Genomic DNA, 436,341 nt, shown 5'->3' with positions numbered 1-436,341 from the left:
TCCATCCGCCGCGTCGAGACCCCGAGCAGATAACACGTCGCCACCACCGACGTCAGCGCCGCCTCAGCGCGCCGGCGCCGCTCCAGCAGCCACTCGGGAAAGTACGTTCCTTCACGCAGTTTCGGCACCGCGACATCCAACGTCCCGATCCGAGTGTCGAGCTCGCGGTGGCGATACCCGTTGCGCGAGTTCACCCGGCCAGGATCACGCGTGCCAAACGCGGCACCACACACGCTGTCGGCGTCCGCGGACAGCAACGTGTTGATGAAGCCTTCCATCAGCTCACGCAACAGATCCGGGCTGGCCTGCTCGAGATGCTCGTGCAGGAACTCGGCAGGGTCGATACTGGAGCCAGCGGTCATCGAGGTTTCCTTCTTCGAGTCGGTTGTGAGAGATCACTCGAAGGATCACCCGATGACCGCGTTCACGTTCCCCGCGACGCGCCCACCGGGATCTCGTCGTACACCACTCTGCTGGACGCAACTGGACACCGCTTCGCGGTGGCTGTTTCTTGGCCGCCTTCGGCGGCGCCGCACACCGTGGCTCGTGCTGCTGTGGCCGGCGGATGGAATGTGAGTGGGTAGCAGACGATGGGCACGCAGGATTCCAGATGGAAAGCCCCCGGCCACCTGTCGATCGGTCAAGCGTCTGCGATGGGCAACGAATGGCGACAGCTGAAATCCCGGGGTACAGGGCGCCTCCAATCCGCTGTTCAGCCGAGGCGACAGTAGTTCGCGAGCCGCGGAGCCTGAAGCTGACCGACTGCCGCCGTCGGACGCGCTAACGCGACTTGCTTTCGCATCGTGGGTCCATGTCGGACGGTTCTCTGAGGCGGGTCGGGCTGCTGCGGAAGAGACTGCCCTCGCGTCAGGGCATCAGATGTCCGTTGCAGTCCTCCGCGGCCCAGGCGCGCATCCGTCATCGTCTCCTGACTCTGGCCTTCCCGCCGACGGACTAACAGCCTGTGACGTCTAGCCGTAGATCTCTCAGCCGTCCTACTCTCTGAGGTGGGAGGGCAGATGAGTCCGGTCGGCGGCCCGGGAGCACGGCGACTTCGCGGTTCGCGAGGCGCCGTGGTACTCCACGTCGAATGTTCCTGCGGATGCCTGTACACGACGCTCGACAGCGCACGCGACCTCGCGACCTGCCCTAAATGCGAGCGCCCGACACGCGAGATCCCGCTCAAGAAGTAGCCCCGTGCGTGCTGGGCCGTTCTAGGATCGGGCATCATCGCGGCGATCAAGCAGTTCGGACTCCGGCTTCAGGCGATCGGCCTGCTGCCGACGATGCTCGCCGTCTTCGTCATCACCTTTCTAGCCGTCGCCAAGGCGCCGCGTTCCCCGCTGAATGGAACCACCGTGGTTCAGGCTGTGAACACGATTGGGGCCGGCGGGGCCATCGTGGTGGCGGGTGCAGCAATCGCGATCGCCGTCACGCTGCAACCGCTGCAGTTCCGGCTCGTTCAACTGCTTGAAGGCTATTGGCCGATCGGTCGGCATGGATTGATCTTCCGATTCTTCGTCGAGATCCAGCGTCGACGATACGAGTGGCAGCGGTCCAAACTGACCTATTCCGGCTCGAGATCAGCGGCGGCACAACGGGCGGCTGAAGAGCGGATCAACAATGCTGCGACTCGGTTGCACGAACGCTTCCCTGGTCCGGATCGACTGCTCCCGACGGGACTCGGCAACGCCTTGCGGTCCGCCGAGGATCGAGTTGGGGCTCGCTACGGAATAGAGAGCGTGATCATCTGGCCGCGATTGTTCCCCCTCCTACCGACTGAGTTGCGAGCGTCTATCGAGGACGAGGTGACGCAGCTTGACGTCTCCGCGAGACTGGCCGTTACCTGGCTAGGAGCGGCGGCAGTCAGTTCGGCGCTTCTTCTGCTCGACCTTGAGAACCTCATCCGGAATCCTGGCTGGCTCCTCGTCGTCGTCCCGCTCTGGTTGCTCGCCTGGCTGTCGTATCTAGCAGCGATCGAGGCCGCAGTCGCGCACGGGATGGACATTGAGGTGGCAATTGACCTCCATCGCCACCTCATAGTCGATGCGATGCGGCTTCCCAGCACGACCCGCCTCTCAGAGGACCGTCGGATCTTCAAGAAACTCTGTCGCATATTCGTCACCTATGACCCGAATCATGGGTTCGAGCTTGAATTCCGAGATCCGGTCGCGCTCTTGGCGAGTTCGGAACAGGCACCGAGCATGAGGGTGTCTCTTGATCGCAGGCCACGCTATCGTCGTCGCTTCCTACGAAGCCGCGAGCGGCGTGGCTAGGCACGCCCTGCGGTTGTCCGTGGAGCCTCGGTCGCAGCGTCTGCGAGATGTTCGAAGGACCCCGCAAGGCTGCGATCGCCTAGAAGCCGCAGGTGCTCCTCGTTCCTAGTCTGGTCCACCTTGCGGTGCTTGGTGCGCCCACGCGTATCAAGTTGCATGTTGAGCGGCTGACCGGGGCGCGGGTGGTGGCTGCGAGTGACGCTGTGCCTGGTGCGGTGGCGCCTTGATCCCGGCGACGGCGGCCGCCGCGCGCCGGTTCGGAGAGTTCACCGAGGTCTCCTCGCCAGCGGCCTTCTCCACTTGAAAAGCGCCCGGCCAGGGTTGGCCGGGCGCTTTTGGTGTGGTCTGGTTAGCGGCGGCGGCCCCAGCGGCGGGTGGTGCCGAGGCCGGCTAGGTGGAGGGCGACGCAGAGGAGGCCGGCGGTGAGCAGCGTTTGCGGTGTGAACGCGTCGCTCGCTTGCACGTTGGCCCAGTCCAGGATGAGGGCCAGGCCGAAGATGACGGCAGCGATGATCGCGAACATCGAGTGCTCCTTAGGGAGTCGGGCAGATGCCCGACCAGTACCCACCGCAATTCACCGACCCCCCAACGAAACTGCTGGTCCGGTGTCGCCTGTCCATGGACGAGGTGTGGCGGAGTTGGGTGTCGCTCCCTGTCGATCGAGGCGGGGGCCGTTCGTATAGGTGATGAAGACTGTCACCAGGAGGTAGGCATGAACCAGTACCTGCTCAGCATTTACCAGCCTGATGGGCCGCCGCCCGGGCCGGAGGTGCTGGAGCCGATCTTGCGGGACCTGCAGGCGCTCAATGAGGAGATGCAGGCGGCGGGGGTTTGGGTGTTTGCGGCTGGGTTGCATCCGCCGGAGACCGCGACTGTGTTGAAGGCCTCCGGCGATGAGGTGCTGGTGACGGACGGGCCGTTCACGGAGGGGAAAGAGCACCTCGGGGGATTCACGGTCATCGAGGTCGAGGATCTTGATGCGGCGTTGGGGTGGGGGCGGCGGTTGGCGCGGGTGTTGCGGCCGTTGGCGGTTGAGGTGAGGCCGTTTCAGTCGTGACGCCTGATATCGCCGGCGTGTTTCGGGCTGAGCACGGCCGTGCGGTGGCGGTGCTGACGCGGGTGTTCGGGGATCTCGAGATTGCCGAGGACGCGGTGCAGGACGCGTTTGCGGCGGCGATCGAGAAGTGGCCGGAGAGCGGCGTACCGCCTAGTCCGGCGGGGTGGATCATCACGACCGCGCGGAACCGGGCGATCGACCGGCTGCGGCGGGAGTCGGCGCGGGCGGACAAGCAGGCGCAGGCGGCGCTGCTGCATGCCCAGGACGAACCAGTGGAGGAGGGCGCCGTGCACGACGACCGCCTCCGGCTGATCTTCACGTGCTGCCATCCGGCGCTCGCGCTGAACGTACGGGTCGCGCTCACGCTGCGGATGCTCGGCGGACTGACCACGGCTGAGATCGCGCACGCGTTCCTGGTCCCGGAGCCGACGATGGCGCAGCGGCTCGTCCGTGCGAAGGCGAAGATCCGCGCGGCCGGCATCCCCTATCGCGTGCCGTACGAAGCCGATCTGCCCGAGCGGGTGCGCGGCGTACTCGCGGTCGTCTACCTGATCTTCAACGAGGGGTACGCCGCCTCGTCCGGCGACAGTCTCGTCCGTGACGAGCTGAGCGCCGAGGCGATCCGTCTCGGTCGCCTCCTGGTGGAGCTGATGCCCGATGAGCCCGAGGCGGTCGGTCTGCTCGCGCTGATGCTCCTACAGCAGTCCCGCCGGCCGGCTCGAGTCGCTGCCGACGGTTCGCTGGTCCGCCTCTCCGACCAGGACCGCCGGATGTGGGACCGCGCCCTGATCGACGAAGGTCAAGAGCTGGTACGCCGTTGCCTCCGCCGCAACCAACCCGGTCCGTACCAACTCCAGGCCGCCATCAACGCCGTCCACGCCGACGCCGCGACTGCCGCGGACACGGACTGGCGCCAGATCCTCCAGCTCTACGACCACCTCCTCACCCTCGAGCCCACTCCGGTCGTCGCGCTCAACCGGGCCGTAGCCGTCGCCGAAGTCCACGGCCCAGCCGCGGCCCTCGACCTGATCGACGACCTGGACCTCGGCTCCTACTACCTCTTCCACGCCATCCGCGCCGACCTGCTGGCGTCGCTCGGCCGCCCCGACGAGTCCCGCGCCGCCTACCGGGCAGCCCTGGACCTCACCTCCAACGAGGCGGAACAAAACTTCCTCCAGTCCCGCCTCAACCACCTCTAACCCATTCCCGCAGCTTTCCGGAGGATTCCGGTCACCTGGCGCACAATTCCTTCCGGAAACCTGACAGGCTTCCACCCATGACCGAGCCGCCTGCACTGCACAACTGGCAGATCGAGCCGCGGGAGTACGCGCGGCAGGAGAGCAGGCGCGGGCGCCGACACGCGTACGAGCAGCTCCATCCGGCACGGACAGCCCTGGTCGTCGTCGACATGGTGCCGTTCTTCGTCGAGCTCGGCGGATACCAGCAAGGCATCGTGCCGAACATCAGCCGGCTCGCTGCCGGACTGCGCTCGGCCGGCGGGACGGTCGCGTGGGTGGTGCCGGGCTACACCGAGCCAACCATGGTCGACGTCGAGTTCCTCGGTGCCGAGGTGGAGAAACTCTTCGCCGAGTCCGGCGGGACCGGGCCGGTGCGTGGGCGAGTGTGGCCGGAGTTCGAGATCGACGACGCGGATCTGATGGTGGAGAAGACCGCGGCCAGTGCCTTCTTCCCCGGGCGCTGCGATCTGCATGAGCAGCTGTCGGAGCGCGGCATCGACACCGTGCTGATCACCGGAACCGTGGCCAATGTCTGTTGTGAGTCGTCCGCCCGGGACGCCAGCACGCTCGGCTATCGCGTCGTGATGATCGCCGACGCCAACGCCGCCCGTCGCGACGAAGACCTCAACGCCACGCTCTACACCGTGTACCGGACCTTCGGAGACGTCCGGACCACGTCGGAGGTGCTGACGCTCCTCAACGCGTGAGGGAGCGTGGGGCCTAGCGCTTGCGTTTGTCGCGGGTGCGGCGGCTGGTGTGCGGCGTGCGCCGGGACGGTGGGCGGGTGACGCGGAGGAGGAGGCCGCCGACGGCGCCGGCGGCGGCGCCGAAGAGGGCGGCGAGGGGGGAGAGGGCGATCGCGGAGTGGGTCCAGTCGGCGTGGTCGGGGCCGCTGGTGAGCCAGGCCAGAACGACGCTGACGACGACCATCGCGAAGGCGCCGAACACGGCGCCCGACACCGCCTCACGGCTGCCCATGTGACCACGGTAAGGGTCCCGCCGCGATGTGGAACGCCGACTGGGCGTGCCGCCGGATTCAGTAGGGTCCGGGGTGTGCGGGGATTCGAAGTGGTGTGCGAGGTGGAGCCGCCGACGCGGCCCGATCTGAAGAAGGTGCGGCACCAGATCGGCGTGATGAGCCCGATCGCGGACGCCTTCCTGATCCCGGACAACCACATCGGCCGGGCCACGGTGTCGAGTGTGGCGGTGGCGAACGAGGTCCAGGCGATGGGCTCCCGCGGCATCGCCTGCCTGAACTCGCGGGACCGCAACCTCCTCGGGTTCAAACGGGATCTCCTGACGGCGGCGGCGTACGGCGTCGAGCAGTTCCTGTTCGTCCACGGGGACGACCCGGCCGAGGGCGCGCGCACCAGCCAGCTCACGGTCCGCACGATGATCGAGCAGGCGCGCGCGACGTCGTACCCGGGTTGCAACCCGTTCCAGGTCGGCGCGGCCACCCGCCTGCGACCGGTCCCGCGCTGGAAGGCCGAGGCCGACTTCCTCTATGTCCAGGTCAGCTACGACCTCGACGAGCTGCTGCGCTGGCGGGACAGCGTCGACCTCGACATTCCCGTGTACGCCGGAGTCATGGTGCTCGCGTCCGCCAAGATGGCCCACAACCTGGCCGGCCTGCCCCAGCTGTCGATCCCGGAGACCCTGATCGACGCGGTCGAGCGGGATCGCGACGCCGGCGTGGACCACGCGTGTGAGCAGATTCTGCAGATCCGTGACTCCGGCGCCTTCGACGGCGTTCATCTGATACCGGTCAGCCGCTACCGCCAGGTCGCGGCCTGGCTCGAGCGCGAACTCCGACCGCCCCGGGTCGCACCGGATCGGGCCGGAACCGACTAGTCTCCTGCCAGCAGGGTTCTACTGACGGGAGGTGGAAGCGTGGGTGTGCCTGGCAAGGGGCTGATCGAGGGCCTGAAGGTCACTGCCAAGACGCTGGCCCGCCGGTCCGTCACCGAACAGTACCCGGATGTCCAGCCGGAGTTGCCGCCGCGCACGCGCGGGGTGATCGCGCTGCTGGAGGAGAACTGCACGTCCTGCATGCTGTGCGCCCGGGAGTGCCCGAGCTGGTGCATCTACATCGACTCGCACACCGAGACCGCGCCGTCGGTCGGTGAGCAGGCCCGGGAGCGCAGCCGGAACGTGCTGGACCGGTTCGCGATCGACTTCAGCCTGTGCATGTACTGCGGGATCTGCATCGAGGCCTGCCCGTTCGACGCGCTGTTCTGGTCGCCGGAGTTCGAGTACGCCGAGACCGACATCCGCAACCTCACCCACGAGAAGGACCGCCTCCGCGACTGGATGTGGACCGTCCCCGCACCCCAGCCGATCGACCCCGGACCGACTGTCACCCCGGCCCCGGAGGACGAGGCGTGACGACAGTCCTCTTCAGCGTTGCCGGAGCAGTCGCCCTCGTTGCCGCCGTCATCGTCGTCACCTCCCGCCGGATCGTGCACGCCGCGCTCTGGCTGGTCGTCGCCCTCGGCGCGGTCGCCGGGTGTTTCGGCGCGTTGCGGGCCGAGTTCGTCGCGCTGGTCCAGATCCTGGTGTACGTCGGCGCCATCGTCGTCCTCGTCCTGTTCGCGCTGATGCTGACCAAGGCCCCGACGAATCCGCTGCCCGGCCTGACCACCGGCCGCAGCCCGTTCGCGGCCGTGGTCGCGGGCGTTCTCGCGGTGATCCTCGGCGCCGGCGTGGTGCTTGCCTTCGGCAACGAGAAGATCAAGCCGGTGGCGGACGGCTCCGCGAAGGCCGTCGGTACGGCGGTGTTCAAGACCTGGGTGCTCCCCTTCGAAGTCCTCTCCGTGCTGCTGCTGGCCGCGCTGATCGGCGCGATCGCCCTGTCCCAGCGCAAGAAGGAGGACTGACGTGCCGTTGGTCCTCCCGCTGTTGCTGGCCGTCGCGTTGTTCTGCATCGGGGTGTACGGCGTTCTCGCCCGGCGCAACGCGATCACGATGCTGATGTCGTTCGAGCTGATGCTCAACGCGGTCAACCTCAACCTGGTCGCCTTCGACGCCTGGCGGATCGACGAAGCCACCGGTCAGACCCTCGCGATCTTCGTGATCACGCTGGCGGCGGCCGAGATCGGTCTCGGGCTGGCGATCATCCTGCTGCTCTTCCGCGGGCACGGCAGCGTCGACGCCGACGCGGCGCGGGACCTGGTCGAGCACGAGGAGGGCGCGCCGAGATGATCGCGACCGTCTGGCGGGTGGCCGGGGTCGGCTTCTCCCTGCTCGTCGTGCTGATGGCCGCCCTGTTGTACGGCGCCACCCCCGGCCAGACCTCGTTCCTGAACTCGTCGGTCGGCGACCTCACCATCGGCTTCGCTGTCCGCACCGACGACCTGACGGTCCTGATGCTCGCGGTCGTCGGCGTGATCGCGACCTGTGTCCAGGTCTACTCGCTCGGCTACCTGCACCAGCGCCCGGCGTCGTACCACGCGCTCGTCACCCTGTTCACCGCCGCGATGGTGACCGTGGTGGTCTCGGACAGCCTGTTCTTCCTGCTGATCGGGTGGGAGGTGATGGGCGCCTGCTCGTACCTGCTGATCGGCCACTACTGGGAGCGTCGCGACGCGCGCTCCGGTGCGGTCAAGGCGTTCCTGATGACCCGGCTCGGCGATGTCGGGTTCCTGTTCGGCATCTTCGTCATCGGGGTCGGCGCCGGCACGTTCCGGATCTCCGAGCTGGACCCGGCCGCCATCTCGCCCGGCGTACTCACGACCGGGACGCTGCTGCTCCTGGTCGGGGTGGTCGGCAAGTCGGCCCAGGTCCCCTTGCAGACCTGGCTTCCGGACGCGATGCCTGGCCCGAGCCCGGTCAGCGCGCTGATCCACGCGGCGACCATGGTTGCCGCCGGCGTCTTCCTGATCGCCCGGCTCTACAACATGTTCTCCGCCTCCGAGACCACGCTGACCGTGCTGGCCATCGTCGCCTGCGTGACCATGCTGTTCGCCGCGCTGTGTGCGATGGCCGCGGTCGAGGTGAAGCGTGTGCTCGCCTGGTCGACCGTGAGCCAGTTGGCGCTCATGTTCTCCGCGCTCTCCTTGGGTACGGCGGACGGCCGGCACGCGGCCCTCTTCCACCTCGTCACGCACGCCGCGTTCAAGGGGCTGCTGTTCCTCTGCGCCGGTGTGCTGCTGCACCAGGTCGGCAGCGCGGCCCTCGTCGTACTGCGTCGGTACACCCGGCGTGGGCGGTTGCGGAAGGCCTTGCCGGTCACGTTCATCACGATGTCGATCGGGCTCGCGGCCCTGGCCGGCGTGCCGGGGTTCGCCGGGTTCTTCTCCAAGGACGCGATCATCGAGGCGGCCTGGGAGCACGCGCGGGACGGGTCGGTCGTCGGCTGGATCGTGCTCGGGTCGGTCTGCGTCACGGCGGCGTTGACCGCCTTCTACTGCGTGCGGTTGTGGCTGTGGGTGTTCTTCCGGACGCCCGCGCTCGCCGGCGCGCCCGGTGCCTTCGAGGACGACGACGAGGCGGCCGACCTCGACGAGCCCGACACCTCCAAGCTGCGGGACGCGCCGTGGGTGATGCTCGCGCCGCTGGTCCTGCTGGCGGTGGCCTCGATCGTCCTCGGGTACGTCGACGGCCTGCACTTGAACTGGGTGATCGGGCTGGTGTCGTTCGCACTCGTGCTGCTCGGTGGACTTCCGGCGTACTCGTTGTGGTCGCGGGGTGCGGATCCGCGGCCGGTGGTGCTGGAGCGTGAGTTCGGCGTGGACACGGCGTACCACGGTCTGTTCGTCGTACCGGTGCGGTGGCTCGCGAAGCTGACGGTGGCAGGGGATCGGGACGTGATCGGCGGTTATGTCCGCGCGGCCGGACGGACCGGGATGCTGGTGTCGCAGGGGCTCCGGCGGTTCCAGACCGGGAACGTGCAGACGTACCTGACCGTAGCCGTGGTCGGCGTTGTTGCGCTGGCCGTGCTGGCTGGGGTGATCGGCTCGTGAACGCGATCCTGCTGGGGATTCTGCTCCTGCCCATCCTTGCTGCGCTGGCCCTGTGGGCGATCCCGGCGGCGATCGGGGACCGGCTCGCGGCGGCGTACGGATCGGTGATCTCGGGGCTGGTGCTGGTCGGATCCGTGGTGCTGTGGCCGCAGACCGCAGGGTGGATGGGCGACGCGTCACCGGATGGAGAGCCGCTGCGAGCGGTGACCGACGTGCCGTGGATCCCGTCGCTCGGGGTGCGGTTCCACGTCGGGGTGGACTCGATCTCGATGCCGCTGATCGTGCTGACCGCGCTGCTCACCTTCCTCTGCTGCCTGTACTCGCTGAAGATCACGCCGCGGATCGGCCGGACCCGCTCCCTGATCGCGTTGCTGCTGGTGATCGAGGCCGGCGTGATCGGCACGTTCTCGGCGATGGACCTGGTGCTGTTCTTCGTCTGCTTCGAGATCGTGCTGATCCCGATGTGGCTGGTGATCGACATCTGGGGCGACGACCACGACCCGGTCGGACGGAAGCGGGCCGCGACCACGTTCATCCTGATGACCGTGCTCGGGTCGGCGCTGATGCTGCTCGGGTTCCTGCTGGTGTACCGGCAGGCGGGGACGTTCGACATCGTTCAGCTGAGCAACAACCCGGTGCTCGGCGGTCACGGCGTTCCGCTCGCGGCGGCCTTGCTGATCGCGATCGGTCTCGCGGTGAAGGTGCCGCTGTGGCCGCTGCACATCTGGCTGCCGGACGCGCACGCGAAGGCGCCGACGGTCGGGTCGGTGCTGCTGGCGGGTGTGCTGCTGAAGCTCGGTACGTACGGCCTGATCCGGATCCTGGTCCCGGTGCTGCCGGATGCCACCGTGACGATCGCGCCGTACCTGGCCGGCTTCTCGGTCGTGGCGATCATCGCCGGATCGCTCGCCTGCCTGGCGCAGACCGACGTGAAGCGGCTGATCGCGTACTCGAGCGTCGGGCACATGGGCTTCATCGTGCTCGGGATCGCGACGCTCTCGCAGGCCGGCCTCCGCGGCGCACTGTTCGCGAACATCGCGCACGGCATCATCACCGGACTGCTGTTCTTCCTGGCCGGCGCGATCAAGGACCGCCACGACACCAGCGACCTGCGGGCGATCGGCCGGGCCCTGTACGCGCGGTTGCCGCGGATCGGGGCGTTGTTGACGTTCGCCTGCCTGGCGTCGCTCGGGCTGCCCGGACTGGCCGGGTTCTGGGGCGAGATGCTGGTCCTGCTCGGGGCGTACGACCCGGCGGCGTCGTTGCCTCGGACAACGTATCTGGTGTTCATGGTGATCGCCGGACTCGGCACCGTGCTGACCGCGGCGTACTTCCTCAGGCTGGTCCGGAACCTCTGCCAGGGTGACCCGGCCGAGCACCCGGCGGCCGCGTTCGCCGTCGACTTGAGCCGGATCGAGCTGGTCACCTGGGCGCCGCTGATCACGCTCACCGTCCTGCTCGGCGTCTGGCCGGGTCTCCTCCTTCACCAGTGGGTGAGCCTGTGACACTGACGTGGACCGATTGGCAGGCGATCGCCGTACCTCTGGTGCTGGCGATCGGTGCGGTCGCCGTGTTGCTGATCGACGGTTTCTGGAAGAGCGCTCCGCAGCAGCTGCGGCACACGGTCGTCACGTTCCTCACCACGGCCGTGATCGTGTTCGGGCTGGTGTTCGCCTGGGCGCAGCGGGACGACTTCAAGCCCGCGTTCTGCCGGCCGGCGGTCGAAGGGCCGGCCGAGTGCAGCCTGGTGTTCGAGCCGTTGACCGCCGGGTTGTGGGCGGTGCTGCTGATCGGCGGACTCGGGGTCGTCGGGTTGTCGGCGTACAAGCTGCTGGCGTCGGATGTGCCGATCGGTGAGTACCACTTCCTGCTGCTGAGTGCGCTGGTCGGCGCGACCGTGCTGGCCGGGGCGCGGGATCTCGCCACGATGGTGATCGGGCTCGAGGTCGTGTCGCTGCCGAGCTTCGCGATGGTCGCGCTGCGCCGGGACCGGCGGGGGTCCGAGGGTGCGCTGAAGGCGTTCCTGGTGTCGGTGCTGTCGACCGCGGTGATGCTGTTCGGGATCTCGTACCTGTACGGCGTCACCGGCTCGCTGTACCTGACCACGATCGCGAACCGGCTGACCGGGCTCGATCCGGACCTGAGCCGGGTCGCGTTCGCGGCCGGGCTGTTCGTGATCGTCGGGTTCGCGTTCAAGATCGCGGCGGTGCCGTTCCACGCCTGGCTGCCGGACACGTACGTCGGTGCGCCGGTCGAGGTCACCGCCTTCCTCGCGGTCGTGTCGAAGTCGGCCGGGGTTGCGGGTCTGCTCGTCCTCGTGACGGCCGGGGTCGCCCCGGACGGCTCGGACCTGCGGACGGTGGTCGCCATCCTCGCGGCCGTGACGATGACGGTCGGGAACCTGGCCGCCTTGCGTCAGGTCGAGGCGGTCCGGCTGCTCGCGTGGTCGTCGATCGGTCAGGTCGGCTTCCTGCTCGCGCCCCTCGCGGTCGGCGATGCCCAGGCGGTCGTCGGGTATCTGGCGGCGTACGTCGTGGTCACGCTCGGGGCCTTCGGCTCGGTCGCGGTGGTCCAGCGGCACCGGCCCGCCGGGCTGCTGTCCGACTACCGCGGCATGGTCCGCTCCGAGCCCGGGCTGGCGGCCGCGCTGATCTTCTTCCTGGTCGTGCTGGCCGGCCTGCCGCCGGGCCTGGCCGGTCTGTTCACCAAGTTCGCCGCCTTCCAGGCGGTCATCGACGCGGACCTCGGCTGGCTGGCGATCGTGATGGCCGTCAACGTGATGATCGGCCTGGCGGTCTACCTCCGCTGGGTCGCCGAACTCTTCCGCCTCCCCGCCGACGACCCCTTCTCCGTCGACATCGAAACCCCCGCCGTCACCATGATCTCCCTCTGCGCCGCCACCGCCGCAGTCCTCTCCATCCTCCCCAGCACCCTCTTCGCCCTCGCAACCTAGGTCGCCTGGCGGGCCAGGAAGTCCTCGTACTGCGCCCACACGCGGCGCCAGAGTTGGTCGCGGTCGGCTTCGGAGTAATGCGGGAGGGGGAGGTGGAAGATGTCGGCGAGGACGGTGAAGTAGTCGTCGGGGGTTTCGATGAGGGTGTTGTCTACGTGGTCGGCGAAGATTTCGGTGAGGCCTACGGAGCGGAGGGCCAGGGCTGAGGTTGGCTTGCGGCGGAAGACGGAGGCTACGCGGCGGAACGCCGAGTCGGGGTTGCTGGAGAGGATCGCGTGCTGGGCGGCGAAGGCGTCCAGGCCGGCGGTCGCCGACTCGAAGTCCATGCCGATCAGGTTGGCCCGCGGGTCGTGGTCCAGCCGCCAGCCGTCGGTCTTCTCGGACGGACGCAAGCCCAGGGTGAACGGCTCCTGATAGGTGGTGCCCTCCTCCAGCGGGATCGGGTGTACGAGAGCCTCACCGAGCCCGGCATCGACGAGCCAGACGCGGTCCGGATCCTCGACGAGCCCGCTCACCGTCAGCACCATGTGGCTGGCGTCGACGTCGCCGGGGCGGTTCGGGGTCTCCGCGCCACCACGATGCATCTCGACCCGGTAGCCGAGCTCGGTGAGCAGCAGCGCGAGGCACCCGTTCAACTGGAAGCAGTACCCACCGGTCTCCCGAGCGATGATCCGCTTCGCGGCCTCCTCCGGGTCCAACGGTCCGCCCGGAGTCAACTGGTACTGCACGGACTCGTACGGCACCTGGTCCACGAACGCCTCGTGCAACCGCGACAACGCCTCCAACCGCGGCGGTCCGTCGTACTCACTCACACCGATCCGCGCCAGAAACGCCCCAGTATCCACCGGTCTAGGCTAGATGACGTGATCGACGTACTCGCCCCGGCCGAAGCGATCCAAGCCGCCCCCGAGTTGGGGTCCGTCTACCTGTCCGCGTTCGGCGCTCCCGGGTACGACGAGGAGCCCGAGAAGGCCGAGCAGTTCGCGAAGGAGCAGATCCCGACCCACGCGGAACGGGAAGACTTCAAGCTCGTCGTGTCCCGCGACGCGGGCAAGCTGACCGGCTTCGCGTACGGGTTCACCGGACACCGTGGACAGTGGTGGTCGGACCGGATCGCGGCGGCGGTCGCTCCGGAGCTCGCGGACGAGTGGATCGGCGGCCACTTCGAGGTGGTCGAGCTCGCGGTCGTCGTCGAGGCCCAGCGCCAGGGGCTCGGCGCCGCGTTGATGACCGCGCTGATGGCCGACCTGCCGAACCGCAGGGGCCTGCTCACGACGTACTCCGACGACCGGCCGGCGCCGAGGCTCTACCGGCGGCTCGGTTGGCAGCTGCTGGTGCCGGACCTGGGGTGGGGCTCCGCGCTCTACGGTGTGGACAGAGGAGTGCCCGTCGGCCAGTGACCTGGCAGGGTAGGGCCATGACTTCTGAGCGGATCTATGTCGGGAGCTATACCAGTCAGCCGGAGAGTGGGGACGGGATCGCGTTCGGTCCGCTGGACGGCCTCGTGCCGGTGGTGACGACCGCCGATCCGTCGTTCCTGGTCAGGTCCGCGGACGGGCGGTTCCTCTACGCCACCGACGAGGGGGGCGACGGGAGGGTCGTCGCGTTCGCGATCCAGCCGGACGGCGGGCTGGAGCGCCTGAACGCCCAGCCGACCAACGGCGCGGACCCGTGCCACCTGGACATCGACCCGTCCGGGCGCTATCTGCTGTCGGCCAACTACACCTCGGGTTCGGTGGCGATCCACCCGATCGGCGCCGACGGCGCACTCGGCGCGGCGACCCAGTTCCTCCAGCGCGAGGGCGCCGGGCCGAACCAGGAGCGCCAGGAAGGGCCGCACGCCCACCAGATCGCGTTCGACCCGGCCGGTGCGTACGTGTTCGACATCGACCTCGGCTCCGACACCGTCTACTCGTCCACGCTGACCGAGGACGGGCAGTTGGAGGAGGTCGACCGGCTGCACATCCACCCGGGCGCGGGTCCGCGGCACATGGTGTTCCACCCGCGCGCGGGAGCGGCGTACGTGATCAACGAGCTCGACTCCACGCTGACCGTCTGCGGCTACGCGGACGGCAAGCTGCAGATCGTGCAGACCGCGTCGACCCGGCCGGCCGACTCACCCGGGGAGAACTACCCGGCCGAGCTGCTGATCTCCGCCGACGGCCGGTTCCTCTACGGCTCGAACCGCGGCGACAACACCATCGCCGTCTTCGCGATCGCCGCCGACGGCCTGTCCGTCGACCTGGTCCAGACCATCGGCTCGGGCGGCGACTGGCCGCGGCACCTTGCCTTCAGCAACGACGGCACCCGGTTGTACGCCGGCAACGAGCGCTCCGACCAGATCGCCACGTTCACCATCGAGGACGGCCGCCTGACCCAGGACGGCGACCCGACCACCTGGCCGAAGCCGGTCTGCATCCTCCCGGTCTGACGGCTCACACAGAATCACGCAGAAGCAGTACGGCGACCGCCGCCGGCCAGCGCGAGCACCAGGCCGGCGGCGGCAACCAGTGCGGCAGCGAGGAAACCAGAGCCGCGACCCAGGCCGGCCGCGACCAGGCCGAAGGTGGCCGGGCCGAGGCCGGCGGCCAGGTCGATGCTCATGCTGACCGTGCCCATCACGGCGCCGCGCTCGCCGGCGCCGGCACGGTCCAGCGCCAGCATCATGATCGCCGGCGTACCGAGCGCGATGCCGATACCCAGCACGGCTGCGCCGAGGACAAGGCCGGGCACGGCCGCCCAGCCGCCGATGAGCGCCAGTCCGATCGTGCTGCAGAGCAAGGAGACCCGGACGCACCGCACGGCACCCAACCGGTCGGGGATGCGCGCGCCAACACTCCGGATGAGTACGACGATCGCGGCGAACCCGAACAGCACGTAGCCCGCGCCCGACAACCCCAGATCGAGCGCGTGCAGCGGCACGAACGCCAGGAACCCCGCCATGCCCCACACCAGCGCGAGCAGGAGCAGACCGGGTACGACGGCCGCCCGCGGAATCAGCCGCACGGGCTGGCTGCCCGGAACGTCCGTCGTGTCGCGGGTGTCACCGACGCGCAGCGCGAGAAGTACCCCGACCAGTGCTGAGCCGGCAGCGACCAACCAGACCGTGTCGAAGCCCGCCACCCCGACAAGCCCCTCCCCGATCGGGGGTCCCACCGCGAGACCGGCGTACAGGGAGAGGGAGAACAGGCTGATCGCCTCACCGCGGCGTTCGGCCGGAGCCAGGTCGCTCATCGCGGTGACGGCGCCGACGAAGAAGAACGCGTCGCCGACGCCGGTGAGCAGCCGGAGGACGGCGAGTGCGCCGACGGAGTCGACCAGGCCGTAGGCGGCGACCGAGGCGGCGAAGGTGATGCCGCCGCCGATCATCGCGATCGACCGGCCGTGGCGGTCCACCAGGCGCCCGGCCCAGGGGCGCAGGACCAGCGCGGACAGGCTGAACGCGGCGACCACCAGACCCACCGCGATGTTGCCGCCGGTCAGCTGCCCGGCGACGTACCGAGGCACGGCCGGCACCAGCATCCCGTCGGCGAGGAAGTAGGCCAGCCCGGCCGCACCGAGCAGGACGAACTGCGGTGTGACGAGTCGGGGAGCGGTGGAAGTCGCTGTTGTACTCATGGCATCTCCTCCGGTCAGGCCCACAATGGCCGTACAGGCCCGACCGGAGCATCGGTAGATCTGCCCATCTCCGAGCGGGGGAGGTGCGCGATGGCAGAGGACGATCCGCGACTCGCCGAGCTCCTCTGCGCGCTCTCCGTGAGTCTGGACCTGGCCATGGCGCAGCCGCCGGAGAAGTCGATCCGCAGCTGCCTGGTCGCGATGCGCCTGGCGGACAGGCTCGAAGTAGCGGACCGGCACTCGGTGTACTACGCGACTCTGCTGCGGCACCTGGGCTGCACGGCCACCACCCACGAAGAGGCCTACCGGATGGGCCCGAGCGCCGCGGAGCTGCGTCCGCTCGCCGAACGCACCGATGTCGCCAACCGCCGCGAGTCACTGGCCCTGCTGCGACAGGTCGGCCGCGGGACCGGCATCCGTCGCCTCCAGTACGTCGCTCGCACCCTGACCGCGGGTGAGGACGACGTACTCCGTGCCATCTGCGAGGTCGGCAGCATGCTCGCCGAGAACCTCGGACTCGGCTCGACCGTTGCCGAAGCGCTCTACCAGAACCTGGAGCGCTGGGACGGCACCGGTACGCCGAAAGGCCTGTCCGGCCCCGAGATCCACATCGCCACCCGCATCGCCGAGGTGGCAACCCAGGCCGTCATCGTGGGAGGCCCGACACTGCAGAAGCGGCGAGGCGGCTGGCTGGACCCGGAGATCGTCGACGCGTACGACGACAGCCTGATCGCAGACCTGGACGACATCGATGTGTGGCAGGCGACTCTGGACGCCGAGCCGCACCCTTGGCGCACCGCGCCCGATCTGGACGAGCTGGCCCGCACGTTCGCGTATTTCGTCGACCTCAAGTCGCCGTACCTCTTCGGGCACTCCACTGGGGTCGCCGCCCTCGCGGACGAGGCAGCACGACTCCTGCAGCTCGACGACGCGGAGAGGGCGACGCTGCGACGTGCGGGGCTGTTCCACGACCTCGGCAGGGTCGCAGTGTCCACAGCGGTCTGGGAGCGCGCCGGTCCGCTCCGACGAGCGGATTGGGAGCGGGTGCGGCTGCATCCGTACCAGAGCGAGCGGATCCTCGCGCGGTCCGCCGTACTCGAGCCCGTCGCCGTACTGGTTGCTCTGCACCACGAGCGGCTCGACGGCACCGGCTATCCGCGGCAGGCCAAGGGCAGTGAGCTTTCCACCGCGGCGCGGATCCTTGCGGCCGCGGATTGCTACCAGGCTTTGACACAGGACCGGCCGCACCGGTCTGCGCACTCACCGGCAGGTGCCGCGGAGCTGGTCCTGGTGCAGGTGGCGGCCGGCAAGCTCGATGCCGAGTGTGTGAAGGCAGTGCTCGCGGCGGCCGGACACGAGGTGCCCGGCCGCCGGATGTCCCGTCCCGCCGGCCTGAGCGAGCGGGAGGTCGAGGTACTGCGTCTGCTCGCGCGCGGCTCGTCCAATGTCGAGATCGCGCGCGAACTGGTCGTGTCACGCCGTACGGCGGAGCACCACGTCCAGCACATCTACACCAAGATCGGTGTGTCCACGCGGGCCGCCGCAGCGCTGTTCGCGATGCAGCACGGCCTGCTCACACCGTGACGAGCTTCTCGAAGAAGAACTCGTGCTTGAGGAACGACACGTCGTACTCGTGGCCCGGCTGGGGCGGCAGCAGTTGCGCGGCCTGGAACAGGCGCCAGCCGTCCTTCAGGGCGTCCAGTCCGGTCGCGTACGGCGGGACGTCGCTGTCCCCCGTGGTCGGGTTCGTCTCGCCGGTCCCGTCGTACGTCGACCAGCCGACGACGCGGGCGTCGAGCGCGGACGAGGCCAGGTAGAGGACCAGGACCTGCTGGCGGACCGTCTGCTGACCGGTCTCGATCGGGGCGGTGGCGGTCATGCCATCTCCTTCTTCGCGGCGTGCGGGTTGAGGCTGCGCTGGGCGACGACGCGCTGCGGACGGTTCGAGACCCGGGTGACCCAGAACTCCGGGTCGAAGGTGTCGTCACCGGTCAGGGCCTGCCACAGCTTGATCCGGTTGTACTTCTCCAGCCGGCCGGTGGCGTTCTCGTACCAGGGGAACGACTGGTCGAGCTCGCGCGCGACCTGCTCGTCGTACAGGTCCTCGAGGTCCCACAGCCGGACCTGGCGCACGGTCGGGTTGAACCGGATCTTGAACATGTAGCGATCGATGTTGCTGTCGTTCTTGCGGCCGCCGTGCCAGATGCCGTGGTGCAGGAACTGCACGGTGCCGGCCGGGCAGACCAGCCGGGTCTGGCCGAGCAGGTTCTGGTACCGGCCGGTGTCGGACTCGTTGGTCCGGCGCAGGTGGCTGCCGGGCACGCTCAGGGTGCCGCCCATCTCGAGCGTCACGTCCTGCGGGTAGTACATCAGCTGGACGTCGAACGCGTCCTCGCGGACGTCGATGATCGCGTCGCCGTGCAGGTTCTGCGCCTCACCGGAGTTTGCCTTGCGGATGTGCACGGCGTGGTGGTCGACGGTCGGCTCGGGACCGACCAGGCTGTGGATGGCGCCGGCGACCTCGGGCAGCTGCACCAGCCGCTGGACGAACTCGCTGTCCACGAACGCCTCGGACAGCGGGGTGCCGTACGGGACACCCGGGATGCCGGCTTTCAGGACCTCGATCGCCTGCTGGTTCATCTCGTCCGGTACGACGGCGTCCATCCGGAACGACCCGGTGGCCACGAAATGGGCCATCTGAACCGAGGTGAGCAGGTTCTTGCGATGCGGATGGGGCATGAGTCTCCCTCTCGGGGGTAGTGGTTACTACTCCTCCAGGCTAGGGTCGGAGACCGTTTGCTCGCGTGGGCTGTGATCACCACTGGTGGTAATTTTTCACCATGATCGAGTTGCACCTGGCGGCCCCGCCGGAGGTGGTGAACGTCGGCGCCGGGATCCACGGCGTCCGCGGTCTGCGGGACGTCTTCCGGCTGCCCGACCTGTGGCAGCTGCACCTGTACATGTACTCGGCCGACCTCAAGGTCGCGGGTACGACGTACTCCGTGGCGCCGGGCTACGTGTCGCTGACACCGGCCGGGACTCAGGTCCAGTTCGACTACCGCGGCCGGTCCGAGCACCTCTACGCCCACTTCCGCCCCCGGATCACGGGCGAGCCGTCGCACGTCCCCGTCGTACAGGACGCCGGAGACGCGGCGCCGGTGCTGTCCGGGCTGCTGCGGTCGGCGGTGGAGGCGTCGCCGTCAGGATCCGCGCGGATGACGGCCGAGGTGTGGACCGCGTTGTGGCGCATCGTCGACCTGACCGCCGCGACCACCGAGGGCGACGCCCGCCATCCCGCGGTCTCGACGGCCATCGCCTCCATCGAAGCGAACCTCACCCAGCCGCTCACGGTCCCGGCCCTCGCGCGCATCGCCGGGATCTCCCACAACCACCTGACCCGCCTCTTCCACGCCGAGACCGGGCTCACCGTGATCGCGTACATCCGCCGTCGCCGGATGACCCGCGCCCGCCACCTGCTGGTCTCGTCGACCCTGTCCATCCCGGCGGTCGCCGCCTCGGTCGGCATCTCGGATCTCCAGGCCTTCAACAAGCTCTGCCACCGCGAGCTCGGCGGGTCCCCGCGCTCGATCCGTAATGCGGTGGCCGGACCGGTCGTCGCGGGCTAGCGTGCCCGGCGTGTATGAACTGGTCCCGGTCGCGCAGGCGCCGCAGTACGACGAAGAAGCCGAGCAGCGGTTCATCGAGGAGTGGCCGGAGTTCATTTTCCACGACCTCGAGGTGAGGAAGTACTCCGAACGCCGGGCGGCGTACTTCCGGGACTGGGAGTTCTACCTGGTCTCGTCCGACGAGCGGCTGATCGCCGGCTGCTGGGGTGTCCCGATCGCCTGGGACGGGACGGTCGATGACCTGCCCGGTGGGTTCACCGAGACGCTGGCGCGGTCGGTCACGGCGTACGAGGAAGGCGTCGAGCCGAACACCTTCGTGCTGATGGCGGCCGCCGTACGGAACGACGAACAGGGCCGCGGTCACTCCAGCCGGGTGATCACCGCCGTCCGCGACCGAGCCGTTGCCGGCGGGCTGCCGCAGGTGATCGCGCCGGTGCGCCCGACGTTCAAGTCGCGGTATCCGTTGACGCCCATCGAGACGTATATGACCTGGACCCGTGAGGACGGGCTGCCGCTGGATCCGTGGCTGCGAACTCACGTCCGCTTGGGTGCGACGCTCCTCGCCGCGGCGCCGGTGTCGCAGACGATGACCGGCACCGTCGCCGAGTGGGAGAAGTGGACAGGGATGGTCTTTCCGTCGTCGGGTTCGTACACCATCCCCGACGGGCTGACTGTGCTGGAGATCGACCGTACGGGCGACACCGGCGTCTACCGCGAACCGAACATCTGGATGCGGCACGCCTAGCTGTCAAGGCGATCGCGAGAAGGCGGTGGTGACCGCGGCCGTCCGGCTGGTCACGCCGAGGCGCTCGTAGATGTTCTCCAGGTGTTTGCGAACGGTGCCTTCGGCAACGAACAGCCTGCGGGCGATCTGGGTGTTGCTGTGGCCGTCGGCGACCAGGCGGAGCAGCTGCAGCTGGCGGGTGGTCAGCTCGGGTACGCCGGTCCGCCGGCGTTCGTGGGCGCGCTGAGTCTCGATGAAGTGCGGGCGCAGCATCGTGAGCAGCAACCGCTCGCGTTCGGTGAAGTCCGGGCCCGACATCCGGAAGAACAGCAGCCGGCGGTCTTCCGCGCCGTCGACGGGCAGCGGGACGGCCATCTCATGGCGTACGCCGATCACGCGGAACCACTCGCCGACGATCGAGTCCGCCAACTGCCGCTCGGTCAGGTAGTCGGATACCTTCCAGACAGTGTCGTAGTCCCCGGTGACCTGCGGCCGGCAGCAGGTCTCGCCCTCCCAGTAGGACCGCCAGAACAGGTCCTCCCAGCCGGACGCGAGCTCGACGTCGACGTCGCCGACCTCCTCGAGTCCGACGAACTCACGATCCAGCGGGCGGCTCACCTGGTAGCTGATGTCCTCGGCGGGGACGAGCTCGGCCAGCGCCTGCAGGAGGCCGCGCGGGAACACCTCCCCAGGGCCTGCCTGGCGGCCACGGTCGACCACATCGAGCATCGTGCGCAGATCGCGTTCGGTGACCGTCAGTTGCTCCACCATCGCCGTACCCCTCCCCGCCGCCAGGCTATGCCCGCGACGGCGTCCGGCCCATACGTCGAACTTCGTATGGCTGGAGGTGGTCCGGCCTGGCCACCGTGGGGTTCCGTCAGTGTTCCGTCAGGGGGGACGACTCATGAAAGCGCTGTTCCGTTGGTCGGCGGTTGTCTTTGCTCTAGTGCTCACCGCAGTCGGACTGTCGCCGGCTGCGACCGCTTCGCCGCCGTCGGCGGCGCCGGTGCTCGATTGGAGCCGGTACGCCACCCAGGTGATCGTCGCCGGGCGGCCGCCGGCCAGTTCCGAGGTGCTGCTCGGGATCGTGCATGTCGCGATCGCGGACACCGTGGCCGGACTGGGCTACGGCCGGCCGTTCCGGTTCGCCGTACGACCGGATCGCAAGGCGTCTGCCGCGGCTGCGGTCGCCACCGCGACGTACGACGTACTGCGGGCTCGGGTGCCCGCGCCGGGGCTGGACGGCACGTACGCCGACTATCTGGCTGGTGTGCCGAATGGGAGCGCGAAGGCGCGCGGTATCCGGCTGGGACGGTCCGTGGCCGCGGCCGTACTCGCGTGGCGCGCAGGGGACGGTCTGGGCACCACAGTGCCCTACAACCAGCCCAAACCAGGCCCAGGAGTGTGGGAGCCGACCCTGCCGACCCCGCCCGTGGACATCGTCCTGACGAAGGTCAGGCCGTTGGCGCTGCGCTACCGGGCGCAATTCCGTCCCGACGGACCAGATGCGCTGACGAGCAAGCGCTACGCGCGTGACGTGGCTGAGGTCGCTTCACTCGGCCGCAAGGACAGTACGACGCGCACTGCCGCCCAGACCGAGACTGCGATGTTCTGGTCCGAGCAGACCGCCCAGCAGTGGAGCCGGACGCTCCTGCAGCTGGCGTCCGACCGGCACCTCTCGCTGTCCGGTGCAGCTCAGATGCTCGCGTTGGTGCACGTCTCCGCCGGCGACTCAGTCATCGCCTGCTGGGACGCCAAGTTCCACTACGTCTCCTGGCGCCCGGTCCACGCCATCCAACGCGCCGACACCGACCGCAACCCGCGCACCCACGCCGACCCGACCTGGCAGTCCCTCCTGAACGTCAACCATCCCGAGTACCCGTCAGGCCACGCCTGCTTCACCGCCGGCGTAACCACCGCCCTCCAGTCCTACTTCCGCACCACCAAGCTCCCCATCACCATGACCAGCCTGGTCACCAACACCACCCGCCACTACCCCACCCTCACCGCCGTCCGCCAAGACGTCCGCGAAGCCCGAATCCTCGCCGGCCTCCACTTCCGCCACTCCATGCACGACGGTGACGGCCTAGGCACCCAGGTAGCCACCTGGATCGCCGCCCACCGCTAACGCCGCCAGGCCTTGGGTGAGGATGCCTTTGACTACCGATAGGGCGTAGGCGTTGTCGGGGCCGGTGATGACCTGGTCGGACCAGGTGATGACGTCTTCGAGCGCTCGGACGTGGCGGTAGTAGCGGACCGCCTCGTGGTCGATGGGGTGCGGGCCGTAGCCGGTGAGGAAGGCGTCGAGGTGTTCGTGGGTGGTGGGGCCGACGTCGCCCATGCCGCCGAGCATGAACATCAGGTCCTGTTCGCGCGGGGCCAGGATGACGTCGTCCCAGTCGATCAGGTGCAGGTGGTCGTCGACGAGAACGTTGCCGAGGTGCGGGTCCCCGTGGCAGATCACCCGGGGACCACTCGGCTCCGGCGGACGCGCGGTACGCAGGGTCGTGATGGTGTCCTCGTACTGCTTCCAGGCCGCCCCCAGCTCCTCCTCGAGCTCGTCCTCGGGCGCCTGCGTGGTCAGCCGCGTCTCCAGCTTCTCCGCCACCGCCGGGACCCGCGCGTCGATGTGACTGTGCTTGGGGAGCGCATCACGCAGCCGCGGCGGGGGCTCCGCGTCATGCACCCGCCGGAGGAGTACGCCGTACTCCGTCCACTGCTCGCCGGTGAGCCCGCTCTCCGCCGCGCGTACGCCGTCGATCCACGGGGTGATCGTGAGCCGCTTCTTCTTCCCGTGGAAGGTCCAGAGCCCGCCCTCGGTGGTCCGGATCATCTCCGGGATGCCGGGCAGACCGCAGTCCGCCAGGAACGCGGCGGCCTGGTGCCCGGTGTTGGTGCCCGCGCCACTCCACTTCACGGCGTACGTGTTGGTGGCCGTCGAGGCCTTCCACACCTGCGCGGCCAGGTCGGCCCCGTGCGCCACCGGTGAGAGTTCCACCACATCCAGCCCGAAGTCGTCGAGCACCCACCGCCGCAGCAACGTGTCTCCCACGCCCGCCAGCATGCCCGGCAACCGCCCGCCGAAGCGACCCGATTACCGGGCCGCGGTCAGCGGTAGTTGACGAACTGGACCGCGAAGTCGAGGTCCTCGCCCTTGATCAGGGCCTGCACGGCCTGCAGGTCGTCGCGGCTCTTGCTGGAGACGCGGAGCTCCTCGCCCTGGATCTGCGCCTTGACGCCCTTCGGGCCCTCGTCGCGGATCAGCTTGGACAGCTTCTTCGCGTTCTCCTGCGTGATGCCGGCGCTGATCGTGGCGTTGATCTTGTAGACCTTCCCGGACAGCTTCGGCTCGTCCGCCTCCAGGCCCTTGAGCGAGATCTGCCGCTTGACCAGCTTGTCCTTGAACACGTCGAGGACGGCGTTCACCCGCTCCTCGGTGTTCGCCTGCAGGTCGATCGCCTCACCGGACCACTTGATCTGCGCGTCCACGTTCTTGAAGTCGAACCGCTGGCTGATCTCCTTCGCCGCCTGGTTCACGGCGTTGTCCACCTCCTGACGGTCGACCTTGTTCACGATGTCGAAGGAGGACTCCGATGCCATGGGCAGTTCCTTTCCGATTTGCTGTCAGGGGCACCCTCTGTTGTATCGTCTCCCACGCCGGTTCACGAACCAGCACCACCCTGGCGGGTTGCCCGAGCGGCCAAAGGGAGCAGACTGTAAATCTGTCGGCGTATGCCTACGCAGGTTCGAACCCTGCACCCGCCACCAGCACGAAAAGAGCCCCTGACCTGCGGAAACGCGAGTCAGGGGCTGTCTCGTTGGGGCCGGCCGGCGGAAGTACACTGCCCTCCCATGTCATCCGAGCAGGTCACCGTCGGCCCGGTCGAGCTCAGCTACACCCTCACCCAGGACGACTGGCTCGACGGCTTCATTGCCCACCGGCGCCATCTTCGGCGTCCCTGGCTGATCCCGCTGGTGATCGGCGCCGCGGTCGTCGGCCTCGTCCTTTCTGGCGACTTCAGGGACCTGTCGGCGGGTGACGTCGCGGCGCTCGGCATTTCGGCGCTCGTCGCCATCGGGATCGGCCTGCTGCTGTTCCGGCTCCTCATCGCCGCCCGCTGGATGTATCGCTGGCCGGTACGCCTGATCATGCGCGGGAATCCCTGGCTGACCGAGCCCATCCGAGCCACCGTGGATGACACCGGGTTATGTCTCACCAGCGCAAGCCGGAGCGAGACAGCCGCCTGGTCGAACTACCTGCGGTACGTCGAGACCGACCGGTCCTTCGTTCTGCGCGCGTCTGAGCGACTTGGTGCCGCGATACTCGTGCTGCCGAAGCGCGGCCTGGTGACAGGCGATCCCGCGCCGTTGCGGGCGCTGCTCGAAGCCCACTGCCGCACAGCCAGTACGCCGGGTCGTCGGAGTTGATCGCGACTCGTACGCCGTGGTCGAGCATGCTCTTGATCTCGATCGCCCTCAACCCATCGGTGACGTAGCTGTTCGAGATCGACGCAAACCCCTTCTAAGGAAGCTCTAAAGGTGGCTGAAAGCTCACCTGAGGCCGCGTTGTTTGTGTTGTCGCCACGGCGCCGGATCTCCTCCGGCGCTTCAGTGGACGAGAGGAATCACGATGATGAAACGCAATCGGCTGGTCGCGGCCGCGGTAACGCTCGCCGCGCTGGCCACCACCGGTACGGCGTCGGCGGCGACGTCCGGTTCGGATCCGAAGCCCGGCGCCGCGAAATCCGGTGCCGTGGCGAAGGTGGAGGGAAAGTCCAAGCCGGCCAAGAATGTCGACCTCGCCAAGATCGCGGCGAAGCTCGGCGTGACGACCGCCCGGCTCAACGCAGCGCTGGTCGCGGCCAAGAGGTCGCTGGCCGGCTCGGCCAATGTCACGCCGGAGGCATTCGTCAAGGCGGTCGCGGCGAACCTGGGGCTGCCCGTCTCGCGGGTCAAGGCCGCCGTGGAACCGTTGTTCCTCGAGCCGGGGCGCGCTCGTGCCGGCGACGGCAAGCGGGACCACAAGGCCAAGCAGGAGGACAAGAGCAAGAAGGGGGCGGAGGACCCGCGGAAGTCGCCGTTCGCGAGCAACGCCGCAGCGGCACGGTTGGCCGCGGCGCTCGGCGTCAGCCAAGCCAAGGCCAAGGCCGCCCTGGTCACTCTGGTATCGGCTCCCGACGGAATCGTTCCGACGTCCAAGGCCTTCCGCGACATCGCCCACTCGCTCGGGGTCAGCGCCGATCGGTTGAAGACCGCGTTGGGGGATCTGAAGCAGTCACTGGCCAACCGCTGACAGCTGCCGAACGTCACCTCATCAGAACTTCATGATCGACGGCGAGGATGGATCACCATGCGGATACTTGTCGTGGACGACGACCCGGCCGTACGGCGGTCCTTGGAGCATGCGCTGGGCCGCGATGGGTACGACGTGGCATCCGCAGCTGATGGGACCTCCGCCCTCGCCGAGCACGGCGTGTTCCGCCCGGACGCAGTGGTGCTCGACGTACTCATGCCCGAACCGAATGGGCTCGAGGTCTGCCGGACGCTGCGTTCGGGCGGGTACGACACACCGATCCTGATGCTCACGGCCCGGGACCTGGTCACCGACCGGGTCGCCGGGCTCGACGCGGGGGCCGACGACTACCTGGCCAAGCCCTTCGCCCTGGAGGAGTTGCGGGCCCGGCTTCGAGCCCTGCTGCGACGCAGCGGCGCAAGAGCCGAGGTGCTGCACTTCGACGACGTCGACCTGGACTTGAGCGGCCGCCGGGCCGAACGCGCCGGCCGGCGCTTGGAGCTGACCAAGACGGAGCTGTCTCTGCTGGAGCTGTTCCTGCGCAATCCCCGCCGGGTTCTGAGCCGGACCCAGATCTTCGAGTCCGTCTGGGGCTACGACTTCGGTCCGGAGTCGAACGCGCTCTGGGTCTACATCAGCTACCTGCGAAGCAAACTCGAAGCGGACGGCGGCAGCAGATTGATCCAGACAGTGCGAGGCCTGGGGTACGTCCTGCGCGAGGAGCCGTGAATCTGCGCACCCGGCTCGCCATCGCCGGAGGGTCCATCGTCGCGGGTGCCCTGGTACTCGTGTCGGTGGTCCTGTATCCGGCCGTGGAATCCGGCCTGCGCGGCCAGATCGACCGCTCTCTGGTGACGGCGGCCGGCCAGGCACCGGACGTGGCGAAGGCCATCAAGGAAAAGTTCAGGGGGACGTCCAACGAGGGGGTCTTCCCAGCTGTTCCGCTGGGGATCGGGAGCACCCAGCTGCAAATCGTGCCGGATCCCGTCCGTGCTGGGCCGTCGGCGCAGTTCGTCGACCTCACCGTCCGCGACGTCGAGGTCGCGAACGGAACCGCCGCTGCCTACTTCCGTAACGTGACCTACGACGGCGTTGCCTACCGCATCTACACCGCCCCCTTCCCAGGAGCTCCCGGTACGCTCGTGCGCACCGCGATTCCGCAATCCGATCCCGCACCCACGCTGCGCCAACTCGCCTGGCTGCTCGCCGCATCGACGGTGGCCGCCGGACTCCTGGCGGCACTTGCCTCACGCCTGGCCGCACGCCGCGTCCTGCGACCCGTACGTCGGCTCACCGAGACCGTCGAACTGATCCGCACGACCGGCGACCTGGCCATCCCGATCCCCGCCGACAGCCAGGACGAGATCGGCCGGCTCGGCTCTGCGTTCGCCGGGATGACCGCCGCCCTGGACGAGTCCGTCGGAGCTCAGCGCCGCCTGGTGGCCGACGCGTCGCACGAACTGCGCACACCACTGACGAGCCTGACCGTGAACCTCGAACTTCTGGCGGAAGACCTGACCGACACCCAGGCCCCGCACCTCGCCGCAGAAGCGCTCGACCAGGCCGGCGAACTCAAGACACTGATCAACGACCTGGTCGACCTGGCCCGCTACGGCCAACCTGCTTTCCACACCGAAGACGTCCGCCTCGACCTCGTCGCCGAGCGCGTCGCGGCCCGCGCGACGCGTCGGACAGCACAGATCGGCTTCGACCTGACCTGCGCGCCCACCCTGGTCCACGGAGACCCCGACGCCCTGGAACGCGCCGTTGCGAACCTGGTCGACAACGCCGTGAAATGGAGCCCGTCCGGAGGCCGGGTCCTGATCCGCGTCCAGGAGGGCACTCTCGACGTCGCGGACGCCGGCCCGGGGATCCCCGACAGCGACCTCGAATTCGTCTTCGACCGCTTCTACCGCTCGCCTGCTGCCCGCGCGCATCCCGGATCAGGACTGGGCCTGGCCATCGTCCGGCAGGTCGCCGAGGCTCATGGCGGCACGGCCGAAGTCGTGCCGTGTCCTAGCGGCGCGCTCCTGCGCCTGAAACTGCCGGTGTGCAGCGAAGACGCCGAGCCTTGGGCGACGCCCGTACGACGTACTGTCGACGAAGCCGCCACCTGCGAACGAGGGCTGCGCGGTGGGTCGGTGGGGTCAGGCTAGGGCCTTGGCCTTGAGGGATTCGTACTCCTCCTGTGTGATCGTTCCGGAATCGAGCAACTCTTTGGCGCTGGCGATCTCGTCGGTCGGGCTCTTGGACGTGCTGGCCACGTCCTTGATGTACTTCTCCTGCTGGGCCTGCTGTTGCGCTACGGCCGTCCGCTGCCGCTCGGACATGCTCCGGCCCCGGACGATCAGGTAGATCAGTGCCCCCAGCCACGGCACGAAGATGAGCAGGACCGCCCACGCGGCCTTGGCCCAACCACTGAGCGCGTGGTCGCTGAACAGGTCCCACAGGCAACGGAACCAGACCATCAGTGCGGCGATCCAGATGAAGAACCAGAAGCTCCAGAGCAGAACTTCCCCGAAGTCGTTCGTCATTGCGTCCATGGCCATTCCCTCCCAGAAATGAGCGCACGCGCCGCCCGGTGAGCGGCACGTTCCCCCAACAGTTCGTGAAGTCACCATGGCAACGACTTGGTGAAAACGCCAGATCCTGGCCCCGCGGAGTAGTGCACCGGGCCTGGTGTGACGGACCGGGCGGTCGTCGCTCTCGGGTGGGGGAATAGCGTTGGGATGGCGGGGAGTTGCCTACTGCGACGACCAGGTCCTGACCGAGGAGAGCGATGAAGCCGACTGAGTTCGTGAAGGTGAACGGGCAGTTCTGGGGGGAGCACCTGCGGAGTGCCGGTGAGCATCTGCTCGGGAGTCACCGGCGGGAGCTGCCGGGGCCGTTGCTGTTCCCGCGGTTGATGGTGCTGACCGAGACCCCGGACTGGAACATCCTCGAGCTCGCCGGTGTGAGCCGTGAGTACCGGTCGCCCGAGGTGCGGCGGCAGAAGGCGGCCAGTGTCGAGGAGTACTTCGGTGTCGGCGACGGCTCGGCCGTGGTCACGTTGCCGGGGGAGAACCTGTTCAAGGACGCGACCATCGCGACCGAGACCGGGCGACGGGAGCTGGACGGCCGGTTCCCGGCCGCGGCGAAGATGCTCGGCGACGAGTTCACCGGGCCGGGTGACCAGCTGCTGCAGTTCGCCCCGGGGAACTACTCGACCTTCGACCGGACCCTGCTCGTGCACACGGCGAACGACGCGATCCGGCTGCACTGGACGCTGTTCGCGCTCGCGATCCACCGCTCCGAGCCCGCGGACAAGTACCTGGACTTCCTCCGGAACTACTCCAACGCCCGCCCGCACCTGGACCCGATCGGCACCCTGAGCGTGCCGTTGGAGGCCGCGGACCTCAACGGCGACGCGTTCGCCAGCACCTACCTGGCGCACGGCCTGCAGGACGCGACCGTCGACCAGTTCCTGGACGCGAACGAGGAGATCCTGTTGTCGGCGTTCGACGCGACCAAGCTGATCCGGCAGCCCTTCCTGGACGACCTGCGACCCGACTTCATCCTCGAGCGCGCGGACGGCAGCCACCTGATCGGCGACCTGAAGCTCCCGGTCCTCGACACCACCAACGGCAAGAAGCGCCGCCGCTCCTTCCGCAACCCGGTGAGCGAAGGCGCCGACCAGCTCACCCGGTACGCCGACTACTTCAACACGCCCGAGAACCGCGCCTTCGCGCAGACCAAGTACGGCGTCGACGTGAGCGAACCGCGCAAGCTGCTGATCATCCCGACCCAGGAGGCCGTCGGCGCGGCCGACTTCGCGCGGGCCGGCGTGGAGATCGTCGACTACGACACGATCCTCCGGCTCCACCTCGCCGCCAAGTCCTGATGGAGTACTTCGTCTACGGCCGGGACCGCCCCGGCAGTGGCGACCTCAAGGCGAGGCTCACCGAGGAGCACTGGGCCTTCATGGACGGGTACGCCGGCAACCTGATCGCCCGTGGGCCGACCCTGACCAGGGACCGGGAACTGTCGACCGGCAGTCTCCACATCGTCGACCTGCCGAACGTCGAGGCCGCCCGCGCGTTCGCGTACGACGAGACGTACTACCGCGCCGGCGTCTTCGACGAGGTCCTGCTCTGCCGCTTCCGGAAGCACGTCGGCAGCACCATGTGGGACTTCGCCGACACCGTCGAGGGCTACGGCCGCTTCCTCGTCCTCACCACGGACGAGCCGCGGCCGATCAGCTCGAAGCACCTGATCATGTACGGCGATCTCATCGGCCTCGACGACGACAAGCACCTCGGCCGCGCCGCCCTCGTCGAGGCTCCTGACGCCGAACAAGCCGCCGCACTGGCGGATGCGGATCCGGCCGACGTCCACCCATGGGAGTTCGGAGGCAGGCGGGACTGAGCTGGTCGGCCGCGCCGGTACGGCGTCCGCGCGTGCTGCCACCTACTACTACGTCCTGGGTTTCACTCTGCACAGCCCCCGTCGCGACGGCTGAGGATCGTCTGCAGGGTGGTGACGAGCGTACGTCGGTCGGCCGCGGGGATGTCGCCCGTGAGGGTCTCGATGCGGTCGACGACGGCCTCGTGTGCCTCGTGAGCGAGCGCCTTCCCGGCGGGGGTGAGCTCGATGTGGCAGGCGCGGCGATCGGTGGGATGCGCGATGCGGCTGACCAGCTCGCGGCGTTCCAGGCGGTCGACCATGCTGGTCAGGCTGGAACGTTCGATGCTCAGGATCCGGCTGAGTTCGGTCATGCCGAGCGATCCGCCCAAAAGGACGCAGAGCAGATGGGCCTGTTGCGGGGTCAGCCCGAGCGGCCGGCTCGTCTCGGCATGCAGGTCCTGCAGGAGGTGCATCGTCTGGACCAGCGCGCTCGCCAGCTCCTGATCCCGCGCCGTCGTCGTCGCCATGTCCGCCATAGTAGTCCGGTCACCGAATAGTTTGTAGATCGAATAGTTCGCGGTGCTACTATTTCGGCCTACGAACTATCTGAGGAGGCTCCGATGACTGTGCAGTTCGGATATGGCTCGCCGGATCACATCCGCGACGTGGACGCCATCCTGCAGCTGGCCGAGCAGGCCGACCGGGACGGGCTCGATCACGTGACCCTCTCGGACCACCCGTACGTCGCCGACCTGCTGGAGGGGTACGCCGCGATCGGCTTCCTCCTCGGCCGGACCGAGCGGCTGTCCGCCTTCGTCAACGTGACCAACCTGCCGCTGCGGCCGGCGCCGGTGCTGGCTCGGACGGCGTCCTCGCTGGCGGCGTTGTCGGGCGGGCGGTTCATCCTCGGGCTCGGTGCCGGGGGAGCGATGGACCGGATCACCACGATGGGCGTGCCGGCGCAGCGCCCGGCCGATCAGGTCGAGGCCTTCGAGGAGGCGATGCAGTTGGTCCGCGCGATGTCCGAGGGCGGTCGCCCGGCGCCCACGAAGCATTACCCGATCGGAGCGCTGAAGGCCGCCGCCGTACCCGCGCCGCTGATCTGGACCGGCTCGAACGGCCCGAAGTCGCTGGCCGCGACCGGTCGCCAGGCGGATGGCTGGATCCCCGGCCGCGCCGCCGACTGGCTGAGCGACCGCTACCGCTGGTCCCGCCCGATCATCGACGAGGCCGCTCTCGCGGTCGGCCGCAAGCCCTCCGACGTCGCCACGATCTACAACTTCCCGGGCGCGATCACGGCAACGCCCGTACGCCGTACTCGCGACGACGAGGGCCGCTGGATCGGCGGTTCCCCGGCCCAGTGGATCGAGGAGCTCACCGACGCCGTCCTCAACCATGAGGCCGCCGGCTTCACGCTCTTCCCGCGCGGCTCGGACCCGTACGACGTCCAGGTCGCCCGCTGGTCCCAGGAGATCGTCCCGGCGATCCGGGCCGAGGTCAGCCGAGAGTCGCCAGCTCTTCTGTAGTCAGCCGGAGCGCGCCCGCGGCGATGTTCTCCTCCAGGTGGGCCGGGTTGCCGGTCCCCGGGATCGCGAGAACGTTGGGCCCCTGGTGCAAGGTCCAGGCCAGCCGGACCTGGGCGGGCGTGACGCCGTGAGTCGTGGCGATCGCCTGTACGGCCTCGGAGTGGTCGGTGGCCGCGCCGCCCTCGCGGGACTCGCCGGCGATCGCGAAGAACGGTACGTACGCGATCCCGCGGTCCGCGCACAGCCGGATCAACGCGTCCTCGTCGCGGCGCAGGTCGACGGCGTAGCTGTTCTGCACGCACACGACCGGCGCGATCGCGAGTGCCTCCTCGACATGGTCGGCGCGGACGTTCGACACCCCCAGCTGACGGATCAGGCCGGCGTCGCGCAGGTCGGCGAGCGCGCCGAAGCGGTCGGCGATCGAGTCGGCGCCGGCCTTCTTGATGATCCGCAGGTTGACCACGTCGAGGCAGTCGACGCCGAGCTGCCGCAGGTTCGTCTCCACCTGGGTCCGCAGCTCGGCGGCGGTCGTCGCCTGGTAGAACCCGCGGTCGGGATCCTCACCCGGCCCGACCTTCGTGGTGATGACGAGATCTTCCGGGTACGGCGCCAGGGCCTCGCGGATCAGCTCGTTGGCGAACCGCTTCGGCCCGTCACCCACCCCGAGCGTCCCGCCCGGCGACGCGTAGAACGCCGCCGTGTCGAGGTGGTCGACGCCGAGCTCCACCGCGCGCCGCAGGACCCGGATCGCCACCTCGCGATCGGGGTTCGCGGTGATCCGCATCGAGCCGAAGCCCATCCGGTTGACGGTGACGTCGCCCAGCTTCCAGGTCCCGGCCGCGGCCGCACTGCTCATTCTTCGATCGCTCCTCGGACTCGGCGCAGGTGCTGGCGGAAGGTCAGGGAAGGGTCGGAGGCTCGTGCGCTGAGGTACTCGGCGAACCGCACCTGCTCCCGCAGCGACCGGCCGGTCCGGATCTCGTCCGCCTGCCGGTGCTCGGTGTCGCGGATGGACCCGGCAAGCGTCAGCAGCTCGTCGACCCGGTCGGCCGGGACGAAGATCGCACCGTCCTCGTCGGCGAAGACGACGTCCTCCCGGGTCACCGTCCATTCGCCGATCGTTGCCGTGGACAACGCATCGGCCGGCTGCGGATCGAGCCGGAGTGGGCCGGTCGGCAGGGCGCCGAGACTGAAGACGGGCAGCCCGATCGCGGTGATGTCGACCGTGTCGCGGTGCAGGCCCCAGATCACGATGCCCGCCAAGCCGGCCGCCTTCGCCTCGAGCGCGACCAGGTCACCGGCGCACGCCTCGTCCCGCCGGCCGCCGTTGTCCACGACCAGTACGTCGCCCGCCTCGGCGGACTCGAAGGCCTCGAGGAACACGTCGACGCTGCCCACGTGTTGCGCCGGCAGCACCCGCCCGGCGACCCGGCCGCCGAACACAGCTGTCAGCGACACCGTGCGTACCGGCACTCCGGCCCGGACACAGGCATCCGCCACATGCGCCGTCGTCAGCCCTGCGAACCGCTCCAGCATCTCGGCCCCCTCTCGATCGACTCCCAGGCAGACCTTAGGACAAGAACCTGAGGATCTTCTCGACGGATGGCGTCGTGGTGGTGTCGACGGTCAGCGCGGGGACCGGGAGGTCGACCGGTTGGAAGGCGTTGTGGGTGCGCATCCGCGCCTCGGCGCTGATCTGCGCGTCCTCGTGGGCGGTCCGGTCGGAGTTCGCCGTCCGGGCGTTGATCCGGGCCAGCGCCACCTCGGCCGGAACCGTGCAGTGCAGGACGCGGACGTCGGCCCGGCCGAGCAGCGGGGCCAGACCCGGGTTCCACAGCCGGTCCTGGAACGCCGCCTCGGCGACGACCGTCGTACCGCGGCCGATCAGCAGGCCGATCACGTCGAAGAACGTCGACAGCGTCCGCATCGTCAGCGGATCGCCCGGCCCGGGCACGAACCCGGGGGTCGCGTGCGCCATCCCCTCCTTGATCTCGTCCCGGCAGATCGCCGGGCAGCCGATCGCCTCCGCCACCCGGTGCGCCAGCGTCGTCTTCCCGGTCCCCGGCGGGCCGCTCACCACGATCAACATCGGTTTGGACTGCACGCGCGGCACCTTAGCGACCCCGGGCGGTGATCTCCACTGGACGTCAAAGCCGCGTTCAGGAAGTGTCGGTGGCGGCCCTTAGCGTGATGTCCGGATGTGGCCGGAACCGGCGCGGTGTGGGGGTGACAGTGGGGCGATGACGACGTATTCGGCGGTGCGGACGACGGGGATCTACTGCCGTCCGGGGTGTGGGGCGAAACCACTAGCGGAGAACGTGCGGACGTTCGAGCTGCCGGCCGCGGCGGAGGCGGCCGGGTATCGCGCGTGTCTGCGCTGCCGTCCGTACCGGGTGGCCGGCACGGTGGCGGACGAAGCGCCCGAGCTGGTCTGCCGAGCGGTGCAGCTGATCATCGCCGGCGTGCTGGACGAGTCGGGTGAGGCGGCCCTCGGCGCGCGCCTGGGGTTGTCGGCGCGACATCTGCGCCGGATGTTCCACGAGCATCTGGGGGTCACACCCGATCAGTTCGCGCGCTCGCGGCGGGCGCACTTCGCGCGCCGGCTGCTCGACGACTCCGAGCTCGGGATCGCGGACGTCGCGTTCGCCGCCGGCTTCGGCAGCCTCCGGCAGTTCAACCGTGCGATGCGTGAGGTGTTCCGCGCGTCGCCGCGTGAGCTCAGGGATCGCCGCCGCCGGAGTGATCGCCTGGTCGCCGATGGCGGTCTGGTGCTGCGCTTGCCGTACACACCGCCGTACGACTGGGACGCGATGTGCGCGTTCCTCGCCGAGCACGCGATCCCCGGCGTGGAGTCGGTCGAGGACGGCGTCTACCGACGGACGATCTCCCTCGACGGAGAGCCCGGTCTGCTCGAGATCGGATCGGGCGGCGCCGACCACCTGCTGCTGCGCGCCCACCTGCCGTACTGGGAAGGCGTCATCCACATCGTCGACCGGGCCGCTCGCCTGGTCGGGCTGGAGACCGAGCCCGTCCTTGCGCGAACCCTCCTGTCCGAGGATCCGGTGATCGGCCCGCTGATCGCATCCCGCCCCGGCCTCCGGGTGCCCGGCGCCTGGGGTCCGTTCGAGATCGCCGTCCAGGCGGTCGTCCGTGACCACCTCGAAGGCGACGAGGCGTACGACGTTCTGCGCAAGCTCGTCGAGGTCCACGGGCTGCCGGTCCCCGGCCTCGGTCATGGGTTGACCCACGCGTTCCCGGGTCCGCAGGCGCTGACCGGCGCCGAGCTGGTCGGACCGCTCGCCGAGGAAGTTGCTGAAGGCAACATCGTGCTCGACGGCGGTGCGGACGCCGAGGAGCTGATCCGCTCGTTGGAGGCCGTGCCCGGCGTCAGCACCAGAGCCGCCCACCAGGTGGCGATGCGGCTTGGTGCTCGGGACGCCTGGCCGCTGGACGGTGAGTCCGAGCAGCTACGGCCGTGGCGATCGCTCGCCGCCGTCTATCTGCTCAACGATGCGTAGGTTCCGCTCGACAGCACTTCCTTCGCCGCGGCCGTCGCCAGTGCGTAGGCGGCGGTGGTGATCGCGGGGCCGACGCTGATCCGGGTCACTCCGAGCGCTGTCAGCTCGGCGACCGAAGGGGCGCCCGGGCCGACCATCACGTTCAGGGGAAGCGGTGATGCGGCAACCAGTTCACGGATGGTGGCCGCGTCGACGACTCCCGGGACGAACAGCACGTCCGCGCCGGCTTCGGCGTACTGCTTGGCGCGTTCGATCGTGCCAGTGCCGTCGCCGAACAGGTAGGTGTCGGTGCGGGCGTTGATGACGAGGTCGATGCCGGCGGACTCCGCGACGGTGCGCGCCGCCGCGATCCGGGCCGCGTGGACCCACGGGTCGTCGAGCACGCGGCCGGTGCTGTCCTCGAGGTTGATGCCGACGGCGCCGGCTTCGAGGGCGTCGGCGACGGTTGCCTCGACCTCCCCGTAGCCGGACTCGAGATCGGCGGTTACCGGGATCGACACCGCCGCGCAGATCGCGCGGAGTGCCGCGATGGCCGTCGTCCGGGTCAGTCCGCCGGCGTCGTCGACACCGGCGGCCCACGAGACGCCCGCACTCGTCGTCGCGATCGCGGTGGCACCGGCCGCCTCGATCGCGCGCGCCGAGCCGGCGTCCCAGGCGTTCGGCAGGACGAGCGGTGGCTGCGCGTGCAGGTCGCGCAGCCGCCGGGCCAGGTCGGCCTGCGTGCTCACAGGCTGACCAGCAGTTCGTGGTCGATCTCGACGAACTCCACGATCAGATCGGCGAACCGCCCTGCGATCAACTCCTTGTACGCCGCCGATCCGGTGTGCGCGTCGTACGCCGCCTGGCTCGCGAAGTGCTCGACGAACAACAGGTAGTCCGGGTTCGCCGGGTCGCGGTACACCCGGAACGACAGCGTGCCCTCCTCGGAGCCCGGCCCCTTCGGCGCGAACTCCTGCACGATCTCCTCGGCCACCGCCTGGTTGCCGTCCTTCAACTTGATCGGGAACACCTTGGCCAGCACTTGAATCCTCCTGAGGTCTGCTCTCTTGCCCTCAAGAGTGGCCCGTCGGAGCACCCCCGGTCTGGCCATATTCGGCCATCTCCGTGCGTCCATTATTCAAGACGATATGTCTCATTTTCCAAGATCCTGAGTTAGCGTGGGGAGTGTCGGCGAGGGCAAAGGAGCCTGGGATGAACAACGTGTACACGCACGGCCACCACGAATCGGTGCTGCGGTCGCACACCTGGCGGACCGCGGAGAACTCGGCCGGCTACCTGCTTCCCCATCTCCGGCCCGGCATGTCACTGCTCGACGTCGGCGCCGGCCCCGGCACCATCACCGCGGACCTGGCCCGCCTGGTCGAGCCCGGCCCGACCACCGCGCTGGAGGCGAGTGAGTCCGCGCTCGACATCACCAAGGCGACCTTCGCCAAGCTCGACGTGAAGGTCGAGTTCGTGGTCGGCGACGTCCACGCGCTGGATCTTCCGGACGATACGTACGACGTCGTGCACGCGCACCAGGTTCTGCAGCACGTCGCGGATCCGGTCCAGGCGTTGAAGGAGATGCGGCGGGTGTGCAAGCCCGGTGGGATCGTCGCGGTCCGGGACTCCGACTACCACGGCTTCGTCTGGTACCCGGAGCTCCCCGAGCTGGACGAGTGGATGGCCCTCTACCAGCGGATGGCCCGCGCGAACGGCGGCGAGCCGGACGCCGGCCGGCGACTGCTCTCCTGGGCGCTCGAAGCCGGCTTCGAGAAGGTCGACGCGACCGCGACCAACTGGACGTTCGCGAACGAGCACGACCGCGCGTGGTGGGGCGGCATGTGGTCCGACCGCATCCTGAAGTCCGCCCTCGCCGACCAGGCCCGCGCGGCCGGCGTACCCGAGGACCGGCTCACCGCCATCTCGCAAGCCTGGCAATCCTGGGCCGCCCACCCCGCCGGCTGGATCTCGATCCTGCACGGCGAACTTCTCTGCACCGCTTAGTGCGAGCGCTGGCGGGAGATCTCGTACAGGACTGCGGTTGCGGCGTTGGCGGCGTTGAGGGAGCTGGCTGCGCCGGTGATGGGGATGCGGACCAGATGGTCCGCGGCCTCTTTCCACGCAGCGCTCAGGCCGTGGGTCTCGTTGCCGATCAGGAGCAGGGCCGGTTGGGTGAAGTCGAAGTCGAACACGTCGACCGGCCCGTGCTCATCGGTGCCCACGACAACGATCGGTACGGCGGAACGTCGTACCCAGTCGAGCACCTCACGATGCGACGGCACCCGTACGGCGGGGACCGCGAACAGCGATCCGGTGGTCGCGCGGACCGCCTTCGGGTCGTAGACGTCGGCCGCGTGCCCGGTGACGATCACGCCGTCCGCGCCGAAGGCGTCCGCGGACCGGATGATCGACCCGATGTTCCCCGGCCCGGTCGGCCGGTCGAAGACCACACCGAGAAAATCCGGCCGAACCTCGATCCGGTCCAGATCGTCGGCCGGCAACTCCAGCACCGCGATCAGCTCCGGCGCGGCCTCGTCCTTCTCACCGAGCTCGGCCAGCAACTCACTGGCCATCGCCACCCGCTCCACGTCGGGCAACCGCTGCAACAACTCCTGGGCCCAGCGTGACAACGGCCGGGAAGCATCCGTGATCACCGTCCGCACCGGCCACCCGTTGTCCACAGCAAGCGAAATCGGCCGCACCCCCTGGACCAGGAACTCCCCGGCCCGTTGCCGCTTGTTCCGGTTGGTCAGCACCGCCTGCCACACCTGAAACCGGGCATTCCGAGCCGTGATCCGCTGCACTCCACCACACTAGACGTCAGTGCGCCCGCCGCCGTCTTCGAGCCCGTCGCCTGAATCTCAGGACGAGCCAGAGGATCAGGGCCGGTAGCCAGAGCACCAGTAGCCAGGGGAGTCGCCACCAGGGAGAGCCGTCGTAGAGCTCTGGCTGTTGCCCGGCGACGAGTGGTCGGGCGGAGGTGGACCAGGCCAGGAACGCGTCGCCGATCGGCACCGCGCCGAACAGGTAGCGCTTCGTCGTCAGGCCGGTGAGCGGGAGCCCGAGCAACTCGCCCTCGCGGGACAGCCGGTCGGCGGCCGGATCGTGCTGGACCTGCGCGGCACCGATCGCGACCACGGTGGCGGACAGACTCATCCCGAAGATCAGCGGCCCGGAGTCGACATCCCCCGCGCCACCGATACCTTTCGGATACTCCCGGACGCCGATCCCGTTGACGAACCGGTCCTTGAAGAGCTCGTACTGCGCCCGCGCGAACGCCGGATCGATCTCGACGAGGAAGCGCTGGATGATGCCCTGGGACGACGCCCGCGCTCCGATCGTTGCCGGCGCCACCTGGTGCGGGAGCAGCCCGGTCGCCGGATCCAGCTTCGTCTTCGCCGCCGCCACCCAGTTCGTCGCGATCCGGCCGAAGCGCGGTGCCACCAGGTCGTCGTACAGACGCAGGGACGCGATCGCGACGACCGAGTCGACCGGCCAGGCCTGGCCCGGGTACGACGCCAGGAACGGGGTCCGCGCGGTCCGGAACGCGGTCGCGATCTCGACCGACTCGCTGGTGAACTCGTCGATCTCGGCCGCGTCGGAGTGCTTGAGTGCGATGAGTCCGCCGCGCAGCCAGTTCGTCCAGCCCGCGTGGAAGACGCCGTACCGCGGCTTGAGCGACGGGTCGAACGGTGCGGTCCCGTCCGCGGACTGCAGCCGATCGAGGGCCCACCGCACCTCGGCGGCCGCCTCGACGGAGCGGTCGGGGTCGGCGAGCCCGACCTGGACCCAGGTGAGTCCGTAGAGCGCGTTGAGGAAGAAGTACCCCTCGGGGAACTGCTTCTGGGCGGCGTGATCCGAACCGCCCTCGATCTCGGCACGCAAGAACGCAAGCTGCTTGACGACGCCGCGGGTGGGATCGGTCCGGGGAAGGACCAGACGCGCGGTGCCCACCCCCGCCACGAACGTGGCGATCACCGCCACGCCGATCAGGAACTTGCGCAGCACCCGCAGCAACCTAGTGGGCCCGGGCAACCAACGGCAGACGTACGGGCGACCATCCGGTGACTCAGGCCGGCTGACTCACGTGCCCAGCGTGGACTCGCGGGTCACCAACCGGGTGGGGAGCTCCATCCGTCCGGGGTGCGCAGAGCCGGCGATCGCGTCGAGCAGGAGATTGGCGGTCCGGCGGCCGAGCTCCTCGAGCTCCAGGTCGACCGTGGTCAGCGGCGGCCGGCTGGCCAGCGCCATCACCGACCAGTTGTCGTATCCGGTGACGGCGATGTCGTCCGGTACGGAGCGGCCCAGCTCGCGGAGGCGATCGCACACCCCGCGGGCGATCTGGTCGCTGCCGCAGGAGATCGCGTCGAGGTCAGGCGTCGTACGCAGCAGGACGTCGACGGCATGCCGTCCCCACCGCTCGGTCCACTCGCCGTGCATCGGCCCGCCGGCCAGCGCGTCGCCGGCCACCTCGACGGTCGCCGCGGCGCGATCCCGCGCACTCTGGTGGCTCACGGGTCCGGTGACGTGCGCGATGCGTTGCCGGCCGAGCGAGAGCAGGTGCTGCACGGTCGAGCCCGCGCCGCCGTGATCGTCCACGACCGTCGAGGTGTCGGCCGGATCGGTCGACGGGCTGAAGGCGTAGACCACCGGAATCGGTACGTCGATCGGCGCGCGTGGCTCGGTCCGCCGGCCGGTGACGATGATGCCGTCGACCCGCCGGGACACCAGCGAGCGCAGGTAGTGCTGCTCGCGCAGCGGGTCGTCCCGGGTGTCGCACAGCACCAGCGCCATCTCGCCCGCGCTCAACGCGTCCTCCGCGCCGAGCATGATCGGGATGCTGAACCGGCCGGAGCTGTCGGTGGTGATCAGCCCGACCGTGAAGCTCCGCCCGGACGACAACGCCCGGCCCCGGCTGTCCGGCGTGAACCCGAGCTGCTCGGCGGCCCGGCGTACCCGCTCTCTGGTCTCCTCGCGGAGCTGGCCGGTGTCGTTGAGCGCCTTCGACGCCGTGCTCGTGGAGACGCCGGCCAACGCGGCCACGTCGGTGATCCGGGGCAGCGAGGGTCCGCGTGACGCCATCCGGCAACTCCTTTCCGAACTTTCCGGAAACAGTACAGCACGGATCCCGGCTTGTCCGGATCCCGCCAGGTCCTGGGGGTTGACCAGGGCAGCGCACGTCTCTACCTTCGTCAAGGAAAACGTGTTCTGGATTTTCCGCGAACCCCTCAGGAGCTTCCCCTATGAGTGCTTCCCCGGACGCAGTCACCACCTCCCGCAGTCCCGCAGCCAGCAGCAAGGGCCGCTGGCAACCCGTCGGCCTCGACCGCGCGCGGATCACCGGCGGCTTCTGGGCGCCGCGCCAGACCCGCAACGGCGAAGGCGCGATCCCGACCGGCCAGGACCAGCTGGAGTCGGCCGGCAACCTGCACAACCTGCGACTCGCCGCCGGCATCGGCGAGGGCGAGGCGATCGGCCCGGTGTTCGCGGACTCCGACGTCTACAAGTGGCTCGAGGCCGCCGCCTGGGAGTACGGGCGCAATCCGAACGAGGACCTGCTCAAGCGCCAGCGCGAGCTCACCGCGATCGTCGCCGCGGCGCAGCGCGAGGACGGCTACCTCGACTCGGTCGTCCAGCTCCGCGACGGCGACGAAGGCCGGTACAAGCATCTCGTCTGGAGTCACGAGCACTACTGCGCCGGCCACCTCATGCAGGCGGCCGTCGCCCAGGTCCGCTGCACCGGCGACCGCGAGCTCCTCGACGTCGCGATCAAGCTCGCCGACCACCTCGTCGCCACCTTCGGCGACGGCGCGGGCCAGACCGTCGACGTCGACGGTCACCCGGTGATCGAGATGGCTCTGGTCGAGCTGTATCGAGAAACCGGTACGACGGCCTACCTCGACCTGGCCAAGTGGTTCGTCGACGCCCGCGGCCACGGCATCATCAAGAACCACGGGCACGATCCGACATACTTCTCCGACCGGGTCCCGGTCCGTGAGGCGACCACTGTGGAAGGCCACGCGGTCCGGGCCGTGTACCTGGCGGCCGGCGCCACCGATGTCGCGCTGGAGACCGCCGACACCGGGCTGCTCGATGCGCTGAAGACGCAGTTCGAGCACATGTGGTCGACGAAGACCTACCTCACCGGCGGGCTCGGCGGGCGTTGGGAGGGCGAGGCGTTCGGCGACGAGTACGAGCTGCCGACGGACCGCGCGTACGCCGAGACCTGTGCGGCGATCGGTGGGATCCAGTGGGCCTGGCGGATGCTCCTCGCCACCGGTGACGCGTTCTACGCCGATGCCATCGAGAGGATGCTGTACAACGGCTTCCTCGCCGGCGTCTCACTCACGGGCACCGAGTACTTCTACGTCAACCCGTTGCAGCTGCGCGGTGGCGCGCACGCCGACACCTGGCGTACTCCGGCGCACGGCCGGCGCGGGTGGTTCGACTGCGCTTGCTGCCCGCCCAACATCATGCGCACTCTCGCCAGCCTCGACGGCTACCTCGCCACCACGAGCGATGAAGGCATCCAGCTCCATCAGTACGCCGCCGGCGTCGTGACAAGTGGAAGCGCGGAGCTGGAGATCGAGACCGACTACCCCTGGGAGGGAGCGGTCCGGATCACCGTCCGGCGGACAACCGAGGAGCCGTGGGCGCTCGACCTGCGGATCCCCGCCTGGGCCGAGGGCGCGACCCTCAACGGAAACCCGGTCACCGCCGGTGGCTACGCGCGGATCGAGCAGGCCTGGTCGCCCGGCGACACCGTCGACCTGCAGTTGCCGATGGCAACGCGAGTCGTGGGCGCCGACCCTCGCGTCGATGCCGTGCGCGGCTGTGTCGCGCTGGAGCGTGGGCCATTGGTCTACGCGGTTGAGCAGGCTGACCAGCAGGCGAACGTCGACGACCTCCATTTGTTGCCGGAGGCGCCAGTTGCGGCGCTGCACGACGGCGAGCTGCTGGACGGTGTGACGGTACTGCGGACACGCGGGCGGGTCGGGACCGGCCACCGCGACGGCTGGCCGTTCGCCCCGTCCGCCAAGGACGGAACCGGTGACGAGGTCGACGTGGTCGCGGTGCCGTACTACGCCTGGGCGAACCGTGAGATCGGTGCCATGCGCGTCTGGCTGCCCAGGGCCTGATGATGCTCACCCGACGGAAGTTCCTCGGTGCGTCGGCCGCGGCGATCGCGGCCGGCGCCGTACCGGGCTGCAGCTCGGTCCTGCCCGAACCCGACGTCCAGGCGGCCGGGTTCGGGCAGGCCGCGACCGGCACCGTGCAGGTGTGGTGCCGGTCGGCGACGCAGACCGGCCTGACCGATCTGGTGAAGAAGTTCAACGCGTCCCAGGACCGGCTCACCGTCGAGCTGACGCCGGTCCTGGACGCGCAGTACGTGACCAAGCTGGCGACCGCGATCCGCGGCCGGAGTGTGCCGGATCTGGTCGACATCGACGACATCAACTCGATGCTGTTCATCTACCGCGACGCGTTCACCGACCTGACCGAGCCGCTGAAGGCCTTGGACTTCCGGGACAAACTCAGCCCCGGCCACCTCCGGCTGGCGACGAAGGACGAGCGGGTGTACGGCGTTCCGTACCTCGCGGACAACTCGATGTTCTGGTTCAACACCGAGCTGTGCGACCGGGCCGACGTCGACCCGGACGAGGCGATCACGTCGTTCGACAACCTGATCGCCGCAGCCCGGAAGCTGCGCAAGCTCGGCGACGACATCTACGCGTGGAGCTTCCCGGCGAACAGCCCCGGCGCGCTCGGGTTCGTCGTGCAGCCGATGGTCTGGGCGGCCGACACCGATCTGATCCAGGGCACGATCGGCGAGCAGTCCGGCCGCATCGTCGGGAACGACGTGGTCCGGCGGATGCTCGAGCTGCACCGGCAGCTGTGGGTCGACGGATTGGTGCCACGGGCAAACTTCTCCGACGACGCGTCCCGCTGGGGGAACGACTTCCGGGCCGGCAAGATCGGCATCTTCCCGTCGAACTACAGCGTGGTGGTGTCGGCCTCCGACGACAAGTTCCACCAGAAGGTCGCCCCCCGGCTGCTGTCCGGGCCGGACGGTGGCGCCGCGTTCTTCGACGGAGGCGACAACATGTGCATCCCGCGTGGCGCCCGGAACGCCTCTGGTGCTTGGGAATTCGTCCGGTTCGCGCTGGACCTGCCGCAGCAGATCGATCTGCCGGCGGGTGGCTACACGCCGGTCCGGTCGGACGCGCGGACCCCGGAGTTCGCGAAGAAGTTCCCGCTGGCGACGCTGCCGCTCGAGCGCATCTCAGAGGGCTACGCGCCGACCACGCTGTCGTACAACCTGCTCTACAACCAGCCGGACGGGCCGTGGCTGCAGATGTTCCGCCGGGCCGTGTTCGACGGCGAGCTGGAGGCCGCGATGAAGGAAGCCCAGAACAATTACGACCGCATCCTGAGGCAGGGACAGGCATGAGCACGGCGGTCAGAGGTGCTCGCCGGTTGGACTCCGGCTCCCGGAAGGCGGCCGCGGCCGGCCGCCGGATCGGTCAAGGATCACTCACCCACCCGTCTCGGACCGGGCTGCTGCTGGTGACTCCCGCCGTCCTGTTCGTCGCGGTCTTCGTGCTGGTGCCGTTGGCCTTCGCCCTGGTGATCTCGCTGACCAACTGGCCGTTGATCGGGACGGTCAAGTTCAGCGGGCTGAAGAACTACGGCGCGATCGTCTCGGACGCCGCGTTCGCGAAGTCGGTGCTCTACACGCTCCTCTACACGGTCATCGTGACCGGGCCGATCCTGGTGCTCGGCTATGCCTTGGCCGTCCTGGTACGACGCAAGCGGCGCGGCTCGACGTTGTTGCGCACGGTCTTCTTCCTGCCGTTCGTCGTCGGCCTCTCCACGCTCAGCTTCGTCACGGTGCTGGAGGCCCAGCCCGACAGCGGCGCGATCAACATCATCCTGCGCAAACTCGGCATCACCGACGGTTCGACGGCCTGGCTGGTGAGCGGGCCGCTCGCGACCGGACTGATCTGCGTGCTGGTGGTCTGGGCGGTCAGCGGGCTGACCATGATGCTGCTGATGGCCGGCATGCAGGCGATCCCGCGGGAGTACTACGAGTCGGCCGACCTGGACGGCGCCGGCTGGTGGAAACAGGAGCGGGAGATCACGATCCCGATCCTGCGGCGCACGATCGCGATGGCGGTGATCATCTCGGTGATCGGCTCGCTGCTCGCGTTCACCCAGTTCTACATCCTGACCCGCGGCGGTCCGGGCACGGACACCACCACGGTCGTGCAGTACATCTACAACCGAGCCTTCGTCCAGCTGCAGCTCGGTGCCGCGACCGCGCTGTCGATCGTCCTGGTCGTCGTGGTCGGGCTCGTCACCGCGGCCCAGTTCTGGCTGCTCCGGGAGAGGGACTGACGATGAGACTCAAGAACACGCTGTACGTCGTCGGCGGTGGCGGCGCCTTCCTCGTCTTCGCCGTACCGTTGCTGTGGGCCCTCTTCCGGTCGATCCAGCCGAACGACGTGATCGTGGCGGCGCCGAACGGGGCGACCTTTTTCCACCTGACCTGGGACAACTTCCGGACCCTGATCGAGGGACCGGGCAACCTGATCCGGGCCGTTGGCAACAGCCTGGTCGTTGCCCTGAGTACTGCGGCACTGACCGCCGTCCTCGCAACGTTCGCGGGCTACGGGTTCGCGCGGTTCCGGTTCAAGAGTGCGCCGCTGCTGTTCGCGCTCGTGGTGGTGTCGATGATGATCCCGTTCCAGGCGATCCTGACCCCGCTGTACCTGGAGATGAACACCCTCCGGCTGACCGACAGCCTGTTCGGGCTGGTCCTCTTCTACACCACGGTCAACCTGCCCTTCGGCGTCTTCGTGATGCGAAACTCCTTCGCCTCGGTCCCCGTCGAACTCGAGGACTCCGCCCACGTCGACGGCTGCGGCACCCTCCGCATGATCGGCTCGGTCCTCCGCCCGCTGGTCACTCCCGGCGCAGCCACCGTGGCCCTCTACGCCTTCCTGGCTGCCTGGACAGAGTTCCTGGGAGCCCTCACGTTCCTCACCAAGGACGAGCTCTACACCCTCCCCGTAGCCCTGGTAAACGTCCAAGCCGGCGCCTACGGCGAAGTCAACTTCGGCTCCCTCGTCGCCGGCTCGGTCATCGCCATGATCCCCTGCGTAGTCCTCTACGTAGGCCTCCAACGCTTCTACGTAACCGGCCTCGCCTCAGGAGCCGTCAAAGGATAGGGAGTTTGTCCCCCGCAGCCGACTACGCCCGCTCCTCCGTCGCGCGCTACGCGGCCGCCCCGCCCACCCGACGCTTCCTTGCGTGCTAACGCCCGCGTTTGCGGGCTGCCGCCCGCCCCCGACTACAGCGTGGTCGGGGCGACCGTGGTCACTCGAACGGCTGTGACCCGTCAGGCGCGGTGCATACCGGCAGCCACACCAGCTCAGGTGACCACGCCCCACCGGGACCACCGTGGGGTCGACCGCGGGCGGCAGCCCCGCAAAGGCGTGCGGGAGCACGCAGGTTGCGTCGGGTGGGTGGGAGCGGCGCGTAGCACGCGACGTAGGAGCGGGCGTAGTCGGCGCGTGGGGTGGACCACAGTTGTTACAGGCTGGGGCGGACTTCGTGTTCGGGGTGGGCGGCGGCGTGGGCTTCGGCTACCTGGCGGCAGAGGGCCATGAGTTCGGTTTCGTTCTTCACCTGCTGGCGGGCCTCGGGGCCCAGCTCGATGATGTGGTCGCGGGCTCGGAGGAGGCGTTGGAAGATGCGTTCGCGTTCGCCCTGGTCCTCGGTGTACTCGGCGTCGAGGTAGGCGGTGGCGTCGCGGCGGATGTGGGCCATCGCGGTCTGGGTGCGGCCGCGCGTACTGAACAGGGACGCGAAGATCGTGATCAGCAGGACGACGAGGATGACGACCAGGGACAGGCCGGTGCTGATCTCGACCACCTCGACGTGCTCGCCGCCGTTGACGAACGGCAGGTTGTTCTCGTGCAGGGCGTGCAGGATCAGTTTGGCGCCGATGAACATCAGGATCGCGGCCAGCCCGAAGGACAGGTAGATCAGCCGGTCGAGCAGGCCGTCGAGCAGGAAGTACAGCTGGCGCAGGCCGAGCAGGCTGAACGCGGTCGCGGTGAACACGATGAAGACGTTCTGGGTCAGGCCGAAGATGGCCGGGATCGAGTCCAGCGCGAACATCAGGTCGGTGCCGCCGATCGCGAGCATCACCAGCAGCATCGGCGTCATCATCCGGCGCCCGTCGACCGTGGTCGTGAGCCGGTCGCCGTCGTACTCCTCGCTGGTGCGGAACAGCCGCCGGCTCAGCCGGACCACGATGTTCTGCGCCGAGTGGGACTCCTCGGTCTCCGGTTTGAGCATGTTGCCGGCGGTCAGCAGCAGCGCGATCCCGAACAGGTAGAACACCCAGGCGAACGAGTTCAGCAGCGCCGAGCCGACGAAGATGAACCCGGCCCGGGCGATCAGCGAGACCACGATGCCGACGAGCAGCACCTTCTGCTGGTTCTCCCGCGGCACCCGGAAGCTGGTCATGATGATCAGGAACACGAACAGGTTGTCGACCGACAGCGCCTTCTCGGTGATGTAGCCGGCGAAGTACTCCGAGCCCATCGCCGTCCCGCCGAGGACAAGCGTGCCGAGGCCGAACAGTACGGCGATGCCCACGTACACCGTGGACCAGATCGCGGCCTCCCGCAGCGTCGGGACGTGCGCGGACCGGACATGGAAGAAGTAGTCGAACAGCAACAGCGCGACGATGCCGAGCAGCGTCAGGATCCACACCAGGGGGGACACGGCCATGGGCCCAACCCAACCATGACGGACCGCCGGCTGTCGCCGGATCCAAAAATTGCCTAAAAGGCATCTTTGCCTAAAGGGCAAAGTTTGCTACCGTCGTGAACATGGCCGACGGGTTGCGGGAGCGGAAGAAGCAGGAGACGCGGATCGCGCTGAGCTGGGCGGCGGTCCGGCTGACCGTCGAGCGCGGGCTGGCGAACGTGCGGATCGAGGACATCGCGGCCGAGGCCGGCGTCTCGCTGCGCACGTTCCGGAACTACTTCAGCAGCAAGGCCGAGGCGATCGCCGCCCGGGAGGTCGACCGCAGCCTACGGATCGCCGCCGAACTGCGCGCGCGGCCGGCCGACGAGCCGTTGTGGACCGCGATCAGGGTGTCGATCGAGTCGCAGTTCGCGCTCGGCGCGGAGGGCCACGGCAGTGAGCTACCGCCGGACGAGAAGTGGCTGGCCGGGATCCGGCTGATGGTGACCGAGCCGTCGTTGCAGGGCGAGATGGCGCGGGCGTACGCGGCGGCCGGTGAGGAGTTCGCCGCCGCGATCGCGGACCGGACCGGGACCCACGGGCTCTATCCCCGCCTGGTCGCGGAGGTCGTCGGCGCCGCTCGTACGACGGCGTCGGCGGAGTGGCTGCGCGCCGATCCGCCGCGGCCGATGACGGAGCTGCTCGCGGAGGCCCTCGACCTGGTCGCGGCCGGCCTGCCCGAACCCCACTAGAACCCACACCCGAACAGAGCCCCCGGCGCCGCCGGGGTGATCAGTCACGCCCATTTTCGCTGGAAGGACACGTGTCATGGATACCGATGTCGTCATCGCCGGAGCCGGACCGAACGGTCTCATGCTCGCCTGTGAACTGCGGCTGGCCGGAGTCCGGCCGATCGTGCTGGAGCAGCTGCCCGAGCGCAGCGAGGTGCCGCGGGCCAACGGCCTGGTCGGCCAGGTCGTCCGGATGCTCGACCGCCGCGGCCTGTACGAGCGCCTCAGCGGCCGGCCGGGTCCGCCCCAACCGCAGCCTGCGTACATGTTCGGCGCGTTCCCGCTCGACCTCGCGTCGATCGAGCGGAACCCCGTCTACCTGCTGCCGGTGCCGCAACGGCGGATCGAGGAGGTGCTCCAGGAGCGGGCGCTCGAGCTCGGCGCCGAGGTACGCCGCGGCCACGAGCTGACCGGGTTCACCCAGGACGCCGACTCCGTGACCGTCGAGATCGCCGGCCCGGACGGCCCGTACCAGCTGCGAGCCCGCTACCTCGTCGGCGCGGACGGCGGCCGCAGCCTCACCCGCAAACTCGCCGGCATCGACTTCCCCGGCGTCACCAACGACACCATGGTGTCCCGTACGGCGAACGCGTTCGCCCCGCCCGAGTACGTCGACCCCGCCACCGGCGCCCTGTCCATCCCCGGGTACGGCGTGATCCCCGGCCTGATGCATCACCGGACGGAGCGCGGCCTGTTCGTGTACGGCCAGCTGCCCGGACGGCCGCCCGTGGTCAGCACCGGCGAGTGGGACGTTCCGCCCGACGTCCCGATGACCTTCGACGAGCTGCAGGAAAGCGTGGATCGCGTTCTCGGCGTACATCTGCCGCTGACTCCGCCCGAAGGTGAGGGGCCGTTCTTGCTGCGCCGGCTGACCGGCGGAAACAGCCGGTTGGCCGACCGGTTCCGGGCGGGCCGGGTGCTGCTCGTCGGAGACGCCGCACATGTCCACTCCGCGATGGGCGGGCCCGGGCTGAATCTCGGACTGCAAGACGCCGTCAACCTGGGCTGGAAGCTTGCCGCCGAGCTCCAGGGCTGGGCGCCCGAGGGGCTGCTCGACACCTACGAGTCGGAGCGTCGCCCGGTCGGTCAGCGGGTGGTGATGCAGACGCAGGCGCAGTCCGCACTGATTGCTCCGGGCAACGATGTGACCAGGCTGCGGGAGCTGTTCGGCGAGTTGCTGACCGATCCGCAGAACGTGCAGCGGATCGCGGACCTGATCTCCGGCGCCGACATTCGCTATCACGATGGTCCGCATCCGCTGATCGGCCGCTGGGCGCCGGACCTCACGATCGGCTCGGTCCGGCTGGCCGAGCTGATGCGGACGGGTCGTCCACTCCTCGTCGATCTCACCGCGGACGGCGCGTTCGCCGCCACGGTCCGCACCGACCGGGTCGACATCGTCACCGGGAGCGGTGAGTCGCCGATCGCCGTACTGATCAGGCCGGACGGGTACGTCGCCTGGGCCGCGAACCTAGCTGGTCCCGCGGAGCAGGAGGGCCTGCGGGCGGCGCTGGCCCGGTGGTTCGGCGTACCTCAGGATCGGCCTTTGACCAACGCGACCACGTAGCGGCACATGGTCGTTCCCGGGTTGTGGAACGTGGTGTCCGAGGGTGGGCCGAGCTGGAGGCAGTCGCCGGTGCGCAGGTCGTGGATGACCGGGCCTTCGTGGAAGCGGAGTTGCCCGTCGAGGATCCAGAGTTGCTGGTACTTGAAGATGTAGGCGTCGGCCGGGTACGAGACCGAGGCGCCGGGTGGCAGCTCGACCTCGACCAGCTCGAGCGGGCCGTCGGTGACCGGTGAGACGGCCCGCCGCCGGTATCCGGTGACCGGGTCGGTCCAGATCGGCTGCTCGTCCGCCCGCCGGAGGAGCTCGCCGGTGTTCTCGGCGCGGGCGACCAGCTCGGACAGCGTCATGCCGAGGGCGCCGGAGAGCCGGCCGAGCAGTACGGCGGTCGGCTGCGCCTCGCCGCGTTCGATCTTGCCGATCATCGCGCGGGACACTCCGGAACGCTCGGCGAGCGCGTTCACGGACAGGTCCTGCGCGACCCGGGCGGCCTGCACGGTCGCTGCGAGTGAGGCGGACAGCTCATCCAACATGCTTGCCACTATAGCGGCAACTGTGGCTACTATCGTGACATGGCAAAGATCAGAGACGCCTCGGAGCTCGATGCCGGGGCCTGCGCGGCGATCTACGCGCCCTATGTCACCGAGACGGCGATCACCTTCGAGATCGAGCCGCCGACCGCCACGGAGATGGCAGCGCGGATCGCTCGGGCCCAGCAGACCCATGCCTGGATGGTCCTCGAGGACGACGGTCGCGTGGTCGGGTACGCGTACGCCGGCCCGATGAAACCGCGGGCGGCGTACCGCTGGTCCTGCGAGGTGAGCGTCTACCTGGAGCTCGGCCGCCGCCGGACCGGTGGTGGCCGTGCGCTCTACGAGGCCCTGTTCGAGCGCCTGACCGAGCGCGGCTTCCGTACGGCGATCGCCGGGATGACGCTGCCCAACGACGCGAGCGTGGGGCTGCACAAGGCGCTCGGCTTCGAGGAGATCGGGACCTACCGCAACATCGGGTGGAAACTCGACGCCTGGCACGACGTGCACTGGCGCCAGCGTCCCCTCGCCGTACTCCCGGATCCGCCGGAGGAGACCCGCTAGGACGCCGGGTTGGTCATCGGCGGGCAGGTGCCGCCGGGAGTCGTGACGAGCTCGAAGTGCCACATCTCGTTGGAGAGTGTCTGGCAGAGCCCGAAGCGGTTGCCCTTGCGGATCAGCCAGTCGTCGGCGTCGGTGGGGCCGATGTCGACCGCGTGACCGGTGACGTGGTGCGACTCGTCCGGCTCGGCGACGTACTGCAGCGCCTTCTTCTTGCTGCCGTACTTGCGGATCGCCTTGTCCAGCAGCTCCTGCTGGTACTTCTTGCTCCGCCAGCCCGTGGTGACCTGCATCCTGACGCCGTCCTCCTTCATCGCCTGCTCGGCCTGCTGGACCGCGGTCCGCAGGGCCGGGTCGAGCTTCGCGATCCCGGGCAGGCTGGTGTCGAAGGCGGAGGTGTGGTCGGGCAGTACGCCGTCGTCGGAGCCGGGGTTCTTGGGTCTCGACGGGCTGCCGGCGGCGGTGGTCCCGGTGTCGGAGGTGTCGGCGGTCGACGGTGCCGGGTCGTTCTGCGCGGACACCGCCGTACAGGAGGCCAGCGTGAGTCCTGTGACCGCGAGGATGATCGCGAAGCCGGCCAGGATGGTCAGCCGGCGTTCGCGCTTGCGGGTGGCAACGAGTTCATCGGTGAGCATGGCCACCAGTCCACCCGGGCCGATGTTGCCGGAGCGTCTGCGTTTCGGCATACGTTTTCGATAGGTGCGGCCTGGTTCAATGGTCGTATGCGGGTGCTGGTCGTCGAGGACGAGGTCTATCTCGCCGAGGCGATCCAGGCCGGGTTGCGGCTGGAGGCGATCGCGGCCGACCTGGCCTTCGACGGTGACGCCGCGCTCGAGGCGGTCACGGTGAACGCGTACGACGTCGTCGTCCTGGACCGGGATCTGCCGGGCGTCAGCGGTGACGTGGTCTGCGGGCAGATCGTTGCGCAGGGCATCGGGTGCCGGGTGCTGATGCTGACCGCGGCCGGTGATCTCGACGACAAGGTGACCGGGTTCGAGCTCGGGGCCGACGACTACCTGACCAAACCCTTCGAGCTGCGCGAGCTCGTCGTACGCCTCCGTGCTCTGGTACGGCGGCCGGCCGCGGCGACACCCACCGTGCTCGAGTACGCCGGGGTGCGGCTGGATCCGTACCGGCGCGAGGTGTACCGGTTCGGGCACTACGTGAAGCTCACGCGGAAGCAGTTCGCCGTACTGGAGGTGCTGATGGCAGCCGGGGGTGGTGTGATCAGCGCCGAGACGCTGCTGGAGAAGGCGTGGGACGAGAACGCGGATCCGTTCAGCAACGCGGTGCGGATCACGATCTCGGCGCTGCGGAAGCGGCTCGGCGATCCGTGGGTGATCCACACCGTGCCCGGCGTCGGCTACCGGATCGGGGAGCCGTGAGCGAGCCGATGATCTCCTGGCGGCCGCGGCTGACGGTCCGGCTGCGGTTGACCTTGAGCTACGCCGGGCTGCTGGTCGTCGCCGGAGGAGTGGTGGCGTGCGTCATCTGGCTGGTCTTCCGGATCGTGCCGAACTATCCGCTCACCCCTGCCAATCCGCGCGAGCGGCTGGTTCTTCCCCCGTCGCGCGGTGACATCCTCGACCTGGTGGTGAAGCTGTCGGCGTACGCGCTGATCTTCCTCGCGATCGTCGGGCTGGTCGGTGGCTGGTACCTGGCCGGCCGGATGCTGAAGCCGTTGCAGGAGATCACGGCCGCGGCGCAACGGGCGTCGGGTGGTTCGCTCGATCACCGGATCGGGCTGACCGGGATCCGGGACGAGTTCACCGACCTGTCGGACACGTTCGACGCGATGCTGGACCGGTTGCAGCGATCGTTCGAGCAGTACCGGCGGTTCGCGGCGAACGCGTCGCACGAGTTACGGACGCCGCACGCGGTGATGAAGACGATGCTCGAGGTGGCGGCGGCCGATCCGGAGCATCAGGACCTGCCCGAGCTGGTCAAACGTTTGGCCGAGACCAACCAGCGCGGGATCGACATCGTCGAGGCGTTGCTGAGTCTCACCGCGTTGAACAACCGATCGGTCGAGGTGGACCCGGTCGATCTGGCCGGTGTCGTCCGGGCCGCGTTGCCGGCCTTGACCTCGGAGGCTCGCGACGCGGGTGTCGAGGTGACCTGCAACCTCGGAGAGTCGGTTGTCGAGGGCAACGAAGTGTTGCTGCACCAGGTGGTGACGAACCTTGTGCAGAACGGGATCCGGCATGGTGGTCACTCGGTCGGGATCACGGTCGGTGGTGGGCTGCTCGTCGTACGCAACGACGGTCCGGTGCTGGATCCGGCGCGAGTGCGGACGTTCGTGGAGCCGTTCGCGAAGGACCGGTACGGCGCTGGGCACGGGCTGGGGCTCGCGCTCGTCGACCGCATCGTCGAGACCCACCACGGCCGCCTCGAGCTGACCGCCAACCCGACCGGCGGTCTGACCGCGACCGTGCGGCTGCCGGTGGCGGACCTCGTCGGCTGAGGCCTGACCTGGCCGGTTGGGTCCTGGCCTGGTCGGCGGGTGAGGATGGTGGGGTGACCGACCCTCACCTGACCGTCCGGCGTGCCGTCGAGTCCGACGACGCCGTACTGCTCGAGATCGAGCGGACCTCATGGGATGCGTCCTCGGGCTTCCCGTCGTACCAGGACACCCTCAGCGACACGTTCTTCGCCCGCAGCGGCCCGGAGGCACATTTGGTCGCCGAGTACGACGGCGAGGTTGTCGGCTACCTCCGGCTGCAGGACAAGTACACGTTCCCCGAAGGCGCCGGCGTCCTCACCATCAACGGCCTGGCCGTCGCCGAGTCCGCCCGCGGCCGGGGCGTCGCCAGCGCCCTCCTGACCGCCGCCACCGCCGAGGGCCGACTCCGCAACGCTCGCAAGATCAGCCTGCACGTCCACAGCACCAACACCCCGGCCCGCCGCCTCTACGAACGCCACGGCTACACCATCGAAGGCACCCACCCCAACGAGTTCCTCATCGACGGCACCTACGTAGCCAGCGTCGACATGGCCAAAACCCTGTAGCGACGAAACCGGCGCGCTGCCAGCATCAGGGGAGGCCTAGGTTTCCCGCGGTCGACGGGCGCGGAGTTCGCCGGGCTGTTTCGCGCCGCGGATCACGTCGTACTGGAAGGCGCCGCGCATCACCCGTGGATGGATGAGCGCGACGCCTTCGTGTCCGCGGTGGGTGGGTTCGTTACGGGTTGAGACCGTGCTTGCGGAGCCAGGGCTCCGGGTCGATCGGGGAGCCGCCGCCGGGCAGGACCTCGAAGTGGACGTGCGGTCCGGTGGTGTTACCGGTCATGCCGATCGCGCCAACCTTCGTGCCGGCCTCGACGGTGTCGCCGACCGAGACGTCGAACTCGGACATGTGGCTGTACGACGTGACCGTGCCGTCGGCGTGCCGGACCTTCACCTGGCGACCGTACGCGCCTTCGAAGTCGGCCTGGATGACCTCGCCGGCCATCACCGAGCGCACCGGCGTACCCATCGGGGCGGCGAAGTCGAGGCCGGTGTGGTTGTGAGCCCAGCGGCCGCCGGTCTGGTTGAAGCGGGCGGTCAGGTGGTAGCCGGTGGTCGGCAGCACGATCTTCGGCGCGGCCTTGGCCTTCGCGATCGCGGCCGCCTTCGCCGCGGCGAGCGCCTTGGCCTGGGCGGCGGCCTTCTTGGCGGCGGCCGCCTTCGCCGCGGACAGGGCCAGGGCCCGGCGCTGGGTCAGCGTCGCGTTCGCGTTCAGCTGGGCGGCGCGCTGCTTCGCGACCTGGTCGGCCTGCGTCTTGCGGGACGCCGCCAGGCCGAGGTCGATCCGGGACGCGTCGCGGGAGCCGAGGTCGCGTCGGTCGATGCGGGCCGCGGTCAGCGCGCTGGCCTGTGAGGGGCTCAGTCCAGTGCTGCTGGCGACGGACGGTCCGGTCGCGGACGAGGTGACTCCGACGGCGGTGGTGCCGGCCGCGGCGGCCAGAGCGGCGGTCAGGCCGATCAACTGCTTGCGGCGTCCGGCACCTCGGCGGGACGAACGATGCTTGGCTGCCCGACGCGGCGCAGCCGAACGGAGTGCCGGCCGTTCTGCAGCCGGCACGTCATGGTGAGGGGGCACGGGAGGGAAACCTTCCAGGGAGGGGCGGCCGCCGTTGAGGGGGTACGGCGACTCATCGACCATAACGAGGAGGTCACAGGCGCTCAAACGTCGATGGCGGCCAGATCAACAAAATCGCACACAGACCGTGAAGGCGCCCTGCCGCCGCGTGCGCGCTCAGGCGTGAATCGAACCCGTGGGTAGTTGAATCCGGGCGTGACGCGGATCACCCGGCGAATCCCGCCGGGCAGGCCCCCGGGACCGGTATAAGCCGTCCACATAATGAGAGCTTTGTCGACCAAGTTACTAATCTTTCAACCCCGGCTCATACTGAGATGACCGAGCCGATTCAGGGCCTAAAGGAGGAGACGGAGATGACGCGCAAGCCGCCGTACTACCGCCTCCACATCGACCTTCTCCGGGTCTCCAGCGCGCTCTGTCTGCGCTGAGCGAAGCCCCCTCTCGCACCGTCTGACGGCGTCCGGTCCCGGACGTCTGCCGCGCCGTGCCCGCGAAGCCTGCCCTACCGCCAGGGAGAACCACTGTGTCGACCACCTCAGTCACGTCCGCACCGGGAACCTCCGGACCACCGCAGTACGCCGTACCGCCCGATGCCGACCTGCCCGTCGTCGCCCGGCGCCATCCGTGGCGCTGGGTCGGGGTCGGGATCGTCCTTGTCCTGCTGGCGATGTTCGTCCACGGGCTTGTCACGAACCCGGGCTGGGACTGGCCGACGTTCTTCCAGTTCTTCGCCACCCGGACGATCTTCTCCGCGTTGTGGGTGACCGTGCAGCTGACCGTCTACGGCACCGTGCTCGGGTTCGTCCTCGGTGCGGTGCTGGCGTCGATGCGCCTGTCCAGCAGCCCGTTCCTGCAAGTAGTTGCCTGGAGCTACATCTGGGCGTTCCGCTCGATCCCGTTGATCGTGCAGCTGCTGTTCTGGTTCAACATCGCCTACCTGTACCAGGAGCTGAGCCTCGGGATCCCGTTCGGCCCGGAGTTCGTGCACTTCAGCACGAACAACCTGTTCGGCCCGCTCGGTGCCGCCGTGCTCGGCCTTGCGTTGCACCAGGCCGCGTACGCCGCCGAGATCATCCGCGGCGGCATCATCTCGGTCGACGCCGGCCAGGTCGAAGCCGCCTCGGCACTGGGGATCCCGAAGGTCCGTCAGTTCTTCCGGATCGTGCTGCCGCAGGCGATGCGATCGATCCTGCCGAACGGCGCGAACGAGGTGATCAGCCTGTTCAAGGGCACCTCGATCGTCTCGGTGATGGCGATCCCGGAGCTCTTCTACCAGGTCCAGGTGATCTACGGCCGCAACAGCCGGGTCGTCCCGCTGCTGATGGTGGCGACGGTCTGGTACATCGTCCTGACCACGCTGCTGTCGATCGTGCAGTACTACGTCGAACGCCGTTTCGCCCGCGGGACGACCCGATGATCGACGTCAAGGGTGTGCACAAGAGCTTCGGGGACCTCGAGGTCCTGAAGGGTGTCGACCTCGAGGTGGCGGCCGGCACGGTGACCGTGATCCTCGGACCGTCCGGATCGGGGAAGTCGACCCTGCTGCGGTCGATCAACCATCTGGAGAAGGTGGATCGCGGGCTGATCCGGATCGACGGCGAGCTGATGGGCTACCGGCGGCGCGGCAACAAGCTGCACGAGCTGCGCGAGCGGGACATCCTGCGGCAGCGGTCGCAGGTCGGGTTCGTCTTCCAGAACTTCAACCTGTTCGGGCATCTGACCGCATTGCAGAACGTGGTCGAGGCGCCGGTGTCCGCGCAAGGGCGCAAGCGCAGTGAGGTCGAGCCGGTCGCGCGGGAGCTGCTGGAGCGGGTCGGCGTCGGCGACAAGGCCGACGCGTACCCGCGCCAGCTGTCCGGTGGTCAGCAGCAGCGCGTCGCGATCGCGCGGGCGCTGGCGTTGCGGCCGAAGGTACTGCTGTTCGACGAGCCCACCAGCGCGCTCGATCCCGAGCTGGTCGGCGAGGTCCTCGACGTGATCAAGGAGCTCGCCGCCGACGGCGCCACGATGGTCGTCGTCACCCACGAGATCGGCTTCGCCCGGGAGATCGCCGACACGGTGGTCTTCATCGACGGCGGCCGGATCGTCGAGTCGGGTCCACCCCACGAGGTGCTCGACAACCCTGTCCACGAGCGCACTCGCGCCTTCATCTCCAAGGTTCTCTGACCTCATGAAAAAGACTCCATTGATCGCTGTTGCCGGCCTGCTGCTGCTCGCGCTGGCCGGGTGCGGCGCCGAGCCACAGGCCACTGCGGCCACCGACACCGGTGTGAACACCTCCGCCGATCAGAACCGGGTCACGACCACGAAGAACGACGCCGCGGCCGCCTTGCTGCCCGCCAAGGTCCGCGACCGCGGCACCTTGATCGTCGGCGGCGGATTCGGCAGCGGGAGCGTGCCGCTCGGATTCCTTGCCGATGACAACAAGACGCCGATCGGCCTCGAGGTCGACATCGCCTACCTGGTCGCCGAGGCGCTCGGTCTGAAACCCGATATCCAGGTGACCAGCTGGGAGAACCTGTTCATCGGGATCGACTCGGGCAAGCACGACGTCGGGTTCTCGAACATCACCGTGACCGAGAAGCGCAAGCAGAAGTACGACTTCGCCACCTACCGCAAGGACGACATCGCGTTCGAGGCGAAGAAGGGCGGCAGCTGGAGGGTCACCGGCGGGAAGGACGTGGCCGGGAAGACGATCGCGGTCGGCTCCGGGACGAACCAGGAGAAGATCCTGGTCGACTGGAACGAGGCGAACGTCAAGGCCGGGTTGCCGGCGGCGACGATCAAGTACTTCCAGAACCAGTCGGACACCTATCTGGCGCTGAGTTCCGGCCGGATCGACGCCTATCTCGGGCCGAACCCATCGATCGCGTACCACGTGAAGACGTCCGGCCAGACCGAGACGATCGGCAAGTTCTCCGGCGCCGGGCCGACGCTGCAGGGCCTGATCGCGGCGACGACGAAGAAGGACAACGGCCTGGTCAAGGCGTACCAGGCAGCGCTGAACGCGGTGATCGCGGACGGCAGTTACGCGAAGGTGCTGGCCCGCTGGAACGTCTCCAACGAGGCGGTCACCACCTCCGAGATCAACCCGCCCGGCCTCCCACTCACGAGCTGAGGAACAGATATGAGACAACGCTGGAACCTGTTGGCCGCCCCCGCGGGGCGGGGTGGGGTGTGGAGGCGAGGCAGCGGTCTCGCCGTGGTCGCCTTGCTGGCGCTCGCCGCGTGTGCCGATCCGCAGACGAAGGCCTCATCTACCACCGGTGATGCGTCGGTGGTGGCTTTTGACACTTCGGCGAAGCAGGAGCATGTGACGTCCCCGAAGGTGGACAGTATTGCCGCCGAGTTGCCGGCCGCCGTCCGGGACAGCGGGACGCTTGTCGTCGGCAACGGATCGGCCGGGGGCGGGTTGCCGCCGTTGGGGTTCACGGCGGATGACAACAAGACGCCGATCGGCGTGGAGATCGACATCGCCTACCTGGTCGCGAGTGTGCTCGGGCTGAAGCCGGAGATCGAGACCACCAGTTGGGAGAACCTGTTCCTCGGGCTGGACTCCGGGAAGTACCAGGTCGGTATCTCCAACATCGGGGTGTCCGAGCTGCGCAAGGAGAAGTACGACTTCGCGACGTACCGGCTCGGGTTGCACGCGTTCGAGGCGAAGAAGGGTTCGGGCCTGAAGGTCACCGGCCCGGCCGACATCGCAGGCAAGACCGTCGCAGTCAGCTCCGGCACGCTCCAGGAGGCGATCCTGGTCGACTGGAACAAGCAGAACGTCGCGGCCGGCCGCAAGCCCGCGAACCTCAAGTACTACCAGCAGGCCTCGGACACCTACCTCGCGCTCGAGTCCGGTCGCATCGACCTCTACCTCGGGCCGAACCCGAACGCCTCGTACCACGTCGCCACCCAGGACAAGACCGAGATCGTCGGCACAGTGTCGTCCAGCTACCCGGTCCAGGGCCTGGTGGGCATCACCACGAAGAAGGACAACGGCCTGGTCAAGCCGCTCGCCGACGCGCTCAACGCCGCGATCGCGGACGGCAGCTACGCGAAGGTCCTGAAGAAGTGGGGCCTGGAGGACGAAGCCGTGCCGAAGTCCCTCGTGAATCCGCCCGGCCTCCCCAAGGACAAGCAGAAGTAGGAGAACGCATGTCGATCATCGCAACGATCTCCAGCAGTCCGTCCGTACCGTCGCGCACGGACGCGGTTCTCGACTATGTCACCAAGCGCTTGATCAGCCACGGTCACGAGGTCACCCCGATCGTGCTCCGCGACCTCCCGGCCGAGCCGTTGCTGCGCGGTCGCGCCGACGACCCGGAGATCGCCGCCGCGGCCGGCGTACTCGCTGCCGCCGACGCCGTCGTGGTCACCACTCCGGTCTACAAGGCGGCGTACTCCGGTCTGCTCAAGGTGTTCCTCGATCTGCTGCCGCAGTACGCCTTGAAGGGCAAGACCGTGTTGCCGTTGGCAACGGGTGGTACGCCGGCGCACGTGCTGGTGATCGACTACGCGCTGCGGCCGGTGCTGACCAGCCTCGGTGCCGGCGCGATCGGCCAGGGCTGGTTCGTGTTGTCGTCGCACATCAGGTTGTACGACGGGGGCGGGTTGCTCCTGGATCCGGTGGCGTCGGTGCCGCTCTACCAAGTGACCGAGGCGTTCCTGGCCACGGTCGAGGGCAGTCAGCCGGTGGAGAGTACGCCGGTCCAGCTCGCTGGGGTCGAGGCGGTGCGCGCTCGCCCGGAGGACCCGGAAGCCGCGCCGCTGCTGGCGGATCTGGTCGTCGAGTACAGCTCCCGCTACGGGCGGACCAACGAGAACACCCAGCTCACCGAGGTCCCGCCGAGCGACTTCCACGCCGAGCGGGGTGGTGCGTTCGTACTGCTGAGGTCCAGCGGCCAGACGGTGGCCGGTGGTGCGATCCGTCGGTACGACGACGAGACCGCGGAGGTGAAGCGGATGTGGACCTCGCATCTGCATCGGCGTCAGGGGTTGGGGCGCCGGGTGCTGGCCGAGTTGGAGGCGGCTGCGCTCGACCTCGGTTATCGGCGTCTGTTCCTGACCACCGGGCCGCGGCAGCCGGAGGCGGCTGGGTTGTATCTGGCGGCCGGTTTCCAGCCGCAGTTCGACACCGAGGCGGATCCGGAGTCGATCGGGCCGCTGCCGTTCACGAAGGATCTGCCGGTCGCGTTGAAGGTGGCGTCATGAGCCGGCGGTTGATCACGGCGATCGAGATCGATGGAGCCGGCGGACATCCAGGTGCCTGGCGTGGGGCCGAGGTGGACCCGGCAGCGATCCTGACCGGTGAACTCGCGCTACGGGCGGTCCAGCGGGCCGAGGCGGCTGGGGTCGATCTGGCTACTTTCACGGACACGCTCGAGGCGCCGGCCGACGTACCCGAGCAGGTCAGTGTGCGGCTGGACGCTCTCGGCCTGGCCGCGCGCATCGCGCCCGCGACGGTCCGCATCGGGTTGCTCCCCACCATCACGGTCACTCACACCGAGCCGTTCCACGTCCAGGCATCCGTCGCCACGCTGGACTACGTCTCGTCCGGCCGTGGCGGTTGGGTCACCGACGTCTCCACCTCCGCCGAGGCCGCCGCGGTGATCGGCCGCCGCGACCCGGCACCGGCCGCGGACACCTGGCGCGAGGCCCGGTACGTCGTCGACGTGAGCCGCCACCTCTGGGACTCGTGGGAAGACGACGCCATCATCCGCGACGCCACCACCGGCCGCTTCATCGACCGAACCCGAATCCACTACGTCGACTACCAATCGCCGACCTTCACCATCAAGGGCCCCTCGATCGTCCCCCGCCCACCCCAAGGCCACCCGATCACGGCGGTACGGGTGAACGGATCCGAGGCCCTGGAGGCAGCAGCCGAAGCCGACCTCGTGCTGCTTCCGGGAACCGACGAGTTGGCCGCTCGACTGGCTGCTGTCCGTTCACTTGGTGCTGCGCAGGTTCTGGTGTCGGTCGGTGTGTTGCTGGATGAGGACTCGGTTGCCGCGGCACGGCGGGCCGACGGCGCGACCCACCTTGACTACATCGGAGGAGTTGAGCGGTTGGCTGACCTGATTGGGGAGTGGAACGCGGCCGGGGTGGATGGGGTGCATCTGCGGCCTGCGTCGTTGGAGGTTGATGTGCCAGTGATCGCGGAGCGGTTGGTGCCGTTGCTGAGGGCACGGAAGTTGGTGGGGCCGGTGGAGCGGGCCGCGACGTTGCGGGCGCGGCTCGGGCTGCGGCGACCGGAGAGCAGGTTTGCGAACGGGAGTGCGCGATGACCAAGCAGATTCATCTGGCGGCGCACTTCCCGGGCGTGAACAACACGACGGTGTGGTCGGACCCGGAGTCGGGGTCGCAGATCGACTTCGCGTCGTTCAGGCATCTGGCGGAGACGGCCGAGCGCGGGACCTTCGACTTCTTCTTCCTGGCCGAGGGACTACGGCTGCGCGAGGTGAAGGGGAAGATCCACGACCTGGACGTCGTCGGCCGCCCGGAGTCCTTGACCGTCCTGAGTGCGCTGGCCGCCGTCACCACCCACCTCGGCCTCGCGGCGACGGTGAACTCGACGTTCAACGAGCCGTACGAACTGGCCAAGCGGCTGTCCACCCTCGACCACCTCTCCGGCGGCCGGGCGGCCTGGAACGTCGTCACCTCCTGGGATGCCTTCACCGGGGAGAACTTCCGCCGCGGCGGGTACCTGGACAAGGCCGACCGCTACGTCCGCGCGCAGGAGTCGCTGCGGATCGTGCGGAAACTCTGGGACTCCTGGAGCGAGGACGACCTGGTCCTGGCCCAGGCGGCCGGTGTGTTCGCCCGCGAAGGCGCTGGGGCCTTCGCGGACGAAGGCACTCACTTCGACCTGCGCGGCCGGTTCGGTCTGCCGCCGTCACCGCAGGGCCGGCCGGTGATCATCCAGGCCGGTGACAGCGACCAGGGCCGGGAGTTCGCGGCCGCGAGCGCGGACGTGATCTTCAGCCGGCACGGGACGTTCGAGGCCGGGCAGACCTTCTACAAGGACGTGAAGGCGCGACTGGCTCGCTACGGCCGGACCGAGGAGTCGCTGAAGATCATGCCCGCGGTGACGGTCGTGGTCGCCGACACCGACGCCGAGGCGATCGAGAAGGCCGCCCACATCCGCGAGCAACAGGTCTCCGGCCCGACAGCGCTCGTACTCGCGGAACTCCTCTGGGGGCGCGATCTCTCGTCGTACGACCCCGACGGCCCGTTGCCCGCCGAGGATCCCGTCGTCGGCTCAACGGTCACGCAAGGCCGCGTCGGCTACAACGACCCCGCCCCGATCGTCGCGGAGTGGCGAGCGCAGTCCGAGGCCAACGGCTGGTCCCTCCGCGAAACCGTCATCAACCAGCAGAACCGGCAGACCTTCATCGGCTCCCCGGCCACGGTCGCCGAAGCGATCAACCGCCACGTCCAGGAAGACGCCGCCGACGGCTTCGTCCTGGTCCCGCACCTCACTCCCGGCGGCCTCGACGACTTCGTCGACCGGGTCGTCCCGCTCCTGCGTGAGCGCGGCGTCTTCCGTACCGAGTACGACGGTACGACGCTCCGCTCACACCTCGGGCTGGACACATGACCGCGCACCTCCGCTCGGTGGACCCGAGAGCGCCGCGCACTCCATCAACCACTGAGCAACCGGCGTCCGTCGTCTTCGTCGGCGGCGGACCACGGACCGTCGGTCTGCTCGAGCGGTTCGCCGCCAGTGCGGACGAGTTGCTCGGCGGCCGGCCGGTCGACGTCCACGTGGTGGATCCGTACCCGGCGGGTGGCGGACGGATCTGGCGGCGGGAGCAGTCGCGCTTGTTGTGGATGAACTCGATGACGTCCGACGTCACGATCTTCACCGACGAGTCCGTGGAGTGTGCGGGACCGATCGTCGCGGGCCCGGATCTGGCGACCTGGGCCGCCGGTGAAGGCGCCGTGATCCTGGAGAAGGCGGGGCTCGAGCTTCCGGGGCCGATGGACTTCCCACCGCGGCTGGTCCAGGCGGAGTACCTGGCCTGGGTCTGGGAGCGCGTCGTCCGGGACCTGCCCGCGACCGTCACCACGCACCTGGAGCGGGCGGTGGAGCTGACCGCGGACCATCGGGTGATCCTTGCGTCGGGCAAGGAGATCGCGGCCGACGTCGTGGTGCTTGCCCTCGGCTACCTGGATCGGTTGCCGACGGCATCGGAGGCGGCGTGGGCCGCGCAGGCGGCGGACGCCGGCCTGACCTACCTCCCGCCCGGGTACACCGCCGATGTCGATCTCGACGAGCTGTGGCCGGCAGAGAACGTCATCGTCCGCGGCTTCGGTCAGGCCTTCGTCGACCTGATGGTGCTGCTGACCGAGGGCCGCGGCGGGTGGTACGACGCGTGCGACGGCGTCCTCACCTACCACCCGTCCGGCGACGAGCCCACCCTGTACGTCGGTTCCCGCCGGGGCGTCCCGTATCACGCCAAACTCGGCTACACCGTGGCCGGCGCCAAGCCGGTGCCGACCCGCTACCTGACGAAGGCAGCCCTCGACGAACTCGGCGACGGCGTGCTGGATTTCCAGAGTCAGCTCGCCCCGCTGATCGACAAGGAACTGGCCTTCGCCCACTACCGGCAACTGTTCACCGCCCACCCCGAACGCACCCGGTGGACGTGGGAACGATTCGCCGAAGTACTCGACGAGTGGTCATCAGATGCCTTCGAGGCGGCGGTCGTGGATGCCGTTCCCGATCCGGCGGACCGGTTCGTGCGGTCCGAGGTCGATCGCCCGCTCGCGGGGCGGTTGTTCCCGGACCGGGAGCGGTTCGAGCGGTTCCTCACCGAGTTGATCGAGACAGACCTGCTGCGCCGGGCGGATCCGTCGTACTCGGCTGATCTGGCGGTCTTCAACGCCCTGCTCAGCATCTACAGCTTTCTGTCGGTCGCGATCACCGAGGGACGGCTGTCAGACGAGGACCGGGTCCGGCGGGTGGAGACCGAGTGGCACGGCTTCTTCTCCTTCGTCGCCAGCGGTCCGCCGCCACGCCGGCTGGAGGAGCTGCTCGCGCTGCACCGCGCCGGCATCGTCCGGTTCGCCGGCCCGGACCTGGAAGTTGCTATCGACAATGATCGTTTCGTTGCCCGCAGCCCAGGAGTAGCAGGGGAGATCCACGCCCGCGCGTTCGTCGAGGCCAGGCTGCCGCGTCCCGACGTACTCGCCAGCACGGATCCGTTGTTGCACGGTCTGTTGGAGGACGGCGTACTCGCGGCCGACGAATTGTTCGCCACGGACGGGACCAGCCTCGGCGGCGGTCAGCTCAAGGCGGACTCGCAGTGCCGGGCGATCCAGGCCGACGGCACCGTCCACCCGGCGCTGTTCCTGCTCGGTCCGTCGGTCTCCGGCTCGGCCGGGTCGTCCGGCTTCTCCCGCCCACACTTCAACGGTCCCGGCTTCCGGCAGAACGACGCGGTCGCCCGGCACCTGCTCAGCCTGCTCGCACCCACCGTACGGAAGGAAGAACGTCATGCCAGTTGAGTTCCTGGGGATCGCCGGAACCAACCCGGCCAGCGAGGTGACGCCGCGAACCGGCGGCCCGCTGGACCTGGAGTACACGACGAAGCTCGCCCGGGCCCACGAGGACAACGGGTGGGACCGGATCCTGTTCGCCTACCACTCGGGATCCCCGGATCCGGCCCAGGTCGCGGCGTACGTCGCCGGCCGGACCGAGCGGATCAACCTGGTCGTCGCGCACCGGCCGAACGTCGCCTACCCGACGCTGACCGCGAAGACGTTCGCGACCCTCGACCACATCAGCGGCGGCCGGTTCGAGGTGCACGTGATCACCGGCGGGTCGACCGCGGACCAAGCGGCCGAGGGTGACTTCCTGGCCAAGGACGACCGGTACGGGCGCACCCGCGAGTTCATCCAGATCCTCAAGCGGGCCTGGACGTCGGACCAGCGGTTCGACTTCACCGGCGAGCACTACCGGTTCGAGCAGTTCGTGGCCGACATCAAGCCGCTGCAGCAGCCGCGGCCGCGGATCTCGTTCGGTGGCTCGTCGGCCGCGGCGTACGCGGTCGGGGCCGCGGAGGCGGACATCTTCGCGCTGTGGGGTGAGCCGCTGGCCGGGACCCGGGAGCAGTTGTCGACGATCGACAAGGCGGCCGCCGAGGCCGGTCGCACGGACCGCCCGACGATCCAGATCGCCTTCCGGCCGATCCTCGCGCCGACCGAGGAACTGGCCTGGCAGAAGGCCGAGAGCATCCTGGGCCGGATCAAGGACGTTCAAGGGATTCGCTCGAGGAATCCGGAAAATGCAGGTTCTCAACGTCTTCTGAAGGCCGTGGCAGAAGGCGAGCGGCACGACCGCGCGCTCTGGACCGCACCGACCGGCCTGACCGGTGGCGGCGGCAACTCGACCGCCCTCGTCGGTACGCCGGACACCGTCGCGGCAGCGTTGCTCGACTACTACGACCTCGGCATCCGGATCTTCTCAGCCCGCGGCTACGACATCTACGACGACGCGATCGACTTCGGCCGCTCCGTGATCCCGCTGGTCCGATCCGAAGTCGCCCACCGGGAGCAGACCACGCGGAAGGACTTGGCCTCATGACCGTCATCACCGACCTCGACCAGGACTGGCAGACCTGGCACGCTGCCCGCGAGCAGGACCTGGACACCGACTACGGCTGGCTCTCCATCGTCGCCTTCGACTGGTTGCCCACAGCCCCTACCGCGCTGCACGGACTCCCCGGCCAATGGGAGGCCGACGAGGAACGCGCGTACGTCACGGCCGCCGGCGAGCTGACCCTCGGCGGCGAGCCGGTGTACGGCACGGTGTCGGCCAGCGTGCCGGAGGCGGGCTCACTCAGCTGGCTCCTGTACGGCGACCGCCTGGCCGAGCTCGTGCTGCGCGGCGGACGGTACGCCGTACGCCAGCGCGATCCGCGGGCGACGACCCGGCGCGAGTTCCGCGGGGTCCCGGCGTACCCGTTGGACGACGACTGGGTGGTTAAGGCGTACTACACGCCCTACGTCAAGCCGGAGCAGGTGGAGGTCTCGACCGCGCGGGACGACCTGCGCCAGCACGTGACCGCGGTCGGCACGGTCCACGTGGCGCTCGGCGGGGCGGCGTACGAGCTGGTGGCCACGGGTGCCGGCGGTGGGCGGCTGAATCTGTCGTTCCATGACAAGACGAACGGCGAGGAGACCGCTCCCTGGCGGACGGTGACCACTGGGGTGGTGGGGCGGGACGGGTCGGTGGTGATCGACTTCAACCGGACGATCAACCTGCCGTTCGCGTTCACGGCGTACGGGACCTGCCCGGCGCCGGTCGCGGGTAACCGGCTCGGCCTGCCGGTGACCGCGGGCGAGAAGAAGGTCCGATGAAGTTCTGTACCTACACGCTGATCGACAACTCACCGGATCCGATCAGCGGGGTGCAGCTCACGCCGTCCGAGCGGTTCCAGCACGTCGTACGGCAGGCGCAGTGGGCGGAGGAGCTCGGGTTCGACGCGTACGGCGTGGGGGAGCGGCACGCGCAGCGCTTCATCTCGTCGTCCCCACCGGTGGTGCTGTCGTACATCGCCGCGGTCACGTCGCGGATCCGGTTGCTGACCACGGTCACCGTGCTGTCGCTGCTGGACCCGGTGCGGGTGGCCGAGGACTACGCGACGCTCGACCAGCTGTCGGGTGGGCGTCTCGACATCATCATCGGGAAGGGGAACGACCCGGACCAGAACGCGCTGTTCGGGTACGACCTGTACGGGCAGTGGGACCGGAACCGGGAGAAGTACGAGCTGCTCCGGCGGTTGCTGCGGGAGACCGGCGTCTCGTGGTCCGGGACGTACCGTCCGCCGCTGACGGACGCGACCACCCAGCCACGGCCGGTCCGCCCGGACGGCATCCCGTTGTGGCACGGCTCCGCGTCGTCGACCGAGTCCACCGAGCTCGCGGCCCGCTGGGGAGACCCACTGTTCTCGGCGAACGGCTTCCACCCGCTAGAGAAGTACGCCGGGCTGATCCGGCACTACCGCGAGCGCTGGGAGGCGTACGGGCGTGACCCGGCGGCTGCCGTGGTCGGGGCCGGGTTCAACGGGCTGTATGTGAAGAAGACCTCGCAGGAGGCGGTGGACGGGTACCGGCCGATCTTCGACGCGTTCATGGACTCGCCGGGAGCACGGCACAACCAGCTGCCGTTCCGGACCCTCGAGGAGTTCCTCGAGGGCGGTTCGGTGCTGGTCGGGTCGCCGGAGCAGGTGATCGACAAGTTCGGCCGGTACCAGGAGGCGTTCGGGCACGAGCTGTCCGGCATCTCCCTCGAGGTCCCCGGACTCCCCGAGGACGAGAACCGTGCCTCGGTGGAGACCTTCGTCACCGAGGTGATGCCGGCCCTGCGCTCGACCTACCCGAGCCGCGTCTGGACCTAGCCGTAGGTCGGGAACTGCGGCCAGCCCTCCGGGGAGTCCTCCCAGTCCTCCTGGCGGCCGTACGGCGCCAGGTCGAGCATGTTGTTGACGAACAGGATGCGGTCGACGCCGCGCTGGCCGGTGGAGTACGTGCGGTATACCTCGTCGCCGTCCCGGAGGAACAGGTTGAGGAGGAAGCCGCCGCCCGCGCCACAGTCGGCGGAGAACGTCGTACCGGCGGATGAGGCGAAGGGGACAGTCCAGCCCATCTTCTTCCAGTAGCCGGCCATCTGGTCGAGCGGCATGTCCGAGACCGTCGCCCACGCGACTCCGTTCCCGGACAGGCCCTCGAGGTCGGTGACCTGCTTGGTGAAGTGCGTGCAGCCCGGACAGAAGTGGTCCGGGCCGCTGTGCATGAACTGGTAGAGCGCGAGCTGCTGCTGGTCGCCGAACAGCTCCCGCAGCGTCACCGGCCCGTCCGTCGACTCGAACGTGTACTCCGCGAACCGCACCATCGGCAACCGCCGCCGCTGTGCCGCGATCCGGTCCTGTTCTCGCGTGGCCGCCTTCTCGGCGGTCAGCAACTCGGCGCGGGCTTTGTCCCACTCCTCGGCCGAGACGACCGGGGGCAGTGCCTTGCTGTCAGTCATGGGATGTCCTCTCTTCTGGTCCCTGACCGTACGACGAAGCCACGCGCCGAGTATCGACATCGATCACCCAGGAAACTCAGCCGCGGGCGATGGTCACTCCCTGTCGAGTGGCCGCCACCATGAGCTCAGGCGGGCATTTCACGGCCGTCTCACCGGCGTCATACGGCCGGCGCCGGACAAGGCGGAAAATTGGTCAGAAGCACTCCCGGGAACCGGTATGCTTTCCGGGACGGACTGAGGGGCCTGCAAGGTGCGGCCGGCTCGATTTCACATCGGGGCGGCGGACCGTGTAATCTCTCTCCTCGGCCCGCCCCTTTAGCTCAGTCGGCAGAGCGTCTCCATGGTAAGGAGAAGGTCTACGGTTCGATTCCGTAAAGGGGCTCTGAGCACGACATCTCACCCGGTCCGCCGGGTGGGGTGACGGACTCTCCCGGCGGGGTAGCTCAGGTGGTTAGAGCACACGGCTCATAATCGTGGTGTCGCGGGTTCGACTCCCGCCCCCGCTACCCACCAACGCAGTACTCGAGAGTGCGATCACCCAAGTTGCGCACTCCTGACAAGAAGAGGCAGCAGTGGCCAAGGCAACCGACATCCGCCCGAAGATCACGCTGGCGTGCACCGTCTGCAAGGAGCGCAACTACATCACCAAGAAGAACCGGCGTAACGACCCGGATCGTCTTGAGCTGAAGAAGTACTGCCACCGTTGCAACGACCACACCGACCACCGCGAGACCCGCTGACCTTCAGCATTCTTCGCGACGGCCGCTTCGGACACCGAAGCGGCCGTTTCGCTGTGTCTAGACGGTCAGGATCGGGCGCCCGCCTTCGTACGCGGTGAGACGCTCGTCACGCGGGGTCAGGCAGCACGAGCCGCAGACCGTGCCGCTGCCGGCCTCGCTCGTGTAGTAGAGGCAGCACGTGTTGCGGAGGTAGACGAGCTTGCCGGCGGCGGTCTCCACGTCGCCGAGCCGGGCCAGGCCGCCGGGCGCCTTGGCGGCGAACGTCTGCCAGCGCTCCAGTAGGTACGCCGAGTCGACGGTCTCCTGCTCGCGCGTCGCAGCGCAGAACCCCATCGCGCAACCGGCCGCCACTCCGCCGAGGAGTTGACGGAGACCGGCCCGCGTCCGGTGGTGCAGTTCGGCCGACAGTGGGAGCAGGTGCTTCCGGAGGACCACGTCGTACAGCGTCTCCAGACCGCCGGGGAGGAACCTGGCGGAGCGTACGGCGACCGCCGCGATGCCGTGCCCCTCGTGCGGCCGGACCCACAGGTTCTCCGGCCGGATGTCGAGGACCCGACCCTCCAGCGCCCAGAGCAGAAGCGCGGCGGCCGGTGCGCGACCGGCGTAGAACGACATCATGCTGAGCGCGTTCGCGTGCGCCGTCCGGTGACAGCTCGCCTCGTCGTCGCGCTTGAGCAACTCGGTCAGCTCGGGACTGCCCGGCTCCAGGATCCGATCCACCCGCAACCACTCGGAGCCCGTCGGCGCGCCGATCTCCAGCGCATACCTCGGCGCATACTTGGCCAGCTCAGCCACTGCCGTCACGTTCAACCTTCCCCAGTCGGATCATGGGTGGCGGCGTCCCGGAAGGAGCGTACCTGGCGGTCCCACGCCTACTGCGCGGCACTCGGCACGGCACCTCGCCGCGCTGGAGCAAAGACCACGATGAACCACATCGAGGCCTTCGCTCCAGCGCGGCGAGGTGCCGCACCGAGCACCTGCTCGCTACGGCGTGGGACCGCCAGGCACGCTCCGGCAGTCTGCCAGTAGGGTTAGCGGATATGACGATCGACGCCACGATGGTCGGCCGGAGTTACACGGCCGCCGAGTCCTACCAGGTCGGCCGGGAGAAGATCCGCGAGTTCGCCGACGCGATCGGCGACGGCAACCCGGCGTACCGGGGTGACGACGCGGTCGCGCCGCCCACGTTCGCGTTCATGCTCGGCAGCCGCGCGCTCGAGCAGCTGCTGAACGACGAGGAGCTCGGCCTCCGGCTGGACCGGATCGTGCACGGCGCGCAGAAGTTCACCTACACCCGCCCGATCAAGGCCGGCGACGACATCGCCGCGACCGCCACCATCACCACCGTGCGCAAGGCCGGTGACGTCGAGGTGATCATGTACGAGACCGCCCTGACCACCGTCGACGGCGAACCGATCGCCACCTCGACCTCCACGATCTCGCACAACCGGGCGTCCGCATGAAGACCGTCTCCGTCGGCACCGAGCTGCCCCCGCTGACCGTCACGTTCCGGCGCGACGACCTGGTCCGGTACGCCGGCGCCAGCGGCGACTTCAACCCGATCCACTGGAGCGACCGGATGGCCGCCGCGCTCGGGCTCCCCGGCGTGATCGCGCACGGCATGCTCACGATGGCCTCCGCGGTCCGCGTGGTCACCGACTGGCTCGACGACCCGGCCGAGCTGGTCGAGTACGGCGTACGGTTCACCAAGCCGGTCGTCGTACCCGATGACGACAAGGGTGTGAGCGTGACGTTCTCCGCCAAGGTCGACAAGGTCGCGGACGGGCTCGCGGAGATCGACATCACCGCGATCGCCGGCGAGGAGAAGGTCCTCGGCCGGTCCAGGGCGGTCGTGCGCGTCCAGTGAGAACCCACGTACCCCTGGCGGACTTCACCACGCTGCGGATCGGCGGCCTGGCCGACAAGCTCGTCGAGGTCAGCACCGAAGACGACCTGATCACCGCGGTCCGCGACGCCGACGCGGCCGGCGAGCCGGTGCTGCTGCTGTCCGGCGGCAGCAACGTCGTGGTCGGCGACGACGGCTTCCGCGGCACCGTGATCAAGATCGCGACGCGGGGCATCAGCGTCGACGCGGACATGTGCTCCGGCGCGATGGTCCACATCCAGGCCGGTGAGGACTGGGACGCGGTGGTCCAGCGCGCGATCGCCGAGGAGTGGAGCGGCCTCGAGTCGATGTCCGGCATCCCCGGCCTGACCGGGTCGACGCCCGTACAGAACGTCGGCGCCTACGGCCACGAGGTCGCCGAGACGATCGCGTCCGTCCGGGTCTGGGACCGCGTCGACAACGCGGTCCGCACGATCTTCGCCGCCGACTGCGGCTTCAGCTACCGCAACTCCCGCTTCAAGGCCGACCCCTCGCGGTACGTCGTCCTCGAGGTCACCTTCCAGCTCAGCCTCGGCGACCTCTCCGCCCCCATCGGGTACGCCGAACTCGCCCGGGTGCTCGACGTCGAACCGGGCTCCCGCGCCCCCATGGCCGACGTCCGCGAAGCCGTCCTCGGCCTCCGCCGCAGCAAAGGCATGGTCCTCGACCCCGCCGACCACGACACCTGGAGCGCCGGCTCCTTCTTCACCAACCCCATCCTCGACACCCCCGCCGAGGTCCCCGCCGGCGCCCCCCAGTGGCCCCTCCCCGACGGCCGCGTCAAAACCAGCGCCGCCTGGCTGATCGAACACGCCGGCATCTCCAAGGGCTTCACCCTCGGCGCAGCCGCCGTCTCCACCAAACACACCCTGGCCCTGACCAACCGAGGCACCGCCACCACCAAGGAACTCCTCTCCCTGGCCGCCCACGTCCGAGCCCAAGTCCAACAAGCCTTCGCCATCACCCTGGTCAACGAACCAGTCCTGGTGAACTGCACCCTCTGACGCGGTACCGAAGAACGGGTAGTGGTGCCGGGTCTGGCCGGAGGGCGTGCGCCTGCCGGGCGTAAGCCGGGGACTATTACCCGTCGGTCGGTACCTGTGGATAGCTCTGACGGGGAATCGGTGCTAGCAGGCAGGATGCTCGGATGGCGTCCGTCGTGGAGGTGCTGGCCCGGATGGGAGGCTTCGCCACCTTCGCCGAGCTGGTGCAGGCGACGTCCCGGCGTGCGCTGGCGGCGGCAGTCCGGCGGGGCGACGTCGAGCGGCTCACTCGCGGGATCTACGGACTCCCCGGGCTGGGGCCGGATCTGGCGGTGGCCATTGGCCACGACGGAGTCCTGTCGCACACGAGTGCAGCCCTTGTCTGGCGGTTGCCGCTGCTCGTATCCCCGGAGAAGCCGCACGTCACCCTGCCGACGAACAGGAATGCCAAGTCGGGTCCACCCGCGATCTTGCACTGGGCTGATCTCCCGGCGACCGACCTCCGCGCACGCCGGACCTCCTTGCTGCGAACAGTGCTGGACTGCGCCCGGATTCTTCCGTTCGGCGAGGCGCTGGCCGTGGCCGACGCCGCACTCGCGACCGGTCGGCTCACCGAGGACGAACTAGTAGCAACCACCGCGAGGATGCGCGGGCCGGGTCGGCCGAACGCAATGCGCGTCGCAGCCGCGGCCACCGGACGCTCCGAGAGCTTCCTCGAGTCAATGCTGCGGAGCCTGCTGGTGACGGCCGGGACCGCGGGGTTCGAACCACAGGTGCTGGTGGACACCGGCGGATCCCGTGTCCGAGTGGATCTCGGGCACCGTGCGGCACGGGTTGCTCTGGAGGCCGAGGGGTACGAGTTCCACGGTTCGGCCGGGAAGTTCGCCGCCGACTGTCGCCGGTACGACGAACTCATCGCGGCCGGCTGGCTCGTCCTCCGGTTCACCTACCAGCAGGTGATCGGCGATCCCCAATGGGTGCTGGCGACAACCGAGAGCGCGGTCGCCCAGCGGATCGGCGTACCGAGGAACGGGTAGTAGTGCCGGTTCGATCACCCTGGAAGGCGTGTCCCGGCGGGAACCTTGGAGCCCGGGGGTACCACCTCCCGTTCATCGGTACGGTGACGGCTCGCTCGTGCGGGCGGCAGGTGTAGTCCCCATCACCGAGCCGCCACAACCAAGGGCGCCGGCAGGCAGTCACCCATGGGCGACAGCCCCCAACCCGCGGCGCGGCACATGCCCGTCTCCACAGTCCCCACCCCACGGACACCGACCATGCAGTCGGCCGCGGGCGACAAGCCTGCACACCCGCGGCGGTAGCCGCGAACCCGGGCGATGGCCCGGCCCCCGGCGTTAGCCGGGCATCGCGGGCGGCAGCCCGCAAACCGGCGGCGACGGCCGGCATGGATGCACCGGCGATGAGCCGGGGGTGGGTGCGAGCGCGCGGAGCGGGCGCGGTGAGGAGCGGAGCGACGAGGGCGCCGGCGACAAGCCCGCACACCCCGGCGATAGCTCCGGCCCTCGCACGCGTGGGTTGTTCTTCGCTGAAAAAGTTTTGCAGGTGGGGTTCACAGGGGCGCTTGGGGTCGCTAATCTTTTGCGCAATCTGGTGGGAGGTGGGTTGTGAGGCGCAAAAGATTTTCGCGGCGGGATGTGCTCGCCGGGCTCGGCGCGGCGGCTGCGGCGGCGGTGGTGCCGGGGTGTTCACAGGGCGCGGGGGAGCGGTCGAGCGTGCTGCAGGTCTGGGGTGGCGTGCCGGCCGCGTCCGGGCCGGCCGATGTTGTGAAGGCGTTCCAGCAGAAGTATCCGCAGTACAAGGTGAACTACACCCGGTTCGTGAACGACGCCCGCGGCAACCTCAAGTTGGACACCGCGCTGCAGGGCGGGCTCGACATCGACGTGTACTTCACCTACTCGCAGGCGTCGATGGCGTTGCGGGCCGGGTCCGGACTGGCGGCGGACCTGACCGATCGGGTCAGCCGGGACCCCGAACTCAAGCCGTTCCTCGACACCGTCGAACCTCGCGCGTACGCCGAGAACGGCAAGATCAAGGCCCTCGCCACGGCCCGCGAGCCGAACTTCGTCCTGTTCAACGAGAAGCTCCGCCAGCAGGCCGGCGTCGACCTGCCAACGCAGTGGACGATCGACGACTTCCGCGCGATCGCCGGCAAGCTGACGACAGCGGACACCATCGGCGCGTACGCCGTCCCGGACGTCGCCCGGATCGCGCTCGGCCCGAACTACTGGTACGACGGCGATCACTCGAACTTCGGCGATCCGCACTTCGAGCAGGGCTTCCGGCTCGCCCGGGAGATGATCGCGGACGGGTCCGCGTTCCCGCAGACCGAGATCCTCGCCCGGCACCTGGACGCGTACCAGCAGAACTCGTTCCTCGGCGAGGAGTTCCACCTCTGGCCGACCGCGCCGTTCAACCTGCGCTACCTGTACGACCCGAAGAAGTACCCGCACGACTTCAAGGTCTCGTTCGCCCCGCCGCCGACCGTCGACGGCAAGGACTGGAACGGCGGCAGCTACAGCAACTTCATCATGGTCAACGCGAAGTCGCCGAAGTTCGAGGCGGCCTGGGCGTTCGTGAAGTTCTGGCTGACCGAGGGATCCACACCGATGCTCAAGGCCGGCAAGCTGCCGACCCTCGGCAACGTCACCGACGACCAGGTGATCACCGGCATGCTCGGCAAGGAGCCGGACAAGTACTTCGACGTCGACTCGTTCCACCGCGTCGTCCTGGACGCCGAGCCCAAGCTCGCCACCGACACCCGGCTGACCGGTTTCCCCGAGATCAGCCTCGCCGTGAAGCAGCAGCGCGATCTCTGCCTGCTCGGCGAGAAGGATGCGAAAGCCGCGATCCGTGAGGTACGCCGGGTCGCCGACGCCGCGATCGCCCGCAACCAGAGGAGGCCCTGATGGCCACCGTCACCGTCGCGGCCGCCTCGGCGGTCCGGACCGAGAAGGCGCCCGGGATCAAGCCGCGCGGCTGGATCGGCTTCCTGTTCATCGCGCCGAACCTGCTCGGCGTGATCGCGTTCACCCTGATCCCGCTGATCAGCGTGATCGTGCTCGCCTTCACCGACTGGAACCTGGTGTCCGGCCTCGGCGGCATCACGTTCACCGGCCTGGACAACTTCGCCGCGATCGCCCGTGACCCCGGGTTCTGGCGGGCGGCCGGTCTGACCCTCGTGTACGTCGGGGTGTCCGTCCCACTGACCGTCGTACTCGGACTCGCACTCGGCATCGCCCTCAACCGGCCGCTCCCGGGACGCGCCGTACTCCGGGCGGTCTTCTTCCTCCCGTACATCGTCAACGTGGTCGCGATCGGCATGACCTGGCTGATGCTGATGAACCCGAAGGCCGGCCTGGTCAACCAGGTCCTGGACGTCTTCGGGATCCAGCCGGCCTGGTTCGCGTCGTCGCACTGGGCGCTGCCGGCGCTGATCGTGATGGCGGTGTGGGGCGGAGTCGGCTACTGCTCGCTGATCTACCTGTCCGCGCTGCAGGACGCGCCGCGGCAGCTGTACGAGGCAGCCGACATCGACGGTGCCTCGGCGTGGGCGAAGTTCCGCGTGATCACCTGGCCGTCGTTGCTGCCGACAACGATCTTCCTGCTGGTCACGCTGATCATCGGGGCCTCGCAGGGCTTCGGGCTGATCGCGCTGATCACCGCCGGTGGTCCGGGCGACGCGACCACGACGATCTCCTACTACATGTACCAGACGGGCTTCCAGTTCTACCGGTTCGGCTACGCGTCGGCGATCGGCCTGGTCACGTTCATCGGCGTCCTCGCGCTGACCCTGGTGACCTGGCGCGCGCAGAGAGGGAGAGCTCTCCATGAGTAAGAAATGGCTGTGGGGCATCCCCTTGTGGATCCTGGCGATCGCGTTCCTCGCGCCGTTCGCGTGGATGATCTCGACGGCGCTGAAGCCGGATGTCGACGCCTACAAGATCCCGACGCAGTGGATCCCGGACCCGTTCCAGTGGGACAACTTCACCACCGTCCTGAGCGGGGCGACCTCGGTGCTGCCGGCCTTCGGTCGCTCGGTCTTCGTCGCCCTCCTGCGGGTGGCCGGCGAGCTCATCACCGCGACCATGGCCGGCTACGCGTTCGCGCGGATGTCGTTCAAGGGCCGGGACAAGTTGTTCCTGCTGTACCTGGCGACCGCGATCATCCCGGCGCAGTTGCTGCTGGTTCCGCGGTTCATCTACTTCCAGAAGCTCGGGCTGTACGACACGCTGTGGGCGCTGATCCTGCCCGGGATGTTCACCGTGCTCGGGACGTTCCTGATGCGCCAGTTCTTCGTCAGCCAGCCGGCCGAGTTCGCCGAGGCGGCCCGGATGGACGGCGCGAACGAGTGGCGGGTGTTCACCCGGATCTACTTTCCGTTGGCAACACCGGTGATGAGCGCGCTCGGCATCCTGGCGTTCGTCTGGTCGTGGAACGACTACGAGACCCCGCTGGTGCTGATCAGCAACCCGGACCGGTACACGCTGCCGCTCAGCCTGACCAACTTCGTCGACGAGCAGGGCCAGATCGCCCCCGGCCTGACGATGGCCGCCTCGGTGATCTCGATCGTGCCGGTGCTGATCGTCTTCGTCGTCCTGCAACGCCGGTTCATCGCCGCCATGACTCACACAGGGATCAAATGATGCAGAACGTCTCAGGTGTCTTCCCGCATCTCGCGCAGATCGGCGACTTCGGTCCGCCGCGCAGCGAGCTCGGCGTCGGTTCGCTGATGCCGTGGAACGGGAAGCTCTACGTCCAGAACTACAACTCCCACAAGGCGCCGTCCGGGGCCGGCGTCAGCCTCCGCAGGGTCGACGCCGACCTGTCGATGGAGATCGTCGCGGAGACGCTCGGCGTGGACGGCACCTACACCAACCGGTTCGTGCACTTCCCGACCTCGCAACTGGTCCTCGGACCGCACGTGATCAGCGCCGACCACAAGATCGTCACGATCCCGGAACTGCAGCCCCTGCGAGTCTGCGGTACGTCGCGACACCTGACGAAACCGGACACTCATGTCTACGTACTCGCGATGGAAGGCGAGCTGCTCGAGCTCGACCTCACGACGTACGAATGCCGGCAGCTGTTCGACCTCAACGACGAGCTCGGCACCGACGGCGAGATGAAGGTCCACTACAAGGACTGCTACACGTCGTTCGGCCGCCTCGTCGTCTGCTCCAACGAGTACGCCGAACCCGAGTGGGCCGGCGTACGATCGCGCGGCCGGTTGGCGGAGTACGACGGTCGGTCCTGGAAGGTACTGCGGGACGACCCGTTCACCGCGATCGGTGGACGGCACGAGTTCGGCGGGACGATCTTCGCGGCCGGCTGGGACCGGGCGTCGGCGATCCTCGAGGTGTTCACCGAGGCCGACCAGCAGTGGACGCGGTACCGGTTGCCCAAGGCGTCGCACTGTTTCGACCACAAGTGGCAGACCGAGTGGCCGCGGATCCGGGAGGTCGAGCACGAGCGGCTGCTGCTCGACCATCACGGCATGTTCTACGAGCTGTCGCCCTGGGCGTACGGCGGCCGGATCTGGGGCGTGCGGCCGATCTCGACACACCTCTGGGTGCTCGGCGACTTCTGCTCGTGGCGCGGGATGCTCGTGGCCGGCGCGGACAATGCCTCGCCGAGTCACGGCCTCAACCCGACCACCGCGGAACCACAATCCGGGTTGTGGTTCGGGAAGACCGACGACCTGTGGAGCTTCGGCAAGCCGGCCGGTTGGGGCGGGCCGTGGTGGGAGACACCGGTGGAGGCCGCGGTGCCGTCGGATCCGTACCTGATGACGGGCTTCGACGGGAAGTGCCTGCACCTGGAGAACTTTTCTGAGCAGCCGCTGACGATCACCGTGGAGATCGACTTCCACGGACACGGGCGGTTCGGCGCGGTGGAGTCGATCAGGGTCGAACCGGGGCAGGTCCGGACGCACGTGTTCCCGCCCGGATTCAGTGCGCACTGGGTGCGGGTGGTGAGCGACACCGACGGTGTGGCGAGTGCCCAGTTCGTCTATACGTGACGATAACGGGATGGCAGACATGGAGAGAGCGGACAGCCCGAGCCCGTTGCAGCTGGTCAAGCGCGCGCAACCGGAGCTGAACGGCGCGATGCTGCGGGTCGCCGAGCACATCCTGGCGAACCCGGACGAGGTCGCGCGCGGGTCGATCACCAAGCTGGCCGAGGCCGCCCAGACCTCGGCCGCGACGGTGACCCGGCTGTCAACGCACCTCGGGTTCGCCGGCTACCCCGCGTTGCGCGCAGCGCTGGCGATGGAGGTCGGCCGCGGCCAGGAGGCGGGCTGGGCGAGCGACATCGGCCTGGCGATCGGCCCGGCGGATCCGCCCGAGCAGGTGCTCAACGTGCTGGCATCCACCCAGGCCAACGCACTGCGCAACGCCCTGGCCGCGATCGACCTGGCCGCGGCCACCCGGGTCGCGGATGCCATCGCGGGCGCACGGCGTACTCATATCTACGGCGAGTGGGGCGACGCGATCCCGGCGCGCGAGCTCTACATCCGGTTGCTGCGGATCGGGATCCCGGTGTGGTTCTTCGACGGCCCGCAGTCGTCGCAGATCGGCGCCGGGTTGCTGGGGTCCGGCGACGTGGCGTTGACCATCACCCGGTCCGGCAACGACGCGACCTCGCTCGAGTTCATCCAGCGTTCGGCCGGCGAGGGCGCGCTGACCGTCGCGATCACCGGGGTCGTCGACTCGCCGATCGGGCGAGCCGCGGAGGTGGTGTTCGACACCGGTACGCCGAACGGGACCACGTGGACCGAGTTCTTCGCGGGCCGGGCCAGCGACGTACTCACGGCCGGCCTGCTGTTCGTGCTGGTCGCCCAGCGAGTCCCCGACCACCTCACCGCGAACCACCCGAACGGACCGGGGCAGCCCGTCGTCCGTCCGGACGCCGTCATTCAACCTGATACCTGAAGGGTTTCTGTATGCAGCAGCTCGACGTCCAGACCGATCTGACCGTCGTCGGCGGAGGCCTCGCGGGCATCTGCGCGGCGATCGGCGCCGCCCGGCAGGGGAGCACGGTGGCGCTGGTGCAGAACCGGCCGGTGCTCGGCGGCAACTCCTCCAGCGAGGTGCGGGTGTGGGTGTGTGGGGCGACCGCGCACGGCGTCCAGCACTTCGCCCGCGAGACCGGGATCATGGGCGAGCTGTTCGTCGAGAACCAGTACCGGAATCCGCTCGGGAACCCGTACTACTGGGATCTCGTGCTGCTCGAGGCGGTACGCGCGGAGCCCCGGATCTCCCTGTACCTGAACACCGACGTTCGGACCGTGGACGTGTCCGACGGCGTGATCCGATCGGTCACCGGGTGGCAGATGGGGTCGGAGAAGGAGATCCGGTTCGTCAGCCCGGTCTTCGCCGACTGCTCGGGCGACGGGCTGGTCGGCCTGCTCGCGGGGGCTGACTACCGGACCGGGCGAGAGCCGCGCTCGGCGTACGACGAATCGTGGGCACCCGAGGTCCCGGACGGGAACACGCTCGGGAGCACGATCCTGTTCTACTCCAAGGACGCCGGTGAGCCGGTGCGGTTCGAGCCCCCGTCCTTCGCGCGCGACATCACCGAGACGGCCATCCCGGAGCGGCGGATCATCCGGACCGACCTGAACGGGTGCGCCTACTGGTGGATCGAGTGGGGCGGCGAGCTGGACGTCGTCGACGACAACGAACGGATCCGGGACGAGCTGCAGGCCGTGGTCTACGGGATCTGGGACCACATCAAGAACTCCGGTCACTTCGACGCGGACAACCTGACCTTGGAGTGGGTCGGGTCGGTGCCGGGGAAGCGCGAGTACCGGCGTTTCCTCGGTGATCACGTGCTGACGCAGCACGAGGTACTCGGCCAGGTCGAGTTCGAGGACCGGGTGGCGTTCGGCGGATGGTCGATCGATCTGCATCCGCCCGGTGGCGTCTATGCCGCCGAGCGCGGATCGAAGCACTGGCATCCGGATGGGAACTACCACATCCCGCTGCGATCCCTGTACTCGCGGAACGTCGAGAACCTGTGGATGGCCGGACGCAACATCTCGGCGAGTCACGTAGCCTTCGGTACGACGCGGGTGATGGCGACCTGTGCGGTTCTGGGAGAGGCCGTCGGGATCGGTGCGTCCGTTGCCCTGCGCAACGGGTTGACGCCGCGGGAGCTGGCCCGGGATCGCTTCGACCTGATGCGGACCGCGCTGACGCGGGCCGATGCCTCGGTCCTGGGTGTCGCCGATGACGACGCGGCGAACCTTGCCCTGTCCGCGTCTGTCACTGCGTCGTCGACGCTGAACCGGCCGGCGGTCGAGGTCTCCTCCGGGACGTTGCCATTGACAACCGATATCGCGATGATCCTTCCGTCGGTGGACGGGTTGGAGTTGCTGGTCGACTCGACCGGTGGCACGCTCACCGTCGAGCTGCATGATCCGGTCAAGCCACAGAACTACCTGCCGTCGGCGCTGGTGGACGCCTGCACGGTGGACGTCCCGGCCGGCGAGAAGCGGTGGGTCCACATTCCGCTGACCTGGCGACCTGCCCGGCCCGCGAACGCGATCGTCGTACTGCGGAAGACCCTGGCCATCTCGGTCCACACCGCCGGGACCGCGCTCCCCGGCACGCTCGTCCTGGCCCACCGCGAGCCGGCGCCCGACGAGCAGTGGACCGAGCAGTTCCGTCCGTGGAAGCACATCCTTCCCCGCTCCGGTCTCTGCCTCCGCCTCGGCGAGACCGCGGCGTACGCCCCCAGCAACGTGATCGGCGGCTACGCCCGCCCGTACGGCGGCCCCAACCTCTGGTCCTCCGAAGACCTCGCCTGGGACCCGTCGCCCTGGATCGAACTCACCTGGCCCACCCCGGTGGAGATCTCGGAGGTCGTCGTTGTCCTCGACGACGACGTCAACGAGGACCTCATCAATCTCCATCACCACCGCACCCCCTTCGACACCCTCCCGACCCTCCTCGCCACCTACACCCTCGAAGCCCGCAACGGCACCGCGCCCTGGCACCCGATCGCCACCATCGCCGCCAACCACCACCGAACCAACCGCCACCACCTCTCCACCCCAACCCCCATCACCCACCTCCGCCTGACAGCCCACACCACGAACGGCGCCCCCCGAGCCCACGTCGTCTCCATCCGCGCCTACTCCTGACCCCACTGGTCGTCGATCGCTTGGGTGACCTGATCGTTCGGCTGGGGACAGCCGGGGACGCTCACCCCGGCATCTCCGCCGATCAGGAGGCTGGTGGGCACCGTTCAGTAGCGCCATTGGAGTTCGTGGGATTGCATCCAGGTGAGGAGGTGGTCCGCGGGGGTCGGGGTTGAGGCTGCGCCGGTGAGGAGGTCGGTGAGGACTTGGGCGGGGGCTGCCAGGCGGAGGCCGGCTGGGGTCTTGCGGGGGCGGGTGTAGACGACGTCGGTGGAGGGGGTCGCGAGTGCGACGTCGCCGCTGCTGGCGGGGATGAGGTTCCACGTCTCGGCGGCCGCGTGGGGGTCGGGGGTGTAGATCGACATGGTGGTGGCTGGGGTGGTGGGGGCCCAGTGGTGTGCGGCGAAGAGGCCGGTGACGGCGTACGGCAAGGTTGTGGCCGGGATTCGGCCGGCCAGCGCTTGGACTCCGCCGACGGCCTGCCATCGGGTGACGGTGTTCTCGCGGCTGAAGCGGAAGCCTTGGCTCCAGCGGTGCAGCAGGGCGATCCAGTCGGGTACGGCGACGACGGCGCCGGCGGTGCGCGTGACGAGTTTCTCCTGCTCGAGGCAGCCGACGACGCGGTGGATCGTCGGCGCGGGGACCCGGCTGAGGGCGACGAGGTCGTGGGTGGTCCAGACGCTGCGGAAATCGAGCAGCGCCCGGATCACACCGGCGGCCGAACTGTCGGCGAGGGCCGGTGAAGCCTTCTCTGTCACGGACGTTCTCCTGGTCAGAAATGCGGTGAGACGCCCAGGCGCACAGTGGCGTAGGTCGTCCACTCGTAGCAGTGGTGGTCCCGGTTGAGGTTGATCAGGCTGGCGTGGGTGATCTCGGTCTTGGCGACCTCGCCGCCCAGTGCGGCCAGGTGCTTCTTGAGGGGTGCGGCGTCGGCGGCCCGGTTCCAGTAGCCGAGGGAGATGTGTGGATCGAGCTCCGGGAGCGCGGGCACGGAGTCGCGGCCCCAGACGTCGGTGATCGCACCACGGAGCTGGGCGCGGAGGCGGCGCAGACGGTCGACGGGCTGGACCGGCAGTTGGAGGCTTTCAGGGTCGACGACAGCGGGACCGATCCGGACGTCGAAGGTGTGCATGGGCTCGAGCCGGCGCTGGGCGGCCTCGACGATCGGGTCCAGGTCCTCCTGGGTGACCTTGTCGGCGAAACCCACGCCCTGCATGGTCAGATGCAGCCACTGCGCCGGAACCGGAGTCAGACCGGGCAGCGACCTGACCAACGGTCGGTAGGCCGTATGCAGGTCGCTGAGCACGGCGTCGTTCTGGAAGGTGATGTGCCAGGTGTAGAACGAGCGGCCGGCACTCCAGCCGGGCCGCCAGTACCAGTGGTCGCGGACTTGGTCGACCATGCAACTGCTCCTCTCAGTAGCGCGGCACACCATCAGCCCGCCGCCCAGCGAGCCGGCCCCGCCTCGGTCCGGTCGTCGTCAGATCCGCGGGACTCGTGTCGGCGGGGATCGGCTCCTTGCTCTTCCGCCCGGCCGGGGTCCGTGCGTCGGGTGCCTGGCGGTGCTGTTTCGGCTGTGGGTTCGTTGGGTTGCCGGGGTTTCGGCTTGCGGCGGCGGGTGGTGGTCGGGCGGGGAGGTCGGGGTGCTGGGTGAAGTCGCGGATGCGCTCGCGGATCTGGCGGCCCTGTGGGCTTCGTGCGTACGGCGCGGTGAGGGCCGCGACCTCGCTGATGCGATGGATCAGTGGGCGAACCCGGTACTCCAGGGGTGTGCTGAGGACCGGCTCGAGGGTCTCGGCGGCGCCGTCGAGCTGGCCGAGCGCCAGCCGTGCCTTGGCCTGCTGCAGCCGGACCATGCGCTCGGAGCCGAAGTTCCTGAGCAGGTGGGGCGCTGCCTCGAACATCGCGACGGCGCGATCCGCGTGGCCGAGCGTGTGCCGGGCTTCGCCGAGCGCCAGGTACGCGTCGGACCAGATGCCTTCGGCGCGTTCCGGCGTACAGAGGAAGGGGCCGCCTGGCTCGGACTCCGCCGCGGTGACGTCCAATCGCCTAGCCTGGCCGAGCGCATCGCGGGCGTCGTCCACCCGTCCGGATCGGGCGAGGTCGACCGCGGCCGCGCTGGCGAGGAACAGGGCTGACGTGCCGGCGGCGTAGCGCAAGCCGTCCTGTGCGTACGCCGCCGCGCTGTCGAAGTCGTCCTGCCAGAAGGCGGCGGTGTGCTGGGTGGCGCGGATCCAACCCCGCAGTACGTCGTGATCGGCAGCCTCGGCGCACGCCCACGCCGTGCGGGTGTGCCGCTCGGCGACATCCGGACGGCCGAGGTCGACCGACATCCAGGCCAGCAAGGTGATCGACCAGCCGGCCGCCGCGTAGAGGTCGCGGGACTGCTTGGGCGACTGCCGGCCGGCCAGCAGCCGGAACGCGCGGTCGCGGATGGAACGGCTGCGGACGAACAGTGGTCTGGTCGGCGTGCGGAGGTAGCTCTGGGCGATGCGGAGGATGTCGGCGTGCAGTTGCTCGACGGTGAGGTCGCCGACGTTGGACTCCTCGGCGAACGTGAGCAACGCGATCGATTCGTCGCCGGCGTCCATCACGTCGTCGTCGAGCCCGACCGTCGTCGGCAGCGTCAGGTCCGGCTCGGCCGCGACCACGCCGGGCGGCGGGCTGAAGCCGAGCTCGTTGTCCGAGGCAACATTCAGGACGTATCGCAGGCCGGAGCGGTACGCCGCGCCCGGCCAGCGGACGGCGCCTCGTTCCAGCTTGGCGATGTAGTGGCCGTCCAGCTCGTACCTGACTTCGGTGGTGTCCCACAACCACGCGCAGACCGCCTCGGCGAGCTCCGCCCGGGACAAGTGTTCGCCCGGCGCGCGGCGCGACGGCGTGCGCTCCCGCGCGGCGCGCAACAACTCGTTGGCCTCTGACATGGCCGCCACTGTAGGTGTCCGAACACCCTCTGCGACCACGAAAATCGCCCCTGTGGACGAGCTGCCCCACGATGCCCCGAACTGCCCCGGGCTGCCCCGGATTTCCAACGCTGGAAGGGCTTTCGGGCCGCCGGTCAGGGCGCGTCGGGGCCATCTCGCGGCCTTTGGGGCGATGGACGAGCGCTCGCTGAGCGTGATCGCGCGGGGCAGGCCGGGGCAGATGAGGGCAGGCCCGGCCAGATTAGAGTGGCCGCGTGCCTGAGGAAGCCATTACGACGCTGCGCGCCGAGCTGGACCGGTTCGAGCGGGCCGAAGAGGGATTCGCGTTGCTGGAGGTGTTTCTCGAGGTGGCACGGCCGCGGTTGGGTGCCGTCGTGCTGGACCCGGTCGGCTTGCGCCTGCCCGACGGCATGACGGACGACCGGGCTCTCGTACAGCAGTTGCTCGAAGAGATCGAGCGAGAGCCGCGCGAGAACAAGCGGGTGGTCGAGCGGGCGTTCGACATGGATGACGAGCAGGCACGGTGGGACTACGTGCGCCTCGCCTACAGCTCCACCCAGGCCACGGTCTGGAGCGCCCGGCACCATACGACGTACTTCGAAGCGGCCGGCCCGCACAAGGCGACCTACTGGTTGCCGGACAGCCTGAAGGCGGCGTACTTCGATGCCTTGGTGAGCAGGGGATGGGCGGTCCCGGAGGACTGGTTGGCGGCCGTGGCGAAGCGGCCCAAACCGTGGTGGAAACGCGGCGGGCGGTAGCGGTCGGCCCGCCCGTCACGTTCCCTCCTCAACGTGACGGGCGCAGCCGGACCTGGAGCGGTCAGCTGAGGGCTGGAAGCCGGGAGAGTGCTTGGGAGACGGCGGACTGGATGTCGGCGTCGTCCCAGGAGCGGTCGGTCATCTGGCCGGTGAGGTAGGCGTCGTAAGCCGCCAGATCCAGGTGGCCGTGGCCGCAGAGGGCGGTGAGGATGACCTTCTCCTCGCCGGATTCCTTGCAGCGTTGGGCTTCCTCGATCGCGGCGGCGAGGGCATGGGTCGGCTCGGGCGCGGGCACGATGCCCTCGGTCCGGGCGAACTGCAGGCCGGCCGCGAAGCACTCGGACTGCTGTTTGGCGACCGCCTCGATCTCGCCGGTCTCGTAGAGGTGGCTGATCAGCGGGCTCATGCCGTGGTACCGCAGGCCGCCGGCGTGGATCGGGTCGGGGACGAAGTCGTGGCCGAGGGTGTGCATCTTCATCAGCGGCGTCATCCCGATCGTGTCGCCGAAGTCGTACGCATACGTCCCCTGGGTCAGCGACGGGCACGCGGCCGGCTCGACCGCCCGGACGACGGGAGCCATCCGGCCGGCCCAGCGCTCACGCAGGAACGGGAACGCGAGGCCGCCGAAGTTCGATCCGCCGCCGGTGCAGCCGACCAGGAGGTCGGGCGTCTCGCCGGCCATGGCGAGCTGGATCAGCGCCTCCTCGCCGATGATCGTCTGGTGCAGCAGCACGTGGTTGAGCACGGAGCCGAGCGCGTAGTGCACCTCGGGGTCCTGGACCGCGGCCTCGACCGCCTCGCTGATCGCGATGCCGAGAGAGCCGGGGGAGTCCGGGTCCCCGGCCAGGATCTTCCGGCCGGCCGCCGTCAGCTCCGACGGGCTCGGATGCACGGTCGCGCCGAAGACCTCCATCATCGTCCGGCGGTACGGCTTCTGGTCGTACGACGCCCGCACCTGCCACACCTCGCAGTCAAGCCCGTACTGCGCGCAGGCGAACGCGAGCGCCGTGCCCCATTGGCCGGCACCGGTCTCGGTGGTGAGCTTCCGGACCCCGGACTTCGCGTTGTAGTAGGCCTGTGGGACGGCCGTGTTCGGTTTGTGTGAGCCCGCGGGGGAGACGCCTTCGTACTTGTAGTAGATCCGCGCCGGGGTATCGAGCGCCTTCTCCAGTCGGTGCGCGCGGTAGAGCGGGCTCGGGCGCCACAGCCGATACACGTCGAGCACTTCGCCCGGGATGTCGATGTACTGGTCCTGCGACACCTCTTGCAGGATCAGGTCCATCGGGAACAGCGGCGTCAGGTCATCGGGCCCTATCGGTTGTCCGGTCCCGGGGTGCAGCACCGGCGGTGGCGGCGTCGGCAGATCGTGCAGCACGTTGTACCAACGGGTCGGTAGTTCGTCCTCTGGCAGCAGGATCTTGGTCGGCGTCATGCATGAAAAGTACGGCGCGCTCAGGTGCCCGGACAATGCCCTGCCGAGGAACCGAGCCGGCACTTATTTTGCCGTCGTCAGCCGATCCAGCGCGCCGCCGGAGCCGACCCGGTAGACCACATCGGACGGTTGACCGAGCTGTAGCGCATCCGCTACGCCTAGTTGCTTGAGCAACATCCGCCCGATCATCTCGTGCGACACCACCAAGGGCCGCCGCGCGCCCCGCCGGCCGATCTCCGCCAGCGCCCGTCCGGCCCGTACGTCGGCATCCGCATAACTCTCACCGTCAGGAAAGCGGAACGCGTACTTGTCCCGCTCGCGCGCCGCGCGCAAGCCCGGCCAGCCGGAGTCGATCTCAGCAGACGTCAGTCCGGACCACGCGCCGTGGTCGACCTCGGCCAGGTCGTCGAGGACCTCCACCGGCAAGGCCGGCGTCAGGATCTCCGCGGTACGGCGAGCTCGCGGGAGGGGACTGGTGAACACGGCGTCGATCCCGTGGTTGCTCAGGAGGTCGGCGTTCCGCTGGGCCTGCAGGACGCCATGAGGTGTCAGTGGTGAGTCCAGGCGGCCCTGGCGGCGGCCGACGGTGTTCCACTCGGTCTGGCCGTGGCGGGCCAGGTAGACGACGTCGAAGTTCACGCGGGGACTGTGGCGTGCGTGCCGAGCCATTGGTCGATGTCGGCCAACAGGGACTTCTGGACCTCGGGTGGGGCCGTCGAGGCCAGGACCGAGCCGCGGGCCAGGTCGGCGAGCTCTTCGTCGGTGAAGCCGTGGACCGTGCGGGCGGTCTCGTACTGCTCGGCCAGGCGCGAGCCGAACAGCAGCGGGTCGTCAGCGCCGAGGGCGATGCGCGCACCGGCCTCATAGAGCTGTCGGAGCGGCACGTCCTCTGGGCGGCGATAGACGCCGAGGGAGACGTTGGACGCCGGGCAGACCTCCAGTGCGACCTGTGCGTCGACCACTCGCCTCAACAGATCCGGGTCCTCGACCGAACGCACGCCATGGCCGATGCGACCGGCTTCCAGCTCGTCCAGGCAGGTCCGAACGGTCGCCGGGCCGCACAGCTCACCACCGTGCGGGGTGGACAGCAGCCCGGCGTGCCGGGCGATCCGGAAGGCTGGTGCGAACTCGGACGTCGTACCCCGGCGCTCATCGTTCGACAGGCCGAACCCGACCACACCACGGCCGACGTACTGCGCTGCCAGCCGGGCCAGCGTCCTCGCGTCGAGGGGATGCCGAGTCCGGTTGGCCGCGATGATCACCTGTACGGCGATCCCTGTGCTGGCCGCCGCGTCCCGGGCCGCGTCCAGGACCAGGTCGGTGAACTCGGTGATCCCGTGGAAGCGGTTCGCGTACCCGGACGGGTCGACCTGGATCTCCAGCCAGCGGGAGCCGTCGGCCCGGTCGTCCTCGGCCGCCTCGCGGACCAGACGCCGTACGTCGTCCTCCGTGCGCAGCACCGAGCGCGCGATGTCGTAGAGCCGCTGGAACCGGAACCACCCGCGCTCGTCGGCCGCCGACAACTCCGGCGGCCAGTCGGTGCGCAGCGCATCGGGCAGCCGGACGCCGTGCTTGTCCGCCAGCTCGACCAGGGTCAGGTGCCGCATCGACCCGGAGAAGTGCAGATGCAGGTGTGTCTTCGGCAGCACCCGCAGATCCCGCTGCGTCATTACCGAAGGTTACCGAGCCCCCACCCGTCGAGAGAAATCAGCTCAGCAACTTCGCGATCCGGCCGACTCCCTCGGCCAGGTCCGCGTCGCCGAGGGCGTAGGACAGCCGGAGGTATCCGGGGGCGCCGAAAGCCTCGCCGGGCACCACGGCAACCTCGGCCTCGTCGAGGATGATCTCGGCCAGTTCCGCCGACGTCGACGGGGTCCGCCCGTTGATGTCCTTGCCGAGCACGCCCTTGACCGACGGGTACGCGTAGAACGCGCCGGTCGGCTCGGGGCACTCGATGCCGGGGATCTCGTTCAGCAGCCGGACCATGGTCTGCCGGCGCCGGTCGAACGCCGTCTTCATCTCCTCGACCGCCGACAGGTCGCCGGTCAGCGCGGCGATCGCGGCCCGCTGGGCCACGTTGCAGACGTTCGAGGTCTGGTGCGACTGCAGGTTGGTCGCGGCCTTGATCACGTCCTTCGGGCCGATCATCCAGCCGACCCGCCAGCCGGTCATCGCGTACGTCTTCGCGACACCGTTGAGCACGACGGTCTTGCCGGCCAGCTCCGGCACCACGACCGGGATCGAGGTCGACTTCACGTCGCCGTACGTCAGGTGCTCGTAGATCTCGTCGGTGATCACCCAGAGGTCGTGCTCGAGCGCCCAGCGGCCGATCTCCGCGATGGTCTCCGGGCTGTCCACCGCGCCGGTCGGGTTGGACGGCGAGCAGAACAGCAGGGCCTTGGTCTTCTCGGTCCGGGCCGCCTCGAGCTGCTCGACCGTGACGCAGTAGTTCTGCGACTCGTCGGCGAGCACCTCGACCGGCACGCCGCCGGCCAGCCGGATGGTCTCCGGGTAGGTCGTCCAGTACGGCGCCGGCAGCAGCACCTCGTCACCGGGGTCGAGCAGGGTCGCGAAGGTGTTGTAGACCGCGTGCTTGCCGCCGTTCGTGACCAGGACCTGGGCGGCCTCGATCTCGTAGCCGGAGTCGCGCCTGGTCTTGTCGACGATCGCTTGCTTCAGCTCGGGCAGACCCCCGGCCGGGGTGTAGCGGTGGTTCTTCGGGTCCCGCGCGGCCGCGACGGCCGCCTCGACGATGTAGTCCGGCGTCGGGAAGTCCGGTTCGCCGGCGCCGAACCCGATCACCGGGCGCCCGGCCGCCTTGAGGGCCTTGGCCCTGCTGTCCACCGCCAGCGTCGCCGATTCACTGATGGCGCCGATCCGCGCCGAGATCCTGGAACCCATGCGCCCATCCTGGCACCCGGCCGCCGCGCCCCGCGGTGCGGTACCACCAGGCGTACGCCGTACCGCCCGCGAAGTTCCCGTGATCCGGGGAACACGCTGGGGGTGTGGTCCGTTGGGACCGGGTGGAGGCTGTATGGTTCTGGTCGCGGTACGGCGCCCGCTGAGGGGTCGTTCGGGTGGAGCCTCAGTTCGACCAGGTGGCTCGAACCCCGTACACTCTTCTAGTCCGGGCGTTGGTGGCCCTGATCCGGCATGCCCGAGATCAGGTCCCGTGCGGCGTCCGGAGGATTGCAGAGGGCACTAGCTCAACTGGCAGAGCATCGGTCTCCAAAACCGAAGGTTGGGGGTTCAAGTCCCTCGTGCCCTGCAAATCCTGACCGGCGCAGGGCCGGTCAGGCCGCCGCTAGCGAAAGAGGTAGGTCGTGACGGAGACGCGCACCCCGGCACCGTCCGGCGCCGGCAAGCCTGCGGAAGGCAAGCAGGGCAGGGGCCTGCTGCGCTTCTACCGCCAGGTGGTTGCCGAGCTCCGCAAGGTCGTCTGGCCGACTCGCAAGCAGCTGTCCACCTACTTCGTGGTCGTCCTGACCTTCGTGGTGTTCGTCATCGCGATCGTCTCGGTCCTCGACCTCGCCTTCGGCTGGGCGATGTTCAAGATCTTCGGCTGAGGTTTCCGGCCGCTCACGAATGCCAAGGTCCCGGGCCGCGGCCCGACCCGACGCCAGACAAGACCCCGATGCACAGATGACGGAGTACAACGTGTCCGAGCGCGACGACGAGGTCCTCGACCTGGAGGACGAGTTCGACGTATCCGCTGACTCCGACGACGACCTCGATCTCGACTTCGACGAGAACGCCACCGACGACGACCTGTTCGGTGACGACGACGATGACGACGACCCGTTCGCGGACCTCGACGACGAGGCCGTCGACGTCGACGAAGACGATGACGAGGACGACGAGGAGTACTCCGCCGACGACGAGGCCGAGGAGCCGCCGGCCGACGAGGACGTCTCCGACGACGAGCCGGTCGTGGTGGTCGCCGCCGCCGACGAGGCCGAGGCCCCCGAGGTGGTGACCGAGGCCGACGTCGAGGACGCCGCCGAGGAGCTGGCCGAGGAGACCGCCGAGACCGCGCCGGAGAGCACCGAGGAGGTGCCCGCCGCCGCCGACGAGCTGGTCTTCTCCAGCGACGCCGCCGCTACGCCGGACGCCGGCGACGAGGCCGACGACGACGCCGATGTGGACGCGCTCGCCGTGGCCGCCGCCGCGACCGAGGACGACGAGGTCGCCGAAGAGGACGCCGAGCCGGAGGAGCCGGGCGACCCGCTCGAGGAGCTGCGCAGCCGGCTGCGCTCGCAGATCGGCGACTGGTACGTGGTGCACACGTACTCAGGGATGGAGAACCGGGTCAAGGGCAACCTGGAGAACCGGATCAACTCCCTGAACATGGAGGACTACATCTTCGAGATCATCGTGCCGACCGAAGAGGTCGCCGAGATCAAGAACGGGCAGCGCCGGATGGTCAAGCGCACGGTGCTCCCCGGCTACGTGCTGGTCCGGATGGACCTGACCGACGAGTCCTGGTCGACCGTGCGGCACACGCCGTCGGTGACCGGCTTCGTCGGGAACAGCCAGAAGCCGGTCCCGCTCAGCCTCGAAGAGGTGGAGAAGATGCTCGCTCCGGCCGTCGTGGCGGCGGCCGAGCAGGCGGCTGCCGAAGCCGGCGCCGCACCCGCCAAGACCGCGGCCAAGAAGAAGGTCGAGGTCGCCGACTTCGGTGTGGGCGACTCGGTCATGGTGGTCGACGGGCCGTTCGCGACCCTGCACGCCACAGTCACGGAGATCAATGCCGAGGCCCAGCGGATCAAGGCCCTGGTGGAGATCTTCGGCCGGGAGACCCCGGTGGAACTCAGCTTCAACCAGATCCAGAAAGTCTAAGGACCCGACAGAATGCCTCCCAAGAAGAAGATCGCTGCCCTGGTCAAGGTGCAGCTCCAGGCCGGTGCCGCGACGCCGGCACCGCCGGTCGGTACCGCGCTCGGTCCGCACGGCGTCAACATCATGGAGTTCTGCAAGGCGTACAACGCCCAGACCGAATCCATGCGCGGCAACGTGATTCCGGTCGAGATCACCATTTACGAAGACCGCTCCTTCACCTTCGTCACCAAGACGCCGCCGGCGCCGGAGATGATCAAGAAGGCCGCCGGTCTGCAGAAGGGCTCGCCGGTCCCGCACAAGGACAAGGTCGGCAAGATCACCAAGGACCAGGTCCGCGAGATCGCCACCACCAAGATGCCGGACCTGAACGCCCGCGACATCGACGCCGCGATGAAGATCATCGAGGGCACCGCCCGTTCGATGGGTGTCACCGTCGACGGCTGAGTCCGTTCAGCGGTACGACGTGAGTCCGGCGGGCAGACCGCCGTACGAACGAGCAGCACGAGCACGCAGTTGTGGCAGGGCGAAGCGCCGCCCGGAGACCACATCCCAGAGAGGAAACGCAATGGCACAGCGCAGCAAGGCTTACCGCGCGATCGCGGACAAGATCGACTTCGACCACTTGTACACGCCGCTCGAGGCGGTCCGGCTGGCCAAGGAGGCCGCCGGCGGCAAGAAGTTCAACTCGACGGTCGACGTCGCGATGCGCCTCGGGGTCGACCCCCGCAAGGCCGACCAGATGGTGCGCGGCACCGTCAACCTTCCGCACGGCACTGGCAAGACGGCACGGGTCCTCGTCTTCGCCACCGGTGAGAAGGCCGAGGCCGCGAAGGCCGCCGGCGCCGACTTCGTCGGCGACGACGACATGATCAAGAAGGTGACCGACGGCTGGCTCGACTTCGACGCCGTCGTCGCGACTCCTGACCTGATGGGCAAGGTCGGCCGGCTCGGCCGCGTCCTCGGCCCGCGTGGTCTGATGCCGAACCCGAAGACCGGCACGGTGACCCCGGACGTGGTCAAGGCCGTGAACGACATCAAGGGCGGCAAGATCGAGTTCCGGGTCGACCGGCACGCGAACCTGCACTTCATCATCGGCAAGGCGTCGTTCGACGAGGCCCAGCTGGTGGAGAACTACAGCGCCGCGCTCGAGGAGATCCTCCGGCTCAAGCCGGCCAGCTCCAAGGGCCGCTACATCAAGAAGACGGTCTTCTCGACCACGATGGGACCGGGTGTCCAGGTTGACCCCAACCTGAGCCGCAACCTGCTCGAGGAGCAGAGCGCCGACGCCTGAGCCGACTCAGCACCAGAAGGACCCCGGGATCTCCCGGGGTCCTTCTGTTTTCGGGGGGGGGCTTCAGGGGGACTGCTTCAGCGGCTCAGGCGGAGCGGGAGATCGCCGGTCTGCACGGTCCAGCCGTCCCGGTGTTCCTCGAGGATCGTGCCCGGGGCGGCGGCCGACGGCGTTCGTACGACGTCTGTCCTGGTGATGACGTGGGTCGCGCCGGCGAGCTGGACCCTGGCTTGGGGTGAGGTCACGTTGAGGGCCGCGGCCTTGCGCCGTACGACGTGGGACGGCTCGGTCAGGTCGAGGAGCATCTCCTCGTCGGTGAAGAACGGCGCCTCGCTCGCGGCGGCGGGATCCTGGGGCTCACCCGGATCGCCGGCCACGAGCCGCGGGACCGCCTCGTCCAGACACGGGCCGAGCAGTTCGCGCCAGGCCTGCATGATCCCGGTGCCGTTCAGGTCCTCGGGGAGCGGTGCGATCCGCTGGGCGAGGATCGCGCCGGTGTCGAACTCGGCCGCGGTCCGGTGCACGGTCGCGCCGACCCGTTCGTCGCCCTCGTAGATCAGCCGCTGCGGCGTCGGACCTCGCCCGGCCGGCAGCGGTGACGGGTGGCAGTTGATCGCGCCGTACTTCGGAAGGTCCAGGATCTCCGCCGGAATCAGCCGGGGGAACGCGGCCGAGATGATCACGTCCGGTCGCAGCGCGTCGATCACCGGCGCGGCCACGGTCCGGAGCTTCCGTGTGATCAGTACGTTCGTCTGGTCCGGGAGATCCGTCACCATCGGCCGGCTCTCGCCGTACCGCCCGCTCTCCGGCAGCGTCACCACCAGCACCAGCTCATGCCCGTTCCGCTCCGCGAACTCGTGCACCAACCGGAACCCCGGTAGGAACGCGTTCAACCCGACAATCCGCAAACCCACACCCGTCTGTACGTCCGTCACATCCCCCACGGTTCCACGCTCCAGGTCCTCCCGCATGAAGGGAAACAGATCTGAGCCGCGGTCAGGCGGGGAAGCGGGTGGTGATGAGGTCGGGGGTCAAGGTGGAAGGGGTGGCGTGGCCGGAGAGGCGGAGGGAGTGGTCTAGCTCGGTGGACAGGTCGGTGAGGAGGCGGGTGACGCCGGCGGAGGAGTCCACGGTGAGGGCCCAGAGGGCGGGACGGCCGACGAAGACGGCGCGGGCGCCGAGGGCCAGGGCGGTGAGGATGTGCTCGCCGCGGCGGATGCCGCCGTCGACGTAGATCTCCGCACTCGTGCCGGCCAGGGCCTCGGCGATCTCGGGGAGGGCCTGGGCGGTGGGGATCGCGCCGTCGAGCTGGCGGCCGCCGTGGTTCGACACGATGATGCCGGCGGCGCCCGCGTCCGCGCACCGCTTGGCGTCGTCCCCGCGCAGGACACCTTTGACCACGACCGGCAGACCGGTGCGTTCGGCGAGCCAGCCGATCACGTCGGGGGTCAGGTCGTCGGCCTTGTCGAGGTCGTCGTCACTCCAGTCGCCCTCGGGCAGGTTGGCCAGCAGCTGTCCCGGCTGGACGAGATCCCAGACGATCGGCCCGTCGTCTTCCTTCCGGCCGACCACCGGGGTGTCGACGGTGAGCACGATCGCCCGCGCGCCGCCCTCGACCGCGGCGTCGAGCATACGACGGGTGATGTCGCGATTGCGGACGATGTAGATCTGCAGCCACCAGGGCACTCCGGTCGCGCCGAGGTCGGCGAACTTCGTCCCGGCGTTGCTGGAGATCCCGAGCAGCGACTTCGCCGCGCCCACACCGCGCGCCATCGCGAGCTCGCCGTCGGGGTCGACCAACCGGTGCAGCGTCGACGGCGCGACCAGGATCGGCGCGTCGACCTGCGTGCCGAGGATGGTCGTGCCGAGGTCGATCGTGGAGACGTCGTTCAGCACGTGGGGCCGGAACCGGAACGCCGACCAGGCAGCGACGGCCTCGCCGGCGCTGATCCCGCCGGCCGAGCCCTGCCGGAAGTACCGATGCACGGCCTCGGGCAGCTTCTCGGCGGCCCCGGCTTCAAGAGTGTCGATCCATCGCATGCGGCCCATCGTTGCACCGGTTTCGGCCGCCTCGGGGCGAATTTCCGGAAGAGTGCCTGGAGAATGCCGACCTGGTTCCGGCGGAGTTCCGGTGTGGACAAACGCGGGGCGGGGGTTGGAGATGACGGGTAAAGTAGAGGGCATGACGCGGTATGGGCGGCGATTTCCACGCCCCGGCCGGCACGACGGTGCCGACGGGGTGAGCTGCTGCTGCGCTCTCTCCTGAGGTGACCGCGGCCGACCGGGGTGGATCCCCCGTCGAGACCGTCATCCTGGAGAGAAACCCATGTCCGTCCTCACTTCGGCAGAACTGCACGCTGCCCTCGCCCTGCGCGACCTCACCGATCCCGCCCAGGGACCCCACGCAATTCAACTGATCGTCGACTCGCTGCGGACGGCGCTCAGCACCTCCTGGCCTTACACGGAGATCTGGATCCGTCGCGACCATCCCGTGGTCCCGCTGGCCGACAACTACGACAACCTCGGGTACGCCGGGGACGCGGTGACCCGGGACGCCCGCTACACGCGCTACGCGTCGGAGACCGAAGTCCTGCGAAGTCACACGTCGGCGATGATCCCGCCCGCGCTGCGTGAGCTCGCGGCGTCCGAGTCGTCCGACGTACTGATGATCTGCGCGGGCATCTGCTACCGCCGCGACTCGGTCGACTGGCAGCACACCGGTACTCCGCACCAGCTCGACCTGTGGCGGATCAGTCGCAACGTCACGCTCGGAGAGCCCGAGCTGGAAGACATGATCGCCCGGCTGGTCGACACCATCCTGCCGGGTCAGACGTACCGGACTGTTCCCGCGGTACACCCGTACACGATCCACGGCCGGCAGATCGACGTTCTGCTGGGCGATGAGTGGATCGAGATCGGTGAATGCGGCGTCGCCGCGCCCGCTGTCCTCCGTCGCGCCGGTCTGGACGACAGCTGGACCGGGCTGGCGCTGGGTTCGGGGCTCGACCGGCTTCTGATGCTCCGCAAGGGCATCCGCGACATCCGGTTGCTCAGGTCAACGGATCCGCGGGTGGCGGGTCAGCTGCTGGACCTGTCGCCGTACAAGTCGGTCTCGTCGATGCCGCCGGTACGCCGTGACCTGTCGGTCGTGGTCGGCGCGTCAACCGACGTGTCGGCGGAGGTGCTCGGTGACAAGGTCCGCGACGCGCTCGGAGCGGACGCCGATGCCGCGGAGTCGCTGGAGGTGCTCGGGGAGACGTCGTACGACGACCTGCCGGCGCCTGCCCGTGAGCGTCTCCAGCTGACTCCGGGTCAGCGGAACCTCCTGGTCAGACTCGTCCTCAGACCGGTGGACCGCACGCTCACCGACTCCGAGGCGAATGTCCTGCGGGACAAGGTCTACCAGGCACTGCACGAGGGTCCTGTCCTGGAGCTGATCGGAGGTTAGTGCCTGCGCACCTCGCGCGAGGCGACGACGAACGCGCACAGGGCGAGCGGCAGCTCCAGGAGGAGCGCCTCGGCCAAGGAGAGGCTCCGGTCGACGCCGGCCGCCGCTGTGCTGACGTCGAACCAGGCGTCGGCGATCAGCAGCGTCCCCGCCGCCATCGCGGTCAAGGCGGCGTACCTGTTGCGGGTGTGCAGCAGGTACGCCGTCAGCCCGGCGGCGGTCGCGGTCCCGCAGTCGAGGCCGATCCAGGCGAGCTTCCAGTGGTCGGCCTGGTAGGTGCTCGGCAGGGTGACCGCGAGGATCAGGCACCAGGGGAGGAGCACGGCCGCGACGCCCGCGGCGACGAGCGCGGCCAGGCCGCCGGGGGACCGGCGTGGGCGGATCCTGCCGTCCAGCCGTCCCTCGGCGATGTAGTCGTCCAGCGCGTCGGCCACGCGGTCGTCGATCGCGTCCCCGAGCCTGCCGTTCACGGTGGTGGCAAGTCTGCCGTCGAGTGTCGTCGTCATACCGTCGAGCATTCCGGCGCCGGCCGTCCGGCACAGTCCGGCCAGCCCACGAACCGGGGTGGGGTTACCCCCCGGTGAGGACCGTGGGATATCCCGATGTCGGGACTGGGAGCGGCGACGTAGGTTGTGTCGTGCGACCGGCGCCGAGACGGGGAGGTGGTTCGGGTGACGGAGATCGCGAGTCCGGTTCCCCGGACGCCGTGGCGGCTGTGGCGGTCGCCGTACTTGTGGTTGGCAACGATCCACCTGCTCGGCGACGCGGTCGTCGTGCTGACGTCCGGCCTCCTGGTGCTGGGCCTGATGATCGTCGCCGTCCTGGCCTGGCCGCTCGCGTACGTCGGCATCCCGCTGACCTTCGGCGCGAGCCGGCTCGTGTACCTGGTGGCCGCGTGGGAAGTGAAGCGGGCCCGGATCACCCGGGGGCAGGCGATCCCGCCGCTGATCCTGCCGCCGTCGATCGGCTCCCGGACCGCCGACGCCCGGCGCGCGCTGACCGACCGGGCCCTGTGGCGGCAGTTCCTGTACTACGTCCTGCTGTTGCCGCTGGCAATGATCTGGATCGCGGTGATCGTGGTCGCCTGGTCGATACCACCGGTGCTGATCGCGTTGCCGGCGTACTACGAGCGCTTCGCCGCGGGGCAGGCGCAGCTCGGGCCGTTCGTGATCGACACGATCACGAAGGCCTCGCTGGTGGCGGCGATCGCGGCGGTGTTCCTGCTGGTGGCGTCGCCGTGGCTGATCCGGGGGGCATCGACCCTGGACGCGGAGCTCGCGCGGAGGTTGCTCGGCCGGTCCGAGAACCGTGCGCTGGCCGAGCGCGTGACCAAGCTGGTGGAGAGCCGGCGGCAGGTGGTCGACTCGGTCGAGGCCGAGCGGCGGCGGATGGAGCGCGACCTGCACGACGGCGCCCAGCAGCGGCTGGTCTCGCTCGCGATGACGCTGGGGCGGGCGAAGAACCGGCTCGGGGCGAGCGATCCGATCGTCCGCGGCCTGATCGAGGACGCGCACTCCGAGGCGCTGCAGGCGATCGCCGAGATCCGCGACCTGACCCGGGGACTGCATCCACCGGTGCTGACGGACCGCGGTCTCGACGCGGCGATCTCGGCGGTCGCCGCTCGGTCGCCGGTGCCCGTGCGGGTGCAGGTCTCGGTCGATCCGCGGCCGTCGCTGACGGTCGAGTCGATCGCGTACTTCGTCGTGACGGAAGCGCTGACGAATGTCGCCAAGCACGCCGAGGCGGCGCAGGCCTGGGTCACGGTCGAACGCATCGGCAGGCACCTCCGGATCGAGGTGCGCGACGACGGGAAGGGCGGCGCGCAGGCAACCCTCGGCAGCGGGATCAAGGGGCTGGGCAGCCGCGTCGGGGCCGTCGACGGACTGCTCACCCTGGTCAGCCCCCGCGGCCTCGGGACCGTGCTGATCGCCGAGGTGCCCTGTGACTGAGTGGCCTGGGACTGAGCGCCGTGTGATCGAGGAGGCAGCGGGAATGCGGGTGGTGATCGCCGAGGACTCGGTGCTCCTGCGAGAGGGCATCGTGCGGTTGCTCGAGGAGGAGGACTGCACCGTGGTCGCCGCGGTCGGTGACGCGGACGGCCTGCTGAAGGCGGTGGACGAGCACCGGCCGGACGTCTGCGTGGTCGACGTCCGGATGCCACCGACGTTCACCGACGAGGGGTTGCGCGCCGCACTCGTGATCCGCGAGCAGTTCCCGCAGATCGGCGTCCTGGTGCTCTCGCAGTACGTCGAGGAGCGGTATGCCAGCGAACTGATCGGCGGAAACCCCGGCGGGGTCGGCTATCTGCTCAAGGACCGGGTCGCGGACGTGGATCAGTTCATCGACGGGCTGCGCCGGGTCAGTGACGGCGGAGCCGCACTCGATCCGGAGGTGATCTCACAACTGCTGGTGCGATCGCGGAAGGTGGGTCCGCTGGCCGTGCTGAGCCCGCGGGAACAGGACGTTCTCCGGGCGATGGCGGAGGGCAAGTCGAACGGCGGGATCGCGCAGGCGCTGGTGGTCGGTGAAGGGGCGGTGGAGAAGCACATCAGCAGCATCTTCCTGAAGCTCGGACTCGCGCCGACGGACGGCGAGCACCGGCGGGTGCTCGCCGTACTCAAGTACCTGGAATCGTGATGACGCCCGCGCAGCGGAGGATGCTGATCATCGGGCTGGTGCCGGTGCTGGTGCTGGTCGTCACCGGGGCCGCGGTGACCGTGTCGTCGATCGGCGGGAAGCTGCCGTTCAGCTACTCGGCGTCGTTCGCACCGGGGGCGCAGGGAGTCCGGGTCGTGTCTGATGTCCCGGCCCAACTGCTGGCCAGTGCGGACGATCAAGTGCATGTGACCGTCGACGGGTCGTATGCGGTGGCCAAGCCCGCCGTTGACATCTCGACGGTCGATGGCGTGCTGGCGATCGGCACCAGCTGTCCGGATGTGCATTGCCGGGCGGATCTGACCGTGGAGGTCCCGGCGGCGTCCGTCGTGCAGGCCAAGGTCGAGCAGGTCTCGCTCGATGTCGTCGGGGTCGCGTCACCGTTGACGGTGGACGCCAATGACGGTTCGGTCGACATGACCCGGCTGCGGAGTCCGCGGGTTTCGGTGGATGCGCTTCGCGGGTCGATCAGCCTGATGTTCGACGACCCGCCCGATCAGGTGACAGCCACCGCCAGCGACGGGTCTGTCACTGTTCAGTTGCCCGGGTCAGCGACGTACTCGGTCGATGCGGTCAGTGCACAGGGCTCCAACCAGCTGGACATCCCCAACGATCCGTCCTCCAGCCATCACCTCTATCTCCGGACGAGCGATGGCAGCATCACGGTGCAGTAGGAAGGCGGGAGATCTGCGTCAGTCCAGGGCGGCGCAGAAGGCTTGGGCCTTGGTGGTGATCATGTCCCAGCTGGCGGCGGCGACGTCAGCGGGGGAGACGACGTCGGTGCCGGCGCTGACGGCGAGGGCGCCGGCGGCGAGGTAGTCGCGGGCGTTGCCCGCGTTGATGCCGCCGGACGGCACGAGGGGCACGCCGGGGAACGGGCCGTTGAGGTCCTTGAAGTACTTCGGGCCCAGTTGGTGAGCGGGGAAGATCTTCACGGCATCTGAGCCGAGCGCCAACGCCGTCATCACCTCGGACGGCGTGAAGGCCCCGAGGATGACGGGAATGCCGGCGGTACGCGCGGTCTCCGCGATGGCGGCCGCGTCCGGGCCCTGGCCGGGCGTGACGAGGAACTGCGCGCCGGCGTCGATCGCCTGCTTCGCCTGCGCGCCGGTCTGGACCGTGCCCGCGCCGACGACCGCGCCGGTCTCGGCGGCCGTGGAGGCGGCGCGTTCGAGGTGCCGGGGGAGATCGGGCGTGGTGTAGGTCAGCTCCACGACGTGGATGCCGCCGGCGACCAAGGCCGCGCACAGGTCGCGGGCGTCGGAGATCTCCGGCGCCCGGACGACGGTCAGTACGCGATCGGCACGGAGCAGATCCAGGGTGGTGGTCATGCGACTTCCTCTCGGACAGGAGTACGGCGGACCGCGCGGCCCGGCAGTGCGTCGGTGCGATGACCGTCGTCGATGACGGGGACGCCGTTGACCAGGACGTACGGGATGCCAGTGGCCTGCTGGCGGGGAATCTCGAAGGTGGCCGTGTCCTCGACCGCGTCCGGGTCGAAGAGGACCAGATCGGCCTGGTAGCCGACCCGGACCAGCCCGCGATCCGTGAGTCGCAGCCGCCGGGCCGGGCGACCGGTGAGGTGGTGGATACAGTCGGCCAGCTCCAGTACGCCGAGCTCGCGGACGTACCGGGCCAGATAGCGCGGGAACGTGCCCCACGACCGCGGATGCGGCTTCCCGCCGACCAGGATCGCGTCCGACCCACCGGTGTGGCTCGGGTGCCGCATGATCGCCCGCACGTTCTCCTCGTGGCCGACGTGCTGCAGGATCGAGGTCGCCAGGTCGTCGGCGATGAGCAGGTCGAAGAACACGTCCGCCGGCGGCCGGTTGGTCGACGTGGCGATCGCGGCGATGGTGTGGCCGACGGTGTCGTTCAGGGCCGGGTTCCGGACGCCGCCGATCTCGATGGTGTCCCACTCGATCACGCAGCCGTGGCACCCGTCGGAGCCGACCTGCTCCATCTCATAGGCGATCCGTTCCCGCGCGGCCGGGTCCCGGAGCCGGGCCAGCAGGGCGTCCGGGCCGCCCTCGGCGGTCCAGCTGGGCAGCGTCGCCGCCAGAGTGGTTGCCCCAGGCAAGTAGGGGTAGGTGTCGGTGGTGACGTCGACGCCCGCGCCGAGGGCCTTGTCGATCATCGCGACCAGCTCGGCGCCGCGACCCCGGTTCGGCGCGAAGTTCATCACCGCGTGGGTCAGGTGCAGCGCGCACCCGGAACGCCGGGCGATCTCGACCATCTCGCCGTACGCGTCGAGGGCGCCCTCGCCGTACGAGCGCTGGTGCGGGCCGTAGTAGCCGCCGTACTGCGCGACGATCTCGCAGAGCTCGACCAGCTCGTCGGTGGTCGCGAACATACCTGGGGTGTAGGTGAGGCCGCTGCTCATCCCGACCGCGCCCTGCTGGAGTCCCTCGGCCAGCAGCCGCTTCATCTCGTCCAGTTCGGCCCGCGAGGCCGGCCGGTTCGAGGTGCCGACGACCATCATCCGCAGCGTGCCCTGCGGGACCAGGTACGCCGCGTTGCAGGCGATGCCCTGATCGAGCCGGTCGAGGTAGCCGGCGACCGTGGACCAGCTGAAGTCGAAGTCGTCGGGTTCGCCGTTCCAGCCGGCGATCTGGCGGCGTACGGCGGTCCGGGTCGGGTCGTCGATCGGCGCGAACGACAGGCCGTCCTGGCCGAGCACCTCCAGCGTGACGCCCTGGCTGACCTTCGCGGTGTGGTCCGGGTTCGCCAGGATCTGCAGGTCGGAGTGCGCGTGCATGTCGATGAACCCGGGCGCCAGGACCAGCCCGTCCGCGTCGATCGTCCGCCGGGCCGCCGGCAGGTCGTCGCCGATGGCCACGATCCTCCCGCCGTCGACCGCCACATCGGCCCGGACGCCGGCCGCGCCGGAACCGTCCAGCACCAACGCGCCGGTGATCAGGAGATCGGCCATGTCAGAAGAACGTCCGGACCAGGTCGACGACGACCGGGTCGGCCGCGTCCGGGTCGTCCACGACCGGGATCAGTCCCCACTTGTCGAACGCCGTACAGGGGTGGGACAAGCCGACCCGGAGCTCGTCGCCGATCACCACCGCGACGTCGCCGAACTCCAGGTAGCCGTGCTGGTCGTTGAGCTTGGTGACTGTCATCCCGGTGGCCGCGAGGACCGGCGAGCCCTCGTCCCGCGGCCGGATCAGCTGCGCCTCGGGCAGGTCCTGGTCGAACGGCAGATCGCGCCGTCCCGCGTCGAAGATCGCGAGCCCGGGCTCGGGCTGGGAGGTGATCCGGATCCACCCGTGCATCGCCGGCACCAGCTGGTCGCCGTCCGTCCGGGGCGTCTCGCCGAGCGGCGACATTCGCCGATAGAGGCCGTCGTCGTGGGAGATGTACGCACCGGACCGCAGCACCACCCGCGCGCCTTCGCCGGCGAGTGACGCGAGCACCTTCGCGACCTGCTCGAAGTACTGGCTTCCGCCCGCACTGACGACCGGTACGACGTCCTCGTCGTACAGGTCCCGCAGCCGATGATGGACCGCGGCCAGGTCCCGCAGGTACGCGCGGACCTCCTCGAGGTCGGCCTCGTCCACGCCGTGCCCGATCGCGCCCTCGTACCCGGCGACCCCGGCGAGCCGCAGCGTGGTCGCCGCCGCGATCGCCTCGCCGACGGCCACCGCGGTCTCGGCGTCCCGCGCGCCGGTCCGGCCGCCGATGCCGCCGACCTCGACCAGTACGTCGAGGGGTCGGGCATCGGGACCGACGTACGCCGATCGCGCCGCCTCCATGATCTCGATCGTCCGGACCGAGTCGGCCCAGACCAGCACCTCGAACTCCGGGTCGGCCGCGAGCTCGTCGGCGATCCAGCGCAGTTGCAGCGGGGAGATCACCTCGTTCGCGATCAGCACCCGGCGAACGCCGTACGCGCGGGCGACGCCGAGCTGGAAGACATTGGCCAGCGTGATCGCCCAGGAACCGGCGTCGAGCTGCATGGCCCAGAGCGCGGGCGCCATCGTGGTCTTGCCGTGCGGCGCGAGCTCGACGCCGTGGCGGGCACACCAGCGCGCCAGGGTGTCCACGTTGTGCCGCAGGCCGGGCGCGGACAGGGTCATCAGCGGAGTCGGCAGCTGCGAGAGCTTGGGTTTGCCGGCCAGCACCTCGGCGACGGTCCGGCCCCAGAACGTGGGCGGAAGGGCTTTGTCCTGCCAGCTCACCTGCTGGTCGGCGAGAGCGGCGACGGCGTCGGCATCGTAAGCAGGCATCTGACCCCCTGGTCGGTGGAATTGCAGTATATGCAACGCGCGTTGCGCATACTGACCTACGGTTGTAACATCACGCCCAAAGTTGCGTCAATGACGGGTGTTTCACACCTATCCCATCACCTCGCACCCGTGGAGTGCCGATGCGCGAACCGCTCCCTGAGACGCCCGCCGCGATCTGCGTCGGCGAGGCGATGATCATGCTGGCCGGGGAGACGGGGGTGCCGCTGGCCGACGTGGAGAAGTTCCGGCGCTCGGTGGGTGGGGCCGAGTGCAACGTGGCCGGTGGACTGGCCGCGCTGGGGGTCGCGACCGGCTGGATCTCGCGGCTCGGTGACGACGGGTTCGGGGAGCACGTACTGCGTGATCTGCGGACGCGGGGCGTCGAGGTCGATGGTGTCGAGCTGGACTCCGCCCGGCCGACCGCACTGTATGTGAAGGAGTCCCAGGACGGGCGCTCCCGGATGCACTACTACCGGTCCGGGTCCGCTGCCTCGGCCATGGATCCGGAGTTCCTGGATCGGCCGGCGGTGCGGGATCGGCTGACGAGCGCCGATCTGGTGCACACCACCGGCATCACTGCGGCGATCTCCGGTACTGCGGCGGCGATGCTGGAACGGTTGGCCGAAGAGCCGCGCAGTTTCGTGTTGAGTGTCGACCTGAACTGGCGGCCCGCGCTCTGGCGGGACAAGGACCCGGAGCCGCTGTGGCGGGTGCTCCGCGCGGCTGACGTCGTACTGATCGGTGCGGACGAGGCTCTGGTGTTCGCCGGGACCAGTGACCCGGCTGAGCTGCACGAACGTCTCGGTCGGCGGTGCACGCTGGTGGTGAAGAACGATGCGCACACTGCGCTCGTGCTGGAGCCGGATGGCCGTCGGACCGAGGTTCCGGCGCTCACTGTCGCGGTGGTCGAGCCGGTGGGTGCGGGTGATGCGTTCGCGGCCGGCTTCCTGGCTGGCACGTTGCAGGGTTTGCCGATGAAGCAGCGGCTGCGGCTCGGGCACTTGAGCGCGGCCGCGGTCCTGGTCGCGCCCGAGGATCACGCGGCGCCGTTGGAGCTCGCTGTCCGGGAGCGGCTGCTCGCCTGCTCCGATGAGGAGTGGGCCGCGACGAAGATCGGTGCGGCATGAGTCAGAGTCTCGGGAGAGCTCTGCAGATCCTCGCCAGCCTGGGGGAGGGTGAGCGATCGCTGGACCAACTGGCGACCGAGCTGGGTGTTCACAAGACCACAGTGCTGCGGCTGCTGCGCACGATGGAGGCAGAGCGGTTCGTACGACGTGACGACGCGCATCGCTACCGGCTGGGCTCGCGGCTGTTCGCGTTGGCGGAGACGGCTCGCGAGCAGCACGTCGTACGGGATGTGGCGGCGCCGCACTTGCGGCAGCTGAATCAGAAGACCGGGCAGACCGTGCATCTGGCTGCCTGGGAGAACGGTGAGGTCGTCTACATCGACAAGCTGGACAGTGTGCGGTCGGTGCGGATGTACTCGCAGGTCGGCGTACCGGCGGCACTGCACTGCACCGCGGTCGGGAAGGTGCTGCTGGCCGCGCAGCCCGAGCGGCAGCGGGAGGCGTTGCTGGCGTCGTTGGACTATCACGGGTACACGGCGAACACGATCACCGATGCAGACCGGCTGCGGGACGAGCTGGCCATCACAACCGAGCGCGGGTGGGCGCAGGACAAGGCCGAGCACGAGTCGTTCATCAACTGTCTCGGTGCGCCGATCAAAGACCGTGACGGGCGGATCGTCGGGGCCGTGTCCCTGTCGGTTCCCGACGTACTGCTGAACTATGACCAGGTGCTCGAGCTCCTGCCTGACCTGCTCGCCACCGCGGCAGCGATCAGTGCCGACTACAACTGAGAGGTGTAAGACCTGATGTCCGACAAGACCGCCATCTCCACCAGCGACGCGCCGGCCCCGATGCCGGTGTTCTCGCAGGGCGTGCGCAAGGGCAACATCCTGCAGGTGTCCGGCCAGGGGTCGGTCGCGCCGAGCGGTGAGTTCGTCTTCACCGGCGACGTGAAGGGCCAGACCACGCAGGTCCTGCAGAACATCGAGGCGATCCTCAAGGCCGGTGGAGCGAGCATCGACGACGTGCTGATGCTGCGCGTCTACCTGACCACGCGCGACGACTTCGCCGCCATGAACGAGGTGTACGCCGAGTTCATGTCCACCCGCACGCCGAGCGGCGTCCTCCCGTCCCGCACCACCGTCTTCACCGGCCTGCCGCTCCCGGACATGCTGGTGGAGATCGACGCCCTCGCCGTCCTCAGCTAACCCCGACCCGGCACCCGGACCAGCCGCTCGTCGTCGACGAACTCCTGGTCCGGGCCCCGGTCCCACCCAAGCTCCTGCCGGTCCGTGAGGTAGGCGAACCAACGGCGTGGGTCGTGGGGGCGTGCCGGGACAGCCGGCGGTCGAGTCGGTCCCACGCAGTCGTGATGCTCACGGGCTGGACCATGTCTGAACCGTTTCCCGTATGGCGGGATACGATGCCGGGATGCAGGAAATGGCCGGGCGGCGGGGGTCGGTGCAGTCGATCGACCGGGCTGTCGCGATTCTTCGGTGCTTCGACGCGCGGACGCCGGATCTGGGGATCAGTGACCTGGCTCGGGCAACTGGGTTGTCGACGAGCACCGTGCATCGGCTGTTGCTGGCGATGCAGGAGAACGGGTTGGTTCGCCAGACCGCTCACCGCAGGTATGCGATCGGGCCGCTGGTCGTGCAGTTGGCTCACAGCGGTGGGATCCCGGCCGGGCTGAGGGACGCCGCGATGCCCGTGCTGCGGCTGCTTCGCGATGACACCGGTGAGACCGCGGCCGTGCACGAGTTGCTGCCGTCCGGTCAGCGCGTCGTTCTCGACCAGGTCGAGAGCCATCACCAGTTGCGCCGTACCTACACGGAGTTCGGCATACCGGTCGCGTTGCCGCTCGGAGCGCCCGGGAAGGCGCTGCTCTCCTTCTTACCGCTGGAGCGGCAGCAGGAGGTTCTCGCCGGCCGCCTCGAGCAGGTGCTGCCGCGAACTATCACCGATCCGGTCGTGCTGGCCGCCCAGTTCGCCGAGATCCGCGCCCGCGGGTTCGCCCTGTCAATGGAGGAACGCACGCCGGGGATCCGCAGCGTGGCGGCACCGGTCTTCGGCTACACCGGCCAGGTGGTCGGCTGCCTGAGTGTCTCCGGCCCCGAGATGCGGCTGCCGGTCGAGCGGATGGAGGAGTTCGGGATGAGGATCGTCGCCGCCGCCTGGACGGTGTCCGAGCTGCTCGGTGCCACACCGGTCGCCCGGGATCGTAGTACTGCGCTGGCCGGCGGCCGGTGATGTCCCAGGCCAAGGATCTGTGGAAGATCGCCCCCGCCGTCTATCTGCCCGCGCTCCTCTACGGCATCGGGCAGGGCGCCATCGCACCGGTCGTCGCGCTGTCGGCCACGCACCTGGGTGCGTCAGTCGCAGTGGCCGGACTGGTCGTCGCGGCCGCCGGACTCGGGCAGGTGATCGGCGACATCCCCGCCGGTGCTCTGACCAACCGCATCGGTGAACGCCGAGCGATGCTGGGCGCGACCGTCCTGGTCGCACTGGCGTTGGCTGCCTGCCTGGTGGTGCCGACAGCGTGGGGTCTGGCGATCGCGATCGGCTGCACCGGACTGGCAGGTGCGGTCTGGGGCCTGGCCCGCCAGGCCTACCTGAGTGAAGCCGTGCCGATCCAGCTCAGGGCGCGTGCACTGTCCACTCTCGGTGGGGTCCAGCGCATCGGTTCGTTCATCGGCCCGTTCCTCGGGGCCGCCGCGATGAAGTTCCTCGGCACCGACGGCGCCTACTGGGTGCACCTCATCGCCGCGCTCCTCGCCTGCGGGGTCCTGCTGAGCCTGCCCGACGTCGAGTCGGTACGTCGTACGCGCGGAAGCCGGCCGGTCGCCGCGCAATCGACGTGGGTGGTGATCCGCGACCACTTCCCGGTGCTGCGGACCCTCGGTGTCGGTGCACTGCTCGTCGGCGCGGTCCGGGCGTCTCGGCAGGTGGTGATCCCGCTCTGGGCGCTGCACATCGGGCTGGATGCGCAGACCACCAGCATCATCTTCGGGCTGTCCGGTGCGGTGGACATGCTGCTGTTCTATCCAGCCGGCTCGGTCATGGACCGACTCGGGCGCAAGTGGGTCGCCGTCCCGTCGATGTTCGTGCTGGGCTTCGCGCATCTGTTGCTGCCGCTGACGCACTCCACCGTGACCCTGACCGCGGTCGCGTTGCTGATGGGCGTCGGCAACGGGCTCGGCGCCGGCGTGATCATGACGCTCGGCGCGGATGCGTCCCCACCGGTCGGCCGGGCCCAGTTCCTCGGTGCGTTCCGGCTGTTCGCGGACACCGGGAACGGTGCCGGGCCACTGCTGCTCGCGGGCGCCACCGCGGTGCTGGGCCTCGGGCCGGCGATCGTGATCATGGCGGTCACGGGGTGGGCGGCCGCGACCGCCATGCATCGCTGGATCCCACCGCATCCACAACCGATTTGATTAAATCCCTGTACACCAGGCACACTGTTCACTGCCGAAGACCGCTGGTCGCTGCCCAGGCAGCTGAAGGTCCCACTCCCGAGTGGGCGGCCCGCGTAGGTGACTTGGACAGTGTGACAGCAGTTCGTATGTTTCACGCCCTTGCGCCTGCGCAGGGGCGTTTTCCTTTTCCAGGGGTCGAGGCAAGGAAGCCAAGAGAAGGAGACCCCATGGCGAGGCCGGACAAGGCAGCCGCTGTCGCCGAGCTCACGGACGAGTTCCGTAGCTCGAACGGCGCCGTGCTGACCGAGTACCGCGGACTCACCGTGGCGCAGCTGCGGCAACTGCGTACTGCGCTCGGTGACGACGTGAACTACGCCGTGGTGAAGAACACGCTGACCAAGATCGCGGCCAAGGACGCGGGTGTCGAGTCGTTCGACTCGCTGCTCGAGGGTCCGTCGGCCATCGCCTTCATCAAGGGCGACCCGGTGGTTGCGGCCAAGAGCCTGCGTGACTTCGCCAAGGCGAATCCCCTGCTCGTCATCAAGGCCGGTGTGCTGGAAGGCAAGGCACTCGGCACCGACGAGATCAACAAACTCGCTGACCTGGAGTCGCGTGAGGTTCTCCTCGCGAAGCTCGCAGGTGCGATGAAGGCGGCTCCGCAGCAAGCGGTGTCGCTGTTCGCTGCTCCGCTGTCGCAGGCCGCGCGCCTGTTCGCGGCGCTGCAGGACAAGCTGCCGGCCGAGGACGCCCCCGTGGCGGACGAGGCGCCGGCCGTGCAGGACACGGTCGAGGCACCTGCCGAGGCGAGCACCGAGGAGACCGCGCCGGCCGAGAGCTGACGCATCTCCCACGCAACACCCCCATCAGTGATCACCCAGCAACATGTTTACGGAAGGACCGCCACCATGGCGAAGCTCAGCACCGAAGAGCTCCTCGGCCAGTTCAAGGAACTGACCCTGCTGGAGCTGTCGGAGTTCGTTAAGGCGTTCGAGGAGGAGTTCGGCGTCACCGCCGCCGCCCCGGTCGCCGTGGCCGCCGCCCCGGGCGCCCCGGCCGCCGCTGCCGAAGAGGCCGCGGAGCAGGACGAGTTCGACGTCGTTCTCGAGAGCGCCGGCGAGAAGAAGATCCAGGTCATCAAGGAGGTGCGCGGTCTCACCAGCCTTGGTCTGAAGGAGGCCAAGGACCTGGTCGAGTCGGCCCCGAAGGCCATCCTGGAGAAGGTCGACAAGGCTGCCGCGGAGAAGGCCAAGGAGGCCCTCGAGGGCGCCGGCGCCACCGTCACCCTGAAGTGACCCGTGCGGCGCGAGCCGCACATCCAGCAGTACGCCGAAGGGCGGTCCTACCCAGGGCCGCCCTTCGTCATGTTGTGTACGAACCCGACCCAGGCGAACGCCCATAACCAACCGGCCACCAGGTCGGACGGGTAGTGCAGTCCGAGCACCAGCTGGGACAGCCCGACGATCACGAGGATGAGGCCGCCGACCGCCAGCCAGATCACCTGCCGGCGCCGGACGCGCAGCAGCAGCACCACGATGGCGACCACGGCCGCGGTGTTGGCGGCATGACCGGCCGGGAACCCGTACTGCGAGACCGTCTCCGGCAGGGGCCACATGTCGGGCCGCGGCCGGCCGACGATCTCCTTCAGCAGCGGGTTGACCGCCCAGACGACACCGACTCCCACCACGAAGACCGCGGCATCCATCCACCGGCGCAGGGCGAGAACGACGGTCAGCAACACGGCCGTGAGTGCTGCGAGCGGAGCCAGATCGGTGATGTCGGTCGTGAGCTGGGCGAGCCGTTCGACCGTCGTACCGCCGGCGTCGTGGAACCGGATCAGCACCCGCTGCTCGCCGGGGATCGATCCCACCTCGACGATCCAGACCGCGAGCAACGCGACGATGCCGGCCGACAACGTCGCGAGGCTCAAGCCGGACGATCTGCGCACCCCCGTGCCGAGACGATCAGACGCCGATTCGGTGCCAGGGGCCCCAGATCGCGAACGTCATGCCGCGACTGGCCTGGATGTTGACGAACAGCGTGTGCCCGTCCGGGCTGAAGGTCGAGCCGGCGAACTCGTCGCCGAACCGGGGAGCTCCGGTGCTGCTGACGAGCCGGTTCAGCGCGATGTCCCACAGCTGACCGCCGCGGGACAGGCCGCGCAGGTAGTTGTCCTCGGTGTTGTCCTCGCAGAGCACCAGGGTTCCCCGCGGGCTGGTGGTGACGTTGTCCGGGAAGTCGAGCGTCGCCCGGTTCGGCGACTGGTAGATCAGCTGCAGCTTCTGCGCCCGGGTGTGGTACGCCCAGATCTGGCCGAAACCGTTGCCGTAGCCACCGACCGGATCCGGACCGGTCTCGGCCACGCCACCACCCTGCGTCGAGCAGAAGTACACGACGTTGTCGTCGTACACCTGGCCTTCCAGCCGGGAGAAGTACGCCGCACCTCGCGCACGACCCTGGTCACCGACGTACACGAGGGCCTGGTCGTTCGTGGTCGGCGCGGTCTGACCCGGTGTGTACGGGAAGGTCGGGGCCGGGTCGTCGATGTCGACCCATTTCACGTCGTACGTCGCCCGCAGCGGCTGCTCGGCGGCCAGGTTCAGGTTCGGGTTGCCCTTGATGGCCAGCATCTGCAACCGGCCACCGTCCTCGAGCCGCCCACTGGTCATCGGGTTCCGGCGCGGGAGGTAGCGGTAGAAGCCGGACGGGAACGCGAAGTTGTCCTCGGTCAGGTAGAGAATCCCCGTCCCGGGGTCGAACGAGACGGCCTCGTGCGCGAACCGGCCGGCGTGGGTGATCGGCTGCCGGTCCGCCTGGCCGCCGGCCGGGACCTCGAAGACGAATCCGTGCGGCTTGGTCAGCGGTACGTTCGAGGCCCCGGTGAAGTCCGGTCCGACGTCCGGCCCGTTCACCGTTTCCTCGCAGGTGACCCAGCTGCCCCACGGCATGATCCCGCCGCTGCAGTTCATCATCGTGCCGTTCAGGCTGGTGTAGGCGTCGACGACGGCACCGAAGCGCGTCACCTCGACGGTCGTCGTACCACCCTGCGCCATGGCGTCGTACGGCGTACCCGGTCCGAACGGCGCGCCCGGATTGTTCAGCTCGTGGTTGCGGACGAGCAGCACGTTGCCGTTGCGGCCCTGGAACGCACCCATGCCGTCATGCCGTCCGGGCAGGTTCGTGCCGTCACGCAGCACGACCGGGAACTCGGTGTCGTGGAACGACCGGTACGCGAATCCTTCCGGCAGATGCAGCCGGACGACGCCGTCGCGCTGGTCCGGGATGGCGCGCAGCGTCCGGAACGGCGTGTTGCCCAGCTCGTCGGCGACCGCCTCCCGGGCCACGAAACCCTGGAACGGTCCGCCCGCGAGCACACCGCCCGCCAGGGCCGCGCTTCCCCTCAGAAATGTCCGTCGTTCGATGCTCATCCGTGGATCCCCCTCCTCGGTGGTGCCGATCCCTTTCATCGAAGCTAGCTTTCGGCCGGAATCCCGGACAGATCTCGGACCCGTGCTCGCGCTGTGTGCCGGGAGAGTTGCGCTGCGATACCAGTTTGACCGGTGGTCTCGGTGGGGTACCGCGTTCCGGGACCTCGGCAGCCGCTAAGATCACCGGCAGCCGTGTGCCGATCAGCACAGCGTGACGGACCTGACCGGAGCGTGACAGCCGGTCAATCGCTTGACATGCGGGGGTTACGCAAAACCGTACTCGCGCGTAACCTAGGCGACCGTGCCTCGTTGGACCGGGCAGAAACTCGTCGGTTCGGGGCCAGACAGACATTCCCGTGAGGAGGACCGGTGGGCGTAGAAGTCCGCGTCGAAGGTCTCACGAAGTCCTTCGGAAGCCAGCTGATCTGGGGCGACGTGTCCCTGACTCTGCCGGCCGGTGAGATCTGCGTGATGCTCGGCCCGTCCGGCACCGGCAAGTCCGTCTTCCTCAAGACGCTGATCGGTCTGCTCAAGCCCGACAAGGGCCACGTGTTCATCGAGGGCACGGATATCGCCACCTGTTCGGAGCGCGAGCTGTACGAGGTCCGCCGGCTGTTCGGCGTGCTGTTCCAGGACGGCGCGATGTTCGGCTCGATGAACCTCTACGACAACGTCGCCTTCCCGCTCCGCGAGCACACCAGGAAGTCCGAGTCCGAGATCCGCTCCATCGTGATGGAGAAGATGGAGATGGTCGGTCTGGTCGGCGCGGAGAAGAAGCTGCCGGGCGAGATCTCCGGCGGGATGCGCAAGCGGGCCGGCCTGGCCCGCGCGCTCGTGCTCGATCCCGAGATCCTGCTCGTCGACGAACCCGACTCCGGTCTCGACCCCGTGCGGACGTCGTTCCTGAACCAGGTGATGATCGACCTCAACGAGGCGTTCGGGCCGACCTTCCTGATCGTCACCCACGACGTGAACACCGCGCGGACGGTGCCGGACAACATCGGGATGCTCTACCACAAGCACCTGGCGATGTTCGGTCCGCGCGAGATGCTGCTGTCCAGCGAGGAGCCGGTGGTCCGGCAGTTCCTGAACGCCCAGATGATCGGCCCGATCGGCATGTCGGAGGAGAAGGACGCCGACGAGCTCGCCGCCGAGGCCGGCCAGGAGCTGCCCCCGCTGCCGCCGATCCCGATCCAGCAGCTGCCCAGCAGCGGCATGCTCCGGCCGACCCAGCGCCCGCCGGGCGAGTGGTGCCGGGAGAACGGCGTCACCCCGCCACCAGGATCCTTCGCCGACACGCGGGTGGGGGCCACGTGACTGTCTCCGCCACCGCCCCCCTGAAGCACGCCGGCAACCTGTTCTCCTTCGCTCTCGACACCGCCCGGGCCTCGGTCCGGCGGCCGTTCCAGCTCCGGGAGTTCCTGCAGCAGGCCTGGTTCGTCGCCAGCGTGACGATCATCCCGACCGCGCTGGTCGCCATCCCGTTCGGCGCGGTGATCGCGCTACAGGTCGGCGGCCTGATCAAGCAGTTCGGCGCGCAGGCCTTCACCGGTTCGGCCGCCGTACTCGCGGTCGTCCGGGAGGCTTCTCCGATCGCGACCGCGCTGCTGATCGCCGGCGCCGGCGGCTCCGCGATCTGCGCCGACCTGGGTTCGCGCAAGATCCGCGAGGAGCTCGACGCGATGATGGTGCTCGGCATCGACCCGATCCAGCGGCTCGTCGTGCCGCGGGTGCTGGCGACGATGCTGGTCGCCTTCTTCCTGAACGGCTTCGTCAGTGTGGTCGGCGTGATGGGCGGCTACGTCTTCAACGTCGTGCTGCAGGACGGAACGCCCGGTAGCTATATCGCCTCGTTCACCGCGCTCGCGCACCTGCCCGACCTGTGGCAGGGCCAGGCGAAGGCCCTGGTGTTCGGATTCATCGCGGCGGTCGTCGCGTCGTACAAGGGTGTCAACGCGGGCGGCGGCCCGAAGGGTGTCGGCGACGCGGTGAACCAGTCCGTCGTCATCACCTTCATGCTGCTGTTCGTCGCGAACTTCTCGATGACGGCGATCTACTTCCAGCTCGTCCCGCCGAAGGGGGCCTGACATGTCGGCCTTGGTGGACACGCTGGTGAAGAAGCCGCTCAACTCGCTCGATCGCCTGGGCGAGCAGCTGGCCTTCTACATCAAGGCCCTGGCCTGGTCGGGCAAGTCGATCACCCGGTACCGCAAGGAGATCTTCCGGCTGCTGGCCGAGGTCACGCTGGGCACCGGGGCGCTCGCGGTGATCGGCGGCACCGTCGGCGTGATCACCTTCCTGGCCTTCTTCACCGGGACCGAGGTCGGCCTGCAGGGCTATTCGGCGCTGAACCAGATCGGTACGTCGGCCTTCGCCGGCTTCGTCAGCGCGTACATCAACACCCGCGAGATCGGCCCGCTGATCGCCGGGATCGCGCTGGCCGCGACGGTCGGCTGCGGGTTCACCGCGCAGCTCGGCGCGATGCGGATCAGCGAGGAGATCGACGCCCTCGAGGTGATGGCGATCCCGTCGCTGCCGTTCCTGGTGACCACCCGGATCATCGCCGGCCTGGTCGCGGTCATCCCGCTGTACGTCGTCGGCCTGCTGTCGTCGTACTTCGCCACCAGGCTCACCGTGACCACGTTCTACGGGCAGAGCACGGGCACGTACGACCACTACTTCCATCTGTTCCTGCCACCCGGTGACGTGCTCTGGTCGTTCGGGAAGGTGCTCGTCTTCTCCGTGCTGGTGATCCTGGTGCACTGCTACCACGGCTACCACGCGACCGGCGGTCCGGCCGGAGTCGGCGTCGCCGTCGGCCGCGCCGTACGGACGTCCATCGTCGTCATCAACGTCGTCGACCTGCTGCTGTCGATGGCGATCTGGGGTACGACGACCACCGTCAGGCTGGCCGGGTGACGCGATGACCAGACTGATCTCGCACAAGGTGCTCGGCGTCGCGTTCATCGGCGTGCTGTGCTTCCTGCTCTGGCTGACCTACGCCTTCTACGCCAAGGTCTTCACCAAGACCGTCGACGTGGAGCTGAAGACCAGCCACATCGGCCTGCAGCTGAACGAGCACGCCGACGTGAAGCTGCGCGGCATCATCGTCGGCGAGGTCCGCGGGGTCTCCACCGACGGCGACGAGGCGACGATCGACCTGGCGCTCAAGCCGGACCAGGTGGACGAGATCTCCCGCGCGGTCACCGCCCGGATCCTGCCCAAGACGCTGTTCGGCGAGAAGTACGTCGCCCTGGTCCCGCCGAGCGGGCCGGAAGGTCAGCACATCAAGGCCGGTGACGTGATCTCCCGGGACAAGACCGCGGTCGGCATCGAGATCGAGAAGGTGCTGAACGACGCGCTCCCGCTGCTGCAGGCGGTCGACCCGGCCGACCTGAACGCCACCCTGAACACGCTGGCCACCGCGCTGGAGGGCCGCGGCGCCGAGATCGCCGGCACGCTGACCCAGCTGGACGCGTACCTGAAGAAGCTGAACCCGAACGTCCCGAAGCTGATGGACGCGCTGACCAAGCTCACCCAGGTCGCCCAGCTGTACGGCGACGCGACGCCGGACCTCGTCCGCGCGCTGCGGAACCTGACGATCACCGGCAACACGGTGGTGGAGAAGCAGGTGCAGCTGGAGTCGTTCTTCGTCGACGTGCAGAAGCTGTCCTCGACCGGGAACACCTTCCTGAAGGAGAACGAGGACCGGGTGATCCGGCTCGGTGAGGTGAGCCGGCCGGTGCTGGACCTGCTGGAGAAGTACTCGCCCGAGGTGCCGTGCTTCCTCAAGGTGATGACCGACACCGCCCCGATCCTGAACGACACGTTCCGCGACGGCCGGCTGAACATCAACCTCGAGCTGATCACCAACCAGCCGACGCCGTACGAGCCGAACGAACTGCCCGCGTACAAGGACCACCGCGGCCCGACCTGTGTCGGCAAGAACTACAGCCACCCCGGCTCGAAGCCGGGCCCGTACACGCAGGAGAACCCGGCGCCGTACATCACCGGTGACGACGGCGTGATCGGCGACCACAACAAGGACCAGCGCTTCCCGCTGAACCTGCAGCTGAACCGGGCGATGCCGGGCTTCGCGATGGACACCCAGGGCGTCGGTACGCCGGCCGAGCAGCAGGTGATCGACTCGGTCGTCGCACCGGAGATGGGTCTGTCGCCGAGCGACGTCCCGGATCTGACCACGCTGATGGTCGGGCCCCTGCTCCGTGGAGGGCAGGTGAATCTGAAGTGAAGCTCCTGGACAAGAAGACCTCGCTCGACACCGTGCGGCTGGCGATCTTCGTCGTCGTCACCACGATCGCGACCGCGCTGCTGGCGGTGACGATCGGCAACATCAGCTTCAACCCGACGACGAAGTACCGGGCCGTGTTCACCGACGCGGTCGGGCTGAACAAGGGTGACGACATTCGGATCGCCGGTGTGAAGGTCGGCCAGGTCGACAAGATCGCGCTGTACCAGGACACCCTGGCAATGGTGACGTTCAGCGTCGACTCCGACCAGGTCATCGACACCTCCACGCACGCCACGCTGCGCTACCGGAACCTGGTCGGCAACCGGTACATCGCGCTCACCGACGGCGTCGGCGGCGGCCCGCGGCTGAAGAAGAACGGCATCATCCCGAAGGAACGGACCGCGCCGGCGCTGGACCTGTCGGTGCTGTTCAACGGGTTCAAGCCGCTGTTCACCGCGCTCACCCCGGCGGACGTGAACCAGTTCGCCTTCGAGGTGATCAAGGTGCTGCAGGGCGAGGGCGGCACGATCGAGTCGCTGCTCGCCAAGACGGCCTCGCTGACCAGCACGCTGGCCGACGCGGACCAGGTGATCGGCGACCTGATCACGAACCTGACCGCCACCCTGCAGATCGTCTCCCAACGACAGCAGAACTTCTCCCAGCTGCTGGTGAACCTGCAGCAGTTCATCACCGGGCTGAGCCAGGACATCAACCCGATCCTGAGCAGTCTCGGCTCGATCAACTCGCTGAACACCAAGACCGCCGGCCTGCTGCAGCAGACCCGGGTGCCGATCAAGGCGGATCTGGACAAGCTCCGCACGGTCGCGACCACCCTCGACGACACCCAGTCGATCTGGGTGAAGACGCTGCAGAACATGCCGGAGAAGCTGAACACGATGACCCGGACCGCGTCGTACGGCTCCTGGTTCAACTTCTACCTGTGCAACTTCGACGGCAACGTCACGCTGCCCATCGGCACCCGCATCCCGGTCGCCTACGACAACAACTCGGCGAGGTGCAAGAAGCCGTGACCCCCCTCGAATATTCGGCACGCATCTCCGGCGCCCAGGCGGGCACCTCGCCGCGTTGTCGTCGGGGCACGATGAAACCCGCATCGAGCCCCTCCTCCGCCTTGCGATGCACCCACCTGGACACCGGAGCTACGCACCAACATCCGAGGGGGGTCACGCCGTGAAGCCTTTCCGCGAACAGAACCAGGTGACGATCGGTGTCGTCGGGCTGACGGTGATCGGGCTGATCATGCTGGCCGCGTTCAAGGCGCAGGACCTGCCGCTGATCGGCGGCGGGACGAAGTACTCGGCGCAGTTCTCCGAGGCCGGTGGGCTGAAGCCGAACGACGAGATCCGGGTGGCCGGCGTCCGGGTCGGGCAGGTCCGCAAGGTCGAGCTCGAGGGCACCCACGTCCGGGTCGACTTCGTGGTGGACAAGGGCGTGAAGCTCGGCGACCAGACCGGCGCCGAGATGAAGATCAAGACGCTGCTCGGCCAGAAGTACCTGAAGCTGGACCCGGCCGGCAGCGGCCGGCTCAAGCCCGGCTCGGAGATCCCACTGGCCCGGACGGTCTCGGCGTACGACGTGGTCGACGCGTTCTCGGATCTCGCCAACACGACCGAGCGGATCGACACCGCGCAGCTGGCCAAGGCGCTGGACACGCTGTCGGCGACGTTCAAGAACACCCCGGAAGAGGTGCAGGCGTCGCTCACCGGTCTGTCCCGGCTCTCCCAGAACGTGGCCAAACGTGACGAGCAGCTCAAGCTGCTGCTGCAGCACTCGAACGTGGTCACCAAGGTGCTTGCCGACCGCAACCAGCAGCTCATCAAGCTGATGAAGGACGGCAACACCGTGTTCCAGGCCGTGCAGGCCCGGCGGGCGCTGATCCACCAGCTGCTGGTGTCGACGCAGAAGCTGTCCGCGCAGATCACCGCGCTGGTCCGGGAGAACCGCAAGGACCTCGGCCCGACGCTGACCAAGGTGAACGCTGTACTCGCGGTTCTGCTGAAGAACCAGAACGACCTGGACGCGAGCATCCGCGGCCTGGCGCCGTTCGTCCGCGTCTTCACCAACACCCTCGGCACCGGCCCGTGGTTCGACACCTACGTGCAGAACCTGGTCCCGGTCCCGGAGATCCCGGCGCCGAAGGTCCCGATTCCCGGCCTGCCGCCGATCCTGGGAGGTGGCGGCTGATGAAGATCGCCTCGTTCTCCCGGTTGATCGCGATCGCGGTGGTCCTGGTGATCCTCGCGGTCAGCGTGGTGACGCTGTGGCCGAAACCCGATCGGGTCACGGCGACGGCGTACTTCCCGCGCGCGGTGTCGGTGTACCCGGGCTCCGACGTACGGATCCTCGGGATCAAGGTCGGCGAGGTGGAGAGCGTCACCCCGGCCGGGCGGACCGTGCGGGTGAAGTTCTGGTGGGAGGCCAAGCACAAGGTGCCGGCCGACGCCAAGGCCGTCATCGCGGCGCCGTCGATCGTCGCCGACCGGTACGTGCAGCTCACCCCGGCGTACTCCAAGGGCGACGTGATGGCCGACGGTGCCGAGATCCCGCTCGCCCGGACCGCCGTACCGCTGGAGCTCGACCAGATCTACCAGAGCCTGAACGACCTGTCCGTCGCCCTCGGCCCGAAGGGCGCGAACGACCAGGGCGCGCTGTCGCGGCTGCTGGACGTCTCGGCGAAGAACCTGAACGGTCAGGGCGCCAAGCTGAACCAGACCATCACCGACGTGTCCAAGCTGACCGGAACGCTCGCGGGCAACTCGCAGAGCCTGTTCAGCACGATCCGGCAGTTGCAGACGTTCGTGTCCGCACTCGCCGCGAACGACCAGTTGGTCCGGCAGTTCAACAACAACTTTGCCGCCACCTCGACCACGCTGGCCGGTGAGCGCAAGGACCTCGCGTCCGCGCTGTCGCTGCTGGCGACCGCGCTCGGCGAGGTCGCGACGTTCGTCAAGGACAACCGGGCGCTGGTGAAGACCACGGTCTCCAGCGCCAGTGAGCTGTCGCAGATCCTGGTCAAGGAGAAGGCGGCGATCGCCGAGGTGCTCGACACCGCGCCGCTCGGCCTGGGCAACCTGGCCCGCGTCTACAACCCGCAGTACGGAACGCTCGACCAGCGGATCAACTTGGCCCAGCTGGACGACCCGGCGAACTTCATCTGCTTCCTGCTCCGGCAGGCCAACCAGCCACTGTCGACCTGTTCGGCGCTGAAGCCGGTCCTGGACGCGCTGCCGAAGCTGCCGCTGCTGAGCCAGCTGACCGGCAGCGCCCCGGCCAGCGGCGGCCCGGCCGGTACTCCGTGGGCCCCGCTGCCCAAGGCGCCGCTGAGCAGCCCGGACCCGGTCGACCCGACGCTCGGGGGGCTGGTCAAGTGAGACGCCGTACGTCGTTCGTCGCCGGAGTGCTCGGGTTGGCGCTGTTGCTGACCGGGTGCGACTTCAGCGTGTACTCGTTGCCGCTGCCCGGTGGCGCGAAGATCAAAGGACCGTCGTACACGGTCACGGTCGAGTTCGCCGACGTCCTGGACCTGGTGCCGAAGTCGTCGGTGAAGGTGGACGACGTCACCGTCGGCACGGTCGAGAAGGTTTGGCTGGACGGGTACGTCGCCAAGGTCCGGATCAAGCTGCCGAAGAGCCTCGACCTGCCGGACAACACGCATGCGACGATCCGTCAGACCAGCCTGCTGGGCGAGAAGTTCGTGTCGCTGGCGCGCCCGACCGGGTCGGAGCAGCCCCGCGGCAAGCTGGACAACGGCGAGGTCATCCCGCTGTCGCGGACGACCAGCAACGTCGAGGTCGAGGAAGTCCTGTCGGCGCTCTCGCTGCTGCTGAACGGCGGCGGTGTGGCGCAACTGCAGATCATCACCCAGGAGCTGAACAAGGCGCTGACCGGCAACGAGCCGGCCATCCGCAGCGTGCTGACCCAGCTGAACACCTTCGTCGGCACCCTGGACCAGAACAAGGAGCGGATCGTCACCGCGATCACCGCGGTCGACGCGCTGGCCAAGAAGCTGAACGCGCAGAAGGCCACGCTGGCGACCGCGATCGACTCGCTGCCGACGTCGATCGCCACCCTGGACAAGCAGCGCGCGGCCCTGGTCAAGACGCTGCAGGCGCTGGCGACGCTGGGCAACACGGCGACCCGGGTGATCACCTCGGCCCAGAAGGACCTGGTCGCGAACCTGCAGTCGCTGTACCCGATCCTGACCAAGCTGGCCGAGGCGGGGGAGGACCTGCCGAAGTCGCTCGAACTGCTACTCACCTACCCGTTCCCGGACCAGGCCGCGAAGGCGGTCGGCGGGGACTTCACCAACCTGGGCATCACGCTCGACGTGAACACCCAGAAGGCCCTGCAGGGTCTGCTCGGGCTGAAGCTGCCGACGGCCGGGCCGTCGTCCATCCCGATCCCGCGGCTGAGCGTCCCGCTGCACAACCCGACCAGCGGCGGCCTGCCGTCGCTGCCGGTGCCGACCGGGACCGCGACGACCTGCATCACCCTGCTCGGGCTGCCGGTCTGTACGCCGAAGCTCAACCGGTCCGGGTTCGACCCAGACCTGGCCCGGGCCCTGATGCCGGGGGTGGCGCAGTGATCACCAGAACGGTCCGGATCCAGTTGATGGTGTTCCTGCTGATCACCGTCGTCGGTGTCGCCTTCGTGGGCGCGAAGTACGCCCAGGTCGACAAGCTGCTGTTCGACGAGGACTACACGGTCAGCGCCAGCTTCGCCGAGTCCGGCGGCATCTTCACCGGCGCCGAGGTGACGTACCGCGGCCAGCCGGTCGGCCGGGTCGGCCAGCTGAAGCTGCTGCCCGACGGCGTCGACGTGAACCTCGAGATCGACAGGAAGGTCAAGATCCCGAACGACCTGCTCGCCGTGGTGGCGAACCGGTCCGCGATCGGCGAGCAGTACGTCGACCTGCAGCCGCGCCGGGACACCGGGCCGTACCTGCAGGACAACTCCAGGATCGCCCGCCAGGACACCGCGATCCCGATCGACACCACCGAGCTGCTGCTGAACCTCGACCAGCTGGTGAACTCCGTCGACAAGGAGAGCCTGCAGACCACGGTGCGCGAGCTCGGGGCCGCGCTGAAGGGCCGGGGCACCGACCTGCAGCGGATCATCGACAGCTCCGGCAAGCTGATCGACGACGCCGACGCGAACGTGCTGCAGACGATCAAGCTGATCAACGACGGCGACACCGTGCTCGCCACCCAGGTGGCCAGCGGCGACGCGATCAAGACCTGGGCGAAGAACCTCGCGCTGCTGTCCGACACCCTGGTCAGCTCGGACGCGAACCTGCGCCAGGTGATCGACCAGGGCTCGGCCGCCTCGCAGCAGGTGACCGGCCTGATCGAGGACAACCGTGCGGACATCGCGGTGCTGCTGGGTAATCTGCTGACGGTGAGCGAGATGACCGCGGTCCGGCTGGACGCCGTCGAGCAGCTCTTCGTGGTGTATCCGGCGGTCGCGATGGGCGGGTACGTCGTCCCCGCGAAGAACGCCGACGGACACTACGACGCGCACTTCGGCCTGGTGCTCGGCTTCACCCCGCCCGCCTGCCGGGCCGGGTACGGCGGGACGACCAAGCGGATCCCGCAGGACACCTCGAACGTCGCGGCCAACAACAAGGCCGGCTGTACGGCGAACCCGGCCACCGGTGTGAATGTCCGCGGCGCGCAGAACAAGCCGTCCCCGTCGTCGCGCGACCTGAACCGGACCGGGTACGGCCTCGGCTACGACCCGGCCACCGGTGCCGCCGGCGGATCCGGCGGCGCGCCGGAGATCGTCCTCGGCTCGACCGGCGGGCAGGCCGACCTGCTCGGCAGCGACTCCTGGAAAGCCCTCATCCTCGGACCGGTGACCGGTAAGTGACTTCCAAGCGTGGCCCACTGATTCTGGCGTGGGCGCTCAGTGTTCTGCTCGTCATCGCCCTGGCCGGGGCGACGATCGCGGTCGTCGCCCTGCGCAAGCAGAGTGCGCAGGACTCCCAGCGGGAGGGCGCGATCAAGGCGGGACGGCAGTTGGCGCTCGACTTCACGACGTACGACTACAACACCTGGGACGCGGACTCGAAGCGGGTCCTGGACGACTCCACCGGGCAGTTCAAGCAGGAGTTCCAGGCCGGCATCGACTCGGTGAAGGCCGACGTACTCGCGAACAAGGCGACCTCCAAGGGCGACGTGAAGGAGGCCGCGGTGGTCTCGAACGACAAGGACTCGGCCGAGGTGCTGGTGATCGTGAACGCGGTGGTGACGAACACGGCCTCGACCGACGGGGTCGAGCGCCGCTACCGGATCAAGCTGGACATGGTCCGGGAGAAGGACCGATGGCTGACCGCCGACCTGCAGGTGGTGGGCTGATGCCGGAGCGCTCCCGCAACCGTCCCCGGATCGCCGGCCAGCGCCGCCCGGCCGGTACGGCGACCGACGTGACAACGAACGACACCGAAACCGCCGCCGAGGTCTCCGAGGAGATCCTGGAGACCCCCGCGGAGGATGTGACCCCAGCCACATCAGAGGCTCCCGAGGTCCCCGTCGAGAAGGTCCCGGAGACGTCGGTGGTTACGGACGGTGACGATAAGCGGGGTCTTGGGCGGCTGCTGACCGCGGCGCTCGGGGTGGCCGTCGTCCTGGTGCTGACCGTCGCGGTGGTGCTCGGGATCAAGGCATGGCAGGGCCAGCAGGCCGAGGACGCCCGTGACCAGGCTGCCGCGGCCGGGCGGAAGGCGGCCGAGACCGCGCTCAGCTACGACTACCGGACCCTCGACAAGAGCTTCGCCGCGGCGCGGGCGACGATGACCCCGGAGTTCGCCGGCAAGTTCGACGAGACCGCGAAGGTGGCCGGCGAGCTGGCCACCAAGACCAAGGCGACGGTGAAGGCCGACGTCCGCGAGGTCGGGGTCCGCGACGGCGACGCCGACCGGGTCACGCTGATCATCTTCGTGAACCAGACCACCACCAGCACGATCACGCAGGGTAAACCCCGGGTGGATCTCAACCGGACCCGGTTCACCATGGTCCGAAAGGACGGCCAATGGCTGGTCCAGGAGATCGCCGGACTGTAGTCTCTTTGTGACTCCGCACCAGGAGGGCGCCGGGAGGCTCGCGAGTGATCTACTCGCTGGAGACACCGGGTCGGTCCTTGACGGAAAGGGTGGTCCGAAGGCAAACTATCGGACCCCATTGGACAGGCTTGCCTGTATCGGGTAGCCTATTGCTTTGCGCTGCCTTTACTCCCACCTCGGCTTGAGTCTCGACTTGACTGGGGTGGCTTGGCCTGCGCTCCCAGCACCGAAGTGATTCTTTGCGAGCCCGTGGAAGGACGCCCCTTGGTCGCCTCGCGCAACCCCCAGTCCGACAGCATTTCCGACGTTTCCGGCTCCCGCCGCATCTCCTTCGCCAAGATTTCCGAGCCTCTCGAGGTTCCGGATCTGCTTGCGCTGCAGGTGGACAGTTTCGACTGGCTGGTCGGCAACGAAACGTGGCAGGCCCGTGTGGCTGCCGCCGAGGCCGAGGGGCGGACCGAACTGTCCGGCCCGTCCGGCCTGGAAGAGATTTTCGAGGAGATCTCCCCGATCGAGGACTTCAGCGGCACCATGTCGCTGTCGTTCCGCGACCACCGCTTCGAGCCTCCGAAGAACACGGTCGACGAGTGCAAGGAGCGGGACGTCACCTACTCCGCGCCGCTGTTCGTCACGGCCGAGTTCATGAACAACGAGACCGGTGAGATCAAGAGCCAGACCGTCTTCATGGGTGACTTCCCCCTGATGACGCGCAAGGGCACCTTCGTCATCAACGGCACCGAGCGCGTCGTGGTGTCCCAGCTCGTCCGCTCGCCCGGTGTGTACTTCGAGCGCACCCCGGACAAGACGTCGGACAAGGACATCTTCACCGCCAAGATCATCCCGTCGCGTGGCGCGTGGCTGGAGTTCGAGGTGGACAAGCGCGACATGGTCGGCGTCCGCCTCGACCGCAAGCGCAAGCAGAACGTCACCGTGCTGCTGAAGGCGCTCGGCTGGACCGACGCGCAGATCCTGGAGGAGTTCGGCGACTACGAGTCGATCCGGCTGACCCTGGAGAAGGACCACACCTCCGGGCAGGACGACGCGCTGCTGGACATCTACCGCAAGCTGCGCCCGGGCGAGCCGCCGACGCGCGAGGCCGCGCAGGCGCTGCTGGACAACTACTACTTCAACGGCAAGCGCTACGACCTGGCCAAGGTCGGCCGCTACAAGATCAACAAGAAGCTCGGCCGCGACGAGGCGCACGACACCGCGGTGCTGACGATCGACGACATCGTCGCCACGATCAAGTACCTGGTGGCCCTGCACGAAGGCAAGACCGAGCTGCCCGCACCGACCGGTGAGGTCGTGGTCGAGGAAGACGACATCGACCACTTCGGCAACCGCCGGCTGCGGACCGTCGGCGAGCTGATCCAGAACCAGCTGCGCACCGGCCTGGCCCGGATGGAGCGCGTGGTCCGGGAGCGGATGACGACCCAGGACGTCGAGGCGATCACGCCGCAGACCCTGATCAACATCCGTCCGGTGGTGGCGGCGCTGAAGGAGTTCTTCGGCACCTCCCAGCTGTCGCAGTTCATGGACCAGACCAACCCGATCGCGGGTCTGACCCACAAGCGCCGCCTGTCGGCTCTTGGTCCGGGTGGTCTGTCCCGGGAGCGGGCCGGCTTCGAGGTCCGCGACGTGCACCCGTCCCACTACGGCCGGATGTGCCCGATCGAGACCCCGGAAGGCCCGAACATCGGTCTGATCGGCTCGCTCGCGACGTACGGCCGGGTGAACCCGTTCGGCTTCGTCGAGACGCCGTACCGCAAGGTCGTCGACGGCCAGGTCACCGACCAGGTGGACTACCTGACCGCGGACGAGGAGGACCGGTTCGTCATCGCGCAGGCCAACGCGGCGCTGACCGATGACGACAAGTTCGCCGAGGACCGGGTGCTGGTTCGCCGGCGCCACGGTGAGGTCGAGCTCGTGCTGGTCGACGACGTGGACTACATGGACGTCTCGCCGCGCCAGATGGTGTCGGTCGCGACGGCGATGATCCCGTTCCTCGAGCACGACGACGCCAACCGCGCCCTGATGGGCTCCAACATGCAGCGCCAGGCCGTTCCGCTGATCACCGCGGACGCCCCCCTGGTCGGTACCGGCATGGAGTTCCGCGGTGCGGTCGACGCCGGTGACGTGGTGGTGGCCGACAAGGCCGGCGTCATCAAGGAGGTGTCGGCCGACCTGATCGAGGTCGCCGCCGACGACGGCACGTACCAGACCTACCGGCTGGCCAAGTTCCGCCGCTCGAACCAGGGCACCTGCATCAACCAGCGTCCGCTGGTCGACGCCGGGCAGCGGGTCGAGGTCGGCTCGCCGCTGGCCGACGGTCCGTGCACCGACGAGGGCGAGATGGCCCTCGGCCGGAACATGCTGGTCGCGTTCATGCCGTGGGAAGGCCACAACTACGAGGACGCGATCATCCTCTCCCAGCGCGTCGTGCAGCAGGACCTGCTGACCTCGATCCACATCGAGGAGCACGAGGTCGACGCCCGCGACACCAAGCTGGGTCCGGAGGAGATCACCCGGGACATCCCGAACGTCTCCGACGAGATGCTGGCCGACCTCGACGAGCGGGGCATCATCCGGATCGGCGCCGAGGTCACCACCGGTGACATCCTGGTCGGCAAGGTCACCCCCAAGGGCGAGACCGAGCTGACCCCGGAGGAGCGGCTGCTGCGCGCGATCTTCGGTGAGAAGGCCCGTGAGGTCCGCGACACCTCGCTGAAGGTGCCGCACGGCGAGGAGGGCACCGTCATCGGTGTCCGCGTCTTCGACCGCGACAACGGCGACGAGCTGCCGCCGGGTGTCAACCAGCTGGTCCGGGTGTACGTCGCCCAGAAGCGGAAGATCTCGGTCGGCGACAAGCTGGCCGGACGCCACGGCAACAAGGGCGTCATCTCGAAGATCCTGCCGGTCGAGGACATGCCGTTCCTCGAGGACGGCACCCAGGTCGACATCATCCTGAACCCGCTGGGCGTGCCCGGCCGGATGAACGTCGGTCAGGTGCTGGAGACCCACCTGGGCTGGATCGCGAGCCGCGGCTGGAAGGTCGACCCGGACAACAAGGAAGAGTGGGCCCAGCGGCTGATCAAGATCGGCGCCGGCGAGGCCGAGCCGTTCACGAACGTCGCCACCCCGGTCTTCGACGGTGCGAAGGAGGAGGAGGTCACCGGCCTGCTCTCCTCGACGCTGCCGAACCGCGACGGTGTCCGGATGGTCGACGGATCGGGCAAGGCCCGGCTGTTCGACGGCCGTTCGGGTGAGCCGTTCCCGGAGCCGGTCGGTGTCGGCTACATGTACATGCTGAAGCTGCACCACCTGGTCGATGACAAGATCCACGCACGGTCGACCGGTCCGTACTCGATGATCACCCAGCAGCCGCTGGGTGGTAAGGCCCAGTTCGGTGGCCAGCGGTTCGGCGAGATGGAGGTGTGGGCCCTCGAGGCCTACGGTGCCGCCTTCGCGCTGCAGGAGCTGCTGACCATCAAGTCCGACGACGTCGTCGGGCGGGTCAAGGTGTACGAGGCGATCGTCAAGGGCGAGAACATCCCGGAGCCGGGTATCCCGGAGTCCTTCAAGGTTCTGGTCAAGGAAATGCAGTCCCTGTGTCTGAACGTGGAGGTGCTCTCGTCCGACGGAAGCCGGGTCGAGATGCGCGACAGCGAGGAGGACGTCTTCCGTGCCGCGGAGGAACTGGGCATCGACCTGTCCCGGCGGGAGCCGAACAGCGTCGAGGAGGTCTGAGCGGGTTGCCGCTTGAGATCAACAACCAACTCACTCAGACCATTTTTAGCAACGGGAGATAACACATCGTGCTCGACGTGAACTTCTTCGACGAGCTTCGGATCGGACTGGCGACCGCGGATGAGATCCGCCAGTGGTCGCACGGCGAGGTCAAGAAGCCCGAGACGATCAACTACCGGACGCTCAAGCCCGAGCGTGACGGTCTCTTCTGCGAGAAGATCTTCGGTCCCACCCGGGACTGGGAGTGCTACTGCGGCAAGTACAAGCGCGTTCGCTTCAAGGGCATCATCTGCGAGCGGTGTGGCGTCGAGGTCACCCGCTCCAAGGTGCGCCGCGAGCGGATGGGCCACATCGAGCTGGCCGCGCCGGTCACCCACATCTGGTACTTCAAGGGTGTCCCGTCGCGACTCGGCTACCTGCTCGACCTCGCCCCGAAGGACCTGGAGAAGGTCATCTACTTCGCGGCGTACATGATCACCGACGTCGACGACGAGGCGCGGCACCGCGACCTCTCGTCGTTGGAGGGCCGGACCGACGTCGAGCGCAAGCAGCTCGAGAACCGGCGCGACAACGACATCGAGACCCGGATGAAGAAGCTCGAGGAGGACCTGGCGCAGCTCGAGGCCGAGGGCGCCAAGGCCGATGTCCGCCGCAAGGTGAAGGAAGGCGCCGAGCGTGAGGTCAAGCAGCTGCGCGACCGTGCGCAGCGCGAGATCGACCGCCTCGACGAGGTCTGGACCCGGTTCAAGAACCTGAAGGTCCAGGACCTGGAGGGCGACGAGATCCTCTACCGCGCCATGAAGGAGCGGTTCGGCAAGTACTTCGAGGGCGCCATGGGTGCCGCCGCGATCCAGCGCCGGCTGGAGACCTTCGACCTGAAGGCCGAGGCGGACAACCTGCGCGAGACGATCAAGACCGGTAAGGGCCAGCGCAAGACCCGCGCCCTGAAGCGGCTCAAGGTCGTCACCGCGTTCCTGGCGACCAACAACAGCCCGATGGGCATGGTGCTCGACTGCGTCCCGGTGATCCCGCCGGACCTGCGGCCGATGGTCCAGCTCGACGGCGGCCGGTTCGCCACCTCGGACCTGAACGACCTGTACCGCCGGGTGATCAACCGGAACAACCGGCTCAAGCGACTGCTCGACCTGGGCGCGCCGGAGATCATCGTCAACAACGAGAAGCGGATGCTGCAGGAGGCCGTCGACGCGCTGTTCGACAACGGCCGCCGTGGCCGTCCGGTCACCGGCCCGGGCAACCGGCCGCTGAAGTCGCTGTCCGACATGCTCAAGGGCAAGCAGGGCCGGTTCCGTCAGAACCTGCTCGGCAAGCGCGTCGACTACTCCGGTCGTTCGGTGATCGTCGTCGGCCCGCAGCTCAAGCTGCACCAGTGCGGTCTGCCGAAGGCGATGGCGCTGGAGCTGTTCAAGCCGTTCGTGATGAAGCGGCTGGTCGACCTCAACCACGCGCAGAACATCAAGTCCGCCAAGCGGATGGTCGAGCGTCAGCGCGCCCAGGTCTGGGACGTGCTGGAAGAGGTCATCACCGAGCACCCGGTCCTGCTCAACCGTGCACCAACCCTGCACCGGCTGGGTATCCAGGCGTTCGAGCCGCAGCTGATCGAGGGCAAGGCGATCCAGATCCACCCGCTCGTCTGCTCCGCGTTCAACGCGGACTTCGACGGTGACCAGATGGCGGTGCACCTGCCGCTGTCGGCCGAGGCGCAGGCCGAGGCCCGGATCCTGATGCTGTCGACCAACAACATCCTGAAGCCGGCCGACGGCCGGCCGGTCACGATGCCGACGCAGGACATGATCATCGGCATCTACTTCCTGACCATGCTGAAGGACGGCGCGCTGGGCGAGGGCCGGGCGTTCAGCTCGGTGGCCGAGGCGCTGATGGCGTTCGACCGCAACGAGCTGTCGCTGCAGGCCAAGATCACGCTGCGTCTGGACGAGTCCGGCGTACCGGCCGGTGCCACCGAGCGGCCGGACGGCGGCTTCGCGCTGGAGACCACGCTGGGCCGGGCGCTGTTCAACGAGGCGCTGCCGACGGACTACCCGTTCGTCGACGTCGAGGTCGGCAAGAAGCAGCTGGGCGGGATCGTCAACGACCTGGCCGAGCGGTACTCCAAGGTCGAGGTCGCCAACGCCCTCGACGCGCTGAAGGACCTCGGTTTCCGCTGGGCCACCCGCTCGGGTGTCACGGTGTCGATCGACGACTTCAGCACGCCGCCGTCCAAGCCGGAGATCATGGCCCGGTACGAGTCGCAGGCCGAGAAGGTCCAGAAGCAGTTCGAGCGGGGTCTGATCACCTCGTCCGAGCGGCGGCAGGAGCTGATCGAGATCTGGACCGGCGCCAACGCCGAGGTCGGCAAGGCCATGGAGGAGAACTTCGAGAAGGCCAACCCGATCTGGATGATGGTCCACTCGGGTGCCCGGGGCAACATGATGCAGATCCGGCAGATCGCCGGTATGCGTGGCCTGGTGGCCAACCCGAAGGGTGAGATCATCGCCCGGCCGATCAAGTCCAACTTCCGTGAGGGTCTGTCGGTGGTCGAGTACTTCATCGCCACCCACGGTGCCCGGAAGGGTCTGGCCGACACCGCGCTGCGGACCGCCGACTCGGGCTACCTGACCCGTCGTCTGGTGGATGTCTCGCAGGACGTGATCATCCGCGAGGAGGACTGCGGCACCGAGCGGGGCCTGCCGAAGAAGATCGGCGAGAAGGACCCGTCGGGCAAGGTCGTGCACGCCGAGAACGTGGAGACCAGCGCCTACGCACGGACGCTGGCCACCGACGTGACCGGCGCCGACGGCACCGTCGTCCTGACGGCCGGCAGCGACCTGGGCGACGTCTCGATCGCCAAGCTGGTCGAGGCCGGGGTCGAGGAGGTCAAGGTCCGCTCCGTGCTGACCTGTGACGCCAAGACCGGGACCTGCGCGAAGTGCTACGGCCGTTCGCTGGCGACCGGCAAGCCGGTCGACATCGGCGAGGCGGTCGGCATCATCGCGGCCCAGTCCATCGGTGAGCCGGGTACGCAGCTGACGATGCGGACCTTCCACACCGGTGGTGTCGCGGGTGATGACATCACCCACGGTCTGCCGCGTGTGGTCGAGCTCTTCGAGGCCCGCCAGCCCAAGGGCAAGGCGCCGATCTCGGAGGCCGCCGGCCGGATCTCGATCGAGGACACCGACAAGACCCGGAAGCTGGTGCTCACCCCGGACGACGGTTCCGAGGAGGTCGCCTACCCGGTGTCGAAGCGTGGCCGCCTGCTGATCGAGGAAGGTCAGCACGTCGAGGTCGGTCAGCAGCTGACGCAGGGTACGCCGGACCCGCAGGAGGTTCTGCGGATCCTGGGTGTCCGCAAGGCGCAGGAGCACCTGGTGGACGAGGTCCAGGAGGTGTACCGGTCGCAGGGTGTGGCCATCCACGACAAGCACATCGAGATCATCGTCCGGCAGATGCTGCGCCGGGTCACGGTGATCGAGTCGGGCGACGCCCAGCTGCTGCCGGGTGAGCTCGCGGACCGGATCACCTTCGAGGCGGAGAACCGTCGCGTGGTGGCCGAGGGCGGTACGCCGGCCTCCGGTCGTCCGGTGCTGATGGGGATCACCAAGGCCTCGCTGGCGACCGAGTCGTGGCTGTCGGCCGCCTCCTTCCAGGAGACGACCCGCGTCCTCACCGAGGCCGCGATCCACGGCAAGTCCGACTCGCTGGTCGGTCTGAAGGAGAACGTCATCATCGGAAAGCTGATCCCGGCGGGTACCGGCATGGACCGTTACCGCAACATCCGGGTGGAGCCCACCGAGGAGGCGAAGGCCGCGATGTACTCGATGGTCGGCTACGAGTCGTACGACTACGACTTCGGCCCGTCCACCGGTCAGTCGGTCCCGCTCGACGACTTCGACCTCGGTTCCTACCAGAACTGATTCGAGTCACTCCGCCGAGGGCGGCACTCCCACCAGGGGGTGCCGCCCTCGCGGCGTTCCGGGGCAAGATGACCCATGGCCGAGAACAAGACGCAGAAGACGGACGCATCCGTCGACGACTATCTGGCCGGCATCCCGGGCGGCCGCGGCTCGGACGCCCGCGAGCTCAACGAACTGCTGACCGGGGTGACCGGTCGCGAACCGGCGATGTGGGGTCCGTCGATCGTCGGTTTCGGCGACCGGCACCTGGTCTACGAGAGCGGTCGCGAACTCGACTGGTTCGAGGTCGGGTTCGCTGCCCGCAAGCAGGCTCTGACGCTCTATCTGGCGAGCGGTTTCGACGGGTACGACGAGTTGCTCGGCAAGCTCGGGCCGCATACGACGAGCGTGGGGTGCCTGTACGTCAAACGCTTGTCTGACGTGGATTCCGGCGTATTGGCGGATCTCGTCCGCCGGTCTGTGCAAGACACTCGGGGTGGCGGCTGAAAGTGTCCGGCGGATAGGCCAAGATTGGTCCATGACGGATCTCCCGGCCTACCTGCGGCCTTTCGTCCTGGGAGTTTTGGACGGACCCGACGTGCGGGTGGACCGGCTCGGGGAGATCGACTTCTACCGCCCGGCCGGAACTGCCCGGACCGGCGCGATCCTGTTCGTGCACGGGGGTCCTGGACCTGCCGGCCTCGAGGTGATGCCTCGGGACTGGCCGGTGTACCGGGGCTACGCGACCGCAGCCGCCAGGCGAGGCCTGGTGGCCGCTGTCGTCGACCACAGCCTGATCCACGGCCTCGACCGGTTGGTCACCGCCGCGGACGAGGTGGAGGCCGCGGTCGGCGTCCTGCGTTCCGATCCACGCGTCGACCCCGATCGGGTCGGTCTGTGGTTCTTCTCCGGTGCCGGCCTGCTGGCGGGGGAGTGGCTGGACAGCCGCCCCGACTGGCTGCGCCTGGTCGCCCTGACCTACCCCCTGCTCGTCACCCCGCCCGGTGTCGACGATTTGGTCAACGCTGCCGAAGTGATCGGCAAACACAAGGACCTGCCGGTGCTACTGACCAGGGTCGGGCTCGAGCGTGCGGAACTCGCCGGCCCGGTCGCGGAGTTCGTCTCCGCCGGTGGCACCGCGCTGGACATCATCGACGTACCGAAAGGGCACCACGGGTTCGACATGCTCGACCACACCGAAGAATCACGCGCCGCCGTCACCAAGGCCCTGGACTGGGCGATCGCCCACCTGGGCGAGGAACCGGACGGCCAGGACCAGCTCCTCGTCCCGCCACCCAAAGCCAGGACCACCTCCCGGACGCCGGCCGCCGCGAAGCCGGCCGTGAGACGAGCCAAGGCACCCGCTGAACCCGCCAGTCGGCCGGCGCCCACCACCGCCGCCAAGGCCGCCTCTCCTGCCACGCCCACGACTCCGACGCTGCCGGTCTCCACCCCGGCCGCGACTCCGACGACTCCCGCGGTGACGCCGACGCCGGCTGCTCCCGCCGTGACCTCGACGACGGCTGCTCCCGTGCCGACCCCGACGCCGCTGGCCGACCTGGGGGTCGCCACGGTGGCTGCCGTCACCGCGGACACCCCGGCCGCGCGGGTGATCGGCCGCGAGCACGCCGCGTACGCCGCCCACGACCTGGAGGCGTTCCTGGCGACGTACTCGCCGACCGCCCGGATCCTGCTCGCGGACGGCACCGAGCTGAAGGGCCGCCGGTTCCTGCGCGAGCACTACCGGCCCCGGTTCGACGCCGGACGCGCCAAGACCGAGGTGGTGCAGAAGCTGATGCTCGGCGAGTGGGTGGTCGAGCATCTGCTCGCCTACGACTCCGGTGAGCCGGTCGCGCAGTTGGCGCTGTACCGGGTCACCGACGGTCTGATCACCGACGTCGAGTTCCGTGCCTGAACCGATCGACCATCTGGCCGGGTTCGAGCGGGCGGCCGCGGAACTCGCGGCCGTCCTCGACCGGGTCGACCCGGCCACCGCGGTGCCCAACTGCCCCGGCTGGACGCTGGCCGACCTGGCCTTGCACATCGGCGAGGGCCAGCGCTGGGCCGCGTCGATCGTGCTGAGCGGCGTCTTCCAGAAGCGTCCGGAGGTCCTGCGGACGACGATCTCGTGGGCCGACTGGTATGCCGGTACGACCGCCGCGCTGGCTGCCGCCCTCCGGGCCGTCGATCCGGACGAGCCGTGCTGGAACTTCGCACCCGTCGACCAGCGCGCTGGATTCTGGTCCCGCCGGCGCATGCATGAGACGGTCATCCATCTCGTGGACGCCGTCCAGGCCGAGGCCGCACCGGACCAGCGGGCCGCCAGTGGTCTTGCCGTCGTACCTGCTGCGATCGGGGCCGACGGGGTGGACGAGGTGCTCGGGGTGTTCCTGCCCCGGATGCTGGCCCGCGGGGCCGAGCCGGCGGTGACCCGGCAGGTCGGGATCCGGGCGACCGACACCGGTGACGCATGGACGCTGACGCCTGTGCCAGAAGGGGATCGGCCTCGGGTCGACCACGGGAAGGCGGCCGGTGAGGCGATCGTCTCGGGCACCGCCGCGGAGCTGGACCTGTGCCTCTGGAAGCGCTTGCCCGCGGACGTCCTGGCGGTCGAGGGAGACCCGACGGTGGCAGCCGCTTTCCTGGCCGGTAAGACCACTCCCTAGACCCTGTAGACTGAAGAAGCGGAAAGGCCTCTGTGCCGGTCGGTTACTCATTTTGACCGTGCTTGAGGCAGCCGCTAGTCTTAACGATCGTGCCCGGGTCATCCTGGGCCGTCATGCGTGCCCCTCGTCGAACCGGGTCTGCGCGCGTGGCACGGGACTCCTGCCGACAGTCTGGAAGATTACGGCTTCGGTACGCCCGTGCGCACGCGACACACCCGACCGCGGGGGTCAGGCAAGCAACAGCAGAGAGATAGCCGGACGACAGAAAGAGACCTACGCGGTGCCCACCATTCAGCAGCTGGTCCGCAAGGGCCGCCAGGACAAGGTGTCCAAGAACAAGACGCCCGCCCTGAAGGGTTCCCCTCAGCGTCGCGGTGTGTGCACGCGCGTCTACACGACCACACCGAAGAAGCCGAACTCGGCCCTTCGGAAGGTCGCGCGTGTCCGCCTGACCAGCGGCATCGAGGTCACCGCGTACATCCCCGGTGTCGGCCACAACCTGCAGGAGCACTCGATCGTGCTCGTGCGTGGCGGTCGTGTGAAGGACCTCCCGGGTGTCCGGTACAAGATCATCCGCGGTTCGCTCGACACCCAGGGTGTGAAGAACCGGAAGCAGGCGCGCAGCCACTACGGCGCGAAGAAGGAGAAGAGCTAATGCCGCGCAAGGGTCCGGCCCCGAAGCGCCCGGTCATCATCGACCCGGTCTACAGTTCGCCGCTCGTCACCCAGTTGATCTCCAAGATCCTGGTCGACGGCAAGAAGCAGATCGCGCAGAGCATCGTCTACAACGCGCTCGAGGGCACCCGCACCAAGACCGGCACCGACCCGGTGATCACGCTGAAGCGTGCGCTGGACAACGTGAAGCCGAGCATCGAGGTGAAGAGCCGCCGCGTCGGTGGCGCCACCTACCAGGTGCCGATCGAGGTCAAGCCGGGCCGGTCCACCACGCTGGCACTGCGCTGGCTGACGTCGTACTCCCGCGCCCGCCGCGAGAAGACGATGGCCGAGCGCCTGATGAACGAGATCCTGGACGCCTCCAACGGCCTGGGAGCCTCGGTCAAGCGCCGCGAGGACACGCACAAGATGGCCGAAGCCAACAAGGCTTTCGCCCACTACCGCTGGTGATCCGGGGTCCGCTCCGGACCCCAGTCACCACCCTTTGACGCAGTACAGAATCGAGAGGTAGACCACCGAGGTGGCCGTACAAATCACCACCGACCTGGCCAAGGTCCGCAACATCGGGATCATGGCTCACATCGACGCCGGCAAGACGACGACGACCGAGCGGATCCTCTTCTACACCGGTATCACCTACAAGATCGGTGAGGTCCACGAGGGCGCCGCCACGATGGACTGGATGGAGCAGGAGCAGGAGCGCGGCATCACCATCACGTCCGCCGCGACGACCTGCACCTGGAAAGACCACACCATCAACATCATCGACACCCCGGGCCACGTCGACTTCACCGTCGAGGTGGAGCGCTCGCTGCGCGTGCTGGACGGTGCGGTCGCGGTGTTCGACGGTGTGGCCGGCGTGGAGCCGCAGTCCGAGACCGTCTGGCGTCAGGCGGACCGGTACGGCGTACCCCGCATCTGCTTCGTCAACAAGCTCGACCGGACCGGCGCGGAGTTCATGCGCTGCGTCGACATGATCCGCGACCGCCTCGCCGCGGTGCCGCTGGTCATGCAGCTGCCGATCGGCGCCGAGTCCGACTTCATCGGCGTCGTCGACCTGGTCGGGATGCGCGCGCTGACCTGGCGCGGCGAGACCAAGATCGGTGAGGACTACACGGTCGAGGAGATCCCGGCCAGCCACACCGACCTCGTGGCCGAGTGGCGCGACAAGCTGATCGAGACCGTCGCCGAGGCCGACGACGAGATCATGGAGCTGTACCTGGAGGGCGAGCAGCCGACCCAGGAGCAGCTGAAGGCCGCCATCCGGCGGGCCACGCTGGCCAGCAAGCTGACCCCGGTCCTGACCGGGACGGCGTTCAAGAACAAGGGCGTCCAGCCGCTGCTCGACGCGGTCAACGACTACCTGCCGAGCCCGCTCGACGTCCCGGCCATCGAGGGCCACGACGTCAAGGACGCGGAGAAGGTCGTGCTGCGCAAGCCGGACGACAGCGAGCCGTTCTCGGCGCTGGCGTTCAAGATCGCGGCGGACCCGCACCTGGGCAAGCTGACCTTCATCCGGGTCTACTCCGGCAAGCTGGAGACCGGCACGCAGGTGCTGAACCCGACGAAGGGCCGCAAGGAGCGGATCGGCAAGATCTACCGGATGCACGCGAACAAGCGTGAGGAGATCGCGTCGATCGGCGCCGGCCACATCGTCGCCGTGATGGGCCTGAAGGACACCACCACCGGCGAGACCCTGTCCGACGCGTCGAACCCGGTCGTGCTGGAGTCGATGCAGTTCCCGGCCCCGGTCATCTCGGTCGCCATCGAGCCCAAGTCGAAGGGCGACCAGGAGAAGCTGGGCGTCGCGATCCAGCGGCTCGCCGAGGAGGACCCGACCTTCCAGGTCCGGACCGACGAGGACACCGGCCAGACCATCATCGCCGGCATGGGCGAGCTGCACCTCGAGGTGCTGGTCGACCGGATGAAGCGCGAGTTCCGGGTCGAGGCGAACGTCGGCAAGCCGCAGGTCGCCTACCGCGAGACCATCAAGAAGAAGGTCGAGAAGGTCGACTACACGCACAAGAAGCAGACCGGTGGTTCGGGTCAGTTCGCGCGCGTGATCATCGACATCGAGCCGACCAGCGTCGAGGCCGGTGGTGAGGGCGGGTACGAGTTCGTCAACGCCGTCACCGGTGGCCGCATCCCCCGGGAGTACATCCCGTCGGTGGACGAGGGCGCCCAGGAGGCGATGGAGTTCGGCGTACTGGCCGGCTACCCGATGGTGGACGTGAAGGTGACGCTGCAGGACGGCGCGTACCACGACGTCGACTCCTCCGAGCTCGCCTTCAAGATCGCCGGTTCGATGGCGTTCAAGGATGCCGCCCGCCGGGCGAACCCGGTCATCCTCGAGCCGATGTTCGCGGTCGAGGTCACCACCCCCGAGGACTACATGGGTGAAGTGATCGGCGACCTCAACTCTCGCCGTGGCCAGATCCAGTCGATGGACGAAGGCCCCGGTGGCAGCCGGGTCGTGAAGGCCCTGGTGCCGTTGTCGGAGATGTTCGGGTATGTCGGTGACCTGCGTTCCAAGACGCAGGGCCGCGCGTCCTACTCGATGCAGTTCGATTCCTACGCCGAGGTTCCGAAGAACGTGGCGGAAGAGATCATCAAGAAGGCCCGGGGCGAGTAAGTTCTCGTTCCGGACCAACCACCCACAGCGCGTCGGCGTACGGCGTAGTCAACATTTACTAGGAGGGCCCCAGTGGCGAAGGCGAAGTTCGAGCGGACTAAGCCGCACGTCAACATCGGCACCATCGGTCACATCGACCACGGTAAGACCACTCTTACCGCGGCGATCACCAAGGTGCTGCACGACAAGTACCCGACGCTCAACGAGGCGTCGGCCTTCGATCAGATCGACAAGGCGCCGGAAGAGCGCCAGCGCGGTATCACCATCTCCATCGCGCACGTCGAGTACCAGACCGAGGCCCGGCACTACGCCCACGTCGACTGCCCGGGTCACGCGGACTACATCAAGAACATGATCACCGGTGCGGCCCAGATGGACGGCGCGATCCTGGTCGTCGCCGCCACCGACGGTCCGATGCCGCAGACCCGTGAGCACGTGCTGCTCGCCCGCCAGGTCGGCGTGCCGGCGATGGTGGTCGCGCTGAACAAGTGCGACATGGTCGACGACGAGGAGATCCTGGAGCTCGTCGAGCTCGAGGTCCGCGAGCTGCTCAGCGAGCAGGAGTTCGACGGCGACAACGCGCCGATCGTCCGGGTCGCCGCTCACCCGGCGCTGCAGGGCGACGCCAAGTGGGGCGAGACCATCCTCGAGCTGATGAACGCGGTCGACGAGTACATCCCGCAGCCGGAGCGCGAGGTCGACAAGCCGTTCCTGATGCCGGTGGAGGACGTCTTCACCATCACCGGTCGCGGCACGGTCATCACCGGCCGGATCGAGCGCGGTGTCGTCAAGATCAACGAGACCGTCGACATCGTCGGCATCCGTCCGGAGAAGCAGACCACCACGGTCACCGGTATCGAGATGTTCCGGAAGCTGCTGGACGAGGGCCAGGCCGGTGAGAACGTCGGTCTGCTGCTGCGTGGCACCAAGCGCGAGGACGTCGAGCGCGGCATGGTCGTCATCAAGCCGGGCACCACGACCCCGCACACCAACTTCGACGCTTCGGTCTACATCCTGTCGAAGGAGGAGGGCGGCCGGCACACGCCGTTCTTCCAGAACTACCGGCCCCAGTTCTACTTCCGCACCACGGACGTCACCGGCGTCGTCACGCTGCCCGAGGGCACCGAGATGGTCATGCCGGGCGACAACACCGACATGTCGGTCGAGCTGATCCAGCCGATCGCCATGGAAGAGGGCCTGAAGTTCGCGATCCGTGAAGGTGGCCGCACCGTCGGCGCCGGCCGGGTCACCAAGATCCTCAAGTGATCTCACGAGGTCCGCGAGGGCTCGACAGCTGAGCCCTCGCGGACCTCTGCTTTGTGCACGATCCGGCGCCAGGTGGGTCCGGATCAGGCGTGAAGCCACCCGATTGGCGTTCCGGCGCCGATCTCTGGCACAATATTCAGGTTGCTCAGGCGAGGCCGCCGGGGTGCGCCCCAGATCGTCGATCTGGCTGGTGCGCCGGACCGGAGACCATGCCGAGGTTCCGGTCCGAGACCGGGCCCCGATCACCATCCCAGGTCGATGAAGCGGTGAGTCGCGCGCGTTCCGCGTACGCGACACACCCGACCGCGGGGGTCGGAGCAACGTAGACGTTGACGATAGAGAAGGACGAAGCGAAGCGATGGCGGGACAAAAGATCCGCATCCGGCTGAAGGCCTACGACCACGAGGTCATCGACAGTTCGGCGCGCAAGATTGTCGACACGGTGACGCGTACTGGTGCGAAGGTTGCTGGCCCGGTGCCGTTGCCGACGGAAAAGAACGTGTTCTGCGTCATCCGCTCGCCGCACAAGTACAAGGACAGCCGCGAGCACTTCGAGATGCGCACCCACAAGCGGCTCATCGACATCATCGACCCCACGCCGAAGACCGTCGACTCGCTGATGCGGCTCGACCTGCCGGCCGGTGTCGACATCGAGATCAAGCTCTGAGGGACGCGAACAACCAATGAGCATTTCCAAGAACACGCGCGGTCTGCTGGGCACCAAGCTCGGCATGACCCAGACCTGGGACGAGAACAATCGCGTCGTCCCCGTCACCGTGATCCAGGCCGGCCCCTGCGTCGTGACCGAGGTGCGTACCTCGGACAGCCACGGGTACGACGGTGTCCAGATCGCCTTCGGCGACATCGACCCCCGCAAGGTGACCAAGCCGATGCGCGGTCACTTCGACAAGGCCGGCGTGACGCCGCGGCGCCACCTGCTGGAGCTGCGCACCGCCGACGCCAGCGAGTACACCCTGGGCCAGGAGATCAAGGCCGAGGCCTTCGAGGCCGGTGAGCGGGTCGACGTTTCCGCCACCAGCAAGGGCAAGGGCTTCGCCGGTGTGATGAAGCGGCACGGCTTCCACGGCCTGCGCGCCACCCACGGTGTGCACAAGAAGCACCGCTCGCCGGGTTCCATCGGCGGCTGCGCCACCCCCGGCCGGGTTTTCAAGGGCCTGCGGATGGCGGGCCGGATGGGCGCCGAGCAGATCACCACGCAGAACATCAGCGTGCACGCGATCGACGCCGAGCGCGGCCTGATCCTGCTCAAGGGCGCCGTCCCCGGCCCCAAGGGCGGCCTCGTGCTGATCCGCAACGCCGCGAAGGGAGCTGCCAAGTGAGCACCGTCGACGTCGTCGTCGTGAAGGGCGACAAGGTCAGCAAGAAGGGTTCCGCCGAGCTTCCGGCCGAACTGTTCGACGTTCAGGTCAACATCCCGCTGATCCACCAGGTCGTGGTGGCCCAGCTGGCGGCCGCCCGGCAGGGCACGGCCAAGGCGAAGACCCGGGGCGAGGTCTCCGGTGGTGGCGCCAAGCCGTACCGCCAGAAGGGCACCGGTCGCGCCCGCCAGGGCTCGACCCGCGCGCCGCAGTTCACCGGTGGTGGCGTCGTCCACGGCCCGGTGCCGCGCGACTACAGCCAGCGGACCCCGAAGAAGATGATCGCCGCCGCGCTCCGCGGTGCGCTGTCGGACCGGGCCCGTGACGGCCGGGTGCACGTCGTGGAGAAGTTCGTCGACGGCGACACCCCGTCCACCAAGGCCGCGCTGAGCGTGCTGGCCGAGGCCGCCGAGCCGGGCAAGGTCCTGGTCGTGGTCGAGCGGGCCGACGACCTGACCTGGCTGAGCCTGCGCAACGTGCAGCACGTGCACCTGATCGCCGCCGACCAGCTGAACGCGTACGACGTTCTGGTCAGCGACGCGGTCGTGTTCACCAAGGGCGCCCTCGACAGCTTCGTCGCCGGCGCGCCCAAGGGTAAGTCCGTGAAGGCTGTCGCGACGTCGACCGAAGCCGAGGAGGTAGAGGCATGAGCCACGGAGTCAACAAGGACCCGCGGGACGTGCTGCTGCGGCCGGTCGTGAGCGAGAAGAGCTACGGCCTGCTGGACGAGCAGAAGTACACGTTCGAGGTCGCCCCGGGGGCCAACAAGACCGAGATCAAGCTCGCGGTCGAGAAGGTCTTCAAGGTCAAGGTCAGCGACGTGAACACCATCAACCGCAAGGGCAAGCGCCGCCGGACCCGTACCGGCTGGGGCAAGCGCCCGGACACCAAGCGGGCGATCGTGACCCTCAAGGGTGACGACCGCATCGACATCTTCGGAGGCCAGTCGTAATGGGAATCCGCAAGTACAAGCCGACGACGCCGGGCCGCCGTGGCTCGAGCGTGGCCGACTTCGTCGAGCTCACCCGTTCGACCCCCGAGAAGTCGCTGCTGCGTCCGCTGCCGAAGAAGGGCGGCCGGAACAACTCCGGCAAGATCACCACCCGGCACCAGGGCGGCGGCCACAAGCGGGCGTACCGGCTGATCGACTTCAAGCGGTACGACAAGGACGGCGTGCCGGCCAAGGTCGCCGAGATCGAGTACGACCCGAACCGCACCGCGCGGATCGCGCTGCTGCACTACGTCGACGGCGAGAAGCGCTACATCCTCGCCCCGTCGAACCTGAAGCAGGGCACGATCGTCGAGAACGGCCCGGCCGCCGACATCAAGGTGGGCAACAACCTGCCGCTGCGCAACATCCCGGTCGGCTCCACGGTGCACGCCGTCGAGCTGCGTCCGGGTGGCGGCGCGAAGATGGGCCGCTCGGCCGGTGCCAGCATCCAGCTGGTCGCGAAGGAAGGCCGGATGGCCACCCTGCGGATGCCGTCCGGCGAGGTCCGGATGGTCGACGTGCGCTGCCGCGCCACCCTCGGTGAGGTCGGCAACGGCGAGCAGTCGAACATCAACTGGGGCAAGGCGGGCCGGATGCGCTGGAAGGGCAAGCGCCCGACCGTCCGCGGTGTCGCGATGAACCCGGTCGACCACCCGCACGGTGGTGGTGAGGGTAAGACCTCGGGTGGTCGCCACCCGGTGTCCCCGTGGGGCCAGCCCGAGGGCCGGACCCGTACCCGCAAGGAAAGCGACCGCATGATCGTCCGGCGCCGCAAGGCCGGCAAGAAGCGCTGATAGGAGCCGGCCAGATGCCACGCAGTTTGAAGAAGGGCCCGTTCGTCGACCACCACCTGATGAAGAAGGTGGAGGTGCAGAACGAGAAGGGCACCAAGAACGTCATCAAGACCTGGTCCCGCCGATCGATGATCGTGCCGGACATGATCGGCCACACGCTCGCGGTGCACGACGGCCGCAAGCACGTGCCGGTGTTCGTGACGGACGCGATGGTCGGGCACAAGCTCGGCGAGTTCGCCCCGACCCGGACGTTCAAGGGTCACGAGAAGGACGACCGGAAGTCACGGCGTCGCTGACCCATGGTCAGAGACGAAGCGAAAGCAACCTACGGAGAGATTCGAACATCATGAGCGTTCAAGAGCGTAGGGCGGTCAGCGCCCGTCGCGAGAGCCTGCTGGGCGACGAGCCCGGGGCCTTCGCGGTCGCGCGCTTCGTCCGCGTGACGCCGATGAAGGCGCGCCGCGTGGGCGACCTGGTGCGCGGTCTGGGCGTCGACGACGCACTCGCCACTCTGAAGTTCGCCCCGCAGGCCGCTGCCGCGACCGTGTACAAGGTCGTCGACAGCGCCGCGGCGAACGCCGAGGGCACCGAGCACCTGAGCCGGACCGACCTGGTTGTGGCGAAGGTCCTGGTGGACGAGGGCCCGACGCTGAAGCGTCACCGCCCGCGGGCCCAGGGCCGGGCCACCCGGATCGACAAGCGGACCAGCCACATCACCGTCGTGGTGGCGCCGCGGGTCGAGGCCGAGCCGGTCGAGAAGGCCCCGGCCAAGAAGTCCGCCAAGAAGGCCGACACCGCCAAGAAGGCGCCGGCGAAGAAGGCCGCGGCCGACCAGGCCGGGACCGCCGACAAGCCGGCCAAGAAGGCGACCGCGAAGAAGGCGGCTGCCAAGAAGACCGCCGAGAAGAAGGAGTCCTGACGTGGGCCAGAAGGTTAACCCGCACGGGTTCCGGCTCGGCATCAGCACCGACCACAAGAGCCGCTGGTACGCCGACAAGCTGTACAAGGACTACGTGGGCGAGGACGTCAAGATCCGCCGCCTGCTGAGCAAGGGCATGGAGCGCGCCGGCATCTCCCGCGTGGAGATCGAGCGCACCCGTGACCGGGTCCGGGTCGACATCCACACCGCCCGTCCGGGCATCGTCATCGGTCGCCGTGGCGCCGAGGCGGACCGGATCCGGGGCAGCCTGGAGGAGCTCACCGGCAAGCAGGTGCAGCTGAACATCCTCGAGGTGAAGAACGCCGAGGTCGACGCCCAGCTGGTCGCGCAGGGCGTGGCCGAGCAGCTGTCCGGCCGCGTGGCGTTCCGCCGCGCGATGCGCAAGGCGATGCAGACCACCATGCGTGGCGGCGCCCTGGGCATCCGGATCCAGTGCTCCGGTCGTCTGGGTGGCGCGGAGATGTCGCGGTCGGAGTTCTACCGTGAGGGCCGGGTGCCGCTGCACACGCTCCGCGCGGACATCGACTACGGCTTCTACGAGGCCCGCACGACCTTCGGCCGGATCGGCGTGAAGGTCTGGATCTACAAGGGTGACGTGGCCGGCTCCCGGGCCGAGCGCGAGGCGCAGGCCGCGGCCCGCGCCGCCACCCAGCAGCGCCGGCCGGCGCGTCGCGACGACCGTGGTGGCCGTGGTGGCGACCGCGACCGTGGTGACCGCGGTGGCCGTCGCGACGACCGTCGGGACAACGCGCGCTCCGCGGCTCCGGCCGCCGAGGCCGCGGCGCCGGCGGCCGACAAGCCCGCCGAGACGACCGGAACGGAGAGCTGACCGATGCTCATCCCCCGCAAGGTCAAGCACCGCAAGCAGCACCACCCCAAGCGCTCCGGCGCGGCCAAGGGTGGTACGACGCTGGCCTTCGGTGACTTCGGCATCCAGGCGCTGGAGAACCACTACGTCACCAACCGGCAGATCGAGGCCGCGCGTATCGCGATGACCCGCCACATCAAGCGTGGCGGCAAGGTGTGGATCAACATCTACCCCGACCGCCCGCTGACCAAGAAGCCGGCCGAGACCCGGATGGGTTCCGGTAAGGGCTCGCCGGAGTGGTGGATCGCCAACGTCAAGGCCGGTCGAGTTCTGTTCGAGCTGTCCGGCGTGCCGGAGGACATCGCTCGCGAGGCCCTGCGCCGCGCGATCCACAAGTTGCCGATGAAGTGCCGCTTCATCTCCCGAGAGGCAGGTGAGAACTGATGGCTACCACCGTGACCGCCGCCGAACTGCGGAATCTCGGTAAGGACGAGCTGATGAGCAAGCTCGGTGAAGCCAAGGAGGAGCTGTTCAACCTCCGGTTCCAGGCTGCTACGGGCCAGCTGGAGTCCCACGGCCGGCTGCGCGCCGTCCGCAAGGACATCGCCCGCATCTACACGGTGCTGACCGAGCGTGCGCTCGGCATCACCGACGAGGTCGAGGCCACGGCCGCGACCGAGGAGGTCGTGGCTGACGACGCCGAGACCGCGGACGACAGCCAGGACAAGGCCGGGAGCAAGGCATGACCGAGAACGTGAAGGACGAGACCGTGAGCACGACCGCGCCGGCGCGAGGCACCCGCAAGACCCGTGAGGGCCTGGTGCTGAGCGACAAGATGGACAAGACCGTCACCGTTCAGGTCGAGGACCGGGTCAAGCACAAGCTCTACGGCAAGGTCATCCGGCGCACCAGCAAGCTCAAGGCGCACGACGAGCAGAACGCCGCCGGCATCGGCGACCGCGTCCTCCTGATGGAGACCCGGCCGCTGTCGGCGACCAAGCGCTGGCGCGTCGTCGAGATCCTCGAGAAGGCCAAGTAGTTCCCGGGCCGGCGCTTCGGCACCGACCGGCAACCAATCGAAATCATTCGTTCCGCAAGGCTCACGCGAGTGAGAACCAGCGAGACAACCAGGAGATCAACAGATGATCCAGCAGGAGTCGCGACTGAAGGTCGCCGACAACACGGGTGCCAAGGAGATCTTGTGCATCCGCGTTCTCGGCGGCTCCGGTCGGCGCTACGCCGGTGTCGGTGACACGATCGTCGCCACCGTCAAGGACGCGATCCCGGGCGGCGGTGTGAAGAAGGGTGACGTCGTCAAGGCGGTCGTCGTGCGGACCGTGAAGGAGCGCCGGCGTCCGGACGGCTCCTACATCCGCTTCGACGAGAACGCCGCGGTGATCCTGAAGGCCGACGGCGAGCCGCGTGGTACCCGCATCTTCGGGCCGGTCGGCCGGGAGCTGCGCGAGAAGCGCTTCATGAAGATCATCTCGCTCGCCCCGGAGGTGCTCTGAGATGGCGCAGAGGAAGTTGCACGTGAAGAAGGGCGATCAGGTCCGCGTGATCGCCGGTAAGTCCAAGGGCCTCGAGGGCAAGATCATCCAGGTCCTGCCCGACGCCGAGAAGGTCGTCGTCGAGGGCGTGAACCGGGTCAAGAAGCACACCAAGGTGCAGCAGGCCCAGCGCGGCGGCACCACCGGTGGCATCGTCACCCAGGAAGCCCCGATCCACGTCTCGAACGTGATGCTTCTGGTCGAGGTCGACAAGGACGGCAAGAAGCAGAAGGTGACCACCCGCGTCGGTTACAACCGCGTCGAGGTGCAGAAGCGGCGCCCCGACGGCTCGACGTACACCGGTTTCCGGAGCGTCCGGATCGCGCGGCGTACCGGCGAGGAGATCTGATGACTGCGACGGCTACCGAGAACACCAAGGTTCAGCCGCGGCTGAAGACGAAGTACCGCGAAGAGATCGTCGGCAAGCTGCAGGAGCAGTTCCAGTTCGACAACGTCATGCAGGTGCCCGGCCTCACCAAGATCGTGGTGAACATGGGCGTCGGCGAGGCGGCGCGCGACTCCAAGCTGATCGATGGCGCGGTGAAGGACCTGGCCGCGATCACCGGCCAGAAGCCGCAGGTGACCAAGGCCCGCAAGTCGATCGCGCAGTTCAAGCTGCGCGAGGGGATGCCGATCGGCGCCCACGTGACGCTGCGCGGCGACCGGATGTGGGAGTTCCTGGACCGGCTGCTGGCGCTCGCGCTGCCCCGGATCCGCGACTTCCGCGGCCTGTCGCCCAAGCAGTTCGACGGCACCGGGAACTACACCTTCGGTCTGACCGAGCAGGTGATGTTCCACGAGATCAACCAGGACCGCATCGACCGGGTCCGGGGTATGGACATCACCGTGGTGACCACCGCGAAGAACGACGACGAGGGCCGGGCCCTGCTGCGGCAGCTCGGTTTCCCGTTCAAGGAGAACTGACGTGGCGAAGACAGCACTCAAGGTCAAGCAGGCCCGGAAGCCGAAGTTCGCGGTGCGCGGTTACACCCGCTGCCAGCGCTGCGGCCGGCCGAAGGCGGTCTTCCGCAAGTTCGGCCTGTGCCGGATCTGCCTGCGGGAGATGGCGCACCGGGGCGAGCTGCCCGGTGTGACCAAGTCCAGCTGGTGACCGTCTCCACCCCCGAACTTCTCCCTACTCACCATCTAGTCACCGTAGGTCGCCGAGCGGCGAAACCACGGCGGGAAAGAGGCCCCAGGCCATGACGATGACCGACCCGATCGCAGACATGTTGACGCGTCTGCGGAACGCCAACCAGGCGTACCACGAGTCGACCTCGATGCCGTACAGCAAGATCAAGCAGGGCATCGCCGACATCCTCCAGCAGGAGGGCTACATCTCCTCCTACACGGTGGAGGAGCCGAAGGAAGGCGCCGTCGGCAAGACCCTGATCGTCGACCTCAAGTTCGGCCCGAGCCGGGAGCGCTCCATCGCGGGCGTCCGCCGGATCAGCAAGCCGGGTCTGCGGGTCTACGCGAAGTCGACCAACCTGCCCAAGGTCCTCGGCGGACTGGGTGTCGCGATCATCTCGACGTCCCAGGGACTGCTGACCGACCGTCAGGCCAAGAACAAGGGCGTCGGCGGGGAAGTCCTCGCCTACGTCTGGTGACGAAGAACCGGAAGGAGGACCACTCTCATGTCTCGCATCGGTAAGCTCCCGGTCACGGTCCCGTCCGGCGTCGACGTCACGATCGACGGCCAGACGGTCACCGTGAAGGGTCCGAAGGGTCAGCTGTCGCACGTTGTGGCTGAGCCCATCGCGGTCAACCGGGACGAGGACGGCACCATCGCCGTGACCCGCCCCGACGACCAGCGCAAGAGCAAGGAACTGCACGGCCTGTCCCGCACCCTGATCGCCAACCTGGTGACCGGAGTGACGGAGGGCTACGAGAAGAAGCTCGAGATCGTCGGCGTCGGGTACCGCGTCCTGGCCAAGGGACCGACCCAGCTGGAGTTCTCGCTCGGGTACAGCCACACCATCACGGTGGACGCCCCGGAGGGCATCACCTTCGTGGTGGAGGCGCCGACCCGCTTCTCGGTGCAGGGCATCGACAAGCAGTCGGTCGGCGAGGTCGCCGCCAACATCCGCAAGCTGCGCAAGCCCGAGCCGTACAAGGGCAAGGGCGTGCGGTACGCCGGCGAGCAGGTGCGCCGCAAGGTCGGAAAGGCTGGTAAGTAACCATGGCGATCGGACTGCGTCCGCACAAGCACTCCGCCAAGAAGACGGCGTCGCGGCTGCGTCGCCAGATCCGGGTCCGGAAGAAGATCAACGGCACGGCCGACCGGCCGCGGCTGGTGGTCACCAAGTCGTCGAGGCACCTGTTCGTTCAGGTCATCGACGACGTGGCCGGCAAGACGCTGGTCTCCGCCTCCACGATGGAGGCCGACCTGCGCGGCGCGGAGAGCAACAAGACCGACAAGGCCAAGACCGTCGGCGGCCTGATCGCCGACCGGGCCAAGGCCGCCGGCATCGACTCGGTCGTCTTCGACCGGGCCGGGAACAAGTACCACGGCCGCATCGCGGCACTGGCCGACGCCGCCCGTGAGGGCGGGCTCGGCTTCTGACGGCGACACAAACACAGGAAGAGGTAGTTCGACATGAGCGGAGGCCAGCAGCGTCGCGGAGGCGGCGCCGGTGGTGAGCGCCGTAACCGCGACGGTGGTCGTGGTGCGGCAGCCGACAAGACCGCCTACATCGAGCGCGTGGTAGCCATCAACCGTGTCGCCAAGGTCGTGAAGGGTGGTCGTCGCTTCAGCTTCACCGCCCTCGTGGTCGTCGGCGACGGGGAAGGCACCGTCGGTGTGGGTTACGGCAAGGCCAAGGAGGTGCCCGCGGCGATCGCCAAGGGTGTCGAGGAGGCCAAGAAGGCATTCTTCAAGGTGCCGAGGATCCAGGGCACCATCCCGCACCCGGTCCAGGGTGAGAAGGCCGCCGGCGTGGTGCTGCTGCGCCCGGCCGCACCGGGTACCGGTGTCATCGCGGGTGGTTCGGCACGCGCCGTACTGGAGTGCGCCGGTATTCACGACGTACTGAGCAAGTCGCTGGGTTCGGCCAACGCGATCAACGTGGTGCACGCCACCGTTGAGGCGCTGCGGAGCCTGGAGACCCCGGAGGCCGTGGCCGCGCGTCGTGGCCTGCCGGTCGAGCACGTCGCCCCGGCGGCGCTGCTGAAGGCGCGGGCGGAGGTGGCCTCCTGATGGCACGCCTGAAGGTGACCCAGATCCGTTCCGGCATCGGTGGCAAGCAGAACCAGCGCGACACGCTGCGCACCCTGGGCGTCAAGCGGATCGGCGACGTCGCCGTCCACGACGACCGTCCCGAGGTCCGCGGCATGGTCCGTACTGTTCGCCACCTCATCACCGTCGAGGAGGTCGACTGACATGGCGCTGAAGGTTCACCACCTGCGTCCGGCGCCCGGTGCCAAGACCGCCAAGACCCGCGTGGGTCGCGGTGAGGGCAGCAAGGGCAAGACGGCCGGCCGCGGTACGAAGGGCAGCAAGGCCCGCAACAACATCCCCGAGTGGTTCGAGGGTGGCCAGATGCCGCTGCACATGCGGCTCCCGAAGCTGAAGGGCTTCAAGAGCAGGAACCGGGTGGAGTTCCAGGTCGTTAACCTGGACAAGCTCGGACAACTGTTCCCCGAGGGTGGCGAGGTCGGCGTGGCCGAACTGGTCGCCAAGGGTGCGGTTCGTCGCGGTCAGCCGGTGAAGGTGCTGGGTGACGGCGAACTGACCGTGGCACTGCAGGTTTCGGTGCACAAGTTCTCCAAGTCCGCCCAGGACAAGATCCAGGCGGCCGGGGGAACCATCACCGAGGTGTGACGAGGTCCAGGGCTCGACCGGTACGGCGCTTGATATCCTGCGCCGGTCGGACGAGCCCTGGTTCGTCTCTTGCCCAGCTGCTTTGCTAGGCCGCTGCCCTGCCCGGGGCAGAGGAAACATGTGGGAGGACAGGGTGTTAGGCGCCTTTGCCAACGCGTTCAAGACTCCGGACCTGCGCCGGAAGATCTTGTTCGTGCTCTTCATCGTCGTGATCTTCCGGATCGGCTCGGTCGTGCCGGCCCCGGGCGTGAACGTTCAGTCCCTGCACACCTGTATCAAGATCTCGCAGGGCGGCGCGAACGCGAACCTCTACAACCTGATCAACCTGTTCTCCGGCGGCGCGCTGCTGCAGCTCGCGATCTTCGCGCTCGGCATCATGCCGTACATCACCGCCAGCATCATCCTGCAGCTGCTCACCGTGGTGATCCCGCGGCTGGAGTCGCTGAAGAAGGAAGGCCAGGCGGGACAGGCCAAGATCACCCAGTACACCCGGTTCCTGACCGTCGGGCTGGCGATCCTGCAGTCCACCGCGTTCGTCGCGCTGGCCCGGACGCCGGGCCGCCTGTTCCAGGGCTGCCAGGAGCCGCTGCTGTACAAGGACGACTGGTTCACGATCACCGTGATAGTGCTCACCATGACCGCCGGCACCGGCGTGATCATGTGGCTGGGCGAGCTGATCACCGACCGTGGCGTCGGCAACGGCATGTCGATCCTGATCTTCACCCAGATCGTCGCCACCTTCCCGACCCAGCTGTGGAACATCCGCAAGGAGAAGGGCATCCCCACCTTCGTGGTGGTGGTCGCGATCGGCCTGGTGATCATGGCCGCGGTCATCTTCATCGAGCAGGCCCAGCGCCGGATCCCGGTGCAGTACGCGAAGCGGATGGTCGGCCGCAAGATGTTCGGCGGCACCTCGACGTACATCCCGCTGAAGGTCAACCAGGCCGGGGTGATCCCGGTCATCTTCGCCTCCAGCCTGCTCTACCTGCCGGTGCTGATCAGTCAGTTCCAGCAGGGCAAACCCTGGGCGAACTGGATCCAGGGCAACCTGGTCAAGGGTGACCACCCGATCTACATGGTGACGTACGTCGCCCTGATCATCTTCTTCACGTACTTCTACGTCTCGATTACCTTCAATCCGAAGGAAGTTGCAGACAACATGAAGAAGTACGGCGGCTTCATCCCCGGGATCCGGGCGGGACGGCCGACCGAGGAGTACCTGGGCTACGTGCTGTCCCGCATCACGCTGCCAGGCGCGATCTACCTCGCGGCGATCTCGATGATCCCGCTGGTCGCGCTCGTCCTGCTGAACGCGAACCAGAACTTCCCGTTCGGTGGTACGTCGATCCTGATCATGGTCGGCGTCGGACTGGACACGGTGAAGCAGATCGAGAGTCAGCTGCAGCAGCGAAACTACGAAGGGTTCCTGCGCTGATGAGAATGTTGCTGATGGGTCCGCCCGGGGCGGGCAAGGGCACGCAGGCAAAGGTGCTTGCGGAACGCCTGAATATCCCGGCCGTGTCCACCGGCGACATCTTCCGTGCGAACGTCAAGGACGAGACGCCGCTCGGGCTCGAGGCGAAGCGCTACATGGACGCCGGTGACTACGTCCCGGACGAGGTCACCAACGCGATGGTGCGGGACCGGTTGTCCGAGGCCGACGCGGGCGACGGGTTCCTGCTCGACGGCTACCCGCGCACGCTGGCCCAGGTGGGCACGCTGGACGACATCGTGGCCGACCACGGCCACAAGCTGGACGCGGTGGTGGCGCTGGTCGCCGACACCGACGTACTGGTCGGACGGATGCTCAAGCGGGCCCAGACCGACGGGCGTACGGACGACTCCGAAGAGGTCATCCGGCACCGGCAGGACGTCTACACCGCCGAGACCAAGCCGCTGCTGCGGGTGTACGCCCAGCGCGGCCTGCTGGTCGAGGTCGACGGTGTCGGCGAGATCGACGAGGTGAGCGAGCGCGTGCTCGCCGCCTTGAAGACGATCACGGAGTGACGTCGACGGATGAGGTGCGGTGATCTTTAAGGACCGCGGGATCGAGATCAAGACCCGCGAACAGATCCTCTCCATGCGTGCGGCCGGCCTGGTCGTCGGCCGCACGCTGGAACTGCTCCGCGGTGCGGTCCGGGCCGGTATTACCACCGGCGAGCTGGACGCGATCGCCGAGGACAACATCCGCTCCTCCGGCGCGATCCCGTCCTTCAAGGGCTACCACGGCTTCACCGGTTCGATCTGCGCGTCGGTGAACGACGAGATCGTGCACGGCATCCCCGGTGACCGGGTGCTCGCCGACGGCGACCTGATCTCGATCGACTGCGGCGCGATCGTGGACGGCTGGCACGGCGACGCCGCGATCACGGTGCCGGTCGGCGAGGCCGATGCCGAGCTGCTCGAGCTGGCCCGGGTCTGTGAGGAGTCGATGTGGCGTGGGTTCGCCGCCGCGAAGCTCGGCGGCCGGCTCACGGACATCTCCGCCGCGGTCGAGCAGCACGTCCGGGCGACGTCGTCGTACGGGATCGTCGAGGACTTCGTCGGGCACGGGATCGGGTCGGCGATGCACCAGCCGCCGAACGTTCCGAACTTCGGCCGCCCGGGCCGCGGGCCCAAGCTGGTCGAGGGGATGGCGCTGGCGGTCGAGCCGATGCTCACGCTCGGCCGGCAGGACAACCACACGCTCGAGGACGACTGGACGGTCGTCACCGACGACGGCAAGGTCGCCGCGCACACCGAGCACACCTTCACGCTGACCCCGCAGGGGCCGTGGGTGCTGACCGCCCTCGACGGCGGCGAGGCCGAGCTGGCCGAGCTCGGCGTCAAGTTCGGCGCGCTGGCCGACTGACGGACCGGGTGGGTCCACCCATCGGGGGACGCCAGGCGAACCGGGGCTGAGGCACACTTGAGACATGCCTCAGTACCAGCCGCACCAGCGATTCACCGAAGCCGACCGGGACAAGATCGCCGGGCGGCTGCGGGACGCGTTCGCGGACGGCCGGCTGGATCAGCCCGAGTTCACCTCCCGCCTGGATCAGCTCTACACCGTCCAGACCTACGGCGAGCTCGAGCCGCTGGTGCGTGACCTGCCTCCGGTGCGGACGTACCAGACCCCCGAGGTGGTCCAGGACACCAAGCCGGCGCCGGCGCCGGGTGACTTCCCGGAGCGGAAGAAGGACGCCCGTCCGCACCGGCACGGGCTGGCCGCGCTGGGTGGCGGGTTCACCGGGGTCGTCGTCATCAACGTGGTGATCTGGTTCGTCATCGGCCTCGGCAACGGCGGGCACTGGCCGCACTTCTGGCCGGTCTGGCTGCTGATCCCGTGGGCGATCATCGCCCTGGGCAACCTCGGGAAGCGCCGTTGACAGCGGCCCCGGTCAGTCGCCGCGTGGTCGGTCCGCGTCTGCGGCCGGACTTGGCGTGGCAGCTGCGGCAGGGGTCCGCGCTCGTCTACCTGATCTGGTTCGCCATCGCCGTACCGCTGGTGCTGGTCGGCCTGGTGCTGGAGCCGCGGTGGGTGGGCTGGTTCGTGCTGGGCTGGTTCCTGGTGCTGGTGATCTTCACGCTGGCCATGCGGGTGGCCGACAGCCGGCAGCGCAAGTCCTGGGCTGACGCGGCCGGGCAGCTCGGTTGGCGGACCAACGCCTCCGGCTCGGAGTTGGTGGAGCGCTGGCCGTTCCCGCCGTTCAGCACGGATCCGAAGGCCACGGTCGTCGACGTGACCACCGGGCGGCACCGCGGGCGGGAGTTCTGGACCGGGCGCTTCCGGCACAAGGTGCGACGTCGCGAGCTCGGCTTCGACTTCCTCGATCTGCAGGTGGACCGGCCGCTGCCGCCTTTGCAGGTGCTGCCGGCCTCGCTGGCTCCGCTGGCCGCCGCCAGTCTGTTGCCGCTCAGGCTGGACGTGGACGGGCTGCCCGGGCACTACCAGCTGTTCAACGGCCGCGAGGACCACGCGCAGGCGGTGCTGCACCCGCGGGCGGTCGAGGCGCTGGCCCAGGTGCCGCCGTTCGGCTTCAGTTGCGAGGGGCGGCGGTTCGTCGCGATCCTCCCGGCGTACCGCGATTCCACTACAGCGCTCGCACAGCTGGATGCGGTCTGTGACCTTCTGGACCTGATGCCCCAGCAGATCTGGCGCGAGGGGGAGCAGTGGGCCGCCACCCATTCGTGACCGAGGGGCTCGATTGGGTTTCGTGTGGGTGAGTGGCGTACACTCTTTCCTTGGCTCTTTGTAGCCTCTGTCTCGTTGTGCCCGCGGCTGCCTGACCTCGTGTCAGGAGGGCACTAGAGCCCGGGCCGAGCCGGTAGTACCCACCTTTTCAGTACGTCGTCTACAGAAGTGCGAGGACATGCCCAAAAAAGAGGGAGTCATCGAACTCGAGGGCACCATCGTTGAGGCCCTGCCGAACGCGATGTTCCGTGTTGAGCTGTCCAACGGGCACAAGGTGCTCGCGCACATCAGCGGCAAGATGAGGCAGCACTACATCCGGATCCTCCCCGAGGACCGGGTCGTCGTGGAGCTGTCGCCGTACGACCTCACCCGGGGTCGGATCGTCTATCGGTACAAGTAGGACCACACCAACACCTGTCGAAGAAAGAAGCTCGATGAAGGTCAATCCGAGCGTCAAGAAGATCTGCGACAAGTGCAAGGTGATCCGCCGTCACGGCCGGGTCATGGTGATCTGCGAGAACCCGCGGCACAAGCAGCGGCAGGGCTGACCAAGCTCTTCAGCAGTACACAGCACTTGCGCACCACAGCGCGCACGCTCGTACCGGCACACCGCCGGTACGTCGCCCCCGGAACAGAGGCCGGGGCCCTGCCGGTGAAGCAGCACTCACCGAGGCGGGCGGGGACGCGGCGCGCCACCACACCTCTGCCGACGAAAGGAACACCGCCACATGGCACGCCTCGTAGGAGTCGACCTGCCGCGCGACAAGCGCATCGAGGTCGCTCTGACCTACATCTTCGGTGTAGGCCGTACTCGCGCCCTGAAGACGCTCGAGGCCACCGGCATCTCCGGTGACAAGCGCGTCCACGAACTGGGCGACGAGGAGCTGGTGAAGCTCCGGGACTGGATCGAAGGCAACTACAAGATCGAAGGTGACCTCCGTCGCGAGGTGACCGCGGACATCCGCCGCAAGATCGAGATCGGGTCGTACCAGGGTCGCCGGCACCGCAGCGGTCTGCCGGTGCGTGGTCAGCGTACGCGGACCAACGCCCGCAGCCGCAAGGGTCGTCGCAAGGCGATCGCCGGCAAGAAGAAGAAGTGATGACCCGGATGACCGTCGACCACCCCAGGAGCAACTGACCTATGCCTCCCAAGAGCCGCACCGCGGCCGGCGCGAAGAAGGTGCGCCGCAAGGAGAAGAAGAACGTGGCCGCCGGCCACGCGCACATCAAGAGCACGTTCAACAACACGATCGTGACGATCACCGACCCGACCGGCGCGGTCATCTCGTGGGCTTCCGCGGGCACCGTCGGCTTCAAGGGTTCGCGCAAGTCCACCCCGTTCGCCGCGCAGATGGCCGCCGAGGCCGCCGGACGCCGGGCGATGGAGCACGGCATGCGCAAGATCGACGTGTTCGTGAAGGGTCCCGGCTCCGGCCGGGAGACCGCGATCCGTTCGCTGGGTGCCGTCGGCCTCGAGGTCGGCACCATCCAGGACGTCACCCCGACCGCCCACAACGGATGCCGCCCGCCGAAGCGGCGCCGGGTCTGACCCAGAGAGGTAGGTAGCGAAACATGGCCCGTTACACCGGACCGATGACCAAGAAGTCGCGCCGTCTCGGGGTCGACCTCGTCGGTGGCGACAAGGCGTTCGAGCGCCGTCCGTACCCGCCGGGTATGCACGGCCGCGGCCGCCCGAAGGAGAGCGAGTACCTGCTCCAGCTGCGCGAGAAGCAGAAGGCCCGCTTCTCGTACGGCGTCCTGGAGAAGCAGTTCCGCCGGTACTACGAGGAGGCCTCGCGGCGCTCCGGCAAGACCGGTGACAACCTGCTGATCATCCTGGAGTCCCGGCTGGACAACGTGGTCTACCGCGCCGGCCTGGCCCGGACCCGTCGGCAGGCCCGTCAGCTCGTCGTACACGGTCACTTCACCGTGAACGGCGTCAAGGTGAACATCCCGTCGTACCGGGTGGCCGCCCACGACATCATCGATGTCAAGGCGAAGTCGGTCGAGACGACCCCGTTCATCATCGCCCGGGAGACGCACTCCGAGCGCGTCGTCCCGGCCTGGCTCGAGGTGATGCCCGAGCGGCTTCGCATCCTCGTCCACCAGCTGCCGACCCGGCAGCAGATCGACACCCAGGTCGCCGAGCACCTGATCGTCGAGCTCTACTCGAAGAACTGATCCGGTTCCGGCCGGTGGCCTCCGGGCCGCCGGCCGGACCGGTCGGCGCTTCACCCATCGCGACCTCAAATAGTGGTCGTCGCGACAGAGAAGGAACAAGAAGTTGCTAATCGCACAGCGCCCCACCCTGACCGAAGAGGTCGTCGACGAGCACCGCTCGCGGTTCGTGATCGAGCCGCTCGAGCCTGGCTTCGGCTACACCCTCGGCAACTCGATCCGCCGGACCCTGCTGTCCTCCATCCCCGGTGCCGCCGTGACCAGCATCAAGGTCGACGGCGTCCTGCACGAGTTCTCGACCGTTGCCGGGGTCAAGGAAGACGCCACCCAGCTGATCCTGAACCTGAAGGACCTGGTCGTCTCCTCCGAGCACGACGAGCCGGTCACCATGTACCTGCGCAAGCAGGGCCCCGGTGACGTCACCGCCGCCGACATCGCGCCGCCGGCCGGCGTCGAGGTGCACAACCCGGACCTGAAGATCGCCACCCTGAACGAGAAGGGCCGGCTCGAGATGGAGCTGGTCGTCGAGCGGGGCCGCGGCTACGTGTCGGCGATCCAGAACAAGTCCGCCGACGCCGAGATCGGCCGGATGCCGGTCGACTCGATCTACTCCCCGGTCCTCAAGGTCACCTACAAGGTCGAGGCGACCCGTGTCGAGCAGCGCACCGACTTCGACCGCCTCGTGGTCGACGTCGAGACCAAGCCGTCGATGCTGCCCCGCGACGCCGTCGCGTCGGCCGGTAAGACGCTGGTCGAGCTGTTCGGCCTGGCCCGCGAGCTGAACGTCGAAGCCGAGGGCATCGACATCGGCCCGTCGCCGGTGGACGAGCAGATGGCCGCCGACCTGGCGCTGCCGGTCGAGGACCTGCAGCTGACCGTCCGGTCCTACAACTGCCTCAAGCGTGAGGGCATCCACACCGTGGGTGAGCTGATCTCGCGCAGCGAGCAGGACCTGCTGGACATCCGCAACTTCGGCTCCAAGTCGATCGACGAGGTCAAGCTGAAGCTGGCCGAGATGGGCCTGTCGCTGAAGGACTCGCCCCCTGGCTTCGACCTGCGCGCGGCCGCCGAGGCCTACGGCACCGAGTCCGAGGACGACGACGAGAGCTTCGCCGAGACCGAGCAGTACTGAACCCCCGGGCCGCTGGCCTGAAATCCTTTCTGGAGTAAGAGATGCCTACCCCCACCAAGGGTGCCCGGCTGGGCGGCAGCCCGGCGCACGAGAAGCTGATCCTCAGCAACCTCGCGACGTCGCTGTTCGAGCACGGCGCCATCACCACCACCGCGGCCAAGGCCAAGCGCCTGCAGCCGCTGGCGGAGTCGATGATCACCAAGGCGAAGCGTGGTGACCTGAACTCCCGCCGCCAGGTGATGAAGCGGATCAAGGACAAGAGCGTCGTGCACGTGCTCTTCACCGAGATCGGCGAGCGGTACGCCGACCGTCCGGGCGGCTACACCCGGATCACCAAGCTCGGCCCGCGCAAGGGCGACAACGCCCCGATGGTGAAGATCGAGCTGGTCGAGGCGCTGGCCGACTCGCCGAAGGCGAAGAAGACCGCCGCCAAGAAGGCGCCGGCCAAGAAGGCCGCCGCCCCGCAGGCGGAGGACAAGGTCGAGGACGTCCAGGACGAGAAGGTCCAGGATGTTGTCGCGGGCAAGTACGAGGGCTCGGCCGCGCCGAACGCCGACGGCTCCGCGCCGGCCGGCTTCGACATCAAGGGCAACGAGAACTCGATGAAGTACCACACCACCGAGTCCCCGTGGTACGAGCAGACCGAGGCCGAGGTCTGGTTCAAGACCGAGGCGGACGCCGAGGCGGCCGGCTTCACCAAGGCCGGCGAGACCGAGGACGACACGTCCGAGGACGACAAGTAACACCTCAGCTCCACGCAGCGCCCCTCACCGCACGGTGAGGGGCGCTGTTTGCGTTAGATTGCCGTGTGCGTTGGCGGATAGACCTGAGGTACGACGGAACGGCCTTCCACGGCTGGGCTCGTCAGGAGGGCCTCCGGACCGTGCAGGGTGTGCTGGAGGAGACCCTCCGCGTCGTCCTGCGGCTGCCCGAACCGCTGACCGTGACGTGCGCCGGCCGGACCGACACCGGCGTACACGCTCGCGGTCAGGTCACCCATGTGGATGTCGAAGGCGCTGTAGAGCCGCTGAGGCTGCTCAGAAGCCTGAACGGTGTCCTGCCAGCGGATGTGGCTGTCACGGCCGTCAGAGCGGCTCCAGAGGGCTTTGACGCCCGATTCTCCGCCCTGGCCCGTCGGTACGTGTACCGCCTGTGTGACGACCCGGCCGGCTGGGACCCGCTCACCCGGGGTCAGGTCCTGCGAGTGGGCCGCCCACTGGACGTGGATCGGATGAATGCTGCCGCCGCCGAATTGCTCGGTGAGCACGACTTCGCGGCCTTCTGCAAGAAGCGGGAGGGCGCCAGCACGGTACGGGCGCTCCTGGAGTACTCGTGGCGGCGCACGGCTCCGGGCCGGCTGGAGGGCACGGTGATCGCGGATGCCTTCTGTCACTCGATGGTCCGTGCTCTGGTGGGCTCGATGATCCCCGTGGGTGACGGACGGCGTGACGTCGACTGGCCGGCCGCCGTACTGGCCGGGAAGGTGCGGGACTCGGCGGTGTCCGTGCTGCCCGCGCACGGGCTCACACTGGAGGAAGTGCGCTACCCGGCCGATGAAGAGCTGGCCGCTCGGGCTCTGCAGGCCCGTCAGGTCAGGGGAGAGGTGCACCAGCGTGGCTGACCACTACTTCTCCGCGGAGCCCGGCTCCGCGGACGTACGCCGTACTGTCGAGGCCCGGATCTGGGGACGCGAGTACACGTTCACCACCGCGACCGGAGTGTTCTCCCGGGACCGCCTCGACATAGGTACGGCGGTGTTGCTGCGCGAGGTGGATCCGCCGACCGGTTCCGGCACGTTCCTCGACCTGGGGACCGGCTACGGGCCGATCGCGTGCGCACTGGCCGTGGAGTCGGAGGCGACCGTCTGGGCGGTCGACGTGAACACCCGGGCGCTCGAGCTGACCGGGGAGAACGCGCGGAAGGCCGGAGTGGCGGACCGCGTGCACCCGGTGCTGCCGGACGGCGTACCGGCGGAGGTGGTCTTCGACCAGATCTGGTCGAACCCGGCGATCCACATCGGCAAGCCCGAGCTGCACAAGATGCTGCTGCACTGGCTGGCTCGCCTTGCCCCCGGTGGCGTGGCATGGTTCGTCGTCGGCAAGAACCTCGGTGGCGACTCGCTGCAGCGCTGGATGACCGAGCAGGGCTACCCCTGCGAGCGGGTCGGCAGCGCGAAGGGGTTCCGGGTCCTGCGTGCAACGAACGCGGGACCAGCGCCGTCCTGAGGGTATGGAGGCAGCCTTGGCGGCAGCGGAGGCACGGACAGACTCGCTCGACTTCGAGCTGTGGGTGACCGAGAAGGCAGATGCACTGCTGCGGTTCGCCTATGTCCTCACAGGCGACAAGAGCCTGGCGGAGGACGCTGTCCAGGATGCCCTGACGACGGCCTGTGCCCGGTGGAGCCGGGTGAGCCGCGCCGACGATCCCGAGGCTTACGTGAAACGGATGGTGGTGAACGCGCACATCTCCTGGTGGCGGCGGTTCCGCCGGCGCGAGGCGCCGACGGACGATCCCGTCCGGACCGCCCTGGCCGCGCCCGACGGGACGGCCGCGCGGGCCGAGTCCGACGCCGTCTGGGAACTGTGCGCGACGCTGCCGGACAAGCAGCGGGCGGCCGTCGTACTGCGCTTCTACGAGGAGCTCTCGTACGCCGAGATCGGTGCGCTGCTGCACTGCGCCGAGGCGACCGCCCGGTCGCACGTCCATCGAGCCCTCGCGGCACTGAAGACCACGCTGAGCACGGAAGGAGCCGAAGATGCCTGAGCACGATCCTGAGCAGGAGCTCGGCCCCAAGATCGCGTCAGCGTTCCAGAGCCAGGCCGACAGCGCCGGTGAGCTGCGGGGCCGAGGGATGGCGTCCGAGGCGCGGCGGCGGGTCCGCAAGCGGCGGCAGGCGCGGACCATGGCCGCTGCGGCCGTGGTGGTGGCGGTTGCCATCGGCGGAGTGTGGAACCTGGCCGGCGGTGGCGCACCGGTCGCCTCGAACTCGAGCGACAGCAGCGGCCAGAGTGAGGCGTCCAGCGCCGACAAGGGGACGCAGGGTCTGGTTCCGCCGAAGGCCGCAGTGAGCTGTCCGGCCGAACACCCGATTCTCAAGGCCGACGGGCCGAACGCCGTACCGGCCGGGCTCGACCTGAACACTCCGGTGCTCGGGCTGCAGGCATGCCGCTACCAGCTCACCACGGGTGCTCTGCTCGGACAGCAGGGGTTCAGTGCGGAGGTCGCGCAGCAGGTGGTCGACGCGATCAAGGTGCTGCCGGAACGCAACCCGGCGCTGCCGGTGTTCAAGTGTGCGCCGCAGACCGCGAAACCGTCGGAGGCGATCGTGCTGCGGTTCGACACGGCGGCAGGCATCCGTGAGATCTGGGTCGAGTACGACGGCTGTGAGTCGGCCGGCTTCTTCACCGGCACCCACACCTACGGCCTGTACGCCGCTCCGCTGAAGCTCTTCATGACCGGGACGGTCCGTCCGCCGGGCGGGACCTATCTAAGTGCCTTGAAGGACTGGTGACCGGCGCGGCCGCCGCGGCCGCTTGTCCGTTGGTCTGGCCGGGGTGGCCTTCGCCGAGGAACTGCTGCAGGTGACGCGCTTCGTTCTGCCAGTCGCGGTAGTGCTGCTCGACGTGGTTGAGGGTGCCGTTCACCGCGGCGACCGTCTGCTGTCCGATCTCATGACCGGTGATCGCCTTCGAGACCTCGTCCCGCTCGGAGTCGTGCACCGCCTTCAGCGGAGCGAAGTTCGAGCGCATCGCCTGCACCAACTGCCCGCGCACCGCGGCCCGGTGCTCCTCGGGCATCAGACCGCCCAGGCGCTGGTTGATCACGAAGTCGGCCGCCGCGTTCCAGCGCTGGGCGCGGCCGGTGGCCGACAGGTTCTGCCGGACGTAGTCGGCGTCGGTCCGGCCGAGTTCGGCGAGACCGTTGACGATCTGGTCGGTGCCGGCCGTGTACGCCGGCGAACTGTCGTCCTGCTCGCGGCCGACCAGACCTGGCACGACCTGGTCCATCCGGATGTCCCGGATCACGTCGTCGGTGGTCCGTTGCGCGAAGTCCTCGGCCAGCCCTTCCTCCAGCGACACCACGTCCGGTGCGTACAGCTCGGCCGCCTCGGGAGCCTCCAGGTCGCCGGGCCAGCTGGTCAGGTGCTTGGACTCGTGGACGACGGTCGCCACGCCGGACCGGAGCTCGTCGAGCTCACCTTCGTCCAGCTGCTCGCCGCGGTACGCCTTGGCGGCCAGGTCCAGGATCTCCCGGCTGACCGCGAGGCCGCCGTCCTCCAGCGCGGAGCCGGCGTGCTCCGGCTCGACGAAGACCTGACCGTTCCACCGCGAGGCCACACCGGCGCGTTGCTCGGTGGCTCGAACGATGGCCGCCACCCATTGGTACTCGAACGAGTCCGGATGGACGCCGACGGCCGTCACCATCGCGCGGTCCCCGGGTTCGTTCGCACGATCGCCCACGATAACTGTTCGCTTGCCGGGGGCTCGGCCGTCAGACTGGTGGGATGGGTCACGTGGATGTCGCCGGGGTGGGCTACGAGCTGCCGGACGGGCGGGTGTTGCTGGACGACATCACGTTCCGGGTCGGGGACGGGGCCAAGGTCGCCCTTGTCGGGGCGAACGGCTCGGGCAAGACGACGCTGACCAGGATCATCGCCGGCGACCTGAAACCGCACAGCGGCAGCATCTCGCGGTCCGGCGGGCTGGGCGTGATGCGCCAGTTCGTCGGCTCGGTCCGGGACTCGTCGACCGTGCGGGACCTGCTGCTCGGCGTCGCGCCGGACGCGATCCGGGAGGCCGCCGCCAAGCTGGACAAGGCCGAGCTGGCGATGATGGAGGCCGACGACGAGAAGACCCAGCTCAAGTACGCCCAGGCGGTGGCGGACTGGGGCGAGGTCGGCGGGTACGACGCCGAGGTCCTCTGGGACGTGTGTACGACGGCCGCCCTCGGCGTACCGTTCGACCGCTGCCGCTGGCGCGAGGTGAAGACGCTGTCCGGCGGTGAGCAGAAGCGCCTGGTCCTGGAGGCCCTGCTGCGCGGCCCGGACGAGGTCCTGATGCTCGACGAGCCGGACAACTACCTCGACGTGCCCGGCAAGCGGTGGCTGGAGGACCAGCTCCGCAGCACCGACAAGACCGTGCTCTACATCAGCCACGACCGCGAGCTGCTGGCCAACACCGCCACCCGGATCGTCACCGTGGAGCTAGGTGCCGCAGGCAACAATGCCTGGACGCACGGCGGTGGCTTCCGGACGTACCACGAGGCCCGGCAGCACCGGTTCGAGCGGTTCGAGGAGCTGCGCAAGCGGTGGGACGAGGAGCACGCGAAGCTCCGGGCCCAGATGCTGATGTACAAGCAGAAGGCGGCGTACAACTCCGACATGGCCTCGCGCTACCGGGCCTCGCAGACCCGGCTGCGCAAGTTCGAGGAGGCCGGCCCGCCGCAGGCGCTGCCGCGCGAGCAGAAGGTCAGCATGCGGCTGACCGGCGGCCGCACCGGCAAGCGTGCGGTCGTCTGCAGCCGCCTGGAGCTGACCGGCCTGATGAAGCCCTTCGACCTGGAGGTCTGGTACGGCGAACGCGTCGCGGTACTCGGATCGAACGGCTCGGGGAAGTCGCACTTCCTCCGGCTGCTCGCCAACGGCGGGTCGGACCCGGACGTGGAGCACCAGCCGATCGGCGACGTGGAGATCGCGCCGGTCGCGCACACCGGCAACGCCAAGCTCGGTGCGCGCGTACGCCCGGGCTGGTTCGCGCAGACCCATGAGCACCCGGAGCTGGTCGGCCGGACCTTGCTGGAGATCCTGCACCGCGGTGACGAGCACCGCGAGGGCATGGGTCGCGAGCTGGCCTCGCGGAAACTGGACCGGTACGAGCTGGCTCACGCGGCCGAGCAGAGCTTCGACAGTCTGTCCGGCGGGCAGCAGGCCCGGTTCCAGATCCTCCTGCTCGAGCTGTCCGGCGCGACGCTGCTCCTGCTCGACGAGCCGACGGACAACCTCGACGTCGAGTCGGCGGAGGCCCTGGAGGAAGGTCTGGACTCGTTCGACGGCACTGTCCTGGCGGTCACCCACGACCGCTGGTTCGCCCGTGGCTTCGACCGGCACCTCGTCTTCGGCGCCGACGGCTCGGTCTACGAGTCCGACGAACCGGTCTGGGACGAAGGCCGGGTCGAACGCGCTCGCTGACCATTAAGGTTCTCCCACATCGTCGAGGGGGGAACTCGGATGACAGCTGAGCTGGCTGCCCGCTGGGCCGGCACCGTCGTACCCAGCTGGCTCTACCGCTGGCTCATGCCGGTCGGGTGGGTCGCGGCACTCGTCGTGTCGATCGCATCGGACGATCGGCCGTGCTCGGTCACCGATCCGACGGTCTGCGGCCCGGACCGGACGTTCTCGCTGGCATTGATCGCCTGCTTCGCCTCGCTGGTCCTGTGGTGGTGGCAGCCCGCCCTGGCTGGGACCGCCGGACTGGTGTTCCTCGTCCTGGAGCTGCGGTACGACGATGTGGCCGGTGCACGGACCGCGTGGACGGTGTACGCCGCCGGCTGCGCGGTCCTGCTGATCTGGCTGGTCCTCAGCCATCGCCGGCAGCGGGCTCTGACCGCGGGGCTGCCGAGGAGACCGGTGATGGTCCCGGCCGCGCGGCCGCCCGGCTTCACCGGCCGGCTCGGCGTCGCCGGCGTACTGGTGCTCGTGGGAGCGGCTGCCCTCGGCGTGATGAACTGGCAGACCCAGCGGGAGGAAGCGCACATCTGGCGGGCGATCGAGCAGACGGCCGTGGCCGGCGGCTACACCGACGACGGCGATCTGCGGCTCAAGCTGCCGGACGGCAGCACCAGCACGGTCACTGTCATCGACGACTACCCGCCCGGGACGATGGTTCCGGTGCTCATCGATCCCGTCGACCGCGACTGGATCCGGTTGCAGGCCGAGCCCTCGGACTACACCCCGTGGTACACGGTCGCCGGCGGTGCCTGGGCGCTGGCGATCCTCTTGGTGCTCCGCGACCTAGGGCGTCGCCGTGCTCGTCCGCGTCAGGCCTGGAGGGCGGAGGCCCTGCCGGTCCGGATCGCTCCGGACGCTTCGGCGGTCTTCGCCATCAGCTCCACCGACGGTGTGCTCCTCGGCTTCGCGAACCTCGAGCTGGACGACGAGGAGGCGGACGAGCGGTTGTTCGCCGCCATGGACGGTCTGGAGGACGAGGACGACGCTCCGGCAGCGGTCCGCCAGGAGTGGACCCACACGCTGCGGCGCTACCGGGGTGACGCCTTGCTGGTCGGTGACCTCGCCGAGGGCAGCTGGCCGACGATCCTGATCGGCGACGTTCCACTCCGGCCGATCGCGCCGCTGCGCGGACCCCGCCGTACGCCGTGGGGCCGGGAGTCCGTCGACAGCCTGGACCTCGGCGCCGATGACAGCCCACGTCCCACAACCGAGGCCAGGCTGGTGGATCCGGCTCGGGAGGTCCCCGACCTGCCCTGGACCGTGCCGCTGGAGCCGGTCGCCTGGTGGTACCGGCCGGCCCTGGCCGGTGTCCTGGTGGCCGCGCCGATTGCTGTGGCAGCACTGGCGATCTGGGGCGAACGGGTTCCGGGGATCGGCCTCATCGTGGGGGCCGGCTATCTGATCCGCTACCTGAACGAGCACATCTTCTACCGGGTGGTCGCGTCGGCGACCGAGCTGCGGGTGCGAGCGGGCTGGTTCGATCGGGTGCAGGCGTGGCAGTCCGTCGATTCGGTCGAGGTTTCCGGCGACCGGGTGACGGTGCGATCAGGTGGCGAGTGGCATGTGATCGGAGGGCTTGCGCCAGGGCAGGCGATGCGGGTGGCCGCCGTACTGGAGACTCTGCGGGTCAGAGCGCGTCATGGTCTCTCCACGCCGCCGGGCCGACGTCGAGCCACGCCTTTCCTCGCGACTGAAGGACTGCACGCTGTGGTGTGCGCCGTTCTGCTGCTGATCCTCTGGGGCCCGTTCTAGGGCGCGATGCACCAGCCGTCGCGGTACGCCGCCCAGTGGGCCGGTGTGGCGGTGAAGTCGACGTACAGGGCCAGACCGAAGTTCTGCCGGTTCGACGTGCCCAGTCCGAGGCGGGCGCCCCGTACCGCGGCCTGGACCGTCTCCGCGTGGCCCCAGTGCGACGGATTGCTCTCCCAGTACGCCGGGAGTCCCATCAGCAGGTCCGTCGACGGGGGAGTGACCTCCAGCGCGAGCTTGGTCTGCTTGGCGACATAGCCGCCGTACAAGGACTCCAGCGGCATGCCGGTGTCGTACGACATCACCGCGATCTGCTCGACGCGCCGGGCCACCTCGCCGAAGTAGTCCTGCGACCACCACTTCCCCAAGGCGTTCAGATGCCAGAGTGGGTCGATCTGCGCCGCCGCAACGGACAGGGGTACGCCGCGGCCGGCGGTCAGCACATGTGTTTCGTCCAGTACGGCGAGGAAACCTTTCGAGCCGGAGCGCACCGGCTCGAAGTCGAAGTGGATGCCCTGGAAGCCCTGGTCCAGTACGGCGGCCGAGGACGCGACCACTCGCTTCCGCACGGCCGGGTCGTCCAGATCCATGCCGGGGTTCTTCACCGGCTGGACGACGTCGCCCAGCCACGCCTGCACCCGGACACCGGGGGCCGCGGCGTGTATCGCCGCCACGAACCACGCGGCCCGCGGCGAGATCTTTGCCAAGGGCAACGATCCGTCGTGCTCCAGCGGACCGGTGTGCACGTACAGGTCCCGGATCCCGGTGCCATCGAGCTGCTTGGCCAGCGCGCTGACGTCAGCCGTCGTCTTCCGGCCGTCCACCCAGGCATGGCCCAGCCAGATCGCGTCGTGGTTCCGTGTCCGGGCCTCCGCTGAGGGCTCACCGGCGTACGCCAGCCGCAAGGAGATCGGGTACGCCGACAGCAGCAGGACGAAGGCGAGCACGACCGCCAGTACGACGCGGCGCCGACGGCACCATCGTCGCCTCACGAACGCGGCTTCAGTCCGTCGTAGATCAGGGCGAGCATCCGGTCTCGCGCATCCGGCTCGAGCCCGACCGCGGTCGCGCCGCGCGAGGCGCCGATCAGCAGGGCGTAGACCTCGGCGAACCCGGTATCGGTCCGCACGGCGCCGGCGTGCTGTGCCCGCTTGAGCAGCCCGTCGAACGCCTCCCGCATGCCGCGGCCGGCTTCGTGGGTGTTCTCGCCGGCCTCCTTGCCGGCCGAGGTCAGCGCCTCCGCGATCGCCAGCTTCGACGCGGCCTCCGACACGACCTGGGTGAAGAAACCGAAGAACGCCGTACCGGGGTCGTCGCTGTCCGCCAGCTCCAGCGCCCGGTCGCGCAGCCGCTCCAGCCGCAGCGCGAGCACGGCCTCGAGCAGCTCGGTCTTGGTGGGGAAGTGCCGGAACACGGTCGCGATCCCGACGCCGGCCAGCCGCGCCACGTCGTCGGTGGATGCGCTCGGCGACCGCCCGAAGACCTCGTCCGCCGCGGTCATGATCCGGGCCCGGTTGTCCCGCGCGTCTGCTCGCACCCTGCTCCCCTTCGTCGCCCCTCAGCCTAGGAGACGCGCCGGACCACGCCCGGGTTGTAAACGAAGTCACCACTCCGTATATTCGGAGTCGTCACTCCATTTAACTCCGTGAGGAAACCCGATGACTCCCGAAGAGGTCTTCCTGAAGCTCGTCCACGGCGTCGCCGACCGCGATTTCGCCGTCCTGCCGGAGCTGTACGCCGAGCAGACCGACGTCCGCCACCCGATGAACCCGTACGGCGACCACCCGCTGCTGTCCCGGGACGCGCTCCGCGAGCACTTCGGCGGGACCGGCCCCCGGGTCACCGAGGTGGTCCGGTTCCAGCCGGAGAACATCCGGGTCCACCAGACCACCGACCCCGAGGTGGTCGTCGCCGAGTTCGAGTACGCCGGGACCGTGATCGCGACCGGCGAGCCGTTCACCGTGCCCGGCATCTTCGTGCTGCGGGTCCGCGACGGCCTGATCGTCGAGTCCCGCGACTACATCGACCACCTGGCGATGATCCGCGCCCGCGGCCAGGTCGACGCCCTGGTCGAGAAACTCCGGGAACCAGCCGCCGCCCCGGCCGCGTCATAGCCGGCAGAGGCGCCAGATGGCCCCGGACCGAGGCACCATGCCCGCCCGGGGCCATCTCCAATTCACCGGGCATCAGCCAGGGTCGGTGAAGGCGCACTCCTTCGCGAGGTCGCTGGTGCGCACGACCTGGCCGGTGTGGCTGATGACATCGGGGTCGGCGGCGAGGGCTGCTACTGCTCGGCCCACGAAGAGCGGGGACTCCGAGTCGGAGAGGTCGAAGTACTCGGCTGCGCGGAGGACCGACTCGGTGCGGACCAGGCCCGGGTAGAGCGAGACCGCGGTGACGCCGTGGTCGCGGAGTTCGTGGGCCATGCAGGCGACCAGGTGGTCGGTGGCCGCCTTCGCCGCGCCGTACGCGACGCCGGTGTCGGTCTTCACGGCGCCCTCCGAGGAGATGTTGACGATCAGTCCCGAGCCCTGGGCGACCATCGTCGGCGCCGCGGCCACCGTGGTCACGTAATGGGCGCGCACACCGGCCGCGAACGCCGAGTCCCAGCGCTCGATCGGCTGGGTCCAGAAGCCGGCCTCCTCCCAGAACGGCGTGCCGTCCCAGAAGTACTCGTAACCACCCCAGACGTTGTTCACCAGTACGTCGAGACGCCCGGCCTCCTCCACCACCTGCCGGACGGCCCGCCTGGTCTGCTCGTCGTCCCGGTGGTCGCAGCCGATCGCCACCCCGCGCCCGCCGAGCGCCGTCACCTCCTCAGCCGTCTCCTGCACCGTCCCCGGCAACGGCGTCGGCTGCGCCCCGCCGATCCCCGTCCGCCCCGTGACATACACAGTCGCCCCCTGCTCCCCGAGCCCGAGCGCGATCCCCTTCCCCACCCCACGACTGGCCCCACTCACCAGCGCAACCTTCCCCACCAACGATCCCATCCCCCGAACCTAACCGCTCCCCCCACTTAACGCAGCCACTGCCAGCCCACCCCTCCGAGCCGTACATCCGGCCGGCAACAACAACCACCAAGTCGCGAGATCCGCCCCAAACACGCCGCCCACAAACCCCAAACCCACGACTCTGCCCCACGACGGACCCGTCCGGTGCACTTCTCGTGGGCTGGCGGGAGTCAGCCGTCAGGTGATCAGGTTTCTCGCGCCGATCAGGTCCGCCGGGCAGCGGTCCGCGCACGCCGCCGGAGGCGGCCGAGGGGCAGCCGCCGCGGAGCGGTGTCGTTTGCTGGTGTTCTCCAACAGAAAACGGCCCCTCGGATGAGGGGCCGTTCTGGGTGGATGGGTCAGCGGTCGCCCATCGGGACGTACTGGACGCCTCGGGCGCCGGTGTAGATCTGCTTGGGGCGGGCGATCTTCTGGTCGCCGTCGCCGAGCATCTCCAGCCACTGGGCCAGCCAGCCCGAGGTGCGCGGGATGGCGAACAGGACGGTGAACATCTCCGGCGGGAAGGACAGGGCCTCGTAGATCAGGCCGGAGTAGAAGTCCACGTTCGGGTAGAGCTTGCGGGAGACGAAGTACTCGTCCTCGAGCGCGATCTTCTCCAGCTCGACGGCGATCTTCAGCAGCGGGTTGATGCCCGTCACCTCGAACACGTCGTCGGCTGCCTTCTTGATGATCTTGGCCCGCGGGTCGTAGTTCTTGTAGACCCGGTGGCCGAAGCCCATCAGCCGCTCCTCGCCGGCCTTCACACCCTCGATGAACGAGGGCACGTGGTCGACCGAGCCGATCCGGCGGAGCATCTTCAGCACGGCCTCGTTGGCGCCGCCGTGCAGCGGGCCGTAGAGCGCGCCGATGCCGCCGGCAACCGCGGTGTACGGGTCGACCTGGGTGGAGCCGATCGCCCGGACCGCGTTGGTGGAGGCGTTCTGCTCGTGGTCGGCGTGCAGGATGAACAGGATCTCCAGCGCCCGCACCAGGCGATCGTCGGAGGCGTACTTGGGCTCGCTCATCTTGAACAGCATCGACAGGAAGTTCGCCGTGTAGCTGAGCTCGTTGTCCGGGTACACGTACGGCTTGCCCTGGGCGTGCCGGAACGCGAACGCGCCGAGGGTCGGCATCTTCGCGATCAGCCGCCGGATCTGCAGGGCCCGGGACTCCTCGTCGAAGACGTTGCGCGACTCGGGGTAGAAGGTGGACAGCGCCCCGACCGACGCGAGCAGCATCCCCATCGGGTGCGCGTCGTAGCGGAAGCCCTGCATGAACGTCTTCAGGTTCTCGTGCACGAACGTGTGATACGTCACGTCGTGCGCCCAGGCCTCGTACTCCGCCTTGTTCGGCAGCGTGCCGTTCACCAGCAGATAGGCCACTTCGAGGTAGTTGGACTGCTCGGCGAGCTGCTCGATCGGGTAGCCGCGGTACTCCAGGATGCCCTTGTCGCCGTCGATGAAGGTGACGGAGGAGCGGCACGAGGCGGTGTTGACGAAGCCGGGGTCGTAGGTGGCGAGCCCGCCGTCGCCGTCGGATGCGCTGATCTGCTTGAGGTCGGCGGCACGGATGGTGCCATCGGTGATGGCAAGGTCGAAGTCCTTGCCGGTCCGGTTGTCCCGGACGGTGAGCGACTGTTCGGTCACAATGCCCTCTTCGGAAGCTGGCGTCATCGCCTGGATGAATGAGGGTAAGTCAGCCGGCGGGACGCGGGTTCGGACTGCAATCTTCACCGCTAAACTAGTGCTGTCCTCAGCTCGTTCCAAGCCGGGGGCTCCTGAGCGCCTGGGCTCGCTTTGACCCCGGGACGCCGTCGCCGGTATTCTGGGCTGCTGTTGTGCGTTCCAGGTCCTTGCCACGTCGGCGGACCGCTCGCCGACGTACCAGTTTTGTCAACCTCTGAGAAACGAAGGTCAACGACCGTGCGCACGTACAGCCCGAAGCCTGCTGACGTCACCCGTGAGTGGCACGTGATCGACGCCACCGACGTCACGCTCGGTCGGCTTGCCGTCCAGATCGCCACCCTGCTGCGTGGCAAGCACAAGCCGACGTTCGCGCCGCACGTGGACGGCGGTGACTTCGTCGTCGTCATCAACGCCTCCAAGATCGCCCTGTCCGGCACCAAGCGGACGGACAAGCTGGCGTACCGCCACTCGGGTCACCCGGGTGGTCTGACGGCGACGCCGATCGGCGAGATCCTCGACAAGGACCCGCGCAAGGCCGTCGAGAAGGCCGTCTGGGGCATGCTGCCGAAGAACCGCCTGAGCCGGAAGCTGCTCACCAAGCTGAAGGTGTACGCCGGTCCGGAGCACCCGCACACGGCCCAGCAGCCGAAGCCGTTCGAGATCACCCAGATCGCCCAGTAAGCGATCGACGAGCCAGGTAAACGAGGATTCACAGCGTGAGCGACATCACCACCGAGACCGAAGCGTTCGACCCCGAGGTCCCCATCGACAGCGAGGGCCCGGTCGCCTACACCTCCGAGACGAACCCGACTCCGGAGCAGCGCGCCGAGACGGGTCGCGTCGCGGTGATCAACCCGGCCGGCGCCACCGGCCGCCGCAAGGAGGCCGTCGCCCGCGTCCGCCTCGTGCCGGGCACGGGTAACTGGACGGTCAACGGCAAGCCGCTGGACGTCTACTTCCCGAACAAGGTCCACCAGCAGCACGTGAACGAGCCGTTCGTCGTCGCGGGCCTCGAGGGTTCGTACGACGTGATCGCCCGGATCAACGGCGGTGGCATCACCGGCCAGGCCGGTGCGCTGCAGCTCGGTGTGGCCCGCTGCCTGAACGCCGCCGACGAGGAGGCGAACCGCCCGGGTCTGAAGAAGGCCGGTCTGCTCACCCGCGACGCGCGGATCAAGGAGCGGAAGAAGGCTGGTCTGAAGAAGGCCCGCAAGGCGCCGCAGTACAGCAAGCGCTGATCATCTGATGGGTCGTTTGTTCGGCACGGACGGAGTCCGTGGCCTGGCGAACGTGGACCTGACCGCGGAGCTGGCGCTCGACCTCTCGGTCGCGGCAGCTCACGTACTCGGCGAGGCCGGTGCCTTCGAAGGGCACCGGCCACGCGCCGTTGTGGGCCGGGATCCGCGTGCCAGTGGTGAGTTCCTGGAAGCCGCCGTGGTGGCCGGTCTGGCCAGCGCCGGCGTCGACGTGGTCAAGCTCGGCGTACTGCCGACGCCGGCCGTGGCCTACCTGACCGGTTCGACCGGCGCCGATCTCGGCGTGATGCTGTCCGCCAGCCACAACCCGATGCCGGACAACGGCATCAAGTTCCTGGCTCGCGGCGGGATCAAGCTGGACGACGTGATCGAGGACGCGATCGAGGCCCGGATGGGCGAGGAGTGGCAGCGCCCGACCGGCGCGGCCGTGGGGCGTGTGTTCGACGACGGGCAGGGGTTCGAGACGTATGTATCGCACCTGGTCCGCTCGGCGCCGAACCGGTTCGACGGCCTGAAGGTCGTCATCGACTGCGCCAACGGCGCCGCCTCCGAGACGGCGCCCGAGGCCTTGCGCCGGCTGGGTGCCGAGGTGATCACGTACGCCGCCGCCCCCGACGGACTGAACATCAACCTGAACTGCGGCTCCACCCACCTGGAGGGGCTGCAGCGCGAGGTGATCGGTCACCGCGCCGATCTCGGGATCGCGCTCGACGGCGACGCCGACCGCTGCCTGGCGGTGGACGCGAACGGCGAGCTCGTGGACGGCGACCAGATCCTCGCGATCCTGGCGCTGGCCATGCGCGACAGCGGCCGGTTGTCCAACGACACCGTGGTCGCGACCGTGATGAGCAACCTGGGCTTCGTCCAGGCGATGGTCCGGGAGCGGATCGCGGTCGAGCAGACCAAGGTCGGCGACCGGTACGTGCTCGAGGCAATGAAGGCCGGTGGCCACAAGCTCGGCGGTGAGCAGTCCGGGCACGTGATCCTGTCCGACCACGCCACCACCGGCGACGGCACCCTGACCGCGGTCATGCTGCTCGCCAGGCTCGCCCAGACCGGCAAGAGCCTGACCGATCTGGCCGGGGCGATGACCCGCCTGCCGCAGGTCCTGGTCAACGTGAAGAATGTCGACAAGTCCCGCGCCGGCGACGACCCGGCGGTCCAGTCCGCGGTCGCCGAAGCCACCACCCGGCTCGGCGACACCGGCCGCGTCCTGCTCCGTCCCTCCGGCACCGAGCCGCTGGTCCGGGTCATGGTCGAGGCCGAGTCCTCGGACACCGCCCACGAGATCGCCCACTCCCTCGCCGACGTGGTCGCCACCGCCCTGAAGCTGTAAACGCCGTGGAGCGCCGTGAGCTGGAGTTGTTCCTGCATCTGGCTCGCACGCTCAACTACGGACGCACCAGCCTGGAATGCCATGTCAGCGCGGCGACGCTGACGAGGACGATCCAGCGGCTCGAAGCACGCGCGGGCTCCCGGTTACTCGACCGGGGTCCGCGCGGCGTCGTACTGACCGCGGATGGTCAGCGATTCACGGCGTACGCCGAGCGCGCGCTGGCACTGTGGGACGACTATCGGGCCGGTACGGGCGAGCCCGCGGAGTTGGCCGGTGACCTGAAGATCTTCGCGACCGTCACCGCGTGCCAGGCGCTGCTGCCCGATCTGCTCGCGCCTTTGCGTGCGGCGCATCCCCAGATCCGGCTGGACATCCGCACCGGCGATGCCGCGGCCGCGCTGGCGCGGTTGGACGAGGGTGAGGTGGATGCGGCGGTTGCGGGCATCCCGAAGCGGCTGCCGCAGAGCATGGTGACGCGGACCGTTGCCGTCACCGATCTGGTTCTGGTCACGGCTCACGACAACAACAGTCCGGACGGGCCGTTCGTCGTACCTGCTCGTGGGTTGGTGCGGGAGGCGGCGTTCCGTTGGTTTCGCAAGACCGGGGTGAAGCCGGTGATCGCGGCCGAGCCAGATGGGCATGAGGCGTTGCTCGCGCTGGTGGCGCTCGGGTGCGGGACCGGCGTGGTGCCTAGGCTCGTGCTCGAATCCTCGGCGGTGCGCGAGCGCCTGGTGGAACTGCCCGCGGACCTGGAACCCCTTACGATCGGGCTTTGCGCGCGCCGGGCCGACCTCCACCGCCCTTTGATTTCCGCCCTTTGGGGCCTGCGACCGTAGCGCCCGGATAGAGCTTCGCCGGGACCAGCTGCGGTGGCAGCGGATCGGCGCCTTCCAGCTGGCGGATGAGCGCGTCGGTGCCGAGCTGGCCGAGCTCCGGACCGGGTGTCCGCATGATCGTGAGCTCGGGGTTGGTGAGCGCGGCCATTTCCGGTGCCATCAGCAACGGAAGGACCGAGATGTCGGCGGGGACCTTCCGGCCGAGGCGGTTCAGGCCGGCCACGGCCCCGAGTGCGGCGAACTCGTTGACGATCAGTACGGCGGTGGTGTCCGGGTAGTCGCGGACCAGGTCGGCCATCGCTTCCTGCCCGGCCATGGTCGATCCCGCGGACTCCATCACGACGATCTCCAGGCCGTACTCCGCGGCGACCCGGCGATACGCGGCTTCGGACCGGACGTACGGGCCGTAGGTGCTGAACAGGGGATCGTTGAGGTTGCCCGAGACCAGCACCAGTTTGCGATGGCCGAGGTCGTACAGGTGACCGACCGCGTCCTCGACCGTCCGGTCGAAGTCGATGTCGACGTGCGCGAGGCCCTCGAGGGAGCTCGTCCGCCCGATCATCGCGAACGGCGTCCGCGTCTTCTGCAGGACCGTGACGCGGGGGTCGTCGAGCTGGACCTCCATCAGGACGACCCCGTCGACCAGGCCCTGGCCGACGAGCTCGGTCAGTTCGCTGCCGTCGTTCCCGACCGGCCACAGCACCAGGTGGTAGTCCTGCTTGCGGGCCGCTTCGGCGGCGCTGGTGAAGAACTCCGCGGCGGAGAAGCCGAACTTGTGGTCGAGCGCCGGGTAGGCCATCGCAATGATGTGCGTACGCCGGCTGGCCAGCGCACGGGCCACCACATTGCGGCGGTAACCGAGGTCGGCCATCGCCCGCTCGATCTTCGCCCGGGTGGCCGCGGTCACCGGCTTGGTGTCGTTGAGCAGGAAGGACACCGTCGCGATCGAGACGCCCGCACGGTCCGCGACATCGCGCATGGTCACCATCGGATCCCGTCACTCCCTTGATTCATTTCCCACCCCACCGCCCCGATCTGAACTCTTGACAGCAGTGTGACCCAAGGAACATAGTCCTTGGACACCTCAGTTAAGCGGTTTACCGCCCCTCAGAGCAAGTGACCGGCAATCTTCCACAGTCCGTGGTTAAACGCTTTGATCGAAGGAGACCGAAGTCATGATCAGCAAGCGGATCGCCGCTGCGCTGGCCGGTGCGACGACGCTGTCGCTCGTGCTGGCCGCCTGCGGCGACAACGGTGGCGGCTCGTCGTCAGCCTCGTCAGGGGAGACCGTCAAGAGCCTCTCGATCCTGGATTACTACAACAACGACCCCGACAAGTCGTTGGTGCAGAAGGGTCTCGACGCCTGCGCGAGCCAGCTCGGCATCACCATCCAGCGGGAGACGGTGCCTGGTGACACCTTGATCCAGAAGGTGCTGCAGCAGGCCTCGTCGAAGACGCTGCCCGACGTTCTGATGCTGGACAACCCGGACGTGCAGCAGATCGCCGCGACCGGTGCGCTGGCGCCCTTGAACGACATGGGTGTGACCGGGGACGGAGTCATCCAGGGCATGGTCGACGCGACGTCGTACCAGGGCAAGCTCTACGGACTGGCGCCGGTGACGAACACGATCGCGTTGTTCTACAACACGCAGATGCTGCAGGAGGCCGGCGTCCAGCCGCCGAAGACCTGGGACGAGCTCAAGGCGGCGGCCAAGAAGCTGACCAAACCCGGCCGCTACGGCATGGCGTTCAACGCCAACGCGACGTACGAGGGGTCGTGGCAGTTCCTGCCGGCGATGTGGACCAACGGCGGTGACGAGACCGACCTGACCAGTCCGCAGGTGGCCGAAGCCCTGCAGTTGTGGGTGGATCTGGTGCAGGCGGGTTCGGCGTCGAAGAGCGTGATCAACTGGACCCAGGGTGACGTGAAGGACCAGTTCGTGGCCGGCAAGGCCGCGATGATGCTGAACGGCCCGTGGCAGATCCCGTCGCTGGAGAAGTTCCCGAACATCAAGTGGGACGTGGTGAAGTTCCCGGTGAACAAGCCCGATCAGACTCCGGTCGCGCCGCTCGGCGGCGAGGCCTGGACGGTCCCGCTGAACAAGGATCAGGCCAAGCAGCAGAAGGCCGCGGACTTCGTGAAGTGCCTGAACTCGGACCAGAACGAGCTGGACCTGGCGAAGGCCCGGTTCACCGTGCCGACCAAGACCGCACTCCTCGACCAGTACGTCAAGGAGGTGCCGTCGATGAAGGCCTTCACCGAGCAGGTCAAGACAGCCCGCTCCCGGACCGGCAAGCTGGGCGACAAGTGGCCGGACGCCGCGAAGGTGATCTACCAGGCGATCCAGCTGGCGCTGACCGGTAAGGCCTCGGCCCAGGACGCCTTCAAGCAGGCCTCCGGCGGCTGATCGCGATGGCCCATGCGACGCTCACGCGTACGACGGAGGCGCCCGGCCCGGAACCTGTCCGCAGGTTCCGGCGCCGGGGCCACCGGGGTGAGGATCCGACCAAGGTCCTGTTCGTCCTGCCGGCCGCGCTGGCGATGCTCGCGCTGTTCGGCTACCCCGTGGTGAAGAACCTGGTGATGAGTCTGCAGGACTACGGGCTGCGGACCTTCTTCACCGGTGAAGCACCGTGGGTCGGGCTGAAGAACTACAGCACGGTCGTGACGGACAACCTGTTCTCGCAGGCGATGGTGAACACCGCGTTGTTCACCATCGGCTCGATCGTCTTCCAGTTCGCCATCGGCCTGGCGCTGGCGCTGTTCTTCCGCCGGCGCTTCCCGCTCAGCGGTGTCCTGCGGTCTCTGCTCCTGCTGCCGTGGCTGCTGCCGTTGATCGTGTCGAGCGCGACCTGGCGGTCGATCCTCGAGCAGGACAGCGGCATCCTCAACCGCACCTTGACGGGGCTGCATCTGATCAGCGAACCGGTGCCGTGGCTGAACTCGCCGTCGGTCGCGTTGATCGCGGTGATCGGGGTGAACATCTGGATCGGCATCCCGTTCAACGTGACGCTGCTGTACTCCGGGCTCGCCGAGATCCCCGACGAGTTGTACGAGGCCGGCCAACTGGACGGCGCCACCGGCTGGCGCGCGTTCCGGTACATCACCTGGCCGAACCTGCGGGCGGTCGCGAGTGTGCTGCTGATGCTCGGTGTCGTCTACACGATCAAGGTGCTGGACATCATCCTCGGCCTGACCGGCGGTGGACCGGCCAACGCGACCCAGACGCTGGCGACGCAGTCGTACGAGCGGTCGTTCGTCGACTTCAAGTTCGGTGAGGGCGCGGCGCTGAGCAACATCCTGATCGCGATCTCGTTCCTGTTCGCGATCTTCTACCTGCGCAGCACCCGCCGCGCTGTCGACGAGTAGGAGGGGTACGACGATGACCACCAGTGCAGCCCGTCGCGCGGTCTACACCGTGATCGGCGTACTGATCCTGGCCGTGATGCTGTTCCCGGTCTACTGGATGCTGAACGCCTCGCTGCAGCCGTCCGGCAACACGCTCACCGCGGGCTTCCTGCCGTTGAACCCGACGTTCGCCGGCTACAAACGAGCACTCAGCGAACAGGGCGGCAACCTGGTCACGAGCATGATCATCGCGGCCGGCACCGTCGTCCTCAGTCTGGCCATCGCCACCCCGTGCGCCTACGCGCTCTCGCAGTTCCGGTCGCGCTGGGTGTCGGTCGGGCTGCTGGCGGTCCTGATCTCGCAGATGATCCCGGGCATCGTGATCGCCAACGCGCTGTACACGGCGTACGAACGGATCGGGCTGCTGAACTCGATCCCGGGCCTGATCGTGGCGAACTGCAGCAGCGGTATCCCGTTCGCGATCCTGATCCTGCGGTCGTTCATGATGTCGCTGCCACCGTCGCTGGTGGAGGCCGCGCGGGTGGACGGCGCCGGGCTGTTCCGGGCGTTCGTCGCGATCGTGCTGCCGATCAGCAAGAACTCCCTGATCACCGCCGGGTTGTTCAGTTTCCTCTTCTCCTGGAGCGATTTCCTCTTCGCGCTGACGCTGACCACCAAGGGTGGCGTCCGGCCGGTGACGCTCGGGATCTATCAGTACCTCGGCACCCAGGTGCAGAACTGGAACGCGGTGATGGCGACCGCGGTGCTCTCGGCGATCCCGGCCATCGTGCTGCTGGTCGCCGCGCAGAAGTACATCGCCGCCGGCGCCATCGGCGGAGCCGTCAAATAACCTCCACAAAGGACTGACACTATGACGATTCGTGTACTCGTCTGGGGCGAGAACCGGCACGAGCAGGTCGAGCCGCACGTCGCCGAGATCTACCCCGACGGCATGCACAGCACGATTGCCGCCGGCATCAGCGAGAACCTTGGCGACGAGGCCAAGGTCAGTACGACGACCCTCGACGAGCCGGAGCACGGACTGACCGAGGAGGTGCTCGCGGACACCGACGTCCTGGTGTGGTGGGGTCACGCCGCGCACGGTGAGGTCGAGGACAAGGTGGTCGAACGCGTGTACCAGCACGTGTTGTCCGGCATGGGCCTGGTCGTGCTGCACTCCGGTCACTGGTCGAAGATCTTCGGCAAGCTGATGGGGACGTCGTGCACGCTGCGCTGGCGCAGTGAGCGCGATCGCGAGCTGGTCTGGACGGTGAACCCGACGCACCCGATCGCGCAGGGCGTGCCGCACCCGATCGAGATCGAGCAGCAGGAGATGTACGGCGAGTTCTTCGACATCCCGGTCCCGGACGAGCTGATCTTCGTGTCGTCGTTCTCCGGCGGCGAGGTGTTCCGGTCTGGCTGCACGTTCCGCCGCGGGCACGGGAAGATCTTCTACTTCTCACCCGGCGACCAGGACTTCCCTGTGTACCACCACAAGGATGTCCGCAAGGTGATCGCGAACGGGGTCGCGTGGGTGAAGTCGGACCGGCCGGAGCGCGCCGTTCCGACGCTGCTGCGGTACGAGACCGGCGACTTCTTCAACGGTCGCGGGTACACCGGCCCGATCGAGGAGCCGGCGGATGCCTGACCCCCTGCGCGTCCTCCAGGTCGGCGCGGGCGGGATGGGGCGCGCCTGGCTCCGGACGATCGCCGACAATCCTGAGGTCGACCTCGTCGGACTGATCGACCTCGACGTGGACGTGGCCCGGGTCGCCGCCGACGAGCACGGGTACGGCGACGTGCCGGTAGCGGCCTCGATCGACGAGCTCGCCGGCAACGCCGATGCGGTCATCGACGTCACCGTGCCGGTCGCACATCCCAAGGTCAGCGTGGATGCGTTGCTGCGTGGGCTTCCCGTGCTCTGTGAGAAGCCGCTGGCCGAGACGGTCCGGGAGTGCCTGGCGATGGTCGCGGCGTCGGAGGTGAGCGGGAAGCTGCTGATGGTCTCGCAGTCCCGCCGCTACTTCCGGGCCGGGGCCGCGTTCGGCCGGCAGCTCGCCGAGCTCGGCACGATCGGGTCGCTGTCGTGCGAGTTCTTCAAAGCCCCGCATTTCAGTGGGTTCCGGGAGCGGATGGCCGAGCCGCTGCTGGTCGACATGGCGATCCACCAGTTCGACCTGTCCCGCAAGCTGATCGGCTCCGAGCCGGTGTCGGTCTACTGCGAGTCGTACAACCCGGACTGGAGCTGGTTCGACGGCAACGCGGCCGCGAATGCCGTGTTCACCTTCGCCGACGGCACCCGCTTCTCCTTCACCGGCAGCTGGTGCGCACCGGGCCTGGAGACGTCCTGGAACGGCAGCTGGCGGGCGAGTGCCTCAGGAGGTACGGCGACCTGGGACGGGGACAACCCGCCCGTCGCGGAGCTCGCGTCCGGCGAAGCCGTGCCGGCCGTCCTCGGCGACGATCCCGAGCAGATCGCCGGCTCGCTGGTCGAGTTCGTCGCCGCGGTCCGCGAGTCGACCGTCCCGCAGTCCGAGGTCCACTCCAATGTCGTCAGCGTCGCGATGGTCGAGGCCGCCGTACGCTCGGCCTCGCTCGGCACGCCGGTGCGGATCGCGGACGTCATCACCGACGCCCACACCGAGGCACTCGACACCGTCCAGGACCCGACCCTGCTCGCCGCCCTCCGAGCCTGGCCCAACCCGCTGAAGGCGGTCGGCCTGGAACCGTAGTGTTTCAGTTCATGCAACGGGGCGGTGCGGAGGTTGCGCTTGCTGCAATGTCCGTACCGCCCGTTGACTGGAGGCATGAGTACCTTCACCTCCTCGGTCTTCCGGACCGAGACCATGACTGTGCCGGGCGGGACCGAGACCATCGTGCGGGGTGGGCGGGATCTGTTCCCGTTGCTGCCGCGGGCGTTGCACGGCGTACGGCGGATCGGCGTATTGGGCTGGGGTCCGCAGGGGCGGGCGCAGGCGCAGAACCTGCGTGACTCGCTGGCCGGGACCGAGGTGACCGTGTCGGTCGGCCTGCGGCCGGGGTCGTCGTCGGCCGGGGATGCGCGCGAGCACGGGTTCACCGAGGCGAACGGGACGCTGGGGGACTGGCTCGAGGTGGCGGCGGCTTCCGACCTGGTGATCCTGCTGATCGCGGACGCGGCGCTCGCCGCTGAGCACGCGAAGATCTTCGAGGTGCTCAAGCCGGGCGCCACGATCGGGTTGTCGCACGGCTTCCTGCTGGGGCACCTGAAGGCGATCGGCAGCGACTTCCCGGATGACCATCCGGTGATCGCGGTGTGTCCGAAGGGGATGGGCGACTCGGTGCGGCGCCTGTACCAGCAGGGCGCGACGGTCAACGGCGCCGGCATCAACGCGAGCATCGCCGTCCACGCCGACCCGGACGGGCGGGCCACGGATCGCGCGCTCGCCTGGTCGATCGGGCTCGGTTCGCCGTACACGTTCGCCACCACGCTGCGGGACGAGTACCTGTCCGACATCGTCGGTGAGCGGGCGATCCTCCTCGGTGCGGTGCATGGTCTGGTCGAGGCGCTGTACCGCCACTTCCGGCTCGACGGGGCCGACCCGGTGACGGCGTACGAGCGTTCCACCGAGGCGATCACCGGCCCGATCGCGCGGACGATCTCCCGTGACGGTCTGGCAGCTGTGCGCGCGGCGACGGGCGACCCTGAGCTGTTCGATCGTGCCTACTCCGCCGCCTACGGGCCGGCCCGTGATCTGGTCGCGGAGATCTACGACGAGGTCGCCGACGGGACCGAGCTGCGCAGCGTGATCCTGGCCGACCAGCGTCTCGCCACCAGCCCGATGACCGAGATCGGCGGCAGCCCGATGTGGTCGCACAGCGCGGAGGTGCAGGCTCGGCGCGGGTCGGTGGAGGCCGTCATCGATCCACTCACCGCGGGGCTGTTCGTGGCGACGATGATGGCGCAGGTCGACGAGTTCGCCGACCGCGGCCACGCCTGGTCGGAGATCGTCAACGAGTCGGTGATCGAGGCCGTCGACTCGCTGCTGCCGTACATGCACGCCCGCGACGTCGCCTACATGGTCGACAACTGCTCCCGCACCGCTCGCCTCGGCACCCGCCGCTGGGGCCCTCGCTTCCAGGCCGCCTACGAGCAGATCGTCCTGCCAGGGTTGGGCACCCCGGCCGACCCGGCGCTGATCCAGGGCTTCCTCGACAACCCGGCCCACGAGGCCCTCGCCGCGGCCGCCGTCCTCCGCCCCTCGGTGGACATCTCGGTGTAATTGGGCCTTGACCCGCTGTGGGCGTGGTGGGTAACTTTCGGGTGTCGGGGGAGCGCCTGTAATTCAATTACTGATGGGGGATCCGCCCATGTCCCACCCCTTCGGCCACGGACCGAGCCGGTGACGATGGAGCTCACCCGACGCCAATCCCTCGGACTGGCGGCGGCCGCCGTCGCCGGGACCACGATCGCGAGTACGGCGACCGCCCAGGCCGGCACCGGCCGCTGGGTCCGCGAGACCCTGCGCAGGATGTCGCTCGAGCAGAAGGTCGGCCAGCTGTTCGTCTGCTACGCCTACGGGCCGACGGCGGACACGGCCGACGCCCGCAACACCAGCCTGTACGGCGTCGCGACGCCGGCCGAGGTGGTGCGCAAGTTCCATCTCGGCGGGGTGATCTACTTCGCCTGGACCGACTCGGTGAAGGACCCGCAGCAGATCGCCCGGCTGTCCAACGGCCTGCAGGGCGCGTCCCTGGCCGACAGCGGCATCCCGCTGCAGATCAGCACCGACCAGGAGTACGGCGTGGTGTTCCGCGTCGGACCGCCCGCGACGCAGTTCCCGGGCGCGATGGCGCTCGGCGCGACCCGGTCGGCGCAGTACGCGCGGACCGCGGCTGCGATCGGTGGCCGGGAGCTGAAGGCGGTCGGTGTCACCACCGACTTCGCGCCGGTCGCCGACGTCAACGTCAACCCGCTGAACCCGGTGATCGGCGTCCGCTCGTTCTCGTCCGACCCCGGGCTGGTCGCGGAGCTGACCGCGGCCCAGGTCAAGGGCTACCAACGCGACGGGCGGATCGTCTCGACCGCCAAGCACTTCCCCGGGCACGGCGACACCGCGACCGACAGCCACACCGGCCTCCCGGTGATCGGTCACTCGCCGGCGGAGTGGACGCGGATCGACCGGCCGCCGTTCGAGGCCGCGATCCGGGCCGGGATCGACTCGATCATGACCGCGCACATCGTGGTCCCGGCGCTCGACCCGTCCGGTGATCCGGCGACGCTGAGCAAGCCGATCCTGACCGGGATCCTGCGCGAGCAGCTGCGCTTCGACGGTGTGGTGATCACCGACTCGCTGGGCATGAAGGGCGTCCGGGACAAGTACGGCGACGCCGAGATCCCGCTGCGGGCCATCGAGGCCGGTGTCGACCAGTTGCTGATGCCGGTCGATCCCGGGCTGGCCTACGACTCGGTGCTGGCCGCGGTCCGTGCCGGCCGGATCAGCGAGGCCCGGATCGACCAGAGCGTCGAGCGGATCCTGAAGCTGAAGCTCGCGACCGGTGTCGTCGACCACCCGTACGTCGATCTGGCCCGCGTCGCCAAGGTCGTCGGCACGGCGGCGAACTACGCCGAAGCCCAGCGGATCGCGGACCGCAGCACGACCCTGCTGAAGAACGACGCCGGCCTGCTGCCGTTGTCCCCGGCCCCGCGGAAGATCCTGGTCGCCGGCTACAGCCCGGCGGCCCTCGGTACGGCGTTGCAGGACCGCGGCGCGACCGTCGTTGTGAAGGACACCGGTACGACGCCGACCGATGCGAAGATCGACGACGCGCTGGCCGCGGCCGCCGACGCCGATCTGACCGTCGTCCTCACGAACAAGGCCTGGGACACCGAGGTCACCGACAAGCAGGCCAAGCAGCAGAAGCTCGTCAACGCCCTGCTGGCCACCGGCCGGCCCGCGGTCGTGGTCCCCGTCCGCGATCCCTACGACGTCGCGTGCTTCCCGGCCGCGCCGACCACGCTGGTCACCTACGGCACCGCGGCGGTGTCGATGGCGGCGCTCGCGAAGGTCCTGTACGGCGAGGTTGCCCCGGCCGGCAAGCTGCCGGTCGCGATCCCGGCCCATCCGGATCAGTCGCAAACCCTGCATCCCTTCGGCCACGGGCTCACCTTCGACCCACGGCAGACCCGGCTGACCGTTGCCTCGTACAACATTCATGCCGGTGCCGGCGAGGACAACCTCTTCGACCTGGACCGGACCGCGCGGGCGCTGAAGGCCCTCGACGCTGACGTGATCGGGCTCCAGGAGGTCGACGTCCACTGGGACGCCCGCAGCGAGTGGCGTGACACCATCGCCGAGCTGGCCGCGATGCTCGGGATGTACGCCGGGTTCGCGCCGATCTACGACCTCGACCCGCCGGCCGCCGGGCAACCACGCCGGCAGTACGGCGTCGGCGTACTGTCGCGGTTCCCGCTGGTCCGGACCGAGAACCATCCGATCACCCGGCTGTCCACTCAGGACCCGAACCCGGTCCCGGCCCTCGCGCCGGGCTTCCTCGAGGCCGAGATCGATGTCCGTGGCCGCCGGGTGCACGTGTACTGCACGCACCTGGACTACCGGGCGGACCCGTCGGTCCGGGCGCTCCAGGTCGCCGACACGACGAAGATCCTGGCCCGGGATCCGCGCAAGGATCTGCAGATCCTGGTCGGCGACTTCAACGCCGATCCGAACGCGCCCGAGCTCGCCGGGCTGTGGACCCGGCTGACCGATTCCTGGGCCGTGGCCGAGTCCACGACCGGCGGCCCGAACACCTATCCGGCGGTCGACCCGGTCAAGCGGATCGACGTCGTCGCCGTCGGCACGGGCCTGCGGGTCCGGCAGGTCGCCGTACCTGCGGAGCTTGCCGCCAGTGACCACCGTCCCGTGGTCGCCGACCTGTCCTTCCACCTCTGACGCCTGCAACGAGGAGAGATCTGATGAAGCGCCGCAGTTTGCTCGCGGGTGCCGGTGTGCTCGCCGCCGCCCCGCTGGTCGACCTCCAGACCGCCCAAGCAAGCCCGTCCCACGGCAAGGTGATGACCGGCGCGATGGCGCTGGCCGCCGACGACTGGCGGGCGCTGGCCGGTCAGAAGGTCGGCGTGATCAGCAACCCGACCGGGATCCTGCCCGACCTGAACCACATCGTCGACACCATGCACGCGTCCGGGAAGGTCAACGTGGTCGCGGTCTTCGGGCCCGAGCACGGCTTCCGCGGCAGCGCCCAGGCCGGTGGCTCCGAGGGCGATCACGTCGATCCGCGCACCGGGATCATGGTGTACGACGCGTACGGCGCGACCGCGACGAAGCTGGCCGACCTGTACACCAAGTCCGGTGTCGAGACCGTGGTCTTCGACATCCAGGACGTGGGTGCGCGGTTCTACACCTACATCTGGACGATGTACGAGGCGATGCTGGCCGCGGTCCGCACCGGCGCGCGTTTCGTCGTACTGGATCGTCCGAACCCGGTCGGCGGGTACGCGCGGGGCCCGATGCTGAAGCCCGGGTACACCTCCGGGGTCGGCAAGGAGGAGATCATCCAGCAGCACGGCATGACCGTGGGCGAGCTGGCCCGGCTGTTCAACGCCGAGTACCTGCCGCTCGACTCCGGCGGCGCGCGGCTGAAGGAGCTCAAGGTCATCGAGGTGCAGAACTGGAAGCGCGACCAGCTGTACGCCGACACCGGCCTGACCTGGGTGATGCCGAGCCCGAACATGCCGACGCCCGACACCGCGCTGCTGTATCCGGGGCTGTGCCTGTTCGAGGCGACCAACATGTCCGAGGGACGCGGTACGACGCGGCCGTTCGAGCTGATCGGGGCGCCGTACGTCGACTACCGGTGGGCGCAGGCGCTGCAGACGAAGCAGATCCCGGGCGTCGCGTTCCGGGAGGCGTACTTCACGCCGACGATCAGCAAGAACGCGAACGTGCTCTGCGGCGGCGTCCAGGTGCAGATCACCGACCCGCACAAGGTCGAGGCGATCACCGCGGCGACGCACATGATCGTCGAGGCCCGCAAGCTCTATCCGGAGTTCGCCTGGCGCGCCGAGACCCCGCCCGGCCGGTGGATCGACCTGCTCACCGGCTCGGACCGCTTCCGCACCATGCTGACCGCGGACGCGACCGCCGAGGAGATCGTCGCCGCCTGGAAGTCCGAGACCGATGCGTGGACGGCCCGCCGTGCGAAGTACCTTCTCTACAAGGGAGCGCACCGGTGAAAAGACTCGCCGCGCTCACGGTAGCCTCTGCGGTGATGCTGACGATGGCAAGTCCTGCGGTTGCCAATGGCAACAACTCTGGCCGGTTCGACCGCCCGTACACCGGGTACGCACCGAAGGGCACGCTCTTGCGTGACACGACCCCCGCCAAGGCCGGTCTCGACCCGGCACCGATCGACGCCGTGCTGGCCCAGGTGGACGCCTGGACCAGACCCGCCGGTACGGCGAAACCCCTGTACGCCGGCGCGGTCACGCTGCTCGGCCACGACGGGAAGATCGTCACCCGGACGGCGACCGGTCTGGCCCTCAAGTACGCCGACGGGAACGGGACCGAGCTGCCCGCCGACGAGCAGATCCCGATGCGCACCGACACGATCTTCGACATGGCGTCGGTGTCGAAGCTGTTCACCTCGATCGTGGTGATGCAGCTGGTCGAGAAGGGCAAGATCGGCCTGGACACGCCGATCGCGAGCTACGTGCCGGAGTTCGCGGCGAACGGCAAGGAAGCCATCACGGTCCGGCAGGCGCTCACCCACACCACCGGGTTCCCGGCCTGGCTGCCGCTGTGGAGCACCGGCAAGACGCCGGAGGAACGGCTCCAGCTCGCACTCACCGCGAAGCTGCAGAACCCACCCGGCAGCACCTACCTGTACAGCGACCTGAACCTGATCTCCCTCGGCGAGGTCGCGCACCGGGTGACCGGCAAGACACTCGACAAGCTGGTCGCCGACGGCATCACCAAACCGCTGCGGATGCGCGACACCGGCTACAACCCGGACCCGAAGAAGAAGCCGCGGATCGCCGCCACCGAGTTCCAGTCCTCGCCGCCGCGCGGCATGGTGTGGGGCTCGGTGCACGACGAGAACGCCTGGTCACTCGGTGGCGTCGCCGGCCACGCCGGCGTCTTCAGCACCGCGGACGACCTGGCCGTGCTGGCCCAGGCGTTCCTGAACGGCGGCAGCTACGGCGGTGCCCGGATCCTCAAGGAATCCTCGGTCACCGCGATGATCACCAACTTCAACCAGGCCTTCCCGGGCAACGACCACGGTCTCGGCTTCGAGCTGAACCAGCGCTGGTACATGGGCGGCCTGTCCGGTCCGCGCGCGGCCGGCCACACCGGCTACACCGGCACGTCGATCGTGATCGACTTCGACTCCCGCTCGTTCGCGATCCTGCTCACCAACCGGGTCCACCCGAGCCGCAACTGGGGCAGCAACAACCCGGCCCGCTGGGCCGTCGTCCAAGGGCTGGCGCTGTCGCTCGGCGTCGGTCCGCGGCACGGCACAGACGCCTGGTTCTCCGGTACGACGGACAACGCGACCACGACCCTCTCGACGCAGGTCGCCGTACCGGCCGATGGGGCGAAGCTGGCCTTCGACCTGTTCGTCGACACCGAGGACTCGGACCTGCTGTATCTGGAGACGTCCACGGACGGGACGACCTGGACGAAGGTGCCGTTCACCGTGCGGGATCGCGGCTCGGTGGTCGACACGGACGGGTCGATCAGCGGGTCCGGCGACCGGCACTGGCATCAGGTGACCGCCGAGCTCGGCGCGGGCGATCAGACACTCAGATGGCGATACACCACGGATCCGCTGTATCAAGGCCGCGGTGTCTACCTCGACGGTGTGAAGATCACGACGGATGCTGGTGTTCTTCTCGACGGAGAACGAACGCCTGAATCATTTACCGCAACAGGTTGGAGACTTTCGCGTCGGTGACCCCATCTCGTGGATGGGCGCCGTACCGTGCTGTCATGAACTCTGTTTCCTCTCCAGAACCCACGGGGCCGCTGCTGGTCCGGGTCCGCGCGGTGATGCCCGCGCTGGCGCCGGCCGAGCAGCGGGTGGCGAACGCGGTCCTCGCGGACCCGGGCGGAGTGGCGGCGATGACGATCTCCGAACTGGCCGAGGTGGCATCCACCTCGGAGACCACGGTCATCCGGTTCTGCAAGCAGATCGGCGTTCCCGGCTACCCGCAGCTCCGCCTGCAATTGGCGGCCCAGTCGGCGCAGGAGAGCATCCGGCCGGAGGTGGGCGGCGACATCGAGCCCGGTGACTCGCTGGCCGACGTGGTCAGCAAGGTCGCCTTCGCCGACGAGCGGGCGGTCCGCGAGACCGCGCAGCAGGTCGACGTCGACGCGCTGCGCAAGGTCGTCGACGCGGTGGTGAACGCTCCCCGGGTGGACCTGTACGGGTTCGCCGCGAGTGCGTTCGTGGCGCTCGACCTGCAGCAGAAGCTGCACCGGATCCGCCGGGTCGCGTTCGCGTGGTCCGACGTACACATCGCGCTGACCAGTGCCGCGCTGCTCGGCGAGGGTGACGTCGCGATCGGTATCTCCCACACCGGGACGACGGTGGAGGTCGTCGAGGCGCTCGAGGAGGCGGCCAAGCACGGCGCCACCACGGTCGCGGTGACGAACTTCCCGCGCTCACCGCTGGCGAAGACGGCCGATCTGGTGCTGACCACGGCCGCGCGCGAGACGACGTACCGGTCCGGGGCGATGGCTTCGCGGATCGCGCAGCTGACAGTGATCGACTGCCTGTTCATCGGGGTTGCCCAGCAGGTGCTGCCGGACGCGCGGAAGGCGCTCGAGGAGACCGCGAGCGCGGTCCGTGGTCACCGGCTCAAAGGCTCCGAGTAACAGCGTCAATCATTTCCGTCAACGATGAACAGAATTGAAAATCCTTCAGTAGGAAACTAACATCGGATCTGTGACCACGCCGACGGAGCAGCGCAACCCCAGGACGCTCGCCATCGATGCGGTGGGCACGAGTGAGATCCTCCGGATGGTGAACGCCGAGGACGCCCGGGTCGCCGGTGCCGTCGCCGTCGTCATCCCCGAGCTGGCCCGCGCCGTGGATGCCGCCGTGGAGGCGATCCGCGGTGGCGGCCGGGTGCACTACTTCGGCGCCGGGACGTCCGGCCGGCTCGCGGTCCTGGACGCTGCCGAGCTGCTGCCGACGTTCCACGTGCCCGACGGACTGGTGGTCGCCCACCACGCCGGCGGCATGGAGGCCCTGCTTCGCGCGGTCGAGAACGTCGAGGACTCCGAGGAGGGCGGCGCCGCCGACGCGGTCGCCGTCACCGGTCAGGACCTCGCGATCGGCCTCGCCGCGTCCGGGAGTACGCCGTACGTCGCCGGGGCCTTGAAGGCCGCCCGCGCGGCTGGGGCGACCACTGTGCTGATCACGTCGAATCCGTCCGCGCCGCTCGCCCCGCTGGCCGACATCGTGATCGCCGCGGACACCGGGCCCGAGGTCATCGCCGGGTCGACCCGGTTGAAGGCCGGCACCGCGCAGAAGATGATCCTCAACGCGTTCTCCACCACGCTGATGATCAAACTCGGCCGCACCTGGTCCAACCTGATGGTCGACCTCGTCGCCACCAACAAGAAACTCCGCGGCCGCATGCTCCGCATCCTCGCCGAAGCCACCGGCGCCGACCCCGACGCCTGCGAAGCCGCCCTGGCCGAAGCCGACGGCGAACTCAAGCCGGCCCTGGTCCACCTCCTCACCGGCACCCCCATCCCCGCCGCCCGAGCCGCCCTGGACGCAGCCCACGGCCGAGTAGCCACCGCGCTGACGGCGCTCGGCACCCCCGCCTGACAAAGGACACCGCCTTCGGCGGCGGCTGACTTTTGGCGCCTCCGGCGCGGCGCCCTCACCGGATCACGCCTGCCGCACACGCGAAGGAACGTGGCGATCAGGTAGGTGGGTCACGTGGGTTGCCGCAACGTCAGCGGCGTGGGGTCCGAGGTCGGGTGTGACGGACCTGCTTCTCGACGGGTCTGGCGCGTTGGTGCGAGAACTTTTCGGGAGCTGGCCCTTTGGGGTGGGGATTTCTTTTGTGTGGGGTTGAAGGTAAACCTTTGGTGGGTGGAATGGGGTGATCAATTGCTAACCTGTCGCCGCCTTTCTATGGGTGTGGTTGAAGGGGAGTTATACCTGTTGGCAGGGTGATTGCTGGGGGTAATGGAGCCATTACTGCTGGTTCGTAGCGCAGTTGTGTGATCGTGTCGTATCGTCGCGTCATCGCCAGGCCTTGGTGGAGGTTCTGGTCTTCGAATCCTTTGTGTGCAACGACTTTGGAGCTCGGATGACCATGGACGGTGCTGTCGTGGTGCCCGGAACCACCCAGGGAGCTGAGTGGGTCGACGATGTCCTGCTGGCTGGTCCGGCGGTGGATATTTGCTTTCGGTTGGCTGAACCGGTTGAGCGGGAGAAATTGCGCCGATTGGTCCGGGATCGGCACATCGAACTGGCCCAGGCCGGTTTTCGGCCGGGTGGTGCGGTGGCCTTGCGGCTGCCGCCGTCGATGGCTTTTGTGACGTATTTGCTGGCGGTCTGGCGCGGCGGTGGGCAGGCGATCCTGCTGGATCACCGGCTGACCGACTACGAGGTCCGCCGGGCGGTCGAGCGGCTGGTGCCGCAGGTGGTCGTGTCGCCGGCGCGGCCGGTGCCGGCGGGGCTGCGGACGTTCGTGGAGGTCGAGACCGACCTGGCCAGCTACTCGGGTCATCCGGCCGGCACGTCGCATGCCGTCGTACAACTCAGCTCGGGGTCGACCGGGCCGTCGAAGGTGATCGGCCGGACCGCGGAGGATCTGGTCGAGGAGGTACTGCGGTACACGAAGATCGACGGGGTGCCGCAGCGGGGGGAGCGGCTGATCCTGTTGCCGTCGATGGTGCATGTGCTCGGATTGGTCGGCGGTCTGCTCTACGGCCTGCACGCGGGCGTCGAGCTCGAGCCGCCGGCCCGGCTGACGGGGGATGCGATCGTCCAGGCGATCGGGTCAGCCACGACTCCGGCGACGGTGCTGGGGGTGCCGTTCCACATCGGGCTGCTCGCGTCGGTGCAGGATCCGCCGCGGTTGCCGCAGTTCAAGCGGATGACGACCGGCGGGGAGCTGGTGGCGGGCGCGGTCTCGCAGTCGTTCGAGGAGAAGTACGGCGTACCGCTCGGGAACATGTACGGGATGACCGAGGTCGGGGTGATCGGTACCGACCTGTACGGCGAACACCGGCCGGCGATCCGGCCCGCGCCGGGGATCGAGGTCCGCGAGGTCGACGGCGAACTGCAGGTACGCCGGCCCGAATCGCCGTACCTGGGACTGTCCGACCCGACGCGCTGGTCCGCGGGGTGGCTGCACACGCGCGACGCCGGGGTCGTCGACCCGGACACCGGACTGGTGAGCATCAAGGGCCGGCTCGATTCGCAGGTCTCGATCGGCGGGCTCAAGGTCGACCTCACCGAGGTCGAGGCCACGCTGGCGTCGCTGCGCGGTGTCGACGCGGCGGTCGTCGTCTTCGACGGCGCGATCACCGCGTACCTCCAGCTCAACACGCCCCGCACGGTCTCCCAACTCGAGACCGACCTGGCCCAACTCGTTGCCCCCTACAAACGCCCCCGCACCTTCCACGTGCTGGATCAGCTCCCCCGAACCACCACCGGAAAACTCGTCCGGGACCTCCCCACCCTCCGCAAAGCAGCCTCGTGATGCACCACGATCTCCGCGAGACCGGTGCGCGCGGCGACCGCGAGCACCGCGCCCGCCCACGGGATGTAGGTCACCACCACCTCAGGTGCGGACTCCACCACTCCACCACCCAGCGGCATCGGGCGGCGCAGGCCGGAGTTTCTGAGGCCCAGGCCGAGGGCTTTGCCTACTGCTTCTTTGGCGGTCCAGAGGTGGAGGAAGGCGGTCAGTTCGTCTGGCTGGGAGGTCATCCAGTCGAGCTCGGCGGGCGCGAACCAGCGGTCCGCGAGGGCGCGGATCTCGCGGGGGTGGATCTCCTCGACGTCCACGCCGAGGGGACCGGCGGACGACGCGGCGACGGCGATCAGGTGATGGGTGTGGCTGATGCTCACTGCCAGGCCGGGGATGTGCGGGCGGCCGTCGGTGTCGTGGTGCAGCGCCGGTGCGGGGATGAGCGTCCCGGCCAGCCGGAGGAGCAGATCGTGGGCCGCGGTTCGTGGCTCGGCGCCGGCGGGCGCCATCCAGACATGTACGGAATCTCCCACCGAAAGAAGGTATCCGAATGAAGGACGAGGTGCGCGCGTTCGTCATCGCGCAGCTGCAGGACATGAACTACGACACCGAAGGCATCGACGACGACACCACCCTCGGGCCGGCCGGCGTGGACCTGGAGTCCCTGGCGCTCGCGGACCTGTCGGTGCGGGTCGAGGACCGGTTCGGAGTGCGGTTCTCCGACGATGAGTCCGAGCAGCTCGCGCTGATGACGGTCGGCGAGTTCACCACCGAGGTGGCCGGCCGGGCAGCCCAGCAGGTCTGATGAACTCGACCCCACCCCCGCCCGGGCGGGCCGAGATTCTCAGCTGGCTGACCGGCCTCGGTGAGCGACCACCCGGCGCCGAGCGACTCGACTCGATGGAACTGGCCTGGCTGGTCCATCAGGTCGAGCAGCGGTACGGCGTCGAGCTCGACGACGACCAGCTCACGCGGATGACCACCGTCGACGACGCGGTCACCGTGATCACCGAGGTGCTGACCAGCCATGTCTGATCCCAGACCGGTCTCCGTGACCGGCCTCTCGATCCTGACCGCGCTCGGTCGCGGACCGGAGGCACAGCTCGCGAGTACGCCGGCGTTCACCGAGATCAGCCGCTTCGACACCGGCAACCGCCGCGTGCGCCACGCCGCGACGGCCGCCGAAACCGGCACGCTGGAAGAAGAACTGGACCTCGCGATCACCGCCGCGTGCACGCTGGCCGGCGTCGACCGCAACGCGACGCCGCTCCTGCTCGCGCTCCACACCGCCCCGGTCCGCGACTTCGGCCAACGCCGCGTGTACACGAGCGCCTGTGTCTCAGCCAGTACGGCGCTCGCCGACGCGGCAACCCTGATCCGCGCCGGCCGGGCCGATCGGGTCGTCGTCGCGGCGGCGTACCTCGTCGAGCCCTACCAGCACGCCCTCTTCGACGCCGGTCGTGCGCTGTCCACCGACGGAGCAGTCCGCCCGTTCAGCCTCCACCGTCGAGGAACGCTGCTGGGCGACGGTGTGGCCGCGGTCGTCCTGGAAGCCGGCGAAGGACTGGCCGAGCTCAAAGGCTGGGCTCGTGCGGGCGACGCCTACCACCCATGCCAACCGGCCTCGGACGGTCGTGGCCTGGCCACCGCGATCCAAGCAGCCCTGACCAAAGCCAACCTCGCACCGGACGAGATCGGCTACTTGAACGCCAACGCCACCGGCACAGTCTTCAGCGACGCCGCCGAAGCCGCCGCCATCACCCACATCTTCACGCCGGCTGACGTGGCGGAGGGGAGGGCGGGTGCCGCCTCCTCCCCGACGGGCCGAGCGGAGCTCGGCGGGCCGGCAGTGAGTTCCACGAAGAGCTTGCACGGGCATGCCTTGGAGGCTTCTGGGTTGGTGGAGTTCGTGGTGACCGTGCAGGCGTTGCGGGAGGGGAAGTTGCCGGTCAATGCCGGCTATCTGGAGGCGGATCCGGCCTGTGGGGTGGATCTGATTCTGGAGGTGCCGCGGCCGGCGGGGTCGGCGTACGGGATGTCGGTGAACTCGGCGTTCGGGGGAGCCAACACCGCATTGGTGGTGCGGGTCGGATGACCGGGCTGCCGGAAGTCGACGAGTTGGTGGTGCTGGCCGAGGGATGGTGGCCGGAGGCCGGGGACGGCGAGCCGCCGGGAGTGCCGGGGTTCGTGGTGTCGGACTTCAATCCGATGGCCGTGGTGGTTGCGGATCGGTGTCTGAGTCAGCTGCCCGGGAGAAGCGAGCGGACCGGGGTCGTGCTGGTGAGTGGTGGCGACCGGGTCAGCGCGCGGCACGTCGAGCAATTGGTTGCTGAGGGCAAGCGGATCGGCCCGCTGTTCTTCTTCCAGTCGGTGCCGAACAGCGTGGCCGGGTGGATCGCGGCGAAGTGGGACCTGCGGGGCCCGGTGGTGTGTGTGACGGACGGCGGGCTCGACGAGGCCGCGTTGCTGATCGGTGACGGGGATGCCGATCAGGTGCTGATCGTGCAGGTGGGCGCCGACCAGGCGTCCGCCGTGATCGTGAGTGGGGGAGACCCGGCATGAAGAGTCTGAGAGCGCAGTTGGCCGCGGATCCGGCGATCGGTGCCGGCAACGTCCTCGCCCGGGTGATCGCCCTCGGCGCCGACCCGGCCGGCCCCGGCCTGACCTTCGACACGCCGGTCGACCACCACCCGGCCGAGCATCCGTTGACACTCGGCGAGCTGGACGACCGCGTCCAGGCCCGTACGGCGTGGCTCGCCGAGCACGGCATCGGCCGGCGGGACGTGGTCGCGATCTGGGCCACCGAGGCGCAGGACATCGTGCTCAGCTTCCTCGCCCTGACCCGCGTCGGCGCCATCCCCGCCCTGCTCAACGGCAAGATGGCGCCGGCCATCGCGGATGAGTACATCAAGCGCCTGCGCGTCACCGCCGTCCTCGCCGACGCGGCCCACCGATCGCTGCTGCAGACCGACGTCCTGGCTGAGCCGAGGGATCTCGGCAGCGGTGATCCGGCGAAGGCGCCAGAACACTACCGGCACCACCGCGACGACCCGATCGTGATCACCCACACCAGCGGCACCACCGGCGTACCCAAGGCTGTTCTGCACACGCACACCACCCTGTACGCCGCGCTCAAGCACCTCCTCACGATGCCGCAAGCGCAAGGCACGGACAGGATTCTGAACGCCCTTCCGATCCCGCACACCGCGACGATCCTGATGGTCAACCAGGTCCTCGGCAACCGCGCCGAGATGCTGCTGCTCTCCAGCCAGGACGCGCCGACCGTGCTGCATCACATCGAGAGCTGGAAACCCCGTGCTGTCTACGGATTCGCGGTCACGTGGGCCGGTCTGGCGCGTGCCGATCTGGGCCGGCACGACCTCGACTCGGTCCGGATGTGGTTCAACACCGGGGATTGCGCGCACGAGCCGCACATCCGCAAACTCGTTGCCGTCGGCACCCGGGAGACGGTCACCCGCGAGGGTCGCCGGACGGTCAAGGGCAGCCATTTCGTGGACGGGCTCGGCTCGAGCGAGATGGGCCACAACGGCTTCCACGTCACGCACACGATCGACAGCGACCACTACGGCCGCTGCATCGGCAAGCCGTACGAGTTCGCCGAGGCCGCGGTCCTCAGCTCGGCCGGCGACGAACTGCCACCCGGCAAGGTCGGGCTGCTCGGCTTCCGCTCGCCGTCGGTCTCACCCGGCTACTGGAACGACTCGGTCAACACGTACCGCTTCCGCCTGAACGGCTGGTTCCTCACCGGCGACCTGGTCTATCGCGACGACACCGGCCACTACTTCCACCTCGACCGGGTCCCGGACGCGGTCGCCGGCTTCGAAGGTCCGCAGCTCTTCACGTCGATGTCCGAGGAGCGCATCCTCGCCGCCCTCCCCGAGGTCGCCGACTGCACGGTGATCATCGTTGCGGACAACGGCAAGTACGTCGCCGACGTACTGCTCGAGTTGTCGCCCGACGCCGCGGACGTGGACCGCACCACCGAGGTGAAGCAGGCCGTCGGCGAGGAGGTTGCCGCGGTCATCCGCAGAGTCAGTGTGGTCGGGGAAGCGGATGTACCGGTCACCGTGACCGGCAAGGTCCGCAAGGTCGCCCTCCGCGAGGCACGCTCATGACCGCCGTGACGATCACCGGGATGGGCCTGATCACCCCGGTCGGGCGCGGGATCGGCGAGGTGTACGGCGCCTTGCTGCACGGGCGATCCGGCATCGTGAAGCCGCCCGCCGATCACCCCGTCGCCGAGTCGATCGAGCTCGCCGGCGTACTGCCGCCGTTCGACGCGGGCAAGATCGCGAGTGGTCCCGACGGCAAGGTGATGGACCGCACTGTGATCCTCGCGCAGCTGGTTGCGGAGGATGCGCTCGAGGACGCCGGACTGCGAGTTGGTGAGAACGTCGACCCCGATCGCATCGGCGTGATCGTCGGTGGAGTCGGTGGCATGGCGACGCTCGAGCAACAGGTCCTCGCCCGCGCCGAACGCGGTCGCGCCGCCGTCAGCCCGTACCTGCTGACCGGCATCCTGCCGAACATGCCGGCCGCCCGGGTCGCGATCCGCTTCGGCCTGCGCGGCTACGCCTCGGCGGTCGGTACGGCCTGCGCCTCCGGAGCTCAGGCGATCGCCGACGCGGCCCGGCTGATCCGATCGGGTGAAGCCGACGTGGTGCTGTGTGGCGCGAGCGAGGCGCCGCTGTTCCCGACGTTCGCCGAGACGTTCGCCAACGCACGAGCGCTGGCCCGGGGCTGGGACGATCCGGCGGAGGCGAGCCGCCCGTTCGACCTGCGCCGCAACGGCTTCGTCCTGAGTGAGGGCGCGGCCCTGCTCGTCCTGGAGAGCACCGCGCACGCGTCAGCGCGAGGAGCCAGTGGATACGCGGATGTCGCCGGCTACGGGGTGAACTCGGACGCGCATCACCCCACGGCGCCGAGACCGGACGGCCTCGGGGCCGCCGAGTGCATGCGGCGAGCGCTGGCGAGCGCGAACGTTCGCCCGGAGCAGGTCGGCTACGTCAACGCCCACGGCACCAGCACGAAGCTCGGGGACGTGGCCGAATCCGTCGCGATCGGGCGGGCGTTCGGCGATCACCATCCCGCGGTCAGCTCGACCAAGGCGCTGACCGGTCACATGCTCGGCACCTCCGGCGTCGTCGAGGCCGCGGCCGCGGCGGGCGCGATCGCGACCGGACTGGTGCCACCGACGTACCACCTGGACGATCCGGATCCGGCCTGCCCGCTGGACCACGTCCGCAAGGAACCACGCGAAGTCCGGCCCGAGTACGCGCTGTCGAACTCGTTCGGGTTCGGCGGCCAGAACGTCAGTCTGCTCCTCGGCACCGCCACGACGCCGGAGAGGCGAGCGCCTCGAGTCGCACAGATCAACAGTGAGGAGAAAGGCTAAATGGAGATCTACGGGATCGACCACGTCGAGTTGTACGTGGGCGACGCTCGCCAGGCGGCGTTCTATCTGGGACACGCGTTCGGTCTGCAGATCCACGGTCACGGGGGTCCGGAGACGGGCCTGCCGGACCAGCGGTCGCTGCTGCTGCGCGAGGACGCCGTACAGATCGTGCTGACCTCCGGCCTCGTGGCCGGGCATCCGGCGGCCGAGTATGTGCAGCGGCACGGTGACGGTGTCGCCGTGATCGGCCTGGAGGTCGACAACGCGTCGGTCGCCTTCACCGAGTTGCTGGCGCGGGGAGCCGAGCCGGCCGCCGAACCGGTGACCTATACCGACGGCCAGGAGACCACGGTGGTGGTCGCGGAGGTGACGGGTTTCGGCGACGTGATCCACCGACTGGTCGAGCGGCACGGACCGCGGCGGGAGTTCCTGCCGTGCGTCTTCCAGATCACCGAGCCGGCCAGCGGCCCCGACGAGAAGCTGTTCAGCGAGATCGACCACCTGGCCATCTGCGTCCCGTCCGGTGAGCTCGAGCCGACCGCGAAGTTCTACGAGGACGTGTTCGGGTTCGCGCGGATCTTCGAGGAGTACATCGAGGTCGCGGGCCAGGGGATGGACTCGAAGGTCGTGCAGAGCCCGTCGAAGCACGTCACGTTCACGCTGATCGAGCCGGACCCGAACCGCCGGCCCGGCCAGATCAACGACTTCCTCAGCTGGCACGCGGGCGCCGGCGTGCAGCACATCGCGCTGCGCACCAGCGACATCGTCGAGGCGGTCAGCACGCTCGCCGGCCGCGGCGTGAACTTCCTCGGTACCCCGCCCACGTACTACGAAGCGCTGACCGGCCGGGTCGGTGAGGTCGAGACACCGATCGAGGAGCTGCAGGAACTGGGGATCCTCGTCGACCGGGACCACTGGGGTCAGCTGCTGCAGATCTTCACCGAGTCGATGCACGTCCGTCGCACGCTGTTCCTGGAGATCATCGAGCGGCGCGGCGCGATGACGTTCGGCAGCGGCAACATCAAGGCCCTCTACGAGGCGAAGGAACGCGAGCTGGCGGGAGCCGAGGCATGACCCTTGAGTTCAAGCTGTCCGAGGAAGAGATCGAGCTGCTGCCGACCGACGAGGACGTTGCCTTCTACAACCAGCACGGCTGGTACCTGTCCAAGAAGCTGCTCACCGACGACGAGACCGAGGAACTCGTCAACGCCAGCGAGCGCTACTACGCCGGCGAACGCGACCGGACGTTGCCGACAGCACCGCCGAAGCTCGCGTACTGGGACCCGTCCAAGGGTGACGTCCAGCGGCACAACGACTACGTGCACTACGAGCACGACGGCCTGGCGAAGATCCTCCGCAAGCCCGTGATCGGTGCGGTCGCGGCCCGGCTCGCGCAGGCCGATGAGATCCGGATCTTCCAGTCCACGCTGATCTACAAGCCGCCGATCTCCGGTGAGCCGTCGAACATCGTGCCCTGGCACTTCGACAAGCACTACTGGTCGTCGTCGGCGTCGGACCGGATGCTGACCGCGTTCATCCCGTTCCACGACTGCCCGCCGGAGATGGGCACGATCACGATGGTCGACGGCAGTCACCGCTGGCGGGAGATCGGCTCCGACGACACCGTCGTACGCCATTTCGCCGAGCGGGACCGGTCGCAGCTCGACCAGATGCTGGCCGGGAACGCGGCGTACAACCAGGCCGAGGTGACGAAGATCCCGGTCACCATCCCGCGCGGTCACATGAACTTCCACCACTGCCGCACGTACCACGGCAGCGGCGCCAACGTCAGCGACCGTCCGCGCCGGGCGATCTCGCTGCACCTGCAGGACGGGGACAACCACTACCGCGAGTTCCCGCTGTCCGACGGCACCTTGGCGGCGTACAACCACGACGTCCTGGTACGGCGGACTTCCGACGGGCGGCCCGACTACGCCGACCCCGACTACTGCCCGACGCTCTGGGCCGATCGCTAGGAGACAGGACATGTCACGTTACGACTGGGGTCAGACCCACCCCGGCATCGAGCAGCTGGAGAAGGCCGTCGGCGAGGCCCGCGACAAGGTCGTCCAGCACCCGCTCTACGCCAACCTGGACACGCACGAAGCACTGGTCACGTTCATGGAGTACCACGTGTTCGCGGTCTGGGACTTCATGTCGCTGCTGAAGTCACTGCAGCGTGAACTCACCTGCGTGACCGTGCCGTGGATCCCGACCGCGCACACCGGGAGCCGCCGGCTGATCAACGACATCGTGATGGTCGAGGAGAGCGACGAGCTCGGTGACGGTTTCATCAGCCACTTCGAGCTGTACGTCAACGGGATGGAGGAGGCCGGCGCCGACACGTCCGCCATCTCCCGGCTGATCGACCTGTTGCGGACCGGCGGCTCGGTGGTCGAGTCGTTGCGGGAGGCCGGCGTACCGCAGGCCTCGGTCGACTTCGCCGGGACGACCTGGGACATCATCGAGAAGGCGCCGGTGCACTGCCAGGCGGCCGCGTTCGCGTTCGGCCGGGAGGACCTGATCCCGGACATGTTCACCCAGGTGGTGGCGCTGAACGAGCGGTCGAACAAGCTCAACACCTTCGTCGACTACCTGGAACGGCACATCGAGGTCGACGGCGAGCAGCACACCCCGATGGCGATGCAGATGGTCACCGACCTCTGCGGTGACGACGACGCGAAGTGGCAGGCCTGCGCGGACACGATCAACACCGCGCTCGCCGCCCGCGCCCGGTTGTGGGACGCCATCCTGGCCGAGGTCAAGGGCTGACCATGGGGACAGCCGATCTCTACCGGACCGTGCGGCTGATCCGCCGGTTCGAGGAACGGGCGATCGAGTTCGTGCGGTCCGGGGAGATCGTCGGCGGGATCCATCCGTACGTCGGTCAGGAGGCGATCGCGACCGGGGTCTGTGCGGCGCTGACGGACGCCGACGTGATCACCAGCACGCACCGCGGGCACGGGCACGTGCTCGCCCGCGGGGTGAACCCGGCCCGGCTGTTCGCCGAGCTGATGGGCCGGGAGAGCGGGCTGAACAAAGGCCGCGGCGGATCGATGCACGCGGCCGACTTCGGTCTCGGCATCCTTGGCGCGAACGCGATCGTCGGCGCGGCCGGATCGATCGCGACCGGTGCGGCCTGGGCGCTGCGGCAGCGTGGTCGTGACTCGGTCGCGGTCACGTTCTTCGGCGACGGAGCGATGAACGAGGGCATGCTGCTGGAGGCGTTCAACCTGGCCGCGCTCTGGCGGGTGCCGGTGCTCTTCGTCTGCGAGAACAACGGTTACGCGACCACGATGCCGGTGTCGTCGGCAGTCGCGGGCAGTATCACCGGTCGCGCGCAGGCCTTCGGGATCCCCGCCTTCACCGTCGACGGCCAGGATCCCGAAAAGGTGCTGGCGGCAACGGAATCGGCCGTCGCGCGGGCCCGGGCCGGGAAGGGGCCGACGTTCCTGGAGTGCACGACGTACCGCTTCGACGCGCACCACACCTTCGAGCATCGCGCCCGGCTCGACTACCGGTCGACCGACGAGCTCGCCGAGGGACGGTCCCGGGATCCGGTGCAGATCCAAGGTGCACGACTGAGCGTCGAGGATCGGGCCGCTGTCGATGCCGAGATCGAGGCTCTGCTCGACACGGCGGCCGGCATCGCGTTGGGCAGCGCTCACCCGGATCCGGCCGCCGCACTCGAGTACTTGTACGCCTCGCCGGAGGTCATGCGCTGATGCCGAAACTCTCCTATTTGAAGGCACTCAACCGCGCTCTGGGTGATTCGCTGGCCGAGGATCCGGACGTGTTCCTGCTGGGCGAGGACATCCGGGTCGCCGCGTCCAACCTGACCGCCGGGCTGTTCGCCCGGTTCGGCCCGGATCGGGTGCTCGACACCCCGCTGTCGGAGCAGGCGTTCACCAATTTCGCGACCGGTGCCGCGCTCGCCGGGATGCGCCCGGTGATCGAGTTCCAGATCCCGTCGTTGCTCTTCCTGGTCTTCGAGCAGATCGCCAACCAGGCACACAAGTTCTCGCTGATGACCGGCGGTCAGTGCAAGGTCCCGGTCACGTACGTCGTCCCCGGCTCGGGCTCGCGGACCGGCTGGGCGGGCCAGCACTCCGACCACCCCTACGCCCTGTTCGCTCACGTCGGCGTGAAGACCGTCGTCCCCGCGACTCCGGCCGATGCCTACGGGCTACTGGTGTCGGCGATCCGGGACGATGATCCAGTCGTCGTGTTCGCGCCGTCCGGTGCGCTCGGGGTCCGTGACGACGTCGACTTCAGCAGCTTGGCGCCGGTCCCCCTCGGCGTCGGCCGGATCGCGCGGCCCGGCAGCGATGTCACGGTCGTTGCCCTCGGCCACCTGGTCCTGGACGCCCTGGCGGCCGCCGACGAGCTGGCCGGTCGCGGCATCTCGGTCGAGGTCTTCGACCCGCGGACCGTCTACCCGCTCGATCTCCCGGGCTTGGCCGCATCGGTCGCCAGGACCCGCCGGCTGGTGGTGATCGACGACTCCAACCACACCAGCGGATTCGCCGCGGAGGTCCTCGCGGTCGCCGCCGAACGCTTCGACCTCGACGCGGCTCCGCGCCGGGTGACCCGCCCGGACGGAGCCGTCCTCCCCTTCGCTCTCGCCCTCGATCGAGCCGTCCAACCCGGCCGTGACCAACTGGTCACCGCGATTCACGCCCTACTGGAGGAACAATGACCGATCTGTGGCCCCAGTTGTCCGAGGCAACTCGTTCGGCGCTGCTTGCTCGTGGGAGTGAGGCGTGGCAGCAGGTGTACGACGGGGTTGCCACGCACAACAAGCAGTGGCGGCCGTTGCGGCCGCCGATCATGGCGGGTGACACCTACCGGTTGCTGACCGACATCTCGGCGACCGTTGCGCGGTTGATCCTGGCAGCGTGTTGGCGGCGGGCAACTACGGCGGGGGAGTTGCGACGGGCGCTCAGGATGCCGGTTGGTGCGATCGACCTGCTCGACGAGGAGCTGCCGCTGACCGAGGAGCTGATCGGCGGCGTACGTGCGGACATCCTGCTCGCCGGCGGGACGCCGTACGTGGTCGAGGCCAACATCGACAGCGCGCTGGGTGGTGCTCACGACTCTGATGGGGTCGCGCGGCGGTTCCTCGCGGCGTACGCCGGTGATCCGGTGCTGGACGAGGTCGGGCTGACGACGCCGCCGTCCGCGGTCGACGCACGGTACGAGGCGGTGCGGACGGCGCTGCGGCTGAGCGGGAAGGACCGGCTGGCCATGGTCTTCACCACCGGCGGGACCTATCCGGGCTCGCAGGACGGGCTGGCGATGATCAAGCTGCTCGAGCCGTTCAGCGAGCGCGGACGTGAGCTCGGTCTGGACATGCGCGTGTACCCGGTCGAGTGGCTGACGCTGGACGACGCCGGCCGGCTGTGCGTCGACGACGGGCCTATCGACGCCGTACTGCGGATGTTCGTCCCGCAAGGCACGACACCGAGCGACGGTCTCCAGGCCCTGCACACTGCCGTCCGGACGGACAAGGTGCGCATGTTCACGCAGACGGCCAGTTGGCTGCTGGCCAGCAAGGCGATCTTCGCCTGGCTCTGGGACGACCTGGCCGAGCTGTCGCCGGAGGACGCCGGGATCGTCCGCCGGCATGTCCCACGCACGGAGGTGCTGTCCGCCGAACGCCGCAGCCGGGCGATCAGCAACCAGAACCTCCTGGTGCTGAAGCCGTCCGGCTCGTACGGCGGTGTCGGCGTCGTCGTCGGCCCGGAGGTCTCGGCGCACGCGTGGGCGGCCGCGCTCGACGCGGCGATCGCCGAGGGCGGCTACATCCTGCAGTCGTACGTCGCGGTCGACCGGCTGACGATGCAGTTCGTCGAGATCGCCACCGGCGAGACCCAGGAAGCCGCCGTACCGTTCTGCATCGCGCCATACCTCTTCGGCGGAACCCCGTCCGGCGCCTACCTCCGCTTCACCGTCCCCGGTGCCGGCCCGGTCGTCAACGTGGGGCAGGGGGCGCTGACGAGCGGTCTGCTGCTGGTCCCTTGAGCCATCGACCGAGGGCTCGGAGGGTTTCGGCGGTCGCGATGGCGTCGCTGCGGGCGTTGCCGTGGCGGCCGTCGGAGCTGTAGAGCCCCGGGTCGGTGGACAGCGGATGGTCGGTCAGGTGCACGTGGATCGTGCCGAGCTTGTCCGCGAGTACGGCGGTCCGGTCCGAGAGGGTCCGCATTCGTTGCCGGAGGCCCGGTCTGAGCCACTCGGCGACGGCCGGGCTGGAGGAGATGTCGAACATGCCCAGGGTCATCACGACCGCGCCGGCGTCCTGCAGGGTGGTGATCATCAGCGTGAGTTCGCGATCGACCCGGTCGGCGTCGTACGTGGCCGGGAAGGCGTCGTTGCCACCGCCGACCACCAGGGCGAGATCGGGGCCGAAGACCAGCGCGGGCTCGAGCTGCGTCGACAGGATCTCCCGCGTCCGCAGTCCGCTGACACCGAGATTGAGATACGCGAGATCTGGGCGTACGGCGCGCAGCTCGGACGCGATGCGATCCGCCCACTGCAGCTCGCTGTAGCCGTCGACCGGTTCGCACAACCCCTCCGCGACACTGTCGCCGAGCACGACGAACCGCCGCCAGGGGTGATCGGCGAGCAGCTCGTGGCTCTCGCCGGGCCGGAGACAGTAGGGGTCCGTGTCCTCGTTCATGAGACCTCCACCGGTTCTGGGCTGTCGAGAACCTTGCCGGGTCCGCGCCGGATCAGCGGGTAGCTGCTGACCAGCAGACAGGCGATTCCGGATCCGATCAGCGCCGGAGTCAGCCCGAAGGCACTCACCAGCTCGCCGGCCAGCAGCGCGCCGAGCGGCAGCCCGGCGAACGAGGTTGCCGCGACCAGCCCGATCACCCGCGCCTGCAGGTGCTTCGGGACGTGCTCGTAGAGCGCCGCGCCGAAGACGGGGTTGATCGCGGCGATGCCGATGCCGGACAGGAACGTCACCACCATGACCAGGGCCAGGTTGTCGCTCAGACCGAGCACGAGCAGCCGCGGGCTGCCACCGACGAAGGCCCCGATGGCGAAGGTCAGGTAGCGCGGGACCTTGGTGGCGAGGACGGCGAAGGCGATGCTGCCGAGCAGGGCACCGGCCGAGAACGCGCCGAGGGTCAGGCCGAGGCCGGCCGGTGATCCGAGTTCGTCGGCGACCCAGACCGGGATGAAGACCGCCGTACTCGCGCTGGCGAAGATGTTGATGGTGAACGTCGTGATGAGCATCGTCGCGAGCAGCTCGTCCCGCCGGACGAAGGAGAAGCCCTCGGCCAGCGAGCGGAAGTACTTGCCGCGCTGCGTCTCGGCCGCGATCCGCGGTGGGTGCACGAATGCCGAGACGAGGACCCCGCAGATCGCGAACGTCGCCGCGTCGATCCACAGCACCGACGCCGCGTCGGTCCAGTAGATCAGCAGGCCGGCCAGTGGTGCGCCGAGCAGGGTCGCACCCCGGGCGAAGGCCTCGTGGAGCGAAGTGATCCGGATGAGTTCGACCTCGGCCGCCTCGGCCATCGGCCGGACGAGCAGATCCTTGGACCGGTCGGCGGCACCGCGTAACGCACCCGCGACGGCGACGAGCGCGAGCAGCGCGCCGAACCCGAGGCCGGTGGTCGCCGCGATCGCCGCCACCGCGATCGCGCTGGTCAGGTTGGCGAGCACCGACGTACGCCGGGGGCCGAGAGCGTCGATCACCGGCCCGGCCATGATGCTGGCGATGATGTACGGCACCATCTCGACCGCCGCCACCAGGCCCATCCGTGCCGCGCTCCCCGTGGTGACCAGCACCAGCCACGGAATCGCCACCATCGAGATCCGGCTGCCGACCGCGGACAGCACGTCCGCGACGAACAGGATCACCAGTCCGCGTCTGGGCGTCATGACTGCGGGTGCAGTTCCGCGTAGAGCTTGCGGAGGGCAACCTTGTCCACCTTGGCGATCCGGGTCAGCGGCAGTTCGTCCACGAAGTCGATCGCCGCGGGAGCCCACATCTCGTTGAGCGTGTCCGTCACCAACTCCCGCAGCTCCTCGGCCGGCACCGGCGAGCGCGTCACGACGAAAGCGTGGACTGCCTCGCCGACGACAGGATCGGGTACGCCGATGACCGCGGCCGTCCGCACCGCCGGGTGACTCGCCAGGACGTCCTCGATCGGCCGGCAGAAGATCGCCCAGTTGCGCCGCGTCGTGACGATCATGTCGTGCACCCGATCCACCAGGAACAGGTACCCGTCGTTGTCCAGATACCCGAGATCCCGGGTCCGCAGCCAGCCGTCCACCAGCGTTTCGGCGGTGAGCTCGGGCTTGCCCAGGTACCCGGCGAAGGTGAGCTTGCTCTGCACCCACACCTCCCCGGTCCGCCCCGGCGCGAGCACCTTCCCGTCGTCGTCGCGGATCTCCAGCCGCACATCGCCGTACGCCGTCCCCGCGGACGCGAGTCGCTCGGGATGGGCAGGGTCCTCGGTCAAGCCGGGTTGCGCTGTGACGACGACCGCCTCGCTCAACCCGTAGACGATCCGCAGCACCGGACCGAACCGCGCGATCCCCTGCCGCAGTCGTGCAGGGGTCGCCGGACCGGCCCCGACGTTCAGCATGAACAGACTGCTGCAGTCGACATCCTCGCCACCGGGGTGATCGAGAACCTCGTAGAGCATCGGCGGTGTGACGTACGTCGACGTGATCCGCTCGGTCGAGACGACCTGGTAGAACTCCTCCGGCGACCAGGTGTCGGTCAGGAACAGCACGCCGCCGGTGAACAGGTTGAAGAAGCTCGTGATCTGCCCACTCGCCAGCCACAGCGGCGAACCCGAGTAGTGCCGCAGCAGCGGGAACCCGTTGGCCACAAAGGCATCCGCCAGCTCGAGGATCTGCTCGTAGAACGCCTGCGTGTGATGGACCAGCTTCGGGTCACCGGTCGTGCCACTCGTCTGCAGCACCGAGTCCGGCGCCGGCGTCGCCACGATCTCGTACGGCGCTCCGTCGGTGAAGAGCTCCGCCATCGTGTAGACGGGCATCGGCGCCAGTGACTGAGCGAGCTCGCGGCCGAGCTCAGTCGTCTGGTCGTACACGAAAGCATCCGCGTCGGCCAGCGCGGCGAAGCGATCGATCTCCCGGCGGGACGTGATCGGCGCACTCCACAGCACACGGCAGCCGTGCAGATGCAGGGCGAGCTGCAGCGCCGGGGCGTCGAAGCAGTTCGCCGCCATCACGAGCACCTTGCCACCCGGCCGGATGCCCGCGTCGCGGAGCCCGGCGGCGATCCGCAGCACGTCGGCGATCAGTTCGCCGTACGTCGCTTTTCGGTCGCCGCGGACCAGCGCGAGCCGGTCGGAGAACTGCTCGAACAAGGCGAATACCCGCGGCACGTAATTGGGCATGACGAATTCAGGCGGCATTTCAGTCTCCATGAATAGGGCAACTGCCCTCGGCACCGGCCACCCCCAGCCGTCAGCGCGACTCTACTGGATGCGACGATCGCTGACCAGAGCCTGGAAAGCGCTCACGGCAGGCGTGCCGTCGCGCTCCGCAGTCGGTCGGTCACACCCTCGCGCAGGTGAAGGAATACCCCTGCGAAACGGGGCCGGATACCCCTCGCTAACCGTTGCCCGGTGAATTTCGGAAATGCAATTGCTGTGCATTGACCGGATTCCTTTCGGCGTATTACGTTCCGTCCGCCATCCGATTCCGCCAGGAGGTCCGTCCATGCACGTTTCGAGCAGTTGGCGCACGGTCGCGGTGACCGCCGCACTGACCCTGGCCGGCTCCGGCCTGGCCGGAGCGAGTTACAGCTCCGGCCATCACGACGACGAGTGGGTGGGCACCTGGGCGACCGCGGTCACCCACGGCAACGCCACCGGTTCGACGAACCTCGGCCTGACCGACCAGAGCGTCCGGCTGGTGGTCCGGCCGACCGTCGGCGGCGACAAGATCCGGATCCGGCTGTCGAACATCTACGGCGAGAAGACCGTCACGGTCGGCGCGGCAACGGTTGCCAAGCCCAACAAGTCGACACCGGAGCTGTCCGACGTCGACCCGAACACCCTGCGGACGTTGACGTTCAACGGCTCGGGCACGGCGACGATGGTCAAGGGCAGCGAGTTGCTGAGCGACCCGGTGAACCTGAAGCTCGGCAGTCTCGACGACCTCGTCGTCAGCCTGTACTTCCCGGAGAACACCGGCCCGACCACGTTCCACGGCTCGTCGATCCAGGACAACTTCGTCGGCCCGTCGAACCTGGTCACCCAGCCCGGCGGCGCGGCGTACACGCTGACCCGGCGCTGCTGCTTCTTCTTCCTGTCCGGCGTGGACGTGCAGACGGACGAGTCGGACGGCTCGATCGTCGTGCTCGGCGACTCGATCACCGACGGCACCAACAGCACGCCGAACGCCAACAACCGCTGGCCCGACCAGCTCGCCGAGCGACTCGCCGCCGCGGCCGGGCACAAGTCGTTCCCGAGTGTGCTGAACGCGGGCCTGGCCGGCAGCCGGCTGAACCACGAAGGCACCGAGCCGTCCGACAACGGCGCGTTCCCCGGCTTCAACGAGGTCGGCGTGAACTCGCTGGCCCGGCTGAACGAGGACGTGTTCGCGCAGACCGGCGTCCGGACGGTCATCACCGAGCTCGGCATCAACGACATCTGGATGTCCGACGACTCGGCGGCCGAGATCATCGGCGCGCTCCGGCAGGTCAACGCCCAGGCGAAGGAGCGCGGACTGCGCAGCCTGGTCACCACGATCACGCCGTTCGAGGGACTCGGTGGCACGGACAGCTGGACGCCGGCCAAGGAGGCCACCCGGCAGGCGGTGAACAGCTACCTGCGGTCGAGCCACGAGTTCGACGGTGTGCTCGACTTCGACAAGGTGCTGCGCGACCCGGCCGCGCCGTCGAAGCTGCAGGCGGCGCTGGACTCGGGTGACCACATCCACCCGAACGACGCGGGCTACCAGGCGATGGCTGCTTCCATCCCGCTGAGCCTGGTGCGCTGATCGGTATGCCTGCACGGAGTGCGAACGAGATTCTCGCCGCCCTCGGCTCCGAGCAGGGCCGCCGCGATCCGATGCCGCTCTTCGCCGAGCTGCATCGGATCGGCCCGGTCTGCCGGCTCGCTCCCGGGAGTTCGCCGTACGCCGTCGTCGTGAACGGGTACGACGCCGCCCAGGAGGCCCTGAAGGACACGCGGTTCCACCGGTTGCTGTCGGCGGACCCGAACCCGAAGGAGCCGGTGCTGCGCCGGCTCGGCGGATCGATGATGTTCCGCAACGAGCCGGATCATCTGCGGATGCGCAAGGTGTTGCAGGCGGTCCTGACACCGCGCCGGCTGACCGGGTTCGAGCCGGTGGTGGAGGCTTTGGCCGCCGAACTGCTGGACGATCTGGGCAAGACCGGGGTGGACGGTCAGGTGATCGACTTCGTCGACTTCGCGTACCGGTTGCCGATCACGGTGATCGGGACGTTCCTGGGCATCCCGCGCTCGGACCTCGGCTGGTTCCGCGACCGGACCCAGCGGATCGACGAGTACCTCGACCTCGGCGGCAAGGCACCGGAGAAGCTCGCGGCCGCCAACCAGGCGGCCGAGGAGCTCAACGACTACTACGCCCGGATGATCGCCGAGCGCCGGATCCGTCCCCGCGACGACCTGGTCGGATCCCTCGTGCACGCGCTTGATTCAGGGACGTCGGGGATCGACGAGCAGGAGCTGATCGACAACCTCCTCGTGCTGGTCAACGCCAGCTTCGTGACCACGATGAACCTGCTCACCAACGGACTCGAGTTGCTGATGGCCGATCCGCCGCTGGTCGAGGCGCTGATCGACGATCCCGGGCTGGCCGCGGACTACGTCGAGGAGATCCTCCGGCACCAGAGCTCGGTCCAGCTGATCAGCCGGAAGACCTCGGTCGATCTCGAGCTGGCCGGTGAGCCGATCAGCGCGGGCAGTCTCGTCCTCATCCTGCCCGGCGCGGCGAACCGCGATCCGGCCAAACATGAGGACGCCGACAGTTTCGATCCTGCACGTGACGACCTCCAGCATCTGTCCTTCGGCGCCGGACCGTTCTACTGTGTCGGCGCTGCGCTTGCCCGGATGGAAGGCCGGGCCGCTTTCGGTCAGCTGTTCCGGAGATTCCCGGACCTGCGGCTTGTGGGGGAGCCGGTGCGCAGCCACAGCTTGCTGTTGCGTGGGCACCAGTCCATGCCGATCCGATTGAGGTGAATCGATGCCGTTGGACCCGCAGGTCGAGGCGATGCGCGCCGAGCGCGAGGCGAACCAGGTGCCGCAGCTCTACACCCAGACGCTGGCCGAGGCCAGAGCCGCCGACCTCGCAGCGATCCAGGCCGCGGGGGGTGAGGTCGAGCCCGTTCACCACGTCGAGGACCTCAGCACCGACGGCGGCATACCGCTGCGGGTCTACCGGCCCGACCTGACCGGGCCGTTGCCGACGCTGGTCTACTTCTTCGGCGGCGGCTGGACGCTGGGCAGTATCGAGACCGCCGACGGCATCAGCCGCAAGCTGGCGAATGCCGTTCCCTGCCAGGTGATCACGGTCGGCTATCGGCTGGCGCCCGAGCACCCGTTCCCGGCGGCGGTGCACGACTGCCACGACGCGACCAAGTGGATCGCGGCCAACGCCGGCAAGCTGCGGGTCGATCCCCAGCGGTTGGCCGTCGGTGGTGACAGTGCAGGCGGCAACCTCGCCGCCGTGACGACTTTGATTGCCCGTAGCAACGGTCCGGCGCTGGCCGGTCAGCTGCTCGTCTACCCGAACACCCGCTACGCCTCGGACACCATCTCGATGCGGAAGGGCGACGACCCGTACCTGTTCAACAAGACCTCGGTCAACTGGTACTGGAACCACTACCTGGCCGACCCCGGCGACGGGCTCGACCCGCTCGCGTCGCCGCTGCTGGCCGAGTCGCACGCGGATCTCCCGCCGGCGTTGGTGATCACGGCGGAGTTCGACCCGCTCCGCGACGAGGGCGAGTTCTACGCCGAGAAGCTGCACGCCGCCGACGTCCCGACCACGCTGAGCCGGTACGACGGCATGGTGCACGGCTTCTTCGCGATGTCCGGCATCCTCGACGGCGGCAAGCAGGCGATGGCCGAAGCGTCCGCGTGGTTGAGCGGGATCTTCTCGGATGGCTGAATCCCTGGCCGATTACGAACGCCTGGCCGCAGGGAGGCTTCCCCAGCACATCTACGACTTCGTTGCCGGCGGCAGCGGTTCCGAGACCACGGTGCGCCGCAACCGCGCCGCCCTCGACGCGATCTCGCTGACGCCCCGGGTGCTCGCCGGCATCTCCGAGCCCGAGACGTCCTGTGCACTCCTCGGCAACGCGGTCAGCATGCCGGTCGCGGTGGCCCCGATGGCGTACCAGCGGCTCCTGCACCCCGACGGTGAGTTGCTGCTCGCGAGCGCGGCCGCCAAGGCCGGAATCCCTTATGTCATCAGCACCCTGAGCAGCTACCCGCTGGAGAAGATCGCCGCCGTCGCGCCCTCGTGGTTCCAGCTGTACTGGTTGCGGGACCGCGGTCTGGTCCGGTCACTCGTGGACCGCGCGGCCGCGGCGGGATGCACCGCGTTGATGGTGACCGTCGACGTGCCGGTGATGGGTCGCCGGCTGCGTGATGTCCGGAACTCCTTCGCGCTGCCGCCGGACGTGGTCGCGGCCAATATTGTCGACATGGTGACAGAGGCACATACTGCCGTGCCCGGGCTGTCGGCGGTCGCGGCACACACGGCGTCCGCGTTCGACCCGGCGGTCAGCTGGTCCGACCTGGAGTGGCTCCGAAGGTCGACCGAGCTTCCGCTGGTGGTGAAGGGGATTCTCGACCCCCGGGATGCGCAGCGGGCCGTCGAGCTGGGCGCCGACGGCGTGGTGGTGTCGAACCACGGTGGCCGCCAGCTGGACGGCGCTCCGGCCTCGATCGACGCGCTCGGGCCGGTGGTTGATGCCATCGGTAAGCACTGCACAGTGCTGCTGGATGGTGGTGTACGTGGCGGCACCGACGTTCTGAAGGCGGTCGCGCTCGGGGCGTCCGGCGTACTGGTCGGGCGGCCGTTGCTGTGGGCACTGGCTGTGGAAGCTGCGGACGAAGCGCTGGCTCTGCTGCGGCAGGAGCTGCGCGACGCGATGCTGCTGGCGGGCTGCGAGGACCTGGCCGCGGTGGCGCGGTTGACCACGGGGAGGACGGCATGGCAGATCTCGAGCTGACCGAGTTGCACGGTTCGCTGACCGACCGGGCACTGACCTCGATGAACTTCCTCAACGAGGTCTCACACCACTACCCGGAAGCGATCTCGCTCGCCGCCGGCCGTCCGACCGAGGAGTTCTTCGCGCTCGAGGACCTGCACCGCTACCTGGATCTGTTCGCCGATCAGCTGCGGTCCCGGGGGTACGACGAGCCGGCGGTGCGGCGGACGATCTTCCAGTACGGCCGGACCAAGGGCATCGTCCACGAACTGGTCGCCCGCAATCTCGCGGTCGACGAGGGCATCCACGTCGACCCCGAAGCGATCGTCGTCACGGTCGGCTGCCAGGAGGCGATGGTCCTCACCCTGCGCGCTCTCCGGGCCGCCGCGGACGACGTACTGCTGGCGATCTCACCGTCGTACGTCGGGATCACCGGGGCGGCCCGGCTCGTCGATCTCCCCGTCCTGCCAGTGGCCGGCGGCGCCGACGGCGTCGACCTCGACGACCTCGCCGCGGTGGTCAAGGCGGCCCGGGCCGACGGCCTGCGGCCACGGGCGTGCTACCTGGTGCCGGACTTCGCGAACCCGTCCGGCCTCAGCCTGGACGTGGATCTGCGGCGACGGCTGCTCGAGACCGCGGCCCACCTGGACCTCCTGCTGATCGAGGACAACCCGTACGGGCTGTTCCCGGCCGAAGGCGTCGACCGGATGCCGACACTGAAGGCGCTCGACACCGAGCGCCGCGTCGTCTACCTCGGCTCGTTCGCCAAGACCGGCCTGCCCGGTGCGCGGGTCGGGTACGTCGTCGCCGACCAGACCGTCGCGGCACCGGACGGGACGACCGGACTGCTCGCCGACGAACTGTCGAAGCTCAAGAGCATGCTCACCGTCAACACCTCGCCGGTCGCGCAGGCCGTGGTCGGCGGCAAGCTGCTCGCGTACGACTACAGCCTGGTCGCCGCGAACCAGCGCGAACGCGAGGTGTACGCCGCCAACCTCCGCGCGATCACCGACGGCCTGGCCGCCCGGTTCCCCGGTGGCGAGATCACCTGGACGGTGCCGTCCGGCGGGTTCTTCGTCGTCGTCACGGTGCCGTTCCCGGTCGACGACGTACTGCTGGAGAAATCGGCCCACGAGTACGGCGTGCTCTGGACCCCGATGAGTCACTTCTACGACGGCGACGCCCCGATCCACGCGCTGCGCCTGTCGTGCAGCGCGGTCACGCCGGCCCAGATCGACGCCGCGCTGAACCGGCTCGCCGCCCTCATCGCCGACCAGCTGCCGTAACTGGTCCTCTCGACGGGGCCGGAACTGGATCTGTAGGGCATACCGGTCCGCTCCTACCGTCGAAGCATGACCACCGCATGCGAGATCCCCACAGTCGAGATCGCTCCTGTCGAGCGTCTGGTGACCGGCCGTTTCGGGCGGCTGCTGGTGATGGTGTTCGGGTCCGGGCTGAGCATGTATCTGCTCACCTCGGTGGTCCCGCTCTACCTGGCCGCCAACGGCTCCGGCGGGATCGGGGCCGGGCTGTCGACCGGCGCGATGATGCTGTCCGCCGTCGGCGTCGAGCTGCTGGTGCCGCGGATGCTGGCCCGCTGGGGCTACCAGGTCGTTCTCGGCCTCGGGCTGATCCTGCTCGGCGCACCCTCGCTGGTCCTGCTGGCCACTGCGTCGCTGCCGGTGGTCCTCGCCGTCTGCGTCGTCCGCGGCGCCGGCCTGGCGATCCTGGTCGTCGGCGCGGTCGCCCTGGTCGCGGAGATCACCCCGGCCCGTCGGCGCGGTGAGGCGCTGGGCGTCTACGGGCTCGCCGTCGGCGTCCCCGCGGTGATCGGCCTCCCGCTCGGCGTCTACCTGATCAACCTGGTCGGCTTCGGAGTCCTGTTCGTGCTGGCCGCGTTCACCTCCCTCGCCGGGCTCGTCACTCTGGTCGGTCTGCCCGCACGGGTCAGCGCCGAAGAGCAGCACGTGAACGTCCTCGGTGGTGTGCGACGGAGTGGTCTCCTGATGCCGACACTGGTCTTCGCCGCGGTGACTGTCGCGGCCGGGATCAGCGTCACCTTCCTGCCCCTCGCGGTTGCCGGGGACAAGCATTCGCTGATCGCGACCGCGCTGCTCCTGCAGGCCGCGGCTGCTCCGGGCGCCCGCTGGCTGGCGGGCCGGTACGGCGATCGCGTCGGCCCGGCGAAGCTGCTGGCGCCGGCGTTGGTCCTGGCCGCGCTGGGGGCCGGCTCGCTGGTGCTCATCGGCAACGGTCTCGTCATCCTGATCGGCTCGACGCTCTTCGGCATCGGCTTCGGTGCCGCACAGAACCTGACATTGACCATGATGTACAACCGGGTCCCGACGGCACGCTACGGTCAGGTCAGCGCGCTCTGGAACCTTGCGTACGACGGCGGCTGGGGGATGGGAGCCATCGTGTTCGGACTGATGGTGTCGGGCGTCGGGTTCGCGGTCGGGTTCGCGATCACCGCGGTGGTTGTCGCGGTGGCCGTCGTACCGGCTCTCAGAGCTTCCGCAGCCTGACCCAGCGGACGGCGTGGTCGGGGCCCTTGCGGAGCACGAGGGTGGCGCGGGAGCGGGTGGGGAGGATGTTCTCGCGCAGGTTGGGGCCGTTGATGCCGTCCCAGAGCGACTCCGCCTTCTTGACCGCTTCCTCCCGGCTCAGCTCGCCGTACCGGACGAAGTAGGACTCCGGGTTGCGGAACGCCGTCTCCCACAGCTTGAGGAAGCGGTGCACGTACCAGGACCGGATGTCGTCGGCGGCCGCGTCGACGTACACGGAGAAGTCGAAGAAGTCGCTGACCGCGAGACCGCTCTTGCCGTCGGCGTGCCGGGGTGCTGGCTGCAGGACGTTCAGGCCCTCGAGCAGCAGGATGTCGGGCTGCTCGACGGTCGTCCGGACGCCGTTCATCCGGTCGTAGTGCAAGTGGGAGTAGACCGGCGCCTCGACCGCGTCCATGCCGGACTTCACCTCGACCACGAAGCGCAGCAGCGACTTGCGGTCGTACGACTCCGGGAAGCCCTTGCGCATCATCAGGCTGCGGCGCTCGAGCTCGGCGTTCGGCCAGAGGAAGCCGTCGGTGGTGACGAGCGCGACCCGCGGGTGCTCGGGCCAGCGGGCCAGCAGCTCGCGCAGCAGCCGGGCGGTCGTGGACTTGCCGACGGCAACCGAACCGCCGATGCCGATCACGAACGGGGTCCGGGTGGCGGCCGGTTTGCCGAGGAAGCTCTCGGTGTCGGCGTGCAGCGCGCGGGCGTGCCGCACGTACAGCGACAGGATCCGCGACAGCGGCAGGTAGACCTCGCGGACCTCGTCCATGTCGATCTCGTCCCCGAGGCCGCGCAGCCGCTCGATCTCCTCCGCCGTCAGCGGGGACACGGTGGTCTCGGCCAGTTGCGCCCAGGCGGCACGGTCGAGCTCGGTGTAGGGAGTCACCTCCCGCGACGGCTGCAGCATGAGCCCCATTCTTCCCATCCTGCCGCGGTGCACCCACACCGGGCGGGCGTGGCCTTCGTCTCAACGGTGGCCGGATCGGGCCGGGCCGAAACTTTCGAGGCCGCGACAGGCGGTGGTGACCCGGATCCGGTGCAAGGATCCGGCGTGATGTTCGACCCCGGCTGGCTCGGTACCCAGCGGTTGCCCGAGGTGACCGTGCACGCCTCGGGGGCGCTGGCCCAGACGATCCGGGCCGAGCTCCGGCAGACCCGCCGGATCCGCCAGGACGTGGAGGTCGCGCTCTGCGTCCTGGACCGGGTGCGGGAATCGCCGTTGTGGCAGGAGGTCGAGTCGGCGCTGCCGCCGGACGGCCTGGGCACCGAGGGCTTCGTGGTGGTGCGACGAGGCAACCAACTGGTCGTCGCCGCCGAGGGCGGCCACGGGTTGCTGTACGGGTACTTCTACCTGCTCCGGTACTACGAGTGGATGACCACCGACTTCACCGTCGTCGAGCGGCCGGGCGTGCCGATCCGGATGCTGGCCCACTGGGACGACCTGGCGGGTTCGGTCGAGCGCGGGTACTCAGGTGGATCGATATTCTTCCGCGAAGGCCGGGTGGTCGCCGACCTGACCCGAGTGCGTGCGTACGCGCGGTTGCTGGCCTCGATCGGGATCAACGCGGTCGCGTTCGCGGAGACGCGGTTGGTCACCGACCATCTCCCCGACGTCGCCAGGCTGGCGGCGGTGTTCCGCGAGTTCGGGATCTCGGTGAGCTTGGCGGTCGACTTCACCGATGCGCCGGACGATCGGGCGGCGCGGTCGTGGTCGGCCGCGGTCAGCCGGTTGTACGACGCTGTCCCCGACCTGGGCGGGTTGGTGGTGACGGCGGACTCCGACCGGCCGGACGGCGCGAACCTGCTCGCCCGGGCGCTGGCGCCGTACGGCGGGGCCGTCTACTGGCGGTGCGCCGGGTCCGAGGGCCGGCAGGACTGGCGGGACCGGCGGACGGATCGCGCGCGGGCGGCGTACGACCACTTCATCCCGCTGGACGGGCGGTTCGAGGAGAACGTCGTACTGCAGGTGAAGCACGGGCCGCTGGACTTCCAGGCGCGTGAGGCGGTGTCGCCGTTGCTGGGGGAGTTGCAGGAGACCGCGTTCGCGGTGGAGTTGCAGGTGACGCAGGAGTACACCGGGCAGCAGCGGGACCTGTGTTACCTCGGGCCGTGGTGGCGGGAGATCCTGCAGTTCGACACCACCGGAACCGGTGGCCCGATCGTTGCCGACCTCGCCGATGCGGTCGTTGGTATCTCCAACATCGGTGACGACACGAACTGGACCGGGCACAAGCTTGCCCAGAGCAACCTTTACGCCTTCGGCCGGCTGGCCTGGGATCCGGCCGCCGACCCGGTCAGCCTGCTGCACGAGTGGGCGGCGGCGACCTTCGCGATGGATGACCGGACCCGGGGTGAGTTGGTGTCGATCATGGCCGACTCGTGGCGCACGTACGAGCGGTACACCGCGCCGCTCGGGGTCGGGTTCATGGTCACGCCGGAGACGCACTACGGGCCGAACGTGAACGGGTACGAGTTCTCGGCGCGCGGCACGTACCACTTCGCCGACCGCTACGGCGTCGGAGTCGACCGCACGGTCGCGACCGGCTCCGGTTTCACCGCGCAGTACCCCGAGCCGCTCGCGAGCCGCTACGAGGACGCGTACACCTGCCCCGACGAACTCCTGCTCTTCTTCCACCACGTCCCGTACGACCACGTCCTGCAGAGCGGCCGCACGGTCCTGCAACATATCTACGACACCCACTTCCAGGGGTACGACGAAGTCGCGGCGATGCTGAGCCGCTGGACGGCCGTCGCCGACCGCTTCGAGCCGGCGACGCGGGAGAACATCACCTCCCGGCTGGAGGCGCAACTCGCCAACGCCGGCGCCTGGCGGGATCAGGTGAACACGTACTTCTACCGGCTCAGCGGTATCCCGGACGCGGAGGGCCGCATGATCCACCGGTAGGCTGGCCGAAAGTTTCGGCACTGGAGGTCGGGTGGCTCAGCGGATCACGATCGCGAAAATTGCGGAGCAGGCCGGCGTCTCCGTGCCCACCGTCTCCAAGGTGCTGAACGGCCGGGCCGACGTCGCCGAACAGACCCGGGCCAAGGTCGAGAGCATCATCCAGGAGCACGGCTACCGGCGCCGCACCGCGAGTACGGCGAGCAGCCCGATGGTCGACCTGGTGTTCCCCGAGCTGAGTGGCGAGTGGGCGATCCAGCTGATCCGCGGGGTCGAGGGCGTGCTCCGCGCCGAGGGCGTCGAGCTGGTGCTGTCCGAGTGCGGCGACGCCCGCCGGCCGCGGCAGGAGTGGATCGAGTCCGTCCTGAACCGGCGCCCGCTCGGCGTGATCATGGTGTTCTCCGACCTGGACCCTGACCAGCGGGCGCAGCTGGAGGCGCGGCGGATCCCGTTCGTCGTGGTCGACCCGATCGGTGACGAGGGCGACGACGTACCGTCCATCGGCTCGGCGAACTGGAACGGCGGGCGGATGGCGACCCTGCATCTGCTCAAGCTCGGCCACACCCGGATCGGGATGATCGGCGGCCCGGTCGAGACGCTCTGCTCGCGGATGCGGGTCGGTGGATACCAGGACGCACTGCGGTCGACCGGGGTCGCGGTCGATCCGGAGCTGATCCGCGCCGGCGACTTCGGGGTCGGCAGCGGTTATGCCGAAGCCGTCGCGCTCCTTCGGTCGCCCAACCGGCCGACCGCGATCTTCGCGGGCAGCGACATGCAGGCCCTCGGCGTCTACCAGGCCGCCCGCGAGCTCGGCCTCGAGATCCCGCGGGACCTCTCGGTGGTCGGGTACGACGACCTCCCGGTGGCCCAGTGGGTGAGTCCGACCCTGACCACCGTCCACCAGCCGCTCCGCCGGATGGCCGAAATGGCGACCCGCCTGGTCCTCGACCTGGCCCGCGGCGTCACGCCCGCGGCGCTCCGGATGGACCTGGCCGTGGAGATGCGAGTCCGCCGATCGACAGCCGGGCCTGCGAGCTAGGCTGGCCCGCATGATCGTCGGCGTGGGCATCGATGTGGTCGACGTGGAACGGTTCATGAAGACGCTCGAACGCACGCCGGGTTTGCGGGATCGGGTGTTCACACCGGTCGAGGCGCTCAAGCCGCCGGCGTCCCTGGCCGCCCGCTTCGCCGCGAAGGAAGCCCTGGCCAAAGCCTTGGGTGCGCCGGCCGGCATGCACTGGCACGACGCCGAGGTCCAGACCGACGAGACCGGCCGGCCGTGGCTGGAGATCACCGGCACGGTCGCCGCCCAGGCGTCGCGGCTCGGGGTCCAGAGCCTGCACCTGTCGCTGAGTCACGACGCCGGTATCGCATCCGCAGTGGTCATCCTGGAGGGCTGAGCATGCGCCGCGCGCACACCGTCGAACAGGTCCGGGCCGCCGAGGCCGAGCTGATGGCACGGCTCCCGGAAGGCACCCTGATGCAGCGCGCGGCCACCGGCCTCGCGGTTGCCATCGGCAACTTTCTCGGTTCCACGTACGGCGCCCGCGTCGTCCTGTTGATCGGCTCCGGCGACAACGGCGGCGACGCCCTGTACGCCGGTGCCCGGCTCGCGCGCCGCGGTGCCCGGGTGACCGCCGTACTGCTCTCCTCGAAGGCGCACGCCGAAGGGCTGGCGGCGCTGCGGGCAGCCGGCGGACGCGTCGGCTCGACCGGCGACATCGCGGCGGCCGACGTCGTGGTCGACGGCATCGTCGGCATCGGCGGACGCCCCGGTCTCCGTCCCGACGCGCTCGAGGCGGTCGGGTTGGCCGAGCAGTACGGCGTACCGATCATCGCCGTCGACACGCCCTCCGGCGTCGACGTCGACTCCGGCGAGACCCCCGAGCCGCACGTCCGCGCCGCACTCACCGTCACCTTCGGCACCCACAAGATCTGCCACTTCATCGACCCGGCCGCCACCGCGTCCGGCCCGGTCCACCTCGTCGACATCGGCCTCGACGTACCGCCCGCCCCCGTCGAGTCCCTCCAGGCCGCCGACGTCCGCAGGCTCTATCCCGTCCCGCACGGCGAGTCCGACAAGTACTCCCGCGGCGTCCTCGGCCTGATGGTCGGCTCGGCCCAGTACCCGGGCGCCGCCGTCATCGCGACGGCCGGTGCACTCGGCGGCCCGGTCGGCATGATCCGGTACGTCGGTTCCGGCGCGGTCGCCGCCGAGGTCCGGGCCGCCCACCCGGAGATCGTGGCCGGCGAAGGCCGGGTGCAGGCCTGGACCATCGGGTCCGGCATGGGCGACGACCTGGATGTCCCGCGCATCCGCGATCTGCTCGACGCGGAAGAACCGGTGGTCCTCGACGCGGACGGACTGAAGGCGCTCGACGACTCCGGCGACCACATCGACGTCCTCGCGACACCCCACGCCGGTGAGCTCGCCCGGCTCCTCGGTGTCGACCGTGCGACCGTCGAAGCCGCCCGGCTCGAGCACGCCCGGCTCGCCGCCGAACGCTTCGACGCGACCATCCTGCTCAAGGGCGCCACCACCGTCATCGCCACCCCCGACGGCCACGTCCGGGTCAACACGAACGCCACTCCCTGGCTGGCGACCGCCGGCGCCGGCGATGTCCTGGCCGGCCTCTGCGGCGCCCTGCTCGCGGCCGGTCTGACGCCACTCGACGCTGCTTCCGTCGGCGCCTACCTGCACGCCGCCGCGGCCAACCTGGCGTCGTCGAACGCACCGGTGACGGCCCTGGCGGTCGCGGCCGCTCTGCCGGACGCCACGCGATATCTGTTGCGCGGTTGAGTGTGCGGACGTAGGACTGAATCTGCTAGTGCCTCCACCGCCTTTGGAGCGTGCACGTGAAGCGATTCGTGGGGTTCGTCGTACTTGTCCTGCTGGCCGTTCTGCCCGTGCCGGCCCAAGCGAAGCCGACCCAGTATGTGGCTGATCGGCAGACCAAGATCGACGTGATGGGCGAGTGGGCCCATCCGGACGACGACACGAGCATCATCGGCCCGTGCGGCGTCTGGCATCAGCTGTACGGCGTGAAGTGCGGCGTCATCCAGGTCACCCGGGGTGAGGGTGGCGGGAACGCGGCCGGGAACGAGCTCGGGCCGGACCTCGGCCTGCGGCGGGAGAACGAGGACCGGGTCGCGCACTACCGGTCCGGAACCGTCGACATCTTCAACCTGGACCGCATCGACTTCTTCTACAACCAGAGCGCGCCGCTGACGCAGTACTTCTGGGACGAGGAGGAGACGCTGCGCCGGGTGACGCGGGTGATCCGCGAGACCCAGCCGGAGATCTACATCGGGTTCACCCCGACCCTCGCGGCCGGGCACGGCAACCACCAGCAGGCCGGCCGGCTGATCTGGGAAGGCGTCCTCGCGGCCGCCGACCCGACCCGCTTCCCCGAGCAGCTGAAGGGGCCGCACGCGCTCAGCACCTGGCAGGTGAAGAAGGTCTTCTCCGGCGGCAGTACGGCCGGGACCGGTGGTACGACGTCCGCCGCGAACTGCACCACAGGCTTCACCCCGACCGGTCTCGACACCGTCGCGGGCGTGTGGACCGGCTACAACTCGCCGTACACCTGGCCGGCCGGGAACCTGCAGGGACAGCCGGCCGGGACCCCGAAGATCTGGCAGCAGATCGCGGACGAGGGCCGGGCGGCGTACCCGACGCAGAGCCGGGTGATGTTCAAGGGGACGTCCGTTCCGGCGTGCTCGCGGTTCGGCATGACGGAGTCGTTCGTACCGTTCCAGCCGAACAGCAGTCCGCAGGGCGGCCTCGACGACGCGATCCTGTTCGGTGCGACCAAACCCGATCCCGGCGGGCTGCCGCTGGGGACGTTGGAGTACCTGACGTTCTCGCGGTTCTACAACGTCGCCGGCGAGCCGTTCCAGGCGACCGTGCACCTCCGCGGAAACCTTGCCAAGGGCAACGTTGCGCTGACCGTTCCGGCCGGCTGGTCGACCGACGGGCCGAAGCCGGTCAAGGCAGGTTCGCGCGCCGATGTCACCTTCACCGTCACACCGTCGGCCACCGCGGCCGTCGACCAGAACGCGAAGATCTCCGCGCTCTACAGCACGAAGCACGCGACCGGCTACACCGACAACGTCGTCCGCGTCGTGTCGGCCGCCGAGGGCCGGTTCCAGCGCTGGGGCAACTGGGCCGAGTACGACCAGTGGCTGCAGAACACCGCACCGCAGGCCAACCGCCTCGGCCGCTCGCAGGCGATCCAGTCGATGGGGATCGGCCGGACGATCGACGTACCCGTCGTGGTGCACAACTGGTCGGCGGAGGAACAGAGCGGCGCGGTGTCGCTGGATCTCCCGGCGAACTTCACCGTGGACGCGGCCTCGAAACCGTACGACCTGCAGCCGGGGGCCGACGCCACGGTCACCTTCAAACTCACCAACACCGACACCACGCTGCCGGCCCAGCAGAACGTCTCGATCCCGATCCGGACCGCGACCGGCAGCGAGATCCTGACCCTCACGCTGGTCCCGACGACGGTGATCCCGCAGGCGACACCGGTCGTCGACGGCAAGGCGGACCCGGGGGAGTACCCGGGCCCGACGCTCGACCTCGGCCGGATCTGGCAGGGCGCGGCGACCTGCACGGGCGTCGACGACTGCGGCGTTTCGGCAACAGGCCAAGGCAGTACGGCGAAGGTGAGCTGGTCCGACGACGCCCTGTACTTCTTCATCCACGTGCGCGACGACTACCAGTCGTACGCCGTGACTCCGGCCGAATGTGTCGGCCACTGGCAGGCCGACTCCGTCGAGATCCTGCTCGACCCGCGCGGCACCGCGTCCCAGGCGCTGATGGACACCGCGAACACGTTCAAGCTCGGCATCTTCCCGTTCAGCCAGAGCGGTGGCCCGTGCTGGGAGCGTGACGCCGACAACCACCAGGGCTACTCCAGCGGTGCGCTCGACACCGGCAACGCGCCGGGCGTCCAGGTCGCCTCGACCGCGCAGTGGGTCGGCAGCAACGAGACCACGGTCCCGCACGCGTACGCGGGCGGCGGCTACGACCTCGAGGTGAAGATCCCGCTGGCCGACCTCCCCGCCGCCGTCGACCCGACCCGGCTGGGCCTCAACATCACGCCGTACGACAACGACGACACGTCGGCCGCGGGTACGACGACGTTGCGGCACATCGACATGAGTACGCGACTCGGTTGGTCGGCGCTCGGATCGGTGCAGTCCGACCCGTACCGCTGGGGTCTGGCCACCCTCCCGGGTTACACACCACCCGCGGGACGTCCGACCGTGCCGGCACCGCCGAACGTCTCCAACCCGAACCTGAACGGAGCCCTGTCACCCCAGACCATTGCTCAATCCGCGCGCAACGGCGTACCGATCTCCGGCCGCGTCCCCACGAGCGACCTGAAGATCCAGTCCGTCGCTCTCCGCGGCAGCAGCGTCGACATCGTCACCAACTCCCGTGGCTCCGGCACCGCCCGCGCCTTCCTCACCACCGGTGAGCTCGGCGCGATCCCGGTCTGGACAACCACCTGTACGCCGGCCGCGGACCCGCCACCCGACTACGGCCTGACGCCATGTGCCCTCACGGACGGTGCGACGCCGCCCTGGTCGCCGGACATGAGTGGTCACCTGGTCAAGCAGGACAACCGGCAAGTCACCCGAGGTGTTCAGCACTGGTCGATCCCGCTGACCACCGCCCAACGCACCCAGCTCCAGACCAACGGTCATCTGCTGGTGTCCTACGAAACCCCGCAGAACGAGGTCCAGGCGTTCGACGTCCGGCTCAGCGAGCGGTAGTTCAGCGGGCGGTAGTTCAGCGGGTGGTCGTGAAGTCGAGGCCGCCGGTTGAGGTTCGCAGCTTCAGCCGGTTGGCCTCGATCTCGTAGCCGACCTCGCCCTTCAGGCCGTGGAGGACGGTGGTCTCGAGGGTCGCGGCGTCACCGGCACAGGCCCGCCGGGTGGTGGCCAGTTCGCCGAAGGTGAGCTTGCCGGTGCCGCGGGCAACCATGCCCTGGAAGTCGTTGCAGCCGGTCGATCCGGTGACACGCTCGCCGTTGAGCGTCATCCAGACCTTCTCCGACCCGGCGTAGTTCGTCGCGGCCTCGCCGGTGATCACCGTCTCCAAGGTCCACTTGGCGCCGTCGAGCGCGACATCCGGCTCCGCGGTCTCGCGGTCGACCAGCGAGATCGTCGTACCGCCGGCGGTGACGTCGAGCTTGCTGCCGTCGAGCTTCCAGGTCGGCGTGCTGCTGAGGATGTTCGCCAGCCAGGAGTCCTGACCCTGCTGCGGACCGGGGCAGGCCATCATGGTCATCGCCAGCCCGCCGTCGAGCGTCAGCTTGCCGTTGCCGGTCGACACCTTCGACTGCATCGAGTTGCAGCCGGCGTCCGCGATCAGGCGGCCGTCGTCGGTGAACTCCAGCCGGACCCGCGTGTTCGGCGCGAGTTCCTTGGGCGTTCCGTTCTCGGTGACAGCGGTGGACAGGTACGAGTTGCCGGTCAGTGACGCACCTGCTCCGGAGTCGTTCCCGCAGGCGGTCAGAGCCAGCAGCAAACCGGCTCCGGCGAGGGCGATCGTCCGCGTTTTCACACCCTAAGGATGCCGTCGGGACGCTCCGCGTTGCAGTGTGAAGGGTTCGTTAAGTCGGGCCCCCGGGTTGGCGGCCGAGATCACGGTTCGATAACGTCACCGGCGTACGCGAGAGCGAACGAGAAGGACAGGACCGGTTCGCCGGTCTGCCCGGATCGGCCCGGCGTCTCGGGGACGCCGGCTGAACTTGGCCTCACTGGGGACCAAACGAACAGTTGTTGGGTCACACTGAAGTTCTGGGGCAACAGGTGGCCCGTCGAGCAGACGAGGAATGTTTCGCATGCCCCCCACCCGAACTGCCCGGAGCCGCAAGCTCGTCCCAGCGGTCATCCTTGCCGTCGGTGCACTCATCGCCGTCCCGGTCGTGGTGCACGCCGCCAAGGATTCCCCTGTAGCGACCGCGAGCGCCGCGGACAGCGCGGTTTTCGATTCTCCGAGTGTCGGTCGCGTCGAAAGTTGTGTCCTGGACGCCTACTCCAGCTGCACCGTGGTGCACGGATTCGGCAAGAAGCCGGTCGCCATCACCGCGACCGCGTCCGGACCCGCGATCCTGTCGATCGACCCGTCCAAGACCACCGATCAGAGTTACCGGCTGCGCGCGCTCCGTTACGACGGCCAGAAGTACCGCGCCGGCACCAAGCTGAACTACACCGCGCACTACGACTTCGTCGCCGCGCCGGCCCAGCCGACGACTCCGGCGCCGACCTCGACGGCGACCCCCACCACGCCGCCGACGTCCAGCACCCCGGCGCCGACCCAGACGCCGACGACGACCACGACGCCGACCAAGCCGCCGACGTCGACTCCGACGACCACCACCCCGTCCACGACGACCCCCACGTCGACGGGCAGCCCGAGCGCGACCTGCACCAACCCGTCGTTCGTCACCACCTCGACGAACAACCAGGGTGACGGCCGGACGTTCGGTGCGTACTACGTCCACAACAACATGTGGAACAACGACAACGGCACGTACACGCTGAGCGCCTGCAACTACAACAACTGGTTCCTCGACGTCACCCAGCCGCTGCCGGGTGACAAGGGCGTCCAGGCGTACCCGAACGTGCACAAGGACTACAACGACGTCGCGCTGTCGAAGATCCAGTCGGCCAAGTTCGCGGCGACCACGCCGGCCAACTGCCCGGCCTGCATCTACAACGTCGCCTTCGACGCCTGGATCGGCGACGGCCTGAACAACGAGCTGATGATCTGGACCGACAACAAGGGCCAGGTCCCGGCCGGCCGCAAGGTGGGCACCGTGACCTTCGGCGGCTTCACGTACGACGTCTGGCACGAGAGCGGCTACACCGCCTACGTGTCGCAGGTGACGCAGAAGTCCGGCACGATGCCGCTGGCCAGCTTCTTCAACGACATGATCAGCCGTGGCTGGGCCCCGAAGGCCACCACCTGGCAGGTCGACTTCGGCGTCGAGGTGGTGTCCACCGGCAACACCAAGCAGCGCTTCAACTTCACCGACTTCTCCATCCAGGAGAACTGACCCCCGCGCTCTCGCGCACCCCGCGGCCACCGCGACGCTCCCCACGTCGCGGTGGCCGCTCAGGTTTCCGCTTAGGGTTTCCGTCGTGACCGGACTCGTGATCTTCGACAACGACGGCGTACTGGTGGACTCCGAGCGGCTGGCCAACACGATCCTGGCCGAGCTGCTCACCGAGGCCGGGCTGCCCTACAGCTTCGAGGACACCGTGCGTGACTTCATGGGCGGCAGCATGGCGTCGATGCGGCTCAAGGCCGAGGCGCAGCTGGGGCATCCGTTGCCGGCCGACCTGGAGGATCGCTACCACCAGCGGCTGTTCGACGGATTCGCGCACCTGCGGGCGATCGAGGGCGTCGAGGCTGTCCTCGATCACCTCCGGGCGCGCGGTGTCACCTACTGCCTGGCCTCGTCCGGCACCCACCGCAGGATTCGTACGGCGCTCACCGCGGTCGGGTTCCTGGACCGCTTCGAGGGCCGGATCTTCAGCGCCGAGGACGTTGCCCACGGCAAGCCCGCACCCGATCTGTTCCTGCACGCGGCCGCGTCGATGGGCGTGAAACCGGCCGACTGCGTGGTCGTCGAGGACAGCCCGCTCGGCGTCGCTGCGGCGGTCGCGGCCGGCATGAAGGTCTTCGGGTACGCCGGGATGACGGACCCCGCGAAGCTCGCCGCCGCGGACGCGGTTTTCCACGACATGACCGCCCTGGCGGAACTGCTCGACGGGGCCTGAGACACTGGAGGGGCTATGTCTACCCTCCAGTCACCTAGCAGCTCACGCGGCGGCGACCGCCCGGTCCGCGCCGAGGCGGTCGTCGATCTGGCCGCGATCCGCCACAACGTGGTCACGCTGCGTGCCCGCGCCGAGGGCGCGCAGCTGATGACCGTGGTCAAGGCCGACGGCTACGGGCACGGGATGGTCCCGGTCGCCCGGGCCGCCCGCGAGGCCGGTGCCGACTGGATCGGTGCCGCGGTGCTCGAGGAGGCGCTCGCGCTCCGCGACGCCGGCGACACCGGACCGATCTTCTGCTGGCTGACCACCCCCGGCGAGCCGCTGTCCGACGCGATTGCCGCCGGCATCGACCTGTCCGCCGGTGCGCCGTGGGAGATCGATGAGCTGGTGGCAGGCGTCGAGGACCGGCCGGCCCGCGTTCACCTGAAGATCGACACCGGGATGAGCCGGGGCGGCGCCGTGCCCGAGGAGTGGCCGGCACTGATCCGGTCCGCCGCGCAGGCACAGGCGGCCGGCCGGATCGAGATCAAGGGCATCTGGTCGCACCTGGCGTCGTCGGACGAGCCGAAGAGCCCGGCGAACGAGGCCCAGCTCGCCACCTTCACCGAGGCGATCGAGCTCGCCGAGTCGTTCGGTATCGACGCCGAGTTCAAGCACCTGGCGAACTCGGGTGCCACGCTGGCGTTGCCGGAGACCCACTTCAACCTGGTCCGTCCGGGCGTCGCGACGTACGGGCTCTCGCCGTTCGGGCACGCGTTGCCGTCGGACGAGCTGGGGTTGCGGCCGGCGATGACGCTGACGGCGCGGCTCGCGATGGTGAAGCGGGTCCCGGCCGGTGCGGGCGTCTCGTACGGCCTGACCTGGACCGCTCCCCGACCGTCGACGCTGGGGCTGATCCCGCTCGGGTACGGCGACGGCCTGCCGCGGCACGCGTCCAACGGAGCCCCGGTCCGCGTCGGCGGCGAACGCCGTACGATCGTCGGCCGGATCTGCATGGACCAGTGCGTGGTCAACCTCGAGGACGACGAGGCGGCCGCGGGCGACGAGGTCGTGCTGTTCGGCCCGGGCACGGCCGGTGAGCCGACCGCGGACGACTGGGCCGACGCCGCCGGGACCATCAACTACGAGATCGTCACCCGCCTGGGCGCCCGGATCCCGCGCAGGTACGTCGACAGCGAAAGGTAGACCGGGGATGTCCAAAGCAGGGCGGACTGCCGGTCTGATCGGCGCCGCGGTCGGAGTGCTCGCCGCGGGAGCGGCGGCCGGGGTCGCGGTCGAGCGGCAGGTGATCGGCCGCCGGTCGGGCCAGCGCAAACAGCTGGAGGCCGAGCCGTTCGGTTCACTCCGCGGTACCCCGCACGTGTTCACCGCCGAGGACGGCGTCGAGCTGTACGTCGAGGTGGACGAGCTGAAGCGCTCCCGCCGGCCCGAGCCGCCGAAGCGCCGGTTCAGCCGCAAGTTGCCACTCCCGCCGGAAGACCTGACCGTGATCTTCGCGCACGGGTACGGGCTGAACATGGACGCCTGGCACTTCGAGCGCCGCGACCTGGCCGGTATCGGCACGATGGTGTTCTACGACCAGCGCTCGCACGGCCGGTCCGGCCGGTCGCCGAAGTCGGGCGTCAGCATCGAACAGCTCGGCCGCGACCTCTACGGGATCCTCGAGGAGTTCGCGCCGACCGGCCCGGTCATCCTGATCGGCCACTCGATGGGCGGCATGACGATCATGTCGCTGGCCGAGCAGCATCCCGAACTCTTTGGCGACCGGGTCATCGGCGTCGGCCTGTGCTCGACCAGCGCGGGCGGGCTCGACAACGTCCCGATCGTGTTCCCCGGCCGGGTCGGCATGCTGGCCCGGGCGCTCGCCACCCCGACGGTCGCGGCGCTGGCCCGGATCCCGGAGGTGGTCGAGCGCAGCCGCAAGGCCGGGACCGACATCAGCTACCTGCTGACCCGGAAGTACTCGTTCGGCTCCGAGGTGCCGCCGGCGTTCACCGAGTTCGTCAACGAGATGATCGCGGCCACGCCGATCGAGGTGATCGCGGAGTTCTACCCGATCTTCGCGCTGCACGACAAGTTCGAGGCACTGGAGCCGCTGCAGAAGGTCGAGTGCGTGGTGATCGGCGGGGACAAGGATCATCTGACGCCGTTCGACCACGCCGAGGAGATCGTCCGCCGGGTGCCCGGGGCGGAGCTGGTCGAGGTGCGGAACTGCGGTCACCTGGGCCTGATCGAGCACCACCGTGAGTTCACGGCCGCGCTCCTTGGCATGATCGAGCGAGCCGAACAATCGCTAGGACAGACATGACCGACCTGCACGTCGTCGACGCCACCTCAGAACATGTCGCCGAGATCGTGGCGGTGATCCACCACGCGTTCTCCGCCCGCCGGGCGCTCGACCCGCCGGCCACCGCGCTGTCCGAGAACGCGACGACGGTGGCCGCCGCCATCGCGGAGCACGGCGGACTGCTCGTGCTGATCGACGGTGCGCCGGCCGGTGCACTGCTGTTCAAGCAGACCGGTGACCTCCTCACTCTGCGCTGCGTCTCGGTGGACCCGCGCCATCAGGGCCGCGGAGTGGCATCGGCGATGGTGGGTTGCGCCGAGGAGGCCGCCGTACGCCGTGGGCTCAGCCGGGTGAATCTGATCGCCCGGGTCGAACTGCCGGACACCGTGGAGTTCTGGCGGCGGCGTGGGTACTCGATCGTCGAGCAGCAGGACCACAACCTGATCTTCGCCAAGGCGATGCCGATCGAGCTGACCGTGCCGACGGCCGAGGACATGCAGGCGATCGGCGAGGAGCTCGCCGGGCAGCTCAGGGCCGGCGACGTTCTCGTACTGTCCGGTGACCTGGGTGCGGGGAAGACGACGTTCACGCAAGGGCTCGGCGTCGGGCTGAAGGTGCGCGGTGCGATCACGTCGCCGACGTTCGTGATCTCGCGGGTACACCCGTCGCTGGCCGGCGGTCCGGCGTTGGTGCACGTGGACGCTTATCGGCTGGGCGGGTTCGCCGAGCTGGACGACCTCGACCTCGACGCGAGTCTGGAGGACGCGGTCACGGTGGTCGAGTGGGGGCACGGGCTGGCCGAGGCGCTGGCGCCGGACCGGCTGGACATCGTGGTGACCCGCGGCGACGACGACACGGACGAGACGCGTGAACTGCGGATCACGCCGGTGGGACCGCGGTGGGCGGCATCCGGCGTACGGGTGTCTGTACTGGAGAAGAACTGACATGTTGCTGGCCTTTGACACCTCGAGCGCTGCTGTCACGGTTGCCCTCGCGGATGCCGTGAGCGGCGAGATCGTCGCGTCGTCGACCACCGTGGACGCCTTGCGGCACGGGGAGTTGCTCGCGCCCGCGATCGCGGACGCGTTGGAGACCGCCGGGATCACGCCGCGCGACCTGACCCGGATCGCGGTCGGCGTCGGACCAGGTCCGTTCACCGGGCTGCGGGTCGGGCTGGTGACCGCGCGGACGATGGCCGATGTCCTCGGGATCGAGGTCGCCGGGGTCTGCAGCCTGGACCTGCTGGCGCGGCAGTCGTCGTTGACGTTGCCGGTGGCCGTCGCGACCGACGCGCGGCGCAAGGAGATCTACTGGGCCGTGTACGACGGTCCGGCCGCGGACGGGAGCCGTCGCCGGTTGGAAGGTCCGGCGGTGGATCGTCCGGCCGACGTCGCGCATGTGCTCTCGGGTTTGCCGGTGATCGGCCGCGGGGCTGTGCTCTACGCCGAGGCTCTCGGCTTGGATGCTGTGGCCGTCGCCGAGTACCCGTCGGCCGAGGTGCTGGCGCACGGTGTGGCGACCGGAACGCTGGAGGTCGTCGCGCCCGAGCCGCTGTACCTGCGCCGTCCGGACGTGACGATGTCGGCCGGACCCAAGAGCGTGCTGCCGAAGTGAGACCCGCCATTCGGCCGGCCGGCGCGGACGACCTGCCGGCGCTGGTCGCGCTGGACGAGGTGTGCTTCGGCCCGTCGGCGTGGAGTACGGTCGCGTGGGCGACCGAGTTCGACCGGCGGTCCGAGGACCGGGTGATCCTGGTCGCGGACGAGGGCTCGGTGGTCGGGTACGTCGTGCTCCTGGTGCCGCCGGTCGAGGTGGACGTGGTGGAGCTGCTGCGGATCGCGGTGACGCCGGCGGAGCGCCGGACCGGGATCGGCGGACAGCTGATGACGGCGGCGCTGGCCCGGTGCGCCGGCCGGACGGTGTTACTGGAAGTTGCTGCGGGCAACGAGTCGGCCGTGCTGCTGTACGGCGGCTTCGGGTTCGAGGAGATCAGCCGGCGACGTGGGTACTACGCCGGTGGCGAGGATGCGGTGATCATGCGGTGGCGGGAGGAACTGTGAGCGTGGAACCCCTGATCTTGGGGATCGAGACGTCGTGCGACGAGACCGGGGTCGGGATCGTCCGCGGGCAGACACTGCTCGCCGACGCGATCGCGTCCAGTGTCGAGGAGCACGCGCGGTTCGGCGGCGTCGTACCGGAGGTGGCCAGCCGGGCGCACCTGGAGGCGATGGTCCCGACCATCCGCCGCGCGTGCGAGACGGCCGGGATCAAGCCGGCCGACGTCGACGCGGTCGCGGTGACCAGCGGTCCCGGTCTCGCCGGCGCGCTGCTGGTCGGAGTCGCCGCGGCCAAAGGGCTGGCGCTGTCACTCGGCAAGCCTTTGTACGGCGTGAACCACCTGGCGGCGCACGTCGCCGTCGACACGTTGGAGCACGGCGACCTGCCGAAGGGCTGCGTCGCGATGCTTGTGTCCGGCGGGCACTCGTCGCTGCTCGCGGTCGAGGACATCACCGACGGCGTCGTACCGATGGGGAGCACCATCGACGACGCCGCGGGGGAGGCCTTCGACAAGGTCGCGCGCGTGCTGGGGCTGCCGTTCCCGGGCGGTCCCTATGTCGACAAAGCGGCGCGCGACGGTGGGGACCGGCTGTATGTGACGTTCCCCCGCGGGCTGACCTCGCAACGGGACCTCGAGCGGCACCGGTTCGACTTCTCGTTCTCCGGATTGAAGACGGCCGTGGCGCGCTGGGTCGAGGCCCGGCGTCGCGATGGCGAGGACGTGCCGGTCAACCACGTCGCCGCGGCGTTCCAGGAGGCGGTGTGTGACGTGCTGACCCGCAAGGCGATCGACGCGTGCAAGGACCGCGGGTTCGAGCACCTGCTCATCGGTGGTGGCGTCGCGGCGAACTCCCGGCTCCGCGCGATGGCGGAAGAACGCTGCACCGCGGCCGGTATCGCCGTACGTGTGCCGCGGCCGGGGTTGTGCACGGACAACGGCGCGATGGTCGCGGCCCTCGGTTCGGAGCTCGTCCGGGCCGGGAAGGCGCCGTCGCCGCTGGGGTTGCCGGCCGATTCGTCGATGCCGATCACGGAGGTGCTGAACAAGTGAGGTGGAATCGCAACGGGTTCGAGGCCGACGACGACGCCGCCCGCGTCGACGTCGACGTGGTGCACGGCTTCCTGAGTACGTCGTACTGGGCGCCGGGCATCCCGCGTGAGGTGGTGGCGCGGTCGATCGAGGGGTCGCTGAACATGGGGGTCTACGACGCCGATGGTGCGATGGTGGCGTTCGCCCGGATGGTGACCGACCGGGCGACCTTCGCGTGGCTCGCGGACGTGTTCGTCGTACCCGAGCGGCGTGGGCACGGGCTGGGGAAGTTCGTCGTGTCGACCTTGATCGATCATCCCGAGCTGGCCGGCGTACGTCGCCTGATGCTGGCGACCGCGGACGCCCACGAGCTCTACCGCAGCTACGGCTTCACCGAGCTCCCCGACCCCGATCGCATGATGATCATCCGCCGCGACCCCGCCGACATCTACAACCGGCCATGACCATGCCCGGCGCTGCGCGGCGGCCCGGGGTCGATCTGGTGTGGCATCCGGCGGGGGCGACGGATCTGGTCCTGCTCGCCCACGGCGGGTCGGAGCATTCCTCGGGTGACCCGCACCTGTGGCGTGCTCCCATCCTCCGCATGTGGCCGTTCGCGGAAGCCGCCCGCGCGGCCGTCCCGCACGCGGCGGTGGGCCTGGTGCGGTATCGCTTCCGCGGCTGGAACGGCGACGCCGCGGACTCCGCGGCCGATCTCCGTGCCGTCCTCGACGAACTCCCCGCGGTGATCCGCCGGGTCGTCCTGATCGGGCACTCGATGGGCGGCCGCGCAGTTGTTGCCGCGGGCAATCACCCTCGGGTGGCCGGCGTCCTCGCGCTGGCGCCCTGGCTTCCCGACGGCGAACCACTGACCGCACTGCGCCCGCCGGTCACGTTCGCCCACGGCACCCTCGACACCATCACCGACCCCCGCGCCACCACCGCCTACGCCAATCGCCTCCGCGCCGCCGGCACCCCGGTCACCGTCTACGCGGTTGAGGCGGAGACCCACGGCATGCTCCACCGCCCCACCGACTGGAACACCCTGGTAGCCACCTTCACCACCAACGCTTTAGCGCCCGACCGCGAGCCAAAGAGCGAAGCTGAAAGCGAGCCGTTGCAGCACTTCGGTCAACCGTCCTCGGTGGCCGCGGCGGTCTGGTCGATCGCGGTGGCTCGCCTCCGCCTGCCGGTGCTCGAGCGCTTCCAGGTCAGCTGAACCGCACTGCAGTGCGGGGAAGGCACGGCAGTGGCAGAGGCCTGGGATTGTGTACGCCGCTCGATCCCCAGGCGAACGGTCAGCGGCCAACCGGTTCTGCTCACCACCCTGCCCAACCCAGGTGAACACCCGACTGCACCCGTGTAACGCTCTGGCGACGCATGACTCCTCAATCGCACGTCGAGCCTTAGTGGCGGGCCCCCGGAGAGTGCGGCAGCGGACGCAGCACCTCGCCCACCGGCAGGTCACCCGGGGACCCGCACGCGAGGTCGATCATATGTTCGAATAGACGCAGAACGCAAGTCGGCATCTCACGGCACGACGCGGCGGCAAGAGTACGCGACCGCGTCCCGCCCGACGCGCGTGATGATGAGCGTGGCGGCGGCCGGACCCTTGGGTGCGAGCTTCTTACGCAGCTGCGCCGGGTCCACCTCAACCCCACGCTTCTTGATCTCCAGCGTCCCGATGCCCTGCGTACGAACCCAGGAGCGCAACGCCTTCTCCTTGTACGCCAGCTCCTCCACCACCTCGTACGCCGACGCCAGCGGGGTCGGCACGAGCTTGGAAGCAGTCACATACGCGATCCGCGGATCCAGTAACCACCCATCGACCGCAGCCGCCACGGCGGTCACCAATCCGGCGCGCACCACGGCCCCATCGGGCTCGTAGATGTACTGACCCACCGGACCGCTCTCAACCTCTGGTGCGTCCGTGACGCTGGCCCCACCAGGCAGCAGCGTCGCCCGCCGCGCCACGCCCGTGTACAAGGCGCCTGACCACAACGCCGCCTCCTTCACCTCACCGGCGTCGCTGATCCACTCCGCCTCGACCCCCTCGGGTACGGCGTCGTGCGGGATCCCCGGTGCGACCTTCACGCACGCAGTCCGCCGCAGCAGCTCCGTGACAAAGGACCACGGCGGCGAATAGGCGTTGTGGTCGAACACTCGCCGCCCATCGGCCCGCCGCGCCGGGTCGGCGAACACCACGTCGTACGGCGTGAGGTCGGTGGACTCGGCGTCGCCCACCAAGACCTCACCGGGCAGCTCGAGCGCGGCCAGGTTGGCGCGGGCCGTGGCCGCCGTCTCCGGATCACGTTCGACGCCAGTGACTCGGAGTCCGGCCCGGGCCGCGCTGATCAGGTCACCTCCGATGCCACAGCCCAGGTCGACCACACTGGCCCTCGGAACGGCGGATGCGATGCGTGCGGCTCGGTGTGAGCCGACTGTGGTCCGGGTGGCCTGCTCGAGGCCGTCCGGGGTGAAGTACATCCGCGGAGCGTCCGCACCGAACTTGGCGACGGCTCGATGGCGCAGTGAGGCTTGAGTGACAGCGGCAGTCACGAGGGTTGCGTCGTGCTGTCGCCGGAGCTTCTCCACGAGCTGCAGCTCGCCGCCGGGGTGGTAGTCCGCGCAGGCGGCGGCCAGTACCTCAGCCCCGGGGCCGTCCAGCAAAGCCGTGACTGTCACCCGGCAACTCTAGAGGGGGCTCGAGCAGCCCTTGCTCCAGCTGTTGGTGGCGGAGGAGTAGAGGCGCCAGTTCATGGCGGAGCGGGTCTGCGGGCCGTAGATGCCGTCGGCCACGAGCTTGTGCTTGCGCTGGACCGCCTTGACCACCGCACGCGTGTTGCTGCCGTAGATGCCGTCGACGGCGAGCTTGGACCCGTAGCAGAAGTTGAGGTTGCGCTGGAGGACCCGGATGGCGGTGTCGGGGTCGCCGTACCGGGTGGAGCCGCGGTGCGGGTCGTCGCCGTACATGAGGTTGCAGGTCGTGCTGGTGCTGCCGTAGATCGAGGGCATCGGGATGCCCCAGCTGCGGTTCACCGGTACGAGCCGGGCCGAACGGCACTGCGGGAGGGCGGCCGCCGCCTTGGTCTCGGCGTCCGCGGAGGTGCGGGCGGCATCCCCGCCCTGGTCCGTGCCGGCCTGTGGCGCCGGTCCTGCCGCGGGAGCTTGGGCACTCGTGGGCTGGTCCTTCGAAGCGCCGGCCGCGACGACGCCGACGGCGAGGGCGCCGACCGCGGCCAGAACCGCGACGGTGCGCCCGGACAGCTTGGGCAGCGACGGGAAGCTGATGGCCATGGCCTCTCCTCGGGGGCGGCGCACCGTTCTGAGAAGTACGGTCGCACGCCGACCCCTGTTCGGCCCAGCGTTTCAGGCACTTTCCGTGCCCGGTCGATCACAGCTCAGCCGGCGACTTGATGTCTCACGCTGAGAAGGGCCTGGCACTCGAGTTGACCGAGTGCTAATCGCGGCCTAGATTCGGTGTTGGCACTCTCCACCCGAGGGTGCCAGCGGTCCGGCCTCTGACCCCCGCGACGGCAGGGGAGCGCGACCACCCTGAACTGCAGACAAGCAAATCGACCGTGGAGGTCAGCAAGTGTCGGTCACGATCAAGCCGCTCGAGGACCGCGTCCTCGTCGCGCCGCTCGAAGCCGAGCAGACCACGAAGTCCGGCCTGGTGATCCCGGACACCGCCAAGGAGAAGCCCCAGGAGGGCGAGATCCTCGCCGTCGGCCCGGGCCGGATCGACGACAACGGCAACCGCGTCCCGCTGGACGTCGCCGTCGGTGACAAGGTCATCTACTCCAAGTACGGCGGCACCGAGGTCAAGTACGACGGCCAGGACTACCTGATCCTGGGCGCCCGCGACATCCTCGCAGTCGTCAGCAAGTGACGACCGCTCGCTGTTCCTGACCGACACCGCCCTGGTGCCTCCCGGCGCCGGGGCGGAGTCGGTCTGGCGCCCGACCGGGGTGGTGGGGCGGGGGAGTTGGACACAGCGCTCGGTACCTGCTGTTACGAAAGAGCGAAATCAGAGAGGGACTGGATTTTTCATGCCGAAGATCCTCGAGTTCGACGAGAACGCTCGGCGCGCGCTGGAGCGCGGCGTCGACAAGCTCGCGAACACGGTGAAGGTGACGCTGGGGCCGAAGGGCCGTTACGTCGTCCTGGACAAGAAGTGGGGCGCCCCGACCATCACCAACGACGGTGTCACCGTCGCCCGTGAGGTCGAGCTGGACGACCCGTTCGAGAACCTTGGTGCGCAGCTCGCCAAGGAGGTCGCCACCAAGACCAACGACATCGCCGGTGACGGCACCACCACCGCGACGGTGCTGGCGCAGGCGCTGGTGCACGAGGGCCTGCGGGCCGTCGCGGCCGGGGTCAACCCGATGGGCCTGAAGCGCGGTATCGAGGCGGCCGTCGAGGCCGTGTCGGCGCGGCTGGTCGAGACCGCGCGGCCGGTGGACGACAAGGGCGACATGGCCCACGTCGCCACCATCTCCGCCCGGGACGCCGAGATCGGCACCCTGATCGCGGACGCGTTCGACAAGGTCGGCAAGGACGGTGTGATCACCGTCGAGGAGTCGAACACCTTCGGGACCGAGCTCGAGTTCACCGAGGGTATGCAGTTCGACAAGGGCTACATCTCGCCGTACTTCATCACCGACGCCGAGGCCGGCGAAGCGGTGCTGGAGGACCCGTACATCCTGATCCACCAGGGCAAGATCTCCGCGATCGCGGACCTGCTGCCGCTGCTGGAGAAGGTCGTGCAGTCCGGCAAGGCGCTGCTGATCATCGCCGAGGACGTCGAGGCCGAGGCCCTGTCCACCCTCGTGGTGAACAAGATCCGCGGCAACTTCACCTCCGTGGCCGTCAAGGCGCCGGGCTTCGGTGACCGCCGCAAGGCGATGCTGGAGGACCTGGCCGTGCTGACCGGCGCGCAGGTCGTCGCCCCCGAGGTCGGCCTCAAGCTGGACCAGGTCGGGCTCGAGGTGCTCGGTTCGGCCCGCCGGATCGTGGTCTCCAAGGACAACACCACCGTGGTCGAGGGCGCCGGCAAGTCCGACGACATCGACGGCCGGGTGAACCAGATCAAGGCCGAGATCGAGCGCACCGACTCCGACTGGGACCGCGAGAAGCTGCAGGAGCGGCTGGCCAAGCTGGCCGGCGGCGTCTGCGTCATCAAGGTCGGCGCGGCCACCGAGGTCGAGCTGAAGGAGAAGAAGCACCGGATCGAGGACGCGGTGTCCGCGACCCGGGCCGCGATCGAGGAGGGCATCGTCGCCGGTGGCGGCTCCGCTCTCGTGCACGCGGCCACCGTGCTGGACAACGGCCTGGACCTGGAGGGTGACGAGCTCGCCGGGGTCCGGATCGTCCGCAAGTCCATCGTCGAGCCGCTGCGCTGGATCGCCGAGAACGGCGGTTACGAGGGCTACGTCGTGACGGCGAAGGTCGCGGAGCTGGAGGTCGGCAGCGGCTTCAACGCCGCCACCGGTGAGTACGGCGACCTGCTCGCGCAGGGCGTCCTGGACCCGGTCAAGGTGACCCGGTCCGCGCTCGCCAACGCCGGCTCGATCGCCGCGCTGCTACTGACCACCGAGACCCTGGTGGTCGACAAGCCCGAGGACGAGGAGCCCGCCGCAGCCGGTCACGGCCACGGCCACGGTCACTGATCCCCAGGCAGTAGAACAAGCAATACACAGCACCGCCCGCCAGGTCCTCGGACCTGGCGGGCGGTGTTCTGTTGCGCCGGACCTGCGGTCCAGGGGAGGGGTCGGGGCGCCGCCCCGCCCAGCGGGCGGGCCCGGGGTGCCCCCGCCCACCGCACGGGCAGGGGTGTCGCCCGCCCGGTGGGCGGGTGGTGTGGGTCTGGTGGGATGGGGGTGTGGCTGAGATTCGGGAGCGGGCTGACGGCGACCTGGGTGTCTGTGTGGGGATTCTGCGGGATGTGCATGAGGTGGCGGGGTATCCGATCAACTGGCCTGCGGATGCTCGGCGGTGGTTGACGCCGGGGGACGGGCTCGGGTGCTGGGTGGCTGTCGACGGCGAGCGGGTCGTGGGGCACGTGGCGCTGACCGCGAACGACGCCGGCGGGGCGTCCGTGGAGCGGCTGTTCGTTGATCCGAAGGCGACCCGGGCGGGGATCGGACGGCAGTTGCTCGACCACTGCGTGCGGACGGCCGCGAAGCTGGGGCGGAAGCTGTCGCTGGAGGTTGTGGACAACCGGGGTGCGGCAGTGACCCTGTACCGTAGGGCCGGCTGGCAGGAGACTCGTCGTACGCCGATCGACTGGGGCGGCGACCTGGCCTCCGAGCTCATCCACTTCGACGCCCCCGCGAAAACCATACGGGCGAGTAGTGACAGATCGTGATCAGAATCTGATCATGCTCACGAATTGCCACTAGGCAAGCAGAGGTGAGAGCCGTACCATCTTTCAGGCTGACCGGTCTGAACACGAGGGGGCGAGGGGTGACCGAGGTCCAAGTACCGCACACCCACGACCGGGTCGAGCTCAGGGATCTTGCCGCGCTGGCCGGCGACGGGGACCGCACAGCTCTGAATGACCTGCTCACCAGGGTGCGCGCTGTAGCGCACCGTTACGTACGGTCCCGTCTGTGGACCTATCCCGGCGGCGCCGACATGGTCGACGACGTCGCTCAAGAGGTTTGTGTCGCGGTGTTCGGCGCACTCGGCCGGTATCGTGACGAGGGGAGGCCTTTCGAGGCTTTCGTCTACGGCATCGCGGCCCGCAAGGTCGCCGATGCCCAGCGTGCGTTCGCGGTGGCCGACGTTTCGACGCCGGACCTGCCGGACGGCGCGGACGAGTCGCCGACGCCGGAGGAGCACGCGGTCCGGCACTCGGAGGTCCAGCACATCATGGGGCTGCTGGACAAGTTGCCGGAGAAGCTGCGGGAGATTCTTCGGCTCAGGGTGGTAGCGGGGATGTCAGCCGAGGAGACCGGCCGGGCACTGGGGATGACACCGGGGGCGGTGAGGGTCGCACAGCATCGAGCGTTGAACACGCTCAGGGGGTATGTGGTGGGGCATGAGGGACGAGGAGCAGGGGAGGGGCATCATGGCTGACCGTTTCGACCTGGACGCGATCGACGCCGATGACGCACTGCTCGACCTGCTGGCTGCTGGTGGGGAGTCCGCGCGATCCGCGGGAGAGCACGACCCGGCCGTGAAGTTGCTGGCCGATCTGCGGCTCGCGGTGGAGGTCGAGGACGAGCTGCCAGTCGAGACCATTGAGGATCCGGAGAGCTTCCTGGCGCGCTGCGCGGCGCTGAACCCGGTGACGGACCCGTTCGCCCGCAAGATGGCGGCGCGCGGTCTGGCACTCGGGGTCGCCGCGGTGGCCGCGCTGTCGGTCTCCGGGGTGGCCGCGGCGGTCAACGGTGACCCGTTGTCGCCGTACGAGAAGGTCATCGAGAAGATGGTCGACGCGGTCAGCCCGCAGACCAGCTTCCCGAAGGAACAGCTCGACGGCATGCCGGTCGTCGACAAGACCAAGATCGTCAAGGTCGCCAAGGACTACAAGCAGAAGGCGGACCAGAAGGCCGCGGCCGAGGAGAAGCAGGTCCAGACGGACCCGGTTCCGCCGGCGTCGGTGCTGCTGCCCAAGGAACAGCAGGACATCCTGCAGCGGGCGATGCCGAAGATCCCGGAGCAGCCGACCGTCACGGAGCTCGAGCCGACGGACCCGCCGCCGACGAAGCTGCCGGAGAAGACTGGCGACGACAAGACGACGACGGACGACCCGACGACGACGGAGCCGACGGATCCGACCACCACGGAGCCGACCGACCCGCCGACGACCGAGCCGACGGATCCGCCGGCCACGACGCCGACCGACCCGCCGACCACCACGGAACCGCCGGCCACGCCGACCGACCCGCCCACGACGGGCACGGGCAACGGCGAGACGGGCACCGGCGAGACCGGGACCGGGAACACCGGCGACACGGGCCCGACCGACCCGACCACGGCGCCGGGCGGCGACACCGGCACCGGCGGCAACAAGGGCGAGACGTCGGACCCGGGCGGTACGACGACGCCGGGCGGCATCGGTGGCACCGACCAGTCCGGGACCGACCTGCCGGGCACGGACCTGCCGGGCACGGTTCTGCCGGGTTCGGACGGGACCGGCACCGGTCAGACCGGTGACGACCGGACGCCGGCCGGCGACAGCCACGACGCACCGGCGGTCGACCCGCTGGCCGCGGTGGTCGAGAGGATCCTGAAGCCGCTCCTGCCGACGCCGACCGGTGCCCCGGCCGAGGTCAAGACCGCCGAGCAGTTCTTCGGCAAGGGTGCGCCGACGACCGGCAAGCACTCGAGCGGGAAGGTCGCCTCCGGCTCGGTCCGGGAGGCCTACCCGACCGGCAAGCACTCCACCGGCCAGTACGCCGAGGGCAGGCACGCCGCGATCGCCCGGACGCACGGCTCCACCGACGACGCCAACGTCCTGAAGATCCTCGGCGTCGTCAACAAGCCGACCCAGTAGATCCACACACCTTGTCCCGCCCGCCGCCGACCAGCGGCGGGCGGGCCTGTGGACGGCCGGTTCGGGGCTCCGGGCGGGCGCGGATACCATGGGGTTCCGATCTCGCCGTGTAAAGGTGCTCGTTTTCCCCATGGACATCACACCCGCTGGAGTTCCCGACAAGTTCGCCGTCCTCGGCCTCACCTTCGACGACGTGCTGCTGCAGCCCAACGAGTCCGACGTCATCCCGTCCGAGGCCAATACCCGGTCCCGGGTCAGCCGCAACGTCGAGGTGAACATCCCGCTGCTGTCCAGCGCGATGGACACCGTCACCGAGGCGCGGATGGCGATCGCCATGGCCCGCCAGGGCGGCCTCGGCGTCCTTCACCGCAACCTCTCGATCGAGGACCAGGCCCAGCAGGTCGACCTGGTCAAGCGGTCGGAGTCCGGCATGATCGCGCAGCCGATCACGATCGGCCCGGACGCCAGCATCGGCGAGGCCGACGCGCTCTGCGCGCAGTACCGGATCTCCGGCGTGCCGGTGGTCGACAACGCCGGCGTCCTGGTCGGCATCGTGACGAACCGCGACATGCGGTTCGAGAACGACCTGTCCCGCCCGGTCCGCGAGGTGATGACCAAGCAGCCGCTGATCACCGGCCGGCAGGGCATCTCCGCCGACGACGCGATGGCGCTGCTCAGCAAGCACAAGGTCGAGAAGCTGCCGCTGGTCGACGAGGCCGGCAAGCTGACCGGCCTGATCACGCTGAAGGACTTCGTCAAGCGCGACCAGTTCCCGCTGTCCACCAAGGACGGCACCGGCCGGCTGCGGGTCGGCGGCGCGATCGGCTTCTTCGGTGAGGCCTACAAGCGGGCGATGACGCTGGTCGAGGCCGGCGTCGACGTGCTCGTGGTGGACACCGCGCACGGTCACTCCCAGGCCCAGCTGGAGATCATCCGCAAGCTCAAGGCCGACCCGGCCACCCGGGGCGTCGACGTGGTCGGCGGCAACGTCGGGACCCGCGCCGGCGCGCAGGCGCTGGTCGACGCGGGCGCGGACGGCGTCAAGGTCGGCGTCGGCCCGGGCTCGATCTGTACGACGCGGGTCGTGTCCGGCGTCGGCGTACCGCAGGTCACCGCGATCTACGAGGCGTCCCTGGCCTGCAAGCCGGCCGGCGTGCCGGTGATCGGCGACGGCGGCCTGCAGTATTCCGGTGACATCGCCAAGGCTCTCGTGGCCGGTGCGGACACCGTCATGCTCGGGTCGCTGCTGGCCGGGTGCGAGGAGTCGCCGGGTGACCTGGTGTTCATCAACGGCAAGCAGTTCAAGGCCTACCGCGGGATGGGTTCGCTCGGCGCGATGCAGTCCGGCGGCCTGCGCAAGTCGTACTCCAAGGATCGCTACTTCCAGAGCGACGTCGGGAGCGACGAGAAGCTGATCGCCGAGGGCGTCGAGGGCCAGGTTCCGTACCGTGGCCCGCTCTCCGCGGTCGCGCACCAGCTGATCGGCGGCCTGCGCCAGTCGATGTGGTACTGCGGCTCCCGCACCGTCGCCGAGCTCCAGGAGAAGGGCCGCTTCGTCCGCATCACCTCCGCCGGCCTCCAGGAGTCCCACCCCCACGACATCCAGATGACAGTGGAAGCCCCGAACTACTCCGGCCGCTGACACTGCCTGCCAACCGAAGGAACCAGATGACCGAGATCGAGATCGGCCGCGCGAAGCGGGGGCGGCAGGCGTACGCGTTCGACGACATTGCGATCGTGCCGTCGCGGCGGACGCGGGACCCCGAGGAGGTCTCGGTCGCCTGGCAGATCGACGCGTACCGGTTCGAGCTGCCGATCCTGGCCGCGCCGATGGACTCGGTGATGTCGCCGGCCACCGCGATCGCGATCGGCAAGGCCGGCGGTCTCGGCGTCCTCAACCTCGAGGGCCTCTGGACGCGGTACGAGGATCCCTCGGGTCTGCTGGAGGAGATCACCAGCATCAGCAAGGAGCAGGCGACGCACCGGCTGCAGGAGATCTACTCCGCGCCGATCAAGCCCGAGCTGATCTCCCAGCGCGTGCAGGAGATCCGCGACTCCGGTGTCACGGTGGCCGGAGCGCTGTCGCCGCAGCGGACCAAGCAGTTCGCCAAGCACGTGGTGGACGCGGGCGTCGACCTGTTCGTCATCCGGGGTACGACGGTGTCCGCCGAGCACGTGTCCGGGCAGGCGGAGCCGCTCAACCTGAAGCAGTTCATCTACGACCTCGACGTGCCGGTGATCGTCGGTGGGTGCGCCACGCACCAGGCCGCGCTGCACCTGATGCGGACCGGTGCGGCCGGCGTGCTCGTCGGGTTCGGCGGCGGCGCGGCGCACACCACCCGCAAGGTGCTCGGGGTCGCTGTGCCGATGGCGTCGGCGGTCGCCGACGTGGCGGCGGCGCGGCGCGACTACATGGACGAGTCCGGCGGCCGGTATGTGCACGTCATCGCGGACGGCTCGGTCGGCCGGTCCGGCGACGTGGCCAAGGCGATCGCGTGCGGGGCCGACTCGGTGATGGTCGGCTCGCCGCTGGCCCGGGCCAGCGATGCGCCCGGCGGCGGGTACCACTGGGGTGCCGAGGCCTGGCACCAGGACCTGCCGCGCGGTGAGCGGGTCGAGGTCGGCGTCACCGGGACGCTCGAGCAGATCCTGTTCGGCCCGTCCTGGGTCCCGGACGGCACGATGAACCTGGTCGGCGCCCTGAAGCGCGCGATGGCCACCACCGGCTACACGGAGCTCAAGGAGTTCCAGCGGGTCGAGGTCGTCGTCGGTTGAGCACCGGTGTCCTGCTCCTGCACGGCTCCAGCGGTACGCCGGACCAGGAGCGGGCCCGGATCCTCGAGGCCGAGGGGTACGACGTCCTCGCGCCGCGATGGACCGTCCGCAGCGAGGTGCCGCTGGAGTCGTTCCCGCTGGACGAGCTCGCGGAGCGCAACGATCGGCTGGTCGTGATGGGAACCTCGTGGGGTGCCGAGGCCGCGCTGCTCCTGGGTGCGCTCGACGAGCGGGTGGACGCGGTGGTCGCGTTCGCTCCGAGTGCCTACGTCTGGGGCCGGTTCGTAGAGGACGGACGCCAGCGGTCGGCGTGGATGTGGCAGGGCGAGCCGTTGCCGTACGTGCCGTTCGATCTCGACTGGAGCGCCGACGACGACCCGCCGAGCTACGTCGGCTGGTACCGCAAGAGCCTCCAGCTGTACGACGAGTACGCCGAGCCGGCCCGAATCCCGGTGGAGCGCATCCGCGAGCTGCTGCTGGTCGCCGGCGGGGACGACAAGGTGTGGCCGGCGGTCGAATTCGCCGAACAGATCGTCGCCTCGCGCGGCACTCGGGAGACCGGTCTGGTGACGCTGCCCGCGGCCGGGCACCGCGTGGTACTTCCGGGCGAGCAGCCGAAGACGGCCGGGCAACGGATGGCCCGCGGCGGCTCCGAGGCCGCGGACCGGGAGCTCGGCGCGCTGGCGTGGGACGACGTGCGTCGGATCCTCGCCGGTTGAGAGGTTCTGGAAGGATTGCCGCATGGGATTGTTCAGCCGACACAGCAGCCAGGACGCGGACAATGTTGCCCTCGCCGCAGCGCGGGCGAGACTGTCCCCCGACGACGTCGATCAGGTGCGGTTCCTGATCACCACCAAGAAGGCCGTGCACGCGGTCAAGCTGATCCGCGACCGCACCGGGCTGGACCTGAAGCACGCCAAAGGCATGGTCGACGACATCCGCCTCGGCCGCTACGTGCCACCCACCACGGGTACGCCGGTGGTCCGCCTGCCGGGCGCGAACCTGGCCGAGCGCACCCGCACGCTCAAGGCCGCCGGTGACCTGCACCAGGCGACCGCACTGGTCGTCTCCGAAACCGGCATGACCGAAGCCGAGGCCGGCCTGTTCGTCGGCGCCTTACGCACCGACCCGCAGGATTCTTAGGGTCACAGGACCCTAAGCCTTCCAGCGCGGATCGCGGCCGAAGGCGCCGAGCAGCTGGTCGGCCGGATCCGTGAAACCGTCGACCCGATCGGCGATCGCGCCGGAGGACCGGTAGATCTCCTCCCGGTCCGCGAACCAGCGGGCCACCTCGCCGACCAGCTCGGGATCCATCCGGGTGCCGGCGCCGATCGCGACCGCCAGGTCCCAGCCGTGGATCAGGTGGTCGGCGGCCAGTTGCCGCAGGTACTCGTCCGGCTCCTCGTCGCCGTACGAGAGATGCACCTTGGCGATCGTCCGGCCCGCCGCGACCTCGGCCTCGCGGGCGGCCGCGGCCGCCGCGCCGACCGGGTCGTCGCCGAGCAGGTCGCCGTCGAGGGAGTCGCCGACGTCCGCGATGGTCTTGCCCTCCATCAGCGGGACGGTCCAGCGCTCCTCACCGACGACATGGTTGACCAGCGTGCGGACGTCCCAGTCCGCGCACGGCGTCGGTTGCGACCACTGGTCCGGTCCGACCTCGTTGACCAGCCGGGCGAACCTGGCGACCGTCTGGTTGTGCAGTTCAACGACATCCATGACGAAATCCCCTCTCAGCGTCAGCGTCCGCCTGAGCGGGCGGTGCGTCAACGGCCGAGCTGGAGTTGCTGGGCGGCCTCGTGGGCGTGCTGGGAGGCCGTCAGGTCACCGGTCGCGGCCAGCAGATCGCCGTGGTGGCGGTAGCAGGAGCCGGCCAGATCCTTCATCACCGTGTCCTCGTCGGTGAACGGGATGAGCGCGGTCGCCACCTCGGCGCACCAGCCGCCAAGGTCGAGCGCCATCTCGGTCCGCCCGGCCTGGTAGTAGGCCTCGGAGATGTCGAGCAGCAGCTGCGCCCAGATCGGTGCGTAGGTGCTCGTCTCGTACCGCATCCGGTGTGACTCACGCTCGGAGGAGATCGCGAACAGGTAGTGCGACTCCAGTCCGAGCGTCAGCGCGGTGTCGACGTCCTGCAGCAGCAGCGGGCGGGTCACCTCGGCCAGCTCGGCCGCCCGGACGGCCGCCGACTCGGGATCGGTCCGGCCGGACACGGTCGCCAGCGTCATCCCGGGCGCGGGCTCACTCAACGCGAGCAACCGGTGGTACTGCTCGAACGGACCGAGCTTGATCTCCGCGTTCTCCAGCGCCGCGACCAGGGTCAGCGGCAGGCCGCGGTCCAGCTCCTCGGTCACCCGGTTCGCCGTCTCCGGGTCGGTGTCGAACGCCGTCCGCAGGCAGGCCTCGCCCTCCATGAGCCGGCCGACGACGCCGAGATGCTTGCCCTTGCGGGTGAGGGCGGCGACCAGCGTGCGCATGTCCGTCGCCGAGTCCGAGTCGGCCAGCGTGTCGGCCGTGGTCAGCCCGATCTCGTCGGCCTCGAGGGCCAGGTCGAGCCGGCCCTCGGCCGCGTGGACGTCGGCCGATACGGCGGTCGCCGTACACAGATAACGCGCGTACGACAGGGACTGCGGGCTCTCGTTGATCTGGTCGGCCAGCTGCAGGAACAGCTGGGTCGCCGCGTCGGCGGACGCGACCGCAAGTGCGGGATCGCCGTACCGCCGCAGGATGAGCGCGTTCATCGCGAGCACCCGCGCGAAGTCCGGCTGGTGCTTGAGGCCGTCGTCGCCACCGACGAGCTGGCCGTACGCGATCACCGCGCCGTCCATCTCCAGTACGGCGGTCGCACCGTGACCGCGGTGCGCCTGGGTCATCGCCCGCCGGGCCCGCACGTCGGCCAGGAACGAGGTCGCGTCGAGCACACCGGCGTCACTGAGCTCGGTGTACCCGAGTTGCGCCTCGTGCAGCGCGGCAAGCGCTTCCTCGTGCCGGCCGGACGCGTTCAGCGAGCCGGCCAGCTCGTACTGGGTCGCGGCCATCAGATGCTTGGCCTCGTAATGGTTCGGGTGCCCTTCGGCCCGTTCCCTGGCCAGCTCGATCACGCGTTGCTGGTACGGCCCGGCCTCGTCGGCACGGCCTTCCTCGATCAGCACCTGGGCTGTCTGCAGCGCCTCACCGAGCTCGTCCTCAGGAGGCGTCCAAAGCCCCCCGCTGTCCACCATCTCGACGTTCCACCCCTTCACAGGTTCAGCCGCTCAGCTTAGTGGGATCCTGATACTGACAGTGGCTATTACCGATGGGTAGGCTTTAGCTATGAGCGAGCAGACGTCGATTCCCGCGGATCCGGAGCTCGACCCGACCGCGTCGTACGCGACCGATCAGTCGGTCATCCGGCGGCTTTCGGGGCTGCTGCGGGCGACCGCCGGCACGCGGACGTCGTACGCGCCTGCCACCGGTCAGCCGATCGCGGACCTGCCGGTCTCCAGCCCGGACGACGTGGTCGCCGCGGTCCGGTCGGCCCGCAAGACCCAGCAGACCTGGCGCCGGGTGCCGCTCGCCGAGCGCGCCGCGATCCTGCTGCGCTACCACGACCTGGTCCTGGACCACCGGCACGAGCTGGCCGACCTCGTCATCCGCGAGTCGGGCAAGGCCCGGAAGCAGGCGTTCGAGGAGGTCGCGCACGTCGCGCTGACCGCTCGCTACTACGGCCGCAAGGCCGCCGAGCTGCTCGAGCCGCAGCGGAAGCTGGGCATGTTCCCGATCCTGACCCGGGCCGAGCAGCGGTTCGTGCCCAAGGGTGTCGTCGGCGTGATCTCGCCGTGGAACTACCCGCTCAGCATGGCGATGGCCGATGGCCTGCCCGCGGTGATGGCCGGCAACACGGTCGTGCACAAGCCCGACAGCCAGACGCCGCTGACCGCGCTCCGGGCGATCGAGCTGCTGTACGAGGCGGGTCTGCCGCGGGACGCCTGGCAGGCGGTGAACGGCGACGGCCCGACCGTCGGCGGCGAGCTGATCCAGAACGCCGACTACATCTGCTTCACCGGCTCGACCAGGACCGGGCGGCTCGTCGCGCAGCAGGCCGGTGAGCGGCTGATCGGCTGCAGCCTCGAGCTCGGCGGCAAGAACCCGATGCTCGTGCTGCGCGACGCGGACGTCCAGCGCGCGGCGGAAGGCGCCGTACGCGCGTGCTTCGCGAGCGCCGGCCAGTTGTGCGTCTCGATGGAGCGGTTGTACGTCGCCGACCAGGTGTACGACGCGTTCGTCACGGCGTTCGTGGACCGGGTGAAGAAGATCCGGCTGTCCGCGGGGACCGGCTGGGACGTGGACATGGGGTCGCTGATCTCGAAGGCGCAGCTGGAGACCGTGACCCGGCATGTCGACGACGCCCGCGCGCAGGGCGCTACGGTGCTGGTCGGCGGCAAGGCCCGGCCGGATATCGGTCCGCTCTTCTACGAGCCGACCGTACTGTCCGGGGTGACGCCGGCGATGGAGTGCTTCGACAACGAGACCTTCGGGCCGGTCGTCTCGATCTACCGCTTCTCCGACGAGTCCGAGGCGATCCAGCGCGCCAACGAGGGCGAGTACGGGCTGAACGCGAGCGTCTGGACCCGCGACGGCCGACGTGGTCGTGCGGTCGCGGCCCAACTGGTGGCCGGCTCGGTCAACGTGAACGAGGGCTACGCCGCGAGCTTCGGCTCGATCGACACCCCGATGGGTGGAATGCGTGCGTCCGGCCTCGGCCGCCGGCAGGGTGCCGAGGGCATCCGACGGTACGTCGATCCGCAGACGGTCGCCACCCAACGCGTGCTCCCGATCGCGGCCTCGCACGGTCTGTCCGACCAGACGTACGCCGAGCTGATGACCGGCGCACTGCGGATCCTCAAGAAGCTGGGCCGTCCATGACCTACGACTACGACGTGGTGATCGTCGGGTCCGGGTTCGGTGGCAGTGTCAGCGCGTTGCGGCTGACCGAGAAGGGTTACAACGTCGCGGTCCTCGAAGCCGGCGCGCGGTTCGACGACGCCGGGTTCGCGAAGAACTCGTGGGACACCAAGCGGTTTCTGTTCGCCCCGAAGCTCGGTTGGTACGGCATCCAGCGGATCAGCGCGCTGCGCGACGTGATCATCCTGTCCGGCGCCGGTGTGGGCGGTGGCAGCCTGGTCTACGCGAACACGCTCTACGAGCCGCTGCCCGCGTTCTACACCGACCGCCAGTGGGCGCACATCACCGACTGGAAGGACGAGCTCGCGCCGTACTACGACCAGGCGAAGCGGATGCTCGGCGTCACGACCTACCCGCACTTCACGCCGGCGGACCAGGTGATGAAGCAGGTCGCCGACGACATGGGCGTGGGGGAGACGTTCCACCCGACCCCGGTCGGCGTCTTCTTCGGCGAGCCCGGTGTCGAGGTCGACGATCCGTACTTCGGCGGCGCCGGCCCCCGGCGGACCGGCTGCATCGACTGCGGCGAGTGCATGACCGGTTGCCGGCACAACGCGAAGAACACGCTGACCAAGAACTACCTCTACCTGGCCGAGAAGGCCGGTGCCGAGGTCTACTCGATGACCACGGTCACCTCGGTCGAGCCCTTGGCGGACGGCGGGTACGCCGTGGACACCCGGCGTACGTCGAACCGCAAGAGCACCCGCCGGTTCACCGCCCGCCAGGTCGTCTTCGCCGCCTCGGCCCTGGGTACGGCGAAACTCCTGCACCGGCTCCGGGACGAGGGCAAGCTGCCCCGGCTGTCCGACCGGCTCGGCGTTCTGACCCGGACCAACTCGGAGTCGCTGCTGGGCGCGATCTCGCGCGACCGCGATGTCGACTACAGCCGTGGGGTCGCGATCACGTCGTCGTTCCACCCCGACGACATCACCCACATCGAGCCGGTCCGGTACGGCAAGGGCAGCAACGCGATGTCGCTGCTGCAGACCGTGCTGACCGACGGCGACGGGGACAAGCCGCGCTGGCGGACCTGGTTGCGTGAGCTCGGCGTGCAGCGGAAGAACATCCGCCGGCTGTACGACCTGAAGCACTGGTCCGAGCGGACCGTGATCGCGCTGGTGATGCAGACCGCGGACAACTCGATCACCACGTTCGGCAAGCGGGACCGGCTCGGCCGGTGGCGGCTGACCTCGAAGCAGGGCCACGGCGCGCCGAACCCGTCGTGGATCCCGGTCGCCAACCAGGTGGTCCGGCGGATGGCCAAGCTGATGAACGGGACCCCGGGCGGGACCATCGGGGAGCCGTTCAACGTGCCGATGACGGCGCACTTCATCGGCGGCTGCGCGATCGGCGACTCACCCGAGACCGGCGTGGTCGACCCGTACCACCGCGTCTACGGGTACGACGGCCTGCACATCGTCGACGGCTCCACGATCTCGGCGAATCTCGGCGTCAACCCGTCGCTGACGATCACCGCCCAGGCCGAGCGGGCGCTCTCGTTCTGGCCGAACAAAGGGGAGAACGACGCCCGTCCGGCGGTCGGATCGCCGTACCAGCGGACCCAGCCGGTCAAGCCGGCCCATCCCGTGGTCCCGGCGGATGCGCCCGGTGCCTTGCGGCTGCCGATCATCCCGAAACAGTCTGTGACGAAGCCGTAACGTAACGACAATACTTCTCGAGGTCGTCCGGGGAAATGAAAAAACCTCAGCGCCCGGGTGGCTGCTGAGGTTTGCGAGGCATTTCTAAAAGTGCCGAAAAAGGGAGCAGGTCCCTCGGGAACGTTTCCGCCCAAATCGTTTCCCGAGGGACCCACTCAAGCCGGGGTGAGGCGCCCGGCGCTTTGGGATCGGGTCACCAACCACAGCTGGCGACCCGAGCTCTTGGTCACTACCTTACATCCGATTTCCGGAGTTTCGAGTCCTTGCGAGTGGTTGTGACCACTCTGCGTGCTGATCGTAATGATCAGCTATTCGTCGCTCCAAGTAACCGGGTGGCGGTCTTCCCTGCGGTAACCGCCTCTGCACACATCAACGAGCCCATCTACGGGGGGTTACGAGGTTCCGGAGAAAATCCACAAACTTTTCTCCGGGGTCGCGGAGAGTCGCTGGAGCAGGTCACCCGCAGATGTTCCACGTGACGCCCGCCGCAGCCGTCCCGGGCGCGGCTGTCCTAGTGTGAGCCGACCGTTCGATGAGGCAGGAGAACCATGAGCGACATCCTGGACGTGGCACGTGAGCAGGTTCTGGAGCAGGGCGTCGGCCTGAGCCAGGAGCAGCTGGTCGAGGTTCTCCGCTCACCCGACGACCAGCTGCCGGAGTTGCTCGCGCTCGCGCACGAGGTGCGGGTCAAGTGGTGCGGCGAGGAGGTCGAGGTCGAGGGGATCATCTCGCTCAAGACCGGCGGCTGCCCCGAGGACTGCCACTTCTGCTCCCAGTCCGGTCAGTTCACCTCGCCGGTCCGGTCGGTCTGGCTGAACATCCCCGAGCTGGTCGAGGCGGCCAAGGAGACCGCGAAGACCGGTGCGACCGAGTTCTGCATCGTCGCCGCCGTCCGTGGTCCGGACGAGCGGCTGATGTCCCAGGTGAAGGCCGGCATCGAGGCGATCAACGCCGAGGTCGACATCAACATCGCCTGCTCGCTCGGCATGCTCACCCAGGAGCAGGTCGACGAGCTGAAGGCGATGGGGGTGCACCGCTACAACCACAACCTCGAGTCCGCGCGCTCGTACTTCGGCGACGTCGTCACCACGCACTCCTTCGAGGAGCGCTGGGAGACCTGCCTGATGGTGCGCGAGTCCGGGATGGAGCTGTGCTGCGGCGGTCTCGTCGGGATGGGCGAGTCCCTGGAGCAGCGCGCCGAGCTGGCCGCGCAACTGGCCGAGCTCGGCCCGCACGAGGTCCCGCTGAACTTCCTGAACCCACGCCCCGGTACGCCGTTCGGCGACCTGGAGATCATGGACGGCAAGGACGCGCTGCGGACCATCGCCGCGTTCCGGCTCGCGATGCCGCGCACGGTCCTGCGGTACGCCGGCGGCCGGGAGCTGACCCTGGGCGACCTGGGCACCCGCGAGGGTCTGCTCGGCGGGATCAACGCGGTCATCGTCGGCAACTACCTCACCACGCTGGGGCGGCCGGCGACCGCGGACCTCGACCTGCTGGCCGAGCTCAAGATGCCGGTCAAAGAACTCCAGAAGACCCTGTGACCGAGATCTACTGCGGCCATTGCGGCCGTGAACTCGCCGACGGCAGTCACGAGGACTGCCGTCGGGCTCTGTCACTGGAGCCACCGCGGTACTGCGCCGAGTGCCGCCGGCGGATGGTCGTCCAGGTCCACCCGATGGGGTGGACGGCCCGGTGCTCGGTTCACGGTGAACTGGCGTCGTACTGACCTCGACTAGGGTTGAGGCATGCCCGACTCCGCGCCACGCCTGCTGGTCGCTCTCTACGGACCGACCTCGGCCGGGAAGACCGGGGTGTCGATCGACCTCTGCCTGCGGATCCGGGACGAGCTCGGTCTCGAACCGATGGTCGTGTCCGCCGACTCGCGCCAGGTGTACCGGTACATGGACATCGGCACCAGCAAGACCACGCCCGAGGAGATGCGCGGCATCCCGCACACGATGATCGACGTCACCGAGCCGGTGCGGAAGCTGGAGCTGGAGACGTTCGTCGCCGAAGCGCGGCAGCACATGGACGCGTGCTGGGCGTCCGGCGGCGTCCCGGTGGTGGTCGGCGGTACGAGCGTCTACGTCCGCTCGCTGCTCGAGGGCTGGGAGGTGGACGCGGTCGCCGAGGCGCGGAACGCGATCCGTCGTGACTTCCCGCGCAGCATGGCCGAGGACGCGTACGCCGTCCTCGGCCGGCTCGACCCGAAGGCGGCCGGGAAGATCCACGCCAACAACTACGACGCGATCGTGAACGCGCTGGCGCATGCCATGGGCAACGATCCCGGCCGGGGCGGTCCGACGGTCGCGGCCCGGCAGGTCGTGCTCGGGGTGGACCGCCCGGCCGCGGACATCGACCGCCGGGTGGCGGCGACGTACGACAGCCAGGTCAGCCGCGGGCTGCGGGACGAGGTGCTCGGTCTCGACGAGCGGTACGACGTCCTCGCGCAGTACCGCCGGCTGGGTCAGAAGTCACCGAACCAGGTCGTCCACACGCACGGGTACACCGAGTGGTTCGACGTCGCGCTGGACCGCGGCAAGCCCGTCGACAGCCTGGGGGAGGCGGACCTGGCCGAGGTCCGCGAGCGGGTGGTCGAGCGCATCCGGGTGCACACCCGTCGCCAGCGGTCGGCGATTCCGAAGCTCACCGGCGTGCGGCTGGTGCGTGGTGCGGCCGACGCGTTCACCGCGGTCAAGGCCGCTCTGGAAGCCGGTCCCGTCGCTTCTGGCAAGCAGGCTTCTTCTTCTGGAAAGCAGGGCGCGGGCGGGCAGCGTCCTCGCCGCTCAGGTCGTAACAACCAACCCAGGCAGGGAAAACGCAGCCCGCGCCGCTGAGCCGGGTCAACGACTAACCCTTGCCCTTCCCCTTGCCTTTGCCCTGGTTGCCGCGCTTGTTCGGGTTGCCGCGACGGCGGGCGTCGCCCTTCTCGCCACCCTTGTCGCGGCCACGGCGCGCATCACCGCGCTCGTGCTTGCCCTGGGTCGACGGCCGGGCGTTCTTGTCGTGGCCCTTGGCCGGCTCCTGCTTGTCCTTGTCCTTGTCACCACCGCTGCTGCTGGACCGACCGAACAGACCCATGTCAGCGCCCCTGACCGTTGCCGCGCTTGTTCGGGTTGCCGCGACGGCGCGCGTCACCCTTCTCGCCACCCGCGTCCCGGCCGCGCCGCGTGTCGCCGCGCTCGTGCTTGCCCTGGGTCGACGGGCGGGCGCCGCTGCGGTGACCCTCGGCCGCCTGCTGCTGGTCGTCCTTCTTCTTGCCAAACGCCATGTGATTCCTTGTCGGTCAGAGCCGTTCGCGGCTGGTCGTCATCCGTTGCGTTCAAGCAGACGTTGCCGCCCGGCGGCCGGTTCCCTCGCTGTCCGGATCGCCGGAAACGTACCAACGGCCGGGGTTCATCCGGTGTTCAGCAACGTGTGCCCGCGGTTCGGTCGTGACCCGGCTGTTCGGATACAGTCCGGGTGTGGTCAACGTCGCCGCCGTCAACGTGCTGGCCGAGCTCGGTACGGCGACCTGGACGGTGCCGAAGGCGATCGCGTACGAGACCGCGCAGGAAGGTGTCCGGCAGGCGATCGGCTACTACACCCAGCTGATCGCGGCAGAGGAGTCCGCCGCCTCGCCGGATGCCGCGGCGATCGCCGGCTGGCGGGCTGACCAGCAGGCGTGGGTGGCGCGCGGGCAGGAGCTCACTCCGCTGGACACGCGCGCGATCAAGCGCATCCGCGCCGACGCCGACGACCTCCTCAGCATCGAGGACCCCGACGAGGACGACGACGAATCCGATGACGAGGACGATCTCGACGAGGCGGACGACGCCGGCGAGGGCGACGACTTCGACGAGGCCGGGGACGTCGACGACGACGATCAGGTGGGCGGGGACGACGAGGTGCTGGGGCGAGGGTGACCGACGTGTGGGGGACCGGACCGGCCGGGGACGACGACCGCTACCTGCTGGACGAGGCGGAGAGCGGGCGGATCTTCCGCGACCGGATCGTGCCCGACCAGCTGACCGGCGTACCGCAGGAGCAGCCGGTCGTGGTGTTCGTCGGCGGTCAGCCGGGCGACGGCAAGGCCACGATCACCGCGATGGTCAAGGCGGTCCTGCGTCGCCGCGGCCGTCCGGTCGTGCTGAGCGCCACCGCCTACGAGCCGTACCACCCACGGTTCCACGAACCCATCACCGACGTACCGACTACCGCCGGCCGGTACGTCGAGGCCGACGGCCGCCGCTGGCTCGCACTGGCCGAGGACGTGGTGATCCGGGAGCGGTACGACGCGATCCTCGAGACCGAGCTCATCGACCCTGAGGAGTTCGCCGCCTCCGCGCGACGGTTCAAGGAGGCGGGCTTCCAGGTCGAGGTCGCGATCCTCGCGATGCACGAGGCACTCAGCCGGTTCGGCGTACTCGAGCGGCACATGCGCGCCCTGGAGAACTTCGGCTTCGGCCGGCTCGCGATGCAGAGCGTCCACGACGCCGGGTACGCCGGGGTCCTGCGAGCCGCCGAGCTGGTCGACCAGGAGGGCTGGGCCGACCGGATCGCCGTACTGCGTCCGGACGGGCAGCTGATCTACGGCAACCAGCGCGACGCCGACGGCGAGTGGCAGCAGCCCGCCCGGTCGGTCGAGGCGATCACCTGGGAGCGGGACCGCCCGTGGACCGTGGTGGAGTCGCGGCACTTCCTCGAGACCGCCTCGCACGTCGGGCGGATCGGCCTCGCCGCACCGGTGCAATGGATCCGGGACGAGTCACTCGACGGCGCCAAGACGGTGACCGCCATGGCCCGCCCACGACTGCACCCCGACGCAGTCACGTTGCACATAGCAACCGCCGGCACCCAGCTTTAGGAGATCTCCGCCACCCGTGCCCCCGGGTGCGGGCCGCAGCTATTACCGTGGTGGCTCCTCAGGATGGAGGCGGACACGGTGTCACAGTCGGTCAATGCACGGCTACAGCGGGATTCGGAGCTGCTCTGGCACCCGTACTCCTCGCTGACCGAGCCCTCGCCGGTGCGGCTCGTGCGCGGTGCGTCCGGCGTTCGGCTGCAGTTGGACGACGGGGCCGGCGGCGTGGTCGAGGCGATCGACGCGATGGCGTCGTGGTGGTGCATGATCCACGGCTACCGCAACCCGGTGCTGGACGCGGCGGTGAAGAGCCAGGTGGACGACTTCAGCCACGTGATGTTCGGTGGGCTGACCCACGAACCGGCCATCCGGCTGGCCGAGCGGCTGGTGGAGATCACGCCGGATCCGCTGCGGCACGTGTTCTTCTGTGACTCCGGCTCGGTCTCGGTCGAGGTCGCGATCAAGCTCGCGCTCCAGTACCAAGTTGCCCGTGGCAACAATGGGCGGACCCGGATGCTGACCGTCCGCGGCGGGTACCACGGCGACACGTTCGCGCCGATGAGTGTGTGCGACCCCGTGAACGGGATGCATTCGCTGTTCACCGGAGCCCTGAAGGAGCAGGTGTTCGGACCGCAGCCGCCGGCTGGGTTCGACCGGCCGGAAGGTGATCCGGAGCTGCAGGCCTGGGCTGCGGCCGTGACCGACCTTGCCGAGCGGCATGCGGGCGAGATCGCCGCCGTCATCGTCGAGCCGATCCTGCAGGGTGCGGGCGGTATGTATCCGTACAGCCCGGCCTGCCTCCGGATCCTGCGCGAGCTCGCGGACCGGCACGGATTCCTGCTGATCCTGGACGAGATCGCCACCGGCTTCGGCCGGACCGGCACGCTCTTCGCCTCCGAGCACGCGGGCGTCGACCCGGACATCCTCTGCGTCGGCAAGGCTTTGACCGGCGGTTATCTGACGCTGGCCGCCATGCTGTGTACGGCGGACGTCGCGCAGACGGTCTCTGATGGGCCGGGGGGCGCGCTGATGCACGGGCCGACGTTCATGGCGAATCCGTTGGCGTGCACGGTCGCGCTCGCGTCGATCGATCTGTTGCTCTCACAGGACTGGTCGTCCCGGGTTGCCCAGATCTCGGCCGGATTGTCGGCGGGGCTGGCTCCCGCGACGTCGTTGCCCGCCGTCAAGGATGTGCGGGTGCTCGGCGCGGTGGGCGTCGTACAACTCGGTGGGCCGGTGGATCTGCCGCGGCTGACCGAGGCGGCGCTGCGGCGCGGGGTGTGGGTGCGGCCGTTCCGCGATCTGGTCTACACGATGCCGCCGTACGTGTGCACCGATGACGAGGTCGCCACCATCGCGGCGGCGATCACGGGTGCGGTGGAGGAGGCCGGCTGATGCTCGAGGACTGGCTCGCCCCGAAGGCCGCGGCGCTGGAGTCCCGCGGGCTGACCCGCCGGCTGCGCGCCCGGGCTGCCGGCGAGGACCTGATCGACCTTGCGGGCAACGACTATCTCGGCCTGTCCACCGATCCCCGCGTGATCGAGGCCGCCGCTGACGCTGCCCGTGTGTGGGGGACGAGCTCGACGGCCTCCCGGCTGGTCACGGGTACGACCGCGCTGCACGAGGAGCTGGAGACGGCGCTCGCTGCTTATGTGGGCCAGGAATCGGCGCTGGTGTTCTCGTCCGGCTATCTCGCGAACCTCGGCGTGGTCACGGCGCTCGGCGGGCCGGGCACGCTGCTGGTCTCCGACGACCACGTCCACGCGTCGCTGGTGGACGCCTGCCGGTTGTCCCGGTCACGGGTCGAGGTCGTTCCCCACAACGACGTCGACGCGGTCACCAAGGTGCTTGCCGAACGCAACGAACCGTACGCGCTGGTGCTGACCGAGTCCGTCTTCAGCGTCCTCAGCGACGAGGCCCCGTTGGCCGCCCTCGCCGCCACGGCCGCCGAGCACAACGCCGTACTCCTGGTCGACGAGGCCCACGGCCTTGGCGTCACCGGCGCCGGTCACGGCTCCGTCCACGCCGCGGGCCTCGCCGGCCTCGACCACGTCATCGTCACCATGACGTTGTCCAAGGCAATGGCCTCCCAGGGCGGCGTCGTCCTCGGCCCGCCGGTGTTGAGGAACCACCTCATCAACCGCTCCCGCCCCTTCATCTACGACACCGGCCTCACCCCCGCCTCCTGCGCCGCCGCCCTGGCCGCCCTGCGGGTGCTGAAGGCCGAATCCGACCGCGCCGCCGCCATCCACGCCGCCACTGCCCGCCTGTCCACCGCCTGCAACGTCCCCACCCCGGCCGGCCCCGTCGTCTCCATCCCGATGCCCGGCCCCCGCGAGACCGTCCGCGCCGCGGAGTTGTGCCTGTCGGCCGGCATCCGCGTAGGCAGCTTCCGCCCACCCTCAACCCCCGACGGCACCTCCCGCCTCCGCCTCACCGCCCACGCCGGCCTGTCGGCCGCCGACCTGGACCGAGCCTGCATCGTCATCCCGCACGCGATCGCCGAGGTCTCATGATCACCCTCATCACCGGCACTGACACCGGCGTGGGCAAGACCATCACCACAGCGGCTCTCGCCGTCCGGGGTGGAGCAGTTGCTGTCGTGAAGCCGGCTCAGACTGGTGTGCTGGCCGACGAGCCTGGCGACCTCGCGGATGTCGAGCGGCTGACCGGACTCACCGCGTCGCACGAAGGGGTTCGGCTTCGGGATCCGTTGGCGCCGACCACGGCCGCTCGGCGTGAGGGGGTTCCCCTGCCGAGCGTCGAGGAGCACGCCAAGTTCATCGACGATCTGGCTTCCAGGTACGACACCGTTCTCGTCGAGGGGGCCGGGGGACTGCTCGTCGGACTGGATGCTGAGGGCAATGACATCGCGGACCTGGCCAGGCACCTGACCACGCCGTTCGGGTTTGTTGTGGTGGTGCGGGCTGGGCTCGGGACGCTTAATCATGCCAGGTTGACGGTCGAGGCGCTTCGGGCGCGAGGGCTGCCGATCGACGGACTCGTCATCGGGTCGTGGCCGGTGGAGCCTGATCTGGCTGAGGAGTGCAATCTCGAGGATCTGCCGGCGGTGACCGGGGTGCCGGTGATCGGGCGGATTCCGGCTGATGCGGGGCGGCTTGGCCGGGAGGCGTTCACGAGTGCGGCGCCTGGTTGGTTCGGATGACGGGGTGCCCGGCGCGGTACGACGAGGAGCTCGGGTACTGGGTTGTCGACGACCCGGCGTTGGCGCGGGAGGTGCTGCTGGATCCGGGGACGTTCCGGCCGGACAACGCCGTACTGGCGCATACGCCGTTGTCGGTGAAGGCGTTGCGGGTGTTGTCGGGGGTGGGGTTCGCGTTGCCGCCGACGCTGGCGAACAACGCGGGGGAGTCGCACCGGCCGATCCGCGCGGCGGTGGCACGGTTCTTCAGTCCGGCGCGGGTGGCGGCGGTGGAGCCGCTGGCGCGCTCGCTGACGTCCGCGCGGGTGGACGCGGCGATTACGGCGTTGGAGCGTGACGGACAGGTCGACCTGGTTCAGGCGATCGCGGCCGAGCCGCCGGCGCTCGTCGTACTCGAGATGCTGGGGTTGCCGGAGGTCGACGTACCGGCGTTGAAGGCGTGGAGCCTGGAGTCGCTGGAGCTGTTCTGGGGATGGCCGGACGAGGACCGGCAGTTGGAGCTCGCGCATAGTGCGGCGGAGTTCTATGCGTGGCTGAGATCGCGTACGACGGCCGCCCGGAAAGCGCCCGGTGACGACCTGTTCGGGGTGCTCGTCGGACTGGGCCTCACCGACGAGGAGGTCTGTGCCGTCGGCTACTTCCTCCTGATCGCCGGCCAGGAGACCACCACCCAACTCATCTCCACAGCCTTCCACCGCACGCTGGGCCGGACCTTTGAACCTGCAGAGGTTGTCGAGGACGTATTGCGCGAGGCTTCGTCGGTGCCGACTTGGCGGCGGGTTACCGCCGGGCCTGCGGTCATCGGTGGTGTTGAGTTGCCTGCCGATGCTCCTGTTCTTCTCGGGCTGACGGGGCATGGTGGGCCGGCGGATCTGGCGTTCGGGGTGGGGATTCATCGGTGTCTCGGGGCCGGGCTGGCTCGGCTGGAGGCGCGCGTGGCGCTCGAGTGTGCGGCCGATCTGCTCAGCGCCGTACGGCTGGTGGAGGAGCCGCTGATGATCGACCTGCTCTCGTTCCGGGCGCCCAAGCGGCTGAAGGTGACTTCCGTTCGTAACGCGGAGTAACACTGCGGACAACCGGCCGCGCTAGCTTCGGCCGGGTGAGCTTCCCACCTCGCCGCCGGGTGCGGCTGTGGTTCGGCCGGCACCCGATCGCGGACTACATCGGCGACGCGGCCTCGGCCGCCCGCCACGAAGCCGCCATGCGCCGCCGCTTCCCGGGCCTCGAGATCACCAACGACCCGGTGCCGGTGAGCCGGGGACCGGCGGATTACAGCCCCGCTGACCTGCACCGATAGGCTTTGCAAGGTGAGCCGGGAAACTGCACAGCATGAGTTGGTTCTGGTCGTCGACTTCGGCGCGCAGTATGCGCAGCTGATCGCCCGCCGGGTCCGCGAGGCCAAGGTGTACTCCGAGATCGTGCCGCACTCGATGCCGGTCGCGGAGATGCTGGCGCGGCAGCCGAAGGCGATCATCCTGTCCGGCGGCCCCCAGTCGGTGTACGCCGAGGGCGCGCCACGGGTGGAGTCGGCGCTGTTCGACGCCGGCGTACCGGCGTTCGGGATCTGCTACGGGTTCCAGGCGATGGCGCAGACGCTCGGCGGCGAGGTCCGGCGGACCGGCCTGCGGGAGTTCGGGCGGACGCCGGTGACGGTGAGTGAGCCGGGCACGCTGCTGGCCGGCATTCCCGAGGACCTCAACGTGTGGATGTCGCACGGTGACGCGGTGCACGCGCCGCCGGCCGGCTTCGCCGTACTCGCGGGGTCCGAGGGCGCGCCGGTGGCAGCGTTCGAGGATCTGGACCGGCAACTGGCCGGCGTGCAGTGGCACCCTGAGGTCCTGCACTCGCAGGCCGGGCAGGCGGTGCTCGAGCACTTCCTCTACGACATCGCCGGCTGTACGGGCGACTGGACGACGACCAACGTGGTCGACGAGCAGGTCGAGCTGATCCGGCAGCAGGTCGGCGACAAGCAGGTCCTGTGCGCGCTGTCCGGCGGTGTGGACTCCGCGGTGGCCGCAGCCCTGGTGAGCAAGGCGATCGGTGACCAGCTCACCTGTGTGTACGTCGACCACGGCTTGCAGCGCGCCGGGGAGTCCGACCAGATCGAGAAGGACTTCGTCGCCGCGACCGGGACCCGGCTGGAGGTCGTCGACGCGGAGGACCAGTTCCTCGGCGCACTGGCCGGCGTGACGGACCCGGAGCAGAAGCGCAAGATCGTCGGTCGCGAGTTCATCCGCACCTTCGAGGCGACCGCCCGCAAGCTCGACGCGGACCGGCACATCGAGTTCCTGGTCCAGGGCACGCTCTACCCGGACGTCGTCGAGTCCGGCGGCGGCACCGGCGCGGCGAACATCAAGTCGCACCACAATGTCGGCGGTCTGCCAGACGACCTGCAGTTCTCGCTGATCGAGCCGCTGCGCACGCTGTTCAAGGACGAGGTCCGTGAGCTCGGCATCGCGCTCGGCCTGCCCGAGACGCTGGTCTACCGGCACCCGTTCCCCGGGCCTGGTCTGAGCATCCGGATCATCGGTGAGGTGACGCGTGAGCGGCTGGACATCCTCCGCGCCGCGGACCTGATCGCCCGCACCGAGCTGACCGCGGCCGGCCTGGACCGCGACATCTGGCAGTTCCCGGTGGTCCTGCTCGCCGACGTCCGCTCGGTCGGCGTCCAGGGCGACGGCCGTACGTACGGCCACCCCGTCGTCCTGCGCCCTGTCACCAGCGAGGACGCCATGACCGCCGACTGGGCCCGCCTCCCGTACGAGGTGCTCGAACGCATCTCCACCCGTATCACCAACGAGGTCGACGAGATCAACCGAGTCACCGTCGACATCACCAGCAAGCCCCCGGGCACCATCGAGTGGGAGTGATCACTCGCTGAGCTTGGCCTCCAGGGTGGTGGCTTCCTGGGGGCGGCCTTGGGTGTGGAGGCGGTCTACCAGGAGCCAGCCTGCGCGGTACCAGGGTTCGGTGCGCTCGGTGAGGGTGGGGAAGAGCTGTTCGAGGTACTTCTCGTCGGGGCCGTGTTCCGCGATGAGGAGGCGGGCGTTGAGGTGCTGGTCTTCGTAGCCGCCGCGTTCGTAGTGGTCGGCGGCTTGGGTTGCCTGCTGTACGGCCGTGGCCGCGTCTCCCTGGTGGAGGGCGATCATGGCCAGATCCCAGTGGATGCCGGCGGTCTGGAAGATGACGGGCTGCTCGGCTGACGGCAGCGTGTCCAGGATCGGACGGGCGCTCTCGGCCAACTCGACGGCCCGGGCGAAGTCGCCGGTGTAGCGGGCGGACTGGGCCGCCAGGCGGAGTGCTTGCACCTGGTCGATCGGCTGCCCCGCGGCAGCGCAGTACGACGCTGCACTCAGGAACACCTCGACCGCCTCGTCGTCCCGGTCGAGCTTCTCGAGCAGCAGACCCTCGTCCTGCCGGACCATCGCCAGCCAGCCCGGATGCACGTCAGCGGGCGCCGACGCCTGCAACTCGCGCAGCTTGGTCAGTGCGGACTCCAACTCGCCCAGAGCCTTGTAAGCATCGATCAGTACGCCGCGCGCATCGGCCAGCTCAGCCTCACCAGTGAGTGCCGGCAACGCCTCCTCACCCGTTTCCGCAGCCTCCAACGGCCGTCCGGTCAGCAAGTACGCGCGGGCCAGGTCCAACTGACACAGCGCCACATGCACTTCCAGACCGGGCGTCCCCACGGCCAGCGCGACCGCCTCGGCCAGGTCCTCGGCTGCCTCCGCGGGCCGGTCCAGCTCGAGCCGGATCCGTCCACGCTGCCGGTGGGCGAACGATCGCGGCAGGTCGTACGCCGTACTCACGCCAAGGGTCGCGGCCTGCTCCGCCTCCTCCATCCGACCGAGCTGAGCCAGCAGATTGCCCTGCAGGATCGCACCGCTCGCCCTGAGCTCGTTGTCGATGTCAGTGCGCGCCAGCATCGCAGTTAGCTCACGTACGGCGTCGTCGAACCGGCCGGCCTGCGCGTACATGGTCGCGAGCGACTCCTGCCACCCACCGCGGCGGTGTGGATCGTCGTTCTCGACCAGCCGGCGCAATGGCTCCTCCCCGGTCGCCAGGCCCTCGTCGACCTGGCCCAGCGAGCACAGCATCCGACCGATACGGCCGCGGTCGCGGAGTACCCGGACCTCTTCGCCGAGCTCGGCGTACAGAGCCAGTGCCTCGCGCCACGCCTCCAGTGCGACCTCGGGCTGGTCCTGCGCGACCAGACCGCGGCCGTCGAGCACACGGGCCCGGTCGAGGGAAGTCCACTCGGTCTCAGGGACCTCCTGCTCGAACGACTGCCAGGCCGCGATCGCCACCTCCGGACGCGCACCCTGCCAGGCATCCTCGGCCCGATCCAACCATCCACGCCCGCTGGCCGGCGGGAGTTCCTCGGCAACCTCGGTGCGCACTTGCTGACGCAACTGGGCTCGCCGGGCCGTCTCCGACAGTGGCAGGTACTCCACCCACGGCTCGGCGGTCAGCGTCGCCCGGATGACGTCGCTGCGATGCTTCGTCCCGTTCCGCGCGTCGAACTGCGCCGCCAACTCCAGCGAGCGCGCAGCCAACCGCTCGGCCAACTCAGCCGCCGGCACCGACTCGCCCGGCTGCCGGATCATCAACCCACCATCGACCCGGCTGAGTGCGAGCGACGCGCCCGCCGCGAACACCATCTCCGCGTACGGCGACGGCGGATCGGCCAGCTCGGCAGCGTGCCGCTCGATCAGCTCGACGGCCTTGAGCTCGTTACCGGTCCGGGCCAGGAACACCACGTGGTCCGCGTGCTCGCCCAGCTCGCCGACCCGCGCCCGCAGCAGCCGGTACGCCTTCCGGTGCGCGTCCACCGCCTCGGAATACATGCCCTCGGCAACATACGCCGGGAGCAGCGCGGTCAGCATCTGCTGCGGCTGCTCCGCGCAGGTCAGCTGCCCGTCCAGCACACTCACCGCCAGCGCGACGGCGTCCGCCGTACGTCCGACGCTGGTCAGGTGGTGCACCTTCGACGTCGGGTCGCAGCCGACACAGTCCGACAGGTGGTCGCGCGGCGCGGTCGACCACAGCCGGAACTGCTCGGCCGCCGTCTCCGCGTCACCGATGTGGTGCGCGACCAGCCACCGGTGCTGGTGAACGGCGTGCATGCTGTGACCACTCAGCCGCCACCGCCGCTCCATGTCGTCCAGTACGGCGTATGCACGTTCCAGCGGCACCTCCGGGAACTTGCTCAACGTGCTCGGCGCGTACTTGAAGCACCAGTGGAAGGTGTGCGCGTAGTCCCGGTAGCGATCGGGCGCCGCGTCCCAGTCCGCCACACACCGCGCGAACGGCACCAGCGACTTCCGCGGCTCGCCACCCATCACATACGCCGTCACGAGCGACAGCCGGCTGTAGAACGCCAGGTCGTCCTCACCAGCCGCATCGGCGCGCCGTACGACGTCCTCCAGCAGAGCGGACCGTGCTTTCCCGTACGGCGCACTCTCCGCCCGCTGCAGCCGGTCGATCAGTTCCTGGTTCATCGGGTCGGGTCCTCCTGCGTCGGAACGGCCTGATCCAGCAGACCAAGGAAAGAACGGTTCACCAGTGCGGAGTCCGCCGGACTGATCGGGTGGTAGCCGAGCATCAGCGCATGTCCGTACAGGCCTTCCACCGCGAGCTGTGTGAGCTCGCGGTCGTCCAGGGACGCCATCCGCCGTACCAGGGGACTGCGGTAGTTCAGGACCAGCTGCGGACGGCTGTCGTCGTGGGTGTCGAGTGCACCGAGCACTTCGGACCAGAGCGCGTCCGCACGGTCCTTGGTGGCTCTGAGCTCACTGGCGAACTGCGCGGACCGGTCCACGAGGTAGAGCGCGGGCAGCCCGGCCGGCTCGAACGCCCGGACCACCACCTCGCAGCCGACCGAGTCGAGCGCGTCCTGGGCGAGCTGGACGAACGGGCGCAGCCGTAGCTCGGTGTCCGGGTCCAGACTGTCGAAGTTGGTGCTCAGCTCGGTCGGATCGAACCGGGTGATGACCAGATCCGGTACGACCTCCGGCAGACGCTCGAGAAGCTCGCTGTCGTAGGTGTAGCCGCCGTTCACCACAGTGATCTGCTGCGCGGCCGCCACTGCTGCCAGCTGACGGAACTCCTCGACCGTGGCGACGTACCGGATCTCACCGCTGCGCTCCTGGAGCTCGGCGGTCGTCATCCGGCCGTGGTTGGTCTCGAAACGCAGCCAGCGGTGGGCCAGCCGCAGCATGTCGTCGTCATGCAGTGCGAGTGCCTTCACCCCGAGCTGGTGGATGCCGAGGAACCGGTCCAGCTTGGCGGGGTCCGTGTTGCCGAGGCGGACCAGCCAGCCGCGCAGTTGCGCACCCAACGCCTCCCGAGTGGCTTCGAGGTTGCCGTCGTCGAAGAGTGCCTCACGGCTCGCGGTCGGCCGCAGCTCGGACGTGTCGATGACCGCGCGGACGAAGAACGCCCAGTCGGGCAGGAGTCCTTCGACGTTCTCGGCGAGCAGCATCCGCTTCAGATACACGCGATGCGTCGGCCGCTCGGCCGGGTTGGCGGCGAACGGCAGGACGAACGCGACACCGGTCAGCCCGGCCGCCGGATTGTTCAGGTGGATCACGTCGAACGGTGTGAACCCGAGCTTGTCCTGCGCATAGCCGAGGAGGTCGGCCCGGCTGCCTTCCCAGGGCGCCGTGCCGTCGGTGACCGGCTCACCGTCGACGCGGATCTCGATCGGCAGCAGTGCGCCGAACAGACGGATCAGCTCGACGACGGTGGCCTTCTTGTACCACTGCTCGGCACCGCGTCGCGCCTTGAGGGTGACCGTCGTACCCGGCTCGGACCGGTCCGCCGTGGTGGCGATCGTGTAGCGGCCGTCCGCCGTACCGATCCAGTGGGTGGCCGGGCCGCCCGCCGGTTGGGTGAAGACCTCGATCTCGTCCGCGACCATGAAGGCCGACAGCAGCCCGATACCGAACTGGCCGAGGAACTCGGTCCGGGCGAAGCCGATCTCGTCCCGCTTCGAGCTGCGGCCGATCGTTGCCAACAGCTCGCGAACCTCGTCCGGCGTGAGGCCGATGCCGGTGTCGGAGATGCTCAGTACGTCGTCGGCCGTCCGTACGTCGATCCGCTGCGGCGCCCCGGGGTCGGTGGCCCGGCGCGCGGTGATCGCGTCGACGGCGTTCTGCAGCAGCTCGCGCAGGTACACCCGCGGGCTGCTGTACAGATGGTTGCTCAGCAGGTCGACGATCCCGTGCAGATCGACCTGGAAGTTCTCACTCACCGATTCCCCTTCCCCATGGCGCCGGAACAACCTACGGCATCGCGGTGTCCGGCGCCCGGGGAAGGGATCGATCAGCCCGCGACCAGCTTGATCGAGTTGATCGGGGTCAGGTCGTAGTTGTTGGCCGTGTACTCCGGGTAGTACCACGGGCAGTCCGTGCCGCTGTAGGTCTTGCACAGGTAGGCGCTCGCGCCGCCGTACTGGTTGTTGAAGACCATGTGCACGCCGACCTGGTTGACCAGCTTGTGCACCCCGTAGCTCCAGTAGATGTCCGACGGGTGCCCGTTGTTCCAGCCGGTGTCGCGCGGGTAGATGCAGACCGCGCCGTACGGGCAGCCCTGGTAGGTGCCGCCGGTGACCTTCATGGGTGTGGCGGCCTCGCCGGCCTGCGCGGCCGGCGCCGTCACGGTCGCCATCGCCAACGCGCCGGTGGCAAGGCCGGCGCCGACGATGGCCTTGATGATCTTTCGCATGATCTCCCCTTGATCTGCTGCCCCCTGGTGGGGCGCTGCCCTCAGCTTCGGTCGACGCGAGCTCCGCCCGCCGGGGGTTTCGGGCCCGCCCGAAGGGGGCCGGCCGCCTTTCGGGCAACGCCGAAAGGAGTTGTCGGCAACTGTTCGCTCCGAGTTGGTGACGGCGGGTGGCGTCCGGCGCTACTTTGGGAAGGTCTTGGGGAGGACGCGATGACGCTGACGGTGGGGACCTTCAATCTGAACAATCTGTTCGACCGGTGGAACTTCGAGGGCGCGCTCGACGTGCTCGCGAGCGGGACCAGTTCGGTGCCGGCGACGTACACCTTCGACGACGAGCACCGGCGCCGGCTGCAGCTCGACGGGCACGGGAAGCTACTGGTCGCGAAGAAGCCGGAGGACACCAACCGGGTGGCCGAGCGGCTGCTCGCCGCCGACGTCGACGTCTGGGTGGTGCAGGAGATCGAGAACGTCGACGTCCTGCGCGAGTTCAACCGCGAGCACCTGAACGGCAGCTACCCGAACGTGATGGTGATCGACGGCAACGACTCGACCCGGTTCATCGACATCGGCATCCTGTCCCGGCGGCCGCTCGGCGGGGTGACGAGCTACCAGCGGGTCTTCCATCCCGACGTACCCGACCGGCCGATCTTCTCCCGCGACCTGGTCGAGGTGGAGGTCCTGGACGCGCGCGGGCGGAAGGTGCTGACCGTGTTCGGCACGCACCTGAAGTCGAAGTTCGTCGACTTCACCGTGCCGGACCCGGTGGCGGCCGCGGCGGCGGCACAGCTGCTGCGGACGCGGCAGGCGGAGACGATCGTGCGGATCATCGCCTCGCGGACGAGCACTCGGCAGCGGTTCCTGCTGTGTGGGGACATGAACGACACACCTGATTCGCCTGCGCTGGTGGCGTATGCGCAGTCCGGGCTGATCAGTGCGCTGACGTCGCCGACCGAGGTGGGCATGGTCAAGACGACGGTCGCGTTGCCGGCGAGTCCGGCGTGGACGTCGACGTTCAAGGCGTCCGGGCAGCCGCGATCGTTCGATCTGATCGACCAGATCTGGCTGTCGAAGGCGTTGGCGCCGCGGCTGCAGGGGGCGTTCATCGGCCGGCGGAAGAAGCTCGCCCGGGACGGGACGGATCACGATCCGGCGTGGATCTCCCTTGATCTATAGGCGTTCGCGGGCGGTGTGCTCGATGCCGTCGAGGAGGCGGTCGAGGCCGTAGCGGTAGGAGTCGGCGGCGGCCTCGCGGGTGCTCGACTGGTAGCCGTTCGCGTTCCAGATCGTCGTCATCGCGGGATGTCTTTCGACGTCGAAGTACGTCTCCCACAGCTCGCTGCGCTCGTACCACCAGGCGTCGTTGCTCTGACCGGTGGCGCGCTCGATCAGTTCGCTCTCCGCTTCCAGGCCGGCGGCGGAGTCGACGTACGTCGTGATCGCGAGCGCCGCCGTGTTGGTGTCGGACGGGCTGAGGCCGGTGTGGAGGAGTGCGGACAGCAGGTACTCGCGGGCGGCCAGCATGCCGGGGCCGACCGGCGGACGGACCGTGGACACCTGACTCAACCAGGGGTGCCGGTGGAACATCGCGCGGGTCTGCACGGAGTAGATCTCCACCTGCTCGCGCCAGTCGCCCGGCCTTGGCTCACCTGGAGCGGGCAGGTCGCGTTCACCGAGCACCTGGTCGACCATGAGGTCGAGAAGCTCCTCTTTGGACGGCACGTAGGTGTAGAGCGTCATGGTCCCGACACCTAGCTCCTTGGCGACCCCGCCCATCGAGGCTGCCGTCAGCCCTTGCTCGTCGGCCAGCCGGATCGCCGCCAGCACCACGCCGTCGACGTCCAGCGAGGGCCGCCGGCCCGCACCGCGCCGGCGCTCGGCGGGCGGGCTGGGCTGTTCGCTGGTGTCGTCAGGGTCTGTCGGCTTGCGGTGATTGCGCCACAGCAGTGCCAGCGTCCGCTCCGGCTGCCCTTCACCACTCCGCCGCATGATCACAGGCCAACCATAGGCGCCAGCTCGAATTCTCGTATAGCCTACGAGAATTGATGTCGACGGGAGAACCGCATGACGATCCTGGTGACCGGGGCGACCGGGAGTGTGGGGCGGCTGCTGGTGGACGAGCTGGTGGCGGCGGGCGCGCCGGTGCGGGCGTTGACGAACAACCCGGTGCGGGCGGCGTTGCCTGAGGGGGTCGAGGTTGCCCGGGGGTATCTGGGGAAGCCGGCGACGTTGCCTGCCGCGCTGGCCGGCGTCGACACGGTGTACCTCGCGCCACTTCCGGCGTCCGTGGACGACTTCGTCCGGTGCGCGCAGGAGGCCGGCGTACGGCGGGTCGTCGTACTGTCGGGGGAGCCGGCCGACTACGAGGCGCAGGGGGATCCGTCGACGTGGCACTACTACCGGATCGAGCGGGCGATCGAGGCGGGCGGGTTCGACTGGACGTTCCTGCGGCCGGGGCAGTTCATGAACAACACGCTGGACTGGGCGCCCTCGATCAAGGCGGAGGGTGTCGTACGAGCGCCGTACGCCGGGGCCGTGCAGACGCCGATCGACCTCGGGGACATCGCGGCGGTGGCGCGCGTCGTACTGCTGTCCTCGGACTACGGCGGTGAGAAGTTGACCATGAGTGGGCCGGAGGGGCTCACGCCGCCGGAGCAGGTCGCGTCCATCGCGGCGGCGATCGGGCGGGAGGTGAAGTTCGAGGAGCTGACGCCGGGGGAGTATCTGGATCGGCTCGCGCCTTCGGTCGGGCTCGAGGTGGCCCAATGGTTGCTGGACGGCTTCCGGATGATGGCGGAGTACCCGATGAAGCCCGAGCCGACGGTGCCCTTGCTGACCGGGCGTCCTGGGGTGACGTATCGCGAATGGGCGGTCGCGAACGCTGCGGCCTTCCGTTGAGGCTCCGGCTTGAATGGCTGGCGAACATGTGTTCGACTGTAGTGCATGAGGTGGGCCGGCCAGCAACTCGACGTGGAGACCCCGGGGACGTTGCCCGGGCTGGGGTCGATCGCGGGCCTGGTGCGATCGGTGACCACACCGGAGTTCCAGGGCATCACCTTCCATGAGGTGCTCGCCCGCTCCGCGCTGAACTCAGTGCCCGGTACGTCGCTGCCCTTCAACTGGACCATCAATCCGTACCGCGGCTGCACCCACGCCTGCCGCTACTGCTTCGCCCGCCCCAGCCACAAGTACCTCGAGCTCGACCAGGGCGCCGACTTCGACCAGCAGATCGTCGTGAAGACCAACGTCGCCGAGGTCCTCCGCCGCGAACTCGCCCGCCCGTCCTGGTCCCACGAACAAGTTGCCCTAGGCACCAACACCGACCCCTACCAGCGCGCCGAGGGTCGCTACCGCCTGATGCCCGGCATCATCTCCGCCCTCGCCGAGTCCGGCACGCCCCTCTCCATCCTCACCAAGGGCACCCTCCTCCGCCGGGACCTCGGTTTGCTGGCCGCGGCCGCCGAGCAGATCCCCGTAGGCATAGGCATCTCCCTGGCCCTGGGCGACGAGGAACTCCGCCGCCAGGTAGAACCCGGCGTCCCCTCCGTCCGCGGCCGCCTGGACCTGATCCGCGCCATCCGCGAAGCCGGCCTCCCCTGCGGCGTCATGGTCGCCCCCGTCCTCCCCTGGCTCACCGACTCCACCGACCAACTGGACCACCTCTTCGCCGACCTGGCCGCCGCCGGCGCCACCGGAGTAACCACCCTCGTCCTCCACCTCCGCCCCGGCGTCAAAGACTGGTTCATGACCTGGCTGGCCCAAACCCACCCGCACCTGGTCCCCCGCTACGAATCCCTCTACGCCCACAATGCCTACGCCGCCCCCAGCTACCGATCCGCCTTCGAACAAAAAGTCCGCCCCCTCCTACACAAACACGGCTTCGCCCGAACCTCCTCCCACAGACCCGACCCCCTCCCCCACAGCCCTACCCAGCCCGGCCGTACCCTCACCCAACCCCGCGGCATAGTTGACGCCCCCGGCCCCAACTCCACCTCCGACTCCGCCACCGGCTGGGGCGAACCCAACCCCACGACCCGCCGCTTCCACCCGCCCCCCAAACCCCCCACCCCAAAACCACCCCCAACCCAACAACCCCTCTTCTAGCCGTGCAACGGTCCGTCCAACGCGGCAGTGAAGTCCTCTCCGATGCCCCGCACGCGCTGCGCGAAGTGGCGAGCCTCGCCGTCTGGGGCGAGCCATGCATCCCGATCGATCAACGCGTGACCGGAGAGCGCACCACGACTCGTTCGCAGCCGATCCGGGGAGCGTCTTCAGGTGAGCCTGCGACTCAGGAAATGCACGCCGGCGCAGGCGGTCGGTTGATGCTTGGAGGGGCGGGGCGAGGTGTCATACTCCGGGCACGAAAACGACGGTTCGACCCAGATCAGAGGACCGCATTGTGGATGCTCGTAGATCGCGGGACTGGGCGGAGTGGGTGGATGTTGAAGCCCGTCTGCCTTGGCTCACAACGGGGCCGTACTTTCTGGAGACCAGGGATCTGGAAGCGACACTGCTGGGCCTTGAGAGCCTCGGCTTCCGGGTAGTCACTGCGCGAGCTCCTGAGGACGGTGATCTCGAGGAGCGCCTGCTCATTGAATTGACTGGGCTCCTAGGGTTCTCGGCTCTTGGCGCGGGTTCCTGGGCCGCCTTCGGTGACCGGCTCTGGAACCTGCTCACGGAGTCGTGGTATCCGCCGGTAGCAGTGGTGATCGAGGGATCCGATCGGTTGATGCAGAAGAACCTTCATGCCTTCGTGAGGTGCGTACACAATCCGGTCTCCCTGACCGAGGGAGTCGGCCTCGCGGAGAACCGCGCACAGCGCCAGGTGGAGTTCCTCTTCGTGGGGGACTGGGCGTAACGGCCGCCGCCGAACCGATAAGCGTTGCACCGCCGCCCCGGCGCCATGACTGCAGACTCGACCGCTGTTCGGCATTGCCTGGGTAGGTAAGGTCAGTCCGAACAAGGATGCTCTGGCCCCTCGGATCGGGACGGCGTTTACTCCATGAACCAGGCCGATGCCGGCGATCGGCTGTCGAGAGAACTCGTGTCGCTCGTTGCCCATCTGACCCAACCTCTTGGTGCCGTCTCCGAGACGCTCGTGCGGCAAGCGCAGGCTGCGACGGTCGTTCGCTCCTCCGGAATGATGATCGATCTGCACGTGCCAGCCGACGAGCAGTCGGTCGAGCTCGGCGATGGTCCTACGCCTACGCGGGCCCTCGTGTACGCCGAGAACGATCTGGTCGGCGAGTTGCTCCTGTGGATTCGAAGTGGGCGGCTGATCGGGCTGGAACAAGCATGGTTCACCGACGCGGCACCCACGGGTTGGCCCTCGCCGGCGGATGTCCGGGTTTCCTAACTGCCAACTTGCGGGTGGTTGCTGCACGTCGACTTGGAGGGTGGCAAGTGGTTGAACAGATTCGCGTTCCGATCGCGGTGCTCAAGCAGGCGGCGGAGATCTTGCTGGAGCATGTGGAGGAGCTTGAAGGGGAGTTCGTCTCGGTTGAGAAGGACTACTACTGGACGATTGCACCTGAGCAGCTCTACGACGTGTTGCATGAACCGTCGGACCTGACGGTTGGTCAGCTCACGGAATGCCTGGACAACCTCAACTCACTGGTTGCCGATCCGACAGCCGCCACGTCCTATGGGTTGGTCTGGCTGGCCGCCCTTGCGCGAGCGGTCGGACAGAGCGTCGTGAGGTGATGTGCGTCCTCCTCGGCTCCATGCGATCGTCTAGGGCGCAGTCGGATGGTCGGTCTGTCTGCGCTGCATCCAATGCGCAGCTGCGGGTGAGTGTGGCTAGCGGCGCGATGGCCTGCGAGTGCCGCAAGCCGCGTGCACGTGATGTAGGAGCGGGCTAACGGCGGCGTGGTGTGTCGGCGGTTGGCGGGAACACTTGCGGTCGAGCGGGCCGCGGTAGCTCGTGCAGGAGTCGTAGGCACTGGGGTCGTCCTGACGGATCGACAGTGCCGGAACGCAGTGCAGTTGAGGAAGCGGCGGTAGCCGCGTGCTAATGGGTGGGTGGGAGCGACCGGCGTAGCACGCGACGTAGGAGCGCGCGTAGCGGGCGCGTGGGGTGGCCGAGTTACGGGAGGGTGAGGATTTCGGGGCCGTTCGGGGTGATGGCTACGGTGTGTTCGGCGTGGGCGCCTCGGGAGTGGTTGGCGGAGCGGAGGGTCCAGCCGTCTTCGTCGATGAGGTAGGTGGTGCCGGGGGCGGACCAGAACCAGGGTTCGATGGCGAAGACGTGGCCGGCGCGGAGCTTGAGGCCTCGGCCGGGGCGGCTGCCGTTGGGGACGTGGGGGTCTTCGTGCATGCGGCGGCCGATGCCGTGGCCGCCGAAGTCGAGGTTGGTGCCGAGGTTGGCGGCGTGGCCGATGCGGCCGATGGCGGCGCCGATGTCGCCGAGGCGGTTCCCGTCGACGGCGGCTGCGATGCCGGCGGCGAGGGCCTGTTCGGTGGTGGCGATGAGTTCGAGGTCTTCGGGGCGCGGCGTACCGACGCAGAAGCTGGTGGCGGCGTCCGCGCACCAGCCGTCGACCGAGGCGCCGCAGTCGACGTTGAGCAGGTCGCCGTCCTGGAGTTCGAGGTCGGTCGGGAGGCCGTGCAGTACGGCGTCATTGACCGAGGTGCAGATGACGCCGGTGAACGGGATCGTCGCGAAGCCGGGCTGGTAGCCCTCGAACAAGGACTCCGCGCCGGCCGAACGGAGTACGTCGCGAGCGACCTCGTCGAGCTCGCGGAGGGAGACGCCGACCGCGGCTTCCTTCTTCACGGCCGCGAGGGCGTTGGCGACGACGCGGCCGGCGGCGCGCATCTGTTCGATCTCTGCCGGCGTCTTCAGCTCGACCATGGGCTGCTTCCTCAACTTCACGGGATAGTTATACCGGTACTATTATCACGCCTATGGTCCGACCACCTCTTTCCAGCTGGGATCGCGAACGCGGTCGTCACCTCGGTCGCCTGCTCCGCGAGGCCCGGGGTGAGCGCAGCATGGTGGACGTCGCGGCCGCCTGCGGGGTCTCCGTCGACACCTTGCGCAAGATCGAGACCGGCCGCATCCCCACGCCGGCGCTGTTCACCGTTGCCGCCGTCGCCGCCACGCTGAATCTCTCGCTGGACACCTTGGTCGCCGCCTGCCATGACAACCACGCCGCCGACGCTCCGCCGGACAGCTCCGGCCTGATCGCCTGAGTCACCTGTACGGCGTGGCTTCGAAGGTACTCGCGCAGATCGCCGACACCCTCTCTCTGAAGGCCAACTAAATGCGGCGTCCCGGCGTCTCCTGAGCAACTGGGGTTAAGGCTTGGGGGACTGGGATGGCGGTACGACGACGTACGGTGCTCGGGGGACTGCTTGTCGGAGCCGGAGTACTGGCGACAGCTGGGTGTATCGCGGACACAGCAGCGGACACCGGCAGTGGCGAAAAGCCTGGTCAGCCAGGTCAGGCTGGCGAGAACGGAAGCGCCGGATCCCAAGCAGGTAAGGCGAATCGGCCCGACCGCATCACGGTGGTGGCAACCGGCGACGTGCTGTTGCACGAGCGCCTCTGGACGACCGCCAAACGCGACGGCAGGGGCGGCGCCTGGGACTTCGCGCCGCTGATGAAGAGCGTGAAACCGCTGGTCCAGGACGCCGATCTCGCGATCGCGCACCTGGAGACGCCGCTCGCCCCGCAAGGCGGCCCGTACCACGGCTACCCGCTCTTCCAAGGTCCGCCGCAGATCGCCGCCGCCCTGAAGCAGACCGGCTACGACCTCTGCACCACGGCCAGCAATCACAGCTTCGACGGCGGCGCGGCCGGTGTCGATCGGACGCTGAACACCCTGGACAAGGTTGGCCTCCGGCACGCGGGAACGGCGCGTTCGAGGACCGAGGCGGAGACGCCGACCATCGTGGACGTCCAAGGTGTGAACGTCGCGTCGCTGTCGTTCACGTTCGGCTTCAACGGGCTGCCGTACCCGAACGGCCAGACTTGGCGCGCCGCCGAGCTGGACGCGGCCACGATCAGCCGGAAGGCGAAGGAGGCCCGTGAGCAGGGTGCGGAGATCGTCGTGGTCAGCTGCCACTGGGGTACGGAGTACTCCTCGAAGCTCAACGACCAGCAACGCGAGCTCGCGCCACAACTGCTTGCCGACAGCAACATCGACCTGGTGATCGGTAATCACGCGCACGTCGTGCAGCCGATGGAGCAGATCAACGGGAAGTGGGTCGCCTATGGTCTCGGCAACCTGGTCGCCGCCCACCGCGAGCCCAACAGCATCAAGGCCGAGGGCCTCCTGACCCGCTTCACGTTCGCCCGCGACGGCGACCGCTGGACCACCGAGCAGGCCGGGTACGCGCCGCTCCTGATGACGGACGTGTTGCCGGTCCGCGTCCTCGACGTACGGCGTGAGCTCGCGAAGGGCGACTCGGTGGCGAAGCGGAGCCGGCTCGAGTTGGCACAGAGTCGTACGGCCGAGACCGTCGGAGCACTCGGAGCGACGCCGACGGCGTTGTGACCAGGAAAATGCTTTGAGCCAAAGCAGCAATGCGGTCTAGGGTCGCCGCATGATTACGTACTTCGTGATGGTCCGTCGTGCCCGGCTCCGGGCAGGCGAGGGGTGCCTGGGGATGGCATCCGCTCGATAGTCGCTGGGCCCAACGGGTCGTGGACGCGGCCGGGGTCAGACCCGGTGAACTCGTCCTCGACGTCGGGGCCGGACTCGGTGCGCTGACCGCACCGCTCGTCCAGGCCGGTGCCCAGGTGGTCGCCGTCGAACTCCACCCACAGCGGGCCGACCGGTTGCGTCGGAGGTTCGCGGACGCGCCGGTGACGGTGGTCCGTGCCGATGCCGCGGATCTGCGGTTGCCGGCCCGGCCGTTCCGGGTGGTGTCGAGTCCGCCGTACAACGTCTCCACCGCACTGCTGAAGCGCTTGCTGGCACCGGGTTCACGCCTGGTGTCGGCGGATCTGGTGCTGCAGCGGCAGGTGGCGAATCGGTGGGCTCGCGGTGACGCACCGGGGGCGAACCGGTGGTTCCGGCACTACGACTCCTCGATCGGGATTCGCCTTCCCCGCAAGGCTTTCACCCCGCCTCCGCATGTCGACTCAGCAGTCCTCGTACTGCGCAAACGGTAGAAACGCCCCCACCCAGGCGGGTGGGGGCGTTTCTGTCAGCCGTGCCAGGAGTTCCACAATGCGGCGTACGAACCCTGCCGAGCGACCAGCTCGTCATGACTCCCCAGCTCCGAGATCCGCCCGTCCTCGACCACCGCGACTCGATCCGCATCATGAGCCGTGTAGAGCCGGTGCGCGATCGCGATCACGGTCCGCCCGTCCAGCACGGCCGCCAACGATCGCTCCATGTGCCGAGCCGCGCGCGGGTCGATCAACGAGGTCGCCTCGTCCAGCACCAGCGTGTGCGGATCCGCCAGGACCAGCCGCGCCAGCGCCAGTTGCTGCGCCTGCGCCGGCGTCAGCGCCAGCTGACCGGACCCGACACGAGTGTCCAACCCGTCCGGCAGGGCCTCCGCCCACTCCCGCGCGTCCACCGCCTCGAGTGCCGAGAGCAACTCGTCGTCCGAGGCCGAGGGCCGCGCCATCGACAGGTTGTCCCGCAACGTCCCGACGAAGACGTGATGCTCCTGCGTCACCAGCGCGACCTGCTTGCGCAGCTCGTCCAGCGGCAACTCGGTCATCCCGACCCCGCCGACCGTGACCGAACCGGTCCGCGGCGGATGGATCCCCGCGACCAACCGGCCCAGCGTCGACTTCCCGGCCCCGGACGGACCCACCATCGCGATCCGCTCACCGGGCTGGATGGTCAGATCCACGCCATGCAGTACGTCGCGGCCGTCGACGTACGAGAACCGTACGTCGCGCGCCTCGACCAGCTCGCCGGCCGGTGAACGGCCCGACGGCGTCCGGTCGTCCGGTACGTCGCTGATCCCGAGCAGCCGTGCGAACGCGGCACCACCCGACTGCAGCTCGTCCATCCAGGAGATCAACCGGTCGACCGGATCGATCAGCTGGTTGACGTACAGCACGCCGGCCGTGACCGCGCCGAGCGAGACATGCGCGCCGAGGTGCAGCCAGCCACCGAACAGCAGCGTCCCGACGACCGGCACCAGATACCCGACCTCGACGACCGGGAACCACACCGTCCGCAGGAACAACGTGTACCGCTCGGCGAGGTACGAGCCGCGGATGTCCGCATCGCCCTGGCGGACGCGGTCGTCGTACCGCCGGAGGGCCTCGACCGTCCGCGCGCCCTCGACCGTCTCGGCCAGCGAGCTGGTCATCTGGGCGTACGCCGCGTTCTCCCGCAGGTACCCGTCCTTGGCGCGGCGCAGATACCACTTCGTGCTCAGCCAGAGCACCGGCACCATCGCGACCAGCGGCACGAGCACCCAGACGCCGACCAGCACCGTCGCCACGACCGTGAACAGCACCGTGACGAACGCGATGATGGTCTCCGGTACGGCGAACCGCACCGTCCGCGAGAGGGTGTCGACGTCCCGCGAGGTCCGGGACAGGAGGTCGCCCGTGCCGGCCCGCTCGACCGTGCCGATCGGCAACGCGAGCGCGTTGTCGACGAAGTCCTCGCGCAGCTCGGCCAGCACCTGCTCGCCGAGCGCGAACGACTTGAACCGGGCCCAGCGGGTCAGCAGCGACTGCGCCACGACGAACACCGCGATCACGACGATCACCTGGTTGACCTTGGCCGCGGTCGTCCCGTTCTGGACGTCCTCGACCAGGCCACCGATCAGCCGCGGCGCGGCGAGGCCGGTGACCGCCGCGAGCGCGTGCAGCAGCAGCGCGACGAACAGCGTCCGCGGGTGCCGACGGGCCAGCCGCCGCGCGTGCCGGCGGATCTCGGTCGGCCCGGCCACGGGCAGGATCTGCCTCATCTCAGCACCTCCTCGGCTTCGGTCTCACGGGTGACGGTCCGGCGGTAGCGCGGATCGGTCTCGAGCAACGCACGGTGATTGCCCGAGGCAACGACACGGCCGGCGGCGACGAAGATGACCTCGTCGACGCGGTCCAGCAGCAGCGGGCTCGCGGTCAGGACGACAGTGCTCCGGCCGGACCGGTGCTCGCGCAGCCGGTCCGCGATCCGCGCCTCGGTGTGTGCGTCGACCGCCGACGTCGGCTCGACCAGCACGAGCACGGACGGGTCGGCGAGCAGCGCCCGCACGAGCACCAGCCGCTGCCGTTGGCCACCGGAGAACGACCGGCCCTTCTCCTCGACCTCGGAGTCGAGCCCGTCGGTCAACGCGACCAGCACGTCCTCGGCCGACGCCGTACGCATCGCGGCCATCACTTCGTCATCGGTACGACGGCCGTCCGGGTCGAGCTCGGACCGCAGGGTTCCGGTGAACAGCTGTGAGCCGGTGTCGCTCACCAGGATCCGCTCGCGGATGTCCGCACGGGTCGCGCTGGCCAGCGTCACTCCGCCGTACCGCACTTCGCTCAGGTCGTCGTACCGACCCAGGCGGTCGGCCAGCTCGGCGTAGCTGTCCGGCTCGGCGGAGACGATCGCGGTGAGCAGACCGTCGCGCGCACGAATGCCGGAGACCGGATCGACCAGGTCGCCGCGCTCCGGCAGGCGGACCGCGGTGATCGGCTCGGTGATGTCGGGCTCCAACGCCAGCACGCGGATCACTCGGCCCGCCGCGACCAGACCGCGCATCAGCTGGTTGGCGAACTCGGTGGCAGTGCGGAGCGGCAGCACCAGGAACGTCGCATAGCCGTAGAAGGCGACCAGTGAGCCCGCGCTGAGGTCACCGCGCAGCGCGAAGTGCGCGCCGAGGCCGACCACCAGCACCACGAAGATGCCGGGCAGCAGCACCTGCGCCGCGTCGAGCACGGACTGGATCCCCGCGACGCGGACACCCGCCTGCCGGACCTGCTGCGACTCACTGCGGTAGCGCCGGGAGAAGGACTCCTCGCCGCCGATTCCGCGCAGCACCCGCAGACCGGCGACGATGTCGGAGCCGAGCGAGTTCAGCTCGCCGACCGACTCGCGCTGCGCGGACTGCCGCTTGTGCAGCGGGCGCAGCATCGGGCCGAGGGCCAACAGCATCACGGGCACGCCGATCAGCACTACCAGGCCGAGCGTGGTCGACTGGGAGAGCAGGATCACCGCGACCACGACGAACGCGACGATCGCACCGGTGAACCGGGCCGAGATCTCCATCAGGTTGCCGATGTAGGACAGGTCGCCGGCGCCCACGCTGACCACCTCGCCGGTGGCCAGGTGCTTGGGCAGCGTGGCGCCGAGGTCGGCCGACTTCCGGGTGACGACCTGGACCGTGCGGTACGCCGCGGTCAGCCAGTTGGTCACCGCGAACCGGTGCCGCATGATGCCGGCCAGCGCCTGCACCACGCCGACCGCGAACAGCGCGGCGGTCCACTGCAGCAGCGCCTTCCCGTCCTTCGCCGCGATGCCCTGGTCGATCGCCAGCCCGAGGATCGCCGGGATGAACGCCTGCGCGGCCATCCAGAGGATGCCGAACGTCATCCCGCCGGCGAGCGTAGGCGTCTGCCGCCGCGCCACCCACCACAGATAGCGGGCCGGCGAACGGTGATCGGGAACGCCGGGATCGGCGACGGGAAGTTGTCTCATAGCCTTCCCAGGCTAGGTGCGGCCACCGGCACTCCGCATGCGAATTACCGGCTCCGGTGACGGTCGGTAGACCTTCACCTTGCGTTGGGCAACGAGTTCCCGGTGGGCAATGTCCGGCCCCTGTCCTGGAACCATGCTGGTGATCGCGCATCGGGGAGCGAGTGGCTACCGCCCGGAACACACGCCGGCGGCCTACCGCCTGGCCGCGGCCCAAGGGGCCGACTATCTGGAGCCCGACCTGGTCGCCACGCTCGACGGCGTCCTGGTCTGCCGGCACGAGAACGAGATCTCCGGTACGACGGACGTCGCGGCGCACCCGGTCTTCGCGGACCGCAAGATCACCAAGATCGTCGACGGCACCGCGGTCAGCGGCTGGTTCGTCGAGGACTTCACCTACGCGGAACTGCGCACCCTACGGGCGGTCGAGCGGATGCCCGGGCTGCGTTCGGGCAACACGGCGTACGACGGCCTCGAGGAGATCCCCACGTTCGACGACGTGGTGGCACTCGCCCGGCGGGAGTCGCTCCGGCTCGGGCGGCCGATCGGCGTCATCCCGGAGATCAAGCACCCGGCGTATTTCCGGCGGCTCGGACTGCCGCTGGAGGAGCTGCTGACCGAGCGGATCCTGGCCCTGGGGCTGCGGGACGACGAGATCATGGTGCAGTCGTTCGAGCCGAGCAGCCTGCGCCGGCTGGCGGTGATGACCAGAGTGCCGCTGGTGCAACTGGTGGACGCGGAGAGCGCTCCGAACGACTTCCTCCGCACCGGTGACGGTCGTACGTACGCCGATCTGATCGAGCCGGCCGGGTTGCGCGAGATCGCGACGTACGCGCAGGTTCTGGCTCCGCACAAGGACCTGGTGATCCCGCGGACCGCCAGTGGGGCGCTGGGGGAGCCGACCCGTCTGGTCGACCAGGCCCACCGGGCCGGTCTGGCGGTCCAGCTCTGGACCTTCCGCGCCGAGCGGCGCTTCCTGCCCACGGCCACGGACTTCCCCACCGAACTGACCCGCTTCGCCGCGCTGGGCGTCCAGGGCATGTTCTCCGACCACCCCGACCAGGCCGTCGCCGCACTCCGCAAACCAGCCTTGAACGTGTGAACGCGGCGGGGTGACGACCAGATGTCGTCACCCCGCCGCGGAGCGGTCGGATACTGCGCCCGGGCAGGGCGCAGGACGGATCATGCCGCCGGGGGCTTGTTGTTGCTGTTGGTGTCGTCGTAGATCCGGGAGGCGATGTCCGCCTCGGGGCTGTGGTTGTTCTGCTGGTTCACCGACTGCTGGACGTTCTGCCAGACCGCCTTGCCGTCGGACTCGGGGATCACGATCCAGGCCACCGCGTAGCCGAGCAGCGCGGTACCACCAGTGATCAGAGTCAGGCCGACGATGCCGAGGCGGACCAGGGTGACGTCGATGTTGAAGTACTCCGCGATACCGCCGGAGACACCGGAGAGCATGCGCTGGTCGCGGGACCGACGGAGGACCTTGCCGGAGAGGTTCGAGAACGGTGCGTTGGAGTTCGTCATGGGTCAACTGTCCCGCCTGGGACCCCTCCGCCACATCAGGATCGGTACCGACCCACCCCTGATCCGACCCCTGGGACCCTGATGCTGTCCCCTGACGACTTTCGTGGAACCCGAGTGCGCGGTCAGCCTGTCTGTAGGGGTGAAGGGCGGGTGACGGATGGACGACTTCAGCGAATACGTGGCGGCGCGGTGGCCCACTCTGGTGCGCTCCGCCGTGCTCCTGGGGTGCAACCACCCGGAAGCCGAGGACCTCGTCCAGACCGCCCTGGAGCGGTGTTTGGTGAAGTGGAACAAGGTACGGGCGGCCGACGATCGCGATGCGTACGTGCACCGGGTCCTGATCAACAGCTTCCTCTCTTCCCGGCGCCGCCGCTGGCACGGGGAGAGACCGTCGGCGAACCTTCCCGAGTCCGCCGGTCTCGATCAGACGACCGGGATCGACGACGCCGACGTGGTGATGCGGGCCCTCGACCGGTTGCCGACCGACCAGCGGGCTGCCGTCGTACTGCGCTACTACGCACACCTGAGTGAGCAGCAGATGGCGTCCGTGCTGGGCGTCGCCGCCGGCACGGTGAAGAGCCGGCTGTCCCGGGCCGTGAAGGCCCTGGCGCAGGACCCGGACCTGGCAGAACTGCGAGAGACACGATGATCGAATCGAAGCTGACCGAGCTCCTCGAGCGCACCGGCGCACAGACAGCCGTCGGATCGCCGCCCCTGGACGCCCTGCGTGCGGGCGCCGCCCGCCGACGGCGCCGCCGGACCGTGGCGTGGTCGGCTACCAGTGCGGTGGCTGTGGCTGCGGTCATCGGTGCGACCACACTGCTCGCTACACAGCGCCCCGGTGACCCGACTCCGCCGGTCGCCACCACCACGCCGCTGCCTGCGGGGATGCGGTTGGTCGGCCTCGGTCACGCGGCGATCGCGGTGCCGAAGGAGTGGGGCACCAATCAGTTGACCTGTGTGACGCCCAACAAGGACACCGTTCTCATCGACGTCGGTGCGGTAACGCTGTGCGGCATGCCTCGCCCCGCCGGGGTCGAGAGCCTGGAACTGGGCCGCGGTGTACCGCGGATCTTCGACTTCCACGCCGACGAGACCCTCGAGATCGACGGCGTGCGGGCCGAGCGTCAGCGGACGACGTGCCCGGACGAGGGCAACCTCGGCCAGGTCGAGGGCATCCTCGGCCAGGTGACGATTTGCTCCGGCGCCGTGTTCATCCCGTCGCTGGACGTGTGGTTCTGGGCTCAGTCGTCGACGAACGCCGGGGAAGTCGATCGCATGCTCGACCGCATCGTGGTCGTGCCGGACCTGGTCGGCGTACCGGGGTACCGCGCGATCGACCTTGACGGGCGGCAACCCACCGCGGCGGACTACGCCCCCCTGCTCAAGCAGGCCGGGTTGAAGCCGGTGATCCGGACCAGGAAGTCGCCCGGCGACCCGACTGGAACGATCCTCACGGCCACACCGCCTCCCGGCACGATGCTGGCCCCCGGGGCGACCGTGACCGTCACCGTCGCCGGGCCCTGAACTGTCGGTGCGGCCGCATACCGTCGGGGGATGGACGTCGACGTGCTGCAGAAGGTCGTGTTGGGGCTGCCGGGCGTGGAGGAGCATGAGGGCTGGGCGGGGCAGCCGGTCTTCAAGGTGAAGAACAAGAGCTTCGCCTATATGTCGGAGGACGAGACCAGGCTGCAGCTGAAGGCGCTGCGCGAGGAGCAGGAGGCCCTGGTCGCCGAGGACCCGGAGGTGTACTCGCCGTCCTGGGCGGGCGGCCGGTTCGCCTGGGTCGCCGTGGACATCGTCGCGGCCGACGACCAGGAGCTCCGCGAGCTGGTCACCGAAGCGTGGCGCCTGACCGCCCCGAAGTACCTGATAGCCCAGCTCTAGTCATCGCCCAGCTCTAGTCGAGGACGAGCCGCACCAGGACCCACTGAGGGCTGGTGCGGCTGACCTCCTTGAACCCGGCGTCCAGAAACACGGACAGCGGACCGCGGTAGAGGTCGGCTGACGGAGTGCGTCCGGCGAGCGCCGTGTCGACAGCACACCCCTCAACGGCCGGAGCGCCGTACGTGCGCGCCAGGTCGATGGCTCCCGCGGCCAGCTCACCCGCAACCCCCTTGCGCCGCCGGCCGACCGGTACGACGAAGCACGTGATCACCCACGAGTCCGGGTGGTCGGTACGCCAGTTCGGCGACGCGACCACCCGTGGGTACGACGTACGCGGCCCTATCGCGCACCAGCCGACCGGCGTGGTCCCGTCGTACGCCAGAACACCGGGCGGACGCTTGCTCTCGCACACCTGGGCGCGCAGCGCGTCCCGGTTGCTCGCGGGGGTAGCGTCGGACCAGGCGCGGCCCCGGAGGCGGAAGTACTGGCACAGGCAGCGGGCCGGATCACCGCGTTCGCCCATGACCGCGGCCACGTCCGCCCAGGTGTCCGGGCCGGCCTCGCGCAGCGTCACCATGGGTTCACCGTAGCGGGGAGCTGGCTTGCACTCGCTTGGGGCGAGTGCTAATACTTGGTTAGCACTCCAAGGGTGAGAGTGATAAGACTCCCTGCCCGCGGGTGTGACAGAAGACGGCCTCGATGAGGTGCCGGAGACGTGGCGGGACGTGACCGTCGCGGCGCCGGCGCCGTCCGTCGCGGGCATCCCGGCCGGCTGAACCACAAAGACTCGACGCGGGAGGACTCGCGGAGAATGCCCAAGCTGATTTCTTTCAACGAAGAGGCGCGCCGTGGCCTCGAGCGGGGGATGAACACCCTCGCCGATGCCGTCAAGGTGACGCTTGGCCCGAAGGGCCGCAACGTCGTCCTGGAGAAGAAGTGGGGCGCCCCCACGATCACCAACGACGGTGTCTCCATCGCCAAGGAGATCGAGCTCGAGGACCCGTACGAGAAGATCGGGGCCGAGCTCGTCAAGGAAGTTGCCAAGAAGACCGACGACGTCGCGGGTGACGGCACCACCACCGCCACCGTGCTGGCCCAGGCTCTCGTCCGCGAGGGTCTGCGCAACGTCGCGGCCGGCGCCAACCCGATGAGCCTGAAGAAGGGCATCGAGAAGGCGACCGAGGCGGTCAGCGAGCAGCTGCTGGCGCTGGCCAAGCCGGTCGAGACCCGGGAGCAGATCGCTGCGACCGCCTCGATCTCGGCCGCCGACAACCAGGTCGGCCAGATCATCGCCGAGGCGATGGACAAGGTCGGCAAGGAAGGCGTCATCACCGTCGAGGAGAGCAACACCTTCGGCCTCGAGCTCGAGCTCACCGAGGGTATGCGCTTCGACAAGGGCTACATCTCGCCGTACTTCGTGACCGACACCGAGCGGATGGAAGCGGTCCTCGACGACCCGTACATCCTGATCGTCAACAGCAAGATCTCGAGCATCAAGGACCTGGTCCCGGTGCTGGAGAAGGTCATGCAGACCGGCAAGCCGCTGGCCATCATCGCCGAGGACATCGAGGGCGAGGCGCTGGCGACCCTGGTCGTCAACAAGATCAAGGGCACCTTCAAGGCCGTCGCCGTCAAGGCGCCGGGCTTCGGTGACCGCCGCAAGGCCATGCTGGTCGACATCGCCGTCCTCACCGGCGGCGAGGTGATCTCCGAGGAGGTCGGCCTCAAGCTCGACACCGTCGACCTGGAGCTGCTCGGCCAGGCCCGCAAGATCGTCGTCACCAAGGACGAGACGACCATCGTCGAGGGCGAGGGCGACGCGGACCAGATCTCCGGCCGGGTGAACCAGATCCGCGCCGAGATCGAGAAGTCGGACTCCGACTACGACCGCGAGAAGCTGCAGGAGCGGCTGGCCAAGCTGGCCGGTGGCGTTGCGGTGATCAAGGTCGGCGCGGCCACCGAGGTCGAGCTGAAGGAGCGCAAGCACCGCATCGAGGACGCCGTTCGCAACGCGAAGGCGGCCGTCGAGGAGGGCATCGTCGCCGGTGGTGGCGTGGCTCTGCTGCAGGCGAGCGTGCTGGCGTTCGAGAAGCTGGACCTCGAGGGTGACGAGGCCACGGGTGCCGCGATCGTGCGGTCCGCGGTCGAGGCGCCGTTGAAGCAGATCGCCGTGAACGCCGGCCTCGAGGGTGGCGTCGTGGTGGAGAAGGTTCGCAACCTCGAGCCGGGTCACGGTCTGAACGCCGCGACCGGTGAGTACGTCGACCTGATCGCCACCGGCATCATCGACCCGGCCAAGGTGACCCGCTCGGCGCTGCAGAACGCGGCGTCCATCGCGGCGCTGTTCCTCACCACCGAGGCCGTCATCGCCGACAAGCCGGAGAAGGCTTCGGCCGCTCCGGGTGGCGCGCCCGACATGGGCGGCATGGACTTCTGATCTGAGGTCCGACAGCACAGCAGGACAAAGCGGTCCCGGGCTCAGGCCCGGGACCGCTTTTCTGTTGTCTGTGGGGAGTTGTGGTGGGGAGGGTCCGACAGGACGGAGGTGGTCGTGGGGGAGCCCAGGTCGCTTTCTGTTGGTTAGGTGCCGGTGATGAGGTGGTTGGCTAGGGTCGGGGAGAAGGTGCCGGCGGGGGTTTGCGGGGCTAGGCCGCAGGGGCCGTCGGAGTCGCCGGGGACTTTGAGCCACGCGACGAGGTCGAGGCCGGCGGTCTGGGAGGGGGCGCTCGCGACCTGGGTGGGGACGCCGAGCTTGCGGCCGGGTGGGTTGCACCACTGGTTGGTCGAGCCGTTCCCGTTCCGGCTGGTGTCGATGACGAACTGCCCGGCCCCACGCAGCGCGGCCCTGATCGCGACGCCCTTCGCGACCGACTGCTCGGTCGTGTAGAAGTTCGACGTGTTCAGCGCGAACCCTCGCAGCTTCCCGACGTCGACCAGCCGCAGCCGCCGCGCCATCTCCTTCGCCTCGATCCAGGTCGCGTTCCCGCCGTCCATGTAGGCCCAGGTGTTCCGGTTCCGCAGCGCGAACTGGTTGGCGGCGTACTTGAGCAGCGCGATCCGCGTCGGGCGCTCGTTCTCGGGCAGGCAGTCGAGCTGCGCGAGCGCGTCCGGCTCGATCACCACGATCGCCGGCCGGCTGCCGATCCCCGCGGCGAACGCCGCGATCCAGTCCCGGTACGCCGCCGGCGACCCGGCACCACCACCGGAATGACCACCGCAGTCGCGGCCCGGGATGTTGTACGCGACCAGGATCGGCAACTTGCCGGCCTGGTCGGCAGCGCTCGTGTACGCCGCGACCGCCTTCGTGATGTCACCACTCCAGGCGCCGAACCACCGAGCTCCGGGCTGGTCCGCGATCTTCGCCTTGATCTCCGTCTCGCCCGGATGCGCCTTCACGTACAGCGCGGGAGTGGAATCCGGATCGACGTAGAGGCCACTGGTCTGCGCGAGCGGATTGCCGGTCGCGACGGCCAGCCCCGGTGAAGGCGAGCCGCCGACAAGGATGCCGGAAACGAGCAGGCCAATCACGGCCCTGCGGAGCATCGACATTGTGAATGAGTCCTTCCGTCCGGGGCGGGATGGTCACTCAACGTGCCGACGACGTTACCTTGCGAGCTTCTCATGGGCTTCCCGGTGGGGGCGACGCCGGTACATCCCAGGTGTGAATACGGTTGGACTATGACCCCGGCCGGGCCCTAGAGTCTGACCCGGCGAGAACGATCCGGAGCGGAAGGAGCGACCGATGAACACACTGACTTGTTTCCCGGCGCGACCGGTCCGCTCGCACAGCTCGCACTGAGCGGAGCCGCCGCGCCTCCTGTTGGAGGATTCGTGAGCATCCGCACCACCGTCGAGGCCGACCTCGGCACCATCCTTTCCCTGATCGAGCAGCAGTCGGTCAACACCGTCACGCTCGACCGCTACCGCCAGTACGTCGACGAGGGCTACTACCGCGACGACTGGACCTGGGTCGTCGAGGAGGACGGCACGATCCAGGCCCTCGCCATCTGGTGGGGCGCGCCCGGCGAGGACCACCCGTTCAGCATCGACGGCCTGTACTACGCCGGCGACGGCGACCCGGTCCCGGTCTGGACGGCGCTCATCGAGCACACCGTCGCGTCCCGTCCGGCCGATGCCGAGCCGCCGGAGTACCACTTCTTCCTGGACAGCGACTGGCAGGACAAGCCGGACGTGGTCGCCGCGCTCGAGCCGCGCCGGCAGGCGACCGCCGCGGCCGGGCTGACCCAGATCACCGACCGGCTGCGGTACGAGTGGAAGCCGGCGTACGGACTCCCGCCGCGGTCCACCCGGCTGCGGTTCGAGCCGGCCGACGACGAGGCGTTCGTGGACGTGTTCAGCCGGGTCAGCGAGGGCAGCCTGGACGCCGCCACCGCGCGAGAGATCGCGCGGCTCGGCGTCGAGGGCGCGGCCCGCGAGGAGCTGGAGATGTACAAGTCGATGCCGGGCGACCGGGCCTGGTGGCGGCTCGCGTACGACGCCGACGGGAAGCTGATCGGGTTCGAAGTCCCGTCGGCCAACGCCGGCGGTCCGGTGGTCGGATACCTCGGTGTGCTGCCCGAGCATCGCGGACACCGCTACATCGACGACCTGCTGGCCGAGATTACCCATCAGCTCGCGGAGACCGGCGCCGAGCAGATCAGGGCCGACACTGACTTCGGCAACGTGCCGATGGCCAAGAGCTTCGAGCGCCAGGGGTATCGGAACTTCGCGGTCCGCCGGGTGCTGTCCTTCCCGGAGGACTGAGCGGAGAACTGAACGGAGAGCTGAGCGTCTTCCCCCGGCGTGCCGACACGGCGTGCCGAGGGGGAGACGCCAGCCGCTCCGGCCCCTATGCTCCGTGACATGTCAGAGAGCTCCGGGGGGAGCGGGGGAGCGGGGGAGGCCAGGCGATGCGTGACATCGCGCTGATCCTGCACGTGGTCGCAGGAGTACTCGCGGTGCTGTTCGGCCCGTTGGCGATCGTCCTCACCTTGCGCCGGCGCGGACTCAACTGGGCCGGCGAGGTGTACCACTGGGCGATCGCGCTGGTCTGCCTGACCGCGCTCGTGATGGTCCCGTACGACTGGGGCCGGCTGTGGTACTTCTGGCCGATCACCATTGCGTCGTACCTGTTCGTGTATCTCGGCCAGCGGGCCGCCGAGGCGCCCGGCGGCCTCTGGTACCGCGGTGTGCTCCGAGGGTACGGCGGGGGCTGGATCGCTTTGTGGACAGCGATCGCGATCGTCAGCCTGCCGCATCAGCCGTGGGCGTGGGCGGTCCCGATCGTGGTCGGGTCGACCGTGATCGAATGGCTCTGCTTCAAGCCGTCGCCGAGCTGGACGCATGAGCCCCAGCCCGGCAACTGACGCCTGCTAACGCAGTTGCTTGAAGAAGGTACGCAGGTCGCCGGCGAGCAGGTCCGGTACCTCCATCGCGGCGAAGTGCCCGCCGCGCTCGTACTCGGTCCAGTGGCTCATCTTTCCGGCCGGATCCGCGAGGCTGCGGATCGCGGTCTCGGCGCCGAAGACCGCCACACCGGTCGGAGGTCCACTCACTTCCTGCCCTCCCCAGCCGCCCGAGTCCTGGTGCGCGAGCATCGCCTTCCAGGCCTGGACGCCGTCGTACACCGAGTGAGCCGTCGAGGCACCGGAGCCGGTGAACCAGTAGAGGCTGACGTTGGTGAGCAGCTGGTCGCGGTCGACCGCTTCCTCGGGCAGCTTGTGGATCGGGTCGGTCCACTCGGCGAACTTCTCCACGATCCAGGCCAGCTGCCCGATCGCCGAGTCGTTGAGTGAGTACGCCAGCGTCTGCGGCCGGGTCGCCTGCAGGAAGAAGTACCCATAGGCGTCATCGAGCGACTTGTTGAACCGCTCCGCCCGGGCTCGGTCCGACTCCGGCAACCCCTCCAGCGGAATCGGGTCGCCGAACGGCGCTCCCGCACTAACCCCGGCCAGATGTACGCCGACCACGTGCGCCGGATCCACCATCGGCAGCATCCCGGCGACGCCCGACCCCGCGTCCGTCCCGTGCGCGGCATACCGCTCGTACCCGAGCCGGCTCATCAGCTCGGCCCACATCTGCGCCACCCCGAACAGGTTGAACCCACCCGGCCCGAGCGGCGTGGAGAACCCGTACCCGGGCAGCGACGGTACGACGACGTGGAACGCGTCGGCCGCGTCTCCGCCGTACGCCTCCGGGTCCGTGAGCCGGCCGATCATCTGCTGGAACTCCACCGGGGAGCCCGGCCAGCCGTGCGTCAGGATCAGCGGCAGGGCATCCGGCGACGCCGACCGCTGGTGGAAGAAGTGGATCCGCTGACCGTTGATCTCGGTGATGAACTGCGGGATCTCGTTGAGCGCGGCCTCGGCGGCCCGCCAGTCGTAGCCGTCGGCCCAGTACCCGGCGAGGTCGCGCAGGTAGGAGACCGGAACGCCGCGGCTCCAGTCGTCCACGGCGGGTGTGGCCGGCCAGCGCGCACCGGCCAGCCGGGCCTTGAGGTCGTCCACCTCCGCCTGCGGGATCTCGATCCGGAAGGGCCTGATGTCCGTGTTCGTCGTCATACCTTCAGGCTAGGAGCGATTGCGGCGAGCTTCCTTCCGCAATAGAGAACGAATCCGAGCGGGACAATGGTCGGGTGACCAGTCACTTCGACCGCTTCCTGGCCCAGCTTCCGGCGGCCGACGCGGACCGCGGTCGTGGGCTGTTCCGCCCGGCCCGGGTCGAGCGCGGCGAGTTGCTGGTTCGGGCCGGCGACCGGCCGGACCGCGTCGGGTTCGTCGAGCGCGGCCTCTTCCGGCTCTACCGGTCCGACGCCGCCGGGACCGAGCGCACGCTCGCGTTCCGTGCCGAGGGCGAGCTGGTGTGTGCCTACAGTGCTGCGCTGCGGCGCGAGACCTCCCAGGTGACGATCGAGGCGCTCGAGCCGGCCGAGCTGATGGTCGCCCCGCGCTCGGCGTACGACGCGATGGTCGCGGCGAGCCCGGGCTGGCAGCAGCTCGTCGCCCGGCTGACCGAGGCGCTCTACCTGCGCGTCGAACAACGGCAGACCGAGCTGCTGCTCGCGGACGCGACCGCGCGCTACCGGCTGTTCCTCGACGGGCACGGTGACCTCGCGGCCCGGCTCACGCAGCGCCAGATCGCGTCGTACGTCGGGATCACGCCGGAGGCGCTCAGCCGGATCCGCCGGCGATTGATCTCGATCAACGACGACGGCCGCGAGGCTGCCTACGGTCGGGATCATGACGACGATGCGCGCGATGGCAACCGATCGGGTCGGCCCCGGAGCAGCTCTGCGGCCGCACACCCTGCCGGTGAAGGAACCCGCTGACGGCGAGGTCCTGATCAAGGTGATGGCCGCGGCGGTCAACCCCGCCGACCTCGGCATGCTGGCCGGCAACTACCGCTGGTACGACGAGCTCCGGTTGCCGCTCGTACCGGGGTACGACGTGGCCGGCGTGGTCGAGGGCGGCGACTGGGCGGCCGGGGCGGCGGTGATCGCGAGCACCGGGCACTCGCGGACGCAGGTCGGTGGGTTCGCCGAGTACGTGACGTTGCCCGCGGCTCAGGTGGCCGCGGCGCCGGCGAATCTCGACTGGACCGAGGCGGCTACGCTGCCGCTCGCCGGGCTGACCGCCCAGCAGGCGCTGGACCTCTTCGATCTCGCCCCGGGCAGCACGCTGCTGGTCAACGGACCGCGGGGTGCGGTGGGCCGGTTCGCGGTTGAGCTGGCGGTCGCTCGTGGGATCACCGTTCGCGCGCAGGACCGGGGTGAAGAGCCGGCGCCGGGCTCGGCCGATGCCGCCCTCGATGTCGTCGGCGGAGCGCGCGCTCGTGCGGCGTTCGCGGCGGTGCGGGACGGTGGGAGCTACGTGACGACCGTGCCGGAGTTCTGGGTGCCGGGTGGTCAGTTCACTCCCGACCGGGGGATCGAGCCGAGGATCGTTCGTGCCGAGCCCGACGGTCGGGCGTTGGACGGCATCGCGCGGGCCGCGGAGGCCGGTCGGCTGACAGCGACGGTGGCCAAGACGTTCGCGTTGACGGACGCGGCGGACGCCCTCGACCTGCTGCAGGCCGGAGGCGTCCGCGGCAAACTCGTGCTCGTCCCCTGACCCGGCTGGCCGGCCCGCAGCGGCTCGGAGCCGGCCCCGGCTGGCTCAGGCCTGGCCTGCTTGTTCTTCCGGGGTGGCCTTGCGGACGACGAGGCGGGTCCAGGCGCCGACGTACACCCGGTCGTCCGGGTCCAGTTCCTGGCGCTGGCCCGGGACGATCGGGTCCTCGGGGAGCGGGCCGGCGGCGGGTGCGACGTACGTGCCGTTGGAGGACTGCAGGTCCTCGACCCACCAGCGCTGGCCGTCCGTGGTGAGCTGCGCCTGGCGCCGGCTCACGCCGGTGTCGTCGCCGCAGTCGATCTCGGGGGAGATGTTGCGGCTGCGGGACGGGCGCCCGATCAGCACGCTCTTCTCGACCAGGGGGATCACCACCGGCAGGCCCGGCGACGGACACGGGTCGTCGCTCTGCTGAACGGCGTACCAGTCCGGGTCGACCCAGCGTTCGACCACCCAGTCGGCGACCGCGGTGGGCGCCGGCGGCACCGGCGGCGGGGTGGACAGGTCGAGGGACGAGGCCGCCCGCGGCATGGTGCCGGTGGTGAAGTCGTAGCCGCAGTTCTCACAGAAGAGGGCGTCGGTGGCCGCCGGCTCCGAGCAGTTCGGGCACGTCTGGGCCGCGGGTGCCGGTGCCGGAGCCGGCTCCGCGACGGCCGGGGCCGGCGTCTGCGCGGCGGCCGGCGCACCCGCCGCGGCGCCGATCGGCAGCCCGCAGACGTCGCAGTAGTCGGTCGAGACGGACGGGTGCCCGCTCGGACAGCTGACTGTCGTCATTTCTTCACCCGGGTGGTCTTGGTGGAGGCCGTGTCGAGTGCCATCTCGTCGGCTTTCTCGACCGTCCGCTTGAGCCGCACCGTACCCGCTTCCTGATCGTCGATGTCGACGACCTTGCGCAGCCGGGTGGTGGCCTCCTCGTTGCCGGTCTGGGCGGCGAGCTGGACCGCGCGGCCGAGCTTCGTGGTGGCCGTCGCGGTGTCGCCCGCGGCCTTCGCGGCCAGGCCTTCCTGGATCGCCTCGGCCAGCTCGGTCTGCCCGGTGTAGTGCGCGACCTCCGGGCTGATCCGGGTGGTCAGCGCCTCGTCGGCGGACCACAGCGCCTTGACCAGGCCCTGCGCGACCACGTCGGCGCCGAGCACCAGCTGCACCCGGGCGGCGAGCTGCTCCTGCCCGACGCCCTTGGCAGCCAGGCGGATCGCCACGTGATAGTCGCGGGACTCGTCACCCCACGAGCCGGTCGGGTACGAGCCGGTCAGCGCGTTGATCTCCGTACGGCGAGTGGTCAGGTCCTCGACCGTCGGCGCGACCTGGCGGACGAACAGCACCTCGGCACCCTGCGGCGCCCAGACCCGGAGGTCGGCCTGCGCGACACCGCGGCTCATCGCGTTCCGGATCAGCTTGGAGAACTCGGCCGCCAGCTGGTCCGGCGCCGGGATGATGTCGACTGTGCCGAGGAGTGCTTGGGCGATCCGCCGTACCTCGTCGACCTGCCAGGCCACACCGACTCCGCGGCAGTCGCACTGGAACTGGCCGGTGACGGCCTGGATGGTCTGGGTCAGCACCTCGGGCGTCTCGTGCTGGTTCTCGCCGTCGGTCAGCAGGATCGCGTGCTTCTGGGTCAGCGACGGCACGGTCGCGAACACCCGCGACGCGAGCCGCAGCCAGGTGCCCATCGCGGTGCCGCCGTCGGCGTAGAAGCGGGACACCGCGTCCTTGGCGGCCTGCCGGGTGAACTGGTCCATCCTCACCATCACCGGCTCCGGCGACGGCGGGAACGCCAGCTGGGCCCGGTCGTTGCCGGAGATCACCGCGAACCAGACCCCGTCGAGGATCTGGTCGAGCGCGGTCTGCGCGGCGAACGCGGCGGCCTGGACACCCTCGCGGCCCATCGAGCCGGAGGTGTCGACGATGATGATCTCGCCCGCGTCACCGCTGCCGGACTGGCCGGCCGCGCCGGCGCCGACGCAGTTCACCGTGACGATGGCGTGCACATCGGTTCCGCCGTCGGGCAGGAACTCGTTCTGGTAGACGGTGGCGGAGAACTCGGCCATCTCGGGTCCCTTCCCTTTAGACGCGTGCGAGCGCGACGGTGATGTTGTCCTGACCGCCCTGGGCGTTGGCCCAGTCGACCAGGGCGGACGCGGTGGCTTCGGGCTCGCCACCGTTCGCCGCAGCGGTCTGACGTACGAGGTCGGCCAGCGGTGCCGCCTCGGAGCAGTAGTTCCACAGGCCGTCGGAGCAGACCACGACCCAGCCCGGGCCGGTCACGTGGACCGTTGTCGTCCGAGGGGTGTGTTCCGGAGCGTCCTTGCCGAGCCAGCGGGTGATCGCGTGCGCGTGCGGACCGGACTCCGCCTCGGCGCGCGAGATGCCGGTCGCGATCAGCTCCGCGGCCCAGGAGTCGTCCACGGTGAGCGCGACGGCCTCGGCTTCGTCCGGGAACCAGTACGCGCGACTGTCCCCGACGTTGCCCGCCACCAGCAGGCCGTCCTCGAGGACCGCCGCCACGAACGTGCACGATGCCGGGTTCGGGCTGTCCGGACTCGTGTTGTCGATGACAGCCTCATTGGCCGCATCGGCCGCCGCCTTGAGCCGGGCCACGATCGCACTGCTCCGGGACGACTCGGTGCCCATGCCCTGCGCGTGGCCCGCAGTCAGTACGTCGCGAGCTGCGCGGGCCGCGGCCAGCGAGGCGACATCCGAGTCGAGTGACGAGCTGACGCCGTCGCAGACGACCAGTAGCGCCCGGCTGCCCGGCTCAGGGTCCGCGGCGATCGCCATGGCGTCCTCGTTGCGGCTGTGCCGGATGCCTCGGTCGCAGACCCCGGCCACCCACGGCGACGGCTGCTCGCTGAAGTGATCGCGGACCTTGGCGGCCTTGGTGCCGCACGTCTCGCAGTAGCCCTCCGCACCGATCACACCGCCACAGGACTGGCACGGGCCTGGCACCGGAGCGGAGCCGGTGTTGATCTCGACCGTCGGCTCGGTGTCCGTGTCCAAGGCGGGCGTGCTGGGCGCGGTGGTCCCCGGGTTGAGCTCGGCGCCGCAGGCCTCGCAGAAGCGATCGGCCTCGGACACCGGCCCACCGCAGCTGGGGCAGACCGTCTGGGTCGTACTCGTCATCGCAACGTCCATCCTCGAACCTCGTTGGCCTGGTCGACCAGGGCGATCCGTTCCGGCCGGCTCCCGGCCTGGTCGGCCAGTTGCCGGTAGGTGGCCTCGAGCCCGTCCCGCAGGGCCGGCTCGGTGGCCTCCCGGCCGTCGATCCGCAGCTCCTTCTGCGGACCGGACTGCTGGACCTCGGCCAGCGCGGTCCGGAACACGTCCGCGGCCAGATGGGCCCGGTCGACCGGGTCGATGGTCAGCGTCTCGATGCTGTCCATCGCCTGGGCGAGCGCGGGAAGGCCACGGCCCGATCCTGCCAGGAGTCCGGCTCGCTGGCGACGAGCCCGCACGTACGAGCCGCTGGTGCGCGGTACCAGGTCGAGTGCGGCGAGCGCACCGTCGAGGTCGTTGCGCTGCGTGCGGATCGCGGCCAGACCGAAGGCCGAGGGGGCGATGTAGTTGGCGTCGGTCCGGGCGCAGGTCAGGTAGAGGCCCTCGGCAACGTCGTACTCACCGCTGAGCTCACAGGCGATCCCCAGCGCGAGCTTCGGCGCCAGCTCACCCGGGACCTGGCCGTAGACGGCGTTGAAGGCGGACTGAGCGGCAGCCGAGTCGCCACGGGCCAGCGCGACCAGGCCGGCCATCCAGACGGCCCGCCACTCCCACGGGTCCGCGGCCAGCAGGTCGGCCACCGCGGTGTCGACCATCTCGTAGCGGAACTCGCCCACCTCGAGCGCGGCCTCCGCGACCTCCAGCAGGGTCTGCGGGGACTGCTCCGGCGCGTCGACCAGCAACTCGAGCCGCTTGGCGGGGTCCGGCACGCTGACGGACTTCAGCCAGCCCGCCATCTTGTCGCTGTCGTCCGGCGCGAGGGAAGGCAGCTGCTGCCACGGTCCGGTCGTGTCACCCAGGCCGGACGCCTTGTCACCCGGCGTACCGAACAGCAGCGACGACGCGGAGTGCTGGGCCGCCTTGGTGCCCTGCTTCTCCGCGACGACCTCACGCAGTACGCCGAGAAGCTGCACGCGGAACTCGTCCGCGGTCTGGAATCGGTCCGCCGGGTCCTTCGCGCAGGCCTTGGTCAGCAGGCGGTAGACCGAGTCGTACTTCTGGAACAGCGGTACTTCGTTCACCGGCGGCAGCGAGTCGACGTACCGCGACTGGTAGCCGCGGAACTCCATCGCGAGCACGCAGAGTGTCCGGCCGAGCGTGTAGATGTCGGAGGCGATCGACGGGCCGACCTCGGCGACCTCGGGCGCTTGGAAGCCGACCGTGCCGTAGATCGCGGAGTCCAGGTCGTCGATCCGCCGGACACCGCCGAGGTCGATCAGCTTGACCGCGTCACCGACCTGGATGATGTTGTCCGGCTTGAAGTCGCAGTACACCAGGCCGAGGTCGTGCAGGTAGGAGAAGGCCGGCAGGATCTCCAGCAGGTAGGCGATCGCCTGGTCGATCGGCAGCGCGTCGTACTGCCCGTTGTTGGCGGCCATCCGTTGCTTGAGCAACGTCTTCAGCGAGGTGCCGCCGACGTACTCCATCACGATGTAGCCGGCGCCGTCGTGGGTGACGAAGTTGTAGATCTCGACGATCAGCGGATGCTCGACCCGGGCCAGGAACTGCTGCTCGGCGATCGCGGCCGCGACGGCGTCCGGGTCCTCGGAGTTCAGCAGGCCCTTCAGCACCACCCACCGGTCGGACACGTTCTTGTCCCGGGCCAGGTAGATCCAGCCGAAACCGCCGTGCGCCAGGCAGCCCGCCACCTGGTACTGCCCGCCGACCAGGTCGCCCGCGTGCAGCTTGGGCGAGAACGAGAACCGGCTGCGGCACTTCGGGCAGAAGCCCTCGGTCCGGCCCGGCTCACCACCGCGGGAGCGGCCGACCGGGTTGCCGCAGTTCGGGCAGTTCCGGCGGTCCTCGGGGACCATCGGGTTGGCCAGGATCGCTTTGCTGGCGTCGATCGCGGGGATCGTCGGTACGTGCGTCAGACCGGCACCGAGCCGGGCTCCGCGCAGCCGGGTGGACGACGTACCGAGCTTGCGGGTCAGCTTCGATCCGGCCTGGGCGGCCCGGGCCGAGCCGAGGGGGGTCGACGCGAGCCGGTTGGACGCGCGGGACACGGTCGACGGCGTACTGATCGGGTCGGGGTCGCTGGTGGTCACGGCCGGGGCGCCGGACACGGCCGACGGGCTCGTGGTGCCGTCGGGCGCGGGGGATCCGCAGACGTCGCAGTACCCGTCGACGAACGTGCCGGTGCAGCCGGGCTGGTTGCAGGCGCCGCTCGACGGGGCAGCCGATGCGGCTGGTGCTGCGGCCGCCGCGGGGGATCCGCAGACGTCGCAGTACCCGTCCAGGATCGTGCCCGTGCAGCCGGGTTGGGTGCAGGCGGTGGTCGTCATTTCGTCCCTCCTGTGGCTTCCAGGTAGGCCTGGTACGCCGTCACGAGTGCACCGAGCCGGAGCGTGTCGACCGGCTCCGCCGCGAGCACCTGGCGGCCGCGCCGGTACAGCTCCGCGAGATCTTCGTTGCCGGGGGCAACACTGCTCCCCTTCACCTGGTACGCGTCCAGCCGGGCGGCCAGCTCGTCGCGGCGTTCGAGGGCGGCGCCGTACGCCGCCTGCGCCTGACCGAGCGCCCGCCGGACGGCGTCCAGGCGGGTCAGGTACTTCTCCAGTTCGGCCGGGGTGTTCGGCACCGGGCCGAGTGCGGTCACGTCGGGTACGGCGAGTCGCGGGGCCGGTGTGACCGCGGCGACCGCCTTGTCGGCGAGGGCGCGGACCGCGGTGCCCTGAGCTTCCAGATCACCGCGCAGAGTGCGTGCCCGGGCGACATCGGCCGCGCGCTCCTTGCGGGTCGCGGCGCCGACGATCAAGTCGCGCTCGGTCCGCGCCGCGTCGATCTCGAGCGGACCGATCAGCCCGCCGATGTCCGCACCGCGCTTGTTGCGCTCGGCCAGGTCGGTGACCCGGCGGTCGAGATCGTGGTGCTCGGCGAGCGCAGCGTTCCGGACGGTGGCCGGCTCCTGCTTGACCAGGTCGCTGATCCGCTCGACCTGGGCGCGGAGCTGGCGCAGGTGGGCGGCGAGATCGGCGTCGCCGGGCTCCAGCGCCAGCTTGGCCCGCAGGCTCGACGCGAGCGCATCCGACAACTTGCATGCCTCAGGCAACGAAACCGCGAGCGACCCGCCGGCGCCGCCGGTGTCCAGACCGCCCCAGATCAGCGTCGAGATCTGCTCGGTCTCCTTCACCCCGACCCGCCCGGAGTCCCAGGTCACCAGGATCAACTCGTACCGATCCGAGACGGCCTTCCACACCGCCATGCTGAGTACGACGTCCGCACTCAACGCGTCCGCGTCCGGCGCGTGCAGAGCGGCCTGGTCCAACTCGTCGAGCTCAGCCTTCCGCCGATCCCGCCACGTCCCCAACGCATCGAGGAACGGCAGCAGCTCGGTCGCCGGAACGCTGCTCCCCATCCGCCCCGGCGGCGCCGGCGCACTCGCCGTCGGCGTACGAACAGTCATGGCTTCACCGGCCGTACACAGGTGTCGGCGGAGCCTTCAGCTCACCCAGCGCAGGCTTGAGCCATGTGTTGTACGACGTCATCCAGCGGCCGTCTGCCTTCATCTGCGCGAGCACGCCGTTGACGAACCTCACGAAATCCACGTTCGCCTTCGGGATCCCCAGGCCGTACGGCTCCTCGCTGAACCTCTGGTCGAGCACCTTCGCGTACGGGTCCTGGGCGACATCGCCGGCCAGCACCGTGTCGTCACCGCTGATGCCGTCCGCCTTGCCCTGCTGGAACAGCACCAGGCAGCCGGTGTCGGTGTCGGCCGTGATCGGCTTGACCGCCGGGTTCGCCTTCCTCAGGTTGTCCAGGCTGGTCGACCCGGCCGGGGCGCAGATCGTCTGGCCGGACAGATCGGCCACCGTCTTCGCCGTCGAGTCGCTCTGCACCAGTGTCTTCTGGCCGGACCGGTAGTACTCGGCGGAGAAGGCGATCTGCTGCCACCGGGCGCAGTTGATCGTCATGTTCCGGGCGACGATGTCGACCGAGCCGGCCTGCAGGGTGGGGATCCGCTGCGGGCTGGAGATCACCCGCAGCTCGAGGTGACCCTTGTCGGTGCCGAAGATCGCCGTCGCGACGGCCTTGACCATGTCGATGTCGAAGCCCCGGATCTGGCCGGTGATCGGGTCCCGCGCCCCGAGGTTGAAGCTGTCCGCGGAGACCCCGGCGATCAGCCGCCCGCGCTGCTTGATCTTGTCCATGGTGGTGCCGGCCGGCATCACCCCGGGAGTAGGCAGCGGCCCCTCCGGAGCGTACGACGCCAACGGGTTCCCGCAGTTGGGCTGCGCGGCCGGCGGTGCCGCCGAGGTCACGGTCGGCTGCGGCTTCGCGGGGATCTCGGTCGCGGCGTAGTTGCCGGATCCGCAGGCGGTCAGCAGGAGCGCGGCGGTGACGGCGATCGGGATGAGCTTCTTCATCGGTATTCCCCCAGTCGCTGTGACATGCCCCAGGCCACCAGGAGCGCGGCGACAATGCCGATCGGGAGGCCGAGCCAGCCGATCGGCGGGAGGCCGTCGCGGGCGTCGGTCAGCTCGTTGCTGACCGCTTCGCTCGTGGTCTGCAGCTGTTCGGCCGAGCTCTTGTCGAACGCGCTGAACGTGTCGACGGAGTCGTTCTTGTTCTCTTCGCTGCCGACGGCCAAGGCCACCGCGCCGTCCCAGTCGCCACCGGTGTCAGCTTTGCGGACCTCGCCGTGGACGTCCTTGTACGCGGACCACAGGCCCTGCAGGCCGTCCGTCGTCCCCGAGCCCTTGCTCAGTTGGTCGTCGACCACCGCGGCGGCGTCGTTGTAGGCCTTGTCGAAGGCGTCGCCCGAGCCGCGCGCGATCAAGGTGAGGCTCTCGTTCGACCTGGCGTCGTACGCCGCGATCCGGGCCCGCGACAACGCCAAGGTCTTCGCGTAGGCGTCATCGCCGGTGTTGGATGCGTCACTGGCCGCGTTGGAGAGCGCGACTCCGCCGACGATCGTGGTGAGCAGGACGAGCAAGGCGCCGGCCGCGATCGGAACGTTGATGTAGCGGTGGGTGCGGCGGGCCAGCCAGCGCAGCGTGATCACCAGTACGACGAGGGCCAGCACGCCGCTCACGAGAACCCAGATCGTGCCCAGTCCGACCCCGTCGAACTCGGTGTCGACCCGCTCCTCGTTGGCCTGCACCAGCGCCTTCACCAGCGGGAGCGAGTCGTTCTGCAGTACGGCGTTCGCGTTCTTCAGGTACTGCGATCCGATCGGGAGGCCCTGCCGGTTGTTCGCGCGGGCCTGCTCGATCAGGCCGTCGTACGTGATCAAGGTCTGGTTGAGTGCACCCAGCGCCTGCTGGTCGGCCGGCTGGGCGGTGGCGGCCTCCGTGATCAGCGCGGCGGCGTTGGCCATCGAGTCGACGAAGTGCTGTCGCTGCGCCGGCGGCTCGAGACCACCGACCAGGAAGGCGTTCGTCGCGTCCGCGTTCGCGCTGACCAGATTGGTGTGGATCGCCTGGATCCGGACCAGTTGGGCGGTGTTGGCCTCCGCGCGGTCGAGGGCCCCGTCGGACTGACGGAAGCCCTGGGCGGCGGCCAGGCCGAAGACCACGCACATCGCCGCGGCGAGGATCAGGAAGGCGCGCATCCGGCCCGGTGTGCCCTCGAACCACGCGGCGACCGCGCGCCGAGGGGTAGGCCTCCGGGCGCTGGGCGGCTGCGCGGTGGTGCTGCTCGGTTGCTGCGCCGGTGGCGACCAGGTCGCGGGCGGCGCACTCTGGGTTTGGGTCACGCCTCGTCTCCTTGCTCGGACTGGTCTTCTTCGTCGCTGAGGTCGGTCGCGAGGATCTGACGCAGTTGCTCGGTGGTGGGTGCCGTGACGTCGCGAAGCCGCCAGGCCTGCCGGCCGATCGCCGCCTCCAGCACGTTGCGGGCGAACCGCCCGTTGCCGAAGGAGCGATCCCGGGGCGTCGCCGCGAGAATCTCCCGGAACCTGTCCAGAGCCTCGGGGACGAACTCGTAGTCGGCGGCGTCCGCGAGGCCGGTGAGGATGTCGGTCAGCTCGTCGTCGGTGTAGTTCTCGAACCCGATCGTGGTCCGGAACCGGCTGGCCAGTCCCGGGTTCGCCGCGATGAACGCTTCCATCGGCTCGGGGTACCCGGCAACGATCACGACCAGGTCGTCGCGCCGGTCCTCCATCTCCTTGACCAGGGTGTCGACCGCTTCCCGCCCGTACTGGTCGGCGCCGTTGTCGCCCGCGGTCAGGCTGTACGCCTCGTCGATGAACAGCACCCCGCCGGCCGCGGACGCGACCACGTCGGCGGTCTTCGTCGCGGTCTGGCCGAGATACCCGGCGACCAGTTCGGACCGGTCGACCTCGACGAGCTGTCCTTTCGACAGCAGCCCGAGCGCCTTGTAGATCCCGCTCACCAGCCGCGCCACCGTGGTCTTGCCGGTGCCCGGATTCCCCACGAACACCAGGTGCCGTGTGATTGTCGGGCTCTTCAACCCGGCCTCGGTCCGCAGCTTCTCCACCCGCAGTACGGCGACCTGCCGGTGCACTTCCCGCTTCACCCGAGCCAGCCCGGTCAGCTCGTCCAGCTCGGCCAGCAACTCTTCCACCGTCTTGGCCGGCTCTTCAGGCTTCTCCTCAACCGGAGCCTGCGGAGTGCTCTGGACTGCCGGCGTCGTACCGACCTGCAGCGGCCGGGCGCCCGCAGCCTGCAGTTGCGCGGCCGCAGCCACAGATGCATTCCCGACAACCCGCATGGTCGGCTCACCGAGGGTGCAGGCCGCCGAAGCCACTTCGGCGAGCGCCTCCGCATATGCGGTCTTCTCGGCGGAGCCCGCGGCGACCAGCTCGCTCAGCACCGCCGTCGGCGCGCCTCGCCAGCGACGACCTCGTACGGCGGCGTCGAAGAAGTCCTGTGTGGTCGCACCGGGGCTGGCCTTGGCCCAGTCCGCGGGAGCACCCGAAGCGGACTCCGCCAACGCCGCGGCCAGCGAAAGCCCCTCCGCCTTGGCGGTCTCCTCGGCGATCCCCGCACGAGCGGCTACCGCAAGCAGCTCTGACACTGCTTGCTGGAGTGACTTGCCCCCCTGGCCGCTCATGCCCCTCCTCGTCCAGCTGGTGGTTGCAGTGGTCCGGTGTCCGGTGGTGGCGTCGACTGTGTCGGGCCCAGCGCCAGGCCTCCGCCGGTGGAGCCGGTGCCGAACTTCTCTTGCAGGAACCGGCCGTGGGCGATCAGCGCCGCCGCGTCGGCCCGGTTCACCGCGTCGAACACCTTGTCCATCGTCGCGGCCAGGAGGTCCAACTGATCGATCAGGATCATCAGCGACGTCTTGCCCCGGTCCACCGGCCGCGTGTCCGCCCACTGCCGGGGCAGTCGCAGGTAGCCGCCGATCGCCTCCGGCAGGTAGTCGGTCGCCGTCGCCATCACGGAGTACGCCTGGGCGCTGCCGCCGAGGTTCCCGAGCCGTGGGATCGTCTCGCGCACGGTCCGGACCACCCGGTTGACCCGGGACGCGACCACGGCCGGTACGGCGCCGTCCGCGACCAACTGCTCGACGCGGACCAGCGCCGCGAGCAGGTCGTCGTTCGTCGGAGCGCGGGGATACGGGGCAGGCTCGGGCTCCTGCTTGCGGCCGGTCAGCCGCGCCAAGAAGTCACCGAGTGTCATGCAGTTCCCTGTCCCCCAGTTGACTTCTGCTTCAGCGACCGAGGTCGAGGTCGAGGCTGCCGTGGACGACCCGCTGGTCCTGCTGGGCGACCCGGTCCAGGTAGCTGCGGGACTTGGTCACCTCGGTCTCCAGCGTGCCGATGGTGGCGGCCATGTTGTCGAGCGCCTCGACCTTGAACGTGTCGATCGCGTCCATGGTCGCGTAGATGTTCGCGAACGCGGCCTGCAGCTGCGGCAGCCCGATCGTCGCCGACGCGGCCTGCTGCTGGATCGCCACCGAGTTGTCCCGCAGCATCTGCGAGGTGCGCTCGATCATCCCGCTGGTGGTCGTGTTCAGCGCGCTGATCTGGTCCAGCACCAGCTTCTGGTTGCTCAGGGCCTGCGCGACGATGACCGCCGTACGGAGCGCCGAGACCGTGGTGGTCGACGCGCGGTCGACGCCCTTGATCAGCTCGATGTTGTTCTTGATCACGATGTCGATGGCCAGGTAGTTCTGGATCGACACGGCCAGCTGGGTGAGCAGGTCCTGGTGCTTCTGCCGGACGTAGAACAGCACGTCCTCGCGGAACGCCTTCGCCTTGTCCGGGTCGGTCGCCTCCAGTTCGGCGATCGCCGCGGACAGTCGCGAGTCGAGCCGCTCGGCGACGTACACGTACTGGTTCAGCCGGGTCATCGCGTCCCAGAGGTTCTGCTTCTCCAGGTTCAGCGCGGCGTTGTCCTTGCCGAGCTCGTCCTGGCCGTTGCGCAGCGCGTGCAGGATGCCGTCGAGGTGACTCTGCGCGCTCTGGTACTTGCGGAAGTAGTCCTCGATCTTGTTCCCGAACGGGATCATTCCGAGCAGCTTCTTCGGCCCGGCGGCTTCCTTCGGGTCGAGGTCCTCGACGGTACGGCGAAGGTCGAGCAGCGTCTTGCCGACGGTCGACCCCTCGGACAGGCCGCCTTCCTGCAGCGCCCGGACCGGCGCCTTGAGCAGCCGGTTCGAGCTGTCCGCGGCAGCGCGGATGTCGACGTCGCCCATGCTCCGGACGTCACTCGCCTTGGCGGCGAACTCCGGGGACCGGGGCTCCGCGGTCATCAACGCGGACAGGAAGGTGTCGACCTTCGCGTCCAGCCCGGGCAGGGCCGCCGCGTCCACGGCAGGCGCCAGACTCGGAGCGGCCGTCGCCGCAACCGGCTGTGACGGCGGCGGAGCGGTCAGTATCAGTCCCGGAGCCGTGGCCGTCGGCGGCTGCAACGGCGCCACCGCGGGCTGCGCGGCCGCGGGCTGGGCGGCCGCACCTGCTGTGTTGTCTGCTTCGGTCATCGTCGTTCCCCTCCGGTGGCCTCCGCGAGGCGTCCCCTCGCCCGCGCACTGTCACCTCCGTGACGCGCACACAATCTACGCGGTTCCCGGTCTTCCTGGTCAGGTCGTTAGCTACTCGTTGTTAGCTGCGGCGGTAGCTGACGAACGAGAAGCCGTCGTGGGGCTCGCGGGCGGTTTCGGTCCAGGCTGCGTGGTCGAGGGAGGGGAAGGTGACGTCGCCGTCGGGGGACTGGTCGACCTCGGTGAGTTCGAGGCGGTCGGCGTACGGGAGGGCCTGGCGGTAGATCTCGCCGCCGCCGGCTATGTAGAGGTCGCTGTCGTACTTGAGTGCTTCTTCGAGGGTGTGGACGACCTCGACGCCGTCGGCGCACCAGTCCGGTTGGCGGGTGACGACGACGGTCCGGCGGCCTGGCAGCGGGCGGCCGATCGAGTCGTAGGTCTTGCGGCCCATCACCAGGGTGTGACCGAGAGTGAGCTGCTTGAAGTGCTGCAGGTCCTCGCGGATCCGCCAGGGCAGGTCGTTGTCCCGCCCGATCACACCGTTGCGGCCGACCGCGGCGATCAGGATGACGCTCATACCGCGATGGGCGCCTTGATCCCGGGGTGCGGGTCGTATCCGACCAGCTCGACGTCCGCGATCTCGTAGCCGTCGATCGAGTCGCGCTTCGCCAGCTCGAGCCTCGGCAGCGGCCGGGGCTCGCGGGTGAGCTGCAGACGGGCCTGGTCGAGGTGGTTCAGGTACAGGTGGGCGTCGCCGAGCGTGTGCACGAAGTCGCCGGCCTCGAGCCCGGTCTGCTGCGCGACCATGTGGGTCAGCAGCGCGTACGACGCGATGTTGAACGGGACCCCGAGGAAGATGTCGGCGGACCGCTGGTACAGCTGGCAGGACAGCCGGCCGTCGGCGACGTAGAACTGGAACATGGTGTGACAGGGCGGCAACGCCATGCTGTCCACGTCCGCGACGTTCCACGCGTTCACGATGTGCCGGCGGGAGTCCGGGTTGTTCTTGATCGACTCGATCACGCCGGCGATCTGGTCCACGTGCCGTCCGTCCGGCGTCGGCCAGGACCGCCACTGGTAGCCGTACACCGGCCCGAGCTCGCCGTCCGCGTCGGCCCACTCGTCCCAGATCGAGATGTTGTTCTCGTGCAGCCACTTGATGTTCGTCGAGCCGCTGAGGAACCAGATCAGCTCGCCGATCACCGACCGCAGATGCAGCTTCTTGGTCGTCACCGCCGGGAAACCGTCGCGGAGGTCGTAGCGCGACTGGTGGCCGAACACGCTCAGCGTGCCGGTCCCGGTCCGGTCGCCCTTCCGCACCCCGTTGTCCAGCACGTGCCGTAGAAGATCCAGGTACTGCTGCATGGGCTCAACTTACCGCCCTGGCAGACTCGCAGCGTGGAACAGGTGCTCACCCTCGTCGTGCGAGTCGAGAAGAACGCGCGGCCGGCGCAGACGGATGCGTTGGAGACGGCGGCGCGGGCGGTGCTGGCGATCCTGGCCGACGAGCGGTCGGCGGATGCGGGGGAGTGGGCCGGGGCGATGCACGCCTGGCAGGACGACCGGATCCGCAAGATCGTGAAACGTGCTCGCGGCATCGAGTGGCGCCGGGCCGAGGCGGTGCCGGGTATCACGATGACCGGGGTGACCGCACAGGTGCGGGTGTTCCCGCCGACGCCGGTCGATGCCGTCCCCGCGGAGCTCGCCAATCTGCAGGTGAGTGGCACGGACTTCGAGGATCCCGAGGAGCTTCCGGCGCTGGAGCCCGGCGTACCGGCGCTGTGGTTGAACCCGGGGCTGGAGATGTCGAGCGGTAAGGCGATGGCGCAGTGCGGTCATGCGGCGCAGCTCGCCTGGTGGGAGTTGTCGGCCGAGGCGCGCAAGGAATGGGCTGCGGCGGACTTCGCGCTGGCCGTCCGTACGGCGACTCCGGCGCGGTGGACGGAGTTGCTGGCCAGCGGCCTACCCGTGGTCCAGGACGCGGGCTTCACCGAGGTGGCGCCCGGGTCCCGGACCGTGGTCGCGGCTCATCCCTTGCTCACGCGGTAGTGCAGGTGGGTGACGCGGTCACCCTCGATCACCTTCGGGTCGTCCAGCAGGATCTGCTCGCCGACATAGTCGCCGAAGAAGCGGATTCCGGTGCCGAACACGACCGGGACCAGGTTGTACGCGATCTCGTCGACCAGACCGGCGGCCAGGGCCTGGCCGGTCAGGTTGCCGCCGGTGACCGAGACGTCGTGCTCACCGGCGTACTCCTTGGCCTGGGCGATCGCCGCCTCGATGCCGTCGACGAAGGTGAACGGCGCGTCGGGGAACGGCCAGTCCGTCGGGGGCTCGTGAGTGACGACGAAGACGTGCTCGCCGACCGCGGGGACGCCGTTCCAGCCGTTGGTGATGTCGAACAAGCGCCGCCCGATCACGCACGACCGAACATTCGGCCAGGTCGAATCGATGTAGGCCGCGCTGGCCGGGCTCAGGTGGAACGGCCGGCTCCGGTCCGTTCCGTACCTCTCGACCAGTCCGTTGTAGTACCAGTCGAACAGCGGACCGACCCCGTCGTCGGTGTCGGCGACGAACCCGTCGAGCGACACCACAGCAGTCGCGATGACGTTGCCCATGGCTACTTCTCCTTCACGACGCGGTAGGTGAGGTGCTGCGCGGACGGCGTCGAGACGCACTCGACCAGCTCCACCCCGACAGCCGGTGCGGCGGTCGCCGGGAACAGCCGGGTCCCGTCACCCAGTACGACGGTTGCCACATGCAACCGCAGGACATCGGCCAGCCCGGCGGCGAGCACCTCGTGACAGACCTGCCCACCGCCCATCACGTAGACGTCCTTGTCGCCGGCGGCGGTCCGGGCCCGCTCGACGGCCTCCTCGACGGTGCCCGCGAACCGGAATCGATCGCCCAGCCGGGTCTTCTCCGGTGGCGAGTGGGTGACCACGAAGACCGGCGGGTTCACCTCCCCGGTCGGCTTGGCGCCGTACCCCATCTCCTCGTTCCAGCCGCCGGGTGCGTCGATGACGTCGAACAGGTTCCGGCCCTGGAGGACCGCGCCGGTCGCCTCGAAGGCGGAGTCGAGTACGGCGCGGTCCGCGTCGGTGCCGTGGAAGACCCAGTCGTGCAAGGCCTCGCCGCCGTCACCGAGCCCGTTGTCGATACCCGCGTCGGGCCCGGTGACGTAACCGTCCAGCGACACCGAGATGTCGATGACGACCTGACCCATGTCAGCTCTCCTTGGCGAGCAGCTCGGCCAGGCGGTCCATCGAGTCGTTGATGCCGTTCGCCATGCCGTACTCGATCGACTGGTCGCGGCTCTCCACCGACGGGAACACCGACTGCTGGTGCAGGCGGACGCCCTTCTCGGTCGGCTCGAGCGTCATCTTCTCCAGGCAGACCTCGCCGGGCGCGCCTTCCCACTCGAAGGTCTGGATGATCAGCTTGTCCTGCTCCACGGTGTGGAAGACGCCGCGGAAGGCGTACTCCCCGGATTCGTCCTTGTGGATGTAGCGGTACGTCCCGCCGGGGCGGACGTCGTACTTCTCGACCGTCGCGTCGAGGTCGCGCGGGCCGAGCCACTGCACGACCAGATCCTTGTCGGTGACGATCCGGAACAGCTGCGCCGGGGTGGCGTCGAACTCGCGGGTCACCTCGACGAACGGGGTGCCGGCGGGGGTGTTGATGGTGGTGCCGCTCATGGTTCCTTCTCCCTCACTTCGTGGTCTTCGTCTCTTCCTCGTGCATGCCCTTCAGCACTGCTTCCATCCGGCGGAAGCGGCGTTCGGTCTCGAGCCGGTACTCGTCGATCCAGCTCGTCAGTGCTTCCAGGGCGGCCGGCACCAGGTGACAGGGACGGCGTTGCCCGTCCCTGGTCCGGGTGATCAGCCCGGCGGCCTCGAGCACCTGGATGTGCCGCGACACCGCCTGCTTGGTGATCGGGAACGGCTCGGCCAGTTCGTTCACGGTGGCCGGCCCGCGGGACAGTCGCGCGATCATCGCCCGCCGGACCGGGTCACCGAGTGCGGTGAAGGCCCGATCGAGCTGGTCGTCGTCAACTGACATCTTTATCAACCATTCCCTTGATCAACCGATGTGTTGAATATAGGAAGAGGCGGCAGCTGGTGTCAAGAGGGTGGTTTTAGCAACTTCGGTTGACAGGCGAGTGTTGTCAACCTAGGTTGCTTACATGACCGAGTTGGTGGATCCCGAGGACCCCGCGGCCGGCCTGGCCGCGGTGGTCGCGTTGCGCCGGCTGGCCGACCGGCTGGAGGACAGCCAGGTGGAGCAGGCGATGCGGGCCGGCTGGAGCTGGTCCGAGGTGGCCGAGGTGCTGGGGGTCACCCGGCAGGCCGTGCACAAGAAACACGCCCGGCGGCTGCTCGCCGCCGGCGTCGCCCTGAGGAGGCGTTGATGCCGTCGGATGCGCCCGGACGCGATGAGCTGTCCCAATCTGCGAAGGACGTCCGCGCGCTGCTGGTCCGCGGCGCGCGCGAGGAGGCCCGCCGGGACGGATCCCGGACGATCGAGGCCGAGCACGTGCTGCTCGCGCTGGCCGCGAGCGGGACCACGTCCGCGGCGCGGATGCTGGCCGAGGCCGGGCTGACCGAGGAGGCGATCCGGGCCGCGCTGACCCGCGAGTGGGAGCACAGCCTGGCCGTCGCCGGGATCGCGGTCAGGATCGGAGTGTTGCCGATGGCAACGGCTGACGAGCACCGCGACCCGCACATCGGCGAGTCGACCAAGCTGCTGCTCAAGCGCGCGATGGACGCGCCGCCGAAGATCGGCGCCGGCCGGATCGGCCCGACCCGGATCCTGGTCGGCCTGCTCGACACCGAGCGCGGCCGGGTCGCCCGCGCCCTCGAGGTCGCCGGCGTCGACCGGGTCGCGCTGCGCGCCAAGGCCGCCGAGGCGCTGGCCCGAGGCGTCCGCTAGATCGTCTCGAAGGCCGCCATCATCGCCATGTCCTCGTGCTCGAGGTTGTGGCAGTGGATGAGGTATTTCCCCTTGTGGGCGGTGAATCTGACCAGGACGTCGACGACCTCGGCCGGCCGGACGTCGACGGTGTCCTTCCAGCCGGCGTCGTACCGGCCGGGCTTGCCGCCGCCGCGGCCGAGCACCTGGAACGGCGCGAGGTGGACGTGCACGGGGTGGTGGACATCGGTGACGAACGACCAGATCTCGAACTGATCCAGCTTCACCTGTGCCTGCATCACGGCCGGGTCGAACGGCTTGCCGTTGATCGTCCACCCCTTGTGCCCGCCCGCGTCGCCCCGGCGGAACCGCCACTTCCGCCGGACGACACCGGCCGGCTTGGGGAGTACGGCGTACGACGAGAGCCTGGCCGGGATGCTGCTCTCGTCGGCGGCCTTGCGGGCGACCTTGAAACGCAGGACATTCGCGTTGCCGTCCAGCTTGTTGACGAGCGTGACCTCGTCGCCGGGCTGGTACTGGGAGAAGTCCACGATCACGTCGAAGCGCTCGGCCGGCGCGATCACCAAGGTGTCGTGCTCGACCGGTGCGTCCAGTAGTCCGCCATCGCTGCCGATCTGGACGAACTTCGCCGGACCCTTGTCGAGGGCGAGCTCGTAGCGGCGGGCGTTGCTCGCGTTGAGGATCCGCAACCGGTAGCGGACCGCGTCGACCTCGTGCACCGGCCACGGCGCACCGTTCACCAGCGTCACGTCGCCGATGACGCCTTCCATGTACTGCGGCTCGACGCCGATGCCGTCCTTGGCCACCGGGTAGAGGAACGCGCCGTTCTCGTCGAACGCACGGTCCGCGATCACGAGCGGGATCTCCCGATCGCCCGCAGGCAAGGGCAAACGGTCCTCCTCGTCGTCCCGGACGAGGTGTACGCCGAACAGTCCTCGATAGACCTGTGGAGCGGTGTAATCCATCGTGTGGTCGTGGTACCAGAGCATGGCGGCCCGCTGGGCATTCGGGTACGTGTACGTGCGGCTGCCCGTCTTCACGTCACCCCCGGGCATCGCGTGGTGGCCGGCGTGGCTTCCACTCGGTGGCATCAGGAGGTCCAGCGGCCAGCCGTCGCTCGAGGCCGGTGTGTGACCGCCGTGCAGATGGACGACCGTCGACGAGTCGAGCTCGTTGACCTGCTCGATCACAGTGGTCCGCCCACTCCGTACGTCGAACGTGGGTCCTGGCAGGAGGCCGTCGTACCCCATCACCTCGGTCTTGAGGCCGGGGAGGATCTCCAGGCGCGCCTTGCGTTGGACGACGCGGTAGTAGTCGGTGGTCGCGTCAGTGCGGACCGGCTTCTTCACCGGTGGGATGGGCAGCGGCACCTTGAACGGCTCTGGCAGTGGTGCCTTGCTGCGAAGGAGTTCACCAGCTTGGGCGGGCTTGGCCTCACTTCCGCAACTGGTCAGGGTGAGGGCGGCACCAACGGCCAGGAATCCGCGGCGGGACAGGGTCATCGCTTCGCCTCCCGGCGGCTCAGGCGTGCGGTGGGACGGAACGACCAGACGGCCATCCAGATGACGGTGATGACGATCGCGGTTCCGAGCGGGACGTGGAGGGCGAAGTTCTGCAGGTAGCCGAAGGTGAGCTGGACGAACTCGGCGACGAACAACACCGCGGTGAGGAGGGCCGGCCAGCCGCGACCACCGCCGCCGAGCCAGTAGATCGTCGCGACGACGAACTGGATCATCGCGACCATCCAGACCGTCGACCCGATCGGGCCGTGGATGTTCATCGCGTCGACGTTGCCGGACAGGAAGTACCCGGCCAGGATCGGCTGCGCCCCGACGAGGGCGGCGTGCAACAGGAGGGTGATCCGGAGTGCCCACAGGCTGGCGCGCGGACGGCGTACCTTCGTTTCGACCGGGGCGACGGTGGTCGTCATACCGTCACCGCCGCTTGCTGGCGGGCGGTCCAGAGCGCGAAGGCGACCGCGGCCGCCACGAGCGCGATGCCGAGCGGGATGTGGATCGCCAGCTGGCGGCTGTATCCCATCGCGACCTGGAGGCCCTCGCCCAGCGTGATGAGCAGGGTCACCGCCGGTGCGAGCAGCCGGCCGCCGGACCGCCACCAGATCGTTGCTATGAGCAACTGGAGGAGGCCGGCGACGGTGAGCGCCAGGCCGATCGGCTCGTGCAGCCGCATCGCGGGACCGGAGCCGTTCAGGTAGACGCCCGCGAGGATCGGCTGCAGGCAGATCGCGACGGCGTGCAGGCCGGCGACCAGTCTGAGGGCGGGCAGCAGGTTCATGTAGACAGACAATAGTAGTCTTGCTACATGTAGGACAATCAGGTATCGCCCGGACGTGCGGAACCAGGGTCGGTGCGGTCCGGCGGAGGTTCGCCTGGTGTCAGGCCCGGGTGATGTCAGGCTCGGGTGATGTCAGGCTCGCGTGGTGTCAGGTGAGGTGGCCGAGGGGCGCTACGTCGATCCCGGCGCGCTCGCAGACCCAGTGCGGGTCGGGGCCGAGCTCCGGCTCGATCCGCAGCTCGTGGTCGTGCAGGTCGTCGCAGGCGGTGCAGCGCGGCCAACGGACCCCGGAGTCGACCAGGCGGTCCTGGACGTCCTGGGCGACCAGTCCGGCGATGTGCTCCGCGCCGTCCGGCCACTGGTCCAGCCACCACTGCCGCCCGGCCACCGCGTCCTCGAGCAGCGACACCATCACGGCATCGTCGAATCCCCGCGCGGCCAGGTCGTGCAGCACCATGGCTCGGGCGGTCAGCAACACCCCAGGCTCACTCATCGCCCTTCAGGGTGCCAGATCGAACCGACAAAACCCCACGCCTCGCAGGAGACGTGGGGTTTGTGGTGGTGCGGTCAGCTTGCCGGCGACGGGCACGTGGGTGCCGGGTCGAGGCGGTCGGCCAGGCGGAGCTCGCGCTCGGCGGCGGTGCGCAGTACGGCGCTGAGCCGGGTGCGGACCGTGAGCGTGCGGCGCGGGGCCGGCTCCTCGTACGGCTGCTGGGGAGCGTTCGGGAGCGCCGACTGCGACAGGGCCCGAGCGTTCTCGACTGCGGTGTTGCCGGCGATGAAGTACGTCATGGTGTGCTCCCTTCTGAGAGCGTGGTGGGTCAGCCGGCGGCCGGGCGGCCGTCGGAGGTTGTGCGGTATCAACCCGGGAACCCGAGTGGGTCCTGGGTGTGTTGTGTGGTTGTCAGAGTTTCGGTGCGGGTCCGCTACTGGCGCGGACGACCAGCTCGGTGGGCATCAGAAGCTGGCGCTCCGTGGTGGACGGGTCGAGCAGGATCCGGCCGACCGCGCGGCCCTTGTCCTTGATCGGCTGGTGGACCGTGGTCAGTCCGGCCGGTCCGGCCGCCGGGATGTCGTCGAAGCCGGCCACGGTCAGGTCCCGTCCGGGGACCAGTCCGCGCACCTTCATCGCTTCCATCACGCCGAGTGCCTGGACATCGCTCAGCCCGACGATCGCGGTCGGCCGGTCCTGCGAGTCGAGCACCCACTCGGCCCCGGCGACCCCGGAGGTGAAGGCGTTGTGCCCGCCGGAGACGATCCGCAGCCGGGCGTCCGGCATCGACTTCTGCAGGCCCTGGATCCGCAGCTCGCAGTCGGTGTAGCCGACCTCGTCCAGGCTCAGCTCCACCGGACGGCCGCCGGCCGCCTCGGCGTTGTCGACCAGGACGACGATCTCGCGGTGACCGAGCCGGGCCAGGTGCTCGCCCAGCTGTGCCGCCGCCTCCACCTCGTCGATGGCGACCCAGGACAGGTCCGGGTGGTCGCCGCGGTCGGTGGAGACCGCCGGGATGCCGCGGTTCGCGAGGATCTCCAGCGCCGGGTGACCACCCGGGACGCAGAAGATCGCGGCCGCGTCGATGGCCGCCTGCTGGACGGCGTTGCTGCCGCCGGTGATATCGGTCGAGCTGAGTGGCATCAGCAGCAGGCTGGTGGCGAACTCCTCGGCGACCTCGGCCAGGCCGGCCAGGAAACCGACCGCGTAGGGGTCCGAGAAGGCGTAGGCCAACTTGTCGGTGAACAGCACCCCGACCGCACCGGCCTTGCCGCTGCGCAGCGCGCGGGCGGAGGCGTCCGGTCCGGCGTACCCGAGCTCCTGGGCGGTGCTCAGGATCCGCTCGCGCAGGGCGGCGGACAGCTGGTCGGGTTTGTTGTAGGCGTTGGAGACGGTCGACGGTGAGACTCCGACGGCCTTCGCCACGGTCTTCAAGGTCACTCCCGCCATCTCACGCCGCCCTTCTGTATCGTTCTTCTAAATCGATCTAGAAAAACGATACAGAAGACCCTCGGAGAGTGCAACACCTATTTCCGCCGGGTCTGACCGGCGGTGCGAGATGATGACGGGTATGGCTTCGTTGCTGGAGGTGATCGCGCTGCATCCGGCGGATGCCGAGGCGGCGCAGGAGGGTGGGGCGGACCGGCTGGAGCTGTGTGCGTCGATGGAGGCGGACGGGTTGTCGCCGTCGGTGTCGACGGTCAGTGCGATCCGGCGGTCGACCGATCTCCCGCTGCGGGTGATGCTGCGGCTGACCGACTCCTTCACGCTCAACGGCGCCGAGCTGAACCGGCTGACCGCGATGGCGCAGTCGTATCTCTCCGCCGGCGCGGACGGATTCGTGCTGGGGTTCCTGACTCCCGACAACGTGGTGGACGTGGAGTCGGTGGGTGCGCTGGTCAGCACCTTCGCCGGTACGCCGTGGACCTTCCACCGCGCGATCGACGCCGTACTCGAGCAGGCGTCGGCGTGGCGCGCGCTGCGGTCGCTGCCCGGACTGGACTGCGTGCTGACGGCCGGGTCGTCGATCGGAGTCGGGCACGGGCTGGACGATCTGTGCAAGCTGGCCAAGGAGGACCCCGCGGTCGCGAGTGTGATGATGGCCGGCGGCGGACTGCAGCCGGAGCACGTCCCGTGGCTGTACCAGAGCGGCGTACGGCGTTTCCACGTCGGCTCGTCGGTCCGCCAGGACGGCTCGTGGACCAAGGCCTACGTGAACTCGCGCTTCGTCCGTGCCTGGCGGAACCTGCTCGACGCCCAGGACGCGCGCGAATGATCCTCATCGACCCACCGGCCTGGCCCGCGTGGGACAGACTCTGGTCCCACCTGGTCAGCGACGAGTCGTACGAAGAGCTGCACACCTTCGCCAAGGCCGCCGGCATTCCCGCCCGCGGCTTCGACCGCGACCACTACGACGTCCCCAGCGATCGCTACGACGACCTGATCGCCGCCGGCGCGGTCCCGGTGTCCAGCCGGGAGATCGTTCGTCGGCTGACCGCTTCCGGGTTGCGTCACCGGAAAGGGCAACGGCCCCCAACCGAGTGAGGTTGAGGGCCGTTGGGTCAGTCGAGGAGCTCGGTGACTGTGCCGGCGGCGACGGTGTGGCCGCCTTCGCGGACGGCGAAGCCGAGGCCGACGTTCATGGCGACCGGCTTCTCCAGCTCTACGCCGAGGTCGATGGTGTCGCCGGGCATCACCAGGGTGATCTCACCCAGGTCGATGCCACCGGAGACGTCCGTCGTACGGAAGTAGAACTGCGGGCGGTAGTCGGCGGCGAACGGCGTGTGCCGACCACCCTCGGCCGTCGAGAGCGCGTGCAGGGTCGCCCGGAACTTCCGGTGCGGCCGCACACTGCCCGGCAACGCCACCACCTGGCCGCGACGGACCTCGTCGCGCTTCACTCCACGCAGCAGCACCGCCGCGTTGTCGCCCGCCTCCGCGGACTCCAGCGTCTTGCCGAACGTCTCCATCCCGATCGCCGTACTGGTGACCGTCGGACCGAGCCCGACCACCTCGACCGCGTCGCCGAGCTTCAGCGAACCGCGCTCGACCGCACCGGTGACCACCGTGCCGCGGCCGCTGATGGTGAGCACGTTCTCGATCGGCATCAGGAACGGCTCGCCGAGCACGCGGTCCGGCACCGGCACGTAGGAGTCGACCGCGTCCAGCAGTTCGCCGATCGCGGCGGTCCACTTCGGGTCGCCCTCCAGCGCCTTCAGGCCGGAGACGCGCACGACCGGTACGTCGTCGCCCGGGAAGCCGTACTCCGACAGGAGCTCACGGACCTCCAGTTCGACCAGGTCGAGCAGCTCGGGGTCGTCGACGGTGTCCGCCTTGTTCAGCGCGACCACCAGGTACGGCACGCCCACCCGGCGCGCGAGCAGCACGTGCTCCCGCGTCTGCGGCATGGCGCCGTCCTGGGCGGAGACGACCAGGATCGCGGCGTCCACCTGGGCGGCGCCGGTGATCATGTTCTTCACGTAGTCGGCGTGCCCGGGCATGTCGACGTGCGCGTAGTGCCGGGTCGCGGTCTCGTACTCGACGTGCGAGATGTTGATGGTGATCCCGCGCGCGACCTCCTCCGGCGCCCGGTCGATGCCGTCGAACGCGACGAACCGGTTGACGCCCGGGTCGCGCTCGGCGAGCACCTTGGTGATCGCCGCCGTGAGGGTGGTCTTGCCGTGGTCGACGTGACCCATCGTCCCGATGTTGAGGTGCGGCTTGGTCCGCACGAACTGGCTCTTGGCCATGAGTTTTCCTTTGCTGGTCAGAAGATTCGCGAGAGCCAGGACCCTCCGGCAAGCCTTCCGCGGCGCTGTCACCGCGCGGAGGGGGCCGGTGCGGGCCACCCTCCTCCGCGGGTCCTGATCAGCAGGAGGAGGGTCGGATTCGCGCGCCGGTGAGAACGGCTGAATCGACTGACGCAGCCCACGTGGGAGCGCCCGTCAGGCCGGTGCCTGACAGGTCGGACTCGAAAACCACGCGGAACATGCGGATCACGGTAGGTAGGAACGCTGCCCGGAGCAACAGAAATTCCCGGGCCTCAGTTCAAGGCGAAGAGCCTGGAGCCGTCGGAGAAGATCGGGCGGGCGCCGGCGACGGTGACGGCCGGCTTGTTGCAGGTGACTTCCTCGGACGCGGCCACCGATGTCGCGGTCGGGCCGGCCAGGATCGGGCGCGGCTGGACGCCGGTGGTGCCGATCATCACCGGTGAGCAGCTGCCGTTCCGCTGCGGCATCAGCGTGACCACTCGCCCGTCCGGCAACATGCTGAACCCGTCCCGCGGGTACTCCGGCTGCTGCAGCATCGGTGGCACCTCGAGCAGGTGGTGCCACTGCGGTGTGCCGTCCGCGGGGCTCAGCGCGGACACGTCATACGTCTGCGGCTGCCCGGGGTCGGTGGTGTTCCGGCAGGTGATCAGGACGAGTGAGGCGTGGGTGGCGGCGAGCTGTGCGTCGCACGACGAGGACCCGAGCCGGGGCCGCGGTGTGCCGGGCACCGGGGTCGTCCAGAGGAGGCGGCCCTCGCCGACGTCGACGGACCACTGGTAGAGCGTTCCACCTGCAGCGCCGGTCCAGATCAGCCCGGACACCTCACGGGTGTCGGGTACGGCGACTAGATCGCCGACCCACGTGGTCGGATCCAGCTCGGCACTCAGGTCGAACTGGCTCCCCAGGTCGGCCTCCCAGCGCTGGTCGCCGGTCTTGAGGTCCAGACCGCGAACGACGGCGCCGTTGCCACCACACGCATCGACGACGACCGCCTGGTCGCCCATCAGCTCGCCCTGGGTCACGTTGCAGCGCAGTTGGGTCCGCCAGTGGGTCGGACTGCTCACGCCGTGCGCCACGACGTAGTTGTCCTCCGCGACGAGCAGTTGGTTCTGGTCGACGGCCAGTGCGGTTCCGTCGGTGTGGACCTCGGTCAGCACCTTGCCGGTCACCGCATCCAGTACGGCGTACGTCGGCAGGTCGACGCCCGCGGGTTCGCGGTAGTCGGCGTTCGGAAGGTGTGCCGCGACGGTCCGGCCATCGGCGGAGACCAGGAGACCCTTGGAACCACTGGACGCGGCGTCCTGTACGTCGGCCCGCGAGTACCGCCACCGGATCTGGCCGGTGGTCGCGTCGGACATGACCACGCCGTCCGAGCGCAGTTCGGCCACTCCGCCCGCCGTACCGGCGATGGCGCCCGTCGCGGGCACTTCGCGGCTCCAGGCGAGCGTCCCGTCGAGCTGCACCGGGAGTTGGTTGGGTTCGATGGTGGTCGTCGTACTGACGGTGTTGGCGGTCTCCAGCCGGGCCTGCACGAACGGCTCGCCGGCCGACACCACGACCCACGCCAGCAGCGCCCCGCAGACCACAGTGGCGCCGACACCCAGCAGCCGCGGCGGAGCCTGCGCGTATGGCGGTGCGAGCCGGAGCCGTCTCGCCAACGCCAGGAGTGCGCCGGCCAGCACCAGAGCGACCGACGCGAGCATCAGGTACGGCCAGCGCTCGGACATGGCCGCACCGGGCTGCGCGGCGGGCCAGCGCCACCAGCAGAAGCCGACGGCGACCAGGCCGACCACTGCGAACACCACCGCCGGGATGGTGACCAGTCGCCGCTCAGCGCGCCGGAACCACGCGCACGCCAGGGCGGCCGACAGCGCCGTACCCGCGATCGGTGCCCAGACCGGGAAGCCGCTGACCTCGTCCGGGTTGGCGGGCCACTTGGCGGCCGCGCCGAGGCCACGGCCGAACAGGACCGAGGCTGCGACGACCGCGCCGAGGGCAGCACCGAAGTAGACGATCGGGATCAGCCCGCCGATCGGCCGGGCCGCCTTAGGGCCCCAGGACTCGACCTCCCGGGTGATGTTCTCCCGGGCCGCCTGTTCCCACTCGTCATGACCGCGCTCGGTCGCGAACAGCCGGGTCTCGGCCAGGCCCTGGAGGAACGAGATCCGGCCGCGGGCGAAGTCCCGGTCGGCGATGTGCGCGTACTCCTGCCGGATGCCGGCGGAGTACTCGTCGTACCGCTCCGGGGCCAGGCTCAGGATCCGCAGGTCGGCGTCACACAGGACCGCGCCGTTGCGGTCGTCCGGCTCGCAGTCGTGCTTGGCGGTCAGCCGGACCAGGCGGCCGACCTCCTCGACCCGCTCGGCCTCGACGCCGTACGCCGCCAGCTCGAGCTCGGCCAGCTGGGCCGAGACCTCCTCGTTCTCGCCGGGGTCGGCCTGCGGGTCGTAGATGGCGTCGTGGAACCACGCCGCCAGCCGCACCGTGTCCGGGTCGTCGGCGGAATCGGCCAGCTCGTCGACGGTCCGCAGCACCTCGGTCAGGTGCCGCTGATCGTGATAGTGGCGATGTTGCTCTGCGTAACGAGCCAGCAGGTCCTCGCCCAACGGCTGCGCGTGCGGCAGCAGGCGATTCCACTGGTCGCGCAGGTCCATGGCTGGGAGTCTCGCACCCCGTGGGAGCCCGCCACGACCGATCCGGGGTTCCCGGATAGGGTCGTGGCCAAAGCGATATCGGCTCGTCACCTTGCCGCTTCGATGGGTGCGTCAGGCATCGAATTGCAGCACTGGAATTGCGGTGCAGATCACATCTGCGGCGGATCGGAGAAGAGATGCGGTTCGGTTTGGTCGGCACCGGTCCGTGGGCGCGCCGGACGCACGGACCGGGCCTGACGGCCGCCTCCGGGGTGGAGCTGGTGGGGGTCTGGGGCCGGCATCCGGACACCACCGCCGCGATCGCGGGCGAGCTCGGCGTCACGCCGTATGACGACTACGCGGAGTTACTCGAGTCGGTCGAGGCGGTCGCGTTCGCCGTACCGCCGAAGGTGCAGGCGTCGATGGCGCTGGAGGCTGCCGCGATCGGCAAGCATCTGCTCCTCGACAAGCCGGTCGCGGACTCGCTCGACGACGCCCGGGCCCTGGCCGACGAGGCCGCGGACGAGGGCATCGCGTCGGTGGTGTTCTTGACCGGCCGGTTCCAGCCGGCGCTGCGGACGTTCTTCGCGGAGCTCCAGGCCCGCGGAGGCTGGAAAGGCGGCTGGGCCCGGATGCTCGCCGCCCTCGACGAACCGGGCAAGCTGCTCGTCGACTCACCCTGGCGACGCGAGCCGCGCGGTGCCATCTGGGACGTCGGCCCGCACGCCCTGTCCAACCTGACCGCGATGCTCGGCCCGATCGCCGACCTGACCGCCGTCGGCGGTGCCGACGGTCTGGTCCACCTGGTCCTCAACCACGAGTCCGGTGCCACCAGCACCGCCAGCATCACACTGTCCGCTCCGCCGGCCGGCAGCCACTTCGAGACCGGCGTCTGGGGAGAGACGGGTACGGCGCTCCTGCCTGACAGCGAGACGTCCGCGGTCGAGGCGATGCAACTCGCCGCCGAGGAACTGGTCGCGGCAGCCGACTCAGGCGAGCCCCACCCGGTGGACGTCGCCTTCGGCACCCGGATCGTCGAGCTGCTCGCGTCGGCCGAGGAGCAGATCAGCGCAGGGCGATGACGGTGTCGGGGCCTGAGGTGAGGACGAGGTTGCCGATGGCGCGGGGGTCGCGGCCGCAGGAGATGCCGGTAGGCAGCGGGACCTGACGGAAGCCGGTGCGGCCGATCACATTGGCGACGCAGCCGGATGCGCCGCGGCCGAGGGAGATCACCCGGCCGTCTGCGGTGACGGTGACCTTGACGCGCGGACTGACCGGTGCGGTCGCCTGCCAATCGGTCAGGCCGGTGTTGGCGTCGACGGCCGTGACCACGGTCCGGCGGTTCTCCAGGCTGCTCGGTCCGGGGCAGTCCACGATGATCAGGTACTTGCCCGCCGCGTTGAGCAGCGTCCGGCACGCCCAGGTCCGCGGTACCGGCCAGCGCCAGCGGATGTCACCGGTCCGCGGCTCGATAGCAGTCAGAGCGACGGGTACGTCGGAGTCGCCGCCAGGCTCGGCCACTACGACCAGTCCACCCACGACGACCGGTCGCCGGTAGGTGTCGGCGGATGTCTTGGTCCAGAGCTGCCTCCCGGTCTGCAGATCCAGTGCGGTCATCTCGTCGGGTTTGTCGTTGCAGCTGTGGCCCAGGAACGCGACCACAGTCTCGGCGGTCGCGACCGCGCCGACATCCGTGCAGTCGCCCGGCTCGAACGTCCACCGCTCATGGCCGTCCGGGTCGACGCCGTGCAGCTTGCCTGAGCCGCTGGACGAAGGCTCGGCGGTCAGCAGTGGCTCGGCCTGCTGGATGAGGTGGTCACGGGTCCGGCCGGGCCAGGCCGCCTTGCGCTGACCGGTCTTGGCGTCGAGCAGCAGGTAACCGACGTCGGCGAACTCGGCCAGCACGTAGTTGCCGTTTCCGGTGGCCACGATGTTCGGCTGTTCGTCGGAGTCGGAGCGGCTGTAGCGCCAGCGCAGCTCGCCGGTGGCGGCGTCCAGCATCTCGACCTCGCCACTCTGCCGCGAGATGGCGACGCCGTACCTGGTGCCGATCGCGCCCTCGGCACCGGCGCCGGGCAGCGACTTGCTGACCCACGCGACCGAGCCGTCGAGGATCGAGGGAGACGCCTTGCCCGGCTCGTTCGGTGTGCCTTCCACTCGCTCGTTGGAACTCAGCACGTAGTTGCGGGACAAGGGCTGCACGATCAGCAGCAGGATCAGTGCGATCGCTGCCGGCACTGCGAGCCAGGCGAGCTGCTGACCGAGGTTGCGGGCTGGGAGGAAGCGGGCTGTTCTCGTGCGCAGGAGGGATGCGACCAGTGCCGCGAGGCCGGCCACGAGCAGGAGCAGCAGGGCGGAGATCAGTAGCGGCACTCGCAGGCCCACACCGATGGCCGGGTTGGTCCTCGGCACCTGTGCCCAGGCCACGAGCAGTCCGGTGACGGCGATCGCGACCACTGCGCCGGCGATGAGCCGAGAGCGCTGGCTGGCGCTGCGGGCGCAGCGGAACAGCAGTGGTGCGCTGAAGAACGCGACGGCCGCCAGGACGACGGGAGGCCAACCGACTTCGCTCTCGGGCGTCGGGACCTGCCATGACGCGCCGGACGCTGCGATCGCGACCACGGCGGAGGCGATCGCGCTGAACGTGGCGACGGCGGTCAGTCCGGCTTGCTGCCAGCCACGCCAAGGTGCGGGCAGTTGGCTGTCCAGTCCGGCGAGCTCGGACTCCAGGTTGACGCGGGCGACCGGACCGAGCCGTTGCCGGGCCAGTTGGGTGCGGTAGAGGTGGCCGTCGAGCAGTTCGCGGACCTCGTCGTACCGCTGCTCGAGGGCGGCCTTGCGGTCGCCCGCGTCCCGGCGTACCTCGGCGGTGTGGACGGCGTACCGGCTGGGGTCGGCAGCGAGGATGGCGTTGACGGCATCGAGCAGTACATCGCCGTTCGCGTCGCGGCGCGGTGGTGCGTAGGAGTCCGGCGGGGGAGCGGCCAGGTCGCCGGTGAGGCGGATCAGGCGGGCGACCTCGGCGATCCGGATCGGGGGTACGCCGTACCGCGGGAGGAGCTCCTCGGCCAGCCGGGCGGAGGTCTCAGCGTCCTCGGCCGGAGTCCCGCCGGGTTCGTGCACCGCCCGGTGGAACCAGGCTGCCAGCCGGACCGAGGTCGGGTCGGTGGAGAGCTGGATGAGCGAGTCCAGGGCGGTCAGTACGACGTCGAGGTAGTGGTCCCGGTAGGCCCGCCGGGTTCGCTCGACGTACCTGGCGACCAGCTCGTCGGCCAGCGAGTCCGAGCCGGGCACCAGCTCGTCCCACCGCGCACGAAGCTCGACCACTGCCACAGTTTGCCAGTCGCACCCCTACAACCACCGCTCGATCAACCGACCGGGAGCTTGCGGTTGCGGTGCGGGTTCACCCGGCGTGTGCGGGCCGTCACTGACGGGCGGTGAGGATGCCGGTGAGCAGGCCGGGGTAGAGGTCCTCGAGGTCGGTGCGGCGGAGCTTGCTGATCCGCCGGGTGCCTTCGGTGTGGGTGGTCAGGACGCCGGCCTCGCGCAGGATGCGCAGGTGGTGGGCCCGGGTGGACGCGGTGACCGGGAGCTCGATGTCGCCGCAGGCGATGCCCTCGGGCGCGTCGGCGAGCGCGCGGACGATCTGCAGCCGCACCGGCTCACCGAGAGCCTGGAGCACCGTCGCGACCTGGATCTCGTCGCGCGCGGGCTGGGGGAGTTCCTTGCTGGTCATATCTCAATAATACGATATCGGTCGAAGTTCGATGATCTTCGTAGTACGATCAGCGTCGAACTACTCGAACTCGTCCGGAAGGTCCTCGATGTCCGCACGGATCTACCTGCTCGGCGCCGGTGCGTTCGCGGTCGGCACCAGCGCGTACGTCGTGTCCGGTGTGCTGCCCGACGTCAGCTCCGAGCTCCATGTCTCGCTGACGGCCGCGGGTCAGCTCGCCACCGCGTTCTCCCTGTCGTACGCCATCGGTGCGCCGATCCTGTCCACGCTGACCGGCCGGTGGGAGCGCCGTACGCTCCTGATCGCCGCGCTCGTCCTGGCCGCGCTGGGCAACCTGATCGCCGCGGTCGCCACCAACTACCCGGTGCTGCTCGTCGGCCGGGTGGTGGCCGCCTTCGGTGCCGCCGTCTACACGCCGGCGGCCACGCTGTTCGCCACCGGCCTGATGCGACCGGAGGAACGCGGCAGAGCGGTCGCCATCGTCTTCGGCGGACTGACCTTCGCTCTCGTGCTCGGCGTACCGGCCGGGAGCCTGCTCGGTCCGACGCTCGGCTACAAGGGTGTCTTCGCGCTGATCACAGTGATCGCCGTACTGGTCGCCATCGTCGAGCGTGCCGCGCTCCCGAAGGTGGACGCGCCTCCGGTGGTCGGACTGCGTGAGCGGTTCGCCGGTGTGACCGATCGGCGGGTACAGATCGTGCTCGCGATGACAGTCCTCGCAGTGCTCGGCGCGTTCAGCGTTTACATCTACATCGTGCCGCTGCTGAAGCACACGGCCGGACTGTCCGGCAACGCGGCCGGCCTGCTGCTTCTCCTGTACGGCGTGGGCGCGGTGCTGGGCAACCTCGTCGGAGGACGCGCGACCGACCGGTTCGGCAGTCTGCGCACGCTCCTGGTGTTGCTGATCGGAATCACCGCTGTTGTCAGCACTCTGGACATCACAGCGAGCACTGAGGTCGGCGCGGGTGCGGCTCTGTTCGTCTGGGGCATGTTCACCTGGGCCTTCAACCCACCGATCCAGAACCTGCTGCTGGAGCTCGGTGGTGGTCTGCTAATCTCGCTCAACGCCTCCGCGATCTACCTGGGCGCCGGACTGTCCGCTGTGGTCGGCGGTCTGGTCATCCAGACGATCGGTGTCGGCTATCTGCCGCTGCTGGCCGCCGTGCTGTCGCTGACGGTGCTCGGCCTGCTGTACGTGCTCTGGCGTGACTCGGCCCTGCAGCGCGTCGAGGAACTCGAGCGCGAAGAGGACATCTACCTCACCGCCGCCGCCGACTGAAGCGAACCGCAGATAGCGCAGGCGGACAGCGACGGCTGGTCGACCAGCGGCAGTTCCCGGCGCTCTTCGCGCCGGTCAGGCGGGTCGCGCGGCTTCTAGTACTTGGGGGAGGTCCTCGCTGTGCAGGACCGCCAGTGAGGTGACGGCACGCGTGAGGCAGACGTAGAGGCGGCGGAGGCCGGTCCGCTCGTCGGCCTCGCCGGCCACGATCCCGGCCGGTTCCACGAGGACCACGTGGTCGAACTCGAGGCCCTTCGCCAACGAGGCAGGGACGACATCCAGATGCGCGTCGACGTCGTCCTCGTCGCCCAGGACGGAGAAGACGATGCCCTTGTCCTGCAGGGCCTTCCGGGTCGCGGACACGAGCGCGTCCGGGACGATCAGGCCGATCGAGCCGAGTCGGGCCGACACCTCGTCGGCGGTCGTGACCGCGGCGGCCAGGCTGTCCGGCACCCGGGAGATGGTGAGCTCACCGCGCGCTCGTCGTACGGCGGTGGGCGGGGTGAGGTGTGGCGCGATCGAGGGCAGCAGGAGGGCGGCGTACTCGATCACCTGGCCGGGGACGCGGAAGCCCGCGGTCAGCTCCTCGGTGTGAGCGCCGGACTTGCCCAGGTGCTTCAGGGCTTCGTCCCATGACGGTGTGGCCCACGGAGTGGTGCCCTGGGCGATGTCGCCGAGCACAGTCATTGAGCCGGTCGAGCAGCGTCGGCCGACTGCGCGGAGCTGCATCGCCGACAGGTCCTGCGCCTCGTCCAGCACCACGTGACCGAGTGACGGCGTACGGTCGACCAGATCGGCGATCTCGTCGATCAGAGTGGCATCCGCGACGGACCACTTCGCCGCACCGGCCGAGCGGGGTGCCTTCTCCCAGGTGAGCATCGCCTGCTCCTCGGGCGTCAGGATGCCGTCGGCGTGCTCGGCCAGGAGCTCCGGGTCGGTGAAGAGGCGGAACAGCAGCTTCGCTGGGTCGATGGCCGGCCAGAGGGCTTCGGCGTACTGCTTGACCGGTCGGCTCCGCGCGACCGAGTCCTGCACCCGGTCGTCCGGGGAGTCGCCCGCCGCCTCCATCCGCAGGAGGACGGCATGGGCCAGCCGCTGCGGCAGCATCGCCCGGCCGGCGCCGTACCGGACTCCGCGGGTCCGGAGCTCGTTGACCAGCTCTTCCGCCTGGTACGCCGCCACCCGCCAGCGATGGGCGCCGCGCGGTACGACCAGCGCCTCCTTCGGCAGTTGCACCTGCGACCACACCGCCCGGTGCAGCACCTCGGCCATCCGCGCGTCGCCCTTGAGTACGTCGACCGCCGCGGGACCCGGTCCCGCGACCCGCACCCGGGCGACGAGCTCTTCGACCGTGGTCTGCTTCGCCTCGATCTCACCCAGTGCGGGCAGCACGTCGCCGATGTAGCGCAGGAAGCTCGCGTTCGGCCCGACCACGAGCACTCCGGCCCGGCTGAGCTGGTCGCGGTACGCATAGAGCAGGTACGCCGCCCTGTGCAGACCCACCGCGGTCTTCCCGGTCCCCGGCGCCCCCTGCACGCAGATGGTGTCGTCGACGCCGGCCCGGACGATCACGTCCTGCTCCGGCTGGATGGTCGCCACGATGTCGCGCATCGGGCCGGACCGCGGTCGCTCGATCTCCGCGTCCAGGATGTCGCTGTGCTCGTCGGCCGGCGCGCTCGAGGTCAGGTCCTCGTCCTCGAAGGCCGTCATGTCGCCATGCGTGAAGCCGAACCGCCGGCGTACCCCGACACCCATCGGCTCGGTCCGGCTGGCCCGGTAGAACGGCACCGAGATGTCTGCTCGCCAGTCCACCACCAGCGGCTCGCCGAGCTCGTCGTTCACGTGCCGGCGACCGATGTGGAAGGTCTCCTCGGTGGGCTCGAGGTAGTCCAGCCGGCCGAAGAACAGCGGCACGTCCGGGTCGTCCTCGAGCTCCTTCATCCGCCGCCAGATGGCGGCCTGCAGGTACTCCTGGTTGACCCGGTCCGCGCTGTGCACCTCGAGGGCGCCGGTCTTCTCCCGCATCACCGCCAGCGCGGCGCGCGAGGTCTTCAGGTAGTCCTTCTCGGCCTGGAGGGTGTCGGACGTATCGGGGGGCATGCGGAAACCTCCGGCAAGGGTGGGGGAAGCCCAGCCACGTTACTTGAGCACCCGCCGGGTGGAAACCGAATTACGGGTGCGTGGCCGGTCGTCGTGCAGCCCGGGCCGCAGTAGCAGCGGCAGGCTGACCGCCAGCAGGATCAGTACGACGATGCCGTCCAGCCAGTAGTGGTTCGCGGTCACCACGACCACGGCGAAGGTGATGATCGGGTGCGCCAGCCAGAGCCAGCGCCACTTCGACCGGGTGATCAGGATCATCGACAGCGCGATCAGCGCCGCCCAACCGACGTGCAGGCTCGGCATCGCGGCGAACTGGTTGACCGGTCCGCCGGAGTGGTCCGGACCGTAGACCGACTGGCCGAACCGCAGGCCGGTGTCGACGAACCCGGGCATCATCCGCGGCGGCGCCAGCGGGAAGGCGATGTGCCCGATCAGTGCCAGTCCGGTCACCGACACCATCGTCCACCGCACGTGCGGGTACGCCTTCGGTCGCCAGATGCTCAGCCAGAGCAGCACCGCCGCCGTCAGCGGAGCGTGCACGCTGGCGTAGTAGAGGTTCGCCCCCTCGACCAGATGCGGGAACTTCAGCGCCCAATGCTGGATCGACGCCTCGTTCGGCAGGTGCAGCCAGTTCTGGACGGCCAGCACCTCGTGGGCATGGTCGAACGCGGAGCCGGTATGTCGCGCGGCGATCTGCCGGCCCGCACTGTAGACCAAGAAGAGGGTGGCCAACAGGACTGCTTCCCGGACCACCCGCCAGAAGGTCTGCGCCCCCCGCTGTCCCTGCTCTGTCCCACCTTGCCCCACCCGCTCCAGCGCCTCGATCCCCATACTCCTCGACGGTACCTGCCGGACCCTCAGGATTTGCCCAGGCGCAACCCTGGCGTTGCCCTGGGCAACCCCTGGTCACGCTCGGGGACCACGGGTCGTGACGCGACCGTCACGCCGCTGCGACAAGTCCGAGGCCTAGCCCTTGACGGCGCCGGTGAGCACCCCCTTGGCGAAGTGCCGCTGGAGGAACGGGTAGACCAGCAGGATCGGCACGATCGAGACGACCAGGATCGCCATCTGGATCGACGCCTGCGGCGGCAGCAGCTCGGTGCCGAGCTCGGCGCTGCCGAGCTGGGTGTCGTTGATGACGTACGTGCGCAAAACCAGTTGCAACGGCCACAGCTTGGAGTCGTTGAGGTACAGCAGCGCGGAGAAGAAAGCGTTCCAGTACGCGACCGCGTAGAACAGGCCGATCACCGAGAGCACCGCCTTGGACAGCGGCAGCACGATGTAGCAGAACGTCTTCAGCTCACCCGCGCCGTCGATCCGGGCGCTCTCGGTGATCTCGTTCGGCAGGTTCATGAAGAACGCCCGCAGGACGACGACGTTGAACGCGCTCACCATCGTCGGCACGATCAGCGCCCAGATGCTGTCCAGCAGCCCGACCCCCTTGACGGTCAGGTACGTCGGGATGATGCCGGGGGAGAACAGCATGCTGAACAGGACCACCAGCAGGATCGGCCGCCCGGCCGTGAACCCGGGCCGGGACAACGCGTACGCGAGCAGGCAGGACACGGTCAGGCTCAGCACCGTGCCGACGATCGTGACGAAGATGCTGACGAACAGCGCCCTGGTCACCACCCCGCCGGCGAACAGCGACTCGTACGCCGCGAAGTCGACCGACTTCGGGAGCAGCACGAGTCCGCCCGACTCGTTGATCTGCTTGTTCGGCGCGACGCTGGTCGAGATCACCCCGACGAACGGGATGATCACCACCGCGCAGAACACCAGCAGGACCACGCCCTTGAAGACCCGCATCGGCCAGGAGGGCATCGGCACGCCCTGCACGATCTTCCGCGGCGCGACCCGGCGCGACACGACTGCCTGCGTCATCGGTTGTACACCCCTTGCTCGCCGAAGATGTGGGCGACCTTGTTCGCGGTGAGGACGAGGACGACGCCGACGATCCCCTTCACCAGGCCGACGGCGGCGGCGACGCCCCAGGCGCCGCCGAGGACGCCGTTGTTGTAGACGTAGGTGTCCAGCACCTCACTGACGTCCCGGCCGACGGCTTGCTGCTGCAGGATGATCTGCTCGAAGCCGACGGTCAGCGAGTCGCCGAGCCGCAGGATGAACAGCAGGATGATGATCCCGCGCAGGCCCGGCAGCGTGACGTGCCACAGCTGTTTCATCCGGCTCGCGCCGTCCACGCTGGCCGCCTCGTACAGCTGCGAGTCGATCTGGGAGAGCGCGGCCAGGAACAGGATCGTCGCCCAGCCGGTGTCCTTCCAGATGATCTGCGAGGTCAGCAGGACGTGGAACAGCTCCGAGTTCCCGATGATGTCGATCGTGGCCAGGTCGTGCGACCGCAGGTAGTTGTTCAGCAACCCGCTGCCGCCGAGCATCTGCTGGAACAGCGCGACCACGATCACCCAGGACATGAAGTGCGGCAGGTAGAGGATGCTCTGCGCGATCCGCTTGATCCGCTCGGAGAACAGTGAGTTCAGCAGCAGGGCGAGCAGGATCGGCGCCGGGAACACGAACACCGACTGCAGGCTGGTCAGGATCAGCGTGTTCTTCAGGGCCCGCAGGAACGTCGGGTCGCCGTTGAAGATCACGCTGAAGTTCGCCCAGCCGGACCAGTCGCTGCCGCCGATCCCGAGGAACGGCTGGTAGTCCTTGAACGCGATCACGTTGCCGAGCAACGGCACGTAGTGGAACGCGATGATCAGCGCCGTCCCGGGCAGCGCGAACAGCAGCAGCACCCGGTCCCGCAGCAGCCGCCGGCCGAGGCTCAGCTGCTGCCGCGGTCGCGTCCTGGTTCGTTGCAGCATCTACTTCCCTGCCGTGGCTGTGAGAGCCTGCTCGAGCTCGGTGCGGATCTTGTCGCCACCGGACGACTTCCAGGTCTGCACGCCCGCGGCCCAGTCCGAGACCGGCTTCTTGCCCTGCACGATCTGGCTCTCCAGGTCGTTCATGGTCTTCGTGAGCTGTGCCTGCTTCTTCGACAGGGTGTCGGAGTACAGCCCGTACGACGCGTCGTACACGAGCCGGTCCGCGATCTTCTGCTGGATCGCGTACTGCTTCTGCGGTACGTCGGGCTTGCCGGCCCAGTACAGCGCCAGCGTGCTGTCGCTGATGTACTGCAGGCCGATGCCGGTCTCCACGACTCCGACCTTGGTCGGCACCGGATCCGTGCCCTGCAAGGTGTAGTGCCGGCCGGCCACGCCGTACTTGCGGAACATGTACTCCTCGGTGCCGAACGGCGCGGCCATCCAGTTCGCGATCTTCAGCAGCGTCTCGGCCGAGTGCTTGCTGTCCTTGCTGAACGCGGTCACGTTGTTCAGCGCCGAGCCCATCCAGGGCTTGCCCTCGCCGCCGTCGAAGCCCGGGACGTCGAGCATGTTCACCGCGAACGCGTCGCCGGCGGTGTTGTCGGAGTAGTACTGGTTCCAGGCGACGAAGCTGTCGTAGTCGAACGCCGCGATGCCGCCGTTGAACCACTGCTTGCGGGCGCTGGCCTTGTCGTTGAACGCGTCCGGGTTGATCACGCCGGCGGCGACCATCTTGCGGGCCGCTTCGAGCGCGTCGGCGTTCGCCTCGTGCTCGTAGACCGAGGTGAACTTGCCGCCCTCTTCCTTCCAGACGTTCGGCAGGCCGAGCATCTGCCGGATGGCCGAGGTCGGCACCCGGGTCCAGGCCCACTTGTTCTGCTTGGCCGCGGTCATCTCCTTGGCCAGGTCGAAGAACTCCTCGAAGTTCTTCGGCGCCGGGTTCTTGATCCCCTTGGCCGCCAGCAGGTCCTCGCGGTACAGCGCCAGTGAGGTCCGCGACATCCCGCGCGGCACCGGTACGCCGTAGATCGCGCCGTTGAAGACGCAGCCCTTCCAGTACTCGGCCGGGATGTTGGCCAGGAACGGGTACTTGCTCACCGCGTCACCGGACAGGTGCTCGCTCAGGTCCATGCACTTGGCCTTCACCAGGCCCGGGATCTGCGCGGTGTCGGTCGGGATGTTCAGGATGTCCGGCAGGTCGCCGCCGGCGATCCGGGTGGCGAACTTGTCCTTGTACTCGTCGTTGGACGCCATGCTGATCTGCAGCTCGGAACCGAGCCGCTGGTTCAGCGCCTGCCAGAACTGGTTCTTGTCCATGGCCGGCGGGATCGCGCCGGGGATGTTGGTCAGGAACGTGATCGGCTTGCCGTCGCCGGGCACGTCGGTGATCGCCTTCACCGGGTTGGCCGGGTATCTGAGGAACCCGTCCAGCACCACGTCGCTGCCGGGCAGGTCGGGCTTGATCTCGCCGTACTTCGTGTACGTCGGCAGCTTCACGGCCGCGTTCGCCGCGGCCGCGGTCTTCTTGTCCGAAGCACACCCCGCCAGCAGCGGCGTACCCGTGACCGCGACAGCGGCGGCGGCCAGGCCGCCGCCGAGGAATGTTCTTCTGCTGACTGGCATGAGGCCTCACTTCCATCGGAGGCCCACACCATGACATAGTACGTCCTATGTCATCAAGAGTCGGCGCGGTGGAAATCGCCGGACCGGTGTTCGATCCGGCCGGGAGCGGCTGTCACACGTTCCGGATCCCGTCCGTGCTGGCGCGGGGCGAGCTGGTGCTCGCCTTCTGCGAGGGACGGCTGCACGGATCCGGTGACGCCGGCGAGATCGAGGTCGTGCTGCGGCGCTCGCCCGACGCCGGACGGACCTGGCTGCCGCTGCAGGTGGTGTCGGCCGTGCCGGGGAAGACGTGTGGCAACCCGGTGCCGGTGATCGACCCGGCCAGCGGCGACATCGTGCTGGTGACCGTGCAGAACGGCGCGGATGCGGTGGAGATGTCGGTTGCCCGCGGCACCGATCCGGAGTCCGGCCGGCGTGTGTTCGTGCAGCGGTCCGCCGACGACGGGGCAACCTGGAGCCCGACGGTGGAGATCACCGCGCAGGTCAAGGGGGCCGACTGGGGCTGGTACGCGACCGGGCCGTGTCACGGGATCGCGTTGACCAGTGGGCGAATCGTCGTTCCGGCCAATCATTCGTTCGTGCCGTCCGAGCCCGTTGACGACCTGATCCGGCTGAACGGCGGGCACTGCATCGTCAGTGACGACGGCGGGATCACGTGGTCGATCGGCTTCGTCGATCGCAACGACGGCGCCGAGATCAACGCGAACGAGACGGCCGTGGCCGAGCTGCCCGACGGGCGGTTGTACTTCAACGCCCGCAACCATCAGGGCACCGGACCGGCGCGGGTGCACGCGTGGTCGTCCGACGGCGGTCTGACCCTCGATGCGCCGTACGCCGGGATCCCGGAGATCACCGCGCCCGGGATCCAGGGCAGCGTGCTCGCCCTGCCCGACGGACGGCTGCTGCTGTCGACTCCGGTGAACCCGACGAGCCGCCGTGAGCTGACCGTCTTCGTGAGTGCGGACTCCGGTCAGACGTGGAAGCCCGCCCTGGTCGTGCATCCCGGCATGGCCGGCTACTCCGATCTGGTGCTGCTGCCTGACGGCTCGGTCGGCATCTTCTACGAGGCCGGTGAGACGTCCTCGTTCGCGACCCTGCGCTTCGCCACATTCGCCCTCTGACGTTGGGAGACCCCTTGACCGACCCCGCCCAGTTGACCGGCGTCGTACCGCCGCTGGTCACGCCGCTCACCCCCGAGTACGACGTCGACACCGCATCGCTGGCCCGGTTGATCCAGTACCAGCTGACCGGGGGTGTGGACGGGGTGTTCGTGCTCGGCACCTCCGGCGAAGGCACGTTCCTGACCGACGAACAGCGGCAGGTCGTGCTGGAGACGACTGTGGCGGAGGTGTCGGGGCAGGTGCCGGTGCTGGCCGGTGTGATCGACACGTCGACCGCCCGCGTCAGTGCGCACGTGTCGGCTGCGTTGAAGGCCGGCGTCGACGGTCTGGTCGCGACCGCGCCGTTCTATGCCGCCACGCATCCGGCGGAGATCGAGCGGCACTTCACCCGGCTGGCTTCACTGGCCGGGGATACGCGGCTCTATGCCTATGACATCCCGTCGCGAGCGGGGACCAAGCTGCCGGCGTCGCTGATGATCTCGCTCGGGCAGCAGGGCGTGATCGCCGGGGTGAAGGACTCCAGCGGTCAGGAGACATCGCTGCGTCAGTTGGTGCTCTCGCGCCGGGATGCGGCGTTGGACGGGTTCGCGATCATGACCGGGTCCGAGGTGACCGTCGATTCCGCGCTGGCTTTCGGCGTGGATGGCGTCGTGCCGGGGTTGGGGAACGTGGATCCGGCCGGGTACGTGCGGTTGTTCGACGCGGCCTCCGCGGGGGACGCGGCGGCGGCCCGGGCGGAGCAGGACCGGTTGTTCCGGTTGTTCGAGATCATCACTGTGGCGGACCGGTCGCGGATGGGCGCTTCGTCGGCGGCCCTGGGTGCGTTCAAGGCGGGGCTGCACCTGCTCGGTGTGATCGACTGTCCGGTCACGGCGTACCCGTGCATTCCCTTGGACGACACCGAGATCGCCGCGATCCGCCCGCTGCTGGACCGCGCAGGATTACACTGACGGGTCCTATTCCGAAGGAGGGACCGGCGTGACAACGGGTGGGCTCGGCCGGGCACGAGGTGCGGCGGGGAATCAGTCCTTCATCCGCGACCAGATGAAGTCGTACATCCTGGAGCGCGGGCTGAAGGCGGGTGATCCGCTGCCCAACGAGCAGGAGCTGATGGCGCAGCTCGGCGTCGGGCGGCACCCGTTGCGGGAGGCGATGAAGGCCCTGCAGGCGGTCGGGATCATCGAGATCCGGCACGGATACGGGACGTACGTCGGCGAGGTCTCGCTGCAGTCGCTGGAGGACGGGCTCGCCTTCCGGATGTCGCAGTCGATGGCCGGCGACCTCCGTGACGTGCAGAACGTCCTGGAGGTCCGCCAGGCCATCGAAGTCGGCCTGGCCGACGACGTCGTCGCCTACTTCAGTTCCCACGGGTACGACGACCTCGAGCCGATCGTCCAGCGGATGGAGGCCAAGGCGGCCGCCGGCGAGTACTTCCCCGACGAGGACTGGGCCTTCCACCAGGCGCTGTACGAGCCACTGGGCAACGCGCTGGTGATCGACCTGCTCAGCGTCTTCTGGCGGACGTTCGCCCAGGTCGACGCCCGCCTCCCCGGTGCCCGCTACTCACCCGCCGACGCCGCCGCCTGGCACCGCGACCTCCTGGTCGCCCTGGGCTCCGGCGACCCCGACTCCTTCGCCCGCTCGATGAAGAAACACTTCAACGGCATCCACACCCGCCTAGGCGAATAGGTTCTCCGCGTCGACGATCGTGTAGGCATAACCTTGCTCGGCCAGAAAGCGCTGCCGGTGGGCGGCGAACTCGGCGTCGACGGTGTCGCGGGCGACGATCGAGTAGAACCTCGCCGTGCGGCCGTCGCCCTTGGGGCGGAGGACGCGGCCGAGGCGCTGGGCCTCTTCCTGGCGGGAGCCGAAGGTGCCGGAGACCTGGATCGCGACGGACGCCTCGGGCAGGTCGATGGAGAAGTTCGCGACCTTACTGACCACCAGCCGGGTGATCTCGCCCTTGCGGAACGCGTCGAACAGGCGCTGGCGCTCGCGGACCGTGGTCTCGCCCTTGATCACCGGGCACTCCAGCCGCTCCGCGAGCTCGTCCAGCTGGTCGATGTACTGACCGATGACGAGCAGCGGCTCGTCCGCGTGATGCTCGGCGATCTGCCGTACCAGCCGGGACTTCGCCGGCGTCGACGCGGCCAGCCGGTAGCGGTCCTCGGGCTCGGCGGTCGCGTACACGAACCGCTCGCTCTGCTCCAGGTCCACCCGGACCTCGATGCAGTCGGCCGGCGCGATCCAGCCCTGCGCCTCGATGTCCTTCCACGGTGCGTCGTACCGCTTCGGGCCGATCAGCGAGAACACGTCGCCCTCGCGGCCGTCCTCGCGGACCAGCGTCGCGGTCAGGCCGATCCGCCGCCGGGTCTGCAGGTCCGCGGTCATCCGGAAGATCGGCGCCGGCAGCAGGTGCACCTCGTCGTACACGATCAGGCCCCAGTCGCGGGCGTCGAACAGCTCCAGGTGCGAGTACACGCCCTTCCGGCGCGTGGTCATCACCTGGTACGTCGCGATCGTCACGGGCCGGATCTCCTTGCGGGCACCGGAGTACTCGCCGATCTCCTCCTCGGTCAGGCTGGTGCGCCTGAGCAGCTCGTCCTTCCACTGCCGCGCGGACACCGTGTTCGTGACCAGGATCAGCGTGGTCGCGGAGGCCTGCGCCATCGCCGCCGCGCCGACGATCGTCTTGCCGGCACCACAGGGCAGTACGACGACGCCCGAGCCGCCGTGCCAGAACGAGTCCACCGCCTGCTGCTGGTACGGGCGCATGTCCCAGCCGTTCCGAACCAGCTCGATCTTGTGCGTCTCGCCGTCGACGTACCCGGCCAGGTCCTCGGCGGGCCAGCCGAGCTTCAGCAGCGTCTGCTTGAGGTGACCGCGCTCCGACGGGTGCACCAGCACGGTGTCGTCGTCGATACGCGCGCCGAGCATCGGCTTCACCTTCGCGCTGCGCAGCACCTCCTCCAGCACCGGCCGGTCGGTGGTGACGAGCACCAGGCCGTGCTGTGGGTGCTTCTCGAGTCGCAGCCGCCCGTAGCGGTCCAGCGTCTCGGCGATGTCGACCAGCAGCGAGTGCGGCACCGGGTAGCGGCTGTACCGCAGCAGGACGTCGATCACCTGCTCGGCGTCGTGCCCGGCCGCCCGCGCGTTCCACAGCCCGAGCGGCGTCAGCCGGTAGGTGTGCACGTGCTCCGGCGCCCGCTCCAGCTCAGCGAAGGGCGCAATCGCCTTTCGGCAGTCGTTCGCGTCCGGATGTGCAGTCTCGAGCAAGAGTGTCTTGTCCGACTGAACGATCAAAGGCCCGTCCGTCACCTACAGCTCCCATCGTCGCCCCGACCTTCCATTGTGCCTCAGGGGGTCAAAGGACCGGCCGTGCGGTGGAGATGCGGTGCAGGGCGTAGGTGCGGGGCTGGTCGGTGGCGTCCTCGTAGGCGGTGAGCCAGCCGTCGGCGACCCGGACCGGTTCGACCACGCGCTCGGAGGCGATGCCGTTGTGGTCGACGTACGAGATCCAGGTGCGGCTGTGGGACTCGGCGGCGTTGCTCAGGATCGCGATGGTCTCGGCGGGCGCGGCCGGCTCGATGAGCCCCTCGTCGGCGGGACGGTCGGCGGCGATGCGGTCGCCGGCGCGGACCTTCTCGATCACGGCCTTCACCTGGTCGTCGGTGAGGTCGACCGGGTTGTCGACGAAGTCCCGGCTGGTACGACGCCGGGGCGCCTCACCTCGCCGGGCTGCCGCACCGGTGACGTGGACGACGCCGTCGAACGTCTCCGCCAGCGGCGACAGCCCCGCCTCCCGCAGCCGGCTCAGCACCATGTCGGGAGGCGACGGTGACACGACCACGGTCGGCGCCAGCCGGCGGAAGCGGACACCGGGCAGGTTCGAGCTCAGCAACTGCGTGAGCACGTCCTCGTCATCACAGCGCAGGTACGTCGACGCCGTACCCATCCGGAGTACGCCGTGCCGCCGCGCAACGTCATCGATCAGGTAGGTGAGCGGCTGTGGGACCGGTGTGCGCGAGTGCTCGGCCAGCCACTCGTGCAGCTGATCAGCGGTCCGCCCGAGGTCGAACGCACGCCGCACCGAGCTCTCGCTGAACCGATAGACCGCCGCGCCACCGTGTGACTCCACATCGGCCATCGCGGACAGGTCGTCCTGCACAGCGCGCACCAGCGGACCGGGAGCCACCGCGGTCAGGTCGGCCTGCAACAGCACCTCAGAGACAGGCTCCGGGACCAGCGCGCTGATCGCCTCGGCCAACTCGTCGGCCGTCGGCTCCGGCTCCAGCAGGGGCCGCGCGTGCGCCGCGAACGCACCCAGTCCGGTCAGACCGAGCAGTGCGGCCTCGGTGACCGTCCACTCGACCAAATCGTCGCGGAACTGCCCACCACGCCGCGGCCGATGCCACGCGACCCAGGTGACCACCGACTCCGTGGCAGGCGCCGTACCCGTGCCGGCCTCGGCGAGCGCCTGCAGAGTCAGCACTCGGACCTCTGGCGCGAGCAACCGCTCCAGATCCGGGGCGAGCGCGTTGATCAGCCGCTCACGCGCAGCCGCGGTCGCGCCACCACTGTCGCGTCTGCCGATCAGTCCGATCGCCCGCATCCCACCGAACCAGGCCGTGACCAGCTGGGCCCATCGATGCGCGAGGTCAAGCTCCAACCAGTCGTCGTACGCGCTGGTCGGCAGCCACAGCTCGCTGGTCCCGACTTCCACGGCCGCCACGAGTCCAGCGGCGTACGCGATCTCCAGAACCGCACCGGCGGTTTGCTCCTCCGCACCGACCTTGCCGGCCAGACTGCGCAGGTCACGCACACCAATGCCACCCGTGCGCAGCACTGGCGGCGGCTCGGCGCCGAGCTGCTCCATCGCACGATCGACGAGCCGCACCAGGTCCAGCGCGGCCCCGGCCGCGGCCCGGTCGGCGATCGCGGCCGACACCTGCTTCCCGTCCAACGGCGGTGGCACCGGCCGGGTCGACGCCAGCACCCGCCCGCCCCGCAGGTGCAGCCCGATCTGCCGCGGCAGGACCACGGTGTTCGCATCCTTGGGTACGACGAGGCCGCGCGCGAGCAACCGCTCCACGGGGGTCCGGGCGGAGGCGATCGTCACCGGCCGCTCGGCCTTCTCCACCGACCCGGTCGGCGGTCCCCAGGTCAGCTTGTCGAGCACCTCACGCGCATCCGGGCCGGCGTCCTCGATCAGCTTGTCCAGATCACCGAAGTGCCTGGTGGTGACGGGACCGAGCCCGGCCGGCGTGGGCCCGAGCAGCTCGTGAACCGCGCGGATCGGCCGCAGATCGTCCTCGGAACCCCAGACCAGCGCCAGATCCAGCAACTCGGTCACCCTGGGCCGGACCACGTCGACCGGTTGATCCACTCCAGCGGCCAAGGCAGCCAGGTCCACCGGCTCCGGCAGTGCGGACAGCGCCTCGAGCAGGTCCACGCCAAACTCGTCCAGCCGGTTGATCGCGCGCGCCGCGGAGGCGTTCGTCGTCGCCCGCGCCGCCAGTTGGCCGGTGTCCGCGGGGATCGGGATCGCCAGGTCCGGGCGGCGCTGGAGCAGGTGACCGAGCGCGGCGTCGTCCCAGGTACGCAACGCCTCGGCGAGGGTACGTGGGCGGTTCCGCTCGGTTGTGCTCATCCCTCCAACGGTACGGCCCGATCCCCAATGACCACCAACCGTTCCCCCAGATCGTCCAGGATCCGCGCGATCGTCTCCCCCTGCGCGCTCTCCGGCCCGATCACCACCTGCTCGACACCGTCCAGAAGGCCGTGCCGCGGCCGAGGCGTTCCCGGAGGAGGCGGGCGGTCGTGGACTTGCCGGAGCCGGAGTTGCCGCGCAGTACGACGAGGCGGGAGCTCGGACTGCCCGTCACTCCGCTGCCCCGGCGCTCCCGATCCGGTGGAAGCCGACGCGCTCGTAGATGGCCGCGACCGCCGCCGACTCCGCCGAGAGCAGGACGAGGTCGACCCCGGTCGCGAAGGCATGCTCGACCAGAACGGACGTGACGGCCGCACCCAGGCCCTTGCGTCGCATGGACGGCAGCGTACCGACGCCGACGATCTCGGTGGCGGACCCGACGGGCTGGTGCTGCCCGCTGGCGACCATGCCCTCGTCGGTGAACGCACCCGCGCCCACGGTCACGCCTCTGAGTACACGGTCCAGCACCGCGGCGATCATGTCGTCCGCCACCCCGGCCGCCTTGGCGTCACGCTCGGCCGGTCCGGCCACGCCCACCGCCGTGCCCGGGTCGCCGAACGCGAGCCCCGCGACCGCCCGGGCCTGCCGGAGCACGGCCTCCTCGGCGGGCAGGATCTCGCAGCGCGCATCCGCCTTCGCCGGGCGGAAGTCCTTCGGCTCGAGCACGAGCAGCGGATGCTCGACCACGGTCAGTCCGGCCGCGGCCGCCGCCGGTCCCAGCGACGGACAGGTCTGGACGACCCACTCGAAGCTCAGCGGGATCCCGAGCTCGGCGCAGCGGGCGCGCACAACCTCGACATCGGCCGGCTCGATCGTCGCGCCCGAGCCCGGCGTCGGGCGGGCGTAGTACGGCCAGACCGTCGTACTGCGGAAGAGGGTGAACGGCCCGACCTGCTCGGGAACCGAGCCGGACAGCGGGACCGCGTGGAGGTAGTCGTCGACTCTGCTGATCATCGCGACGCATGTAATCACCCCGGCGGGGTCCGCGCCAGGGATTATGTCGAAGTTCGCTCCTCGGCTCCGACGTCCCTGCATCACCCGACGATGTGGAGGACGGACATGGAGAAGGTCAGCTCGGCCGACGGTACGACGATCGCCTACGAGCGGCTCGGGAGCGGTCCGCGGGTGATCCTGGTCGCCGGCGCACTGTGCGACCGGCACGCGCTCCGGCCACTGGCCGGCGAACTGGCCCGCGACTTCGACGTGGTGACCTACGACCGGCGCGGCCGCGGTGACTCCGGCGACAGTACGTCGTACTCCGTGCAGCGCGAGGTGGACGACATCGGGGCGCTGCTCACCGCGGTCGGCGGTACGGCGGCCATCTACGGGCACTCGTCCGGCGCCGGGCTGGCGGCGATCGCGGCGAGCACCGGGCTGCCGTTCACCAAGGTCGTGCTGCACGAGCCGCCGTACGGGCCGGACGACGTCGACTCGGACGAGGACGGCGGGCAGGTGCTCGAGCTGCTCGGCGAGGACCGCCGGCAGGAGGCGGTCGAGCTGTTCCTGATGATGGCGGGCATGCCGCAGGCGGCGGCGGTCGAGACGGCGGCGGTTCCGGGCGTAGCGGATCTCGCGCCGACGCTCGCGTACGACTTCGCCGTGATGGGTCACGGCGCGCCCGGCGGACGGACCCCGGTCGACCTGCTCCGCACGATCAAGCGGGACACGCTGGTCGTCGCCGGGACCGCGTCACCGCCGTTCATGGTCGACGCGGCCCATCGCGCCGTCCAGGAACTGCCGGCCGCCGAGCTGGCCGAGCTCGCCGACCAGGATCACGTCGTACCGCCGGAGGTTCTGGCGCCGGTGCTGACCGAGTTCCTCAGTCGGCGATGATCTCGATCGAGACCTTGTCCGGGTAGAACGCCACGTGCTCGCGGATATCCGCGACCGCGTCGTACGGCTGCTCGTAGGTCCACACCGCGTTCACCCCGTCTGCCCCGGCGGGGAGGACGCTGTAGTACGACGCGTCGCCCTTGTACGGGCAGTAGGTCTGGTGCTCGGTGCGCTCGAGCAGCGTGAGGTCGACGTCCTTGCGCGGGATGTACTGCACCGCGGGGTAGCTCGCCTCCTGCAGCGACAGCGCCTCGCGGGTGTCCGCGATCACCTGGTCACCGACCTTCACCACGACCCGGTCGGGATTCTTTCCCACGGTGATCGGGTGGTCCGGCCCGGGAATCTTCACAGTCTTGTCCGCCATACCTTCCGACAACCCGCCCCGCCCCGGACCCATTCCCCGAATCCGCGATGATCGTGGCATGGAGCTGCGGCAGATCCAGTACTTCGTGACGGTCGCGGAGGTCCTCAACTTCGGGCGAGCCGCCGAGCAGCTCGGGATGGGTCAGCCGGGGGTGAGTCAGCAGATCGCGCGGCTGGAGCGTGAGCTGGGCGTGCTGCTGTTCGACCGCTCGGCCCGGGCGATCCGGCTGACCGAGGCCGGTCAGCGCTTCCTGCCGGCCGCTCGCGCGGTGCTCGTGTCGGTCGACCAGGCCCGCGCCGCCGCGATCGGCCTGCCCGGTCAAGCCTTGCGCCTCGGCACCAGCACCGGGCTCGGTGAACGGCTGGAGACGGTGGTCGCCGAGCTCGCCGCCAAAGGTGTGCAGGTCGAGCTGGTCAGTACGTCGACCCGCGCGCGGCTGGACCGGGTCCGGGGCGGCCAGCTGGACGCCGCCTTCGTCCGCGGACTGGATGAGGCTGCCGGTCTGGAATTCATCCCGCTCTGGCAGGACGCGCTGCTGATCGCGTTGCCCGCAGCCGTGGCGCCGGCCGGCGAGGTGTCGCTGCAGGAACTGAGGGCGTTGCCGCTGCGGATCACCTCACGACGGAACAACCCGCCGCTCGTCGACCTGCTCATGTCCGCCTGCGCGGCGGAGGGGTTCGAACCCGTGCTCGGGCCGCGCTCGAACAGCCTGCAGGACACCCACGCCGCGATCGGCGCCGGGTCGCCCAGCTGGACCGTGATCTACGAGTCGCACGCCCAACTGCTCCGGGAGGGCCGCGTGGTCTTCCGCCGGCCGCGGCCGCGGCTCGCACTGACCACGAGCCTCGCCGTCCCGGCCGGGACCACGGTCGGCGGCGACCTCGGCGTATTGCTCGATGCCTGCCGGACGGCGTCCGATCAGTTCGAGTGATAGCTGCGGATCGGATCTGTGTCTCGTTCGCGGGCACGCCCGCGACTGGAATGGGGACGGCAAAACCCCACGGAGAGAGGAAGATCCGATGCCCGTCGTCACCGTTCTGCAAGGCCCGCGGACCCCGGAGCTCAAGCGTGAGCTGGTCCAGCGGATCACCGACGCGTTCGTCGACAGCCTCGGCGTACCGGCCGAGAGCGTGCAGGTGTGGATCCAGGAGACCCCGCCCGAGAGCTGGGCCGTCGGCGGAACGCTCACCGCCGACAAGTAGCCGGCATGGGCCTGGTGGTCAGTCCGCGGTGAGGTCCTCGAGCTCGACCACCAGGCAGGGGCCGCCGTCGAAGACGCCGCCGTCGATGCCGAGCGCCAGGCCGTCGGCGTACAGGTGCGGGCCGGTGAGGAACTCCGGGTCGATGCCGAGCTGGTCGGCGACGATGCTGTGGCCGTGCACGATCCGGTGACCGCCGAGGTGGTGCAGGATGATGCGGGCCACCTCCGGTCCGCTCGCGCCGCGGAACGCGTACCGCGACGTCATCCGGCGCCAGATCTCCCACCACACCTCGATGTCGTCGGAGTGCAGCTCGGTCCGCGCGGTGGCGTTGATCTGGTCGATCGTGTCACCCCACTCGACGTACTCCGCCGTGTCGGAGTGCATCAGCAGGTGCCCGGCGTCCAGCCCGAGCATCGGCCGGTCGAGGAGCCAGGCGACGTCGTCGTCGGTGAGCAGTTCCTGGTCCCGGTCCTGACCGCCGTTCAGGGCCCAGGACCGCTCGAAGCTGCGGGAGCTGAGGCCGTCGTGCGGGACGAACGTACCGCCGAACTTCCGCATCCCCAGGGCGAGGATCTCGTGGTTGCCGAGCAGCACGGTGATGGCGCCGTCCGGTGCCTGCCCGATCAGCTGCCGGACGAACCGCAGCACGCCGATCCCGTCCGGGCCGCGGTCGAAGAAGTCGCCGAGGAACCAGAGCCGGTCGTCCCCGCCGGACCAGGTGCCCTCGGCATCGATCAGTCCCGCCTCCCGCAGGGACGCCTCGAGTTTCTCCGGGTGGCCGTGGATGTCGCTCACGGCGAACACCCGGGTCACGTCATCCCCGCAAGGTCAGCACGATCAGTACGACGTTGAGCGCCGTGACGGCGGTGGCAACCAGGCATGCGGTGAGAGTAGTCGCCCGGCGGTTGACAAGGTCGCCCATGACGCGCCGGGACGCGGTCAATCGGACCAACGGCCACAGGGCGCACGGGATGCCGAAACTCAGCACGACCTGGGAGACCACCAGCGCCCGGCTCGGGTCGATGCCGATCGCGAGGATGAGCAGCGCCGGCAGCAGCGTGATCAGCCGGCGGACCGCCAGCGGGACGTGCCGGTGCCAGAACCCTTCCAGGATGACGGATCCGGCGTACGTCCCGACCGAGGACGACGCGAACCCGCTGGCCAGCAGGGCGAGCGCGAACAGCAGCGCGGGGAGCTGGCCGAGCCGGTCACCGATCGCGGCGTGCGCGGCGTCCAGTGAATCGGCGCCGGTGCCGTTCAGCGCGGCCGCGGCGAGCACGACCATCGCCAGGTTGACCGCGCCGGCCAGGGCCATCGCGACGGCCACATCCATCCGGGTGGCGCGCAGGATCCGGGACTTGCCCTTGTCGGTGCGGATGGACTTCCAGTGCCGGTCGGTGACCAGCGCGCCGTGCAGCCAGATCGCGTGCGGCATCACGGTCGCGCCGAGCATGCCGGCCGCCAGCACCAGCGACTCGGTCCCGTCCAGCCGCGGCACCAGACCGCCGATCACACCGGCCGCGGACGGCTCGGACTTGACGGTCGACACCACGAACCCGACCAGGACGACCGCGAGCAGCCCGATGATCGCCGCCTCGAACGGCCGCTGCCCGCGCTTGGACTGATAGATCAGCAACCCGAACGACACCGCGCCGGTGATCGCACCGCCGAGCAGCAGCGGGATCCCGAACAGCAGGTTCAGCGCGATCGCGCCACCGACCACCTCGGCCAGGTCGGTCGCGATCGCCACCACCTCGGCCTGCGCCCACAACCCCGTCGACGTGGACCGGCGGAAGTGGTCACGGCACAGCTGCGGCAGCGTCCGCCCGGTCGCGATACTCGCCTTGGCGGCCAGATACTGCACCAGCACGGCCATCAGGTTCGCCCCGACGACCACCCAGCACAGCAGGTACCCGTACGTCGCACCCGCGGCGATGTTGGTCGCGAAGTTTCCCGGGTCCACATAGGCGACGGCCGCGACGAACGCCGGCCCGAGCAACAAGAGCCCGGACCGATTCAGTTGCCGCCGCAGGGGCGCCGGTGCGTACATGGAAAGCAGTCTCCATGACGCGAACGGCAACGCAACCCCTGTTCTGGTTTTGAGACAGGCGTTACACCGTCACGCCCAGGAGAACTGGACCTCCAGGGAAACCTCGACGGTGTGGTCGCCGGGCACGATGGTGACGGCGGAGTCGAAGGCCTTCGCGGACTGCTCGACCCACCCCCGGATCGGGGCGTGGCTGTAGCTCTCGGAGATCGAGGTGACCGAGCCGAGCGAGTAGCCGGCCAGCGCCGCGAGTTCGCCCGCCTTGGCGCGGGCCTGCGCGAACGCCAGCTCGCGGGCCCGGACGAGCAGCGGTTCCTTGTCCTCCACGTCGAACTGGAGTCCCTGCAGGCCAAGGCTGTTGCCGACGGCATCCACCGCCGCGGAGAGCAGCCGGCCGAACCCGGTCAGGTCCTTCGTCGTCACGGTGATCGAGTGCGACGCGCGATAGGCCGCGGCCGTCCCCGGCTCCCGGTACTCCTGGTAGACGTTCACCGAGGTGGTCGCGAGCGCGGAGTCCTCGACGCCCTGCTCCCGCAGCGCCGCGAGCGCCGCGTCCGAGCGCTGACCCACCTGCGCCACCGCCGCGGCCACGTCCGGCGCGACATGCTCGACGCTCAACGACACCCGCAACACATCAGGCGCCGCACTGACCTGCCCCGACCCGACAACCCGCACCCCTGTCTCCATAGCGGTCAGTTTGACATCACCTGGTGTCGGTCTGGGGGTCATCCGGGTATCGCACACTGCACATCAACTTCACGCCCAAGGAGATTCTGATGCGCAGCCGACTCGTCCTCGCCACCGCTCTCGCCGGTGTCCTACTCACCGGCCTGACGACGGCCGATGCCACCGGGAAGGACTCCGGTGTGGCCCGGGCCTTCGAGGCGACCACGCGGAGTACGTCGTGGTCCTTGGTGGACCGGATCCCGTTGCGGTTCCCGACGTACCACCCGCAGGGGTTCGCGCTGGTGGGGGATCTGATCTTCCTGTCCAGCGTGGAGGTGCTGGAGGCACCGGTGAAGTCCCCGGTGCCGGTGGACGGGTACGACCGCAGTCCGGGCAAGGGGATCGGGCACCTGTTCGTGCTGGACCGGCAGGGGAATCTGAAGAACGACATCCGGCTCGGCGAGGGTACGGCGTACCACCCGGGCGGGATCGACTACGACGGGCAGAACGTGTGGGTCCCGGCCGCCGAGTACCGGCCGAACTCGCGGGCGATCGTGTACACCGTCGACCCGAAGACCTACCGCGTGACTGAGCGCTTCCGGGTGAAGGACCACGTCGGGGGAGTGGTCCGCGACCGCACCACCGGCCAGGTCCACGGAGTCAGCTGGGGCTCCCGCACCCTCTACAACTGGACCCCCACCGGCCGCCAGCTCGATGCCACCGCCAACGAGTCCCACATCCTCGACTACCAGGACTGCGACTACGTCTCCCGCGGCAAACAACTCTGTGGCGGCGTCACCACCCTCCCCGGCCCCAAGGGCAGCACCTACGACCTGGGCGGCCTGGCCCTCCTCGACCTCAAGACCAACCGCATCCTCCACGAGATCCCCTTCCCCGCCTTCTCACCCACCACCAACCACAACGCCACCCGCAACCCGGTAGCCCTCGAAACCACCCCCACCAAACTCCGCCTCTTCACCGCCCCCGACGACGGCGAAGACCCCCAGGGCACCGAACTCCAGATTTACGAAGCTCCCCTCAGCTGACTCCGTACCGATGAACGGGTAGTGGTCCGCGACACTCACCCCCGCCACGCGTGGCCACCAACCGCTGGCGCGCACCTGGCCGACCACTACCCGTCCGTCGGTACATGCACCAGCTCAGCTGGCGCGGGGGATGATGCGGGCGGGGATGTTGTGGAGGTGGCAGAGGGAAAGGAGGGCGGTGCCATCGATGAGTTGGAGGGGTTTGCCGGTGGCGAACTGGTAGCTGGTGGGGCCGAAGCCTGAGGTGGTGATGAGGATGCCTTTGGTGGCGCCGGCGTCGAGGACGGTGCCGAAGAGGTCGCGGACGGCGGACGGCGGGACGGTGCGGGTCCAGAGCTTGGCCTGGACGACGAACTTGCCGCCGGTGATCGGGCGTGGGTCGTAGGCCACGCAGTCGATCCCGCCGTCGGCGCCGCGGCGGAACAGGCGGGTCTCCAGGCCCATCCGGGTCAGCAGGTTGTGGACCAGGTGCTCGAAGGACTCGGGGCTCAGCTCCAGCAGGTTCGGCCGCCTGTCGATCTCGCTGATCACGTCGACGGCCTCGATCGTGCGCGGATCCGCCAGGTCGAACTCCAGCACCGGCTCCACCGGCTGCAGTTCCTCCGGGTGCCGCGACACCTCCGCAGCGAAGTAGTGCCGCACACACGCGACCGGATCGAGCTGATCCAGTACGAGCGCCTGGAACTGCTCCCGTGTCGCCCGCAACGTGATCAGACACGGCCGCACGGGCTGCCCGGTCGTCAGGTCCACTGACTCGACCATCCCGTTGAACACCACCGTGTCGACTACGCCGTACCGATCGCTGCCGAAGACCAGATGCAACGCCCGCAACGCCAACTGAGCCACCAACTGCTGATAGAGCCGCCGTAGCTCCACCGGCTCCCGCGGCACCGCCAGCACAGCGTCGACCGAACGGTCATACCGGTACGACGCTTCCACGGGTACGACGCTCACGTCCGGAAGGTCCCACTCGAGCGCGAGCAACGTCGACTCGGGCACGTACCCGACCCGTCGGCGGCGCGGGAAGTCGAGCGGCTCCGCCACCCGGGCCAACGCTTTCTGGAAGTACCGCGTCACCGCGTCGCGATCACGGCTCTGCACCGCGCGTTCGTACGCGTCGATCCGCGCGTGCTGGTCCGCGGTCGCCTCGTCGAGCCGGCGCTGTTGCTCGACCTGGTCCCGCAGCGCCCGGGCCACCCGGTCCCGGCGGTTCTCCTCGGCCGCCCGGTGCCGCTCGATTGCCTCGGCGAACCGGTCCTCCGCAGCGGCGAGTCGCCGCGCGAACCGCCGTTCGGCGCCCCACCAGCGGAGCCGTCCGGGCGGGTGGGGCACGAACGCATCCCAGATCGGTCCGGGATGCGCTTGGAGATCGGTCGGCGACACGGTCGGTGGGGCCCGGCGGGGTGCGCGTTTGAGCGTCCGCAGATCGGTGCCGTGGACATCGATCGCCAGCGCGTCGGCCAGCACGGTGCCCAGGACCCGGACGCGCTCCTGCACCGCAGCGGTCCGCTGTGCCGCCTCGGCGGTTCGCCCGGGCGGACGGTCGCTGCGGCCGTGACCATCAACGGATCGGCCCATCGCCTCACACCTCTCCATACCACTGTAACGGTCCAACCACGCTCCGCGACGGCCGTGACGGAGAGTTGGTAAGGACATTGCTTGCCGTCCACCCCTTGTTTCCTGCCGCGCGTGCACTTGCAGGTGCATCTGACGAAGGTGACGATGACAACCATGAGCCTGCCGTCGTACGCATCCGGGGTGTCCGAGGTTCCCTTGCTGGGCGAGACGATCGGGGCCAACCTGAGACGGACGATCCGCGAGTACGGCGATCGCGACGCGCTGGTGGAGGTCCAGACCGGAAGGCGCTGGACGTACGACGAGTTCGGCGCCGAGGTGGACCTGGTCGCGCGAGGACTGCTGGCGCGGGGGATCGCGAAGGGTGACCGGGTCGGCATCTGGGCGCCGAACCGGGCCGAGTGGACGATCACGCAGTACGCGACCGCGATGATCGGCGCGATCCTGGTGAACATCAACCCGGCGTACCGCACCCATGAACTGGCCTTCGCGCTGAACCAGTCCGGCGTCCGGCTGCTGGTCTCGGCGACCGAGTTCAAGACCAGTGACTACCGGGCGATGGTCGACGAGGTCCGGCCGGGCTGCCCGGCGCTGATCGAGACGGTCTACCTCGGCACGGGCGACTGGGACGAGCTCCGGGACTCCGCCGGCCGCGTCAGCGAGGACGAACTGCACGCCAGGGAAGGCGAGCTGGCCTTCGACGACCCGATCAACATCCAGTACACCAGCGGCACCACGGGCTTCCCGAAGGGCGCGACGCTCAGCCACCACAACATCCTCAACAACGGCTTCTTCGTCACCGAGACGATCGCGTTCACCGCCGAGGACCGGCTGTGCATACCAGTGCCCTTCTACCACTGCTTCGGGATGGTGATGGGGAACCTCGGCTGCACCACCCACGGCGCGTGCATGGTGATCCCCGGCCCGGCCTTCGACCCGGCCGCGACGTTGCGGGCCGTGCAGGACGAGCGGTGCACGGCGCTGTACGGCGTACCGACGATGTTCATCGCCGAGCTCGGGCTGCCGGACTTCGCCGAGTACGACCTCACCAGTCTGCGGACCGGGGTGATGGCCGGATCGCCGTGCCCGGTCGAGGTGATGAAGCGCTGTGTCGCCGACATGCACATGGCCGAGGTGGCGATCTGCTACGGCATGACCGAGACGTCGCCGGTGTCGACGCAGACCCGTCGCGACGACGACCTGGACCGGCGTACGTCGACCGTCGGCCGGGTGATGCCGCACGTCGAGGTGAAGCTGGTCGACCCCGCGACCGGGCTCGTCGTCGGCCGGGGTGAGCCGGGTGAGCTGTGCACCCGCGGGTACTCCGTGATGCTCGGCTACTGGGACGAGCCGGAGAAGACCGCGGAGGCGATCGACCAGGCCCGCTGGATGCACACCGGCGATCTCGCGACCATGCGCGACGACGGGTACGTGAACATCGTCGGCCGGATCAAGGACATGGTCATCCGCGGCGGCGAGAACGTGTACCCGCGCGAGATCGAGGAGTTCCTCTACACCCACCCGTCGATCGCCGACGTCCAGGTGATCGGCGTCCCGGATCCGAAGTACGGCGAGGAACTCTGCGCCTGGATCAAGCTCAAGCCCGGCGCCGACCCCGTCGACGCGGACGCCGTCAAAGCCTTCGCCACCGGCCGGCTGGCCCATTTCAAGATCCCGAAGTACGTCGTCCTCGTCGACGACTTCCCGATGACGGTGACCGGCAAGATCCGCAAGATCGAGATGCGCGAGAAGTCCGTGGAACTGCTCGGCCTCAGTTGAGGTACTGGGCGAAGGCCGTCAAGGCCGGGGTTTCCTCGCCGCGGCGCCAGACCAGGCCGAGGGCGGACTCGGGGACGCCGGTGAGCGGGATGTTGACGATGTCGGTGCGGCGATTCTGGTCGGCGCTGGCGCGGCACAGCAGCATGCCGCCGCGGTCGGCGGCGATCAGCGACAGACCTTCCTGAAGGGTGTGGACCGACGGGCCGCGATGGATCAGCGCGCCCGTCGGGGTTTGCGATGGTGCTTGGGCCTGACGCCAGTAACCGGGTGCTGGTCCGGCGACCGCGATCAGGGTCTCGCCGGCCAGGTCCTCGATGTCGAGGGAGTCGCGATCAGCCAGGTGGTGTCGCGTGGAAACGGTGAGGGTCTGTGGCTGGCGGGAGAACACCGGGCCGAGGATCAGGTCGTCCTCGGCGACCGGCAGCAGGACGACGGCGGCGTCGACGTCACCCCGCCGGAGCGCGCTGAAGGGGTCGTTCAGCGGGAGTTCGGAGACGCCGATCAGGCAGTTCGGGTTGTGGGACTGGAAGGTCGAGACCGCGGCCAGGATCATGTCGTTCGCCGAGCCCTGGAAGCCGAGCTGCAGCTTGCCCTTGACACAGTTCGCGTACTCGCGGGCGTTCTCGACCACCCGCTCCAGCGCCGTGTACGCCGGACGCAGCGAGGTGAGGAACTCCTTGCCCAGCGGGGTCAGCGCGACCCGGCGGCTCGTCCGCTCGAACAGTGGCCCGCCGATCCGTCGCTCCAGCGACTGCAGCAGCTGGCTGACCCGGCTCTGCGAGAGGTAGAGCCGCTCCGCCGTACGCCCGAAGTGCAGTTCCTCGGACAGGACCAGGAAGCACTCCAGCTCGCGGATCTCGAGCGCCACGGCGGACCTCCGATCGATTAGCTCAGCTAATCCAAGCATGACCACATCGCCGTTGTTCCGCATCCCCGGCTGCCGAAGTCTTGACGTATGACGACGATCTGGGCCGACCAGGTGGCGACCGACACCCGTGGCTGGGCCGCCTCGGTGACGATGGCGGCGACCGTGTTCACCGTGGTGACGGCCGAGCTGATGCCGGTCGGCCTGCTCACCCCGATGAGCACCGGCCTGCAGGTGACCGAAGGCACCGCGGGTCTCACTCTGACCGTCACCGGCGTGGTGTCCGCGCTCGCCGCGCCCGTCCTCCCACTGCTGTTGGGCAAACTCGACCGCCGCATCGTCCTGGTCGCCCTGATGACCTTGCTGGGTGTGGCCGGGCTGCTCGCCGGCGTGGCGCCGACCTTCACGGTGCTGATGATCGCGCGGGTGCTGATGGGGATCTCGCTGGGTGGTGTCTGGCTGCTCACCGTCGGTCTCGCGCCACGGATCGTCCCGCCGCACGCGGCCGGGCCGGCGACCTCACTGATCTTCAGTGGCATCGGAATCGCTTCTGTGCTTGGCATTCCGGCCGGTGCGTACGTCGGCGAACTGGTCGGCTGGCGCACGGCCTTCGCCGCCGTCGGCCTGCTCTCGATCGCGTTGGCTGCCGCTCTCGGGCGGATCCTTCCACCGCTGCTGGCCGAGAAGGTTGTCCACCTGCGCGATGTCGTGGCGGTCCTGCGGATCAAGCAGGTCCGCGTAGGGCTGCTCCTTGTCGGACTTGTTGTCACCGGCCACTTCTCGGCGTACACCTACGTCCGTCCGCTGCTGGAGAAGTCGGCCGGCATCACTCCCGCCCTGATCGGCACACTCCTGCTCGCGTACGGCGTAGCCGGTGTCCTCGGCAACTTCCTCACCGGCGCACTCCGCCCCACCCGCGCCCTGACCTTCATCGCGGCCGGCATCGCCGTCGCCACCGTCGCGATGCCCTTCGCCGGCACCACCCTCGCCGGATCCCTTGTCCTGCTGATGATCTGGGGCCTCGCGTACGGCGGAACGAGTGTGAGCACCCAGGCGTGGGGACATGCCGCGGCACCCAGTGCGCCCGAAGCGTCGTCCGCTGTGTTGGTGGGGGTCTACAACGGATCCATCGCACTGGGTGCCTTCGCCGGCGGTCAGGTCGCCGACCACGCCGGTACGACGACCGTCACCTGGCTACCGGCAGTCCTGGCCACCGCCGCCCTCGTGGTCGTGCTAACGCACCGCCGCCAGCGCGGCTGAGTCCTCGTCGCCGAACTCGTCCTCGAGCTTCTCCGGGGAGTAGTCGAGGTCGATGCCGGCGACATCCGCGCCGACCGCGGACTCGATCGCGCCGAGGCGCCGGGTCGCGCGGTCACCGGCGTACGTCATCAAGGCGGTCGGGTTGATCTCCGGCGGAAGCTCGGGGGAGTTGTCGAGGGCCCACTGGATCTGGACGAGTGCGTGCGGCAGCAGCTCCTCCATCGTGTCGGTGACGACCTTCCAGTTGGTCTCGTCGGCGGCGACGTGCCGGCGGCAGGTGAATGTGCCCCAAGCCATGTGCCGGCGCTCGTCGTCGCCGATCCGGCGGATGAGTTCCTGCATGCCGGGCAGGACGCCGCGCGCGGTACAGAGCAGGTTCCACGCGTGGTAGCCGGTGAGAGCCAGAGTCCCTTCCACCACGTGGTTGTAGGTCACCGACGCCCGGACCTGGTTCGCCGGCGACGGGTCGTCGGCCAGCGACTTGAGGGCGACCGGCAGGGCCTCGTAGAAGATCGCGCGGTAGCCCGGGTTGTTCTCGACGTACCGGTGCAGGTCCTCGGTGACGCCGACCGCGTCCAGCCAGAGCCGGAAGACTGCGGTGTGCTTGGCCTCCTCGAAACAGAACTGGGTCAGGTACATCTCGTCGCCGAACCGGCCCTCGGTCGCCATCGCCTGCAGGAACGGCTGCAGGTCCTCGGTCACCGCCTCCTCACCGGCGATGAACTGCGAGCACAGCATCAACGCGTTGTCCTTGTCGTTGTCGCTGAGCTCCTGCCAGTCCTTGGCGTCCTGACCGAAGTCGATGTCCCGCGGGTTCCAGAACTTCCGGTTGCCCTTGTCGAACAGGCGCAGTGGCAGCGCGTCCCAGTTGAACCCGCCGGACCGCAGCGAGTTAAAACCCTGCCGGTGAAGGGGATTCGGCATGCTGCCTCCTGCTTTCGGTGAGGAAAGGTGAGAGGACGCGAGCCAGCTGCTCGGCCACCGCCGCCGGGGGAGGGCCGGGCGTGACGATGTGGCTGATGACGACGCGCAAGGCGACGTCGACGCAGCTGGTCGCGTCCTCTGCGGGGACCTCCGGCCAGTGCTCCCTGACATGAGCATCCAGTCGGAGGTGGGCCAGTTCCAGCACCTGCTGCCCCCGTGTGGTCAGCACCTGACTGGCCTGGTCCGATCCCGGCCGGCTCAGCGCCGCCTTCACCAGCGGGTTCTCCCCGGCCAGCGTGAGCGCCCGCTCGACCGCGGCCCGCAAGCCGTCGATCGGATCGGACTGCTCGGCGAGAGCGGCGTTGACGTCCAGCAGGAACCGTTCGGTCTCGCGGGCCGCGACCGCCTCGAGCACGCCCCACTTGTCGCCGAACTCGTTGTAGACGGTCTGCCGGGAGACGCCGGTCCGGTGGGCCACGCCGGCCATCCGGAGGCCGTCGTACCCGCCGGCCACGATCGCGTCGTACGCGGCGTCCATCAGCTCGTCGCGCAGGCGGCGCTTGGTCCGGTCGGCGAACGAGTCCATGACGACGAGGGTTGACAAAATCCCTTCCGATGTCAAGTGGTCGGACACAGTGTCCTCAAATGTCAAGCGCGGAGAGGTGCGCCGCATCGGTTTCGGGATGCGGGGCCGGGTGGGCGGGCGGACGACGTAGGGTTGGGGACGTGTCAACCGCCGCGATCCAGCCCGCCCCCGCCACCGCCGATGTGCCGGAACTCGTGGTCGGGTTCGACCTGGACATGACGCTGATCGACTCCCGGCCGGGGATCCAGGCCGTCTGGGACCTGCTCGCCGCGGAGACCGGCGTAGCGATCGACACCGACCTGGTGGTGAGCCGGCTCGGGCCGCCGCTGACCTGGGAGATGGCGAACTGGTTCCCGCCGGAGCAGGTCGACGCGATGGTCGCGCGGTACCGCGAGCACTACCCGTCGCACGCGATCACCGGCAGCCTGCCGATGCGGGGCGTGGCCGAGTCGCTGGCCGCGATCCGGGCGCTGCGCGGGCGGACGATGGTCGTGTCGGCGAAGTACACCCCGTCGGTGCGGCTGCACCTCGAACACCTCGGCCTCGATGTCGACGAGCCGGTCGGCGACCTGCACGGAGCCGAGAAGGGTACGGCGCTCCGCGAGCACCAGGCCACGATCTACGTCGGCGATCACACCGCCGACATCGACGGCGCCCACGCGGCCGGTGCGGTAGCGGTATCGGTCGCGACCGGCCCGTTCACGGCCGACGAGTTGCGTGCGTACGGCGCCGACGTCGTGCTGAACGACTTGACCGAGTTCCCGGCCTGGCTGGACGAGTACGTGCTCGAGCAGCGCCTGGAAGCGTTGATGCGACGGCTGTCGAGCTACGACAAGATGGTCGTCGCCTTCAGTGGCGGCGCCGACTCGGCCTTCCTGCTCGCGGCCGCGGCCCGGGCGATCGGTCCGGCCAACGTCGTCGCGGCGACCGCTGTGTCGCCGAGTCTTCCGGTGGCGGAGCTGGAGCCGGCCGCGCGGTTCGCCGACGGTCTCGGCGTACGGCACGTCACCCCGCACACGCACGAGATGGACCGCGAGGGGTACCAGGCCAACGCGGGGGACCGGTGCTACTTCTGCAAGGCCGAGCTGGTGGAGACGCTGCAGCCGATCGCGGACGAGTTCGGCATCACCGCGATCGCGACCGGGACCAACGCCGACGACGCGATCGCCGGGTTCCGGCCGGGGATCCGGGCCGCGTTCGAGCGCGGTGCGCTCACGCCGCTGAAGGACGCGCGACTGACCAAGGCCCAGATCCGTACGGCGTCGCGCAGCTGGGGACTCGAGACCTCGGACAAGCCGGCCGCCGCGTGCCTGTCCAGCCGGATCGCGTACGGCATCCGGATCACGCCGAACCTGCTGGCCCGGGTCGACCGCGCCGAACAGGCGGTCCGCTCGCGGCTCACGGCGTACGGCGTCGAGAACGTCCGCGTCCGTGACGTCGGCGAGACGGCGAGTATCGAGATCGACCAGCACCTGCTCGACCAGGTGGACCACCAGGCCCTCGTCGATGCGGTCATGGCCGAAGGTTTCCCGGCCGCCAGGCTCGACCCGCGCGGCTTCCGGTCCGGCTCGATGAACGAACGGTTGAAGGACCCGGACAAGTACCGATGAGGTGTCAGGCCGATCGGATGCGGGAAGCCTGCGGGTTCAGGTAGTTTCCCGGAGGCGCAGCGGCGCCGGTTCACGTACGCTGGGTTCCCGGTCGGGCCGCCTGCCCGAGCTTGTTCCGACGATTGACGACTGAAGAGGTTCCCGTGCCCGTTGGCAAGGTGAAGTGGTACGACTCCGACAAGGGGTTCGGCTTCCTCAGCAAGGAGGAGGGCGGGGACGTCTACGTCCGCGCCGAGGCGCTGCCCGCGGGAGTGACCAACCTCAAGCCGGGCCAGAAGGTCGAGTTCGGTGTCGTCGAGGGACGCAAGGGTGAGCAGGCCCTGCAGGTCCGGCTGATCGACCCGCCGCCGTCGGTGGCCAAGGCGATGCGGCCGAAGCCGGAGGAGATGCAGCTCGTCATCGAGGACCTGATCAAGCTCCTCGACAACCTCGGCGAGGGCTACCGCCGCGGCCGCCACCCCGACAACAAGGCCGCCCGCCAGGTCGCCACCGTGCTGCGCGGCGTCGCCGACAAGCTGGACATCTAAGCCCGTCGGTCGATCAGCGCCTGGATGCCGTCGAGGACGGTGTCCAGGCCGAAGCTGAACTCGGCGGCGTCGAAGTCGCCGGCGTAGCCCTCCGGCGGTGGTTGCTCGAGCGTGGCCGCGATCCCCGGGAAACGGTCCGGGGTGGCGAGCATCGCGAGTCGCCGGGTGTAGCGCAGGTCGGCCTCGCGGGCCGCGTCCGGCTCGGTGTCCATGTGCGCGGTGAGCTGCGCCGTACCCCGGACGTAGATGTTCACCAGCAGCATCGACGACAACCGGTCCTGCGGCGACAGCGGCGTACCGTCGAACGCCTGCAGTGCCGACTCCATCCAGGCCAGCTGGTTCGGTGACAGCGGTGGCTCGAACACCGGGATCTGCAGGATCCACGGGTGCTGCCGCAACCCGTCGCGGAACGCCTCGGCCCACGCGGTGATCCGGTCCCGCCAGCCGGTGTGCGCGTCCAGGTCCGGTGGCGCGCCGAACGCGTGGTCGAGCATCACGACGTACAGGTCGTCCTTGGCGTCGACGTACCGGTAGAGCGACATCGTGGTGAAGCCGAGCTCGGCCGCCACCTTGCTCATCGAGACCGCGGCCAGCCCGCCGGCGTCGGCCAGCCTGATCGCCGCCCGCCCGATGTCGCTGATGTGGAACGCCGGCTTCGGCCCCGGCCGCTGGCGTCCCTCGATCCCCCACAACTGCTGAAGCACCCGCGGCAGTTCCGTCTCGTCCATGCCCCTCACTCTATCTGTTTACACCATAGACAGTCTTGTGTATGGTCTGTGTATGGCGCACACAGTGTGCGGCGTAGACAGATAATTCCGGAGGGGTGTCATGGGTACGACGGAACGGGCGGGACGCAAGGAGTGGATCGCGCTCGGCGTGCTCGCACTGCCGCTGCTGCTGGTCTCGATGGACGTCTCGGTGCTGTACTTCGCGGTCCCGTTCATCAGCGCGGACCTCGGCGTGTCGGCGACCGAGCAGCTGTGGATCTTCGACATCTACGGGTTCGTGCTGGCCGGGCTGCTGATCACGATGGGTTCGCTCGGCGACCGGATCGGGCGGCGCCGGCTGCTCGTGCTCGGCGCGGTCGGGTTCGGGCTGGCGTCGGTCGCGGCGGCGTACGCGCAGAGCCCGGAGCAGCTGATCGCGGCCCGCGCGGTGCTCGGCATCGGCGGCGCGACCCTGATGCCGTCGACGCTGGCGCTGATCCGGAACATGTTCCACGACCCGGCCCAGCGGTCGAAGGCGATCGCGTTCTGGAGCGCGGTGATGATGGGCGGGATCACGCTTGGTCCGGTGCTCGGCGGGTTCCTGCTGGAGCACTTCTGGTGGGGTTCGGTGTTCCTGATCAACACCCCGGCGATGGTGCTGCTGCTGATCCTGGCGCCGCTGCTGCTGCCGGAGTTCAAGACACCTCGGGCCGGGCGCTTCGACCTGATCGGGTCCGTGTTGTCGTTGGCCGCCGTACTGCCGGTGATCTGGGGGATCAAGGAACTCGCGGCGCATGGTGTGTCCGCGCTGCCGGTGGTGTCGATCGTGGCCGGGCTGGTCTTCGGGGTGCTGTTCGTCCAGCGGCAGCGGACCGCGGCGTACCCGATGCTCGACCTGTCGATGTTCCGCAACCGCGCGTTCAGCGGTTCGCTCGCGGCCAACACGGTCGGCACGCTGGCGCTGGTCGGCAACGCGGTCTTCCTGACCCAGTACCTGCAGCTCGTCCACGGCCTGAGCCCGTTCAAGGCGGCGCTGTGGTCGCTCGCGCCGTCCGTCCTCGTCGGTGGTGCCGCACCGCTCGCGACGGTGCTCGCGGGGAAGATGGACCGCGCTTATGTCATCGGCGGCGCGTTCGTCCTGGCTGCCAGCGGGTACGGCGTACTGACCCAGGTGCACGCGGATTCGTCGCTGGCGGTCCCGCTGACCGGCGCCGGTCTGCTCGCGGCCGGCCTCGTCATGGTGATGTCCCTGGTCACCGAGGCAGTCGTCGGCTCCGTCGTCCCCGAACGCGCCGGCTCAGCCTCCGCGGTCATGGAAACCTGCGCCGAATTCGGCGGCGCCCTCGGCATCGCCATCCTGGGCTCCATCGGCACCGCCGCCTACCGAGCCGACCTCCCCGCCGACCTCCCGTCCGACGTCGCAACCCCCGTCCGCGAAGGCCTCCCCGCCGCCACCGCCGCAGCCACCCACCTCCCCACCCAACTGGCCGACCCCATCCTCACCACCGCCCGCCACGCCTTCACCCACAGCATGAACGTGGTAGCCGTAGTCGGCTCCCTACTCCTCCTCACCACCGCAATCGCCGCCACCCTCACCCTCCGAGGCACCACCCCGCGACCCCCACACCCCACCCCCACAGACGCCCCCACGGACCCCACCGCTTCCACGGACGCCTCGACCTCCACGCACGCGCCCACCTCCGCGAACACCCCGACCTCCACGGACGCGACTACCTCCGCGGTCGCCTCGACCTCGACGGACGCGACTACCTCCGCGGTCGCCTCGACCACGGACGACGCCGCCTCCGCCGACGCCTCGACCTCTACAGACGCGACCGCCTCCGCGGACGCCACCACCTCCGCCGACGCCCGTGCCGACGGCCTCACCCTCACCTCCACCGACCCGCTCCAGCTGACCACCTGACCTCTCACCTCGTTCGGATACACCTGGGGCCTTCAGACACGGCACAACCTGTCTGAAGGCCCCAGAGGTCTTCCGGAGTGCCGAACGGCTTCTCGGATCGGAGGAGTACCCGGGCCGGTCGAGGTGGCCGTCCAGCCCGGTGGCGTCTCAGACCGAGGCCGCAGGTCCGGACGATGACTCGCCCCGGCGGCGTCCCAGGTGCAGCCGCGGGCACGGCGGACCTGGGTCACTCAGCGCGGACCCGGGTCACTCAACAAGCCCGTGCTCGGCCATCGCCCGAGACGGTCTGAGCGTCCTCCGGCTGCCCACTCCACCACCCCCACCGGCTGCTCTGCTCCAGTCGAGCGTGCTCCAGTCGAGCGTGGTCCGGCCGAGCGTGGTCCGGTCGAGCGTGGTCCGGTCGAGCGTCGTCCGGCCGAGGGTGGTCTGGCCGGGTGACGCGTGGTTGGTGAGCGCCTCAGGTCCGGGGGCGACTGTGTTCTCAGCGCGGCGGGCGGCGGGAGCTGTCCCCACCCGGCCGTCGCCGGAACAGTCCCCGTTCGCGCTCACGCTCGACGGTGGGCTCTTCGGACCACGGGGTGCGGTCCTCGAGGGTGTCGTCGGCGTCGTCCTCCGGCTGCCCACTCCACCACCGTCCAACCGGCTGATCCGGCCGCGAACCGCCCGACCCACCACCCCGCGGCGCACCTGAACCACCCCGCGGCTCCTCCTTGGCCGAACCGCCCCGCGGGTCGTGTGCAGCCGAGCCCCGCCGCGCCTGCGGCGTCGCCGAACTGCCCGGCTGCGGCTCTGGCGCCGGGCCCCGCCGCGGGTTCTCCGGGGCCGGCTCACCCGGTCGTGGTTCCTGCGGCGCCCGACCCCGAGGCGGCTCTTGCGAAGCCGAACCGTCCCGACGCGGCGAGCCGTCCCGCCGCGCGGCGGACGTGCCTCGCGGCTCCTGCCGGGACGCATCGTCTGGGTCCTCGTCGTCCACCTTCCACTCGATGGTGGGTTCGTCGTGGGAGGTTGCGCGTTGGGAGCGGTTGGCGCGTTGTTCGGCGACGCTGGTGGTGAGGATGGTGCGGGTTGTGCTCTCGGGGCGGGGAGCCGGGGTGTCGTGGGAGTGGTGGTGGGGTGCACCGGAGCGCGGGCCGCCGACGCCGCCGGGCTTGAGGGGGCCGGCGGCAGGCTGACGGGACGGGCGCATCCGGATCACGAAGAACACGACCACGAGCAGCACCGCAGCAAGGAAGCCGAAGCCCAGCCGGGGGATGAGCGGCAAGATGATCCCGAAACCGCCGCCGATCACCCACGCGAGTTGGAGCACGGTCTCCGAGCGCGCGAAGACCGACGTACGTACGGTTTCCGGTACGTCGCGCTGGATCATCGCGTCCAGGGACAGCTTGCCGAGCGAACTGCACAGGCCCGCGACGAAGCCGAGCGCGATCAGCACCGCGAAGCCGTAGAACACCGCCACCCCGACCGCGACCGCCACGTCCGCGAACAGCACGACCAGCACGACCGTCTCGGGTTTTCGGGCCTTGAGCAAGGATCCGAGCACAGTGCCGAGACTGTTGCCGATACCGGCCGCTGCGACCACCGCACCGGCCGCCAGGGCGCCGTCGACCCCACTGATCGGGCTGTCCCGGAGCAGGAACGCCAGATACATGGTCAGGAACCCGGACACGAACCGCAGCCCGAGATTGCACCGGATCCCGCGCGCCACCGCCGCCGTGATCGCGCGCCGTCTCGCGTCGCGTCCCGCCGTACCGGTGATCTCCTCGTCGTTCGGGGAGTCGACCGCGCTCGGCAGCCGGATCGCGAGGATGAGGCCGATCGTGTAGACCACCGCCGCCCAGCGCAGCGACCACTGTGGCCCGATCGCGGCGAACGCGGCCGCGATTCCCGCGCCGATCGTCGCGCCGGCAACACCGGCCAACGAGATCCGCGAGTTGGCCGTGACGAGCGTGATCTCCTTGGGCAACAGCCGCGGTACGGCGGACGCCCGGGTGACGCCGTACGCCTTGGAGGCGACGAGGCAGCCGAGGGCAGCCGGATACAACCAGGCGGACGTGTTGCCGGAGATGGACGCGGCCAGGCTCCACACCAGGAACCCGCGCAGCCCGAGCGTGGCCCCGATCGCCCACCGTCGGCCGTGCCGGAACCGGTCCAGGATCGGGCCGATCAGCGGCGCCATCAACGCGAACGGCGCCATCGTCAGCACGAGGAACAACGCCACCCGGTCGCGGGCCTGGTCGCTCGGCACGGTGAAGAAAACCGTCCCGGCCAGCGAGACGGCGAAGGCGGTGTCACCAGCGGCGTTCACCGCGCCCAGCTCGATCAGCCGGGACAGCCCCGACTCCCTGGCGCCTTGCGCACCCGTCAGCCCGCGGATCCGCCGCCCGGTGGCCCGTCCGACCTTGCTGCTGACCGCGGCTGTCTTCTTCGAGGCGGTCGCGACACCGCCCGCGCCGACCTTCGACGCGTGGCCCACCTTCTTGCTGGCGCTGCCCAACTTCTCGCGGGCATCACTCAACCGCTCGCCGGCAGACTTCGGCGCACCCGCAGCGCGATCCCCGGCAGGCTGCGCGCCGGCGGGCTTGCCGCCGGGCGTCGCCTTCGGGTCGGCGGGGTCCGGAGTGTGCATGGAACCATCCTGCCTCGTACCGGGGACAGACCGCAGTCACCGCGCGCTCGACCTGTGGACAGTGGGCTGTGGACGGCCCGTTCGGACCACTACCACGCCCGTGCGAGAATGGGCGACTGTGACTCCCGTCAGAACTCCGGAACTGGTGCGTGCCAAGGCCGACGCCGTCTGTGTCGCGGCCGTCGAGCCGGCGCGTGAGGCCGCCATCGCCGAGGCCGGCGCCGCGCAGGTCGGGGAGCACCTCGGGCACCTGGTCGAGGGCGAGCGCCTCGTCACCCATTACTTCGCCTCCACGCATCCCGGGTATCGCGGCTGGCGGTGGGCGGTCACGCTGACCCGCGCCTCCCGCGCGAAGACGGTCACCGTCAACGAGGTCGTCATGCTGCCCGGCGGCGAGGCGATCGTCGCCCCGGAGTGGGTGCCGTGGTCGGACCGGGTTCAGCCCGGCGACCTGCGCCCCGGCGACCTGTTCCCGACCCACCCGGACGACCCGCGCCTCGAGCCGGGCTTCACGGACACCGGCGCCCCCGAGGACGTACTGGCCGTCGTCGAGGAGCTCGGACTGGGTCGCGAGCGCGTGCTTTCGCCGTACGGGCGGGAGGACGCGGCGGAACGCTGGTACGGCGGGGATTTCGGGCCGGCGTCCGCGATCGCCCAGGCCGTGCCCTACAAGTGCCACTCGTGTGGCTACTGGATCCGCCTGGCCGACAGCCTCGGCCAAGCCTTCGGGGCGTGCACCAACGAGATGGCGCCCGGTGAGGGTCGCGTCGTTGCCTACGACTACGGCTGCGGAGCCCACTCCGACGCCGTCATCGACCTCCCCGACCAGCCCACCCCCGAACACGCCTTCGACACCACCAGCTACGACACCCTCGACCTCCCCCACGCGCCGTCCACGGACACCCTCGAAGCCGACGCCGTCGAACCCGAGGTCGCCGTCACCGCCGCTGCTGCCGAGGAACTCACCGAAGCCGGCGCCGACCAACCCGACGTCGAAGAACTAGCCGAGCTCGACGCAGTCCAAACTGAAGTCGAAGCCACAGACGACGAGATCACCCAGTCCTGACCACCTCCACCAGGCGACCGCACCCATTCGCGGATTTCGCCTAGCTCGCGAGCAATCCACGCTGCCTACCCACGACTCGGTGATCGGGCCGGGAGCCTGCCTGCACGACTCGGCTGACCCGGGCCTTTGTCAGTCTTCGGTTTCTGGGCGGTGGCCGGCTTGGATGGCGGCCCAGCGGCGGCGGCAGTACCAGAGGCCGATCAGGCCGAGGCCGAAGCCGGCGACGGTGACCCAGAGCCACCACTCGAGGCCTTCTTCCTTGAGCTGGTCGCGGAAGATGAGGAGGACGACGAACGCGATGGCCCAGGCGATGATGCCGACGATCACGCTGGGGATGCCGGACAGGTCGAGCGGCTTCACCTCGGCGTGGACCAGTTCGCCGCGGGCGAGCTGACTCGTCGGGTCGTTGCGCTTCTTCGGCGCCCCCTGCTCCTCCGTCACAACCCCAACCTTAGCCTGCGTGCAGATAACAGCTTGAGGTTAGTGCTCGCAACCAGCCGGGAGGACCTGGCACGATGCGGTCATGAGCTCGCCCCAGGCCACGACGGCCCGCTCCGGATCGACCGTTCTCGACTCGTTCTTCAAGATCAGTGACCGTGGATCCACCGTCAGCCGGGAGATCCGTGGTGGGCTGGTGACGTTCTTCACGATGGCCTACATCGTCGTGCTGAACCCTCTCATCATCGGCACCGTCAAGGACGGCACCGGCCAGTTCGTCGGTGGCGGCACCGACCCGGCCGCGTCGATCGCGAAGGTCGCGGTCGCAACCGCGCTGGTGGCCGGGGTGGTCACGATCCTGATGGGCGTGGTCGCGAACTTCCCGCTCGCGCTGGCGACCGGCCTCGGCCTGAACGCGTTCATAGCGTTCTCGGTCGCGACCAAGATGACCTGGGCCGACGCGATGGGTCTGGTGGTGCTGGAGGGCCTGATCATCCTGGTCCTGGTGCTGACCGGGTTCCGCAAGGCGGTCTTCGAGGCGGTGCCGCTGCAGCTGAAGATCGCGATCAGTGTGGGCATCGGCCTGTTCATCGCGTTCATCGGCTTCGTCGACGCGGGCTTCGTCCGGCGTCCGGCCGCGCCCGGCGGCCCGCCGGTGGAGCTCGGTGTCGGCGGCAACCTTCACGGCTGGCCGGTGCTGGTGTTCGTGGTCGGCCTGTTCCTGATCGTCACGCTGTACGCGCGGAAGGTGAAAGGCGCGATCCTGATCGGCATCCTGGCCTCCACCGTGCTGGCGATCCTCATCGAGGCGATCGCGAACATCGGCGCCCGGACCGCGGACAACCCCGGCGGCTGGGGCCTGAGCGTGCCGAAGCTGCCGGACGACTGGTTCACCAAGCCGAACCTGGACACGATCGGCGAGTTCAGCCTGTTCGGCTCGTTCGAGCGGATCGGCGTGGTGTCGGCGCTGCTGCTGGTCTTCACGCTGATGCTGGCCGACTTCTTCGACACGATGGGCACTATGACCGCGATCGGTGCCGAGGCGGGCCTGCTCGACAAGGACGGCAACCCGCCGAACGCGCAGCGCATCCTGATCGTCGACTCGGTCGCGGCCGCCGCCGGTGGTGCCGCGTCGGTCTCGAGCAACACGTCGTACATCGAGTCGGCGTCGGGTGTCGGTGAAGGGGCCCGGACCGGGCTGGCGAGTGTGGTGACCGGGATCTGCTTCCTGATCTCGATGGTGGTCGCGCCGCTGGTCACGCTGGTGCCGTACGAGGCGGCGACGCCGGCGCTGATCCTGGTCGGGTTCCTGATGATGACGCAGGTGAAGGGGATCGACTTCGACGATCTCGAGGTCGCGTTCCCGGCGTTCCTGACGATCATCCTGATGCCGTTCACGTACTCGATCTCGGCCGGGATCGGCGCCGGCTTCGTGGCGTACGTCGTCCTGAAGACCGTCCGCGGCAAGTCCCGCCAGATCCACCCGCTGATGTGGGTGGTGGCGGCCCTGTTCGTGGTCTACTTCGCGATCGGCCCGCTCAGCGACTGGCTCACCTGACGAAGCTCGAGGTACGCCGCTCTGGCGGTGAAGAGATCACGCAGTTCCGCACTGACGTTGTCCAGGAACTCGGTCCGGTACGTCGAATCGGTGAGCAGCGCGATCGAGTAGTACAGCCCGGTGAAGTTGGCGATGCCGACGGCAACCTTCACCAGTGACGCGCTGATCAGGAGCTGGTGGTCCTGCAGCGTGATGTCGTACGACCAGGCCCCGGGCTCGACACCCCACTGCTCGTAGATGTGCTCGCTGATCGCGAGCATGCCGAAGGCAACGAAGAACAGCCCGACACCGGCGCTCACCACGAGCACCTGCATCCATTGCCGGATCACCAGGCTGATGCTGAGGTTGAGGCGCTGGATCCGGCGCAGCGGCGGCCCGGACCCGGCGTCGCGCTCGATCTCGTCCACCTCGCGGGGCAGCCGGATCAGTAGGAACAGCGTGCTCAGCACCGTGAACGCGATGATCGCGAAGACGATGAACGCGACCGGCATGCCAGCGAACACCTGCCACATCTCGGTGTTCACGAACAGCACCAGTGAGAACACCAGCAGCAACGGCAGCGCCCGGACCAGGCTGGCGACCGAGTTGGCCAGCTCGCCGGCCAGCCGGCGCAGACCCCAGTACGTCGTCGCGATCAGGCCGTACCCGACGACGACGTACACGGCGCCGAGCAGCAGGAGGTTGCCGAAGGCAATCCCGAGGAACTGCCGGACCTGGCCCTGGGTGACCAGCGGGAACAGCGCCGGAACCAGCACGAAGACCGCCAGCTCGGGGATGCCGAACCGGGTCGGGAGCGACCAGAACGGCCGGCCCCGCAGCTTGTTCAGCGCCCCGAAGGCGCCGACCAGCACGATCAGGGCGGCCACCGCGGCCAGCAGGTTCTGCCACCAGGTCCAGTCCAGCGAGGTCGCGCCGATCATCTCGGCCAGGAATACCAGCACGAGCAGTGGTGTGGCCCGGGTGAAGATGTCGTGCGTCGGCGAGAAGTCCTCGATGAACAACGGCAGGCCCGCCCGCCGGAACCGCTGCTCGTAGCGCTCGAGCTCAGCACTCGTCCCCATGGCGGCGACCCTAGTCGGCCGGGGCCGGGCGCGGCCAGCCACCGACCGGGAATACCACGGACCGGTTACTCGTTTTCGTTAGCAAAGGTAATGAGTTAAGGTAACGATATGCCCGAAGTCGTAGCACAGCAGGTGAAGAGTGACGTCGGGCTGGCGAGTGCCCTGAGGTCGTCCACCTTGCGGTTGTCCCGGCAGATCCGGCGGCAGCGCGAGCCGGGTCACGACCTCACCGCCAACCAGCTCAGCGTGCTCGGCGCGTTGTCCAAGCACGCGGCCATGACGATCGGCGAGCTGGCCGCCCACGAGCAGGTCAAGCCGCCGTCGATGACGCGGATCGTGACCGCGATGGAGGAGGCGGGCCTGGTGGTCCGCCGCCCGCACCCGACCGACAAGCGCCAGATCATGGTCGAGCTGACCCCGCACGCGGACGAGCTGATCCTGGCCAACCGCCGGCGCCGCGACGAGTGGCTGCAGACGAAACTCAAGGCACTGACTCCCGAGGAGCGCGACATCCTGCGCAAAGCAGCCCCTGTTCTCGAACGCCTGGCGGCCCAGTGAGCCCCACCTTCCGCGCGTTCAAGGTCCGTAACTTCCGTCTCTACGCTTCCGGTGCGATCGTCTCGAACGTCGGCACCTGGATGCAGCGCGTCGCCCAGGACTGGCTGGTCCTCGAGCTGACGCATTCCGGTACGGCGCTCGGCATCGTCACCGGACTCCAGTTCCTGCCGGCCCTCCTGTTCGGCCCGTACGCCGGCCTGGTCGCCGACCGCTTCCCGAAGCGGCAGGTGCTGACCTGCACCCAGATCGCGATGGCCACCGTCGCCCTGGTTCTCGGTGGTCTGACGATCGCCGGAGTGGTCCAGCCCTGGCACGTCTACCTGCTGGCCCTGCTGTTCGGCCTCGGCACCGCCTTCGACGCCCCGACCCGGCAGGCCTTCGTGGTCGAGATGGTCGGTCGCGAAGAGCTCTCCAACGCGGTCGGTCTGAACTCGGCGTCCTTCAACGCGGCCCGCTTGCTCGGTCCGGCGCTGGCCGGTCTGCTGATCAACTGGATCGGCACCGGCCCGGTGATCCTGATCAACGGGTTCACCTACGCCGCCGTGATCCTGTCGCTGCGGCTGATGCGCGTCTCCGAGCTGCACACCCCCAAGCCCGCGGCCCGCGACAAGGGCATGATCCGCGACGGCATGCGCTACCTGTGGCGCCGGCCGGACCTGATGATGGTGATGGTCGCGGTGTTCTTCGCGGGCACCTTCGGCCTGAACTTCCAGTTGACCTCGGCGCTGATGGCGACCCAGGCGTTCCACAAGGGCGCGGGGGAGTACGGCATCCTCGGCTCGGTGCTCGCGATCGGCTCGCTGGCCGGTGCGCTGCTGGCGGCCCGGCGGGTCCGGATCCGCAGCCGGCTGGTGATCGGCGCGGCCCTGGCGTTCGGTGTGTTCGAGATCGTCAGCGCCGTGATGCCGACGTACCTGACCTTCGCGGTGGTCCTGCCGCTGGTCGGGCTGGCCTCGCTGACCATGCTGACCTCGGCGAACGCGACCATGCAGCTGAGCATCGACCCGACCATGCGCGGCCGGGTGATGGCGCTCTACATGACGGTCCTGATGGGCGGTACGCCGATCGGGTCGCCGTTCATCGGCTGGGTCGGCCAGGAGTTCGGCCCCCGGTACTCGCTGATCGTCGGCGGTGGCATGACCGTGCTCGGCACCATCGGATCCGTCCTGTACTTCTCCCGCCGGCGCGGCCTGGCGATCCGGCCGCGGCTGCTGCCGCGCCCGCGCCTCGAGGTGCTCCCGCAGACCGAGCTCCTCGGCGAGAAGGCCGTGGTCGATGCCGCTCCGCACGACGCCGCTCCGCAAGAAGCCGGGAGCAGGCCCGCGGCGAAGGACGTGGGTCCGCAGGTGGCTTAGGGCCGGATCCGGGTCATCAGGCGCGCCGCGAAGAACAGCGCGTCGACGTCGGTCCGGCGTTCGGTCATCATCGCGGCCGGGTCGTGCCGCGGCTTCGGGCGCTCGAGCGGCGTCCGGGCCGTGGTGATCCGGAGGAAGCCGCCGATGCCGAGGCGGCGCTGGTTCGGGGTCCACTCGACGTCGATGATGTCGCCCAGCGGCACCGACCACGGGTTGCCGCCGGCTCGCTTCTTCCGCCGCGCCGTCCGCTTGTACGCGAACACCAGCTGCCCTGTCTCCACCGACACCGTCGCGTCGTGTCCCTCGAGCCGGTCCGGTGCCGTCGGTGGAGCGACCAGCCACCGTACGGCGGGTGTCGCCGGCACATCACGCCGGACGAGCATCGAGCGGATGTCGATCGCCAGTTGCTCCGCGAGCGCCAGATCGGTGACCGGGAAGTCGTACGGCGCGATCAGTGCGTCGAAGTAGCCACCGGAGATCGACTGCAGCGGGTCGGCGTGCTCACGCAACACCAGCCGGAGCAGCGGAGGGTCCGCGCTCACCTCGACGCTTTTCAGGGCCTCGACCGGTACGACCCGCTCACCGAGCCGGGTCCGCAACGAACTGCTCAGCTTGCCGAGCCCCTCGCGCGCTCCGTCGTACCGCACCCGGAGCGTGCCGATCCCGTCCCAGCCGATCGTCCCGTTCGTGCTCTTCAGCTCACCCACCGCCACTCTGCCCATCATCCCCGCTGAGCCGGGTCACCGGCAGAGGGCTTGCACATCACCGCCACAACCCTCCTCCCCTTCCTTCTGCTTTTCTCCCCTCACCGCAGGAAACTTGCACATCACCGCCACAATGGGGTGTGACTCATTACGATCTCGTCATCATCGGGACTGGTTCCGGGAACACGATCGTGAACCACCGGTTCGCCGACTGGAAGGTGGCGATCGTCGAGCGCGGCACGTTCGGCGGCACCTGCCTGAACGTCGGCTGCATCCCGACCAAGATGTTCGTGCACACCGCCGACCTGGCCGCCACGCCGTCGGCGACTTCCCGGTACGGCGTCGACGAGCAGCTGCTCGGCGTCCGCTGGCCGGAGGTCCGGGACCGGATCTTCGGCCGGATCGACCCGATCGCCGCCAGTGGGTCGGAGTACCGGCACCACCACCCCGACAACGCCAACGTCACCGTGTACGACGGCACCGGCCGGTTCACCGGCGTCAAGGAGCTGACCGTCGACAACAAGGACGGGACGACGAGCGTGTTCAGCGCGGACCGGTTCGTGCTGGCCGCCGGCAGCCGGCCGATCGTGCCGTCCATCCCCGGTCTCGAGGACGTCGGCTACCACACCTCGAACACGATCATGCGGCTCGAGCAGCTCCCGCGCCGGCTCGGCATCATCGGCAGCGGTTTCGTGGCCGCGGAGTTCGCCCACGTGTTCTCGTCGTACGGCGCCGACGTCACGCTGATCGCGCGCTCGAAGCTGCTGCTGCGGCACGAGGACGCGGACGTGGCCGAGCGCTTCACCGAGATCGCCCGCGGCAAGTACGACGTCCGCCTCAACCACGAGACGATCCACGTCGCGCGGCAGGCCGACGGGTCGATCCTGATCAAGACGCTGGACCCGGACGGCGCCGACGAGATCGTCGTCGACGAGCTCCTGGTCGCCGTCGGCCGGACGCCGAACTCCGACGTACTCAACCTGGACGCGACCGGCGTCGAGGTCGATCGCGAGGGCCGCGTGGTGGTCGACGAGTACCAGCAGACCACGGTCGACGGTATCTACGCGCTCGGGGACGTGACCACTCCGCACCAGTTGAAGCACGTCGCGAACCACGAGGCCCGGGTGGTGAAGCACAACCTGCTCAACCCCACCGACCGGGTCAAGGCCGACCACCGGTTCGTCCCGCACGCCGTCTTCAGCTCACCGCAGATCGCCGCGGTCGGCCTCACCGAGCAGGAGGCCCGCGACCGCGGAATCCCTTATGTGGTTGGCGTCGAGCAGTACGGCGACATCGCGTACGGCTGGGCGATGGAGGACACCACCGGCTTCGCCAAGATCCTGGCCGACCCGACGACCGCGCAGATCATCGGCTGCCACATCATCGGACCGCAGGCGTCCGCGGTGATCCAGCCCGTCATCCAGGCGATGAGCTTCGGCCTCGACGCCTACTCGATGGCCCGCAACCAGTACTGGATCCACCCGGCCCTGTCCGAACTGATCGAGAACGCCCTGCTCAAGATCAAACTAGACCCGGAAGGCTGAGATCACGTCGCCGACCGCGTCCAGGGTGTCGAGGTCGGGGAGGCTGATCATCACCTCGGCGACCCCGGCCTCGGAGAGTTCGCGGAAGCGGCCGATCTGGTCGTCGACCGTGCCCGCGTTGACGGACGCGGCGTACTTGGCCGGGTTCAGGTTGCGCGGGCGCAGACCGTTCACCAATGCCTCGAGCTCGCGAGAATCCTTACCCACAAGAGTTGTGGACAGATGCGTGAGCTCGACCTCTCCGGACACGTAGCCCGCCAGTTTGCGGACCTGAGCGACATCACCGAAGACGTTGACCGCATCGGCGTAGCGGGCGGCAAGGCGCAAGGTCCGCGGACCGCTGCCGCCGACCAGGACCGGCAGGTGCTCCTGCAAAGGTCGCGGATAACAGGTGGTGTCCGGTACGTCGAGCACCTTGCCGTGGAACGGTTTGTTGCCCGGTCCCCAGAGAACCGGCAGCAACTGCAGCGCGTCCTCGAGCAAGGCATAGCGTTCGCCGACCGGTGGGAACGGCCAGCCGTACGCCTTGTGCTCGGCCTCGAACCACGCGAGCCCAACTCCACAAACGGCGCGCCCGCCACTCAGTACATCGAGCGTCGCCGCGATCTTCCCCAGATGAGCGACGTTCCGGTAGGTGATTCCAGAGACCAGGGTCCCCAGCCGCACCCGCGTCGTACACGCGGCCAGGTAGCCCAGCGTCGTCCAGCTCTCCAGGAAGTCGTCCCACGCCCGCCCAACCTGCGGGATCTGCCGGAAGTGATCCATCACGTAGATCGCGTCGAACCCCACCGCCTCAGCCTTGGTAGCCACCTCGCGGATCCACGCCGCCGTCCCGGTCCGGCCGGCCTTGTGCGTGTAGCTGCTCAACTGCAGTCCGAACCGCAAACCCGTCGGCGCCTCCGACTGTCTGGCGGCCGCCGCCCCGGACTCGACGAAGGCCGAGGGTACGACGCGCAGCGCGGTCGGCTGCAGCACATCGTCGTACCCCTCCTCCGGCAACTCCTTCTTCGCCACGTTCCACGAACGCAGCTGCGCGGTGAGCACGTCGGCCGGGATCCGCTTCGATCGTGACCGATTCCGCCGCCGGCACTCGGCGGCCGGAGTGTCGAAACCGACTGCCACACAAGGCATTCCGGCGTCGCGCGCCAGTCCGAGCCATCGCAACCGCCGGTCCCGATCCAGCCCGAGCGTGTCGATGACCGTCGTCAGGCGCCGGCCGATTCGTTGCCGGACCACCTCTTCCAGCAACGCGAACGCGTCCGTACTGGCCGTGATGTCGTCCTCTCCGGCCCCGACGAGCGCCCGCAGCCGATCGCTCGACACGATCAGCTCCGGCCCGAACCGCTCCGCCGCCCACGTCGACTTCCCCGACGCCCCGGGCCCCACCAGCACCACGACACACGGCGACGGCAGCTTCACCTCTTCCATGAATAACGAGTTTCCACCACCGATAGCATTTCGGGATGCGATTGTTCGTGGCCGTGGTGCCACCCATCGAGGTTGTGGAGGATCTGAGCGAGTTCGTGGAGCCGCGGCGGGAGCATCCGGATGACGACATCCGGTGGGCCGCGGACGAGCACTGGCACATCACGCTGGCGTTCCTGGGCGAGGTGCCGGACTGGAAGAGCGACGAACTGGGGGAGCGGCTCGAGCGGGCCGCGAAACGGCAGGCGCCGTTCGAGCTGCAACTGACCGGAGCCGGTGCGTTCCCGGGCGTGCCCGAGGCCCGTGTCCTGTACGCCGGGGTCCGCGACGAGACCGAGTCACTCAAGCACCTGGCGATGACGACCCGGGCGGCCGCGAGCCGCGCCGGCGTCCCGGTGGAGGGACGGAAGTTCACCCCGCATGTCACCCTGGCCCGGTTGCGGCGGCCGGTCGACGCGACCCGGTGGGTCAGGGTCTTCGACACGTACGACGGACCGGTCTGGACCGCTGGAAGCCTGCAACTGATCGAGTCCCGGCTCGGTGAGGGGCCGGGACACAGTGCGGCGTACGCCACAGTGGGCGAATATGACTTCTTAGGTTAACCTCAGGAAGGTTAGCCGTACCTAAAGTCATGAGAGAGTCCCGCCATGCTCGCGAACTACCTGATCGGACTCCGCGAAGGACTCGAGGCCTCGCTGGTGGTCAGCATCCTCGCCACCTTCCTGGTCAAGTCCGGGCATCGTGATCGGCTCAAACTGGTCTGGATCGGAGTCGGCGCGGCGCTGGCCGTGGCGGCCGCCGCATGGGGGCTGCTGCAGTTCGTCACCGCGCTGACCGCCCGCTCCTTCACCGCCCAGGAGACCATCGGCGGGGTGATGTCGATCCTCGCGGTCGGCTTCGTCACCTGGATGATCTTCTGGATGCGCAAGGCGTCGCGCAGCATCGCCAGGGAGCTGCGCGAGCGGATGGGCCAGGCGCTCGAGATCGGTTCCCGGGCGGTCGTCATCCTGGCCTTCCTGGCGGTGTTCCGGGAGAGCATCGAGACCGCGTTCATCGTGTACGCGTCGGCCGCCACCGCGACCACCGCCGTACCGTTCGTCGGCGTCCTGCTCGGCCTGGCCACCTCGGTGCTGCTCGGCGTCGCGATCTACCGGGGCGCGGTCAGGATCAACCTGGCCGTGTTCTTCAAGTGGACCGGCGCGGTGCTGATCCTGGTCGCGGCCGGCATCTTCGCCTACGGCTTCCACGACCTGCAGGAGGCCAACATCATCCCCGGCCTGCAGAACCTCGCCTTCGACATCTCGCACGTCATTCCGCCGGACAGCTGGTACGGCGTGCTGCTCAAGGGCATCTTCAACTTCAACCCGGCGCCGACCGTCGTCGAGGCGACCGCCTGGGTCGTCTATCTCGTCCCCGTGATGGTGCTCTACTTCCGCCCGGTCAAGACCACCACGCCACCCGCCGTCCCGGCCAAGACCGCCGAAGAAGCGGCCTGATCCACCCCTCACCCGTCCAGGAGAATCATGCTCACGTCCACGGTCCGCCGGGTCTCGGTACTCGGTGTAGTCCTCGGCCTCGCCACGCTGACGGCCTGCGCCGACGACAAGCCGGCCGCATCGGCCGACGACGGCACCGGCCCGGTCACCGTCAAGGCGACCGACTCCGACTGTTCGCTCAGCCGCCGCGACGTCAAGTCGGGCACCAGCACCTTCTCCGTCTCCAACGGCGGCAGCAAGGTCACCGAGTTCTACGTGTACGCCGAGGGCGACCGGGTGATGGGTGAGGTCGAGAACATCGGCCCCGGCCTGAAGCGCGACCTGATCGTGGAGCTGCCGACCGGCAAGTACCAGGCGGTCTGCAAGCCGGGCATGGTCGGCGACGGCATCCGCGGCGACCTCACCGTCACCGGTGACGCGCCGGCGCAGGTCGACGAGGACACCCTGCTCAAGCAGGCCACCGAGAGCTACCAGCGGTACGTGAACTCGCAGGCCGTCGCGCTGGAGCAGAAGACCACCGAGTTCGTCACCGCGGTCAAGGCCGGCGACGTGGCCAAGGCCAAGGAGCTCTTCCCGGTCTCGCGCACGTACTGGGAGCGGATCGAGCCGGTCGCGGAGTCGTTCGGCGACCTCGACCCGAAGATCGACGCCCGGGTCAACGACGTCGAGCCCGGCACCGAGTGGACCGGGTACCACCGGATCGAGCAGGCGCTCTGGGTCTCCAACACCACCAAGGGCATGGAGAAGTACGCCGACCAGCTGCTGGTCGACGTGAAGACGGTGGTGGCGAAGGCCAAGGTCGTCAAGCTCAACCCGCTGCAGCTCGCGAACGGTGCGAAGGAACTGCTGGACGAGGTCGCGACCGGCAAGATCACCGGTGAGGAGGACCGCTACTCGCACACCGACCTGTGGGACTTCCAGGCCAACGTCGAGGGCTCGCAGGCCGCGATCCAGGCGCTGCGGCCGGCCCTGCAGGCGCGCGACGCCGCGCTCGTCGCCGCGCTGGACGCCAACTTCAAGGCGGTCTTCGCGGCGGTCGACAAGTACCGCGTCGGTGACGGCTTCAAGCCGTACGTGGTCAGCGAGACGGAGAAGAAGCAGCTCAGCCAGGTCGTCGACGGGCTGGCCGAGCCGGTCAGCCAGGTTGCCGGAGTGATTGCGAAGAAATGACCGACAACACAGCTACTCCTGACCCGACGCAGCCGCCGGCCCGGCGGGGCCTGTCTCGCCGCGGCCTGTTCGGCGCGGCCGGAGCCGCCGTCGCGACCGGCGTCGCGGGCTATGCCGCCCACTCGGTGTTGTCCAGTGAGCCGTCGCAGGCCGCGGACAACACAGGCCCGGTCGAGTTCCACGGACCGCACCAGGCCGGGATCGTCACCGCGGTCCAGGACCGGTTGCACTTCGCGGCGTTCGACGTCACCACGACGAAGCGGGACGACCTGATCGCCCTGCTGAAGGAGTGGACCGCCGCGGCCGCGCTGCTCACCGCCGGCCGCGACATCGGTCAGTACGGCGCGGTGAACGGACCGGGCGAGGCCCCGCCGGAGGACACCGGCGAGGCGGTCGGTCTGCCGCCGGCCCGGCTGACCGTGACGGTCGGGTTCGGCCCGTCGCTGTTCGACAAGCGGTTCGGACTGGCTGCGAAGCGCCCGAAGGCCTTGGTCGACCTGCCGCACTTCATCGGCGACGACCTGGACCCGTCACGGTCCGGCGGCGACATCGCCGTACAGGCCTGCTCGGACGACCCCCAGGTCGCGGTGCACGCGATCCGCAACCTGGCCCGGATCGGCTTCGGCCGGGTCGCGGTCCGCTACTCCCAGCTCGGCTTCGGCCGGACGTCGTCGACGTCGCGGGCGCAGACCACGCCGCGGAACCTGTTCGGCTTCAAGGACGGCACGAACAACCTGAAGCTCGAGGAAGCGGACAAGCTCGAGCAGCAGGTCTGGGTGCAGCCCGAGGACGGCTCGGACTGGATGACCGGCGGCTCCTACCTGGTGTCGCGGCGGATCCGGATGAACATCGAGATCTGGGACCGGACGTCGCTCGGCGAGCAGGAGACGATCATCGGCCGGGGCAAGGGCACCGGCGCACCCCTGGGCAAGGCCGACGAGTTCGACGCGATCGACTTCACCGCGAAGAACTCCGACGGCGAGGTGAAGGTCCCGCTGGACTCGCACGTCCGGCTCGCGCACCCGCAGTTCAACAACGGTGCCGAGCTGCTCCGGCGCGGCTACAACTTCGTCGACGGCTCCGACGGTCTCGGCCGGCTCGACGCCGGGCTGTTCTTCCTTGCGTACCAGCGTGATCCGCGCAAGCAGTTCATCCCGATCCAGAACCAGCTGGCCCGCAGCGACACGATGAACGAGTACATCCACCACGTCGGCTCCGGGGTCTTCGCCTGCCCACCCGGCGTCACCCCCGGCTCCTACTGGGGCGAGAAGCTCTTCGCCTGAGCATGCTCACGAGCCCGGCACCCGACCCGGTGCCGGGCTCGCTGCATGTCTCGGTCAGTGCAGCGGGATCGCGACGACCTGGCCGACGTCGGCGCAGACACCGCAGTTGGAGACGTACGCCTTGCCGTCCCTGATCGCCAGTCCGGTCGGCATCGTCAGGCCCGTACTCGCGATCACCGTCCGCTTGCCGTGCTTGCCGACCCGGATGAGTGCACCTGTCGGGTCACCGGACAGCAGGCCGTTGTGCGCGATCTCCAGGACGTAGAGCGACTTGTCCGGGCCGAAGGCGATGTCGATGATGTTGGTGAATCCACCGGCCACCACCCTGGGCTGTCCGTTCCGCCCGATCCGGTAGACGTTCGCGCCACCGACCGGGAACGGGAAGCCGGTGAGCTGGCCGACGTACAGGGCGCCGTCCGGGCCGCGGGTCACCGTCGTCGGCACCGCCTGCATCGGGATGTCAGGGCCGCCCGGGGCCGGGTTCGGCACCAGCCGCGGCGGGAACACGGCGAGCGTGGAGATCTTTCCGTGCGAGATGCCCAGCAAGGAGTTCCCGCCGGCGTCCGCGACGACCTGACCACTCTTCGTCAGCAGCAGGCCCTGTGGGTTGGTGTCCGGGAGGCCGCCGTCCGGGTTCGCGGACAGCTCGTACGCGCCGATGTCCGCCACGACCTTGAAGGTTCCCTTGGACTTCGCGCGAATCAGCGTCCCGGCGAGCTGTCCGTTCGGCGGCAGCTGGCTCCGCAGACCCGGGTCGTCACCGAGGCCGAGCGTGACGTACAGGTTGCCGGCGCCGTTCAGCCCCACGTCGGACGGTCCGAACACCTCCTCCGTACCTTGCAGCGCAAAGGACGGGAGCCCGGTGAGCACCCGCGTCTGGTGTCCGCGCTTCACCTGGGTGACCGCCCCGGTGGCGCCGTAGCAGATCTGCCCGAGCGGATGCGGGATGCAAGGCCCGGCTCCGCCCACACCCGCCTCAGCGACGTAGAGCGTGCCGTTCGGAGCGAATCCCAGGCCGCGCGGGTTGTCGAGGCCGGACGCGATCACCCGCCACGGAGTGCCTTGTGCGCCTGCCGGGACGACCGGCAGGGCGACAAGACTCACCCCGGTGATCAGTGCTGTGCCAATGACCGTCAAACGTCGGAACATGTCCCCTCCCCGGGTGTTACGACCTCCCCTTCACTCCCGAGTCTGCGCGCGTGCGTCCCGACGGTCCACGGGCTGCGCGACTGCTATTTGACGGCGCCCGCCGTCACACCGGCGACGAAATGGCGCTGGGCCAGGAGGAAACCGATCACGACGGGGATGCTGACGACCAGGGCCGCGGCCATGATCTGGTTCCAATAAATGTTTGTCTGCGTCGAGTACTGGCGCAGTCCGACGGACAGCGTGCGGTTGGCTTCGGTCGTCATCACCGAGGCGAACAGCACCTCGCCCCACGCGGTCATGAACGAGTAGATCGCGACCGCGATCACACCGGGCCGCGCAGCCGGAAGCACCACCCGCCAGAGCGCGCCCAGCGGGCCGCAACCATCCACCAGCGCTGCCTCGTCCAGTTCGCGCGGAATGCTGTCGAAGTACCCGGCCAGCATCCAGATCGAGAACGGCAGGCTGAACGTCAGGTAGGTGATGATCAGCCCGAGCCGGGTCCCGACGAGCTGGATCCCGAACTGGTTGTTGATGTTCACGAAGATCAGGAACAGCGGCAGCAGGAACAGCACGCCCGGGAACATCTGCGTCGACAGCACCGTGGTGGTGAACACCGTCCGGCCCCGGAACCGGAACCGCGACACCGCGAACGCCGCCAGGATCGCGATCGCGACCGAGAACACCGTCGCGACCACCGAGACGATCGTGCTGTTCACGAAGTACCGGGCCAGCGGCACCGTCTTCCACATGTCCACGAACGGGGCGAGCGTCAGGTTCGACGGCCACCAGGTGAACGCGCCCTGCACGTCCTTCAGCGGCTTGAGCGCCGAGGTCGCCATCACGTACAGCGGGATCAGTACGAACGCGCCGAGCACGACCAGCACGACACCGCGGTAGATCTTGAAGCCCTTGGTCTCACCCACGACGGGACCTCCTTCCGGTGACCAGCAGATACGTGCCGGTGACGATCATCAGGAAGATCAGCAGCAGCACGGACATCGCCGCCCCGGTGCCGAAGTTCCAGGTCAGGAACGACGCGTTGTAGATGTGGAACGTGATCAGGTCGCCGGCCGGCGGCTGCGCCGTACCGAACAGCACGTACGGCGTGTTGAAGTCGCTGAACGTCCACAGGAACAGGACCAGCACGAGCACCAGGTTGACCGGCCGCAGCGAGGGCAGCGTGATGTTGCGCCACTGCCGCAGGTTGCCGGCGCCGTCCACCGACGCGGCCTCGTAGATGTCGCGCGGGATGCTCTGCAACCCGGCCATCAGCGTGAGGAACGCGAACGTCCAGAGCTTCCAGGTCGCGACCGTGATCAGCGAGACCAGCGCGTTCCCGCCGATCAGCCAGAACGTGCCGCCGTCGGTGAGGTGCAACTGCTCGAGGACGTGGTTCACCGCGCCGGTGTCGCGCTGGAGCATGAAGTTCCAGGTCAGGATCCCGGCGTACGCCGGCAGTGCGTAAGGCACCAGGAACAACGTGCGGAGCACGCTCCGGCCGCGGAACGGCGGTTGCAGCGCAACCGCCGCGGCCATCCCGAGGGCCCACGACAGGGCCACGGTGATGAGCGAGAAGGCGACGGTGACGCCGAACGACTTCAGCAGCCCTTCACCGACGGCGTTGTTGAAGTCGAGCGCGACCTTGTAGTTCGCGAAGCCGGCCCACGGCGCGGCCGACCAGTTCGCGATGAAGAACTTGGTCAGCTTGACGAAACTCATCCAGATCCCGACGACCATCGGGATGATGTGGATGAACAGTTCGAGCAGCACCGCCGGAGCCAGTAGTGCGTACGGCAGCCACCGGCTCAGGCCGGGCCGGTGTTCGGGACCGCGCTTGGCTTTCGTGGCGGGCTCGGCCGCGGTCGCCGGTGCCGCTTCGGGTGTGGCGACGGACATCCTGGAGGTCGCCTCCCTTCCTTCGATCGAGAGGGTCGGCTGACGTGATCGATGGCCCGGACGCGGGTGCGCCCGGGCCACCTGGACCGCGTCAGCTGCTCGCGGCGACCTGGTCCTCGGCGGTCTTCAGGGCCGCCTTCACGTCATCGGCCGTCACCGTTCCGCCGGTGGCGATCTTGGCGAACATGGCGTTCATCGCCTTGCCGACGGTGCTCTCGAACTGGTCCTCGGCCGGCACCAGCGGCAGCGGCTTGGACTTGGTGTTGTAGACGTCCTGGAAGGTGGCCGCCTCGGCCGCGTCGGTGGTGAACACCGGCTTGGCGTCCTTCAGCACCGGCAGCGAGGAGAACGGCTTGCCCAGCGTGGTCTGGGTGGTCGCGTCCGTCATGTACTTGACGAACTTCAGCGCCGCGTCCTTGTGCTTGGTGTTCTTGAAGATCGACAGGTTGATCCCGGCCACGTGGCTGGCGACCGGGGCGGCCGCACCCTGCGGGGCGGGGAACGGCACGACGCCGTACTCGCCGGCCTTCATGCCGTTGGCGACGATCGAGGAGTCGGCGTTGTTCTGGTTGATCACCATCGCGACCTTCTTCGTCGCGAAGTCGTTCACCGACTTGGTGCCGTTGTCGTACTGCGCGTTGGACGGGTTCGCGACCTTGTCCTTCTGCATCAGGTCGAGGTACCGCAGCACGCCCTGGACGTTGCCGTCACCGGTGAAGGTCGGCTTGCCGTCCTTGTCGAACCAGTCCGCGCCGTTCTGCGCGGCGTTGATGAACGCGAAGTGCACGTTCTCGGTGTAGCTGCCCGCCGCCAGCGCCATGCCCCACTGCTTCTTCGCGGGGTCGGTCAGCTTCTGCGCGTCGGTGACCATCTCTTCCCAGGTCTTCGGCGGCTGCAGGCCGGCCGCGGCGAACATCGCCTTGTTGTAGTACAGGCCGTAGGCCAGACCGTAGAGCGGGACCGAGGTCGGGTCGGTGCCCTCCTTGCCGCCGGTCGCCAGGGCCGTCGGCACGAACTTGTCCTTCCCGCCGATCGCGGTCATCGCGTCGCCGTCGAACGGCAGGAACGCGTCGGTGGCCTGCAGCGAGGCCGCCCAGGTGTTGCCGATGTTGACCACGTCCGGACCCTGACCGGACGTCGTCGCGGTCTGGATCCGGGTCTGCAGGTCGTTCCAGCCGATCACCTCGAGGTTGACCTTGATGCCGGTCTCCTGGGTGAACTTCTGCAGGACCGGGGTCAGCACCTCCTTGTCGTTGTCCAGGCTGGTGCCCTGGTTGCTGGCCCAGTAGGTCAGCGTCTGGTCACCGGAGCTGCCGCCGGAGGAATCGCCCGAGTCGCCGCTGCCTCCGCAGGCGGCCAGGCTGATTCCCAGGGCGGTCGCCGCTGCCGCGGCTACAAGCGAACGCAGTCTCACGTCGGACTCCCTCGTCCCGTCGAGCCCCCGCGGAGCTGCGGAGGCGGATCGGCCCCATAGTGGCCTAACCGGTTAAGTTTCGAAACCCTAACCGGTTCAGTTGGCGGTAGTTCGTTACTGCCTCGTGACTCATCCAACCTCTCGCGGGCCTTTGGTAAGCGCAATCCGACACACTCCGGAATCATCCGATTTCACAGAGTCTTGAACTGGGGCCACCCGAACCGGTTCACCAGCCCTGCGAGGTGATATCCGCTCGCGATGTGGGCTCTCCCCTCCCACACCAGGGGAGAAGGCTGCCTTCGAGGGGGTATCCCCCCCAATGTCAGGCGGGTGCGGGGCCGGAGGAGTCGCGGGGGCGGAGTTCTCCGGCCGGGGCCTGCTCGTGCAGGTCGGTTTCGCCCGCGGCGATGCGGAGCAGGAGGTCGGCGGCGGCGCGGCCGCGTTCCATCGTCTTCTGGTCGACGGCGGTGATCCCGGGGCGGGCCAGCTCGCACAGGGGCGAGTCGTCCCAGGCGACGATCGAGACCTCGCCGGGCACCGCCGTACCGAGGTCCATCGCGACCCGGAGCGCGGCGACCGCCATCAGGTCGTTGCCGAGCACGATCGCGGTCGGCGGGTTCGGCCCGGTCAGGAGTTGGCGGGTGAGTTCCGCGCCGTCGTCGTACCGGTAGCTGCCCTCGATGTGGCGGACCCTGATGCCGTGCCGGTCGGCGTGCTCGCGCAGCATCCGCACCCGCAGCTGCTCGTGGACGAACGTGAACGGCCCGCTGATGTGCGCGATGTCGCGATGGCCGAGCTCGACCAGGTGGTCGAGCAGCAGCGTGACGGTCTCCTCCGGCGAGCTGATCAGCCGGCCGACCGCGTCGTCGGGATCGTTCGAGCTCACCACCACACACGGCACCCCGAGGTCCTTGAGCGTCGGGATCCGCGGGTCGTCGTCGTGCTCGTCGAACAGGATGAACCCGTCGACGCGCCCCTGCCGGGACCAGCGCCGCAGTACGTCGAGATCCTCGCCGTGCTCGCCCGTCAGCCGGAGCAGGAGCGAGGAGTCGACCTCGTTCAGGTACTGCTCGATGCCGACCAGGGTGCGCATGTAGAACGCCTCGGTCGAGATCAGCGCCGGGTCGCGGGCGATCACGATGCCGATCGTCCGGGTTCGGCTGGCCGAGAGTGCGACGGCGGCCGAGTTCGGGTGGAAGCCCAGCTCCTCGGCGAGGTCGAGGACGCGTCGCCGGGTCTCCTCGCTGACGCCGGCCCGGCCGTTCAGGGCGTACGAGACCGAGGCCTTGGAGATGTCCAGACGGCGCGCGAGATCGCTGATCGTGACTCGGTGACTGCGGCGCCCACTGGTGCTCGCCGAACCGTCGTCAGCGCCCTCACCGCCGGCCAGGGACCCGGATGTCGTCATGGTTGCTTGCTACCCCGCACAGACGGGAGATTAGCAGCGGGTGCGTGGGGCTAGCGGGTGCGGCGAGTTTTGGATAGCGTTTTCCCATGACCTCTGAAGAGCCGTTGCGGCTGGATTTCCTGCCCTGGGAGTACGCGCGGAAGGCGTCGGAGGAGGAGCGTGCGCGGCAGGCCGAGCGGCAGGCGAAGCTCGGAGGGTCGGTCGGGCTCGCCGCCGACGTGTACGTCGCGGAGTCGGCCGCCGTGTACTGCGACGAGCTCCGGATGGGGGAGCGCTCGTACATCGCGGCGCACGCGTACGTGACCGGGCAGATCGTGCTCGGGTCCGACTCGACCATCAACCCGTTCACCACCGTCCGCGGCCGGATCACGATCGGCGACGGGGTGCGGATCGGCGCGCACACGTCGCTGCTCGCCTTCAACCACGGCACCGAGCCCGGGGAGCCGATCTTCAAACAACCCCACACCGCGCTCGGCATCACGATCGCCGACGACGTCTGGATCGGCTCCAACGTCACCATCCTCGACGGCGTCACCATCGGCCCCCACACCATCATCGGCGCCGGCGCCATCGTCACCAAAGACATCCCCGCCAACACCATCGCCGCCGGCAATCCCGCGCGCGTACTGCGCTCCCGCGAAGTCGGCGAACCGGCGCCCACCGCCTCCCCGACCTCCGCCGCCCCGGCCGCCTCCTCAGCCACCCCGGCCACCTCCTCCGCAGCCCCGGCCACGTCCTCAGCCATCCCGGCCACCTCCTCCGCAGCCCCGGCCACGTCCTCAGCCACCCCGGCCACCTCCTCCGCAGCCCCGGCCACGTCCTCAGCCACCCCGGCCACCTCCTCCGCAGCCCCGGCCACCTCCTCCGCCGGCTCGGCCGGCGTTAGCCGGCCGGCCGCCGGGGCCGGGCTGCCGGAGCGGTTGACTGCCTTTGCCGCCAAGGCTCGTGATCAGGTCGACGACGTACTCGCGAGGTGCTGGGACGGCGAGCGCTTCGTCGACCGGCCCGGGCTGGATCACGTGCCGGCGGTCCGGCCGTGGTGCGACGCCGTCGAGATCGCCGACCTCCTGCTGCGCCGTACCCCGGCCGGTCACACCCGAGACGACCTCGTCCGCCGCCTCCGCGCCCGTCAGGACCGGGACACCGGACTGGTCTCACCCGGAGACCTCTCCGACGCCGGCCTCGACCTCCCGTCGGACGAGAAACTCGCCGTCCTGGAAGGCCCCGCGAGCTACCACATCCTCTGCGTCGGCTACGCCCTCCAGGTCCTGGACAGCAGCTTCGAGCACCCGATCCGCACCGACTTCACCCCGGACCAGCTCGACAATTTGCCCTGGGCAAGGAATGCCTGGTCGGCCGGTTCCAGCATCGACGGCCTCGGCACCGCCATCGCCCGGAATCTCCACGACCACAAGGAATCCGGCCCGATCGAGACCCTGATGGGCTGGCTCACCATCGCGGCCGACCCGGTCAGCGGCGCCTGGGGCCATCCGCATCCCGACGACGGCTGGCTGCAGGTGGTGAACGGCTTCTACCGGCTGACCCGCGGCACCTACGCCCAGTTCGGCCTGCCGCTGCCCTACCCGGAGCAGGCCGTCACGACGGTCCTTGCCCACAGCAACGACCGCCGGATGTTCAGCGGTGACAACTACAACTCCTGCAACGTCCTCGATGTGATCCACCCGCTCTGGCTCGCCCGCAAGCAGACCAGCCACGGCCTCCAGGACGGCGAGCGCTGGGCAGAGGACCAGCTCACGAGGATCCTCGATCGCTGGGTCGACGGCGCCGGTTTCGCGTTCGCCCCGGACGGCACCGACGATCGCGCGATCCCCGGCCTGCAAGGCACCGAGATGTGGCTGGCCATCATCTGGCTGCTCTCCGACTACCTCGGAACCTCGGACGCCCTCGGCTACCGCCCGCGCGGCGTCCACCGCCCCGAACCGCTGGTCAGCCTGCGCTGAGCCACCCGCCCGCGTCGACCTCCTGGCCAACGCGGCCGGCGTGGTGGTCGAACATCCGCGACGACAACTCCCGCCGACCGGAGACACCGACCTTCTCGAAGATCGCTTGAGGTGGTCCTGCACCGCGTACGGCGAGAGGGGGGAGCCTGCCCTGGACGGCACCGGCACTCCAGCCGAGTGGTGTCGGTGAGGGCAACCAGGAGGCAGCACCGCCGCGGGCGCTCGCGCTGGTCACCAGCACGTTCGACTCGATCACCGGAGCTGATCGGCACGCTGCTCGAGTACGCCCGTCAGCCGTCGCTGATCTCCCGGGTCCAGGTGCGGCACCTCCGGGCTCACTCCGAGGCCGGCCATCCGGGAGTGGCGGCGGCTGATCCGGCGGCGCGGTCGGCCTAGAGCGCACTGCGGGACTGCATCTGCGAGCCGGAGCCCGGCTGCGGGAGATCAAGCAGCGGGCCGATTCACTCGGCGTCCCGGTCGGCAACTACCCCCACTGGTGTGAGCCTCCCGGACGGGGGTCCACTAGCCTGAGCCAGTGGACCCCCGCACCCGTCGACTCGTCACCTCCGTCGTCCTGGCGGCGCTCGTCGCGATCGTGGTGATCGCGGCGATCATCCGCTGACGGTCGCGGATCCCAGGACGACGTACGGCTGGTTGGAGAGGTCGGCGGCCAGTCCGGGGTGGAGCGCTCGCCCGCCGTCCCGGTGCAGCACGCTGAAGAAGTACATCAGCGGGTACGTCGACGCCGTGTAGTCACCGTCGATCGTTCCGGACAGGGTCTGCCCGGACAGTTCCATCGGGACCTGCTGCCAGGACTCTGACTGGTCCACGTGCCGGTAGTGCAGCGTGGCGCCGACAACGGCCGGGTCCACCACGTCCAGCGACAGTGTCACCGGTTCGCCTCGCTCGAAGCTCTCCGGCACGGTGTGGTCCACTCCAGGCGTCGCCGGCCGCGCTGGTGCCGTGGGCAACGCGGCTGCCGATTGCGTGCCGGCCGCCTCCTGCAGCTCCTCGGCGAGAGCTGCCAGGTCGGCGTCCATGTCCGGGATCCGATCCGCCCAGTGGCCGTGCTCGGAGGACTCGATCCCGAACCGCAGGTCCCGCTGGTAGACGCCGTCGACGATGCCCGGGATCTCGGCGTACGCGTCCCGTGCGGCCCGGGCGTGTTGCAGAGCCGACTCCAGCGCACTGACGTCCTTGGTGGTCCGATAGTTCGAGTAGTCGACCGCGGCCCGGAACTTCCCGGCGAAGAACCGGCCCATCCTGACCAGGATCTCCAGGTCGATGATGACCCGCTGCACCTGCGCGTCCGACTGGTCCGCGGTCTCCTGGACGCGTTCGAGGGCCTGCTGTCCGTCGGCCACCAGTTGCTCGATCCACGAGGCCACCTCCAGCGGCGTGTACTTCGCCGAGAGCGTGCCGCCGGCCAGCGCCGCGACGTACTCGTCGATGCCGTAGAAGGTCGTCGGGTCGAACGGGCTGACGCCACCCCAGTTCGCCGGGGCGTCGGTGTCGCCGGCGTAGTGGTCCGAGTGCACCCGCGACGAGATCGGGAGGTTGAGGTACACCTCCGGCCAGTAGCCGTTGTTCGATCCGCCGACACCGTGGACCACGGTCACCAGCGGGAGGATCCGGCTGAGCGGGCTCAGCGCGTCCTCCACGGCCGCCGCAGCCTCGCCGTACGTCGACCGGAGGTGGCGACGCCACGTCTCGGGCTCGGCGTCGGGGTTGTAGAGCAGCCGTCCCCACAACAGGTAGCCGTACCGGTACTTGGTCCACTCCCGGTTGCCCGGCAGCCGGAGGTCGTCGCGGACGTACGGGTCGCGCCCGCCCGGCTCGCCGCTGCCCTTGCGTCCCTTGAAGAACAGGGGTTCGCACAGGTCGACACCACGGGATCCACCGAACGTCGACAACCGCCCGTAGCCGGCGGCGATCGCGGGATCGCCCCACGCGAGGAGCTTCTGCGTCCCCGGCCAGACCCGGAACATCAGGTCGACGGACCGATCCTCGCGCAGGAAGTCGCCGTACCCGTAGCGGGTGAACCGGCGGGAAAACTCGGTGATGCCCTTCATCTCGTGGCCGGCCGGGATCGGCTTGGCCGCCTCCCGGGTCCGGATCGAGGCCTGGTGGTACGGCAGCCCGACGTGCTCGGCCCAGTACTTCGCGGACAGCACCGGTGACAGGTTCGGCAGGTCGACGGCGTCGAGCAGGGCCTGGTCGACGCCCTTGGCGTGCATGTCGATCTCCAGCGGCCGGCCGGCCGAGTTCGCGCCCTCGAAGACCGCCCGCCAGAAGATCTCGTGCTGATGGTCGGCGATGCCGCCCTCGTAGTGCACCCGGAACGTGAGCCCGTCGATGTCGGGACACTCGTCGAGCAGCTTGGCGATACCGGCCTTGCAGTACGCCGCATGGTTGTCCGCGCCGATGCCGGTGATCGGGTAGCGGTGGACCGAGTCCCGGCCGTAGTCGTACGCGTGGTTCCACAGGCCGAGCTGGAACTTCAGTCCCCGGCGCTTGCTCTCGGCGGCGATGAAGCGCAGCGTCTCCAGGTTGCGCTTCTGCTCCTCCGCTCCGACTCCCTCGGCCCGCACGTCGTAGCCGTCCACGTCGAACAGGAACGGATACGCGAAGCACAGGTAGTTGTCGGTGGCACCGTGCCGGTCGGCGCCGTAGTTGTACTGCATGCCGAGCGCGAGGTGAAACCGGTTGAACCGGGACGCGGCCAGCCAGGTCAGGTAGTCGGTCCAGAACTGCTGGTCGTGGAACCAGGACGTGTCCTCGTCCACGCTGGAGAACGACCGCACCACGCCGCGGACCGGGACGGCCGGCTGCTCGGCGAAGGGCGTCGTACCGGCGAGGTCCTGGCCGGCCGCGACCCGGTCGGCGAGCTCGAGGAGCCCGCACCGGAGGCCGATCTCATCGTTGCTGACGACAACGATCTCGTCACCGTCGCGGAGGACGGCGTACGACTCGGGTACGGCGGGTAGGTCCGCGGCGGGAACCTCGTCCGGGGTGGCCAGCCGGATCACCGGCGGATCGGTGATCCCCTTCGCTGCCAGGGCTTGGACGAGTTGCTCCGTCGCCCAGGTGGCGACGCGGCCGGTGGTCTCAGACATGGGACTCCAATCACTTGCCGTCTAGGGTCTTGCCGGCGTCGGCGATGAACTTCGCGACGCCCTGCTTGATCGAGATCTTCTTGAACGCGATGTCCTGGCTGGTCTTCAGCAACAGGTCAGCGACGGCGGTCGAGGCGGCCGGGCTGGCCTGCGGCGGCGGGGAGGAATTCTTCAGCGCCAGGTCGGTGTAGGCCAGCACCTGCTTCTCGCTCGCCGAGAGGTCACTGCCCTTCACCAGCACATCCCGGCCCGCGGCGGACGCAGGCGGTCCACTGATCAGCCGCAAGGTCTTCGCGGCCTCCGCGCCGTTGGCGAACCAGTTGATGAACGCGGCACCGTCGTCCGCGCGCTGGCTCTTGGCGTTCAGCGACAGGAAGCTGCTCGGTGCCGGGAAGGTCCCGCACTTGCCGTCCTTCGTGCTCCGCGGCGGCAGAGTGATGGCGATGGTGTGGTCGGTGAGATCCTGGAAACCGCCCTTGAGGTTGGGCGTCTGGATGTGCGCGAGGGCCGCCTGCTTCTTGACCAGCGGACCGTTCGGCCAATCGCCGTACTCGGACTGCGCCGCGATGTCGGCGGGGATCGTGCCGCCGGTGGCCCGCAGTGCGGCCCAGTACTCGAACCACTCGGTCAGCGAGGCATCGGTCAAGGCGAGACTGCCGTCCTTGTACAGGTCCTCACCCTTGCCGCGCAGGAAGATCTGCAACGACGCCGTGTCCCCACTGGGGTCCTCCGCGCCGTAGACCTTCTTGCCGGACTTCTGCCGGATCTCGTTGGCCAGGGTCGCGAAGTCGGACCAGGTCCACGTCTCCTTCGGGTGCTCCAGGCCGAGCTGGTCGAGCACGGTCACGTCGTACCCCATGCTGAAGGTGCTCATCGCGACCGGGATGCCGAACTGTTCGCCCTTCAGCTGGCCCTGGACGAGCAGGTTCTGGTCGATCGGCTTGGTGTCGATGGTGTCCGGGATGTACTTCTGCAGGGACTGCAGCGCTCCGGCCGCGCCGTACTGGCCGATCCGCGGGGCGTCGATGTTGATCACGTCGGGGGCGTTGCCGCCGGCCATCTGGGTGGCCAGCTTGTCCCAGTACTCCGCGGTCGCGGTGCCCTCGAAGACCATCTTCACGTCCGGATGGCTCGAGGTGTACTGGTCCGCGAGCTTGCCGCGCAGAGCGAGCTTGGTCGGGTCGCCGTAGCTGCTGAACCGGACCGATCCCTTCGCCTCCTTGGCCGCGGGGTCGAGGTTGCAGGCCGACAGCAACGGTGCGAGAACGCCGGCCGCGAGTCCGGCCTGCAGGAAGCGCCGACGGCTGAGCGGTGTGGTCATGACGGGGTCCTTTCGGGCTAGCCCTTCAGGCCGGTCGTGGCGATGCCCTCGACGATCCGGCGCTGGGCGAGAAGGAAGACGATGAAGGTCGGCACCAGCGACAGCACCGACATGGCCAGCAGTTGGCCGTACGACGAGTCGCCGGTCGCGTCGACGAACCGGCGCAGGGCGACCGGGACGGTCTCGCTGCTGGGATAGGACAGGTAGATCAGCTGGGAGAAGAAGTCGTTGTAGGTCCAGATGAAGGTGAAGATCATCGTGGTGATCAGCACCGGCCCGGTCAGCGGCAGGATGATCCGGCTGAAGATCCGGACCTTGCCGCAGCCGTCGATCATCGCGGCCTCGTCCAGCGTGCGCGGGATCGTCCGGATGAACTGGACCATCAGGAAGATGAAGAACGCGTCGGTGGCCAGGAACTTCGGCACCACCAGTGGGAGATAGGTGTTCACCCAACCGAGGTGGAAGAACAGCACGTACTGCGGGATCAGCAGCGCGTGCGCCGGCAGCATGATCGAGCCGAGCATGATGCCGAAGAACACCTTCTTGCCGCGGAACTCCAGCCGGGCGAACGCGTACGCCGTCAGCGTGCAGGCGATCACGTTGCCGGCCACCGCGAGTACCGCGATCAGCAGCGAGTTGAAGTAGAACCGGGTGAAAGTGGGATCGGTCGCGGTCCAGCCGGCGATGTAGTTGCGGGGATCCAGCGAACTGGGGAACGGATTGAGCTGGGAGAAGATGTCCTTCTCGTCCTTGAAGGATCCGCCGACCATCCAGAGCAGCGGATAGACCATCACCAGGGTTCCGGCGGTCAACGCGAGGTGGGTCAGCCACCTCCGTCCGCGCCGGCGGCCCGCGGGAGCGTGCTGGAGAGTCGTCATCAGCGGTCCTCGTAGTAGACCCAGCGGCGGGCGAGCCCGAAGTTGATCAGCGTGAAGGTGGCGATGATCAGCAGCAGCGCCCAGGCCATCGCCGAGGCGTAGCCCATGTTCAGGTTCGTGAAACCCTGCTGGTACAGGTAAAGCGTGTAGAACAACGTGGAGTCCGACGGGCCGCCGCTGCCACCGCTCACGACGTACGCCGGGGTGAAGGCCTGGAACGCCTGGATGATCTGCAGCACCACGTTGAAGAAGATGATCGGCGTCAGCAGCGGCACGGTGACCGACCAGAACCGTCGCCAGGCGCTCGCGCCGTCCACCGACGCCGCGTCGTACAGCTCCTGCGGGATCTGTTTGAGCCCGGCCAGGAAGATCACCATCGGCGAGCCGAACTGCCAGATGTTCAGCAGTACCAGCGTGTAGAGCGCCGTGTCGGGGTTGGAGATCCAGCTGCGGCCGGCCACGCCGAAGAACGCGAGGAAGGCGTTCAGGACGCCGTCGTCGTCGAACAGCTGACCCCAGATCACCGCGATCGCGACGCTGCCGCCGAGCAGCGAGGGGATGTAGTAGATCGACCGGTACCACGCCATCCCGCGCAGCGGGCGGTTCAGCATGACGGCGACCGCCAGTGCGAATCCCAGCTGCAGGGGGACTGTCAGGGCGACGTAGATGAAGGTGACCTTCAACGACTGCAGGTAGCGCGGGTCGTCGGTGAACATCTTCACGTAGTTGCCGAAGCCGTTCCAGACGGGCGGCTGCAGCAGGTTGAACTTGGTGAACGACAGATACAGCGACCCGAGCAGGGGCCCGGCCGTGAGCAGCAGCAGGCCCACGAACCACGGGGCGAGGAAGAGATAGGCGACCCGGTCACGTCGCCTGCGGGGTCTGGGCCGTGCTGGTGGCGTGCTGCCGGCCGGGATGTCGGTCCGTTCGCGGCCGGCCGGAGCAGAGATGTCGGTTCTCATGCTCATGGTGGCCTCCTCTCAGGAGCCTTCTTCACCGATGTAGAAACGCGCTGGAAAATCGGCCGAAGCCTTCAGATGGGGTGTCTGGAAGTGCTCCGGCCGGTGGCGTGAGTTCTCACTTGGTGGAAGTGGTGTTCCACTACGCGAGAGAGTAGGACGCCTCCGGGCGATGCGCAAGAGCGGAGTGGATTCGTATTCATAAGCGTGAAACCGTGGTCCCCGCTAAGGTTCTGGCGCATGAGCTCCAGTGCGCGGTCCTCATACCTGATGCGGGCCGGTCTGGTCCGCAACGTGCGGTCGGCGGAGCACCTGACCACCTTCGTGGTGTCCGGCGTGGCGACGGTCCTGGTGACTCGGCTGATCCTCAGCCTGAGCGGCTACCCGCAGATCGGCGGGAAGGGCCTGCACATCGCGCACGTGCTCCCCGGCGGCCTGCTGATGCTGGTCGCGATCTCCCTGCTGCTCGGGTACGTCGGTCCCGTCGTACGGCCCGCGGCCGCACTGGTCGGCGGCGTCGGCTTCGGCCTGTTCATCGACGAGGTCGGGAAGTTCGTCACCTCGGACAACGACTACTTCTACCAACCGACCGCGGCGATCGTGTACGTCGTCTTCGTGCTGATCGTGCTGGCGACCCGGTTCCTCACCACGCGGCGGCCGATCGATCCGCGCGAGCAGCTCGCGAACGTGATCGACCACGCGGTGGAAGGCGTGGCCGGCGGGTTGTCCCGGCGCCGGCTGGCGCAGGCGTCGGAGCAGCTCCGTCAGGTGGCGCCGGAGGTGGCCGGCCGCCGCGAGACCCGTGCACTGCTGGCGGCCTGCCCCGCCGACGAGGTGGAGCTCGCGGCCCCGGTCGACGCCGGGTGGCGGGCCATCCAGCGAGGGTTCGACCGGCTGGCCACTCATCCACTCGCGCCCCGGGTGGCGGTCGTCGTACTGGTCATCCAGGCGATCGGTGCGCCGGTGATCGCGGCCGGGGTCCGGTTCGACAACGAGCTGCTCAGTGACCTCCCGGTGCTCGGGGTGGCGGCCGGAAGCTTGCTGTCGGCAAGCTTCACGGCGCGCGGTGCATGGCAGCTGCGGAAGGGGAATCGGGCCCGGGCGGTCCGGCTGTTCGAGCTGGCGGTGCTGGTGTCGCTGCTGGTCACGCAGGTCTTCCAGTTCGCCGGGACGCAGTTCGCCGCGGTGTTCGGGATGCTGCTCGACCTGGTGCTGCTCGGCCTGCTGAAGGCCGAGCGCGATCGGATGCGGCGCAAGGCGACCGAGGCGAACAGGGCTAAGACGATGCGGCTGCCACCGGATCCGTCGCTGCCTCCCTTCCCCGAAGATCCGTCGGATCCTGTGTAGCCTTCCACTGCTCGTGGCGGCCGATCAGCACCGGTGACATCGTCGCGACGAGGTAGACGGCGCCGGCCGCGAGCAGTGCGGGCGCCAGGCCGATGCCGGCGATCGCAGCGCCCGCCACGATGCCGCCGAGTGGCACACCGGTCCAGCAGACCGCGTCGGCCAGCGAGTTGACCCGGCCCAGCATCTGCCGGGGGATCCGCTCGATGAACAGCGCCCCGAGCACCGGGTTGATGAAGCCCGCTCCGACTCCGCCGATGGCATAGACGGCCATCAGTGCCCACAGGGGAGCGTCGAACGCCATCACCACGAAGCGTGGCGCGCCACAGATCAGGAACGCGAGGGTGAAGACCAGCTTGCGCGGGATGCGCTCGCCGACAGCGGAAGCGAGCAGTGCGAACAGCGTTGCGGTCACGCCGAACGACGTGAGGATCAGACTGGTGTGTCCTGGTCCGAAGCCGTGGTCCTTGATCCAGACGGGGAGCAGGACGGCGCCGATGGCCGCGTCGAGGAGATTGGTCACGGCGATCATCAGGACGAGCGGCATCATCAGCTTGTCCTTGCGGAGAAACCGCCAGCCCTCGAGCAGTCGCTCGCCGTACCCGTCCTCGGTCTTGGCGCTCTTCTCGTGGTTGCGGGGGATCCAGCGGTAGATGAGGACGGCGCAGACGCCGAAGGACGCGGCGTCGATCCAGAGGGCGTTGACCGTGCCGACGAGGGTGATGAGTCCGCCGGCCAGGGCGTAGGCGAAGAAGCTGGCCAGGCGTTCGGTCGTACTCTCCAGCCCGGTCACGCGCTCCAACGGGACCTTGGCCGCTCGCGCGATGTCGGGAATCAACGTGCCCTTGGCCGCGTCGCCTGGTCCGCGGAGGGCTCCGGCGATGGCCACCAGTGCGAGAAGGGTCGGGAACGTGAGCATGTCCAGCGTGTGCAGCAACGGGACGAGAGCAACTACGCCCGTACTCGCGGTGTCCGCGAGGACGCTGATCCGCCGCGCACCCACCCGGTCGATCAGCGGTCCGCCGACTGCCTTGACCAGCACCAGTGGGCCCATCTCCGCCAGCGCCACGATCCCGGTCTTCACCGGCGATCCCGTGGTCGTCAGGACGAACCATGGAATCGCGATCGCACTGACCCGGGTCCCACAGATCGACACCACGTTCGCGACCAGAAACGCCACCAACGGCGCACGGTAACGCGTCTCAGCACCCACGTTCCTCACCTCTTCTCGCAGTACTCAGCGGGTTTCGCGTGGGTAGGCCTGGATCTGCACCGTGACCTGCTCGGCGCCGTCCGGCAGCGGCGCGGTCAGATCGGGGGTCTTGTACTTCTCGAAGACCGCCATGACCTCGCGCATCATCGCGGCCATCTCCTCCGGCCGCAGATGGAACATGTAGTCGGCCAGCAGACTGGCTTCCTTCCACTCCGGCGGCAGCGTCTGCATCGCGTCGATGAAGCCGAACATGTTCTCGGCGTACGTCTGCCCGATCCCGTGCAGGAACCCCAGCGCCAGCTCGGGCTCCTGATCCAGCAACTCGGCCGCGTCGAACTCGGTGCCCTGGTGCGCCGACTTCCACCAGCGGTCCCGCGCGTTGCCGCGGCTGTCGTCCTCGACCACGAGGCCCGCGTCGGCCAGCTGCCGGAGGTGGTAGCTGGTGGCCCCGGTGTTCACGCCGAGCCGACCCGCCAGGGTGGTGGCCGTCTGCGGTCCGTAGACGCGCAGCAGGCCGAGCATCCGGTTGCGCATCGGGTGCGCCAGCGCCCGGACCAGGTGCCGGTCCAGCCGGACGCTGCGACCGGTCACGCCCTGCTGGGTGACTTCCTCGGGCTCGATCTTGTCGCTCATGGCACCCGATCGTAGGACTGCAAAGACTGTTTGCAAAGTGTTTTTGCAAACAGATTCTGCGATCGGTTGTCCACAGGTCCGGAATCGGTCGCTCCGGTGAGGGTGGATCGCGGCATCTTCTCCGGTGAGACAGGGGCCGGCCGCGCCGGTCCGACCACGAAACGGAGAGACCAACCCATGTTGCGAGTGATGCTCGAGGACGCCGATTACTGCGACGTCCCCGCCGACCTGATGACGTTCGACGACGGGGCGGTGGTGTTCTGGCGCGAGGGCGAGGAGGTCGGCCGGCACCGCCAGGCCCGGATCCGCTCCCTGGAGCTGCTGGACCCCCGCTCGATGACCCGCAAGATCAAGGCCGCCCGCAAGAACCATCCGAACGCCTTCCGGCCCTGGACCACCGACGACGAGCAGACCCTGGCCGAGATGTTCCACCAGGGCGCCACCAAGGACGAGCTGGTCGCCACCCTCGGCCGCCAGGAAGGCGGCATCGCCACCCGCCTCCGAGGCCTCGGCCTCCTCGCGGACGACCAGAAACTCCAATGAGTCCCAGAGCCGCGACAGTCTGTGGGCGAGACCCTTTTGTGATCCGTTGGAGCGGTCGGCGACAATGGCGCGATGCAGGCAGAGGCGCAGTCGGATCCGCGCGGGACCGCCCCGGATGTGCGGGTGACGTCCGGCGATCCGGCCTCGGCGTCGCCGGGGGAGTCGGGCGCGTGGGAGGTCATCCGCGCGGCGCTGCTGGACCAGACCGGCCTCGTCCGTGCGCTCGCGTCCGGTCGTCGCCGCGGTCTCGAGCCGCCGCAGTACGTCCGGATCGAGCTGCGGTACGTCGACCTCAAGGGTCACCGCCACCTGCAGATCACGGAGTACGACGAGCGCCAGGCGCACACCCGCAACGTCGCCGGGCCGGAGACCGAGAAGGCCGTCGACGAGCTGCTCGGCCTGCCGTACGGGACGTGGCACGTCGAGACGACCGCCGAGACGCTCCGGCTGCGGTACACCAAGAAGGGCAAGGAGCTGCTGCACCGGCAGGAGGACAGCCGCGAGCAGGAGACCAGCCACGACCGGGTGAAACAGCGCGTGCTCGACCCGGCCGCGCCGTTCCTGATCGAGCTGGGCATCAGCGACCACCACGGCCGGGTGAAGCCGTCACGGCAGGCGAAGTACAAACAGATCGAGGAGTTCTGCAAGCTGCTCGAGCCGGCTCTGGACGAGGCGGTCGCGGCGGGCCGGATCGCGACCGGCCGGCCGCTGCAGGTGGTCGACCTCGGCTGCGGCAACGCCTACCTCACCCTGGCCGCGTACCACCTGCTGACCGCGGCCGGTCACGACGTCCGGATGACCGGGATCGACCACAATCCGGCCGCCCGGAAGCGGAACACCCGGGTGGTCGAGGCGCTCGGCTGGCAGGAGCACCTGCGCTTCGTCGACGCGACCATCCAGGCCGCGGAGCTCGACGTACGACCGGACGTAGTACTGGCGCTGCACGCGTGCGACACGGCGACCGACGACGCCCTCGCGCGGGCGGTCGGCTGGGAGGCTCCGCTCGTCCTCGCGGCTCCGTGCTGTCATCACGACATCCAAAAGCAGCTCAAGAGCGTCACACCACCGGCGCCTTATGCGCTGATGACGAGGTATGGCATCGTTCGTGAGCGGTTCGCCGACGTCCTGACGGATTCTCTGCGGGCCGCGGTCCTGAGACAGGTCGGATACCGGGTGGAGGTCGTGCAGTTCGTGGACAGTCAGCACACGCCGCGCAACCTGCTGCTCCGGGCCGCGCGCACCGGCGCCAAGCCCACGGCCGACCTCCAGTCCGAGTACGAGACTTTGATCACCGAGTGGCAGGTCACACCCCGCCTGGCCCAGCTTCTCCTCACACCGGCCGAGCCCGCTGCCGGCGCCGAGGTGACACGGTGAAGCACCTGCTCCGGACGGCCTTGGCCCTGACCGCCCCGGCCCGGACTGCGTTGGCCCTGACCGCCGCGACTCTGATCGCCCTGGCCGGTGCCGCCCTGCCCAGTGCGGCTACCACGTCGACTGCCTCGGCCGCCTCGGCCGCTCACTCCGCGCAGGCGGCCGGTTTGCTGCCCGCGGCGGATCCGACGCCGGCGGCGAAGAAGCTGTTCACGATCCGGGACGAGCGGATCCAGGAGTCATCGGGCCTCGCGAAGAGCCAGAAGCACCAGGGCATCTACTGGACCGTGAACGACTCCAGCGACGTCGCCCGGGTGTTCGCCATCGACACCACTGGCAAGGTCAAGGCGGTCCTGCGGTTCAAGGCGGACGTGACGGACGTCGAGGCCGTCGGGGTCGACCGCGACGGCACGATCTACATCGCGGACATCGGCGACAACAAGGCCAACCGGGACATGATCGAGATCTACACGATCCCGGAGCCGGAGACGCTGGAGGACAACGACAACGTCAAGTACCACCGGTTCGACTTCACCTATCCGGACGGGGCGCACGACGCCGAGACCCTCCTGATCGAGCCCGGCACCAACCAGCTCTACATCGTCACGAAGGCGACGAAGGGCACCGGCGCCATCTACGCCGCCCCGCCGGCCCCCTCCCGCGAGGGCACCAACGAGCTCAGCAAGCTCGCCCCCGCACCTTCCGGCGTCATCACCGACGGCACGTTCCTCCCGGACGGCCAGCGCGTGGTCCTCCGCACGTACGTCGACATCGCGACGGTCGCGTGGGGCGACACCCCGACCGTGGTGGCCCGGGCCGCCGTACCGTTCGGCCAAGGCGAGTCGATCGCCGTGGGCCAGACCGACAACACCGTCCTGGCCGGCAACGAAGGCCCGAACTCGGCCGTCTACCAGCTCCAGGTCCCCGCCAAACCAGCCGCCTCCACACCCGGCACCGCCAGCGCGACCCCCAAACCCGCCACCGGCGCCGACGAAACCGGCAGCACCTCCGGCAAGAACCACAACCTCCGCTGGATCCTCATCGGCGCCGCCCTCTTCGCCCTCCTCATCACCATCCTCACCTTCCCCCCCGGCCGCCGAGAACGCCGAGACCGCATGGCCGAAAACGCCCGCCTAACCGGCCAATCCCCACCCACCCCCCACCGCCGCCACCACGCCTGACCCCGCACTACCCGCGCACCCGCGGCCCTCGCTCGCACCCGCCCGCGCGCACCACCTCGCCCGCCCCGCCACCCCACCCGCGCGAGGTGCCTGTGCCCGCCCTCCGCGCCGGTACTCGCGCAGCCACCCGCGCCACCCGCGCCCACGTGATGTGCTCGCCCCGCCACCGCGCATGTACTCGCACCGCCAACCCCGCTGGCCACCTGCGCCGGACACCCGCAGACCTTGCCCGTGCCGGTTCACCCGCTCCACCGCCCGCACGAGCTGACCACCCGAGGTGCGTGCACCTGCCCGCCGACCGCGCTGGTACTCGCGCAGCCCACCGCGCGCCGCCCATCGCGCCGGCCACCTGCGCCGGGCAGGCGGGCGACGTGCCCGTGCTGGGCCACCGTGCGGCGCCAGATGGCTCACACCGCCCAACCGTCCACCTAGAGGCAACCTGCAAAGTGCTGTCTGGGAGCTACCTGCACATGGCTGCGGTAGCCCGGCTCCTCGGCAAGGGATGCCAGGGGACAGGCAACAGCTGCTGGCCCGGGACAGACAACAGCTCCCGGTCCGGGACAGACAACAGCCGCCGTCCCCGGAGAGGGGGCGGCGGCTGTTGGTGGTTGGGTTACTTGAGGCGGTCGACTACGTAGTCGATGGCTTGGGTCAGCTTCTCGACGTCGTCGGGGTCGACGGCGGGGAACATGGCTACGCGGAGTTGGTTGCGGCCTAGTTTGCGGTAGGGCTCGGTGTCGACGATGCCGTTGGCGCGGAGGACCTTGGCGACGGCGGCGGCGTCGATGGCGTCGTCGAGGTCGACGGTGCCGATGACGAGCGAGCGGGCGTCGGGGTCCTCGACGTACGGCGTGGCGTAGTCGGACTTCTCGGCCCAGGTGTACAGCCGGGTGCTCGAGTCGGTGGTCCGGCCGACGCTCCAGTCCAGGCCGCCCTGGTTGTTGATCCAGTCGGTCTGCTCCGCCATCAGGAAGAGTGTGGACAGCGACGGCGTGTTGTACGTCTGGTGCTTGCTCGAGTTGTCGATCGCGGTCGCCAGGTCCAGGAACGCCGGGATCCACCGGCCGGACGCGGTGATCTCCTCGACCCGCGCCAGCGCGGCCGGGCTCATCAGCGCGATCCACAGACCGCCGTCCGAGGCGAAGCACTTCTGCGGGGCGAAGTAGTAGACGTCGACCTCGTTGATGTCGACCGGCAGGCCGCCCGCGCCCGAAGTGGCGTCGATCGCGACCAGCGCACCCTCGTCGGCGCCCTCGACCCGCTTGACCGGGGCCATCACGCCGGTGGAGGTCTCGTTGTGCGGCCAGGCGTACAGGTCGACGCCGGCTTCGGCGACCGCGACCGGGCGCGTGCCGGGGTCGGACTTCACGATGCTCGGCTCGCCCAGGTGCGGCGCGAGCTGCGCGGCCTTGGCGAACTTCGAGGAGAACTCACCGAAGCTCAGGTGCTGGCTCTTCTCCCGGATCAGCCCGAACGTCGCGATGTCCCAGAACGCCGTCGATCCGCCGTTGCCGAGCACCACCTGGTAACCGTCCGGCAACTGGAACAGGTCGGACACACCCTGCTGCACCCGAGCCACCAGGTTCTTCACCGGCGCCTGCCGGTGGGAGGTGCCGAGCAGCTTCGCGCCCTCGGTCGCCAGCGCGGCGACGGCCTCCGGGCGGACCTTCGACGGACCCGCACCGAAGCGGCCGTCGGCGGGCTTGAGCTCTGCAGGAATCAGAATCTCGCTGGTCACCAGCGTCTTCCCTTCGTCGTCTGCGTTCAGAAAGCCGACGACGCTGTCAGCGCACCCCATCCTCCCACACCCGTTCCAGCCCACCCCCGCGGGTCTCACCAACCACCGCTCACCGGTCCCGCCCTCCCGGGGCCGCGGCGCCGTATGCCGCTCGTCCGCAGGCGTGGCCGTCCTCCCGCGGACGGCGGCATGCGCCACCCGCGTCCGGCCGACCTCGCCGCGGCCGGCGCCGGGGGTGGTCGCCGGCCGCGGGTGGCGGCGTGGCCGTGGGCGGCGGGCTACTCGTGTTTGCGGGTTAGGTGGTGGGTGCCGGTGAGGAGGGCTACGGGGCCTTCGGGGGTGTCGGTCCATTCGCCGCAGGCGCCGCCGCCTTCGGCTACGTCGAGGGGGAGTTCGGTGCCGTCCATGCGCAGGGCGGGGTGGTAGTACTGCGCCACCTTCTCCGCCTCGCCCTGGATGTAGTGGCCGATCAGGGCGCGCCGGAAGCGGTCGGTGGTGACGTTCGGGTTGCTGCCGTGCACCAGGGCGCCGTGGAAGAACAGCACGTCGCCCGGCTCCATCTCGATCGGTACGGCGGCGTCCGGGTCGGGGAGCGGGACGGTGATGTCGGTGAAGCTGACCGTGGTGTCGGCCTTCTCGGTGCACAGGATCGGCCAGCGGTGGCTGCCGGGCACGACCTCGAGGCAGCCGTTCGCGCGGTCGACGTGGTCGAGCGCCATCCACGCGGCGACGCAGGTGCCCGGCTCGGCCTTCAGGTAGAAGTTGTCCTGGTGCAGCGCCTGGCCGCGGGAGCCCGGCGGCTTGAAGTAGATCATCGTCTGCACCGCGTACGGCGACCTGCCGAGCAGCGCCGTCATCACCTCGTCGATGCGCGGGTCGATCATCCAGCGCAGGGACGGCTCGTCCCACCGGTGCATCTGCGCCATCCGCGGGTATCTCTTGAGGGGATCCCGGCTGGTCGCACTGTGGCCGGCGAAGTCGTGCGGATCGGCTCCGCGGTGCCGCAGTTCCATGTAGTGGTCCCGCAGCCGGTCGGCCTCGTCGGTGCCGAACAGCCCGCGCACCAGCGTGTACCCGGTCCGCTCGAACTCGTCCCGGTACACCGCGGACTGGTCCTCGATGTTGTATGAAACGCTCATGCACGACTCCCGCGTCTCTGGCTTAGTCTGCCTGTGTACCCCAATTCTCCTGGCTGGATCCGGACTCCGGCCACGGAGGATTCACGCGAGGAGTTGAACTTTTGTTGCATCCCCTGACGCTCGACCTCCTGTCGCCGCCGACCTTCTGGCGGTGTGAGCCGAGCTGGTCGTGGACGTCGCGCGTACTGTCCGACCACCTGTTGTGGTGCGTGCTCGACGGCCGTGGCCTGTTGGAGCTGGACGGTGAGCGTCAGGAGCTGCACCGCGGGATCTGCGCCGTCTTCCGGCCGGGGGACGCGCCGAAGGCGACACACGATCCACACCGGCGGCTGCTGGTCTTCGGGATGCATTTCGACAGTGACCCGGGAGCAGCGCCGGAGCCGCGGTGGGGTGAGGTGATGGACCGCGAGCTCCTCGGAGTTCTCGCGCGGACGAGCGACGCGTCGTACCGCCGGGAGGACGCGCTCGGGCGGCGGCAGGCCGAGCTGTGCCTCGAGCACCTGATCGGTCTGGTCTGGGACGCCGTACACAACCCGGACCGGCGGGCGACCGACAGCGCGGTCGACGAGATCGCCCGGCAGCTGCGGCAGGATCCCGGCCGGGACTGGACCGTGGCCGAGATGGCCCGCCGGGCGGCGTTGTCCCGGGCGCAGTTCACCCGGCGGTTCGTCGCGCAGTTCGGTCTGTCGCCGGCGCAGTACCTGATCCAGTCGCGGATCGACCGTGCGCACGAGCTGCTGACCGAGACCGGCATGACGGTCACCCAGACCGCTGCCGCCCTCGGCTACACAGACGTCCCGTACTTCAGCCGCCAGTACAAGGAACGCACCGGCCGCTCACCCAGCCAAGAGCGCTGACTACGCCCAGTCCGGGTTCCAGCCGTCGATCGAGTCCGCCGGGCGGGTGCTGGGCCCGGAGTAGATCGCGGACGGGCGGATCAGCCGGCCGGTGCGCTTCTGCTCGAGGACGTGCGCACTCCACCCGGCGGTGCGTGCACAGGTGAACATCGACGTGAACATCGGCGGCGGCACCTCCGCGAAGTCCAGGACGATCGCCGCCCAGAACTCCACATTGGTCTCCAGCACCCGATCCGGCCGCCGCTCGCGCAGCTCTGCCAGCGCAGCCTGCTCCAACGCCTCCGCGACTTCGTAGCGCGGCGCCGCCAGCTCCCGCGCCGTACGACGAAGCACGCGAGCGCGCGGGTCTTCCGCCCGATACACCCGGTGCCCGAAGCCCATCAGCCGCTCACCCTGGTCCAGCAAACTCTTCACGTAAGCCTGCGCGTCACCACTGCGCTCGACGCCCTCGATCATCGTCAGCACCCGCGCGGGCGCCCCACCATGCAACGGCCCGGACATCGCACCGACCGCACCGGACAACGCCGCAGCGACATCGGCACCGGTCGAAGCGATCACCCGCGCCGTGAACGTGGAAGCGTTCATGCCGTGCTCGGCCGCGGATGTCCAGTACGCGTCCACCGCCTTCACGTGCTTGGGATCCGGTTCGCCACGCCACCGGATCATGAACCGCTCGGTGATCGTCTTGGCCTTGTCCACCTCGCGTTGCGGCACCATCGGTTGCCCGATGCCACGAGCCGCCTGGGCGACGTACGACAAAGCCATCACCGCCGCCCGGGACAGGTCCTCCCGGGCCTGGACGTCGTCGATGTCGTAGAGCGGCCGCAGCCCCCAGGCCGGCGCGAGCATCGCCAGCGCGGACTGTACGTCGACGCGCACGTCGCCGGTGTGGACCGGCAGCGGGAACGGCTCGGCCGGCGGGAGGCCGGGGGTGAACGGACCGTCGACCAGCAGACCCCAGACGTTCTCGAACGGCACCCGGCCGACCAGGTCCTCGATGTCCACGCCGCGGTAGCGCAGCGCCGAACCTTCCTTGTCCGGCTCGGCGATCTGCGTGTCGAACGCGACCACGCCCTCCAGCCCGTGCTGCACCTCGGTCCTCGGATCTGACATGCGACTCCCTCGTCCTCGTGGTCGGTCCGCGGCCCACCAATGACCGCGCACCGGGCGCCCAGGCAGCATAGTTCTCGCCGGTAACCTCCGGACAGATCTGTGACCAGCTCGGCATGCCGCCACTCCCGGCGGCGGGGCGGTGGACCGGTCGCGGGACTACGCTCGACGGCATGGCCACCAAGCCCCTTCCCGCCCTCGGGCTCGTTGTCGGTGTGATCGCGGGGTACGGCGGTGTGGCCGGCGCGTCGTACGTGTCGTCCCGGCTGACCCAGCGCACCCTGGTGTTCGAGAACGACGCCGCGGGCGTCCTGCCGTGGCTCGCGCTGCTGGCCGCCATCGCGGCGGTCCTGGGCCTGCTGATGATGATTCCGGCGATCGGCTCCGGTGTGACGACCGGTGCGGGTCTCTTGCTGACCGTGGTCGGGCTGGCGTTCTTCCTGATCCCGGTGCGGCAGACGCTCGACCTCGCCAAGGCGTTCCAGCTGCCAGGATCGCGGTTCGCCGGGTCCTACCTGCTCTATGACGGGTCGTTGGCCTTCTTCGGCATCATCCTGCTGCTCGTCGGCATCCGGCGGTGGGTCGTGGACGCGAAGCTGGCGAGAGGGCTGCCGGGTCAGGGCCAGCTGCAGGACAACCGCAGCTACGCGCCCAACTACCCGACGCAGCAGTGGGGCGGATACCCGGGCCAGCAGCAACAACCGCCGCTGCAGCAACCGCCCCAGCAACCGCAGCAGTACCCGGGCCAGCCGCCCCGATAACTTTCCCCGCGGAGCCGGCATCAGGCTCTGCATGGAAACGCTGATCGCCTACGCCGTCTCGCACGACGGCGTGGCGCGGGCCGCCGCGGGACGGGCCCGCGTCGAGGCGTACTACGGCGATCTCTGGGACCACCGGGCCAAGCACCAAGGGTACGACGGCAGCACGATCGGGCTGCACGTGTGGGACCGGCACGACGGCCACTGCTTCTGGCCGTCCTGGCACGACACCGGTGACCTCCGCGTGGCCAGCCTGCACACACCACTCGGCTATCAGCGGGTGATCGGCGACGTAGCGCCGTACGACGCTCCCGGGCGGCTGGCGCGAGCGGTACGGCGTACTCCGGCCAGCTTCCTCGAACTGGCGCCGCCGTTCACCCTGGCCGTGCTGGACCCGGCGGAGGAACGGGTGGAGCTGTTCACCGACTCGATCGGCGTCGGTCGGCTGTTCCAGTTGCGACTGGCCGACGGGTGGGTGTGGAGCAACCGTCCGGTCGCCGCACTGCTCTTCGCCGGGGTGACCGCGACGGCGGCCGCGCGGGGCTGGAACTTCGCTGCGGCGTGTGGCTGGTTCATGGACGACAGCACGCCGTACGACGGTGTGCTGGCGGTGCCCGGGGCGACGCACATCGTTGCCGATGGCAGCCTTCGGCAGCGGACGGTCAGCCGGATCGAGACTGCCAGCGTGTGGTCGACGGACAGGCCGGACACGGTGGAGGAGACGGCCGAAGCGCTGCAGGACGTGGCGAAGTCGGTGGGACGACTGTGGCCCGGACAACCGACGGTCGACCTCAGTGGTGGTCGGGACTCCAGAGTGGTGGCTGCGGCGTTCCTGGCTGCTGGTGTGGATCTCAAACTCAACAGCTACGACGCTGTGCCCGGTGAGCTGGAGGTGGCCGAGTCGCTCGTGGGTGCACTGCCGGGCGCCGTCGAGCACGTCGTCAGCCGTAAGACACCGGGGAAGCCGGTGCGGCCGCAGCAGGCCAAGCCGCAGCCGATCGAACTGGTGGATCGGGCGCACCGGTGGCACCGGTACTCGGAAGGGCTTCGACCGGCGAGCTATCTGTTCCACACCCCGCCGAGGAGCCTCCTCTCGGTCGATCATCTGGCGATCGGCGGAGCCGGGGGAGAAGTTGCCCACGGCCACTTTTATCCGGCCGACGTCCTGCAACTCGACGCATTGCCGCTGCAGCGCAAGGTGCGCGCGTTCAACGATCGACTGAAGGTGCGGCTGACGCCGACCGCGGGTCCGGCCGGGCCGGCGCGGGCCGCGGTCGCCGAGCAGATCGAGCACGTCCTGCGGGACGCGGTCCATGGAGGGATCGAGAACGCGACGATGCTCGACTACTTCTACCTGGTCGAGCGCCTACGGCGGTGGGGGAACGACAGGGGAGCGCAGTGGGGTGGTGTCGCCGCTGCTGATTCCTGCGTTCGTCCGGGCCGCGTTCGCGCTCGACCCGTCTCAGCGGGTCGACAACGCTCTACACCGCGGCTTGGTCGGCCGCCTCGTTCCCGAGTGGGCTGACATCCCCTTCTTCAAGCCTGTCCAGGTCGCGACGCGGAGGACGCCGTCCCGGATCCGTTGCCTGGCCGATGCGCCGGACCGCGATCTGATCGAGGCGCTCCTGGCTGACGTCGAGGGCTTCGATCCGCGTGCACTCACCACGCTGTGGGCGGCGTCCGTCGCCGGTGCGAGCTCGGCCGCGGGCGAAGCAACCCTCCGCCAGGCCCTCTGGCGCGCCACGTTCGACCACCACCTCGCCGAGGTCAACCGCCACCTGCCGACGGGGAGCCGCCCGGAGGCGCCCCCCATAGTCAGCCGCGCGGCGCCCCCAAGCGGTGGCATGGCGGTACGGCGGGTCGTCCGGCAGCCGGCCGCGCGGTGGTTGGCCCGGACCTGGCTGTGGCGGGCGTTTCGGCGCAGTCCCGTCGGGCGCAAGTGGCGGAGCCTCAGTAGGTAAGTAGGCTCAGTGCGTGGATCTTGCGGAGATGCGGCGTGTGTACGGGCTGGGGGAGTTGCTCGAGAGTCAAGTGGACTCCGATCCCTTCGTGCAGTTCCAGGCCTGGCTGACGCAGGCGACCGAGGCGGGTCTCCCGGAGCCGAACGCCATGGTGCTCGCGACCGCCGACAGCGACGGCCGGCCGTCGGCGCGGACGGTGTTGCTGAAGCGGCTCGACGAGCGCGGTCTCGTGTTCTACACCAACCAGCAGTCCCGCAAGGCCGAGGACCTGGCGGCGAACCCGCACTGCGCGCTGGTGTTCCCGTGGCACGCGATGGAGCGGCAGGTCCGCGTCGAGGGCACCGTCACCAAGCTCCCGGCCGACGAGGTCGACGAGTACTTCGCCGGCCGCCCGCGCGGGTCACAGCTCGGCGCGTGGGCCTCGCAGCAGAGCCAGCCGGTCGAGTCCCGCGAGGAGCTCGACCTGCAGTACGCGTCGTACGAGCGGCAGTGGCCGGAGGGCACCGAGATCTCGACGCCGTACTTCTGGGGCGGCTACCTGGTCGCCCCGCAGGCGTTCGAGTTCTGGCAGGGCCGCACCGGCCGCCTGCACGACCGCCTCGCCTACCGGCGGACGAGCTCCGGGGACTCCTGGGAACTGGTCCGGCTCCAACCCTGAGGTTCTTCGCGGAAGCCGAACCGCTCCCACCACCGGACCAGTGGACGCGGCGCCCACCAGTTCGCCCGGCCGAGCAGCCGCATCGTCGCCGGCACCAGCAACGCCCGGACGATCGTCGCGTCCAGCGCGATCGCGATCACCAGCCCGACGCCGATCATCTTCACGAACACGATGCCCGACGTGGAGAACGCCGCCACCACGATGATCAGCAGCAACGCCGCGCTGGTGATGATCCCGCCGGTCCGCTGCAGCCCGAGCGCGACCGCCTGCGTGTTGTCGCCGGTCCGGTCGTACTCCTCCCGGATCCGGCTGAGCAGGAACACCTCGTAGTCCATCGACAGCCCGAACAGTACGGCGAACAGCAGCACCGGGTTGGTCGCGTCGAGGAACCCGGCCGGGGTGAAGTCGAGCAGCCCGGACAGATGCCCGTCCTGGAAGATCCACACCATCGCCCCGAAGGCCGCCGACAGCGACAGCACGTTCATCACCAGCGCCTTGGCCGGCAGCACGAAGGAGCCGAAGGCAACGAACAGCAGGACGAACGTGACCAGCACGATGAACCCGGCCATGTACGGCGCCCGCTCCTTCAGCACATCGAGCAGGTCGATCACCGCCGCCGTCTCACCACCGACCTCGACCTGGGTCCCACTCGGCGGCGCGACCGCCCGAACACCGTGTACGACGTCGCGCGCCGGCAACTCCTGCCCGGTGTAGTGCGTGTGCACGACCACCGAGGCGACACCGTTCTCGTAGCCTCCGATCCGGACGTCGTCGACATCGTTGATCTGCCGCAGCGAATCCAGGTACGGCGTCAGCGCCGCGGCCGGATCGGCCGGCGGCGAGGAGAACCGCACCGCCACGAAGATGTCCGACCCACCGGCCCCGGCGAAGTCGCGCTGCAGGGTCTCGGTCACCGTCCGCGAGGTGGCGCCGGACGGCAACGCACGATGGTCGACCCCGCCCAACTGCGCCTGCAGGAAGGGAATCCCGAGCACCAGCAGCACCGGGACGAGCACGAGCACGTACCGCACCGGGCGCCGCATCACGCTGTGCGCCAGCCGGTACCACGCGCCGTGCTCGGCGGCGGCCTGACGGGGCTTGAAGATCCGCAGGCTGTTGACCCGATGGCCGAGCACCGCGAGCAACGCCGGTAGTGCGGTCAACGCCGCGACCATCGCGACGGCCACCGCGGCCGCGCCGCCGTACGCCATCGAGCGCAGGAACATCACCGGGAACAGCACCAGACTGCTGATCGCGACCCCGACCGTGACCCCGGAGAACGCGACCGTCCGCCCGGCCGTCGCCATCGTCGCGGTCAGCGCCGCCTCCACGTCGTTGCCCTTGGCAAGCTCCTCGCGGAACCGGGTGACGATGAACAACGCGTAGTCGATCGCCAGCCCGAGCCCGATCATCGTGACGATGTTGATCGAGAAGATCGACACGTCGGTGACCGCGGACAGGCCGCGCAGCAGCACGAAGGCGCCGAGGATCGCGAGCGCGCCGACGAAGAGCGGCAACGACGCCGCGACCAGACCACCGAAGACCACCACCAGCAGCACCAGCACGATCGGCGTCGAGATCGTCTCGGCCCGGACGATGTCGTGCTCGGTCTGCGTGTTCACCTCGTCGAACACCGCGATCTCGCCGCCGACCTGGGCGTCCAGCCCGGCCGGGGCGGTCCGGACCTGGTCGGCGATCCGGTGGAACGTCGCCAGCCGCTCCTCCTGGTCCGCGCCGGCCAGCGTGAGTACGGCGTACGTGCTGTGCTGGTCCTTGGACACGAACACGGGGGACTTGGTGCTCCAGTAGGTCTTCGTGCCGGTCACCTCGGCGGACGGCAGCGTGGACAGGTGCTGCTCGACGGACTGCCGGAAGGCCGGGTCGGCAACGGTCCGCGAGGAGCTCCGGTAGAGCACGATCACATCGGTGCCGGTGCGGCCGACGTTCTGCTCGATGGTCGCGACCGCGCGGGCGGCCTCGGTGTTCGGCGCGTCGAAGCCGCCGTTGGCCAGCGAGCCGAACACGCCGGTGCCCCAGGCCAGCCCGAGGGCGACGAAGACCGCGGTCAGGGCGAGCACCAGGCGGCGGCGCCGGTACGTGAAGTGGCCGAGCGTCTCGAACACGGAACTGTCCCCCAGGGCGTAGATTTGAGCGGCGGGATGCTGAGCTAACAGTGTTAACTGTTAACGGTGTTAACTCTAAACGCCTGCCCTACAGCCATGTCAAGGGAGAGTTTTCGCGTGGACCTCGGTGGGACCGGACGGGACCGGCGGCGAGCGGCGACGCTGGCCGAGATCAAGGCGGCCGCTCGCCGGTTGCTGGTCAGCGGCGGCACGGGCGCGGTCGGCCTCCGCGCGGTCGCGCGCGAGCTCGGCCTCACCCCACCCGCGCTCTACCGGTACTTCCCGAGCCACGAGGCCCTCGTCGGCGCCCTGATCGCCGACCTGTACGACGAGCTCACGGCAGCGCTGATGCAGTTGCAGACCACCGAGGAGGCCCCGGACCTGGGGGAGCGGCTGTACCTGCTCGCCAACGGCCTGCGGAACTGGGGGCTGGCGCATCCGGCCGAGTTCGCGCTGCTGTTCGGTACGGCGGTCCCGACGCCCGACGCGGTGGATCACGACGAGACTCCCGGCCATCAGGCGGCGATGCGGTTCGGCGCGGTCTTCAAGGAACTGGTCGCGCAGATCTGGCACTGGAAGCCGTTCCCGTACCCGCCCGACGAGTTGCTCGGGGCGGAGCTGATCGCCCAGTTGACGCAGGAGTCCGAGCACTTCCAGGGCATGCCGCCCGGCGCGATCTACCTGTCGCTGACGTACTGGACCAGGCTCTACGGCCTCATCTGCATGGAGGTCTTCGGCCAGCTGCACTGGGTGCTGCCGGATGCCGGCGCGTACTTCGAGGCCCAGCTGCGAGAGATCGGCGAGGCCCTCGGCCTGGACTGCCCGCCGCCGGAGGCATAGGGAAGCCCGCGGGCGCTTCCAGGGACACGACCGGGTGGCCGAACTCTGGGTCAGGCGGACTGACCTGACTGCCCGCGGGCCCGGTGGCTGGCGTTGGATTGGCCGACCACTTGTCCCACTTATTCAGTGGTTGGCGGTCAACCCGCCGCCACCTCACGAGTCCGATAGCAATTCATGCGTTGGACCACCTCCCTTCGCGTGTACTGCGAACTTACTGTCCGCGGGGCCGGCGTTCAACCAGTTTTCGCCCAGGGATGAACGACAATCGGAGCCATGATCAGACTCGGGCTGCCGGCCATCCTGCTGTTGATCGGAACCGGGTGGTTCGCGTGGGCGTCGTACCGCCGGGCTGCCCAGGCTGAGCGGGCCCTGGCCGCGGTCAACGCCGAGCATCGGGCGCTGCTGCAGGAGGTCAGGTCGCTGGAACGGGCGGTCGCGGCTGCCGAGCAGGGCTTGCGTACGCTCTCCTCGCATCCGTCGGTGCCGCGTGACGTCGCGGTCACCGCCGACCTGACCCTCGCCGACGTCCGGCGACTGGTGGAACGCAAGGAGCTCGACGACTGATGGCAAGACTGGGGAACGCGGCGGCCGTCGCGAAGGGCGGAGGCACGAAGGCCAAGGTGATCGGCGGCCTGGTCCTGCTCGTCATCCTGATCATCGTGCTGTTCAGCATCTTCAACTTCGCCAGCACCGACACGAACCGGATCGGCCTGCACTACGGCGGCGGCGTGGTCGAGGCGAAGAAGTTCAAGTCGATCATCCCGCCCGGTTCGACGAACAAGCTGATCGGGCCGGGCGACACGTTGTACACCTACCCGATCGACCAGCGCTCGTACATCATCGGCGGCGACGGTGCCGACACCGACGCGGCCGACGAGGTCACCGTGGTCAGCAGGGACAACGTCCGGCTGGGTGTCCGGGTCCAGGTGTACTTCACCCTGAACCGGGACAAGGACGTGATCAAGTCCTTCCACGAGCGGATCGGCCTGAAGACCGAGGCCTACGAGGAGAGCGGCTGGAACGACATGCTGCAGTCCTACTTCCGGCCGCAGATCGACCGGGCGCTGGCCGCGGTCGCCACCAACTACGCCTGGGCCGAGCTCTACAACAACGAGGCGAAGAAGTCCGCCTTCCAGACCGCGGCGGCCAAGGAGTTCACCCGGCTGCTGCCGGCCGCCGTCGGCGGTGACTACTTCTGCGGACCGTCGTACAACGGCAGCAACGACTGTGGCGAGCTGTCGTTCACGATCCAGAAGCCGACGCCGCTGGACAAGGGCATCATCGACGGCCTGGAGGCCAAGCAGCGCGCCGAGCTGGCCAAGGCCACCCAGGAGCAGAAGAACCAGCAGGTGAACGTCGAGCTGCAGTCGGTCAAGCAGCAGGTCGCGATGCTGGGCGCCCAGGGCTACCTGCTGAAGACCGCGATCGAGTCGGGCAAGATCCAGTTCATGGTGATCCCGCAGAACGGCAACGTCAGCATCCCGGTGCCGACCACGCCGGCCACGACCACCGCGCCGCCCCGCTGAGCCCGATGTCCGCGCTGCCGTCACACCTCGAGCTCGTGCAGGGCGTCGTCCTGCCCAAGCCGATCGGCGCGGACCCGGTGCTCGACTTCGTCAACACCCGGTCCGACTGGACCACCCGTGGCCCGGCCCGGACCGAGTGGCTGACGTCGTACGAGGCGTTCCTGATCTGGAACTCCTACAGCGGCCTGTTGCCGCCGGCCACCGTCTTCCGGCTGATCGAGCAGGCCGCCGCCAAGCCGACCGAGGCGTCCCGGCGGCTCGCCGCGACCCTGGAGTTCCGGGCCGGCCTGTACGACGTCCTGACCGGCGCGGCGACCTCCCTGGAGGCGGTGGCGCGGGTGATCGAGAAGGCGTCCGGCCGGCGGCGGCTGGTGCCGACCGACGTGGGCGCCGGCTGGGAGCTGCCGGAGGATCTGGCCAAGCCCCTCGACCACCTCGCCCTGCTGGCCGGTGAGTTGATCACCGGCCCGTCCCGGGCGCACGTCCGGGTGTGCCCGTCCTGCGGGTGGTTGTTCTTCGATCCGCGCGGCCGCCGCCGCTGGTGCTCGATGGCGACCTGCGGGAACCGCGCGAAGGTCCGGGCCCACGCGGCCCGCACGCGTTAGTTGAACAACGCCGGGTCGACCGTGATCCAGGTGTGCCGGGCACGGGCGAGCACTCGGCCGTCGGCGTCGTACAGGGTGCTGGCGGTGAAGGTCTTGCGCCCGTCCTCGCCGAGGTAGCGGCCGAGCGCGACGCACGCCTCGCCTACCGGTGGGCGTGCGTCGATGCGCGCGGTCAGCTGCCCGAGGACCGACGGCCGGCCCTCCAGGTCGATGGCCCAACCGCCCGGGCAGTCCAGCGCGGACCACAGGAAGACGTCGTCGACCAGTCCGTTGCCGTTGGCCAGGTCCGCGGCCGGCGTCCAGGTGCACGCCGTACGCCCGTCTCCGACCGGCCCCGGCTTCAGTCGCAACCCGCCGGTGTTGGCGGGTCCGCACACGAAGCACGTCGGGAACGGGTGGTTGCGGAGCCCGCGGTACGACGCCTCCGCGGCCAGAGCCTCCTCCGGCGACACCGGGTCGATCGTCGCGTCCGCCAGGAAGTCGCTGTCGACCGGCGACGCGTCCGCCACCAGTGCCTCCCCATCGGTCAACCGTGCCCCGTCGGCGTCCGCGGCCAGATCGAGGTCCCGCTGGAGCGGGGGCGGCATCCGCAGGGTCACGCGTGGCACCGAAGCCTCGTCGAGCCGCCCAGCCAACGCCGTACCGACCAGGCCGGCGACGTAGCCGCCGTTCCCCGATCTCTCCGGTCCCTGAAACCGCCGTTCAACCCGAACCACACTCATGGCCCACGACCCTAACCAGAGCGGCGACCGGAACGACAACCGATCACGGTCAGGGCTCGGATCAGCACACAGCGTGAGCAAACGACGAATCCGCCAGGAGCCGATCGCGCAGCCGGCATCCGGCGCCCTGGTGGGTGAAATACACAGGTGTGAGTTCCGATCACGGTGGGAAAGAAGCTGTTTCAGAGAAATCTGAGGAATTCTCGGAGATATCAGAGCTGAGCCCTCCAGTTCAAACGACCGCTTGAACTATGCTGACTGCAGGCTACGGCGAGTGAGCAGGTGGGGTGCCTGAGCGAGCAGTGGCCGGGGGGAAGGAGAACTCTGTGGAGACACCGGTCGAATCGACCAGGGAGAGGTTGCTCAATGTCGCTGAGCAACGGTTCGGTGAAGGGGGTTACGAAGGAACCTCGCTGCGCGCCATCACGGTCGCGGCGGCCGCGAACATCGCGGCGGTCAACTATCACTTCGGTTCGAAGGAAGCCCTGCTGAGGGCCGCGGTCGCGCGGGCGATGGCTCCGGTCAACACCGAGCGGCGGCGCCGGCTGGACCAACTGGAGGCCAACGGGCTGCCGACCCAGGAGCAGCTGATCCGGGCGTTCATCGAGCCCGGTCTGGAGCTGGTGCTCCGCCGCGGCGAGCGTGGTGCCGTGGTCGCCCGCTTCATCGGCCGGATCGCCTTCGATCCGAGCCAGCGGATCCGCGAGCTGTACGCGGCGGAGTCCGATCCCATCGAGAAGCGCTACCTGGCCGCACTCCAGGCCGCGCTGCCGCACGCGACGCCCGACGCGGTCTCGTTCGGGTACGTCAACATGCTGGGCCTGCTGGCCCTGCATCAGTCCCAGGCACTATCGCGCGCACCCGGTGCCAGTGCGCCGGAGAACCCCGGCACTCTCGCCGAGGACCTGATCACCTTCCTGGTGGCGGCCTTCGACCGCGGCCTGCGCGGCTGATCCGGAGGCGTCCGAAACCCGTGGCACCCTGCCCACGGATTCCGGAAGCAACTGAACCAGCGGCGCCAGTGGTCTGGCCGGAGCGCTCGGAGAGCCCGGCGGGAGTTGTCCGAGAATTGCTCACGGATGTTCGGACTGCCGGGTAACGCTGCATAATGGCGCTCCGTGGACCCCTGTGAAGTCGTGGTTGCCGTCGATCTCGGTGGAACCCGGATGAAGTGCGGCCTGGTCGCCGCCGACGGTGCCGTGCTGCACCGCGAGACCAGGCCCACTCCCCGGGAGGCCGGGGGCCGCGCCGTGCTCGACGCCCTGCTGGAAACCGTCGTCGAGCTCGGCCAGAAGGCGACCGCCGACGGGCACCGGGTGCGCGCCATCGGTGTCGTCGTCCCCGGCGTCATCGATGCCGCCACCGGCACCGTCGGCGCCGAGAACCTGGCCTGGGTCGGGATGCCGGTGCTGGCCGAGATCACCGCCGCCGTCGGGAACGACGTACCGATCGTGCTCGCCCACGACGTCCGGGGCGGCGGGTACGCCGAGCTCCGCCAGGGCGCCCTGGTCGGCACCACGAACTCGATGTTCCTCCCGCTCGGCACCGGGATCGCGGCGGCGATGGTGATCGACGGTTCCCTGGTCAGCGGTGACGGCTACGCCGGCGAGCTCGGCCACACCAGGTTCATCCACGGCGACGCCGCCGAGCTCTGCGCGTGCGGCCAGTGGGGCTGCCTCGAGACGGTCGCCTCCGCGGCCGCCCTGGCCCGCAGGTACGGCGCTCGCACCGGCCGGACCGTGGACGGTGCGCGTGAGGTGCTGGAGCTGCTGGCGGCCGGTGATCCGGATGCCGCCCAGGTCTGGGACGACGCGCTGCGGGTCCTGGTCGACGCCCTCGTCCTCTACACCACTCTGGCCGCGCCGACGCGGATCGCGATCGGTGGTGGACTGGTCGGGGCGGGCGAGACACTGCTGCAGCCGTTGCGCGAGGGGATCCACGCGCGCCTGACGTTCCAGCGCGAGCCGGAGATCGTCGCCGCCGTACTGGGCGAGGACGCAGGCTTCATCGGCGCTGCCCGGATGGCCTGGGACCGCGTGGCCGCCGACGAGGAGGGGACAACGGAATGACGACCTACCGCGTGGGCCGGCTGGTCACGCCGGACGACGTGCTCGAGAACGCCTGGATCCAGGTGGTCGACGAGGACATCCGGGCGTTCGGCCGCCGCTCGGACGGGATGCCCGCGGACGGCAAGCGGCCCGAGGACCTCGGGAACGTGACCGTGGTGCCCGGGTTCGTCGACATCCACACCCACGGTGGCGGCGGGTCGACGTACTCGACGACCGATCCGGAGGAGGCGCGCAAGGTCGCGGCCTTCCACGCCGAGCACGGTACGACGACGACGCTGGCCAGCCTGGTCACGGCGCCGCTCGACGACCTGGTCGCGCAGACGGCCTGCCTGGCGGAGCTGATCGCCGACGGCGTGATCGCCGGCGTCCACCTCGAAGGGCCGTTCCTGTCCGAGGCGCGCTGTGGTGCGCACGAGCCCACGTTGCTGCGGCCGCCGCTGAAGGACGACGTGGCGAAGGTGCTGAGCGACGCGGTCAAGATGGTGACGATCGCGCCGGAGCTGGAGAACGGCCTGGAGGCGATCCGTCAGGTGGTCGACGCTGGCGCGGTGGCGGCGCTCGGGCACACCGATGCGACGTACGAGCAGATGATCGCCGGGGCCGACGCCGGCGCGACCGTGGCGACGCACCTGTTCAACGGGATGCGGCCGTTCCATCACCGCGACCCGGGGCCGGTCGGTGCGGCGATCAACGACGGGCGGCTGCTGCTCGAGGTGATCAACGACGGCCTGCACCTGGACCCGCAGGTGGTCCGGGTCGCGCTCGCGGCGGCCGGCGTGAACCGGATCGCGCTGATCACCGACGCGATGGAGGCCACCGGGATGCCGGACGGCCGCTACAAGCTCGGCGGTCTCGAGGTCGACGTCAAGGAGGGCCTGGTGACTCTGGCCCACGGCACGCACTCGATCGCGGGCAGCACCTTGACCATGGACGTCGCCTACCGCAACGCGGTGAAGGCAGGGGTGTCGCTGGTGGACGCGTCGCGGATGGCGTCGACGACTCCGGCGCAGACCTTCGGCTGGTACGACGTGGGCTCGCTCGAGGTCGGGAAGCGGGCGGACCTGGTGCTGCTGGACGACGAGTACGCCGTCCAGAAGGTGATGCGGGCCGGGTCGTGGCTGGACTGATCGGGACCGTCACTCTCAACCTCGCACTGGACGTCACGTACGAGGTCGACGACCTCGTCGTCGGTGGGAGTCATCGGGTCGAGCACATCCGGCGGCGCGCCGGTGGCAAGGGCGTGAACGTCGCGCGGGTGGCGGCGACGCTCGGGCACCAGGTGCTGGTCTTCGGCTTCGTCGGCGGGATCACCGGTGAGCTGGTCGCCGAGGAGCTGTTCGACGCCGGGCTGACCGCGCTGCTGACCCCGATCGCCGGCGAGACCCGCCGTACGGTTGCCGTGGTCAACGGCGCCGACGGGGACGCGACGATCTTCAACGAGGCCGGGCCGACGGTGAGTGCGGACGAGTGGCGCGCGTTCGGCGACCGGATGCCGTGGAGCCGGCTGGGCGTGCTGGCCTGCTCGGGGAGCCTCCCGCCGGGGTTGCCGGCCGACGCGTACGCCGAGCTCGCGGTCCGCGCCCGGCATCACGACGTACTGACCGTGATCGACGCGGGTGGTGACGCGCTGACCGCGGCGGCGAAGGCCGGCGCGGTGGTGCGGTCGAACGCGGCCGAGCTGCGGGACGCGCTCGGTGACACCACCGTCGAGGACGGTGCCCGGCAGCTGCTCGAGCTCGGCGCGACCGCGGCGGTGATCACCGACGGCTCCCGCGGAATGGTTGCCGCTAGCAAGAAAGGCGTCTGGCGGGCGCTTCCGGTCGAGACGGTGAGCGGGAACCCGACCGGTGCCGGCGACGCCTGTACGGCGGTGGTCGCGGCGGCCGTCGCGGAATCGCCGGAGCCCGACTGGTCCCTGGTGCTCAAGTCGGCCGTCGCCGCGTCGGCCGCGGCCGTGCTGACTCCGGTGGCCGGCGACATCGATCTGGCCGCCTACCGGCGCTGGCAACCGCAGGTCGCGGTCAACTAAGGAGGATCTATGCCGTTGGTTTCTGGGGCCGAGGTGGTGCTGGCTGCGGCCAAGGCCGGCCGCGGGGTCGGTGCGTTCAACGTGATCCAGCTGGAGCACGCGACCGCGCTGATCGCCGGTGCCGAGCGGGCCGGCGCGCCCGTCATCCTGCAGATCAGCGAGAACGCGGTGAAGTACCACGGCGCGCTCAAGCCGATCGGTGTCGCGACGCTGGCCGCCGCGGCCGCCGCGACGGTCCCGGTGGTCGTGCACCTCGACCACGCGATGGATCGCGACCTGGTCACCGAGGCGGTCTCCCTCGGCTTCACCTCGGTCATGTACGACGCCTCGAAACTCGAGTACGCCGACAACGTCGCCGCCACCAGCGAGGTGACGGCGTTCTGCCACGACCACGGTGTCTTCGTCGAGGCCGAGATCGGCGAGGTCGGCGGCAAGGACGGCGTCCACGCACCCGGCGCCCGGACCCGTCCGGACGAGGCGGTCGCGTTCGCGGAGGCCACCGGCGTCGACGCCCTGGCCGTCGCGGTCGGCTCGTCCCACGCGATGACCGAGCGCACCGCCACCCTGGACTTCGGCCTCATCGCGGAGCTCCATGCGGCGGTCGCCGTACCGCTCGTCCTGCACGGCTCGTCCGGTGTGGCCGACCCCGACCTGACCCGAGCGGTCGAGTCCGGCATGACCAAGGTCAACATCGCGACCCATCTCAACAACGTGTTCACCGAGCAGGTCCGGGCTGTCTTGGCCGACAACCCGAAGCTGGTCGACACCCGCAAGTACCTGGGGCCCGCGCGGGACGCGGTCGCCGCGGAGGTAGCCCGTCTGCTGACGGTGCTCCGGGCCGTCTAATCCAGCGAGGCGCTGCCTCGAACCCAGTGCCGGCGCATTTCATCGCGGGCCAGCTGGACCTGCTCGCGGGCCTGCGGGTCCGGCACCTCGAAGTCCTCGATCAGGCGCGTGAGCGCGAACTCGATCGCCGCCACCACGGCATCCTCCTCGGAAAGGTCGGACTCGGCCACCGAACGCAGCCCATCGGCGAGCGCGATCAGCCCAGCCCGCTCCTGCGCGGTGAACTGCAGCCGGATCTCGGTCCTGGTGTCCACGCGACATCCTCCTCGGTTGGTAGAGTCATGGTGCAGTGCAACGACCATGTTGCACAAGGGCCCGGGTGAGGAGCCGATCGCGATGGCGGTGACGGTGGACGAGACGCTGCGTGCGGCGACCATCGCCGTTCTGGCCGAGCACGGCTGGTCCGGGGTGACGCTAGAGCGAGTAGCCGAGCAGGTCGGCCGTTCGCGGGTCACACTGTGGCGCCAGGGCCTGACCGTGGAGGCACTGCTGAACTCCTTGCTGGACGCGCTGGCTGAGGACTACCGCGACACCATGTGGCCGGTGCTGGCCGGCTCCGGCACCGGCCGGGAGGGTCTGATCAAGGCGCTGGAGGCGCTGTTCGACGTCATCGACCGGCATCTGCCGCTGATGCTGTCGTCGGACCTCGTCTTCCACCAGGAGCAGGCGCGCAACGGCCCGGTGTCCTTCCTCGATCCGTTCGAGCGGTTCCTGCGCGACGGCGAGGCGGACGGCACGCTGCGTCCGCACGGCCGGATCAGTGACGTGGCCGAAGTACTGATGGTGTCCGCGGCCCTCACCTACGTGCACATGCGCGGGCGCCATCACTGGTCCCGGGCCCGCGTGCGCCGGCTGACGCTCGACCTGGTGCTGCACGGCGTCGCCTTCTGATGAAACATACCTGTTGCATTTCTTGCAACGGTCATGTTTCACTGACGGAAACACACTCCTGGAGGCCCGCCATGACTCTTCCTTACACCGAACCGCTGACCCGGCTGGAGCCGCAGCCGCGAGTGATCCCCGAGCCGCCGAGGCCCGGCGAGCCTGGCGGCGACCCGTGCGGGCTGTGCGACTGGCTGGCGAACTACGAGCAGACCGAGCACCAACAGCCGCTCTGGGTCAACGAGGACTGGGCCCTGTGCCGGGCGACCGGTGTGACCATCCCCGGGGTGGTCTGGCTGGCCAGCCGGGGCCATCACGACTCCTTCTCCGATCTGCCCGATCGGGTCGCCGCGAGCTACGGGCCGGTGGTCGCTCGGATCGAGCGCGCCATTCTGGGTCTCGGCGACATCGCGCGGGTGCACGTCTATCGTTGGGGCGACGGCTCGGCCCATTTCCACGTGTGGTTCTTCCCCCGCCCGTTGGGCATGCTCGAGGCCAGGCGGGAGATGCTGCCGCTGTGGGCCGACCTGCTGCCCGAAGCACCTGAGGAGGTCGTCGCCGATGCCGAGCGGAAGATCGCCGTGGCGATGGCGGCGGGCGACTGAGGAGGCCCCATGACCTCACCTCAGCTGGCCCGCCGGCTGGGACTCGGCGACGCCGTCGTGATCGGGCTGGGCTCGATGGTCGGCGCCGGGGTGTTCGCGGTGTGGGTGCCGGCCGCACGGGCCGCCGGGGCCGGACTGTTGATCGGGCTGGTGATCGCGGCTGTGGTTGCCTACTGCAACGCGGTCTCGTCGGCGCAACTGGCGGCCGTCTACCCGGTGTCGGGCGGGACGTATGTGTACGGCCGCGAGCGGCTCGGGGAGTGGTGGGGGTTCGCCGCGGGGTGGTGTTTTGTCTCGGGCAAGACGGCCTCGTGTGCGGCGATGGCGTTGACCTTCGCCACCTACGGTGCCCCGGACACCGAATGGCTCCAGCGGCTTCTCGCGCTCGGAGCGGTAGTCGCCCTTGCCGCGGTCAACTACCGCGGCGTGACCAGAACCGCCCGGCTGACCAGGATCATCGTCGCCTGCACTCTCGCGGTGCTCGCTCTGGTGATGGTCCTGCTGTACACCGGCGGGCCACACCGTGACCTCCCGTCGCTCGCCGGCACCTCGCCGTACGGCGTTCTGCAGGCGGCCGGACTGTTGTTCTTCGCGTTCGCCGGGTACGCCCGGATCGCGACGATGGGCGAGGAGGTCCGCGAGCCCGCCCGGACGATTCCGCGGGCGATCAGCATCGCGGTGGTGATTGCCATCGGCATCTATCTTGTCGTCGGCGTGGGACTGCTCCGCGTCCTCGATCCGGCGACCAGCACGGCACCACTGGCCGACGCGGTCGACGCGGTCGGCGCCGCGTGGGCGGCACCGATCGTGCGGGTCGGCGCGGCCCTGGCCAGTCTCGGGGCACTCCTCGCGCTGATCGCGGGCATCGGCCGGACGAGCCTCGCGATGGCCCGCAACCACGATCTGCCCGCGTGGCTGGCCGCCGTACATCCGCGGTACCAGGTCCCGCACCACGCCGAGGTCGCGCTCGCCGTGGTCGTCGGTGTGCTGGTGCTCACCACCGACCTGCGCGGCGTGATCGGCTTCTCGTCGTTCGGCGTCCTGCTGTACTACGCGATCGCGAACGCCGCCGCGTTCACGCAGCCGGCCGATCAACGTCGATGGCCTCGCGCCGTCAACGTGATCGGCCTGATCGGCTGCGTCGTCCTGGCGGTCACTCTCCCGTGGACCTCCGCGGTGGTGGCCGCCGTACTCCTCGCGCTGGCCCTGCTCGTGCGAGCGGTCAGGACAGGTCGCGCTGGATCCGCCAGAAGCTGAACCCGGTCAGGGCCAGCGCCAGCAGCATGAACAGCCCGAACTCCCGCCACTGCAGGTCCCAGAAGCGGTTCGCCTCGAAGTACTTGATGTGCTGGCGGTAGCCCTCGTCGGCCAGCCGCTGGAAGCATGCGGCCGTCTTCGGCGACGTCTCGCGCTGCTGCGACATCCCTGGCGGAGGTCCCGGCTCACACTCGATCGCCCAGATCGGCAGCGTGCTCAGCGCCTTACCGTTCTTGTCGACGGTCTTGTCGTACAGCTTCCAGGCACCGACGGACCCGCTCGCCACCTCGATCGCCTTCACTTGGGGCGGCTGGGTGTCGCCGCTCAACATGAAGCCCCGGATGTTCTCCGCGGACGCGACGATGTACTGGTCGGTCGGCGCGAGCAGGTGTGGCCGGATGAGCGACGGTGTGAGGACCTGCACCAGGATGACCGCGGCCAGCGTGACCGCGAGCGCGACCAGGGTACGGCGTACGGCGAGCCCCACCGCGACCCCGAGGGCGAACGCGAAGGCGGCGTACCCGATCGGGACCAGGCCGCGGGCGCTGAAGACCGGTGGGAACATCCGCGGCAGATAGGTGTTCGAGTCCTGGCCGGCGTTGATCGCGTCGTCGATCGGGTCGGCCCACCAGGTCACCGCGAGGCTCAGCACGCCGGTGATCGCGATCGCGGACAGCCCGGTGATCCCGACCTTGGTGGCGAGCCAGCGCCGGCGCGAGATGCTCTGGCTCCAGACCAGCCGGTGGGTGCCGGTCTCCAGTTCGCGGGCGATCAGGGGCGCGCCCCAGAACGCCCCGATCACCGGCGGAACGGCGTACAGCAGCACCTGGCCGACGATGTAGAGCAGCGGGTTGAGGCGCTCGAAGCCGAGGTTCCTGATGAAGTTGCCGGTCAGGCGGTGGTAGTCGTCGAGCAGGTTCGGCCCGGTCGCCAGGAGAAAGATCGCGGCCGCCAGGATCACCCCCGCAACCACCAGGAACTGGACGCGGAACTGCCGCCAGGTCAACCAGATCATCGCTGCACCTCCAGCATCGGACGCTCCGGCTGGACGTCGCGGCCCATGTAGGCCAGCACCAGGTCCTCGAGCGTGAGTCGGGTGACGTTCCAGGCCGGATCGAGGATCGGCCGGTCGGTCCGGATCAGGTACGTCGACTGCCGGTCGGTGTGGCTCGCGGTCACCACGTGCTGGTCCTGCGGCAGGTCCTTCGGGTCGCGCCGCGGTCCGGTCAGTCGATAGTGCGTCGCCAGCAAGGTGTCGATCTCGCCGCTCACCTGGACCCGGGAACCGACCAGCACGATCAGGTAGTCGCAGGAGCGCTCGACGTCGGAGACGAGATGCGACGACAGCACGACGCTCAACTCCTGCTCGGCGACCGCCGCCATCAGGTCCTGCAGGAACTCCCGCCGGGCCAAGGGATCGAGCGGGGCGACCGGTTCGTCAAGGACCAGCAGATCGGGACGCTTGGCCAGGCCGAGGGTGAGTGCGAGCTGCGCCCGCTGGCCGCCGGACAGCTTGCCGGACCGCTGCTTGGGGTCGAGCTGGAGGTGCTGAATCCGTTGCCGGGCAAGGGATTCGTCCCACGCGGGGTTGAGCCGCGCGCCGAGTTTCAGGTGGTCGGCGACGCTCAACCGGCTGTACGTCGGCGTGTCCTGGGCGACGTACCCGACCTTGGCCTGCTGGGTCCCGGCCGGCGCCCCCAGCACGCTGACCGACCCCGTCGTCGGCGTCAGCATCCCGACCGCCATGTTGAGCAACGTGCTCTTGCCGGCCCCGTTGGGCCCCACCAGCCCGACCACGTGGCCGGCCGGAACTTCCAGATCGCAGTCGGTCAACGCCCACCGGCGCCCGTACTTCTTCCCCAAACCCTGCGCGTGCAGAACGGCGGTCATGCTATGTCCTCCTGAGCGGCGGTCCGAAAGGTTGTCAGGAACAACGCCTCGATGCTCTCGTCGTCGAGGCCGGCCTTGCGGGCCTTGGCCAGCCAGCGGCGCAGGTCCTGCCGCAGCGGGCCGTGCGCGGCCAGCGAGTTGTCGGTCAGGGTCCGGGTGACGAACGTGCCGCGCCCCGGCCGGGCCTGCACCAGGCCTTCGTGCTCGAGCTCGCGATACGCCTTGAGCACCGTGTTCGGGTTGATCGCCAGCGTCGCGACGACGTCCTTCACCGTCGGCAGCTGGTCGCCCTCCCGGAGCAGACCGAGCCGCAACGCGTTCCGGACCTGCTGAACGATCTGCTGGTACGGCGAGACCCCCGACCGCCCGTCCAGATGAAACTCGATCATCTGTAACCCCATTCATCTAGTTACCTAGCACTATAGGGGTATGAGCCAAGCCGCGGTCAAGGCCGCGATGGATCAGCGGATGGCGTCGTACCTGCGGAGGGCATCGCGGCGGGCCTCGGCGTGGTCGACCACCGGGTCCGGGTAGCCGTCGGCACCGCCGTACTTCCACGGTTCGTGGGCCGCCTTGCCGGCGAGCTGCCGCAGTTCGGGCACCCAGCGGCGGACATACTCGCCGTCGGGGTCGAACTTCAGCCCTTGCCCGACCGGGTTGAAGATCCGGAAGTACGGCGACGCGTCCGCGCCGCAGCCGGCCACCCACTGCCAGTTCAGCGAGTTCGAAGCCAGGTCGCCGTCACGCAGCGACCGCATGAACCAGCGGGCGCCGAACTTCCAGTGCACATGAAGGTCCTTGACCAGGAACGACGCGACCACCATCCGGACCCGGTTGTGCATGAACCCGGTCCCGGCGAGCTGCCGCATCCCGGCGTCGACGAGCGGGAACCCGGTCCGGCCTTCCCGCCACGCGTCGAACAGTGCGCCGGGGTCGTCGTACCGCATCCGCTCGAACTCCGGCCGCAACGGCTTCCAGGCCGCCTCCGGGTTGCGCGCGAGCAGGTCCGCGCAGAACTCCCGCCAGGCCAGCTCGCGACGATAGGCCTCCGCGCCGGCGCTGCGCCTGCGGGCCAGGTCGGCCAGCATCGTCCGCGGGTGGATCTCGCCGTACTTGAGCGGGATCGACATCCGCGACGTGCTGTCGAGGTCGGGCCGGTCCCGCTCGTCGTCGTACCCGGCGACGTCGTCGAGGTACGCGCGCCACTGTTCGAGCGCCGCCTGCTCACCGGCGCCGTCCGCACTGCCCTCCGGCAGGTCCTCGCTGTCAGCCTTGACCCAGTCCACGCCGGCCGGTGCGTCCACGGGTTTGCGCCAGCCGTGCTCGAGCCACGCCCGGAAGTACGGCGTGAACACTTGGTAGGGCCGGCCCTGCTGGTTGAGGATCCGCCCGGGCGCGACCGCGTACGGCGATCCCGTCGCCACCAGCGGACACTTCAATGAAGCTTCAACTTCTCCGTCCCGCCTTCGTCCGTAGGGACCGTGATCCGCGCTGACGTGCACGCTGACCGCGCCGGCCTCCTCGGCGACCGCCGGGATCACGTCCGCCGGATCACCCCGCCGTACGACGAGACTGCCGCCCATCGACCCGGACAGACGATGCAGTGAGGCGGCCAGGTGGTCTCGCCGCGGATCACCGGATCGGTCCCACAACAAGGGGTCCAGCACGAAGACGCCGAGCACCCGCCCGTCACCCGCCGCGACCGCGTCGAGCAGCGCCGGGTTGTCGCCCAGTCGCAGATCCCGCCGAAACCACATCACCGCTGTCACAGGTCGCATCCTCCGCCAGTACCCACGGCGATTGGGTGAGGCTTGCCTACATAGGTGAGAATGGTTGTCGTGAGCGAGCTGATCGATACCACCGAGATGTACTTGCGGACCGTGTACGAGCTGGAGGAAGAAGGCATCCTCCCGCTGCGGGCGCGCATCGCCGAGCGGCTGCACCAGTCCGGGCCGACGGTCAGCCAGACGGTCGCGCGGATGGAGCGCGACGGATTGATCAAGGTGGAGGGCGACCGGCACCTGGAGCTCACCGATGTCGGCCGCAAGCAGGCGACCCGGGTGATGCGCAAGCACCGGCTGGCCGAGCGGCTGCTGGTCGACGTGATCGGCCTGGAGTGGGAGGACGTGCACGCGGAGGCCTGCCGCTGGGAGCACGTGATGAGCGACGCGGTCGAGCTGCGGCTGCTCAAGATCCTCGGCAACCCGACCGAGTCGCCGTACGGGAACCCGATCCCGGGCCTGGAGGAGCTGCAGAACGACGGCCACGCGAGTGGCATCGAGGACTTCCGGATCGGCGTCGAGGCGCTGGACCAGGTGCTCGACCAGGCCACCGGCGAGAGTGTCCGGGTGCTGGTCCGCCGGATCGCCGAGCCGGTGCAGAGCGACGACGGCGCGATGGCGGTGCTCCGCAAGGCCGGCGCGCTGCCGGGCCGCGAGGTCGACTCGACCCTGGACGCCGAAGGTGTACTGGTCGGCAGCCGCGAGGCCGGTGGCGTGATCAGCGACGAGACGGCCGGCCACATCTTCGTCAGCCGGGTCTGACTTCAAACCTCCATTAAGAGTCCGTACCGAGAGCACTCGATGCTGTACGGCGTGTATGTAACAGGTAGCGTCTGACCGCAATGTCCGAGAACGCGATCGACTGGCCGGAGTATCTGCGGGAGTTCCACACCGCGACTCCGGGCAGCACCGAAGCCCTGCTGTCCAGGGCGGTGGCCGGCGACCATACGCCGTACCGCTGGCTGACCCGTGCCGTCTCCGGGGAGGCCCGCCGGGTCCTCGACCTCGCCTGCGGGAACGGTCCGGTCGCCCGCGAGCTGCACGGCCGGTGGGTCGTGGGTGTCGACAACAACCCGGCTCAGCTCGCCGGTGCGCCGGGGCCGAAGGTGCAGGCCGACGCGCTGCATCTACCGTTCGCGAACGAGGTCTTCGACGTCGTCACCTGCTCGATGGGCCTGATGGTGCTGCAGCCGCTGCCCGACGTGCTGGCCGAGGCCGCGCGGGTGCTGCGGCGGGGCGGCGTACTGGCCGCGATCGTGCCGGCCGTGCGACCGCTGCGCCGTGGTGACATCCGCACCCTGAGCGGGCTGACCACCCGATTGCGGTCGACCCCGCAGTTCCCGGCCGGGGGCGAGATCACCGAGCTCAAGGACCAGCTGCACCACGCCGGGTTCGACGTGATGGAGAGCCAGCGCGAGCGGTACGTGTACACGATCCACAGCCGCGACGACGCCTGCCGGCTGGTGAACGCGCTCTACCTTCCCGGTACGCCGGACGTCCGCCGGGACACCGCCGCGGGATGGCTCGCGGACCGCGCCGAGTCCAAGGACGGCCTCGAGGTCGCGATCCCGATCCGCCGGATCACCGCGATGCGCACCAAGCTCGCCCTGACCGGGTCCTGATCAGCACCTCCGCAGCACCCTCGCGGTCTGTACCGTGTGCCTGTGGGTGCGCTGAGCTGGTCCGTCCGGACGGTCGACCGGGCGCTCGACGGAGAGACGGTCTACCGCGAGCTGCTGGCCGGTGAACCGGTCGCGTTCTGGCTCGACGGCAGTCTGACGGACCGGGCGGTACGCCGCGTCTCAGTCCTCGGTACGACGCTGGGTCCGCGGGCGGAGGTCGTCGTACGGGACGTGTCCGACGGTGACGTGTTCGCCGAGCTGAACGGGTTGCTGGCCGACCGGGCGACCGACGTACCGGCCGAGCTGGACGGGCTGTTCTGCGGTGGCTATGTCGGGTACTTCGGCTACGAGTTGAAGGCGTTGACCGGGGGAGTGGCCGCGCACGAGTCGCCGACGCCGGACGCGCTCTGGATCTGGGCGAACCGGTTCGTCGTCATCGATCACGACAACGACCGCACCTATCTCGTCGCGATGGACGATCCCGGCGCGGGCGAGGACTGGCTCGAGCGCGCGGAGGCGGCCGCCTCCGACTGGTGGATGGGGAGCGTCGAGATCCCGGCGATCGCGAGGCTCGATCTGGAGGCGCATCTCGAGCAGGACCGGTCGACGTACCTGGCCGGTATCGCCGCGTGCATGGCCCAGCTCGAGGCCGGCGAGACCTACGAGGTCTGCCTGACGAACCGGGTCCGGCTGCCGGCCGTGCCCGACCCGTTCGAGTTCTTCCGCTGGCAGCGCGCCACGAACCCCGCGCCGTACGCCGCCTTCCTCCGGTACGGCGATCTCGCGGTGGCGAGCTCGTCACCGGAACGGTTCCTGACCGTGGACGCCGCCGGGTGGGCCGAGTGCCGCCCGATCAAGGGGACGGCGCCGCGGGACGCGGATCCGGCGCAGGACCAGCTGGCCGCGAAGGCGCTGGCCGAGGACGAGAAGACCCGGGCCGAGAACCTGATGATCGTCGACCTGATCCGCAACGACCTCGGCCGGGTCAGCGAACCCGGGACGGTGCACGTTCCGCAGCTGATGGAGGTCGAGAGCTACCGGACCATGCACCAGATGGTCACCACGGTGCGCGGCCGGCTGCGATCCGGGGTGACCGCCGTCGACGCGGTCCGGGCGTGCTTCCCGCCGGGGTCGATGACGGGGGCGCCGAAGATCCGCACGATGGAGATCCTCGACGAGCTGGAGTGGAGCGCCCGCGGGGTGTACTCGGGGGTGCTCGGCTACCTGACCGTCGACGGGCGCGCGGACCTCAGTGTGGTGATCCGGACGGCGGTGCTGACGCCGGACGAGACGATGATCGGAGCGGGGGGCGCGATCGTGCTCGACTCCGAGCCGGTCGCGGAGTACGAGGAAATGGTGCTGAAGGCAACGGCAGCCGTGGGCGGGAACGCCGCGGCCGAAGGGTGGGGGAGATGACTGGTCTGCAGGTGGCGGATTCGTTCCTGGTGGCGGGCGGGAAGGTCCGCGGGATCGAGTTGCACCGGGAGCGGTTCGTGCGGTCGTGCGCCGCGGCCGGGGTGTCCGCCGACGGGTTCTGGGACGAGCAGGCCGGGCGGCTGCCCGGGTTCGGCCGCTGGTTCCCGCGCTTCGAGCTGCGGTTGTCCGGCGAGCTGGCGGTCCAGCTCCGGCCCGCGCCGCCGATCGGCGGCCGCGTCCGCGTCGCCATCCACGAAGGTCCGGATCCCCGGACCGCACCGCGGGTGAAGGGCCCCGATCTCGAGCTCCTCGGCAAGCTCAGGGAATCCGCTCCGCACCGCGCCGACGAGATCCTGCTTCTGGATCAGGACGGCACCGTGCTCGAGGCGGCGTACTCCGCCCTCGCCTGGTGGGAGGACGACACGCTCTGCTTCCCGCCCTCGGACCGGCCGCTCCTGCCGTCCGTCACCGCCCAGCTCCTCCGCCGGATCGCCGCCACCGAAGGCGTGGCCGTGGCCGAGCACCCCATCACGCCGGCCGAGCTCGAAGCGACCACCGAAGCCTGGCTCGTCAACGCCCTGCACGGCATCCGCCCGATCCACGCCTGGTCCGATTCCCCCATCGACCCGCTCCCGAACTCCCACTCCATCACCTGGCAGTCCCACCTGGAGTCCCTGGCCCAGCCCGTCTGACCGGTCCGCCGTCCGCGGCGACTCCTGGCTTGTTAAAGTGATATCACTTTGCTACCTTGAGGCTATCGAGAGGAGCTGGTGATGATGGAGCGGGATGTCGCGGTGGAGATGCCGAAGCCGAAGGTGACCGAGCGGGGGGCCCGGGACCTCAACGGGTGGCCCGTGGCCGTGGTGGCGTTCATCCTGCTGGTGGCGGGTGTGGTGCAGTTCAGCGTCGGGATCGCGAACGGCGGGGGCGGGATGATCGCGCTCGGGAGCGTGCTGATCGTCGTCGGCGTGATCGTCGCGGCCGGCCTGACTCCGGTGGCGCCGGGGCGGGCGCGGGTGCTGCAGATCCTCGGGCGGTACGCCGGGACGATCCGCACCGACGGGCTGCGCTGGGTCAACCCGATCGCCACCCGCAAGGAGGTCTCGACCCGGATCCGCAACCACGAGACGGCCGTTGCCAAGGTCAACGATGCCGACGGCAACCCGATCGAGATCGCCGCGGTGGTGGTCTGGCAGGTCGAGGACACCGCGCAGGCGATGTTCGAGGTCGACGACTTCGTCGAGTTCGTCGCGATCCAGACCGAGACCGCGGTCCGGCACATCGCGAACAGCTATCCGTACGACGTCCACACCGACGACGGCGGCCTGTCGCTGCGGGACAGCACCGACGAGATCACCGAGACGTTGTCGGCCGAGATCGGTGCGCGGGTGCAGGCGGCCGGTGTGCACGTGATCGAGTCGCGCATCACCCACCTCGCCTACGCCCCCGAGATCGCCCAGGCGATGCTGCGCCGGCAGCAGGCCGGTGCGGTGGTGGCGGCCCGGCAGCGGATCGTCGAGGGCGCGGTCGGCATGGTCGAGCTCGCGCTGGACCGGCTGTCCGAGCACGAGGTGGTCGAGCTCGACGAGGAGCGCAAGGCGACCATGGTCAGCAACCTGCTGGTCGTGCTGTGCGGCGATCGGGACGCCCAGCCGGTGGTCAACGCCGGCTCGCTGTACCAGTGAGCGGCTGTCGTGGCCCTCGAACGCAAGAAGGTCCTGCTCCGGCTGGATCCCGTGGTGCACGACGCGCTGGCCCGGTGGGCGGCCGACGACCTGCGCAGCACCAACGCCCAGATCGAGTTCCTGCTCCGGCGGGCGCTGGCCGACGCCGGCCGGCTGCCGACCGGGGTCGGTAAGATGCGCCGCCCGGGCCGTCCGGCCAAGGAGGAAGACGATGAGTAAGACCGTGGTGACTCCGCTCAGGAGGCCGCCGGGCGCCGCCTCGGCGCGCCGCCTGCCCCGGGCCCGCAAGACTGTTGCCCTAGGCCACGCGAAGGCCCCGGATGCCTTGGCTGCAAGGCTTTTCCTGCTCGCCTACGATCCGGAGCGCGGCCGGCTGACGGCTCGCTCGAAGCTCGGGAAGGTGTTGCGGGCCGCGGCACTGACCGACCTGCAGCTGGCCGGGAACCTTGCCGATGACAACGGACGGGCCCGGCTGACGACGGCCGCCGCGCCGGGCGATCCGGTGCTGGCCCGGTTCCTCGAGGACATCCGCGGCGTCGGTCCGCGCAAGTGGCGGCACTGGATCGATCGCCGGCCGCGGGTGATCATCCGCGCGGTCCGCGACGATCTCGAGCGCGCGCACCTGATCCGGGTCGAGCCGCACCGGATCCTCGGCCTGATCCCCGCCGACCGCATCACCCTGCGGCACCCGCTGGTCCGGCGCCAGATCCTGCAGAGCGCGCGGGAGACGCTCCGGCCGTCCCGCCTGGTGTCGAGGGTGGACCTCCGTGACGCGGCCGTCGTCGTACTCGCGTCCACGGCGGACCTGCGCACGGTCGTCAGCAAGGACCAGCGGAGCCGTCACAAGGACCGCCTGGCGCAGCTCGCGGTCCGGGTCGGCCCGACCGTGCCCGCGCTGAAGAAGTCGCTGCAGCAGGCGCAGTACTCCGCCGGCGGCTAGACGGGGTGACGCCGCTGGGTGCTATGGTTCGTTACTCAAGTAACTAACCAAGGAACCGGCGAGGGGGGCGTGGTGTTCGACGACCGGAGTCCGATCTACCTGCAGATCGCCGAGCAGATCAAGAACGACATCGTCACCGGCGCGCTCGCCGAGGACGAGCAGGTGATGTCGACGAACCAGTACGCCGCGTTCTACCGGATCAACCCGGCCACCGCGGCCAAGGGCTTCGCGCAACTGGTCGACGAGGGCGTGCTGTACAAGAAGCGCGGGATCGGCATGTTCGTCAGCCCGAACGCCCGCGACCTGCTCCGCACCGGCCGCCGCGACTCGTTCTTCGCCGACGTCGTCGACCCGATGATCCGCGAGGCCAAGGCCATCGGCGTACCGCTCAAGGACATCGTCCAGCACATCCGCACCGAAGGTCGTGTCTGGTGACCCCGCGCCTACTGCGCGGCACTCGGCACGGCGCGGGATCACCAGACACGACCTACGGAGATTCGTGATGACGACCCTCACAGACACCGCCCTGACTGTGCGGACCGAGGAGCTGTCGGTCCGGTTCGCGGGGGTGCCGGCGCTCGATCGGCTCGACCTGCGGCTGGCGCCGGGGAAGATCCACGGACTGCTCGGCCGGAACGGATCCGGCAAGAGCACGCTGGCGGCGGTTCTGGCGGGCTTCCGGCGGCCGGACGAAGGTCGGGTCCTGATCGAGGGCGGCGACCTCGGTACGGCGCAGGAGCCCTACGAGAACGCGGTCGTGACGAGCCGGGTCAGCCTGATCCGTGAGTCCGGTGATCTGGTCCAGCAGGCGCCGGTCCGGCACGCTATCGGTCTCGCCGCGGGCCTGCGCCCGTACTGGGACGACGACCTGGCCGGAGACCTGCTGGACCGTTTCGAGATCCCGCTGAACAAGAAGATCCAGAAGCTGTCCCGTGGGAAGAAGTCCGCGCTCGGGGTCGTGCTCGGCCTCGCCAGCCGGGCGCCGCTGACGATCTTCGACGAGAGCTACCTGGGCATGGACGTCCCGTCCCGCAACCTCTTCTACGACGCGCTGCTCGCCGACTACACCGAGGTGCCGCGCACGATCGTGCTGTCCACGCACCTGGTCAGCGAGGTCAGCACGATGCTCGAGGAGGTCGTCATCCTCGACAACGGACGCCTCGTCACCCAGTCGCCGGTGGACTCGCTGCGCGGGCGCGGTGCCTCGATCGTCGGCCCGGCCGCCGCGGTGGACGAGTTCACCCGCGGACTCACGGTCCTCGCGCAGGAGCGGCTGGGTGGAACCAAGTCCACCACCGTCCTCGGCGATCTCGACCCCGCGCTGCTCGCCGAGGCAGCGGCGGTCGGCCTCGAGGTCGGCCCGGTCGGCCTGCAGGAGCTCTTCGTTCACCTGACCGCCCCGACGACGGGAGCTCGTTCATGAGCACCGCACTCGACAACAGGACCGAGCAGGTGCGGCAGTCACGCGCTTCGGCGACCTTGCCGCGCGGCGTGACGTCGATGCAACGACTACGGCGGATCGTGTTCGCGATGGTGATCGGGCTGCGGCCCATGCTGGTCGGCTACTGGCTCGTGATGCTGGCCGGGTTCCTGATCGTCGGCATCGGCGTGAAGGCCGTGACCGGCGGGATCGACCACAGCACCTGGGATTACGGCACCCAGTCGCCCAAGTACTTCTCGATGGCGATCGGCATCACCGTCACCCCGGCGTTCCTGTCCCTGCTGGTCGCCCAGGGCATCACCCGGCGGATGATGTCCGTTGCCGCGAGCATCTACCTCACCGGCGCCGCGGCGGCCACCGCGCTGCTGTGGGTGCTCGTCTACCAAGTCGAGCATTTGATCTACAGCTGGCAGGGCTGGACGCAGACGTTCGCCAACCCGCACCTGTTCACCAAGACCTCGCAGGTGGGTCTGATCTTCGCGGAGTTCTTCCTGCTGATCCTGTCGCACGAGGTGGCCGGATGGTTGCTCGGCATCACCTTCGTCCGGTTCGGGTTCTGGCGTGGTGTGCTGCTGCTGCCGCTGTCCGTGATCCCGGCAGCGGCGGCCGAGTTCCTGCTCGTCGCGCAGTGGCTCGCCGACGCGTTGAACAGTCTCGGCTATCACCGGCCACCACTGGCCGTCGCGGTCCCTTCCGTTCTCGTGGTCAGCGCTCTCGGTCTGTACGCCGGCTCTGTCGTTCTGCGACCGATGGCATTGAAACCAACGAAAGGATGAACTCTTCACCGGGCCGACTTATGCACAGGGGGTGTGTATAAGTCGGCCCCTTTCTGTGGATGGTTGCGCGGTCACTGTGGACGACGCGCGCGAGGTCGCGAAGTCGCCGAAACTGTTGGCAGGAAAGGCTTGTGCGACCCTGGCTCGCGGCGGTAGAAATGTCGACACGCTCCTTCTGAAAAGGAGAGGCGGGTCGAACGGAAACCGAGGACCCTAGCGGTGGGGATCCCCACCGAGGTAGACCGGTGACGGGGTCTGCCGGCCCCTACGGACCCGTTCGGGAAGCTGGAGACGTCACCTTCCTTCAGCTAGTGCGGGGCCCCTCCGACTCATACTCGGAGGGGCCCCGCCTCACGTCTCCGCGACACTTGTGTCCGGTAACGGCACCAGCAGGTATCGATAACCATGCGTCCGGGGTGAGAGACCTCCGGGTCACCACCAGTGGGCACCGCAAAGCCGGCCGGCGCACAGAACGGTTGTGCGCCGGCCGGCGATCCGGGGCCGTGCCGTACCGGCCACGACCCCGGGGCCTGACTATCCAGTTGGACGAGCTCAGCGGACGAGCTCTGCGCCGTCAGTACTGAACTGGACCAGCTCAGCGCCGTCAGTACTGAACTGGACGAGCTCAGCGCCGTCAGGCGAGAGTGATCTTCAGTGCCGAGGACGCACCGCGCGCCGGCACCCGCACCTCCACTCCGCGCGTCGTCGTGACCAGCTTGTACGCCGCCGTCCGGCCGTCGACGGTCACAGTTTTGACCTTCGCGCCGGTCGGCAGGACAGCGCCGATCGTAACCGTTGCCCCGACACCCTTGACGGTGACGTCGGTCCGCAATTCCTTACCTGTAAGGCGTGCCGAGACATCGACCGAGCCGTGGCCGGCCCGGATGTTGCTTCCGGCCACCTTCTGCTGGCCCTCCGGCAGCTGCGGAACCACGCTGAGCCGGCCGTGCCCGAGATCCGGGTCGACGCCGAGCTGCTGGTGGATCACCGGCCAGAGGATGCCGTACGCGCCCCACGCCTGCAGCGCCATCGAACGGTCGTAGAACGGCCGGCCGATGTTCGCCGGCGAGTCGGGCGACGGGGCGATCTCCGGCATCGCGCCGGGCGTCTCCCAGACCGTCGGGTCGAGCTGGATCCGGGCGTTGCCGGTGGTGTAGACCTGCTGCTGCTTCGTGCCCAGCCGACCGAAGTTGCCTTCGGCAACCGCCATGATCGACGTGTTCAGGCCGAAGATGGCGCGCTCGCTCCGCACCTGCGACACCACCGGGTCACACGACGCACCCGGGTTGCCGCCCGGGTCCGAGGTCGGACCGGTGCCGGTGTGGAACAGGCCGAATTCCCCTGTGTAGCAAGGCGTCTCGCGCTGGTCCAGGGCGATCTTCGCGTGGTCCGCGGAGGCCAGCGGCGAGTTCGGCTGCCCCGGCCGGACCAGGACCGCCTCCATCGGGGTGACACCGATCCAGTGCCGCTGGAAGATCGGCGTGTTGTCGTTCGCCGGGTCCGCGGGGTTGTCGACGGAGTCGGCGTACCCCATCGCCTGCGGGACCCACCACTGCGCCTCGAAGCGGGACTCGAGGTCGGTCGCGCGGGCGGTCGCCCACTGCTGGACCGCGGTGTCGTGCTTGGACGCGGCCAGGTCGGCCAGGTCGCGCAGCCCGCGGGCGAGGTAGACGGTGCTGTCGAGTTTCTCCACGCCCATACCGGCGCGCTCGACGTTCGCGAGGCCCTCGGGCCAGCCGTCGTTGTCCTTGTCCAGTTCGCGGTAGACGTACTGCAGGTTGCGGACGCTGAAGTCGTACATCTCGTCGCGGAACTTGTTGTCTCCGGTCCACCGCCACAGCAGCGCGACGGTGCTCGGGAACTTCACTGTCTCGTCGGTGTTGCCCGCGCTCTGGTTGGAGCCGAAGTACACGTCACCGGTCGGCGTGACTTCGTGGGCGACCTTGCCGCTGCGGTTGTTCAGGATGTCGCTGACATCGCGCAGCGCGCGCAGATGCTGCTTCACCGTGTCGAACTGGCCGGCGGCGACAGCGGCGTACGCCGTGTACTCGCCGTCGGTCGCGAACAGCCACGGGTAGTCCGGGAAGCCGGCGCCGAACCAGCGTGCGGTATCGACCGTGCCGACCGGAGCCGGGTAGTCCCTGCCCTCGTTGACGTCCCGGATCTTCAGGTTGTGCGCCTCCTGCACGGAGTCGGCGAGGTTCTGCTTGCTCCACTCGACGCTCTGCTGCAGCAGACGATCACCAGGAAGGTCCACCGCGGACAGACTGTCGATCTGCCGGCGCTCGGAGGTCTTTGCCTTCAGCAACTTGTCCGGGTTGCTCAGGGCCTTGCCGTACTCGCGTTGCGCGGCCGACGTGCCCTGGTCCGAACCGGCCACGGCGAACCAGATCGTCGTGGACTTGCCAGGGGTGAGCTCGACGTCGTACGAGAGTTGCCCACCGGTGCCCTTGCCGACGAGCGAGTCGTCACAGCGTGCGGGCGTCGTACCGTCGGCCGGGCAGATCACCGCCGGGTCCTGCGGGCCGCGGTGGTTCGGGCCGAGTGCGTGGGCCGTCGGACGCAGGGACGATCCGACGAACGCGGCGTAGTCGTGAGCGGTCGCGTTCGGGTACGACGGAGTGCCCTGCTCGCGGAACCCGAGTGCACCGTTCGCGTAGGCGCCGGTGTCCGGAAGGTTCGCGTCGGCCGCGCCGGGTGTGGTCCAGCCCCACGGGTACGACTGCATCAGCTCGGAGTGCGCGTCCACGTCGAGCTTGACCGTCTTCGCCGTCCTCGAGCTGAGCGTGAGGCCGACCAGCGTCGCGCGGATGCCGTCGGGGACGAAGTCGGTACGGCGGACGCTGACGGCACCGGAGTAGTCGATCCGGCTGTAGCCGTGGCCACTGGTGTACTTCGCGGCCGCGACGTCCTTGCCGAGCCAGTTGCCGTCGAGGCCGAACCAGAGACCGTCGAGCAGCTTGATCGGTTGCGTCCAGAAGCCGCCCATCTCGCCGCGGATGTGCCAGCCGGAGGCGGGGTAGAGGCCGCTCTCGTCGCCCATCGCGTAGGCGCGATCACCGACGACGAGCGAGCGCCGGTCGGCCAGGCGGGTGGTCTCGGACAACTCGGAAGGTCCACCGGCTTGCGCGGCCGCGGCCAGGCGGGCCGATGCGACGGCAGCGCCGGTCGACGGGCCGGCCGCCGCGCCGGCGGAGGACGGGCCCGCGGTTGCGGAGGCGGTCCCGGCCAGAACGGTGGCCGTGGCCAGCAATGCGATGCCGACTGTGCGGCGTGCCGGTCTCGACCGGCGTGGTGGGGCGGTGCTGCGGGCGGATGGATGGGGAGTCATGGCGGTTCCTCCTTCTCGCGGCGCGGGGGACGCACCGCATCAGCCAGGGGCTGAGCTGCCCCTGATCACCAGTTCGGGTTGCAGCAGGCGTTCGGTGGACGGGTCGGTCAGGCCGTCCGGGTCGGTCAGGATCGCGATCAGTTCGGCGGCGATCCGGTCCATCGGTTGCTTCAGGCTGGTCAGGCCGGGGGAGACGACATCGGCGAGGGGTGAGTCGTCGAAGCCGGTCACGCCGACGTCGCGGCCGGGGGTGAGGCCGCGGCGGCTGAGCTCGCGGAGCGCACCGAGCGCGAGAATGTCGCTCAGGGCAACGATTCCGTCCGGTGCCTTGCCGGAGTCGAGCAACTCCGCGGTGACCCGCGCGCCCTCCTCGATGCTGTCCTCGGGGCAGCGCACGAAGAGGCCGGTGATGGGCAGTCCGAGCTCCTTGCACTGCGCGCGCCAGCCACCGAGGCGGTCCTCGCCGAGACCGGACGACGTCGGCCAGCCGAGGAAGGCGATCCGCCGCCGACCGGTCTCGTACAGGTGCCGGACCGCCAGCGCCGATCCGGCCGCACCGTCGACGTCGACCCACGGACCGGGCTGCGTGGTCTCCTTCCAGACCCGGCCGAAGGAGACGAACGGGATCTTCTGGTCCTTGAGCCACGCGTGCCGCGGATCGTGGGTCTCGGTCTGCGCGAGGACGAACCCGTCGACCAGGCGGCGCGCGTGCAGGTCGTCGTACACGGGCATGCCGCCGACGCCGGTCGGCGCGGTGAAGAGCAGGATATGGCGTGCGGTGCGCTCGGCTGCCCCGCACAGGGCGTGCAGGAACTGGTCCATCACCAGGTGGGTCTGGTTCGGCCAGTCGGGGACGCAGTACCCGATCAGTTCGACCGCGCTGGTGCGCAGGCTGCGGGCATTACGATTGGGCCGGTAGTTGAACAGTTCGATCGAGCGGTTGACCCGCTCGAGCGTGTCAGGGCGCAGCCGGTGCGGCGCGTTCAACGCGTTCGACACCGTCTGCACCGACACCTCGGCGTGGGCGGCGACCTGCTTCAACGTGGCCACGCGACCTCCCACGGATGTTTTGAACGTTAAAAACATCCGCAGTCTCTCCCGCGACCCCGTTACTGTCAACGGCTCAGAGTGTCGGCGGCCTCGACCGGACGATCGCCAGCGTCTCCTCCGCCGGGAGTGGGGGAATCCAGCGACCCCACCAGGTGGCTCCGGCGGCGGCGAACGCGGCCGGGTCGCCGCCACTGACCTTGACGTCGAGGTCACCTCGCGCGGCGAGCAGGCTTCGGACGTCGTCCGGCGTGATCTGCTGTGGTGCGTCGGTGCTGCCCTTGTACGCGCACGAGCCGTCCCATCGAAGGACCCGGCGCCGCACCGCGGGCACCAGCATGTTCCCGCCCACCCAGATCGGTATCCGCGGCTCCTGCACCGGCCGCGCGGTGAGCTGCACACCGTCGAGCTGGTAGTGCTTGCCGGCGAAGCTGACCGGCTGCCCGGTCCACAGCCGGTCGATCACCTCGAGTCCTTCGTCGAGCATCTCCGCCAGCACCTTCGGCGGCTCTGACGGCAGGAACGGATCCCCGGGATCACCGATGCCGACCCCGAGCACGAAGCGCCCGTCGGACAGGTGATCCAGCGCCACCGCCTCGGCCGCGACCTTCCACGGCCGTCGCCGAGGCAGCGGGGTGACCGTCGTACCGATTCTGATCCGCGACGTCGCCGCGGCCATCGCCGCCAGGCAGATCCACGGGTCGTACGTCGGCCGGGACGCGTCGCCCTGGTAGACGAGATAGTCCTCCAGGAACAGCGCGTCCCAACCGCTGTCCTCGACCGCCCGCGCGAGCTCGGCGAGCCCGCGCGGGTCGCGTCCCGCGCCCACTGCCCCGACCGTCACCGAGAACTTCATGCCGGTGACGCTAACGGCGGGCGCCGACAATCAGGCGGTGTGGCCGCCGTCGATCGTCAGCTCCGTGCCGGTGACGTAGGCGCCGTGCGGTCCGGCCAGATAGGCGATCGCCGCGGCGACTTCGGCGGGCTTGCCGAAGCGGTCGAGGGTGAGATCGCCGATCTGAGCGGCCGCGTACGGGCCGTCGGCCGGGTTCATGTCGGTGTTGATCGGGCCGGGCTGGACGACGTTCGAGGTGATGCCGCGCGCCCCGAGCTCACGAGCCAGTCCCTTGCTCAGACCGACCACCGCTGCCTTGCTCATCGCGTACAGCGTCATCCCCGGGCTGGTCACACGCCCGGCCGCACAGCTGCCGAGGTGGATCACCCGCCCGCCGTCGGACAGCAGCGGTACGGCGGCCTGCGTGGCGGCGTACACCCCGCGGACGTTGACCGCGAGCACGCGATCGAGGTCGGTCAGCGTGAGCTCGGTGATCGGGCCGATCGCGCCGACGCCGGCGTTGTTCACCAGGACGTCGAGCCCGCCGAGCTGATCCGCGGCGCGGTGTACGCCGTCCGCGACCGCGACGGCGTCCGCGGCGTCGACCTCGAGGGCGAACGCTCGCCGGCCGAGTGCCTCGATCTCCTTCACCACCTGCGCGGCAGCGTCCGCGGAGCTGTTGTAGGTGAGCGCGACATCCGCGCCGCGCTCCGCCAGGGCGATCGCCGTGGCCGCCCCGATCCCGCGGCTGCCACCGGTGACGAGTGCCTTCTTGTCCAGTAGTTCGTTCATGTGGTCAAGTCCACCGGGGTGTGCGGACCGAAGCTGGCGGAAATCGGACCGCAGATCCTGGCGTCGTATTCTCGCGATGCCTCGATGTCGTAAAACCGCTAGAGACTGTCGGTGGCGGCAGGGATGCTGGAGCACGTGTATGAGTGCAGGGAGCGATGCATCCGGGCGGTCCAGTCGAAGGACGCGCGGTTCGACGGCTGGTTCTTCACCGCGGTTCTGACCACGAAGATCTACTGCCGGCCGAGCTGCCCGGTGGTGCCGCCGAAGGTCCAGAACATGCGGTTCTACCCGAGTGCCGCCGCCGCGCAGCAGGCCGGGTTCCGCGCCTGCAAGCGCTGCCGTCCGGACGCGAGCCCGGGATCGCCGGAGTGGAACGACCGCGCCGACCTGGTCGCCCGGGCGATGCGGTTGATCGCGGACGGCGTGGTCGACCGCGACGGCGTACCAGGACTGGCCACCCACCTCGGTTACAGCGTTCGCCAGGTGCAACGCCAGCTGCAGGCCGAGCTCGGCGCCGGGCCGCTCGCACTCGCGCGGGCTCAGCGTGCACAGACCGCTCGGCTGCTGATCGAGACCAGTGATCTGCAGATGGCCGATGTCGCGTTCGCCGCCGGGTTCTCCAGCGTGCGGACGTTCAACGAGACCGTGCAGGAGGTCTTCGCGCTCGCGCCGACCGAGCTGCGCCGCCGAGCCCGACGAGGTACGGCGACCACCGCGCCCGGCACGATCTCCCTCCGGCTGCCGTTCCGGGCACCGCTCACCCCGGACAACCTGTTCGGTCATCTGATCGCCACCGGCGTCCCGGGCGTGGAGGAGTGGCGCGACGGTCACTACCGTCGCACGCTCCGGCTCCCGCACGGCCATGGTGTGGTCGCGTTGCGGCCGATGCCGGACCACATCGCCTGCCAGCTCTCGCTGACCGACCAGCGTGACCTCGCGATCGCGATCAGCCGCTGCCGCCGGATGCTCGACCTCGACGCCGACCCGGTCGCCGTCGACGATCTGCTCAGCACGGATCCGGTGCTCGCACCGCTGATCGCCAAGGCGCCGGGTCGCCGGGTGCCGCACACGGTCGACGGCGAGGAGTTCGCCGTCCGGGCTGTGCTCGGTCAGCAGGTGTCGACGGCGGCGGCACGGACGCACGCACATCGGCTGGTCCTGCAGCACGGTGAGCCGATCGAGGACGCGGCCGGCGGGTTGACGCACCTGTTCCCGACGATGCAGGCGCTGGCCGGCCTCGACCCGGAGACGCTGGCGTTTCCGAAGTCCCGGCGTACGACGGTGACGACGTTGATCGCCACGCTGGCCGCCGGAGAGATCGACCTGGGAGCCGGTGCCGACTGGGACAAGGCCCGGGAGCAACTGAGCGCGCTGCCGGGGATCGGGCCGTGGACGGTGGAGTCCATCGCGATGCGCGCGCTCGGTGACCCGGATGCCTTCGTGGCCAGTGATCTGGGTGTCCGGTACGCCGCGCGTGACCTAGGATTGCCGGAAGCCCCCAAATCGTTGACCGACCACGCACGCGCGTGGCGGCCCTGGCGTGCGTACGCCGTCCAGTACCTGTGGGCTACCGGTGACCATCCGATCAACAAGATCCCGGAGTGAGTATGACCGAGCTGACCACCGACCGTCTCCTGCTGCGCCAGTGGCGCGAGTCCGACCGGGAGCCGTTCGCGGCGCTGAACGCGGACCCGGCGGTGATGGAGCACTTCCCGGCACCGCAGACGCGTGAGCAGAGCGATGCGCTGATCGACCGGAACATTCCCGAGATCGACGGCCGCGGCTGGGGTCTGTGGGCGCTCGAGGTGCGCGACACCGGTGAGTTCATCGGCTTCACCGGGCTGTCGGTGCCCAGCTTCGAGGAGCACTTCATGCCGGCCGTCGAGATCGGCTGGCGGCTGATGAAAGGGGCCTGGGGCAACGGTTATGCGACCGAGGCGGCCCGGGCGTCGCTGGAGCACGGCTTCGGCCCGGCCGGGCTGGACGAGATCGTCTCGTTCACCGCGACCACCAACGTGCCGTCGCAGCGGGTGATGCAGCGGATCGGGATGACCCACGACGAGGGCGGCGACTTCGACCACGTCCGCCTGCCGGCCGGCCACCGGCTGCAGCGGCACGTCCTCTACCGGATCAACCGTGCGCAGTGGGAGTCGACGCGGTGACGTACGCCGTGCTGGACAGCCCACTCGGCCCGCTCACGCTGGTGGCGACCGAGGCCGATGAGCTGGCCGGGCTCTACATGACCGAGCACCGGCATCGTCCGCCGATGGAGACCTTCGGCCATCGCGACGACTCCGTCCTGCCCGCGGTCGCCGAGCAACTGACCGAGTACTTCGAGCACGGCCGGACGGCGTTCGACGTACCGCTGCACCTGGCCGGGACGCCGTTCCAGCAGCGGGTCTGGACGGCACTCCAGGACATCCCGTACGGCGAGACCACGACGTACGGCGAGCTGGCCCGGACGCTCGGCCTCGTGCCGGGCGCGTCCCGGGCGGTCGGCCTGGCCAACGGCAAGAACCCGGTCAGCATCATCGTTCCCTGCCACCGCGTCGTCGGCTCCACCGGCAGCCTGACCGGGTACGGCGGCGGCCTCGAACGCAAACAGGCCCTCCTCGACCACGAACGCGGCGACGCCCTCTTCTGAACAAAGTGCTCACTCGATGAGCACTTATCCGGCGCATGCTGGGGTCATGAACGATGACGAGGCCCTGATGTGTGGATCCGCGGTCGAGTGGCGGGACTGGCTGGCGGCGAACGGGCGGAGTGAGCGGTCGGTCTGGCTGGTCGTGCACCGCGACGCCGGCGTGGACCTCGCGAGTGCGGTCGAGCATGCGCTGTGCTTCGGGTGGATCGACAGCAAGACGCTGAAGCGGGACGACCGCAGCACCTACCAGTGCTTCACGCCTCGCAACCCGCGGAGCACCTGGAGCAAGGTCAACCGCGAACGCGTCGAGCGCCTGACCGCCTCGGGCTTGATGGAGGCGCCCGGTCAGGAGCTGATCGACCACGCCCGCCGCACCGGCACCTGGGACCTCCTCGCCGACGCCCAGAACCTGATCGTCCCCGCCGACCTCGCCACCGCGCTAGCCGCCAACTCTCCAGCAGACAAGCACTTCCAGTCCTTCCCGCCGTCTGCCCGGAGAACAATCCTCGAGTGGATCACGCTGGCCAAGCGCCCGGAAACCCGGGTCGGCCGGATCGAGCAGACGGTCGTCGAGGCCGCCGCGAACCGCCGCGCCCGCTGACCTACAGCACTGGTTCCTCCACCCGCTCAGGAGTCGGTGTGCTCTTGCGCGCGGTCAGGCGGCGGGCGAGCGGTTCGGTGTAGCGGGCGGCGATGGGGCCGAGGATGACGAGGATCAGTACGTACGCCGTCGCCAGCGGACCCAGCTTCGGCTCGACGCCGACCGCGAGCCCGGCGATCACGATGGAGAACTCGCCGCGGGCGACGAGCGTCCCGCCGGCTCGCCAGCGGCCCGCGGACCTGATGCCGGCCCGGCGGGCGGCGTACCACCCGGTGGCGATCTTCGTGAGTGCCGTGAGTACGGCGAGACCGAGCGCGATCGCGAGCACCGGCGGGATCTTGGCCGGGTCGGTGCTCAACCCGAAGAACACGAAGAAGACCGCGGCGAACAGGTCCCGGAGCGGGCTGAGCAGGTTCCGCGCGCCGTGCGCGACCTCGCCCGACAACGCGATCCCGACCAGGAACGCGCCGACCGCCGCCGACACCTGCAGCTTCTGCGCGAGCCCGGCCACGAGCAGCGTCAGCCCGAGCACGACGAGCAGCAACATCTCCGGGTTGTCCGAGGACACCGCCCGGCTGATCACCCGTCCGTAGCGCAAGGCAACGAAGAGAACCACACTGACCGTGCCGAGCGAGATCAGCAGCGTCACGCTGCCGCCGGCCAGTCCCGCACCGGCGAGCAACGCCGTCAGGATCGGCAGGTAGACCGCCATCGACAGATCCTCGAGGACCAGGATCCCCAGCACCACCGGGGTCTCCCGGTTTCCGAGCCGGCCGAGATCGCCGACCACCTTCGCGATCACGCCCGACGACGAGATCCAGGTGACACCGGCCAGCGCGACCGCGGCGACCGGACCCCAGCCGAGCAGCAGCGCGACGGCGGCACCGGGTACGGCGTTCAGCACGAAGTCGACCGCACCGGACACGTACTGCGTCTTCAGCGTGCCGACCAGATCCGACGCGGTGTACTCCAGACCGAGCAGCAACAGCAGCAGGATCACGCCGATCTCGGCGCCGGTGGCAACGAACTCCTCACTGGCTGCCAACGGCAACAATCCGCCGTGCCCGAAGGCGAGCCCGGCGAGCAGGTAGAGCGGGATGGGGGAGAAGCCGAGCCGGCCGGCGATCCGCCCGAGGATGCCGAGGACAAGGATGACCGCGCCGAGCTCGATCAGCAGGGCGGTGATGTTCTCGTGCATCGGTCACCCTCCCGCGATCAGGTCGGTGACAGCGTCCACGCCCTCGCGGGTGCCGACCACGACGAGCGTGTCGCCGGTCGCGAACCGGAAGTCCGGCGTCGGCGACGGGGTCGCGCCGAGCCGCCGCAGCACCGCGACGATCGACGCCCCGGTCCGGCTGCGGGCCTGGGTGTCCCCGAGCGTGCGACCGGAGTACGGCGACTTGGCGGTGATCGGGATGTGCTCGGTGACCAGGTCGATCTCGAGCTCGCCGCGGACCGGGTCGAGCGGCGCCGGGATCAGCAGCTGGGCCAGCGCGGCCGCCTCACCGGGATCGAGCGGGACCGAGTCCTTGCAGTTGTCGTCGTCGTCGGGATCGTGGAAGCCGAGGAAGCGCCGGCCGTCGTTGTGCACCACCACCGAGACGTGCTTGCCGCCGTCGGTGATCAGGTCGTACCGGGTCCCGATGCCGGGCAGTGTCGTCCTGGTCGGGTGGGCCTGCTGGTCCATGATTCCTCGCTCCGCGATAGCTGGCGTCTGCAACCATTCTCCCAAACTCCCCACCAGCAGTCCGACCGCCGACTGTGAGATGGCACCCTTCCCCTCCTCTTCTTTCTTCTCCCTTCCCCGGTCCACCAGTGGGCTGCTGTGATCTGTACTGCACCTTGATGCACTGAAACGAGTTGCATAGGTACTGTGTCGGCCATGGCGTTGGAGCACGCGATCCTGGTGGCGCTGAGCGAGCGGGCCGGCTCCGGGTACGAGTTGGCCCGGCGGTTCGACCGGTCGATCGGCTACTTCTGGCCGGCCACGCACCAGCAGATCTACCGGGTGCTGCGCCGGATGGACGAGGCGGGCTGGGTCACGCACACCGAGATCGCCCAGGAGGGCCGCCCGGACAAGAAGGTCTACCGGGTGTCCGCGGCCGGCCGGGCCGAGCTCACCCGGTGGCTGGCCGAGCCGGCCGACCCCGCCGTACTGCGGGACGGGCTCGGCGTGAAGCTCCGGGGTGCCTCGCTCGGCGATCCAGGCGTCGTACTGCGGGAAGTCGAGCGGCACCGGGCCGAGCACGCAACCAGGCTCGAGGTGTACCGGGGGATCCAGCGCCGGGACTTCCCGAAGCCGGCCAAGCTGCACGACCGCGACCTGCATCAGTACCTCGTGCTTCGCGGCGGGATCCGGGCCGAGGAGTCGTTCGTGGAGTGGTGTGACGAAGTGATCGAAGCCCTGCGGAAGGACCACCGATGACCGCCTACCCGCATGTCACCGCGCCCTTGGACCTCGGTCATGTCGTGCTGCCCAACCGGGTGATCATGGGCTCGATGCACACCGGACTCGAGGACCGGCTGAAGGATCTGCCCAAGCTGGCGGCCTACTTCGCGGAGCGGGCGCGCGGCGGTGTCGGCCTGATGGTGACCGGCGGCTATGCCCCGAACCGCACCGGCTGGCTCACGCCCTTCGGATCCAAACTCACCAGCCGTCGCCAGGCCCGCAAGCATCGCCTGCTCACCGACGCCGTCCACGCCGAGGGCGGCCGGATCGCATTACAGATCCTGCACGCCGGCCGCTACTCCTACCACCCCTTCAGCGTCTCCGCGTCAGCCATCAAGGCCCCGATCAACCCCTTCAAGCCCCGAGCGCTCACGGACCGCGGCGTCCGCCGCCAGATCAAGGCGTACGTCGACTGCGCGGCGCTCGCCCGTGAGGCCGGGTACGACGGTGTCGAGATCATGGGCTCCGAGGGGTACTTCATCAACCAGTTCCTGTCCGAGCGCACCAACAAGCGCACCGACCGCTGGGGCGGCAGCCCGGAGAACCGCCGCCGGATCGCGGTCGAGATCGTCCGCCGGACCCGCGAACGCGTCGGCGCGGGCTTCCTGATCATCTACCGCCTCTCGATGGCCGACCTGGTCGAAGGCGGCCAGAGCTGGGACGACGTGGTTGCGCTGGGCAAGGAGATCGAGGCGGCCGGCGCGTCGATCATCAACACCGGCATCGGCTGGCACGAGGCCCGGGTGCCGACGATCGTGACGTCCGTGCCGCGCGCGGCGTTCACCAGCGTGACGGCCGCGTTCAAGCCGCACGTCAGCATCCCGGTGGTCACCTCGAACCGGATCAACCTGCCCCAGGTCGCCGAGGAGGTCCTGGCGCGCGGTGACGCCGACCTGATCAGCATGGCGCGCCCGTTCCTGGCCGATCCGGATTGGGTGATCAAGGCAACGACCGATCGGGCCGACGAGATCAACGTGTGCATCGCCTGCAACCAGGCCTGCCTGGATCACGTGTTCGCCAAGCGGAAGGCCAGCTGCATGGTCAACCCGCGGGCGGCCCGCGAGACCGAGCTCCAGTTGCTGCCGACGCGTCGTACCAAGGACATCGCGGTGGTGGGTGCCGGACCGGCCGGGCTGGCGGCGGCGGTGACGGCGGCCGAGCGTGGGCACCGGGTCGAACTGTTCGAAGCCGACGCGGAGATCGGTGGGCAGTTCGGGATCGCGCAACGGATCCCCGGCAAGGAGGAGTTCGCCGAGACGATCCGGTACTACCGGCGACGGCTCGAGCTGACCGGCGTGAAACTGCACCTCGGCCGCCGCGCGACCGTCGAGGACCTGGCCGGCTTCGACGAGATCGTGCTCGCGACCGGCGTCGTACCCCGGATCCCGGCGATCCCCGGCATCGACCACCCCAAGGTCCTGTCGTACGTCGAAGCCGTCCGCGACCGCAAGCCCGTCGGGGCCACGGTCGCGGTGATCGGCGCCGGCGGGATCGGTGTGGATGTCAGCGAGTTCCTGACCACCGCGGCGTCGCCCGCGCTCGATCTGGCCGCGTGGAAGGCCGAGTGGGGTGTCGCGGATCCGACCGTCACGCCCGGCGGACTGACCAAGCCCCAGCCGGAGCCTTCGCCGCGGAAGGTGTATCTGCTGCAGCGCAAGGCCGGGAAGATCGGTGCCGGCCTGGGGAAGACCACCGGGTGGGTGCATCGCGCCGCGCTGAAGAGCAAGCAGGTCGAGCAGCTCCGGGGTGTCAACTACGAGCGCATCGACGACGACGGCCTGCACCTGAGCTTCGGCCCGCAGCGCGAGAATCCGCGCGTCCTCGCCGTCGACACGATCGTGGTCTGCGCCGGCCAGGAACCGGTCCGCGACCTGGCCGACGCGCTGCGGGCGACCGGCCGACCGGTCCATCTGATCGGCGGTGCCGACGTCGCCGCCGAGCTCGACGCCAAGCGAGCCATCGACCAGGCCACTCGCTTGGCCCTCACCCTCTGACTCAGACGCAGCGGACGGCCTTCTTGCCGTTGGGGGCGATGGCGAACCAGACGTTCCCCACGCCGTACCCGGCGGTCTGGCCGAGCTTCTTGTCCAGGTGGAAGTAGTACAGCGGCCAGCCGTTCAGCGTGACCTGCTTGCCCTCCGGACGGTCGATCGTCCCGACCGACGCGCGGTTGATCCTGGTGCTCAGGATCTTCACGCCCTTCGCGCCGGCCAGCACCGGCTCCCACGTCTTCGCGCACGCACCGAGGCACGACGTACGCGAGGGCTTGGGGGAGTCGTTGTCGAAGCGGTAGATCGTCCGGCCTGCCTGATTGGTGACGAACGGCATGAACCCGTCGACCTCGTTGACCGTCAGCGTCTGCACATCTTTCTGCACCGGTGCGGTGGGCTGGGTCTTCGTCGACTTCGCCTTGCCACCCTGCGGGTTGACGGCGAACCAGAGTCCCTTGAACCCCTGGCCGGCCAGCTCGCCCAGCCTGAGGTCGTCCTTGAAGTAGTACAGCGGCCAGCCCTTCAACGTGACCTGTTGGCCTTCGGCACGGTCGATCGTGCTGAGCTCGCGCTCGTCGATGCCGCCACCGTCGACCACCACACCGGACCCGGCCAGTACCGGCTCCCACAACTTCAGGCACGCGTCGGCACAGGTCGACTTGGACGGGTTCGCGGAGTCGTTGTCGAACCTGTACACGGTGCGGCCGGTCGCGCTGGTCACGATCGGCGTCAGGCCCGGCACCTGCTGGACCTTGAGCACCTTCTGCTCCTCGTCCTGTTTGATGCCTTGGGCAGCATTCGCCGGTTTGCCGTTGTTTTGCGGGGCTTCCTGAGCTGCGGGCGCCGGTGCCTTGTCCCCGTCATCGCGTCCGAGGAGCGACGCGCCGCAGGCTGACAGCGAGACAACAGTGGCAAGAGCCATCACGGTGGCGGCAAGGGTCTTCTTCATGAGGTCCTCCGGGGCGTGCGGTGTGATCTCTTGTTTCGCGGGCACACGTGCGCTCTTCGGGATCGGTTCACTTCAGGTCGGGCGCACTAGGGAGTGCCCTAGTGCGCGCTGGCCTCGGAGGGGCAGTGCAGTGCACCGTGTACGGCGTACGCGCACTAGTTGATGAGGAGTGAGCCATGAAGACTGTTCTGATCTCCGGGGCCGGGATCGCCGGGCCGGCGCTGGCGTTCTGGTTGCGGCGGCACGGTTTCGCGCCGACGATCGTCGAGATCGCGCCCGCCCCACGGCCCGGGGGGCAGACCGTGGACCTGCGTGGGATCTCGCGGGTCGTGGCCGACCGGATGGGCCTGCTGCCCGCGATCGCCGAACGGCAGTTGCACGAGCGCGGCCTCGAGTACGTCCGGGCGAACGGGCGCCGGGCCGCCGCGATGCCGGCCGAACTGCTCGACGGCGCCGGTCCGGTCGCCGAGATCGAGATCCTCCGCGGCGACCTGGCCGGGATCCTGGCCGACGCGACGACCGGCGTCGAGTACCTGTACGGCGACTCGGTCATCGCGCTGGACCAGGAGTCGAGCGGCGTGCGGGTGACCTTCGCGGGCGGGACCCGGCGACGGTTCGACCTGGTGGTCGGGGCCGACGGCGTGCACTCGCGGACCCGGCGGCTCGCGTTCGGGCCGGAGGAGCAGTTCGTGCGGCACCTCGGCGGCTACACGTCGTACTTCACCGTCGATGCGCCGGAGCCGCTGAACCACTGGATGAAGATCTACTCGGCGCCCCGAGGCCGGTGGGTCGGACTGCGGCCGGATCACGACTCTGGCGTCGCGAAGGCCCTGCTGAGCTTCCGCTCACCGGTCATCAGCTACGACCGGCACGACATTGCCGCGCAAAAGGCTTTGCTGGCCGATCGGTTCAGGGGACTCGGCTGGCACACCGAGCGCATCCTCGCCGGTCTCCGCGACGCGGACGACTTCTACCTCGACAGCATCAGCCGCGTCGTCGTCCCCGAGTGGTCGCGCGGCCGGGTCGCGCTGGTCGGGGACGCCGGGTACTGCGGCTCACCGCTGGCCGGCCACGGTACGGCGCTGTCCCTCGTCGGTGCGTACGTCCTCGCGGGGGAGCTGGCCGCCGCGGACGGCGATCACGTCCGCGCGTTCCCGGCGTACCAGGCCCGGATGCAGGCGTACATCGAGCAGCGGATGGAACTGCCGCCCGGTGGCATCACGATGGCGATGCCGATGACCGCCCTCGGCATCCGGCTGCGCGACACCTCGACCCGGCTGATGACGTCCCGCCCGTTCGCCGGCCTGCTGGCGAAGATGGCGATCGGGCAGCCGGATGCGATCGACCTGCCGGACTACTCAGTCGAGCGGGGAGACCCAGTCCGGGTTGCGGCCGAGGAGGCCGAGTAGCTGGTCGAAGTCGGGGGCGTCGCCGGGCACCTTGACGCTGCGCTCGAACGCCGCGCCCGGGCCGCGGGCGGCGTCGGTGTCCGGGATCCGGCGGGCCAGCCCCAGCGCCATCTCGACCATGTCCGGCGGGGCCTCGAACGAGACGTCGATGGCCCGGGCCAGGTCCCAGGCGTGCACGACGCAGTCGAGCTGGTGGAAGGTCAGCGCGATCCGGCGCGGGAACGAGCCGAACTCGCGGACCTCCATCAGCCGATCCAGCGCGCCGCCGTCGGCGAACGCGTCCGCGACCTGCACGTTGGACCGCCGGTACGCGCCGGCCGGGTTGTCACCGAGCCGGCCGCCGTTCCAGGTCTGGGTCGGCGCCGTACCGTTCACCGCGGCGGCCGCGAAGCCCTCGTTCTCACTGACGATGTGGCGGAGCAGGCCACGGACGGTCCAGTCCGGGCACGGCGTGGGGAACCACAGCTGCTCGGATCGCACCTGCATGACCACCTCACCGAGCACCGCGCCGGCTCGCCGATCCAGATCCCGGATGTCCATCCGCGCTCCTCCCGTAGCCCGCCAGCCTGCCGCCTCAGCGAGCATAGGCTGCTCGAAGGTGATTCGGCAGGAACCCCGGCGAGCACAAGGGACAACCCGCGCGGGGCTGCGGACCGCCCGCGGGTGCGGGCGGTGAGGCCGGCGGTGGTGGTCAGGCGGATCCGGCGGCGGCTGCTTTGGCGGCCTTCTTGAAGGAGCGGACCTCGCCGAGGGACGCGGCGTCGGTGACGTCGGCGATCGAGCGGCGGGAGCCGCGGTCGCCGTAGCTGCCGGCCGCCGCGCGCCAGCCCTTGGGCTCGACGCCGCGCTGCTTGCCGAGCAGCGCGAGGAAGATCTTGGCCTTCTGCTCGCCGAATCCCGGGAGCGCCTTGAGCCGCTTCAGCACCTCGGGACCGTCCGGCTTCGGGCGCCCGGCGGTCCAGATGTTGGTGGTGTCACCGTCGTAGTTCTCGATGATGTGCTGGGCGAGCGCGTGCACCCGCCGGGCCATCGATCCGCCGTACCGGTGGATGGCCGGCGGGGTGACGCAGAGCTCGACGAAGGTGTCGAGGTCGGTGGCGGCGATCTTGTGCAGGTCGAAGCCGTCCATCCGGTTGGCGATCTTCAGCGGACCCGAGAACGCGTGTTCCATCGGGTACTGCTGGTCCAGCAGCATCCCGACGAGCAGGGCGAACGGGTCGTCGTTGAGCAACTTGTCGGCGTCCGGGTTGCCGGTGAGGTGCAGTTCGCGCAGCATGGCGCCCATCTTGACACGAAGTCAGCGGGCCGGGACCCGGGTCCGCCACAACAGATAGACGAAGTACGGCGCCCCGATCAGCGCGGTCAGGAGTCCGGCCGGGATCTGCGCCGGAGCCAGCAGGGTCCGGCCGAGGCTGTCCGCGAGGCTGACCAGGATCGCGCCGAGCAGCGCCGCGACCGGCAGGATCCGGGCATGCCGTCCGCCGACCAGCGCGCGGGCCGCGTGCGGTGCGACCAGTCCGACGAAGCCGACCACGCCGATCGCGGAGACGGCGGCCGCCGTCAGCAAGGCGGCACAGACCAGCGCGGCCAGCCGCGTCCGCTCGAGGCGTACGCCGAGGATCCGCGGTACGTCGTCGTCGAGCGCGAGCAGGTCGAGTTCACGCCGGGCATGGACGATCAGCGGGGTGAGCACGAGCAGCGCGATCGCGACCGGCGCGACCTGGGGCAGCGTCCGTCCGTAGGTGCTCCCGGACAGCCAGGTCATCGCCAGGCTGAGGTTCCACGGGTCGGTCGCGACGATCAGCAACGTGATGATCGCGGTGGCCGCGGACGAGACTCCGACGCCGATCAGCACCAGCCGGTCCGAGCTCAGACCGCCTCGCCAGGACACGACGTAGACCACCGCGAAGGTGACCAGCGCGGCGAACGCGGCCATGCCGGACAGCAGCCAGATGCTTGCCGACGGCAATAGGATGAGCGTGGCGACGGCACCGACCCCGGCGCCGCCGGTGATTCCGAGGATTCCCGGCTCGGCGAGCGGGTTGCGGCACACCGCCTGCACCGTCGTACCCGCGATCGCGAGCGCCGCGCCGCACAGCACGGCGGACACGACCCGGGGGAAGCGCTGGTCGAGGACGTAGGTGATCGCACGGCCCGAGCGGCCGTTGATCCAGTTGACGACATCGCCCGTACGGAGGAACGCGTCACCGGCCAGCATCGCCGCGACGGCGGCGACGGCCAGCAGGACGACGAGCGCGGCCGTGACGATCCAGAACGTACGGCGGCTGCGCAGGCCCGAGCTCGCACCGCCGGGGGATCGGCTCGGACCGGAGTCCCGGAAGCGCCGGGCGAGCCAGATCAGAACGACCGCGCCGACCACCATCGTCATGATGCCGGTCGGGATCTCGACGCCGGCCTGGCCGCCGAAGGCCGCCCGCAGCACGACGTCGGACGCGAGGACGATCAGTACGCCGGCCAGCCCGGACAGCGGGAGCAGCACGCGGTGCCGGAGGAGTCCCGGGACCAGGGGAGCGACCAGGCGGACGAGGACCGGTGCGACCAGACCGACGAAGCCGACCGGTCCGGCGACCGTGACCGCGGCCGCGGACAGCAGCACCGTGATCAGGGTGATCAGTACGCGGACCCGCCGTACGTTCACGCCGAGCACCGACGCGGTGTCGTCGCCGAGGGCAAGGATGTCGAGCTTCGAGGCCAGCAGCAGGGCGGCGACGATGCCGATGGCAACGATGGGGGCCATCTGGGTGACCGCGTGCAGGTCGGTCTGGACCAGCGTGCCTGCACCCCAGGCGAATGTGCCGATCGTCTCCTCGCGGTACAGCAACAGCAGCAACGTGGTCACGCCGGCCAGCGCCATCGCGACGGCCGAGCCGGCCAGGATCAGCCGGGTCGGTCCGGACGAGCCGCCCGCGGACAACGCCAGTACC

Annotated in this window: 438 protein-coding genes, 4 tRNA genes and 4 pseudogenes (1 of these 446 only partly in view); 295 read left to right on the top strand and 151 right to left on the bottom strand. The window is 69.2% G+C overall.

Annotated elements, in window-relative coordinates; all coding sequences use genetic code 11:
- Positions 1–362 (bottom strand): transposase (locus tag ACZ6O0_RS23370; RefSeq protein WP_465767060.1); only part of this gene is annotated, 362 nt, incomplete at its 3' end.
- A 924-nt stretch (positions 363–1,286) separates the two neighbouring features.
- On the opposite strand from ACZ6O0_RS23370, the gene ACZ6O0_RS23365 reads away from it, so the two are divergent.
- Complete coding sequence (locus tag ACZ6O0_RS23365) at positions 1,287–2,276, top strand: hypothetical protein (protein ID WP_465767059.1); 990 nt, start codon at positions 1,287–1,289, stop codon at positions 2,274–2,276.
- 349 nt (positions 2,277–2,625) lie between these two features.
- On the opposite strand, the gene ACZ6O0_RS23360 is transcribed toward ACZ6O0_RS23365, so the two are convergent.
- Entirely contained in the window at positions 2,626–2,799 is a 174-nt protein-coding gene (locus ACZ6O0_RS23360) for a hypothetical protein (protein ID WP_465767058.1), read from the bottom strand.
- Between the two features lie 189 nt (positions 2,800–2,988).
- Between ACZ6O0_RS23360 and ACZ6O0_RS23355 the strand changes: the two genes are divergently transcribed.
- The 3 genes from ACZ6O0_RS23355 to ACZ6O0_RS23345 all read left to right on the top strand — a co-directional run bounded on the left by ACZ6O0_RS23355 (position 2,989) and on the right by ACZ6O0_RS23345 (position 5,278).
- Positions 2,989–3,333, top strand: a complete 345-nt coding sequence (locus ACZ6O0_RS23355) for a YciI family protein (protein ID WP_465767057.1) — start codon at positions 2,989–2,991, stop codon at positions 3,331–3,333.
- On the top strand, positions 3,330–4,532 hold the full coding sequence (locus ACZ6O0_RS23350) for an RNA polymerase sigma factor (RefSeq protein WP_465767056.1): 1,203 nt from the start codon (positions 3,330–3,332) through the stop codon (positions 4,530–4,532). The genes ACZ6O0_RS23355 and ACZ6O0_RS23350 overlap by 4 nt, the downstream gene beginning before the upstream one ends.
- A 77-nt stretch (positions 4,533–4,609) precedes the next feature.
- On the top strand, positions 4,610–5,278 hold the full coding sequence (locus tag ACZ6O0_RS23345) for an isochorismatase family protein (protein WP_465767055.1): 669 nt from the start codon (positions 4,610–4,612) through the stop codon (positions 5,276–5,278).
- Between the two features lie 13 nt (positions 5,279–5,291).
- On the opposite strand, the gene ACZ6O0_RS23340 is transcribed toward ACZ6O0_RS23345, so the two are convergent.
- On the bottom strand, positions 5,292–5,549 hold the full coding sequence (locus tag ACZ6O0_RS23340) for a hypothetical protein (protein ID WP_465767054.1): 258 nt from the start codon (positions 5,547–5,549) through the stop codon (positions 5,292–5,294).
- A 75-nt stretch (positions 5,550–5,624) separates the two neighbouring features.
- On the opposite strand from ACZ6O0_RS23340, the gene ACZ6O0_RS23335 reads away from it, so the two are divergent.
- From ACZ6O0_RS23335 to ACZ6O0_RS23305, 7 genes and pseudogenes are all read left to right on the top strand, one after another.
- Entirely contained in the window at positions 5,625–6,422 is a 798-nt protein-coding gene (locus tag ACZ6O0_RS23335) for a methylenetetrahydrofolate reductase (protein WP_465767053.1), read from the top strand.
- 162 nt (positions 6,423–6,584) lie between these two features.
- A pseudogene (locus ACZ6O0_RS23330) lies at positions 6,585–6,812 on the top strand (4Fe-4S binding protein); the annotation flags it as partial.
- A 140-nt stretch (positions 6,813–6,952) separates the two neighbouring features.
- Positions 6,953–7,447, top strand: coding sequence for an NADH-quinone oxidoreductase subunit J family protein (locus ACZ6O0_RS23325; RefSeq protein WP_465767052.1), 495 nt, complete (start codon positions 6,953–6,955; stop codon positions 7,445–7,447).
- Position 7,448: 1 nt separating this feature from the next.
- Entirely contained in the window at positions 7,449–7,772 is a 324-nt protein-coding gene (gene nuoK / locus ACZ6O0_RS23320; RefSeq protein WP_465767051.1) for an NADH-quinone oxidoreductase subunit NuoK, read from the top strand.
- Positions 7,769–9,532, top strand: a complete 1,764-nt coding sequence (locus tag ACZ6O0_RS23315) for an NADH-quinone oxidoreductase subunit 5 family protein (protein ID WP_465767050.1) — start codon at positions 7,769–7,771, stop codon at positions 9,530–9,532. Before nuoK ends, ACZ6O0_RS23315 begins: the two co-directional genes overlap by 4 nt.
- Positions 9,529–11,037 (top strand): complex I subunit 4 family protein, encoded by a 1,509-nt coding sequence (locus tag ACZ6O0_RS23310; protein ID WP_465767049.1) that lies wholly within the window; start codon positions 9,529–9,531, stop codon positions 11,035–11,037. Before ACZ6O0_RS23315 ends, ACZ6O0_RS23310 begins: the two co-directional genes overlap by 4 nt.
- Entirely contained in the window at positions 11,034–12,485 is a 1,452-nt protein-coding gene (locus ACZ6O0_RS23305) for an NADH-quinone oxidoreductase subunit N (protein WP_465767048.1), read from the top strand. Before ACZ6O0_RS23310 ends, ACZ6O0_RS23305 begins: the two co-directional genes overlap by 4 nt.
- Here ACZ6O0_RS23305 and ACZ6O0_RS23300 read toward each other — a convergent pair.
- Complete coding sequence (locus ACZ6O0_RS23300; protein ID WP_465767047.1) at positions 12,482–13,330, bottom strand: arylamine N-acetyltransferase family protein; 849 nt, start codon at positions 13,328–13,330, stop codon at positions 12,482–12,484. The two genes, ACZ6O0_RS23305 and ACZ6O0_RS23300, sit on opposite strands and share 4 nt — an antisense overlap.
- Positions 13,331–13,348: 18 nt before the next feature.
- Here ACZ6O0_RS23300 and ACZ6O0_RS23295 point away from each other — a divergent pair, with 18 nt between their 5' ends.
- Both ACZ6O0_RS23295 and ACZ6O0_RS23290 read left to right on the top strand, forming a co-directional pair.
- Positions 13,349–13,885, top strand: coding sequence for a GNAT family N-acetyltransferase (locus ACZ6O0_RS23295; RefSeq protein WP_465767046.1), 537 nt, complete (start codon positions 13,349–13,351; stop codon positions 13,883–13,885).
- Positions 13,886–13,902: 17 nt separating this feature from the next.
- Positions 13,903–14,916, top strand: a complete 1,014-nt coding sequence (locus ACZ6O0_RS23290; RefSeq protein ID WP_465767045.1) for a lactonase family protein — start codon at positions 13,903–13,905, stop codon at positions 14,914–14,916.
- 14 nt (positions 14,917–14,930) lie between these two features.
- Here the strand turns inward: ACZ6O0_RS23290 and ACZ6O0_RS23285 are convergent, their stop codons facing one another.
- The gene (locus tag ACZ6O0_RS23285; RefSeq protein ID WP_465767044.1) at positions 14,931–16,103 is read right to left on the bottom strand and encodes an MFS transporter; all 1,173 of its coding nucleotides are present in this window, start codon (positions 16,101–16,103) and stop codon (positions 14,931–14,933) included.
- A gap of 90 nt (positions 16,104–16,193) precedes the next feature.
- On the opposite strand from ACZ6O0_RS23285, the gene ACZ6O0_RS23280 reads away from it, so the two are divergent.
- Positions 16,194–17,687 (top strand): HD domain-containing phosphohydrolase, encoded by a 1,494-nt coding sequence (locus ACZ6O0_RS23280; protein ID WP_465767043.1) that lies wholly within the window; start codon positions 16,194–16,196, stop codon positions 17,685–17,687.
- Here the strand turns inward: ACZ6O0_RS23280 and ACZ6O0_RS23275 are convergent.
- The gene (locus ACZ6O0_RS23275) at positions 17,677–17,982 is read right to left on the bottom strand and encodes a hypothetical protein (protein WP_465767042.1); all 306 of its coding nucleotides are present in this window, start codon (positions 17,980–17,982) and stop codon (positions 17,677–17,679) included. The genes ACZ6O0_RS23280 and ACZ6O0_RS23275 overlap by 11 nt on opposite strands.
- Entirely contained in the window at positions 17,979–18,842 is an 864-nt protein-coding gene (locus ACZ6O0_RS23270) for a phytanoyl-CoA dioxygenase family protein (RefSeq protein WP_465767041.1), read from the bottom strand. Before ACZ6O0_RS23270 ends, ACZ6O0_RS23275 begins: the two co-directional genes overlap by 4 nt.
- A 101-nt stretch (positions 18,843–18,943) precedes the next feature.
- Here ACZ6O0_RS23270 and ACZ6O0_RS23265 point away from each other — a divergent pair, with 101 nt between their 5' ends.
- Both ACZ6O0_RS23265 and ACZ6O0_RS23260 read left to right on the top strand, forming a co-directional pair.
- Entirely contained in the window at positions 18,944–19,729 is a 786-nt protein-coding gene (locus ACZ6O0_RS23265) for a helix-turn-helix domain-containing protein (RefSeq protein WP_465767040.1), read from the top strand.
- A 10-nt stretch (positions 19,730–19,739) separates the two neighbouring features.
- On the top strand, positions 19,740–20,474 hold the full coding sequence (locus ACZ6O0_RS23260) for a hypothetical protein (RefSeq protein WP_465767039.1): 735 nt from the start codon (positions 19,740–19,742) through the stop codon (positions 20,472–20,474).
- Between the two features lie 3 nt (positions 20,475–20,477).
- Here the strand turns inward: ACZ6O0_RS23260 and ACZ6O0_RS23255 are convergent, their stop codons facing one another.
- Complete coding sequence (locus ACZ6O0_RS23255) at positions 20,478–21,224, bottom strand: helix-turn-helix transcriptional regulator (protein WP_465767038.1); 747 nt, start codon at positions 21,222–21,224, stop codon at positions 20,478–20,480.
- Positions 21,225–21,357: 133 nt separating this feature from the next.
- On the opposite strand from ACZ6O0_RS23255, the gene ACZ6O0_RS23250 reads away from it, so the two are divergent.
- Positions 21,358–22,581: a vanadium-dependent haloperoxidase gene (locus ACZ6O0_RS23250; protein ID WP_465767037.1), complete on the top strand. Its 1,224-nt coding sequence runs from the start codon at positions 21,358–21,360 to the stop codon at positions 22,579–22,581.
- Here the strand turns inward: ACZ6O0_RS23250 and ACZ6O0_RS23245 are convergent.
- Both ACZ6O0_RS23245 and ACZ6O0_RS23240 read right to left on the bottom strand, forming a co-directional pair.
- Positions 22,540–23,505, bottom strand: a complete 966-nt coding sequence (locus tag ACZ6O0_RS23245) for a phosphotransferase enzyme family protein (RefSeq protein WP_465767036.1) — start codon at positions 23,503–23,505, stop codon at positions 22,540–22,542. The genes ACZ6O0_RS23250 and ACZ6O0_RS23245 overlap by 42 nt on opposite strands.
- A gap of 56 nt (positions 23,506–23,561) precedes the next feature.
- Entirely contained in the window at positions 23,562–24,053 is a 492-nt protein-coding gene (locus tag ACZ6O0_RS23240; protein WP_465767035.1) for a YajQ family cyclic di-GMP-binding protein, read from the bottom strand.
- 82 nt (positions 24,054–24,135) lie between these two features.
- Between ACZ6O0_RS23240 and ACZ6O0_RS23235 the strand changes: the two genes are divergently transcribed.
- From ACZ6O0_RS23235 to ACZ6O0_RS23215, 5 genes are all read left to right on the top strand, one after another.
- Positions 24,136–24,221, top strand: a tRNA-Tyr gene (locus ACZ6O0_RS23235).
- Positions 24,222–24,305: 84 nt separating this feature from the next.
- The gene (locus ACZ6O0_RS23230; protein ID WP_465767034.1) at positions 24,306–24,881 is read left to right on the top strand and encodes a YcxB family protein; all 576 of its coding nucleotides are present in this window, start codon (positions 24,306–24,308) and stop codon (positions 24,879–24,881) included.
- A 202-nt stretch (positions 24,882–25,083) separates the two neighbouring features.
- The gene (locus ACZ6O0_RS23225; RefSeq protein WP_465767033.1) at positions 25,084–25,746 is read left to right on the top strand and encodes a hypothetical protein; all 663 of its coding nucleotides are present in this window, start codon (positions 25,084–25,086) and stop codon (positions 25,744–25,746) included.
- 57 nt (positions 25,747–25,803) lie between these two features.
- Entirely contained in the window at positions 25,804–26,475 is a 672-nt protein-coding gene (locus tag ACZ6O0_RS23220) for a response regulator transcription factor (RefSeq protein ID WP_465767032.1), read from the top strand.
- Entirely contained in the window at positions 26,472–27,902 is a 1,431-nt protein-coding gene (locus ACZ6O0_RS23215) for a sensor histidine kinase (RefSeq protein ID WP_465767031.1), read from the top strand. Before ACZ6O0_RS23220 ends, ACZ6O0_RS23215 begins: the two co-directional genes overlap by 4 nt.
- On the opposite strand, the gene ACZ6O0_RS23210 is transcribed toward ACZ6O0_RS23215, so the two are convergent.
- Positions 27,894–28,289: an SHOCT domain-containing protein gene (locus ACZ6O0_RS23210; RefSeq protein WP_465767030.1), complete on the bottom strand. Its 396-nt coding sequence runs from the start codon at positions 28,287–28,289 to the stop codon at positions 27,894–27,896. The two genes, ACZ6O0_RS23215 and ACZ6O0_RS23210, sit on opposite strands and share 9 nt — an antisense overlap.
- Before the next feature lie 236 nt (positions 28,290–28,525).
- On the opposite strand from ACZ6O0_RS23210, the gene ACZ6O0_RS23205 reads away from it, so the two are divergent.
- Positions 28,526–29,626 carry a hypothetical protein gene (locus ACZ6O0_RS23205; protein ID WP_465767029.1) on the top strand — a complete coding sequence of 367 codons (1,101 nt, stop codon included), beginning with the start codon at positions 28,526–28,528 and terminating at the stop codon, positions 29,624–29,626.
- The gene (locus tag ACZ6O0_RS23200) at positions 29,626–30,150 is read left to right on the top strand and encodes a YciI family protein (RefSeq protein ID WP_465767028.1); all 525 of its coding nucleotides are present in this window, start codon (positions 29,626–29,628) and stop codon (positions 30,148–30,150) included. Before ACZ6O0_RS23205 ends, ACZ6O0_RS23200 begins: the two co-directional genes overlap by 1 nt.
- Before the next feature lie 62 nt (positions 30,151–30,212).
- Here the strand turns inward: ACZ6O0_RS23200 and ACZ6O0_RS23195 are convergent, their stop codons facing one another.
- Entirely contained in the window at positions 30,213–30,656 is a 444-nt protein-coding gene (locus tag ACZ6O0_RS23195) for a MarR family winged helix-turn-helix transcriptional regulator (protein WP_465767027.1), read from the bottom strand.
- A 93-nt stretch (positions 30,657–30,749) separates the two neighbouring features.
- Here ACZ6O0_RS23195 and ACZ6O0_RS23190 point away from each other — a divergent pair, with 93 nt between their 5' ends.
- Complete coding sequence (locus ACZ6O0_RS23190; RefSeq protein ID WP_465767026.1) at positions 30,750–31,655, top strand: LLM class flavin-dependent oxidoreductase; 906 nt, start codon at positions 30,750–30,752, stop codon at positions 31,653–31,655.
- On the opposite strand, the gene ACZ6O0_RS23185 is transcribed toward ACZ6O0_RS23190, so the two are convergent.
- From ACZ6O0_RS23185 to ACZ6O0_RS23175, 3 genes are read right to left on the bottom strand one after another with little or no spacing between them, the layout of a single operon-like run.
- Positions 31,627–32,511 (bottom strand): aldo/keto reductase, encoded by an 885-nt coding sequence (locus ACZ6O0_RS23185; protein WP_465767025.1) that lies wholly within the window; start codon positions 32,509–32,511, stop codon positions 31,627–31,629. The two genes, ACZ6O0_RS23190 and ACZ6O0_RS23185, sit on opposite strands and share 29 nt — an antisense overlap.
- Positions 32,508–33,191 (bottom strand): RraA family protein, encoded by a 684-nt coding sequence (locus tag ACZ6O0_RS23180; RefSeq protein WP_465767024.1) that lies wholly within the window; start codon positions 33,189–33,191, stop codon positions 32,508–32,510. The genes ACZ6O0_RS23185 and ACZ6O0_RS23180 overlap by 4 nt, the downstream gene beginning before the upstream one ends.
- Positions 33,192–33,225: 34 nt before the next feature.
- Positions 33,226–33,759, bottom strand: a complete 534-nt coding sequence (locus ACZ6O0_RS23175; RefSeq protein WP_465767023.1) for a P-loop nucleotide/nucleoside kinase family protein — start codon at positions 33,757–33,759, stop codon at positions 33,226–33,228.
- A gap of 136 nt (positions 33,760–33,895) precedes the next feature.
- Here ACZ6O0_RS23175 and ACZ6O0_RS23170 point away from each other — a divergent pair, with 136 nt between their 5' ends.
- Positions 33,896–35,173, top strand: a complete 1,278-nt coding sequence (locus ACZ6O0_RS23170) for an AlkA N-terminal domain-containing protein (protein WP_465767022.1) — start codon at positions 33,896–33,898, stop codon at positions 35,171–35,173.
- Here the strand turns inward: ACZ6O0_RS23170 and ACZ6O0_RS23165 are convergent.
- Positions 35,152–35,901 (bottom strand): isocitrate lyase/PEP mutase family protein, encoded by a 750-nt coding sequence (locus tag ACZ6O0_RS23165; RefSeq protein ID WP_465767021.1) that lies wholly within the window; start codon positions 35,899–35,901, stop codon positions 35,152–35,154. The two genes, ACZ6O0_RS23170 and ACZ6O0_RS23165, sit on opposite strands and share 22 nt — an antisense overlap.
- On the bottom strand, positions 35,898–36,194 hold the full coding sequence (locus ACZ6O0_RS23160) for a putative quinol monooxygenase (protein ID WP_465767020.1): 297 nt from the start codon (positions 36,192–36,194) through the stop codon (positions 35,898–35,900). The genes ACZ6O0_RS23165 and ACZ6O0_RS23160 overlap by 4 nt, the downstream gene beginning before the upstream one ends.
- 170 nt (positions 36,195–36,364) lie before the next feature.
- On the opposite strand from ACZ6O0_RS23160, the gene ACZ6O0_RS23155 reads away from it, so the two are divergent.
- Complete coding sequence (locus ACZ6O0_RS23155; RefSeq protein WP_465767019.1) at positions 36,365–37,159, top strand: class I SAM-dependent methyltransferase; 795 nt, start codon at positions 36,365–36,367, stop codon at positions 37,157–37,159.
- Here the strand turns inward: ACZ6O0_RS23155 and ACZ6O0_RS23150 are convergent.
- The 3 genes from ACZ6O0_RS23150 to ACZ6O0_RS23140 all read right to left on the bottom strand — a co-directional run bounded on the left by ACZ6O0_RS23150 (position 37,156) and on the right by ACZ6O0_RS23140 (position 40,237).
- Positions 37,156–37,959 carry a TrmH family RNA methyltransferase gene (locus tag ACZ6O0_RS23150; protein WP_465767018.1) on the bottom strand — a complete coding sequence of 268 codons (804 nt, stop codon included), beginning with the start codon at positions 37,957–37,959 and terminating at the stop codon, positions 37,156–37,158. The two genes, ACZ6O0_RS23155 and ACZ6O0_RS23150, sit on opposite strands and share 4 nt — an antisense overlap.
- Positions 37,960–37,975: 16 nt before the next feature.
- On the bottom strand, positions 37,976–39,163 hold the full coding sequence (locus ACZ6O0_RS23145; RefSeq protein ID WP_465767017.1) for a hypothetical protein: 1,188 nt from the start codon (positions 39,161–39,163) through the stop codon (positions 37,976–37,978).
- A 75-nt stretch (positions 39,164–39,238) separates the two neighbouring features.
- Positions 39,239–40,237, bottom strand: a complete 999-nt coding sequence (locus ACZ6O0_RS23140; RefSeq protein WP_465767016.1) for a LacI family DNA-binding transcriptional regulator — start codon at positions 40,235–40,237, stop codon at positions 39,239–39,241.
- 161 nt (positions 40,238–40,398) lie between these two features.
- Between ACZ6O0_RS23140 and ACZ6O0_RS23135 the strand changes: the two genes are divergently transcribed.
- The 4 genes from ACZ6O0_RS23135 to ACZ6O0_RS23120 are packed head-to-tail and all read left to right on the top strand — an operon-like array spanning position 40,399 to position 45,387.
- Positions 40,399–42,294 (top strand): glycoside hydrolase family 127 protein, encoded by a 1,896-nt coding sequence (locus tag ACZ6O0_RS23135; RefSeq protein ID WP_465767015.1) that lies wholly within the window; start codon positions 40,399–40,401, stop codon positions 42,292–42,294.
- Positions 42,294–43,607 (top strand): extracellular solute-binding protein, encoded by a 1,314-nt coding sequence (locus ACZ6O0_RS23130; RefSeq protein WP_465767014.1) that lies wholly within the window; start codon positions 42,294–42,296, stop codon positions 43,605–43,607. Before ACZ6O0_RS23135 ends, ACZ6O0_RS23130 begins: the two co-directional genes overlap by 1 nt.
- Complete coding sequence (locus ACZ6O0_RS23125; protein WP_465767013.1) at positions 43,604–44,554, top strand: carbohydrate ABC transporter permease; 951 nt, start codon at positions 43,604–43,606, stop codon at positions 44,552–44,554. The genes ACZ6O0_RS23130 and ACZ6O0_RS23125 overlap by 4 nt, the downstream gene beginning before the upstream one ends.
- Positions 44,555–44,556: 2 nt before the next feature.
- On the top strand, positions 44,557–45,387 hold the full coding sequence (locus ACZ6O0_RS23120) for a carbohydrate ABC transporter permease (RefSeq protein WP_465767012.1): 831 nt from the start codon (positions 44,557–44,559) through the stop codon (positions 45,385–45,387).
- A gap of 364 nt (positions 45,388–45,751) precedes the next feature.
- Here ACZ6O0_RS23120 and ACZ6O0_RS23115 read toward each other — a convergent pair whose 3' ends face one another.
- Positions 45,752–46,960 (bottom strand): TerC family protein, encoded by a 1,209-nt coding sequence (locus ACZ6O0_RS23115; RefSeq protein ID WP_465767011.1) that lies wholly within the window; start codon positions 46,958–46,960, stop codon positions 45,752–45,754.
- A 101-nt stretch (positions 46,961–47,061) separates the two neighbouring features.
- Here ACZ6O0_RS23115 and ACZ6O0_RS23110 point away from each other — a divergent pair, with 101 nt between their 5' ends.
- Together ACZ6O0_RS23110 and ACZ6O0_RS23105 are read left to right on the top strand one after the other, a co-directional pair.
- Positions 47,062–47,670: a TetR/AcrR family transcriptional regulator gene (locus ACZ6O0_RS23110; protein ID WP_465767010.1), complete on the top strand. Its 609-nt coding sequence runs from the start codon at positions 47,062–47,064 to the stop codon at positions 47,668–47,670.
- A gap of 76 nt (positions 47,671–47,746) precedes the next feature.
- Complete coding sequence (locus ACZ6O0_RS23105; protein WP_465767009.1) at positions 47,747–49,276, top strand: FAD-dependent monooxygenase; 1,530 nt, start codon at positions 47,747–47,749, stop codon at positions 49,274–49,276.
- Here ACZ6O0_RS23105 and ACZ6O0_RS23100 read toward each other — a convergent pair.
- Complete coding sequence (locus tag ACZ6O0_RS23100; RefSeq protein ID WP_465767008.1) at positions 49,243–49,806, bottom strand: helix-turn-helix domain-containing protein; 564 nt, start codon at positions 49,804–49,806, stop codon at positions 49,243–49,245. The two genes, ACZ6O0_RS23105 and ACZ6O0_RS23100, sit on opposite strands and share 34 nt — an antisense overlap.
- Before the next feature lie 39 nt (positions 49,807–49,845).
- On the opposite strand from ACZ6O0_RS23100, the gene ACZ6O0_RS23095 reads away from it, so the two are divergent.
- A complete protein-coding gene (locus ACZ6O0_RS23095; protein WP_465767007.1) occupies positions 49,846–50,367 on the top strand; it encodes a GNAT family N-acetyltransferase in 522 nt (173 codons plus the stop codon).
- Here ACZ6O0_RS23095 and ACZ6O0_RS23090 read toward each other — a convergent pair.
- The gene (locus ACZ6O0_RS23090) at positions 50,364–51,050 is read right to left on the bottom strand and encodes a M15 family metallopeptidase (RefSeq protein WP_465767006.1); all 687 of its coding nucleotides are present in this window, start codon (positions 51,048–51,050) and stop codon (positions 50,364–50,366) included. The two genes, ACZ6O0_RS23095 and ACZ6O0_RS23090, sit on opposite strands and share 4 nt — an antisense overlap.
- Positions 51,051–51,086: 36 nt before the next feature.
- Between ACZ6O0_RS23090 and ACZ6O0_RS23085 the strand changes: the two genes are divergently transcribed.
- The 3 genes from ACZ6O0_RS23085 to ACZ6O0_RS23075 are packed head-to-tail and all read left to right on the top strand — an operon-like array spanning position 51,087 to position 53,373.
- Entirely contained in the window at positions 51,087–51,749 is a 663-nt protein-coding gene (locus ACZ6O0_RS23085) for a response regulator transcription factor (RefSeq protein WP_465767005.1), read from the top strand.
- Entirely contained in the window at positions 51,746–52,828 is a 1,083-nt protein-coding gene (locus tag ACZ6O0_RS23080) for a sensor histidine kinase (RefSeq protein ID WP_465767004.1), read from the top strand. Before ACZ6O0_RS23085 ends, ACZ6O0_RS23080 begins: the two co-directional genes overlap by 4 nt.
- A gap of 53 nt (positions 52,829–52,881) precedes the next feature.
- The gene (locus ACZ6O0_RS23075; RefSeq protein WP_465767003.1) at positions 52,882–53,373 is read left to right on the top strand and encodes a GNAT family N-acetyltransferase; all 492 of its coding nucleotides are present in this window, start codon (positions 52,882–52,884) and stop codon (positions 53,371–53,373) included.
- A 172-nt stretch (positions 53,374–53,545) separates the two neighbouring features.
- Here ACZ6O0_RS23075 and ACZ6O0_RS23070 read toward each other — a convergent pair whose 3' ends face one another.
- Entirely contained in the window at positions 53,546–54,331 is a 786-nt protein-coding gene (locus ACZ6O0_RS23070; protein ID WP_465767002.1) for a M23 family metallopeptidase, read from the bottom strand.
- Positions 54,332–54,759: 428 nt separating this feature from the next.
- On the opposite strand from ACZ6O0_RS23070, the gene ACZ6O0_RS23065 reads away from it, so the two are divergent.
- From ACZ6O0_RS23065 to ACZ6O0_RS23010, 12 genes are all read left to right on the top strand, one after another.
- Complete coding sequence (locus tag ACZ6O0_RS23065; protein ID WP_360364257.1) at positions 54,760–54,873, top strand: putative leader peptide; 114 nt, start codon at positions 54,760–54,762, stop codon at positions 54,871–54,873.
- Between the two features lie 95 nt (positions 54,874–54,968).
- A complete protein-coding gene (locus tag ACZ6O0_RS23060) occupies positions 54,969–55,862 on the top strand; it encodes an amino acid ABC transporter permease (RefSeq protein WP_465767001.1) in 894 nt (297 codons plus the stop codon).
- A complete protein-coding gene (locus tag ACZ6O0_RS23055; RefSeq protein ID WP_465767000.1) occupies positions 55,859–56,611 on the top strand; it encodes an amino acid ABC transporter ATP-binding protein in 753 nt (250 codons plus the stop codon). The genes ACZ6O0_RS23060 and ACZ6O0_RS23055 overlap by 4 nt, the downstream gene beginning before the upstream one ends.
- 4 nt (positions 56,612–56,615) lie before the next feature.
- Positions 56,616–57,563, top strand: coding sequence for an ABC transporter substrate-binding protein (locus ACZ6O0_RS23050; RefSeq protein ID WP_465766999.1), 948 nt, complete (start codon positions 56,616–56,618; stop codon positions 57,561–57,563).
- 9 nt (positions 57,564–57,572) lie between these two features.
- Positions 57,573–58,586 carry an ABC transporter substrate-binding protein gene (locus ACZ6O0_RS23045; RefSeq protein WP_465766998.1) on the top strand — a complete coding sequence of 338 codons (1,014 nt, stop codon included), beginning with the start codon at positions 57,573–57,575 and terminating at the stop codon, positions 58,584–58,586.
- A gap of 8 nt (positions 58,587–58,594) precedes the next feature.
- Complete coding sequence (gene ssuE, locus ACZ6O0_RS23040; RefSeq protein ID WP_465766997.1) at positions 58,595–59,650, top strand: NADPH-dependent FMN reductase; 1,056 nt, start codon at positions 58,595–58,597, stop codon at positions 59,648–59,650.
- Positions 59,647–60,726, top strand: coding sequence for an LLM class flavin-dependent oxidoreductase (locus ACZ6O0_RS23035; RefSeq protein WP_465766996.1), 1,080 nt, complete (start codon positions 59,647–59,649; stop codon positions 60,724–60,726). Before ssuE ends, ACZ6O0_RS23035 begins: the two co-directional genes overlap by 4 nt.
- Positions 60,723–62,039: an NtaA/DmoA family FMN-dependent monooxygenase gene (locus ACZ6O0_RS23030; protein WP_465766995.1), complete on the top strand. Its 1,317-nt coding sequence runs from the start codon at positions 60,723–60,725 to the stop codon at positions 62,037–62,039. Before ACZ6O0_RS23035 ends, ACZ6O0_RS23030 begins: the two co-directional genes overlap by 4 nt.
- The gene (locus tag ACZ6O0_RS23025; protein WP_465766994.1) at positions 62,036–63,952 is read left to right on the top strand and encodes an FAD/NAD(P)-binding protein; all 1,917 of its coding nucleotides are present in this window, start codon (positions 62,036–62,038) and stop codon (positions 63,950–63,952) included. Before ACZ6O0_RS23030 ends, ACZ6O0_RS23025 begins: the two co-directional genes overlap by 4 nt.
- The gene (locus tag ACZ6O0_RS23020; protein ID WP_465766993.1) at positions 63,942–65,030 is read left to right on the top strand and encodes an LLM class flavin-dependent oxidoreductase; all 1,089 of its coding nucleotides are present in this window, start codon (positions 63,942–63,944) and stop codon (positions 65,028–65,030) included. The genes ACZ6O0_RS23025 and ACZ6O0_RS23020 overlap by 11 nt, the downstream gene beginning before the upstream one ends.
- A complete protein-coding gene (locus ACZ6O0_RS23015; protein ID WP_465766992.1) occupies positions 65,027–65,806 on the top strand; it encodes a DUF1684 domain-containing protein in 780 nt (259 codons plus the stop codon). Before ACZ6O0_RS23020 ends, ACZ6O0_RS23015 begins: the two co-directional genes overlap by 4 nt.
- Positions 65,803–66,846: an LLM class flavin-dependent oxidoreductase gene (locus ACZ6O0_RS23010; protein WP_465766991.1), complete on the top strand. Its 1,044-nt coding sequence runs from the start codon at positions 65,803–65,805 to the stop codon at positions 66,844–66,846. Before ACZ6O0_RS23015 ends, ACZ6O0_RS23010 begins: the two co-directional genes overlap by 4 nt.
- Here the strand turns inward: ACZ6O0_RS23010 and ACZ6O0_RS23005 are convergent.
- The gene (locus ACZ6O0_RS23005; protein ID WP_465766990.1) at positions 66,843–67,475 is read right to left on the bottom strand and encodes a DUF899 family protein; all 633 of its coding nucleotides are present in this window, start codon (positions 67,473–67,475) and stop codon (positions 66,843–66,845) included. The genes ACZ6O0_RS23010 and ACZ6O0_RS23005 overlap by 4 nt on opposite strands.
- 309 nt (positions 67,476–67,784) lie before the next feature.
- Here ACZ6O0_RS23005 and ACZ6O0_RS23000 point away from each other — a divergent pair.
- The 3 genes from ACZ6O0_RS23000 to rpmG all read left to right on the top strand — a co-directional run bounded on the left by ACZ6O0_RS23000 (position 67,785) and on the right by rpmG (position 68,215).
- Positions 67,785–67,857 (top strand) — tRNA-Thr (locus ACZ6O0_RS23000).
- Positions 67,858–67,907: 50 nt separating this feature from the next.
- Positions 67,908–67,981 (top strand) — tRNA-Met (locus tag ACZ6O0_RS22995).
- Positions 67,982–68,047: 66 nt separating this feature from the next.
- Positions 68,048–68,215, top strand: a complete 168-nt coding sequence (gene rpmG / locus ACZ6O0_RS22990; RefSeq protein WP_465766989.1) for a 50S ribosomal protein L33 — start codon at positions 68,048–68,050, stop codon at positions 68,213–68,215.
- Positions 68,216–68,272: 57 nt separating this feature from the next.
- Here rpmG and ACZ6O0_RS22985 read toward each other — a convergent pair whose 3' ends face one another.
- A complete protein-coding gene (locus ACZ6O0_RS22985) occupies positions 68,273–69,019 on the bottom strand; it encodes a (2Fe-2S)-binding protein (protein WP_465766988.1) in 747 nt (248 codons plus the stop codon).
- Positions 69,020–69,255: 236 nt separating this feature from the next.
- Between ACZ6O0_RS22985 and ACZ6O0_RS22980 the strand changes: the two genes are divergently transcribed.
- From ACZ6O0_RS22980 to ACZ6O0_RS22935, 10 genes are all read left to right on the top strand, one after another.
- Complete coding sequence (locus tag ACZ6O0_RS22980; RefSeq protein WP_465766987.1) at positions 69,256–69,678, top strand: FAS1-like dehydratase domain-containing protein; 423 nt, start codon at positions 69,256–69,258, stop codon at positions 69,676–69,678.
- Positions 69,675–70,082, top strand: coding sequence for a MaoC family dehydratase (locus ACZ6O0_RS22975; protein ID WP_465766986.1), 408 nt, complete (start codon positions 69,675–69,677; stop codon positions 70,080–70,082). The genes ACZ6O0_RS22980 and ACZ6O0_RS22975 overlap by 4 nt, the downstream gene beginning before the upstream one ends.
- A complete protein-coding gene (locus tag ACZ6O0_RS22970) occupies positions 70,079–71,104 on the top strand; it encodes a UDP-N-acetylmuramate dehydrogenase (RefSeq protein ID WP_465766985.1) in 1,026 nt (341 codons plus the stop codon). The genes ACZ6O0_RS22975 and ACZ6O0_RS22970 overlap by 4 nt, the downstream gene beginning before the upstream one ends.
- Before the next feature lie 143 nt (positions 71,105–71,247).
- Positions 71,248–72,120: a DUF559 domain-containing protein gene (locus tag ACZ6O0_RS22965; RefSeq protein ID WP_465766984.1), complete on the top strand. Its 873-nt coding sequence runs from the start codon at positions 71,248–71,250 to the stop codon at positions 72,118–72,120.
- 585 nt (positions 72,121–72,705) lie between these two features.
- Positions 72,706–74,007: an ABC transporter substrate-binding protein gene (locus ACZ6O0_RS22960; RefSeq protein WP_465766983.1), complete on the top strand. Its 1,302-nt coding sequence runs from the start codon at positions 72,706–72,708 to the stop codon at positions 74,005–74,007.
- Positions 74,007–74,936 (top strand): carbohydrate ABC transporter permease, encoded by a 930-nt coding sequence (locus tag ACZ6O0_RS22955; protein WP_465766982.1) that lies wholly within the window; start codon positions 74,007–74,009, stop codon positions 74,934–74,936. Before ACZ6O0_RS22960 ends, ACZ6O0_RS22955 begins: the two co-directional genes overlap by 1 nt.
- Positions 74,929–75,744 carry a carbohydrate ABC transporter permease gene (locus tag ACZ6O0_RS22950; protein ID WP_465766981.1) on the top strand — a complete coding sequence of 272 codons (816 nt, stop codon included), beginning with the start codon at positions 74,929–74,931 and terminating at the stop codon, positions 75,742–75,744. The genes ACZ6O0_RS22955 and ACZ6O0_RS22950 overlap by 8 nt, the downstream gene beginning before the upstream one ends.
- Positions 75,741–77,120 (top strand): hypothetical protein, encoded by a 1,380-nt coding sequence (locus tag ACZ6O0_RS22945; RefSeq protein WP_465766980.1) that lies wholly within the window; start codon positions 75,741–75,743, stop codon positions 77,118–77,120. Before ACZ6O0_RS22950 ends, ACZ6O0_RS22945 begins: the two co-directional genes overlap by 4 nt.
- Before the next feature lie 19 nt (positions 77,121–77,139).
- Positions 77,140–78,033 (top strand): MurR/RpiR family transcriptional regulator, encoded by an 894-nt coding sequence (locus ACZ6O0_RS22940; protein WP_465766979.1) that lies wholly within the window; start codon positions 77,140–77,142, stop codon positions 78,031–78,033.
- 11 nt (positions 78,034–78,044) lie between these two features.
- Complete coding sequence (locus tag ACZ6O0_RS22935; RefSeq protein WP_465766978.1) at positions 78,045–80,249, top strand: FAD-dependent oxidoreductase; 2,205 nt, start codon at positions 78,045–78,047, stop codon at positions 80,247–80,249.
- Positions 80,250–80,353: 104 nt separating this feature from the next.
- Here the strand turns inward: ACZ6O0_RS22935 and ACZ6O0_RS22930 are convergent, their stop codons facing one another.
- Genes ACZ6O0_RS22930 through ACZ6O0_RS22920 form a run of 3 tightly spaced genes read right to left on the bottom strand, consistent with a single transcriptional unit; the run spans position 80,354 to position 83,170 of the window.
- The gene (locus ACZ6O0_RS22930; protein ID WP_465766977.1) at positions 80,354–81,004 is read right to left on the bottom strand and encodes a hypothetical protein; all 651 of its coding nucleotides are present in this window, start codon (positions 81,002–81,004) and stop codon (positions 80,354–80,356) included.
- Between the two features lie 14 nt (positions 81,005–81,018).
- A complete protein-coding gene (locus ACZ6O0_RS22925) occupies positions 81,019–81,648 on the bottom strand; it encodes a 2'-5' RNA ligase family protein (RefSeq protein WP_465766976.1) in 630 nt (209 codons plus the stop codon).
- A gap of 13 nt (positions 81,649–81,661) precedes the next feature.
- Positions 81,662–83,170 (bottom strand): hypothetical protein, encoded by a 1,509-nt coding sequence (locus ACZ6O0_RS22920; RefSeq protein WP_465766975.1) that lies wholly within the window; start codon positions 83,168–83,170, stop codon positions 81,662–81,664.
- Between the two features lie 254 nt (positions 83,171–83,424).
- Between ACZ6O0_RS22920 and ACZ6O0_RS22915 the strand changes: the two genes are divergently transcribed.
- Positions 83,425–83,928, top strand: coding sequence for a hypothetical protein (locus ACZ6O0_RS22915; protein ID WP_465766974.1), 504 nt, complete (start codon positions 83,425–83,427; stop codon positions 83,926–83,928).
- Between the two features lie 61 nt (positions 83,929–83,989).
- On the opposite strand, the gene ACZ6O0_RS22910 is transcribed toward ACZ6O0_RS22915, so the two are convergent.
- The 4 genes from ACZ6O0_RS22910 to ACZ6O0_RS22895 all read right to left on the bottom strand — a co-directional run bounded on the left by ACZ6O0_RS22910 (position 83,990) and on the right by ACZ6O0_RS22895 (position 88,261).
- Entirely contained in the window at positions 83,990–85,360 is a 1,371-nt protein-coding gene (locus tag ACZ6O0_RS22910) for a TrpB-like pyridoxal phosphate-dependent enzyme (protein ID WP_465766973.1), read from the bottom strand.
- 63 nt (positions 85,361–85,423) lie between these two features.
- On the bottom strand, positions 85,424–85,999 hold the full coding sequence (locus ACZ6O0_RS22905; protein WP_465766972.1) for a histidine phosphatase family protein: 576 nt from the start codon (positions 85,997–85,999) through the stop codon (positions 85,424–85,426).
- Positions 85,996–87,030, bottom strand: coding sequence for an adenosine deaminase (locus ACZ6O0_RS22900; protein WP_465766971.1), 1,035 nt, complete (start codon positions 87,028–87,030; stop codon positions 85,996–85,998). Before ACZ6O0_RS22900 ends, ACZ6O0_RS22905 begins: the two co-directional genes overlap by 4 nt.
- A 37-nt stretch (positions 87,031–87,067) precedes the next feature.
- Entirely contained in the window at positions 87,068–88,261 is a 1,194-nt protein-coding gene (locus ACZ6O0_RS22895; protein ID WP_465766970.1) for a pyridoxal phosphate-dependent aminotransferase, read from the bottom strand.
- A 294-nt stretch (positions 88,262–88,555) separates the two neighbouring features.
- Between ACZ6O0_RS22895 and ACZ6O0_RS22890 the strand changes: the two genes are divergently transcribed.
- The 5 genes from ACZ6O0_RS22890 (at position 88,556) to rplA (ending at position 91,490) form a co-directional block, all read left to right on the top strand.
- Positions 88,556–88,628, top strand: a tRNA-Trp gene (locus tag ACZ6O0_RS22890).
- A gap of 55 nt (positions 88,629–88,683) precedes the next feature.
- Complete coding sequence (gene secE / locus ACZ6O0_RS22885) at positions 88,684–88,926, top strand: preprotein translocase subunit SecE (RefSeq protein ID WP_130384685.1); 243 nt, start codon at positions 88,684–88,686, stop codon at positions 88,924–88,926.
- Positions 88,927–89,290: 364 nt separating this feature from the next.
- Complete coding sequence (gene nusG, locus ACZ6O0_RS22880; protein WP_465767075.1) at positions 89,291–90,199, top strand: transcription termination/antitermination protein NusG; 909 nt, start codon at positions 89,291–89,293, stop codon at positions 90,197–90,199.
- 12 nt (positions 90,200–90,211) lie between these two features.
- Complete coding sequence (rplK, locus tag ACZ6O0_RS22875) at positions 90,212–90,643, top strand: 50S ribosomal protein L11 (RefSeq protein WP_465766969.1); 432 nt, start codon at positions 90,212–90,214, stop codon at positions 90,641–90,643.
- Positions 90,644–90,764: 121 nt separating this feature from the next.
- Positions 90,765–91,490 carry a 50S ribosomal protein L1 gene (gene rplA / locus ACZ6O0_RS22870; RefSeq protein WP_465766968.1) on the top strand — a complete coding sequence of 242 codons (726 nt, stop codon included), beginning with the start codon at positions 90,765–90,767 and terminating at the stop codon, positions 91,488–91,490.
- 77 nt (positions 91,491–91,567) lie between these two features.
- On the opposite strand, the gene ACZ6O0_RS22865 is transcribed toward rplA, so the two are convergent.
- Both ACZ6O0_RS22865 and ACZ6O0_RS22860 read right to left on the bottom strand, forming a co-directional pair.
- Positions 91,568–92,461: a methionyl-tRNA formyltransferase gene (locus ACZ6O0_RS22865; RefSeq protein ID WP_465766967.1), complete on the bottom strand. Its 894-nt coding sequence runs from the start codon at positions 92,459–92,461 to the stop codon at positions 91,568–91,570.
- Positions 92,462–92,486: 25 nt separating this feature from the next.
- Positions 92,487–93,530, bottom strand: coding sequence for an alpha-hydroxy acid oxidase (locus ACZ6O0_RS22860; protein ID WP_465766966.1), 1,044 nt, complete (start codon positions 93,528–93,530; stop codon positions 92,487–92,489).
- Positions 93,531–93,816: 286 nt separating this feature from the next.
- On the opposite strand from ACZ6O0_RS22860, the gene srmL reads away from it, so the two are divergent.
- Entirely contained in the window at positions 93,817–94,938 is a 1,122-nt protein-coding gene (srmL, locus tag ACZ6O0_RS22855) for a PheS-related mystery ligase SrmL (RefSeq protein WP_465766965.1), read from the top strand.
- On the opposite strand, the gene ACZ6O0_RS22850 is transcribed toward srmL, so the two are convergent.
- The gene (locus ACZ6O0_RS22850) at positions 94,935–95,444 is read right to left on the bottom strand and encodes a hypothetical protein (RefSeq protein WP_465766964.1); all 510 of its coding nucleotides are present in this window, start codon (positions 95,442–95,444) and stop codon (positions 94,935–94,937) included. The genes srmL and ACZ6O0_RS22850 overlap by 4 nt on opposite strands.
- 165 nt (positions 95,445–95,609) lie before the next feature.
- Here ACZ6O0_RS22850 and ACZ6O0_RS22845 point away from each other — a divergent pair, with 165 nt between their 5' ends.
- From ACZ6O0_RS22845 to ACZ6O0_RS22835, 3 genes are read left to right on the top strand one after another with little or no spacing between them, the layout of a single operon-like run.
- On the top strand, positions 95,610–96,887 hold the full coding sequence (locus ACZ6O0_RS22845; RefSeq protein ID WP_465766963.1) for a sensor histidine kinase: 1,278 nt from the start codon (positions 95,610–95,612) through the stop codon (positions 96,885–96,887).
- Positions 96,888–96,930: 43 nt separating this feature from the next.
- Positions 96,931–97,575, top strand: a complete 645-nt coding sequence (locus tag ACZ6O0_RS22840) for a response regulator transcription factor (RefSeq protein ID WP_465767074.1) — start codon at positions 96,931–96,933, stop codon at positions 97,573–97,575.
- A gap of 20 nt (positions 97,576–97,595) precedes the next feature.
- A complete protein-coding gene (locus ACZ6O0_RS22835) occupies positions 97,596–98,267 on the top strand; it encodes a DUF4097 family beta strand repeat-containing protein (RefSeq protein ID WP_465766962.1) in 672 nt (223 codons plus the stop codon).
- An 18-nt stretch (positions 98,268–98,285) separates the two neighbouring features.
- On the opposite strand, the gene ACZ6O0_RS22830 is transcribed toward ACZ6O0_RS22835, so the two are convergent.
- From ACZ6O0_RS22830 to ACZ6O0_RS22820, 3 genes are read right to left on the bottom strand one after another with little or no spacing between them, the layout of a single operon-like run.
- Positions 98,286–98,924: a bifunctional 4-hydroxy-2-oxoglutarate aldolase/2-dehydro-3-deoxy-phosphogluconate aldolase gene (locus ACZ6O0_RS22830; RefSeq protein ID WP_465766961.1), complete on the bottom strand. Its 639-nt coding sequence runs from the start codon at positions 98,922–98,924 to the stop codon at positions 98,286–98,288.
- Entirely contained in the window at positions 98,921–100,525 is a 1,605-nt protein-coding gene (locus ACZ6O0_RS22825; protein ID WP_465766960.1) for an N-acyl-D-amino-acid deacylase family protein, read from the bottom strand. Before ACZ6O0_RS22825 ends, ACZ6O0_RS22830 begins: the two co-directional genes overlap by 4 nt.
- 1 nt (position 100,526) lies before the next feature.
- Entirely contained in the window at positions 100,527–101,828 is a 1,302-nt protein-coding gene (locus ACZ6O0_RS22820) for a type III PLP-dependent enzyme domain-containing protein (RefSeq protein ID WP_465766959.1), read from the bottom strand.
- Positions 101,829–101,968: 140 nt separating this feature from the next.
- Between ACZ6O0_RS22820 and ACZ6O0_RS22815 the strand changes: the two genes are divergently transcribed.
- The 7 genes from ACZ6O0_RS22815 to rplL all read left to right on the top strand — a co-directional run bounded on the left by ACZ6O0_RS22815 (position 101,969) and on the right by rplL (position 107,603).
- Entirely contained in the window at positions 101,969–102,955 is a 987-nt protein-coding gene (locus ACZ6O0_RS22815; RefSeq protein ID WP_465766958.1) for a sugar kinase, read from the top strand.
- Positions 102,952–103,686: an IclR family transcriptional regulator gene (locus ACZ6O0_RS22810; RefSeq protein ID WP_465766957.1), complete on the top strand. Its 735-nt coding sequence runs from the start codon at positions 102,952–102,954 to the stop codon at positions 103,684–103,686. The genes ACZ6O0_RS22815 and ACZ6O0_RS22810 overlap by 4 nt, the downstream gene beginning before the upstream one ends.
- A 15-nt stretch (positions 103,687–103,701) precedes the next feature.
- Entirely contained in the window at positions 103,702–104,103 is a 402-nt protein-coding gene (locus ACZ6O0_RS22805) for a RidA family protein (protein WP_465766956.1), read from the top strand.
- Between the two features lie 202 nt (positions 104,104–104,305).
- Positions 104,306–105,145: an IclR family transcriptional regulator gene (locus tag ACZ6O0_RS22800; RefSeq protein WP_465766955.1), complete on the top strand. Its 840-nt coding sequence runs from the start codon at positions 104,306–104,308 to the stop codon at positions 105,143–105,145.
- The gene (locus ACZ6O0_RS22795; protein ID WP_465766954.1) at positions 105,145–106,329 is read left to right on the top strand and encodes an MFS transporter; all 1,185 of its coding nucleotides are present in this window, start codon (positions 105,145–105,147) and stop codon (positions 106,327–106,329) included. The genes ACZ6O0_RS22800 and ACZ6O0_RS22795 overlap by 1 nt, the downstream gene beginning before the upstream one ends.
- A 209-nt stretch (positions 106,330–106,538) precedes the next feature.
- Positions 106,539–107,150, top strand: a complete 612-nt coding sequence (gene rplJ, locus ACZ6O0_RS22790; protein ID WP_465766953.1) for a 50S ribosomal protein L10 — start codon at positions 106,539–106,541, stop codon at positions 107,148–107,150.
- Positions 107,151–107,216: 66 nt separating this feature from the next.
- Entirely contained in the window at positions 107,217–107,603 is a 387-nt protein-coding gene (rplL, locus tag ACZ6O0_RS22785) for a 50S ribosomal protein L7/L12 (protein ID WP_465766952.1), read from the top strand.
- A gap of 47 nt (positions 107,604–107,650) precedes the next feature.
- Here the strand turns inward: rplL and ACZ6O0_RS22780 are convergent, their stop codons facing one another.
- Together ACZ6O0_RS22780 and ACZ6O0_RS22775 are read right to left on the bottom strand one after the other, a co-directional pair.
- Positions 107,651–108,238, bottom strand: a complete 588-nt coding sequence (locus ACZ6O0_RS22780) for a phosphatase PAP2 family protein (RefSeq protein WP_465766951.1) — start codon at positions 108,236–108,238, stop codon at positions 107,651–107,653.
- 34 nt (positions 108,239–108,272) lie between these two features.
- On the bottom strand, positions 108,273–109,736 hold the full coding sequence (locus ACZ6O0_RS22775; RefSeq protein ID WP_465766950.1) for a PhoX family protein: 1,464 nt from the start codon (positions 109,734–109,736) through the stop codon (positions 108,273–108,275).
- Between the two features lie 369 nt (positions 109,737–110,105).
- Between ACZ6O0_RS22775 and ACZ6O0_RS22770 the strand changes: the two genes are divergently transcribed.
- The 57 genes and pseudogenes from ACZ6O0_RS22770 to ACZ6O0_RS22490 all read left to right on the top strand — a co-directional run bounded on the left by ACZ6O0_RS22770 (position 110,106) and on the right by ACZ6O0_RS22490 (position 157,243).
- The gene (locus tag ACZ6O0_RS22770) at positions 110,106–111,053 is read left to right on the top strand and encodes an ABC transporter ATP-binding protein (RefSeq protein WP_465766949.1); all 948 of its coding nucleotides are present in this window, start codon (positions 110,106–110,108) and stop codon (positions 111,051–111,053) included.
- Positions 111,050–111,823 carry an MlaE family ABC transporter permease gene (locus ACZ6O0_RS22765; protein ID WP_328526098.1) on the top strand — a complete coding sequence of 258 codons (774 nt, stop codon included), beginning with the start codon at positions 111,050–111,052 and terminating at the stop codon, positions 111,821–111,823. The genes ACZ6O0_RS22770 and ACZ6O0_RS22765 overlap by 4 nt, the downstream gene beginning before the upstream one ends.
- A gap of 1 nt (position 111,824) precedes the next feature.
- Positions 111,825–112,655 carry an MlaE family ABC transporter permease gene (locus ACZ6O0_RS22760; RefSeq protein WP_465766948.1) on the top strand — a complete coding sequence of 277 codons (831 nt, stop codon included), beginning with the start codon at positions 111,825–111,827 and terminating at the stop codon, positions 112,653–112,655.
- 4 nt (positions 112,656–112,659) lie between these two features.
- Positions 112,660–113,988 carry an MCE family protein gene (locus ACZ6O0_RS22755; RefSeq protein ID WP_465766947.1) on the top strand — a complete coding sequence of 443 codons (1,329 nt, stop codon included), beginning with the start codon at positions 112,660–112,662 and terminating at the stop codon, positions 113,986–113,988.
- Entirely contained in the window at positions 113,985–115,019 is a 1,035-nt protein-coding gene (locus tag ACZ6O0_RS22750) for an MCE family protein (protein ID WP_465766946.1), read from the top strand. Before ACZ6O0_RS22755 ends, ACZ6O0_RS22750 begins: the two co-directional genes overlap by 4 nt.
- A gap of 160 nt (positions 115,020–115,179) precedes the next feature.
- Positions 115,180–116,193 (top strand): MCE family protein, encoded by a 1,014-nt coding sequence (locus ACZ6O0_RS22745; protein ID WP_465766945.1) that lies wholly within the window; start codon positions 115,180–115,182, stop codon positions 116,191–116,193.
- Positions 116,193–117,380, top strand: coding sequence for an MCE family protein (locus ACZ6O0_RS22740; protein ID WP_465766944.1), 1,188 nt, complete (start codon positions 116,193–116,195; stop codon positions 117,378–117,380). The genes ACZ6O0_RS22745 and ACZ6O0_RS22740 overlap by 1 nt, the downstream gene beginning before the upstream one ends.
- On the top strand, positions 117,377–118,594 hold the full coding sequence (locus tag ACZ6O0_RS22735; RefSeq protein WP_465766943.1) for an MCE family protein: 1,218 nt from the start codon (positions 117,377–117,379) through the stop codon (positions 118,592–118,594). Before ACZ6O0_RS22740 ends, ACZ6O0_RS22735 begins: the two co-directional genes overlap by 4 nt.
- Entirely contained in the window at positions 118,591–119,877 is a 1,287-nt protein-coding gene (locus ACZ6O0_RS22730; RefSeq protein ID WP_465766942.1) for an MCE family protein, read from the top strand. Before ACZ6O0_RS22735 ends, ACZ6O0_RS22730 begins: the two co-directional genes overlap by 4 nt.
- On the top strand, positions 119,874–120,365 hold the full coding sequence (locus tag ACZ6O0_RS22725) for a hypothetical protein (RefSeq protein ID WP_465766941.1): 492 nt from the start codon (positions 119,874–119,876) through the stop codon (positions 120,363–120,365). Before ACZ6O0_RS22730 ends, ACZ6O0_RS22725 begins: the two co-directional genes overlap by 4 nt.
- Complete coding sequence (locus ACZ6O0_RS22720; protein WP_465766940.1) at positions 120,332–121,069, top strand: hypothetical protein; 738 nt, start codon at positions 120,332–120,334, stop codon at positions 121,067–121,069. Before ACZ6O0_RS22725 ends, ACZ6O0_RS22720 begins: the two co-directional genes overlap by 34 nt.
- Before the next feature lie 264 nt (positions 121,070–121,333).
- Positions 121,334–124,816, top strand: coding sequence for a DNA-directed RNA polymerase subunit beta (gene rpoB, locus ACZ6O0_RS22715; RefSeq protein WP_465766939.1), 3,483 nt, complete (start codon positions 121,334–121,336; stop codon positions 124,814–124,816).
- A 68-nt stretch (positions 124,817–124,884) separates the two neighbouring features.
- Entirely contained in the window at positions 124,885–128,745 is a 3,861-nt protein-coding gene (locus tag ACZ6O0_RS22710; protein WP_465766938.1) for a DNA-directed RNA polymerase subunit beta', read from the top strand.
- A 75-nt stretch (positions 128,746–128,820) separates the two neighbouring features.
- Positions 128,821–129,231 carry a DUF1801 domain-containing protein gene (locus tag ACZ6O0_RS22705; protein ID WP_465766937.1) on the top strand — a complete coding sequence of 137 codons (411 nt, stop codon included), beginning with the start codon at positions 128,821–128,823 and terminating at the stop codon, positions 129,229–129,231.
- A 31-nt stretch (positions 129,232–129,262) separates the two neighbouring features.
- On the top strand, positions 129,263–130,639 hold the full coding sequence (locus ACZ6O0_RS22700) for a nuclear transport factor 2 family protein (protein WP_465766936.1): 1,377 nt from the start codon (positions 129,263–129,265) through the stop codon (positions 130,637–130,639).
- The gene (locus ACZ6O0_RS22695; RefSeq protein ID WP_465766935.1) at positions 130,632–131,390 is read left to right on the top strand and encodes a maleylpyruvate isomerase N-terminal domain-containing protein; all 759 of its coding nucleotides are present in this window, start codon (positions 130,632–130,634) and stop codon (positions 131,388–131,390) included. Before ACZ6O0_RS22700 ends, ACZ6O0_RS22695 begins: the two co-directional genes overlap by 8 nt.
- 280 nt (positions 131,391–131,670) lie before the next feature.
- Complete coding sequence (gene rpsL / locus ACZ6O0_RS22690; protein ID WP_328526112.1) at positions 131,671–132,045, top strand: 30S ribosomal protein S12; 375 nt, start codon at positions 131,671–131,673, stop codon at positions 132,043–132,045.
- Positions 132,045–132,515: a 30S ribosomal protein S7 gene (gene rpsG, locus ACZ6O0_RS22685; protein WP_363687788.1), complete on the top strand. Its 471-nt coding sequence runs from the start codon at positions 132,045–132,047 to the stop codon at positions 132,513–132,515. Before rpsL ends, rpsG begins: the two co-directional genes overlap by 1 nt.
- A 121-nt stretch (positions 132,516–132,636) precedes the next feature.
- The gene (gene fusA / locus ACZ6O0_RS22680; RefSeq protein WP_465767073.1) at positions 132,637–134,697 is read left to right on the top strand and encodes an elongation factor G; all 2,061 of its coding nucleotides are present in this window, start codon (positions 132,637–132,639) and stop codon (positions 134,695–134,697) included.
- A 72-nt stretch (positions 134,698–134,769) separates the two neighbouring features.
- Positions 134,770–135,963 (top strand): elongation factor Tu, encoded by a 1,194-nt coding sequence (tuf, locus tag ACZ6O0_RS22675; protein WP_465766934.1) that lies wholly within the window; start codon positions 134,770–134,772, stop codon positions 135,961–135,963.
- Positions 135,964–136,321: 358 nt separating this feature from the next.
- Complete coding sequence (gene rpsJ, locus ACZ6O0_RS22670; protein ID WP_012923688.1) at positions 136,322–136,630, top strand: 30S ribosomal protein S10; 309 nt, start codon at positions 136,322–136,324, stop codon at positions 136,628–136,630.
- Positions 136,631–136,646: 16 nt separating this feature from the next.
- A complete protein-coding gene (rplC, locus tag ACZ6O0_RS22665) occupies positions 136,647–137,303 on the top strand; it encodes a 50S ribosomal protein L3 (RefSeq protein WP_465766933.1) in 657 nt (218 codons plus the stop codon).
- Entirely contained in the window at positions 137,300–137,992 is a 693-nt protein-coding gene (rplD, locus tag ACZ6O0_RS22660) for a 50S ribosomal protein L4 (RefSeq protein ID WP_465766932.1), read from the top strand. Before rplC ends, rplD begins: the two co-directional genes overlap by 4 nt.
- Positions 137,989–138,294, top strand: coding sequence for a 50S ribosomal protein L23 (gene rplW / locus ACZ6O0_RS22655; protein WP_465766931.1), 306 nt, complete (start codon positions 137,989–137,991; stop codon positions 138,292–138,294). Before rplD ends, rplW begins: the two co-directional genes overlap by 4 nt.
- On the top strand, positions 138,294–139,127 hold the full coding sequence (rplB, locus tag ACZ6O0_RS22650; protein ID WP_465766930.1) for a 50S ribosomal protein L2: 834 nt from the start codon (positions 138,294–138,296) through the stop codon (positions 139,125–139,127). The genes rplW and rplB overlap by 1 nt, the downstream gene beginning before the upstream one ends.
- A 14-nt stretch (positions 139,128–139,141) precedes the next feature.
- A complete protein-coding gene (gene rpsS / locus ACZ6O0_RS22645) occupies positions 139,142–139,423 on the top strand; it encodes a 30S ribosomal protein S19 (protein ID WP_131361012.1) in 282 nt (93 codons plus the stop codon).
- 50 nt (positions 139,424–139,473) lie between these two features.
- Positions 139,474–139,935, top strand: a pseudogene (rplV, locus tag ACZ6O0_RS22640) (50S ribosomal protein L22); the annotation flags it as partial.
- 112 nt (positions 139,936–140,047) lie between these two features.
- Positions 140,048–140,896: a 30S ribosomal protein S3 gene (rpsC, locus tag ACZ6O0_RS22635; RefSeq protein ID WP_465766929.1), complete on the top strand. Its 849-nt coding sequence runs from the start codon at positions 140,048–140,050 to the stop codon at positions 140,894–140,896.
- Between the two features lie 3 nt (positions 140,897–140,899).
- Positions 140,900–141,319, top strand: coding sequence for a 50S ribosomal protein L16 (gene rplP, locus ACZ6O0_RS22630; protein ID WP_465766928.1), 420 nt, complete (start codon positions 140,900–140,902; stop codon positions 141,317–141,319).
- Positions 141,319–141,621, top strand: a complete 303-nt coding sequence (gene rpmC, locus ACZ6O0_RS22625; protein ID WP_465766927.1) for a 50S ribosomal protein L29 — start codon at positions 141,319–141,321, stop codon at positions 141,619–141,621. The genes rplP and rpmC overlap by 1 nt, the downstream gene beginning before the upstream one ends.
- Entirely contained in the window at positions 141,618–141,914 is a 297-nt protein-coding gene (gene rpsQ, locus ACZ6O0_RS22620) for a 30S ribosomal protein S17 (RefSeq protein WP_465766926.1), read from the top strand. Before rpmC ends, rpsQ begins: the two co-directional genes overlap by 4 nt.
- A 103-nt stretch (positions 141,915–142,017) precedes the next feature.
- Positions 142,018–142,386: a 50S ribosomal protein L14 gene (gene rplN / locus ACZ6O0_RS22615; RefSeq protein ID WP_012923677.1), complete on the top strand. Its 369-nt coding sequence runs from the start codon at positions 142,018–142,020 to the stop codon at positions 142,384–142,386.
- A gap of 1 nt (position 142,387) precedes the next feature.
- A complete protein-coding gene (rplX, locus tag ACZ6O0_RS22610; protein WP_465766925.1) occupies positions 142,388–142,774 on the top strand; it encodes a 50S ribosomal protein L24 in 387 nt (128 codons plus the stop codon).
- Positions 142,774–143,349, top strand: a complete 576-nt coding sequence (rplE, locus tag ACZ6O0_RS22605; protein WP_360364107.1) for a 50S ribosomal protein L5 — start codon at positions 142,774–142,776, stop codon at positions 143,347–143,349. Before rplX ends, rplE begins: the two co-directional genes overlap by 1 nt.
- 1 nt (position 143,350) lies before the next feature.
- Entirely contained in the window at positions 143,351–143,536 is a 186-nt protein-coding gene (locus ACZ6O0_RS22600; RefSeq protein WP_012923674.1) for a type Z 30S ribosomal protein S14, read from the top strand.
- Positions 143,537–143,627: 91 nt separating this feature from the next.
- A complete protein-coding gene (rpsH, locus tag ACZ6O0_RS22595; protein ID WP_465766924.1) occupies positions 143,628–144,035 on the top strand; it encodes a 30S ribosomal protein S8 in 408 nt (135 codons plus the stop codon).
- A 27-nt stretch (positions 144,036–144,062) separates the two neighbouring features.
- Positions 144,063–144,605, top strand: a complete 543-nt coding sequence (gene rplF / locus ACZ6O0_RS22590; RefSeq protein ID WP_465766923.1) for a 50S ribosomal protein L6 — start codon at positions 144,063–144,065, stop codon at positions 144,603–144,605.
- Positions 144,606–144,607: 2 nt separating this feature from the next.
- Positions 144,608–144,991, top strand: a complete 384-nt coding sequence (rplR, locus tag ACZ6O0_RS22585) for a 50S ribosomal protein L18 (protein WP_465766922.1) — start codon at positions 144,608–144,610, stop codon at positions 144,989–144,991.
- Between the two features lie 33 nt (positions 144,992–145,024).
- The gene (gene rpsE, locus ACZ6O0_RS22580) at positions 145,025–145,624 is read left to right on the top strand and encodes a 30S ribosomal protein S5 (RefSeq protein ID WP_337003772.1); all 600 of its coding nucleotides are present in this window, start codon (positions 145,025–145,027) and stop codon (positions 145,622–145,624) included.
- Positions 145,624–145,806 carry a 50S ribosomal protein L30 gene (gene rpmD, locus ACZ6O0_RS22575; protein WP_465681813.1) on the top strand — a complete coding sequence of 61 codons (183 nt, stop codon included), beginning with the start codon at positions 145,624–145,626 and terminating at the stop codon, positions 145,804–145,806. The genes rpsE and rpmD overlap by 1 nt, the downstream gene beginning before the upstream one ends.
- A gap of 1 nt (position 145,807) precedes the next feature.
- A complete protein-coding gene (gene rplO / locus ACZ6O0_RS22570; RefSeq protein ID WP_465766921.1) occupies positions 145,808–146,248 on the top strand; it encodes a 50S ribosomal protein L15 in 441 nt (146 codons plus the stop codon).
- 133 nt (positions 146,249–146,381) lie between these two features.
- Entirely contained in the window at positions 146,382–147,683 is a 1,302-nt protein-coding gene (gene secY, locus ACZ6O0_RS22565) for a preprotein translocase subunit SecY (RefSeq protein ID WP_465766920.1), read from the top strand.
- Entirely contained in the window at positions 147,683–148,255 is a 573-nt protein-coding gene (locus ACZ6O0_RS22560; RefSeq protein WP_465766919.1) for an adenylate kinase, read from the top strand. The genes secY and ACZ6O0_RS22560 overlap by 1 nt, the downstream gene beginning before the upstream one ends.
- 19 nt (positions 148,256–148,274) lie before the next feature.
- Positions 148,275–149,099 carry a type I methionyl aminopeptidase gene (map, locus tag ACZ6O0_RS22555; protein ID WP_465766918.1) on the top strand — a complete coding sequence of 275 codons (825 nt, stop codon included), beginning with the start codon at positions 148,275–148,277 and terminating at the stop codon, positions 149,097–149,099.
- Positions 149,100–149,163: 64 nt separating this feature from the next.
- The gene (locus ACZ6O0_RS22550; protein WP_465766917.1) at positions 149,164–149,616 is read left to right on the top strand and encodes a DUF1707 SHOCT-like domain-containing protein; all 453 of its coding nucleotides are present in this window, start codon (positions 149,164–149,166) and stop codon (positions 149,614–149,616) included.
- Positions 149,617–149,639: 23 nt separating this feature from the next.
- A complete protein-coding gene (locus tag ACZ6O0_RS22545; RefSeq protein WP_465766916.1) occupies positions 149,640–150,422 on the top strand; it encodes a hypothetical protein in 783 nt (260 codons plus the stop codon).
- A gap of 178 nt (positions 150,423–150,600) precedes the next feature.
- A complete protein-coding gene (gene infA, locus ACZ6O0_RS22540) occupies positions 150,601–150,822 on the top strand; it encodes a translation initiation factor IF-1 (RefSeq protein ID WP_012923661.1) in 222 nt (73 codons plus the stop codon).
- Between the two features lie 34 nt (positions 150,823–150,856).
- On the top strand, positions 150,857–150,970 hold the full coding sequence (gene rpmJ / locus ACZ6O0_RS22535) for a 50S ribosomal protein L36 (protein WP_008361054.1): 114 nt from the start codon (positions 150,857–150,859) through the stop codon (positions 150,968–150,970).
- A gap of 180 nt (positions 150,971–151,150) precedes the next feature.
- Positions 151,151–151,522, top strand: a complete 372-nt coding sequence (gene rpsM / locus ACZ6O0_RS22530) for a 30S ribosomal protein S13 (RefSeq protein ID WP_012923660.1) — start codon at positions 151,151–151,153, stop codon at positions 151,520–151,522.
- Positions 151,523–151,563: 41 nt separating this feature from the next.
- Positions 151,564–151,971 carry a 30S ribosomal protein S11 gene (gene rpsK / locus ACZ6O0_RS22525; RefSeq protein ID WP_012923659.1) on the top strand — a complete coding sequence of 136 codons (408 nt, stop codon included), beginning with the start codon at positions 151,564–151,566 and terminating at the stop codon, positions 151,969–151,971.
- Between the two features lie 23 nt (positions 151,972–151,994).
- Complete coding sequence (rpsD, locus tag ACZ6O0_RS22520) at positions 151,995–152,603, top strand: 30S ribosomal protein S4 (protein ID WP_360364083.1); 609 nt, start codon at positions 151,995–151,997, stop codon at positions 152,601–152,603.
- A gap of 100 nt (positions 152,604–152,703) precedes the next feature.
- Positions 152,704–153,732: pseudogene (locus tag ACZ6O0_RS22515) on the top strand (DNA-directed RNA polymerase subunit alpha); the annotation flags it as partial.
- A 41-nt stretch (positions 153,733–153,773) separates the two neighbouring features.
- The gene (rplQ, locus tag ACZ6O0_RS22510; RefSeq protein ID WP_465766915.1) at positions 153,774–154,475 is read left to right on the top strand and encodes a 50S ribosomal protein L17, sunset domain variant; all 702 of its coding nucleotides are present in this window, start codon (positions 153,774–153,776) and stop codon (positions 154,473–154,475) included.
- A gap of 65 nt (positions 154,476–154,540) precedes the next feature.
- Positions 154,541–155,353, top strand: coding sequence for a tRNA pseudouridine(38-40) synthase TruA (gene truA, locus ACZ6O0_RS22505; protein ID WP_465766914.1), 813 nt, complete (start codon positions 154,541–154,543; stop codon positions 155,351–155,353).
- Positions 155,346–155,957 (top strand): class I SAM-dependent methyltransferase, encoded by a 612-nt coding sequence (locus ACZ6O0_RS22500; protein ID WP_465766913.1) that lies wholly within the window; start codon positions 155,346–155,348, stop codon positions 155,955–155,957. The genes truA and ACZ6O0_RS22500 overlap by 8 nt, the downstream gene beginning before the upstream one ends.
- 16 nt (positions 155,958–155,973) lie before the next feature.
- The gene (locus ACZ6O0_RS22495) at positions 155,974–156,495 is read left to right on the top strand and encodes a SigE family RNA polymerase sigma factor (RefSeq protein WP_465766912.1); all 522 of its coding nucleotides are present in this window, start codon (positions 155,974–155,976) and stop codon (positions 156,493–156,495) included.
- On the top strand, positions 156,488–157,243 hold the full coding sequence (locus ACZ6O0_RS22490; RefSeq protein ID WP_465766911.1) for a hypothetical protein: 756 nt from the start codon (positions 156,488–156,490) through the stop codon (positions 157,241–157,243). The genes ACZ6O0_RS22495 and ACZ6O0_RS22490 overlap by 8 nt, the downstream gene beginning before the upstream one ends.
- On the opposite strand, the gene ACZ6O0_RS22485 is transcribed toward ACZ6O0_RS22490, so the two are convergent.
- Positions 157,182–158,156 (bottom strand): hypothetical protein, encoded by a 975-nt coding sequence (locus tag ACZ6O0_RS22485; protein WP_465766910.1) that lies wholly within the window; start codon positions 158,154–158,156, stop codon positions 157,182–157,184. The two genes, ACZ6O0_RS22490 and ACZ6O0_RS22485, sit on opposite strands and share 62 nt — an antisense overlap.
- An 80-nt stretch (positions 158,157–158,236) precedes the next feature.
- On the opposite strand from ACZ6O0_RS22485, the gene ACZ6O0_RS22480 reads away from it, so the two are divergent.
- The gene (locus tag ACZ6O0_RS22480; protein ID WP_465766909.1) at positions 158,237–159,919 is read left to right on the top strand and encodes an ABC-F family ATP-binding cassette domain-containing protein; all 1,683 of its coding nucleotides are present in this window, start codon (positions 158,237–158,239) and stop codon (positions 159,917–159,919) included.
- Positions 159,920–159,958: 39 nt separating this feature from the next.
- Entirely contained in the window at positions 159,959–161,710 is a 1,752-nt protein-coding gene (locus ACZ6O0_RS22475) for a hypothetical protein (protein WP_465766908.1), read from the top strand.
- Here ACZ6O0_RS22475 and ACZ6O0_RS22470 read toward each other — a convergent pair.
- Complete coding sequence (locus ACZ6O0_RS22470) at positions 161,707–162,699, bottom strand: glycoside hydrolase family 18 protein (protein ID WP_465766907.1); 993 nt, start codon at positions 162,697–162,699, stop codon at positions 161,707–161,709. The two genes, ACZ6O0_RS22475 and ACZ6O0_RS22470, sit on opposite strands and share 4 nt — an antisense overlap.
- Positions 162,696–163,244, bottom strand: a complete 549-nt coding sequence (locus tag ACZ6O0_RS22465; protein WP_465766906.1) for a TetR/AcrR family transcriptional regulator — start codon at positions 163,242–163,244, stop codon at positions 162,696–162,698. Before ACZ6O0_RS22465 ends, ACZ6O0_RS22470 begins: the two co-directional genes overlap by 4 nt.
- 121 nt (positions 163,245–163,365) lie before the next feature.
- On the opposite strand from ACZ6O0_RS22465, the gene ACZ6O0_RS22460 reads away from it, so the two are divergent.
- On the top strand, positions 163,366–163,821 hold the full coding sequence (locus tag ACZ6O0_RS22460; RefSeq protein ID WP_465766905.1) for a nuclear transport factor 2 family protein: 456 nt from the start codon (positions 163,366–163,368) through the stop codon (positions 163,819–163,821).
- Between the two features lie 72 nt (positions 163,822–163,893).
- On the opposite strand, the gene ACZ6O0_RS22455 is transcribed toward ACZ6O0_RS22460, so the two are convergent.
- Positions 163,894–164,697 carry an SDR family NAD(P)-dependent oxidoreductase gene (locus ACZ6O0_RS22455; protein ID WP_465766904.1) on the bottom strand — a complete coding sequence of 268 codons (804 nt, stop codon included), beginning with the start codon at positions 164,695–164,697 and terminating at the stop codon, positions 163,894–163,896.
- A gap of 359 nt (positions 164,698–165,056) precedes the next feature.
- On the bottom strand, positions 165,057–166,343 hold the full coding sequence (locus ACZ6O0_RS22450) for a citrate synthase (RefSeq protein ID WP_465766903.1): 1,287 nt from the start codon (positions 166,341–166,343) through the stop codon (positions 165,057–165,059).
- A 276-nt stretch (positions 166,344–166,619) separates the two neighbouring features.
- Here ACZ6O0_RS22450 and rplM point away from each other — a divergent pair, with 276 nt between their 5' ends.
- Genes rplM through ilvY form a run of 4 tightly spaced genes read left to right on the top strand, consistent with a single transcriptional unit; the run spans position 166,620 to position 169,810 of the window.
- Positions 166,620–167,063 (top strand): 50S ribosomal protein L13, encoded by a 444-nt coding sequence (gene rplM / locus ACZ6O0_RS22445; protein WP_465766902.1) that lies wholly within the window; start codon positions 166,620–166,622, stop codon positions 167,061–167,063.
- A 35-nt stretch (positions 167,064–167,098) separates the two neighbouring features.
- The gene (rpsI, locus tag ACZ6O0_RS22440) at positions 167,099–167,620 is read left to right on the top strand and encodes a 30S ribosomal protein S9 (protein WP_465766901.1); all 522 of its coding nucleotides are present in this window, start codon (positions 167,099–167,101) and stop codon (positions 167,618–167,620) included.
- 7 nt (positions 167,621–167,627) lie between these two features.
- Positions 167,628–168,974: a phosphoglucosamine mutase gene (gene glmM / locus ACZ6O0_RS22435; RefSeq protein WP_465766900.1), complete on the top strand. Its 1,347-nt coding sequence runs from the start codon at positions 167,628–167,630 to the stop codon at positions 168,972–168,974.
- 5 nt (positions 168,975–168,979) lie between these two features.
- Positions 168,980–169,810 carry an HTH-type transcriptional activator IlvY gene (gene ilvY / locus ACZ6O0_RS22430; RefSeq protein ID WP_465766899.1) on the top strand — a complete coding sequence of 277 codons (831 nt, stop codon included), beginning with the start codon at positions 168,980–168,982 and terminating at the stop codon, positions 169,808–169,810.
- Here ilvY and ACZ6O0_RS22425 read toward each other — a convergent pair.
- Positions 169,734–170,789 (bottom strand): LacI family DNA-binding transcriptional regulator, encoded by a 1,056-nt coding sequence (locus ACZ6O0_RS22425; protein WP_465766898.1) that lies wholly within the window; start codon positions 170,787–170,789, stop codon positions 169,734–169,736. The genes ilvY and ACZ6O0_RS22425 overlap by 77 nt on opposite strands.
- Before the next feature lie 196 nt (positions 170,790–170,985).
- Here ACZ6O0_RS22425 and ACZ6O0_RS22420 point away from each other — a divergent pair, with 196 nt between their 5' ends.
- From ACZ6O0_RS22420 to ACZ6O0_RS22365, 12 genes are all read left to right on the top strand, one after another.
- Positions 170,986–172,218 (top strand): sugar ABC transporter substrate-binding protein, encoded by a 1,233-nt coding sequence (locus ACZ6O0_RS22420; protein ID WP_465766897.1) that lies wholly within the window; start codon positions 170,986–170,988, stop codon positions 172,216–172,218.
- Between the two features lie 5 nt (positions 172,219–172,223).
- On the top strand, positions 172,224–173,180 hold the full coding sequence (locus tag ACZ6O0_RS22415) for a carbohydrate ABC transporter permease (RefSeq protein WP_465766896.1): 957 nt from the start codon (positions 172,224–172,226) through the stop codon (positions 173,178–173,180).
- A 13-nt stretch (positions 173,181–173,193) separates the two neighbouring features.
- On the top strand, positions 173,194–174,009 hold the full coding sequence (locus tag ACZ6O0_RS22410; protein ID WP_465766895.1) for a carbohydrate ABC transporter permease: 816 nt from the start codon (positions 173,194–173,196) through the stop codon (positions 174,007–174,009).
- A gap of 21 nt (positions 174,010–174,030) precedes the next feature.
- The gene (locus ACZ6O0_RS22405; RefSeq protein WP_465766894.1) at positions 174,031–174,807 is read left to right on the top strand and encodes a ThuA domain-containing protein; all 777 of its coding nucleotides are present in this window, start codon (positions 174,031–174,033) and stop codon (positions 174,805–174,807) included.
- Positions 174,800–175,891 (top strand): Gfo/Idh/MocA family protein, encoded by a 1,092-nt coding sequence (locus tag ACZ6O0_RS22400; RefSeq protein ID WP_465766893.1) that lies wholly within the window; start codon positions 174,800–174,802, stop codon positions 175,889–175,891. Before ACZ6O0_RS22405 ends, ACZ6O0_RS22400 begins: the two co-directional genes overlap by 8 nt.
- Positions 175,892–175,966: 75 nt before the next feature.
- Positions 175,967–177,421: a ketol-acid reductoisomerase gene (locus ACZ6O0_RS22395; RefSeq protein ID WP_465766892.1), complete on the top strand. Its 1,455-nt coding sequence runs from the start codon at positions 175,967–175,969 to the stop codon at positions 177,419–177,421.
- 126 nt (positions 177,422–177,547) lie between these two features.
- A complete protein-coding gene (locus tag ACZ6O0_RS22390) occupies positions 177,548–180,091 on the top strand; it encodes a glycoside hydrolase family 3 N-terminal domain-containing protein (protein WP_465767072.1) in 2,544 nt (847 codons plus the stop codon).
- Between the two features lie 23 nt (positions 180,092–180,114).
- Entirely contained in the window at positions 180,115–181,392 is a 1,278-nt protein-coding gene (locus ACZ6O0_RS22385) for an exo-beta-N-acetylmuramidase NamZ family protein (protein ID WP_465766891.1), read from the top strand.
- A gap of 35 nt (positions 181,393–181,427) precedes the next feature.
- Entirely contained in the window at positions 181,428–183,113 is a 1,686-nt protein-coding gene (locus tag ACZ6O0_RS22380; protein ID WP_465766890.1) for a serine hydrolase domain-containing protein, read from the top strand.
- A 35-nt stretch (positions 183,114–183,148) separates the two neighbouring features.
- A complete protein-coding gene (locus ACZ6O0_RS22375; RefSeq protein ID WP_465766889.1) occupies positions 183,149–184,036 on the top strand; it encodes a MurR/RpiR family transcriptional regulator in 888 nt (295 codons plus the stop codon).
- 70 nt (positions 184,037–184,106) lie between these two features.
- Positions 184,107–185,000, top strand: coding sequence for an N-acetylmuramic acid 6-phosphate etherase (gene murQ, locus ACZ6O0_RS22370; RefSeq protein ID WP_465766888.1), 894 nt, complete (start codon positions 184,107–184,109; stop codon positions 184,998–185,000).
- Positions 185,001–185,490: 490 nt separating this feature from the next.
- On the top strand, positions 185,491–186,891 hold the full coding sequence (locus ACZ6O0_RS22365; RefSeq protein WP_465766887.1) for a class I adenylate-forming enzyme family protein: 1,401 nt from the start codon (positions 185,491–185,493) through the stop codon (positions 186,889–186,891).
- On the opposite strand, the gene ACZ6O0_RS22360 is transcribed toward ACZ6O0_RS22365, so the two are convergent.
- Positions 186,822–187,415, bottom strand: a complete 594-nt coding sequence (locus ACZ6O0_RS22360; RefSeq protein WP_465766886.1) for a 4'-phosphopantetheinyl transferase family protein — start codon at positions 187,413–187,415, stop codon at positions 186,822–186,824. The genes ACZ6O0_RS22365 and ACZ6O0_RS22360 overlap by 70 nt on opposite strands.
- Before the next feature lie 17 nt (positions 187,416–187,432).
- Between ACZ6O0_RS22360 and ACZ6O0_RS22355 the strand changes: the two genes are divergently transcribed.
- The 12 genes from ACZ6O0_RS22355 to ACZ6O0_RS22300 are packed head-to-tail and all read left to right on the top strand — an operon-like array spanning position 187,433 to position 198,322.
- Positions 187,433–187,687 (top strand): acyl carrier protein, encoded by a 255-nt coding sequence (locus ACZ6O0_RS22355; protein WP_465766885.1) that lies wholly within the window; start codon positions 187,433–187,435, stop codon positions 187,685–187,687.
- The gene (locus tag ACZ6O0_RS22350; RefSeq protein WP_465766884.1) at positions 187,687–187,917 is read left to right on the top strand and encodes an acyl carrier protein; all 231 of its coding nucleotides are present in this window, start codon (positions 187,687–187,689) and stop codon (positions 187,915–187,917) included. The genes ACZ6O0_RS22355 and ACZ6O0_RS22350 overlap by 1 nt, the downstream gene beginning before the upstream one ends.
- Positions 187,910–188,977, top strand: coding sequence for a beta-ketoacyl synthase N-terminal-like domain-containing protein (locus tag ACZ6O0_RS22345; protein ID WP_465766883.1), 1,068 nt, complete (start codon positions 187,910–187,912; stop codon positions 188,975–188,977). The genes ACZ6O0_RS22350 and ACZ6O0_RS22345 overlap by 8 nt, the downstream gene beginning before the upstream one ends.
- Positions 188,974–189,444, top strand: a complete 471-nt coding sequence (locus ACZ6O0_RS22340) for a beta-ketoacyl synthase chain length factor (protein WP_465766882.1) — start codon at positions 188,974–188,976, stop codon at positions 189,442–189,444. Before ACZ6O0_RS22345 ends, ACZ6O0_RS22340 begins: the two co-directional genes overlap by 4 nt.
- On the top strand, positions 189,441–191,018 hold the full coding sequence (locus ACZ6O0_RS22335; RefSeq protein ID WP_465766881.1) for a class I adenylate-forming enzyme family protein: 1,578 nt from the start codon (positions 189,441–189,443) through the stop codon (positions 191,016–191,018). Before ACZ6O0_RS22340 ends, ACZ6O0_RS22335 begins: the two co-directional genes overlap by 4 nt.
- A complete protein-coding gene (locus tag ACZ6O0_RS22330) occupies positions 191,015–192,298 on the top strand; it encodes a beta-ketoacyl-[acyl-carrier-protein] synthase family protein (RefSeq protein WP_465766880.1) in 1,284 nt (427 codons plus the stop codon). Before ACZ6O0_RS22335 ends, ACZ6O0_RS22330 begins: the two co-directional genes overlap by 4 nt.
- Entirely contained in the window at positions 192,299–193,372 is a 1,074-nt protein-coding gene (hppD, locus tag ACZ6O0_RS22325; RefSeq protein WP_465766879.1) for a 4-hydroxyphenylpyruvate dioxygenase, read from the top strand.
- A complete protein-coding gene (locus tag ACZ6O0_RS22320) occupies positions 193,369–194,274 on the top strand; it encodes a phytanoyl-CoA dioxygenase family protein (protein WP_465766878.1) in 906 nt (301 codons plus the stop codon). The genes hppD and ACZ6O0_RS22320 overlap by 4 nt, the downstream gene beginning before the upstream one ends.
- Before the next feature lie 10 nt (positions 194,275–194,284).
- Positions 194,285–195,070, top strand: a complete 786-nt coding sequence (locus ACZ6O0_RS22315) for a DUF3050 domain-containing protein (RefSeq protein WP_465766877.1) — start codon at positions 194,285–194,287, stop codon at positions 195,068–195,070.
- A 2-nt stretch (positions 195,071–195,072) separates the two neighbouring features.
- Complete coding sequence (locus tag ACZ6O0_RS22310; RefSeq protein WP_465766876.1) at positions 195,073–196,023, top strand: thiamine pyrophosphate-dependent dehydrogenase E1 component subunit alpha; 951 nt, start codon at positions 195,073–195,075, stop codon at positions 196,021–196,023.
- Positions 196,023–196,997, top strand: a complete 975-nt coding sequence (locus ACZ6O0_RS22305) for an alpha-ketoacid dehydrogenase subunit beta (RefSeq protein ID WP_465766875.1) — start codon at positions 196,023–196,025, stop codon at positions 196,995–196,997. The genes ACZ6O0_RS22310 and ACZ6O0_RS22305 overlap by 1 nt, the downstream gene beginning before the upstream one ends.
- Positions 196,994–198,322 (top strand): hypothetical protein, encoded by a 1,329-nt coding sequence (locus tag ACZ6O0_RS22300; RefSeq protein ID WP_465766874.1) that lies wholly within the window; start codon positions 196,994–196,996, stop codon positions 198,320–198,322. The genes ACZ6O0_RS22305 and ACZ6O0_RS22300 overlap by 4 nt, the downstream gene beginning before the upstream one ends.
- Here the strand turns inward: ACZ6O0_RS22300 and ACZ6O0_RS22295 are convergent.
- The 3 genes from ACZ6O0_RS22295 to ACZ6O0_RS22285 are packed head-to-tail and all read right to left on the bottom strand — an operon-like array spanning position 198,273 to position 201,702.
- A complete protein-coding gene (locus ACZ6O0_RS22295) occupies positions 198,273–198,977 on the bottom strand; it encodes an SGNH/GDSL hydrolase family protein (RefSeq protein ID WP_465766873.1) in 705 nt (234 codons plus the stop codon). The genes ACZ6O0_RS22300 and ACZ6O0_RS22295 overlap by 50 nt on opposite strands.
- The gene (locus ACZ6O0_RS22290; protein ID WP_465766872.1) at positions 198,974–200,191 is read right to left on the bottom strand and encodes an MFS transporter; all 1,218 of its coding nucleotides are present in this window, start codon (positions 200,189–200,191) and stop codon (positions 198,974–198,976) included. The genes ACZ6O0_RS22295 and ACZ6O0_RS22290 overlap by 4 nt, the downstream gene beginning before the upstream one ends.
- Entirely contained in the window at positions 200,188–201,702 is a 1,515-nt protein-coding gene (locus tag ACZ6O0_RS22285) for a class I adenylate-forming enzyme family protein (RefSeq protein WP_465766871.1), read from the bottom strand. Before ACZ6O0_RS22285 ends, ACZ6O0_RS22290 begins: the two co-directional genes overlap by 4 nt.
- A gap of 307 nt (positions 201,703–202,009) precedes the next feature.
- Between ACZ6O0_RS22285 and ACZ6O0_RS22280 the strand changes: the two genes are divergently transcribed.
- From ACZ6O0_RS22280 to ACZ6O0_RS22255, 6 genes are all read left to right on the top strand, one after another.
- A complete protein-coding gene (locus tag ACZ6O0_RS22280) occupies positions 202,010–203,293 on the top strand; it encodes an SGNH/GDSL hydrolase family protein (RefSeq protein ID WP_465766870.1) in 1,284 nt (427 codons plus the stop codon).
- A 5-nt stretch (positions 203,294–203,298) separates the two neighbouring features.
- Positions 203,299–204,516 (top strand): cytochrome P450, encoded by a 1,218-nt coding sequence (locus tag ACZ6O0_RS22275; RefSeq protein ID WP_465766869.1) that lies wholly within the window; start codon positions 203,299–203,301, stop codon positions 204,514–204,516.
- Positions 204,517–204,520: 4 nt separating this feature from the next.
- Positions 204,521–205,447 carry an alpha/beta hydrolase gene (locus tag ACZ6O0_RS22270; protein ID WP_465766868.1) on the top strand — a complete coding sequence of 309 codons (927 nt, stop codon included), beginning with the start codon at positions 204,521–204,523 and terminating at the stop codon, positions 205,445–205,447.
- Positions 205,440–206,516: an alpha-hydroxy acid oxidase gene (locus ACZ6O0_RS22265; protein WP_465766867.1), complete on the top strand. Its 1,077-nt coding sequence runs from the start codon at positions 205,440–205,442 to the stop codon at positions 206,514–206,516. Before ACZ6O0_RS22270 ends, ACZ6O0_RS22265 begins: the two co-directional genes overlap by 8 nt.
- Positions 206,498–207,781 carry an aminotransferase-like domain-containing protein gene (locus tag ACZ6O0_RS22260; RefSeq protein ID WP_465766866.1) on the top strand — a complete coding sequence of 428 codons (1,284 nt, stop codon included), beginning with the start codon at positions 206,498–206,500 and terminating at the stop codon, positions 207,779–207,781. The genes ACZ6O0_RS22265 and ACZ6O0_RS22260 overlap by 19 nt, the downstream gene beginning before the upstream one ends.
- Before the next feature lie 66 nt (positions 207,782–207,847).
- Positions 207,848–209,020: an MFS transporter gene (locus tag ACZ6O0_RS22255; protein WP_465766865.1), complete on the top strand. Its 1,173-nt coding sequence runs from the start codon at positions 207,848–207,850 to the stop codon at positions 209,018–209,020.
- Here the strand turns inward: ACZ6O0_RS22255 and coaA are convergent.
- Positions 209,001–209,963, bottom strand: a complete 963-nt coding sequence (coaA, locus tag ACZ6O0_RS22250) for a type I pantothenate kinase (protein WP_465766864.1) — start codon at positions 209,961–209,963, stop codon at positions 209,001–209,003. The two genes, ACZ6O0_RS22255 and coaA, sit on opposite strands and share 20 nt — an antisense overlap.
- A 138-nt stretch (positions 209,964–210,101) precedes the next feature.
- On the opposite strand from coaA, the gene ACZ6O0_RS22245 reads away from it, so the two are divergent.
- Genes ACZ6O0_RS22245 through ACZ6O0_RS22225 form a run of 5 tightly spaced genes read left to right on the top strand, consistent with a single transcriptional unit; the run spans position 210,102 to position 217,736 of the window.
- Complete coding sequence (locus ACZ6O0_RS22245; RefSeq protein ID WP_465767071.1) at positions 210,102–211,952, top strand: alpha-glucuronidase; 1,851 nt, start codon at positions 210,102–210,104, stop codon at positions 211,950–211,952.
- Positions 211,953–211,983: 31 nt separating this feature from the next.
- The gene (locus tag ACZ6O0_RS22240) at positions 211,984–212,988 is read left to right on the top strand and encodes a LacI family DNA-binding transcriptional regulator (RefSeq protein ID WP_465766863.1); all 1,005 of its coding nucleotides are present in this window, start codon (positions 211,984–211,986) and stop codon (positions 212,986–212,988) included.
- A 10-nt stretch (positions 212,989–212,998) separates the two neighbouring features.
- Positions 212,999–213,349 (top strand): holo-ACP synthase, encoded by a 351-nt coding sequence (locus ACZ6O0_RS22235; RefSeq protein ID WP_465766862.1) that lies wholly within the window; start codon positions 212,999–213,001, stop codon positions 213,347–213,349.
- Positions 213,350–213,351: 2 nt separating this feature from the next.
- Positions 213,352–214,749 (top strand): NAD(P)H-hydrate dehydratase, encoded by a 1,398-nt coding sequence (locus tag ACZ6O0_RS22230; protein ID WP_465766861.1) that lies wholly within the window; start codon positions 213,352–213,354, stop codon positions 214,747–214,749.
- 56 nt (positions 214,750–214,805) lie between these two features.
- Positions 214,806–217,736 (top strand): PIG-L family deacetylase, encoded by a 2,931-nt coding sequence (locus tag ACZ6O0_RS22225; RefSeq protein WP_465766860.1) that lies wholly within the window; start codon positions 214,806–214,808, stop codon positions 217,734–217,736.
- A 16-nt stretch (positions 217,737–217,752) separates the two neighbouring features.
- Here the strand turns inward: ACZ6O0_RS22225 and ACZ6O0_RS22220 are convergent, their stop codons facing one another.
- Positions 217,753–218,529 (bottom strand): META domain-containing protein, encoded by a 777-nt coding sequence (locus ACZ6O0_RS22220; RefSeq protein ID WP_465766859.1) that lies wholly within the window; start codon positions 218,527–218,529, stop codon positions 217,753–217,755.
- 280 nt (positions 218,530–218,809) lie between these two features.
- Between ACZ6O0_RS22220 and ACZ6O0_RS22215 the strand changes: the two genes are divergently transcribed.
- The 10 genes from ACZ6O0_RS22215 (at position 218,810) to ACZ6O0_RS22170 (ending at position 227,348) form a co-directional block, all read left to right on the top strand.
- Complete coding sequence (locus ACZ6O0_RS22215) at positions 218,810–220,027, top strand: GH12 family glycosyl hydrolase domain-containing protein (protein WP_465766858.1); 1,218 nt, start codon at positions 218,810–218,812, stop codon at positions 220,025–220,027.
- An 85-nt stretch (positions 220,028–220,112) separates the two neighbouring features.
- On the top strand, positions 220,113–220,754 hold the full coding sequence (locus ACZ6O0_RS22210) for an HAD family hydrolase (protein ID WP_465766857.1): 642 nt from the start codon (positions 220,113–220,115) through the stop codon (positions 220,752–220,754).
- A 15-nt stretch (positions 220,755–220,769) separates the two neighbouring features.
- Positions 220,770–221,939, top strand: a complete 1,170-nt coding sequence (alr, locus tag ACZ6O0_RS22205; protein ID WP_465766856.1) for an alanine racemase — start codon at positions 220,770–220,772, stop codon at positions 221,937–221,939.
- Between the two features lie 7 nt (positions 221,940–221,946).
- Complete coding sequence (locus ACZ6O0_RS22200) at positions 221,947–223,062, top strand: alpha/beta fold hydrolase (RefSeq protein ID WP_465766855.1); 1,116 nt, start codon at positions 221,947–221,949, stop codon at positions 223,060–223,062.
- Positions 223,059–223,985, top strand: coding sequence for a tRNA (adenosine(37)-N6)-threonylcarbamoyltransferase complex ATPase subunit type 1 TsaE (gene tsaE / locus ACZ6O0_RS22195; protein ID WP_465766854.1), 927 nt, complete (start codon positions 223,059–223,061; stop codon positions 223,983–223,985). Before ACZ6O0_RS22200 ends, tsaE begins: the two co-directional genes overlap by 4 nt.
- Position 223,986: 1 nt before the next feature.
- Positions 223,987–224,655 carry a tRNA (adenosine(37)-N6)-threonylcarbamoyltransferase complex dimerization subunit type 1 TsaB gene (gene tsaB, locus ACZ6O0_RS22190; protein ID WP_465766853.1) on the top strand — a complete coding sequence of 223 codons (669 nt, stop codon included), beginning with the start codon at positions 223,987–223,989 and terminating at the stop codon, positions 224,653–224,655.
- A complete protein-coding gene (locus tag ACZ6O0_RS22185; RefSeq protein ID WP_465766852.1) occupies positions 224,652–225,101 on the top strand; it encodes a GNAT family N-acetyltransferase in 450 nt (149 codons plus the stop codon). Before tsaB ends, ACZ6O0_RS22185 begins: the two co-directional genes overlap by 4 nt.
- A complete protein-coding gene (tsaD, locus tag ACZ6O0_RS22180; protein ID WP_465766851.1) occupies positions 225,098–226,150 on the top strand; it encodes a tRNA (adenosine(37)-N6)-threonylcarbamoyltransferase complex transferase subunit TsaD in 1,053 nt (350 codons plus the stop codon). Before ACZ6O0_RS22185 ends, tsaD begins: the two co-directional genes overlap by 4 nt.
- Positions 226,147–226,593, top strand: a complete 447-nt coding sequence (locus ACZ6O0_RS22175; protein ID WP_465766850.1) for a GNAT family N-acetyltransferase — start codon at positions 226,147–226,149, stop codon at positions 226,591–226,593. The genes tsaD and ACZ6O0_RS22175 overlap by 4 nt, the downstream gene beginning before the upstream one ends.
- A complete protein-coding gene (locus ACZ6O0_RS22170) occupies positions 226,590–227,348 on the top strand; it encodes a dienelactone hydrolase family protein (protein WP_465766849.1) in 759 nt (252 codons plus the stop codon). Before ACZ6O0_RS22175 ends, ACZ6O0_RS22170 begins: the two co-directional genes overlap by 4 nt.
- Before the next feature lie 311 nt (positions 227,349–227,659).
- On the opposite strand, the gene ACZ6O0_RS22165 is transcribed toward ACZ6O0_RS22170, so the two are convergent.
- Both ACZ6O0_RS22165 and ACZ6O0_RS22160 read right to left on the bottom strand, forming a co-directional pair.
- The gene (locus ACZ6O0_RS22165; protein WP_465766848.1) at positions 227,660–228,814 is read right to left on the bottom strand and encodes a class I SAM-dependent methyltransferase; all 1,155 of its coding nucleotides are present in this window, start codon (positions 228,812–228,814) and stop codon (positions 227,660–227,662) included.
- Positions 228,815–228,823: 9 nt separating this feature from the next.
- Positions 228,824–229,426: a peptidoglycan-binding domain-containing protein gene (locus tag ACZ6O0_RS22160; RefSeq protein ID WP_465766847.1), complete on the bottom strand. Its 603-nt coding sequence runs from the start codon at positions 229,424–229,426 to the stop codon at positions 228,824–228,826.
- 298 nt (positions 229,427–229,724) lie between these two features.
- On the opposite strand from ACZ6O0_RS22160, the gene groES reads away from it, so the two are divergent.
- The 9 genes from groES to ACZ6O0_RS22115 all read left to right on the top strand — a co-directional run bounded on the left by groES (position 229,725) and on the right by ACZ6O0_RS22115 (position 238,553).
- Positions 229,725–230,021 (top strand): co-chaperone GroES, encoded by a 297-nt coding sequence (gene groES, locus ACZ6O0_RS22155; protein ID WP_130384566.1) that lies wholly within the window; start codon positions 229,725–229,727, stop codon positions 230,019–230,021.
- A 160-nt stretch (positions 230,022–230,181) separates the two neighbouring features.
- Positions 230,182–231,801: a chaperonin GroEL gene (groL, locus tag ACZ6O0_RS22150; protein WP_465766846.1), complete on the top strand. Its 1,620-nt coding sequence runs from the start codon at positions 230,182–230,184 to the stop codon at positions 231,799–231,801.
- 212 nt (positions 231,802–232,013) lie between these two features.
- Entirely contained in the window at positions 232,014–232,499 is a 486-nt protein-coding gene (locus ACZ6O0_RS22145; RefSeq protein ID WP_465766845.1) for a GNAT family N-acetyltransferase, read from the top strand.
- A gap of 98 nt (positions 232,500–232,597) precedes the next feature.
- Positions 232,598–233,212, top strand: coding sequence for an RNA polymerase sigma factor ShbA (shbA, locus tag ACZ6O0_RS22140; protein WP_465766844.1), 615 nt, complete (start codon positions 232,598–232,600; stop codon positions 233,210–233,212).
- On the top strand, positions 233,205–234,635 hold the full coding sequence (locus tag ACZ6O0_RS22135; RefSeq protein ID WP_465766843.1) for a hypothetical protein: 1,431 nt from the start codon (positions 233,205–233,207) through the stop codon (positions 234,633–234,635). The genes shbA and ACZ6O0_RS22135 overlap by 8 nt, the downstream gene beginning before the upstream one ends.
- Positions 234,636–234,765: 130 nt before the next feature.
- Positions 234,766–236,277, top strand: a complete 1,512-nt coding sequence (gene guaB / locus ACZ6O0_RS22130) for an IMP dehydrogenase (protein ID WP_465766842.1) — start codon at positions 234,766–234,768, stop codon at positions 236,275–236,277.
- A 26-nt stretch (positions 236,278–236,303) separates the two neighbouring features.
- Positions 236,304–237,410, top strand: a complete 1,107-nt coding sequence (locus tag ACZ6O0_RS22125; RefSeq protein ID WP_465766841.1) for a GuaB3 family IMP dehydrogenase-related protein — start codon at positions 236,304–236,306, stop codon at positions 237,408–237,410.
- Positions 237,407–238,129 carry an alpha/beta fold hydrolase gene (locus ACZ6O0_RS22120; protein WP_465766840.1) on the top strand — a complete coding sequence of 241 codons (723 nt, stop codon included), beginning with the start codon at positions 237,407–237,409 and terminating at the stop codon, positions 238,127–238,129. Before ACZ6O0_RS22125 ends, ACZ6O0_RS22120 begins: the two co-directional genes overlap by 4 nt.
- Positions 238,130–238,151: 22 nt before the next feature.
- Complete coding sequence (locus ACZ6O0_RS22115; protein ID WP_465766839.1) at positions 238,152–238,553, top strand: hypothetical protein; 402 nt, start codon at positions 238,152–238,154, stop codon at positions 238,551–238,553.
- A gap of 12 nt (positions 238,554–238,565) precedes the next feature.
- Here ACZ6O0_RS22115 and ACZ6O0_RS22110 read toward each other — a convergent pair whose 3' ends face one another.
- Positions 238,566–239,126, bottom strand: coding sequence for a TIGR03086 family metal-binding protein (locus ACZ6O0_RS22110; RefSeq protein ID WP_465766838.1), 561 nt, complete (start codon positions 239,124–239,126; stop codon positions 238,566–238,568).
- 47 nt (positions 239,127–239,173) lie between these two features.
- Positions 239,174–240,625 (bottom strand): hypothetical protein, encoded by a 1,452-nt coding sequence (locus tag ACZ6O0_RS22105; RefSeq protein ID WP_465766837.1) that lies wholly within the window; start codon positions 240,623–240,625, stop codon positions 239,174–239,176.
- Positions 240,626–240,716: 91 nt separating this feature from the next.
- Here ACZ6O0_RS22105 and ACZ6O0_RS22100 point away from each other — a divergent pair, with 91 nt between their 5' ends.
- From ACZ6O0_RS22100 to ACZ6O0_RS22080, 5 genes are all read left to right on the top strand, one after another.
- Positions 240,717–242,309 (top strand): succinic semialdehyde dehydrogenase, encoded by a 1,593-nt coding sequence (locus ACZ6O0_RS22100; protein WP_465766836.1) that lies wholly within the window; start codon positions 240,717–240,719, stop codon positions 242,307–242,309.
- A complete protein-coding gene (locus tag ACZ6O0_RS22095) occupies positions 242,306–244,006 on the top strand; it encodes a GMC oxidoreductase (protein ID WP_465766835.1) in 1,701 nt (566 codons plus the stop codon). The genes ACZ6O0_RS22100 and ACZ6O0_RS22095 overlap by 4 nt, the downstream gene beginning before the upstream one ends.
- A 548-nt stretch (positions 244,007–244,554) precedes the next feature.
- Positions 244,555–245,550, top strand: a complete 996-nt coding sequence (gene bioB / locus ACZ6O0_RS22090; protein ID WP_465766834.1) for a biotin synthase BioB — start codon at positions 244,555–244,557, stop codon at positions 245,548–245,550.
- Positions 245,547–245,735, top strand: a complete 189-nt coding sequence (gene bsaP / locus ACZ6O0_RS22085) for a biotin synthase auxiliary protein BsaP (protein ID WP_465766833.1) — start codon at positions 245,547–245,549, stop codon at positions 245,733–245,735. Before bioB ends, bsaP begins: the two co-directional genes overlap by 4 nt.
- Positions 245,736–245,754: 19 nt before the next feature.
- Positions 245,755–246,846 (top strand): hypothetical protein, encoded by a 1,092-nt coding sequence (locus tag ACZ6O0_RS22080; protein WP_465766832.1) that lies wholly within the window; start codon positions 245,755–245,757, stop codon positions 246,844–246,846.
- A 13-nt stretch (positions 246,847–246,859) separates the two neighbouring features.
- Here ACZ6O0_RS22080 and ACZ6O0_RS22075 read toward each other — a convergent pair whose 3' ends face one another.
- Complete coding sequence (locus ACZ6O0_RS22075) at positions 246,860–247,090, bottom strand: hypothetical protein (protein ID WP_465766831.1); 231 nt, start codon at positions 247,088–247,090, stop codon at positions 246,860–246,862.
- Between the two features lies 1 nt (position 247,091).
- Positions 247,092–247,280: a hypothetical protein gene (locus ACZ6O0_RS22070; RefSeq protein WP_465766830.1), complete on the bottom strand. Its 189-nt coding sequence runs from the start codon at positions 247,278–247,280 to the stop codon at positions 247,092–247,094.
- Between the two features lie 193 nt (positions 247,281–247,473).
- Between ACZ6O0_RS22070 and ACZ6O0_RS22065 the strand changes: the two genes are divergently transcribed.
- The 8 genes from ACZ6O0_RS22065 (at position 247,474) to guaA (ending at position 254,885) form a co-directional block, all read left to right on the top strand.
- Entirely contained in the window at positions 247,474–247,914 is a 441-nt protein-coding gene (locus tag ACZ6O0_RS22065; protein WP_465766829.1) for a hypothetical protein, read from the top strand.
- The gene (locus tag ACZ6O0_RS22060) at positions 247,911–248,855 is read left to right on the top strand and encodes a zeta toxin family protein (protein WP_465766828.1); all 945 of its coding nucleotides are present in this window, start codon (positions 247,911–247,913) and stop codon (positions 248,853–248,855) included. Before ACZ6O0_RS22065 ends, ACZ6O0_RS22060 begins: the two co-directional genes overlap by 4 nt.
- Before the next feature lie 120 nt (positions 248,856–248,975).
- Entirely contained in the window at positions 248,976–250,247 is a 1,272-nt protein-coding gene (gene bioA / locus ACZ6O0_RS22055) for an adenosylmethionine--8-amino-7-oxononanoate transaminase (RefSeq protein WP_465767070.1), read from the top strand.
- Positions 250,247–251,368 (top strand): 8-amino-7-oxononanoate synthase, encoded by a 1,122-nt coding sequence (locus tag ACZ6O0_RS22050; protein WP_465766827.1) that lies wholly within the window; start codon positions 250,247–250,249, stop codon positions 251,366–251,368. Before bioA ends, ACZ6O0_RS22050 begins: the two co-directional genes overlap by 1 nt.
- Positions 251,365–252,018, top strand: coding sequence for a dethiobiotin synthase (gene bioD / locus ACZ6O0_RS22045; protein WP_465766826.1), 654 nt, complete (start codon positions 251,365–251,367; stop codon positions 252,016–252,018). The genes ACZ6O0_RS22050 and bioD overlap by 4 nt, the downstream gene beginning before the upstream one ends.
- Complete coding sequence (locus tag ACZ6O0_RS22040) at positions 252,015–253,079, top strand: cytochrome P450 family protein (protein WP_465766825.1); 1,065 nt, start codon at positions 252,015–252,017, stop codon at positions 253,077–253,079. Before bioD ends, ACZ6O0_RS22040 begins: the two co-directional genes overlap by 4 nt.
- A gap of 35 nt (positions 253,080–253,114) precedes the next feature.
- Complete coding sequence (locus ACZ6O0_RS22035) at positions 253,115–253,312, top strand: hypothetical protein (protein ID WP_465766824.1); 198 nt, start codon at positions 253,115–253,117, stop codon at positions 253,310–253,312.
- A 10-nt stretch (positions 253,313–253,322) separates the two neighbouring features.
- Positions 253,323–254,885 (top strand): glutamine-hydrolyzing GMP synthase, encoded by a 1,563-nt coding sequence (gene guaA, locus ACZ6O0_RS22030; protein WP_465766823.1) that lies wholly within the window; start codon positions 253,323–253,325, stop codon positions 254,883–254,885.
- On the opposite strand, the gene ACZ6O0_RS22025 is transcribed toward guaA, so the two are convergent.
- The 3 genes from ACZ6O0_RS22025 to ACZ6O0_RS22015 all read right to left on the bottom strand — a co-directional run bounded on the left by ACZ6O0_RS22025 (position 254,886) and on the right by ACZ6O0_RS22015 (position 259,743).
- The gene (locus ACZ6O0_RS22025; RefSeq protein WP_465766822.1) at positions 254,886–257,516 is read right to left on the bottom strand and encodes a tetratricopeptide repeat protein; all 2,631 of its coding nucleotides are present in this window, start codon (positions 257,514–257,516) and stop codon (positions 254,886–254,888) included.
- A complete protein-coding gene (locus tag ACZ6O0_RS22020) occupies positions 257,513–259,270 on the bottom strand; it encodes an HSP90 family protein (RefSeq protein WP_465766821.1) in 1,758 nt (585 codons plus the stop codon). Before ACZ6O0_RS22020 ends, ACZ6O0_RS22025 begins: the two co-directional genes overlap by 4 nt.
- A 71-nt stretch (positions 259,271–259,341) precedes the next feature.
- The gene (locus ACZ6O0_RS22015; protein ID WP_465766820.1) at positions 259,342–259,743 is read right to left on the bottom strand and encodes a hypothetical protein; all 402 of its coding nucleotides are present in this window, start codon (positions 259,741–259,743) and stop codon (positions 259,342–259,344) included.
- Between the two features lie 210 nt (positions 259,744–259,953).
- Here ACZ6O0_RS22015 and ACZ6O0_RS22010 point away from each other — a divergent pair, with 210 nt between their 5' ends.
- Entirely contained in the window at positions 259,954–260,916 is a 963-nt protein-coding gene (locus tag ACZ6O0_RS22010; RefSeq protein WP_465766819.1) for an endonuclease/exonuclease/phosphatase family protein, read from the top strand.
- On the opposite strand, the gene ACZ6O0_RS22005 is transcribed toward ACZ6O0_RS22010, so the two are convergent.
- Positions 260,911–261,729 carry a TetR/AcrR family transcriptional regulator gene (locus tag ACZ6O0_RS22005; protein ID WP_465767069.1) on the bottom strand — a complete coding sequence of 273 codons (819 nt, stop codon included), beginning with the start codon at positions 261,727–261,729 and terminating at the stop codon, positions 260,911–260,913. The two genes, ACZ6O0_RS22010 and ACZ6O0_RS22005, sit on opposite strands and share 6 nt — an antisense overlap.
- A 75-nt stretch (positions 261,730–261,804) precedes the next feature.
- Here ACZ6O0_RS22005 and ACZ6O0_RS22000 point away from each other — a divergent pair, with 75 nt between their 5' ends.
- From ACZ6O0_RS22000 to ACZ6O0_RS21980, 5 genes are all read left to right on the top strand, one after another.
- A complete protein-coding gene (locus tag ACZ6O0_RS22000) occupies positions 261,805–262,638 on the top strand; it encodes an SDR family oxidoreductase (RefSeq protein WP_465766818.1) in 834 nt (277 codons plus the stop codon).
- A gap of 45 nt (positions 262,639–262,683) precedes the next feature.
- The gene (locus tag ACZ6O0_RS21995) at positions 262,684–263,844 is read left to right on the top strand and encodes an Rv2578c family radical SAM protein (RefSeq protein WP_465766817.1); all 1,161 of its coding nucleotides are present in this window, start codon (positions 262,684–262,686) and stop codon (positions 263,842–263,844) included.
- A gap of 295 nt (positions 263,845–264,139) precedes the next feature.
- Positions 264,140–264,598 (top strand): hypothetical protein, encoded by a 459-nt coding sequence (locus tag ACZ6O0_RS21990; RefSeq protein WP_465766816.1) that lies wholly within the window; start codon positions 264,140–264,142, stop codon positions 264,596–264,598.
- Positions 264,599–264,742: 144 nt separating this feature from the next.
- The gene (locus ACZ6O0_RS21985; RefSeq protein WP_465766815.1) at positions 264,743–265,096 is read left to right on the top strand and encodes a hypothetical protein; all 354 of its coding nucleotides are present in this window, start codon (positions 264,743–264,745) and stop codon (positions 265,094–265,096) included.
- 47 nt (positions 265,097–265,143) lie between these two features.
- The gene (locus ACZ6O0_RS21980) at positions 265,144–265,443 is read left to right on the top strand and encodes a hypothetical protein (RefSeq protein WP_465766814.1); all 300 of its coding nucleotides are present in this window, start codon (positions 265,144–265,146) and stop codon (positions 265,441–265,443) included.
- Between the two features lie 382 nt (positions 265,444–265,825).
- Here ACZ6O0_RS21980 and map (ACZ6O0_RS21975) read toward each other — a convergent pair whose 3' ends face one another.
- A complete protein-coding gene (map, locus tag ACZ6O0_RS21975) occupies positions 265,826–266,593 on the bottom strand; it encodes a type I methionyl aminopeptidase (protein ID WP_465767068.1) in 768 nt (255 codons plus the stop codon).
- A 53-nt stretch (positions 266,594–266,646) separates the two neighbouring features.
- On the opposite strand from map (ACZ6O0_RS21975), the gene ACZ6O0_RS21970 reads away from it, so the two are divergent.
- The 3 genes from ACZ6O0_RS21970 (at position 266,647) to ACZ6O0_RS21960 (ending at position 268,861) form a co-directional block, all read left to right on the top strand.
- Positions 266,647–266,934, top strand: coding sequence for a helix-turn-helix domain-containing protein (locus tag ACZ6O0_RS21970; RefSeq protein WP_465766813.1), 288 nt, complete (start codon positions 266,647–266,649; stop codon positions 266,932–266,934).
- Between the two features lie 320 nt (positions 266,935–267,254).
- Positions 267,255–268,241: a CapA family protein gene (locus ACZ6O0_RS21965; RefSeq protein ID WP_465766812.1), complete on the top strand. Its 987-nt coding sequence runs from the start codon at positions 267,255–267,257 to the stop codon at positions 268,239–268,241.
- A 77-nt stretch (positions 268,242–268,318) separates the two neighbouring features.
- The gene (locus ACZ6O0_RS21960) at positions 268,319–268,861 is read left to right on the top strand and encodes an rRNA adenine N(6)-methyltransferase family protein (protein ID WP_465766811.1); all 543 of its coding nucleotides are present in this window, start codon (positions 268,319–268,321) and stop codon (positions 268,859–268,861) included.
- 35 nt (positions 268,862–268,896) lie between these two features.
- Here the strand turns inward: ACZ6O0_RS21960 and ACZ6O0_RS21955 are convergent, their stop codons facing one another.
- Together ACZ6O0_RS21955 and ACZ6O0_RS21950 are read right to left on the bottom strand one after the other, a co-directional pair.
- Positions 268,897–270,633 (bottom strand): ABC transporter ATP-binding protein, encoded by a 1,737-nt coding sequence (locus ACZ6O0_RS21955; protein ID WP_465766810.1) that lies wholly within the window; start codon positions 270,631–270,633, stop codon positions 268,897–268,899.
- Positions 270,630–272,351, bottom strand: coding sequence for an ABC transporter ATP-binding protein (locus ACZ6O0_RS21950; protein ID WP_465766809.1), 1,722 nt, complete (start codon positions 272,349–272,351; stop codon positions 270,630–270,632). Before ACZ6O0_RS21950 ends, ACZ6O0_RS21955 begins: the two co-directional genes overlap by 4 nt.
- A 133-nt stretch (positions 272,352–272,484) precedes the next feature.
- Between ACZ6O0_RS21950 and ACZ6O0_RS21945 the strand changes: the two genes are divergently transcribed.
- Positions 272,485–273,450, top strand: coding sequence for a glycerophosphodiester phosphodiesterase (locus ACZ6O0_RS21945; RefSeq protein WP_465766808.1), 966 nt, complete (start codon positions 272,485–272,487; stop codon positions 273,448–273,450).
- Between the two features lie 80 nt (positions 273,451–273,530).
- On the opposite strand, the gene ACZ6O0_RS21940 is transcribed toward ACZ6O0_RS21945, so the two are convergent.
- Entirely contained in the window at positions 273,531–273,875 is a 345-nt protein-coding gene (locus ACZ6O0_RS21940; protein WP_465766807.1) for a PspC domain-containing protein, read from the bottom strand.
- Positions 273,876–274,032: 157 nt separating this feature from the next.
- Between ACZ6O0_RS21940 and ACZ6O0_RS21935 the strand changes: the two genes are divergently transcribed.
- Genes ACZ6O0_RS21935 through ACZ6O0_RS21925 form a run of 3 tightly spaced genes read left to right on the top strand, consistent with a single transcriptional unit; the run spans position 274,033 to position 275,762 of the window.
- A complete protein-coding gene (locus tag ACZ6O0_RS21935) occupies positions 274,033–274,524 on the top strand; it encodes a SigE family RNA polymerase sigma factor (RefSeq protein WP_465766806.1) in 492 nt (163 codons plus the stop codon).
- Positions 274,521–275,402, top strand: a complete 882-nt coding sequence (locus tag ACZ6O0_RS21930) for a PASTA domain-containing protein (protein WP_465766805.1) — start codon at positions 274,521–274,523, stop codon at positions 275,400–275,402. The genes ACZ6O0_RS21935 and ACZ6O0_RS21930 overlap by 4 nt, the downstream gene beginning before the upstream one ends.
- A 30-nt stretch (positions 275,403–275,432) precedes the next feature.
- Entirely contained in the window at positions 275,433–275,762 is a 330-nt protein-coding gene (locus ACZ6O0_RS21925) for an MmcQ/YjbR family DNA-binding protein (RefSeq protein WP_465766804.1), read from the top strand.
- Positions 275,763–275,775: 13 nt separating this feature from the next.
- Here the strand turns inward: ACZ6O0_RS21925 and ACZ6O0_RS21920 are convergent, their stop codons facing one another.
- The gene (locus ACZ6O0_RS21920) at positions 275,776–276,339 is read right to left on the bottom strand and encodes a GNAT family N-acetyltransferase (RefSeq protein WP_465766803.1); all 564 of its coding nucleotides are present in this window, start codon (positions 276,337–276,339) and stop codon (positions 275,776–275,778) included.
- A gap of 234 nt (positions 276,340–276,573) precedes the next feature.
- Between ACZ6O0_RS21920 and groL (ACZ6O0_RS21915) the strand changes: the two genes are divergently transcribed.
- Positions 276,574–278,199, top strand: coding sequence for a chaperonin GroEL (gene groL / locus ACZ6O0_RS21915; RefSeq protein WP_465766802.1), 1,626 nt, complete (start codon positions 276,574–276,576; stop codon positions 278,197–278,199).
- 143 nt (positions 278,200–278,342) lie between these two features.
- Here the strand turns inward: groL (ACZ6O0_RS21915) and ACZ6O0_RS21910 are convergent, their stop codons facing one another.
- Positions 278,343–279,305 (bottom strand): glycoside hydrolase family 6 protein, encoded by a 963-nt coding sequence (locus ACZ6O0_RS21910; RefSeq protein ID WP_465766801.1) that lies wholly within the window; start codon positions 279,303–279,305, stop codon positions 278,343–278,345.
- Positions 279,306–279,593: 288 nt separating this feature from the next.
- Here ACZ6O0_RS21910 and ACZ6O0_RS21905 point away from each other — a divergent pair, with 288 nt between their 5' ends.
- Positions 279,594–280,526: a GNAT family N-acetyltransferase gene (locus ACZ6O0_RS21905; RefSeq protein WP_465766800.1), complete on the top strand. Its 933-nt coding sequence runs from the start codon at positions 279,594–279,596 to the stop codon at positions 280,524–280,526.
- 146 nt (positions 280,527–280,672) lie between these two features.
- Positions 280,673–281,128, top strand: a complete 456-nt coding sequence (locus tag ACZ6O0_RS21900) for a hypothetical protein (RefSeq protein ID WP_465766799.1) — start codon at positions 280,673–280,675, stop codon at positions 281,126–281,128.
- 6 nt (positions 281,129–281,134) lie between these two features.
- Here ACZ6O0_RS21900 and ACZ6O0_RS21895 read toward each other — a convergent pair whose 3' ends face one another.
- Entirely contained in the window at positions 281,135–282,322 is a 1,188-nt protein-coding gene (locus ACZ6O0_RS21895) for an epoxide hydrolase family protein (RefSeq protein WP_465766798.1), read from the bottom strand.
- 74 nt (positions 282,323–282,396) lie between these two features.
- On the opposite strand from ACZ6O0_RS21895, the gene ACZ6O0_RS21890 reads away from it, so the two are divergent.
- A complete protein-coding gene (locus tag ACZ6O0_RS21890; RefSeq protein ID WP_465766797.1) occupies positions 282,397–283,089 on the top strand; it encodes a Crp/Fnr family transcriptional regulator in 693 nt (230 codons plus the stop codon).
- On the top strand, positions 283,001–283,870 hold the full coding sequence (locus ACZ6O0_RS21885; RefSeq protein ID WP_465766796.1) for an NADP-dependent oxidoreductase: 870 nt from the start codon (positions 283,001–283,003) through the stop codon (positions 283,868–283,870). Before ACZ6O0_RS21890 ends, ACZ6O0_RS21885 begins: the two co-directional genes overlap by 89 nt.
- Positions 283,871–283,915: 45 nt before the next feature.
- Here ACZ6O0_RS21885 and ACZ6O0_RS21880 read toward each other — a convergent pair whose 3' ends face one another.
- From ACZ6O0_RS21880 to ACZ6O0_RS21825, 12 genes are all read right to left on the bottom strand, one after another.
- Positions 283,916–284,641: an FHA domain-containing protein gene (locus ACZ6O0_RS21880; RefSeq protein ID WP_465766795.1), complete on the bottom strand. Its 726-nt coding sequence runs from the start codon at positions 284,639–284,641 to the stop codon at positions 283,916–283,918.
- Positions 284,638–285,915 carry a vWA domain-containing protein gene (locus ACZ6O0_RS21875; RefSeq protein ID WP_465766794.1) on the bottom strand — a complete coding sequence of 426 codons (1,278 nt, stop codon included), beginning with the start codon at positions 285,913–285,915 and terminating at the stop codon, positions 284,638–284,640. Before ACZ6O0_RS21875 ends, ACZ6O0_RS21880 begins: the two co-directional genes overlap by 4 nt.
- Before the next feature lie 16 nt (positions 285,916–285,931).
- Positions 285,932–286,999 carry a protein phosphatase 2C domain-containing protein gene (locus tag ACZ6O0_RS21870; RefSeq protein ID WP_465766793.1) on the bottom strand — a complete coding sequence of 356 codons (1,068 nt, stop codon included), beginning with the start codon at positions 286,997–286,999 and terminating at the stop codon, positions 285,932–285,934.
- Complete coding sequence (locus ACZ6O0_RS21865; RefSeq protein WP_465766792.1) at positions 286,984–289,365, bottom strand: serine/threonine-protein kinase; 2,382 nt, start codon at positions 289,363–289,365, stop codon at positions 286,984–286,986. Before ACZ6O0_RS21865 ends, ACZ6O0_RS21870 begins: the two co-directional genes overlap by 16 nt.
- A complete protein-coding gene (locus ACZ6O0_RS21860; RefSeq protein WP_465766791.1) occupies positions 289,362–290,486 on the bottom strand; it encodes a hypothetical protein in 1,125 nt (374 codons plus the stop codon). The genes ACZ6O0_RS21865 and ACZ6O0_RS21860 overlap by 4 nt, the downstream gene beginning before the upstream one ends.
- A 4-nt stretch (positions 290,487–290,490) precedes the next feature.
- A complete protein-coding gene (locus ACZ6O0_RS21855; RefSeq protein WP_465766790.1) occupies positions 290,491–291,447 on the bottom strand; it encodes a glutamate ABC transporter substrate-binding protein in 957 nt (318 codons plus the stop codon).
- Entirely contained in the window at positions 291,444–292,778 is a 1,335-nt protein-coding gene (locus ACZ6O0_RS21850; RefSeq protein ID WP_465766789.1) for a hypothetical protein, read from the bottom strand. Before ACZ6O0_RS21850 ends, ACZ6O0_RS21855 begins: the two co-directional genes overlap by 4 nt.
- Positions 292,775–294,097, bottom strand: coding sequence for an AAA family ATPase (locus ACZ6O0_RS21845; protein ID WP_465766788.1), 1,323 nt, complete (start codon positions 294,095–294,097; stop codon positions 292,775–292,777). The genes ACZ6O0_RS21850 and ACZ6O0_RS21845 overlap by 4 nt, the downstream gene beginning before the upstream one ends.
- Positions 294,094–294,666, bottom strand: coding sequence for a hypothetical protein (locus ACZ6O0_RS21840; RefSeq protein ID WP_465766787.1), 573 nt, complete (start codon positions 294,664–294,666; stop codon positions 294,094–294,096). The genes ACZ6O0_RS21845 and ACZ6O0_RS21840 overlap by 4 nt, the downstream gene beginning before the upstream one ends.
- 31 nt (positions 294,667–294,697) lie before the next feature.
- Entirely contained in the window at positions 294,698–295,969 is a 1,272-nt protein-coding gene (locus ACZ6O0_RS21835; protein WP_465766786.1) for a toxic anion resistance protein, read from the bottom strand.
- A gap of 121 nt (positions 295,970–296,090) precedes the next feature.
- A complete protein-coding gene (locus ACZ6O0_RS21830; protein WP_465766785.1) occupies positions 296,091–296,546 on the bottom strand; it encodes a dihydrofolate reductase in 456 nt (151 codons plus the stop codon).
- On the bottom strand, positions 296,543–297,334 hold the full coding sequence (locus ACZ6O0_RS21825) for a thymidylate synthase (RefSeq protein ID WP_465766784.1): 792 nt from the start codon (positions 297,332–297,334) through the stop codon (positions 296,543–296,545). Before ACZ6O0_RS21825 ends, ACZ6O0_RS21830 begins: the two co-directional genes overlap by 4 nt.
- 33 nt (positions 297,335–297,367) lie before the next feature.
- Here ACZ6O0_RS21825 and ACZ6O0_RS21820 point away from each other — a divergent pair, with 33 nt between their 5' ends.
- Positions 297,368–298,018, top strand: a complete 651-nt coding sequence (locus ACZ6O0_RS21820; RefSeq protein WP_465766783.1) for a peptidyl-tRNA hydrolase — start codon at positions 297,368–297,370, stop codon at positions 298,016–298,018.
- Here ACZ6O0_RS21820 and ACZ6O0_RS21815 read toward each other — a convergent pair.
- The 4 genes from ACZ6O0_RS21815 to ACZ6O0_RS21800 are packed head-to-tail and all read right to left on the bottom strand — an operon-like array spanning position 297,997 to position 300,031.
- Complete coding sequence (locus ACZ6O0_RS21815; protein WP_465766782.1) at positions 297,997–298,587, bottom strand: dihydrofolate reductase family protein; 591 nt, start codon at positions 298,585–298,587, stop codon at positions 297,997–297,999. The two genes, ACZ6O0_RS21820 and ACZ6O0_RS21815, sit on opposite strands and share 22 nt — an antisense overlap.
- Before the next feature lie 2 nt (positions 298,588–298,589).
- Entirely contained in the window at positions 298,590–299,195 is a 606-nt protein-coding gene (locus ACZ6O0_RS21810; protein WP_465766781.1) for a dihydrofolate reductase family protein, read from the bottom strand.
- A 1-nt stretch (position 299,196) separates the two neighbouring features.
- A complete protein-coding gene (locus ACZ6O0_RS21805) occupies positions 299,197–299,667 on the bottom strand; it encodes an SRPBCC domain-containing protein (protein WP_465766780.1) in 471 nt (156 codons plus the stop codon).
- Between the two features lie 13 nt (positions 299,668–299,680).
- Positions 299,681–300,031 (bottom strand): ArsR/SmtB family transcription factor, encoded by a 351-nt coding sequence (locus tag ACZ6O0_RS21800; RefSeq protein WP_465766779.1) that lies wholly within the window; start codon positions 300,029–300,031, stop codon positions 299,681–299,683.
- Positions 300,032–300,155: 124 nt separating this feature from the next.
- Between ACZ6O0_RS21800 and ACZ6O0_RS21795 the strand changes: the two genes are divergently transcribed.
- Positions 300,156–300,380: a hypothetical protein gene (locus ACZ6O0_RS21795; protein WP_363691921.1), complete on the top strand. Its 225-nt coding sequence runs from the start codon at positions 300,156–300,158 to the stop codon at positions 300,378–300,380.
- Complete coding sequence (locus tag ACZ6O0_RS21790) at positions 300,380–300,901, top strand: Clp protease N-terminal domain-containing protein (RefSeq protein WP_465766778.1); 522 nt, start codon at positions 300,380–300,382, stop codon at positions 300,899–300,901. The genes ACZ6O0_RS21795 and ACZ6O0_RS21790 overlap by 1 nt, the downstream gene beginning before the upstream one ends.
- On the opposite strand, the gene ACZ6O0_RS21785 is transcribed toward ACZ6O0_RS21790, so the two are convergent.
- The 6 genes from ACZ6O0_RS21785 to ACZ6O0_RS21760 all read right to left on the bottom strand — a co-directional run bounded on the left by ACZ6O0_RS21785 (position 300,898) and on the right by ACZ6O0_RS21760 (position 305,138).
- Positions 300,898–302,403: a multicopper oxidase family protein gene (locus ACZ6O0_RS21785; protein WP_465766777.1), complete on the bottom strand. Its 1,506-nt coding sequence runs from the start codon at positions 302,401–302,403 to the stop codon at positions 300,898–300,900. The two genes, ACZ6O0_RS21790 and ACZ6O0_RS21785, sit on opposite strands and share 4 nt — an antisense overlap.
- Positions 302,400–302,831 (bottom strand): hypothetical protein, encoded by a 432-nt coding sequence (locus ACZ6O0_RS21780; protein ID WP_465766776.1) that lies wholly within the window; start codon positions 302,829–302,831, stop codon positions 302,400–302,402. Before ACZ6O0_RS21780 ends, ACZ6O0_RS21785 begins: the two co-directional genes overlap by 4 nt.
- The gene (locus ACZ6O0_RS21775) at positions 302,828–303,196 is read right to left on the bottom strand and encodes a hypothetical protein (protein ID WP_465766775.1); all 369 of its coding nucleotides are present in this window, start codon (positions 303,194–303,196) and stop codon (positions 302,828–302,830) included. The genes ACZ6O0_RS21780 and ACZ6O0_RS21775 overlap by 4 nt, the downstream gene beginning before the upstream one ends.
- A gap of 148 nt (positions 303,197–303,344) precedes the next feature.
- Positions 303,345–303,689, bottom strand: a complete 345-nt coding sequence (locus ACZ6O0_RS21770) for a hypothetical protein (RefSeq protein WP_360374602.1) — start codon at positions 303,687–303,689, stop codon at positions 303,345–303,347.
- Positions 303,690–303,763: 74 nt separating this feature from the next.
- Positions 303,764–303,988: a hypothetical protein gene (locus tag ACZ6O0_RS21765; RefSeq protein ID WP_465766774.1), complete on the bottom strand. Its 225-nt coding sequence runs from the start codon at positions 303,986–303,988 to the stop codon at positions 303,764–303,766.
- A 112-nt stretch (positions 303,989–304,100) separates the two neighbouring features.
- Positions 304,101–305,138 carry a LacI family DNA-binding transcriptional regulator gene (locus ACZ6O0_RS21760; protein WP_465766773.1) on the bottom strand — a complete coding sequence of 346 codons (1,038 nt, stop codon included), beginning with the start codon at positions 305,136–305,138 and terminating at the stop codon, positions 304,101–304,103.
- A gap of 121 nt (positions 305,139–305,259) precedes the next feature.
- Between ACZ6O0_RS21760 and ACZ6O0_RS21755 the strand changes: the two genes are divergently transcribed.
- A complete protein-coding gene (locus tag ACZ6O0_RS21755; RefSeq protein ID WP_465766772.1) occupies positions 305,260–305,964 on the top strand; it encodes a copper homeostasis protein CutC in 705 nt (234 codons plus the stop codon).
- The gene (locus ACZ6O0_RS21750) at positions 305,961–306,233 is read left to right on the top strand and encodes a DUF4031 domain-containing protein (RefSeq protein ID WP_465766771.1); all 273 of its coding nucleotides are present in this window, start codon (positions 305,961–305,963) and stop codon (positions 306,231–306,233) included. Before ACZ6O0_RS21755 ends, ACZ6O0_RS21750 begins: the two co-directional genes overlap by 4 nt.
- Before the next feature lie 17 nt (positions 306,234–306,250).
- Here ACZ6O0_RS21750 and tuf (ACZ6O0_RS21745) read toward each other — a convergent pair whose 3' ends face one another.
- Together tuf (ACZ6O0_RS21745) and ACZ6O0_RS21740 are read right to left on the bottom strand one after the other, a co-directional pair.
- Positions 306,251–307,438, bottom strand: a complete 1,188-nt coding sequence (gene tuf / locus ACZ6O0_RS21745; RefSeq protein ID WP_465766770.1) for an elongation factor Tu — start codon at positions 307,436–307,438, stop codon at positions 306,251–306,253.
- Positions 307,439–307,731: 293 nt separating this feature from the next.
- On the bottom strand, positions 307,732–310,113 hold the full coding sequence (locus ACZ6O0_RS21740) for a hypothetical protein (RefSeq protein ID WP_465766769.1): 2,382 nt from the start codon (positions 310,111–310,113) through the stop codon (positions 307,732–307,734).
- A 176-nt stretch (positions 310,114–310,289) separates the two neighbouring features.
- Between ACZ6O0_RS21740 and ACZ6O0_RS21735 the strand changes: the two genes are divergently transcribed.
- Positions 310,290–311,174, top strand: a complete 885-nt coding sequence (locus ACZ6O0_RS21735; protein ID WP_465766768.1) for a Gfo/Idh/MocA family protein — start codon at positions 310,290–310,292, stop codon at positions 311,172–311,174.
- Here ACZ6O0_RS21735 and ACZ6O0_RS21730 read toward each other — a convergent pair.
- Positions 311,158–313,419: an outer membrane protein assembly factor BamB family protein gene (locus ACZ6O0_RS21730; protein ID WP_465766767.1), complete on the bottom strand. Its 2,262-nt coding sequence runs from the start codon at positions 313,417–313,419 to the stop codon at positions 311,158–311,160. The genes ACZ6O0_RS21735 and ACZ6O0_RS21730 overlap by 17 nt on opposite strands.
- A 97-nt stretch (positions 313,420–313,516) precedes the next feature.
- Positions 313,517–313,828 (bottom strand): ArsR/SmtB family transcription factor, encoded by a 312-nt coding sequence (locus ACZ6O0_RS21725; RefSeq protein WP_465766766.1) that lies wholly within the window; start codon positions 313,826–313,828, stop codon positions 313,517–313,519.
- Between the two features lie 88 nt (positions 313,829–313,916).
- Between ACZ6O0_RS21725 and ACZ6O0_RS21720 the strand changes: the two genes are divergently transcribed.
- Positions 313,917–315,107, top strand: coding sequence for an MFS transporter (locus ACZ6O0_RS21720; protein ID WP_465766765.1), 1,191 nt, complete (start codon positions 313,917–313,919; stop codon positions 315,105–315,107).
- 75 nt (positions 315,108–315,182) lie between these two features.
- Here ACZ6O0_RS21720 and ACZ6O0_RS21715 read toward each other — a convergent pair whose 3' ends face one another.
- The 5 genes from ACZ6O0_RS21715 to ACZ6O0_RS21695 form a co-directional block, all read right to left on the bottom strand.
- Complete coding sequence (locus ACZ6O0_RS21715; protein ID WP_465766764.1) at positions 315,183–317,207, bottom strand: HelD family protein; 2,025 nt, start codon at positions 317,205–317,207, stop codon at positions 315,183–315,185.
- A 39-nt stretch (positions 317,208–317,246) separates the two neighbouring features.
- Complete coding sequence (locus ACZ6O0_RS21710) at positions 317,247–318,038, bottom strand: phosphatase PAP2 family protein (RefSeq protein ID WP_465766763.1); 792 nt, start codon at positions 318,036–318,038, stop codon at positions 317,247–317,249.
- A 135-nt stretch (positions 318,039–318,173) separates the two neighbouring features.
- The gene (locus tag ACZ6O0_RS21705; protein WP_465766762.1) at positions 318,174–319,091 is read right to left on the bottom strand and encodes a carbohydrate ABC transporter permease; all 918 of its coding nucleotides are present in this window, start codon (positions 319,089–319,091) and stop codon (positions 318,174–318,176) included.
- A complete protein-coding gene (locus ACZ6O0_RS21700; protein WP_465766761.1) occupies positions 319,088–320,032 on the bottom strand; it encodes an ABC transporter permease in 945 nt (314 codons plus the stop codon). Before ACZ6O0_RS21700 ends, ACZ6O0_RS21705 begins: the two co-directional genes overlap by 4 nt.
- Positions 320,033–321,655 carry a type 2 periplasmic-binding domain-containing protein gene (locus ACZ6O0_RS21695; protein WP_465766760.1) on the bottom strand — a complete coding sequence of 541 codons (1,623 nt, stop codon included), beginning with the start codon at positions 321,653–321,655 and terminating at the stop codon, positions 320,033–320,035. It abuts the gene before it with no gap.
- Positions 321,656–321,702: 47 nt separating this feature from the next.
- On the opposite strand from ACZ6O0_RS21695, the gene ACZ6O0_RS21690 reads away from it, so the two are divergent.
- The 3 genes from ACZ6O0_RS21690 to ACZ6O0_RS21680 are packed head-to-tail and all read left to right on the top strand — an operon-like array spanning position 321,703 to position 324,465.
- Complete coding sequence (locus ACZ6O0_RS21690) at positions 321,703–322,776, top strand: sialidase family protein (protein ID WP_465766759.1); 1,074 nt, start codon at positions 321,703–321,705, stop codon at positions 322,774–322,776.
- A 14-nt stretch (positions 322,777–322,790) separates the two neighbouring features.
- Positions 322,791–323,726 carry a dihydrodipicolinate synthase family protein gene (locus tag ACZ6O0_RS21685; RefSeq protein WP_465766758.1) on the top strand — a complete coding sequence of 312 codons (936 nt, stop codon included), beginning with the start codon at positions 322,791–322,793 and terminating at the stop codon, positions 323,724–323,726.
- 28 nt (positions 323,727–323,754) lie between these two features.
- A complete protein-coding gene (locus ACZ6O0_RS21680; protein ID WP_465766757.1) occupies positions 323,755–324,465 on the top strand; it encodes a FadR/GntR family transcriptional regulator in 711 nt (236 codons plus the stop codon).
- Here the strand turns inward: ACZ6O0_RS21680 and ACZ6O0_RS21675 are convergent.
- The 4 genes from ACZ6O0_RS21675 to ACZ6O0_RS21660 all read right to left on the bottom strand — a co-directional run bounded on the left by ACZ6O0_RS21675 (position 324,454) and on the right by ACZ6O0_RS21660 (position 329,440).
- Entirely contained in the window at positions 324,454–326,094 is a 1,641-nt protein-coding gene (locus ACZ6O0_RS21675; RefSeq protein ID WP_465766756.1) for a DNA repair helicase XPB, read from the bottom strand. The two genes, ACZ6O0_RS21680 and ACZ6O0_RS21675, sit on opposite strands and share 12 nt — an antisense overlap.
- A 46-nt stretch (positions 326,095–326,140) precedes the next feature.
- The gene (locus ACZ6O0_RS21670) at positions 326,141–328,426 is read right to left on the bottom strand and encodes a helicase-associated domain-containing protein (protein ID WP_465766755.1); all 2,286 of its coding nucleotides are present in this window, start codon (positions 328,424–328,426) and stop codon (positions 326,141–326,143) included.
- Positions 328,427–328,526: 100 nt separating this feature from the next.
- Positions 328,527–328,661 carry a hypothetical protein gene (locus ACZ6O0_RS21665; RefSeq protein WP_465766754.1) on the bottom strand — a complete coding sequence of 45 codons (135 nt, stop codon included), beginning with the start codon at positions 328,659–328,661 and terminating at the stop codon, positions 328,527–328,529.
- A complete protein-coding gene (locus tag ACZ6O0_RS21660; RefSeq protein WP_465766753.1) occupies positions 328,658–329,440 on the bottom strand; it encodes a GNAT family N-acetyltransferase in 783 nt (260 codons plus the stop codon). The genes ACZ6O0_RS21665 and ACZ6O0_RS21660 overlap by 4 nt, the downstream gene beginning before the upstream one ends.
- A 105-nt stretch (positions 329,441–329,545) precedes the next feature.
- Here ACZ6O0_RS21660 and ACZ6O0_RS21655 point away from each other — a divergent pair, with 105 nt between their 5' ends.
- The gene (locus ACZ6O0_RS21655; protein WP_465766752.1) at positions 329,546–330,319 is read left to right on the top strand and encodes an alpha/beta fold hydrolase; all 774 of its coding nucleotides are present in this window, start codon (positions 329,546–329,548) and stop codon (positions 330,317–330,319) included.
- Here ACZ6O0_RS21655 and ACZ6O0_RS21650 read toward each other — a convergent pair.
- The gene (locus ACZ6O0_RS21650) at positions 330,306–330,683 is read right to left on the bottom strand and encodes a DUF427 domain-containing protein (protein WP_465766751.1); all 378 of its coding nucleotides are present in this window, start codon (positions 330,681–330,683) and stop codon (positions 330,306–330,308) included. The two genes, ACZ6O0_RS21655 and ACZ6O0_RS21650, sit on opposite strands and share 14 nt — an antisense overlap.
- 58 nt (positions 330,684–330,741) lie before the next feature.
- Between ACZ6O0_RS21650 and ACZ6O0_RS21645 the strand changes: the two genes are divergently transcribed.
- Both ACZ6O0_RS21645 and dmpI read left to right on the top strand, forming a co-directional pair.
- On the top strand, positions 330,742–331,614 hold the full coding sequence (locus tag ACZ6O0_RS21645) for a LysR family transcriptional regulator (protein ID WP_465766750.1): 873 nt from the start codon (positions 330,742–330,744) through the stop codon (positions 331,612–331,614).
- A complete protein-coding gene (gene dmpI, locus ACZ6O0_RS21640) occupies positions 331,580–331,885 on the top strand; it encodes a 4-oxalocrotonate tautomerase DmpI (RefSeq protein WP_465766749.1) in 306 nt (101 codons plus the stop codon). The genes ACZ6O0_RS21645 and dmpI overlap by 35 nt, the downstream gene beginning before the upstream one ends.
- An 18-nt stretch (positions 331,886–331,903) precedes the next feature.
- Here dmpI and ACZ6O0_RS21635 read toward each other — a convergent pair whose 3' ends face one another.
- The 3 genes from ACZ6O0_RS21635 to ACZ6O0_RS21625 all read right to left on the bottom strand — a co-directional run bounded on the left by ACZ6O0_RS21635 (position 331,904) and on the right by ACZ6O0_RS21625 (position 334,619).
- The gene (locus tag ACZ6O0_RS21635; RefSeq protein ID WP_465766748.1) at positions 331,904–332,680 is read right to left on the bottom strand and encodes a metallophosphoesterase; all 777 of its coding nucleotides are present in this window, start codon (positions 332,678–332,680) and stop codon (positions 331,904–331,906) included.
- A 19-nt stretch (positions 332,681–332,699) separates the two neighbouring features.
- On the bottom strand, positions 332,700–333,935 hold the full coding sequence (locus ACZ6O0_RS21630; RefSeq protein ID WP_465766747.1) for an Nramp family divalent metal transporter: 1,236 nt from the start codon (positions 333,933–333,935) through the stop codon (positions 332,700–332,702).
- Positions 333,936–334,004: 69 nt separating this feature from the next.
- Positions 334,005–334,619: an SIMPL domain-containing protein gene (locus ACZ6O0_RS21625; protein WP_465766746.1), complete on the bottom strand. Its 615-nt coding sequence runs from the start codon at positions 334,617–334,619 to the stop codon at positions 334,005–334,007.
- 89 nt (positions 334,620–334,708) lie between these two features.
- On the opposite strand from ACZ6O0_RS21625, the gene ACZ6O0_RS21620 reads away from it, so the two are divergent.
- Complete coding sequence (locus ACZ6O0_RS21620; RefSeq protein ID WP_465766745.1) at positions 334,709–335,644, top strand: DUF6454 family protein; 936 nt, start codon at positions 334,709–334,711, stop codon at positions 335,642–335,644.
- 114 nt (positions 335,645–335,758) lie between these two features.
- On the opposite strand, the gene ACZ6O0_RS21615 is transcribed toward ACZ6O0_RS21620, so the two are convergent.
- Entirely contained in the window at positions 335,759–337,222 is a 1,464-nt protein-coding gene (locus ACZ6O0_RS21615; RefSeq protein WP_465766744.1) for a restriction endonuclease, read from the bottom strand.
- A 144-nt stretch (positions 337,223–337,366) separates the two neighbouring features.
- On the opposite strand from ACZ6O0_RS21615, the gene ACZ6O0_RS21610 reads away from it, so the two are divergent.
- Positions 337,367–338,998 carry an AMP-binding protein gene (locus tag ACZ6O0_RS21610; protein WP_465766743.1) on the top strand — a complete coding sequence of 544 codons (1,632 nt, stop codon included), beginning with the start codon at positions 337,367–337,369 and terminating at the stop codon, positions 338,996–338,998.
- Here the strand turns inward: ACZ6O0_RS21610 and ACZ6O0_RS21605 are convergent.
- Positions 338,991–339,866 (bottom strand): LysR family transcriptional regulator, encoded by an 876-nt coding sequence (locus ACZ6O0_RS21605; RefSeq protein WP_465766742.1) that lies wholly within the window; start codon positions 339,864–339,866, stop codon positions 338,991–338,993. The genes ACZ6O0_RS21610 and ACZ6O0_RS21605 overlap by 8 nt on opposite strands.
- Before the next feature lie 87 nt (positions 339,867–339,953).
- Between ACZ6O0_RS21605 and ACZ6O0_RS21600 the strand changes: the two genes are divergently transcribed.
- Positions 339,954–341,123, top strand: coding sequence for an MFS transporter (locus tag ACZ6O0_RS21600; protein ID WP_465766741.1), 1,170 nt, complete (start codon positions 339,954–339,956; stop codon positions 341,121–341,123).
- On the opposite strand, the gene ACZ6O0_RS21595 is transcribed toward ACZ6O0_RS21600, so the two are convergent.
- Positions 341,097–342,047, bottom strand: coding sequence for a R2-like ligand-binding oxidase (locus tag ACZ6O0_RS21595; RefSeq protein WP_465766740.1), 951 nt, complete (start codon positions 342,045–342,047; stop codon positions 341,097–341,099). The two genes, ACZ6O0_RS21600 and ACZ6O0_RS21595, sit on opposite strands and share 27 nt — an antisense overlap.
- Complete coding sequence (locus ACZ6O0_RS21590) at positions 342,016–342,633, bottom strand: TetR/AcrR family transcriptional regulator (protein ID WP_465766739.1); 618 nt, start codon at positions 342,631–342,633, stop codon at positions 342,016–342,018. Before ACZ6O0_RS21590 ends, ACZ6O0_RS21595 begins: the two co-directional genes overlap by 32 nt.
- A gap of 140 nt (positions 342,634–342,773) precedes the next feature.
- Here ACZ6O0_RS21590 and larE point away from each other — a divergent pair, with 140 nt between their 5' ends.
- Entirely contained in the window at positions 342,774–344,243 is a 1,470-nt protein-coding gene (gene larE / locus ACZ6O0_RS21585) for an ATP-dependent sacrificial sulfur transferase LarE (protein WP_465766738.1), read from the top strand.
- Positions 344,244–344,386: 143 nt separating this feature from the next.
- Entirely contained in the window at positions 344,387–344,770 is a 384-nt protein-coding gene (locus ACZ6O0_RS21580) for a cold-shock protein (RefSeq protein WP_465766737.1), read from the top strand.
- On the opposite strand, the gene ACZ6O0_RS21575 is transcribed toward ACZ6O0_RS21580, so the two are convergent.
- On the bottom strand, positions 344,767–345,498 hold the full coding sequence (locus tag ACZ6O0_RS21575; protein ID WP_465766736.1) for a TetR/AcrR family transcriptional regulator: 732 nt from the start codon (positions 345,496–345,498) through the stop codon (positions 344,767–344,769). The two genes, ACZ6O0_RS21580 and ACZ6O0_RS21575, sit on opposite strands and share 4 nt — an antisense overlap.
- A gap of 100 nt (positions 345,499–345,598) precedes the next feature.
- On the opposite strand from ACZ6O0_RS21575, the gene ACZ6O0_RS21570 reads away from it, so the two are divergent.
- Positions 345,599–347,401, top strand: coding sequence for an MFS transporter (locus tag ACZ6O0_RS21570; protein WP_465766735.1), 1,803 nt, complete (start codon positions 345,599–345,601; stop codon positions 347,399–347,401).
- Between the two features lie 246 nt (positions 347,402–347,647).
- Here the strand turns inward: ACZ6O0_RS21570 and ACZ6O0_RS21565 are convergent, their stop codons facing one another.
- Complete coding sequence (locus ACZ6O0_RS21565) at positions 347,648–347,914, bottom strand: hypothetical protein (protein WP_465766734.1); 267 nt, start codon at positions 347,912–347,914, stop codon at positions 347,648–347,650.
- Positions 347,883–350,027 (bottom strand): MFS transporter, encoded by a 2,145-nt coding sequence (locus tag ACZ6O0_RS21560; RefSeq protein ID WP_465766733.1) that lies wholly within the window; start codon positions 350,025–350,027, stop codon positions 347,883–347,885. Before ACZ6O0_RS21560 ends, ACZ6O0_RS21565 begins: the two co-directional genes overlap by 32 nt.
- 118 nt (positions 350,028–350,145) lie before the next feature.
- Here ACZ6O0_RS21560 and ACZ6O0_RS21555 point away from each other — a divergent pair.
- A pseudogene (locus ACZ6O0_RS21555) lies at positions 350,146–350,895 on the top strand (DUF3027 domain-containing protein); the annotation flags it as partial.
- A gap of 327 nt (positions 350,896–351,222) precedes the next feature.
- Here the strand turns inward: ACZ6O0_RS21555 and ACZ6O0_RS21550 are convergent.
- Positions 351,223–351,534: a DUF2530 domain-containing protein gene (locus ACZ6O0_RS21550; RefSeq protein WP_465766732.1), complete on the bottom strand. Its 312-nt coding sequence runs from the start codon at positions 351,532–351,534 to the stop codon at positions 351,223–351,225.
- 82 nt (positions 351,535–351,616) lie between these two features.
- Between ACZ6O0_RS21550 and ACZ6O0_RS21545 the strand changes: the two genes are divergently transcribed.
- The gene (locus ACZ6O0_RS21545) at positions 351,617–353,089 is read left to right on the top strand and encodes an NCS2 family permease (protein ID WP_465766731.1); all 1,473 of its coding nucleotides are present in this window, start codon (positions 351,617–351,619) and stop codon (positions 353,087–353,089) included.
- Here ACZ6O0_RS21545 and ACZ6O0_RS21540 read toward each other — a convergent pair.
- Positions 353,050–354,150 (bottom strand): hypothetical protein, encoded by a 1,101-nt coding sequence (locus ACZ6O0_RS21540; RefSeq protein ID WP_465766730.1) that lies wholly within the window; start codon positions 354,148–354,150, stop codon positions 353,050–353,052. The genes ACZ6O0_RS21545 and ACZ6O0_RS21540 overlap by 40 nt on opposite strands.
- A gap of 108 nt (positions 354,151–354,258) precedes the next feature.
- Here ACZ6O0_RS21540 and ACZ6O0_RS21535 point away from each other — a divergent pair, with 108 nt between their 5' ends.
- Entirely contained in the window at positions 354,259–354,708 is a 450-nt protein-coding gene (locus ACZ6O0_RS21535; RefSeq protein ID WP_465766729.1) for a MarR family winged helix-turn-helix transcriptional regulator, read from the top strand.
- Positions 354,705–356,063 (top strand): MFS transporter, encoded by a 1,359-nt coding sequence (locus tag ACZ6O0_RS21530; RefSeq protein ID WP_465766728.1) that lies wholly within the window; start codon positions 354,705–354,707, stop codon positions 356,061–356,063. Before ACZ6O0_RS21535 ends, ACZ6O0_RS21530 begins: the two co-directional genes overlap by 4 nt.
- On the opposite strand, the gene ACZ6O0_RS21525 is transcribed toward ACZ6O0_RS21530, so the two are convergent.
- The gene (locus tag ACZ6O0_RS21525; RefSeq protein WP_465766727.1) at positions 356,060–356,770 is read right to left on the bottom strand and encodes a DUF4429 domain-containing protein; all 711 of its coding nucleotides are present in this window, start codon (positions 356,768–356,770) and stop codon (positions 356,060–356,062) included. The two genes, ACZ6O0_RS21530 and ACZ6O0_RS21525, sit on opposite strands and share 4 nt — an antisense overlap.
- Before the next feature lie 137 nt (positions 356,771–356,907).
- Here ACZ6O0_RS21525 and ACZ6O0_RS21520 point away from each other — a divergent pair, with 137 nt between their 5' ends.
- Positions 356,908–358,311: a mycothione reductase gene (locus ACZ6O0_RS21520; protein ID WP_465766726.1), complete on the top strand. Its 1,404-nt coding sequence runs from the start codon at positions 356,908–356,910 to the stop codon at positions 358,309–358,311.
- Here ACZ6O0_RS21520 and ACZ6O0_RS21515 read toward each other — a convergent pair.
- Positions 358,294–359,739 (bottom strand): LLM class flavin-dependent oxidoreductase, encoded by a 1,446-nt coding sequence (locus ACZ6O0_RS21515; protein WP_465766725.1) that lies wholly within the window; start codon positions 359,737–359,739, stop codon positions 358,294–358,296. The genes ACZ6O0_RS21520 and ACZ6O0_RS21515 overlap by 18 nt on opposite strands.
- A gap of 35 nt (positions 359,740–359,774) precedes the next feature.
- Between ACZ6O0_RS21515 and thpR the strand changes: the two genes are divergently transcribed.
- The 4 genes from thpR to efeB are packed head-to-tail and all read left to right on the top strand — an operon-like array spanning position 359,775 to position 363,685.
- Positions 359,775–360,338, top strand: a complete 564-nt coding sequence (gene thpR, locus ACZ6O0_RS21510; RefSeq protein WP_465766724.1) for an RNA 2',3'-cyclic phosphodiesterase — start codon at positions 359,775–359,777, stop codon at positions 360,336–360,338.
- 45 nt (positions 360,339–360,383) lie between these two features.
- On the top strand, positions 360,384–361,232 hold the full coding sequence (efeU, locus tag ACZ6O0_RS21505; protein WP_465766723.1) for an iron uptake transporter permease EfeU: 849 nt from the start codon (positions 360,384–360,386) through the stop codon (positions 361,230–361,232).
- 27 nt (positions 361,233–361,259) lie between these two features.
- Entirely contained in the window at positions 361,260–362,402 is a 1,143-nt protein-coding gene (efeO, locus tag ACZ6O0_RS21500; protein ID WP_465766722.1) for an iron uptake system protein EfeO, read from the top strand.
- Positions 362,399–363,685 carry an iron uptake transporter deferrochelatase/peroxidase subunit gene (gene efeB / locus ACZ6O0_RS21495; RefSeq protein ID WP_465766721.1) on the top strand — a complete coding sequence of 429 codons (1,287 nt, stop codon included), beginning with the start codon at positions 362,399–362,401 and terminating at the stop codon, positions 363,683–363,685. Before efeO ends, efeB begins: the two co-directional genes overlap by 4 nt.
- 54 nt (positions 363,686–363,739) lie before the next feature.
- Here the strand turns inward: efeB and ACZ6O0_RS21490 are convergent, their stop codons facing one another.
- The 5 genes from ACZ6O0_RS21490 to ACZ6O0_RS21470 form a co-directional block, all read right to left on the bottom strand.
- Entirely contained in the window at positions 363,740–364,834 is a 1,095-nt protein-coding gene (locus tag ACZ6O0_RS21490; RefSeq protein ID WP_465766720.1) for a ScyD/ScyE family protein, read from the bottom strand.
- 83 nt (positions 364,835–364,917) lie between these two features.
- Positions 364,918–365,757, bottom strand: coding sequence for a carbohydrate ABC transporter permease (locus ACZ6O0_RS21485; RefSeq protein WP_465766719.1), 840 nt, complete (start codon positions 365,755–365,757; stop codon positions 364,918–364,920).
- On the bottom strand, positions 365,750–366,730 hold the full coding sequence (locus tag ACZ6O0_RS21480) for a carbohydrate ABC transporter permease (protein WP_465766718.1): 981 nt from the start codon (positions 366,728–366,730) through the stop codon (positions 365,750–365,752). The genes ACZ6O0_RS21485 and ACZ6O0_RS21480 overlap by 8 nt, the downstream gene beginning before the upstream one ends.
- A 91-nt stretch (positions 366,731–366,821) precedes the next feature.
- The gene (locus ACZ6O0_RS21475) at positions 366,822–368,144 is read right to left on the bottom strand and encodes an ABC transporter substrate-binding protein (protein WP_465766717.1); all 1,323 of its coding nucleotides are present in this window, start codon (positions 368,142–368,144) and stop codon (positions 366,822–366,824) included.
- Between the two features lie 322 nt (positions 368,145–368,466).
- Positions 368,467–369,552: a LacI family DNA-binding transcriptional regulator gene (locus tag ACZ6O0_RS21470; protein WP_465766716.1), complete on the bottom strand. Its 1,086-nt coding sequence runs from the start codon at positions 369,550–369,552 to the stop codon at positions 368,467–368,469.
- Positions 369,553–369,638: 86 nt separating this feature from the next.
- Between ACZ6O0_RS21470 and ACZ6O0_RS21465 the strand changes: the two genes are divergently transcribed.
- The gene (locus tag ACZ6O0_RS21465) at positions 369,639–371,513 is read left to right on the top strand and encodes an acyltransferase (RefSeq protein ID WP_465766715.1); all 1,875 of its coding nucleotides are present in this window, start codon (positions 369,639–369,641) and stop codon (positions 371,511–371,513) included.
- 611 nt (positions 371,514–372,124) lie between these two features.
- Here the strand turns inward: ACZ6O0_RS21465 and ACZ6O0_RS21460 are convergent.
- From ACZ6O0_RS21460 to ACZ6O0_RS21445, 4 genes are read right to left on the bottom strand one after another with little or no spacing between them, the layout of a single operon-like run.
- Positions 372,125–374,629 carry a hypothetical protein gene (locus ACZ6O0_RS21460; protein WP_465766714.1) on the bottom strand — a complete coding sequence of 835 codons (2,505 nt, stop codon included), beginning with the start codon at positions 374,627–374,629 and terminating at the stop codon, positions 372,125–372,127.
- Positions 374,630–374,639: 10 nt separating this feature from the next.
- The gene (locus ACZ6O0_RS21455; protein ID WP_465766713.1) at positions 374,640–375,950 is read right to left on the bottom strand and encodes an ABC transporter substrate-binding protein; all 1,311 of its coding nucleotides are present in this window, start codon (positions 375,948–375,950) and stop codon (positions 374,640–374,642) included.
- A 17-nt stretch (positions 375,951–375,967) separates the two neighbouring features.
- Positions 375,968–376,828, bottom strand: a complete 861-nt coding sequence (locus ACZ6O0_RS21450) for a carbohydrate ABC transporter permease (protein ID WP_465766712.1) — start codon at positions 376,826–376,828, stop codon at positions 375,968–375,970.
- A complete protein-coding gene (locus tag ACZ6O0_RS21445) occupies positions 376,828–377,796 on the bottom strand; it encodes a carbohydrate ABC transporter permease (RefSeq protein ID WP_465766711.1) in 969 nt (322 codons plus the stop codon). The genes ACZ6O0_RS21450 and ACZ6O0_RS21445 overlap by 1 nt, the downstream gene beginning before the upstream one ends.
- A gap of 231 nt (positions 377,797–378,027) precedes the next feature.
- Here ACZ6O0_RS21445 and ACZ6O0_RS21440 point away from each other — a divergent pair, with 231 nt between their 5' ends.
- On the top strand, positions 378,028–379,134 hold the full coding sequence (locus ACZ6O0_RS21440) for a hypothetical protein (RefSeq protein WP_465766710.1): 1,107 nt from the start codon (positions 378,028–378,030) through the stop codon (positions 379,132–379,134).
- Here ACZ6O0_RS21440 and ACZ6O0_RS21435 read toward each other — a convergent pair.
- Positions 379,064–380,344: an MFS transporter gene (locus tag ACZ6O0_RS21435; RefSeq protein WP_465766709.1), complete on the bottom strand. Its 1,281-nt coding sequence runs from the start codon at positions 380,342–380,344 to the stop codon at positions 379,064–379,066. The genes ACZ6O0_RS21440 and ACZ6O0_RS21435 overlap by 71 nt on opposite strands.
- A gap of 24 nt (positions 380,345–380,368) precedes the next feature.
- Complete coding sequence (locus ACZ6O0_RS21430) at positions 380,369–380,977, bottom strand: ArsR/SmtB family transcription factor (protein ID WP_465766708.1); 609 nt, start codon at positions 380,975–380,977, stop codon at positions 380,369–380,371.
- A 177-nt stretch (positions 380,978–381,154) separates the two neighbouring features.
- On the opposite strand from ACZ6O0_RS21430, the gene ACZ6O0_RS21425 reads away from it, so the two are divergent.
- From ACZ6O0_RS21425 to ACZ6O0_RS21415, 3 genes are all read left to right on the top strand, one after another.
- Entirely contained in the window at positions 381,155–381,520 is a 366-nt protein-coding gene (locus ACZ6O0_RS21425) for a hypothetical protein (protein ID WP_465766707.1), read from the top strand.
- A gap of 72 nt (positions 381,521–381,592) precedes the next feature.
- On the top strand, positions 381,593–382,894 hold the full coding sequence (locus ACZ6O0_RS21420; protein WP_465766706.1) for a class I SAM-dependent methyltransferase: 1,302 nt from the start codon (positions 381,593–381,595) through the stop codon (positions 382,892–382,894).
- A complete protein-coding gene (locus ACZ6O0_RS21415) occupies positions 382,891–384,072 on the top strand; it encodes an SdiA-regulated/phytase-like domain-containing protein (RefSeq protein WP_465766705.1) in 1,182 nt (393 codons plus the stop codon). The genes ACZ6O0_RS21420 and ACZ6O0_RS21415 overlap by 4 nt, the downstream gene beginning before the upstream one ends.
- Positions 384,073–384,685: 613 nt before the next feature.
- Here the strand turns inward: ACZ6O0_RS21415 and serC are convergent.
- Positions 384,686–385,810, bottom strand: coding sequence for a phosphoserine transaminase (gene serC, locus ACZ6O0_RS21410; RefSeq protein ID WP_465766704.1), 1,125 nt, complete (start codon positions 385,808–385,810; stop codon positions 384,686–384,688).
- Positions 385,811–386,088: 278 nt separating this feature from the next.
- The gene (locus tag ACZ6O0_RS21405) at positions 386,089–386,949 is read right to left on the bottom strand and encodes a phytanoyl-CoA dioxygenase family protein (protein ID WP_465766703.1); all 861 of its coding nucleotides are present in this window, start codon (positions 386,947–386,949) and stop codon (positions 386,089–386,091) included.
- Positions 386,950–387,050: 101 nt separating this feature from the next.
- Between ACZ6O0_RS21405 and ACZ6O0_RS21400 the strand changes: the two genes are divergently transcribed.
- Positions 387,051–387,806 carry a helix-turn-helix domain-containing protein gene (locus ACZ6O0_RS21400; RefSeq protein ID WP_465766702.1) on the top strand — a complete coding sequence of 252 codons (756 nt, stop codon included), beginning with the start codon at positions 387,051–387,053 and terminating at the stop codon, positions 387,804–387,806.
- On the opposite strand, the gene ACZ6O0_RS21395 is transcribed toward ACZ6O0_RS21400, so the two are convergent.
- Positions 387,807–388,919, bottom strand: a complete 1,113-nt coding sequence (locus ACZ6O0_RS21395) for a citrate synthase 2 (protein WP_465766701.1) — start codon at positions 388,917–388,919, stop codon at positions 387,807–387,809. It lies immediately after the preceding gene.
- Between the two features lie 170 nt (positions 388,920–389,089).
- On the opposite strand from ACZ6O0_RS21395, the gene ACZ6O0_RS21390 reads away from it, so the two are divergent.
- From ACZ6O0_RS21390 to pdxH, 4 genes are read left to right on the top strand one after another with little or no spacing between them, the layout of a single operon-like run.
- Positions 389,090–389,677 carry a hypothetical protein gene (locus ACZ6O0_RS21390; RefSeq protein ID WP_465766700.1) on the top strand — a complete coding sequence of 196 codons (588 nt, stop codon included), beginning with the start codon at positions 389,090–389,092 and terminating at the stop codon, positions 389,675–389,677.
- Positions 389,678–389,708: 31 nt separating this feature from the next.
- The gene (locus tag ACZ6O0_RS21385) at positions 389,709–391,199 is read left to right on the top strand and encodes a hypothetical protein (RefSeq protein ID WP_465766699.1); all 1,491 of its coding nucleotides are present in this window, start codon (positions 389,709–389,711) and stop codon (positions 391,197–391,199) included.
- Positions 391,168–391,635: a hypothetical protein gene (locus ACZ6O0_RS21380; RefSeq protein WP_465766698.1), complete on the top strand. Its 468-nt coding sequence runs from the start codon at positions 391,168–391,170 to the stop codon at positions 391,633–391,635. The genes ACZ6O0_RS21385 and ACZ6O0_RS21380 overlap by 32 nt, the downstream gene beginning before the upstream one ends.
- A 13-nt stretch (positions 391,636–391,648) precedes the next feature.
- The gene (pdxH, locus tag ACZ6O0_RS21375; RefSeq protein ID WP_465766697.1) at positions 391,649–392,293 is read left to right on the top strand and encodes a pyridoxamine 5'-phosphate oxidase; all 645 of its coding nucleotides are present in this window, start codon (positions 391,649–391,651) and stop codon (positions 392,291–392,293) included.
- On the opposite strand, the gene ACZ6O0_RS21370 is transcribed toward pdxH, so the two are convergent.
- On the bottom strand, positions 392,239–394,416 hold the full coding sequence (locus tag ACZ6O0_RS21370; protein ID WP_465766696.1) for an MMPL family transporter: 2,178 nt from the start codon (positions 394,414–394,416) through the stop codon (positions 392,239–392,241). The two genes, pdxH and ACZ6O0_RS21370, sit on opposite strands and share 55 nt — an antisense overlap.
- Positions 394,417–394,533: 117 nt before the next feature.
- Between ACZ6O0_RS21370 and ACZ6O0_RS21365 the strand changes: the two genes are divergently transcribed.
- From ACZ6O0_RS21365 to ACZ6O0_RS21350, 4 genes are all read left to right on the top strand, one after another.
- Positions 394,534–395,256 carry a TetR/AcrR family transcriptional regulator gene (locus ACZ6O0_RS21365; protein WP_465766695.1) on the top strand — a complete coding sequence of 241 codons (723 nt, stop codon included), beginning with the start codon at positions 394,534–394,536 and terminating at the stop codon, positions 395,254–395,256.
- Positions 395,257–395,529: 273 nt separating this feature from the next.
- Entirely contained in the window at positions 395,530–395,820 is a 291-nt protein-coding gene (locus tag ACZ6O0_RS21360) for a hypothetical protein (protein ID WP_465766694.1), read from the top strand.
- Complete coding sequence (locus ACZ6O0_RS21355; protein WP_465766693.1) at positions 395,820–396,782, top strand: SPFH domain-containing protein; 963 nt, start codon at positions 395,820–395,822, stop codon at positions 396,780–396,782. Before ACZ6O0_RS21360 ends, ACZ6O0_RS21355 begins: the two co-directional genes overlap by 1 nt.
- A gap of 5 nt (positions 396,783–396,787) precedes the next feature.
- Complete coding sequence (locus ACZ6O0_RS21350) at positions 396,788–397,387, top strand: CGNR zinc finger domain-containing protein (RefSeq protein WP_465766692.1); 600 nt, start codon at positions 396,788–396,790, stop codon at positions 397,385–397,387.
- On the opposite strand, the gene ACZ6O0_RS21345 is transcribed toward ACZ6O0_RS21350, so the two are convergent.
- Positions 397,384–398,109, bottom strand: a complete 726-nt coding sequence (locus ACZ6O0_RS21345) for a PaaI family thioesterase (RefSeq protein ID WP_465766691.1) — start codon at positions 398,107–398,109, stop codon at positions 397,384–397,386. The genes ACZ6O0_RS21350 and ACZ6O0_RS21345 overlap by 4 nt on opposite strands.
- Before the next feature lie 326 nt (positions 398,110–398,435).
- Here ACZ6O0_RS21345 and ACZ6O0_RS21340 point away from each other — a divergent pair, with 326 nt between their 5' ends.
- From ACZ6O0_RS21340 to ACZ6O0_RS21320, 5 genes are all read left to right on the top strand, one after another.
- The gene (locus ACZ6O0_RS21340; protein ID WP_465766690.1) at positions 398,436–399,062 is read left to right on the top strand and encodes a TetR family transcriptional regulator; all 627 of its coding nucleotides are present in this window, start codon (positions 398,436–398,438) and stop codon (positions 399,060–399,062) included.
- A gap of 165 nt (positions 399,063–399,227) precedes the next feature.
- Positions 399,228–400,178 (top strand): ROK family protein, encoded by a 951-nt coding sequence (locus ACZ6O0_RS21335; RefSeq protein WP_465766689.1) that lies wholly within the window; start codon positions 399,228–399,230, stop codon positions 400,176–400,178.
- On the top strand, positions 400,175–401,305 hold the full coding sequence (nagA, locus tag ACZ6O0_RS21330; RefSeq protein WP_465766688.1) for an N-acetylglucosamine-6-phosphate deacetylase: 1,131 nt from the start codon (positions 400,175–400,177) through the stop codon (positions 401,303–401,305). The genes ACZ6O0_RS21335 and nagA overlap by 4 nt, the downstream gene beginning before the upstream one ends.
- A complete protein-coding gene (locus tag ACZ6O0_RS21325; protein ID WP_465766687.1) occupies positions 401,293–402,207 on the top strand; it encodes a 1-phosphofructokinase family hexose kinase in 915 nt (304 codons plus the stop codon). The genes nagA and ACZ6O0_RS21325 overlap by 13 nt, the downstream gene beginning before the upstream one ends.
- Before the next feature lie 9 nt (positions 402,208–402,216).
- A complete protein-coding gene (locus ACZ6O0_RS21320) occupies positions 402,217–403,053 on the top strand; it encodes a class II fructose-bisphosphate aldolase (protein ID WP_465766686.1) in 837 nt (278 codons plus the stop codon).
- On the opposite strand, the gene ACZ6O0_RS21315 is transcribed toward ACZ6O0_RS21320, so the two are convergent.
- The gene (locus ACZ6O0_RS21315) at positions 403,050–403,307 is read right to left on the bottom strand and encodes a hypothetical protein (protein ID WP_465766685.1); all 258 of its coding nucleotides are present in this window, start codon (positions 403,305–403,307) and stop codon (positions 403,050–403,052) included. The genes ACZ6O0_RS21320 and ACZ6O0_RS21315 overlap by 4 nt on opposite strands.
- Positions 403,308–403,353: 46 nt before the next feature.
- Here ACZ6O0_RS21315 and ACZ6O0_RS21310 point away from each other — a divergent pair, with 46 nt between their 5' ends.
- From ACZ6O0_RS21310 to ACZ6O0_RS21300, 3 genes are all read left to right on the top strand, one after another.
- Positions 403,354–403,944 (top strand): TetR/AcrR family transcriptional regulator, encoded by a 591-nt coding sequence (locus ACZ6O0_RS21310; protein WP_465766684.1) that lies wholly within the window; start codon positions 403,354–403,356, stop codon positions 403,942–403,944.
- Between the two features lie 71 nt (positions 403,945–404,015).
- Positions 404,016–404,540 carry a hypothetical protein gene (locus ACZ6O0_RS21305; RefSeq protein WP_465766683.1) on the top strand — a complete coding sequence of 175 codons (525 nt, stop codon included), beginning with the start codon at positions 404,016–404,018 and terminating at the stop codon, positions 404,538–404,540.
- Positions 404,541–404,549: 9 nt separating this feature from the next.
- Positions 404,550–405,797, top strand: coding sequence for an APC family permease (locus ACZ6O0_RS21300; protein ID WP_465766682.1), 1,248 nt, complete (start codon positions 404,550–404,552; stop codon positions 405,795–405,797).
- On the opposite strand, the gene ACZ6O0_RS21295 is transcribed toward ACZ6O0_RS21300, so the two are convergent.
- From ACZ6O0_RS21295 to ACZ6O0_RS21280, 4 genes are all read right to left on the bottom strand, one after another.
- Positions 405,763–406,812 (bottom strand): ABC transporter permease, encoded by a 1,050-nt coding sequence (locus ACZ6O0_RS21295; RefSeq protein WP_465766681.1) that lies wholly within the window; start codon positions 406,810–406,812, stop codon positions 405,763–405,765. The genes ACZ6O0_RS21300 and ACZ6O0_RS21295 overlap by 35 nt on opposite strands.
- Complete coding sequence (locus ACZ6O0_RS21290; RefSeq protein ID WP_465766680.1) at positions 406,809–407,687, bottom strand: ABC transporter ATP-binding protein; 879 nt, start codon at positions 407,685–407,687, stop codon at positions 406,809–406,811. Before ACZ6O0_RS21290 ends, ACZ6O0_RS21295 begins: the two co-directional genes overlap by 4 nt.
- Positions 407,684–408,076, bottom strand: a complete 393-nt coding sequence (locus tag ACZ6O0_RS21285; protein ID WP_433161991.1) for a GntR family transcriptional regulator — start codon at positions 408,074–408,076, stop codon at positions 407,684–407,686. The genes ACZ6O0_RS21290 and ACZ6O0_RS21285 overlap by 4 nt, the downstream gene beginning before the upstream one ends.
- Before the next feature lie 72 nt (positions 408,077–408,148).
- Positions 408,149–409,465, bottom strand: a complete 1,317-nt coding sequence (locus ACZ6O0_RS21280) for a cryptochrome/photolyase family protein (protein ID WP_465766679.1) — start codon at positions 409,463–409,465, stop codon at positions 408,149–408,151.
- A 51-nt stretch (positions 409,466–409,516) separates the two neighbouring features.
- Between ACZ6O0_RS21280 and ACZ6O0_RS21275 the strand changes: the two genes are divergently transcribed.
- From ACZ6O0_RS21275 to ACZ6O0_RS21230, 10 genes are all read left to right on the top strand, one after another.
- Positions 409,517–410,230 carry a metal-dependent transcriptional regulator gene (locus tag ACZ6O0_RS21275; protein ID WP_465766678.1) on the top strand — a complete coding sequence of 238 codons (714 nt, stop codon included), beginning with the start codon at positions 409,517–409,519 and terminating at the stop codon, positions 410,228–410,230.
- 80 nt (positions 410,231–410,310) lie between these two features.
- Positions 410,311–411,090, top strand: a complete 780-nt coding sequence (locus ACZ6O0_RS21270) for a class I SAM-dependent methyltransferase (protein WP_465766677.1) — start codon at positions 410,311–410,313, stop codon at positions 411,088–411,090.
- A gap of 42 nt (positions 411,091–411,132) precedes the next feature.
- Positions 411,133–412,506 carry an aminodeoxychorismate synthase component I gene (pabB, locus tag ACZ6O0_RS21265; RefSeq protein ID WP_465766676.1) on the top strand — a complete coding sequence of 458 codons (1,374 nt, stop codon included), beginning with the start codon at positions 411,133–411,135 and terminating at the stop codon, positions 412,504–412,506.
- Positions 412,503–413,198, top strand: a complete 696-nt coding sequence (locus ACZ6O0_RS21260) for an aminotransferase class IV (protein WP_465766675.1) — start codon at positions 412,503–412,505, stop codon at positions 413,196–413,198. Before pabB ends, ACZ6O0_RS21260 begins: the two co-directional genes overlap by 4 nt.
- A gap of 81 nt (positions 413,199–413,279) precedes the next feature.
- Positions 413,280–414,191, top strand: a complete 912-nt coding sequence (locus ACZ6O0_RS21255; RefSeq protein ID WP_465766674.1) for an SPFH domain-containing protein — start codon at positions 413,280–413,282, stop codon at positions 414,189–414,191.
- A gap of 9 nt (positions 414,192–414,200) precedes the next feature.
- Positions 414,201–414,410 (top strand): type II toxin-antitoxin system antitoxin, encoded by a 210-nt coding sequence (locus ACZ6O0_RS21250; RefSeq protein WP_465766673.1) that lies wholly within the window; start codon positions 414,201–414,203, stop codon positions 414,408–414,410.
- Positions 414,403–415,131: a GOLPH3/VPS74 family protein gene (locus tag ACZ6O0_RS21245; RefSeq protein ID WP_465766672.1), complete on the top strand. Its 729-nt coding sequence runs from the start codon at positions 414,403–414,405 to the stop codon at positions 415,129–415,131. Before ACZ6O0_RS21250 ends, ACZ6O0_RS21245 begins: the two co-directional genes overlap by 8 nt.
- A 72-nt stretch (positions 415,132–415,203) precedes the next feature.
- Positions 415,204–415,566: a GntR family transcriptional regulator gene (locus ACZ6O0_RS21240; protein ID WP_465766671.1), complete on the top strand. Its 363-nt coding sequence runs from the start codon at positions 415,204–415,206 to the stop codon at positions 415,564–415,566.
- Between the two features lie 67 nt (positions 415,567–415,633).
- Positions 415,634–416,554: an ATP-binding cassette domain-containing protein gene (locus ACZ6O0_RS21235; RefSeq protein WP_465766670.1), complete on the top strand. Its 921-nt coding sequence runs from the start codon at positions 415,634–415,636 to the stop codon at positions 416,552–416,554.
- On the top strand, positions 416,551–417,348 hold the full coding sequence (locus ACZ6O0_RS21230; protein WP_465766669.1) for a hypothetical protein: 798 nt from the start codon (positions 416,551–416,553) through the stop codon (positions 417,346–417,348). The genes ACZ6O0_RS21235 and ACZ6O0_RS21230 overlap by 4 nt, the downstream gene beginning before the upstream one ends.
- 634 nt (positions 417,349–417,982) lie before the next feature.
- Here the strand turns inward: ACZ6O0_RS21230 and ACZ6O0_RS21225 are convergent.
- The 4 genes from ACZ6O0_RS21225 to ACZ6O0_RS21210 all read right to left on the bottom strand — a co-directional run bounded on the left by ACZ6O0_RS21225 (position 417,983) and on the right by ACZ6O0_RS21210 (position 423,353).
- Positions 417,983–420,679, bottom strand: a complete 2,697-nt coding sequence (locus tag ACZ6O0_RS21225; RefSeq protein WP_465766668.1) for a glucosidase family protein — start codon at positions 420,677–420,679, stop codon at positions 417,983–417,985.
- 39 nt (positions 420,680–420,718) lie between these two features.
- Positions 420,719–421,729, bottom strand: coding sequence for a LacI family DNA-binding transcriptional regulator (locus ACZ6O0_RS21220; RefSeq protein ID WP_465766667.1), 1,011 nt, complete (start codon positions 421,727–421,729; stop codon positions 420,719–420,721).
- A gap of 73 nt (positions 421,730–421,802) precedes the next feature.
- A complete protein-coding gene (locus tag ACZ6O0_RS21215; protein WP_465766666.1) occupies positions 421,803–422,582 on the bottom strand; it encodes an LLM class flavin-dependent oxidoreductase in 780 nt (259 codons plus the stop codon).
- A 30-nt stretch (positions 422,583–422,612) separates the two neighbouring features.
- On the bottom strand, positions 422,613–423,353 hold the full coding sequence (locus ACZ6O0_RS21210) for an SDR family NAD(P)-dependent oxidoreductase (RefSeq protein ID WP_465766665.1): 741 nt from the start codon (positions 423,351–423,353) through the stop codon (positions 422,613–422,615).
- Positions 423,354–423,488: 135 nt separating this feature from the next.
- On the opposite strand from ACZ6O0_RS21210, the gene ACZ6O0_RS21205 reads away from it, so the two are divergent.
- The 4 genes from ACZ6O0_RS21205 to ACZ6O0_RS21190 are packed head-to-tail and all read left to right on the top strand — an operon-like array spanning position 423,489 to position 426,598.
- Positions 423,489–424,958 carry an AlkA N-terminal domain-containing protein gene (locus ACZ6O0_RS21205; RefSeq protein ID WP_465766664.1) on the top strand — a complete coding sequence of 490 codons (1,470 nt, stop codon included), beginning with the start codon at positions 423,489–423,491 and terminating at the stop codon, positions 424,956–424,958.
- 2 nt (positions 424,959–424,960) lie between these two features.
- A complete protein-coding gene (locus tag ACZ6O0_RS21200; RefSeq protein WP_465767067.1) occupies positions 424,961–425,515 on the top strand; it encodes a GNAT family N-acetyltransferase in 555 nt (184 codons plus the stop codon).
- Positions 425,512–425,997 carry a methylated-DNA--[protein]-cysteine S-methyltransferase gene (locus ACZ6O0_RS21195; RefSeq protein ID WP_465766663.1) on the top strand — a complete coding sequence of 162 codons (486 nt, stop codon included), beginning with the start codon at positions 425,512–425,514 and terminating at the stop codon, positions 425,995–425,997. Before ACZ6O0_RS21200 ends, ACZ6O0_RS21195 begins: the two co-directional genes overlap by 4 nt.
- Before the next feature lie 46 nt (positions 425,998–426,043).
- The gene (locus tag ACZ6O0_RS21190) at positions 426,044–426,598 is read left to right on the top strand and encodes a YdeI/OmpD-associated family protein (RefSeq protein ID WP_465766662.1); all 555 of its coding nucleotides are present in this window, start codon (positions 426,044–426,046) and stop codon (positions 426,596–426,598) included.
- A 1-nt stretch (position 426,599) separates the two neighbouring features.
- Here the strand turns inward: ACZ6O0_RS21190 and ACZ6O0_RS21185 are convergent, their stop codons facing one another.
- Both ACZ6O0_RS21185 and ACZ6O0_RS21180 read right to left on the bottom strand, forming a co-directional pair.
- A complete protein-coding gene (locus ACZ6O0_RS21185; RefSeq protein WP_465766661.1) occupies positions 426,600–427,796 on the bottom strand; it encodes a cation:proton antiporter in 1,197 nt (398 codons plus the stop codon).
- A gap of 3 nt (positions 427,797–427,799) precedes the next feature.
- Entirely contained in the window at positions 427,800–428,285 is a 486-nt protein-coding gene (locus ACZ6O0_RS21180; protein WP_465766660.1) for a cation:proton antiporter regulatory subunit, read from the bottom strand.
- 195 nt (positions 428,286–428,480) lie between these two features.
- Here ACZ6O0_RS21180 and ACZ6O0_RS21175 point away from each other — a divergent pair, with 195 nt between their 5' ends.
- Together ACZ6O0_RS21175 and ACZ6O0_RS21170 are read left to right on the top strand one after the other, a co-directional pair.
- Positions 428,481–429,023 carry a PadR family transcriptional regulator gene (locus ACZ6O0_RS21175; RefSeq protein WP_465766659.1) on the top strand — a complete coding sequence of 181 codons (543 nt, stop codon included), beginning with the start codon at positions 428,481–428,483 and terminating at the stop codon, positions 429,021–429,023.
- Complete coding sequence (locus ACZ6O0_RS21170) at positions 429,020–431,041, top strand: oxidoreductase (protein WP_465766658.1); 2,022 nt, start codon at positions 429,020–429,022, stop codon at positions 431,039–431,041. The genes ACZ6O0_RS21175 and ACZ6O0_RS21170 overlap by 4 nt, the downstream gene beginning before the upstream one ends.
- Position 431,042: 1 nt before the next feature.
- Here the strand turns inward: ACZ6O0_RS21170 and ACZ6O0_RS21165 are convergent, their stop codons facing one another.
- The gene (locus ACZ6O0_RS21165) at positions 431,043–431,987 is read right to left on the bottom strand and encodes a hypothetical protein (protein WP_465766657.1); all 945 of its coding nucleotides are present in this window, start codon (positions 431,985–431,987) and stop codon (positions 431,043–431,045) included.
- 176 nt (positions 431,988–432,163) lie between these two features.
- Between ACZ6O0_RS21165 and ACZ6O0_RS21160 the strand changes: the two genes are divergently transcribed.
- Positions 432,164–433,396, top strand: coding sequence for an FAD-dependent monooxygenase (locus tag ACZ6O0_RS21160; RefSeq protein WP_465766656.1), 1,233 nt, complete (start codon positions 432,164–432,166; stop codon positions 433,394–433,396).
- On the opposite strand, the gene ACZ6O0_RS21155 is transcribed toward ACZ6O0_RS21160, so the two are convergent.
- The 3 genes from ACZ6O0_RS21155 to ACZ6O0_RS21145 form a co-directional block, all read right to left on the bottom strand.
- Positions 433,346–433,936 carry a TIGR03086 family metal-binding protein gene (locus ACZ6O0_RS21155; RefSeq protein ID WP_465766655.1) on the bottom strand — a complete coding sequence of 197 codons (591 nt, stop codon included), beginning with the start codon at positions 433,934–433,936 and terminating at the stop codon, positions 433,346–433,348. The genes ACZ6O0_RS21160 and ACZ6O0_RS21155 overlap by 51 nt on opposite strands.
- A 151-nt stretch (positions 433,937–434,087) precedes the next feature.
- Entirely contained in the window at positions 434,088–434,672 is a 585-nt protein-coding gene (locus ACZ6O0_RS21150) for an HhH-GPD-type base excision DNA repair protein (protein ID WP_465766654.1), read from the bottom strand.
- Between the two features lie 21 nt (positions 434,673–434,693).
- On the bottom strand, positions 434,694–436,341 hold the 3' portion of the coding sequence (locus ACZ6O0_RS21145) for an iron ABC transporter permease (protein WP_465766653.1). It continues 437 nt past the right edge of the window; the window shows 1,648 of its 2,085 coding nt (coding positions 438–2,085); its start codon lies off the right edge, out of view; its stop codon occupies positions 434,694–434,696.

This window comes from Kribbella sp. NPDC048837, from assembly GCF_055586945.1.
Note: the sequence above shows the minus strand (reverse complement) of the source record. Positions and strands in the feature narration are given on the sequence as shown.

Excerpts from the sequence above, each read along its gene's own strand:
- efeO (WP_465766722.1), top strand. The coding sequence starts at position 361,260 with ATGCTCACGTCCACGGTCCGCCGGGTCTCGGTACTCGGTGTAGTCCTC.
- ACZ6O0_RS21620 (WP_465766745.1), top strand. The coding sequence starts at position 334,709 with ATGCGCAGCCGACTCGTCCTCGCCACCGCTCTCGCCGGTGTCCTACTC.
- ACZ6O0_RS21460 (WP_465766714.1), bottom strand. The coding sequence starts at position 374,629 with ATGTCTGAGACCACCGGCCGCGTCGCCACCTGGGCGACGGAGCAACTC.
- ACZ6O0_RS21840 (WP_465766787.1), bottom strand. The coding sequence starts at position 294,666 with ATGACACTCGGTGACTTCTTGGCGCGGCTGACCGGCCGCAAGCAGGAG.
- fusA (WP_465767073.1), top strand. The coding sequence starts at position 132,637 with ATGGCTCACATCGACGCCGGCAAGACGACGACGACCGAGCGGATCCTC.
- ACZ6O0_RS21355 (WP_465766693.1), top strand. The coding sequence starts at position 395,820 with ATGGCAAGACTGGGGAACGCGGCGGCCGTCGCGAAGGGCGGAGGCACG.
- ACZ6O0_RS21950 (WP_465766809.1), bottom strand. The coding sequence starts at position 272,351 with ATGAGACAACTTCCCGTCGCCGATCCCGGCGTTCCCGATCACCGTTCG.
- ACZ6O0_RS22850 (WP_465766964.1), bottom strand. The coding sequence starts at position 95,444 with ATGACGACGACACTCGACGGCAGACTTGCCACCACCGTGAACGGCAGG.
- ACZ6O0_RS22275 (WP_465766869.1), top strand. The coding sequence starts at position 203,299 with ATGCCTGCACGGAGTGCGAACGAGATTCTCGCCGCCCTCGGCTCCGAG.
- ACZ6O0_RS23130 (WP_465767014.1), top strand. The coding sequence starts at position 42,294 with ATGATGCTCACCCGACGGAAGTTCCTCGGTGCGTCGGCCGCGGCGATC.
- ACZ6O0_RS21645 (WP_465766750.1), top strand. The coding sequence starts at position 330,742 with ATGGAGCTGCGGCAGATCCAGTACTTCGTGACGGTCGCGGAGGTCCTC.
- ACZ6O0_RS21660 (WP_465766753.1), bottom strand. The coding sequence starts at position 329,440 with ATGATCAGCAGAGTCGACGACTACCTCCACGCGGTCCCGCTGTCCGGC.
- ACZ6O0_RS22200 (WP_465766855.1), top strand. The coding sequence starts at position 221,947 with ATGTCCAAAGCAGGGCGGACTGCCGGTCTGATCGGCGCCGCGGTCGGA.
- ACZ6O0_RS22300 (WP_465766874.1), top strand. The coding sequence starts at position 196,994 with ATGACCGATCTGTGGCCCCAGTTGTCCGAGGCAACTCGTTCGGCGCTG.
- ACZ6O0_RS23135 (WP_465767015.1), top strand. The coding sequence starts at position 40,399 with ATGAGTGCTTCCCCGGACGCAGTCACCACCTCCCGCAGTCCCGCAGCC.
- ACZ6O0_RS21215 (WP_465766666.1), bottom strand. The coding sequence starts at position 422,582 with ATGAAGTTCTCGGTGACGGTCGGGGCAGTGGGCGCGGGACGCGACCCG.
- ACZ6O0_RS22425 (WP_465766898.1), bottom strand. The coding sequence starts at position 170,789 with ATGCGCGATGTCGCGGACCGTGCGGGCGTCTCGATCGCGACGGTGTCC.
- rplR (WP_465766922.1), top strand. The coding sequence starts at position 144,608 with ATGGCGATCGGACTGCGTCCGCACAAGCACTCCGCCAAGAAGACGGCG.
- ACZ6O0_RS23045 (WP_465766998.1), top strand. The coding sequence starts at position 57,573 with ATGAGACAACGCTGGAACCTGTTGGCCGCCCCCGCGGGGCGGGGTGGG.
- ACZ6O0_RS23270 (WP_465767041.1), bottom strand. The coding sequence starts at position 18,842 with ATGCCCCATCCGCATCGCAAGAACCTGCTCACCTCGGTTCAGATGGCC.
- ACZ6O0_RS22330 (WP_465766880.1), top strand. The coding sequence starts at position 191,015 with ATGACCGCCGTGACGATCACCGGGATGGGCCTGATCACCCCGGTCGGG.
- ACZ6O0_RS22840 (WP_465767074.1), top strand. The coding sequence starts at position 96,931 with ATGCGGGTGGTGATCGCCGAGGACTCGGTGCTCCTGCGAGAGGGCATC.
- ACZ6O0_RS21455 (WP_465766713.1), bottom strand. The coding sequence starts at position 375,950 with ATGACCACACCGCTCAGCCGTCGGCGCTTCCTGCAGGCCGGACTCGCG.
- ACZ6O0_RS21945 (WP_465766808.1), top strand. The coding sequence starts at position 272,485 with ATGCTGGTGATCGCGCATCGGGGAGCGAGTGGCTACCGCCCGGAACAC.
- ACZ6O0_RS22245 (WP_465767071.1), top strand. The coding sequence starts at position 210,102 with ATGTTCGACCCCGGCTGGCTCGGTACCCAGCGGTTGCCCGAGGTGACC.
- ACZ6O0_RS22800 (WP_465766955.1), top strand. The coding sequence starts at position 104,306 with ATGGCGGGATACGATGCCGGGATGCAGGAAATGGCCGGGCGGCGGGGG.
- ACZ6O0_RS21825 (WP_465766784.1), bottom strand. The coding sequence starts at position 297,334 with ATGCAGCAGTACCTGGATCTTCTACGGCACGTGCTGGACAACGGGGTG.
- ACZ6O0_RS21775 (WP_465766775.1), bottom strand. The coding sequence starts at position 303,196 with ATGAACCTGCTGCCCGCCCTCAGACTGGTCGCCGGCCTGCACGCCGTC.
- ACZ6O0_RS21155 (WP_465766655.1), bottom strand. The coding sequence starts at position 433,936 with ATGGACATCCGGGATCTGGATCGGCGAGCCGGCGCGGTGCTCGGTGAG.
- ACZ6O0_RS22110 (WP_465766838.1), bottom strand. The coding sequence starts at position 239,126 with ATGGATGTCGTTGAACTGCACAACCAGACGGTCGCCAGGTTCGCCCGG.
- rplE (WP_360364107.1), top strand. The coding sequence starts at position 142,774 with ATGACTGCGACGGCTACCGAGAACACCAAGGTTCAGCCGCGGCTGAAG.
- ACZ6O0_RS22355 (WP_465766885.1), top strand. The coding sequence starts at position 187,433 with ATGAAGGACGAGGTGCGCGCGTTCGTCATCGCGCAGCTGCAGGACATG.
- ACZ6O0_RS21570 (WP_465766735.1), top strand. The coding sequence starts at position 345,599 with ATGGGTACGACGGAACGGGCGGGACGCAAGGAGTGGATCGCGCTCGGC.
- ACZ6O0_RS22480 (WP_465766909.1), top strand. The coding sequence starts at position 158,237 with ATGGGTCACGTGGATGTCGCCGGGGTGGGCTACGAGCTGCCGGACGGG.
- ACZ6O0_RS22835 (WP_465766962.1), top strand. The coding sequence starts at position 97,596 with ATGCTGATCATCGGGCTGGTGCCGGTGCTGGTGCTGGTCGTCACCGGG.
- ACZ6O0_RS23220 (WP_465767032.1), top strand. The coding sequence starts at position 25,804 with ATGCGGATACTTGTCGTGGACGACGACCCGGCCGTACGGCGGTCCTTG.
- ACZ6O0_RS22900 (WP_465766971.1), bottom strand. The coding sequence starts at position 87,030 with ATGACGCAGCGGGATCTGCGGGTGCTGCCGAAGACACACCTGCATCTG.
- ACZ6O0_RS22410 (WP_465766895.1), top strand. The coding sequence starts at position 173,194 with ATGACCACCAGTGCAGCCCGTCGCGCGGTCTACACCGTGATCGGCGTA.
- ACZ6O0_RS22160 (WP_465766847.1), bottom strand. The coding sequence starts at position 229,426 with ATGGCCATCAGCTTCCCGTCGCTGCCCAAGCTGTCCGGGCGCACCGTC.
- ACZ6O0_RS21545 (WP_465766731.1), top strand. The coding sequence starts at position 351,617 with ATGAGCTCGCCCCAGGCCACGACGGCCCGCTCCGGATCGACCGTTCTC.
- ACZ6O0_RS22125 (WP_465766841.1), top strand. The coding sequence starts at position 236,304 with ATGACCGAGATCGAGATCGGCCGCGCGAAGCGGGGGCGGCAGGCGTAC.
- ACZ6O0_RS23365 (WP_465767059.1), top strand. The coding sequence starts at position 1,287 with ATGCTCGCCGTCTTCGTCATCACCTTTCTAGCCGTCGCCAAGGCGCCG.
- ACZ6O0_RS21815 (WP_465766782.1), bottom strand. The coding sequence starts at position 298,587 with ATGGGCAACGTCATCGCGACTGCTGTGGTGTCGCTCGACGGGTTCGTC.
- ACZ6O0_RS23190 (WP_465767026.1), top strand. The coding sequence starts at position 30,750 with ATGACTGTGCAGTTCGGATATGGCTCGCCGGATCACATCCGCGACGTG.
- ACZ6O0_RS23125 (WP_465767013.1), top strand. The coding sequence starts at position 43,604 with ATGAGCACGGCGGTCAGAGGTGCTCGCCGGTTGGACTCCGGCTCCCGG.
- ACZ6O0_RS23225 (WP_465767033.1), top strand. The coding sequence starts at position 25,084 with ATGATGAAACGCAATCGGCTGGTCGCGGCCGCGGTAACGCTCGCCGCG.
- rplN (WP_012923677.1), top strand. The coding sequence starts at position 142,018 with ATGATCCAGCAGGAGTCGCGACTGAAGGTCGCCGACAACACGGGTGCC.
- ACZ6O0_RS21770 (WP_360374602.1), bottom strand. The coding sequence starts at position 303,689 with ATGAGTGAGCCTGGGGTGTTGCTGACCGCCCGAGCCATGGTGCTGCAC.
- ACZ6O0_RS21920 (WP_465766803.1), bottom strand. The coding sequence starts at position 276,339 with ATGGTGACGCTGCGCGAGGCCGGCCCGGACACCTGGGCGGACGTGGCC.
- ACZ6O0_RS23290 (WP_465767045.1), top strand. The coding sequence starts at position 13,903 with ATGACTTCTGAGCGGATCTATGTCGGGAGCTATACCAGTCAGCCGGAG.
- groL (WP_465766802.1), top strand. The coding sequence starts at position 276,574 with ATGCCCAAGCTGATTTCTTTCAACGAAGAGGCGCGCCGTGGCCTCGAG.
- ACZ6O0_RS21610 (WP_465766743.1), top strand. The coding sequence starts at position 337,367 with ATGACAACCATGAGCCTGCCGTCGTACGCATCCGGGGTGTCCGAGGTT.
- efeB (WP_465766721.1), top strand. The coding sequence starts at position 362,399 with ATGACCGACAACACAGCTACTCCTGACCCGACGCAGCCGCCGGCCCGG.
- ACZ6O0_RS21925 (WP_465766804.1), top strand. The coding sequence starts at position 275,433 with ATGGACGTCGACGTGCTGCAGAAGGTCGTGTTGGGGCTGCCGGGCGTG.
- ACZ6O0_RS21900 (WP_465766799.1), top strand. The coding sequence starts at position 280,673 with ATGCGTGACATCGCGCTGATCCTGCACGTGGTCGCAGGAGTACTCGCG.
- ACZ6O0_RS21225 (WP_465766668.1), bottom strand. The coding sequence starts at position 420,679 with ATGACTCCCCATCCATCCGCCCGCAGCACCGCCCCACCACGCCGGTCG.
- ACZ6O0_RS21805 (WP_465766780.1), bottom strand. The coding sequence starts at position 299,667 with ATGAGCGGCACCACCATCAACACCCCCGCCGGCACCCCGTTCGTCGAG.
- ACZ6O0_RS23140 (WP_465767016.1), bottom strand. The coding sequence starts at position 40,237 with ATGGCGTCACGCGGACCCTCGCTGCCCCGGATCACCGACGTGGCCGCG.
- ACZ6O0_RS22825 (WP_465766960.1), bottom strand. The coding sequence starts at position 100,525 with ATGGCCGATCTCCTGATCACCGGCGCGTTGGTGCTGGACGGTTCCGGC.
- ACZ6O0_RS21655 (WP_465766752.1), top strand. The coding sequence starts at position 329,546 with ATGGAGAAGGTCAGCTCGGCCGACGGTACGACGATCGCCTACGAGCGG.
- ACZ6O0_RS23280 (WP_465767043.1), top strand. The coding sequence starts at position 16,194 with ATGGCAGAGGACGATCCGCGACTCGCCGAGCTCCTCTGCGCGCTCTCC.
- rpsD (WP_360364083.1), top strand. The coding sequence starts at position 151,995 with ATGGCCCGTTACACCGGACCGATGACCAAGAAGTCGCGCCGTCTCGGG.
- ACZ6O0_RS21255 (WP_465766674.1), top strand. The coding sequence starts at position 413,280 with ATGATGGAGCGGGATGTCGCGGTGGAGATGCCGAAGCCGAAGGTGACC.
- glmM (WP_465766900.1), top strand. The coding sequence starts at position 167,628 with ATGGGTCGTTTGTTCGGCACGGACGGAGTCCGTGGCCTGGCGAACGTG.
- ACZ6O0_RS21385 (WP_465766699.1), top strand. The coding sequence starts at position 389,709 with ATGGAAACGCTGATCGCCTACGCCGTCTCGCACGACGGCGTGGCGCGG.
- ACZ6O0_RS21470 (WP_465766716.1), bottom strand. The coding sequence starts at position 369,552 with ATGACGACATCCGGGTCCCTGGCCGGCGGTGAGGGCGCTGACGACGGT.
- ACZ6O0_RS23155 (WP_465767019.1), top strand. The coding sequence starts at position 36,365 with ATGAACAACGTGTACACGCACGGCCACCACGAATCGGTGCTGCGGTCG.
- ACZ6O0_RS21700 (WP_465766761.1), bottom strand. The coding sequence starts at position 320,032 with ATGCTGCAACGAACCAGGACGCGACCGCGGCAGCAGCTGAGCCTCGGC.
- ACZ6O0_RS22265 (WP_465766867.1), top strand. The coding sequence starts at position 205,440 with ATGGCTGAATCCCTGGCCGATTACGAACGCCTGGCCGCAGGGAGGCTT.
- ACZ6O0_RS21430 (WP_465766708.1), bottom strand. The coding sequence starts at position 380,977 with ATGAGCGACAAGATCGAGCCCGAGGAAGTCACCCAGCAGGGCGTGACC.
- ACZ6O0_RS21985 (WP_465766815.1), top strand. The coding sequence starts at position 264,743 with ATGAACCAGGCCGATGCCGGCGATCGGCTGTCGAGAGAACTCGTGTCG.
- ACZ6O0_RS22720 (WP_465766940.1), top strand. The coding sequence starts at position 120,332 with ATGGCTGACCGCCGACCTGCAGGTGGTGGGCTGATGCCGGAGCGCTCC.
- ACZ6O0_RS21885 (WP_465766796.1), top strand. The coding sequence starts at position 283,001 with ATGACGACGATGCGCGCGATGGCAACCGATCGGGTCGGCCCCGGAGCA.
- ACZ6O0_RS21540 (WP_465766730.1), bottom strand. The coding sequence starts at position 354,150 with ATGGGGACGAGTGCTGAGCTCGAGCGCTACGAGCAGCGGTTCCGGCGG.
- ACZ6O0_RS21230 (WP_465766669.1), top strand. The coding sequence starts at position 416,551 with ATGAGCACCGCACTCGACAACAGGACCGAGCAGGTGCGGCAGTCACGC.
- ACZ6O0_RS21790 (WP_465766778.1), top strand. The coding sequence starts at position 300,380 with ATGCCGTCGGATGCGCCCGGACGCGATGAGCTGTCCCAATCTGCGAAG.
- ACZ6O0_RS21780 (WP_465766776.1), bottom strand. The coding sequence starts at position 302,831 with ATGACGACCACCGTCGCCCCGGTCGAAACGAAGGTACGCCGTCCGCGC.
- ACZ6O0_RS21450 (WP_465766712.1), bottom strand. The coding sequence starts at position 376,828 with ATGACGACTCTCCAGCACGCTCCCGCGGGCCGCCGGCGCGGACGGAGG.
- ACZ6O0_RS23035 (WP_465766996.1), top strand. The coding sequence starts at position 59,647 with ATGAGCCGGCGGTTGATCACGGCGATCGAGATCGATGGAGCCGGCGGA.
- ACZ6O0_RS23250 (WP_465767037.1), top strand. The coding sequence starts at position 21,358 with ATGAAAGCGCTGTTCCGTTGGTCGGCGGTTGTCTTTGCTCTAGTGCTC.
- ACZ6O0_RS21350 (WP_465766692.1), top strand. The coding sequence starts at position 396,788 with ATGTCCGCGCTGCCGTCACACCTCGAGCTCGTGCAGGGCGTCGTCCTG.
- ACZ6O0_RS21425 (WP_465766707.1), top strand. The coding sequence starts at position 381,155 with ATGTTGCGAGTGATGCTCGAGGACGCCGATTACTGCGACGTCCCCGCC.
- bioD (WP_465766826.1), top strand. The coding sequence starts at position 251,365 with ATGATCACCCTCATCACCGGCACTGACACCGGCGTGGGCAAGACCATC.
- rpmC (WP_465766927.1), top strand. The coding sequence starts at position 141,319 with ATGGCTACCACCGTGACCGCCGCCGAACTGCGGAATCTCGGTAAGGAC.
- ACZ6O0_RS21935 (WP_465766806.1), top strand. The coding sequence starts at position 274,033 with ATGGACGACTTCAGCGAATACGTGGCGGCGCGGTGGCCCACTCTGGTG.
- ACZ6O0_RS21955 (WP_465766810.1), bottom strand. The coding sequence starts at position 270,633 with ATGAGGCAGATCCTGCCCGTGGCCGGGCCGACCGAGATCCGCCGGCAC.
- alr (WP_465766856.1), top strand. The coding sequence starts at position 220,770 with ATGTCTACCCTCCAGTCACCTAGCAGCTCACGCGGCGGCGACCGCCCG.
- bioB (WP_465766834.1), top strand. The coding sequence starts at position 244,555 with ATGAGCGACATCCTGGACGTGGCACGTGAGCAGGTTCTGGAGCAGGGC.
- ACZ6O0_RS22280 (WP_465766870.1), top strand. The coding sequence starts at position 202,010 with ATGCACGTTTCGAGCAGTTGGCGCACGGTCGCGGTGACCGCCGCACTG.
- ACZ6O0_RS22925 (WP_465766976.1), bottom strand. The coding sequence starts at position 81,648 with ATGGTCGACCAAGTCCGCGACCACTGGTACTGGCGGCCCGGCTGGAGT.
- ACZ6O0_RS22860 (WP_465766966.1), bottom strand. The coding sequence starts at position 93,530 with ATGCGATGGATCGACACTCTTGAAGCCGGGGCCGCCGAGAAGCTGCCC.
- ACZ6O0_RS22270 (WP_465766868.1), top strand. The coding sequence starts at position 204,521 with ATGCCGTTGGACCCGCAGGTCGAGGCGATGCGCGCCGAGCGCGAGGCG.
- rplO (WP_465766921.1), top strand. The coding sequence starts at position 145,808 with ATGGCGCTGAAGGTTCACCACCTGCGTCCGGCGCCCGGTGCCAAGACC.
- ACZ6O0_RS21995 (WP_465766817.1), top strand. The coding sequence starts at position 262,684 with ATGAGGTGGGCCGGCCAGCAACTCGACGTGGAGACCCCGGGGACGTTG.
- ACZ6O0_RS21275 (WP_465766678.1), top strand. The coding sequence starts at position 409,517 with ATGGTTGTCGTGAGCGAGCTGATCGATACCACCGAGATGTACTTGCGG.
- ACZ6O0_RS22830 (WP_465766961.1), bottom strand. The coding sequence starts at position 98,924 with ATGACCACCACCCTGGATCTGCTCCGTGCCGATCGCGTACTGACCGTC.
- ACZ6O0_RS23360 (WP_465767058.1), bottom strand. The coding sequence starts at position 2,799 with ATGTTCGCGATCATCGCTGCCGTCATCTTCGGCCTGGCCCTCATCCTG.
- ACZ6O0_RS21465 (WP_465766715.1), top strand. The coding sequence starts at position 369,639 with ATGACCTCTGAAGAGCCGTTGCGGCTGGATTTCCTGCCCTGGGAGTAC.
- ACZ6O0_RS22080 (WP_465766832.1), top strand. The coding sequence starts at position 245,755 with ATGCCCGACTCCGCGCCACGCCTGCTGGTCGCTCTCTACGGACCGACC.
- ACZ6O0_RS21260 (WP_465766675.1), top strand. The coding sequence starts at position 412,503 with ATGACTGGTCTGCAGGTGGCGGATTCGTTCCTGGTGGCGGGCGGGAAG.
- ACZ6O0_RS21150 (WP_465766654.1), bottom strand. The coding sequence starts at position 434,672 with ATGCTGCGCGAACTGCACCTCACCGGCAACCCGGACGCCGACAAGTTG.
- ACZ6O0_RS21715 (WP_465766764.1), bottom strand. The coding sequence starts at position 317,207 with ATGCCCCCCGATACGTCCGACACCCTCCAGGCCGAGAAGGACTACCTG.
- ACZ6O0_RS21560 (WP_465766733.1), bottom strand. The coding sequence starts at position 350,027 with ATGCACACTCCGGACCCCGCCGACCCGAAGGCGACGCCCGGCGGCAAG.
- ACZ6O0_RS21245 (WP_465766672.1), top strand. The coding sequence starts at position 414,403 with ATGAGTAAGACCGTGGTGACTCCGCTCAGGAGGCCGCCGGGCGCCGCC.
- rpmJ (WP_008361054.1), top strand. The coding sequence starts at position 150,857 with ATGAAGGTCAATCCGAGCGTCAAGAAGATCTGCGACAAGTGCAAGGTG.
- ACZ6O0_RS21765 (WP_465766774.1), bottom strand. The coding sequence starts at position 303,988 with ATGACGTACTTCATCGCCGGCAACACCGCAGTCGAGAACGCTCGGGCC.
- rpsE (WP_337003772.1), top strand. The coding sequence starts at position 145,025 with ATGAGCGGAGGCCAGCAGCGTCGCGGAGGCGGCGCCGGTGGTGAGCGC.
- ACZ6O0_RS21180 (WP_465766660.1), bottom strand. The coding sequence starts at position 428,285 with ATGGACCAGCAGGCCCACCCGACCAGGACGACACTGCCCGGCATCGGG.
- ACZ6O0_RS22775 (WP_465766950.1), bottom strand. The coding sequence starts at position 109,736 with ATGAGCATCGAACGACGGACATTTCTGAGGGGAAGCGCGGCCCTGGCG.
- ACZ6O0_RS21600 (WP_465766741.1), top strand. The coding sequence starts at position 339,954 with ATGACGACGATCTGGGCCGACCAGGTGGCGACCGACACCCGTGGCTGG.
- ACZ6O0_RS23105 (WP_465767009.1), top strand. The coding sequence starts at position 47,747 with ATGGATACCGATGTCGTCATCGCCGGAGCCGGACCGAACGGTCTCATG.
- ACZ6O0_RS22005 (WP_465767069.1), bottom strand. The coding sequence starts at position 261,729 with ATGCGGCGGAGTGGTGAAGGGCAGCCGGAGCGGACGCTGGCACTGCTG.
- ACZ6O0_RS21440 (WP_465766710.1), top strand. The coding sequence starts at position 378,028 with ATGAGCTCCAGTGCGCGGTCCTCATACCTGATGCGGGCCGGTCTGGTC.
- ACZ6O0_RS22320 (WP_465766878.1), top strand. The coding sequence starts at position 193,369 with ATGACCCTTGAGTTCAAGCTGTCCGAGGAAGAGATCGAGCTGCTGCCG.
- ACZ6O0_RS22820 (WP_465766959.1), bottom strand. The coding sequence starts at position 101,828 with ATGCCTGCTTACGATGCCGACGCCGTCGCCGCTCTCGCCGACCAGCAG.
- ACZ6O0_RS21870 (WP_465766793.1), bottom strand. The coding sequence starts at position 286,999 with ATGGACGTTGCGATGACGAGTACGACCCAGACGGTCTGCCCCAGCTGC.
- ACZ6O0_RS22350 (WP_465766884.1), top strand. The coding sequence starts at position 187,687 with ATGAACTCGACCCCACCCCCGCCCGGGCGGGCCGAGATTCTCAGCTGG.
- ACZ6O0_RS21285 (WP_433161991.1), bottom strand. The coding sequence starts at position 408,076 with ATGATCGAGTTTCATCTGGACGGGCGGTCGGGGGTCTCGCCGTACCAG.
- ACZ6O0_RS23025 (WP_465766994.1), top strand. The coding sequence starts at position 62,036 with ATGACCGCGCACCTCCGCTCGGTGGACCCGAGAGCGCCGCGCACTCCA.
- ACZ6O0_RS21160 (WP_465766656.1), top strand. The coding sequence starts at position 432,164 with ATGAAGACTGTTCTGATCTCCGGGGCCGGGATCGCCGGGCCGGCGCTG.
- ACZ6O0_RS21235 (WP_465766670.1), top strand. The coding sequence starts at position 415,634 with ATGACGACCCTCACAGACACCGCCCTGACTGTGCGGACCGAGGAGCTG.
- ACZ6O0_RS21290 (WP_465766680.1), bottom strand. The coding sequence starts at position 407,687 with ATGACCGCCGTTCTGCACGCGCAGGGTTTGGGGAAGAAGTACGGGCGC.
- ACZ6O0_RS21395 (WP_465766701.1), bottom strand. The coding sequence starts at position 388,919 with ATGTCAGATCCGAGGACCGAGGTGCAGCACGGGCTGGAGGGCGTGGTC.
- ACZ6O0_RS21970 (WP_465766813.1), top strand. The coding sequence starts at position 266,647 with ATGGTCCGACCACCTCTTTCCAGCTGGGATCGCGAACGCGGTCGTCAC.
- ACZ6O0_RS21910 (WP_465766801.1), bottom strand. The coding sequence starts at position 279,305 with ATGCTCCGCAGGGCCGTGATTGGCCTGCTCGTTTCCGGCATCCTTGTC.
- ACZ6O0_RS22950 (WP_465766981.1), top strand. The coding sequence starts at position 74,929 with ATGAGTAAGAAATGGCTGTGGGGCATCCCCTTGTGGATCCTGGCGATC.
- ACZ6O0_RS22740 (WP_465766944.1), top strand. The coding sequence starts at position 116,193 with ATGAAGATCGCCTCGTTCTCCCGGTTGATCGCGATCGCGGTGGTCCTG.
- ssuE (WP_465766997.1), top strand. The coding sequence starts at position 58,595 with ATGTCGATCATCGCAACGATCTCCAGCAGTCCGTCCGTACCGTCGCGC.
- ACZ6O0_RS22390 (WP_465767072.1), top strand. The coding sequence starts at position 177,548 with ATGGAGCTCACCCGACGCCAATCCCTCGGACTGGCGGCGGCCGCCGTC.
- rpsH (WP_465766924.1), top strand. The coding sequence starts at position 143,628 with ATGACGATGACCGACCCGATCGCAGACATGTTGACGCGTCTGCGGAAC.
- rplL (WP_465766952.1), top strand. The coding sequence starts at position 107,217 with ATGGCGAAGCTCAGCACCGAAGAGCTCCTCGGCCAGTTCAAGGAACTG.
- tsaE (WP_465766854.1), top strand. The coding sequence starts at position 223,059 with ATGACCGACCTGCACGTCGTCGACGCCACCTCAGAACATGTCGCCGAG.
- ACZ6O0_RS21795 (WP_363691921.1), top strand. The coding sequence starts at position 300,156 with ATGACCGAGTTGGTGGATCCCGAGGACCCCGCGGCCGGCCTGGCCGCG.
- ACZ6O0_RS22415 (WP_465766896.1), top strand. The coding sequence starts at position 172,224 with ATGGCCCATGCGACGCTCACGCGTACGACGGAGGCGCCCGGCCCGGAA.
- ACZ6O0_RS21595 (WP_465766740.1), bottom strand. The coding sequence starts at position 342,047 with ATGCCGAATCCCCTTCACCGGCAGGGTTTTAACTCGCTGCGGTCCGGC.
- ACZ6O0_RS21735 (WP_465766768.1), top strand. The coding sequence starts at position 310,290 with ATGCGGTTCGGTTTGGTCGGCACCGGTCCGTGGGCGCGCCGGACGCAC.
- ACZ6O0_RS23015 (WP_465766992.1), top strand. The coding sequence starts at position 65,027 with ATGACCGTCATCACCGACCTCGACCAGGACTGGCAGACCTGGCACGCT.
- ACZ6O0_RS22815 (WP_465766958.1), top strand. The coding sequence starts at position 101,969 with ATGCGCGAACCGCTCCCTGAGACGCCCGCCGCGATCTGCGTCGGCGAG.
- ACZ6O0_RS22935 (WP_465766978.1), top strand. The coding sequence starts at position 78,045 with ATGCAGCAGCTCGACGTCCAGACCGATCTGACCGTCGTCGGCGGAGGC.
- ACZ6O0_RS23120 (WP_465767012.1), top strand. The coding sequence starts at position 44,557 with ATGAGACTCAAGAACACGCTGTACGTCGTCGGCGGTGGCGGCGCCTTC.
- ACZ6O0_RS22400 (WP_465766893.1), top strand. The coding sequence starts at position 174,800 with ATGCCTGACCCCCTGCGCGTCCTCCAGGTCGGCGCGGGCGGGATGGGG.
- ACZ6O0_RS22015 (WP_465766820.1), bottom strand. The coding sequence starts at position 259,743 with ATGCGAAAGATCATCAAGGCCATCGTCGGCGCCGGCCTTGCCACCGGC.
- ACZ6O0_RS23085 (WP_465767005.1), top strand. The coding sequence starts at position 51,087 with ATGCGGGTGCTGGTCGTCGAGGACGAGGTCTATCTCGCCGAGGCGATC.
- tsaB (WP_465766853.1), top strand. The coding sequence starts at position 223,987 with ATGTTGCTGGCCTTTGACACCTCGAGCGCTGCTGTCACGGTTGCCCTC.
- rpsM (WP_012923660.1), top strand. The coding sequence starts at position 151,151 with ATGGCACGCCTCGTAGGAGTCGACCTGCCGCGCGACAAGCGCATCGAG.
- infA (WP_012923661.1), top strand. The coding sequence starts at position 150,601 with ATGCCCAAAAAAGAGGGAGTCATCGAACTCGAGGGCACCATCGTTGAG.
- ACZ6O0_RS23200 (WP_465767028.1), top strand. The coding sequence starts at position 29,626 with ATGGAGTACTTCGTCTACGGCCGGGACCGCCCCGGCAGTGGCGACCTC.
- ACZ6O0_RS21875 (WP_465766794.1), bottom strand. The coding sequence starts at position 285,915 with ATGGCCGAGTTCTCCGCCACCGTCTACCAGAACGAGTTCCTGCCCGAC.
- ACZ6O0_RS22075 (WP_465766831.1), bottom strand. The coding sequence starts at position 247,090 with ATGGGTCTGTTCGGTCGGTCCAGCAGCAGCGGTGGTGACAAGGACAAG.
- ACZ6O0_RS21310 (WP_465766684.1), top strand. The coding sequence starts at position 403,354 with ATGTTGCACAAGGGCCCGGGTGAGGAGCCGATCGCGATGGCGGTGACG.
- ACZ6O0_RS22945 (WP_465766980.1), top strand. The coding sequence starts at position 75,741 with ATGATGCAGAACGTCTCAGGTGTCTTCCCGCATCTCGCGCAGATCGGC.
- ACZ6O0_RS23005 (WP_465766990.1), bottom strand. The coding sequence starts at position 67,475 with ATGACTGACAGCAAGGCACTGCCCCCGGTCGTCTCGGCCGAGGAGTGG.
- ACZ6O0_RS22285 (WP_465766871.1), bottom strand. The coding sequence starts at position 201,702 with ATGCCGCCTGAATTCGTCATGCCCAATTACGTGCCGCGGGTATTCGCC.
- ACZ6O0_RS22955 (WP_465766982.1), top strand. The coding sequence starts at position 74,007 with ATGGCCACCGTCACCGTCGCGGCCGCCTCGGCGGTCCGGACCGAGAAG.
- ACZ6O0_RS23055 (WP_465767000.1), top strand. The coding sequence starts at position 55,859 with ATGATCGACGTCAAGGGTGTGCACAAGAGCTTCGGGGACCTCGAGGTC.
- ACZ6O0_RS21305 (WP_465766683.1), top strand. The coding sequence starts at position 404,016 with ATGACTCTTCCTTACACCGAACCGCTGACCCGGCTGGAGCCGCAGCCG.
- thpR (WP_465766724.1), top strand. The coding sequence starts at position 359,775 with ATGCGATTGTTCGTGGCCGTGGTGCCACCCATCGAGGTTGTGGAGGAT.
- ACZ6O0_RS21165 (WP_465766657.1), bottom strand. The coding sequence starts at position 431,987 with ATGAAGAAGACCCTTGCCGCCACCGTGATGGCTCTTGCCACTGTTGTC.
- ACZ6O0_RS21480 (WP_465766718.1), bottom strand. The coding sequence starts at position 366,730 with ATGTCCGTCGCCACACCCGAAGCGGCACCGGCGACCGCGGCCGAGCCC.
- ACZ6O0_RS22490 (WP_465766911.1), top strand. The coding sequence starts at position 156,488 with ATGCCTGAGCACGATCCTGAGCAGGAGCTCGGCCCCAAGATCGCGTCA.
- ACZ6O0_RS22310 (WP_465766876.1), top strand. The coding sequence starts at position 195,073 with ATGGGGACAGCCGATCTCTACCGGACCGTGCGGCTGATCCGCCGGTTC.
- ACZ6O0_RS21895 (WP_465766798.1), bottom strand. The coding sequence starts at position 282,322 with ATGACGACGAACACGGACATCAGGCCCTTCCGGATCGAGATCCCGCAG.
- ACZ6O0_RS22105 (WP_465766837.1), bottom strand. The coding sequence starts at position 240,625 with ATGGTGGACAGCGGGGGGCTTTGGACGCCTCCTGAGGACGAGCTCGGT.
- ACZ6O0_RS23180 (WP_465767024.1), bottom strand. The coding sequence starts at position 33,191 with ATGCTGGAGCGGTTCGCAGGGCTGACGACGGCGCATGTGGCGGATGCC.
- ACZ6O0_RS21845 (WP_465766788.1), bottom strand. The coding sequence starts at position 294,097 with ATGAGCGGCCAGGGGGGCAAGTCACTCCAGCAAGCAGTGTCAGAGCTG.
- ACZ6O0_RS23030 (WP_465766995.1), top strand. The coding sequence starts at position 60,723 with ATGACCAAGCAGATTCATCTGGCGGCGCACTTCCCGGGCGTGAACAAC.
- ACZ6O0_RS22070 (WP_465766830.1), bottom strand. The coding sequence starts at position 247,280 with ATGGCGTTTGGCAAGAAGAAGGACGACCAGCAGCAGGCGGCCGAGGGT.
- ACZ6O0_RS21295 (WP_465766681.1), bottom strand. The coding sequence starts at position 406,812 with ATGATCTGGTTGACCTGGCGGCAGTTCCGCGTCCAGTTCCTGGTGGTT.
- ACZ6O0_RS22100 (WP_465766836.1), top strand. The coding sequence starts at position 240,717 with ATGAGCGAGCAGACGTCGATTCCCGCGGATCCGGAGCTCGACCCGACC.
- ACZ6O0_RS21345 (WP_465766691.1), bottom strand. The coding sequence starts at position 398,109 with ATGAGTGTGGTTCGGGTTGAACGGCGGTTTCAGGGACCGGAGAGATCG.
- ACZ6O0_RS21720 (WP_465766765.1), top strand. The coding sequence starts at position 313,917 with ATGTCCGCACGGATCTACCTGCTCGGCGCCGGTGCGTTCGCGGTCGGC.
- ACZ6O0_RS23195 (WP_465767027.1), bottom strand. The coding sequence starts at position 30,656 with ATGGCGACGACGACGGCGCGGGATCAGGAGCTGGCGAGCGCGCTGGTC.
- ACZ6O0_RS21800 (WP_465766779.1), bottom strand. The coding sequence starts at position 300,031 with ATGTCAGTTGACGACGACCAGCTCGATCGGGCCTTCACCGCACTCGGT.
- ACZ6O0_RS21835 (WP_465766786.1), bottom strand. The coding sequence starts at position 295,969 with ATGACCGAAGCAGACAACACAGCAGGTGCGGCCGCCCAGCCCGCGGCC.
- ACZ6O0_RS22215 (WP_465766858.1), top strand. The coding sequence starts at position 218,810 with ATGCCCCCCACCCGAACTGCCCGGAGCCGCAAGCTCGTCCCAGCGGTC.
- ACZ6O0_RS22095 (WP_465766835.1), top strand. The coding sequence starts at position 242,306 with ATGACCTACGACTACGACGTGGTGATCGTCGGGTCCGGGTTCGGTGGC.
- ACZ6O0_RS21590 (WP_465766739.1), bottom strand. The coding sequence starts at position 342,633 with ATGGACTCGTTCGCCGACCGGACCAAGCGCCGCCTGCGCGACGAGCTG.
- ACZ6O0_RS21625 (WP_465766746.1), bottom strand. The coding sequence starts at position 334,619 with ATGGAGACAGGGGTGCGGGTTGTCGGGTCGGGGCAGGTCAGTGCGGCG.
- rplC (WP_465766933.1), top strand. The coding sequence starts at position 136,647 with ATGAGCATTTCCAAGAACACGCGCGGTCTGCTGGGCACCAAGCTCGGC.
- guaB (WP_465766842.1), top strand. The coding sequence starts at position 234,766 with ATGGACATCACACCCGCTGGAGTTCCCGACAAGTTCGCCGTCCTCGGC.
- ACZ6O0_RS23205 (WP_465767029.1), top strand. The coding sequence starts at position 28,526 with ATGAAGCCGACTGAGTTCGTGAAGGTGAACGGGCAGTTCTGGGGGGAG.
- ACZ6O0_RS21270 (WP_465766677.1), top strand. The coding sequence starts at position 410,311 with ATGTCCGAGAACGCGATCGACTGGCCGGAGTATCTGCGGGAGTTCCAC.
- ACZ6O0_RS21670 (WP_465766755.1), bottom strand. The coding sequence starts at position 328,426 with ATGAGCACAACCGAGCGGAACCGCCCACGTACCCTCGCCGAGGCGTTG.
- hppD (WP_465766879.1), top strand. The coding sequence starts at position 192,299 with ATGGAGATCTACGGGATCGACCACGTCGAGTTGTACGTGGGCGACGCT.
- ACZ6O0_RS21390 (WP_465766700.1), top strand. The coding sequence starts at position 389,090 with ATGGCCACCAAGCCCCTTCCCGCCCTCGGGCTCGTTGTCGGTGTGATC.
- ACZ6O0_RS22755 (WP_465766947.1), top strand. The coding sequence starts at position 112,660 with ATGACCAGACTGATCTCGCACAAGGTGCTCGGCGTCGCGTTCATCGGC.
- ACZ6O0_RS22345 (WP_465766883.1), top strand. The coding sequence starts at position 187,910 with ATGTCTGATCCCAGACCGGTCTCCGTGACCGGCCTCTCGATCCTGACC.
- ACZ6O0_RS22460 (WP_465766905.1), top strand. The coding sequence starts at position 163,366 with ATGACTCCCGAAGAGGTCTTCCTGAAGCTCGTCCACGGCGTCGCCGAC.
- ACZ6O0_RS22395 (WP_465766892.1), top strand. The coding sequence starts at position 175,967 with ATGAGTACCTTCACCTCCTCGGTCTTCCGGACCGAGACCATGACTGTG.
- rplB (WP_465766930.1), top strand. The coding sequence starts at position 138,294 with ATGGGAATCCGCAAGTACAAGCCGACGACGCCGGGCCGCCGTGGCTCG.
- ACZ6O0_RS21785 (WP_465766777.1), bottom strand. The coding sequence starts at position 302,403 with ATGACCCTGTCCCGCCGCGGATTCCTGGCCGTTGGTGCCGCCCTCACC.
- ACZ6O0_RS22290 (WP_465766872.1), bottom strand. The coding sequence starts at position 200,191 with ATGACGCCCAGACGCGGACTGGTGATCCTGTTCGTCGCGGACGTGCTG.
- ACZ6O0_RS22550 (WP_465766917.1), top strand. The coding sequence starts at position 149,164 with ATGCCTCAGTACCAGCCGCACCAGCGATTCACCGAAGCCGACCGGGAC.
- rplK (WP_465766969.1), top strand. The coding sequence starts at position 90,212 with ATGCCTCCCAAGAAGAAGATCGCTGCCCTGGTCAAGGTGCAGCTCCAG.
- ACZ6O0_RS21615 (WP_465766744.1), bottom strand. The coding sequence starts at position 337,222 with ATGGGCCGATCCGTTGATGGTCACGGCCGCAGCGACCGTCCGCCCGGG.
- rplQ (WP_465766915.1), top strand. The coding sequence starts at position 153,774 with ATGCCTACCCCCACCAAGGGTGCCCGGCTGGGCGGCAGCCCGGCGCAC.
- ACZ6O0_RS21750 (WP_465766771.1), top strand. The coding sequence starts at position 305,961 with ATGATCCTCATCGACCCACCGGCCTGGCCCGCGTGGGACAGACTCTGG.
- rplJ (WP_465766953.1), top strand. The coding sequence starts at position 106,539 with ATGGCGAGGCCGGACAAGGCAGCCGCTGTCGCCGAGCTCACGGACGAG.
- tuf (WP_465766770.1), bottom strand. The coding sequence starts at position 307,438 with ATGGCCAAGAGCCAGTTCGTGCGGACCAAGCCGCACCTCAACATCGGG.
- ACZ6O0_RS23095 (WP_465767007.1), top strand. The coding sequence starts at position 49,846 with ATGGCAAAGATCAGAGACGCCTCGGAGCTCGATGCCGGGGCCTGCGCG.
- ACZ6O0_RS23255 (WP_465767038.1), bottom strand. The coding sequence starts at position 21,224 with ATGGTGGAGCAACTGACGGTCACCGAACGCGATCTGCGCACGATGCTC.
- ACZ6O0_RS22235 (WP_465766862.1), top strand. The coding sequence starts at position 212,999 with ATGATCGTCGGCGTGGGCATCGATGTGGTCGACGTGGAACGGTTCATG.
- ACZ6O0_RS22810 (WP_465766957.1), top strand. The coding sequence starts at position 102,952 with ATGAGTCAGAGTCTCGGGAGAGCTCTGCAGATCCTCGCCAGCCTGGGG.
- ACZ6O0_RS22560 (WP_465766919.1), top strand. The coding sequence starts at position 147,683 with ATGAGAATGTTGCTGATGGGTCCGCCCGGGGCGGGCAAGGGCACGCAG.
- ACZ6O0_RS22115 (WP_465766839.1), top strand. The coding sequence starts at position 238,152 with ATGGGATTGTTCAGCCGACACAGCAGCCAGGACGCGGACAATGTTGCC.
- ACZ6O0_RS23170 (WP_465767022.1), top strand. The coding sequence starts at position 33,896 with ATGACGACGTATTCGGCGGTGCGGACGACGGGGATCTACTGCCGTCCG.
- ACZ6O0_RS23230 (WP_465767034.1), top strand. The coding sequence starts at position 24,306 with ATGTCATCCGAGCAGGTCACCGTCGGCCCGGTCGAGCTCAGCTACACC.
- ACZ6O0_RS23010 (WP_465766991.1), top strand. The coding sequence starts at position 65,803 with ATGAAGTTCTGTACCTACACGCTGATCGACAACTCACCGGATCCGATC.
- ACZ6O0_RS22760 (WP_465766948.1), top strand. The coding sequence starts at position 111,825 with ATGTCGGCCTTGGTGGACACGCTGGTGAAGAAGCCGCTCAACTCGCTC.
- ACZ6O0_RS22340 (WP_465766882.1), top strand. The coding sequence starts at position 188,974 with ATGACCGGGCTGCCGGAAGTCGACGAGTTGGTGGTGCTGGCCGAGGGA.
- ACZ6O0_RS22865 (WP_465766967.1), bottom strand. The coding sequence starts at position 92,461 with ATGCGGGAGGACCTGGAGCGTGGAACCGTGGGGGATGTGACGGACGTA.
- ACZ6O0_RS21630 (WP_465766747.1), bottom strand. The coding sequence starts at position 333,935 with ATGTACGCACCGGCGCCCCTGCGGCGGCAACTGAATCGGTCCGGGCTC.
- ACZ6O0_RS22025 (WP_465766822.1), bottom strand. The coding sequence starts at position 257,516 with ATGAACCAGGAACTGATCGACCGGCTGCAGCGGGCGGAGAGTGCGCCG.
- rpmD (WP_465681813.1), top strand. The coding sequence starts at position 145,624 with ATGGCACGCCTGAAGGTGACCCAGATCCGTTCCGGCATCGGTGGCAAG.
- rplX (WP_465766925.1), top strand. The coding sequence starts at position 142,388 with ATGGCGCAGAGGAAGTTGCACGTGAAGAAGGGCGATCAGGTCCGCGTG.
- ACZ6O0_RS23065 (WP_360364257.1), top strand. The coding sequence starts at position 54,760 with ATGACCGAGCCGATTCAGGGCCTAAAGGAGGAGACGGAGATGACGCGC.
- ACZ6O0_RS22335 (WP_465766881.1), top strand. The coding sequence starts at position 189,441 with ATGAAGAGTCTGAGAGCGCAGTTGGCCGCGGATCCGGCGATCGGTGCC.
- srmL (WP_465766965.1), top strand. The coding sequence starts at position 93,817 with ATGTCCGTCCTCACTTCGGCAGAACTGCACGCTGCCCTCGCCCTGCGC.
- ACZ6O0_RS23355 (WP_465767057.1), top strand. The coding sequence starts at position 2,989 with ATGAACCAGTACCTGCTCAGCATTTACCAGCCTGATGGGCCGCCGCCC.
- ACZ6O0_RS23240 (WP_465767035.1), bottom strand. The coding sequence starts at position 24,053 with ATGGCATCGGAGTCCTCCTTCGACATCGTGAACAAGGTCGACCGTCAG.
- ACZ6O0_RS21280 (WP_465766679.1), bottom strand. The coding sequence starts at position 409,465 with ATGCGACCTGTGACAGCGGTGATGTGGTTTCGGCGGGATCTGCGACTG.
- ACZ6O0_RS21185 (WP_465766661.1), bottom strand. The coding sequence starts at position 427,796 with ATGCACGAGAACATCACCGCCCTGCTGATCGAGCTCGGCGCGGTCATC.
- ACZ6O0_RS21405 (WP_465766703.1), bottom strand. The coding sequence starts at position 386,949 with ATGAGCGTTTCATACAACATCGAGGACCAGTCCGCGGTGTACCGGGAC.
- ACZ6O0_RS22455 (WP_465766904.1), bottom strand. The coding sequence starts at position 164,697 with ATGGGATCGTTGGTGGGGAAGGTTGCGCTGGTGAGTGGGGCCAGTCGT.
- nagA (WP_465766688.1), top strand. The coding sequence starts at position 400,175 with ATGACGACCTACCGCGTGGGCCGGCTGGTCACGCCGGACGACGTGCTC.
- ACZ6O0_RS21320 (WP_465766686.1), top strand. The coding sequence starts at position 402,217 with ATGCCGTTGGTTTCTGGGGCCGAGGTGGTGCTGGCTGCGGCCAAGGCC.
- map (WP_465767068.1), bottom strand. The coding sequence starts at position 266,593 with ATGGTCGAGCTGAAGACGCCGGCAGAGATCGAACAGATGCGCGCCGCC.
- ACZ6O0_RS22965 (WP_465766984.1), top strand. The coding sequence starts at position 71,248 with ATGGCGTCCGTCGTGGAGGTGCTGGCCCGGATGGGAGGCTTCGCCACC.
- ACZ6O0_RS21860 (WP_465766791.1), bottom strand. The coding sequence starts at position 290,486 with ATGACTGTTCGTACGCCGACGGCGAGTGCGCCGGCGCCGCCGGGGCGG.
- ACZ6O0_RS23265 (WP_465767040.1), top strand. The coding sequence starts at position 18,944 with ATGATCGAGTTGCACCTGGCGGCCCCGCCGGAGGTGGTGAACGTCGGC.
- ACZ6O0_RS21575 (WP_465766736.1), bottom strand. The coding sequence starts at position 345,498 with ATGGACGAGACGGAACTGCCGCGGGTGCTTCAGCAGTTGTGGGGGATC.
- ACZ6O0_RS23210 (WP_465767030.1), bottom strand. The coding sequence starts at position 28,289 with ATGGACGCAATGACGAACGACTTCGGGGAAGTTCTGCTCTGGAGCTTC.
- ACZ6O0_RS22385 (WP_465766891.1), top strand. The coding sequence starts at position 180,115 with ATGAAGCGCCGCAGTTTGCTCGCGGGTGCCGGTGTGCTCGCCGCCGCC.
- ACZ6O0_RS22895 (WP_465766970.1), bottom strand. The coding sequence starts at position 88,261 with ATGGGTTCCAGGATCTCGGCGCGGATCGGCGCCATCAGTGAATCGGCG.
- dmpI (WP_465766749.1), top strand. The coding sequence starts at position 331,580 with ATGCCTGCCGGACGGCGTCCGATCAGTTCGAGTGATAGCTGCGGATCG.
- ACZ6O0_RS22255 (WP_465766865.1), top strand. The coding sequence starts at position 207,848 with ATGACCACCGCATGCGAGATCCCCACAGTCGAGATCGCTCCTGTCGAG.
- ACZ6O0_RS21515 (WP_465766725.1), bottom strand. The coding sequence starts at position 359,739 with ATGGAAGAGGTGAAGCTGCCGTCGCCGTGTGTCGTGGTGCTGGTGGGG.
- ACZ6O0_RS21880 (WP_465766795.1), bottom strand. The coding sequence starts at position 284,641 with ATGACGACAGTCAGCTGTCCGAGCGGGCACCCGTCCGTCTCGACCGAC.
- ACZ6O0_RS23020 (WP_465766993.1), top strand. The coding sequence starts at position 63,942 with ATGCCAGTTGAGTTCCTGGGGATCGCCGGAACCAACCCGGCCAGCGAG.
- rpsK (WP_012923659.1), top strand. The coding sequence starts at position 151,564 with ATGCCTCCCAAGAGCCGCACCGCGGCCGGCGCGAAGAAGGTGCGCCGC.
- ACZ6O0_RS23090 (WP_465767006.1), bottom strand. The coding sequence starts at position 51,050 with ATGCCGAAACGCAGACGCTCCGGCAACATCGGCCCGGGTGGACTGGTG.
- ACZ6O0_RS23050 (WP_465766999.1), top strand. The coding sequence starts at position 56,616 with ATGAAAAAGACTCCATTGATCGCTGTTGCCGGCCTGCTGCTGCTCGCG.
- ACZ6O0_RS22230 (WP_465766861.1), top strand. The coding sequence starts at position 213,352 with ATGCGCCGCGCGCACACCGTCGAACAGGTCCGGGCCGCCGAGGCCGAG.
- ACZ6O0_RS22975 (WP_465766986.1), top strand. The coding sequence starts at position 69,675 with ATGAAGACCGTCTCCGTCGGCACCGAGCTGCCCCCGCTGACCGTCACG.
- ACZ6O0_RS22000 (WP_465766818.1), top strand. The coding sequence starts at position 261,805 with ATGACGATCCTGGTGACCGGGGCGACCGGGAGTGTGGGGCGGCTGCTG.
- ACZ6O0_RS22365 (WP_465766887.1), top strand. The coding sequence starts at position 185,491 with ATGACCATGGACGGTGCTGTCGTGGTGCCCGGAACCACCCAGGGAGCT.
- rpsQ (WP_465766926.1), top strand. The coding sequence starts at position 141,618 with ATGACCGAGAACGTGAAGGACGAGACCGTGAGCACGACCGCGCCGGCG.
- coaA (WP_465766864.1), bottom strand. The coding sequence starts at position 209,963 with ATGGGGCTCATGCTGCAGCCGTCGCGGGAGGTGACTCCCTACACCGAG.
- ACZ6O0_RS23315 (WP_465767050.1), top strand. The coding sequence starts at position 7,769 with ATGATCGCGACCGTCTGGCGGGTGGCCGGGGTCGGCTTCTCCCTGCTC.
- rplW (WP_465766931.1), top strand. The coding sequence starts at position 137,989 with ATGAGCCACGGAGTCAACAAGGACCCGCGGGACGTGCTGCTGCGGCCG.
- ACZ6O0_RS21830 (WP_465766785.1), bottom strand. The coding sequence starts at position 296,546 with ATGAGCGTCATCCTGATCGCCGCGGTCGGCCGCAACGGTGTGATCGGG.
- ACZ6O0_RS21175 (WP_465766659.1), top strand. The coding sequence starts at position 428,481 with ATGGCGTTGGAGCACGCGATCCTGGTGGCGCTGAGCGAGCGGGCCGGC.
- ACZ6O0_RS23185 (WP_465767025.1), bottom strand. The coding sequence starts at position 32,511 with ATGAGCAGTGCGGCCGCGGCCGGGACCTGGAAGCTGGGCGACGTCACC.
- rplF (WP_465766923.1), top strand. The coding sequence starts at position 144,063 with ATGTCTCGCATCGGTAAGCTCCCGGTCACGGTCCCGTCCGGCGTCGAC.
- ACZ6O0_RS22010 (WP_465766819.1), top strand. The coding sequence starts at position 259,954 with ATGACGCTGACGGTGGGGACCTTCAATCTGAACAATCTGTTCGACCGG.
- ACZ6O0_RS22315 (WP_465766877.1), top strand. The coding sequence starts at position 194,285 with ATGTCACGTTACGACTGGGGTCAGACCCACCCCGGCATCGAGCAGCTG.
- rpsS (WP_131361012.1), top strand. The coding sequence starts at position 139,142 with ATGCCACGCAGTTTGAAGAAGGGCCCGTTCGTCGACCACCACCTGATG.
- ACZ6O0_RS23285 (WP_465767044.1), bottom strand. The coding sequence starts at position 16,103 with ATGAGTACAACAGCGACTTCCACCGCTCCCCGACTCGTCACACCGCAG.
- ACZ6O0_RS21705 (WP_465766762.1), bottom strand. The coding sequence starts at position 319,091 with ATGACGCAGGCAGTCGTGTCGCGCCGGGTCGCGCCGCGGAAGATCGTG.
- ACZ6O0_RS22980 (WP_465766987.1), top strand. The coding sequence starts at position 69,256 with ATGACGATCGACGCCACGATGGTCGGCCGGAGTTACACGGCCGCCGAG.
- groL (WP_465766846.1), top strand. The coding sequence starts at position 230,182 with ATGCCGAAGATCCTCGAGTTCGACGAGAACGCTCGGCGCGCGCTGGAG.
- ACZ6O0_RS21940 (WP_465766807.1), bottom strand. The coding sequence starts at position 273,875 with ATGACGAACTCCAACGCACCGTTCTCGAACCTCTCCGGCAAGGTCCTC.
- ACZ6O0_RS22170 (WP_465766849.1), top strand. The coding sequence starts at position 226,590 with ATGACCATGCCCGGCGCTGCGCGGCGGCCCGGGGTCGATCTGGTGTGG.
- ACZ6O0_RS21855 (WP_465766790.1), bottom strand. The coding sequence starts at position 291,447 with ATGAAGAAGCTCATCCCGATCGCCGTCACCGCCGCGCTCCTGCTGACC.
- ACZ6O0_RS21755 (WP_465766772.1), top strand. The coding sequence starts at position 305,260 with ATGGCTTCGTTGCTGGAGGTGATCGCGCTGCATCCGGCGGATGCCGAG.
- ACZ6O0_RS22805 (WP_465766956.1), top strand. The coding sequence starts at position 103,702 with ATGTCCGACAAGACCGCCATCTCCACCAGCGACGCGCCGGCCCCGATG.
- ACZ6O0_RS22795 (WP_465766954.1), top strand. The coding sequence starts at position 105,145 with ATGTCCCAGGCCAAGGATCTGTGGAAGATCGCCCCCGCCGTCTATCTG.
- ACZ6O0_RS22135 (WP_465766843.1), top strand. The coding sequence starts at position 233,205 with ATGGCTGACCGTTTCGACCTGGACGCGATCGACGCCGATGACGCACTG.
- ACZ6O0_RS22910 (WP_465766973.1), bottom strand. The coding sequence starts at position 85,360 with ATGACGCCGACCAAGATCCTGCTGCCAGAGGACGAACTACCGACCCGT.
- ACZ6O0_RS21865 (WP_465766792.1), bottom strand. The coding sequence starts at position 289,365 with ATGACGACCACCGCCTGCACCCAACCCGGCTGCACGGGCACGATCCTG.
- ACZ6O0_RS21810 (WP_465766781.1), bottom strand. The coding sequence starts at position 299,195 with ATGGGTCAGGTCGTCATCGACATCTCGGTGTCGCTGGACGGTTACGTC.
- ACZ6O0_RS22705 (WP_465766937.1), top strand. The coding sequence starts at position 128,821 with ATGGCCGAGAACAAGACGCAGAAGACGGACGCATCCGTCGACGACTAT.
- ACZ6O0_RS23115 (WP_465767011.1), bottom strand. The coding sequence starts at position 46,960 with ATGGCCGTGTCCCCCCTGGTGTGGATCCTGACGCTGCTCGGCATCGTC.
- ACZ6O0_RS21360 (WP_465766694.1), top strand. The coding sequence starts at position 395,530 with ATGATCAGACTCGGGCTGCCGGCCATCCTGCTGTTGATCGGAACCGGG.
- ACZ6O0_RS21170 (WP_465766658.1), top strand. The coding sequence starts at position 429,020 with ATGACCGCCTACCCGCATGTCACCGCGCCCTTGGACCTCGGTCATGTC.
- ACZ6O0_RS21710 (WP_465766763.1), bottom strand. The coding sequence starts at position 318,038 with ATGGGGATCGAGGCGCTGGAGCGGGTGGGGCAAGGTGGGACAGAGCAG.
- rplA (WP_465766968.1), top strand. The coding sequence starts at position 90,765 with ATGGCACAGCGCAGCAAGGCTTACCGCGCGATCGCGGACAAGATCGAC.
- ACZ6O0_RS22040 (WP_465766825.1), top strand. The coding sequence starts at position 252,015 with ATGACGGGGTGCCCGGCGCGGTACGACGAGGAGCTCGGGTACTGGGTT.
- ACZ6O0_RS22380 (WP_465766890.1), top strand. The coding sequence starts at position 181,428 with ATGCTGACGATGGCAAGTCCTGCGGTTGCCAATGGCAACAACTCTGGC.
- ACZ6O0_RS22485 (WP_465766910.1), bottom strand. The coding sequence starts at position 158,156 with ATGGTGACGGCCGTCGGCGTCCATCCGGACTCGTTCGAGTACCAATGG.
- ACZ6O0_RS21490 (WP_465766720.1), bottom strand. The coding sequence starts at position 364,834 with ATGTTCCGACGTTTGACGGTCATTGGCACAGCACTGATCACCGGGGTG.
- ACZ6O0_RS21535 (WP_465766729.1), top strand. The coding sequence starts at position 354,259 with ATGCCCGAAGTCGTAGCACAGCAGGTGAAGAGTGACGTCGGGCTGGCG.
- ACZ6O0_RS22260 (WP_465766866.1), top strand. The coding sequence starts at position 206,498 with ATGGCAGATCTCGAGCTGACCGAGTTGCACGGTTCGCTGACCGACCGG.
- ACZ6O0_RS22050 (WP_465766827.1), top strand. The coding sequence starts at position 250,247 with ATGCTCGAGGACTGGCTCGCCCCGAAGGCCGCGGCGCTGGAGTCCCGC.
- ACZ6O0_RS21300 (WP_465766682.1), top strand. The coding sequence starts at position 404,550 with ATGACCTCACCTCAGCTGGCCCGCCGGCTGGGACTCGGCGACGCCGTC.
- ACZ6O0_RS23100 (WP_465767008.1), bottom strand. The coding sequence starts at position 49,806 with ATGTTGGATGAGCTGTCCGCCTCACTCGCAGCGACCGTGCAGGCCGCC.
- ACZ6O0_RS21650 (WP_465766751.1), bottom strand. The coding sequence starts at position 330,683 with ATGGCGGACAAGACTGTGAAGATTCCCGGGCCGGACCACCCGATCACC.
- ACZ6O0_RS22405 (WP_465766894.1), top strand. The coding sequence starts at position 174,031 with ATGACGATTCGTGTACTCGTCTGGGGCGAGAACCGGCACGAGCAGGTC.
- rplP (WP_465766928.1), top strand. The coding sequence starts at position 140,900 with ATGCTCATCCCCCGCAAGGTCAAGCACCGCAAGCAGCACCACCCCAAG.
- ACZ6O0_RS22475 (WP_465766908.1), top strand. The coding sequence starts at position 159,959 with ATGACAGCTGAGCTGGCTGCCCGCTGGGCCGGCACCGTCGTACCCAGC.
- ACZ6O0_RS22940 (WP_465766979.1), top strand. The coding sequence starts at position 77,140 with ATGGAGAGAGCGGACAGCCCGAGCCCGTTGCAGCTGGTCAAGCGCGCG.
- ACZ6O0_RS21725 (WP_465766766.1), bottom strand. The coding sequence starts at position 313,828 with ATGACCAGCAAGGAACTCCCCCAGCCCGCGCGCGACGAGATCCAGGTC.
- ACZ6O0_RS21930 (WP_465766805.1), top strand. The coding sequence starts at position 274,521 with ATGATCGAATCGAAGCTGACCGAGCTCCTCGAGCGCACCGGCGCACAG.
- ACZ6O0_RS22420 (WP_465766897.1), top strand. The coding sequence starts at position 170,986 with ATGATCAGCAAGCGGATCGCCGCTGCGCTGGCCGGTGCGACGACGCTG.
- ACZ6O0_RS21740 (WP_465766769.1), bottom strand. The coding sequence starts at position 310,113 with ATGGACCTGCGCGACCAGTGGAATCGCCTGCTGCCGCACGCGCAGCCG.
- ACZ6O0_RS21200 (WP_465767067.1), top strand. The coding sequence starts at position 424,961 with ATGACCGAGCTGACCACCGACCGTCTCCTGCTGCGCCAGTGGCGCGAG.
- ACZ6O0_RS22700 (WP_465766936.1), top strand. The coding sequence starts at position 129,263 with ATGACGGATCTCCCGGCCTACCTGCGGCCTTTCGTCCTGGGAGTTTTG.
- ACZ6O0_RS21760 (WP_465766773.1), bottom strand. The coding sequence starts at position 305,138 with ATGGCGGGAGTGACCTTGAAGACCGTGGCGAAGGCCGTCGGAGTCTCA.
- ACZ6O0_RS23275 (WP_465767042.1), bottom strand. The coding sequence starts at position 17,982 with ATGACCGCCACCGCCCCGATCGAGACCGGTCAGCAGACGGTCCGCCAG.
- ACZ6O0_RS22920 (WP_465766975.1), bottom strand. The coding sequence starts at position 83,170 with ATGTCAGAGGCCAACGAGTTGTTGCGCGCCGCGCGGGAGCGCACGCCG.
- ACZ6O0_RS21445 (WP_465766711.1), bottom strand. The coding sequence starts at position 377,796 with ATGAGCATGAGAACCGACATCTCTGCTCCGGCCGGCCGCGAACGGACC.
- ACZ6O0_RS21190 (WP_465766662.1), top strand. The coding sequence starts at position 426,044 with ATGAACGATGACGAGGCCCTGATGTGTGGATCCGCGGTCGAGTGGCGG.
- ACZ6O0_RS21420 (WP_465766706.1), top strand. The coding sequence starts at position 381,593 with ATGCAGGCAGAGGCGCAGTCGGATCCGCGCGGGACCGCCCCGGATGTG.
- rpsJ (WP_012923688.1), top strand. The coding sequence starts at position 136,322 with ATGGCGGGACAAAAGATCCGCATCCGGCTGAAGGCCTACGACCACGAG.
- ACZ6O0_RS21210 (WP_465766665.1), bottom strand. The coding sequence starts at position 423,353 with ATGAACGAACTACTGGACAAGAAGGCACTCGTCACCGGTGGCAGCCGC.
- rpsG (WP_363687788.1), top strand. The coding sequence starts at position 132,045 with ATGCCGCGCAAGGGTCCGGCCCCGAAGCGCCCGGTCATCATCGACCCG.
- ACZ6O0_RS22295 (WP_465766873.1), bottom strand. The coding sequence starts at position 198,977 with ATGAACGAGGACACGGACCCCTACTGTCTCCGGCCCGGCGAGAGCCAC.
- ACZ6O0_RS22375 (WP_465766889.1), top strand. The coding sequence starts at position 183,149 with ATGAACTCTGTTTCCTCTCCAGAACCCACGGGGCCGCTGCTGGTCCGG.
- ACZ6O0_RS23345 (WP_465767055.1), top strand. The coding sequence starts at position 4,610 with ATGACCGAGCCGCCTGCACTGCACAACTGGCAGATCGAGCCGCGGGAG.
- ACZ6O0_RS21695 (WP_465766760.1), bottom strand. The coding sequence starts at position 321,655 with ATGCCAGTCAGCAGAAGAACATTCCTCGGCGGCGGCCTGGCCGCCGCC.
- ACZ6O0_RS23340 (WP_465767054.1), bottom strand. The coding sequence starts at position 5,549 with ATGGGCAGCCGTGAGGCGGTGTCGGGCGCCGTGTTCGGCGCCTTCGCG.
- ACZ6O0_RS21690 (WP_465766759.1), top strand. The coding sequence starts at position 321,703 with ATGTCATCAAGAGTCGGCGCGGTGGAAATCGCCGGACCGGTGTTCGAT.
- ACZ6O0_RS23110 (WP_465767010.1), top strand. The coding sequence starts at position 47,062 with ATGGCCGACGGGTTGCGGGAGCGGAAGAAGCAGGAGACGCGGATCGCG.
- ACZ6O0_RS22305 (WP_465766875.1), top strand. The coding sequence starts at position 196,023 with ATGCCGAAACTCTCCTATTTGAAGGCACTCAACCGCGCTCTGGGTGAT.
- efeU (WP_465766723.1), top strand. The coding sequence starts at position 360,384 with ATGCTCGCGAACTACCTGATCGGACTCCGCGAAGGACTCGAGGCCTCG.